The 461,373-nt window shown below is 39.7% G+C and carries 416 protein-coding genes, 11 tRNA genes, 3 rRNA genes, 2 other RNA genes, 5 pseudogenes and 1 riboswitch (2 of these 438 only partly in view); of the genes and pseudogenes, 228 read left to right on the top strand and 209 right to left on the bottom strand.

Annotation, left to right across the window (positions count from 1 at the left end):
• Both dnaK and HW120_RS13980 read left to right on the top strand, forming a co-directional pair.
• Positions 1-294, top strand: the final stretch of a protein-coding gene (dnaK, locus tag HW120_RS13985; protein ID WP_177734698.1) for a molecular chaperone DnaK. It extends 1,596 nt beyond the left edge of the window; 294 of the gene's 1,890 nt are visible here — the last part of the coding sequence; its start codon lies off the left edge, out of view; its stop codon occupies positions 292-294.
• Between the two features lie 178 nt (positions 295-472).
• Positions 473-856 carry an ankyrin repeat domain-containing protein gene (locus tag HW120_RS13980; RefSeq protein WP_177734697.1) on the top strand — a complete coding sequence of 128 codons (384 nt, stop codon included), beginning with the start codon at positions 473-475 and terminating at the stop codon, positions 854-856.
• A 48-nt stretch (positions 857-904) separates the two neighbouring features.
• On the opposite strand, the gene HW120_RS13975 is transcribed toward HW120_RS13980, so the two are convergent.
• From HW120_RS13975 to HW120_RS13960, 4 genes are all read right to left on the bottom strand, one after another.
• Positions 905-2,242 carry a hypothetical protein gene (locus HW120_RS13975; protein WP_177734696.1) on the bottom strand — a complete coding sequence of 446 codons (1,338 nt, stop codon included), beginning with the start codon at positions 2,240-2,242 and terminating at the stop codon, positions 905-907.
• A gap of 113 nt (positions 2,243-2,355) precedes the next feature.
• Positions 2,356-3,081: a LytR/AlgR family response regulator transcription factor gene (locus HW120_RS13970; RefSeq protein ID WP_177734695.1), complete on the bottom strand. Its 726-nt coding sequence runs from the start codon at positions 3,079-3,081 to the stop codon at positions 2,356-2,358.
• 5 nt (positions 3,082-3,086) lie between these two features.
• A complete protein-coding gene (locus HW120_RS13965) occupies positions 3,087-5,045 on the bottom strand; it encodes a tetratricopeptide repeat-containing sensor histidine kinase (protein WP_177734694.1) in 1,959 nt (652 codons plus the stop codon).
• Between the two features lie 4 nt (positions 5,046-5,049).
• Positions 5,050-6,138, bottom strand: coding sequence for a M42 family metallopeptidase (locus HW120_RS13960; protein WP_177734693.1), 1,089 nt, complete (start codon positions 6,136-6,138; stop codon positions 5,050-5,052).
• An 82-nt stretch (positions 6,139-6,220) separates the two neighbouring features.
• Between HW120_RS13960 and HW120_RS13955 the strand changes: the two genes are divergently transcribed.
• The 12 genes from HW120_RS13955 (at position 6,221) to HW120_RS13900 (ending at position 18,430) form a co-directional block, all read left to right on the top strand.
• Entirely contained in the window at positions 6,221-6,934 is a 714-nt protein-coding gene (locus HW120_RS13955; protein WP_177734692.1) for a DUF4294 domain-containing protein, read from the top strand.
• 684 nt (positions 6,935-7,618) lie between these two features.
• Positions 7,619-9,134 (top strand): 16S ribosomal RNA (locus HW120_RS13950).
• An 85-nt stretch (positions 9,135-9,219) separates the two neighbouring features.
• Positions 9,220-9,293, top strand: a tRNA-Ile gene (locus HW120_RS13945).
• 79 nt (positions 9,294-9,372) lie between these two features.
• Positions 9,373-9,446 (top strand) — tRNA-Ala (locus HW120_RS13940).
• Between the two features lie 115 nt (positions 9,447-9,561).
• A 23S ribosomal RNA gene (locus HW120_RS13935) occupies positions 9,562-12,443 on the top strand.
• 142 nt (positions 12,444-12,585) lie between these two features.
• Positions 12,586-12,695: ribosomal RNA gene (gene rrf, locus HW120_RS13930) — 5S ribosomal RNA — on the top strand.
• Together the 16S, 23S and 5S rRNA genes with 2 tRNA genes alongside form the textbook arrangement of a ribosomal RNA operon.
• Positions 12,696-12,728: 33 nt before the next feature.
• On the top strand, positions 12,729-12,899 hold the full coding sequence (locus tag HW120_RS13925) for a hypothetical protein (protein WP_177734691.1): 171 nt from the start codon (positions 12,729-12,731) through the stop codon (positions 12,897-12,899).
• Positions 12,900-12,937: 38 nt separating this feature from the next.
• On the top strand, positions 12,938-13,081 hold the full coding sequence (locus HW120_RS13920; protein ID WP_177734690.1) for a hypothetical protein: 144 nt from the start codon (positions 12,938-12,940) through the stop codon (positions 13,079-13,081).
• Between the two features lie 488 nt (positions 13,082-13,569).
• A complete protein-coding gene (locus HW120_RS13915; protein ID WP_177734689.1) occupies positions 13,570-14,244 on the top strand; it encodes a response regulator transcription factor in 675 nt (224 codons plus the stop codon).
• The gene (locus HW120_RS13910) at positions 14,245-15,507 is read left to right on the top strand and encodes a sensor histidine kinase (RefSeq protein WP_177734688.1); all 1,263 of its coding nucleotides are present in this window, start codon (positions 14,245-14,247) and stop codon (positions 15,505-15,507) included.
• A gap of 140 nt (positions 15,508-15,647) precedes the next feature.
• Positions 15,648-17,027: a porin gene (locus HW120_RS13905; RefSeq protein ID WP_177734687.1), complete on the top strand. Its 1,380-nt coding sequence runs from the start codon at positions 15,648-15,650 to the stop codon at positions 17,025-17,027.
• Positions 17,028-17,047: 20 nt separating this feature from the next.
• Positions 17,048-18,430: an MFS transporter gene (locus tag HW120_RS13900; protein WP_177734686.1), complete on the top strand. Its 1,383-nt coding sequence runs from the start codon at positions 17,048-17,050 to the stop codon at positions 18,428-18,430.
• A gap of 61 nt (positions 18,431-18,491) precedes the next feature.
• Here HW120_RS13900 and HW120_RS13895 read toward each other — a convergent pair whose 3' ends face one another.
• Genes HW120_RS13895 through HW120_RS13880 form a run of 4 tightly spaced genes read right to left on the bottom strand, consistent with a single transcriptional unit; the run spans position 18,492 to position 20,863 of the window.
• The gene (locus HW120_RS13895; RefSeq protein ID WP_177734685.1) at positions 18,492-19,136 is read right to left on the bottom strand and encodes an endonuclease III domain-containing protein; all 645 of its coding nucleotides are present in this window, start codon (positions 19,134-19,136) and stop codon (positions 18,492-18,494) included.
• Positions 19,137-19,140: 4 nt separating this feature from the next.
• A complete protein-coding gene (gene msrB, locus HW120_RS13890; protein ID WP_177734684.1) occupies positions 19,141-19,533 on the bottom strand; it encodes a peptide-methionine (R)-S-oxide reductase MsrB in 393 nt (130 codons plus the stop codon).
• Positions 19,530-19,997 (bottom strand): peptide-methionine (R)-S-oxide reductase MsrB, encoded by a 468-nt coding sequence (gene msrB / locus HW120_RS13885; RefSeq protein ID WP_177734683.1) that lies wholly within the window; start codon positions 19,995-19,997, stop codon positions 19,530-19,532. Before msrB (HW120_RS13885) ends, msrB (HW120_RS13890) begins: the two co-directional genes overlap by 4 nt.
• Positions 19,998-20,002: 5 nt before the next feature.
• Positions 20,003-20,863 carry an alpha/beta hydrolase gene (locus HW120_RS13880; RefSeq protein WP_177734682.1) on the bottom strand — a complete coding sequence of 287 codons (861 nt, stop codon included), beginning with the start codon at positions 20,861-20,863 and terminating at the stop codon, positions 20,003-20,005.
• 180 nt (positions 20,864-21,043) lie between these two features.
• Between HW120_RS13880 and HW120_RS13875 the strand changes: the two genes are divergently transcribed.
• The 11 genes from HW120_RS13875 (at position 21,044) to HW120_RS13825 (ending at position 34,846) form a co-directional block, all read left to right on the top strand.
• On the top strand, positions 21,044-21,862 hold the full coding sequence (locus HW120_RS13875) for a M48 family metallopeptidase (protein ID WP_394353027.1): 819 nt from the start codon (positions 21,044-21,046) through the stop codon (positions 21,860-21,862).
• Between the two features lie 56 nt (positions 21,863-21,918).
• Positions 21,919-23,214 (top strand): MFS transporter, encoded by a 1,296-nt coding sequence (locus tag HW120_RS13870; protein ID WP_177734681.1) that lies wholly within the window; start codon positions 21,919-21,921, stop codon positions 23,212-23,214.
• 62 nt (positions 23,215-23,276) lie between these two features.
• A complete protein-coding gene (locus HW120_RS13865) occupies positions 23,277-23,885 on the top strand; it encodes a lipocalin family protein (protein ID WP_177734680.1) in 609 nt (202 codons plus the stop codon).
• 164 nt (positions 23,886-24,049) lie between these two features.
• On the top strand, positions 24,050-25,048 hold the full coding sequence (locus HW120_RS13860) for a DUF6252 family protein (RefSeq protein ID WP_177734679.1): 999 nt from the start codon (positions 24,050-24,052) through the stop codon (positions 25,046-25,048).
• A gap of 267 nt (positions 25,049-25,315) precedes the next feature.
• Complete coding sequence (gene lon / locus HW120_RS13855) at positions 25,316-27,775, top strand: endopeptidase La (RefSeq protein ID WP_177734678.1); 2,460 nt, start codon at positions 25,316-25,318, stop codon at positions 27,773-27,775.
• A gap of 142 nt (positions 27,776-27,917) precedes the next feature.
• A complete protein-coding gene (porQ, locus tag HW120_RS13850) occupies positions 27,918-28,937 on the top strand; it encodes a type IX secretion system protein PorQ (RefSeq protein ID WP_177734677.1) in 1,020 nt (339 codons plus the stop codon).
• A 12-nt stretch (positions 28,938-28,949) separates the two neighbouring features.
• Positions 28,950-29,639, top strand: a complete 690-nt coding sequence (gene cmk / locus HW120_RS13845; RefSeq protein WP_177734676.1) for a (d)CMP kinase — start codon at positions 28,950-28,952, stop codon at positions 29,637-29,639.
• Between the two features lie 129 nt (positions 29,640-29,768).
• On the top strand, positions 29,769-31,145 hold the full coding sequence (locus HW120_RS13840; protein WP_177734675.1) for a nucleoside permease: 1,377 nt from the start codon (positions 29,769-29,771) through the stop codon (positions 31,143-31,145).
• A gap of 305 nt (positions 31,146-31,450) precedes the next feature.
• Positions 31,451-33,214 carry a 30S ribosomal protein S1 gene (gene rpsA / locus HW120_RS13835; RefSeq protein ID WP_177734674.1) on the top strand — a complete coding sequence of 588 codons (1,764 nt, stop codon included), beginning with the start codon at positions 31,451-31,453 and terminating at the stop codon, positions 33,212-33,214.
• A 235-nt stretch (positions 33,215-33,449) separates the two neighbouring features.
• Complete coding sequence (locus HW120_RS13830; protein WP_177734673.1) at positions 33,450-34,016, top strand: fasciclin domain-containing protein; 567 nt, start codon at positions 33,450-33,452, stop codon at positions 34,014-34,016.
• Between the two features lie 149 nt (positions 34,017-34,165).
• Positions 34,166-34,846 carry an HAD family hydrolase gene (locus HW120_RS13825; RefSeq protein WP_177734672.1) on the top strand — a complete coding sequence of 227 codons (681 nt, stop codon included), beginning with the start codon at positions 34,166-34,168 and terminating at the stop codon, positions 34,844-34,846.
• Between the two features lie 72 nt (positions 34,847-34,918).
• Here the strand turns inward: HW120_RS13825 and pheT are convergent, their stop codons facing one another.
• Positions 34,919-37,345 (bottom strand): phenylalanine--tRNA ligase subunit beta, encoded by a 2,427-nt coding sequence (gene pheT, locus HW120_RS13820; RefSeq protein WP_177734671.1) that lies wholly within the window; start codon positions 37,343-37,345, stop codon positions 34,919-34,921.
• 253 nt (positions 37,346-37,598) lie between these two features.
• Between pheT and HW120_RS13815 the strand changes: the two genes are divergently transcribed.
• Positions 37,599-39,104, top strand: a complete 1,506-nt coding sequence (locus HW120_RS13815) for an aldehyde dehydrogenase family protein (protein WP_177734670.1) — start codon at positions 37,599-37,601, stop codon at positions 39,102-39,104.
• 74 nt (positions 39,105-39,178) lie between these two features.
• Positions 39,179-39,553 carry a DUF779 domain-containing protein gene (locus tag HW120_RS13810; protein WP_177734669.1) on the top strand — a complete coding sequence of 125 codons (375 nt, stop codon included), beginning with the start codon at positions 39,179-39,181 and terminating at the stop codon, positions 39,551-39,553.
• On the opposite strand, the gene HW120_RS13805 is transcribed toward HW120_RS13810, so the two are convergent.
• The 4 genes from HW120_RS13805 to HW120_RS13790 form a co-directional block, all read right to left on the bottom strand.
• Complete coding sequence (locus HW120_RS13805) at positions 39,550-40,473, bottom strand: AraC family transcriptional regulator (RefSeq protein ID WP_177734668.1); 924 nt, start codon at positions 40,471-40,473, stop codon at positions 39,550-39,552. The genes HW120_RS13810 and HW120_RS13805 overlap by 4 nt on opposite strands.
• 105 nt (positions 40,474-40,578) lie before the next feature.
• Positions 40,579-41,442 (bottom strand): bestrophin family protein, encoded by an 864-nt coding sequence (locus HW120_RS13800; protein WP_177734667.1) that lies wholly within the window; start codon positions 41,440-41,442, stop codon positions 40,579-40,581.
• 149 nt (positions 41,443-41,591) lie between these two features.
• Positions 41,592-43,694 (bottom strand): ATP-dependent DNA helicase RecG, encoded by a 2,103-nt coding sequence (gene recG, locus HW120_RS13795; protein ID WP_177734666.1) that lies wholly within the window; start codon positions 43,692-43,694, stop codon positions 41,592-41,594.
• 81 nt (positions 43,695-43,775) lie between these two features.
• A complete protein-coding gene (locus HW120_RS13790; RefSeq protein WP_177734665.1) occupies positions 43,776-44,516 on the bottom strand; it encodes an MBL fold metallo-hydrolase in 741 nt (246 codons plus the stop codon).
• 206 nt (positions 44,517-44,722) lie between these two features.
• On the opposite strand from HW120_RS13790, the gene HW120_RS13785 reads away from it, so the two are divergent.
• The 4 genes from HW120_RS13785 (at position 44,723) to HW120_RS13770 (ending at position 48,360) form a co-directional block, all read left to right on the top strand.
• A complete protein-coding gene (locus tag HW120_RS13785) occupies positions 44,723-46,816 on the top strand; it encodes a S41 family peptidase (protein ID WP_177734664.1) in 2,094 nt (697 codons plus the stop codon).
• Positions 46,817-47,111: 295 nt separating this feature from the next.
• Positions 47,112-47,477 carry a hypothetical protein gene (locus HW120_RS13780; protein ID WP_177734663.1) on the top strand — a complete coding sequence of 122 codons (366 nt, stop codon included), beginning with the start codon at positions 47,112-47,114 and terminating at the stop codon, positions 47,475-47,477.
• Between the two features lie 26 nt (positions 47,478-47,503).
• Positions 47,504-47,947 carry a hypothetical protein gene (locus HW120_RS13775; RefSeq protein WP_177734662.1) on the top strand — a complete coding sequence of 148 codons (444 nt, stop codon included), beginning with the start codon at positions 47,504-47,506 and terminating at the stop codon, positions 47,945-47,947.
• 146 nt (positions 47,948-48,093) lie between these two features.
• Positions 48,094-48,360 carry a hypothetical protein gene (locus HW120_RS13770; protein ID WP_177734661.1) on the top strand — a complete coding sequence of 89 codons (267 nt, stop codon included), beginning with the start codon at positions 48,094-48,096 and terminating at the stop codon, positions 48,358-48,360.
• Between the two features lie 137 nt (positions 48,361-48,497).
• On the opposite strand, the gene HW120_RS13765 is transcribed toward HW120_RS13770, so the two are convergent.
• The 4 genes from HW120_RS13765 to HW120_RS13750 all read right to left on the bottom strand — a co-directional run bounded on the left by HW120_RS13765 (position 48,498) and on the right by HW120_RS13750 (position 51,126).
• Positions 48,498-49,184 carry an aspartyl/asparaginyl beta-hydroxylase domain-containing protein gene (locus HW120_RS13765; RefSeq protein ID WP_177734660.1) on the bottom strand — a complete coding sequence of 229 codons (687 nt, stop codon included), beginning with the start codon at positions 49,182-49,184 and terminating at the stop codon, positions 48,498-48,500.
• Between the two features lie 3 nt (positions 49,185-49,187).
• Positions 49,188-49,694, bottom strand: a complete 507-nt coding sequence (locus HW120_RS13760) for a hypothetical protein (RefSeq protein ID WP_177734659.1) — start codon at positions 49,692-49,694, stop codon at positions 49,188-49,190.
• Between the two features lie 78 nt (positions 49,695-49,772).
• Positions 49,773-50,387: an HD domain-containing protein gene (locus HW120_RS13755; RefSeq protein WP_177734658.1), complete on the bottom strand. Its 615-nt coding sequence runs from the start codon at positions 50,385-50,387 to the stop codon at positions 49,773-49,775.
• A 7-nt stretch (positions 50,388-50,394) separates the two neighbouring features.
• Complete coding sequence (locus HW120_RS13750) at positions 50,395-51,126, bottom strand: Dph6-related ATP pyrophosphatase (RefSeq protein WP_177734657.1); 732 nt, start codon at positions 51,124-51,126, stop codon at positions 50,395-50,397.
• Positions 51,127-51,214: 88 nt separating this feature from the next.
• Here HW120_RS13750 and HW120_RS13745 point away from each other — a divergent pair, with 88 nt between their 5' ends.
• Entirely contained in the window at positions 51,215-53,284 is a 2,070-nt protein-coding gene (locus tag HW120_RS13745; protein ID WP_177734656.1) for a M1 family metallopeptidase, read from the top strand.
• Between the two features lie 209 nt (positions 53,285-53,493).
• Positions 53,494-55,239 (top strand): hypothetical protein, encoded by a 1,746-nt coding sequence (locus HW120_RS13740; RefSeq protein WP_177734655.1) that lies wholly within the window; start codon positions 53,494-53,496, stop codon positions 55,237-55,239.
• 83 nt (positions 55,240-55,322) lie between these two features.
• On the opposite strand, the gene HW120_RS13735 is transcribed toward HW120_RS13740, so the two are convergent.
• A complete protein-coding gene (locus HW120_RS13735) occupies positions 55,323-55,841 on the bottom strand; it encodes a DUF7935 family protein (protein ID WP_177734654.1) in 519 nt (172 codons plus the stop codon).
• Between the two features lie 156 nt (positions 55,842-55,997).
• On the opposite strand from HW120_RS13735, the gene HW120_RS13730 reads away from it, so the two are divergent.
• The 3 genes from HW120_RS13730 to HW120_RS13720 are packed head-to-tail and all read left to right on the top strand — an operon-like array spanning position 55,998 to position 59,143.
• Positions 55,998-58,337, top strand: coding sequence for an ATP-dependent helicase (locus HW120_RS13730; protein WP_177734653.1), 2,340 nt, complete (start codon positions 55,998-56,000; stop codon positions 58,335-58,337).
• Positions 58,338-58,348: 11 nt separating this feature from the next.
• Positions 58,349-58,498, top strand: a complete 150-nt coding sequence (locus HW120_RS13725) for a hypothetical protein (protein ID WP_177734652.1) — start codon at positions 58,349-58,351, stop codon at positions 58,496-58,498.
• A 24-nt stretch (positions 58,499-58,522) separates the two neighbouring features.
• On the top strand, positions 58,523-59,143 hold the full coding sequence (locus HW120_RS13720; protein ID WP_177734651.1) for an L-threonylcarbamoyladenylate synthase: 621 nt from the start codon (positions 58,523-58,525) through the stop codon (positions 59,141-59,143).
• Between the two features lie 210 nt (positions 59,144-59,353).
• On the opposite strand, the gene HW120_RS13715 is transcribed toward HW120_RS13720, so the two are convergent.
• From HW120_RS13715 to HW120_RS13705, 3 genes are all read right to left on the bottom strand, one after another.
• Positions 59,354-60,193 (bottom strand): OmpA/MotB family protein, encoded by an 840-nt coding sequence (locus HW120_RS13715; protein ID WP_177734650.1) that lies wholly within the window; start codon positions 60,191-60,193, stop codon positions 59,354-59,356.
• 83 nt (positions 60,194-60,276) lie between these two features.
• Complete coding sequence (locus HW120_RS13710) at positions 60,277-61,266, bottom strand: glycosyltransferase family 2 protein (protein ID WP_177734649.1); 990 nt, start codon at positions 61,264-61,266, stop codon at positions 60,277-60,279.
• 14 nt (positions 61,267-61,280) lie between these two features.
• A complete protein-coding gene (locus HW120_RS13705; RefSeq protein WP_177734648.1) occupies positions 61,281-61,727 on the bottom strand; it encodes a type I restriction enzyme HsdR N-terminal domain-containing protein in 447 nt (148 codons plus the stop codon).
• A gap of 55 nt (positions 61,728-61,782) precedes the next feature.
• Between HW120_RS13705 and holA the strand changes: the two genes are divergently transcribed.
• On the top strand, positions 61,783-62,787 hold the full coding sequence (holA, locus tag HW120_RS13700) for a DNA polymerase III subunit delta (protein ID WP_177734647.1): 1,005 nt from the start codon (positions 61,783-61,785) through the stop codon (positions 62,785-62,787).
• 63 nt (positions 62,788-62,850) lie between these two features.
• Positions 62,851-63,033, top strand: coding sequence for a CAL67264 family membrane protein (locus HW120_RS13695; protein WP_177734646.1), 183 nt, complete (start codon positions 62,851-62,853; stop codon positions 63,031-63,033).
• A 117-nt stretch (positions 63,034-63,150) separates the two neighbouring features.
• On the opposite strand, the gene HW120_RS13690 is transcribed toward HW120_RS13695, so the two are convergent.
• The 5 genes from HW120_RS13690 to HW120_RS13670 all read right to left on the bottom strand — a co-directional run bounded on the left by HW120_RS13690 (position 63,151) and on the right by HW120_RS13670 (position 66,025).
• Positions 63,151-63,792, bottom strand: coding sequence for a hypothetical protein (locus HW120_RS13690; protein ID WP_218618726.1), 642 nt, complete (start codon positions 63,790-63,792; stop codon positions 63,151-63,153).
• A 109-nt stretch (positions 63,793-63,901) separates the two neighbouring features.
• Positions 63,902-64,408 (bottom strand): GNAT family N-acetyltransferase, encoded by a 507-nt coding sequence (locus HW120_RS13685; protein WP_177734644.1) that lies wholly within the window; start codon positions 64,406-64,408, stop codon positions 63,902-63,904.
• Between the two features lie 179 nt (positions 64,409-64,587).
• A complete protein-coding gene (locus tag HW120_RS13680; RefSeq protein WP_177734643.1) occupies positions 64,588-64,917 on the bottom strand; it encodes a YegP family protein in 330 nt (109 codons plus the stop codon).
• A 121-nt stretch (positions 64,918-65,038) separates the two neighbouring features.
• On the bottom strand, positions 65,039-65,458 hold the full coding sequence (locus HW120_RS13675; protein WP_218618725.1) for a hypothetical protein: 420 nt from the start codon (positions 65,456-65,458) through the stop codon (positions 65,039-65,041).
• Between the two features lie 150 nt (positions 65,459-65,608).
• On the bottom strand, positions 65,609-66,025 hold the full coding sequence (locus tag HW120_RS13670; protein ID WP_177734642.1) for a GNAT family N-acetyltransferase: 417 nt from the start codon (positions 66,023-66,025) through the stop codon (positions 65,609-65,611).
• A 212-nt stretch (positions 66,026-66,237) separates the two neighbouring features.
• On the opposite strand from HW120_RS13670, the gene HW120_RS13665 reads away from it, so the two are divergent.
• The 5 genes from HW120_RS13665 to HW120_RS13645 all read left to right on the top strand — a co-directional run bounded on the left by HW120_RS13665 (position 66,238) and on the right by HW120_RS13645 (position 72,144).
• Positions 66,238-66,492 carry a hypothetical protein gene (locus tag HW120_RS13665; protein WP_177734641.1) on the top strand — a complete coding sequence of 85 codons (255 nt, stop codon included), beginning with the start codon at positions 66,238-66,240 and terminating at the stop codon, positions 66,490-66,492.
• On the top strand, positions 66,489-68,066 hold the full coding sequence (mqo, locus tag HW120_RS13660; RefSeq protein WP_177734640.1) for a malate dehydrogenase (quinone): 1,578 nt from the start codon (positions 66,489-66,491) through the stop codon (positions 68,064-68,066). The genes HW120_RS13665 and mqo overlap by 4 nt, the downstream gene beginning before the upstream one ends.
• 336 nt (positions 68,067-68,402) lie before the next feature.
• Positions 68,403-68,897, top strand: a complete 495-nt coding sequence (locus HW120_RS13655) for a GNAT family N-acetyltransferase (RefSeq protein WP_177734639.1) — start codon at positions 68,403-68,405, stop codon at positions 68,895-68,897.
• Positions 68,897-69,376 (top strand): MarR family winged helix-turn-helix transcriptional regulator, encoded by a 480-nt coding sequence (locus HW120_RS13650; RefSeq protein ID WP_177734638.1) that lies wholly within the window; start codon positions 68,897-68,899, stop codon positions 69,374-69,376. Before HW120_RS13655 ends, HW120_RS13650 begins: the two co-directional genes overlap by 1 nt.
• Positions 69,377-69,861: 485 nt before the next feature.
• Positions 69,862-72,144 (top strand): cation:proton antiporter, encoded by a 2,283-nt coding sequence (locus tag HW120_RS13645; RefSeq protein WP_177734637.1) that lies wholly within the window; start codon positions 69,862-69,864, stop codon positions 72,142-72,144.
• 191 nt (positions 72,145-72,335) lie between these two features.
• Here the strand turns inward: HW120_RS13645 and HW120_RS13640 are convergent, their stop codons facing one another.
• Positions 72,336-72,551: a class I lanthipeptide gene (locus HW120_RS13640; protein ID WP_177734636.1), complete on the bottom strand. Its 216-nt coding sequence runs from the start codon at positions 72,549-72,551 to the stop codon at positions 72,336-72,338.
• 690 nt (positions 72,552-73,241) lie between these two features.
• On the opposite strand from HW120_RS13640, the gene HW120_RS13635 reads away from it, so the two are divergent.
• The 6 genes from HW120_RS13635 to HW120_RS13610 are packed head-to-tail and all read left to right on the top strand — an operon-like array spanning position 73,242 to position 81,224.
• On the top strand, positions 73,242-73,445 hold the full coding sequence (locus HW120_RS13635) for a helix-turn-helix transcriptional regulator (RefSeq protein ID WP_177734635.1): 204 nt from the start codon (positions 73,242-73,244) through the stop codon (positions 73,443-73,445).
• 3 nt (positions 73,446-73,448) lie between these two features.
• On the top strand, positions 73,449-75,719 hold the full coding sequence (locus tag HW120_RS13630) for an N-6 DNA methylase (protein WP_394353026.1): 2,271 nt from the start codon (positions 73,449-73,451) through the stop codon (positions 75,717-75,719).
• Positions 75,720-75,737: 18 nt separating this feature from the next.
• Positions 75,738-77,075, top strand: a complete 1,338-nt coding sequence (locus tag HW120_RS13625; RefSeq protein WP_177734634.1) for a restriction endonuclease subunit S — start codon at positions 75,738-75,740, stop codon at positions 77,073-77,075.
• A gap of 6 nt (positions 77,076-77,081) precedes the next feature.
• Positions 77,082-78,548, top strand: a complete 1,467-nt coding sequence (locus tag HW120_RS13620; protein WP_177734633.1) for an AAA family ATPase — start codon at positions 77,082-77,084, stop codon at positions 78,546-78,548.
• The gene (locus HW120_RS13615; protein WP_177734632.1) at positions 78,532-79,149 is read left to right on the top strand and encodes a retron system putative HNH endonuclease; all 618 of its coding nucleotides are present in this window, start codon (positions 78,532-78,534) and stop codon (positions 79,147-79,149) included. Before HW120_RS13620 ends, HW120_RS13615 begins: the two co-directional genes overlap by 17 nt.
• Positions 79,150-79,151: 2 nt before the next feature.
• A complete protein-coding gene (locus tag HW120_RS13610; protein ID WP_177734631.1) occupies positions 79,152-81,224 on the top strand; it encodes a DUF262 and DUF1524 domain-containing protein in 2,073 nt (690 codons plus the stop codon).
• Positions 81,225-81,531: 307 nt separating this feature from the next.
• On the opposite strand, the gene HW120_RS17865 is transcribed toward HW120_RS13610, so the two are convergent.
• A complete protein-coding gene (locus tag HW120_RS17865; RefSeq protein ID WP_218618724.1) occupies positions 81,532-81,936 on the bottom strand; it encodes a recombinase family protein in 405 nt (134 codons plus the stop codon).
• A 13-nt stretch (positions 81,937-81,949) separates the two neighbouring features.
• Positions 81,950-82,357: a phage integrase SAM-like domain-containing protein gene (locus tag HW120_RS13600; protein ID WP_177734630.1), complete on the bottom strand. Its 408-nt coding sequence runs from the start codon at positions 82,355-82,357 to the stop codon at positions 81,950-81,952.
• Between the two features lie 285 nt (positions 82,358-82,642).
• On the opposite strand from HW120_RS13600, the gene ettA reads away from it, so the two are divergent.
• Positions 82,643-84,337, top strand: coding sequence for an energy-dependent translational throttle protein EttA (gene ettA, locus HW120_RS13595; RefSeq protein ID WP_177734629.1), 1,695 nt, complete (start codon positions 82,643-82,645; stop codon positions 84,335-84,337).
• 12 nt (positions 84,338-84,349) lie between these two features.
• Here the strand turns inward: ettA and HW120_RS13590 are convergent, their stop codons facing one another.
• The 13 genes from HW120_RS13590 to HW120_RS13535 all read right to left on the bottom strand — a co-directional run bounded on the left by HW120_RS13590 (position 84,350) and on the right by HW120_RS13535 (position 96,874).
• Positions 84,350-85,015: a class I SAM-dependent methyltransferase gene (locus HW120_RS13590; protein WP_177734628.1), complete on the bottom strand. Its 666-nt coding sequence runs from the start codon at positions 85,013-85,015 to the stop codon at positions 84,350-84,352.
• A 121-nt stretch (positions 85,016-85,136) separates the two neighbouring features.
• Positions 85,137-87,122, bottom strand: coding sequence for a heavy metal translocating P-type ATPase (locus HW120_RS13585; RefSeq protein ID WP_177734627.1), 1,986 nt, complete (start codon positions 87,120-87,122; stop codon positions 85,137-85,139).
• Positions 87,123-87,182: 60 nt separating this feature from the next.
• On the bottom strand, positions 87,183-87,530 hold the full coding sequence (locus tag HW120_RS13580; protein ID WP_177734626.1) for a heavy-metal-associated domain-containing protein: 348 nt from the start codon (positions 87,528-87,530) through the stop codon (positions 87,183-87,185).
• A gap of 24 nt (positions 87,531-87,554) precedes the next feature.
• Positions 87,555-88,157: a methyltransferase family protein gene (locus HW120_RS13575; protein ID WP_177734625.1), complete on the bottom strand. Its 603-nt coding sequence runs from the start codon at positions 88,155-88,157 to the stop codon at positions 87,555-87,557.
• A 12-nt stretch (positions 88,158-88,169) separates the two neighbouring features.
• Positions 88,170-89,444: an efflux RND transporter periplasmic adaptor subunit gene (locus HW120_RS13570; RefSeq protein ID WP_177734624.1), complete on the bottom strand. Its 1,275-nt coding sequence runs from the start codon at positions 89,442-89,444 to the stop codon at positions 88,170-88,172.
• A gap of 4 nt (positions 89,445-89,448) precedes the next feature.
• Positions 89,449-90,849, bottom strand: coding sequence for a TolC family protein (locus HW120_RS13565; protein WP_177734623.1), 1,401 nt, complete (start codon positions 90,847-90,849; stop codon positions 89,449-89,451).
• Between the two features lie 3 nt (positions 90,850-90,852).
• Complete coding sequence (locus tag HW120_RS13560; RefSeq protein WP_177734622.1) at positions 90,853-91,218, bottom strand: four helix bundle protein; 366 nt, start codon at positions 91,216-91,218, stop codon at positions 90,853-90,855.
• A gap of 100 nt (positions 91,219-91,318) precedes the next feature.
• Entirely contained in the window at positions 91,319-94,441 is a 3,123-nt protein-coding gene (locus HW120_RS13555) for an efflux RND transporter permease subunit (RefSeq protein ID WP_177734621.1), read from the bottom strand.
• Positions 94,442-94,537: 96 nt separating this feature from the next.
• Positions 94,538-94,867: a DUF6660 family protein gene (locus HW120_RS13550; RefSeq protein WP_246296992.1), complete on the bottom strand. Its 330-nt coding sequence runs from the start codon at positions 94,865-94,867 to the stop codon at positions 94,538-94,540.
• A gap of 95 nt (positions 94,868-94,962) precedes the next feature.
• Positions 94,963-95,916, bottom strand: coding sequence for a polysaccharide deacetylase family protein (locus HW120_RS13545; protein WP_177734620.1), 954 nt, complete (start codon positions 95,914-95,916; stop codon positions 94,963-94,965).
• 5 nt (positions 95,917-95,921) lie between these two features.
• Entirely contained in the window at positions 95,922-96,068 is a 147-nt protein-coding gene (locus tag HW120_RS17755) for a hypothetical protein (RefSeq protein ID WP_246296991.1), read from the bottom strand.
• Entirely contained in the window at positions 96,065-96,313 is a 249-nt protein-coding gene (locus HW120_RS17750) for a DoxX family membrane protein (protein ID WP_246296990.1), read from the bottom strand. The genes HW120_RS17755 and HW120_RS17750 overlap by 4 nt, the downstream gene beginning before the upstream one ends.
• 183 nt (positions 96,314-96,496) lie before the next feature.
• On the bottom strand, positions 96,497-96,874 hold the full coding sequence (locus tag HW120_RS13535; protein WP_177734619.1) for a hypothetical protein: 378 nt from the start codon (positions 96,872-96,874) through the stop codon (positions 96,497-96,499).
• Positions 96,875-97,076: 202 nt separating this feature from the next.
• Here HW120_RS13535 and HW120_RS13530 point away from each other — a divergent pair, with 202 nt between their 5' ends.
• The 14 genes from HW120_RS13530 to HW120_RS13465 all read left to right on the top strand — a co-directional run bounded on the left by HW120_RS13530 (position 97,077) and on the right by HW120_RS13465 (position 107,875).
• On the top strand, positions 97,077-98,000 hold the full coding sequence (locus HW120_RS13530; protein WP_177734618.1) for a phytanoyl-CoA dioxygenase family protein: 924 nt from the start codon (positions 97,077-97,079) through the stop codon (positions 97,998-98,000).
• 132 nt (positions 98,001-98,132) lie between these two features.
• Entirely contained in the window at positions 98,133-99,686 is a 1,554-nt protein-coding gene (gene porX, locus HW120_RS13525) for a T9SS response regulator signal transducer PorX (RefSeq protein ID WP_177734617.1), read from the top strand.
• A 109-nt stretch (positions 99,687-99,795) separates the two neighbouring features.
• Positions 99,796-100,206: a tRNA (adenosine(37)-N6)-threonylcarbamoyltransferase complex ATPase subunit type 1 TsaE gene (gene tsaE / locus HW120_RS13520; RefSeq protein ID WP_177734616.1), complete on the top strand. Its 411-nt coding sequence runs from the start codon at positions 99,796-99,798 to the stop codon at positions 100,204-100,206.
• Positions 100,207-100,291: 85 nt separating this feature from the next.
• Positions 100,292-101,485 carry an alanine dehydrogenase gene (locus HW120_RS13515; RefSeq protein WP_177734615.1) on the top strand — a complete coding sequence of 398 codons (1,194 nt, stop codon included), beginning with the start codon at positions 100,292-100,294 and terminating at the stop codon, positions 101,483-101,485.
• Between the two features lie 59 nt (positions 101,486-101,544).
• Positions 101,545-101,919, top strand: coding sequence for a DUF4258 domain-containing protein (locus HW120_RS13510; protein ID WP_177734614.1), 375 nt, complete (start codon positions 101,545-101,547; stop codon positions 101,917-101,919).
• Between the two features lie 92 nt (positions 101,920-102,011).
• Positions 102,012-102,086: transfer RNA gene (locus tag HW120_RS13505), tRNA-Val, on the top strand.
• 136 nt (positions 102,087-102,222) lie between these two features.
• Entirely contained in the window at positions 102,223-102,600 is a 378-nt protein-coding gene (locus HW120_RS13500) for a hypothetical protein (protein WP_177734613.1), read from the top strand.
• On the top strand, positions 102,600-102,833 hold the full coding sequence (locus HW120_RS13495) for a hypothetical protein (protein WP_177734612.1): 234 nt from the start codon (positions 102,600-102,602) through the stop codon (positions 102,831-102,833). Before HW120_RS13500 ends, HW120_RS13495 begins: the two co-directional genes overlap by 1 nt.
• Positions 102,834-103,391: 558 nt before the next feature.
• A complete protein-coding gene (locus tag HW120_RS13490; protein WP_177734611.1) occupies positions 103,392-103,847 on the top strand; it encodes a hypothetical protein in 456 nt (151 codons plus the stop codon).
• Positions 103,848-103,983: 136 nt separating this feature from the next.
• Complete coding sequence (locus HW120_RS13485) at positions 103,984-104,424, top strand: carboxypeptidase-like regulatory domain-containing protein (RefSeq protein WP_177734610.1); 441 nt, start codon at positions 103,984-103,986, stop codon at positions 104,422-104,424.
• Between the two features lie 56 nt (positions 104,425-104,480).
• The gene (locus HW120_RS13480) at positions 104,481-104,903 is read left to right on the top strand and encodes a hypothetical protein (RefSeq protein WP_177734609.1); all 423 of its coding nucleotides are present in this window, start codon (positions 104,481-104,483) and stop codon (positions 104,901-104,903) included.
• A gap of 410 nt (positions 104,904-105,313) precedes the next feature.
• Entirely contained in the window at positions 105,314-106,132 is an 819-nt protein-coding gene (locus HW120_RS13475) for an AraC family transcriptional regulator (RefSeq protein ID WP_177734608.1), read from the top strand.
• Positions 106,133-106,232: 100 nt separating this feature from the next.
• Entirely contained in the window at positions 106,233-106,802 is a 570-nt protein-coding gene (locus HW120_RS13470; protein WP_177734607.1) for a sugar O-acetyltransferase, read from the top strand.
• A gap of 14 nt (positions 106,803-106,816) precedes the next feature.
• On the top strand, positions 106,817-107,875 hold the full coding sequence (locus tag HW120_RS13465; RefSeq protein WP_177734606.1) for an alpha/beta hydrolase: 1,059 nt from the start codon (positions 106,817-106,819) through the stop codon (positions 107,873-107,875).
• A 154-nt stretch (positions 107,876-108,029) separates the two neighbouring features.
• On the opposite strand, the gene HW120_RS13460 is transcribed toward HW120_RS13465, so the two are convergent.
• A complete protein-coding gene (locus HW120_RS13460) occupies positions 108,030-109,115 on the bottom strand; it encodes a serine hydrolase domain-containing protein (protein WP_177734605.1) in 1,086 nt (361 codons plus the stop codon).
• Positions 109,116-109,472: 357 nt separating this feature from the next.
• Between HW120_RS13460 and HW120_RS13455 the strand changes: the two genes are divergently transcribed.
• The 7 genes from HW120_RS13455 to HW120_RS13425 all read left to right on the top strand — a co-directional run bounded on the left by HW120_RS13455 (position 109,473) and on the right by HW120_RS13425 (position 114,784).
• Positions 109,473-111,080, top strand: coding sequence for a tetratricopeptide repeat protein (locus tag HW120_RS13455; protein ID WP_177734604.1), 1,608 nt, complete (start codon positions 109,473-109,475; stop codon positions 111,078-111,080).
• Between the two features lie 240 nt (positions 111,081-111,320).
• Positions 111,321-111,713, top strand: a complete 393-nt coding sequence (locus HW120_RS13450) for an OB-fold protein (protein ID WP_177734603.1) — start codon at positions 111,321-111,323, stop codon at positions 111,711-111,713.
• Entirely contained in the window at positions 111,695-112,561 is an 867-nt protein-coding gene (locus HW120_RS13445; protein WP_394353025.1) for a DUF5777 family beta-barrel protein, read from the top strand. The genes HW120_RS13450 and HW120_RS13445 overlap by 19 nt, the downstream gene beginning before the upstream one ends.
• Position 112,562: 1 nt before the next feature.
• Entirely contained in the window at positions 112,563-112,922 is a 360-nt protein-coding gene (locus HW120_RS13440; protein WP_177734602.1) for a cytochrome c, read from the top strand.
• 12 nt (positions 112,923-112,934) lie between these two features.
• Positions 112,935-113,477 carry a YceI family protein gene (locus tag HW120_RS13435; protein ID WP_177734601.1) on the top strand — a complete coding sequence of 181 codons (543 nt, stop codon included), beginning with the start codon at positions 112,935-112,937 and terminating at the stop codon, positions 113,475-113,477.
• 2 nt (positions 113,478-113,479) lie between these two features.
• Positions 113,480-114,004, top strand: a complete 525-nt coding sequence (locus HW120_RS13430; protein WP_177734600.1) for an ankyrin repeat domain-containing protein — start codon at positions 113,480-113,482, stop codon at positions 114,002-114,004.
• Positions 114,005-114,013: 9 nt separating this feature from the next.
• Positions 114,014-114,784, top strand: a complete 771-nt coding sequence (locus HW120_RS13425) for a T9SS type A sorting domain-containing protein (protein ID WP_177734599.1) — start codon at positions 114,014-114,016, stop codon at positions 114,782-114,784.
• Positions 114,785-114,894: 110 nt separating this feature from the next.
• On the opposite strand, the gene HW120_RS13420 is transcribed toward HW120_RS13425, so the two are convergent.
• Both HW120_RS13420 and HW120_RS13415 read right to left on the bottom strand, forming a co-directional pair.
• A complete protein-coding gene (locus tag HW120_RS13420; RefSeq protein WP_177734598.1) occupies positions 114,895-115,410 on the bottom strand; it encodes a hypothetical protein in 516 nt (171 codons plus the stop codon).
• A gap of 151 nt (positions 115,411-115,561) precedes the next feature.
• Positions 115,562-116,419 (bottom strand): helix-turn-helix domain-containing protein, encoded by an 858-nt coding sequence (locus HW120_RS13415; RefSeq protein ID WP_177734597.1) that lies wholly within the window; start codon positions 116,417-116,419, stop codon positions 115,562-115,564.
• A 262-nt stretch (positions 116,420-116,681) separates the two neighbouring features.
• Here HW120_RS13415 and HW120_RS13410 point away from each other — a divergent pair, with 262 nt between their 5' ends.
• The 6 genes from HW120_RS13410 (at position 116,682) to HW120_RS13385 (ending at position 120,724) form a co-directional block, all read left to right on the top strand.
• On the top strand, positions 116,682-117,242 hold the full coding sequence (locus HW120_RS13410) for a DUF6642 family protein (RefSeq protein WP_177734596.1): 561 nt from the start codon (positions 116,682-116,684) through the stop codon (positions 117,240-117,242).
• A 54-nt stretch (positions 117,243-117,296) separates the two neighbouring features.
• Positions 117,297-117,926, top strand: a complete 630-nt coding sequence (locus HW120_RS13405) for a hypothetical protein (RefSeq protein WP_177734595.1) — start codon at positions 117,297-117,299, stop codon at positions 117,924-117,926.
• A complete protein-coding gene (locus HW120_RS13400) occupies positions 117,836-118,159 on the top strand; it encodes a WG repeat-containing protein (RefSeq protein WP_394353024.1) in 324 nt (107 codons plus the stop codon). The genes HW120_RS13405 and HW120_RS13400 overlap by 91 nt, the downstream gene beginning before the upstream one ends.
• A 68-nt stretch (positions 118,160-118,227) precedes the next feature.
• Entirely contained in the window at positions 118,228-118,599 is a 372-nt protein-coding gene (locus tag HW120_RS13395; protein ID WP_177734593.1) for a VOC family protein, read from the top strand.
• Positions 118,600-119,009: 410 nt separating this feature from the next.
• The gene (gene lpxD / locus HW120_RS13390; protein WP_177734592.1) at positions 119,010-120,005 is read left to right on the top strand and encodes a UDP-3-O-(3-hydroxymyristoyl)glucosamine N-acyltransferase; all 996 of its coding nucleotides are present in this window, start codon (positions 119,010-119,012) and stop codon (positions 120,003-120,005) included.
• A 131-nt stretch (positions 120,006-120,136) separates the two neighbouring features.
• Positions 120,137-120,724 carry a glutathione peroxidase gene (locus tag HW120_RS13385; RefSeq protein WP_177734591.1) on the top strand — a complete coding sequence of 196 codons (588 nt, stop codon included), beginning with the start codon at positions 120,137-120,139 and terminating at the stop codon, positions 120,722-120,724.
• A 46-nt stretch (positions 120,725-120,770) separates the two neighbouring features.
• On the opposite strand, the gene HW120_RS13380 is transcribed toward HW120_RS13385, so the two are convergent.
• A complete protein-coding gene (locus tag HW120_RS13380) occupies positions 120,771-121,265 on the bottom strand; it encodes a GNAT family N-acetyltransferase (RefSeq protein ID WP_177734590.1) in 495 nt (164 codons plus the stop codon).
• 118 nt (positions 121,266-121,383) lie between these two features.
• Between HW120_RS13380 and menD the strand changes: the two are divergent.
• The 3 genes and pseudogenes from menD to HW120_RS13370 all read left to right on the top strand — a co-directional run.
• A pseudogene (gene menD / locus HW120_RS13375) lies at positions 121,384-122,598 on the top strand (2-succinyl-5-enolpyruvyl-6-hydroxy-3-cyclohexene-1-carboxylic-acid synthase); the annotation flags it as partial.
• A complete protein-coding gene (locus HW120_RS17860; RefSeq protein WP_394353046.1) occupies positions 122,575-123,039 on the top strand; it encodes a thiamine pyrophosphate-dependent enzyme in 465 nt (154 codons plus the stop codon). The pseudogene menD and the gene HW120_RS17860, both read left to right, overlap by 24 nt.
• A 99-nt stretch (positions 123,040-123,138) precedes the next feature.
• Positions 123,139-123,480, top strand: coding sequence for a DUF2853 family protein (locus HW120_RS13370; protein ID WP_177734588.1), 342 nt, complete (start codon positions 123,139-123,141; stop codon positions 123,478-123,480).
• Positions 123,481-123,557: 77 nt separating this feature from the next.
• Here the strand turns inward: HW120_RS13370 and HW120_RS13365 are convergent, their stop codons facing one another.
• On the bottom strand, positions 123,558-123,881 hold the full coding sequence (locus HW120_RS13365; RefSeq protein WP_177734587.1) for a YbaB/EbfC family nucleoid-associated protein: 324 nt from the start codon (positions 123,879-123,881) through the stop codon (positions 123,558-123,560).
• Between the two features lie 145 nt (positions 123,882-124,026).
• Between HW120_RS13365 and HW120_RS13360 the strand changes: the two genes are divergently transcribed.
• The 3 genes from HW120_RS13360 to HW120_RS13350 all read left to right on the top strand — a co-directional run bounded on the left by HW120_RS13360 (position 124,027) and on the right by HW120_RS13350 (position 128,190).
• Positions 124,027-126,087, top strand: a complete 2,061-nt coding sequence (locus HW120_RS13360; protein WP_394353023.1) for a S9 family peptidase — start codon at positions 124,027-124,029, stop codon at positions 126,085-126,087.
• Between the two features lie 82 nt (positions 126,088-126,169).
• Positions 126,170-127,210: a PLP-dependent cysteine synthase family protein gene (locus HW120_RS13355; RefSeq protein WP_177734585.1), complete on the top strand. Its 1,041-nt coding sequence runs from the start codon at positions 126,170-126,172 to the stop codon at positions 127,208-127,210.
• A 149-nt stretch (positions 127,211-127,359) separates the two neighbouring features.
• The gene (locus HW120_RS13350; protein WP_177734584.1) at positions 127,360-128,190 is read left to right on the top strand and encodes a CvfB family protein; all 831 of its coding nucleotides are present in this window, start codon (positions 127,360-127,362) and stop codon (positions 128,188-128,190) included.
• Between the two features lie 29 nt (positions 128,191-128,219).
• Here HW120_RS13350 and HW120_RS13345 read toward each other — a convergent pair whose 3' ends face one another.
• The 4 genes from HW120_RS13345 to HW120_RS13330 form a co-directional block, all read right to left on the bottom strand.
• Positions 128,220-129,365, bottom strand: coding sequence for a cytochrome-c peroxidase (locus HW120_RS13345; RefSeq protein ID WP_177734583.1), 1,146 nt, complete (start codon positions 129,363-129,365; stop codon positions 128,220-128,222).
• A gap of 2 nt (positions 129,366-129,367) precedes the next feature.
• Entirely contained in the window at positions 129,368-130,930 is a 1,563-nt protein-coding gene (locus HW120_RS13340) for a DUF6850 family outer membrane beta-barrel protein (RefSeq protein ID WP_177734582.1), read from the bottom strand.
• A gap of 64 nt (positions 130,931-130,994) precedes the next feature.
• Positions 130,995-132,344: a DUF4876 domain-containing protein gene (locus HW120_RS13335; RefSeq protein ID WP_177734581.1), complete on the bottom strand. Its 1,350-nt coding sequence runs from the start codon at positions 132,342-132,344 to the stop codon at positions 130,995-130,997.
• 22 nt (positions 132,345-132,366) lie between these two features.
• On the bottom strand, positions 132,367-135,096 hold the full coding sequence (locus HW120_RS13330; RefSeq protein ID WP_177734580.1) for a TonB-dependent receptor: 2,730 nt from the start codon (positions 135,094-135,096) through the stop codon (positions 132,367-132,369).
• Between the two features lie 336 nt (positions 135,097-135,432).
• Between HW120_RS13330 and ygiD the strand changes: the two genes are divergently transcribed.
• Entirely contained in the window at positions 135,433-136,266 is an 834-nt protein-coding gene (gene ygiD / locus HW120_RS13325; RefSeq protein ID WP_218618754.1) for a 4,5-DOPA-extradiol-dioxygenase, read from the top strand.
• A 130-nt stretch (positions 136,267-136,396) separates the two neighbouring features.
• Here the strand turns inward: ygiD and HW120_RS13320 are convergent, their stop codons facing one another.
• Positions 136,397-137,587, bottom strand: coding sequence for a serine hydrolase domain-containing protein (locus HW120_RS13320; RefSeq protein WP_177734578.1), 1,191 nt, complete (start codon positions 137,585-137,587; stop codon positions 136,397-136,399).
• A 158-nt stretch (positions 137,588-137,745) separates the two neighbouring features.
• Positions 137,746-138,864, bottom strand: coding sequence for a C1 family peptidase (locus tag HW120_RS13315; protein ID WP_177734577.1), 1,119 nt, complete (start codon positions 138,862-138,864; stop codon positions 137,746-137,748).
• A 70-nt stretch (positions 138,865-138,934) separates the two neighbouring features.
• On the opposite strand from HW120_RS13315, the gene HW120_RS13310 reads away from it, so the two are divergent.
• The 6 genes from HW120_RS13310 (at position 138,935) to HW120_RS13285 (ending at position 144,818) form a co-directional block, all read left to right on the top strand.
• Positions 138,935-139,774, top strand: a complete 840-nt coding sequence (locus tag HW120_RS13310; RefSeq protein WP_177734576.1) for a 1,4-dihydroxy-2-naphthoyl-CoA synthase — start codon at positions 138,935-138,937, stop codon at positions 139,772-139,774.
• An 80-nt stretch (positions 139,775-139,854) separates the two neighbouring features.
• Entirely contained in the window at positions 139,855-140,415 is a 561-nt protein-coding gene (locus tag HW120_RS13305; RefSeq protein WP_177734575.1) for a PH domain-containing protein, read from the top strand.
• A complete protein-coding gene (locus tag HW120_RS13300; protein WP_246296989.1) occupies positions 140,405-141,907 on the top strand; it encodes a PH domain-containing protein in 1,503 nt (500 codons plus the stop codon). The genes HW120_RS13305 and HW120_RS13300 overlap by 11 nt, the downstream gene beginning before the upstream one ends.
• 34 nt (positions 141,908-141,941) lie before the next feature.
• The gene (gene menA / locus HW120_RS13295; protein ID WP_177734574.1) at positions 141,942-142,850 is read left to right on the top strand and encodes a 1,4-dihydroxy-2-naphthoate octaprenyltransferase; all 909 of its coding nucleotides are present in this window, start codon (positions 141,942-141,944) and stop codon (positions 142,848-142,850) included.
• Positions 142,851-142,860: 10 nt separating this feature from the next.
• On the top strand, positions 142,861-143,538 hold the full coding sequence (locus HW120_RS13290; protein ID WP_177734573.1) for a metal-dependent hydrolase: 678 nt from the start codon (positions 142,861-142,863) through the stop codon (positions 143,536-143,538).
• A 227-nt stretch (positions 143,539-143,765) separates the two neighbouring features.
• Positions 143,766-144,818: an o-succinylbenzoate synthase gene (locus HW120_RS13285; RefSeq protein ID WP_177734572.1), complete on the top strand. Its 1,053-nt coding sequence runs from the start codon at positions 143,766-143,768 to the stop codon at positions 144,816-144,818.
• Here the strand turns inward: HW120_RS13285 and HW120_RS13280 are convergent.
• Positions 144,805-145,014, bottom strand: coding sequence for a hypothetical protein (locus HW120_RS13280; protein ID WP_177734571.1), 210 nt, complete (start codon positions 145,012-145,014; stop codon positions 144,805-144,807). The genes HW120_RS13285 and HW120_RS13280 overlap by 14 nt on opposite strands.
• A gap of 224 nt (positions 145,015-145,238) precedes the next feature.
• Between HW120_RS13280 and HW120_RS13275 the strand changes: the two genes are divergently transcribed.
• Together HW120_RS13275 and HW120_RS13270 are read left to right on the top strand one after the other, a co-directional pair.
• The gene (locus HW120_RS13275) at positions 145,239-148,544 is read left to right on the top strand and encodes a T9SS type B sorting domain-containing protein (RefSeq protein WP_177734570.1); all 3,306 of its coding nucleotides are present in this window, start codon (positions 145,239-145,241) and stop codon (positions 148,542-148,544) included.
• A gap of 68 nt (positions 148,545-148,612) precedes the next feature.
• A complete protein-coding gene (locus tag HW120_RS13270; protein WP_177734569.1) occupies positions 148,613-149,383 on the top strand; it encodes an alpha/beta fold hydrolase in 771 nt (256 codons plus the stop codon).
• A gap of 6 nt (positions 149,384-149,389) precedes the next feature.
• Here HW120_RS13270 and HW120_RS13265 read toward each other — a convergent pair whose 3' ends face one another.
• From HW120_RS13265 to HW120_RS13230, 8 genes are all read right to left on the bottom strand, one after another.
• Positions 149,390-151,090: a sodium:solute symporter family transporter gene (locus HW120_RS13265; RefSeq protein ID WP_177734568.1), complete on the bottom strand. Its 1,701-nt coding sequence runs from the start codon at positions 151,088-151,090 to the stop codon at positions 149,390-149,392.
• Positions 151,091-151,295: 205 nt separating this feature from the next.
• Positions 151,296-153,794 (bottom strand): PIG-L family deacetylase, encoded by a 2,499-nt coding sequence (locus tag HW120_RS13260; protein ID WP_177734567.1) that lies wholly within the window; start codon positions 153,792-153,794, stop codon positions 151,296-151,298.
• A 90-nt stretch (positions 153,795-153,884) separates the two neighbouring features.
• A complete protein-coding gene (locus HW120_RS13255; protein WP_177734566.1) occupies positions 153,885-154,550 on the bottom strand; it encodes a hypothetical protein in 666 nt (221 codons plus the stop codon).
• Between the two features lie 153 nt (positions 154,551-154,703).
• The gene (locus HW120_RS13250) at positions 154,704-155,231 is read right to left on the bottom strand and encodes a mechanosensitive ion channel domain-containing protein (RefSeq protein WP_177734565.1); all 528 of its coding nucleotides are present in this window, start codon (positions 155,229-155,231) and stop codon (positions 154,704-154,706) included.
• Between the two features lie 11 nt (positions 155,232-155,242).
• Positions 155,243-155,830, bottom strand: coding sequence for a Maf-like protein (locus tag HW120_RS13245; RefSeq protein WP_177734564.1), 588 nt, complete (start codon positions 155,828-155,830; stop codon positions 155,243-155,245).
• Positions 155,823-156,749 (bottom strand): geranylgeranylglycerol-phosphate geranylgeranyltransferase, encoded by a 927-nt coding sequence (locus tag HW120_RS13240; RefSeq protein ID WP_177734563.1) that lies wholly within the window; start codon positions 156,747-156,749, stop codon positions 155,823-155,825. The genes HW120_RS13245 and HW120_RS13240 overlap by 8 nt, the downstream gene beginning before the upstream one ends.
• A gap of 40 nt (positions 156,750-156,789) precedes the next feature.
• On the bottom strand, positions 156,790-157,317 hold the full coding sequence (locus HW120_RS13235; protein WP_177734562.1) for a KdsC family phosphatase: 528 nt from the start codon (positions 157,315-157,317) through the stop codon (positions 156,790-156,792).
• Positions 157,310-158,068, bottom strand: a complete 759-nt coding sequence (locus HW120_RS13230) for a Rossmann-like and DUF2520 domain-containing protein (RefSeq protein WP_177734561.1) — start codon at positions 158,066-158,068, stop codon at positions 157,310-157,312. Before HW120_RS13230 ends, HW120_RS13235 begins: the two co-directional genes overlap by 8 nt.
• A 701-nt stretch (positions 158,069-158,769) precedes the next feature.
• On the opposite strand from HW120_RS13230, the gene HW120_RS13225 reads away from it, so the two are divergent.
• Genes HW120_RS13225 through HW120_RS13215 form a run of 3 tightly spaced genes read left to right on the top strand, consistent with a single transcriptional unit; the run spans position 158,770 to position 169,453 of the window.
• Positions 158,770-166,521, top strand: a complete 7,752-nt coding sequence (locus HW120_RS13225) for an Ig-like domain-containing protein (protein WP_177734560.1) — start codon at positions 158,770-158,772, stop codon at positions 166,519-166,521.
• 49 nt (positions 166,522-166,570) lie between these two features.
• The gene (locus HW120_RS13220; RefSeq protein WP_177734559.1) at positions 166,571-167,503 is read left to right on the top strand and encodes a PorP/SprF family type IX secretion system membrane protein; all 933 of its coding nucleotides are present in this window, start codon (positions 166,571-166,573) and stop codon (positions 167,501-167,503) included.
• Between the two features lie 12 nt (positions 167,504-167,515).
• Positions 167,516-169,453: an OmpA family protein gene (locus HW120_RS13215; RefSeq protein WP_177734558.1), complete on the top strand. Its 1,938-nt coding sequence runs from the start codon at positions 167,516-167,518 to the stop codon at positions 169,451-169,453.
• A gap of 57 nt (positions 169,454-169,510) precedes the next feature.
• Here the strand turns inward: HW120_RS13215 and HW120_RS13210 are convergent, their stop codons facing one another.
• Together HW120_RS13210 and HW120_RS13205 are read right to left on the bottom strand one after the other, a co-directional pair.
• The gene (locus tag HW120_RS13210) at positions 169,511-170,149 is read right to left on the bottom strand and encodes a helix-turn-helix domain-containing protein (RefSeq protein WP_177734557.1); all 639 of its coding nucleotides are present in this window, start codon (positions 170,147-170,149) and stop codon (positions 169,511-169,513) included.
• Between the two features lie 356 nt (positions 170,150-170,505).
• The gene (locus HW120_RS13205; protein WP_177734556.1) at positions 170,506-171,636 is read right to left on the bottom strand and encodes a hypothetical protein; all 1,131 of its coding nucleotides are present in this window, start codon (positions 171,634-171,636) and stop codon (positions 170,506-170,508) included.
• Between the two features lie 279 nt (positions 171,637-171,915).
• On the opposite strand from HW120_RS13205, the gene HW120_RS13200 reads away from it, so the two are divergent.
• The 8 genes from HW120_RS13200 (at position 171,916) to sucD (ending at position 179,362) form a co-directional block, all read left to right on the top strand.
• Positions 171,916-173,151, top strand: a complete 1,236-nt coding sequence (locus HW120_RS13200) for an HD domain-containing protein (protein ID WP_177734555.1) — start codon at positions 171,916-171,918, stop codon at positions 173,149-173,151.
• A gap of 30 nt (positions 173,152-173,181) precedes the next feature.
• A complete protein-coding gene (gene lpxD, locus HW120_RS13195) occupies positions 173,182-174,198 on the top strand; it encodes a UDP-3-O-(3-hydroxymyristoyl)glucosamine N-acyltransferase (protein WP_177734554.1) in 1,017 nt (338 codons plus the stop codon).
• 29 nt (positions 174,199-174,227) lie between these two features.
• Positions 174,228-175,616, top strand: coding sequence for a bifunctional UDP-3-O-[3-hydroxymyristoyl] N-acetylglucosamine deacetylase/3-hydroxyacyl-ACP dehydratase (locus HW120_RS13190; protein ID WP_177734553.1), 1,389 nt, complete (start codon positions 174,228-174,230; stop codon positions 175,614-175,616).
• A gap of 11 nt (positions 175,617-175,627) precedes the next feature.
• Complete coding sequence (gene lpxA, locus HW120_RS13185; protein WP_177734552.1) at positions 175,628-176,413, top strand: acyl-ACP--UDP-N-acetylglucosamine O-acyltransferase; 786 nt, start codon at positions 175,628-175,630, stop codon at positions 176,411-176,413.
• 39 nt (positions 176,414-176,452) lie between these two features.
• A complete protein-coding gene (gene efp / locus HW120_RS13180) occupies positions 176,453-177,019 on the top strand; it encodes an elongation factor P (protein WP_177734551.1) in 567 nt (188 codons plus the stop codon).
• A gap of 64 nt (positions 177,020-177,083) precedes the next feature.
• The gene (locus HW120_RS13175; protein WP_177734550.1) at positions 177,084-178,025 is read left to right on the top strand and encodes a UDP-3-O-(3-hydroxymyristoyl)glucosamine N-acyltransferase; all 942 of its coding nucleotides are present in this window, start codon (positions 177,084-177,086) and stop codon (positions 178,023-178,025) included.
• Positions 178,015-178,377 (top strand): nuclear transport factor 2 family protein, encoded by a 363-nt coding sequence (locus tag HW120_RS13170; protein ID WP_177734549.1) that lies wholly within the window; start codon positions 178,015-178,017, stop codon positions 178,375-178,377. Before HW120_RS13175 ends, HW120_RS13170 begins: the two co-directional genes overlap by 11 nt.
• A gap of 112 nt (positions 178,378-178,489) precedes the next feature.
• The gene (gene sucD, locus HW120_RS13165) at positions 178,490-179,362 is read left to right on the top strand and encodes a succinate--CoA ligase subunit alpha (RefSeq protein WP_177734548.1); all 873 of its coding nucleotides are present in this window, start codon (positions 178,490-178,492) and stop codon (positions 179,360-179,362) included.
• Positions 179,363-179,414: 52 nt separating this feature from the next.
• Here sucD and HW120_RS13160 read toward each other — a convergent pair whose 3' ends face one another.
• Together HW120_RS13160 and HW120_RS13155 are read right to left on the bottom strand one after the other, a co-directional pair.
• Complete coding sequence (locus HW120_RS13160; protein ID WP_177734547.1) at positions 179,415-180,014, bottom strand: DinB family protein; 600 nt, start codon at positions 180,012-180,014, stop codon at positions 179,415-179,417.
• Positions 180,015-180,071: 57 nt separating this feature from the next.
• Entirely contained in the window at positions 180,072-180,608 is a 537-nt protein-coding gene (locus tag HW120_RS13155) for a Crp/Fnr family transcriptional regulator (RefSeq protein ID WP_177734546.1), read from the bottom strand.
• A 141-nt stretch (positions 180,609-180,749) separates the two neighbouring features.
• Positions 180,750-180,847: riboswitch (SAM-I-IV-variant riboswitch) on the top strand.
• A gap of 64 nt (positions 180,848-180,911) precedes the next feature.
• On the opposite strand from HW120_RS13155, the gene HW120_RS13150 reads away from it, so the two are divergent.
• The 3 genes from HW120_RS13150 (at position 180,912) to HW120_RS13140 (ending at position 185,143) form a co-directional block, all read left to right on the top strand.
• Positions 180,912-182,234: a Na+/H+ antiporter NhaC family protein gene (locus HW120_RS13150; protein WP_177734545.1), complete on the top strand. Its 1,323-nt coding sequence runs from the start codon at positions 180,912-180,914 to the stop codon at positions 182,232-182,234.
• 75 nt (positions 182,235-182,309) lie between these two features.
• Complete coding sequence (fabG, locus tag HW120_RS13145) at positions 182,310-183,056, top strand: 3-oxoacyl-[acyl-carrier-protein] reductase (RefSeq protein ID WP_177734544.1); 747 nt, start codon at positions 182,310-182,312, stop codon at positions 183,054-183,056.
• 59 nt (positions 183,057-183,115) lie between these two features.
• Positions 183,116-185,143 (top strand): hypothetical protein, encoded by a 2,028-nt coding sequence (locus HW120_RS13140; protein ID WP_177734543.1) that lies wholly within the window; start codon positions 183,116-183,118, stop codon positions 185,141-185,143.
• A 182-nt stretch (positions 185,144-185,325) separates the two neighbouring features.
• Here HW120_RS13140 and HW120_RS13135 read toward each other — a convergent pair whose 3' ends face one another.
• The 5 genes from HW120_RS13135 to aroB all read right to left on the bottom strand — a co-directional run bounded on the left by HW120_RS13135 (position 185,326) and on the right by aroB (position 190,099).
• A complete protein-coding gene (locus HW120_RS13135; RefSeq protein ID WP_177734542.1) occupies positions 185,326-185,661 on the bottom strand; it encodes a hypothetical protein in 336 nt (111 codons plus the stop codon).
• A 91-nt stretch (positions 185,662-185,752) separates the two neighbouring features.
• Positions 185,753-186,190 carry a DNA primase gene (locus HW120_RS13130; protein ID WP_177734541.1) on the bottom strand — a complete coding sequence of 146 codons (438 nt, stop codon included), beginning with the start codon at positions 186,188-186,190 and terminating at the stop codon, positions 185,753-185,755.
• A gap of 99 nt (positions 186,191-186,289) precedes the next feature.
• Positions 186,290-187,261, bottom strand: a complete 972-nt coding sequence (locus tag HW120_RS13125) for a deoxyhypusine synthase family protein (protein ID WP_177734540.1) — start codon at positions 187,259-187,261, stop codon at positions 186,290-186,292.
• Positions 187,262-187,322: 61 nt separating this feature from the next.
• Positions 187,323-188,729, bottom strand: coding sequence for an arginine decarboxylase (locus HW120_RS13120; RefSeq protein WP_177734539.1), 1,407 nt, complete (start codon positions 188,727-188,729; stop codon positions 187,323-187,325).
• A gap of 302 nt (positions 188,730-189,031) precedes the next feature.
• A complete protein-coding gene (gene aroB, locus HW120_RS13115; RefSeq protein WP_177734538.1) occupies positions 189,032-190,099 on the bottom strand; it encodes a 3-dehydroquinate synthase in 1,068 nt (355 codons plus the stop codon).
• Positions 190,100-190,196: 97 nt separating this feature from the next.
• Here aroB and HW120_RS13110 point away from each other — a divergent pair, with 97 nt between their 5' ends.
• Positions 190,197-191,372, top strand: coding sequence for a proline dehydrogenase family protein (locus HW120_RS13110; protein ID WP_177734537.1), 1,176 nt, complete (start codon positions 190,197-190,199; stop codon positions 191,370-191,372).
• Positions 191,373-191,405: 33 nt separating this feature from the next.
• On the opposite strand, the gene HW120_RS13105 is transcribed toward HW120_RS13110, so the two are convergent.
• The 4 genes from HW120_RS13105 to HW120_RS13090 form a co-directional block, all read right to left on the bottom strand.
• Positions 191,406-191,672: a hypothetical protein gene (locus tag HW120_RS13105; RefSeq protein ID WP_177734536.1), complete on the bottom strand. Its 267-nt coding sequence runs from the start codon at positions 191,670-191,672 to the stop codon at positions 191,406-191,408.
• Between the two features lie 44 nt (positions 191,673-191,716).
• Positions 191,717-192,601 (bottom strand): carboxypeptidase-like regulatory domain-containing protein, encoded by an 885-nt coding sequence (locus tag HW120_RS13100; protein WP_177734535.1) that lies wholly within the window; start codon positions 192,599-192,601, stop codon positions 191,717-191,719.
• A 55-nt stretch (positions 192,602-192,656) separates the two neighbouring features.
• Positions 192,657-193,208, bottom strand: coding sequence for a hypothetical protein (locus tag HW120_RS13095; RefSeq protein WP_177734534.1), 552 nt, complete (start codon positions 193,206-193,208; stop codon positions 192,657-192,659).
• A 414-nt stretch (positions 193,209-193,622) separates the two neighbouring features.
• Positions 193,623-193,850 (bottom strand): helix-turn-helix domain-containing protein, encoded by a 228-nt coding sequence (locus HW120_RS13090; protein WP_177734533.1) that lies wholly within the window; start codon positions 193,848-193,850, stop codon positions 193,623-193,625.
• Between the two features lie 202 nt (positions 193,851-194,052).
• Between HW120_RS13090 and HW120_RS13085 the strand changes: the two genes are divergently transcribed.
• The 9 genes and pseudogenes from HW120_RS13085 (at position 194,053) to HW120_RS13045 (ending at position 202,418) form a co-directional block, all read left to right on the top strand.
• The gene (locus tag HW120_RS13085; protein WP_177734532.1) at positions 194,053-195,519 is read left to right on the top strand and encodes an RHS repeat-associated core domain-containing protein; all 1,467 of its coding nucleotides are present in this window, start codon (positions 194,053-194,055) and stop codon (positions 195,517-195,519) included.
• Positions 195,520-195,527: 8 nt separating this feature from the next.
• A complete protein-coding gene (locus HW120_RS13080) occupies positions 195,528-195,902 on the top strand; it encodes a hypothetical protein (RefSeq protein WP_177734531.1) in 375 nt (124 codons plus the stop codon).
• A gap of 87 nt (positions 195,903-195,989) precedes the next feature.
• Entirely contained in the window at positions 195,990-196,538 is a 549-nt protein-coding gene (locus tag HW120_RS13075) for a hypothetical protein (RefSeq protein WP_177734530.1), read from the top strand.
• Between the two features lie 123 nt (positions 196,539-196,661).
• On the top strand, positions 196,662-197,114 hold the full coding sequence (locus HW120_RS13070) for a hypothetical protein (RefSeq protein WP_177734529.1): 453 nt from the start codon (positions 196,662-196,664) through the stop codon (positions 197,112-197,114).
• 661 nt (positions 197,115-197,775) lie between these two features.
• Entirely contained in the window at positions 197,776-199,248 is a 1,473-nt protein-coding gene (gene nirK / locus HW120_RS13065) for a copper-containing nitrite reductase (RefSeq protein WP_177734528.1), read from the top strand.
• A 120-nt stretch (positions 199,249-199,368) separates the two neighbouring features.
• A pseudogene (locus HW120_RS13060) lies at positions 199,369-199,686 on the top strand (c-type cytochrome); the annotation flags it as partial.
• A 16-nt stretch (positions 199,687-199,702) separates the two neighbouring features.
• Complete coding sequence (locus tag HW120_RS13055) at positions 199,703-200,524, top strand: formylglycine-generating enzyme family protein (RefSeq protein ID WP_394353022.1); 822 nt, start codon at positions 199,703-199,705, stop codon at positions 200,522-200,524.
• A 10-nt stretch (positions 200,525-200,534) separates the two neighbouring features.
• Positions 200,535-201,137, top strand: a complete 603-nt coding sequence (locus tag HW120_RS13050; RefSeq protein WP_177734526.1) for an SCO family protein — start codon at positions 200,535-200,537, stop codon at positions 201,135-201,137.
• 3 nt (positions 201,138-201,140) lie between these two features.
• The gene (locus HW120_RS13045; protein WP_246296988.1) at positions 201,141-202,418 is read left to right on the top strand and encodes an alginate export family protein; all 1,278 of its coding nucleotides are present in this window, start codon (positions 201,141-201,143) and stop codon (positions 202,416-202,418) included.
• 61 nt (positions 202,419-202,479) lie between these two features.
• On the opposite strand, the gene HW120_RS13040 is transcribed toward HW120_RS13045, so the two are convergent.
• From HW120_RS13040 to HW120_RS12960, 17 genes are all read right to left on the bottom strand, one after another.
• On the bottom strand, positions 202,480-202,929 hold the full coding sequence (locus HW120_RS13040; protein ID WP_177734525.1) for a CopD family protein: 450 nt from the start codon (positions 202,927-202,929) through the stop codon (positions 202,480-202,482).
• Positions 202,926-204,137 carry a hypothetical protein gene (locus HW120_RS13035; protein WP_177734524.1) on the bottom strand — a complete coding sequence of 404 codons (1,212 nt, stop codon included), beginning with the start codon at positions 204,135-204,137 and terminating at the stop codon, positions 202,926-202,928. The genes HW120_RS13040 and HW120_RS13035 overlap by 4 nt, the downstream gene beginning before the upstream one ends.
• A 32-nt stretch (positions 204,138-204,169) precedes the next feature.
• On the bottom strand, positions 204,170-204,886 hold the full coding sequence (locus HW120_RS13030) for an anaerobic ribonucleoside-triphosphate reductase activating protein (protein WP_177734523.1): 717 nt from the start codon (positions 204,884-204,886) through the stop codon (positions 204,170-204,172).
• Positions 204,828-205,004 (bottom strand): anaerobic ribonucleoside-triphosphate reductase, encoded by a 177-nt coding sequence (gene nrdD / locus HW120_RS17795; RefSeq protein WP_177734522.1) that lies wholly within the window; start codon positions 205,002-205,004, stop codon positions 204,828-204,830. Before nrdD ends, HW120_RS13030 begins: the two co-directional genes overlap by 59 nt.
• On the bottom strand, positions 204,973-207,108 hold the full coding sequence (locus tag HW120_RS13020; RefSeq protein ID WP_177734521.1) for a ribonucleoside triphosphate reductase: 2,136 nt from the start codon (positions 207,106-207,108) through the stop codon (positions 204,973-204,975). The genes nrdD and HW120_RS13020 overlap by 32 nt, the downstream gene beginning before the upstream one ends.
• Positions 207,109-207,126: 18 nt before the next feature.
• Positions 207,127-207,858, bottom strand: coding sequence for an iron-sulfur cluster repair di-iron protein (gene ric, locus HW120_RS13015; protein WP_177734520.1), 732 nt, complete (start codon positions 207,856-207,858; stop codon positions 207,127-207,129).
• A 19-nt stretch (positions 207,859-207,877) separates the two neighbouring features.
• Entirely contained in the window at positions 207,878-209,392 is a 1,515-nt protein-coding gene (gene nadB, locus HW120_RS13010) for an L-aspartate oxidase (RefSeq protein ID WP_177734519.1), read from the bottom strand.
• Positions 209,393-209,403: 11 nt separating this feature from the next.
• Positions 209,404-210,336, bottom strand: a complete 933-nt coding sequence (nadA, locus tag HW120_RS13005) for a quinolinate synthase NadA (protein WP_177734518.1) — start codon at positions 210,334-210,336, stop codon at positions 209,404-209,406.
• Between the two features lie 87 nt (positions 210,337-210,423).
• Positions 210,424-212,622, bottom strand: coding sequence for a nitric-oxide reductase large subunit (locus HW120_RS13000; RefSeq protein WP_177736361.1), 2,199 nt, complete (start codon positions 212,620-212,622; stop codon positions 210,424-210,426).
• Positions 212,623-212,722: 100 nt separating this feature from the next.
• Positions 212,723-213,247, bottom strand: a complete 525-nt coding sequence (azu, locus tag HW120_RS12995; protein ID WP_177734517.1) for an azurin — start codon at positions 213,245-213,247, stop codon at positions 212,723-212,725.
• A gap of 18 nt (positions 213,248-213,265) precedes the next feature.
• Complete coding sequence (locus HW120_RS12990) at positions 213,266-213,655, bottom strand: group III truncated hemoglobin (protein WP_177734516.1); 390 nt, start codon at positions 213,653-213,655, stop codon at positions 213,266-213,268.
• Between the two features lie 211 nt (positions 213,656-213,866).
• Positions 213,867-215,666 (bottom strand): hypothetical protein, encoded by a 1,800-nt coding sequence (locus HW120_RS12985; RefSeq protein ID WP_177734515.1) that lies wholly within the window; start codon positions 215,664-215,666, stop codon positions 213,867-213,869.
• An 87-nt stretch (positions 215,667-215,753) separates the two neighbouring features.
• Positions 215,754-217,076, bottom strand: coding sequence for a cbb3-type cytochrome c oxidase subunit I (locus HW120_RS12980; RefSeq protein ID WP_177734514.1), 1,323 nt, complete (start codon positions 217,074-217,076; stop codon positions 215,754-215,756).
• Entirely contained in the window at positions 217,069-217,476 is a 408-nt protein-coding gene (locus HW120_RS12975; protein WP_177734513.1) for a c-type cytochrome, read from the bottom strand. The genes HW120_RS12980 and HW120_RS12975 overlap by 8 nt, the downstream gene beginning before the upstream one ends.
• A gap of 135 nt (positions 217,477-217,611) precedes the next feature.
• On the bottom strand, positions 217,612-219,603 hold the full coding sequence (locus HW120_RS12970; RefSeq protein WP_177734512.1) for a TonB-copper family protein: 1,992 nt from the start codon (positions 219,601-219,603) through the stop codon (positions 217,612-217,614).
• 58 nt (positions 219,604-219,661) lie between these two features.
• Positions 219,662-220,513, bottom strand: coding sequence for a hypothetical protein (locus tag HW120_RS12965; protein WP_177734511.1), 852 nt, complete (start codon positions 220,511-220,513; stop codon positions 219,662-219,664).
• A gap of 82 nt (positions 220,514-220,595) precedes the next feature.
• Entirely contained in the window at positions 220,596-220,961 is a 366-nt protein-coding gene (locus HW120_RS12960; RefSeq protein WP_177734510.1) for a hypothetical protein, read from the bottom strand.
• 147 nt (positions 220,962-221,108) lie between these two features.
• On the opposite strand from HW120_RS12960, the gene HW120_RS12955 reads away from it, so the two are divergent.
• The 7 genes from HW120_RS12955 to HW120_RS12925 all read left to right on the top strand — a co-directional run bounded on the left by HW120_RS12955 (position 221,109) and on the right by HW120_RS12925 (position 227,800).
• Positions 221,109-221,582, top strand: a complete 474-nt coding sequence (locus HW120_RS12955; protein ID WP_177734509.1) for a c-type cytochrome — start codon at positions 221,109-221,111, stop codon at positions 221,580-221,582.
• 27 nt (positions 221,583-221,609) lie between these two features.
• Positions 221,610-223,589, top strand: coding sequence for a Sec-dependent nitrous-oxide reductase (gene nosZ / locus HW120_RS12950; protein ID WP_177734508.1), 1,980 nt, complete (start codon positions 221,610-221,612; stop codon positions 223,587-223,589).
• A gap of 53 nt (positions 223,590-223,642) precedes the next feature.
• Entirely contained in the window at positions 223,643-224,659 is a 1,017-nt protein-coding gene (locus HW120_RS12945; protein WP_246296987.1) for a nitrous oxide reductase accessory protein NosL, read from the top strand.
• Positions 224,656-225,894 (top strand): nitrous oxide reductase family maturation protein NosD, encoded by a 1,239-nt coding sequence (gene nosD, locus HW120_RS12940; protein WP_177734507.1) that lies wholly within the window; start codon positions 224,656-224,658, stop codon positions 225,892-225,894. Before HW120_RS12945 ends, nosD begins: the two co-directional genes overlap by 4 nt.
• Positions 225,891-226,601 carry an ABC transporter ATP-binding protein gene (locus tag HW120_RS12935; RefSeq protein ID WP_177734506.1) on the top strand — a complete coding sequence of 237 codons (711 nt, stop codon included), beginning with the start codon at positions 225,891-225,893 and terminating at the stop codon, positions 226,599-226,601. The genes nosD and HW120_RS12935 overlap by 4 nt, the downstream gene beginning before the upstream one ends.
• Positions 226,598-227,365: an ABC transporter permease gene (locus HW120_RS12930; protein ID WP_177734505.1), complete on the top strand. Its 768-nt coding sequence runs from the start codon at positions 226,598-226,600 to the stop codon at positions 227,363-227,365. The genes HW120_RS12935 and HW120_RS12930 overlap by 4 nt, the downstream gene beginning before the upstream one ends.
• A 63-nt stretch (positions 227,366-227,428) precedes the next feature.
• Positions 227,429-227,800 (top strand): group III truncated hemoglobin, encoded by a 372-nt coding sequence (locus tag HW120_RS12925; RefSeq protein WP_177734504.1) that lies wholly within the window; start codon positions 227,429-227,431, stop codon positions 227,798-227,800.
• A 174-nt stretch (positions 227,801-227,974) separates the two neighbouring features.
• Here HW120_RS12925 and HW120_RS12920 read toward each other — a convergent pair whose 3' ends face one another.
• The 5 genes from HW120_RS12920 to HW120_RS12900 all read right to left on the bottom strand — a co-directional run bounded on the left by HW120_RS12920 (position 227,975) and on the right by HW120_RS12900 (position 233,905).
• Complete coding sequence (locus HW120_RS12920) at positions 227,975-228,568, bottom strand: Crp/Fnr family transcriptional regulator (RefSeq protein WP_177734503.1); 594 nt, start codon at positions 228,566-228,568, stop codon at positions 227,975-227,977.
• Positions 228,569-228,694: 126 nt separating this feature from the next.
• A complete protein-coding gene (locus HW120_RS12915) occupies positions 228,695-229,357 on the bottom strand; it encodes a Crp/Fnr family transcriptional regulator (protein WP_177734502.1) in 663 nt (220 codons plus the stop codon).
• A gap of 174 nt (positions 229,358-229,531) precedes the next feature.
• Positions 229,532-231,229, bottom strand: coding sequence for a ribonucleoside-diphosphate reductase subunit alpha (locus tag HW120_RS12910; RefSeq protein WP_177734501.1), 1,698 nt, complete (start codon positions 231,227-231,229; stop codon positions 229,532-229,534).
• Between the two features lie 26 nt (positions 231,230-231,255).
• Positions 231,256-232,230 (bottom strand): ribonucleotide-diphosphate reductase subunit beta, encoded by a 975-nt coding sequence (locus HW120_RS12905; protein WP_177734500.1) that lies wholly within the window; start codon positions 232,228-232,230, stop codon positions 231,256-231,258.
• Positions 232,231-232,666: 436 nt separating this feature from the next.
• Positions 232,667-233,905: a serine hydrolase domain-containing protein gene (locus tag HW120_RS12900; protein ID WP_177734499.1), complete on the bottom strand. Its 1,239-nt coding sequence runs from the start codon at positions 233,903-233,905 to the stop codon at positions 232,667-232,669.
• 332 nt (positions 233,906-234,237) lie between these two features.
• Between HW120_RS12900 and HW120_RS12890 the strand changes: the two genes are divergently transcribed.
• Positions 234,238-234,699, top strand: a complete 462-nt coding sequence (locus tag HW120_RS12890; protein WP_218618723.1) for a toxin-antitoxin system YwqK family antitoxin — start codon at positions 234,238-234,240, stop codon at positions 234,697-234,699.
• 106 nt (positions 234,700-234,805) lie between these two features.
• Here the strand turns inward: HW120_RS12890 and HW120_RS12885 are convergent, their stop codons facing one another.
• The 10 genes from HW120_RS12885 to HW120_RS12840 form a co-directional block, all read right to left on the bottom strand.
• Positions 234,806-235,936 carry an efflux RND transporter periplasmic adaptor subunit gene (locus tag HW120_RS12885; RefSeq protein WP_177734498.1) on the bottom strand — a complete coding sequence of 377 codons (1,131 nt, stop codon included), beginning with the start codon at positions 235,934-235,936 and terminating at the stop codon, positions 234,806-234,808.
• 8 nt (positions 235,937-235,944) lie between these two features.
• Positions 235,945-240,330, bottom strand: coding sequence for a CusA/CzcA family heavy metal efflux RND transporter (locus HW120_RS12880; RefSeq protein ID WP_177734497.1), 4,386 nt, complete (start codon positions 240,328-240,330; stop codon positions 235,945-235,947).
• Between the two features lie 80 nt (positions 240,331-240,410).
• Positions 240,411-240,788, bottom strand: coding sequence for a hypothetical protein (locus HW120_RS12875; RefSeq protein WP_177734496.1), 378 nt, complete (start codon positions 240,786-240,788; stop codon positions 240,411-240,413).
• 215 nt (positions 240,789-241,003) lie between these two features.
• Complete coding sequence (locus tag HW120_RS12870; RefSeq protein WP_177734495.1) at positions 241,004-244,105, bottom strand: efflux RND transporter permease subunit; 3,102 nt, start codon at positions 244,103-244,105, stop codon at positions 241,004-241,006.
• Positions 244,106-244,107: 2 nt separating this feature from the next.
• Positions 244,108-245,190, bottom strand: coding sequence for an efflux RND transporter periplasmic adaptor subunit (locus HW120_RS12865; RefSeq protein WP_177734494.1), 1,083 nt, complete (start codon positions 245,188-245,190; stop codon positions 244,108-244,110).
• 1 nt (position 245,191) lies between these two features.
• Positions 245,192-246,436 carry a TolC family protein gene (locus HW120_RS12860; protein ID WP_177734493.1) on the bottom strand — a complete coding sequence of 415 codons (1,245 nt, stop codon included), beginning with the start codon at positions 246,434-246,436 and terminating at the stop codon, positions 245,192-245,194.
• Between the two features lie 112 nt (positions 246,437-246,548).
• Complete coding sequence (locus HW120_RS12855; protein WP_177734492.1) at positions 246,549-247,910, bottom strand: sensor histidine kinase; 1,362 nt, start codon at positions 247,908-247,910, stop codon at positions 246,549-246,551.
• Entirely contained in the window at positions 247,910-248,590 is a 681-nt protein-coding gene (locus HW120_RS12850; protein ID WP_246296986.1) for a response regulator transcription factor, read from the bottom strand. Before HW120_RS12850 ends, HW120_RS12855 begins: the two co-directional genes overlap by 1 nt.
• A 107-nt stretch (positions 248,591-248,697) precedes the next feature.
• Positions 248,698-250,902 (bottom strand): tetratricopeptide repeat-containing hybrid sensor histidine kinase/response regulator, encoded by a 2,205-nt coding sequence (locus HW120_RS12845; RefSeq protein ID WP_177734491.1) that lies wholly within the window; start codon positions 250,900-250,902, stop codon positions 248,698-248,700.
• Between the two features lie 278 nt (positions 250,903-251,180).
• Positions 251,181-252,143: an alpha/beta hydrolase gene (locus HW120_RS12840; protein WP_177734490.1), complete on the bottom strand. Its 963-nt coding sequence runs from the start codon at positions 252,141-252,143 to the stop codon at positions 251,181-251,183.
• Positions 252,144-252,517: 374 nt separating this feature from the next.
• Between HW120_RS12840 and HW120_RS12835 the strand changes: the two genes are divergently transcribed.
• From HW120_RS12835 to HW120_RS12815, 5 genes are all read left to right on the top strand, one after another.
• Positions 252,518-256,195: a GEVED domain-containing protein gene (locus HW120_RS12835; RefSeq protein ID WP_177734489.1), complete on the top strand. Its 3,678-nt coding sequence runs from the start codon at positions 252,518-252,520 to the stop codon at positions 256,193-256,195.
• Positions 256,196-256,964: 769 nt separating this feature from the next.
• Positions 256,965-257,037: transfer RNA gene (locus tag HW120_RS12830), tRNA-Asn, on the top strand.
• Positions 257,038-257,109: 72 nt separating this feature from the next.
• Positions 257,110-257,182, top strand: a tRNA-Phe gene (locus HW120_RS12825).
• Between the two features lie 35 nt (positions 257,183-257,217).
• Complete coding sequence (locus HW120_RS12820) at positions 257,218-257,538, top strand: hypothetical protein (protein WP_177734488.1); 321 nt, start codon at positions 257,218-257,220, stop codon at positions 257,536-257,538.
• Positions 257,531-258,322, top strand: coding sequence for an ATP-grasp domain-containing protein (locus HW120_RS12815; protein ID WP_177734487.1), 792 nt, complete (start codon positions 257,531-257,533; stop codon positions 258,320-258,322). The genes HW120_RS12820 and HW120_RS12815 overlap by 8 nt, the downstream gene beginning before the upstream one ends.
• 354 nt (positions 258,323-258,676) lie before the next feature.
• Here HW120_RS12815 and HW120_RS12810 read toward each other — a convergent pair whose 3' ends face one another.
• Positions 258,677-258,952 (bottom strand): hypothetical protein, encoded by a 276-nt coding sequence (locus tag HW120_RS12810; protein ID WP_177734486.1) that lies wholly within the window; start codon positions 258,950-258,952, stop codon positions 258,677-258,679.
• A gap of 48 nt (positions 258,953-259,000) precedes the next feature.
• Between HW120_RS12810 and HW120_RS12805 the strand changes: the two genes are divergently transcribed.
• The 4 genes from HW120_RS12805 (at position 259,001) to HW120_RS12790 (ending at position 262,189) form a co-directional block, all read left to right on the top strand.
• A complete protein-coding gene (locus HW120_RS12805) occupies positions 259,001-260,098 on the top strand; it encodes a slipin family protein (RefSeq protein WP_177734485.1) in 1,098 nt (365 codons plus the stop codon).
• Positions 260,099-260,142: 44 nt separating this feature from the next.
• Complete coding sequence (locus HW120_RS12800; RefSeq protein ID WP_177734484.1) at positions 260,143-260,688, top strand: 3'-5' exonuclease; 546 nt, start codon at positions 260,143-260,145, stop codon at positions 260,686-260,688.
• Positions 260,689-260,827: 139 nt separating this feature from the next.
• Positions 260,828-261,535: an NRDE family protein gene (locus tag HW120_RS12795; protein ID WP_177734483.1), complete on the top strand. Its 708-nt coding sequence runs from the start codon at positions 260,828-260,830 to the stop codon at positions 261,533-261,535.
• Between the two features lie 105 nt (positions 261,536-261,640).
• On the top strand, positions 261,641-262,189 hold the full coding sequence (locus HW120_RS12790; RefSeq protein ID WP_177734482.1) for a matrixin family metalloprotease: 549 nt from the start codon (positions 261,641-261,643) through the stop codon (positions 262,187-262,189).
• A gap of 15 nt (positions 262,190-262,204) precedes the next feature.
• Here HW120_RS12790 and HW120_RS12785 read toward each other — a convergent pair whose 3' ends face one another.
• From HW120_RS12785 to HW120_RS12730, 12 genes and pseudogenes are all read right to left on the bottom strand, one after another.
• Entirely contained in the window at positions 262,205-262,582 is a 378-nt protein-coding gene (locus tag HW120_RS12785) for a hypothetical protein (protein ID WP_177734481.1), read from the bottom strand.
• Positions 262,583-262,630: 48 nt separating this feature from the next.
• Positions 262,631-263,380: a maleate cis-trans isomerase family protein gene (locus tag HW120_RS12780; protein WP_273245739.1), complete on the bottom strand. Its 750-nt coding sequence runs from the start codon at positions 263,378-263,380 to the stop codon at positions 262,631-262,633.
• Positions 263,381-263,396: 16 nt separating this feature from the next.
• The gene (locus tag HW120_RS12775; RefSeq protein WP_177734480.1) at positions 263,397-264,314 is read right to left on the bottom strand and encodes a fumarylacetoacetate hydrolase family protein; all 918 of its coding nucleotides are present in this window, start codon (positions 264,312-264,314) and stop codon (positions 263,397-263,399) included.
• Positions 264,315-264,338: 24 nt separating this feature from the next.
• Complete coding sequence (locus HW120_RS12770; RefSeq protein ID WP_177734479.1) at positions 264,339-265,445, bottom strand: cupin domain-containing protein; 1,107 nt, start codon at positions 265,443-265,445, stop codon at positions 264,339-264,341.
• A gap of 2 nt (positions 265,446-265,447) precedes the next feature.
• A complete protein-coding gene (locus HW120_RS12765; RefSeq protein WP_177734478.1) occupies positions 265,448-266,428 on the bottom strand; it encodes a carbon-nitrogen hydrolase family protein in 981 nt (326 codons plus the stop codon).
• A gap of 122 nt (positions 266,429-266,550) precedes the next feature.
• On the bottom strand, positions 266,551-266,982 hold the full coding sequence (locus HW120_RS12760) for an acyl-CoA thioesterase (protein WP_177734477.1): 432 nt from the start codon (positions 266,980-266,982) through the stop codon (positions 266,551-266,553).
• A gap of 18 nt (positions 266,983-267,000) precedes the next feature.
• On the bottom strand, positions 267,001-268,584 hold the full coding sequence (locus HW120_RS12755) for an FMN-binding glutamate synthase family protein (protein ID WP_177734476.1): 1,584 nt from the start codon (positions 268,582-268,584) through the stop codon (positions 267,001-267,003).
• A 7-nt stretch (positions 268,585-268,591) separates the two neighbouring features.
• The gene (locus tag HW120_RS12750; protein ID WP_177734475.1) at positions 268,592-270,193 is read right to left on the bottom strand and encodes an AMP-binding protein; all 1,602 of its coding nucleotides are present in this window, start codon (positions 270,191-270,193) and stop codon (positions 268,592-268,594) included.
• Positions 270,194-270,213: 20 nt separating this feature from the next.
• Positions 270,214-270,567: pseudogene (locus tag HW120_RS12745) on the bottom strand (four helix bundle protein).
• Between the two features lie 62 nt (positions 270,568-270,629).
• On the bottom strand, positions 270,630-272,930 hold the full coding sequence (locus HW120_RS12740; protein WP_177734474.1) for an oxidoreductase: 2,301 nt from the start codon (positions 272,928-272,930) through the stop codon (positions 270,630-270,632).
• A 3-nt stretch (positions 272,931-272,933) separates the two neighbouring features.
• A complete protein-coding gene (locus HW120_RS12735; protein WP_177734473.1) occupies positions 272,934-273,539 on the bottom strand; it encodes a flavin reductase family protein in 606 nt (201 codons plus the stop codon).
• Positions 273,540-273,753: 214 nt separating this feature from the next.
• The gene (locus tag HW120_RS12730) at positions 273,754-274,365 is read right to left on the bottom strand and encodes a hypothetical protein (RefSeq protein ID WP_177734472.1); all 612 of its coding nucleotides are present in this window, start codon (positions 274,363-274,365) and stop codon (positions 273,754-273,756) included.
• A gap of 176 nt (positions 274,366-274,541) precedes the next feature.
• Here HW120_RS12730 and HW120_RS12725 point away from each other — a divergent pair, with 176 nt between their 5' ends.
• The 9 genes from HW120_RS12725 (at position 274,542) to acs (ending at position 285,382) form a co-directional block, all read left to right on the top strand.
• Complete coding sequence (locus HW120_RS12725; RefSeq protein ID WP_177734471.1) at positions 274,542-274,961, top strand: IS1/IS1595 family N-terminal zinc-binding domain-containing protein; 420 nt, start codon at positions 274,542-274,544, stop codon at positions 274,959-274,961.
• Between the two features lie 103 nt (positions 274,962-275,064).
• Positions 275,065-276,414, top strand: coding sequence for a porin (locus tag HW120_RS12720; protein ID WP_177734470.1), 1,350 nt, complete (start codon positions 275,065-275,067; stop codon positions 276,412-276,414).
• 20 nt (positions 276,415-276,434) lie between these two features.
• The gene (locus tag HW120_RS12715; RefSeq protein ID WP_177734469.1) at positions 276,435-277,970 is read left to right on the top strand and encodes an MFS transporter; all 1,536 of its coding nucleotides are present in this window, start codon (positions 276,435-276,437) and stop codon (positions 277,968-277,970) included.
• 10 nt (positions 277,971-277,980) lie between these two features.
• Entirely contained in the window at positions 277,981-278,205 is a 225-nt protein-coding gene (locus tag HW120_RS12710; protein ID WP_177734468.1) for a DUF6814 family protein, read from the top strand.
• 80 nt (positions 278,206-278,285) lie between these two features.
• A complete protein-coding gene (locus tag HW120_RS12705) occupies positions 278,286-278,480 on the top strand; it encodes a hypothetical protein (protein ID WP_177734467.1) in 195 nt (64 codons plus the stop codon).
• A complete protein-coding gene (locus HW120_RS12700) occupies positions 278,473-281,172 on the top strand; it encodes an ATP-binding protein (protein ID WP_177734466.1) in 2,700 nt (899 codons plus the stop codon). The genes HW120_RS12705 and HW120_RS12700 overlap by 8 nt, the downstream gene beginning before the upstream one ends.
• A gap of 1 nt (position 281,173) precedes the next feature.
• On the top strand, positions 281,174-281,539 hold the full coding sequence (locus HW120_RS12695) for a response regulator transcription factor (RefSeq protein WP_177734465.1): 366 nt from the start codon (positions 281,174-281,176) through the stop codon (positions 281,537-281,539).
• A 13-nt stretch (positions 281,540-281,552) separates the two neighbouring features.
• A complete protein-coding gene (locus HW120_RS12690; protein WP_177734464.1) occupies positions 281,553-283,463 on the top strand; it encodes an acetate--CoA ligase in 1,911 nt (636 codons plus the stop codon).
• Positions 283,464-283,474: 11 nt separating this feature from the next.
• A complete protein-coding gene (acs, locus tag HW120_RS12685) occupies positions 283,475-285,382 on the top strand; it encodes an acetate--CoA ligase (protein WP_177734463.1) in 1,908 nt (635 codons plus the stop codon).
• 562 nt (positions 285,383-285,944) lie between these two features.
• Here acs and HW120_RS12680 read toward each other — a convergent pair.
• The 6 genes from HW120_RS12680 to HW120_RS12655 all read right to left on the bottom strand — a co-directional run bounded on the left by HW120_RS12680 (position 285,945) and on the right by HW120_RS12655 (position 292,701).
• Entirely contained in the window at positions 285,945-287,087 is a 1,143-nt protein-coding gene (locus HW120_RS12680; protein WP_177734462.1) for a protein NO VEIN domain-containing protein, read from the bottom strand.
• A gap of 106 nt (positions 287,088-287,193) precedes the next feature.
• Complete coding sequence (locus tag HW120_RS12675; protein ID WP_177734461.1) at positions 287,194-287,799, bottom strand: 3'-5' exonuclease; 606 nt, start codon at positions 287,797-287,799, stop codon at positions 287,194-287,196.
• Positions 287,800-287,802: 3 nt separating this feature from the next.
• Entirely contained in the window at positions 287,803-289,725 is a 1,923-nt protein-coding gene (locus HW120_RS12670; protein ID WP_177734460.1) for a DUF294 nucleotidyltransferase-like domain-containing protein, read from the bottom strand.
• Positions 289,726-289,785: 60 nt separating this feature from the next.
• A complete protein-coding gene (locus tag HW120_RS12665; protein ID WP_177734459.1) occupies positions 289,786-290,652 on the bottom strand; it encodes an EamA family transporter in 867 nt (288 codons plus the stop codon).
• Between the two features lie 138 nt (positions 290,653-290,790).
• Entirely contained in the window at positions 290,791-291,513 is a 723-nt protein-coding gene (locus HW120_RS12660; RefSeq protein ID WP_177734458.1) for a 3-ketoacyl-ACP reductase, read from the bottom strand.
• A 12-nt stretch (positions 291,514-291,525) separates the two neighbouring features.
• Entirely contained in the window at positions 291,526-292,701 is a 1,176-nt protein-coding gene (locus tag HW120_RS12655; protein ID WP_177734457.1) for an MFS transporter, read from the bottom strand.
• Positions 292,702-292,802: 101 nt separating this feature from the next.
• Here HW120_RS12655 and HW120_RS12650 point away from each other — a divergent pair, with 101 nt between their 5' ends.
• Together HW120_RS12650 and HW120_RS12645 are read left to right on the top strand one after the other, a co-directional pair.
• Complete coding sequence (locus HW120_RS12650) at positions 292,803-293,492, top strand: IclR family transcriptional regulator (RefSeq protein ID WP_177734456.1); 690 nt, start codon at positions 292,803-292,805, stop codon at positions 293,490-293,492.
• Positions 293,493-293,503: 11 nt separating this feature from the next.
• On the top strand, positions 293,504-294,013 hold the full coding sequence (locus HW120_RS12645) for a GNAT family N-acetyltransferase (RefSeq protein WP_177734455.1): 510 nt from the start codon (positions 293,504-293,506) through the stop codon (positions 294,011-294,013).
• Positions 294,014-294,052: 39 nt separating this feature from the next.
• On the opposite strand, the gene HW120_RS12640 is transcribed toward HW120_RS12645, so the two are convergent.
• The gene (locus tag HW120_RS12640; protein WP_177734454.1) at positions 294,053-296,737 is read right to left on the bottom strand and encodes a reprolysin-like metallopeptidase; all 2,685 of its coding nucleotides are present in this window, start codon (positions 296,735-296,737) and stop codon (positions 294,053-294,055) included.
• A 246-nt stretch (positions 296,738-296,983) separates the two neighbouring features.
• Between HW120_RS12640 and HW120_RS12635 the strand changes: the two genes are divergently transcribed.
• Together HW120_RS12635 and HW120_RS12630 are read left to right on the top strand one after the other, a co-directional pair.
• Positions 296,984-297,418, top strand: a complete 435-nt coding sequence (locus tag HW120_RS12635; RefSeq protein WP_177734453.1) for a MarR family winged helix-turn-helix transcriptional regulator — start codon at positions 296,984-296,986, stop codon at positions 297,416-297,418.
• 12 nt (positions 297,419-297,430) lie between these two features.
• Positions 297,431-298,651, top strand: coding sequence for an MFS transporter (locus HW120_RS12630; RefSeq protein WP_177734452.1), 1,221 nt, complete (start codon positions 297,431-297,433; stop codon positions 298,649-298,651).
• Here HW120_RS12630 and HW120_RS12625 read toward each other — a convergent pair.
• Positions 298,648-298,857: a hypothetical protein gene (locus HW120_RS12625; protein ID WP_177734451.1), complete on the bottom strand. Its 210-nt coding sequence runs from the start codon at positions 298,855-298,857 to the stop codon at positions 298,648-298,650. The genes HW120_RS12630 and HW120_RS12625 overlap by 4 nt on opposite strands.
• A 22-nt stretch (positions 298,858-298,879) precedes the next feature.
• Positions 298,880-299,869, bottom strand: coding sequence for a hypothetical protein (locus tag HW120_RS12620; RefSeq protein ID WP_177734450.1), 990 nt, complete (start codon positions 299,867-299,869; stop codon positions 298,880-298,882).
• A gap of 219 nt (positions 299,870-300,088) precedes the next feature.
• Between HW120_RS12620 and HW120_RS12615 the strand changes: the two genes are divergently transcribed.
• The 7 genes and pseudogenes from HW120_RS12615 to HW120_RS12590 all read left to right on the top strand — a co-directional run bounded on the left by HW120_RS12615 (position 300,089) and on the right by HW120_RS12590 (position 305,903).
• Positions 300,089-301,156 (top strand): sensor histidine kinase, encoded by a 1,068-nt coding sequence (locus HW120_RS12615; protein WP_177734449.1) that lies wholly within the window; start codon positions 300,089-300,091, stop codon positions 301,154-301,156.
• Entirely contained in the window at positions 301,153-301,878 is a 726-nt protein-coding gene (locus HW120_RS12610) for a LytR/AlgR family response regulator transcription factor (RefSeq protein ID WP_177734448.1), read from the top strand. The genes HW120_RS12615 and HW120_RS12610 overlap by 4 nt, the downstream gene beginning before the upstream one ends.
• Positions 301,879-302,612: 734 nt before the next feature.
• Positions 302,613-302,690: pseudogene (locus tag HW120_RS17745) on the top strand (XRE family transcriptional regulator); the annotation flags it as partial.
• A 60-nt stretch (positions 302,691-302,750) separates the two neighbouring features.
• Positions 302,751-303,704 carry a tetratricopeptide repeat protein gene (locus HW120_RS12605; RefSeq protein WP_177734447.1) on the top strand — a complete coding sequence of 318 codons (954 nt, stop codon included), beginning with the start codon at positions 302,751-302,753 and terminating at the stop codon, positions 303,702-303,704.
• A gap of 46 nt (positions 303,705-303,750) precedes the next feature.
• Positions 303,751-304,158, top strand: coding sequence for a hypothetical protein (locus HW120_RS12600; RefSeq protein WP_177734446.1), 408 nt, complete (start codon positions 303,751-303,753; stop codon positions 304,156-304,158).
• 3 nt (positions 304,159-304,161) lie between these two features.
• Complete coding sequence (locus HW120_RS12595; protein WP_177734445.1) at positions 304,162-304,965, top strand: hypothetical protein; 804 nt, start codon at positions 304,162-304,164, stop codon at positions 304,963-304,965.
• 47 nt (positions 304,966-305,012) lie between these two features.
• Positions 305,013-305,903 (top strand): RNA-directed DNA polymerase, encoded by an 891-nt coding sequence (locus HW120_RS12590; protein WP_246296985.1) that lies wholly within the window; start codon positions 305,013-305,015, stop codon positions 305,901-305,903.
• Between the two features lie 322 nt (positions 305,904-306,225).
• Here HW120_RS12590 and HW120_RS12585 read toward each other — a convergent pair.
• Positions 306,226-307,180: pseudogene (locus HW120_RS12585) on the bottom strand (Fic family protein).
• Positions 307,181-307,667: 487 nt separating this feature from the next.
• Between HW120_RS12585 and HW120_RS12580 the strand changes: the two are divergent.
• A complete protein-coding gene (locus tag HW120_RS12580) occupies positions 307,668-309,515 on the top strand; it encodes an AAA family ATPase (RefSeq protein ID WP_177734444.1) in 1,848 nt (615 codons plus the stop codon).
• Positions 309,516-309,517: 2 nt separating this feature from the next.
• Positions 309,518-310,342 (top strand): HNH endonuclease, encoded by an 825-nt coding sequence (locus tag HW120_RS12575; RefSeq protein ID WP_177734443.1) that lies wholly within the window; start codon positions 309,518-309,520, stop codon positions 310,340-310,342.
• Positions 310,343-310,471: 129 nt separating this feature from the next.
• Here the strand turns inward: HW120_RS12575 and HW120_RS12570 are convergent, their stop codons facing one another.
• Positions 310,472-310,909, bottom strand: coding sequence for a DUF1801 domain-containing protein (locus HW120_RS12570; protein ID WP_177734442.1), 438 nt, complete (start codon positions 310,907-310,909; stop codon positions 310,472-310,474).
• Between the two features lie 222 nt (positions 310,910-311,131).
• On the opposite strand from HW120_RS12570, the gene HW120_RS12565 reads away from it, so the two are divergent.
• From HW120_RS12565 to HW120_RS12550, 4 genes are all read left to right on the top strand, one after another.
• Positions 311,132-312,253, top strand: coding sequence for an ABC transporter ATP-binding protein (locus HW120_RS12565; protein WP_177734441.1), 1,122 nt, complete (start codon positions 311,132-311,134; stop codon positions 312,251-312,253).
• A 223-nt stretch (positions 312,254-312,476) separates the two neighbouring features.
• The gene (locus tag HW120_RS12560) at positions 312,477-312,848 is read left to right on the top strand and encodes a hypothetical protein (protein WP_177734440.1); all 372 of its coding nucleotides are present in this window, start codon (positions 312,477-312,479) and stop codon (positions 312,846-312,848) included.
• A gap of 188 nt (positions 312,849-313,036) precedes the next feature.
• The gene (locus HW120_RS12555; RefSeq protein WP_177734439.1) at positions 313,037-313,306 is read left to right on the top strand and encodes a DUF3817 domain-containing protein; all 270 of its coding nucleotides are present in this window, start codon (positions 313,037-313,039) and stop codon (positions 313,304-313,306) included.
• Positions 313,307-313,315: 9 nt separating this feature from the next.
• A complete protein-coding gene (locus tag HW120_RS12550) occupies positions 313,316-314,563 on the top strand; it encodes a mechanosensitive ion channel family protein (RefSeq protein WP_177734438.1) in 1,248 nt (415 codons plus the stop codon).
• 3 nt (positions 314,564-314,566) lie between these two features.
• On the opposite strand, the gene HW120_RS12545 is transcribed toward HW120_RS12550, so the two are convergent.
• Together HW120_RS12545 and HW120_RS12540 are read right to left on the bottom strand one after the other, a co-directional pair.
• Positions 314,567-314,938, bottom strand: coding sequence for an acyl-CoA thioesterase (locus tag HW120_RS12545; RefSeq protein ID WP_177734437.1), 372 nt, complete (start codon positions 314,936-314,938; stop codon positions 314,567-314,569).
• Positions 314,935-315,354: an NUDIX domain-containing protein gene (locus HW120_RS12540; protein ID WP_177734436.1), complete on the bottom strand. Its 420-nt coding sequence runs from the start codon at positions 315,352-315,354 to the stop codon at positions 314,935-314,937. Before HW120_RS12540 ends, HW120_RS12545 begins: the two co-directional genes overlap by 4 nt.
• A gap of 246 nt (positions 315,355-315,600) precedes the next feature.
• On the opposite strand from HW120_RS12540, the gene HW120_RS12535 reads away from it, so the two are divergent.
• Together HW120_RS12535 and HW120_RS12530 are read left to right on the top strand one after the other, a co-directional pair.
• Entirely contained in the window at positions 315,601-316,845 is a 1,245-nt protein-coding gene (locus HW120_RS12535) for an OmpA family protein (RefSeq protein ID WP_177734435.1), read from the top strand.
• Between the two features lie 77 nt (positions 316,846-316,922).
• Positions 316,923-317,318, top strand: a complete 396-nt coding sequence (locus HW120_RS12530) for a glyoxalase (protein WP_177734434.1) — start codon at positions 316,923-316,925, stop codon at positions 317,316-317,318.
• A gap of 175 nt (positions 317,319-317,493) precedes the next feature.
• On the opposite strand, the gene HW120_RS12525 is transcribed toward HW120_RS12530, so the two are convergent.
• The 16 genes from HW120_RS12525 to HW120_RS12450 all read right to left on the bottom strand — a co-directional run bounded on the left by HW120_RS12525 (position 317,494) and on the right by HW120_RS12450 (position 331,673).
• Positions 317,494-318,450 carry a bestrophin family protein gene (locus HW120_RS12525; protein ID WP_177734433.1) on the bottom strand — a complete coding sequence of 319 codons (957 nt, stop codon included), beginning with the start codon at positions 318,448-318,450 and terminating at the stop codon, positions 317,494-317,496.
• A 26-nt stretch (positions 318,451-318,476) separates the two neighbouring features.
• Positions 318,477-319,205 (bottom strand): universal stress protein, encoded by a 729-nt coding sequence (locus HW120_RS12520; RefSeq protein WP_177734432.1) that lies wholly within the window; start codon positions 319,203-319,205, stop codon positions 318,477-318,479.
• Positions 319,206-319,318: 113 nt separating this feature from the next.
• Positions 319,319-320,677, bottom strand: a complete 1,359-nt coding sequence (locus tag HW120_RS12515; RefSeq protein ID WP_246296984.1) for a HAMP domain-containing sensor histidine kinase — start codon at positions 320,675-320,677, stop codon at positions 319,319-319,321.
• A gap of 2 nt (positions 320,678-320,679) precedes the next feature.
• Positions 320,680-321,354, bottom strand: coding sequence for a response regulator transcription factor (locus HW120_RS12510; protein WP_177734431.1), 675 nt, complete (start codon positions 321,352-321,354; stop codon positions 320,680-320,682).
• 149 nt (positions 321,355-321,503) lie between these two features.
• Complete coding sequence (locus HW120_RS12505) at positions 321,504-322,265, bottom strand: META domain-containing protein (RefSeq protein WP_246296983.1); 762 nt, start codon at positions 322,263-322,265, stop codon at positions 321,504-321,506.
• 52 nt (positions 322,266-322,317) lie between these two features.
• Positions 322,318-322,983 (bottom strand): DUF2461 domain-containing protein, encoded by a 666-nt coding sequence (locus HW120_RS12500; protein ID WP_177734430.1) that lies wholly within the window; start codon positions 322,981-322,983, stop codon positions 322,318-322,320.
• A 44-nt stretch (positions 322,984-323,027) separates the two neighbouring features.
• Positions 323,028-323,624: a bifunctional phosphoribosyl-AMP cyclohydrolase/phosphoribosyl-ATP diphosphatase HisIE gene (hisIE, locus tag HW120_RS12495; RefSeq protein ID WP_177734429.1), complete on the bottom strand. Its 597-nt coding sequence runs from the start codon at positions 323,622-323,624 to the stop codon at positions 323,028-323,030.
• A gap of 18 nt (positions 323,625-323,642) precedes the next feature.
• Positions 323,643-324,398, bottom strand: coding sequence for an imidazole glycerol phosphate synthase subunit HisF (hisF, locus tag HW120_RS12490; RefSeq protein WP_177734428.1), 756 nt, complete (start codon positions 324,396-324,398; stop codon positions 323,643-323,645).
• 3 nt (positions 324,399-324,401) lie between these two features.
• Positions 324,402-325,121: a 1-(5-phosphoribosyl)-5-[(5-phosphoribosylamino)methylideneamino]imidazole-4-carboxamide isomerase gene (gene hisA, locus HW120_RS12485; RefSeq protein ID WP_177734427.1), complete on the bottom strand. Its 720-nt coding sequence runs from the start codon at positions 325,119-325,121 to the stop codon at positions 324,402-324,404.
• A 2-nt stretch (positions 325,122-325,123) separates the two neighbouring features.
• Positions 325,124-325,705, bottom strand: a complete 582-nt coding sequence (gene hisH / locus HW120_RS12480) for an imidazole glycerol phosphate synthase subunit HisH (protein WP_177734426.1) — start codon at positions 325,703-325,705, stop codon at positions 325,124-325,126.
• Between the two features lies 1 nt (position 325,706).
• A complete protein-coding gene (hisB, locus tag HW120_RS12475) occupies positions 325,707-326,843 on the bottom strand; it encodes a bifunctional histidinol-phosphatase/imidazoleglycerol-phosphate dehydratase HisB (protein ID WP_177734425.1) in 1,137 nt (378 codons plus the stop codon).
• Complete coding sequence (gene hisC / locus HW120_RS12470) at positions 326,840-327,889, bottom strand: histidinol-phosphate transaminase (protein WP_177734424.1); 1,050 nt, start codon at positions 327,887-327,889, stop codon at positions 326,840-326,842. The genes hisB and hisC overlap by 4 nt, the downstream gene beginning before the upstream one ends.
• Positions 327,876-329,171, bottom strand: a complete 1,296-nt coding sequence (gene hisD / locus HW120_RS12465; protein ID WP_177734423.1) for a histidinol dehydrogenase — start codon at positions 329,169-329,171, stop codon at positions 327,876-327,878. The genes hisC and hisD overlap by 14 nt, the downstream gene beginning before the upstream one ends.
• A 17-nt stretch (positions 329,172-329,188) precedes the next feature.
• Positions 329,189-330,046: an ATP phosphoribosyltransferase gene (gene hisG, locus HW120_RS12460; protein WP_177734422.1), complete on the bottom strand. Its 858-nt coding sequence runs from the start codon at positions 330,044-330,046 to the stop codon at positions 329,189-329,191.
• A 284-nt stretch (positions 330,047-330,330) separates the two neighbouring features.
• On the bottom strand, positions 330,331-330,792 hold the full coding sequence (locus HW120_RS12455; protein ID WP_177734421.1) for a hypothetical protein: 462 nt from the start codon (positions 330,790-330,792) through the stop codon (positions 330,331-330,333).
• A gap of 2 nt (positions 330,793-330,794) precedes the next feature.
• Positions 330,795-331,673, bottom strand: coding sequence for a diacylglycerol/lipid kinase family protein (locus HW120_RS12450; RefSeq protein WP_177734420.1), 879 nt, complete (start codon positions 331,671-331,673; stop codon positions 330,795-330,797).
• A gap of 128 nt (positions 331,674-331,801) precedes the next feature.
• Here HW120_RS12450 and HW120_RS12445 point away from each other — a divergent pair, with 128 nt between their 5' ends.
• Positions 331,802-333,901 carry an LTA synthase family protein gene (locus HW120_RS12445; RefSeq protein WP_177734419.1) on the top strand — a complete coding sequence of 700 codons (2,100 nt, stop codon included), beginning with the start codon at positions 331,802-331,804 and terminating at the stop codon, positions 333,899-333,901.
• A 40-nt stretch (positions 333,902-333,941) separates the two neighbouring features.
• Here the strand turns inward: HW120_RS12445 and HW120_RS12440 are convergent, their stop codons facing one another.
• The 3 genes from HW120_RS12440 to HW120_RS12430 all read right to left on the bottom strand — a co-directional run bounded on the left by HW120_RS12440 (position 333,942) and on the right by HW120_RS12430 (position 336,273).
• A complete protein-coding gene (locus HW120_RS12440; protein WP_177734418.1) occupies positions 333,942-334,469 on the bottom strand; it encodes a DinB family protein in 528 nt (175 codons plus the stop codon).
• 88 nt (positions 334,470-334,557) lie between these two features.
• A complete protein-coding gene (locus HW120_RS12435; RefSeq protein ID WP_136401578.1) occupies positions 334,558-335,037 on the bottom strand; it encodes an Lrp/AsnC family transcriptional regulator in 480 nt (159 codons plus the stop codon).
• An 81-nt stretch (positions 335,038-335,118) separates the two neighbouring features.
• A complete protein-coding gene (locus tag HW120_RS12430; RefSeq protein WP_177734417.1) occupies positions 335,119-336,273 on the bottom strand; it encodes a M14 family metallopeptidase in 1,155 nt (384 codons plus the stop codon).
• Between the two features lie 294 nt (positions 336,274-336,567).
• Here HW120_RS12430 and HW120_RS12425 point away from each other — a divergent pair, with 294 nt between their 5' ends.
• Positions 336,568-336,999 (top strand): helix-turn-helix domain-containing protein, encoded by a 432-nt coding sequence (locus HW120_RS12425; RefSeq protein ID WP_177734416.1) that lies wholly within the window; start codon positions 336,568-336,570, stop codon positions 336,997-336,999.
• An 82-nt stretch (positions 337,000-337,081) separates the two neighbouring features.
• Here HW120_RS12425 and HW120_RS12420 read toward each other — a convergent pair whose 3' ends face one another.
• Positions 337,082-337,528, bottom strand: a complete 447-nt coding sequence (locus HW120_RS12420) for a hypothetical protein (protein WP_177734415.1) — start codon at positions 337,526-337,528, stop codon at positions 337,082-337,084.
• A gap of 301 nt (positions 337,529-337,829) precedes the next feature.
• On the opposite strand from HW120_RS12420, the gene HW120_RS12415 reads away from it, so the two are divergent.
• From HW120_RS12415 to HW120_RS12400, 4 genes are read left to right on the top strand one after another with little or no spacing between them, the layout of a single operon-like run.
• On the top strand, positions 337,830-338,780 hold the full coding sequence (locus HW120_RS12415) for an SPFH domain-containing protein (RefSeq protein ID WP_246296982.1): 951 nt from the start codon (positions 337,830-337,832) through the stop codon (positions 338,778-338,780).
• 4 nt (positions 338,781-338,784) lie between these two features.
• Positions 338,785-339,027 (top strand): hypothetical protein, encoded by a 243-nt coding sequence (locus HW120_RS12410; RefSeq protein ID WP_177734414.1) that lies wholly within the window; start codon positions 338,785-338,787, stop codon positions 339,025-339,027.
• 13 nt (positions 339,028-339,040) lie between these two features.
• Positions 339,041-339,910, top strand: a complete 870-nt coding sequence (locus tag HW120_RS12405) for a hypothetical protein (RefSeq protein ID WP_177734413.1) — start codon at positions 339,041-339,043, stop codon at positions 339,908-339,910.
• The gene (locus tag HW120_RS12400) at positions 339,903-340,466 is read left to right on the top strand and encodes a DUF6620 family protein (protein ID WP_177734412.1); all 564 of its coding nucleotides are present in this window, start codon (positions 339,903-339,905) and stop codon (positions 340,464-340,466) included. The genes HW120_RS12405 and HW120_RS12400 overlap by 8 nt, the downstream gene beginning before the upstream one ends.
• Before the next feature lie 181 nt (positions 340,467-340,647).
• On the opposite strand, the gene HW120_RS12395 is transcribed toward HW120_RS12400, so the two are convergent.
• Positions 340,648-341,205, bottom strand: a complete 558-nt coding sequence (locus tag HW120_RS12395; protein ID WP_177734411.1) for a 1-acyl-sn-glycerol-3-phosphate acyltransferase — start codon at positions 341,203-341,205, stop codon at positions 340,648-340,650.
• Between the two features lie 60 nt (positions 341,206-341,265).
• On the opposite strand from HW120_RS12395, the gene HW120_RS12390 reads away from it, so the two are divergent.
• The 4 genes from HW120_RS12390 (at position 341,266) to HW120_RS12375 (ending at position 344,377) form a co-directional block, all read left to right on the top strand.
• Positions 341,266-341,928, top strand: a complete 663-nt coding sequence (locus HW120_RS12390; RefSeq protein WP_177736339.1) for a spermidine synthase — start codon at positions 341,266-341,268, stop codon at positions 341,926-341,928.
• 3 nt (positions 341,929-341,931) lie between these two features.
• Positions 341,932-342,819 carry a helix-turn-helix domain-containing protein gene (locus HW120_RS12385; RefSeq protein WP_177734410.1) on the top strand — a complete coding sequence of 296 codons (888 nt, stop codon included), beginning with the start codon at positions 341,932-341,934 and terminating at the stop codon, positions 342,817-342,819.
• Between the two features lie 69 nt (positions 342,820-342,888).
• Positions 342,889-343,458 (top strand): DUF417 family protein, encoded by a 570-nt coding sequence (locus tag HW120_RS12380; RefSeq protein WP_177734409.1) that lies wholly within the window; start codon positions 342,889-342,891, stop codon positions 343,456-343,458.
• Positions 343,459-343,681: 223 nt separating this feature from the next.
• The gene (locus HW120_RS12375; RefSeq protein WP_177734408.1) at positions 343,682-344,377 is read left to right on the top strand and encodes a copper resistance protein NlpE; all 696 of its coding nucleotides are present in this window, start codon (positions 343,682-343,684) and stop codon (positions 344,375-344,377) included.
• A 43-nt stretch (positions 344,378-344,420) separates the two neighbouring features.
• Here the strand turns inward: HW120_RS12375 and kdsB are convergent, their stop codons facing one another.
• Entirely contained in the window at positions 344,421-345,152 is a 732-nt protein-coding gene (kdsB, locus tag HW120_RS12370; RefSeq protein ID WP_177734407.1) for a 3-deoxy-manno-octulosonate cytidylyltransferase, read from the bottom strand.
• A 35-nt stretch (positions 345,153-345,187) separates the two neighbouring features.
• Positions 345,188-346,612, bottom strand: a complete 1,425-nt coding sequence (locus HW120_RS12365; protein ID WP_177734406.1) for an ATP-dependent DNA helicase — start codon at positions 346,610-346,612, stop codon at positions 345,188-345,190.
• A gap of 144 nt (positions 346,613-346,756) precedes the next feature.
• Here HW120_RS12365 and HW120_RS12360 point away from each other — a divergent pair, with 144 nt between their 5' ends.
• Together HW120_RS12360 and rsmD are read left to right on the top strand one after the other, a co-directional pair.
• Positions 346,757-347,566, top strand: a complete 810-nt coding sequence (locus HW120_RS12360; RefSeq protein ID WP_177734405.1) for a DUF3822 family protein — start codon at positions 346,757-346,759, stop codon at positions 347,564-347,566.
• Positions 347,563-348,150: a 16S rRNA (guanine(966)-N(2))-methyltransferase RsmD gene (rsmD, locus tag HW120_RS12355; protein WP_177734404.1), complete on the top strand. Its 588-nt coding sequence runs from the start codon at positions 347,563-347,565 to the stop codon at positions 348,148-348,150. Before HW120_RS12360 ends, rsmD begins: the two co-directional genes overlap by 4 nt.
• Here the strand turns inward: rsmD and HW120_RS12350 are convergent, their stop codons facing one another.
• Positions 348,151-350,232: an outer membrane beta-barrel protein gene (locus tag HW120_RS12350; RefSeq protein ID WP_177734403.1), complete on the bottom strand. Its 2,082-nt coding sequence runs from the start codon at positions 350,230-350,232 to the stop codon at positions 348,151-348,153.
• A 131-nt stretch (positions 350,233-350,363) separates the two neighbouring features.
• Here HW120_RS12350 and HW120_RS12345 point away from each other — a divergent pair, with 131 nt between their 5' ends.
• Both HW120_RS12345 and HW120_RS12340 read left to right on the top strand, forming a co-directional pair.
• Positions 350,364-351,725: a sensor histidine kinase gene (locus tag HW120_RS12345; RefSeq protein ID WP_177734402.1), complete on the top strand. Its 1,362-nt coding sequence runs from the start codon at positions 350,364-350,366 to the stop codon at positions 351,723-351,725.
• A gap of 3 nt (positions 351,726-351,728) precedes the next feature.
• Positions 351,729-352,424, top strand: a complete 696-nt coding sequence (locus HW120_RS12340; protein WP_177736337.1) for a response regulator transcription factor — start codon at positions 351,729-351,731, stop codon at positions 352,422-352,424.
• Between the two features lie 83 nt (positions 352,425-352,507).
• Here HW120_RS12340 and rnpB read toward each other — a convergent pair.
• Positions 352,508-352,823, bottom strand: an RNA gene (gene rnpB, locus HW120_RS12335) — RNase P RNA component class A.
• A 130-nt stretch (positions 352,824-352,953) separates the two neighbouring features.
• Here rnpB and HW120_RS12330 point away from each other — a divergent pair.
• Both HW120_RS12330 and dnaX read left to right on the top strand, forming a co-directional pair.
• Positions 352,954-353,244 (top strand): hypothetical protein, encoded by a 291-nt coding sequence (locus HW120_RS12330; RefSeq protein WP_394353021.1) that lies wholly within the window; start codon positions 352,954-352,956, stop codon positions 353,242-353,244.
• Between the two features lie 101 nt (positions 353,245-353,345).
• Complete coding sequence (gene dnaX / locus HW120_RS12325; RefSeq protein WP_177734400.1) at positions 353,346-354,431, top strand: DNA polymerase III subunit gamma/tau; 1,086 nt, start codon at positions 353,346-353,348, stop codon at positions 354,429-354,431.
• On the opposite strand, the gene HW120_RS12320 is transcribed toward dnaX, so the two are convergent.
• Positions 354,391-354,690: a hypothetical protein gene (locus HW120_RS12320; protein WP_177734399.1), complete on the bottom strand. Its 300-nt coding sequence runs from the start codon at positions 354,688-354,690 to the stop codon at positions 354,391-354,393. The two genes, dnaX and HW120_RS12320, sit on opposite strands and share 41 nt — an antisense overlap.
• Between HW120_RS12320 and HW120_RS12315 the strand changes: the two genes are divergently transcribed.
• A complete protein-coding gene (locus HW120_RS12315; protein WP_177734398.1) occupies positions 354,689-355,090 on the top strand; it encodes a DNA polymerase III in 402 nt (133 codons plus the stop codon). The genes HW120_RS12320 and HW120_RS12315 overlap by 2 nt on opposite strands.
• On the opposite strand, the gene HW120_RS12310 is transcribed toward HW120_RS12315, so the two are convergent.
• The 7 genes from HW120_RS12310 to HW120_RS12280 all read right to left on the bottom strand — a co-directional run bounded on the left by HW120_RS12310 (position 355,085) and on the right by HW120_RS12280 (position 361,316).
• The gene (locus tag HW120_RS12310) at positions 355,085-355,663 is read right to left on the bottom strand and encodes an NAD(P)H-dependent oxidoreductase (protein ID WP_177734397.1); all 579 of its coding nucleotides are present in this window, start codon (positions 355,661-355,663) and stop codon (positions 355,085-355,087) included. The two genes, HW120_RS12315 and HW120_RS12310, sit on opposite strands and share 6 nt — an antisense overlap.
• A 20-nt stretch (positions 355,664-355,683) precedes the next feature.
• A complete protein-coding gene (locus HW120_RS12305) occupies positions 355,684-356,706 on the bottom strand; it encodes a saccharopine dehydrogenase family protein (RefSeq protein ID WP_177734396.1) in 1,023 nt (340 codons plus the stop codon).
• A 65-nt stretch (positions 356,707-356,771) separates the two neighbouring features.
• Complete coding sequence (locus HW120_RS12300; protein ID WP_177734395.1) at positions 356,772-357,329, bottom strand: Crp/Fnr family transcriptional regulator; 558 nt, start codon at positions 357,327-357,329, stop codon at positions 356,772-356,774.
• Positions 357,330-357,361: 32 nt separating this feature from the next.
• Positions 357,362-357,796 carry a GNAT family N-acetyltransferase gene (locus HW120_RS12295; protein ID WP_177734394.1) on the bottom strand — a complete coding sequence of 145 codons (435 nt, stop codon included), beginning with the start codon at positions 357,794-357,796 and terminating at the stop codon, positions 357,362-357,364.
• Between the two features lie 5 nt (positions 357,797-357,801).
• Positions 357,802-358,692: a Ppx/GppA phosphatase family protein gene (locus HW120_RS12290; protein WP_177734393.1), complete on the bottom strand. Its 891-nt coding sequence runs from the start codon at positions 358,690-358,692 to the stop codon at positions 357,802-357,804.
• A 27-nt stretch (positions 358,693-358,719) separates the two neighbouring features.
• Positions 358,720-360,831 (bottom strand): polyphosphate kinase 1, encoded by a 2,112-nt coding sequence (gene ppk1, locus HW120_RS12285; RefSeq protein ID WP_177734392.1) that lies wholly within the window; start codon positions 360,829-360,831, stop codon positions 358,720-358,722.
• A complete protein-coding gene (locus HW120_RS12280; RefSeq protein ID WP_177734391.1) occupies positions 360,828-361,316 on the bottom strand; it encodes a SixA phosphatase family protein in 489 nt (162 codons plus the stop codon). Before HW120_RS12280 ends, ppk1 begins: the two co-directional genes overlap by 4 nt.
• Positions 361,317-361,794: 478 nt before the next feature.
• Between HW120_RS12280 and HW120_RS12275 the strand changes: the two genes are divergently transcribed.
• The 4 genes from HW120_RS12275 to HW120_RS12260 are packed head-to-tail and all read left to right on the top strand — an operon-like array spanning position 361,795 to position 373,569.
• The gene (locus HW120_RS12275) at positions 361,795-362,283 is read left to right on the top strand and encodes a hypothetical protein (RefSeq protein WP_177734390.1); all 489 of its coding nucleotides are present in this window, start codon (positions 361,795-361,797) and stop codon (positions 362,281-362,283) included.
• 25 nt (positions 362,284-362,308) lie between these two features.
• A complete protein-coding gene (locus tag HW120_RS12270) occupies positions 362,309-370,681 on the top strand; it encodes an HYR-like domain-containing protein (RefSeq protein ID WP_177734389.1) in 8,373 nt (2,790 codons plus the stop codon).
• Between the two features lie 41 nt (positions 370,682-370,722).
• Complete coding sequence (locus HW120_RS12265) at positions 370,723-371,634, top strand: PorP/SprF family type IX secretion system membrane protein (protein ID WP_177734388.1); 912 nt, start codon at positions 370,723-370,725, stop codon at positions 371,632-371,634.
• 12 nt (positions 371,635-371,646) lie between these two features.
• Positions 371,647-373,569, top strand: coding sequence for an OmpA family protein (locus tag HW120_RS12260; RefSeq protein ID WP_177734387.1), 1,923 nt, complete (start codon positions 371,647-371,649; stop codon positions 373,567-373,569).
• A gap of 71 nt (positions 373,570-373,640) precedes the next feature.
• Here HW120_RS12260 and HW120_RS12255 read toward each other — a convergent pair whose 3' ends face one another.
• The 7 genes from HW120_RS12255 to pyrR all read right to left on the bottom strand — a co-directional run bounded on the left by HW120_RS12255 (position 373,641) and on the right by pyrR (position 378,736).
• The gene (locus tag HW120_RS12255) at positions 373,641-374,129 is read right to left on the bottom strand and encodes a CAP domain-containing protein (RefSeq protein ID WP_177734386.1); all 489 of its coding nucleotides are present in this window, start codon (positions 374,127-374,129) and stop codon (positions 373,641-373,643) included.
• A 154-nt stretch (positions 374,130-374,283) separates the two neighbouring features.
• Complete coding sequence (gene pdxH / locus HW120_RS12250; protein ID WP_177734385.1) at positions 374,284-374,928, bottom strand: pyridoxamine 5'-phosphate oxidase; 645 nt, start codon at positions 374,926-374,928, stop codon at positions 374,284-374,286.
• A 92-nt stretch (positions 374,929-375,020) separates the two neighbouring features.
• Positions 375,021-375,926 carry a ribonuclease Z gene (locus HW120_RS12245; RefSeq protein ID WP_177734384.1) on the bottom strand — a complete coding sequence of 302 codons (906 nt, stop codon included), beginning with the start codon at positions 375,924-375,926 and terminating at the stop codon, positions 375,021-375,023.
• 14 nt (positions 375,927-375,940) lie between these two features.
• Positions 375,941-376,273 carry a ribonuclease Z gene (locus tag HW120_RS12240; protein ID WP_177734383.1) on the bottom strand — a complete coding sequence of 111 codons (333 nt, stop codon included), beginning with the start codon at positions 376,271-376,273 and terminating at the stop codon, positions 375,941-375,943.
• Positions 376,274-376,344: 71 nt separating this feature from the next.
• Positions 376,345-376,773 (bottom strand): hypothetical protein, encoded by a 429-nt coding sequence (locus HW120_RS12235; RefSeq protein WP_177734382.1) that lies wholly within the window; start codon positions 376,771-376,773, stop codon positions 376,345-376,347.
• 454 nt (positions 376,774-377,227) lie between these two features.
• On the bottom strand, positions 377,228-378,154 hold the full coding sequence (locus tag HW120_RS12230; protein WP_177734381.1) for an aspartate carbamoyltransferase catalytic subunit: 927 nt from the start codon (positions 378,152-378,154) through the stop codon (positions 377,228-377,230).
• 21 nt (positions 378,155-378,175) lie between these two features.
• Complete coding sequence (gene pyrR / locus HW120_RS12225; RefSeq protein WP_177734380.1) at positions 378,176-378,736, bottom strand: bifunctional pyr operon transcriptional regulator/uracil phosphoribosyltransferase PyrR; 561 nt, start codon at positions 378,734-378,736, stop codon at positions 378,176-378,178.
• Positions 378,737-378,940: 204 nt separating this feature from the next.
• On the opposite strand from pyrR, the gene HW120_RS12220 reads away from it, so the two are divergent.
• The 14 genes from HW120_RS12220 to HW120_RS12155 all read left to right on the top strand — a co-directional run bounded on the left by HW120_RS12220 (position 378,941) and on the right by HW120_RS12155 (position 390,453).
• Complete coding sequence (locus HW120_RS12220; RefSeq protein ID WP_177734379.1) at positions 378,941-379,543, top strand: Crp/Fnr family transcriptional regulator; 603 nt, start codon at positions 378,941-378,943, stop codon at positions 379,541-379,543.
• 76 nt (positions 379,544-379,619) lie between these two features.
• On the top strand, positions 379,620-380,498 hold the full coding sequence (locus tag HW120_RS12215; RefSeq protein ID WP_177734378.1) for a pirin family protein: 879 nt from the start codon (positions 379,620-379,622) through the stop codon (positions 380,496-380,498).
• Positions 380,499-380,516: 18 nt separating this feature from the next.
• On the top strand, positions 380,517-381,398 hold the full coding sequence (locus HW120_RS12210) for a pirin family protein (RefSeq protein WP_177734377.1): 882 nt from the start codon (positions 380,517-380,519) through the stop codon (positions 381,396-381,398).
• 4 nt (positions 381,399-381,402) lie between these two features.
• Positions 381,403-381,795, top strand: a complete 393-nt coding sequence (locus tag HW120_RS12205; protein ID WP_177734376.1) for an OsmC family protein — start codon at positions 381,403-381,405, stop codon at positions 381,793-381,795.
• A 237-nt stretch (positions 381,796-382,032) separates the two neighbouring features.
• A complete protein-coding gene (locus tag HW120_RS12200; RefSeq protein WP_177734375.1) occupies positions 382,033-382,716 on the top strand; it encodes an alpha/beta fold hydrolase in 684 nt (227 codons plus the stop codon).
• A 143-nt stretch (positions 382,717-382,859) separates the two neighbouring features.
• On the top strand, positions 382,860-383,315 hold the full coding sequence (locus tag HW120_RS12195; RefSeq protein WP_177734374.1) for a GNAT family N-acetyltransferase: 456 nt from the start codon (positions 382,860-382,862) through the stop codon (positions 383,313-383,315).
• Between the two features lie 20 nt (positions 383,316-383,335).
• Positions 383,336-383,617, top strand: coding sequence for a GNAT family N-acetyltransferase (locus HW120_RS12190; protein WP_177734373.1), 282 nt, complete (start codon positions 383,336-383,338; stop codon positions 383,615-383,617).
• Between the two features lie 378 nt (positions 383,618-383,995).
• Positions 383,996-384,637: a hypothetical protein gene (locus tag HW120_RS12185; protein ID WP_218618722.1), complete on the top strand. Its 642-nt coding sequence runs from the start codon at positions 383,996-383,998 to the stop codon at positions 384,635-384,637.
• A gap of 367 nt (positions 384,638-385,004) precedes the next feature.
• The gene (locus HW120_RS12180) at positions 385,005-385,598 is read left to right on the top strand and encodes a hypothetical protein (RefSeq protein WP_177734371.1); all 594 of its coding nucleotides are present in this window, start codon (positions 385,005-385,007) and stop codon (positions 385,596-385,598) included.
• A gap of 404 nt (positions 385,599-386,002) precedes the next feature.
• Positions 386,003-386,452, top strand: a complete 450-nt coding sequence (locus tag HW120_RS12175) for a DUF1569 domain-containing protein (protein ID WP_177734370.1) — start codon at positions 386,003-386,005, stop codon at positions 386,450-386,452.
• Between the two features lie 334 nt (positions 386,453-386,786).
• Positions 386,787-387,209 (top strand): VOC family protein, encoded by a 423-nt coding sequence (locus HW120_RS12170; protein WP_177734369.1) that lies wholly within the window; start codon positions 386,787-386,789, stop codon positions 387,207-387,209.
• Positions 387,209-387,331 carry a helix-hairpin-helix domain-containing protein gene (locus tag HW120_RS17855; RefSeq protein ID WP_177734368.1) on the top strand — a complete coding sequence of 41 codons (123 nt, stop codon included), beginning with the start codon at positions 387,209-387,211 and terminating at the stop codon, positions 387,329-387,331. Before HW120_RS12170 ends, HW120_RS17855 begins: the two co-directional genes overlap by 1 nt.
• Before the next feature lie 144 nt (positions 387,332-387,475).
• A complete protein-coding gene (locus HW120_RS12160) occupies positions 387,476-388,213 on the top strand; it encodes a phosphodiester glycosidase family protein (protein ID WP_177734367.1) in 738 nt (245 codons plus the stop codon).
• A gap of 221 nt (positions 388,214-388,434) precedes the next feature.
• Positions 388,435-390,453: a M48 family metalloprotease gene (locus HW120_RS12155; RefSeq protein WP_177734366.1), complete on the top strand. Its 2,019-nt coding sequence runs from the start codon at positions 388,435-388,437 to the stop codon at positions 390,451-390,453.
• Between the two features lie 52 nt (positions 390,454-390,505).
• On the opposite strand, the gene HW120_RS12150 is transcribed toward HW120_RS12155, so the two are convergent.
• From HW120_RS12150 to HW120_RS12140, 3 genes are all read right to left on the bottom strand, one after another.
• Positions 390,506-393,235: a fibronectin type III domain-containing protein gene (locus tag HW120_RS12150; protein WP_177734365.1), complete on the bottom strand. Its 2,730-nt coding sequence runs from the start codon at positions 393,233-393,235 to the stop codon at positions 390,506-390,508.
• A gap of 121 nt (positions 393,236-393,356) precedes the next feature.
• Entirely contained in the window at positions 393,357-395,054 is a 1,698-nt protein-coding gene (locus tag HW120_RS12145; protein WP_177734364.1) for a WG repeat-containing protein, read from the bottom strand.
• 143 nt (positions 395,055-395,197) lie between these two features.
• A complete protein-coding gene (locus HW120_RS12140) occupies positions 395,198-396,817 on the bottom strand; it encodes an ABC-F family ATP-binding cassette domain-containing protein (RefSeq protein WP_177734363.1) in 1,620 nt (539 codons plus the stop codon).
• A 155-nt stretch (positions 396,818-396,972) separates the two neighbouring features.
• Here HW120_RS12140 and HW120_RS12135 point away from each other — a divergent pair, with 155 nt between their 5' ends.
• A complete protein-coding gene (locus HW120_RS12135; RefSeq protein ID WP_177734362.1) occupies positions 396,973-398,391 on the top strand; it encodes a TlpA family protein disulfide reductase in 1,419 nt (472 codons plus the stop codon).
• An 81-nt stretch (positions 398,392-398,472) separates the two neighbouring features.
• On the opposite strand, the gene fsa is transcribed toward HW120_RS12135, so the two are convergent.
• The 3 genes from fsa to ffs form a co-directional block, all read right to left on the bottom strand.
• The gene (gene fsa, locus HW120_RS12130; protein WP_177734361.1) at positions 398,473-399,129 is read right to left on the bottom strand and encodes a fructose-6-phosphate aldolase; all 657 of its coding nucleotides are present in this window, start codon (positions 399,127-399,129) and stop codon (positions 398,473-398,475) included.
• A 46-nt stretch (positions 399,130-399,175) separates the two neighbouring features.
• Positions 399,176-399,979: an SDR family oxidoreductase gene (locus HW120_RS12125; RefSeq protein WP_177734360.1), complete on the bottom strand. Its 804-nt coding sequence runs from the start codon at positions 399,977-399,979 to the stop codon at positions 399,176-399,178.
• 131 nt (positions 399,980-400,110) lie between these two features.
• Positions 400,111-400,208, bottom strand: an RNA gene (ffs, locus tag HW120_RS12120) — signal recognition particle sRNA small type.
• Between the two features lie 89 nt (positions 400,209-400,297).
• On the opposite strand from ffs, the gene HW120_RS12115 reads away from it, so the two are divergent.
• From HW120_RS12115 to HW120_RS12095, 5 genes are all read left to right on the top strand, one after another.
• Positions 400,298-401,377 (top strand): glutaminyl-peptide cyclotransferase, encoded by a 1,080-nt coding sequence (locus tag HW120_RS12115; protein ID WP_177734359.1) that lies wholly within the window; start codon positions 400,298-400,300, stop codon positions 401,375-401,377.
• A gap of 265 nt (positions 401,378-401,642) precedes the next feature.
• Positions 401,643-402,128 carry a GbsR/MarR family transcriptional regulator gene (locus tag HW120_RS12110; RefSeq protein ID WP_177734358.1) on the top strand — a complete coding sequence of 162 codons (486 nt, stop codon included), beginning with the start codon at positions 401,643-401,645 and terminating at the stop codon, positions 402,126-402,128.
• A 33-nt stretch (positions 402,129-402,161) separates the two neighbouring features.
• The gene (locus tag HW120_RS12105; protein ID WP_177734357.1) at positions 402,162-403,286 is read left to right on the top strand and encodes an efflux RND transporter periplasmic adaptor subunit; all 1,125 of its coding nucleotides are present in this window, start codon (positions 402,162-402,164) and stop codon (positions 403,284-403,286) included.
• A 3-nt stretch (positions 403,287-403,289) separates the two neighbouring features.
• Positions 403,290-406,454, top strand: coding sequence for an efflux RND transporter permease subunit (locus HW120_RS12100; protein WP_177734356.1), 3,165 nt, complete (start codon positions 403,290-403,292; stop codon positions 406,452-406,454).
• A 4-nt stretch (positions 406,455-406,458) separates the two neighbouring features.
• Positions 406,459-407,865, top strand: a complete 1,407-nt coding sequence (locus HW120_RS12095; RefSeq protein WP_317168379.1) for an efflux transporter outer membrane subunit — start codon at positions 406,459-406,461, stop codon at positions 407,863-407,865.
• Between the two features lie 157 nt (positions 407,866-408,022).
• On the opposite strand, the gene HW120_RS12090 is transcribed toward HW120_RS12095, so the two are convergent.
• The 6 genes from HW120_RS12090 to HW120_RS12065 all read right to left on the bottom strand — a co-directional run bounded on the left by HW120_RS12090 (position 408,023) and on the right by HW120_RS12065 (position 413,548).
• Entirely contained in the window at positions 408,023-408,526 is a 504-nt protein-coding gene (locus tag HW120_RS12090; RefSeq protein ID WP_177734355.1) for a hypothetical protein, read from the bottom strand.
• Positions 408,504-408,890 (bottom strand): hypothetical protein, encoded by a 387-nt coding sequence (locus HW120_RS12085; protein ID WP_177734354.1) that lies wholly within the window; start codon positions 408,888-408,890, stop codon positions 408,504-408,506. Before HW120_RS12085 ends, HW120_RS12090 begins: the two co-directional genes overlap by 23 nt.
• A gap of 4 nt (positions 408,891-408,894) precedes the next feature.
• On the bottom strand, positions 408,895-410,418 hold the full coding sequence (locus HW120_RS12080; RefSeq protein WP_177734353.1) for an RHS repeat domain-containing protein: 1,524 nt from the start codon (positions 410,416-410,418) through the stop codon (positions 408,895-408,897).
• A 323-nt stretch (positions 410,419-410,741) separates the two neighbouring features.
• A complete protein-coding gene (locus HW120_RS12075; RefSeq protein ID WP_177734352.1) occupies positions 410,742-411,386 on the bottom strand; it encodes a hypothetical protein in 645 nt (214 codons plus the stop codon).
• Between the two features lie 150 nt (positions 411,387-411,536).
• Positions 411,537-412,487 (bottom strand): phosphoribosylaminoimidazolesuccinocarboxamide synthase, encoded by a 951-nt coding sequence (locus HW120_RS12070; RefSeq protein WP_177734351.1) that lies wholly within the window; start codon positions 412,485-412,487, stop codon positions 411,537-411,539.
• A 110-nt stretch (positions 412,488-412,597) separates the two neighbouring features.
• Positions 412,598-413,548 carry a PhoH family protein gene (locus tag HW120_RS12065; protein ID WP_177734350.1) on the bottom strand — a complete coding sequence of 317 codons (951 nt, stop codon included), beginning with the start codon at positions 413,546-413,548 and terminating at the stop codon, positions 412,598-412,600.
• A gap of 96 nt (positions 413,549-413,644) precedes the next feature.
• Here HW120_RS12065 and HW120_RS12060 point away from each other — a divergent pair, with 96 nt between their 5' ends.
• The 6 genes from HW120_RS12060 to HW120_RS12035 all read left to right on the top strand — a co-directional run bounded on the left by HW120_RS12060 (position 413,645) and on the right by HW120_RS12035 (position 419,075).
• The gene (locus HW120_RS12060) at positions 413,645-414,475 is read left to right on the top strand and encodes an SAM hydrolase/SAM-dependent halogenase family protein (RefSeq protein WP_177736332.1); all 831 of its coding nucleotides are present in this window, start codon (positions 413,645-413,647) and stop codon (positions 414,473-414,475) included.
• A gap of 26 nt (positions 414,476-414,501) precedes the next feature.
• Positions 414,502-414,798 (top strand): putative quinol monooxygenase, encoded by a 297-nt coding sequence (locus HW120_RS12055; protein ID WP_177734349.1) that lies wholly within the window; start codon positions 414,502-414,504, stop codon positions 414,796-414,798.
• A 38-nt stretch (positions 414,799-414,836) separates the two neighbouring features.
• Positions 414,837-415,562 carry a gliding motility-associated ABC transporter permease subunit GldF gene (gene gldF, locus HW120_RS12050; protein ID WP_177734348.1) on the top strand — a complete coding sequence of 242 codons (726 nt, stop codon included), beginning with the start codon at positions 414,837-414,839 and terminating at the stop codon, positions 415,560-415,562.
• Positions 415,562-417,247 carry a gliding motility-associated ABC transporter substrate-binding protein GldG gene (gldG, locus tag HW120_RS12045; RefSeq protein WP_177734347.1) on the top strand — a complete coding sequence of 562 codons (1,686 nt, stop codon included), beginning with the start codon at positions 415,562-415,564 and terminating at the stop codon, positions 417,245-417,247. The genes gldF and gldG overlap by 1 nt, the downstream gene beginning before the upstream one ends.
• Positions 417,248-417,343: 96 nt before the next feature.
• Entirely contained in the window at positions 417,344-418,462 is a 1,119-nt protein-coding gene (gene dnaN / locus HW120_RS12040; protein ID WP_177736328.1) for a DNA polymerase III subunit beta, read from the top strand.
• 148 nt (positions 418,463-418,610) lie between these two features.
• A complete protein-coding gene (locus HW120_RS12035) occupies positions 418,611-419,075 on the top strand; it encodes a TPM domain-containing protein (RefSeq protein WP_177734346.1) in 465 nt (154 codons plus the stop codon).
• Between the two features lie 72 nt (positions 419,076-419,147).
• Here HW120_RS12035 and lpdA read toward each other — a convergent pair whose 3' ends face one another.
• From lpdA to HW120_RS12010, 5 genes are all read right to left on the bottom strand, one after another.
• Positions 419,148-420,551, bottom strand: coding sequence for a dihydrolipoyl dehydrogenase (gene lpdA / locus HW120_RS12030; protein WP_177734345.1), 1,404 nt, complete (start codon positions 420,549-420,551; stop codon positions 419,148-419,150).
• 201 nt (positions 420,552-420,752) lie between these two features.
• Entirely contained in the window at positions 420,753-420,953 is a 201-nt protein-coding gene (locus HW120_RS12025) for a hypothetical protein (protein WP_177734344.1), read from the bottom strand.
• A gap of 40 nt (positions 420,954-420,993) precedes the next feature.
• Positions 420,994-421,188: a hypothetical protein gene (locus HW120_RS12020; protein ID WP_177734343.1), complete on the bottom strand. Its 195-nt coding sequence runs from the start codon at positions 421,186-421,188 to the stop codon at positions 420,994-420,996.
• A gap of 44 nt (positions 421,189-421,232) precedes the next feature.
• The gene (locus HW120_RS12015; protein ID WP_177734342.1) at positions 421,233-421,433 is read right to left on the bottom strand and encodes a hypothetical protein; all 201 of its coding nucleotides are present in this window, start codon (positions 421,431-421,433) and stop codon (positions 421,233-421,235) included.
• Positions 421,434-421,518: 85 nt separating this feature from the next.
• A complete protein-coding gene (locus tag HW120_RS12010) occupies positions 421,519-421,977 on the bottom strand; it encodes an Lrp/AsnC family transcriptional regulator (RefSeq protein WP_177734341.1) in 459 nt (152 codons plus the stop codon).
• 190 nt (positions 421,978-422,167) lie between these two features.
• Here HW120_RS12010 and HW120_RS12005 point away from each other — a divergent pair, with 190 nt between their 5' ends.
• Together HW120_RS12005 and HW120_RS12000 are read left to right on the top strand one after the other, a co-directional pair.
• Positions 422,168-423,373, top strand: coding sequence for an aminotransferase class I/II-fold pyridoxal phosphate-dependent enzyme (locus tag HW120_RS12005; RefSeq protein WP_177734340.1), 1,206 nt, complete (start codon positions 422,168-422,170; stop codon positions 423,371-423,373).
• 171 nt (positions 423,374-423,544) lie between these two features.
• Entirely contained in the window at positions 423,545-425,719 is a 2,175-nt protein-coding gene (locus tag HW120_RS12000; protein WP_177734339.1) for a S9 family peptidase, read from the top strand.
• A gap of 55 nt (positions 425,720-425,774) precedes the next feature.
• Here the strand turns inward: HW120_RS12000 and gap are convergent, their stop codons facing one another.
• The 3 genes from gap to HW120_RS11985 all read right to left on the bottom strand — a co-directional run bounded on the left by gap (position 425,775) and on the right by HW120_RS11985 (position 432,326).
• Positions 425,775-426,779, bottom strand: a complete 1,005-nt coding sequence (gene gap, locus HW120_RS11995) for a type I glyceraldehyde-3-phosphate dehydrogenase (protein WP_177734338.1) — start codon at positions 426,777-426,779, stop codon at positions 425,775-425,777.
• 19 nt (positions 426,780-426,798) lie between these two features.
• Entirely contained in the window at positions 426,799-427,788 is a 990-nt protein-coding gene (pfkA, locus tag HW120_RS11990) for a 6-phosphofructokinase (RefSeq protein ID WP_177734337.1), read from the bottom strand.
• Positions 427,789-427,928: 140 nt separating this feature from the next.
• A complete protein-coding gene (locus tag HW120_RS11985) occupies positions 427,929-432,326 on the bottom strand; it encodes a translocation/assembly module TamB domain-containing protein (RefSeq protein WP_246296981.1) in 4,398 nt (1,465 codons plus the stop codon).
• A 236-nt stretch (positions 432,327-432,562) separates the two neighbouring features.
• On the opposite strand from HW120_RS11985, the gene tsaD reads away from it, so the two are divergent.
• From tsaD to HW120_RS11945, 8 genes are all read left to right on the top strand, one after another.
• Positions 432,563-433,585: a tRNA (adenosine(37)-N6)-threonylcarbamoyltransferase complex transferase subunit TsaD gene (tsaD, locus tag HW120_RS11980; protein ID WP_177734335.1), complete on the top strand. Its 1,023-nt coding sequence runs from the start codon at positions 432,563-432,565 to the stop codon at positions 433,583-433,585.
• 1 nt (position 433,586) lies between these two features.
• Positions 433,587-434,291, top strand: coding sequence for a 16S rRNA (uracil(1498)-N(3))-methyltransferase (locus HW120_RS11975; protein ID WP_177734334.1), 705 nt, complete (start codon positions 433,587-433,589; stop codon positions 434,289-434,291).
• Positions 434,292-434,306: 15 nt separating this feature from the next.
• On the top strand, positions 434,307-434,948 hold the full coding sequence (locus HW120_RS11970) for a DUF4159 domain-containing protein (RefSeq protein WP_177734333.1): 642 nt from the start codon (positions 434,307-434,309) through the stop codon (positions 434,946-434,948).
• Between the two features lies 1 nt (position 434,949).
• Positions 434,950-435,456 (top strand): TrmH family RNA methyltransferase, encoded by a 507-nt coding sequence (locus HW120_RS11965; protein ID WP_177734332.1) that lies wholly within the window; start codon positions 434,950-434,952, stop codon positions 435,454-435,456.
• A 129-nt stretch (positions 435,457-435,585) separates the two neighbouring features.
• Positions 435,586-436,545: a zinc metalloprotease gene (locus HW120_RS11960; RefSeq protein WP_177734331.1), complete on the top strand. Its 960-nt coding sequence runs from the start codon at positions 435,586-435,588 to the stop codon at positions 436,543-436,545.
• A gap of 76 nt (positions 436,546-436,621) precedes the next feature.
• Positions 436,622-437,710, top strand: a complete 1,089-nt coding sequence (locus HW120_RS11955; protein ID WP_177734330.1) for an AI-2E family transporter — start codon at positions 436,622-436,624, stop codon at positions 437,708-437,710.
• Between the two features lie 2 nt (positions 437,711-437,712).
• Positions 437,713-438,885, top strand: coding sequence for a THUMP-like domain-containing protein (locus HW120_RS11950; protein ID WP_177734329.1), 1,173 nt, complete (start codon positions 437,713-437,715; stop codon positions 438,883-438,885).
• A gap of 8 nt (positions 438,886-438,893) precedes the next feature.
• Entirely contained in the window at positions 438,894-439,469 is a 576-nt protein-coding gene (locus HW120_RS11945) for a hypothetical protein (RefSeq protein WP_177734328.1), read from the top strand.
• Between the two features lie 63 nt (positions 439,470-439,532).
• On the opposite strand, the gene HW120_RS11940 is transcribed toward HW120_RS11945, so the two are convergent.
• The 13 genes from HW120_RS11940 to HW120_RS11880 form a co-directional block, all read right to left on the bottom strand.
• Positions 439,533-440,261 carry an SDR family oxidoreductase gene (locus tag HW120_RS11940; RefSeq protein ID WP_218618721.1) on the bottom strand — a complete coding sequence of 243 codons (729 nt, stop codon included), beginning with the start codon at positions 440,259-440,261 and terminating at the stop codon, positions 439,533-439,535.
• A gap of 29 nt (positions 440,262-440,290) precedes the next feature.
• Positions 440,291-441,208 (bottom strand): bestrophin family protein, encoded by a 918-nt coding sequence (locus HW120_RS11935; protein ID WP_177734327.1) that lies wholly within the window; start codon positions 441,206-441,208, stop codon positions 440,291-440,293.
• A 195-nt stretch (positions 441,209-441,403) separates the two neighbouring features.
• Complete coding sequence (locus HW120_RS11930) at positions 441,404-442,183, bottom strand: carboxypeptidase-like regulatory domain-containing protein (protein WP_177734326.1); 780 nt, start codon at positions 442,181-442,183, stop codon at positions 441,404-441,406.
• Between the two features lie 429 nt (positions 442,184-442,612).
• Positions 442,613-443,077: a MarR family winged helix-turn-helix transcriptional regulator gene (locus tag HW120_RS11925; protein WP_177734325.1), complete on the bottom strand. Its 465-nt coding sequence runs from the start codon at positions 443,075-443,077 to the stop codon at positions 442,613-442,615.
• Positions 443,067-443,492: an EVE domain-containing protein gene (locus HW120_RS11920; protein ID WP_177734324.1), complete on the bottom strand. Its 426-nt coding sequence runs from the start codon at positions 443,490-443,492 to the stop codon at positions 443,067-443,069. Before HW120_RS11920 ends, HW120_RS11925 begins: the two co-directional genes overlap by 11 nt.
• Entirely contained in the window at positions 443,489-443,908 is a 420-nt protein-coding gene (locus tag HW120_RS11915) for an SRPBCC family protein (RefSeq protein WP_177734323.1), read from the bottom strand. Before HW120_RS11915 ends, HW120_RS11920 begins: the two co-directional genes overlap by 4 nt.
• Positions 443,909-444,445: 537 nt before the next feature.
• Positions 444,446-444,856: a DUF5367 family protein gene (locus tag HW120_RS11910; RefSeq protein WP_177734322.1), complete on the bottom strand. Its 411-nt coding sequence runs from the start codon at positions 444,854-444,856 to the stop codon at positions 444,446-444,448.
• Between the two features lie 352 nt (positions 444,857-445,208).
• Positions 445,209-445,282, bottom strand: a tRNA-Arg gene (locus HW120_RS11905).
• A gap of 41 nt (positions 445,283-445,323) precedes the next feature.
• Positions 445,324-445,398: transfer RNA gene (locus HW120_RS11900), tRNA-Pro, on the bottom strand.
• Between the two features lie 8 nt (positions 445,399-445,406).
• Positions 445,407-445,490: transfer RNA gene (locus HW120_RS11895), tRNA-Ser, on the bottom strand.
• A 154-nt stretch (positions 445,491-445,644) separates the two neighbouring features.
• Positions 445,645-445,718 (bottom strand) — tRNA-Arg (locus tag HW120_RS11890).
• A 41-nt stretch (positions 445,719-445,759) separates the two neighbouring features.
• A tRNA-Pro gene (locus HW120_RS11885) sits at positions 445,760-445,834 on the bottom strand.
• Between the two features lie 7 nt (positions 445,835-445,841).
• Positions 445,842-445,925, bottom strand: a tRNA-Ser gene (locus HW120_RS11880).
• Between the two features lie 340 nt (positions 445,926-446,265).
• Here HW120_RS11880 and HW120_RS11875 point away from each other — a divergent pair.
• Positions 446,266-447,444 (top strand): acetyl-CoA C-acyltransferase, encoded by a 1,179-nt coding sequence (locus HW120_RS11875; protein WP_177734321.1) that lies wholly within the window; start codon positions 446,266-446,268, stop codon positions 447,442-447,444.
• Between the two features lie 88 nt (positions 447,445-447,532).
• Entirely contained in the window at positions 447,533-448,294 is a 762-nt protein-coding gene (locus HW120_RS11870) for a C40 family peptidase (RefSeq protein ID WP_177734320.1), read from the top strand.
• Positions 448,295-448,339: 45 nt separating this feature from the next.
• Here the strand turns inward: HW120_RS11870 and HW120_RS11865 are convergent, their stop codons facing one another.
• Together HW120_RS11865 and gyrA are read right to left on the bottom strand one after the other, a co-directional pair.
• Complete coding sequence (locus tag HW120_RS11865; RefSeq protein ID WP_177734319.1) at positions 448,340-449,659, bottom strand: tetratricopeptide repeat protein; 1,320 nt, start codon at positions 449,657-449,659, stop codon at positions 448,340-448,342.
• 17 nt (positions 449,660-449,676) lie between these two features.
• A complete protein-coding gene (gene gyrA / locus HW120_RS11860) occupies positions 449,677-452,199 on the bottom strand; it encodes a DNA gyrase subunit A (RefSeq protein WP_177734318.1) in 2,523 nt (840 codons plus the stop codon).
• Between the two features lie 265 nt (positions 452,200-452,464).
• Here gyrA and HW120_RS11855 point away from each other — a divergent pair, with 265 nt between their 5' ends.
• The 7 genes from HW120_RS11855 (at position 452,465) to HW120_RS11825 (ending at position 459,608) form a co-directional block, all read left to right on the top strand.
• Positions 452,465-455,011 (top strand): ATP-dependent Clp protease ATP-binding subunit, encoded by a 2,547-nt coding sequence (locus HW120_RS11855; RefSeq protein WP_177734317.1) that lies wholly within the window; start codon positions 452,465-452,467, stop codon positions 455,009-455,011.
• A gap of 82 nt (positions 455,012-455,093) precedes the next feature.
• Positions 455,094-456,461 carry a 30S ribosomal protein S6--L-glutamate ligase gene (rimK, locus tag HW120_RS11850; RefSeq protein ID WP_177734316.1) on the top strand — a complete coding sequence of 456 codons (1,368 nt, stop codon included), beginning with the start codon at positions 455,094-455,096 and terminating at the stop codon, positions 456,459-456,461.
• Between the two features lie 12 nt (positions 456,462-456,473).
• Positions 456,474-456,989 carry a DUF421 domain-containing protein gene (locus tag HW120_RS11845; RefSeq protein ID WP_177734315.1) on the top strand — a complete coding sequence of 172 codons (516 nt, stop codon included), beginning with the start codon at positions 456,474-456,476 and terminating at the stop codon, positions 456,987-456,989.
• Positions 456,990-456,998: 9 nt separating this feature from the next.
• Positions 456,999-457,583: a TMEM175 family protein gene (locus HW120_RS11840; protein ID WP_177734314.1), complete on the top strand. Its 585-nt coding sequence runs from the start codon at positions 456,999-457,001 to the stop codon at positions 457,581-457,583.
• Between the two features lie 56 nt (positions 457,584-457,639).
• Entirely contained in the window at positions 457,640-458,005 is a 366-nt protein-coding gene (locus HW120_RS11835; protein WP_177734313.1) for a DUF1304 domain-containing protein, read from the top strand.
• Positions 458,006-458,123: 118 nt separating this feature from the next.
• Positions 458,124-458,951 carry an Imm43 family immunity protein gene (locus HW120_RS11830; protein ID WP_177734312.1) on the top strand — a complete coding sequence of 276 codons (828 nt, stop codon included), beginning with the start codon at positions 458,124-458,126 and terminating at the stop codon, positions 458,949-458,951.
• Positions 458,952-458,984: 33 nt separating this feature from the next.
• On the top strand, positions 458,985-459,608 hold the full coding sequence (locus HW120_RS11825) for a hypothetical protein (RefSeq protein WP_177734311.1): 624 nt from the start codon (positions 458,985-458,987) through the stop codon (positions 459,606-459,608).
• Positions 459,609-459,685: 77 nt separating this feature from the next.
• Here the strand turns inward: HW120_RS11825 and hutH are convergent, their stop codons facing one another.
• On the bottom strand, positions 459,686-461,194 hold the full coding sequence (gene hutH / locus HW120_RS11820; protein ID WP_177734310.1) for a histidine ammonia-lyase: 1,509 nt from the start codon (positions 461,192-461,194) through the stop codon (positions 459,686-459,688).
• A 145-nt stretch (positions 461,195-461,339) separates the two neighbouring features.
• On the opposite strand from hutH, the gene HW120_RS11815 reads away from it, so the two are divergent.
• A protein-coding gene (locus tag HW120_RS11815) for a redoxin family protein (RefSeq protein WP_177734309.1) crosses the window boundary here: on the top strand, positions 461,340-461,373 show its 5' end (the start). Its footprint extends 1,328 nt past the window's final position; the window shows 34 of its 1,362 coding nt (coding positions 1-34); it begins with the start codon at positions 461,340-461,342; the stop codon falls past the right edge of the window.

The raw sequence follows: 461,373 nt of genomic DNA, 5'->3' as shown, positions 1-461,373 counted from the left end.
GCTGACGGAATGATCTTCCAGACTGAAAAACAATTGTCTGAGTTTGGAGATAAATTGTCAGAAGGAAATAAAGCAGCTATTCAGGGTGCTTTAGACGAATTGAAACAAGCTTACGAAACAAAAGATGTAGTAACGATCCAACCGGCATTAGACAAAATTAATGAAGCCTGGAAAAATGCATCGGAAGAAATGTACAAAGCACAGGCTGATGGTCAGGGAGCGCCGCAAGGACAACCTCAGGACGCTCAAAATGGCGATCAGACACAAGATGTAGATTACGAAGAAGTAAAATAATCTCGGAATCACGAATAATAAAAACCGGAGCTATAGCTCCGGTTTTTTTATGGGTTACAGCCATCTTACAGCCGGATATGTTAAAAAAATGTTATAATAAGATTTTTCCTGTAACGAAATAATGATTAGGTCGTCTAACTCGTAACAATCAAAATAAATAATTTAAAAATCAATCATCATGAAAAAATCGATCATTATTTTAGGACTGGCTTTAGTAGCATTTACAAATGTTTCTGTTGCTTCAAACGCTGTGAACACAAAAGTTCAGATAGTATCAATTTTAAACGCTACACCACTTTGCACAGCAATCAGCAAAGGTGATGTGGCAACAATCAAAAAATTTATTGAATACGGTGCAGATGTAAACGAAAGAACAAACAACTTAACTCCGTTAATGTTCGCTGTACGTTACAACAACCTTGAAGTTGTAAAATTATTAGTTGAAAAAGGAGCAGACCTTACTGCTGTTGACCAAAACGGAAGTACTGTATTGAAATTGGCAGAAATGTATAAAAACAACGATATCATCGAAGTTTTAAAAGCTGCCGGTGCCAGAAAATAAGGAAACAAGACACAATGGAAAAGGGAGCGTTTGGCTCCCTTTTTTATTTTAGTTCATGACCATTACGTCAAAATAAAACTGTCCGGTCCAGCAGTTGGTTGTCTGACTGGCAAAAAGATCGGCACGGGCAATGTTCACCGTAATGGAACTCTGCGATTTGTTGGCATAATTTAGTACGAAAGTATCCGGGTAACCGCTGGAATTATAAGCATTAAAAATAATACCCAAAGGATTAAACGGCAATTGCGGCGAAAAATCGTAGCGAACCTGTAACCGTTCTGCGGTGATGGGAGCAAGCGCAACGGTACTTCCGGATATAACTGCCGAACCACTCTTGGTTTGCTTTGCGAGAATTGTCCAGCTAACGGTTGTATTTACTCCTCGTACCGGAATGGTGAAGGAACCGGAGCTCCCGTTGGAATAACTGTCGCATACCGGAATCACCATACCCTGTAATGTTGCAATGTTAGGCAAATTGGTGCTTTGCCAGCTGGCATAACCATTGGCATCGGATGTCAGCACCTTTCCGGCTCCCTGCGAACCATCTACAATTCGTATAACGGGAGATAAAGATTGGGTATTGGTAATGGAAACCTGGTCAAGAAAAGCAGCATCAAGACCTGTATTGGTAGAACTGTCTTTTTCATAACGCCAGGATAAAGTATGGTTTCCGGCTGTTAAAGTTCCGGAATATGTTGCCCAGGGAACCGCACCGGACCATTGGCTGGTCTGCACGCCGTCTATATAAAATCGGAGATAATCATAACTCGCCTCACTATCTACGCGGTAATTAAAGGAATAAGGAGAACCTCCGGCAGGAATCGATACATTTAATTCCAGTGTTGAGGTACTGCTGGCTATTCCGGAACCGGATTTTATTCCGGTGGCACCGGCATTAAACTGCCCGGCTACAGTAGTGGTGGTCCAGGAACCGCCGCTGCCGGAAGTGGTAAACGGAGCAATACCGCTTTCAAAACCGTTTGCAAAAGGAACAACGCCTGCTCCGGCGGAATTTTCAATATGAAATTTGGCCGTTGGAGTAGTAGTGCCCACACCAACATTGCCGGAATTGCCATTGCGTAAATCATTTCCGGTAAGTATCCAGTGGCTGTTGGTCGCACCGCTTATCGGCACCCATTTGCTGCTGTCCCAATAGTGAAACCCGATACCGGTTGTGACATTCGTATTGTAAATAAGTAAACTGGTTGCCGGACTGCTCACCGGTGCGGCAGCATTGAGATTGGGAATGGAAACTCTGGGAATCAGCAAACCTTTATCGGTTGCGGTTACATCCAGTATTGAACTGGCATGAGGAGTAGTGGTGTTAATGCCAACCTGAGAAAAAAGCATCATTGGAAACAATAATGCGAAAAGTATTTTTTTCATAATAGTCATTGATATTTAATAGTTGTTAGGACAAAAATTACTAAAACCAATTACTGTTTAAAAAAAATGGGATATAAGCAGTTTGTTTAGGGATGAAAAATAATAATCGGATTCTAAGCTTTTACAAATGAAATGTTTATCTTACGTAAAACAGCTTCTTTATAGGTTTTGGATACCGGAATACTCTTATTATTCACAATAATAGTACTGGAATTAAAGCTTTGGATTTTATGGGTATTTACAATAAAACCTTTATGGGTTTTGATAAACTGATTCGGAAGTTTGCACAGAAAATCGGTTATGGTAGCTCTGAAACGGTATTCTTTATCGGTTGTTACCAGCAGCAGGTAATTTTTTTGACATTCAACATATAAAACCGTGTTAAGACTTACCTTTTCAAATACTTCATGATGCTTGACAAAAATATAGTCCGGCAATTTTGTTTTTTCAGACGGCATACATTTGTTAAAATTCATAATGGCGATTTCAATAGCCGAAAAAAGCTCCGCCTTTTGAAACGGTTTTACCAGGTAACCGTACGGATTTGTTGCAATGGCATTTTTTATAGTCGTATCGTCCACATAAGCCGTCAGGAACAAATGAGGAATGCGATAATGCTCCTGGATATAATTGGCCAGCCATATTCCGTCTTTATCGCCCTGTATTGTGATATCAAGCAGGGCTAATTCCACTGTATGCTCCTTCAGGTATACCAGGGCTTCTTCGGCATTCATTGCAGTACCAATAACATTGTAACCAATCTCTTTTAAAAAAATGGAAATAGTTTTCTGAGTGATGTATTCGTCTTCAACAATAAGAATGTTTAGAGGCTGGTTCATGATATTTAGTTAACGATTTCTTTAAATGTAATAATAATTTCGGTTCCGTGATTACTTTTCCATTGAAATGCGCCGTCTAATTGTTTGGTTAGCCCCTGAATAAGATCAAAACCGATGGAATGCAAATCTTTCGGATTAAAATTTTCCGGAAAACCGATACCGTTATCCTGAACACATAACACATAGCCGTGGGCCTCTTTTTTAATTGTCACCTTAATGGTACCCTGTGTTGTTTTCTTAAATGCATGCTTAAAGCAATTTGTGACAATCTCATTAATAATAAGACTTAACGGAATAGCGGTATTGATATTCAGTTCGATGTTTTGGGCGTCAATATCCGTTTGAACCGAAACATAATGTTGGCGGTATGTTTTCTGGATCGCACCGATCAGCTCGTTTAAATACGATTGAAAAGGAACTTTATTAAAATTATCCGATTGATAAAGGGTTTTGTGAATTAACGAAATCGACTGGATGCGTGCCTGTCCTTCCTGTAAAACAACTTTAGCATCCGGATCGGCAATGGCGCTGTTTTGCAGCTCAAGGATACCGGAAATAATCTGGAGGTTGTTGTTTACCCTGTGATGAATCTCTTTGAGCAGCATTTCTTTTTCAGAAAGCGATTCTTTAATAAGCCGGTTCTTGGAGGAAATTTCCGCATTCATCTTCTGGATCTTCAATTGTTTCTTTTTGGAATTGACCAGATACAGGAAGAAGAAAAAAGTAGTGACCAGTAAACCAAATAAAATAATCAGCAGCGTATTCTGCCGTTTTTTAGTAAGATCGATCTGCTGACTGGCGATCAGGTCGTCCTGTTTTTCCAGATGGTATAAGATTTCATTGCCTTCAAGCAGTCGGTGCTGTCTTATTTTGTTGATCGAATCATTAATATAAAACGCCTTTTTATAAAGCTGGTAAGCCTCTTCCGTTTGGTTAAGTGACTTTAATAGCTCGGCTTTTGTTTTATAAAAATAAATTTTTGTTGCAGGATCGGTAATATTCGGAAGTAATTTTTCCACTAATGCAATGGCTTTTTGAGCTTCCGCGTAATGCTTTAACCGGGATTCGGATTCCGTTAAAAAAAGCAGACTGTTTGCGGCACACACATTATCGTCTTTGTTTTTTAGGGTAACGGCAATATCTTCTTTTAAAAGCGAAACAGCCGTTTTATAATCCCCGGCTTTAAAATACAATACCGCCATGTTTCCTTTAATCGTTCCGGCTAACCGCTCATAGGAATCAAGATGCGTTTTTTTTAAATGCTGTCCGGAAAGTTTTAAAGAAGTTCTGTAATAATGAAAAGCACTGTCAATATTGTTGTTCAAAGAATAATAAAATCCGAGGTCGTTGTATGCAGAAGGAATGATAAGAGCATCTCTTTCCGGATTGTGCAGCAACTCTTTTATTTCTGATTTCAGCTGGATGATTGCCTTGTCATACAGAAATAACCGGGCATATAGCTGGCTTTTGATATTATAACTCCATAACGGAAACGGAACCCCTTGCTTTCTTAAAGTGGCTATTTCAGAATTGATATGGAAAACATTGGAGTATAAATTTAAATTCAGATACGATTTCTGTAAGGCAACCAGGAGATTCATATACTCTAAATCGGACAACCTGTATTCCTTGTTGTTTTTGATTTCTTTTAAAACACCGATAGATTTTACTTCTTCACCTTTTATATTGTATACTTCCGCTAAGGCAAACAGGAATTTTATATAATCCTTTTTAGAGGTCTTAATAGCGGTATTCGCAGTAAGCTTCGGTAAATTGAGGTAAAAGAAATTTTTATACGCCCTTTTCTGATTAAGACTGAGGCTTTCGTAAAAAAGAACCTTATCAATACCTTTTTGTGAACAGTATACGGTCATGATACTGTCTTTTTCTTCCATGGCATGACCCATCGAAGCACAAAACAATAGTACTGATAAGGCTGTTTTTAGTTTCCCTGATAGAAACATTCAATTATTTGAAATAGGAAAACGTTTCATTGTTTTCTATTTTTAGCAAACTCTCATAAATAAGTTTGATCACATTTTCAACATCATCACGATGTACCATTTCAACAGTAGTGTGCATGTATCGTAACGGCAGCGATATTAAAGCCGAAGCTACTCCGCCATTGCTGTATGCAAAAGCATCGGTATCGGTTCCGGTTACCCTTGACGAAGCCAGGCGCTGGAAAGGAATTTTGTTGGCAATGGCAGCATCAAGAATTAATTCTCTTAAATTGTTTTGTACGGCAGGTGCATAAGTAACTACCGGCCCTTTGCCGATTTTGGTTTCCCCTTCAATTTTCATGTCAATCATCGGAGTTGAGGAGTCATGGCAAACATCGGTTACAATCGCAACATTCGGTTTGATCGTTTTGGTGATCATTTCGGCACCACGCAAGCCTACTTCTTCCTGAACGGAATTAGTGATATACAGCCCAAATGGTAATTTCTTTTTGTTTTCATGCAGCAAACGGGCAACTTCGGCAATCATAAAACCACCCATTCGGTTGTCGATGGCACGGCAAACAAACTTATTCTCGTTCAGAATCATGAAATCATCCGGATAAGTGATTACGCAGCCCACATGAACGCCTAATTTTTCAACTTCTTCTTTGGTTTCACAACCGCAGTCAATAAAGATATTGTCAATTCTGGCAGCTTCTTCTTTGCCCCGGTTTCGGGTATGAATGGCCGGCCATCCGAAAACACCTTTAACGATTCCTTTTTTTGTGTGGATGTGAACGCGTTTTGAAGGTGCAATCATGTGATCGCTTCCGCCATTGCGGATAACATAAATTAAACCGTTGTCGGTAATATAATTAACATACCATGAAATTTCATCGGCATGTCCTTCAATAACAACTTTATAAGGAGCATCCGGATTGATAACCCCTACGGCTGTTCCGTAAGTGTCCGTAATAAAAGTATCTACATAAGGCTTTAAATAATTCATCCATATTTTCTGCCCGCTTTCTTCATAACCGGTAGGAGAGGCATTGTTAAGGTATTTTTCTAAAAAGGATAGGGACGATTTTGTTAATATTGATTTTGTTGCCATAAAATATTTTTTTGCTAAAATATGAATTTGGCATTAGAGTTGCTCAGAATATTGTCTAATTTTACGCATTAATTTGTTTTATATGAAGCGCTTATTTTTTCTTGCAGGAGCTATTTTTACGCCTTTGGTATTTTTTGGACAGGTAGTCACTAAGGACTCGCTGAAAACAGAAAATAACAATACAGTAAATGATACATCCGTTAGCTATTTAGTGCATATAGATGAAGTAATAATCGGAAAAAATACGGCCTATCTGGAAGAACAGAAAAAACTACGGATTTTAGAGCGTCGTGTTTTAAAAGTATATCCCTATGCAAAAGCGGCAGCAGAAAACTTAACGATGCTGAATGTGAATATGGCAAAACTTTCTTCCGACAGAGAGAAGAAGAAATATTTTAAGATTGTTGAAAATTATCTTCAGAATGAATTTGAAGACCGTTTGAAAAAATTCTCCCGTAAAGACGGGCAGATTCTGGTAAAATTAATCCACCGTCAAACCGGGCAGACAACTTTTGGTCTGATCAAAGAACTTAAAAGCGGATGGAAAGCCTTCTGGTCGAATAATACAGCCCGTTTATTTGATATCAATCTGAAAAAAGAATACGATCCTTTTAATGAATTGGAAGATTTTTACATTGAAAGTATCCTGATCAAAGCATTCAAAAGTGGTAAACTCCAAAAACAGGACCCGGCAAAAGCAATGGATTTAGCGGAATTGGCGGCCACATGGAGAATCAAAGCCGAAAAATCCAAACAGCTGCGACTGGAGAAAGTAAAAGAAGAACTGGAAAATTAAAAACACCTTATATATAGGTAGGATATTTAACGGCTCTATAGGTATAATATAAGGTATCATAAAAACAACATCGCCCTGCATTTGCAGGGCGATGTTGTTTTATACAGCCCGTTTCGTTTTTACAGAGTATGGTTTTAGTGTTGTTTATGACTAAAGGCAATTGTTGAAAAAATAAATCTAAAAAACTAATGTTTTGATTTTTAAATGTTTAAATTTGTTACCCTGATTTTTTTAAAAAATAGTTTAGAAATAGTTTGGAGAAGAGTAAAAAGGTGCTACTTTTGCACCCGCAATCAAGGCGAAGTTCATTAGATATTGAGGTTGAATCGGAGTGAAAAAGGGATTAAAAAATTTTTCAAAAAAGATTTGGCTAAATGGAATAAAGGTTTTACCTTTGCAGCCCGCAAAAACGGGAAGTTCATTGAGAGATTGCGTAGGATTTTTGAGTTAAGAAGCTTTTGAGAAGCTTGAAAAAAAAACTAAAAAAAATCTTGCGAGATTAAAAAAGGATTTCTACTTTTGCATCCGCTAACTGAAAGGCTAGCGGCTCAGAGCTTAGGCTTTGAGGGGAATAAAAAAGAAGACACGTTCATAGACATATTGGATTGACAGCATATAAAGAGAGAGTAAGATTTTTCGAGTAGAAGAATAAGCTAGATAATTTATCGACAATATTAAAAATATACGATGAAGAGTTTGATCCTGGCTCAGGATGAACGCTAGCGGCAGGCCTAACACATGCAAGTCGAGGGGTAGAGGAAGCTTGCTTCCTTGAGACCGGCGCACGGGTGCGTAACGCGTATGCAATCTACCTTGTACAGAGGGATAGCCCAGAGAAATTTGGATTAATACCTCATAGTGTTATCGAATCGCATGGTTTGATAACTAAAGTTCCAACGGTACAAGATGAGCATGCGTCCCATTAGCTAGTTGGTGTGGTAACGGCATACCAAGGCAATGATGGGTAGGGGTCCTGAGAGGGAGATCCCCCACACTGGTACTGAGACACGGACCAGACTCCTACGGGAGGCAGCAGTGAGGAATATTGGACAATGGGCGCAAGCCTGATCCAGCCATGCCGCGTGCAGGATGACGGTCCTATGGATTGTAAACTGCTTTTATACAGGAAGAAACCCTACCACGTGTGGTAGATTGACGGTACTGTAGGAATAAGGATCGGCTAACTCCGTGCCAGCAGCCGCGGTAATACGGAGGATCCAAGCGTTATCCGGAATCATTGGGTTTAAAGGGTCCGTAGGCGGTTTAATAAGTCAGTGGTGAAAGCCCATCGCTTAACGATGGAACGGCCATTGATACTGTTAGACTTGAATTATTAGGAAGTAACTAGAATATGTAGTGTAGCGGTGAAATGCTTAGATATTACATGGAATACCAATTGCGAAGGCAGGTTACTACTAATATATTGACGCTGATGGACGAAAGCGTGGGGAGCGAACAGGATTAGATACCCTGGTAGTCCACGCCGTAAACGATGGATACTAGCTGTTGGGCGCAAGCTCAGTGGCTAAGCGAAAGTGATAAGTATCCCACCTGGGGAGTACGTTCGCAAGAATGAAACTCAAAGGAATTGACGGGGGCCCGCACAAGCGGTGGAGCATGTGGTTTAATTCGATGATACGCGAGGAACCTTACCAGGGCTTAAATGTAGAGTGACAGGACTGGAAACAGTTTTTTCTTCGGACACTTTACAAGGTGCTGCATGGTTGTCGTCAGCTCGTGCCGTGAGGTGTCAGGTTAAGTCCTATAACGAGCGCAACCCCTGTTGTTAGTTGCCAGCGAGTCATGTCGGGAACTCTAACGAGACTGCCGGTGCAAACCGTGAGGAAGGTGGGGATGACGTCAAATCATCACGGCCCTTACGTCCTGGGCTACACACGTGCTACAATGGCCGGTACAGAGAGCAGCCACTTAGCGATAAGGAGCGAATCTATAAAACCGGTCACAGTTCGGATCGGAGTCTGCAACTCGACTCCGTGAAGCTGGAATCGCTAGTAATCGGATATCAGCCATGATCCGGTGAATACGTTCCCGGGCCTTGTACACACCGCCCGTCAAGCCATGGAAGCTGGGGGTACCTGAAGTCGGTGACCGCAAGGAGCTGCCTAGGGTAAAACTGGTAACTGGGGCTAAGTCGTAACAAGGTAGCCGTACCGGAAGGTGCGGCTGGAACACCTCCTTTCTAGAGAATGATAAATATTTAGTTTATCGAAAGGGAAATATTACTCTCGCTGTTAGTTCAAATAATACACTTAAGAAAGAAACAGAGTCTCGTAGCTCAGCTGGTTAGAGTACTACACTGATAATGTAGGGGTCGGCAGTTCGAGTCTGCCCGGGACTACTATTTTAGACTTAAGAGAAGGAAATTCTGGAAGTTGGGATTCACAATTTAATTCTGAATTCGAAATTCGGGACAAATTGGGGGATTAGCTCAGCTGGCTAGAGCGCCTGCCTTGCACGCAGGAGGTCATCGGTTCGACTCCGATATTCTCCACGATTCCGAGAGGAAAAACCGTTCATTGACATATTGAGATAAGAAAATATTTAAAAAATAGAAAGCACAGTAATTTTGGGTTCTGCTAGCAATAGTAGAATTTAAGATAAAAGTACAATAAGCAAAATAAGGGCGTATGGGGGATGCCTAGGCTCTCAGAGGCGATGAAGGACGTGATAAGCTGCGAAAAGCTGCGGGGATTGGCACATACGAGGTGATCCGCAGATATCCGAATGGGGCAACCCACTATGTTGAAGACATAGTACACCGATAGGTGAGTGAACCCGCTGAACTGAAACATCTAAGTAGGCGGAGGAGAAGAAAACAAAAGTGATTCCGTAAGTAGTGGCGAGCGAACGCGGATTAGCCCAAACCAATGTTGTTACGGCAATATTGGGGTTGTAGGACCACGACATTTCTTGCGGATTGAATTAGAATAACCTGGAAAGGTTAACCAAAGAGGGTGATAGTCCCGTATAAGTAAGAGAAGATAAGGATAGTGGTATCCTGAGTAGGGCGGGGCACGTGAAACCCTGTCTGAATTTGGCGGGACCATCCGCTAAGGCTAAATACTCCTGAGAGACCGATAGTGAACCAGTACCGTGAGGGAAAGGTGAAAAGAACCGTGAATAACGGAGTGAAAAAGATCCTGAAACCATACGCTTACAAGCGGTCGGAGCCCTTTCGTGGGGTGACGGCGTGCCTTTTGCATAATGAGCCTACGAGTTACCGTTGCTGGCAAGGATAAGCACTTCAGGTGTGGATCCGTAGCGAAAGCGAGTCTGAATAGGGCGCCATAGTCAGTAGTGGTAGACGCGAAACCGTGTGATCTACCCATGGGCAGGATGAAGCTGTGGTAACACACAGTGGAGGTCCGAACCGGTTGACGTTGAAAAGTCTTCGGATGACCTGTGGGTAGGGGTGAAAGGCCAATCAAACTCGGAAATAGCTCGTACTCCCCGAAATGCATTTAGGTGCAGCGCTGGCTTAAGTTATATAGAGGTAGAGCTACTGATTGGATGCGGGGGCTTCACCGCCTACCAATTCCTGACAAACTCCGAATGCTATATAATGTTTACCAGCAGTGAGGGCATGGGTGCTAAGGTCCATGTCCGAGAGGGAAAGAACCCAGACCATCAGCTAAGGTCCCCAAATGTATGCTAAGTTGAAAAAACGAGGTTTGTCTGCCCAGACAGCTAGGATGTTGGCTTGGAAGCAGCCATTCATTTAAAGAGTGCGTAACAGCTCACTAGTCGAGCGGACGAGCATGGATAATAATCGGGCATAAGTATACTACCGAAGCTATGGATTTGCGATTTATTCGCAAGTGGTAGGGGAGCATTCTAACAGGGTTGAAGGTGATATGTGAGTATTGCTGGACTGGTTAGAAAAGAAAATGTAGGCATAAGTAACGATAATGCGGGCGAGAAACCCGCACACCGAAAGACTAAGGTTTCCTCAGCTATGCTAATCAGCTGAGGGTTAGTCGGGTCCTAAGGCGAACCCGAAAGGGACAGTCGATGGCCAACGGGTTAATATTCCCGTACTACTTATAATTGTGATGGAGTGACGGAGTGATGAAAGTACCGCGAACTGACGGAATAGTTCGTTAAAGCACTTAGCTATAGGCCCTGTAGGCAAATCCGCAGGGACTGGTGAAATGCGATAGTACTCGGAGTCTTCGGACAAAGAGATAGTGTACCTAAGGGCTTCCAAGAAAACCTTCTAAACTTAGATTATAAGTACCCGTACCGTAAACCGACACAGGTAGTCGAGGAGAGAATCCTAAGGTGCTCGAGAGATTCATGGCTAAGGAATTAGGCAAAATAGACCTGTAACTTCGGGAGAAAGGTCGCCAGCAGCAATGCTGGCCGCAGTGAAAAGGTCCAGGCGACTGTTTATCAAAAACACAGGGCTCTGCAAAATCGTAAGATGAAGTATAGGGCCTGACACCTGCCCGGTGCTGGAAGGTTAAGAGGAGATGTTATCTTCGGAGAAGCATTGAATTGAAGCCCCAGTAAACGGCGGCCGTAACTATAACGGTCCTAAGGTAGCGAAATTCCTTGTCGGGTAAGTTCCGACCTGCACGAATGGTGTAACGATCTGGACACTGTCTCAGCCATGAGCTCGGTGAAATTGTAGTATCGGTGAAGATGCCGATTACCCGCAGTGGGACGAAAAGACCCTGTGCACCTTTACTATAGCTTAGTATTGCCCTTGGATAAGTGATGTGTAGGATAGGTGGGAGACTATGAAGCGGCTTCGCTAGGAGTTGTGGAGTCATTGTTGAAATACCACCCTTTGCTTATCTGAGGCCTAACCCCGCGTTGCGGGGGACATTGCTTGGTGGGTAGTTTGACTGGGGTGGTCGCCTCCAAAAGAGTAACGGAGGCTTCTAAAGGTTCCCTCAGCACGCTTGGTAACCGTGCGTAGAGTGCAATGGCATAAGGGAGCTTGACTGAGAGACATACAGGTCGATCAGGTACGAAAGTAGAGCATAGTGATCCGGTGGTTCCGCATGGAAGGGCCATCGCTCAAAGGATAAAAGGTACGCCGGGGATAACAGGCTGATCTCCCCCAAGAGCTCATATCGACGGGGGGGTTTGGCACCTCGATGTCGGCTCGTCACATCCTGGGGCTGGAGAAGGTCCCAAGGGTTGGGCTGTTCGCCCATTAAAGTGGCACGCGAGCTGGGTTCAGAACGTCGTGAGACAGTTCGGTCTCTATCTACTGTGGGCGTTAGAAATTTGAGTGGATCTGACTCTAGTACGAGAGGACCGAGTTGGACAAACCTCTGGTGTATCTGTTGTTCCGCCAGGAGCACCGCAGAGTAGCTACGTTTGGAAGGGATAAGCGCTGAAAGCATATAAGCGCGAAACCCACCACAAGATGAGATTTCTTTTAAGGGTCGTGGAAGATGACCACGTTGATAGGCTATAGATGTAAAGGCAGTAATGTCATAGTCGAGTAGTACTAATAACCCGTAAGCTTATGTACGCGGTTCCCCCGCTTCGGTGGGGGAAGCAACTTTCTTTTAAGATTAAATAATTTTTATCTCAGTATGTTAAGATATTGTTCATTCGAATTTGGTTTAAAAAATCAAACTCAATGAAACCTTGCTCAAAGCAATGGTACCTATTAAGGTGGTTATTGCGGCGGGGCTCACCTCTTCCCATTCCGAACAGAGAAGTTAAGCCCGCCTGCGCAGATGGTACTGCAATCCTGTGGGAGAGTATGTCGCCGCCTTTCTTTTGAAAACCCTATCCAAACGGATAGGGTTTTTTGTTTTTAGGAAGTAAGAGAAAAGAAGCAAGAGAAAAGAAGCAAGAGAAAAGAAGCAAGAGAAAAGAAGCAAGAGAAAAGAAGCAAGAGAAAAGAAGCAAGAGAAAAGAAGCAAGAGAAAAGAAGCAAGAGAAAAGAAGCAAGAGAAAAGAAGCAAGAGAAAAGAAGTGAGAGAAAAGAAGTGAGAGAAAAGAAGTGAGAGAAAAGAAGTGAGAGAAAAGAAGCAAGAGAAAAGAAGCAAGAGAAAAGAAGCAAGAGAAAAGAAGCAAGAGAAAAGAAGCAAGAGAAAAGAAGCAAGAGAAAAGAAGCAAGAGAAAAGAAGTGAGAGAAAAGAAGTGAGAGAAAAGAAGTGAGAGAAAAGAAGTGAGAGAAAAGAAGTGAGAGAAAAGAAGTGAGAGAAAAGAAGTGAGAGAAAAGAAGTGAGAGAAAAGAAGTGAGAGAAAAGAAGTGAGAGAAAAGAAGTGAGAGAAAAGAAGTAAGAGGTGAGAAGTGAGAAGTGAGAAGTGAGAAGTGAGAAGTGAGAAGTGAGAAGTGAGAAGTGAGAAGTGAGAAGTGAGAAGTGAGAAGTGAGAAGTGAGAAGTGAGAAGTGAGAAGTGAGAAGTGAGAAGTGAGAAGTGAGAAGTGAGAAGTGAGAAGTGAGAAGTGAGAAGTGAGAAGTGAGAAGTGAGAAGTGAGAAGTGAGAAGTGAGAAGTGAGAAGTGAGAAGTGTGGGCAATCCCCCTTAAATGACCTGAAAAATCTCTGAAATTTTAAAATAGTTGACCTCCTGATCCATATTTTAATGGATTTTACTTGTTTTTTCTGTTTAGAATAATTTTTTTTACGGTATAAACATTTCCAATGAAGTTATTACTGGTTGAAGACAATCCCGAATTACGTAAAAGCATATCCGAATATTTAATTAATGAGCATTATATCTGTGAAGTTGCGTCCAATTTTGACGAAGCACGGGACAAATTAATTTTATATAGCTATGATTGTATCATACTGGATATCATGTTGCCCGATGGAAATGGCATTGATCTGCTTAAATTACTGCGTAAAGAAGGAAATGATTCCAGTGTGATTATAGTTTCTGCAAAAAATACACTGGATTTTAAAATTATCGGACTGGATGCCGGTGCCGATGATTATATAACCAAACCTTTTCCTTTACCGGAACTTTTTTCAAGGATAAAAGCAGTAATGAGAAGGAAAAACAGTACGCTTTCGTCTAAGCTTGAATACAATGAAATTAGTGTTGACCTGCAATCCCTGGAAGTTTTGGTAAACGGTAAAGCCTTGTTACTCACCAAGAAAGAAACAAATTTGCTGATTTATTTTATCAACAATAAAAACCGGGTTTTATCCAGACAAACGATAGCTTCCCACCTTTGGGGCGATTATACGGATAATCTGGACAATTTCGACTTTATTTACCAGCACGTTAAGAATCTGAGAAAAAAGATTGTCGATGCCGGAGGAGAGGATTATATCAGTACGGTTTATGGTTTGGGGTATAAATTTTCGTTATAGATGCGTTTAAATCACAAGTTTACACTGGCATATTCCATTATTTCCTTCTTTGTTTTGCTGATCGGGATCGGGATCAATTATGTTGCCGTGAACAGAAGTGCCGAACAGGCAACGATAGCCGTTTTAAAGAATCTGAATACGACAATTGTCAGAGATATTGAGAAAAACGGGAACTATAACGCTTACCGGAACAACAATTTTGTAAAAATCACCGTACTGGATACGGTAAAAAAAATCCCGGATGAACGGGTTGAAAACGATTACCGCTGGACAAATCTATTAAAAAGTACCCTTAATATTGTCCAGTACACGACAGTTCATAAGATCAATAATACGCACTATGAAATTACGACCAAAGCGCCGATTATAAAACCTAAAGACCAGTATATTACCGGTTTAGCGATGGTTTTTGCCTGGACATTTGTGTTCCTGATTACGCTGGTTATTGTGTTAAGCCAGATCATTTCCATCTATATCCTGGATCCTTTCCAAAAAACATTGCTGGCCATTTCAAATTTTCAGATCTCCGATAATGATGATGTTATTTTAGAAAAATCAACGACATACGAGTTCAACCGGTTAAACTCATTTATAGAAAGCACTTTAAAGAGAAGCAGGAGGGATTACCTTTCTCTAAAAGAATTTTCTGAAAATGCCTCACACGAATTGCAGACACCGGTAGCGGTGATGCAGGCCAAAATTGATTTATTGCTGCAAACCGATCTGACGGAACAGCAGCTGCACGATGTTATTAAAATTTCGGAAGAGCTGGTGCGTTTGTCATCCGTACAGAAATCATTGACACTACTTACCAAATTAGACCATTTTACGATTACAGATAACGAAATTAATCTGAGTAATTACCTGAAAAAGAGCCTCGGACGTTTTACCGATATCATTGATTTGAACGACCTGGAACTCACAACAGCCATTGACGATGATGTATTTGTCGTTATTGATGACGTCCTGATTAAAATACTGCATAACAACATTATCACTAATGCCATCCGACATAATATTCCCAACGGAACAATAAAAGTAACATTAAATACAGATTATTTGCTGGTTGAGAATACCGGTAATCCTCCAAACATTGCCCCTGAAAAAGTTTTTGACCGTTTTCAAAAAGGAAATTCCAAAAAAACATCTTCCGGAATCGGGTTGTCAATCGTTAAAAAAATAATTGATCTCTATGGCTATTCTGTTGCATATTATTATGAAAACGGAATTCATAGTTTTAAAATTCGCTTTAAAAAAGCCTAAATTGTTAAAAAAACGAAATTTCAAGGTTTCTACAGTTTTTCTTCAAAATTTCCTCAAAGTTGGGTGTTTTGTTTGTGTTATGGAATAGTTAAATAATTATACCATAAGCAAAACAAAGAAACAAAACAACCAAAGCGCAAATGAAAATTCTTTTTAAAAACCGACTTTCTTTAGTCTGTATGCTCTTGTGTGGCGCGAGCCTTTTTGCACAGGAAGAGCCGGCTAAAGAAGAAAAAAAGGAACCTTTGGGTTCGCTTAAAATAAAATTCAATGAGGCGGGCGATAAATACCTGCAATTTGGTATCTGGAATCAAACCTGGTTTCGCTACATTGAAAACAATCCGGGAACAATGGTGAACGGACTTCCATCGGAAAATGTTTATGATGCCGGAATCCGAAGAATGAGAATCTCCACAACGGTACAGCTTTCCAAAAGATTCAAATTGTTCTTTCAGGTGGGAATGAACAACCAAACGTTTATTTCCGGTGGCGGAACAGCAAATGGAGCTGACGGAAAAGGGAAAAAAGCCAAAATATTTTTCCACGATGCCTATAATGAGTTTGTTGTTATCCCGAAAACGGAAAACTTTTCGCTGTCCGTTGGAACCGGACTGCATTCCTGGAATGGTGTTAGCCGTCTGACCAATGCGAGTTCCAATAAAATGCTGACGGCAGATCTGCCGATTTACAATTTTCCGACAATCGAAATGTCCGACCAGATGTCCCGGCAATTCGGAATTTTTGTTCATGGCGAATACAAACGCTTGGCATACCGCTTCAATGTGAATAAACCCTTTGCCACCGATATTAAACCTACAGCGGCTACGATAGCGGTTGATAACAACCAGAAAGGAAATCTTGCCACAGCAGGTTATATTTTCTACCAGTTTAAGGATAAGGAAGCCATTACCTCTTCGTTCTTGCCGGGAACCTATCTGGGTGAAAAAAAGATTTTTAATGTGGGTGCCGGATTTTACAGCAATGCCGAAGGAACGGCTACTTTGAACCCTGACAGTTCTTTATCCTATCATAATATCAGTGTTTTTGGAGTGGATGTGTTTACCGAATTTCCGGTAGGGGATCCTTCCAAAAAAATGTCAGCATCCCTTTATAGTGTTTTTTACGATTACAATTTCGGACCTAATTATATCCGCACAACCGGTATTATGAATCCGGGTACGGTTGATGCCGATTTTACAGGAAACAGAGTAGCCGAAGGTGCCGGAAATGCAAGGTTTTCGATGGGAACCGGTTCCATCTGGCACACTCAGGCCGGGTTTTTACTGCCAAAATTCAGTGATAAAATAAGAATTCAGCCCTATGTGGTTTATGCGCTGAAAGATCTGGAAGCTTTAAATCAGACAGGACATTATTATGATATTGGCACCAATTTTTTAATTTTAGATCATAATGCTAAAATTTCGTTGCAATATTCAAGCAGACCGCTTTATGATCCGGAATCATTGAAAGTAACCCAAAGAGCCGGTGAAATATTGGCAAGCGTTCAAATTAGTTTATAAAAATCAAGCAAACAAAACAGATGAATACAAATAGTATAGAAGCACAGGAGATGTCGGTATCTCGCAGATTAAGAGCCATTATCAGCGGTTCCATCGGTAATTTAGTGGAATGGTATGACTGGTATGCCTATTCTGCCTTTTCCATTTATTTTGCTCCGGTATTTTTCCCGTCCAGCAGCCCGACGGCACAATTATTAAATACAGCCGGAATTTTTGCAGTCGGATTTTTAATGCGTCCCATTGGCGGATGGCTGTTCGGAAGTATTGCGGACAAAGCAGGACGAAAATTCTCAATGACCTTATCGGTACTTTTAATGTCTTTAGGATCGTTATTAATTGCCTTAACACCTTCATTTGAAGTAATTGGTATTCTGGCACCCATTTTACTTTTAGTAGCCCGATTGCTGCAGGGATTGAGCGTTGGAGGAGAATATGGTACTTCGGCAACCTATTTGAGTGAAATGGCAGTGTCCAGCAGAAGAGGGTTCTATTCCAGTTTTCAGTATGTCACGCTAATTGGCGGGCAGTTAATAGCCCTGGGTATTCAGCTGATCATGCAAAAAATGTTCCTAACGGAAGAACAAATGCATGATTGGGGATGGAGAGTGCCGTTTTTTATCGGAGCAGCCTTGTCTATTGTAGCTTTATACCTGAGAAGCCACATGGAAGAAACGGAAGCTTTCAAAAAAACAGATGATAAAAACAAAACGATCACCGAAAAGAAAAGCGGCAGCATCAGCGAGTTACTGAAACATCCGAGAGCGTTGGCACTGGTGGTTGGTTTGACCCTGGGCGGAACGGTTGCTTTTTATACCTATTCGACCTATATGCAGAAATACCTGATCAATACTGTTGGATATTCGAAAGAAGATTCTACGATTATTACCTTTATTTCATTATTCCTTTTTGCAGCCTTACAGCCGGTATTCGGATTATTATCCGATAAGATCGGAAGAAAGCCGTTATTACTGACTTTCGGGATTTTAGGAACACTGGCAACGGTACCGTTGTTTAACGCCTTAGGCAATTTAAGTCCGGCCGACGGTATCTGGAGTGCATTCTTTATCGTGATGATAGCACTGATTATTGTGAGTGGTTATACTTCAATTAATGCTGTGGTTAAAGCGGAATTATTCCCAACCGAAATCCGGGCATTGGGAGTAGGCTTACCGTATTCGTTAACGGTGGCTGTATTTGGAGGAACTTCAGAATATGTAGCGTTATGGTTTAAAGATGCCGGTAATGAGCATTACTTTTACTATTATGTAACGGCTTGTGTATTTGTGTCATTACTGGTATATGCCTTTATGCGGGATACCAAGAAAGTATCTACTTTCAATCAGGATAATAAAGAGGAAAAAGAACATCAGCCGGAGGAGAAAAGAGTCCTTTCAAAAGTATAAGGATCCGGTTCAAAATAAAAAAAGCTGCCTGTTTTCGGGCAGCTTTTTTGTTTTTTTATAATTAGTTATTATTGTAATAATGGCAATGGGCATTAATAAAGCAGCCGAGGCATTTCGGGTTGGTAGGCCGGCAGATCTCTCTTCCTAAAAAAGAGATACACATGCCAACATCTTCCCATAGCGTCCTGGGGAACAGCTGCATGAGCAGTTTTTCGGCTTTATTGCCGTCTTTTGTAGCAGGAATAAGCCCGATTCTCGGAGCAACTCTCAGTACATGCAGGTCCACAACAATACCAACAGCCGGTTTTACAAAGGATTCTTTCATGATCACATTGGCCGATTTTCTTCCGATACCTTTCAACTGGGTCAGGGTCTCCATTGTAAGTGGAATGTCTTTATCGGTTTTAATGAGTTGTGCCGTTTCCAGTATCCATGCGGATTTCATCTGGAAATGTCTGACACCGCTGATATATGGAAATAAATCGTCATGAGTGGTATCCTGAAGGCTTTCAAAATTAGGAAATCGCCGGAAAAGTGCAGGTGCTATTTTATTGATATTGGCATCCGAATCCTGAGCGGATAATATCACCATAATAACCAGCTGATACAGGTTCTGGTATTCCAGGGGATGTTTCCGGTCTTTATATTGTGTAATGATTGGTGCTAATTTCTCGGCCCAGCTTATGGAATCACTAAATAAGTCCATGGATTTATTCCTCTTTAAAATCGATAGAAAGCGAATTGACGCAGTAACGTATTCCCGTTTCGGTCGGACCGTCATTAAATACATGTCCGAGATGGCTGCCGCAATTGGCACACAAAATCTCGGTACGGATCATTCCGTGGGAAACGTCTTTTATATAGGCTACTTTTCCGGGAATGGATTCGTCAAACGAAGGCCAGCCGCAATGCGAATCAAATTTAGAATCGCTTTCAAAAAGCGGTTCACCGCAGGCACCACAGCAATAGGTACCGTTTTGAAAATGGAGGTTGTATTTTCCGGTATGCGGATATTCCGTTCCTTTCTGACGAAGAATGCGGTAACGTTCTTCGCCCAGTTCGGATTTCCATTGTTCTTCGGATTTGTTTATCGGGTAACTCATTTTTTTGCAGGTATAAATTTAATGGATACAGAGTTGGTACAGAATCGTTTTCCGGTTGTCGCTGCCGGACCGTCATCAAAAACGTGCCCCAGGTGGCTGCCGCAGTTGGCACACAACACTTCGGTTCTGTCCATACCAAAACTATTGTCATGCTGGTAAATAACCGAACCTTTTATGGCCTGATCAAACGAAGGCCAGCCGCAATCGGATTTGAATTTGCTGTTGGAATTAAAAATAACCTGACCGCAGGCTGCACAAACATATTTCCCTTTTTCAAAGGTATTCCAGTATTTTCCGGTAAAAGCACGTTCGGTTCCTTTATTGCGCAGTACTTCATACTCTTCTTTGGTTAGCTGTGCTTTCCATTCTTTATCTGTTTTCTGGACGTTGAACTTTTTACCCGGTGTTTGCCCGAAACCGGAAAAAGCAGTCAACAATGCGATAACATAAATTAGATTTTTCATAACCTTTAGTGTAAAAATTCCATAATCCGTTTAATGACTTTACTATCGCCTAATATTTTTCGATGCCCAAGATCTTTGGTAATCATGAGCTGTCCGTCTTTTAAATGCTTGTAGATGTGGTGTGCCGCTTTTACCGGAACATCATCGTCGTCTTCGTCATGAATCACTAATACCGGAATAGTAGCCATCTCTGCTGCTATATACGAAGAAAAGTTTTCCATGGTTTCGCCAAATTTGTGTTCAAACCGGGCTTTCATTCGCTGGCTGATTTCCTTTTTTAAACCCAATTTCAGGATAAAATCGTCCATAATGTCTTTTACAATATCACCGCTGCCAATGATAATTGCTTTTTTAACTTTCAGTTGTTGTTTGATGGCATTCATTACCGACATCCCGCCTAAGGAATGTCCGATGGCATATTCAAACGGCCCGTATTGTTTTTCAATTTCTAATATTGCAGCAATAAATTCTTTCATATTGCTGGTTTTTCCGGGCGATTTTCCGTGTCCGGGTGCATCAAAACTAATCGTTGCATAACCGGATTTTAGTAACTCATCGGCTATTTTTACCAATTGCGTACCGCGTCCGCTCCAACCGTGAACCAATAAGACTTTTTTATCGGAAGAACCGTAGTGATACAAAATCACCTCTTTTTGGATCGCAGGAACCATCAGTAATTCCTGGCGGCTGTTTTTATCCATTTCAAATTCTCTTTTGGGCGTTTTGTAACGGATTGGCGTTATAAACAATTTCATAGCAAACTGGGTTGCCAGATCTGAAGATACTTTTTCAAATAGTTTGGCCGTGAAAAGAATTACTTTGGGTATTTTAACGGATTGTTGGTGCTTTGGTTTATTTTCTTTCATTTTTGTATACTAAAACAGTTGCAAGTTAAGTTATAACTGTCGTTTTATTGATAAATTATTCTTAAAATATAGGGAAACGAAATCCGGTTCCGGAGAGAAGTAGCCTTGATTTTTGTTAGGATATTCATTACTAATTTATCAGGAATCACTAATTTTGTTAAAATTTAAAATGTATCCCTTATGAAAATGAATTATCGTTTAGTAGTAGCTGGTTTATTGGTATTGGGAATTTCCTGTGCTAAAAACCCTTTTACCGGAAAAAGCACTTTGGCATTAGTGCCGGATAGCGAAATTTATCCGTCTTCTTTTCAGCAATACAATCAGTTTTTAAGTGAAAATAAGGTTGTTAAAGGTACCAAAGATGTACAGCGCGTTGAAAATGTGGGAATGAAAATCAAAGCGGCAGCTGAAAAATGGCTGAACGCCAATGGATATCAGGGATATTTAAAAGACTATAAATGGGAGTACAATCTGGTAGACAGTAAAGAAGTAAACGCTTGGTGTATGCCTGGTGGAAAGATCGTATTCTACACCGGAATATTGCCTATTTGTAAAGACGATGCGGGAATGGCCACGGTAATGGGACATGAGGTAGCGCATGCTTTATTAAATCACGGACAGCAGAGAATGAGTGCCGGTTTATTACAGCAATTGGGTGCAGCCGGTGTGGGAGCAGCTGTTGGAAATAAGAGTGCGGAAACCCAGCAGATCGCCATGACGGCTTATGGTGTAACCACACAATATGGCGGTATGCTGCCTTTTAGCAGAAAACACGAAAGTGAAGCCGATAAAATAGGATTAACCTTAATGGCAATTGCCGGATATAACCCGGATACCGCTGTCGCTTTCTGGCAGCGTATGGCGGCTAATTCCGGAGGACAGGCACAACCGGAATTTTTAAGTACGCACCCGAGTAATGAAACCCGTATAGCGGAAATCAGGAATCTAATTCCGCAATCAAAAGCGGAAGCGAAAAAATTTGGTGTTGTTTTTAAATAAAAAAATATAGTATCTTCGAAGCTGTTCAGAAAGAACAGCTTTTTTTATACCTATTTATGATACATCTTGAAAAAGGCAGCAAGAAACTGCTAAATGCATGGGCATTTTATGATTGGGCAAACTCCGTTTATGCCCTGGTAATCTCATCATCTATCTTTCCGTTATATTATGGAGCACTCTTCCGTATTAAGGTGATAGAAGAAATTCCGCTTTTCGGATTATCCATTCGCAGTGAAGCCCTGATCAGCTATATAACCGCTATCGGTTTTTTAGTGGTCGCTATTTTATCGCCGCTGCTTTCTGGTATTGCCGATTATTTAGGAAATAAAAAGATCTTTCTGAAGTTTTTCTGCTATATGGGATCGCTTTCCTGTATGGGATTGTATTTCTTTTCATTGGATAATATTATCATCGGATTGCTGACGTACATGCTGGCGTTGATTGGTTTTTGGGGAAGTCTGGTTTTTTATAATTCCTATTTACCCGATATTGCTTTTCCGGAACAACAGGACAGCATCAGTGCGAAAGGATATGGTTTAGGCTATGTGGGCAGTGTTATATTGTTAATCATCAACCTGATCATGGTCATGAAGTTTGAAACCTTCGGCTTTGAAAACCAGCTAAAAGCAATGCAGTTTTCTTTTGTGCTGGTAGGACTGTGGTGGATGGGCTTTAGCCAGTATACTTATCGCTATCTGCCGGATTATAAAAACGGTAAAAAGATTCAGAAGCAGATTATTTTTAACGGATTCAAAGAATTACAGAAGGTATGGAGCCAGTTAAAGGAAATCAAGCCGTTAAAACGTTATCTGGGCGCTTTCTTTGTTTACAGTATGGCTGTGCAGACGGTTATGATTGTTGCGGCCTATTTTGGTGAAAAAGAAGTCGCCTGGGGTAGTGACGAAAAAAGAACAATGGGATTAATTGTCAGCATACTGCTGATTCAGTTAATCGCTGTTTTCGGAGCCTTTATTACATCAAAAGCATCCGCGAAGTTTGGAAATATCAGGGTGTTGATGCTGATCAATTTCCTTTGGATCCTGATCTGTATTTATGCCTATTTTGTAGTGACACCAAATGAATTTTATATTGCAGCCAGCTGCGTAGGGCTTGTTATGGGCGGAATACAATCGTTATCCCGGTCTACCTATTCGAAGCTTATCCCGAAAACACAGGATACCACTTCCTTTTTCAGTTTCTATGATGTATCGGAAAAGATCGGTATCGTAATCGGTATGTTTTTATATGGCTATATTGCAGACATAACCGGGAAAATGCAGAATGCCATTTTGTTTTTAATTGTATTTTTTGTGGCAGGATTGATCCTGTTAACAAGGGTACCCAAAGAATAAAAAGAAGAAATTTTCGTTACTAAAGAATTAACCGTAATATTGTAATTAACTAAAATTGAAGTATGAAGAATATTAGAAATATAGGTATGGGCTTATTAATAGCCGGAGGACTTTTATTTACTGCTTGTGATGTAGAGCCGGTAGACGGAGCTTTGCTAACCAATAACGGAGGGAATACAGGAGGAGGAAACACAGGTGGTGGCAATACCGGCGGCGGAAACACTGGTGGCGGTAATACCGGTGGCGGCAATATCACAGGGACGTATTTAATGACAGCCTTTAATACTTCTGTTCCTACCGATTTGAATGGAGACGGCACACCTTCAACCAATCAGATGAATGAAACAAACTGTTTTAACAATAGCCTGTTAGTATTGAATGCCAATAATACGTTTACGGCATCCTCCAATGGAATTGATATTGTTTCTGACGGAGTAACGGAAACGATGGAATGCTTTACCGATCCGAATCTTACCGGTACGTGGACATTAACCGGTACTACTTTATCACTAACGTATACGGATGAAGGAGAAACCTATACAGATAATTATACGGTTTCCGGAAGTACGATAACAGCATCTGTTGAAGAAGGACAGGTTGTAGGCACTGCCAATGACGGTTCGCCGGTTTACCTGACAGCGACTATCAGCATTGTCTATACAAAACAATAAAAATCAGGATACCTGTTTTAAAGCTGCCTTTAGGGCGGCTTTTTTTGTGTTTTTCACTAAAAAAACAGATATGTGATATCCGTATATTTTTGTTCAATTAAATAAGAAAAATTTGAAATAAACCGCTATATTTGGCGAAATTTTAACAAACTAACAAATTAAAGATGACAAAAATTAAACTTTTAGCAACGGTTTTCTTGTTTTTTACGGCATTTACTTTTGTTTCCTGTGAGGTAGAGTCAATTGACCCGGCATTAGCAGTTAATAATGGCGGAAACACAGGAGGTGGTAATACTGGCGGTGGCAATACCGGTGGTGGAACAAGTGGAGCATTTAAAGCCGATTTTGATGGACAGACTTTTACCGCTAATACTACTCAGGCAATTGTTAATGATGACTATATTGCTATAACGGGAATGAAGTCAACAGGAGAGTTTTTTCAGATTACAGTACCGGAAGGAACCGTTGGAACCTACACCTGGGATGATTATGATGAAAATTCAGGAGGTGTACAAGGAGGTTTTGCATTAATATACAGTCAGGCTTCCGGAAGTATTCCATATATGGGAGCAAGTGATCAATGGGGAGCATTTGCGGGTGTTCCAGGCTATACTGATACAGCTGAAATTATAATAACCAGTATTGATACACAAAATAAAAAAATATCGGGTAAATTTAAGTTTACAGGAATCAGATATGCCAATGGAGTTACGATAGAAACAAAAGTATTTACAAACGGATCGTTCACCAATATTCCATATACTGCAGATGTACCTACAAATCCATCAAATAATAATACTTTTTTTGCAAAACTAAATGGGCAGAATTTTACTCCAACAAATATTTCTGCGATGTCTATGTCAGATAGAATCAATATTATTGGAAGAAAAGGTGCTGTTGAAAACATAGCATTATCTCTGAAAAGTAATGTAACACCAGGAACTTATAATTTAACCATGATTGGTGATTATTCGGGAAGATATACTAAGGATATGAGCCCGTTAGGAAATTTTGCATCCGATTCAGGTTCTGTGACCGTTATTAGTCATGATGTAGCAAATAAAAAAATAAAAGGAACATTCCATTTTGTCGCTACACTACCGGTTTTGTCACCTGATACTCATAATGTAACAGATGGAACTTTTGATGTAACGTATCAATAATAGTAATAAGATCGAATTTATAAAATCTGAAGTATTCCTGCTAAAGAAGAAACAGATACAAAATAGCAATCGCGATATTCTTAATTAATAAAGAGAATAAAGTAATACAAAAGCCCGGACAATGTTTGGGCTTTTTTATGGCACAAAGATTGATTTATATACAGGGAGTTAACGATAATCGCTGACGATTGGTTAACTATCAGTGTAATAGTTGTAAAAACTATTGCATAATTCACTATTTAATGACAAAATGACTTAAAAAAAACTATGTCAAATCAAAAAATACTTACACTGGACAATTTGTCACTTCAGGAAATCGATACGGATGCAGAATTAATTCCGTTAATGACTCCTGAGGACGAGGAAGAGATGAATAATGAAGTCCTTCCGGTAGACCTGCCCATTCTGCCATTGCGTAACACGGTACTTTTTCCGGGTGTTGTCATTCCGATTACGGCAGGAAGAGATAAATCGATTAAACTGATTAATGATGCTAATTCCGGTGACAAGATTATTGGAGTAGTAGCGCAGAAAGACGAAAACGTTGAAGAACCTTCGGCAGCCGATATTCACAATGTGGGTACGGTGGCCCGTATATTACGCGTACTGAAAATGCCGGACGGGAATACCACGGTAATTCTTCAGGGGAAAAAACGTTTTGCTATCGATGAGGTAACTACCGAAGAGCCTTATTTAAGAGCGACCATAAAAGAAGTTCCGGAAGAGCGCCCAACCGAAAAGGATAAAGAATTCAATGCGATAATCGAATCCATCAAAGAACTGGCTATTCAGATTATAAAAGAAAGCCCGAATATTCCAACGGAGGCTACTTTCGCCATTAAAAATATTGAAAGCAAATCGTTTCTGATCAACTTTGTTTCGTCAAACATGAACCTTACGGTGAATGAAAAACAAAACCTGTTAGCCGTAAACGACTTAAAGGACCGGGCACTGGAAACATTGCGTTTCATGAACCTGGAACTGCAAAAGCTGGAACTGAAAAACGATATTCAGTCAAAAGTTCGTTTTGATTTAGACCAGCAGCAACGGGAATATTTTTTGCAGCAGCAAATGAAAACCATCCAGGAAGAATTGGGTGGTGTTTCCCATGAAGAGGAATTGGACGAAATGCGCGAAAAGGCAAAGTCTAAAAAATGGAATGAAAAAATAAAAGCGCATTTTGATAAAGAGCTGTCAAAATTACAGCGAATGAATCCGCAGGTAGCGGAATTTTCAATTCAGCGCAACTATCTGGAATTGTTCCTGGAATTGCCATGGAATCAATATTCGAAAGATAAATTCGATTTAAAACATGCTCAGAAAATACTGGACAGGGATCATTTCGGACTGGAAGACGTTAAAAAGCGTATTATCGAACATCTGGCAGTTTTAAAACTGCGAAACGATATGAAATCCCCGATCCTTTGTTTGTACGGACCTCCGGGCGTTGGTAAAACCTCAATCGGAAAATCTATTGCCGAAGCTTTAGGAAGAGAGTACGTTCGTATTTCATTAGGCGGACTGCGTGATGAAGCGGAGATCAGAGGACACCGGAAAACCTATATCGGTGCAATGCCGGGTAGAATTATCCAGAGTCTTAAAAAAGCCGGAACATCCAATCCGGTATTTGTATTAGACGAAATAGACAAATTATCCAGCAGTCATAACGGCGATCCGTCATCGGCTTTACTGGAAGTTTTAGATCCGGAACAAAACTCTGATTTCTATGATAACTTCCTGGAAATGGGCTATGACTTATCTAAAGTAATGTTTATTGCTACTTCAAACAGTATGAACAGCATTCAGCCGGCTTTGCGCGACAGAATGGAAGTGATTAACATGACCGGTTATACGATTGAAGAGAAAATTGAGATCGCGAAGCAGCATTTACTGCCAAAACAATTACAGGAGCATGGACTTACGGTAAAAGACCTGGTGATCGGTAAAAAACAGCTGGAAAAAATTACAGCAGGATATACCCGTGAATCCGGTGTTCGCGGACTGGAAAAGCAAATCGCTTCGATTGTCAGAAATGCAGCGAAGTCCATTGCAATGGAAGAAGCATACAACATTAAAGTTACCGATGAAGACATTATAAAAGTATTGGGCGCTCCTAAAATGGAACGTGATAAATATGAAAACAATGAAACGGCAGGGGTGGTAACCGGATTGGCCTGGACAAGTGTAGGCGGTGATATTTTATTTATTGAATCGATTATTTCCAAAGGAAAAGGCAACATGACGATGACCGGAAACTTAGGTACGGTAATGAAAGAATCGGCTACGATTGCTTTGGAATACATCAAATCCAATGCAGAAATGTTAGGTATCAACCCGGAAGTGATTGCAAATTACAACGTGCACATCCACGTTCCGGAAGGCGCAACGCCAAAAGACGGACCAAGTGCCGGTGTGGCGATGTTAACGTCTTTAGTATCGAGCTTTACGCAAAAACGCGTGAAGAAAAGCATTGCGATGACCGGAGAAATCACGTTAAGAGGAAAAGTACTTCCTGTAGGCGGAATCAAGGAAAAAATATTAGCAGCCAAAAGAGCGAATATTAAAGAGATCATCCTTTGTCATGAAAACAAAAGGGATATCGATGAGATCAAACCGGAATATCTGGAAGGACTGACTTTCCATTATGTGAAAGAAATGAGCGAAGTACTGGCTATTGCCGTAACAGACCAAAAAGCGAAACACGCTAAAAAGTTACTCGCAGAGTAAGGGATATCCTTTCCGGAAGCATCATAAAAGGCATACGTTAATTTAAAAATTAGCGTATGCCTTTCTTGTTTTATTTTTTACTGTAAGTAAAAAAATAATATCTTCGCAACTGCGTTATATAATTCAGAAACGAACATTTAAAATGTCAAAAAAAATACTGACTTCTTTTTTTCTTATCATCTGTGCCTGTTCGTATGGGCAGATTGGAGGAAAATATACCTATCAGTTTCTGAATTTAGTTACCTCACCGCGTCAGGCGGCTTTGGGCGGTAAAACGGTTACGATATATGATAATGACGTTAACCAGGCGATCTTCAATCCGGCGACTATCAATGTAGAAATGGACAATCACCTTTCGGTGAATTACGGGAACTATTACGGAGAAGTTACCTATGGTACGGCGGCCTATGCCTATACCTGGGACCGGCACGTTCAGACCTTCCATGCCGGCGTTAACTATGTGAACTACGGAACCTTTGAAGGATATGACGAAAGCGGAACCCGTACCAATGACTTTACAGGAAGTGAAATTGCACTTTCTTTCGGCTATGCCTATAATATTCCGTGGACAGACATACATGTGGGCGCCAGTGCCAAACTGATATCTTCCACACTGGAAAGCTATAACTCTTTTGGAGCAGCGGTAGATATCGGCGCTATTTATGTAGATGAAGATAACGATATTAATATCGGACTGGCCGTTCGGAATGTGGGAACACAAATCACGACCTATGCCGGAATGCAGGAAAAATTACCGTTAGAGATCATTGCCGGAATTTCACAGGAAATGGCAAATGTACCCATCAGGTGGCACCTGACCTTAGAAAACTTACAACAGTGGGATATTGCTTTCTCGAACCCTAACAGGTCAGAAAACACCATTGACGGAGAAGTTAAAGAAGAAAAAGTATCTTTTATAAACAATGCGATGCGGCACGTTATTGTCGGAGCGGAATTGTTTCCCGGAAAAAGCCTTAATTTCCGTTTGGGCTATAACTTCAGAAGAGGTGAAGAGCTGTCCATTACCGATCAGCGAACCTTTGCCGGAATTTCTGCCGGATTCGGACTTCGATTCAATACCGTTAAATTCGACTATTCTTACTCGCGCTACACTTCCGCAGGAAATACCAGCCTTTTCGGACTTACGATTAACTTACAATAAAATACAAGCATTTTGAAAAAAATTACCATAGCAATAGATGGCTTCTCATCGACGGGAAAAAGTACACTGGCAAAACAACTGGCAAAAGAGCTGGGATATGTGTATGTCGATACCGGAGCAATGTACAGAGCGGTAACCTTGTTTGCCATGCAACAAAATATAATTTCGGAAAATCACTTCAATAAAGAACAGCTTATTGCTGCTTTGCCGGAAGTGGAACTGCATTTTGAATTCAATACCCATCTGGGTTTTGCTGAAATGTTCCTTAATGGTAAAAATGTAGAAACAGAGATCAGAACTCTTGAAGTATCCCGCCAGGTCAGCAAAATAGCCGAAATTTCACAGGTGAGAGCCAAATTGGTGGAACAACAGCAAAAAATGGGGGAGAACAAGGCGATAGTAATGGACGGTAGAGATATCGGAACCGTTGTGTTTCCAAATGCGGAACTGAAAATTTTTATGACGGCAAGTCCGGCAACCAGAGCACAGCGTCGTTATGATGAATTAACCGGAAAAGGACAGTCCGTAACTTACCAGGAAGTACTTCAGAATGTAACAGAACGCGATCAGATTGATACCAGCAGAGAAGATTCGCCATTGGTAAAAGCGGCCGATGCTTTTGAAATTGACAACTCCGGTTTAAACAGAGAAGAGCAGTTCGAACTGGTTTTAAAACTGGTAGCAGAAAAATTAGCACAATAAATACCTTTAAATTATAATCCGAAATAAATGAAGTTTGTCTTATAACTTTTTTTATTTTGGATTTCTTCTTTTTATTAATAGCTTTACCAGCTTTTTTAAAATTAAATAACCCTAATTACAACATATAACATGAGTATAAAGAACCGTCTCATCTTAATGAATTTCTTCCAATTTTTTGTTTGGGGGGCATGGCTCATTACTATTGCAAATTATTGGTTTGGAACTAAGAACTGGGAAGGAACCCAGTTTGGACTGGTTTTCGGAACTATGGGAATCGCTTCTTTGTTTATGCCGACACTAACGGGGATTATTGCCGACAGATGGGTAAATGCAGAAAAACTATACGGAATACTGCACATCCTGTATGCTGCGGTTTTATTCTATATGCCGCAGGTAGGCACGCCAACAATGTTTATTTACATTATGCTTTTGGCAATGTGCTTTTATATGCCTACGATTTCCCTGAGTAATTCCATTTCCTATACTGCTTTAAAACAAAACAACAGTGATATTGTTAAGGATTTTCCACCTATCCGTGTTTTTGGAACCATAGGCTTTATCGTAGCCATGTGGATTACCAATTTAACCGGAAATAAGGCTACAGATTACCAGTTTTACATTGCCGGTATTGCCGCTTTGATCCTGGGAGTTTATGCCTTTACCTTACCAAAATGTAAACCGCAACGATTAATAAGTGAAAATGCGTCTATTACAGAAACATTAGGATTGGAAGCATTCAAGCTGTTTGGCAATTATAAAATGGCATTGTTCTTTGTTTTCTCCATGTTTTTAGGAGGAGCTTTACAGCTAACAAACGCTTATGGCGATGTGTATCTGGATGAATTCAAGCATTTCCCTAAATATGCCGATTCGTTTGTGGTAAAATATTCTACGATAATAATGTCGATCTCCCAGATATCGGAAACATTATTTATCCTGGCAATTCCGTTCTTCTTAAAACGTTTTGGTATCAAACAGGTAATGCTAATCAGTATGCTGGCGTGGGTATTGCGTTTCGGACTGTTTGCCTTTGGTGATCCGGTAAACGGTTTGTGGATGATTATCCTGTCCTGTATTGTTTACGGAATGGCGTTTGATTTCTTTAATATTTCCGGTTCCCTTTTTGTGGAAACCAATACCGATTCCAAAAACCGTTCTTCGGCTCAGGGATTGTTCATGATGATGACAAATGGTTTCGGAGCTATACTGGGAAGCTTTACTTCCGGATGGGCAATTGATAAGTACTTTACGAAATCATTCAACAATACAACCGAACTGTCTACATATTTACAGACGGAAACGACAAATCCGTTAATGACGGAATTTATAAAAAATCACGGTATTGAAATTTCGGCAGATGGTGTTTTTAGCAGCGGTATCTTTATGAAAGACTGGCATAACATCTGGCTTACATTTGCGGCCTATGCTTTGATTATTGCGATTGCTTTTGCAATTATGTTCAAGCACAAGCATGATCCTAAGGATGTTGAAAACATTGCGCATTAATATATACAGAAACCGGTAGCGAAAGTGTACCGGTTTTTTTATGCCGGATAAGAACCGGGATTTTAAAAGATAATACCGGATAAAAGCAACGGAACGCTCATTGGGCATACGGCTCATATCCAACAGAGTAGGTGTGATATCTTTTTTAATAAAGCTTTGTAAATCAAAAAAATAATATTACCTTTGCACACCTTTTGGCGAAGAAGAGTTTCCTTTAGGTATCAACTATTTATGTAAAACACTTCTGTTGTTTTCTATCGCATTAAGAAACTCGAGAAAATACAGAATACAAATTTTTATCAGACATGTCTGAACAATTAAAAACACAAGAAGAGTTTTTAGCGAATTTTAACTGGCATAACTTCGAAGAAGGTATTGATGCTGTTGACGAGAAAAACTTACAAGAATTTGAAGATTTAGTAGCAAAAACTTTCATCTCTACAGATGCTGAAGAAGTAGTAGAAGGTGTAGTAGTGAGAATTACAGAAAGAGATGCTATCGTTGACATCAACGCTAAATCTGAAGGTGTAATTTCATTAAACGAATTCCGTTACAATCCAAACTTAAAAGTTGGAGACAAAGTAGAGGTATTAATCGACGTTCGTGAGGACAAATCAGGTCAGTTAGTATTATCTCACAAAAAAGCTCGTACAATCAAAGCTTGGGATAGAGTTATCGCTGCAAATGAATCAGGAGAAATTGTTAATGGTTTCGTGAAATGCAGAACTAAAGGTGGTATGATCGTTGACGTATTTGGTATTGAAGCTTTCTTACCAGGTTCTCAAATCGATGTTAAACCTATCCGTGATTACGATCAGTATGTAAACAAAACTATGGAATTCAAAGTTGTTAAAATCAACCATGAGTTCAAAAACGTTGTTGTTTCTCACAAAGCGCTTATCGAAGCGGATATCGAAGTACAGAAAAAAGAAATTATTGGTCAATTAGAAAAAGGACAAGTATTAGAAGGTGTTGTTAAAAACATTACTTCTTATGGTGTGTTCATTGACTTAGGTGGTGTAGATGGATTAATCCACATTACTGACTTATCTTGGAGCCGTATCAACCACCCAAGTGAAGTTCTTGAGTTAGACCAGAAATTAAACGTTGTAATCCTTGATTTCGATGATGAGAAAACAAGAATTCAATTAGGTTTAAAACAATTAAACGCTCACCCATGGGATGCTTTAGATGCTAAACTTGCTGTTGGTGATAAAGTTAAAGGTAAAGTAGTTGTAATCGCTGATTACGGTGCATTTATCGAAGTTGCAGAAGGTGTTGAAGGTTTAATCCACGTTTCTGAAATGTCATGGTCTACACACTTACGTTCAGCTCAGGACTTCGTGAAAGTTGGAGATGAGGTAGAAGCTGTAATCTTAACATTAGACAGAGAAGACAGAAAAATGTCTTTAGGTATCAAGCAATTAACGCAAGATCCTTGGACTGATATCACTTCTAAATACCCTGTAGGTTCTAAACACACAGGAATCGTTAGAAACTTTACTAACTTCGGTATTTTCGTTGAGTTAGAAGAAGGAATCGACGGATTAGTGTATATCTCTGATTTATCTTGGACTAAGAAAATCAAACACCCATCAGAATTTGTTAACGTAGGTGACAAATTAGATGTTGTAGTATTAGAATTAGATGTTGATGGTCGTAAATTATCATTAGGTCACAAACAAACTACAGCTAACCCTTGGGATCAGTATGAAGATGCTTTCGCAGTAGGAACTATCCACAGCGGAACAATTTCTGAAATCGTTGACAAAGGTGCTACAGTTGAATTTGGTGATGATATCGTTGCTTTCATTCCAACTCGTCACTTAGAAAAAGAAGACGGGAAAAAATTGAAAAAAGGTGATACAGCTGATTTCAAAGTAATTGAATTCAACAAAGAATTCAAAAGAGTAGTTGCTTCTCACACTGCTATCTTCCGTGAAGAAGAAGAGAAAAATGTGAAAGCTGCTGAAGCTAACGTAACATCAACTAACAATAGTGAAAAAACTACTTTAGGTGATATCGATGCATTAGCAGAATTAAAAGCTAAAATGGAAAAAGGAGAGTAATCCCTGATTCAGCATATATTTTAAAGTCCCGGGTAACCGGGACTTTTTTTGTTATAACTGCTTCGGGTTTGTTTAATAGTGCCTGTAATTAAAAAAAAATATTGCCGGCAATCTGCTGATTTCTTGTGGAATAACAAGCCGCTGGAAAATTAGTACCTATTTTTTTTACTTTTTAAAAACCAGGATGAAGTTTGTTGCGTAAATGACTGTATAAACAATAAAAATTATACCATTTATGAAAACTTCAAAAATCTTATCCGTTGCATTTATTGCGTGTGCGTTATTTTTAGGAACAGCTTCCTTTGCACAAAAAGAAAAAACAGTAACCGTTGGCGGTGCCCCAATGTACCCTTCTAAAAATATTGTAGAAAATGCTGTTAACTCAAAAGACCATACCACTTTAGTAGCTGCCGTAAAAGCAGCAGGATTAGTGGAAACATTACAATCTACAGGACCTTTCACCGTTTTTGCCCCAACCAATAAAGCATTTGATAAATTACCAAAAGGAACCGTTGAAACCTTGTTAAAACCGGAAAACAAAAAACAATTACAAATGATTCTGACCTATCACGTGGTTGCCGGTAAAATGAATGCGGTGGATATTGATAAAGCCATCAAAAAAGGAAAAGGTAAAGCAACGTTGAAAACCGTTAGCGGTGGTACGCTGACAGCCTGGATGAAAGGGAAAGATCTGTATATAACAGACGAAAGCGGAAACAGTGCAAAAGTAACCATTGCCGATGTGAACCAGTCGAATGGCGTGATTCATGTAGTAGATACCGTTTTACTGCCTAAATCATAATGTTTTTTTTTTGATTGTTGTAAAAGCCATATCGTTTGATGTGGCTTTTTATTTTTAAAGAATAAAGTTGTGTTAATCTCTTTTGGGGATAGGGCGGTAAAACGAAAGGAATTGTATATTTGTGTGCAATCACTTCTAAATTGCATAAAATGATTTTATCAGAATTTGATTTTCATCAAAATTACACCACTTTTTTATTTGATTTTGATTACACTTTAGCCGATGCTTCAAAAGGAATCGTAAGTTGTTTTCACATTGTTTTAAACCGCCACGGCTGGACCGGCATAACCGATGAAGTTATTAAAAAGACCATCGGAATGACACTGGAAGATTCGTTTGCCGTATTGACGGGTATTCAGGAAAAAGAAACGCTTATGCGTTTGAAGCAGGAATACATTGAAGAGGCAGACGGAATCATGTCGGACAATACCTTTTTCTATTCGGATGCTATTCCTTTTCTAACCCGGCTAAAAGATCATCAGCGGCAAACGGGAATTATCTCGACCAAACAGCGCTATATTATCAACGAATCCATCGTGAAAAACCAGGTGGAAACACTGTTTGATATTGTTATTGGTATGGAAGATGTAAAATGGGCAAAACCCGACCCGGAAGGGCTTTTAACAGCCATGAAACGGCTCAATGCCGTTCCGGAGCAAACGTTGTATTTCGGCGACAATATAATCGATGCCAAAGCAGCACAGGCAGCCGGAGTGGATTTTGTAGGTGTGACAACCGGAATGACAGCAAAGGAAGACTTTCATCAGTATCCGTATAAAAAAATTGTTGCCCGGCTTTCGGATATTCTACCGCTAAAAAGTACTTTATAAAGAAATTTGTAAAGTGTCAGCAATAAAAAAAGTCCCGGTTTTCCGGGACTTTCTGTTTATAGTGAGGTTGTATTATCGCAATGTAGCGCCTAATTCTTTTTCAAAATTAGCCAGCAATTTCTGCATGATCTTGTCGATCTGAACATCCGTTAAGGTTTTGGAATTGTCCTGAATGGTAAAGCTCACGGCGTATGACTTTTTACCTTCCGGTAAATTGCTGCCTTCATACACGTCAAAAAGGTTGACATCTTTTAACAAGGTTTTTTCCGTTTGTTTGGCAATAGCAAAAATCTGATCGAAAGCAACCGTATTGTCAATCAATAAGGCTAAATCCCTGCGTACTTCCGGGTATTTCGGGATTTCCACAAATTTGATTTTTGTAGAAAGTAATTTCAAAATAGCACTCCAGTTAAAATCGGCGAATAAAACTTCCTGTTTGATGTCGAAATGTTTTAAAATCGATTTTTTAACCGTACCTAATTCCACAACAATATCTTTTCCTACAGATAAAGCCGTTCCTTCTGCAAATACATCATTGTCTAATGGTTGTGTAACCGTTTTATCAATGCCCAAACGGGATAATATCGCTGTTACATAACTTTTAAAAGAGAAGAAATCCGATGGTTTCTGGGCAGTTGTCCAGCTTTCCATCAAACGATTTCCGGTTACAAAAAGCGTTAAGTGTTTGTTTTCTTCATATCCGGAAGGAAGCTTGTGGTAGCTTTTTCCAAATTCGAATAAACGTAAATCGCTGCGTTTTCTGTTGATGTTAAAAGAAATCGCTTCAAGACCGCTGAACAATAACGACTGACGCATTGCGGATAGATCGTTGCTAAGCGGGTTAAGCATTAACACGTTGAATTCCTCTTTTAGCTTCTCGGATAATTTTACATATTCCGGAGAAGTAAGCGAGTTCGCCATCATTTCATTAAAACCTTGTGAAACCAGCTGGTTGGCAACAATGTTCTGGATCTTATAATCCTCTGTACGGGACGAATTTGAAATCGAAGCGTTTAATTTTTGTGTAAAATTGATATTGTTATACCCGTAAACACGTAAGATCTCTTCAATAACGTCAATTTCACGCTGAACGTCTACACGGTAAGCCGGAATGGTTAATCCCAATCCTGCATCGGAAACGCTGTTTACTTTGATATCAAGCGAAACAAGGATTTTCTTAATGGTTTCATTGGATAATTCCTGTCCGATAATTTTGGTTACATTTCTGAAATTCAGTAAAACGGAGAAATCCTCTATTTTTTTCGGATACAGGTCAATAACATCCGAAGTGATTTCACCGCCGGCTACTTCCTGGATCAGTAAAGCAGCGCGTTTTAAAGCATATTCCGTGATCGTTGGATCAATACCTCTTTCGAAACGGAAAGAAGCGTCTGTGCTTAAAGAATGACGTTTTGCCGTTTTACGAACAGCGATCGGATTAAAGTAAGCACTTTCAAGGAAAATAGCCGTTGTGTTCTCTGTTACACCCGAATTTTTTCCGCCAAAAACACCGGCAATACACATCGGGCCGTTGTCGTCACAAATCATTAAATCCTCTTCATGCAATGTTCTTTCCACATCGTCAAGCGTCACAAACTTGGTTCCGGCAGGGACAGTTTTTACAGCAACTTTACCACCTTTAATTTTAGCAGCATCAAAAGCGTGCAGCGGTTGTCCTAATTCATGCAATACATAATTGGTAACGTCAACAATATTGTTCTTTGGTGTTAAACCAATTGCTTTTAAACGGTTTTGCAGCCAGGCCGGAGACGATTTTACGGTAATGCCCGAAATGGTAACCCCGCAATATCTTGGCGCAAGCTTATTGTCTTCAACTTTAATGTCGATTTTTAGCGTACGTTTTTCAACTTTAAACTTACTCACAGAAGGAGTGATTAATTCCGAATGCGTAATATTCTTCTGAATCAATCCGGCTCTTAAATCTCTGGCAACACCCAAATGGCTCATCGCATCGGCACGGTTTGGTGTCAATCCGATTTCGAATACTTCGTCTGTTTCAATATTGAAAACTTTGGACGCCGGTGTTCCGGGTTTTAAATCATCGGCCAGAACCATAATACCGTCATGACCTTCACCAAGACCTAATTCGTCTTCAGCACAGATCATTCCGTGGCTTTCCTCTCCGCGGATTTTCCCTTTTTTAATTTCAAAAGCAACGCCTTCTTTGTCGTATAATTTTGTACCAATGGTCGCTACGGCAACTTTTTGTCCTGCCGCTACATTTGGAGCACCACATACAATCTGAACAGGAGCACCTTCACCCAGATCAACAGTAGTAATTCGTAATCGGTCGGCATTAGGATGTTGTACACAGGTCAATACATGACCAATCACAACGCCTTCAAGTCCGCCTTTTAAACTTTCATACTTATCAACACCTTCCACTTCCAGACCTAAATCAGTCAGTAAGGCAGCAGTGTCTTCCGAATTCCAATCTAATTTTATGAATTGTTTTAACCAGTTGTATGATATACGCATTGTAGTAAATTTTAAGGATGCAAATATAAGTATTGTAAGGCGTAGAATAAAGAAAAGTTTGCCTTTTTTACAGAAAGAAATGCCTTTTGCTTATTTATAATTGTGTAACGAAATAACAGAATTAATAAGGAAATCTTAATAAAATAAACTTAAAATTTTACAGGTGTAAAAAATATGCTATTGATTGAAGGAATTATGCTATTTTACTGTTGGCATTGGCGGTAAATTTGAATAAACGCAAAAAACAATTATTATGAGCAATGTATTTCAAAGACCCCAATTTAAAGAAAAGTATGATAATTTTATAGGAGGGAAGTTTGTGCCTCCGGTTAAGGGAGAGTATTTTGAAAATGTATCACCAATAGACGGGAAAGTATTTGCAAAAGCCGCCCGTTCCACAAAAGAAGATATTGATCTGGCACTTGATGCCGCGCATGAAGCTTTTAAAACCTGGGGAAAATCATCTCCGGCATACAGAAGTCTGGTCCTGAATAAGATTGCTGATGTCATGGAAGCAAATCTGGAATACCTGGCAACAGTGGAAACTATCGATAACGGAAAAGCGGTACGCGAAACCCTGGCTGCCGATTTGCCGCTTTGTATTGATCATTTCCGCTATTTTGCCGGGGTGATTCGTGCCGAAGAAGGAACCATTGCCGAACATGATTCCAATACCGTAAGTATCTGTCTGCACGAACCTTTAGGTGTCGTAGGACAGATTATCCCGTGGAATTTCCCGTTGCTGATGGCTACCTGGAAAATAGCACCGGCTATTGCGGCAGGAAACTGTACCGTAGTAAAAGCAGCCGAACAGACACCGGTTTCCATTTTGATATTAATGGATTTAATTAAAGATGTAGTGCCGCCGGGAGTAATCAATATTGTAAACGGATTTGGTATTGAAGCCGGAAAACCGCTGGCAACATCGCCTAAAATTGCCAAAGTATCCTTTACCGGCGAAACCACAACCGGTAGATTGATCATGCAGTATGCGGCAGAAAATATTATTCCGTCCACGATGGAACTGGGTGGGAAATCCCCGAATATCTTCTTTAAATCCGTAGCGGATGCCGATGATGAATTTTTTGATAAAGCGATTGAAGGAGCAGTAATGTTTGCGTTAAATCAGGGCGAAATCTGTACCTGTCCGTCAAGAATACTGGTACAGGAAGATATTTACGACAAATTTATAACACGGGTTGTCGAAAGAGTAAAAGCAATAAAGATCGGACATCCGTTGGATAAAACTGTCATGATGGGCGCACAGGCATCGAATGATCAATACGAAAAAATCCAGTCCTACCTGAAAATCGGAAAAGAAGAAGGTGCGGAAGTGCTGGTAGGCGGGAATATCAACCGTTTGGAAGGAGAATTATCCGGTGGTTATTATATCGAGCCTACGGTATTTAAAGGTACCAATAAAATGAGGATTTTCCAGGAAGAAATATTCGGACCGGTAGTGTGTGTAACCACTTTTAAAACAGTAGAAGACGCTATTGCGATTGCAAACGATACTTTATATGGATTGGGTGCCGGAGTATGGACCCGTGATGCCCATGAATTATACCAGGTGCCGAGAGCTATCCAGGCAGGAAGAGTCTGGGTGAATAATTACCATGCCTATCCGGCGCATGCTCCGTTTGGCGGGTATAAAAAATCTGGTTTTGGAAGGGAAAACCATAAAATGATGCTTGAACATTATCGAAATACCAAAAATATGCTCATTTCGTATGACAAAAAGAAACTAGGATTCTTTTAATTTTTTTCAAAAACAAGTACCTCAATGAAACCTAACAGGGTAACTGCCCTGTTAGGTTTTTAAATTTTAAAAGTATGACAGCACGGGTAGCAGTAACCAATGAAGCGATAGCTTTAATAAACCAGTTAAAAGAACGAAACGGCGAATTGATGTTCCATCAGAGCGGCGGCTGTTGCGACGGCTCGCAGCCCATGTGTTTTCCAAAAGGAGAATTTCAGCTGGGATATAGCGATGTATGCCTTGGTGTGATTGAAGGCTGTGAATTCTGGATGAGCAAAGACCAGTTTGAATACTGGCAGCACACGCATTTAACGCTGGATGTAGTGACCGGAAGAGGTGCCAGTTTTTCGTTGGAAATCCCGTATGGCAAACGGTTTATCATCCATTCCCGGTTATTTACCGAAGCAGAACGGGGCGATCTGGAACCTTTGCGCTATAAGGAAGATTAATTGATGTAAAGCAGCTGGTACTGCTTAGGCGTAATACCTTCGTATTTTTTAAACAACCGGATAAAATAATTGCAATCTTCAAAACCGGACTGAAAACAAACCTCATTTACCTGGATGGTTGGGTTTTTTAGCAACTGTTTGGCCTGTTTGATTTTTTCATTCAGGATAAACTCAATAGGGCTCATGCCTAATTCCCGTTTAAAGAAACGGTAAAAGGAAGTAGTGCTCATGCAGGCTTTATCGCTCAGCTCTTTTAAGCTGATGTTCTCGCGGATATTTTTTCGGATGTATTCCACCACGGGGATAATCGGACTGTTTTTGTCCGGAAAAGCATTGGTGTCAATTGCTTTTATTGTTTGTGTCTGTATGATGCGGACCAGTAATTCCTGTAACGTCAGGTCGGCTAAAGCATCTTTGGTTATCGAATCGCTCATACATTCTTTTACCAGTTTGTTAATTGTGGTCGCTAATTCGATATTGTTGTAAAAGAAATAATTCTCATAATCCAGTTTCCAGAAATTGCCGTTGCCTTCTTTGGGATAACGCTCGTTTAAAAAATGAAGCGTTTCCTTTATTTTGATATGGTCAATTGCCAGAGCAAGGCATTGCGTGGGATTGTTTCGGGAAGCTTCCGGAAAATCAATTTTCATTTCCACATTCGCCGGAATAACAACGGTTTCACCCGGTACATATTCAAAACCCGGCTCATCAAACAAATGCATGATCTTTTTACCTCTCAGCATACTGGTAACCACCAGATCATTAAACTTTAGCGGAACCAGGTCGGAAGTCTGATAGGTTTCAAAAATATTTAACTCGCAATTGTTCAGCGAATAAATAGTTCTGTTTTCAACTAAAGTCTTCAGTGACTTTTCGTTGGATAAAACAGGTGCCGTTAGCAATGATTTGGATAAGCTCATGATTTGTAACTTCAAATTAAAAAAAAGCAGCCTGAAAATACAGGCTACTAAATTTAGTGAAAATTACTGAAGTGCGAACCTCAATAAGATAAAATTAACGTTCGGTCAGAGTAGTTCTTCCACGTGTATTTTGATATTGCTCGCCATGCGTTCGGTTGGTAAATCGTTGGCATCATCTCCGAAAGGATCTTCGATCTCTTCGGCAATCAGCTCCAGACTCGCTAAAACATAGAAAATAAAAACAACCACCGGAACCACATAGTAACCCAGGCTGAATACGTAGCCAAAAGGAAGCGTCATGACATAAAAGAAAATGAACTTCTTGATAAAAGCACTGTACGAATAGGGAATAGGTGTGTTTTTAATACGTTCGCAGGCACCGCAGATCTCGGTAAACGACTGTATTTCGCTATTGATGATGATAAGCTGGTCGCCGGTTATCTTTTTGGATTCGTACAACTCGTTGATCTTGTTGAACATCATTCGGGCTACCTGATTCGGTTTGTGCTTGTTGTGATCCAGGCTGATATCAAAATCCTCCGAAAGCTGTTTGCTTGTATTCGTGTTCTTTAAATGACGGTTTAAGATGGATGCATAGCCGGGAATCATTGTTCTGAAATACATACGGTCCCTTTCGTCTTTTAGCATGGCGGCCAGCTTAATAGACAAATTACGGCTGTTATTCACTAATCCGCCCCATAATTTACGCCCTTCCCACCAGCGGTCATAAGCAGTGTTCGTGCGATAGGCCAGTAACAAGGAAATCACAAAACCCAGCATACCGTGCATGATGGTGATATTCTTAACATGACTCTGCTCGGATAACTTCCAGTATTCCATTTCCAGATATCCGATTCCGGCGGAATAAACACCAATGGTAATCATCATTGGGATTAACTGACGAAAGGTATCCGCTTTGTGAAAACGAAAAATAAAAGTAATCCAGTCCTTGGGATTGTAAGCAACCATACCGCTGAGTTTTTATATTGTTTGTTTTGTTATTTTATAGTATTTGAATAGTAATTAGTTATAATGCATTATTTAAAGTAAAATCACAAATATCAGATCTCAAAAATCATCCCTCGTATATCATACTTCATATATCAAAAATCATCCTTCTAACTAATATAATTCCAGATATTCTTTTTCTTCGAGATCTCAATAAAAGCCTGCCGTAAAGCCAGGTGTTCCGGTTTGGTCATTGAAGCATCGTCCTTTAACAGCCTGATCGCATGGTGACGTGCCAATTGCAGAATCTCGCGATCCTTTACCAGATCGGCTATCTGTAAATTCAGTACACCGCTTTGCTGCGTACCCATAATATCGCCCGGACCGCGCAGTTTCAGATCCACTTCCGAAATTTCAAAGCCGTCGTTCGTACGGCACATGGTTTCAATCCTGATCTTGGTATCGTTGCTCAGCTTGTGTCCGGTCATCAGTATGCAATAACTCTGTTCGGCACCACGTCCCACGCGACCGCGAAGCTGGTGCAGCTGCGACAACCCAAAACGTTCGGCACTTTCAATGATCATAACACTCGCATTGGGAACATTCACGCCCACTTCAATAACCGTGGTCGCAACCATGATATTGGTTTTTCCGGAAGCAAAACGCTCCATTTCGGCATCTTTTTCCGAAGGCTTCATTTGCCCGTGCACGATGCTCACGCTGTATTGCGGCAGCGGAAAATCGCGGGAGATACCCTCATAACCATCCATCAGGTCCTTGTAATCCATTTTTTCGCTCTCCTGGATCAGCGGATAAACAATATATATCTGTCGTCCTTTTGCTATTTCATCTTTTAAAAACTTCCATACTTTCAGGCGGTTGCTGTCATAACGGTGTACGGTCTGTATCGGTTTTCTGCCCGGCGGAAGTTCGTCAATAACAGAAATATCAAGATCACCATACAGGCTCATGGCCAGCGTACGCGGAATCGGTGTTGCCGTCATGACCAAAACATGGGGCGGTACCTCGTTCTTTTTCCAAAGCTTTGAGCGTTGCTCCACACCAAAACGGTGTTGTTCGTCAATTATTGCCAGTCCTAAATTGTGAAATTTCACTTTATCTTCCAGCAAGGCATGCGTACCGATAATAATGTGCAGGCTGCCGTTTTCCAGTTCCTCGTGAATGATGCGTCTGTCGGCGGTCTTGGTAGAACCGGTTAATATCCGGATGTTAATGTCCAGTCCCTGTGCCAGTTCCCGTATCCCTAAATAATGCTGATTGGCTAAAATTTCCGTTGGTGCCATTAAACAGGCCTGAAAACCGTTGTCCAGTGCCAGCAGCATACTCATTAAAGCCACGATGGTCTTACCGGAACCCACATCGCCCTGTAGCAGGCGGTTCATCTGCGCATTGCTGCCCAGATCGTTCCGGATTTCCTTCAACACCTTTTTCTGGGCATTTGTCAGGTCAAAAGGCAGATGATGGTTGTAAAACGTTGTAAAATAATCGCCCACTTTATCAAAAGGATGCCCTTTGATTTTGTGCTTGCGGATAAGATTCTTGGTAATCAGCTGCAGCTGGATAAAAAATAACTCCTCAAACTTCAGCCGGAACTGCGCCTTGGCGAGCAGGTCCTGGCTTTTCGGAAAGTGGATGTTAAAAAGCGCCGCATTTTTCGGGATCAGCTTTAACTCTTCTACCAGATAGGCAGGAAGCGGCTCTTTAAACAAGGCTTGTGTTTCAACAAAAAGCTGTTGCATCATCCGGTTTACCGCTTTGTTGGTAATCCCTTTTTGAGTCAGCTTTTCGGTAGACGGATAAACCGACTGCATTGCCGAGCGCAGGCTTTTTTCGTGTTCGGCCAGTAACTCCATTTCTGGATGTGCCATATTGAACATACCGTTAAAAGCCGTTACCTTTCCGAATATCACATAAACAACATTGAGCTTTAAACTTTCCCGTATCCATTTCTGTCCCTGGAACCAAACCAGTTCCATTTCTCCGGTATCGTCCACAAAAGTAGCAACCAGGCGCTTTCCGCGTTTTTGCTCCACGGTTTTGATATGGATCACTTTCCCGATGATCTGTACTTCCGAATTGTTGTTTTGCAGCTCGTTGATCTTGTAATAACGGGTGCGGTCGATATAACGATTCGGATACAGGTTGATCAGGTCTCCATAGCGGTGAATGCTGAGTTCTTTACGCAGCAATTCGCCACGTTGCGGACCAACGCCTTTCAGGTATTCTATAGGAGTTTCAAGAAGATTATTCATCCGGGAATTTGTGTTTGTAAAAGCACTTTACGAAGATAGCGGTAAATTGGGAAATTTGAAAACCCGGAAACCAAAAAACTTTTAAAACATTTCGGCTTTAAACCGCAATACCGGTATCTCGTTATCGTGGTATAACAGGATGGTCCAGTTTTCATTCTTTGCCTGAACCTCCCATTTTTTACGCCATTCCATCGCGGCTTTGCCGTCAAAATCCGTTTTATAGGCTATATGATGCTGTAAATAAGTGAGCTGCGGTAAATTGTCGCCGCCGTAAAAAGCGGTTTCACCGTCTTCCGTAACCCAAAACACCTGATGGTAGGGAGTGTGGCCGCCGCAAACGGTAAAACGGATCGTATCGGTAATAAAACCCTCGTCTTCCGTTTGCATAATCAGCTGCGGATGCTGTGTTAAGGCTTCCAGCAGTTTCGGTTCAAAGGAAGGTTGGTGTTTTTCGGATAAGGCATAACGCAATTCCCGTTCCTGCAGGTAATAAACAGCATTCGGAAAATGGAACTGAAAAGAACCGTCAGCCAGGAAAGTCCCCATGCCGCCGGTATGATCTTTATGCAAATGGGACAGCAATACATGCGTAACCTGTTCCGGTGCGATACCTTCTTTTGCCAGAGCGGTAAACAGCTGCAACCGGCTGTCAACAGAAAATCCCAAACCGGTATCCAGCAGGATAACTTCCGTTTTTGTCTGTATTAAAAAAGGCTGAATGGACAGCAGCATACCTTTAGGATTGGTCAGATTGCCATAAGGGATAAAGGTTTTTCCTGCTTCAACATTGAATTTTCCTTCTTGTAATGGGGCTATTTTCATGCTTGGTAACATTTTGTTTTTTGAAGCGTTTTAATAAGAATCGGGTTAAAAAACGCAAACGGATTTAATATCGGTATTAAAAGTAGCAAACATTTAAAAGAGTAACCGTAAATTTCTTTTATTTTTTTTGAAAATAAAAACCTACATTAGTAACCCTTTTTAACGATTAAAAGCATTCGTAATTAACAAATTAAACCATGCGGTATATGAAAAAAATACAACAATACTGTCTTAAGAATATGGTAATGCCGGTAGCGATGCTGCTGTTGTTCTTCCTGAACACAATAAACGCGCAGTCGGTTAAACCAAAATTCAATTTTGATTTTGAGCAGTATGAAAAGAACGAACAGCTGCCTGCAGGATGGAATGTTTGGGAAAATTATAAAATAGGGAAAGACACGGTAGTTGTTTATTCCGGGAAGCATGCTGTAAAAATCCAGGCAACCGAAGGAGGAAACCCTTATGGAGTGCTGGTCACCACGTTACCGGACAGTTATGAAGGGAAAGAGATCAGGCTGGAAGGCTATATGAAGACGGATAATGTGGAAGGTTTTGCCGGTTTATTTATCCGTCTGGATAAAAACGGAAGCATTGTTGCCTTTGAAAACATGGAGAAAGAGGGGATAGCCGGAACAAACGACTGGAAAAAATACTCCATCGCCGTGCCGAACCATCCGGATGCCAGTACGATTTATGTGGGCGCACTCCTTTCCGGAAAAGGACAGATCTGGCTTGACGATTTTGTAATAACCGTCGACGGAAAAAGAATTGAAACCATTAGTTACCCGGCAGACAACGATATAACGGAATTTGCCGCAGGCTCCGGTTTTACAATAAATAAACCCACGCCGCAACAACTGGATAACCTGTATGAACTGGGAAAAACATGGGGCTATTTAAAATACCATCACCCGGAAATCGCTGCCGGGAAGTACAATATGGATTATGCGCTTTTCAGAGCACTTCCGATAGTGAAATCGCCAAAATTTGCAACAGACAAAGAAGCCTGGATTGCTTCTTTCGGGAAATTGGAACCTGGAAAAATCAAGCGAAGCTATTACCTGGGCTTCGGACAGGCGGATAACCCTGTCTTTAAAAATGAAGCAGCGTATCCGGATATGAAATGGGCGGACGACGGCTACAAACTGTTGGCACTTTTCCGTTACTGGAACATGATTGAGTATTACTTCCCGTACAAGCACCTGATCGAAAAGAATTGGGACAGCGTACTTAAAAAATACATTCCTAAAGTTTTAGCGGCCCAGGACGAATTGACCTATAAGCTCACGATGATGCAGCTGGTTAGTGAAATTCAGGATTCCCATGGTTTTGTCTTTTCGGCTGGTAAAGCGGTTGAGAATTTTTTCGGGGCCAACATTGCTCCGGTTGAATTAAAAGCGATTGAAGGCAAAATAGTAGTAACCCGTTTGTTAAACGGAATTGGAAAAACGACCAATCTGAAAGTAGGGGATATCATTACTAAAATTAACGGAGTTCCCGTTCAAAAAGTAATAGATGATAAAAAACAATATCTGGCAACTTCCAATAAAGCAACCGAAATCAGGGATATAAGCCGTAAATTACTGCGAACGAATGCAGCGAGCATCAGTGTGACGGTAAACAACGGTAAAAAAGATGAAATTAAAAAAATTGCCTGTCAGCCTTTAAAGGAGGTGCAGTTTTTTGCAGACGATACACCATCGCATAAAATGCTGGAAGGAAACATCGGTTATATTTATCCGGGTGCCCTTCAGAGAGGGGAAATCATCGGCATCATGGAAAAATTCAAGACAACAAAAGGACTTGTTATTGACTTAAGATGCTATCCGTCCGATTTTATAGTGTTTAGCCTGGGCGGTTATTTAATGCCAAAACCAACCGATTTTGTCAAATTTGCTGCCGGATCACTTGAAAATCCGGGAAGCTTTAAAATGAGCGAAAAAGCTTTGCAGGTGGGACGTGAAAATCCGGATTATTATAAAGGAAGGATCGCGATACTGGTTAACGAAACCACCCAGAGTAATGCCGAATATACAACTATGGCCTTGCAGGTGGCGCCAAATGCCAAAGTATTTGGAAGCCAGACAGCCGGTGCCGATGGCAATGTTTCTGAAATTGACCTGCCCGGAAATTTTAAAACCATGATTACCGGATTGGGTGTTTATTATCCCGACCAAAGGGAAACCCAGCGAATTGGTATCGTTCCGGATGTGGAAGTAAAACCCACCCGAAACGGACTCATGAACGATAAAGATGAGGTACTGGAAAGAGCACTCCGGTATGTAGCATCAGCAAAATAAAAAGCTTTTTAGCCATAGAAATCCCGTTTGCAAGCGGGATTTTTTATGGGATATAGCAAGCGAAACCCAGGATATACGGGCTATTGGGCCGGTATGTTTCTCATCGATAGCGGGTTGTCTGCCGGACCGGCTTTGGCCCTGCTTCTGAAAAAAACAGGTAAAAACACGTATAAAAATCAGTGGGCTACTTTTTAGTTTTATGCTTTCAAATGCTGTATACAAAATTATCTTATCGGCTATAAGGTTAAGTATTTTTTGACGATTGAACTATAACCAAAAAACGATAGTAGAAAAAATGAAAATTTCCCAAATTACCATTGCAACCTGTTCGTTGTTTCTTTTTAGTATGTGTCAGAAAGGAGAACAAAAAATGACACAATCTTTTCAGATCGAAACACAGCAGGGAGAAGGTACACAATCTCCGGAAGCATTTAACAATCCGGTTAATTTAAAAAGCCTTTTGGATGATGCCTCAGCAGCATCATTATTAGCAATGTATTCGCTTCAGAAAAGTAATGCCCTTACCAGAGGAGAAAGCGCAGCGGTAATGGAAAACAGCAAGGAAACTGTGAATGAAAAAACAGAAAGTATCATTTTAGAAAATCTGCCACCGGCAGATACATCGTGGTTGCAAAGTCTAAAGGCAAGTTCAAGACAGTAATTAAGTAACCTTTAAAAGTTAGTAAGATGGATAAGAGTACTTGTAATCACAGCGCTGTTTCCGGAACGGAAGCACCGGAAACTCAAAAAAAAGGCATTTATCATGCAATTTCTGCTTTGGTATTGCGTGTATTGACGGTGTTTTTTCCAAAATGTTCCTTGTGCTGGACATCCTATATGTGTATGCTGGTAAGCTTCGGAATCGCAAAAATTTCCTATACCGGATGGTTGTTTCCGTTGCTGTTGCTGCTGCTTATTTTGAATTTGTGGGCATTGCTTAAAAAAATAAAATTAAAAGGATATGCGCCTTTTATACTAAGTCTGACCGGTTCCCTGATTATTTTGATAAGCAGAACGTTTTCGCCATTGACCCAATGGACGGTAATCGTGGGTATGCTGCTTATTTTCTGCGGTTCCCTGTGGAATAGTTTCGCGGTATCCCGGATACAGATGCAAAGCCTGGCAAATTAGCCAAATCAATATATAAATTAAAAGTTCGGAGTAATACGTAAAAAGCCCCCCTTTATAGTATAGTTGCTTTATCCCGGTAAAACAACTTGTGTAAAACGAATCCTATATAAATAAAGAACGTTGTTTAACCAAAAAAACAAAGCCCCATGAACGGATCATTTATAGTTTCCGCATTTGCAACAATTAACGGAAAAAAGTACTATCTGGGAACAGAATCGGTTTTAAGTGATCACTATACCGATTACAATACAAAAGTATCAATCAGGCAGGTAAAGGCCGATTTCAGATTACAGGATTTTATGGACGAATCACTGAATAAAGCAAGCTTTGACTTTATTGTCCACGGCAGGGAAGAAAGCCTTCCGTTAATGGCAAAACCGGTTGTAGATTCAAAACGATTTTATCGATTATAATGCCACATAAAATGAAGGTCATAGTAAGCATAGTTTAGAGTTCCATAAATAAATTGTGTTTATAGACAGGAGAGGGTAGGTTTGGTTAAGCCTACCTTCTTTGTTAGGGATATGTCGTTTTGGGTGTAATGGTAAAATCAACTGTTGTTCAGGCTTTTGATGATGCTTTCGGAAACAAGAGGGTTCATGCGGTTCAGTTCCTCAATGATACGCTGTTTTTCCGGTTCCGTCAGTTCCGAAACCGGTTTTTGGAATTGTTCCGGCGAAGCTTCTTTATAAAACAGGGCATCGGTCCATTCGTTTTGAAGTCCGTCAATAACCAGATGAATACGGTCGGCAGTACCGTTATTTACGACCGAATGGGTAAAGTTCGCATTAATGTACCAGCAGTCGCCTTCTTCCATAACGAGCCGTTTATCATCCAGGATAAATATAACGTCCGGATTGGTGATAATTGGTATGTGCAGGCGAAAAGAGCCGTCTTCATAACCCAGACAGTAATCGCGATGCGGTTTTATCTCGGTTCCTGCGGTTAAATTGAGCAGCCGGACTGCAGTTTTTTCAAAAGGGAAATTATCGAGTATCGATTTAAAATAAGCACAGGATAACAAAGCATCGGTATAATGTATCGCTTTGCTGTTCATTGCCAGGATGGAATCTGATTTTCCGTTTTCCGACATCAGCGCTACCGAAGTCCATTTTCCGTTATAATCGTTCTTGTTGTAATGATCGGTCCATTTGTAGGACATTATTTTGGCAACATCGTCCTGTAAACGCTGTTTGTCAAATGTAAAAGGGAATTTTATTGCACGTACCGGTTTCATACTTTACTCTCTTAACCATTTTTGCATATAGGGAAAAGCTTTTTTTCCTTCGGTTGCGGCTTTTGCCTCACTTAAGGTCATGCCGGCCCATTCTAAAAACGGAAGCCCGATGTAATTGCCTTTTCTGAAATTATCCATCAGCATGTCCGAACCGTTTTTATAACCGTTAGCATGGAACACAAATTCAAGCGGAAGCTGTAAATGCTGTGCCGCAGCAAATGACCACAGCAGTGTGCCTATTTCTTCACCGCCCGAAGGCCAGTCGGGACTTTGCTGTTCCGTTCCGGCTACTTTCCGTTCTGCAGGAGTGGTAACGGCGAGATGACCGGCTTCATGCAATAAATCACCGGGATATAACAGGCGTTCAAAATCTACATAAATACAACCAGGACCTAAGGAAAGTCCCGGTAAAAAGGTATCGTGAAGTTCTTTTTCAACTACAGCGATGCCGATTTCATTGAGAAACGTCAGAACTTTTTCAAGTTCCAGGGTATGTTGTACAAACTGCATTCCGGTGTTATTTTGGGAGCTTAAAAATAGTAAAAAGCAGCCTGTCCGGATTAAGTGGTTTTACCTGATTTTAACAGACTATATTAATTCCAGTTCCCGCTGCAGGTTCTCTTTTGCTTTTTGCTCGTAACGGTCGCGGTAAACGGCAGTCTTGTAGATCGTATCCATTGCCAGGAAATGCTGTAAAACCTTTTTTCTTCCCGGATTATACAACATGTCGGGATAAATGGCATATTCCTTACGGATATTCCGATAATAAACGGCATAAGTATCCCAGTCTGCTCCCAAAACGGATAAATCGACATCGGTGAAAAGATTGGTATCTGTATCGGTTCCGGATTCGTGTCGTTTCGTTGCCAGTATATGCTGTTTGCAGCGCTGGATCCGGTGTGCAGGATACCCGATCCGGGTTAATTCTTTTTCGGCCAGTTGTGCACTCTTTTCTTCATTGTCCTGTTTGATGGTATTGTAAACGGCATCGTGATAAAAAACAGCAAATACTACCGTGTCCCAATCTTCAATCATTTCGCTGTGCTGCGTTAAGGAAGCCAGTAAATTTTCAAGATGGCTGAGGTTGTGGTAATACCTTCCGGAACTGTTGTAATTTTTAGCAATAGTATGCCACAGGGCATTGGCAGTGTTCGTATCGGCATCGTATTTAGCGATCAGGTTGCAGAATATTTGTTGGAGCATGAAGGTGTTATTTTGGAATTAAATCGCAATACCAGAAACCATAATCCGGAGCAGGAGTTTTTTCGGGATCTGTATTGCAGCTGGTATCTGTTTTTGGGGCTTCATATTTTCGGTGTACGATTTCGCCGATTTCAAAGCGAACAGCTTCCTTAAATAACGGGCCATCAAAGGTAAAGGTGTGAAATTCCCCGTTTTCCCCGCAGGGATCTACCGTGTCCGGTAAATCGTTTATAAAGGAATCATCAATAATCCGTCCGGCGAAACTCTTGTCAAGGTGTTTTTCATTGACGCAGGTTACGATAGTCTTAAAACCCAGGGCAATAAATTCCCGGATAAGTGCTGTTGTCGGGATTTTCCAGAGCGGAAAAACAGCCTGTAAATCCATGGAAGCCAATTTGTTTTCCCGGTAAAGCCGCAGGTCTTCTAAAAAGATATCGCCAAAGATGGAATGGGTAATCCCTTTTGCCTTTAAACCGGTGAGCGTATTTTGCATTACGGCTTCATATACTTCCATCGTAGGCATTTCTGGAATTTCCATTTTTACCAGCGGAATACCGATGCTGGCCGCCTGCTGCTCCAGTAATGCGGTACGAACCCCGTGCATGGAGATCCGGTCATATTGCTTGCTAATGCTGGTTAGCAGGTAATTAACGTCGAAAGTATCGTTTTGAAGGGTTTTATAAAGGGCAAGAGTAGCGTCTTTTCCGCTGCTCCAGTTAAAAACGGCTTTTGGTTTCAAAATAGAAGGATTAAAGCGTAAACTTACAAAAAAGCAGCGAAAATGTTAGGGCAATCTTTGTAACTTTGAGCTTTCCATTATTCCCGATATGAAGCGACTAATTGCGGTAATTTATTTTATTTGTGCTTTTACACAGGCGCAACAACTTGAGAAAGTAGACTTTAAAACAATCAATGCCTCCCTCGCATTTGATGTAGCGGCAAAAAAAATAAGCGGCGATATCACTTATGATTTTGAGGTATTGGCAGCAATCGATACGATTGCGATAGATGCGCAGCGTATGGATTTTACACAGGTAAAGATCAATAACAAAACCGTTGCATTTAAAAATAACGGCAGGAAGCTACAGCTTTTTGAAGGATTTAAAAAAGGGAAAAACAAGCTGACACTGCATTATGAAGCCCAGCCCAGACAAACCCTGTATTTTATAGGAGCCGGCGATCTGGCCCAGATCTGGACCCAGGGACAGGGGAAATACACCAGTCACTGGCTGCCAAGCTTTGATGATGTTAATGAAAAAATGATCTTTTCGCTTACGATTGCTTACGATAAAGATTTTCAGGTACTCTCAAACGGTGTGCTGAAGAATAAAGAACTGAAAAATAACCGGATGGTCTGGCAGTATGCCATGGAAAAACCAATGAGTTCCTATCTGGCGATGCTGGCTATTGGCAGGTTTGCTAAAAAAACGGCAATTACGGCAACGGGCACTCCTTTGGAATTTTACCTTCAGGATACCGATACGGCTAAATTTGAACCGACCTACCGCTATTCGAAGGAAATATTCGATTTTTTCGAACGCGAAATAGGCGTGAAATACCCGTGGCAGGTTTACCGGCAGGTTCCGGTACTGGACTTTTTATATGCCGGGATGGAAAACACTACGGCTACCATTTTTTCCCAGGATTATGTAGTAGATGAAACCGGGTTTAACGACAGAACCTATGTGAATGTCAATGCCCATGAATTGGCACACCAGTGGTTTGGGGATCTGATCACGGCACAATCGGGCAAACACCACTGGCTGCAGGAAGGCTTTGCGACGTATTATGCCTTACTGGCAGAAAAGGAAATCTTTGGAGCCGATCATTTTAACTGGGAATTGTATGAAATGGCCGAACGTTTGTTGCGGGCTTCCAAAACAGATGCGATACCGTTGTTAAATGAAAAAGCAAGTTCGATTACCTTTTACCAGAAAGGAGCGTGGGCTTTACACTATCTGCGCACTAACGTAGGTGAGGAGCCTTTCCGGAAAGCCGTGCAGGCCTATTTGCAGAAATATGCGTTTAAAAATGTAATAACCGATGACTTTTTAGCCGAAATCAATAAGGTTTCGGATTTTGACACACAGCAGTTCCGGAAAAACTGGCTGGAAAGTGCCGAATTTCCAATAGCGGAGGCTTTATCGATTGTTAAAAAGAACAAATTTATCCGGGATTACCTTGAAATAGTAGATTTACAGGATCAGCTTTTAACGGTCAAAGCGCAAAAACTGGAAGCGGTATTACAATCGGATGCCTTTTATCCGGCTAAGGAAGAAGTGATCTATCAGCTTGAAAACACACCGTTTGAGCAAAATGTAGCCCTGTTTCGCGTAGCCTTAAAATCTTCGGATCTGAAAGCAAGACAGGCGGTGGCAAAATCACTGCGCACCATCCCGAAAACCTTTAAAAAAGAATATGAAGTGCTGTTGGATGATGCGTCCTATATCACTCAGGAAATTGCACTTAAGGCATTGTGGGCACAATTCCCGGAAGAACGTACGCCATTATTGGACAAAACGATGAACTGGCAGGGATTTAACGATAAAAACCTGAGAATAAGCTGGCTGACGCTGGCACTTGCCACAGCCGATTATCAAAACGATCATAAAATGCCGTTTTATGAAGAACTACTGGATTATGCTTCCCCGAAATATGAAAGTAACGTCCGTCAGAATGCGCTGGTCAATTTGTTGTACCTGAACAAAAATGACAGCAATACCTTAGCCTATCTGGTAAACGGAACCATCCATCACAAATGGCAGTTCAGCAAATTCTGCCGGGAAACCATCCGGACACTGCTAAAAACGGAACGTTACAAAGCCTATCTGACGGAATTATTACCCAAACTGCCGGAAAATGAAAAGGCACAGTTAAAAAGACTGCTCGAAGAATAAAGCAGCTGGAAACAGCTGTTGTACGGCTTATTTTTAAAACTCGTATAATTGGGTTTGTTTATATTTTTAAGTGTTTTGTTGTTATTAAAGTATTGCTTGTTAAATAATGTTGTTTTTTATATTAAATAAATATTAAAAAATGCGATTTATTTACGCAACTAATACAGACAAACGGTATCTATAAGGTAACAACACTAAACAACAAGCTTATGAATAAAATCAAACTCTTAATGGTAGTACTGGCTTCCATGCTATTGACGATTGGATGTGAATCTGAAAGTACTTATGAAGGAGGCAGTTCCGGAGGTGGTAATATCTCCGGTAATTTTGGAAATCAGGTTTCCCGTGATTTTATCGGACAGATAGTAGACGTTAACAACAATCCTGTTCAAAGCGTAAATGTAAAAATAGGAAGCACAACTGCTCAAACAGACAGTAACGGAGTGTTTATCATTAAATCGGCTGCGGTTTACGAACGTTTTGCGTATATCACTGCGCAAAAAGCCGGTTATGTAGACGGCTCGCGTACGATGGTTCCTACTAACGGGAATAATAATGTAAAAATCATGATGCTGCCTTTACAGCCGGTTCAGGTTATTGCTTCCGGTGCGGCGAGTGAAGTAACGCTTGCTTCCGGAACGAAAGTTGTTTTTGACGGTGCTTTTCAGGATGCAAACGGTGCGGCCTATTCCGGCAGTGTGAGTGTTTCAATGTATCATTTACTGCCGTCTGATGCTAATTTAAGCAGCCTAATGCCGGGAACTTTATTTGCCCAGGACGAGAGCGGCAACGCAAAAGCTTTGGAAACACTGGGAATGCTTAATGTGGAATTACGGGGCAGTGCCGGTCAGAAACTGCAAATCGCCAGCGGACATACCGCGCAAATGGTCATGAAAATAGACAACAGCCAGCTGGCTTCCGCTCCGGCGACGATTCCGCTATGGCATTTTGATAATGCGAAAGGGTATTGGATACAGGAAGGAAGTGCAACCAAACAAGGCAATACCTATGTAGGGAATGTTTCCCATTTTTCATGGTGGAACTGCGATGCCCAATTCCCGGTAATTTCAATGTGTGTGTCTTTGGAAGATGCTAATGGTAACCCATTGTCCAGCATTCAGGTTGGTATTATCAGAAGCGGGAACTTGTATCCGGTTATGGGAACAACCAATACGAACGGACAGGTTTGCGGACTGGTGCCGGCAAACGAAAGCTTAACGATGGTTATTTACGATAACTGCGGCGGAATAATCAGTTCAACACCAATAGGGCCTTTCTCTGGCAATACAACCTTGCCGACGATTGTTGTTAACAATCCGGGAGTAATGCCCACGCAGATACAGGGGAATCTGGTGAATTGCAGCAATGCCGCTGTGACAAACGGTTATGTTATTTTAAATTACGGAAATCAGCCGCAATATGCCATGATTACAAACGGTGTTTTTAGCTTTAACACGCTGGTTTGCGGTACTTCTACAGTGAACTTTTCTTTAGAAGGATCGGATTATGATAATTTACAGACAACGGGTAACATCACCTATACATTTACCAGCCCGGTAACGAACATTGGTAATATTGTCGCCTGTAATGCGGTGACGGAATTTATTTCCTATCAGGTTGATAATGATCCAACGGTTTACATATTGACAAACCTGGGAGCATCCTATACACCTAACGGACTGAACATACACGGCAATGGCGTTAACACCGGAATTTATATCTGGGGCAATACCAATGTGCCGGGAACCTATACCACTACCAATTTCAGCGTTGAAGGAGTACCCGGAAACTATATCTCTTCACAGATTTCCAATACGGTTTCTTTTAACCTGAGTAATTTTGGAGCTGTAGGACAATATATAGACCTTACGTTTAACGGAACCTATCCGGATAATATGAATCCGGCGGTCACACATACGATTACGGGGGTAGCCCACGTGATCAGAGATAATTAATTGTTTGTTTGTTATTTTAATCGAAAAAAGACTTTTCATGCATTTGAAAAGTCTTTTTTATTTAAGGTCAGTGATAATGCTGTTTAGCGAAACAATTCGCCCACTTCGTTTTTAAGGAACGACAAGGCTACCGAACTCGGCGATTGTTTTTCCATCATATCACTTAAAATAATTTCACGCAGTTTATTCGCATTTTCAGCACCCATAGATGCTTTCCGGATAATCTGGATAGTAGTGTGTTTTGCGGTCAGGATAATATTCCAGCTTTCCTCGGAGATATAAATCTGCTGGGTCAGGTTATGTTCGTATTCCTGTTCGATATGGTGGATCAGCAAGCTTTCATAATCATTTTTATCGGAAGTGATCGGAGCAATACGCACCAGTAATTTTGCCGGATTGATACGCTCTAAAAACAAGGTCATGCGCTCGTAGGCCTGTAAACGAATCGGAAGAGCACTTTTCTGAGCTTCCTTGTGTAATAAAAAACGACGGCGTCCTTCTTCATTTTGGGTGTGCAGGTTAAAGAAATAATAAGCTACACCACCGGTAATGATTGCAGGAACAGTATATGCTAATAATTCGACGATTTTGGTTGCGTCCATAGTATGATCGGAAATATTTTAAAATTAGAATTAAAAATCGGCTCAAAGCGTTACAAATAAACGAATAAAGAAATAAACACGCAAAATAAAAAACTATCGTAAATTAATTGTAATAAAGCGTAATGAGTAGTATTTTTGAAGTTTGATATTATCACCATGCAAAATTATATTGATCAGCTTAACGAAGCCCAGCGTGCGCCGGTTTTACAGAAAGACGGGCCTATGATTGTGATTGCCGGAGCGGGCTCAGGGAAGACCAGAGTATTAACCATTCGTATCGCTTACCTGATGCACCAGGGAGTTGATTCGTTTAACATATTGGCCTTAACCTTTACAAACAAAGCCGCAAAGGAAATGAAAGTGCGTATTGCCAGCATTGTTGGAAACAGCGAAGCCAAAAACTTATGGATGGGAACATTCCACTCGGTTTTTGCTAAAATCCTGCGTAGTGAAGCCGACAAACTGGGATATCCTTCCAATTTTACCATTTATGATTCTCAGGACAGTGTGCGTTTGATAGGACAGATTATCAAAGAAATGCAGCTGGATAAAGACGTGTACAAACCCAAACAGGTTTTGGGCAGGATTTCGTCGTATAAAAACAGCCTGATTACCGTTAAAGCCTACTTTAACAATCCGGAATTACAGGAAGCCGATGCGATGAGTAAAAAACCGCGTATGGGCGAAATCTATCAGAACTATGTTGAGCGCTGCTTTAAATCGGGCGCGATGGATTTTGATGATTTACTATTAAAAACAAACGAATTACTGACGCGTTTTCCGGATGTTTTAATGAAATACCAGGATCGTTTCCGCTATATACTGGTGGATGAGTACCAGGATACGAACCACTCCCAGTATCTGATTGTGCGGGCGTTGTCCGACCGTTTCCAGAATATTTGTGTGGTAGGGGATGATGCGCAGAGTATCTATGCCTTCCGTGGGGCGAACATCAACAACATCTTAAACTTTCAGAAAGATTATGAAGGCGTAAACACCTACCGACTGGAACAGAATTACCGTTCTACCCGTAACATTGTGGAAGCCGCGAATACCATTATCGATAAAAACCAGACCAAACTGGATAAGGTGGTTTGGACGGCAAACGATTTTGGACCAAAAATTAAAATCCATCGCAGTTTAACCGATGGCGAAGAAGGACGTTTTGTAGCCGGTACTATTTTTGAGCAAAAGATGCAGCATCAGATGAACAACAATCAGTTTGCGATTCTGTACCGCACCAATGCGCAATCCCGGGCAATGGAGGATGCGCTCCGTAAAAGAGATATTCCGTATCGTATTTACGGAGGATTGTCATTTTACCAGCGTAAGGAAATCAAGGATGTATTGTCCTACCTTCGATTGGTTATCAACCCGAAAGACGAAGAAGCTTTGGTACGTGTTATCAATTATCCGGCAAGGGGAATTGGCGGTACGACCGTAGAAAAATTAATCATAGCGGCGAATCATTACAAACGTTCCATCTTTGAAGTAATGGAGCATATTGATAAAATTGATTTAAAACTAAACTCCGGAACCAAAGGCAAACTGAAGGATTTTGTAACGATGGTTAAAAGCTTCCAGGTAATTAATGAAACCCAGGATGCTTTATATCTAACCGATTATGTTGCCAAAAAGACCGGATTGATCCAGGAACTGAAAAAAGACAGTACGCCTGAAGGTATTGCCCGAATTGAGAATATCGAAGTTTTGATGGGCGGTATCAAGGATTTTATTGAAGGACAGAAAGAAGTAGACGGAGCCCGTGGTGCGTTATCGGAATTTATGGAAGATGTGGCTTTGGCAACGGATCTGGATAACGATACCGGCGATGACGACCGTGTAGCGCTAATGACCATTCACCTGGCAAAAGGACTGGAATTTCCAACCGTATTTATTGTAGGGATGGAAGAAGACCTGTTCCCGAGTGCGATGAGTATGAATACCCGTAGTGAACTGGAAGAGGAACGCCGGTTGTTTTATGTAGCCTTAACCAGGGCAGAACACCAGGCTTACCTGACCTATGCGCAATCGCGTTACCGCTGGGGAAAACTGGTTGATAGCGAGCCGTCCCGATTCATTGAAGAAATAGACAGCCAGTATTTGGAATATTTAACACCGGTGGAAACCAATTACCGTTATAAACCGACAATTAATGCTGATATTTTTGGCGATGTGGACAAATCCAAACTGCGACTGGCAAAACCGATTGCCGGAACGCCGCCCAAATATATAACGGATAACGAGGAACCGAAAATGGATAGAAATATCCGTAAGCTGAAACCGGTTTCGGGTAATGTACCAACATCCGGAAGTGCCAATCTGGCCAATAATGCCCTGAATGTAGGGAATGTGGTTATGCACGACCGGTTCGGAAAAGGACAGATCCTGAACCTGGAAGGCGTTGGAGCCGATAAAAAAGCGGAAATTAAATTTGAAGTAGGCGGAATTAAAAAACTATTGCTGCGTTTTGCGAAACTGGATGTAATAGGGTAAATTTATAAAAAATGGAAACAGCGACACAACATGATGCAACAGGATTACTCATCTGGCAGGTTGTTATAACAGCCGTGTTTTTTGGGTTAGGCCTTTTATTGTTCTACTATTTCAAACGAATGAAGCAGAAAAATAAAGAACACAACGATAAGCCCCGATAATGTTTAACCGTAAAAGCTATAAGCATGGCAGAATTTATTAAAATTTACCCAGAAAATCCCAATCCGGCAGCTGTTGCCAAGGTTGTGAAAATTTTAAAAGATGGCGGATTAGTCATTTATCCAACCGATACGGTTTATGGATTGGGCTGTGATATTACCAATTCGAAAGCTTTGGAGCGGATAGCCCGGATTAAAGGTATCAAACTGGATAAAGCCAATTTTTCATTTGTTTGCTGTGATTTGAGCAATATTTCCGATTATGTCAAGCAAATCGATACGGCTACCTTTAAAATATTAAAACGCGCTTTACCGGGACCATACACCTTTATTCTTCCCGGTAATAACAACCTGCCGAAAGAATTTAAAAAGAAAAATACTGTGGGTATCCGGGTGCCGGACAATGCGATTGCTCTGGATATTGTTCGCCTGCTGGGGAACCCGATCGTATCGACATCCATTCATGATGACGATGAGGTTATTGAATATACAACCGATCCGGAATTGATTTTTGAGAAATGGCAGAACCTGGTCGATGCGGTAATAGATGGTGGCTATGGGGATAATACCGCTTCCACGGTGATTGATCTTTCAGGCAGTGAACCGGAAGTTATCCGTGAAGGAAAAGGAAGTCTGGATGTGTTGTAGTTATTTTTGTTTTTTGGCAAAATCTTTGTTTATACGATAATATATCATACCTTAGCGTAAGAAAAATTAAGCCAAATCGCTATAAACAGCTATACAAAGTGCTATTCTTAATTTAAATATTTAATTGGTTATTAAAAAAAAATTAGGGATACATAAAAGCAGGTCTTTCGGACCTGCTTTTTCTATTTATAGGGATGGTGTTAAAAACAATTAGTTTTTACCAGCCATGTTTTTCATTTCTTTTTCGATCATATCATAGAACTGATCGATTTTTGGAAGGACAACAATTCTTGTTCTTCTGTTTTTAGCTCTGTTATCAGGCGTGTCATTATCTGCTAAAGGCACATAGAAACTTCTTCCGGCAGCGATTAATTGTTTTGGATTTACACCCAAATCTTCCTGTAATACTCTCACAATAGAGGTAGCTCTTTTAACAGATAAATCCCAGTTGTCAATTAATACGGCATTTTTGATAGGCACATTATCCGTGTGTCCTTCAACCATACATTCAAAATCCGGTTTGCTGTTAACTACTTTCGCTACTTTCGCTAAAACTTCTTTTGCTCTGTCGCTCACTACGTAGCTTCCGCTTTTAAATAATAATTTATCGGCAATAGAGATGAATACAACTCCTTTTTCTACATTGATCTGGATGTCCGGATCGCTGATACCCACCGAGCTTTTTAAACTGGTAACGATAGCAAGCGTTACACTGTCTTTTTTCGTTAACGCATCCTGAAGACGGGTAATTTTTAAATCTTTTTCTTTAAGACTTTCCAAAGATTTTTCCAGGTTTTGAGCACCTTTTGAAGATAAAGTGGTCAAATTCCCCATATTATTAATTAAATCGGAGTTGTTTTTCTTTAAAAAGTCAAGTTGTCCCGCCATAGCGTCTTTTTCAGTTAAACAAGAATTTAACTTAACGGTACACGTGTTTAAAAGGTCCTGAATTTTTTTATTTTCTTCTTCTAATGATGCAATTTTTTTCTTTGAACCACAAGAGGTCAAAGTGATTGCAAGTACTGAAAGGGCAATAACGATTTTTTTCATAAAATGATGAATTTATAGGAATTACAAATTTACTAAGATTTTACTGCGGGTTAAAGTTTAAAAAGATAAACTAATGTTAAATCTTATTTATCAAAAAACCTGCCATTTTTTAAGTAATAGCGATAAACTATTGACCTGGTCCGGTAATAATTTTCAGACTGAATGGCATTTCTTTTTTGTAATGACTTGTTAATGAATAGGTAAAAGTAGTAATGTGATTTTAGAATAGCCCAGGTATGTTTGAATTTTCCCTGGAAAAAAAAGCGCACTCCGGCAATTCCATCCAGCGATAACCGGATAAAAAGGGTAGGGAACAATTGCTTTTTGGGTAAATTTTTAGTCATCATCCACAGGGAATTCCTGAAATTCAGGAATGTTTTACGGGGATTTCCGGTATTCAGCGTTGCGCCGCCCACGTGGTATACGGTAGAAAAACCGCAGTATTTTGCCGTATAGCCTTTGTTAAAAGCACGCCAGCACAAATCGATCTCTTCCTGGTGGGCAAAGAAATCGGAATCAAAACCGTTTAATTCCCGGAAAATATTTTTCCGGATAAACATACAGGCACCGGATGCCCAGAAAATTTCGGTTATGTCGTCATATTGACCTTTATCGGCTTCAACGGTATCAAAGATGCGGCCACGGCAGTATGGAAAGCCGTATTTGTCAATATAACCACCGGCAGCACCGGCATATTCAAAATGTGTTTTCTGTTTGTAATCCAGTATTTTCGGCTGGATAATCGTTGTTTGCAGTTCCCGCTCAAAAAGTGCAAGTATCGGTTGCAGCCAGTTCTCCGTTACTTCAATATCGGAATTTACCAGCGCATAAATCTCTTCTTCTACCTGTTTCAGGGCTTCATTATAACCTCCGGCAAAGCCAAAATTACGACTGTTGCTAATGATTTTTACCGTAGGAAAGTGCGCTTTTACATAAGCAACGGACGTATCGGTTGAGGCGTTATCGGCCACATAGATAGTCGCTTCGGGCGAATGGTGGATCACGGAGGGTAAAAACTGTTCCAGTAATTTTACGCCATTCCAGTTTAATATGACTACAGCTGTTTTTTTCAAAGTATACGCTTTATTTAGGATATAAAATTGGGCAGTTCCCGAAGGAACTGATACTCTTGTTTTTCATAATCCATCCGGCAAAAATAATGATTTAGTCCGTTGGTCACCATTAAATAATCGGCCGCCAGCACCATATTGTACCGGGCAATCTGGTCGAAAGTGCCTTGTGTAATGGCTACTTCGGGAGCTTTGCATTCTACTAACAGGAAAATCGAACCGTCCGGTTTAAACACTACCGCATCGTAACGTTTGGTTAAACCGTTAATTTTGATGACTTTCTCTACGTTAATAAAGGATTTGGAATAGTTCTTTTCCTGTAGTAAAAACTGAACGACATGCTGGCGTACCCATTCTTCCGGTGTGAGCTGGATAAATTTTTTACGAATCTCATCAAAAATAGCCACTTTATTTTCACTATTTTTGAACCGGAAGGAATAGGGCGGAAAATTCAATTTTTGCATAGTACAAATATAATTTGAAGTTTTTAATTTCCCGACAACTGTTAAAGAATCTATTTTGGACGAAGTATTAAAAATCATAAAGGATATAAAGGCAGGCGACATCAAACCCATCTATTTTTTGATGGGAGAAGAACCGTATTATATCGATAAGCTGGCAGGATATATTGAAGATAATATTTTATCGGAAGATGAAAAAGGCTTCAACCAGATGGTTTTGTATGGACGCGATGTGACGGTAGAAGAGATTGTATCGAATGCGAAACGTTACCCGATGATGGCGGACCGCCAGGTGGTGATTGTAAAAGAAGCACAGGAATTATCCAGGACCATCGACAAACTGGAAAGTTATGCCGAGAATCCGCAGCCTACAACGGTTTTGGTAATCTGTTACAAATACAAAACGCTGGATAAGCGTAAAAAAGTGACCAAAGTACTGGATAAGGCCGGAGTGGTTTTTGAAAGTAAAAAACTATATGAAAATCAGGTAGGCGACTGGTTAAAACGCGTTTTATCCGGGAAAGGCTATCAGATTGAACCCAAGGCGGCGGCAATGCTTGTGGAATTTTTAGGTACTGATCTAAGTAAGATTTCCAACGAATTGGACAAACTGGCGATCATTTTACCAAAAGGAAGCACGATCACGCCAAAAGTCATTGAAGAAAATATCGGTTTCAGCAAAGACTACAACAATTTCGAATTACGGAAAGCCATAGGGGAAAAGAATCAGCTGAAAGCCTATCAGATAGCCGATTATTTTGCACAAAATCCAAAAGACAATCCTTTGGTTGTTACGACCGGATTAGTGTTTGGTTTCTTTTCGCAGTTATTGCAATACCACGGACTGAAAGATAAAAATCCGGCTAATGTGGCGAAAGTTTTAAAAGTCAATCCGTATTTTTTAAAGGATTACGATGTGGCGATTAAGAATTACCCGATGAAAAAAGTGAGTCAAATCGTAGCGATATTGCGTGATGTGGACGTGAAAAGTAAAGGGGTGGGCGCGAATGCGTTACCGCAGCATGATTTACTGAAAGAGATGCTGGTTAAGATTTTTAATTAACACTTCATAAACGCTACCACACTGATATTATTACGATATTTGGCGTTCAAAATAAAAAAGATTATGGGAATGAATAAAAATACCATCTTAGGATGGGCAACGTTAATCATGGTTATCATGGGATTTTTACTGATTGGCTTGGGAATTTTCAGATACAGTGAAGTTTCAGGCTGGGGATTCGCAGCGGTAGGAATTGGCTTTTTGGCGAATGCATGGGTTTTTAACGCCCTTAAAGGAAGAGTGTAAAACCATAATAAGAAATCCGATAAGCGTTCATGTAGCGCTGTATTCTATATAAAAAACAAACCCGGAACGAGTTACTTGTTTCGGGTTTATTTTTTTGCATTACCGGATAACGAAAAGCTAATAATAATCCAATTGGCGGATTACAATTGTTTCCGGATTTTTGTCGCTTTTAGCGTCGTAAACCAGCATTTTGGTCCAGTTGTTTGAACGGTCAAAAGCTAAATACCGGTACTCTTTAAAAGAAGTGATTACTCCTTTTGAATCGGTTGTTTTATGCGACAATAACTGATTGTCTGTATTGTAAGTCAATACCGCTGAAAATTCCCCGGTAACAATATTGTCTTTATAGACCCGATAGGAGACATGTTGTACCCGGTTATTCCGGTATGTTGTTTTTCCTTCATTGATTTTTTTACCATCGGCATCCTTATTAACAGATTCCACTATGGTAGGCGACAGCCATTTCATCGTTATGGTCTGCAGTAACTTACCATCGCGATCATAGATTTTTTCAGTTCCAATTTTATTGTTTTTATAGGAAGGAACCAGTTTCATAATGATAGTGCCTAAACTATCGGTAACGACCATTTCGGTATATTTACCTTCTTCATCAAATAAAAATAACTGGTTGCCTTCTGTATGGGCAGCTCCGTTTACCCATTGATCGTTTATTAATTTGGGGCGATATGAATGCTCCCGGGTACTTTTTACACGGCCGTGAAGTCCATGCTGCAGCTGGGCAAATGAAGGCAGTGCCATAAAACATAGCAGTATCAGTAACAATCGGTTGGTCATGCAGTTGCTGGGTATTTCAGTTTGAACTCTTTCTGAAACGAAGATATAAAAAGGAGCGTAATCCTTACTGTTTTTAGACCACTATCTCAAACAGGCTGGAAGAACCGTCTTTATAATGTTCCGGCAGATCGTCTGTGGCGGGATATTCAAAAACGCCTAAATAGTTGAAACCGCACTGGATGTAATAATTGTTCAGTTTGTCGTTACCACTTCCGGTATCCATGCGGATGTATTCTTTTTTGTTCTCTTTAGCAAACTGTTTTGCCCAGGCTACAATATGCTTAACAAAACCATTGCCGCGAAACTGCGGATTGGTGGCGATGCGGTGAATATAAATTGCCGGATCCCGGTCTTTTTCCTGCCAGATAAACGGATCATTATAGGTAATCACAAATACACAGGCAATCTCACCGCCAATTATCATTTTCCATTGGCGGTTTTCCCGGATTTCGGTTTCGACCAATCCGCGTTCAAAACCTTTCCAGTGTTTTTCGGCGACACTTTTCTGGTAGTCGGTTCCGGCTTCATACAGCTGAAAGATAGTGTCTATATCCTGAAAGGTACTAGTTGCAATAATCATAATTATACAGATTGAGTTGGAATGCTAATGTAAGATAAATAGGATTATTGTAGTGAAATTTGTGATTTTTTTATTAAATATAGTAATGCGTGTGATATTTGTAAAATAATTGTTTATGATTAGCCGACAGGTAAAAAAGAAAAACCATCTTAAAAAGATGGCTTTACAATTATTGGCGATTAACTCAAATCTGCTATTTCGGCTGTTGGTGCATTCGTTTTTACCGATTCAATTCCGTTATCACGATTGCTGGCGTTTTCATACATTTGGCTGGTACCGATTATTTCACCGTTTGCTGCTTTCAGATTAAAATAGGATTTTCCGTTTGTTGCCGTTCTCCGGTCGTAACGGGAATCTAACGGCGCATTGTTTTTTACGGAATTAATCCCGTTCTGGCATCCGGATTTTGTTGTATACCCTTCGCTGGTAAGAATAATTTGCCCGTTAGCAGCTTTTAAATTGAATTGGAATTCCCCATTAATCCTTTTTTTAATTTCAAATTTTCCCATTGTTATTTTTTTAATGTTATGAGGAACAAGATTACTCCGGAATTAGCGGTAAGCCTTACGGGTTTCCGTAAAAGTCATCGTGAATAAACAACGGGAAAAGGATAATGGACTGCTTGAAAGACTACTTAAAACGGTAGCCGATACCGATTCCCATATTCCACTTTCCGTTTTGTGTGGTGGTTTTGGCATTGTAATAAAACGGAAGCTGTAGGGCAACTTTTCCATAGCAATAGGTTAATCCGGCGCCTAAGTTTGGCGTAACAAAAGCATTTTTAGGTTCGGAATGGTCTTCTTTAAAACGCAGGGATGGAAGCATTCCTAATAATAACTTTGACTTTCCGTTTGTATAACTGATATTCGGACCGACGAAATTTAAGTAAGTTCCTTTGTCTACATAACCGGCAATTACAGTACCTTCAAACAGGGAAAAGCCAATTTTGGAGTTTGGATTGGTATTGGTTTTGGGCTCGTTGTTTTGGGCGTTTACAGACGGACACATAAAAGCGATTGCAAACAGGAAGCAATAAATAGTTTTCTTCATTTTCTTAAAATGCTGTATTATTCGATAGCGGGGGCGAATTTAGCGCTTCAGGAAAAAGAAGATTTTGATTCTGTTATAGGTTAATTAAAATATGTAATAAGGATTGAATATTTTGTAATTAACGGAATCTGCGGTATTGAGGATAGCTGTTTACTTTTTCAGAAAGGCCATTCCCCGCGAAGCCGGCCAGACTTCCTGAAAACCGTATTGTTCATATAAACGGTAAGCATCACCGTCGGCAATCAGACTGATATAGCAGGAAGCAGGCAGTGATTCGTCAATAAAAGCTTTTAACTGCTGCATGATCAGTTTGCCCAATCCTTTTTTCTGGTGATCCGGCAATACACAAATATCCACAATCTGGCAATGGCAGGCACCGTCACCGATAATTCTTCCCATCCCGACAGCCAGATTATCGTTTTCGGTATCCATAATGACCACACTGCACACCGAATGGCGCAATCCTGTTTCGGCGGCTTCCGGTGTTTTAGGGCTTAATCCGCTGGACACGCGAAGGTGGATATAGGTTTCCGGACTAACATCCTGATAAACGGCTTTGTATTTCATGGCACTCTGGAAAGTTTTTTGTTTAAGAATGGTTGGAGTATATGCTGTTAAAAGCAGCCGGATAAAGATAAATCAAAAAGTAATAACTGCGATTATACAGCTGTAAATAGATAATATGATTAATAATAACAAGAATATGCTGTTATTTTTTTATCTTTAAGTCACTGTTAACTGTTTTATTTTGAATTATTTACCCCTAAAAAATAAAAATTATGGAAACAACGACTACTAATGACATCAAAAAGCAACAAAAAACACTTAAAATCCTATCGTCCATATTCGCGTTATTTGCCTGGCTGGTAGCGCTTGGAACAATTATCGGTACCGGTTATCTGTTGTTTACTCCCAGAGGTATTGGCGCCTGGATATTACCGGCTTTTACATTTATTGCAGGATTCCTGATTTTCCTGTTTTTATATGCTTTTGCCAAAATCATAAACATCTTAATTGAAATCAGCAACCGATGAAAAAGTGCCTGATCTACTTCGTAAGCGCTGTTGTATTGATTTCCTGTGCGGATAAAAAAGACAGCGAAAGTGAAACAACAGATGTTGTTTTGGTGGGTGGCGGGATTATGAGTGTAACATTAGGAACCATGTTAAAAGAACTGGATCCCGGATTGTCGGTAGCGATGTATGAAAAATTAGATGCCGTCGGACAGGAAAGTTCGGCTGCATGGAACAATGCCGGTACGGGGCATTCTGCTTTGTGTGAGCTCAACTACACACCGGAATTGAGTGACGGTACAATAGACATTCATAAAGCTGTGGAGATTAACGAGTCTTTTGAAATTTCAAAAGAGTTCTGGTCTTATCTTGTACGGGCTAAAAAAATTGGTCCGCCGCATTCGTTTATCAATCCCACGCCACACATGAGTTTTGTGACCGGTGAGAAGAATGTTACCTATTTGAAAAAGAGGTTTCTGGCGCTGCAAAAAGCACCGCTTTTTACCGGAATGGAATTTTCGGATAATCCGGAGCAAATCAGCAAATGGATTCCGTTGGTTATGAATGGGAGGGATGCTTCCCAAAAAATAGCGGCAACCAAAATCGATATTGGTACCGATGTTAATTATGGTGCACTAACGCAGGAACTGACGGCAAATCTGACCAGGTCTGCCAAAACATTCCTGAAAGTGAATCATCAGGTGACTAATTTTAAAAGGAATAAAGACGGTACCTGGAAGGTTTATGTAAAAGACCTGACTACCAATCAGACCAAAACCATCAACGCCCGTTTTGTTTTTATTGGTGCCGGCGGTGCGACATTGCCGCTGCTTGAAAAAACGCATATCCCGGAAGCCAAAGGCTACGGCGGTTTTCCGGTTAGCGGAGAATGGCTGGTGTGTAACAATCCTGAGATCATTGCACAGCATCAGGCTAAAGTTTACGGTATGGCCTCGGTTGGCTCACCGCCTATGTCGGTGCCACATCTGGACACCCGTATCATCAACGGCAAAAAAGAGCTGCTTTTCGGACCTTTTGCCGGCTTTACGCCGAAGTTCCTGAAAAACGGTACCTGGACTGATCTTCCGGAATCTTTTAATTTTTATAATATCCGCCCGATGCTGGAAGCCGGACTGGACAATGTACCGCTGACAAAGTACTTGCTGGAACAGGTTGTTTTAACACCCGAACAACGTCTGGCCGCTTTAAAGGAGTATTTCCCCAAAGCAAAAATGGAAGACTGGGATCTTCGAATTGCCGGACAGCGGGTTCAGGTTATTAAAATTGACCAGTCTACACAAGGCGGTATTCTGCAATTCGGAACAGAAGTCGTTACGGCTTCCGATGGAAGTGTGGCGGCTTTACTGGGCGCTTCTCCCGGTGCTTCAACTTCGGTATCGATTATGCTGAAAGTCATCGAAAAATGTTATGCCGAAAAACTCAAAACACCGGAATGGCAATTGAAAATCAGAGAAATGATACCGTCCTACGGTCAAAAACTATCCGATAATATCCCGTTAGCAAATGCAATACGACAAAAAAACTGTGAAACACTGGGAATTGTCTGGAAAGAGATTGCGGAGGATGGGAAGTAGCAAAAAGCAAAGGGCAAGAGGCAAGAGGCAATTTTGATGGTGTAGAAAAAGCAAAAAGCAAAAAGCAAAGGGCAAGGAGCAATTTTGATGGTGTGGAAAAAGCAAAAAGCAAAAGACAAGTAGCAATAGGCAAGGTATAAGAATTTTTAAATCAATAATCAGGCAATTACCAACTTTATGTATCACTATAAGGTTGGTAATTGCCTTTTTTATTTTTTTGCCCTTTGCCTTTTACTAATTGCCACTTATCAATTCTTTATAAAAACGTTAAATTCAACTTAAAAAGTATTATATATGTATTCAACTACGTAGTTTTGTATTGTAAATAAAAATACTATGAAAACAGTTATTAAACCTATAAAAAACGAATATTCAGCTGCTGCTGTCGATTTGATTTTAAGCATTCAGCAAAAGGAGTTTAACGTGCCCATTACTTTAGAAGATCAGCCGGATTTGCTGGCGATTGACCGTTTTTATTATACTGATGGTGGGTGCTTTTGGGGTGCTTTTATCGGTGAGGAACTGGTAGGCACTATTGCTTTGGTAAAATATGCCGATCAAGAAGGTGCCATCCGGAAAATGTTTGTTAAAAAGGAATACAGAGGTAAAGAGCTGGCGATTGCCCAGCAATTATTAGAGATCTTAATTGCCTATAGCAAAGAAAATGGTATAGAACACTTATATTTGGGAACCGTTTCAATATTGGAAGCAGCTTTACGTTTTTACGAACGCAACCATTTTGTCCGTATTGAAAAGGAAGCACTGCCGGAACAATTTCCGTTAATGAGTGCCGATAATGTATTTTGTCATTTAACGCTAAATCAGGTATAATGAATATTATTGATGAATCGGGTATTTTAGCCATATCCACAAGGCTACAGCGTCTTAGTGAACAATTGCGTAAAGATGGCGCCTTAGTATATAAGGCTTTCGGTATTGCGTTTGAACCCAAGTGGTTTCCGGTTATTTATACGCTTCATCATAAAGAAGTATTGAGTGTAGTGGAAATAGCGAACGAAATTGGCTATACCCATCCGTCAACAATAAGCCTGTTAAGAGAACTTGAAAAACAAAAGCTGATCCGCTCTAAAAAGGACAAAATAGACGAACGCAAACGCCTGATTCTGCTCACAGCAAAAGGACAGGAACTCATTGAAGAAATGAAACCCGTTTGGGAGGTTATCAGTACGGCGCTGAATGAAATAGCCGACAATCAGAACAATTTATTAAAAGCCATCAACGAAGCCGAAAGTAAAATAGCGAATCAGAGTTTTTTACAAAGGGCGATGCAGTTGAAAGAGGGGAAGTAAGAGCAAAAAGCAAAAGGCAAAAGGCAAGATGTAGGAGGTTAGAAGTATGATATATTAAGGGTTACTTCAAACCTCAAATATCAACCCTCTTCAATATAAGATGTAGAAGTACGATATACGAATGATGTTTCTTAGAAGCTACTTCGTACTTCAAATATCTAACCTCATAAATTAATATAAGAAGTTAGAAGTACGATATACGAATGTGCATCTTAGAGGTTACTTCAAACTTCAAAAATTTAACTTCGTAAATTCAATATAAGAAGTGAGAAGTACGATATACGAATGGTGTTTCTTAGAAGCTACTTCTTACTTCAAATATCTGACCTCATACTTAACCATATCGTTACATTATTTCCCGGACTTATTACATTCCTTGTGTGCTATACTTCACACAAGCTTTTTTGCAGGGATATACTTTCTTTTTTTGCACTGCGGTTTATTATAAACGGCAGATAATAGAAGCATAAATAAAAAAGTAACGAATGAAAAAAATTAGAAACAGTATTTTTTACGTCAGTATCATTGGCGGATTTTCCGTGCTAATGTATTGGATTATTTTATTGGGAGCAAAACTGGAAGTGGGAAGAAACATCACCGTTCCCCAATCCGATAAGGCACAATGGGCTGAATTTGTAGACTCTTTTGTTCATAATTTACAACATCCGTTGGCGCTTTTACTGGCACAGATTATCACGATTATCTTTGTTGCCCGTCTATTCGGATGGATCTGTATAAAAATGAAGCAGCCGGCGGTAATCGGAGAAATGATTGCCGGTATTGTGTTGGGCCCTTCGCTGATCGGGATGTATTTCCCGGAATTTTCCGCAACCTTATTCCCGGCTCAGTCATTAGGAAACCTGCAATTCCTGAGTCAGATAGGACTGATACTGTTTATGTATATCGTGGGGATGGAAATCGATATGAAGATATTGCGAAACAAAGCCCATGATGCAGTTGTAATCAGTCATGCCAGTATTATTATCCCTTTTGCCTTAGGAATGGGACTGGCTTATTTTATTTACGATCAGTTTGCTCCGGCAAATGTACAGTTCGCTTCTTTCGGATTGTTTACCGGAATTGCGATGAGTATCACGGCTTTTCCGGTATTGGCAAGAATTGTACAGGAACGCGGTATTCATAAAACCCGATTGGGAACTATTGTTATTACCTGTGCCGCTGCCGATGATATTACGGCCTGGTGTATATTGGCAGCCGTTATTGCGATTGTAAAAGCCGGTTCGTTTGAAAGTGCCTTGTACACTATTGTAATGGCATTGGTTTATGTGGGCATTATGCTAAAAGTAGTGCGTCCGTTCCTGAAACGAATCGGAGATTTATATTCCACTAAGGAAAGTTTAAGCAAGCCGATAGTAGCCATTTTCTTTTTAACGCTGATCATTTCGGCTTATGCTACGGAAGTAATCGGTATTCACGCCTTGTTCGGGGCGTTTATTGCCGGAGCGATTATGCCGGAAAATATCAAATTCAGAAACCTGTTTATTGAAAAAGTAGAAGATGTTGCATTGGTACTTTTATTACCGTTATTCTTTGTATTCACAGGATTAAGAACACAAATTGGATTATTAAACGATCCGTATTTATGGAAAGTTGCCGGAATGATCTTCCTGGTAGCCGTAATCGGAAAATTTGTGAGCAGTACGTTTGCCGCAAAATTTGTCGGGCAAAACTGGAAAGACAGTTTGTCAATCGGTGCCCTGATGAATACCAGAGGATTAACGGAGTTGGTTGTACTGAATATCGGGTATGATTTGGGCGTATTGAGTCCGCAATTATTCTCGATGATGGTTATCATGGCATTGGCGACTACTTTTATGACAGGACCTACTTTAGACCTTATCAACTGGATTTTTAAGTCCAAAGAGGAAGAAGTGCCGCAGGATATGAAAACGTTAAGTCAATACAAAATACTATTGTCATTCGGGAAACCGGAATCCGGGAAAACCTTATTCAAACTGGCTGACAGTCTGACGAAAAAATTACAGGACAATTCGGAGCTGACGGCTATGCACATCGCACCGACGAATGAGCTGCACCATTATGATACGGAAGAATATGAAACGGTTAGCTTTAAAGAAGTAATTGAAGAGTCGAAAACGCTGAACCGACAGGTGACAACGATGTTTAAGGCTTCAGCCGATATTGACAATGAAATCACTAATGTTGTCAATAAAGGGGATTATGACTTGCTGTTAATTGGCTTAGGACAATCCATTTATGAAGGAAGTTTGCTGGGGAAATTATTAGGATTTACTACGCGAATCATCAACCCGGAGAAGTTATTGAGCACGGTAACCGGAAAAGAGAATATTTTTGACAACGCTATTTTTGATGAAGGAACCAAGCATATTTTGTCGAAATCCCGTGTTCCGGTTGGTATCTTTATCGATAAAAACTTTGTAAAAGCAGAACGTATTTTTATTCCGTTGTTTACAACACAGGATAATTACCTGATTAATTATGCCCAGAAGCTGATTCACAATTCCGGTGCGCAGGTAATCATATTGGATATTGAAGGCAAAATAAAGAATGATGCCGAAACCAAAGAAAAAATCAGAGCAATAGAGCAGGTAGCCCCTAGCCATATCATGCTGCAAAAAGAACAGGTTGTTGAAAAAGAATTCCTGAAAGAGCAGGATTTAATGTTAATCAGTTCTGAAAGCTGGAAAAGACTGCTGGAATCTAAAAAACCGTGGTTGTCTGAAATTCCATCGACTTTGATTATTTCTGATGAAAAAACGGTATAGAAGTTCGATATATGATATAAGAGGTATGATATAAGAAGGTGTTTCTTAGAAGCTACCTCGTACTTCAAACCTCAAATATCAACCTTAAAAAAACACTACCATCTTACTAATGCGTAAATAAAAACACCCTGTTGGTTTTAAATCAGCAGGGTGTTTTGTTATGTTGTAAAGGTTGGTAGTTAGCTTTATCCTTATGGCTGTATAGGATCGCAGTCTTTGGTTAATACCGGTATTTCACAACCGATTGCTCGGGTAAGTTCCGGCGGACCCATCGGGTCAATGCAGATCATTACAGATTGTGTATAAGTATACGGTAGTGCAGGACCTACACCACCACCTTTAATAGCGCCTTTTTCGCTATCTGTTAACACAGAAATTACTTTCTTTTTAAGGTTAAGCTTTTTCATTATATAATTGTTTTAGGGTTGTTCTTTTAAGGATTTTAAAAGTAACCAATTAAATAATAACTGCTTACCCTTATTTAGGGTATTTTGCCCTATTTTGTGTTATTGTAATAAGGCAATATGCGGGTGGTGAATGGTTGGTGTAAGAAGTATGATATACGAATGGTGTTTCTTGGAAGCTGCTTCTTACTTCAAATATCAACCCTCGTCAATCTAATATAAGAAGTGAGAAGTATGAGATATGAAGGTGTTTCTTAGAAGTTCCTTCATATCTCAAATATCAACCCTCAAACCTCGTAAATCAAATATCATAAATCCATTTTTTAAAGCTATATTTGTGCTCAAAATAGACAATAAAAACATTATAATATGTCAGACGATAAGAAGGTTATATAATTATTTCAATACATTGATTGTTAATATTTTATACTTAAGGCTTCTCAAAAGTGGGAAGCTTTTGTTTTTAAGTGGGAAGCTATCTATGTTTTGATTCAGGAAATTTTTGTACCATAATTACAATACGCTATTTTGAGATCGTGAAATTTTTAAGTTGTTCTCTGTAGTAAATATCTATTCCAGATTTTTAAAAATTGAACTCATGCTTACATATTCGACTAAAAAACTACTTCAAATACTTAAAGTATAACTGAAATAATGTTAAATTCGCATTTTATGCGTATTAAATAGTGTCTTATGAAATTCAATCGACTAAAAATTGTATTGGTAGAGCAGTCTAAAACAAGTAAATGGCTGGCTAAAGAACTAAAAAAGAGCGAAAGTACAGTCTCGCGTTGGTGTACTAATGAGATTCAACCTTCTGTTGAAACATTAGCAGAAATTGCAAAATTATTGAAGATAGATGTTAGAGAGCTATTAAATCCGACAAGCAAAAATTAAATTATGAATAATTTGGAAGTTCAAATAAAAGAGGGGAAAATATTTGCCCCCCTAAAAGATAAATGGTTAGTATTGAAGCCCGAAGAAAAAGTTCGGCAGGAATACATTTGCCGTTTGGTAAATACTTATGGATTCGAATTGTCTCAAATGGGGCAAGAAGAGCAGGTTAACAATTCACAGCGAGGACAAGGTAGAGCTATGGCTGATATCGTTATCTGGAAAAGTGAAAAAGAGAGATTAGAAAGAAAAAACCCTGTTATTGTGGTTGAATGTAAGGCAGAGCATATAACTGTACACGAGGAGGACTACTTCCAAGGCTATAATTATGCATCTTGGGCTAAAGCCGATTTTTTTGTAACTACCAATCAAAAAGAAACTCGCATTTTTAAAGTAGTATATGGCCATATGCCTGATAAATTACAGGAAATCGTTAATATTCCTACTGCTGAAGAAATCAAAGACGAAAAGAAGATAAATGCATTATTAAAACAAACCAAGGCATTTACTCGTGATGAATTTTCCAAACTACTTTTTAAATGTCATAACATCATTCGTAATAACGATAAGCTTTCTCCGGAAGCGGCGTTTGACGAAATCAGCAAGATCCTTTTTATCAAAATAAGATATGAGAGAACAAATTCCGAGCATCAAATATTCTCGTTAGAAGCTTTTAAACAAGATAAAACTAGCTACGAGAAATATAAACCAAAAGATGGGAAGGATTTCTATCAATTCTTATTTGACCAAACCAAAGAAGATTTTAAGGATGATGATTTGTTTGAGCAAAGTGAGATTATCAGAATACGGGAAAATAGTTTTGAAGCTATCGTAAAAGAACTCGAAATTTACAACCTTTCTACCACATCAGATGATGTGAAAGGTATCGCGTTTGAGCAGTTTCTGGGAAGAACGTTCAGGGGAGAATTAGGGCAGTTTTTTACACCTCGTACGGTAGTGGATTTTATGGTAGACGTATTAGAACCACAGGAAGGTGAAGTGATATGTGACCCTTGCTGTGGTTCCGGTGGTTTTCTAATTAAGGCTTTCGAGTATGTAAGAGCAAAAATAGAAGAGGAAGTTCAACAAGCAAAAGAGAAAATTAAAGAACAATATTACACAGCTGAATATGAAAAATTATCAGATTCAAAAAAAGCCGAGATAGATGAAAAAGTAAATGATTTATTTGTAAAACTAAATACAGAATTAGATATCAATAATGAAAAGAGTAGATTGAGGGTTTTAAGTTATGATTGCATTTTTGGAACTGATGCTAATCCACGTATGAGCCGCACGGCAAAAATGAATATGATTATGCACGGAGATGGACACGGTGGTGTACATCATAATGATGGTTTATTGAACGTTAATGGCATTTTTGAAAATCGCTTCGATATTATTTTGACTAATCCACCATTTGGTGCAAGAGTAGAGAAATCTTTGAAAATTACTGAAGCGGATAAGTACACAGATACAGCTCGAATACTAAAATATCAAACTCGTTACGGAAAGGCATACGATGAGGCATTAAAGCAAGTGAATAATAATATAGGCAAATCACTTTTAAGCCTTTACAAAACGGGAACAATGAGTACTTTAACGGAAGTATTGTTTATTGAACGTTGCTTAAATTTACTGAAACCAGGAGGAAGAATGGGTATTGTATTACCGGAAGGTGTTTTAAACAATACGAACCTGCAAAAAATCAGAGATTTTGTCGAAAGCAAAGCCAAAATTGTATTGATTACCTCCATTCCCCAAGATGTATTTATTGCCAGTGGAGCTACCGTAAAACCAAGCTTATTGTTCTTTAAGAAATTTACGGACGAAGAAGCCAAACAGTACAAAGATATTGTAAAGAAAGCAGAAAAGACCATAACCAAAAAGTATGCTCCTCAAATAGAGCCTTTAGAGGAGAAATTAACTTTAAGAGGAAAAAATGCTCCTACGGCAGAAGAAAAAAAGACATTAAAAGCCCAATTAAAACAATTGGAAGATAAAGTAGCTACAGAGGTGAAAGCAGAAGTAAAAAACGCATTTAATTACCACATTCCAATAGCTGAAGTAGAAAAGGCAGGTATCAGTACCACAGGAGCTAAAATCGATAATGAGTTGGAGCCATTGGCAAATGAATTTAAAAAGTATCGGGAAGCAAATCCACTATGGAAAAATACTTTTAAACAGGTAAAATATGAGGTGATTGAGGAGACTATTTATCGGATACCTGTAACAGAGAATACAAATATAGTTTCAGAGCCAGAAGTGTTTTATAATTAAAATAGTAAGAGGATTAGAATGATTACAGCAAATTTCAATTATTTGAACTTTATTCCTTTTACAAATTTTGATTTGTGGGATACAAAAAGATATACTTCGAAAAGTATCTCTTCAACCTATCCGATTGTGTCGTTAGGTTCTTGTGTAAAAGAAGAAAACAAAAAGTACAAGCTATTCCTTGAAGAAGAGAAAGATTTTGGAATATTGGGAGTCAATAATAAAGAGGGAATTTTTGATGCCTACATACAGAAAGGAAAGGAAATAAATCAACCTTATAAGAAAATGGAAGTAGGTTGGTTAGCGTACAATCCATATCGTATTAATGTTGGTTCTATTGGAGTTAGGAAAGAAGAACATAAGCATGAATACATAAGCCCTGCTTATGTTGTATTCAGTTGTTTAGAAAGTTTATTACCCGAATACTTATTTCTATTATTCAAAACGAATATCTTTAATAAGGTCATTAATGAAAATACTACCGGCTCTGTACGACAAAATCTAACGATTGAGATTTTAAGAAAGTTAGAAATCCCTCTTCCTTCGCTTGAAGAGCAAGAACAAATTGTCCGTACCTATTATGATAAAATAAAACAGGCAGAACAATTAGAAGAGCAGGCTAAAAGTTTAGAAAAAGAAATTGAGCTTTATTTTTTAAAACAATTAGGACTTAACCCTATCGAAATAAAGAGTAAAATAAAAGGATTGTTTACTATTGATTTTAACGATTTGGAAAGATGGGATTATTTTTCTTCTGATGTTCGAATTGCCGATGAACTCAAAAAATCGGTTTTTCCGTTGGTTAAAATTGGTGCGACGTATTTTTTTGAAAAAAGACCATTCAACAAGAATGTATACAAACAAGAAACTTTTAAGTATATTGAGATAGGAGCAATTGATCCTATCAAAGGAATTGTGGAAGCCAAGGAAATTAAAACGAACAAAGCTCCCAGTAGAGCAACACAGTTTGTGAAAGAAGGGGATTTAATCTTGGGAACTACTAGACCTTACCTTAAGAAATTTACTATTGTAACAAAAGAATACGATAACAATGTTTGTTCATCTGGTTTTTCTGTTATTAGACAGTCAGAGAATTATTATTTGCCATATTTATTGCAATTTCTTAGATGTTCTTATGGAATAGAACAGTTAAAGAATAGGATGACAGGTGGTTTATATCCTGCTATTACCGAAGGAGAACTAAAAGAAATTAAAATCCCTTTTCCCGATGTAGATAATCAGATAGCAATTATGCAATCAGTGAAACAAAAGGAAGATAGCATATTAAAGAACCAAAGTAAAATTAGCGCTTTAAAACAGCAAGCTGAACAAGAATTTGAAAAAACTATTTTTAATTAACCAATTATGAAAATTAAAAGTATTTATATACCTGACTTTTTGATTTTAAAAGATTTTAAAATCGAATTTTATAAGGATAAATCCCTTGCTATAATCATAGGCGATAATGGTAGTGGTAAATCCACTTTGCTCGAAGTTATTGCTTACATATTCGGGCATCTGCATAAATATTTTATTCTGGGAGATAAAACGGCAGAATTCATAGATAATTATGAAATAGAGTTTTTCTCCACCTATCAGGGACAGGAATATGAGATTTATCTAAAGAGTGTTTATGTAAATCAAAAGACAAACACTTTTAAGCCAGTCATAAAAATCAATCAAAAAACAACATCAATTAAAGAAATAGATGATCAATTTGGTGGGTTTAAAAATTTTCTTCCGTCTAGGATTGGAGTTTATTATGCAGGTGAAGCCAAATATCTTAAAACATTAAGCGAGCACTTTGAGAACAAGTTTATTGAAGATATTATTAAGGAAAAGAATCCTTATTCATTAGAGCCTTTAAAACTTCCTTCGGAAAGGCCATTTTATTATATAAAGGATGAGTATTTAGGCTTAATTCTGACTTGCCTTTTAATAAATGCTAGTAACGACAATAACATTGAGAATTTCATAAAAGAGTTGATAGGGGATGTTGATATTAATAATGCAGAAGTACAAATTATCTTAAAAAAGCCTGAGTGGGCAAACAAAAGAAGTGGCAAGCTCTGGGGAATTAATTCAACATTAATTGAGCAGTTTGTAGATAAGCTGAATGAGAAAGCAAGCTTTGTAGAAAACAAGGAATCTGAAGATGAAATAGTATATACTTTTTACGGAATTATTGATTTGATACCTCTTTTCAATGAATTTTCTGTTGAAAGGGATTTTTCATTTATTCTCTTGGATACTCTACTCTTCAATGGGATTTTATCTTATGTAAGTATAGATTTTAAATTGGCTGATGGAACAATTATTAATTCTGAAAGATTAAGTGAGGGACAACGGCAATTTATTGTTACTAGTGGTCTTGGTATCTTATGGAAAAACAAAGTTAATAAGCTGTTCTTATTTGATGAACCTGATGTTTTTTTACATCCTAAATGGCAACGAAAATATATCCCATTTATCAGAGAATATTTAGACAACTCTTTTACGTTACTTACAACTCATAATCCTGCCTTATTATCCGATGTAAAGAGAGAACAAGTCTTTCTTTTCAGGTATGGAAAAATAATTCATAAAGCTATGAATACTTATGGGCAAAAATTTGAAACATTGCTCATTGATTATTTTGGTTTAGAAAGTACTAGAAATATAGAAAGCACAGAACTTTTCGAACTACTTTATTCAATGATTGAAAAAAAAAAGCATAATTCTACATTGTTTCAAGAAAAATATAAAAAATTAGAAAGCATTGTAGGAAAAGACGATAGAGAGTTCTTATTGTTAAACATTGAGCTAAAGAAAGCAAATGAGAAAAATAGATAAGGCCAAACCTATTCAAGCTTTCTCTGACTTTGTAAGAAAAAATAAACCTGTAGTGTGGGATGACTGCGATGCTCAGGTCAAAAGAGAAGCAAGAGAATTTATTTTGTTGGAAGAACAGTTTCTTTTATGTGGTTATACTGAGATCTATATTGATAATGAAGATTGCCATATAGATCATTATATAAAAAGAGCTTTAAATAATAACTTATGTTATGATTGGAATAATTTAATTGTAGCTGTTAATGATGACGATTATGGAGCAAAATATAAGGATGGAGGAAACGGAGTTAAAAATTTAGAGGATTATAATTTAATCTTCAATCCTGTAAATGATCAAACACAAGATTTTTTCCGTTACACAACTGACGGTAAAATACATCCTGCGAATAATCTCAGTCAAACTGATTTTAATAAAGCTGAAAAAACAATTGCAATTTTTAACCTTAATCATAATAGTTTAAAAACAAGAAGAAAAGATTTGATATTAACAATGAATGCTCTTAAAGAAGGTGGGACTGAAAATCAGGATTTGTCTGGGATATTAGAAGAGCAGGGTTTCCCAAGTTTTGTAATCTGTATGATAGAAAATTATTTAAATTAACTATGAAAGCAACCTCTGCAAACCTATTAACCGTTATAAAAGGACCGAGACAATTTGTTATTCCTATATACCAACGTACCTATAGTTGGCAATTATCACAATGCAACCAATTGCTACAAGACATTATCCGGGTAAGTAAGGATGAAAATCTGCAAGGACACTTTCTAGGCTCTGTAGTACATTTTCAAGAAAATATTTATACGATTTCTGATGTGCCTAAACATTTGGTAATAGATGGTCAGCAAAGATTAACAACTGTTTCATTACTCATCATTGCCTTAGCTAATTTTCTTAAAGACAATGAAGCGGATATAGATACGAGCTTCACTAAATTGCAAAACTATTATTTACTTAACGCAGAAGAAGAAAATGAGTTACGCTACAAGTTACTATTAACAAGAAGGGATAAAGATACCTATATCAACTTGCTTAATGGAGTGCCACAGGCATCAGAATATTCTTTACGAATTGTAGAGAACTACGAATTCTTCAAATCAAAAATCAATAAAGAAAATGTAAAGGATATTTACAATGGTATTCTTCGTTTGTTTATAGTAGATGTAGCATTGGAGAAAGATAAGGACAATCCACAGTTGATATTTGAAAGTATGAACTCTACGGGACTGGACTTGTCACAGGCAGATTTGATAAGGAACTATGTATTAATGGGGCAAGATATCAAATTACAAACAGAGCTTTATGAAAAGTACTGGTATCCGATGGAGCAAAGCTACGGTAATGAATATTCTAGTTCTTTCGACTGGTTCATGCGGGATTATTTATCTGTTAAGAATGGAACTATCCCACGAATTGACAAAGTTTATGAAGAATTTAAAACCTATGTACAGTCTGGCAAAGCTCCAGAAACTATTACCGAAGTAGTACGGGATATTTACAAGTATTCAGGTTTTTATGTCAATATGGTACTTAGAAAAGAACCGGATCTTGTATTAAATCAGTTGTTTTCCAATATTGCCAAACTAAAAGTGGATGTTTCGTACCCCTTTCTTTTACCTGTTTACAACGACTATTTTGAAGAAAGACTTTCTAAACAAAACTTTACCGAAATATTAAGACTGGTAGAAAATTATGTATTCAGAAGAGCGATTTGTGGTATTCCTACGAACAGCCTCAATAAAACCTTTGCCACTTTATATAAATCCGTTCAGCCGGAAAACTACCTGGAAAGCGTACAAGCGGCTTTCCAATTAATGGATAACTATAAACGCTATCCGGCGGATACTGAATTTGAAAAAGAAATAGTTATAAAAGATGTTTACAATTTTCGTTCTAGAAATTATTTATTAAATAAACTGGAAAACTATAAACGCAAAGAATGGGTAAACATTGATGAATATACCATTGAGCATATTATGCCGCAAAATCCTAATTTATCCCATGAGTGGATAACGATGTTAGGTGATGATTGGCAAGATATTCAGAAAATGTATTTACATACCTTAGGCAACCTAACTTTGACAGGTTATAATTCCGAATTAAGTGATAGACCATTTGGACAGAAAAAATCAATAGAAGGTGGGTTTAATGATTCTCCATTACGTCTAAATACTTATTTACGAAATGTTGCTGAATGGAATAAAATTCATATAGAACAAAGAGCCATTGAGTTATCAAATAAAGCCAAAGAAATATGGTTTGCTCCTACTTTAGATAATAACACTTTAGAAAAATATAAGAAATCAAATGACAAAGAAAACGCAACTTATTCAATAGATCAGTATGAATACCTGAAAGGTGATATGTTAGAATTATATCAGGCTTTACGAAAAAGAATTTTAAACATTGATGCCTCTGTAAAAGAAGAATACAAGAAATTATATATTGCTTTTAAATCTAATACTAATTTTGTGGATATTGTGCCACAAAAATCACGTTTGAGATTGTCATTAAATATAGAGTTCCCTAAAATTATTGACCCATTAGGATTATGTAAAGATGTTTCCGGCTTAGGGCGTTGGGGCAATGGGGATGTAGAAGTTGGAATATCAAATTTGAATGAGATAGATGGTGTAATGGACTTGATTCAACAAGCTTTTGATGAACAAGAGCAATAATATTAATGTTGTAAAGTGTTCACAAGATAAATATTTGATTAGGGCTAATAAACAAATTATAAATTCTGAGAAGACTGTTTCTGGATTTTTATAGAAGACAGTTTTTACAATAATTTTTTAACTTTCTGTACTGTTCCGCTGCTCTTATCCGTTAATTTCATTGTCTTTCTAACTGAATAACCCTGCTTCAATAATTTCACCACGTCTTTGTGTTCAGTCAACAACGTTTCAGTATCCTTTTAAATCCTTCTTTCCTTCCAACTTTACCGCTATTCTTGCGAAAGCTATCGTAACCCGACTTAATACGCTAGCGAATTTGTGTTTTTTCCATTTCGCTAACCGAGGTAAGGATTTGGATAAGAAACTGGGATATCGGATTTATTTCACACTTGTCATTGAGCTTTTCTATATTGTGGTTCTTGATATAGAGGGAAATGCAATTTTCATTAAGCAGTTGAATTGTTTTAAGGACTTCAATAGTATTCCTTCCCAGTCTGCTCAATTCCCAACAAAGAACTTTATCAATTTTATTAGATTTGATGAAGTTGATCATTTTCATTAGCTGAGGTCGTTCCTCATTAGTTTTTCCACCTGAGATTTTTTCTTCAAAAATTTTTACAACTTCATAATTTTGAATTTGGGAAAACTCCAATAATTCTTCTGTTTGTCTTTTGTAATCCTGACTGTTCGTCGAAACCCTGGCGTATATCAATACTTTCTAATATTTAAAATTTCAACGTAGCAAAATAATTCTTTACACCACCTTCTTTGAATTTTCGAGGGTCAGGAACAGTAAGGCAATATAGTTTGAACCTTTTCCAGAAATCAGAATTGATTTTGTCGAAAAACAAATTTTCTTTGTTCAGGTGTTTTAGATATTTTTCCAATTTTTGACACACATTAAGCATAGCGTATTTATGACTTTCGGTCTTTTTTAAACTTATTCTCAGTTTGAAGTTGTCCATATAGGAAAGACAAATGCTGTGTGTTTCGTCTTGCTGAGGTCTGGTTTTAAGCTCAACTTTTACTTTATCAGGAATGTTATTTTCAAAGCGATAAATACCTTTGTTAATTTTTGTATTGATGGTTTGGTAGTCAAAATCGGTGGTAGTTGAATAATTGAAAATCTTCATTAAAATGGTCTTTAAAGTGCTGAACTTTCATTCTTATCCCCAAACTTTTCTTCTTTTTTCCATTATTAAAGAATTGGATGCCAATTATACCGAAATCATCGCTTGCTTTTTTTTTATTTAAGACTATCTTTGTTGCCATAGTTTTAGGTTTTGGCTAATATAAGGTTTAGTTTCAAAGTGGGAACATAAAGTGGGAACATTTGAGTAGTTTTCATAGGAATAAGCAAAAATGGGTTAGAATTAAAGTTTTAAAAATCAAGTGTTTAATGTAATTTGAATTTCTATATGTCAGACGATAAGAAAGTAATATTTTCGATGTCGCGGGTAAGTAAAACTTACTCCAGCACGAATAAGCAGGTTTTAAAAGATATTTACCTGAGTTTTTTCTACGGTGCTAAAATTGGTATCTTAGGTTTAAACGGTTCGGGTAAATCGTCTTTATTAAAAATTATTGCCGGAGTTGATAAGAACTACCAGGGTGATGTTGTTTTTGCACCAAATTATACTGTAGGGTATCTGGAGCAGGAGCCGCAACTGGATGAAAACAAAACGGTTATTGAAATCGTTCGTGAAGGTGTTGCCGAAACGGTAGCAATTCTGGATGAGTTCAATAAAATCAACGATATGTTCGGTTTACCGGAAGTATATGAAGATGCCGATAAGATGCAGAAACTGATGGACCGTCAGGCGGAACTTCAGGATAAGATCGATGCAGTAGGAGCATGGGAACTGGATACCAAACTGGAAATCGCGATGGATGCTTTGCGTACGCCGGAGCCGGATACCCCGATTAAAGTATTGTCAGGAGGAGAGCGCCGCCGTGTGGCTTTATGCCGCTTGTTATTACAGCAGCCGGATGTATTGTTACTGGATGAGCCTACCAACCACCTGGATGCGGAAAGCGTACTTTGGTTAGAGCAACACTTACAACAATATGCAGGAACGGTAATTGCCGTAACCCACGACCGTTATTTCCTGGATAACGTTGCCGGATGGATTTTAGAACTGGACAGAGGTGAAGGTATTCCGTGGAAAGGAAACTATTCTTCCTGGTTGGATCAGAAATCAAAACGTATGGAGCAGGAAGAAAAAGTTGCTTCAAAACGCAGAAAAACATTAGAACGTGAGCTTGACTGGGTACGTCAGGGAGCTAAAGGGCGTCAGACCAAACAGAAAGCGCGTTTACAGAACTACGATAAATTATTGAACGAAGACCAAAAAGCATTGGATGAGAAATTAGAAATCTACATCCCGAATGGTCCTCGTTTAGGAACCAATGTGATTGATGCTAAAAATGTAGCAAAATCATTTGGGGACAAACTATTATATGAAGATTTAAACTTCACCTTGCCACAAGCGGGAATTGTAGGGATTATCGGTCCGAATGGTGCCGGTAAATCGACTATCTTCCGTATGATCATGGGTGAGGAAAAACCGGATAGCGGTGAATTTGTAATTGGAGAAACAGCTAAGATCGCCTATGTGGATCAGTCACACTCGAATATTAATCCTGATAAATCCATCTGGGAGAATTTCTGCGACGGACAGGAGTTAATCATGATGGGTGGCCGTCAGGTAAACTCAAGAGCATATTTGTCCCGTTTCAACTTTGGCGGTAGCGATCAGAACAAAAAAGTATCGACACTTTCCGGAGGAGAGCGTAACCGTTTGCATTTGGCAATGACCTTAAAAGAAGAAGGAAACGTATTGTTACTGGATGAGCCAACGAATGATCTGGACATCAACACACTTCGTGCTTTGGAAGAAGGTTTGGAGAACTTTGCAGGATGTGCGGTGGTGATTTCCCACGACCGTTGGTTCCTGGACAGAATCTGTACGCATATCTTAGCGTTTGAAGGCGATTCTCAGGTATATTTCTTTGAAGGAAGCTTTACAGAATATGAAGAGAACAAGCGAAAACGTCTGGGGGGTGATTTAACGCCAAAACGTATCAAGTATAAAAAACTGATCAGAGGATAATAAAAAAGAGGCTTAATAAGCCTCTTTTTTTATGCATACTGTTATAATGTCTACAATGGTGATATCTTTTCCGGTAATGGTTTTTTTAGCGTAGCAGTTCTTGTTTTCCCGCTCAATTTCAAAACCAGTTTTTTCCAATAGGCCGTTTAAAACAGCTTCATTGTATAGTGAAAAACCTTCCTGTACAAAATCCACACCGGCAAGAGCCCGTTCCGGACGGTAGCCGATATACAGTTTTCCGCCCAGTTTTAAAATGCGGTATATCGCGTTGAGGTAATCCGGCAAAGGTTCCCAGAAATAGATCGTGTTCAACGCAACGATACTGTCAAACTGATTTTCGGCATAGAATGTGTCTTTGGCATCGCCGCATTGCAGCTTTATTTGTTGTTTAGTGATTTGTTCGGCGTTATTTTTAGCCGCTTCGGCACACATTACATCCGAATAGTCCAGACCGTACAAAGTGACGTTTGTGTGTGGCTTAAAAAACTCCGGAAAGTGCCTGCCATTGCCAAAACCGATTTCCAGTATATGATCGTTATCCTGAATTTCCAGCAGGGCAAACAAATCCAGGTAAAGCTGTTTGTTGGATGTATTCATATCATTCCCAACAGTAATGCCGTTTTCACCTTCCGGTTTGCGTAACTGCCTGCTTATTTCATTTGGTTGTAGGGGTTTCATGGGTTGTCTTTTAGAACCATAAAAATAAGAGTGACCAAACAGAAAGGACTTATAAAATTCCGGCAAATTTGTATAAGATTTCAGGATATAAAAAAGTCCGCTGTATAGCGGACTTTGTATTTTAAAATTTCATTTTCTGTATTCTTACGGCATTTAAAATGGCGAGTAATGCCACACCAACGTCAGCAAAAACAGCTTCCCACATGGTAGCTAATCCTCCGGCACCTAAAATCAGCACAACGGCTTTAACAATAAAGGCCATGCTGATATTCTGCCAGACAATCTGCCTGGTTTTTTTACCAATGGATATGGCGGTAAATATTTTTGTAGGCTGATCGTTCTGAATGACAATGTCGGCCGTTTCTATCGTAGCATCACTGCCCAGACCGCCCATGGCAATACCGGCATCGGCTAAAGCCACTACAGGAGCATCGTTAACACCATCGCCCGCAAAAGCCAGTTTCAGGTTTTGTTTTTTCAGTTCTTCTACCTTTCGGACTTTGTCTTCCGGCAGTAAATCACCGTGGGCAGCATCAATATTCAGCTCCCGGGCAACAGCATCAACCACCGCCTGTTTATCGCCCGAAAGCATTACCGTTTTAATATTCAGACGGTGCAGACTGTCAACAGCCGTTTTGGCATCCTCTTTTATTTCATCGGCAATCAGGAAATAACCCGCATACTGCTCATTTATCGCAATAACGATAATGGTATAAGGCGTATTTTCAATAGCGGTATCATAAGCAATACCAAACTTTTTAAGCAGTTTTACATTACCGGCAAGAATGGTCTTACCGTCTGCTTTACCTTTTAAACCGTGTCCGGCAATTTCTTCCACATCGGTAATGGTAACGCCTTTTTCCAGTCCGTTGGCATATTCAATAATGGCTGTTCCAACCGGATGGGTCGATTTCGTTTCGAGCGCAGCGGTGTATTGTATCAATTCCTTTTCCGAAACGGTAGCCGCCACCACTTTTTGCACTTTAAAAACGCCTTTGGTCAGTGTTCCGGTTTTATCCATCACGACTGTCTGAATGGAAGCCATTACGTCCAGAAAGGTAGAGCCTTTAAAGAGGATGCCGTTTTTGCTGGCAGCGCCAATTCCGCCAAAATAGCCTAACGGAATGGAAATAACCAGTGCACAGGGGCAGGAAACCACTAAGAAAACCAGGGCGCGGTACAGCCACTCGTTAAAAACATAATCGGACACGAAAAGCATCGGCAACAGACAGATCCCAATGGCTAAGAAAACAACTATAGGTGTATAGATCTTTGCAAACTTGCGGATAAATAACTCCGTAGGTGCTTTTTTAGCAGTGGCATCCTGAACCATTTCCAGGATTTTGGACAGTTTACTGTCGATATAAGCGGTAGTCACTTCTACTAAAGCAATCGTGTTGAGGTTGATCATTCCGGCCAGTACCGTTTCTCCCTGCTGTTTGGAATCGGGCTTGCTTTCCCCGGTTAAAGCTGCAGTATTAAATGTAGCCGAAGCGGAAAGCAGTTTCCCGTCCAAAGCCAGTTTTTCTCCCGGTTTTAACTGAATAATTTCTCCGATCTTAATTTCCTCCGCTTTTTTACTGACCGCATTGTCATCAACGATTACGGTAGCCGTATCCGGACGCTGATCCAATAAGGCTTTAATATTCGATTTGGCACGGGTTACGGCCAGAGTCTGAAACAATTCGCCTATAGCGTAAAATAACATTACCGCTACACCTTCCGGATACTGTTTGATATAAAAAGCACCCAAAGTGGCAATGGACATCAGAAGGAATTCCGTAAAAATGTCGCCTCTTTTTATCGCGGTGAACGCCTCTTTTAAAACCGGTAATCCCACCGGTAAATAGGCAAGGATATACCAGCCGATGCGTACCCAGCCTGAAAAGACCGCTATAGGAAAATAGTTGTCAATCCCGATGGCAATCATTAACAGCACAAAGGAAAGGATAGCCGGCAGGAACATTTTCCAGCCGCCATCGCCATCGTGACTATGGTCGTGATCATGATCATGATCGTGGTCATGATGTTTTTTTGAATTTACTTTTTCATCAACCGCACAGCATATCTGTTCGGCTTCTGAATGATATTGGTGTTCTTTTTTCATAATTTTCGGTATTATGAATGAGTACTTGGAGTTGTCCTAAAGTTAACAAAAATGTTTCCTTTATGCTTTACAACAACCGTCTAAATTTTCATATCCTTTCGGATCGGCTTTGATATCATCAGCATCATAACCCAATAAACTGATTGCGGTTTTAATGCTGTTTAAATCGGTTTTTTTAGAATTATAAATAACCGTGATTGTCATTTTGGTTTCATCTAATGTAATCATCTGTATCCCTTTGTGGCGGATTAATTTCTTTTCCAGCAAACCGCCGCAGGTTTCACATTGTTTGCAATGATCGCAAACGATAGCAGTTTTTATAACAGCTTTCTGAACCTGGGCTTTGGCCGTTAAAGAGGAAAGGGATAGGAACGCAACTACTAAAATACTTTTTAAAAATGGTCTCATTGTTTAGGTTTTTATCGTTATAAATTAAAGAAATCGTCTTACTTTTTGTTTGTACAGGCTGTATTCCAATGCATGCTGCTGTGTCAGAAAAACTTCTTCCAGCCGGACCTGTATCTGGATCATAAAATAGGTCATCAACGTGCAGAAGAACGTAATAGCATTCGGAAGAATTAAAAACAACCCGAAAACACTGATAATCATTCCCAGAAAAATAGGATTCCTGCTGATGCTGAATAAACCGTTCGTACGCAGGGTTGTTTTATGCGTTTCATCAATGCCAATGCGCCAGGACGTACTCATCTGATACTGGGCGATTGCAATCCAGATCAGCGAAACGTGAATAAGCACTAAGCCGGTTAGCTGCAGGTAGGAATGCTCCAGAAACAGCACAGGTGATGTAAACAGGTAGGCATCGGAACCGAATGAAAACAACAGCACCGCAGCAAGCAGCAGGCCGATTAATATTTTCATGACACCGCCGATATAATCGTGAGCGGAATCGCTTTTACCGAAAGTAACCGGATTAATCCCGGTTTGCCGGTATGTTTTGTAAGTAGGCACTAAAAAGCTTACCAGTAAATACAGGACCAAATATAGGGGCAGATAAAATCTGAGAAATGTTATCATTGTCGTTCTTTTTTAGTGTGAATGGTCGCCACCGCCTTCATTTTTAATTAAATGGCTTTGTAAATAATAGGCACCTTTTAAAACAATTTTAGCCTTTGGATCTATTTTTTGCAACGGAGTAACCTGGATGTATCCTAACTGAGAAGTACCCGTTTTAATTTCAACCCTTTGGAAATGAAATGTCTTTCCTTCGTTGTCATCATGTTGGTGGCCGTCTTCATGCGAATGTCCTTTTTCGCTGTCGTGGGCCGCTTCTTCATGACCTTCTTCCAGTACAAACATAAATTCACGACCGTCGGCTTTTACGATGGCTTCCACTGGAAGTGACTGTACGGCATTGGTTCCGATGTCGATTAAAGCATTTACATACATACCCGGAATCAGTGCATTTTTTTCATTGTTGATATCGGCATGAACCGCTACCGATTTGGTTTCATTTTCAAAAGCCTTACCAACGCTGAAAATAGTTCCTTTTATCGCGGTATTGTTCTGATTTGTCAATACCAGCTGAACGTTTTGTCCCTGTTTTACTTTGTGCAGATCTTTTTCATATACCAGCAGATCCACATGCAATTTGGAATTGTCAACGATGCTTAATATCGGTTTACCCACTTCGACATTACTACCGATCTTAACATTGATTTCGGTGGTATAACCTGAAATGGGCGCCAATACCGGAACCGAAGTTACCGCAGTATTTCCCGATTGAATGTTCAACACACCTAACTGTTTTTGAAGGGAGTTAAAACGCGCCTTTTCAATTTGATATTCAGCTTTTGTTTTCTGGAAAACCTTTTTCGAATTGACTTCTTCTTCGCTCAGCGTTTTTTGTCGGTTAAACTCCTGACTTAAAAACTCCAGATTGCTTTTTGAAGTCAGGTAAGCCTCCTGTAATTTAGTGAATTCCGGGCTTTCTATAGTGGCCAGTACCTGTCCTTTCCGAACATATTGCCCTTCAATAACCGTAATGGTTTTTACCACACCCGGCATGTGCACGGAAACATCCGCCTGGTTTTGCGGCGGCAGTTTGGTATAACCGTTGGCATTAATAACCTCACTCAGGTTTTTTAAGGCATAGGTTCCCAATTCTACATTGGCAGCCTTAAACTGCGCCTCGTTTAGTTCGACTTCTTTGTTAACAGTAGCCGCTTCTTTTCCGGTAGTTTTCTCCGTACCGTGTTCATGACCATCGCCTTCCGTATGGGTATGGCGTAAGGCGAAATAGAGGACAAGGCCGATGATCGCTAATCCGGCAATGTTTAAATATATTAGATTTGATTTTTTCATCGTCTTAATTGTTGATTAGGTATTGAATGTTGATAGCCGTCTGGTTGAAATTATGAATCGCATTGCTGTTGTTCAGCTGGATGTTCAATGCGGTTTCAATGCTTTGCACATATTCTACATAGGAGATATCGCCATTCTGATAGGCTTTGGTTGCATTATTACTGATTTTCTTTGCATTGGGCAAGGCAGTGTTTTTGTAATAATCCACTAAAGACTGATAGGTTTGCAGTTCCTGGATTTGCTGTTGGAACTGGCTTTTAAGCTGATTTTCCAGATAGGCAGCATTTTTTTTCTGAACATCGATATTCGTTTGGGCTGCTTTTGTTTTAGCGATGGAACTTCCGGCAAAAATAGGCAATGCCAATCCTACCGAGAATGTCTGAAAACGGGGAGAAGCATCATAATAAACCGCCTGTCCGTTTACTTCCTGGTTTCCGGTGATGGACTGAATGGCATAGCCGGCAGTGATATCGGGAAATAAGGTTGCTTTTTCCACTTTTTTGAAAGCCTCTGCTATATGTACCTGTTTTACTGCCAGTTGTATTGCACTGTTTTGTTTGATCATTGAACTGTCGGCAACACTTAAAGCAGATAAGGCAACAAAAGCAGTATCGGCAGGAGTGAAGTCGGTATCCCGGTTGATCAGCGCTTTTATTCTGGATTTTTCAACCCATATTTTAGCATCATTCTGTTTGATTAACTGTTGTAATTCCTGTTGTTTGGCAATGGCGACGGTTTTTTCCAGCGAATTGGTTTCACCGGTCTGAAACTTTAGTGAAGCAGCTTTGACAAACTTTTCCATCAGCTTGTTTTGGTTTTCCAGCAACTGATTCTGTTTGGTATAATACAGCATCGCATTCCAGGACTGACGGATATTAAAAGTTGTTTCCTGCTTGGTCACTTTCACTTTTAACTGTCCGGCAGCATTGTTTTCATTCAGCAGGCTCTTTTTGGCGCCATACTGAAACGGATTAAAGCTCTGTGAAATACTGAAACTTTTATCTTTTGCATTCGAGTTGATTTGTCCGAATGTACCCGATACTTCTGTTTTGGGAATTTCAAAAGCAGAACCTTTCAGCTGTGCATGCATTTTGCTTTCCAGTTCGGAAGCCTGAATATTCAGGTTATTCTTAGAACCCAGTTCGATCGCCTGTTTTAGATCCAGCGGCTGTACTGTCTGCGCGATGCTTTTTGACGGGAGGAGGAAGAGGCAAAAGGTAAATAGCAAAAGGCAAGGGGTAAAAGGCAAGGAGTAAAAAGCAAGGGGCAAGGGGCAAGGGGCAAAGCCGGAACGGGAATAAATAGTATAATTCCGGTTTGTTTTGTGCTCATTGTTTTGCACAGATTGGTCTTTATGGATGTTTCTTTGCCAATGGTCTGTTTTTATATTGAATATCTTTTTCATTGTTTAATATTTTTGAGGATTGTTTATCATGTGATGTAGCAATCGTCCGACTTCTTCATTTTTGGATAGTAAGGCTGCTTTTATTTCTTCTTTCAGGTAATTACAGGAAAAGGCAAAATCGATCCAGACGGAAGTTTCGGAATTTTCCATATCACAATCGGAAAGTTTTGAAACAAAGTGAGCGGGATACTGCCTTTTCCGATAGGCTTCAGCAAGATTTGCACAGACACTTCTCGAGCTTCTTCTCACCTGATCGGTCAGCGCATAACGCTCTTCGACCGGAAAAGATTTCGACATTTCAAAAATGTCCATCGCCAGTGAAAAAGCCTTTTTATATACGGTTGTTTCTTTAAAACTTGTCGCTCCCATAAGCCCTGAATTTAATGTTGTTCATTGTTTTACAATTGCCCTTTGCCAATTGCTTTTTTGCTTTTTGCCAATTACTAATTGCCTCTTGCCTTTTCGCCCCTTACACATCCCCTTGCTTTTCCCCGATCCCTTTCTCAAAATACAGGTACAGTATCGGCAATACGATTAAAGTGAGCAGTGTAGCAGTAATCAGTCCGCCGATAACTACGGTTGCCAGCGGTTTTTGCACTTCGGCACCGGCACTGGAACTAATCGCCATCGGCAGGAATCCTAAAGAGGCTACGGAAGCAGTCATTATAACCGGACGCAGGCGGACTTTGGTTCCTTCTTTGATACGGTCATAAACATTGTGCATGCCTTCCGCTTTTAGCTGGTTGAAATAGCCTATCAGCACGATTCCGTTTAATACGGCCACGCCGAAAAGGGCAATAAAGCCTACACCGGCCGAAATACTGAACGGCATGTCCCGAAGCCATAAGGCAAAGACACCACCAATAGCCGATAACGGAATTGCGGTAAATATCAGGATCGATTGTTTAACGGATTTAAAGGTGAAATACAGCAAAACAAAAATTAGCGCTAAAGCAACCGGAACGGCTATCGCCAAACGCTTGTTGGCATCAATAAGGTTTTCAAACTGACCGCCGTAAGTCACGAAATAACCATCGGGAAGTTTTAGCTGTGCATCCAGTTTTGCCTGGATTTTTTCCACTACTGATTTCACATCGGCACCGCGAACGTTAAAGCCAACTACAATACGGCGTTTTCCGTCTTCACGGCTAATCTGCATCGGGCCGTCTTCAAAATTAATATCGGCAACCTGCTCTAACGGAATCTGATTTCCGGAGGGCAGTGTGATAAACAGTGCTTTTAAATTGGAAATATCCTGGCGACTGTCGCTGTCCAGGCGTACGACCAGATCAAATCGCTTTTCGCCTTCATAAACCAGTCCGGCAGCTTCCCCGGCAAATCCCATACGGATTACCTTGTTCAGATCGCCGATTTTTAAACCGTATAAAGCCAGTTTGTCTTTATTGTAACGAACCGTAATTTGCGGTAATCCCGCCACACGTTCCAGTTTGGCATCCGATACTCCCGAAATTCCGTTGATAAGCTGCATGACTTCGTCACCTTTGCTAACCAGCATTTCGATATCATCCCCGAATATTTTAATGGCAACATCACTCCGCACACCGGTCATTAACTCGTTAAAACGCATTTGAATAGGTTGGGAGAACTCGGTTGTAGCACCTGGAATATCTTCCAGTGCCTTTTCCATTTGTTGCATTAATTCCTCTTTGGTCTTCGCCGATGTCCATTCGCTTTTATCTTTCAGTAAAATAATCATATCGCCGGCTTCGATCGGCATCGGATCGGTTGGAATTTCAGCACTACCGATTTTGGTTACGATCATTTTAACTTCCGGGAATTTGGCTTTTAAAATTTGTTCCGCTTTAGTGGTCGCTTCAATTTCCTGCGACAGCGAACTACCGGAAGCAATGATCAAATGGGTTGCGATGTCCCCTTCATCTAAGGTCGGGATAAATTCGCCTCCCAACGAATTGAAAACGAACAATGCTGCGGCAAATAAGCCAATGGCTACCGCTATTATAGCGCCTTTTACCCGCAATGCCTTTTCTAAAAGCGGGGCATAAAAGTTGTATAAGCCGGTAATTATCCTGTCGCTGATGTTTTTCTTGTGTCCGGTTTCTTTCTTTAAAGCTAAGGAACTCATCATCGGCACGTATGTTAGGGACAATATAAAAGCACCAAGAATAGCAAATGAAACCGTTTGTGCCATTGGTCCGAACATTTTTCCTTCGATGCCTACCAAAGCTAAAATCGGCAGGTAAACGATCAGGATAATGATTTCGCCAAAAGCGGCACTGCTTCTTATTTTTGAGGCGGCTTCAAAGACCTCTTCATTCATCTGTTTTGTGGTAAGTTTTCCTTTATTGCTCACCTGCAGCCTGTGGATAATGGCCTCTACGATAATAACGGCACCGTCAACGATCAGTCCGAAGTCGATAGCTCCGAGGCTCATCAGGTTACCGCTCACACCGAAAAGACGCATCATCGAAATGGCAAAAAGCAAGGATAGCGGAATAACGGAGGCAACGACCAGTCCGGCTCTCCAGTTGCCAAGCAGCAATACCAGTATAAAGATTACAATTAAAGCTCCTTCAATCAGGTTTTTTTCAACGGTACTGATGGCCTTGTTTACCAGTTTGGTACGATCCATAAAAGGTTCGATACTCACACCTTTCGGTAACGACTTTTTAATCTGTTCCATTTTTTCCTTTACGCGGGTAACCACCTGGCCGCTGTTTTCTCCTTTCAGCATCATGACCATACCGCTCACTTCTTCGCCTTTTCCGTCTTTGGTTACAGCACCATAGCGAATACTGCTGCCAATCTGTACTTTGGCCACATCGCGGATCAGGATCGGAATACCGTTTTGGTTTTTAACCACAATTTTATTGATGTCGTCTATACCGTTGACCATACCGATACCGCGGATAAAATAGGCATACGGTTTTTTGTCAATATAGGCACCGCCGGTATTTTCATTATTCACTTCCAGGGCATCAAATATTTCGGAAATGGTGGTGTTCATGCTTTTCAGCTTGTCCGGCTGAACGGCAATTTCGTATTGTTTCAGATAGCCGCCAAGGGTGTTTACTTCAGCAACTCCTTTGGTACCAATGAGCTGCGGTTTGATAATCCAATCCTGGATGGTGCGCAGCTGGGTAGCGTCATATTTGTTTTCATATCCTTTTTCGGGAAATACCACATATTGGTATATTTCGCCCAAACCGGTACTCACCGGTGCCATTTCGGGTGTACCGACACCTTTTGGGATGGCATTTTCGGCTTCTTTAATGCGTTCGGAAATCTGGGCTCTTGCCCAGTAAATATCCACATCTTCTTCAAAAACAACGGTCACCACACTCAATCCGAAACGGCTAATGGAACGAAGCTCCACAATTTTAGGAATGGGTTTAACCGATTGCTCGATGGGATAGGTGATGAACTGTTCGACTTCCTGCGTTGCCAGAGTGGGCGAACTGGTGATGATCTGTACCTGATTGTTTGTAATATCCGGTAAGGCATCAATAGGAAGCGTATAGGCAGAATAGCCGCCTACAACAATCAGTATCAACGTGAAAAGACCAATAATAAATTTATTATTGATACTAAAATGAATTATTTTATCTAACATTTTGTATATATAATGAATAAGAACAGTAACAGCAAACCGCTGTTGTACTTTGCAGCAATGCTACAGCACTTTCTTACCCGATGAAGTTCGGGTTCATTATACTATTTGAGGGGGTTGCCAGATAGTATCATAAAAATCAGAAGTAAATACCGACTGATAGTTTGGCAATTGAATTTCGATTTCGGCAGTAACTACTGAAAGGTTAAAAACAATCTCGGGCGCATAGTTCATGATCTGGGCACCGCAACAATTACAAACACAAAAAGGGGAACACAAATCGTTTTGCTGATCGTGTGTGTGTTTATCGTGATTCGAAGTTGTTTCTTTTGAGGTTGTATTATGGGCATGGTTAACGGCTGCATCGGCACAAGGAATACTTGCCAGCAGTACAAAGTAAAAAGATAATATGAGGGTTAACCATTTCACGATGTAAAGATAAAAATATTTTTATTGCGTTGGGTACTCTTTACTTTTTTATGAGAAAATTAATAATAAAACCCCGTAATCCGGGGTTTTGATGCTTATTCTCTAAGGGTTGTTTTATCGGCTAAAGCCATTTTGGCAATATCGTCTTTGCGTTTGAATGCCACTCCTTTGTGTTTTTGCATATAGGTGAAAAGTTCTTTTGCGGCCTGTACCATTTGGGGCGTTCCGCCAATACGGTCGTGAAAACTTACCGAAAGCTGCCGGCGTCGGAATTCCGATTCGGCATATAACTGGTCGAATTCCATTTTTACCTGGTTCAGAAACTGATCGGCGGAGAAGTTTTTACCTTCTACCAATACAATATCGTTATTGCGCAGCGTGTAAGGTACCACTGCAAAATCTTTGTTCTTTACCTGAATGATAAAAGGTTCGTCACGGCTTAAATCGTCTATATGGTATAAAAATCCCAGTTCCTGTAGGATATTCAGCGTGTTTTCTCCTCGTCTCAGCCAGTTGGCATTATAACCCACCGGGGTAAATCCGGTTACTTTTTTTACGGCATTAACACCGTCCAGGATGAACTTTTTTTCTTCTTCATACGGCATATTGTATTGGGATGACCAGCTCATGCCGTGTGCGGCGGCTTCGTGTCCGCGTTGCACAATTTCTTTTGCTAATTGCGGATTTTTTAAAACGGCGGTTCCAACCATGTGGGAAGTAACTTTAATACCCAGTTTGTCCCAGTTGTCGAGCATACGCGGAATCCCTTCCTTATAACCGTAATCATACCAGGTATTGGTAGGCAGATCCCGGAATCCTTTGTCCAGGTTTTGCGGGAACGGACTTTCGGCATTTTCCGGTTGTCCGCCGGCTTCAAACTGCATGGAGACCGAAACGACCAATCGGGAACCGTCTGCCCATCTGGAGTTGGTGTACTGTGCTGTTGTTTCGGGCTGTCCGTTGAGAGCCGAAAAAGCATCCATAGGCTGTACCATGCCGGCAAGTCCTATAAGGCTTCCCTTTTTTATAAAATTTCTTCGGGTTTCCATAATAATTATTTTTTAATAAGCATATCCATTGCAAAAGTGTTGCGGTCTGTAAATTGCAGTAACAGCGCAAAAAACAATACGTGTATCAGTTGGGAAGGAATTGCTTCCCAGTTTTCGATTAAAGCAGTTCCGATAAGTAGCAGGATCATCACGATGGCACCCAGTGTTGCTGCAGTTTTGTAAATAATCCCAATAATAGCAGTAGTCCGATGCCAAATTCGGCTATGGGCAAAACATAACTGAACGGCAGCACTATTATTTGGGGTAACAGGGTGTTTTCAAAATTTCCCGTCATCCAGGAACTGAAAGCGTTAAGTTTTGGCAACCGTACCAGGCCATGTCCGAACATACTTGCCCCAATGGCAAGGCGCAGCAATAAAAAGGCAGTTGTATTCATTATTATCCGTTTTAGTAGGACAAAGTTCGAACGGTAACAATGGAAAAAACGGTATAATTATGGGAATTAATTGTACTTTTTGGGGTAAAGTAACGGGGTAGGTTAAAACAGCAGCGATATCCGGGAAAACAGGCAGGGCATATTATTCTTTTGGATTAGGTAGCAAAGTCTTATAAACAGGGCTTATCTTTTTATACTTTTGATAAACTGCTCATTCTGAATCTGAATGGAAAGGACCTCATATAATTTTGTGGCTAATGCAAGAGTGACGTCTTTATCACGGGCTGTATAGGACATGGAATAATAATCATAATTGTCTTTTTTGATTATGATTGTACAGGAAGTTTGTCCCTCTTTCGTTTCTTCATAACATTTTACATCAACGTGATACTGTTTGCAAAGAGTGATAAACGCATCATAAAAAATGGCTGTTTCAGCATTCTTAATTTCGGATGCTATAATATTGATAATACCAGTGTTAGCACCTTCGTTGTTTTGAAATTTCAAAATGGTTTTTTGAAACTCCTGCCGGTTTATTTTTGGAGCAAATGTATCGTTCATAGTATGGAAACTTATTTGACAAATATATTAATTGTTGCTTAAGTCTTTGGTATCTTAAAAATCGATTGGGTATTTCAGTATATTATTGCCAATATAATCACTAAAAGGGCTAAGAAATATTCTTATAAATTATTACATTCTATCAACTGTATTAGTACTAAATTCTTTACATTTGAGTGTTAAATTTTTATATTCCGAACTTATGGAACAGTTAATTCTGGAACAGTTAATTCTGGAGCAGCTTTGGAAGCGGGCGCTTTCACCGGAACCAACGGATGATAATCTGTGGAACCAGGAGATAGAAACATTGTATCGCCTGGGAATAAGTATGGAGGAAGCCATACGGTATCTGTATTTTGAAAAACCAGACCTGAACACTTTTCAGGAATGGGTAAAAACACGTACCAATATCGATACGGATGCTGAAGATGTTACAACAGCGGATGTGCTGACAGCCGAAGATTTACAGTTCTGGGAAGAAAACGGTTATGTGATTGTGAAAAATGCTATTTCCGATCCGGATTGTGAGGCAACCCAACAGGCAATATGGGAGTTTTTAGGCATGCATCCGGAACAGGAGGCAAGCTGGTATAAAAGCCATGACGAACAGCGGGGACTGATGCTTACTTTTTCGGATCATCCGACACTGAATAAAAACCGTCAGTCGCCCCGGATCAAAAAAGCTTACGAACAGTTATACAAAACCGACCGGATTTACAAGACCATCGATAAGGTTAGCTTTAATCCGCCGGAAACGGCTCATTATACTTTTTTAGGCAGTCCGCTGCATTGGGATGTAAGTTTGAAATTACCGATCCCGTTTGGCCTGCAGGGATTATTGTATTTAACCGACTGTGGTCCGGAGGACGGTGCTTTTCATTGTGTGCCGGGTTTTCACAACCAGATTGAAAACTGGATTCATGCCCAGCAGCCCGGTAGTAACCTGAGAGAAACAGCACTAAAAACATTACAGCCGGTTCCGATAACCGGGAAAACCGGTGATTTTATCATCTGGCATCAGGCATTGCCGCATTGTGCCAGTCCGAATCACGGAAAAGTACCCAGAATGGTTCAGTATTTGACCTATTTTCCGGAAGATTACCAAACTGCGCCCGAATGGCTGTAGTGCCGTTGGGAGGCTTTAATCGCTTCACGAATAAAAATCACAGGTATTTGCGATTAGTTTTATAATAATTTTAACCTCGCGGAGTTCTTAAAAACATAAATTGCAGTTGAATTCCAATAAAAAAAGAAAAATATGAGCAATATAAAAATACTATGGGTAGATGACGAGATCGATTTGTTAAAGCCACATATATTATTCTTAGAGAAAAAAGGGTATAGCGTTTCAACCTGTAACAACGGGCAGGATGCTATTGATATATTTGATGATGAAAACTTCGACATCGTTTTTCTAGACGAGAATATGCCGGGGTTAAGCGGACTGGAAACCCTTGCGGAAATTAAAGAAAAGAAATCCTCAGTTCCGGTAATCATGATTACCAAGAGTGAGGAAGAATATATTATGGAAGAGGCGATAGGTTCCAAAATTGCCGATTACCTGATCAAACCGGTTAACCCGAATCAGATCCTGCTGAGTTTAAAGAAAAACCTGGATCACTCCCGACTGATATCGGAAAAAACGACCTTAGACTACCAGAAAGAATTCCGGAAAATTGCGATGGATATGGCCATGGTAAATTCGTATGAAGACTGGATAGAAATGTACAAGCGTCTTATTTTCTGGGAGATGGAACTTGAAAATATTGAAGACCAGAGTATGGTTGAAATTTTGGAAAGCCAGAAGCTGGAAGCCAATTCGCAGTTCGGAAAGTTTATCGAAAAGAACTACGAGGACTGGTTTGACCCGAAAGAAGAGGCACCTATCATGTCTCACCAGTTATTCAAAGAACTGGTGGTACCGGAACTGCGAAAAAAAGAAATGCCGATATTGTTTGTTGTGATCGACAACCTGCGTTATGACCAGTGGAAGGCTTTTGAAAGTGTGGTGAATAATCATTACAAGCTAGAAAAAGAAGTAAGCTACTATTCGATTCTGCCAACGGCAACGCAATATGCCCGTAATGCTATCTTTTCTGGCTTACTGCCCTTGGAAATGGAGAAAATGTATCCGCAATATTGGAAAAATGATGTAGACGAAGGCGGAAAAAACCTTTTTGAAGGCGAATTCCTTACCGAGCAGTTAAAACGACTACGTATCGATATCAAGCAGGAATATTATAAGATTACCAATTTTAAAGACGGTAAAAAACTGGTTGATAATTTTAAAGGATTAAAAGGAAATGACCTGACCACGATTGTCTATAATTTTGTAGACATGTTATCGCATGCCAAAACAGAAATGGATGTGGTAAAAGAGCTGGCTTCCAATGATAAGGCATATCGTTCCTTAACGCTGAGCTGGTTCCGGAATTCCCCTTTACTGGAAATTATTCAATTGGCACAACAGCAGGGCTTTAAATTGATTTTAACGACCGACCACGGAACGATTAACTGTAAAAATCCTTCCAAAGTGATCGGGGATAAAAATACCAGCCTGAACCTGCGTTACAAAACGGGAAGAAGCCTTACTTATGAAGATAAAGATGTTTATGCGGTAAAAGATCCTAAAAAGATCGGATTGCCGGCAATCAACATGAGCAGTTCGTATATATTTGCTAAAAACGACCTCTTCCTGGCGTATGTGAACAATTACAACCACTACGTAAGTTACTACAGAAATACGTATCAGCACGGCGGTATTTCGCTTGAAGAAATGATCATTCCGTTTCTGATATTTAATCCGAAATAAAGACTAACTGTTTAAGGGATAGCCGCTATCCCTTAAACAGTTATTGTGTAAGAAATTATGTAATGTGATTTCAATAAAATAAGTATATTTGTTTTTTATCGATACCTCTATGCAAATAACCTTCTCATTGGATGAAATCCAAGATGTTGCCAAACAAATATTATCCCAGAACCTGAAAAAAGTAATTACTTTCCATGCCGAAATGGGCGTAGGGAAAACAACCTTAATTAAGGTATTGGTTAAGGAACTGGGCGTTCAGGATATGGCGAGCAGTCCTACTTTTTCATTGGTCAACGAATATGAAGGCAAAAGCGGTGAGAAGATCTATCATTTTGACCTTTACCGGTTAAACAGTGAAGAAGAAGCTTACGATATGGGTATCGATGAATATTTCTATTCCGGTGACTGGTGTTTTATTGAATGGCCGGAAAAAACACCAAATCTGATACCGATTGACCATGCTGCCATTCATATTAAATTACTGCCAAACGGAAAACGTTTTTTAGAGCTGAAAAATTAAGCGGAATTTTTACTTTGTAAGTATTTCATTAAAAATAATTTATCACAAAAAAAGTTGTACTTTAGTGCAAATTATTGCGTAAATCATGTCATTAAGTCCATTTACAAGACAACAATTACTTCCCCAAGAAGAAAAGCTGGAAATAGCGAAACAAAAAGGTGAACTTTTCATCGGAATTCCTAAGGAAGTTTCCTATCAGGAGAGAAGAATTTGTTTGACACCCGATGCGGTTAATTCGCTGACCTATCACGGACATCGCGTACTGATGGAAGCCGGAGCCGGAGAAAGCTCCAGTTTTTCAGATAAGGAATACAGTGAAGCAGGAGCGGAGATCACCAAAGACCGCAAGAAAGTTTTCAGCTGCCCGATGATTTTAAAAGTGGAACCGCCTACAATAGACGAGATCCACCTGATGAACCCGCAGACAATCGTTATCTCAGCCATTCAGCTAAAAACGCAGAAAAAGACCTATTTTGAAGCGCTGGCGGAAAAGAGGATTACCGCTTTGGCTTTTGAATTTATCAAAGATGAAGACGGTTCCTATCCGGCCGTAAAATCGCTGAGTGAGATCGCAGGAACCGCTTCCGTACTGATTGCTGCCGAATTAATGATCAACCAGTCTTTTGGAAAAGGATTGTTATTGGGCAATATCACCGGTGTGCGTCCAACGGAAGTTGTGATCTTAGGAGCCGGAACGGTAGCCGAATATGCAGCCCGTACAGCAATTGGGCTGGGCGCAAGTGTCAAGGTTTTCGACAATTCGATAACGAAGCTGAGACGCCTTCAGAATACTTTAAATCAAAGAATATTTACATCGACCATACAGGAAAAATCATTGCTGAAATCGTTAATGCGCTGTGATGTGGCTATTGGCTGCATGAAAGGAAAAAACCGCGCACCGATTATTGTTTCGGAAACGATGGTGGAAAACATGAAAAAAGGGGCCATCATCATTGATGTAAGTATTGATACCGGCGGCTGCTTTGAAACTTCTGAAGTAACCACCCACGAAAAACCAACGTTTATAAAACACAATGTTGTTCATTATTGTGTTCCCAATATCCCTTCCCGTTATTCCAAGACCGCTTCCATGTCGATTAGCAACATCATCAGTCCGTTTCTTTTGCAGATTGCCGAAGACGGCGGTATAGAAAGCGCTATCCGATGCAACAGAGGACTTAAAAACGGGATTTATTTTTACCACGGCATCTTAACAAACAAGTCGGTTGCCGATTGGTTTTCAATTCCGTACCGGGATATCAACCTTATCGTTTTTTAAAGTAAGTTGTTCTGGGTTAGCCCGAAACAAATGATTACTTTTGCACAAATTAAAAAAATATGAAATTTAAATTCCGTTTAGCCTATTACTTATTTGGATTGTTAATAGGTTCAATGTTCCTTACTTTTTTCTTAAAAGAGAAGAAAGCCGAGTTTTGTTATTTGCCAAATTGCCGAGTTTTAAAAGATTTGAGAAGCAAACCGATCAGTTATTCGGCTGAAACGACTGCTAAATTCAATGAAAAATGGGTGTCGATGGACGATATTAAGAAAACATTGGAGTATGGTGACGTTGATTTTTCAAAAAGTAACAAACCGCTTGACAAAGGTAAATTATACATAGTGGAAGGCAAAAACGCTAATAATGAAAATATTACGGTTTCCATCGTGAACTACTCGGATAAGGTGATTGTAAAAGATGTAAAAAAAGAATAATTTTTTTTTCCGAAAAGCTTGCAGAGTTAAATATCTTGCCTATATTTGCACTCGTAATCAGGAACACAATTACTGATGACAACAACAAAATAGGGCGATTAGCTCAGCTGGTTCAGAGCACCTCGTTTACACCGAGGGGGTCGGGGGTTCGAACCCCTCATCGCCCACAAGAAAACTCAAGCCTCACTAGGATTTCCTAGTGAGGCTTTTTCTTTGGTACAACATTATTTAGTAGCTGTATGCTATTTTATGAAACTGCTTAATCATAACGCTGTAAAATTTATAGAAAAATTAAATATTCAAATGAAATCAAAAATATTAATGTTTATTGTATCTCTTTTAATTGCTGTTCTGGTATTCAATTTTTACGGATATAAAATACTTGGGATTGAAAAGTTCGTTGAAAAAAGAGAAAGTTGTGCTGAATATTCAAACGGTGGTGGTGAAATGACAACAACATATGGGATACTCGAATTTTCTAAAGACGATGTCCTATATTATACAGAGGATTCGAACCATAGGAATAATGGTTATAAAAAATCTTTTAAATACTCAAAGAAAGATAATTACATATATATCAAAAGAAGCACAGAGGATTACATGCTTGTTGATTTTGATACAATGAGAATTGTTGGGGATACATTACGCGGTTGCTGCGGAACGGCATTTATCAAACAATAATGAAGAAAAATATTTATATATTATTTCTGTTTTTCTCTTTTTTATTTTCTTGTTCTACTCAAAAACTAAACAATGATGCGGTAACCAAAAAAGTAAAAGGTACTGTTTCTGATGACATAGGCATTTTACCGTTTGTACAAATACTCGTAATAAATAAAAATACCACAGTTAGAAAAACATTAACTGATTGGGACGGAAATTTTGAAATAGAAGTAAAAAAAGCGAAATTTTAGAAACTAGGTGTGTAGGTTTCTATTCTGAGCAAATTATAATTACTGATAGTAATGAATATAAAGTCAAATTAAAATGGAATGACGGAACTAGCGATAAAAAAAGACAACGCGATTTAAAAAGATTGGCAAGAAAAAATGGAGGTTTTTATATAGTTCCAGATTGATGAATAAAAACTGTACACAACACCTTCTGGCGTGAGCGTTTGAACCCTTCATCGCCCACAAAAATTAAAACATAGCCACTGTATTACAGTGGCTATGTTTTTTTATGTAATTTATCGCTTAATTTTTACTTTCTCAAAAAAAGAAAATTCAATTTACCAAAATAGATCACTCGTATTGTCCCTTTTTGTGTATTATTGTAAAAACCTGTGCTTGATTATGGAGAGCATATACATCCATAATAAAGCAGATATGCGCTACAAAGTAGCGGGTATATATAAGTCGGGAAACCATCGCCACTTTTGCGCGACGTTCCCCCAACCGCCGGCTTTGTATGCTATTTTCAAAGAACAGAAACTAAAAGGCAATTTTTAATGTTAAACTAAAATTTTGTTTATGAAAAATATTTTAATTTTATTTATAGTATTTACTTTCTTTTGTTGCAAACAAAAAAACGAAGATTTTAAATTTTATGAATGTGAATTCCTTTTTTCAGAGGTAGCTGGCAATCCATTTGACAGTATTGATAAATATAATAAGTGGGTTGATAACAAACAAGACGCAATAAATTTGAAAGTCCATTTTAACGATTTAGAATTAAATAAAAGAAATTTGAATAGTCTCTACAAAACAAAAGCTCAATACTTTTTTATCATTGGTGGCGGTGGAATTTGGGTTCAGGCAAAAAATTGTAGAGCCGAAATTAAAAACGATACACTTTTTATAATTTACAAACCTAAATGGAACCGTGAACCAGTAGGCGAAGCCGCATCAACAATGATATGTATGGAATTGGATAAAACAAAATATCCAAATTACAGAGAACTTACAATAGATTATATACAGGAATAAAATGAAACCCTCTCCCGGCTTGGCATACAATAAATAAAATAATGCATTGAAAATAATGAGAGTTCGAAGTCAGGAAACTTTTGCACAGCAAGGAGACCAAATGAGAAATTAACAGCTAAATCAAAAACATAACCTAATGCCAAAAAAATATATAATTACTTTATCGTTTTTAATTATTTCTACTTTTTCATTTGGTCAATTACCAGATAGTAATTCTAAAAAAATAATTGGTTTTGTTTTTGAAAATTCGATTTATGTATATACGCTCATTCCGGTAGTTGAGGCTGATATTATAATAGAAGGAACGGAAAGAAAAACGAAAACGGATACAGACGGAAAATTTGAAATTGAAGCAAAAGAAGGTGAAAAATTGATCGTTACAGGATTGGGAATTAAAACTAAAGAACTTCTAATTGAAACTAAAAATTGTTATAAAATCACTTTAGATACAGACCTAGAAGATTATCCGATTAGTATTACCAGAAGGATCGCTAGAATAAATGCAAAGAAAGCACGCAAGATTGAACAAACTGTAAAACGAAAAACACAAGAGGGTTTTTATGATTGTTTAGATTAAAATACGACACACAACTAATAAGAAAGCTTAAATATGAATATCACTTCTAAATTTTTATGTTTATAATTATAGTTCTATTTGCTGGATGCTCATCCAATTCACAATCTATCAATAGCATTTCTTATAATTTTGCTGGTGGAGAAACAGGGCACTATATAAAAATAGAAATAACTAAGGATTCTATAAATGGAATGTTTGAAAGTCTGAACCAGAGAGTTATAATAAAAGAAAAAACACCAAAAAATACATGGGATTCTTTAACTCATTCAATCACATTAGAAAATTTCAAGGAAATAAAAAGCGGAAAAAGTCTTCTTGAAATAGACGGTACAAATGTTTCTATTAAAGTTGAAACAGATGGAGACAGTTATTCCTTTTTAAACGGAAATATAGACAAGGTTCAAAACAAAAAAGTTTTTCATTTCATGGAATTTTTAGAGAATGAATTGAGCAATATTTACCAAAGAGCAAATCATTAATTAAACATCCTGTAACCGCAATCGCAGAGTTTTCCGTAGGTTGACACTTCATTTTCACGAAGTAATTATACTATAGCTGAAAGAACTCAGTCCGCTTGGATCCGTAACTGATAGTTACGGCGAAACCTTACGAAAGACTTCCTTGCATATTTTCGAAAAACATCAAAACAGGTAGCAAGTGTTCGATTGTAAGCCCAGAAAATCCACAATCCTTAATTTCTTAGGGAGTATTTCTCTCTAAAAACCTTTTCCCGGGTATAGTTCTATATCAATAGAATTCACCGCATGACCCATATTTCAGGCATTGAGCTTGTTAGTAAAGCTAAATGAGCCTGTGAACAATATGAGTATGTGGCTTATCTTTTATATTTGTATAAATACTTTATAATTCACTTGAACAAGATACGGCTATGCAAAGAGATGATAAATTGAAGACGATCAGTTACTCGGGAATTTTCTTGTCCTGTTTTGCAGAGGAGAGTGAGAAATGCATCCACGCTACTCCTGAGCATGTATTAGTATACTTATATTCCGGAGAACAGCTTGTCGAAAATGGCAATAAGAAATACCGGATACAGGCAGGTGAGTGTGTCCTAATCCGTCGCGACCATCGTCTTGTAATGTATAAAAACAGCAGCGGTGATGAGTTGTATAAGGGTATATCCCTTACATTCAGTAGAAATGTCCTGCGGGAGTTTTACAGTAAAATGAATAAGTCCGAAATACCGGCCGGTGTAGCGGTAACGGATGAAGTTGTTTTTAATGTAAATCCGCGTCCGGATATAACAAGCCTGTTTCAGTCATTGACACCTTACTTCGATGAAGATGTAAAACCAACGGAAGGTGTGGTGCATTTGAAATTATTGGAAGGCATTTATGCCCTATTAAATAATAATGAAGTCTTTTATCCGATACTGTTTGACTTTACTGAACCGTGGAAAATTGATATTCTGGAATTTCTAAATGAAAACTTTACTGATGATCTCACTATGGAACAAATTGCAGCCTATACAGGACGCAGCTTAGCAACATTTAAAAGAGATTTTAAAAAAGTAAGTAACCTAAGCCCTCAAAAATGGCTTATAAAAAGGCGTTTGGAAGCTGCCTATGGCAAACTTAAAGAAGGCAAAAAGGTACAGGATGTGTATGTGGAAGTTGGTTTTAAAAATCCTTCTCATTTTTCAACAGCATTTAAAAAACAATATGGTTTTCCTCCAACAGAAGCCTGAAATGTAACAGGATTGAGCTTTTAAGAAAAGTTATTTGAGCCCCGCAGTAAAGCCACTGCGGGGCTCCTTTTTTAATTTTGCTGATATCAAAAAAGCAATAATGGAACAAACAGCAGGTACCGGTATCTTTGAAAGACTAAAAGCCGGGGAAACCATACCGTCAAACGATCCTCAGATACACAGCCTCCGTGAGGCTTCATTCGAAACGAAGAAAATACTCCTTCAGATGAATGCTTCGTCAGATCCGTCTGAGATAAGGAGCTTGTTAAGCCTTATCACCGCAAATGAAATTGATGTTACTTCCGATGTGTTTACCCCGCTATATATTAATTACGGCAAAAACACCAGAATAGGCAAAAATGTATTTATCAATTTTGATTGCGTCTTTTTGGATTTGGGAGGAATTACTATTGAAGACAATGTACAGATAGCCCCAAGGGTCAGCCTGCTTTCAGAAGGACATCCTTTATCGGCGCAAGACAGGCACTCCCTTGTGCCGGGACATATATTAATTAAGAAAAATGCCTGGATAGGCTCGGCAGCTACGATATTACCCGGGGTTACTATAGGCGAAAATTCCATTGTTGCAGCCGGTGCGGTTGTGACTAAAGATGTTCCGGATAATGTAATTGTGGGCGGAGTACCGGCAAAAATTATAAAGACAATTTAAACAATAGCAATAAAATGAAAAAAACAGTATTACTACTGGGAGCAGCCATGCTGATGTTGGGCTCTTGCCAGAAACCTAAACCAGATCAGCAGGAACAAACCGGTAACACAGCAGCAATGGATATAAATGAACACTATACGTTTAAATTGAGCGATAAGGTAACCCGTCAAAAAGTAACATTTAAAAACCGTTACGGGATTGAGCTTACAGGTGATTTATACCTTCCAAAAAACAATATAGAACCGTTAGCCGCACTTGCCATCAGCGGGCCTTTTGGTGCTGTAAAAGAGCAATCATCAGGACTGTATGCGAATCAAATGGCGGAACGAGGCTTCGCAGTACTGGCCTTTGATCCGTCCTATACAGGCGAGAGTGGAGGCGAGCCGCGTAATATTGCATCGTCCGATATTAATACGGAAGATTTTAGTGCCGCAGTAGATTTTCTGGGCATTCAAAAAAACATTGACCGCAACAAAATAGGGATCATTGGTATTTGCGGTTTTGGAGGATTTGCATTAAACGCTACCGCGGTTGACAAACGTGTGAAAGCTGTAGCCACAACAAGTATGTATGATATCCCGCGAGCAGCATCGAAAGGTTATTTCGACAAAGTAACTTTAGCAGAGCGTACAAAAACATTGGAGCAGATGAGCGCGCAACGCTGGAAAGACGCAGAGAAAGGAAAACCGGCCTATGGGCAGTGCCCAAATCCGGAGAAACTGAAAGGTGATGAACCCGAATTTGTAAAAAGTTATTTTGATTACTATAAAACCAAACGGGGCTTTCACCCGCGTTCAATCAATTCAAACGGTGCCTGGACAATCACCAGTCCGTTTTCTTTAATGAATTTGCCAATACTGACATACATTACAGAAATTTCCCCGCGGCCAGTATTAATCATAGCAGGTGAAAATGCACACTCCCGTTATTTTAGTGAGGACATCTTTAAATCCGCTTCCGAACCCAAAGAATTAATGATTATTCCTAATGCTGTACACGTGGATTTGTATGATAAAATTGATGTAATTCCTTTTGAGAAACTGGAATTATTCTTCAAAAATAATTTGAAATAACAGCACTTCAAATAAAATCAGATACTGTATTTATCTTAAAGAATGTCCATAAAGGTTAAAACATTAATCAGGTGTTCGGCTGTAATTCCCGACACGAACAAAAAAACTCCTTAAGTACTGAAGGAGTTTTTTGTTTGGGGATATTTTTACCGGCTTATAAATCCATATTGCCGGATTTTGTATGTTTCAGAACGTTGTCATAAATTTTATTCAGCAGGTTTTGTCTCATTTTTGAATTTCTTTGGTTCAGCAGTATTATGATCCCCCAGTTTTTAGCCCTGTTGTAGCAGATAATGGAAGACTGCCCCATAGAATCACCCGATTTTAAATAAATGGTGTTTGCATCATCTGTTAGAATGTTGGTGCCCAATCCCATTTCCCGGTTTTCATCTTTATAGAAGATCTTTTCGGTAATCAGAGCCGCTTTACCGATTGTATTTTCGGTATTTAAAGCCGCTTTTAAAAACGTAACCATATCTGAAGCACTGGACTTTATTAATCCGGCTGCTGCTGTAATATTCCATTTCATGAATTCCTGAGTTCCGCCATTCGGATTATGGCCAACTGTGCGGTTTTTGACATTAAAATCTTTAGTAAAGGTATTGGTCATTTGTAGCGGCTCGATTATTCGGGCTCTGATAATTTCATCATAACTTTTGCCATACACTTTTTCTACGATTTGCCCGAGTAATGTATATCCAATTGTAGAATAACGGTAAAGGCCATAATCTTTAAGTTCGCTGCAATTATTGATTATAGTAGCCAGTGTTTTTTGGGTTACGCTATTTACGGGCTGTTGCGGATCTAATTCAATTAACTTTCCAAAGTCGATATCGGGTAAACCTGATTGATGAGACGCCAAGTCTGAAATCTTTATCCTGTTTTTAAGATTTTTATGCAATACATATTCTTTTGGAAGGTAGCTGTCGATATAATCATCTGTTTTTATTTTATGATCAATAACCGCCTGTGCGATTAAATTTGAGGTTAAAATTTTAGTAATCGAGGCAATTTCAAATATAGAATTCTTATTAATTTCAATCGGGCTTTCGGCATTCAGATTGCCATAGGTAGTATAGTATTCCGTATTGTTCTTGATAAAACCAACACTGATACCTACGTCAGGATTTTTTTGATAATTATCCTTTATTATCGAATCAATTTTTTTGGAGATGTCCTGTCCGAAAGAAAAAGTGCCTGTTAATAATAGCACTGCTAAAAAGTGTAATGAAGTTTTCATGGTATCGTGTTTTTAGGTTAAAAAATATTTCGATACAAATGTGTGGAAGAAATCAGCGCTATGCGACCGAATAAAAGTAGTCGGACGCATTTGTTATAAAAAAGGAGTACGAATATTTTAAAAAACAAGTACGAGTAATTACAAAGTGTTGTATTGTAATGTTTTATGACGAGGTTTAGGCGTGTAACCGGTGTGCTTTTTAAAAGCTATATTAAAGGTAGATTTGGAATTAAACGCAAAACGGTATTGTATAATGAGCTATATTTTGTTGTTTTTACGGTATTATTTTTATGATTTCCGGAATCCGTCAGATATATGAATATACATATCTTTACTGAAAAAAAATTACAAGCGCTCATGTCAGGTCGAAAACTTCTCGGGATTGTTTTGATTACTCTTTTTGCTGTCAGTATGGTTGCACAACCTACTAAAAACGTTTTATTACAAAAAGGCTGGGCGGCACTTGTTAAAGACAATGATGACGAAGCCTTCCGTTATTTTTTTCAGGCATACGAAAAAGCAAAAGATGATAAAAGTGATGAGGATAAAGCAGAATCCTTATTGTATTTAGGAATTTGTACGTATGGTTCCAACCTCGAAAAAGGCTTGCATTATGCGTTGCAGTCGTTAAATATTTATAGCCGTCTGGAAAAAAAACATCCCGTAAAATTTGAAATTGGCAGAAGCAAATGCCTGCAGCTGATCGGGACGATTTATACCCGCCAGGGAAAATTTAAGGAAGCCATTCCGCTTAGCCGGGAAGTGGTCAGTATATTGACCAATCATGACGATAAAAGCGGCACTTTAGGCCTGGCTTATACAACCCTTGGAAGTTTATACGATTCCGGGAAAATCTCCGATTCAGCAGCCTATTTTTACAAACTGGCCTTGGAGGATTTCGAAAAATCGGATAATGTAGCCTATCTGCCCACTACTTATATTCGCATGGGTGAACTGGAACTTAAAAAGCAAAACAGCAGCGCAGCATTGCAACATTTTAAAAAAGCGCTGGATGTTGCTGTCCGTTCCGAAAATGACCAGGCTCATGTATCGTCTTTAAATGCTTTGGGAAAATGGTACCGCAACGCAAATAATCTGAAAGAAGCACAGCATTATTTCCTGGAAGCCAATAAAATTGCGGTTACCCTTTCGGACAAGACGTTCGAAATGAAAACACTCGAACAGCTGATCGGCTTATACGAAAAACAGCAGCATTTTGCGGAAGTTTCGAAACTTCAAAAAAGGGTAATGGCCATCAAAGAAGAATCCTATTCTCTGGAAAAAGCCAAAATAGGGAAGAGCCTTGAAGTACAATTTGAAACAGCCGAAAAGAATAGGAAACTGGCTTTAATTTCCCAGGAAAAGGAAATCGCAAGACTGACCAATTATTTACTGGCGGTTTGCATCGTTGTCCTGCTGGTTGTTTTTATAACAGGATATTACTACCTGAAAAACAGAAACAAGCGCGATAAACAGCTGCTCAAAACAAAAGAAGCTTTAGTGGAAGCACTGGAACAGCAAAAAGAACTGAAAGAAATCCAGTTTAAGAATGATCTGGACCACAAGGAAAGCCAGCTGAGCGCAATTACGCTTCAGATGCTTCAGAAAAATGAATTGCTAAACGAGATTAAAACAACTATTGAGTTGCAGCAGCCCTTGTCGGAACAGCAGCTCGTAAAAATGGTAAACCGCCATTTTGAACAAAAAAATAACTGGGAGGATTTTAATCTTTATTTTGAAAGCATCAACAAAAATTTCTACACCCGCTTAAAGCAAATCTATCCGGAAATCAGTGCCAACGATTTAAAAATTTGTGCACTGATCAAACTAAACCTGTCGATAAAAGAGATGGCTTCCATCCTGAATATTTCTCCCGACAGTGTCAAAACTGCCCGTTACCGCCTGCGCAAAAAACTCCAGATGAATGCAGACGATAACCTGACCAATTTTATTCTTTCGGTATAAAATTCGGAATTGTCTACCTGATTTCTACAGGTATTTCCGGGTTTGTCTACCTTTTGTCTACCTTGATTTTAGTGGCTTTACAGCTGTTTCCTGATAATTTTGAAACGGTTCCTCCAATTGCGTCCATTGCATTGGAAGGAATAAGAACCCGTATTAAAATCAGGAATGTAATTACCGGGAATTGCTATTGGTAAGAAGCGCAGCATCTTTTTCAAAAGCAATTTTCAAAGCCCTTTAAAGATGAATAAAAAAAGACTTTCAATTTTCGGAATCATCCTTTTGTTCGGTTTCGGATCATTTTATATCTACAACAAGGTACTGTATAAAGAAGGCCGGAATGTTGGCCAGGAAACTTCCGCTTTTGTATTGCCCGCTTCCGGGCTGATCAGCCAATATAAATCGGATATAGCGGGATCGGATAAAAAATACCTGAACAAAACCATTGAAATAGAAGGGAAGATTACCGAAATCTCTGATTCAGCCATAACGCTGGACAGTACCGTTTTTTGTGGTTTTGATAAAAAAGTGACCCCAATAAATCAAAACGGCAAGGTGAGGATTAAAGGAAGATGCATTGGTTTTGATGAAATGTTTAACGAAGTAAAATTTGACCAATGCATAATTTTAGAATAACCATGAAACCTATTTATTTCCTTATGATGACCCTTTTTTCCGGGTTTGTCGCAAATGCCCAGGAAGACCTGCTTTCCGGTCTGGATGCCACTCAGGCAAAAAATACCAATGTTACGGCGGTCTTTAAAGGCTTGCAGATCATTACGCTCCAGTCTACAAAAATGGCCGCTAAGAAAGAATTTTATTTTGTGGTTTCCCATCGCTTCGGAACGGTAAAAGACGGGATTTCGGAGTTTTTCGGATTTGACCATGCAACTACAAAAATAGGCGGGATCTATGGAGTGACCGACTGGCTTTCTGTTAGCGGATCGCGCCACACGCTATCGAAAATGTATGAAGTGGGCGCAAAATACAGAGTGTTACGGCAAAATGACGCTTTCCCTTTTGAAGTGGTAGGCTATAGTACCATTGATATTAACAGCCTTCTGAAAAAAGAAGACTATCCCAAAATTGAATTTTCAGACCGACTGGCATTTATCCACCAGCTACTGGTTTCGAGAAAGATCTCCGAAAAACTGTCCGTTGAGCTGGCGCCGTCATTCATACACAGGAATTTATACAATCCGGAAATTGAGAACGACAACCAGTTTTCCATTGCGTCCGGAGGCAGAATGAAACTAACCAAAAGGCTTTCGCTTAATATGGAATATGCCTATAATTTCAACAAACCCGGTTTTTACAGCAATCCGTTGTCTGTAGGCCTTGATGTGGAGACCGGCGGTCATATTTTTCAACTATTGTTTACCAATTCGCAGTCCATGACCGAAAGCGGTTATCTGACCAATGCAGCCGGTAATTGGAGTAAGGGAGATTTCTTTTTTGGATTTAATTTATATAGAGTTTTTTAAGATGAAAAAAATAGCACTGTTCGTAACAATCATACTCTTTTCGCTGACCGGCTGTGATTCGGATACTTATGAAGATCTTCAGGAACATACGGTAATTGTTGGAAAAGTAACCTACACGGCACAGGTGAAAGCAATCATTGATGCCAATTGTATCAGCTGCCATTCCGCTGCCGGAAGCGCTTCTTTCCGCCCTATGACAACTTACCTGGAAGTAAAGGCAGCTTTTGAAACAACCAACCTGGTGAGCAGGATTCAAAGACAAAACGGGGAATCCGGACAAATGCCCCAGACCGGAAGAATGCCTCAGGATAAAATAAATACGATTATCCAGTGGGGAACAGATGGTTTATTAGAAAACTAAACACTTGTAACGATGAAAAAGAACTTTTTTTTAATGCTTTTGCTGCTGACTTCCATTTCGTTTTATGGACAAAAGTATATTACCAAAACAGGAAATTTAAAATTTGAAGCCTCTGTAGCTTCGTTTGAGGAAGTTGCGGCCGAAAATAAAAACACTTCTGCCGTTTTAGAAGCTTCCACCGGAGAGGTTGCCGTTTTGGCGCTGATGAAGGGTTTTCGCTTTAAAGTGGCGTTGATGGAAGAACATTTTAATGAAAACTATATGGAATCCGATAAATTTCCAAAAGCAACCTTTAAAGGAAAAATTGAGGATTTTGATCTTGAAAAAACGGTAAATGCAAAAAGCTGCCGGATTTCCGGTGATTTGACCCTTCACGGTAAAACCAGAAAAATTACGACCACGGCAAAAATAACCAGGTCCGGCAATACGATAACCCTGGCAGGGAATTTTGAAGTTACGCCGGCAGATTTTGCAATAGAAATTCCGGGTCTGGTACGTAAAAAAGTGGCCGATAAAATTCAGGTTGCCTATAATTTACCCATAACGAGCAAATAACCATGAAAAAAATACTCTTGTTTTTCCTGTTGGTTTCGGCATTATCTAATGCCCAGGACAAAGAAAATAAAGACGTTTTTAATGTCGCACGATTTGGTACTGTAGAAGAAATGAAACTGCTGGAAGCTAAAAAACAGGATACGATAAATGCCGTAAATCCGGGCGGATTTACCCCGCTGATCCTGGCCTGTTATAAAGGCAATAACGCCGTTGCAGCTTACCTGATCCCAAAAGTGAAAAACATAAATTTCAACACGGCAAACGGTTCGGCACTGGCGGCAACCTGTATGAAAGGGAATGTTGCGCTGACCAGATTGCTTTTGGAGAACAAAGCCAATCCGAATCTTGCCGATGTGTCCGGAATAACACCTTTGCTTTATGCGATTCAATTTAAGAATAAAGAACTGGTGGAACTGCTGCTAAAATTCAAAGCCGATAAAAAACAGGCCGATAACAGCGGTAAATCACCGTTTGAATACGCTGTTTTTACTAAAAACGAGGAAATCATTAACCTATTTAAAAACTAATATACAACAATGAAAAAAACACTACTATTGTTATTTTGGAGCATTTCCGCACTAAGTTCTTACGCACAGACAAAATCTACCGGTGTGGTCAATTTAATGGCTGGAATGACTGCTAAACTGGACTTGAACAATACCACTTCCACGGCGACATTAACGCTGACCGGGCCGTCTGACCGCTGGTTTGCCTTACAATTCGGGGCATTTAGCCAGGGACAGGGAATGGAAGCCGGCCAGGATGTTGTTTACTTTAACGGAACAACGCTGATTGATGCCGTTCACAATGGCATTGGTTCTGCGCCAACAGCCGATACCGATAACTGGAACGTTACTTCCAATACCGTAGCGTCCGGAACGCGTACCATCGTGGCTAACCGTGCATTCAATACCGGATCGTCCGGTGATTATACATTTGTCTATCAAAACGGAACGATTGATTTCGCGTTTGCCAAAATGAGTTCGGCAAGCTTTTCACTGGCTTACCATGGCGGTGGAAACAGAGGATATGTGATTGGAGTACCAGTTACAACCGCTTTGGCTGTAGGTGAATTTGAAAAGGCAAAAGTGGCGTTATTTCCAAATCCGGCAAACAATACTTTTTCGATCCAATCAAATGAGGCTGTTCAATCGGTAATTGTGTATGATGTAAACGGAAAACAATTGGCAAAATTCACCAATCAAAAAGAAGCCTTAAATATTGCTGCTTTACCGGCAGGTCTGTATTTTATAGAAATTCAGAATGCTGAAAATCAGACCTTTTTTGAAAAGCTGATCAAAAAATAAGCAACTTTTTGAGCGTATCAATCCATTTGGTACTGCGAAGGTTATCAATAACGGCACGCCTGTTTCCGGAATACTCAAAATTCCGGAAACAGGCGTTCCCGCTATACGGATTAGCTGCTATACAGAAGTTCTTTCTTAAAATAAAGCTGTTGGTGTTGACTGTCCTCATTCGCCTGTTCGTCAAAATGGAATTCCCGGTAGTCAAAAGACTGTAGTAGTTCCTTTAAAACCGTGTCTTTTTCAAAGACCTTTATCCAGATCAGATCATGCTTTCGCTGAACAGCAATCGCTTCGGCACGTTTAAGCAGCAGCGATAATTCTTCCGAATTGAAATAAACAACCTGTTCAATACCCATTGGTTTATTCGCTCCGGTATTTTGATTGTAAAGCCTTGAAGAATTAAGCTTCATAAACGATAGCGGTGTTTCCGCTTCATAAACCATCAGCATTTCAACCGAAAAATCATTCTGTATCCTGATGAGCTTTTGATGGGAAAGATTTTCGGTAACATATTTTTCACCGGATGCTTTGTCCCCTAATACAGCAGTATAGAAACCGATGGCTTTGTTTTCCATCCAGAGCGCATTTTCGATTAATAGCACGACAAATTTTACAACTTTAGACATATTTATTCTTATTGAGCTACGCTGCTAAACCGGCATTTATTGCGGCATTGCAGCATATATTATCAGGTAGCAAAACTGCATTTATCCGGCGTGTTTGTAAAGAGCCGGATTGCCTGTATGTTGGTCAAAAAGGCGGTAGTGTCAAGCGGTATTAGGATTCCGTGCGATAGGCTAAAGGAGAAAGACCGGTATGCTTCTTAAAAAATTTCCCGAAAACCGATTGATTGGAAAAATTCAGGATGTCACTAACCTGATTGATCGTTAAGGATTTGTTTTGTAACAATACTTTTGCTTCCAGAATAATAAGACCATCAATCCAGTCCTTTGCCGTTTTGCCGCTGTTCTTCTTAACGACTTCCGACAGGTATTTACGGGTTACATGCAGGCGGTTGGCATAATAACCGACAGCGCGTTGTTCCAGGAACTCCTTAACAAGAATTGCTTTGAATTTTTCGAATAACGGGTTCTGTGCCGTATGATGCGGAATGGTTTGTTTTAGCGTGTCAAGTTCGTATATCAGGATATACAGGTAGCTCCTTAAAATAGCCGGTTGATGGGGATATGTACCGTTAAGTGCGGCTTTGATCTGGTTAAAAATTGGTTCAAATTTGGCAACAGCCGTTTTGTCGAGCGCTGATACATGCATCGGGTCATTTTCAAAAAAATCAAATTGGGTCAGGAAAAAAACATTAACCTGACTTTCAAGAAAAAACTGCGGTTTAAAAAAGATAATATCAATCAGGATTTCCTCACTGTCTTTACTAAAGCTTCGGATAACGGACGGGCTTAACGTGATGATTGCCGGTGCATGGATGACCGTTTTTGAAAGCCTGGTCTGCATCACGATACTGCCTTTTCTCAGAAACTCCACCGCATAACTTTCCGCCCGGTACGGTTCGGTAATATAAGGATGATCCTGTGCCTGAATATAGAAATAGTCGTCTTTATTGCTGGCAGTAGTAAACAGACTCTTGTGATGTTCAAGGGAGTAGGTCGTAATTTTGTTCATCCGGGAGGCTTCTTTATTTGCATTATTGCTTCAATAGCTTTTTGAAACAGCTGTTTTCGGGGCGTTAATTGATATTCAAATATAGCTAATGATACGGATATGACTCCATGCTTTAACAGTAAAAAAGCAACGGTTCATTTTAAATCCGGGATTGAAAAAGGACCTGTCACGGCGGTATTATGCAATGAAAGCACTTTTTATATTTATATTTTCCTGCTACTTTTGTTTGATTTCCGATTATTCTCAAAAAAAATGTAATTCCATGGATCAGGATAAATTTATTTTCTGTCTCGAAGCGGTTCCCGATGTCGAAACGGATACGACCACAGCAGTGTTTAAAAGTCTGGAACAGTTAGCGCTGGAGCAGGGTATTGCCAGCATTCATAAAACCTGCGATACTATTGAAGGTCTGGAAGAAAGCCTGAATGCACTGCTGTATGAGGATCATTATTTTAAGGATTATGAAATCATTTATTTAGTGATGCAGGGCGACGGAAACAACATTTGCTTAAACGACTATTACTATAGTTTTGAAGAAATAGCAGAGCTCTTTGAAGGAAAAATGACCGGTAAGATCGTGCATTTTGCCAATACAAAGACGTTGGATTTAAGTGAGGAAGAAGCCCAATACTTTTTAGACATTACAAGGGCAAAAGCAGTTTCGGGTTATGGAACGAAGTTCAGTAAAATGATAAGCGATAAACTGGACAATGTTTTCTTTAGTCTGTGTCAGGATGAAGATGATGTAACTGAAATCGTGGAAGAATTGCATGAAAAGCATTATGCACTTTGCAAACTACTCGATTTTAGGCTGTACTACTAATGGAATTGTTTATTTTTATTGGAAAGTATCGTAATATGAATTTTAACCGCTAAGATGGATAACAAAAAACAAAACCTTTCCGATTTTGATGGTTACGAAAAGACAGCCGATCATTATAAGGTAAGGCGTAACAACACCTTTGGTATTCTTTCGAACGACCTGGAAACAATCATTCCGGCGGATTATGCAGAGATTATTTACAGGAATAATACCGGTATCTTTTTTTGCAGAAAGGAGCTTTTTAAAAGTAAGGACACCATTTATTATTGTTTTGATAAAAACGGTTCCTTTTTAAAAGAGCTGCATTATTCATACATCTGGTTTGATTATTTCAGCAATCAGGATTATTATCTGTTTAGTGAAGCGGATAGTGATTTTGATGCCTTTTATTTTGATCCCAAAAATGAAATGACGGGAGAATTCGGTTTGATTGACGCTAACCTGGAACAGCAGCTACCGGCCCGATACGGATGGATCAGTATCCACAATAAGGATTATATTCTTTATAAAGGCGACAATTTTGAAATGCACACACCGGAAGACGAACATAAATTCCGGTCGGTTATAAATTATTATATACTAACCGGCGGGAAATGGGGTGTTATGGATACGGTCATAAAATTAAAATTCCATTTGAGTACGACTGGATTTACGGTACCAGAAACGAACAGGTTTTTGTGGTGAACAAAGGAGGCGCCATGACCTATCTGGAGCAGGTGCAGGATGATAACGGAACCTGGTTTGTTGAAGGCGGAAAATGGGGAATCGTCGATTCTGAAAATAAAATAATAACACCGGTACATTATAACCGGATGAGCTTTTATGAGGATAAAATACTGCTACAGGAAGATTCGGATAAAACAGCTACACAAGCATCTGTAGATTTGGAAAAAACCTATATTAGCTATGTGTTATAATGAAGAAGCTATAGGATCATGCCATTTTTTGAATAACAGACTAGTGATAAACATTAAAAAATAAAGATATGAAATTAGGAGCCTTTTCAATGAGTCTTAGTGTAAAAGACATTACTGTTTCCAAACAATTTTATGAAGAACTGGGATTTAAGGTTTTTGCCGGAGATCTGGAGAAAAAATACCTTATCATGAAAAATGAGAATGCACTGATCGGTTTGTTTCAGGGCATGTTTGAAGGTAATATTTTAACCTTTAACCCGGGTTGGGATGAAAATGCGAATACGATGGAACAATTTGATGATATCCGCGTTATTCAGAAACAGCTAAAGAGCAAAAATATTGCGTTAATGGCAGAAGCCGATGAAAACACTTCCGGACCGGCCAGCCTGATGGTAATGGATCCGGATGGCAATGTTGTGCTGCTGGACCAGCACATTTAAACGCCGGCTGAATATAACGAAAACTACAAAAGTGTTTCCGGGAATAGAAAAATGTACTTTGTCTGTTTCCGGAAACACTTTTAATTTACAACCCACAGGAAGGACGATAAGCTGCTGCTGTAAAGGGATGGCTATCAGGAGAAGTCTATAAGAAATGTAAATCAGTAACGGTTACGATCAGTAATAAAATTACTATTAAGAAATGGTAAATTTTAAATAATTGATAATGATTTGTTCTTTTTATTGCAATAATTTAGAAATTATAGTGAATCCTTTATAATAAAATATATCTTTACGCGTTATACACACAGATAATATTGACTTCCTCTTATACTTATTTAATTTGGAAAACAGTAATATGTAGTATTTGTTTTACTATTCTGCACAAGCAGATTTAATTTTTCCAAATTATGAAATCGTACTCCGTACAAGAAATCAATGCAGTACTTCGGGGAAGTATCATAGGCGATACCACTCATAGTATTTCCTCACCCGAACAGTTGGAACTGGCTGATCAAAATCAGATATCGTTTATCGGACATAAAAAATATGAAAAATTCTGGATGGCTTCCAAAGCTTCTGTAGCGGTGGTCAATAATGAAATTTCTATTGAGCCCGGTGAGAACCGTGTTTTTATTAAAGTTCAGAATGCCGATTTAGCCATGTCGCAGGTATTGGAGCTTTTTGCAAAATCGGCTCCGGTTTTTGACAATCCGATACATGATACAGCGGTTATCCACCCGGATGCCATTCTTGAAGAAGGAGTAAAGGTCGGGGCAGGTTGCTATATTGGTGCCGGCGTTGTTATTGGTAAGAATGTTACGATTTATCCTAATGTAACCATTCTGGATGAATGTACCATTGGTGCTCAAACCATTATATGGTCGGGAGTGGTTGTCCGCGAGCGTTGTCATATTGGCGCTTGCTGTATTCTGCATCCCAATGCGACTATAGGAGCAGACGGTTTTGGTTTCAGAGCCTGTCCGGAGCGTGGTTTGGTAAAAATTCCGCAAATCGGAAATGTAGTTATTGGCAATGGTGTCGAAATTGGCTCCGGTTCCTGTGTAGACAGAGGGAAGTTCAGTTCAACCATTATTGGTGATGGCTGCAAAATAGATAATTTAGTACAGATAGGGCATAACAGTGTGTTGGGGAAATTCTGTATCATGGCCGGCAATAGCGGTCTGGCAGGTTCCGTAACATTGGGCAATGGTGTGATTATTGGCGGCAGTGCCTCGATAAAAGACCATGTTACCATTAAAGATGGTGCCGTAGTGGGAGCAGGTTCCGGAGTAACCGGCGATGTGGAAGCTGGAATAACGGTATTGGGCTATCCGGCGGTTGAAGCCAGAAAAGCCCTGAAACAGTGGGCAATATTGAAAAAAATGGCCTCTCAGTGCGGTTAACCGGCCTGTTGATGATGGGTAACCGGAGTAGCTTATTCCGTGCTGCTTTTTAGTAAAAATCCGGCAGAATAATTATGATTTGTTTAGTATTTGCGAAATAATAAAATGATTAATTTTGGAAAAAATCAACCATGAAAAAAGTAATATTAACGTGTTGTGCACTCTTTTTGTTCAGTTTCCAGAATCAGGCGCAGCATAAAGACAAACCACTTTCAACCGAAAAAATGACTACGATGAACACCGAAAACATTTACCAGTTTAAAGTAAAAGATATCGAAGGTAAAACTTTTGATTTTGCGTCCCTGAAAGGGAAAAAAGTGATGGTCGTAAATACCGCGTCAGAATGCGGATTGACACCACAATACGAGCAATTGCAAAAGCTGTACACGGAATATAAAAACAAGAATTTCGTGATTATCGGATTTCCGGCCAATAATTTTGGCGCTCAGGAACCGGGAAGCAATAAAGAGATCGCTACGTTCTGTTCTAAAAATTACGGTGTGACTTTTCCAATGATGGAAAAAATATCCGTAAAAGGGGAGGACATGCATCCGTTATACCATTTCCTGACCGAAAAAGCGAAAAACGGTCTGGAAGACAGCCAGGTGGAATGGAATTTTCAGAAATACCTGATTAATGAAAAAGGACAGCTGGTTAAGGTAATCCACCCGAAAACATTACCGGACAGCCCGGAAGTAGTGAACTGGATTAAAGGTTAATTACGATAAAAACAAGAAAGAAAAGCTCCCGCAACGGGAGCTTTTTTTATAACATTAACTGTAGAAATGCGGTATCCAGCCACCGGTCAAATTTATAGGCATTCTCCTTTAAGATGCCTGCCATTTCAAATCCGGATTTTTGGTGAAACAGAATACTTCCGGTATTTTCCGTATCGATGACTCCGATCATGGTATGTTTGTTTTGTGCTTTGGCTATCGCGATCAATTCGGCCAATAATAGTTTTCCGATACCTTTTCCGGTATGCTGCTGATCGATATAGATAGAATGTTCAACAGTGTATTTATAGCCCTCTTTAAAGCGGAAAAAACCATAGGTACCAAAACCTACAGCCACATCGTTTATAACCGCTACCAGGAAAGGAAAATCGTATTTTCTTTTGTCCTGTATGATGATTTCCTGTTCCTGTAGTGTTCTGGGTTCATAATCGTATATGGAAACACTGTTTTTGATTTCATGATTTATGATTTCAAGGACATACGGCAAATCGCTGTCTGTAAAGGGTCTGATGGATATATTCATGGCTGTGTTTATACCATCAAAGATATAAAGTTTCACACTTTTTTTGAAAGAAATTGATAATAGAACACTAAATTTGTTTTGCGTTTTTGAGACGCTCAATTTAAACTTCAAATATAAAATGTCGTATCCTAAAATACCTTTGGCACAAAGTATTATTGAAATTTGTAAAGCCAAAGGATTACTTGATATTATCATCTCTCCGGGTTCCAGAAATGCACCTTTAACAATAGGGTTTGTCGGAAATAAAGAATTTAACTGTTATAGTATTGCCGATGAACGCTGTGCTGCTTTTATGGCAGTGGGTATGGCGCAGCAGTTAAAGCGTCCGGTTGCCGTGGTTTGCACTTCGGGCTCGGCACTGCTAAACTATTATCCGGCAGTTGCGGAAGCGTTTTACAGCCAGTTGCCTATTGTTATCATATCGGCGGACCGTCCTACTTCAAAAATTGATATTGGCGACGGACAGACCATTCGCCAGCGTAATGTTTATGCAAACCATATACTGTACAGTGCCAATCTTACCGAGGAAGCTTCGGAAGCAAATGATCTGGAAATTAATGAAGCCATCAATCAGGCTATTGTTAAAAGAGGTCCGGTTCATATCAATGCGCCTTTTGAAGAACCTTTATATGAAACGGTTGAGGTGGCTACGGTAACAACACAGGTTTTGCCTCCGGTACTGCTCCCGGAACAGCTCCCGGATTTAAAACCTTATACGGAGCAATGGAACAAGGCTAAAAAGAAACTGATTTTAGTTGGTGTCAATGACCCGGACAGTATCGATCAGACTATTATTGCCCGGCTTGCGGCTGATGCTTCAGTAGTGGTGATGAAAGAAGCAACATCGAATTTGCATCATCCTCATTTTATCGGCAATATCGATACCATTATTACTCCGTTTTCAGAAGATGATTTTAAAGCGTTTCAGCCTGAAATTTTAATTACCATTGGCGGTATGGTTGTTTCCAAAAGGGTAAAAGCCTTTTTACGAAAATACAAACCGGAAGCCCACTGGCATATCGATACTTTAAGGGCTTACGATACTTTTGGCAGCCTGACCAGACATTTTGAATGCACACCCAATACGTTTTTTAACGGATTTTTACCGGGTACAGCAGCGGTTGCCAGTGATTACCTGGAAAATGCCGTAGCGCTTAAAGCCTTGCGGGAAGTCAAACATCGGGAGTATAGTGCCCGGATTCCGTACAGCGATTTTAAAGTATTTGAAACGATACTGCCGGCATTACCGCAAAACAGCCAGCTGCAAATCAGCAACAGTTCGGCTATCCGTTATGCACAATTGTTTGCTATCGACCCGTCTATCGAGGTTTTTTGCAACCGCGGCACCAGCGGAATCGACGGCAGTACCACTACAGCCATTGGAGCAGCTGTTGCCAGTATGAAAGAAAACATCCTGATTACCGGAGATATCAGCTTCTTTTATGACAGTAATGCACTTTGGAATGCCTATATCCCTAAAAATTTTAAAATCATTCTGATCAACAATCAGGGCGGTGGTATTTTCAGGATTTTACCCGGACATCAGGAAACGGAAGTATTCAATACCTTTTTTGAAACCACCCATAACTTTACGGCGGAGCAACTGGCTTCAATGTATCATTTTAAATATTATCAGGCTACAGACCTTGAGGCACTAGAAATGGTGCTTCCGGAAGTCTTACAGGAAAATTCGCAGCCTGTACTGTTTGAAATTCATACGCCAACAACAGTAAATGACAGTGTATTATTGGAATATTTCAAAAACTTAACATAGAATTCGAGAAAATAGTTTTGAAATGGGGCTTGTTTTGGTTTTATTTTGTTAAATTTGAAAGAGAGTAAATCATTTATATAACACAAAATAATTTATATTATGAGTAAAAGAGATGAATTAATTGCAAAATACGCAGCGGATTTAAAAGAGAAGTGTGGCGTAACTCCCAACATGGATTTATTAACAAAAGTAACCATCGGTTGCGGTCCGTCCATTTACAATGCGGATTCTTCGACGGTTTCCGGAACTTCCGAAACGGAGCTGGCTACTGTTAAGAATAACTTCTTAATTAAAAAATTAGGATTAAAAGACGGTCCGGATCTGGATAAAGGTATCGATATCGTAATCGAAAAGTACGGCCGTTCCAATAAAAACAAATACAGAGCGGTTGTGTATTACTTATTAACGGTACATTTCAAAAAAGAAAGCGCGTATAAATAAAAAGCACCATTACTATAAAATAAAAAAGGCAGATTGTACAATCTGCCTTTTTTATTTTATGTTTATCCTGTTGGAAATTACTTAAATAAGTCCATTCCCGGAATATTAGGCATGCCGTCTTTTGCCACAGCACCCAATTCTGCCTCATTTACATTTGTTGCTTTTTCGATAGCTTTGTTAATAACAAGTACCAAATAGTCTTCCAATTGCTCTTTATCTTCTAATAAAGCATCGTCAACCTGTATCGATTTTATTTTGCGGTTAGCCGTTAAAGTTACCTTTAAAAGCCCGTCATTACTTTGCTCATCTATTAAAACCGTATCCAAACGTTTTTTAGTCTCTTCAATTTTCTGCTGGGTTTCTTTAAGTTTCCCCATCATACCCATTATGTCTCCAAACATGTTAATAAAATTAATAGTTAATGTTACTGCAAAATTATTAAATTGCAGAGTGATTAGTAAAAAAAACTAAATGAAAAATCAAATTATTTTGAGCTGTGTTTGTCTTATTTTTGTAACGGGAAACGCACAAAATAAAAAACCGAATATGGTAGAAAAAATAACGCCGCCTAAAGCCGCTGTTAAACCCAAGCAATTGGAGAAGCACGGAGATATCAGAACAGATAATTATTATTGGTTAAATGAAAGAGAAAACCCTGAGGTAATCGATTATCTGAAAAAAGAGAACGAGTACTATCAGCAAATGACAGCACATACAAAACAATTCCAGGAGGATTTGTTTAAAGAGATGAAGTCAAGAGTTAAGGAAGACGACAGCTCCGTTCCGTATCTTTATAATGGGTATTACTATATAACCCGCTATGAAAAAGGAAAAGATTACCCGATACATGCCCGAAAAAAAGGATCTTTAGACGCTAAAGAAGAAATTTTGTTTGACTGTAATGAGATGGCCAAAGGACATGCTTATTTTCAGTTGAGCGGCATCAGCATCAGTGAAGACAACAAATGGTGTGCTTTTGGAGTGGATACGGTATCCCGAAGAGAATATACCATCCAGATTAAAAACCTTGAAACCGGAGAGATCCTTCCGGTAAAATTAGAGAAAACAACCGGTGGTTCCACATGGGCAAGTGACAACAAAACCTTGTTCTATACCCGTAAAGATCTGGTAACACTTCGTTCCGATAAAATTTACAAACACAAATTAGGTTCTGAACCTACGGATGATAAAGTCGTTTTCAATGAAAAAGACGATACATTCTCTGTTTTTGTCTATAAAGAAAAATCAAAAAAATACATTGTTATCGGTTCTACAAGTACGCTGACTTCCGAGTTCAGCATACTTAGAGCAGACAGCCCTGATGGCGAGTTTAAAGTATTCCAGCCGAGAACAAGAGGTCTGGAGTACAGTATTTCGCATTATGGCGATAGTTTCTATGTGGTTACCAATAAAGATAAAGCAACCAATTTTAAACTGATGAAAACGCCGGAATCGGCTACCGGTAAAGAAAACTGGAAAGACCTGATTCCGCATCGCAAAGACGTTTTACTGGAAGATATCGAAATCTTTAAAGATTATCTGGTAGTATCCGAGCGATCTAACGGACTTAATAAAATCAGAATCATGCCGTGGAGCGGAAAAGGGGAGTATTACCTGCCTTTTGAAAGCGAAACCTATACGGCTTATACCACGACCAATGTAGACTTCAATACAGATGTGCTTCGTTACGGCTATCAGTCAATGGCGACACCATCATCGGTTATTGACTTCAACATGAAGACTAAGGAAAAGGTTGTCCGTAAAGAGCAGGAAGTTTTAGGCGGTAAGTTCGATAAAAACAATTATATCGAAGAACGCGCCTGGGCAACGGCTCAGGATGGTACTAAAGTGCCTATTTCCATTGTTTACAGAAAAGGAATTAAAAAAGACGGCAGCAATCCGTTCCTGTTATATGCTTACGGTTCCTATGGTGCTTCTATGGATCCTTATTTCTCCTCGATTCGTTTAAGCCTGCTGGACAGAGGATTCATTTATGGCATTGCACACATCAGAGGTGGTGAAGACCTGGGAAGAGAGTGGTATGAAAACGGAAAACTGCTTAAAAAGAAAAATACATTTACTGATTTTATCGACTGTTCAAAATTTGTAATTGACAGTAAATATACATCAGCCAAACACTTATATGCCGAAGGCGGTTCTGCCGGAGGACTGTTAATGGGCGCTATTGTAAATATGGCACCGGAACTGTATAACGGAGTAATCGCACAGGTTCCTTTTGTGGACGTGATGACAACGATGTTAGACGATACGATTCCGTTAACAACAGGAGAATATGACGAATGGGGTAATCCTAACGATAAAACCTATTATGACTATATGTTATCCTATTCGCCGTATGACAATGTGAAAAAACAAAAATATCCGAATTTATTGGTCACAACCGGGCTTCATGATTCACAGGTTCAGTACTGGGAACCGGCGAAATGGGTTGCTAAACTGCGGGTTATGAAAGCAGGAGACAGCCAGTTGTATCTGGATACCAATATGGATGCCGGTCACGGAGGTGCTTCCGGACGTTTTGAATCCCTTAAAGAAGTAGCGAAAGAATATACTTTTTTATTAGATTTAGAAGGAATTAAAAAGTAGATAAATTTTTTTTGTTAAATTTGCAGAGTTCTGAGGTTACTTAAATCTTTAGGTAATATCGACCTCGACTAATTTATATTTTATGAAAGAAGACATAAAAGCCTATAATAATGTATTGGAATTAATAGGAAATACACCCCTAATTAAGCTCAATAAAATTACAGAAGGATTAGAAGGTAATTTTTATGCTAAAGTAGAAGCTTTCAATCCGGGTCATTCCACAAAAGACAGAATCGCTGTATATATAATTGAAGAAGCGGAAAAAAGAGGAATCTTAAAGCCGGGTGATACAATTATAGAAACGACATCCGGAAATACAGGATTCAGCTTGGCAATGGTAAGCATTATTAAAGGTTATAATTGTGTTTTGGCCGTGAGTTCAAAATCTTCGAAAGATAAAATTGATATGTTACGCGCCATGGGAGCAAAAGTTTATGTTTGTCCCGCTCACGTTTCTGCCGATGATCCCCGTTCTTACTACAATGTTGCAAAACGTTTGCACGAAGAAACCAAAGGATCGGTTTATATAAACCAGTATTTTAATGACCTGAATGTAGATGCGCATTACAATACCACCGGACCGGAAATCTGGGAACAGACTAACGGAAAAATAACCCACCTGGTAGCCTGTTCGGGTACCGGAGGAACGATTTCCGGAACAGCACGCTTTCTGAAAGAAAAAAATCCGGATATCAGAGTTCTTGGTGTGGATGCTTTTGGTTCGGTATTGAAAAAATACCACGAAACAAAAGAGTTCGACAGCGAAGAAATCTATCCATACAGAATCGAAGGTTTAGGAAAGAATTTAATTCCGTCTGCAACCGATTTTGAAGCAATTGACAAATTCACGAAAGTGAATGATGAGGAAAGTGCCCACACGGCGCGTGAGATTGCGAAAAAAGAAGGATTGTTTGTAGGATATACTTCCGGAGCAGCAATGCAGGCCATCAAGCAATTTGCCGAAGAAAACGAGTTTACCCAAAACAGCAATGTTGTGGTAATCTTCCCGGATCACGGTTCCCGCTATATGAGTAAAGTATTTAGCGATGAATGGATGAACGAACAGGGATTCTTTGACAGCGTTAATGCAGAAGAAGTACAAAAAATAGAATTTATCAAATAGCGGATTCCGCTAATACGAATAAAAAGGCTCCGGAACATCCCGGAGCCTTTTTATTTTAACGATTATGATAATATTTCAGGCATTAAAATATTGAATAACTAATTCTATTTTTACCTTTGTGGCTTATAAAATTTCTATTACAGAATATAATGATTGAGATAGGGAAATACAATACACTAAAAATTGACCGTGAAACGAAAGTCGGTTTGTTTCTGACAGATGGAACAACAGATATTTTATTGCCGAATAAATATGTTCCGAAAGCCTATGCAATAGGTGAGGAGCTGGCTGTTTTTGTGTATCTCGACCATGAGGAACGTCCGATTGCCACCACTTTGGAACCGTATATCTTTTTAAACGAATTTTCATTGCTGCGGGTGAACTATACCAATAAATTCGGTGCCTTTATGAATTGGGGCATGGAAAAGGATCTGTTTGTACCGTTTAAAGAACAGGCGCGTCCTATGGAGCAGGGAAAACGGTATCTGGTGTATATGTATCTGGATGAAAAAACAAACCGTTTGGTGGGTTCCAGTAAAACCAATCAGTTTTTAAACAACGAAGAAATCACGGTTGAAAAAGGTGAGGAAGTAGATCTTATTATTTCGCACATCACAGAAGTGGGAATCAATGTGATCATTAACGAAAAGCACAAAGGACTGTTATATAAAAACGAAGTTTATGACGATCTCAGAACCGGCGACCGTATTGTAGGCTATATCAAAAATATCCGTCCTGACGGTAAAATTGACGTGTCGGCTACCAAACTGGGATTTGAAAAATTAGAACCGAGTTCCCAGTATATTCTGGATGAATTAAAAGCCAGCCGCGGTTTTCTGCGGTTAAATGACGACAGTCATCCGGAAGACATTAAAACGGTGCTTAAAATGAGTAAAAAGACCTTTAAAAAAGCGATTGGTGTTTTATATAAGCAAAAGCTCATTGAAATAAAAGAAGATGGAATTTATCTGGTAAAATAAAAAAAGGGAGAACAGTGTTCTCCCTTTTTTTATTGTGGTAATTTTTCCGGAGCCGGTTCCCGGTAAATTACTGAAGTTATGCTTCCCAGGAAAGCTTCTAAAGCATCAAGCTCTCCTTTGTTTAAGTCCAGTTTTTGCAATAAAGGCGACGTTTTTGGAAACAATTTATCGTTTACCTGTTCGCCTTTTGGTTTTAGATTCGGCATCCCCATATTGTACAGGTTCAGCACCCCTCTGATTTCCGGGAATAAACCATTGTGCATATAAGGCCCGGTTTTCATTATTTCCCGTAAAGAAGGCGTACGGAATTTCCCAACATCTTCTGCATTCTTAGTAATGTTATAACGGCCCAGATCTTCATATTTTCGGCCGTAGTAAGTCAGTCCTGCATTGTGGAACTGGTTATCGGAAAACAAAGCAGAATTGTGGCAGTTAATGCATCTTGCTTTGGTTCTGAAAAGGTGTAAACCTTCTACTTCTTTATTGGAAAGTTGCGTACTGTCGCCTTCAATAAATTTGTCAAAGCGGCTTTTGCGGCTCACCACCGTACGTTCAAAAGTAGCGATCGCTTTAAAGATCTTCTCTTCGGTAACTTTTTCATCACCAAAAGCCTCTTTAAAAAGCGGCTGGTAGCCTTTTATCTTTTTAATCGTTTTTACGGCAATATCCATGTGATTGTTCATCTCTTTGGTATCGACTATCGGGAATTTCGCCTGTTCTTCCAGGCTGGCTGCCCGTCCGTCCCAGAAAAAGATGGTGGAATAGGCCACGTTGATAATCGGTTTTGAGTTTCGGCTGCCCGGAGTTCTGTCGTGACCGTGAGAAACTCTTTTTCCGTCGCCCCATCCCAATTCCGGATCGTGGCAGGAAGCACATGAAATTTGTCCTGATTTTGACAATCGCGGATCAAAGAACAATACTTTACCCAACTCTCTTTTTGCTTCAGAATACGGATTTTCGGCAGGGAAGGGAACTTTTGGCAAAACTCCTAAATCCTGGAAATTGATAACGGTGCTGTCCACATTGGCTTTTGGCCATTTGGTCATATCACCGCCGCTGTATATTTTTTTTAATTCAGATATGGAATAGTATTTTTCATCGTCTGTATGGTTTTGTAAAGAAACCAGGCCTACGAATAAAAAACTGAGGAAGGTTAGTCCAATAATCTTTTTCATGCCTAATAAATTATAGAGATTCCGCCATTAAAATAGCTGCTTTCTGTGGTATTAAAATCGGTTGTATAGGTTTTGTATTGATCCCCTAAAGCAACCAGTGTGTTATAATTGGCAAAAATACGTAACTTTTTAGTTTTTGAAAGACTATAAAAGTATTGTGCCATAATATTCGATTGTAATTTCGAAGTCGCATCAAAAGCCTGATCCGGTCGGATTACATTGTCTGCAAATGAAGTGTTGGAAGAAGAAATAGGAATAAAAACTAATTTTTCATCCAGCGCCATATAATATTTCACTCCAACAGACAGGTTTATTTTGTTTTTCTCCTTAGCCAGTATGTCTTTGTTAAAAGAAGTCTGGATTTCCAGCGTGTTCAATCGTTTGTCGGTATTACCCAAAAGGTCGATATATTTATGTTTGATATAGTTGGCTCCCAGTTCAAAAGCATAAACAACACGATCCTTGTCTTTCTTTATCACGCCATTACTGAAGGTAAAAATATCCAGGTTCATCCGGTAATTCTGACCGTTTTCGATCACTGAAAAATTATCGCCTTTTTGTCTTTCATATCCAAAAGCGGCTTTATAATCGACTTTTTCACCGTCATAGAAATAGTTTAGTTCTCCGGTATGTGCTATAACCCTGTACATATACATTTTCAGCTCATCATCGATATACACATAGCCACGGGCATTTTTGCGATAAAAGCTTTCTAAGGATTTGTTGTATTTATAGGTGGCGCTTACCTTGTTTCTGCTGTTTTGGTATTGATAGCCAAAACCGAAGTTTTTATCGATAGTATTAAAAATATACCTGTTATAGGAGGAGTTGAAAATGATCCGCCCATAACCGGATGCAAAACGGGTGAATGTTTCCGGATAGGCCGGAGCATTCTGGGCATCATTCACGTAAGTGATGTTTGATGTTTCCGTTTTTTTGGCAATACCTGCGCTAACAAACAAACTGTTATTGTTGAAATTGTAACCGGTTTGCAGCTCTCCGCCATAGTTACTCTGCTGAATTTCCGGACGCGGATCGATGGTTCTGTAACTTTTTCCGTTTTTATAGAAAGCTTTGGCTCCTAAAAGAATATTGCTGTCAAACTGATAAGCAAATCCGCCATCTAAATTATAATTCTGAATATCCCAGTCTCCTTTTTTTGGGGCGAAAAAATAATTTGGAGACAAAACATTCTGGTTTTCCGTTCGCTGGGTAGAGAAGTTGTAGCCCAGACCTTTTTCGGCAATTTTATTGAATATAAAACCGCCAAAAAGGCGTAATCTCGGTTTTACATTATAGATTCCCTGAGTAGAAAAACTATATTGTGTGGTTCTGTCTGCCGTTTGAACGCGTTTTAAATTCAGATTCTTCTGACTGAAATCAATTTGAGTCAGCGTAAAATCATTTAAATGCTGGGTGGTATAGAATAACGGGTTTTTCCAAAAATGCTGTTGTACATCGTTGTAAAACAAATTCTGTTGTACCGATAAACTATCAGTGAGCTGCGCATTTGCTGCACAACTCACCAATAGTATAAAATAGAATATTACTTTTTTTGAAGTCATATTATAATGGTTCTTAAAAATATAAGAAACGTTTTAAGATTTAACTGCTGTAACGGGTTACAGACTAGTTTGCAAAACCTTTAGGATTTGCTTTTTGTTTGATGAAATCGTTAGAAGAATTGTTGGTATCTTCTAAGATTTTACGACCATTAACGATAGTTTTTGTTTTTCTGATTACCGCCTGAGAGTTGTAGGCAGCATCACAGTTAATGAAAGAAGCATCTACTTCTGCCTGTAACATTTTCGGACGCTGGCTGCTTGGGTTGTAGTGTTGTAATTCTACACCGTCAATGATTTTAACCTTTGGAATCTGAATGAAAAACTTAGTTGTATTGATAATGTTTGTTACAGAAGGATCTGAAAAATTAGGGTAAGCATTTAAATTTTCTTCACGGAAAATTACAAAACTGTCTCTTCCTAAGTTGTCCATTAAGAAATCTTTATTCGGGCTGCTGTATCCTTGTCTTCCCCAGTAGGCGATATTCATATCTTTAACAGCCGGGTTTTGGATGTCGTAACGATAAACCTCTTCACCAAGTGATAATCTGTAATCTCCTAAATATACTTCAAATTCAGCATTGCTTAAATCGACTGTCAAATCAGGATTCTGTACCGTTAACGGTTCATTGCTATTGTCTACTAAAGGCGCTTTATGGTTGATTCCCGTTTGGGCAATTACAATACTTTCTCCCGGTAAAATCGGGTATTCTGTTCCGTTTCCAGGTACTTTGATCACATAGTCAGCATAAACATAGTCTGTATTGGCAGCAGATCCGGAAGTCATTCCAATTGACTTGCTCCAGTCGAACTGTCCGTTAGACAGGGTATAAGAAGCTGAAGTAGTGGATGTTTTTCCGTAAAGCTGACCGATACACAAACCGTCTGCATAGATCTTCTCGTTAGAGTTGTTGTAGATCTCAATAAACTGATCTCTGAAAACAGCCCCCTGTTGTGCATGGGAACCGGCATAGTAGATTTGTTTGATTACCAGATCACCAATTCGGATTGTTTTTAGTTTAAGTTCGGTACCGCTTACATTTGCGTTTACGATAACCTGCTCCTGAGCGCCGTTAAATAAAACCGATGGCGTTTCCGGAGTATAACCGAACTGCGTATTGAATTCAGCGCTGGTCAGTGTTTTTGTTGCCGTAATGTTGTAGGTTCCCGGGATGATCGCATTAAAGGTAGCCACACCACTGGTATTGGATTGTACCGTATATGTATCTCCGGTATTGGTATTGGTTAAAATAACTGCACCCTGTTGTACTGCTTCACCATTAAATGCTGTTGTATCATATTTAAGATTTACCGAAAAATTAACGGGTTGTAATCCATTATTTCCATCTCCGAAATCGTCATCTGAACAAGATGAAAAAGCTAGAGCCGCACTAAGTAATAGAAGTATTTTTTTCATGTAAGTTATATATAATTAATTATTAAAATTGATATTCTATTTTGGTTCCGAACGATAACTGTACCATATCGGATTTTGTTCTTTTTGTCGGAATGCCGTTGTCTATAACATCTTCCGTTTGTTTTAAATCCAGGAAGTTGTTGGCATAGAATGAAAAACGGAATCCGTTTTTAAAGTCTTTCGATACCCGCAAATGGAAATTGTGATACACTTTTTGCAGCGATCTGTCTCTTTCCGGATAGTTTTGTACCAGTACTCCTAATAACGGGTGGGTATCTCTTTCGGCTTCCGGAATGATAAACCGGTTCAGGTTTTCATCGATATAGCCCAACAGTCGGTTACCGCTTTTATAGGTATTGTTTTCAATGATAAAGTGTTCGCTTCGCACCGCAATAACCAATCCGATTTTAGGTAAATGGTAATTGATGTTAGAGCCCAAACGGAAACTTTTATAATTCTCGGAATATGGTGCCAGGATCGCAAATTTTTCCGTTCTTGGCGTTGTGCCGGCAATCTTTTCATAGAAATCACGGTTATCGGTGTTCACCGTTTCCGTATAGCTTCCCTGAATGTCAAACGTGACATTTTTAAAAGGTGTTTTTTCAAAACTCATAAAGAATTCCACACCCTTATCTTTTGATTCCATTTTGTTTACCAATCTGTTTTGCAGGTAATAAAAAGGAGTATAGCCTGTTACCTGATAGGTTGGCGTCTGGGTTCCGTTAAACTGTATGTCCAGGTTTGCCATGGCTCTGGTAGTCGGAATTCCTTCATTCGTGATTCCATCATACATCTTATTATAAAAACCGGTAAAGTTCAGGTTTCCGAAAGGTAGTTTATAATCAAAGCCTAATTCCGAACGCATACTCTTTGTAGGCTTCAAACCTTTGTTATCGGAATAATCAATATAGGTCTGAACAATTCCTAAATTGTAGTAACCCGGGTAACGATAATCTCCTAAAACGGCATCATAATATCTTGGTCCGGTATAAATCTGGTTTAAAGAAGGCGCTTTCGAAGTGATACCAAATCCGCCGCGGATTTTAAAGTTATCATATTGAAAATAACTGTTGATTCGGGGAGCCAAAGTGGAGAAACCGTATTGGTTATCGTAGCGTAAACCGCTGTTTATGTATAGAATACTGTTTTCCCAGTTGCGGGTAATGTTGTCTTCTGCATATAAGGAGTACTGATATTCGGCACGGATATTTTCGCCATAGTTATACGGACGGAAACCTTGTCCGGATCCACCGTTTGTAGAAGCGAATGTGCTGATCATCGTTTCCGGGCTTCCCAAACGCCCGCGGCCTTTGTTGTCACTCGTGCGGAAAGAAGTACCCATTAGTACCGAATGCGACCAGTCGCCGGTGTTAAAACTCTTATATAAGTCTGCAGACAGGAAAGAAGAGACCGGAATACCTTCTACGGCTTTTACGGAAGTATAACTTGGTAATGTGTACGTTCCGGTATAAACACCTTCCTCCGTACTGGTTCCTACAATACTACCGCCAATGTTCACAAACTTTGACTCATAGGTGTACTGATCACTGTATCTGAAATTAAAATTCACATCCAGGTTGTCGAAAAAGCTCGTATCCTTAAACTTCCATTTGAAGCGGTTGGAAACAGACAGGTCTTTCTTTTTATTTTTTACAATTTTATCATCGGTGTCTTCTTCTTCATAATTCACATTATCGTTGTTAAAACCATAATCAACAGAAAAAGAGTTGCGGATGTTTTTGTTTTTGCTCGCCCAGCTCCACATTAAGTTAGTCGTGATACGTTCGTATTCGGTATAGGAAACTCTCGGCTCGGCGTTCGATTTTAAATAATTTACCGATAGATTGATAAAGCCGATCTTGTCGCTGGCTTTAAAACCTTTGGAAAAACCATATTCGGTAGTACCGTCTCTTAAAGAAGTGTACACGCGGTAAGGAGATTTTCCGGCTTTTTGTTCAATTTTGATCAATCCGGAAGTCAGATCCCCGTATTTAGCAGAAGGAACTCCCTGAACCACTTCGATCTTTTCAATATTATCGGCTGGAATTTCTCTTAAATCGGCACCAAAATTGGCATTGGAAAAATACCCGTTAAAACCGGAGGAAGAGGAGGGATCGCCAAAACCTAACTGGTTCGGTGAGAACGGCACACCATAATTCCCGGAATAGGACTGCATGTTTTCATTGTTCGAAATGGGAATACCATCCACAACGATTGCTGTACCAAACGATTTGTTTCCAAAAGCAGCATTGGCTACCAGGGATGGCTTAACGGTCCGGAAAGCAATTGGTTTGAACTCATTAAGATTAAAATTCGTAACTGCCTGGCCGGGTAATTGTTCCAGTACTTCATTAAGGGAGAAAGCCTGTACCTGTTCGATTACTTCTTTCCCGATAGTGATCTCGGAGAATTTTTTTCCTTTTCTTGCCGTTACGACCACTTCATCCAGTCGCAAGTCACGGTTTTGAAGGTAAACGGTAAGCTTGGTGTTTAAGTTTTCTTTTTTGTAGGTAACGGTCATTTCCTGCTTACCCAACAGTTTGAAACTGATACTAATATCTTTCGAAGCCGGCATACGCAGTTCAAATGAACCGTTATCGTCTGTAATGGCCCAGTCATTCGTTTCCGGGTTCAGCACGAATACACTTTGCAATGGTTTTTTAGTGTCTTTATCCAGAACCTGTCCGGTTATATGTTTTTGTGCATATAGCGTATTAATGCCTAGCAGTAGTATAATGTATAAAAACCTCACGTCTATCAAATATCTTAATATGGTGCAAAAATACCATCATTATTTTATTTAGACTAATAATAGATAAGAATAAGCAGTATTTATGGCTTTTTTTTAAAGAATTAACAACAGAATCTTAAATATTCCCTTTCTTTTTGAGTTTAAAACAAGATAATTAAAAAATATAAGGATTATATTTTCATTTTCTCTTTTTGATAGTAGCAGAATAGGCTATAAAATGTTAAATATCACAAAATTAAAGAATCATTTCGACTTTTATTGTAAATTTGTATATACAAATATTGTATAGTAATGAATAGACTTGATTTTATTAAAACTATAATTGGAGGAGCAGGTATGGCAACATTATATCCATTTTACAACTGGACACAGGATTTAAAAGAAGAAGATGTAAAACTTCCGGTGTTATTTATCGGTCACGGTTCACCGATGAACGGTATTGAAGACAATGAATTTTCACGCACCTGGACCAAAATGGGGCAGGACATTCCGAAGCCGAAAGCCGTGATTGTTATTTCGGCACACTGGTTAACGAGAGGTACACATATTACTGCGATGAACCATCCGAAAACGATTCATGATTTTGGTGGTTTTCCACAGGCATTATTCGATGTGCAGTATCCGGCACCCGGAAATCCGGAACTGGCGAAAGCAACGTCCGGCCTGATCACCACTACCGATGTTGGTTTGGATCACGACTGGGGCTTGGACCATGGCACGTGGACCGTTGTACGGCACATGTATCCCAACGCGGATATCCCGGTTTTGCAGCTGAGTATCGATTATAACAAACCGCCGCAATACCATTATGACTTGGCGAAACAACTGGCGAGCCTGCGTAAAAAAGGCGTACTGATTATCGGAAGCGGTAATATGGTGCACAACCTTCGCATGGTCGCCTGGGATAAACTGGCGGAGCCGGAATATGGCTATGACTGGGCTGTGGAAATGAATACCATCTTTAAAAACAAGATCACCGACGGTAACCACAAAGCACTGATTGATTATGAAAAACTGGATAAGTCGGCAAAATTAGCCATCCCAACGCCGGATCATTATTACCCGATGCTGTACACACTGGCATTACAGGACAGTAAAGACGAAACAAGCTTTTTTAATGATAAGGCAGTGGGCGGTTCCTTAACAATGACTTCCGTAAAAATAGGATAAGACCTGAAAAGAAAAAGGGAGAACGATGTTAATCATTCTCCCTTTTTTATATGTTCGTTTTTCAAACTTCAAACCTCATAAATCACATTTCATAAATCAAATATCTAACCTCATAAATCACACCTCCAAACTATTCCTCCATCTCTTCTTTGCTGAATTTGAAAGGATAATCCCCGAAATGCGGCGCTAATTTTTTAGTCTGATAGGTTTTTTTGCTGTATTTGTTCGACAATGCAATAATGGAAACGGTGTCTTTTCTAAGGGTTACCAGAGAAGACGTGTTCCCGTGCCACCAGCCGTTGTGGAAGAAATATTTCTGACCGGTTTCAAACTCATACATACGGACACCCAAACCGTAATTTTTGGTTCCTTTACGCTCATAGCTGTAACCTTTATACATTTCGGCTTTCATTTCTTTGCTTAAGAAATCGTCATTGTAGGTAGCGATGTCAAATTTTAAAATATCACGCGGGGTGGAATAAATATTCTTATCGCCATAAACCTGGTCCAGGAACTCAAAGGCAAGACGCAAATAATTTCCTTTATAGGATTGGCTCACATTATCTTTTTTCTCCAGATTATTAAAAACAAAAGTATGCTTCATGCCAAGCGGATCGAAAATCATTTCTTTCATCACCACCGGATAGCTTTTACCGGTTACTTTTTCTATAATCAAAGCCAGTAAGGCATAGTTGGTATTACAATAGCCAAAACGGGTATTGGGCTGTGATTCCAGACCGATGGGTTTGGTCGCTAATAAATCCAGTACATCCTGATTTGTCAGCGTCTTTTTCTTATCCCACACCCCTTTATCGGCAGTAAAATAAGCATAATTGCGCAAACCGCTGCGGTGGCTCAAAAGCATTCTTACCGTTGTTTTTTCATACGGGAAAGCCGGTAGCAGACTTTTTACCGTCTGGTCCAGTTTTAATTCCCCTTCGTCAACCAGTTTTAATACGGCAACAGCTGTTAGCATTTTACTAACGGAGGCAATATGGATAGGCGTGTCTGCCGTTATTTTGTCGTTTTTCTCTTTATAGGCATATCCGCTGTAGTTTTCATAGATAATCTGCCCGTTTTTGGCAACAAGGAAACCGCCGCTGTAATCGTTACTGTTAAAATGCTTGTTGTAAAAACGCTCCACATAAGCTTTATTGTCAGAAGCATATTTGGCAGAGATTTTAGGTAATTTGATCTCAAAATTACCGGCTAAAAGCGCAGTATCGTTGGTACTGTTATCGGAGTTTCTGGAGTTATCTTTTTTATTGCACGATAATATTAATAATATAGAAAATAGGGGGATATATTTAGTCAGTTTCATTGAAAAGTGTTCCTTGTAAAATTTTGGTAAAGGCAAATATAAATAACCCAAATTGTTTTTAAAATCCTAAAAGGAATTAATTTCTGTTAAATTTTCAACACATAAAAAAAGCCTGTAATTACATACAGGCTAAATTTCACTTTTGAAACAATTTATTGTTATAAGGCTAATTTCTTTTTAGTGTCTTTTAAAAGCGCATCTTTATGAACCATTACCGATATCGCTTTTAATTTCATATAAGGAACGCTCATATACACATAACCGCCATTGGCAACTCTGCTGGCATCGGTTCCCCAGGAATTTTTCACTTTATAGTAAACAGTCCCTTTCTGATCCTTTACTTTTCCAACAATGTGCATTAAATGGTCGTCCTGGGTAGAAAGGTTTTCAAATTCTGCCTGACGGAATTCCGGAGTGATTGCTTTTTCCGGTTTGATCTCTGTTAAGATCGTTTTGTTATCCTCGCTGTTTTCCGGGATCACGGCAACACCGTATTTTCCGGAGAAGGTAGGCTCACTTACGTCACAATCCAATTCAACGGTATAACCTGTTGCCAGCGCATTGTCGATATTGCTGATAAATTCATCCAACGGCATGTTGTAAAAACTTCCGTTAGAAAAGTTATCCGGCACGTTTAAAATAAACGTACTGTAATTGGGTACATGGGTAAAAGAAGTGATGGTAACATACTCTTTAGGATTAATTTTGGTCATTGCCAAAAAGCTCTTCGGCGTATATTTTTTACCTTCATAAGTAAACTCGGTTACATTCTTACCTATATAGATGTCTAAAACGGCACTGATGGCTTTTTTCCAGTTTGGGGAAAGTTTTTTTTCCGGATTGTCAACGTAGGTTTTTAGCATGCTTTCGATAACGGCAACCATTTCGGCGTGATTATAGGTGTCTGACGTACCGTTTAATCCGGTAAATGCCTCATTCGGAACAATTCCGTATTCGGCAACACTGTTAATCACATCATGTGCTAAACCGCCTTCTCCAAATTGTGCTTTTCCCTGGCGCATTACATAGTTTTCCGCTTTTTTCGGATAGGTGTTGCGCACCTGGTACATTTCCGAAAGGTCAATTTTCTTTCCGGTCAAACGGATTACTTCCGACTCTAAAAAAGACGAAGCCGAAAAACTCCAGCAGGTTCCGCTATTGCCCTGACTGATTACCGGTAAAGCTTCTAAGTCAGTAACTGTTTGGAATTCATATTTTTGAGCCTGTGCTGAAAAAATCAACCCTAAGAACGCTACTGAAACAAAAATTTTTTTCATTACATTATAATTTTTTGGAAGTGCAAGATAATGCAAAAAATGATTTATTTTTACGGTAAAATTTAAAAATATGAATACAATAAACTGGCAGACAGTTCGGGAATTCGAAGATATAACCTATAAAAAATGCAATGGAGTAGCGCGTATCGCTTTTAATCGTCCGGATGTCCGTAATGCTTTTCGTCCTAAAACAACCAGTGAATTATACCAGGCATTTTATGATGCCCAGGAAGATACTTCCATCGGAGTAGTGCTGCTTTCTGCAGAAGGACCATCTTCTAAAGACGGTGTTTACTCATTTTGCAGCGGCGGTGACCAGAAAGCAAGAGGTCATCAGGGATATGTTGGCGATGACGGCATGCACCGTTTAAATATATTAGAAGTACAACGCTTAATCCGTTTTATGCCGAAAGCCGTTATCGCGGTGGTTCCGGGTTGGGCTGTTGGCGGCGGACACAGTCTGCATGTGGTTTGCGACTTAACGTTAGCCAGTAAGGAACACGCTATTTTCAAACAAACGGATGCCGATGTAACCAGCTTTGACGGTGGTTACGGTTCTGCATATCTTGCCAAAATGGTTGGTCAGAAAAAAGCCCGTGAGATCTTCTTTTTAGGCCGCAACTATTCGGCACAGGAAGCTTTCGAAATGGGAATGGTCAATGCGGTAATCCCGCATGCCGAACTGGAAGATACCGCTTATGAATGGGCACAGGAAATTTTAGCCAAATCGCCGACCTCTATAAAAATGCTGAAATTTGCGATGAACTTAACCGATGACGGTATGGTAGGGCAACAGGTTTTTGCCGGTGAAGCGACCCGTTTGGCCTATATGACAGACGAAGCTAAAGAAGGAAGAGATGCGTTCTTAGAAAAACGTAAGCCAAACTTTGAAAAGAAATGGCTGCCTTAACAGCGTGAAAAGCAATAACATTAGAATTGGCTTGTGAATTTTCATAAGCCAATTGTTTTATAACAAATACAGACCCAAGAATGGAGCAATTTACCAATACCCCTATCGATACCACCACACTGCCCAGGTTTGAAACCGTACCGTTTACCGCGTTGCATCCGGATTATAAAAAGGTCATCATACTGCATATTGCCGTTTTTATACTTGTTTTAATAGTGATAGCCGGGATATTGCTGGTGGTGAATCCGGAATTGGTTTCCCGGGAATTATTGCTGGGAACAGGAATCGGAATAGCGGTTTTCGGAGCAATTGTGACCTTCTTTTCCCTGTTGAGCTTCCGCAAAAAAGGATTTGCTTTCCGCCAGCATGATGTATTGTTCCGAAGCGGGGTTATTGCCACCAAAACAATCATCATTCCATACAGCAGAGTGCAGCACGTTGCCTTACATCAGGGATTCGTTTCCGGAAAACTGGGACTGGCCGCTATTGAGATCTTTACTGCCGGTGGCGGAGACAGCGATATTAATATTCCCGGAATTGAAAAAGAACATGCCGAAAACATCAAGCAACTGCTGATGACAAAATTGAATCATACCACTAAAGAAACAACTGCCATAACGCCGTCTGAAGATGAACTTTAACCAACCGCAAAGACAGTCACTTATTGGCGTGTTGGTCATGTTTACCGATTCGTTCCAAAAAATAATCAGGGGTTTATGGCCGATACTGCTTGTCTGGCTTTTTAAATTTAACGAGGTAAACAAAGTATATGTGGTGCTGGGTATTGTGGGAATTATAGCGGTGATCGGTGTTTTTGCCTACCTGCAATACCGGAACTTTACCTTTCATATTGATGAAGAAAACGAAGAGTTTATCATCAATAAAGGCGTATTGAATAAAACAAAGATCGCCATCCAGCTCAACAAAATCCAGCAGGTCAATATTAACCAGTCCTTTATACAAAAAATAATAGGTGTGCATGCGCTGGATGTGGATACTGCCGGAAGTGCGAAAAAAGAAGCGGTCATAAAAGCGGTTTCGGAAGAACTGGCACAGGCATTAAAAGCAAGATTACTCAAAGGAGAACAAACCGCTGCAAAAACGGTACAGGAAAGTGAGGAAACCCCTGTTTTGCCGGAAAAGGAACCTTTTATCAGTATCAGTTTTTTAAGCCTTGTCAAAATAGGGCTGACGTCTAATTACGTTAGAAGCCTGGCATTACTGATTGCCTTCTTCGGAACGGTTTATGAAAACATTCAGAACTTCACCAAAAGCAACGAAATAGAAGGCGACCAGATCAATAACTATATTGATGAAAGTTTAGCGATGTATTCGGCAACTATTTTTATTGTCATGCTGCTTGGATTACTACTGGTTATCAACCTTGGCAGAACCATCATCAAGTATTTTGACTTTAAAATGGCCAAACAGGGACGCTCGCTTTTATTGTCTTACGGATTGCTGAATACAAAAAACACCATTATCCGGCCGGAAAAAGTACAGTTGGTTACCACCAGCAGAAATTTTCTGCAAAAGAAAATGAATGTACTGAACATAAAAATCCGTCAGGCTTCCGGTAATGCCGATGCGCATGACGAAAAAGACAAATCCGCAATTGAAATACCGGGATGTAATGAACGGGAACGCGATGAAATACTAACCTTGCTGTTCCGGGAAATTCCCCAAAAAGGAGTGGCATTACTGCCCAATTACAGAAGATTGATAGTGGCTGTGGTTCTTTATATTGTATTACCGCTAACGGTTTTGTTTTTCTTAGACCGGTATACCATACTACCAATTCAGGAATATCTTATTTTTGTACCGCTATACATTACGTTTACGGGAATATTGCTGTATTTCAGCTTTAGAAACAGCCGCCTGTTTGTGACAGAAAATTTTATAATCAGTCAGCAGGGCGCCTGGGATATAGAACATCAGATTATCGAACCGCACAAAATACAGGCCATCAGTACCAGTCAGCTATTTTGGCATAAAAGTGTGAATATCGGAAGCGTAACGCTTTATACCGCCGGTGGTAATGTGTCGTTCCATCTGGGAAATTATACCCATATTAAAGAGCTGGTTAACCTCTGGCTGTACCAGGTGGAAGCATCAGATAAAAACTGGATGTAAATAAAAAGAAATTATAAGTTGTAAAAAATAAAAAATGAATGCAAAAATATGGCTTGAAGCCGCACGATTAAGAACATTACCGCTTTCCATTTCAGGAATATTAGTGGGCACTTTTTATGCTTACAAACAATATTCGGATAACGCGAATTACTGGCTGATTTTCGGATTAGCATTTTTAACTACTTTGGGCTTACAGGTGCTGTCAAATTTTGCAAATGACTATGGCGACGGGGTAAAAGGTACCGATAACAAGGACAGAGTAGGACCGCAGCGTGCGATACAGAGCGGAGCGATCACGCCGGAACAGATGAAAAAAGGGATCATAATCGTTTCTGTTGCTACGCTGATTATTGCTGTAGCGCTGATTTATGCTTCTTTCGGAAAAGATAACTTTGGCTTTTCCCTTTTCTTTTTTGTATTGGGATTAGCGGCGATCACGGCGGCGATCAAATATACCGTTGGAAAATCGGCTTACGGATACAGAGGATTGGGCGATTTGTTTGTTTTTATCTTCTTCGGACTGGTAAGTGTTTTAGGAACCAACTTCCTTTTTGAACAGGCGGTTGACTATAAGCTTTTGCTGCCGGCAGTTGCGATTGGCCTGTTGAGTGTTGCCGTTCTAAACCTGAACAATATGAGAGACCGGGAATCCGATATAAAAGCAGGAAAAAATACACTGGTGGTTAAAATTGGTGCTCAAAATGCTAAAAACTACCACCTGTTTATAGTGGTAGCAGCCATGATTTTAGGATTGCTGTTTGCCTACCTTTCCGGTTTTGAGTGGAAACAATACCTGTTTGTACTGTCCTATATTCCCTTATTGAAACATTTAAAAACAGTAGCCGCCAATAAAGAACCCGGAGCATTGGATCCGGAACTTAAAAAGGTCGCTTTAAGCACCTTCCTTTTTGCGGTTTTATTATCTGTAGTACTAACCTTTTAACCTCACGACTATGAAAATTACTTTTTACGGACACGCTTGTTTAGGAATCGAGATCAGCGGTAAACACCTTCTTGTTGACCCGTTTATTACCGGAAACCCGAAAGCGGCACATATTGATATTAATACGCTTCAGGCGGATTACATCCTGCTGACACATGCCCATAGCGATCATATTCTGGACGTGGAAGCCATTGCTAAAAGAACGAATGCGGTAATTGTATCGAACTATGAAATAGCCAGTCATTTTGGCAATAAAGGATTTTCGTATCACCCGATGAATCACGGCGGAAGCTGGAAATTTGATTTTGGTACCGTAAAATATGTAATTGCCTTACACACCAGTTCCTTCCCGGACGGCAGTTACGGCGGACAACCGGGCGGATTTGTCATTGAAGGCGAACATAAAAACATCTATATTGCCGGCGATACCGCATTGACAATGGACATGAAGCTGATCCCGATGCGCACCAAACTAGACCTGGCAATCTTACCGATTGGCAGTAACTTTACGATGGATGTGGAAGATGCCATTATTGCATCGGATTTCCTGGAATGCGATAAGGTTTTAGGCTATCATTTTGATACGTTCGGCTATATCGAAATCAACCACGAAGAATCCATCCGCAAGTTTTTCAATAAAGGAAAAGATCTGATGCTGCTGGAAATAGGGGCTTCAATTGATTTATGATATTAGAAGTTAGAAGTATCATAAATTAAGGTTGATATTTGATATACGAGGTTAGAAGTATTCTAAATTCGTATTCATAGATAAAGGTTGATATTTGATATATGAGGTTAGAAGTAAGTATCCTAACTTCATATATCGTATATCGTAAATCAAACCTCACAAATCAAACCTCACAAATCAAACTTCGTATATCATCCCTCATAAATCATATATCGTATATCATCCCTATGAAAGCATCTTATCAAAAATACACGCTGCAATTCAAAAGACCATCCGGGACATCCCGCGGTATACTGACTGAAAAAGAAACCTGGTTTATCCTGCTTGAAAAAGATGGTAAAAAAGGAATAGGCGAGTGTGGAATATTGCGAACGCTCAGTGTGGATGACCGGCCGGACTATGAAGAAAAACTGCGCTGGGTTTGCGGGAACATCCATTTGGGAGAAGATAAACTCTGGGAATCATTGCAGGAGTTTCCGTCCATTCAGTTTGGAGTGGAAATGGCATTCCGGTCGTTAGCCGCTCAGGATCCTTTTTTGTTATTCCCGTCTGATTTTACCGGATCCCGGAAAAGCATCCTGATAAACGGCCTGGTCTGGATGGGGGAAGAATCCTTTATGAAAACCCAGATCGAAGAAAAACTGGCCCAGGGATTCCATTGTATCAAGCTGAAAATTGGTGCTATTGATTTTCAGAAAGAACTGGATCTGCTGGCTTTTATCCGGAATAACTTTGATGCCGGAACGGTTGAGATCCGGGTAGATGCTAACGGTGCTTTTTCTAACGATAAGGCATTGGAGAAACTACAACAACTGTCCGAATTTGAACTGCACAGTATCGAACAGCCGGTTAAGCAGGGCAATGTTGCCGTAATGGCACAATTGTGCCGGGAAACTCCTTTTCCGATTGCGCTGGATGAGGAGTTGATAGGTATTTTTAAACCGGAAGATAAAGAAGCTTTGTTGGTACAGATAAAACCGCAGTATATTATTTTAAAACCGAGTCTGGTTGGCGGTTTCCGCGGCTCAAAGGAATGGATAGACCTTGCGGAAAAGCATAATATCGGCTGGTGGATAACCTCGGCACTGGAAAGCAATATCGGGCTGAATGCTATTGCCCAGTGGACGTTTACGTTACAAAATCCGATGCCGCAAGGATTAGGTACTGGTGCTCTATATACGAATAATTTTGAATGCCCGTTAGAAGTAGTTGACGGCCAGCTTTGGTATAACCAGGGTAAAACCGGCTGGGAAACAAGCAGCGTCTTTATTTCCGGTTAAGATATCGTTTTTTACGGATGATGAAAACAGTAATATTGGAAGCTACGATAATCAGCGTAATAATGATCGTCAGCAGTATGATTAATGTATTGAATAATTCGGTCGTAAAATCCAGATTATCAAAATAAAAATAAAGCTGCGTAAACGAATAGATAGCCATTAAAAAGTATACAACCGTTAGTCCTCTTGATTTCATTGTAAATTCGATTTTTATTAGAACAAAAATAGTGGATCACTAAAAGACAAAACAGGGGAAAAATCCCCTTTTTTTTATGGATTAGCTATTAATTTTTCCTGAAAAGCAGAGAATAATAACAATTAACACTACAAATTGTTTGTTTTTAATGTTTTAGTGAATATTAAGTATACCGGCAGACAATAACAGATAATACTTTATATTTGATCCCTTTCTATAATTATATGATAAAAAAATACTTTCTGATACTATTTTTATATACATCAGGCTTATTTGCCCAGGGAGAAGCCAACAACTGGTTTTTTGGTGCCGGAGCCGGAATACATTTTGATGCCAATGGAGTGGTAACCTCTCTCACGAACGGACAGATTCAGACTAACGAAGGATGCAGTTCCATTTCTAACGCAAACGGCGATTTACTTTTTTATACCGATGGCCGTACTGTCTGGGACAGAAATCACGTGATTATGCCAAACGGGGACTACTTTGGTGGTAAAGGTTTATTTGGCGACCCGTCCAGTACACAGTCGGGGATAATTGTTCCCAAACCGAATGACCCGAATACCTACTATATTTTTACGGTCGATGAGCCGCATCATGATAATGCAGCCACTTATCCGGCCCGTAATACGGGATTTACAGAAAGCCAGGACGATGGCTACAATAACGGATTCAATTATTCCACGGTTAACCTGCAGCTAACGGGAAGTAACGGAAGTATTGGTAATATTACCAACCGGAACAAGCACCTTATTACTTATGATACCAATCCTAATGGTGATGAAATAAAATACAAATGCTCCGAAAAAATTACGGCAGTAAAAGACGCTTCCGGCGGTTATTGGGTTATTACCCATTTCATAAACCGTTTTTATGCTTTCAGAGTTACCAGTACCGGAGTTTCACAAACACCGGTGGTCTCGACAGTTGATCCGTATATTACACTAAGCGGTTACAGGAGAAACGCTATTGGGTATTTAAAAGCATCGCCCAATGGTCAGAAATTAGCCATAGCCCATTCTCAAAACGGTACGCAAACAGGGGAGACAACTAATGACGGATCGGTTTATTTATACGATTTTGATAAAAATACCGGAATAGTTTCAAATCCTGTTGCCCTGATTAATTCCGTTAATGCGTATGGAATTGAATTTTCGGCAGAAACTAAAAAACTATACGCCAGTATTAGAGAAAGCAATGTTAATAGTATTGCCCAGTTTGATCTGGAAAGCGCTAATATTCCGGGTTCGATATTGAATATTTCGAATACTACGGCTACAGGAGCGTTGCAGCTGGGACCGGATAAAAAAATATACTTTACCAATTCCGCAACCATACACCTGAGCGTCATTAACAATCCGGAAGAGACGGGTAGTCTTGCCGGTTTTGTTATGAATGCCATTACGTTAAGCAGCGGACTGGCAACATTAGGGCTGCCGCCTTTTATAACCTCGGTATTTTATCCGAGTTTTCAGGTTGCCAATACCTGTTTTGGCGATACGACAACTTTCACTATGCCGGCCTCACTAACCAATCAGGCCTATACCAGTATCGAATGGAATTTTGGAGATGCTTCTCCGGTTTCAAATGCCGTAGCGCCCACCCATGTATATGCGGCACCCGGAGATTATCCGGTTTCGGTGACCGTAGTGATTAACGGTAATGCGGTAACCAATTCCGAAACCATTACCATCTATGAGGTTCCGGTGGCAAATCCGGTTGGAAACCTGCAGCTTTGTGATTCCGATAGCGACGGCCTGACCCAAATCAATTTACAGCAGCAAACCGGCAGTATTTTAGGAACGCAGTCACCAACGGTTTTTGAAGTACTGTATTTTCTGTCTCCGGCAGATGCTGCCAGTAATCAGAATGCAATAGACCCGACGAATTTTACCAATACGGTGCCGTCGTTTACGCTTTATGCCCGGGTACAGAATAGAAGTAATTCCGCTTGTTTTGCTGTGACTTCTTTCCAGGTTACGGTAACACCAAAACCGGTTGTCACAGTACTAACCGATTATGCCCTTTGTGACGACAGCAGCAGTAATGGTTTTGAAACATTTGATTTGCAGACAAAAATCGCAGGAATTTTAGGAACCCAGAATGCCGCAGATCGCGCCATTAGTTTTCATGCAACGCAGGCCGATGCCGATGCCGGATCGAATGCACTGCCGTATCTGTTTACAAATACCAATGCAAACAGTCAGGAAATTTATGTGCGGATAGAAAATACCACCAATACCAATTGCTATAGTACCAAAAGCTTCTTTTTAAAGGTCAATACACCTCCGGTCGTATCACCGGCTACCTTGGTACAATGTGATTTCGGGTTAAATCCGGACGGGTTTACCACTTTTAATCTGAATGAAGCCGATGCCGTACTGACGAACGGAAATGCTAACCGGATAACAACCTTCTTTTTAAACAATGCTGATGCAGTAGCGAATACCGCTTCTTTAAATCCGGTTTATACCAATATTTCCAATCCGCAGCAATTATCAGTAAGAGTTACCGATACCCAAACCGGCTGCTACAGCATTACAACACTTTCGCTGCACGTGAATACGACAGCTACACAGGAACTGGTTATGAATGGCTGTTCGGATAATGGGTATTATACTTTTAACCTGACAGGTTTAGGACTGGAAACCAGTACCAATACCGTTAAATATTACAGCTCGGTTACGGATGCTCTGCTGGAGCAAAACGAACTGAATACGGCCTTTACCAATACAACCATTGGCTTCCAGACGGTTTATGCCCGCGTTGAGAGTAATAACGATTGTGAAGGCGTGCATGAAATAAAATTATACATACGAAGATTGCCGGCACTAGCAACTGATGCTTCACCAAAATTATGTACAGACCAGCCGGTAACCCCGCTATTATTAACAAGTGGTATTGCCTCGGCTAACGGTTATCAGTTTTTGTGGTCAACCGGAGCGACAACTCCAACGATCAGTGTGATCACGCCGGGTGTCTATACGGTTGCGGTGACCAATGTTTATGGCTGCTCGGCTATCAGGACATTAACGGTAGAACCGTCCAATGTGGCTACGGTAACGGCTATAGAAGTAGAAGACTTAACAGAAAATAATACCATAACGGTTTATGTAACGGGAAGCAGCAACCATTATGTTTATGGAATTGATGCACCGGACGGACCTTTCCAGGACAGCAACTTCTTTGACAATGTTGCTACCGGTATCCATACCGTTTATATCCGGGATTTTAACGGCTGCGGTACGATTGCAAAACAGGTGGCCGTATTGGGCATTCCGAAATACTTTACGCCAAACGGAGACGGTTACAACGATTTATGGCGTATTAAAGGCGCTGCAAATAGCCTGTATAAAAACAGCATTGTCAATATTTTTGACCGTTACGGTAAATTATTAAGACAGATGAAAGCTTCCGAAGGCTGGAACGGTATCTACAACAACCAGCCGCTTCCGGCAACCGATTACTGGTATGTGGTTTATTTGCAGGACGGAAGAGAAGTAAAAGGCCATTTTACGCTGAAAAGATAACTGTTTTCAATATTCAAAACGGGTATGGCCGTAAGCTTACAGGCGGTATACCGGAATAAATTCAGAAAATGAAAAGACACATACTTGTTGACGGGGTACGCTTAAACGTGTACACGGCCACTATTGACCATACGAAACCGTATATCGTTTTTCTACACGATTCCCTGGGTTGCATCACCCTATGGCGCAACTTTCCGGATATACTGGCACAGGCAGCGCAGTGCAATGTGATGGTCTATGACCGGCAGGGTTATGGCGAATCGGATGCTTTTACAACCATTGAACGCCATAACGACTATCTTGAAAAAGAAGCCCAAACGCTGGACAGTCTTCTGGCGGCGCTGGCTATTGATGCAGCAATCCTGTTCGGGCATAGCGACGGCGGTTCGATAGCTTTGCTAACGGCGGCAATGTTTCCTGAACGGATTAAAGCGGTAATTACCGAAGGAGCTCACGTGTTTGTAGAAGATATTACGCTAAACGGCATCAGGGCAGCTGTGGAAGCGTATGCGACCACCAATCTGAAAGAAAAACTGTTGAAATACCATGGCGATAACGTAGACGGACTGTTCTGCGCATGGACGGAAACCTGGCTCTCGGACCGGTTCAGAAGCTGGAATATTGAAAAATATTTACCCAATATTACCTGCCCGGTACTGGTGCTTCAAGGCGAAAACGATGAATTTGGCAGCACAAAACAAGTGAGTGCCATAGCAGAACAGGTGAGCGGCAGGGCACAGCAATGCCTTATTCCGGCTGTTAGCCATTCGCCGCATAAAGAAAATCCGGAGCAGACACTGGAACCGGTGATCCGATTCCTACAGTCGTTACAGTCTTAGAAAATCTTATACGTTTTCCGGTGTTTTCTTAATCATATTCAGATAGCCCTGTAATATCGAAGACAGTACGATCGTCAGGAAAGCACCGATAATGTTCAGCCACAGGAAACTCACCACATCCAGATAATAGATGTAAAAAATAAGCAGCTGACTGGTCATAGCCGCCCAAAAAACGGCTTTTGCCTTAATAAACTTGATATAAAACGCAATCAGGAAAATACCCAATACGGTTCCGTAAAAGATGGAACCAACAATATTTACCAGCTGGATCAGGTTTTCAAATAAAGTACCCACACAGGCAAACAGGATGGCAATTAAACCCCAGAAAAGCGTAAAAAGCTGGGTAGCGTTTACAAAATGCTTTTCGGATTTCTCCGTTTTTAAATTCCTTTTGTACAGGTCAATCGTTGTTGTGGAAGCTAACGCATTTAATCCCGAAGCGGAGGAAGACATCGCTGCCGACAGGATTACGGCCAATAACAAGCCTATAAGCCCTTTTGGAAGGTAGTTCAGGATAAAGTGGATAAATACATAATCCTTATCGTTTGTTTCGGTTTTAACATCCGCTTTTTTAATCAGTTCTTTGGCATCTTCCCGCAGGTCTTTTTCTTTACTGGATAAGGAAACCATTTTCTGCTGTAAGATAGGATTGTCAAAATCCTGTTGCAATTGCCCCACATACAGCATGCTGATCTCTTTTTTCTCTTCCTGTACCTGGTCGAGCTGTGCTTCCAGTTTTTTATATGCCGCTTTGTATGGGGAATGCTCTACAATCTTGATGTTATTCGGGTTAAAGTGCAGCGGAGCCGAGTGAAACTGGAAGAATACAAAAACCATAACTCCGGTTAACAGTATGAAAAACTGCATCGGGACTTTTAGCAATCCGTTCATGATTAAACCCATCTGGCTTTCTTTAATGGATTTTCCGGTAAGGTAACGTCCAACCTGTGACTGGTCGGTACCAAAATAGGAAAGTGCCAGGAAAAAACCGCCGGTAATACCGCTCCAGAACGTATATCGGGTTTCCGGATCAAAAGAAAAATCAACAATATTCATTTTCCCGTTGGCACCGGCTATACCCAGCGCATTACTAAAACTAAGCTCGTCCGGTAAATAGCTTAAAATGAGCACAAAGGTGATGAACATTCCGGTCATGATTACAAACATTTGTTGTTTTTGCGTGACATTAACCGCTTTCGTTCCACCGGAAAAAGTATAGACAATAATCAGTAAACCGATAATGATATTCATTAAAGTAAGGTTCCAGCCCAGCAGGGAGGATAAAATAATAGCCGGAGCATAAATGGTTAGTCCGGTTCCCAATCCACGCTGAAAAAGGAATAGAAAAGCAGCCAGCGAACGGGTTTTGACATCAAAACGCTGTTCCAGGAATTCATAAGCCGTAAAAACTTTTAAACGGTGGTATATCGGAATAAAGGTGATACAGATCACAATCATCGCGATGGGTAAACCGAAATAGAACTGTACAAATCCCATTCCGTCATGATAAGCCTGTCCGGGAGTAGAGAGGAAGGTAATCGCACTGGCCTGGGTGGCCATTACGGAAAGACCAACGGTCCACCAGGGTGTTTCGTTATTGCCGAGAATAAACTCTTCGACATTTTTACTTCCTTTGGTTTTTAAAGAACCGTAAATTACAATGAATAAAAGGGTTGCTGATAATACTATCCAGTCAATACTCTGCATGGTTTAGGCGTACATTTGCATTAAAAAATAAAACAACAGTATATAGAAAGCATTTAGTATTAATACCAAAGTGTAGCTTTTTTTCCAGGAATTCGGTTTTTCAGTCATGTTGTTTTGAATTTAATACCGGATTTCTGCGCATCCGGTATCACGATACTTGGTTTCGAAAATACGAAAAAGATTTACGCTATTTCGATTATTAACACTATTTCCCTACAGCAATGATGTTTGCCATAAGACGGAAAGCTCCCGAAACGCCTTCCGGCAGTTCTCTGAAAAAGCTCAGTCCTGTATAGACATAATATCCTTTGCCGTATTTGGCTACTAATAAAGCTCCTTTTTTAGGGGTTTCGCCTTTATCATTAGCTTCCAGTACAGGCGTAAATTCACTGCCCCATTTGTCCGGATAGTATAAACCCTGTTCCTGAACCCAGCCTTTAAAATCATCAGCGGTTATTTTGTTCGGGAAATTAAGGACTTTGTGTTTTGGATCTAAAAAGGTAACCGTGGCATTTTCTTCCGTTACACGATCGGAAGAAATTTCAAGCGGGTAGGGTGCAATATCCTGTGTTATAAGGCTTCCGGTTGTATTGTACTGGACTACCATCGTACCGCCGTTGCGAACATATTCGAACAATAAAGGCTGTTTGAACTGTAAGGCTTCCACAACATTATAAGCACGGATGCCTACCACTACCGCATCAAAAGTTTCCAGTAAACTACTGGTTATTTTTTCCGGTTTTACAATAGTCACCGTATAACCCATTTGTTGCAGGCTCTGCGGAACCTGGTCGCCGGCGCCCATAATATAGGCAATGTTTTTTCCTTTGATCTCCACATCGGCTTTGGTAAACTTCGCTTCGGCAGGCAATAAAACCTGTTGTAAGGCAATGTGTGGATAATCGATCAGGATCTGCTGTTTATCAAAGCGTTCTCCATTAACAACTGCAATGCTTTTGGCTACAGCTTCCGATGTATAATTGGGCGGCGTTACTTCAAAAGTTACTGTTTTTTCACTTCCTTTCCGGGATAACTGGAACGGAATGGTTTCGGGAACCACTTTCCAGTCGGCAGGAAGTTCCAGTTGTAAAGTACCGTTACAATTGTCTTTTCCGGCTTTTACTTTTACCGCTACCAATTGTTTTTTCCGGTCTTTAAACAGCTGTACTTTGTTTAAAATTTCGGCAGTAACTTCCGGTACTACATCCAGTGGACGGTACACTTCTCCTTTTACAGGATCGTTGTATTTATAGATGATTTCTTTCGTAAACGGAATTTCGGTGCCTTCCACCAGTATGGAGAAGGTAATGGCAATTTTACGGATAATGTCCGGAATCCCTATTTTTTGCTGGTCGTTCACAGAGTACATTCCGGTAGTTCCCTTTTCATTCAGCCAGTAAGGCGAGGTATAAGGAGTTTCTTTAGGTATCGAAATGCTGATGGTTTCGCTTTCAAACAGGTTGTTCTTTAACGGAAAACTTTGCTCAATGGTTTGCTTGTCCGGCTGTATAACCAGTCTTAACAGCTTCATTTCAACCGTACTTCGGTTAATGGCTTCCCATTTTACCTTCAGATTGCTTCCCGGGGTAACCGATTGATTTTCGGCTACTGCTTCCAGGTATAAACCGGAACATTCGGCTATAATGGCTTTTACTTCCTCCAGTTTGATGGTTTTCCAATGGTTGTCTTCTAAATTCTGAATCTGCTGGTATACTTTTACCAGGTCATATACCGAAGCGGAAGGATTTTTAAAGTCAAAGCATTTTAAGATAAAATCGATGGTTTCTCCAATGCGGGCACCGCCTTTAACGCGATTCCAGGAGGTATCAATGCCTTCAAATAAATTTTGCTGATCCGTTAACGGACTTCCTTTAATCAGTTCCAGGTATTCCATGTCTTCCCCGCGGGCACCGGTAGTACCAAATCCCTGCGATTGGTGCTTACTGCGGCTCAAAGCGGCAACTTCCTGATTGGATTTCCCCAGTGAAGGATAATAAACACCGGTTCTTAAGTTGACATATTTTGATTTGTCTGCTTTTTCAAATTTGTCTTTTCCGCCAAAAAACCACCAGGAAACATTAAAAAATAAACGTTTGGGCTGCCATGGTTTTACAAATTTCAGTTGTGAAGGCTCAAATGAAGCATCTGCCGCTAAGGTGAAAAGCTCCTGCGAAAGCATGGCCGAAGAGGTGTGATGCCCGTGTGTTGTGCCCGGAGAACGGTGGTCGAAACGGTTGATGATAATGTCCGGCTGAAAATTCCGGATAATCCACGCCATGTCGCTCATAACTTTTTCCTTATCCCATATTTCCAGCGTTTCATTGGGCACTTTCGAATAGCCAAAATCATTTGCTCTGGAAAAAAACTGTTCACCGCCGTCTGTTTTTCGGGCTTCGATTAATTCCTGAGTACGGATAACGCCTAAAAGCTCGCGTAGTTCTGTTCCGATAAGATTTTGTCCGCCATCACCGCGTGTAAGCGAAAGATAACCGGTACGGGCTTTTTTACTGTTGGCTAAAAATGAAATAAGACGGGTGTTTTCGTCATCGGGATGGGCTGCAATATAAAGTGCGGATCCTAAAAAGTTTAATTTTTCTATCTGGTTGTAAATCTCAGAAGGAGTTGGTTTTTTAGGCTGTTGTGCAAAAGTATGCTGGGTAAGGAAGATAAAAAATATAAAATAGAAAGGTAATTTTTTTGTCATAATATTCATTAAGGTTGGCTTTTCAAATATACTATTCCTTCTGCTAAATAATAAAAGCAAAGACGTTAAAAAAACGCCTTTGCTTTTAAATTATCTTCTTCCGTGTCCGTTTCCGCGGTCACCACCACGATCACCGCCGCCATATTCACGTCCGTTGCCGTTGTTTCCGCGGTCGCCGCTGTTGTAGTCACGTCCGTTGCCGCGTCCGTTTCCGTTGTCAAAACTTTTTCCATCGTTACGGCTGTTACCGTTGTCGGCAGTTCTGTATTCGGTTCGGAAATCGTTATGTTTTCGTTCTCTGTAATTATTGTCCCTTCTGTCGTCTCTGTATTCGTAATCTCTTCGGGAGTCGTTAATCACGCGGTATTCTACATCTCTTGGTCTTGGATTGATGGCTACCTGTGGCGTACCTCTGTAACCTCTGTAATATTTTACTTTATGTCTTTTATAGTAAACGTATGGGTTGGGACCATAATCATGTAAGCAAACCTTATAAGCGCTGTACAAATCATAGTGTCTGTAAGGGCGCGGCAGATAAGCCGTTCTTACCCAGCCGCCATTGCTGAAATAAATGAACATCGCGGTGTTGATGTCATAATACATTTCAATATCCGGTAAATAATAATAACGGATGTCGGTATACCCGGTAGGTCCCCAGGCCGGAGGTGTCCCTATATTTACATTTATAGAAACCTGGGCATTCATACTGCTTGTAAAGAATAAAATCCCTAACAATACTAATTTTATAGCTTTCATGATCTTAGTTTTTTGATTAAACAAATTATTTGGGTTGTTTAACCATTTCCAAGTATTGTGCCAAAAAATATTGAGCGGTGATTTTGCAGAATGAAAAAAGGCTTTTTTGTGTTGTAACCCTTTTAAAAACAAGGGTTTGTTGTTTTTTAAAAATTAGTCTGTAAATTCCTTTTCTTCATGATGAAGAGTGATTATCGAGATGGCTTTTTGAAGCAGCAGGTTGTTGGGATAGGTGATTCTTTCGCCTTCTTTTGTTTTTAAGAGTGCGTGAAAAGTAGTAATGTCTTCAATCTCGGCTTCAATGGGAAAATCTTTATCGTGAATTTTAATAATATCGCCAATTTTAAACGGAAAAGAAAAAAACAGGATAACCCCGGCGGTAATATTGCTTAGTATGGACCATTGGGCAAACATGGCAACGCCAATTACCGCAAACATAGAGGAAACCACAAGAAGAATATCATCAGCCTTAACACCCCAGATTACGGTTAGCGATAACACCGTCAGGGAACCTATAAGGATACTGATGTATTTTATAACCAGATTACTGCGTCGTTCCATAGTGTGGGACAACAGGGTAAACCGCTTCACAATTTTTGTAGCCAGATAACGGATAATGGCAAAGAAAAGAAGCGTAATGACGGAGCTGATGATTTGGGTAGTGTACTCGTTATTGATCATTTCAACATTGTTTATACTACAAATGTAAGCAAATGTTGGAAGACTTTGTCCACCGGAAGTCCGACCACATTATTATAGGAACCGTCAATTCGTGCAATGGCAACCAGTCCGATCCATTCCTGAATGCCGTAGGAACCTGCTTTATCAAAAGGACTGTAGTTGTCCAGGTAATATTTAATATAGGCATCCGGCAGTTCGTTAAACGTAACGCTGGTTACTTCGTGAAAAGTATCGGTTTTTGCATTGCTCCGGATGCTTACCGATGTGATTACTTCGTGGGTTTTTCCGGATAAGGACTGTAAGGTCCGGAAAGCATCGTCATAATCTTTTGGTTTACCCAATGCTTTGCCTTCGTGCCAGACAATCGTATCGCTGGTTACCAGGATATCCTTATCGGAAAGGGTTCCGTTAAAAGCATCGGCTTTTAATTCGGCTAAGAAATCCGTGATCTCTTCGGCTTTCAGAGAATCGGGATATATTTCGTCTACTTCTTTAAGACGGATTTCAAAATCCAGGTCCAGCTCTTTAAAAAAGTTTTGACGTCTTGGTGATCCGGAAGCCAGAATGATCGTATGATTCTTAAAAATTTCTTTAAGCATTGTATTTCATGTTAAGGGTAATGACCACGATGGACAGTATTCCGAAAAGCAGGATAATTTTAAGAAGACTGCTTAAAAAACGGAATTCGGTTTTAGTTTTGGCACTCCATATTTTAATGATAAAATAGAGTAGTGGTCCTAATATACACAGCAGGGCATAATACAGTACAAACTGTAATCCCAGAAGGTTTTTGTTGATATAATAAATAAGGGCCAACACAGGAATAAAAGCGAGTGCAAAAACTACTTTTGTCGCTCTGGCTTTGCCCAATACGATAGGAAGCGTACTCATTCCGGCATTATAGTCGCCGTCCATGTCTTCCAGATCTTTTACGATTTCACGGATAAAATTGATGATAAAAGCAAATAAAGCATAATCCAGCAGTATCTGGAAAAGCACACTCATCTGCGCCTGATTCCCGTCGTTGATAGCCGGGTATAAATCAAAAACACCAATGATGATCACGCTTACAGACAAAAGCAATGCAACAATGATATTGCCGATTAAAAGGCTCTGCTTTAAACTGGTGGCATATAAATATAAGGTAGCCGCAATTACAATGAACAAGGTCGAAAAACTGGCTTTCCCAATAATATTAGACAGGTAAAATCCAATGCCGACACCCAGTACGGTAACGGCGATATAGATATTATAGGCCATTGTTTCCGAAATGGATCTGCCCACAACCACCGCGTCGGGTTTCGAAATACTGTCGGTTTCCTGATCCATGATGTTGTTAATCACAAATCCGCCGGCAGCGATGCAAACGGTTGCCAGAACCAGCAACATATATTGAAAATCGGATAAGGCCAGTGCAATGCCGGATTGTTGCTTTAAGAAGCCGTAACGAAACAACAGTTGCATTAAGGCTATCATAATCAGGTTTTGGTAGCGGATTAGTTTTAAGAAATTGAGCATGAGCGGTATGAATTGCTTTGGGTTGTTTTATAAGTGTGAATTAGTCGTATTTGGCATCAAAATGCTCCATCCATTTCCCTTGTACTTTCATAACCTGTTCGATAACATCACGCACAGCGCCTTTTCCGCCGTTTTTATGGGAAATGTACTGGCAGATTTCTTTTATCTCGGGAGAAGCATCCTGCGGACACGTAGCCAGTCCTACCAGTTTCATCACGTGGTAATCCGGAATATCGTCGCCCATATAAAGTACCTGATCGGCTTTTATATTGTAGATGTCGGTAAACTCATCAAAGGTTTCCACTTTATCCGGTACCCCTAAATAAATATCGGTAATTCCTAAGTTGCGTAGCCTGACACGCACTCCTTCATTGCTTCCGCCGGAGATGATGCAAACGGTATAGCCGTTTTCGACAGCGGCTTTCATAGCATAGCCGTCACGGATGTTCATGTTGCGGAGCATTTCTCCGGTTTGGGTAACGTGAATGGTACCATCGGTTAATACCCCGTCGACATCAAAAATAAAAGTAGTGATGTCGTTCATTAATTCTTTGTAACTCTTAGACATTGTTTTTCTGTATGGATTCTGTTAGTAGTTGGTATATTGCTGTTCTGTCCGGATGGTTTTCCAGGAACGAAAGTTGCTTTTCAATTGTGTTGCGGTCGTTGCGTTTTGCCGGACCGGTTTGTGCCGCTTTTGGCGACAGGGTTTTGATTTTATCGGCGGTTTCCTGTATTAGCGGGTATAAAATTTCAAACGGGACTTCATTTTCGGTACAGATTTCATTTCCGATCTGGTACAGGTGGTTTACAAAATTACAGGAAAAGACCGCTGCGATATGAAGGCTCTGGCGCTGCCGGGAATTAACCGCATAAACCTTATCGGATATTGCTTTGGCAACAGCCTCCATGATGGCAAAATCGGCTTCGTTTTCACTTTCCAGGCAAAAGGGAACTTCCCTGAAATTGACCGCTTTGGTTTTTGAAAAAGTCTGTAACGGATAAAACACTCCTTTTCTGTTTTTAGGGTTCAGAATATCCAGTCCGCTGCTGCCGGAAGTATGGACTACAAATTTATTCGTAAAATTCAGTTGTTCGGATACCGCAGCAATGGCATCGTCGGAAACGGCAATGATATATATGTCGGCATCTTTTAGCTCCGAATAATCCGAGATAATCTTCGTTGACGGCAGTAAATCGGATAAATTTTGAGCTTTTCGGGCAAATGCCTGCACTAAAGTTATGGCTTCTGTTTTTTCAAAAACGGAAATCAGGTGCCGGGCCACATTTCCCGATCCGATAATAGCTACTTTAATCATGATGCTAAAGTAATAAAAATACTTCTTTATGTAAACAATTCCAATGAATCTCGCTGCAAGAGGCAAGTGGCGATTTTGTTTGAACGGATGCTTCCGGCTTCTTTTTTATAAATATTCGCAATATGAGAATATTGTGTTTTTTGTTTTTAGGTAATTTTTGTAAGCATTTTTTAAATTTTTTCATTTTTAACAGTATTGCTTTACAGGAAATTAGATGTTTTTGTAGGAGTTTATTTGGAGTTTGCAATTTATGTGTATTTTTTTCTTGTATATTCTCAAAATGTGTAATACATTTATAAAAGTAAATAAATGTTCGCATAATATGTTTTTTATGTTTTTTGAAAGTTGATTTAATCAGTGTTAGAAAGTTCTGTTTATTTATTGTAATATTTTGTTAGAATAGATTTGTTTTGATTGTACAAAATGTATTGTATTTGAAGTGCCCCAGTGAAAGTACAATTGATTCTTTTTGAAAATCCATGTAATTATTGTAATCGCCGTTTCTGTTTCGTGAAGTTTAGGTTTAACACTTGAAAAAAACAACATAAATGAATGATTAACCAGCAGTTAGCGCCTTTGTATAAGGGAGCTTACAGTGCTATTTAATATACTGTATAAAAAAACAACCTATAAATCTATTGCTTATGAATTGGAATTTTACTCTGAAAAAATGTTTTAAAAGGCTCTACCTGCTTTTTTTAATGTTTTTTCTCTTCGTTCATGTTGATAGCAGCGCACAGGTATCGTATGTGTATGCCAATCAACTTTTGGCTAATAATAGCCATGTAGCTGCCCCCGGTAACGCGGTTTCAGTGAGTACTACCGATTATGCCACGTTGGAATCTTATGGTGGTATTGCTATTAATTTAGGTTCCTATACCGGAAGAATAGAACTGGGTTTCCCGTCTACGGTACCGGCAGGAACAACTTCCTATATCAGAATCCAGACCGATAACACCCTTTTAAACACCTTATTAGGAGGTGGTTTAGGTGGTGCTCTGGCTAATTTGACAGGAACACTGGCCCTGGGAAATCACTACTTTAATGTTAATGTCAAACAAACAGGAAATGCGACCCCGGTATTTTCTGCTTCTTCGATTAATGGTTTTGCCAATGAAAGTGCAAGACTTGTTTATGATGTCAATGGTAATTATTACATTGCGGTAACACCCAATGTGAGCTATAACAGTATTGAAATTGAGGATTTAACAAACACCTTGTTGCTGGGTACAATCAATACCATGAGAGTGTACAGTGCGTTCTATTTTTCAGGCAGTGATGTTTGTAATCCGGCATTTACCACTTCTTTCGACGGTACCGGAGGTACTGTAGATATCTTAGGGGTTGGCGGTGCAGGTGTAGCAGATCCGAAAAATGCCATTGATACGGATAACAACAGCTATTCCATGGTAAGTATGGGAGCGCTGACCGTTGCAGGAACCATAAGTCAGACAATTTATTTTGCAACGCCGTCCAGTACTACAGACCAGTTTCATTTAACCTTGCAGCTGGATGATCCTTCACTATTGAATTTAGGTGTATCAGACGGTATTAAAATAGAAGCGCTGCTCGGGCAAAATGTAGTCTATTCGACCGGATTAGGTGCATTGCTCAACACAGATGTTTTGGGACTGCTCAGTGCCGGACAGAAAACCAATGTTTCTTTTACTCCCGGACAGTCATTCGACAGGGTTAAGGTGACAATCTCCTCACTGGTACAGTTAAACGTGACCAAAACAGTCAAAATATTTAATGTATATCGTTCTCCGGCTAAGCCTGATGTAACTTCTGCAAACCAGAATCTGGCCATTTGCAGCGGTCAGCCGGTATCTTTAACGGCTACTACCGCTTCCACAAATCAATTGCTCTGGTATAACAGTCTTACCAGTACCGCTCCGGTAGCGACTACGGCCTATAACGTACCTTATCTGATTTCTAATGTGTCTGCAACAGCAACCTATTATGTTGCGGCAAGACAAATAGGCTGTACCGCTGTTTCAGAAAGGGTTCCGATTACGATAACCGTTTCATCCCTTCCGATAGCAACAGATATAACCATCAATGCAAATGTAGCTGCTTCCTGTCTGGGTGTTGCTGTTTTAGCACCAACAACAGCTTTATCTGGCGGTACATTCAAATATTTTACAGATCAGTTAAAAACACAGGAAATTACAACCGGTTTTGCCGGTCATGCGGGAATTACCTATGTGAAAGATCCTGTTACCGGCACCTTAACGGTTAGCGGGTTAAACGCAACCAATACACCCAGAAGTTATTTTATAGCAGTGGAACTTGCCGGAGCCTGTGAAAATGCAGCGAATACTTTAGCGGAAGTACAGGTTGGTTTGTCTGTTACAACACTTGATGTTCAGACGACCATTTCCGGCTGCGGATTTGTAAATCTTAGAAATGCCATTGTAAATTTTGATACGACCGGCAATACAACATATTCTTTTTTCGATAGCACGAATACTCCTTTAACGCCGGATCAGGCAGCCAATATAACGGTAGGAGGGACATATTATATTGAAGCTTTAAATGCGAGTAGTACCTGCCCGTCTGAAAGAAAAGCGGTAGTAGTAACGGTAAATCCGTTACCGCAGTTGCAGGTAGTGCCGTTAACCTATACGGTAAATCTTGGCGATTCGGTAACCTTACTGTCAACGTCCAATGCAACCGTAACCTGGTTTGACCAAAACGGTGTTGCTTTAGCGGCTAACGTAGCCGGACCGTTTACAACAGCCGGTTATTATACTTTTACGGCTGTGGCCAATAACGGACTGTGTGCGGTTAATATCTCCGTAACGGTTAACGTTATTGATCCTTCCAACTGTCCGCCGTTTATGGATAGGGTGTATGCCAATACACAAAGTTCCGGTTCGATTATTACAGGTGGTGTTATGAATGGCGGTTCGGCAATCGATCAGAACCCGCAGTCATTCTCAACCATTACTACCGGTATCGGACTTTTGGGCATCGGGACCACCTGGCAGAATCTGCAATGGAATACGACTATTCCGGCAGGTACACCGGTTACCATTAAAGTGGGTACGGAATACAGCGGCTTAACGCTGTTGGGAGCCATTACGATTATCGGTACTAAAAAAGACGGTTTGGGCAATCCTGTAGATATCGGAACCCTGCAACCGCTTTCGGCAAGCTTGCTGAACTTATTACCGGGAGAGAACAGTTTTGAATATACTTTTGTACCGTCCAATACTACCGGACCAAAAGCGTATGACGGAATACGAATTGTTATCGGCTCTATATTGAGCGTGGCGCAAAGTGCCCGTATTTATGAGGCCTATTATGCAAAAGTTTCCAATCCGGTGGTTTGTCAGCCGGGCGATGTGGAAGACGTATTTTATGGTAATATCGATTTGGGTATCGGCGCTTTAACGAGTACCGTTGGAGTAACCAATGCCTGGAATGCCGTTGATAACAGTGAAACTACGTTTGCTACGATGTCCAGCGGTGTAGGTGTTTTGGCAGCGGCAGAGATGACCGTGAAATTCAGAAGCCCGTCACAGGAAAATGATGTTATCAAAATCAGAATTTCCAAACCGGGAACCTTATTGAATGCAGGGCTTTTATCCGGTTTGAATATTCAGCGTTATATGGGGAATAACCCGGTTGGAGGAGCGTTGGATACCAGCAGTTCCGTACTGTTGGTACAGCTGCTTAACGGCGGAACAGAAGCCGTGATTATTACCAATGCACAGTCGCCGGCATACGACCGCGTTCGTATCAGAATGGGCGGTGTGGCAAGCGTATTGAATAGTTTACAGATACATTCCGTTACAAGAGAAGCAGCTGTTGACGTAGTAGACAGCGGCGGCGACAGAATAATAGAAGTATGTTATGGTGATCTTGTGAGCATTGCTCCTCAGAATTGTACCACATTTAACTGGTATGATGCGGCAACAGGAGGCAATCTGATCACCAGCGGAACGTCCTATACGGTGCCTTTCAGTTTAGCTGTGGGAACACATGTCTTTTATCTGCAGCCTGTGAGAAGCGGTTGTGAAGTGATGGCCAGAACGGCGATAACACTGATTGTGGGACCTACCTCGCCACAGACTTCGATTACCGGTATTTTAATTAATTCCGGGAATAACACAACATTGTGCGCTCCAGGCGGTGCGGTTACCTTAACAGCACAGTTAAACAGTACTCCGGCGGTAACCAATCCGGTTTATTACTGGTATAGTTTTAACGGAACGGTTCAGACCCTGATTCCGGGACAAACAACCAGTACGCTTTCGTTAACAGGATTAACTCCGGGAACACACACTTATTATGTGGGTGTAAGCTCCGATCAGTTTTGTGAAACGCTGCCGGCAGACAGAATTTCGGTTACGTTCATAATATTACCGCCGTCAGTAGCTACGGATATTACCGTGAGCGATGTTCAGACCTGTATGAGTAATCCGAATCCGGTTAGCATTCAGCCAACCACGACGTTAACCAATCCGGTTTTTGCCTGGTATTTTACAAATGATATTACGCAACCAATAACCAACGGAACCGTTGGCGGTGTAACCTATGCCATAGCGGCAAACGGTACTCTGACGGTAACCGGTTTAACCACAACAAACAGCCCGTATACCTATTATGTAGCGGTGTCGAGCAATACTACCTGCCCGAATTTACCGGGAACCTTACAGGATGTAGTTGTTAATATGGGCGATGCACCAACGCCAACTACCGATGATACCACTCAGGATTTCTGTAAAGTAGATAATCCGATAGTAGAATCAATCATCGTTAATGAAGCCGGCGTAATCTGGTACAGTGTACCGACAGGTGGAACGTCATTGGCTTCTACAACGCCATTGGTAACCGGAACCTATTACGGAGCCTTGCTGAATGCCGTTTCTGGTTGCGAAAGCTCGGTACGCTTAGCCGTTGCGGTTCAGGTAAACGATGCGCCAACGCCAACAACAAACGATACCACTCAGGATTTCTGTAAAGTAAATAATCCGATTGTGGAATCAATTATCGTTAATGAAGCCGGTGTGATCTGGTATACTGTGCCAACCGGCGGAACGCCATTGGCTTCTACCACAGCATTAGTAACCGGAACCTATTATGGCGTACTGGTAGATGCTGTTTCGGGTTGTGAAAGCTCGGTACGCTTAGCCGTTGCGGTTCAGGTAAACGATGCGCCAACGCCAACAACAAACGATACGACCCAGGATTTCTGTAAAGTAAATAATCCGATTGTAGAATCAATCATCGTCAATGAAGCCGGTGTGATCTGGTACAATGTACCAACCGGTGGAACGCCGTTAGCTTCTACCACAGCATTAGTAACCGGTACCTATTATGGTGTATTGGTAGATGCTGCTTCCGGTTGTGAAAGCTCGGTACGTTTAGCGGTTGCCGTACAGGTAAACGATGCACCAACGCCAACAACAAACGATACGACTCAGGATTTTTGTAAAGCAAATAACCCGATAGTGGAATCGATTATCGTGAATGAAGCCGGCGTAATCTGGTACAATGTGCCGACAGGTGGAACGCCATTAGCTTCCACAACGCCATTGGTAACCGGAACCTATTACGGAGTATTAATCGATGCTGTTTCGGGCTGTGAAAGCTCGGTACGCTTGGCTGTTGCCGTTCAGGTAAACGATGCGCCAACACCAACAACGAACGATACGACTCAGGATTTCTGTAAAGTAAATAATCCAACGGTGGCTTCGATCCAGGTAAATGAAACCGGAGTGATCTGGTATACTGTACCAACCGGCGGAACGCCATTGGCTTCCACCACTGCATTGGTAACCGGAACCTATTATGGCGTATTGGTAGATGCTGCTTCCGGCTGTGAAAGCTCAGTACGCTTAGCGGTTGCCGTTCAGGTAAACGATGCGCCAACGCCAACAACAAACGATACGACTCAGGATTTCTGTAAAGTAAATAATCCAACGGTGGCTTCGATCCAGGTAAATGAAACCGGAGTGATCTGGTATACTGTACCAACCGGTGGAACGCCATTGGCTTCGACCACAGCATTAGTAACCGGTACCTATTATGGCGTATTGGTAGATGCGGCTTCCGGCTGTGAAAGCTCAGTACGCTTAGCCGTTGCGGTTCAGGTAAACGATGCGCCAACGCCAACTACGAATGATACCACTCAGGATTTCTGTCAGTCGGCAAATCCAACAGTAGCGTCCATTCAGGTGAATGAAACCGGAGTGATCTGGTATACTGCACCAACAGGAGGCAGTGTAGTGGCTTCAACTACGGCGTTAATCAGCGGAACAACCTATTATGGCGTATTGGTAGATGCCGCTTCGGGTTGTGAAAGTTCCATTCGTCTGGCTGTTACGGTTCAGGTAAATGATGCACCAACGCCAACAACAAACGATACGACCCAGGATTTCTGTCAGTCGACCAATCCAACGGTAGCGTCCATTCAGGTAAATGAAACCGGAGTGATCTGGTATACTGTACCAACCGGCGGAACACCATTGGCTTCCACCACGGCATTAGTAACCGGAACGTATTATGGCGTATTAGTAGATGCAGCTTCGGGCTGCGAAAGCTCGGTACGTTTAGCCGTTGCGGTTCAGGTAAATGATGCCCCAACGCCAACAACGAATGATACGACTCAGGATTTCTGTCAGTCGACCAATCCAACGGTAGCGTCCATCCAGGTGAATGAAACCGGAGTGATCTGGTATACTGCACCAACAGGAGGCAGTGTAGTGGCTTCGACCACACCATTAGTAACCGGAACCTATTACGGAGTATTAGTAGATGCGGCTTCCGGCTGTGAAAGTTCCATTCGTTTGGCGGTTGCCGTTCAGGTAAGCGATGCGCCAACGCCAACAACAAATGATACAACACAAGATTTTTGTACACAAAGTAATCCAACAATAGCGTCCATCCAGGTAAACGAAACCGGTGTGATCTGGTACAATGTACCAACCGGTGGCACGCCATTAGCTTCTACCACACCGTTAATTAGCGGAACAACCTATTATGGTGTATTGGTGGATGTGGCTTCCGGATGTGAAAGTTCTATTCGCCTGGCGGTAACGGTTCAGGTAAATAATACCCCAACACCAACAACGAACGACACCACTCAGGATTTCTGTAAAGTAAACAATCCTACAGTAGCGTCTATCCAGGTGAATGAAACCGGAGTGATCTGGTATACTGCTCCAACAGGAGGTACTGTTGTTACGGCTGCTACGGCACTAACCAGTGGTATGACCTATTATGGAGTAATTGTAGATCCGGTAACCGGCTGTGAAAGTGCTGTTCGTCTGGCTGTTACGGTTCAGGTTAATGATGCCCCAACACCAACTACTAACGATGCGGTACAGGAATTCTGTCCGACGGCTAATCCTACAGTGGTTTCCATTCAGGTAAACGAAGCCGGAGTGATCTGGTATAACGTTCCTGCAGGCGGAACGCCGTTAGCATCAAATACGCCTATAACGGCTGCTGGAACATACTATGGTGTTTTAGTGGATCCGGTTTCGGGCTGTGAAAGTTCGATTCGTTTAGCCGTTGCGGTTCAGTTCTACAGCGGATCACAGGCAACTTTGAGCGGTGGTTCGGCTACCGTATGTCTTCAGGATCAGGTGACCTACACTACAAACGCCGGTATGACCAACTATGTTTGGACGGTTGGTAACGGCGGACAGGTTGTGAGTGGCGGCGGAACCGCAGATAATACAATCACGGTTGTCTGGTCGCAGGTAGGAGCCAATTCGGTTAATGTTAGCTATAACGATGCAAATGGCTGTACCGTTCTTAGTCTGGCAACCCTGAATCTGAATGTGTCCAACTGTTCGGATATTACCATTACGAAAACGGTAGACAATCCTGCACCATTTATTGACGATAATGTTGTATTTACCATTATGGTAACCAATACAGGACAGGCACAGTTCCAGAATGTTGTGGTTAATGAAGTGATTCCGAGCGGATATTCCTTTGTGAGTATGGTCGTTTCAAACGGAACCTACAATAACAACACCGGAATCTGGACAATCCCGGCTTTAGGACCAAATCAGTCTGCAACATTAGCGATCACTGTAAAAGTTTTATTCTCAGGCGATTATTTAAATACAGTAACGATAGCAAGTTCCGACCCGGTAGATGCTGATGTTAATAATAATACGGCAAGTGCCTCTGTTGAACCGATGTGTTTGGTGGTTTATAACGAGTTTACTCCAAATGAGGATGGCTCTAACGATGTTTTCACCATTAAATGTGCCGAACATTTCCCAAATAATACATTGGAAATCTTTAACAGATATGGAAATCTGGTATACAAAACCAGAGGCTATCAAAACGACTGGAAAGGCGTTTCAAATGTAAACGGAACTTTTGACGGAACTGTTTTACCAACGGGAACTTATTATTATGTTTTTGATACAGGAGATAATTCCGGTACTGTTAAAACCGGATGGGTATATATCATGAGATAATCATGATATACCCTTCCATAAGTTTTTTATCAATTTAATAATACACAACATGAGAATAAATATAAAAGATATACTAGTAACGTGCTTTTTAGGAGGAACCATTCTATTTCCACTTACTGTAAAGGCACAGCAAAATCCGGAATATACGCAGTACATGTACAATACAATCACTGTGAATCCCGGATATACGGGATCTCCGGGAGTATTGGAAGCCAACTTGCTTTTGCGCTCGCAATGGGTGGGAATTGACGGGGCTCCGAGAACCGGAACATTCGGGATTCATTCCCCGGTATCCGATAAAATTGGTTTGGGACTTAATGTTATAGCCGATAAGATCGGACCGTCAACGGAAACCTCGGCGTCAGGAAATTTCTCCTATACGCTGAATTTCGGATATAAAACAAAACTTGCCTTCGGAGTAAAAGCCGGGGCAAGAATGTTAAATGTCGACTGGTCCAAAGGACGCTATCTGGATAATAATGATGTCTTGCTGAATAACAATATTTCGAACAGGATCATGCCGCTAATTGGAGCCGGAGCGTATTTATACGGCGAAAAATGGTATGTTGGCGCTTCCGTTCCCAATTTTATCAAGCAGGATTATTATGATGATATCCAGGAATCGGTGGTTGCCGATAAACTGCACTATTACCTTATCGGAGGTTATGTTTTTGATATTTCTGAAGGCTTGAAATTCAAACCATCGGCAATGTTAAAAGCGGTAAGCGGATCACCGCTGGCAGCGGATGTTTCGGCCAACTTTCTTTTGCAGGAGAAACTAACGCTGGGAGCGTCCTATCGCTGGGACGATTCCGTAAGTGCTCTTGTGGGATTACAGTTCTTAGATAATTTCTTTATTGGGTATGCATTTGATTATTCAACAACAAAACTGAATAAATATAATGACGGAACGCACGAAATTATACTGCGTTTTCAAATGCCACACAAGTCATCAGCCATTAAATCACCTAGATTTTTCTAATACCGAAAGCATATGAAGAAATTACTATTTTTCAGTTTTTTAATTTGTATCAATTTTACTTATGCCCAGCAGAAGTTAAAAGACGCAGACAAGCTCTTTAAAGATATGTCGTATGTGGATGCTGCAAAAGCCTATGAGGAATATCTGGAAAAAGAACAAAATCCTTCGATACAAACTTTGATGAATGTAGGGGATACCTACTATTATCTTAACGATATGAGAAAAGCCGTAACCTGGTATAAGAAATTATACAGCGTGCAGGGACAGAACCTGAATGATGTATACCTGTTGCGGTATACCCAGGCTTTGAGAGGGGTCAGGGATTATGATGACGCGAATAAAATAACCAAGGAATACCTGAAAGGAAAAGGCGATCAGGATAAGATAGCAGGCTTTGCACGGCAGCAAAAGTATATGGACAGTCTGGCCGGAAAACCGTCTTTATATAAGGTGGTACCGCTTGAGATCAATACTTCGTATTCCGATTTCGGATCGACATTCTACGGGAACCAGCTGGTTTATTCGTCCAGTAAAAAAGGAGGAAAGCTGATAAAAAGGCTTTATTCCTGGAATGAACAGCCGTTTTTATCGTTCTATGTGGCTGACAGGAATGTGGCAACCGGAGCTTTGTTTAACGAACAGCCGTTTTTTAGCGAAGTGAATTCAAATTATCACGATGCAACCTTAACCTTTTCACCGGATCTGAAAACAATTTATTTTACCACCAATGCAACCCGGAAAAATAAGAATAGATTAAAGAACGATAAAGAAGGAGTAAACAACTTTCAGATTCTTAAAGGAACGATCGAGAACGGCAAAGTGATCAATATCGAAAAATTATTCTTTAACAGCCTGGAATACAGCGTTGGTCATCCGTCATTAAGTCCGGATGGAAAATGGTTGTTTTTTGTTTCCGACATGCCGGGAGGTTATGGCGAAACGGATATTTATGTGGCTGAGGTTTTTGCAGATGGTAGTATCAATTCGCCCCAAAATTTAGGACCGGTAATCAATACCGTTGGCAGGGAAATGTTTCCGTATTACAATGACGGTGTGTTGTATTTTTCTTCTGACGGGCATTACGGATATGGTGGACTGGATGTTTATGAAAGCAAGCATTCCGGTAAGCTGAACTTTTCGGAACCTAAAAACGTCGGGCAGCCGGTAAATAGTAATAAAGATGATTTCTCCTATATTATTGATCTGGAATCGAAATACGGTTATGTGTCTTCAAACAGGGATGCAGGTAAAGGAGATGATGATATTTACTATTTTACCAAAGCAAAAGCAGAATGCAACCAGTTTGTATCCGGTAGGGTAACCAATTCCAAATCAAAAATACCGATTGCCGGTGCCACTGTAAAAGTATATGATTCGTTTGGCGATTTAAAAACGGAAACCACAACGGGCGAAGATGGCAGGTATCAGCTTACGGTTCCCTGCGGAGCGACCTATAAATTTGAAGCGGCAAAAGAAAACTTTGCCAGCCAGGAAAAACCGGTGGTGGCTACGGCTAAAAACGAAGAAAAACAGGTGGTTGATTTTGAATTGGCAAAACTGGAAGACTTTACGGTTAAAGATGGTGCCAATGAAAAAATTGACATTAATCCGATTTATTTTGAATACAACAAATGGAATATTACCCCGCAGGCAGTTGTGGAACTGGACAGGGTAGTGTATGTTATGAAGACCTTCCCTAAAGTAAAGATCAGAATAGAATCGCATACTGATTCGAGAGGAAGTGATTCGTACAACCTGAAATTGTCAGACAACAGAGCGAAAGCGACTGAAAAATACATACTGGAAAACGGAATTGCTCCGGATCGTATTCTAAGCGCTATCGGTTATGGCGAAACCCGGTTGAAAAACAAATGCCGCAACGGTGTAAAATGTACCGATGCAGAACATGCCATAAACCGGCGTTCTGATTTTATTATCGTAGAAAAATAAAATACGGATCGTATCCAAATTAAAAAAGGAGTTCCAAACGGAACTCCTTTTTATATATTAACTAAAGATATCTAAAACACCTTTTATTTTCCAGATCTCATCTATTTTATTCTTTTTGATCTCATTTTTACCGGAAAAAACAGATTCTTTTCGGGAAATAAGATTTAAGATGGATTCGTCATTTTCGTTTTGAGCCACTTTGGACATGTATAATCCTTTTTCCTTGCTGATAATTACGGCGAAAGAATCGTTCGTAATATCATTTGCAGTTGCTTCTTCACAGATAACAAACGTGTTCTCTTTGATAGAAGGCTCTAATTCTGAGGTGTTCACCTGGAAAACCATAGAGTTTTTTTGCTGCAGAAAAGGGATGTTGATGGTAGGGATGTCACTTCTTTCCAGGTTCAATTCGCCTGTGGTATACTGAAATAACATTTCCTTGGTAATGATTGGCGTGATTTTTTTCTTAAAGCTAAAACTTTCGTTTCCAAGAAAAATTTCATTCAAATCAATGTTTGCTTTGTTACACTGTTCAATTATGGATTCATAATCAAGAGTGTTTCTTTTTTTCCAGCTTGAAATAGTATTGGGTTTAATACTAAGTAATTCAGCCAGCTGGGCGTCTGTTTTTATTTTAAAGACCTTTTTAACACGCGTTAAGATACTTTTCGCGGTTTGGATATTTCCCTCTTGCATTTTTCAGGTTCTATATAATTATCAATTCATTAACTGTTCCTAAACTATTTTGTCAAAAAATATGCCATAATTACAGGAAAAATTATTCTTTAAGTAATTTGGGTGCATTTTTTTTATTCTGTTAATAAGTAGATTTAGTTTACTTATATAATAAAAAACGAATTACAATTACGGTTTTTCCACATTTTTTAATAACAGAACAAAAATAATTACTTTTTTGGTTTTTACGGATATAATTTTCACAAATTAATGCTAAAAGGTATTTTTAGTCTTTTTTTATAAGAAAAATATGTATATATAAGCATTCCTTTAAGTTTTTTGAACCTAAAGGAATGTCAAAAAAGGGGTTGAATGATTTATCGGAGTCTTTCTACCAGGATGATAGAGCGATAACTTGAAGAAACTTTACCGTTAATATTATAAGGAATATTGCCTTCGGTAATGGTAGAAAAATAAAGCGGGGTTGTTCCGGTTAAGGTGACAAAGTCGCTAAAGACGCAATCGTTTTTAACGGCATCGCCTGCAATTCCTAATCCGAGCAAGCCGCTGGCATTAAAGGTGGAATATTGCCGGGAATATTCGACTCCGTTCACATAAAGACGAAACATCAGGTTATTTGTAGTGGTAAGGCTCAATAATCCGCTGCTGCCGTTAGCATAAGAAACTTTCATCGTTATCTTGTAGGTTCCGGCCGGCAGATTGATCAGGTCTTTATCGGTGGCAAGGTTGCCGCCTTCTGTAAAAGAAGAGCCGGTAATGGTGTTGATAAAATTGGAAGCGCCCATTTCGGTTGCATCGTTGTTGTCTTTAAAGCGAATGGCTCTTTCGGTATTGTCGTAAGCGGCGGTATTAAGGCCTATTCTCAGAATTTGTCCGGCCACGTTTTCAACTTCAGAAAGGCCTACTTCGCTGTTTGAATTGTCGCGTACCATATAGTAGGTTTTGGCACTGACGGTCTTGGTGGCTAAATTCTCAAATTTGAGGTAGTCGCTGTTGGCGTTTACTTCCAGTCGTTTGGTGGGGTTGATTTTTCCGATACCGATGTTGCCGCTTGCTGTTATTCGCAATCGTTCCAGGTTTTGGGTGCCCAGTACAAAATCGGCATTGTCCTTGGTGCCTAAAAAGTCACCGTTTAGTGCTGCCCCGATGGCAGCGGTAGAGGGAGAGGTGGCTTCGTTACCGGAATAATTCCAGCCGGTTACATAATTCCATTTTGTTTGTGTCTGATTCCAGAAATAGAATCCGTCCGGTTGTGCGTCGTTATTATCGGTATCATCCAGATAAACCAGTAATCCGGCAACGGTAGGTGGCGTTAAAGGAAAATTGTTTATTCTGGGAATCAGTATTCCGTCTGTGTTTTTTGGGGTAAGACTATTGGAAAGGGCAATGTCAAGTGTTGATTTTGGATTCGTGGTACCAATACCAATCTGTGAGTAGGCGCTTGTAGCAGCCATTAATAGGAGGGCGAAAGGGAAGTTTTGTTTCATAATCGTATTGGTTAGATTTGGACAATAAGGGGGAATTGGTCATTTCTATTAAATTTATGCGCATTTTGAACTATTTTTATGGATAATTGCTACTAATTTAAAGAAAAAAACAATACAAAAAGTGTGTTTTTATATTAAAATAATCGCATTATTTGATTTTTTTAATTGTTTCTTTGGGAAGTTGATAATTCGGGGCGGAAGCGGAAATGCTAAATATGATTTAAATTGAAAATAGTTTCATATTTTTTATTTTATATTTGTTTCACTAAAAAAATATCTGTGAGCCAAATCAATAAGCTTAAAATTCTAAATGACCCTATTTATGGTTTTATAACCATCCCTAATACTCTTATTTACGATTTAATTCAGCATCCTTATTTCCAGCGTTTGCGCCGCATTTCGCAAATGGGAATGTCTTACCTGGTTTATCCCGGTGCACATCATACCCGTTTTCATCATGCGCTGGGCTGCATGCACATTATGCAAAAAGCGGTTCAGGTATTGCGTTTTAAAGACGTGAAAATTTCAGAGCAGGAAGAAAATGCTTTATATATTGCGATTTTATTGCACGATATCGGGCATGGTCCTTTTTCGCATGCCATGGAACACAGTATCGTGGAAGGAGTGCATCATGAAGAAATTTCGATGTTGTTTATGAACAGGCTCAATGCGGAATTTGAAGGGAAGCTCGATCTTGCCATTCAGGTTTTTAAAGGCGAATACCACCGGAAATTCATGCTGCAGCTAATTTCAAGCCAGCTGGATATGGACCGTCTGGATTACCTGAAAAGAGATAGTTTTTACAGCGGTGTTGCCGAAGGAAATATCAATTCGGAGCGTTTGATCCAAATGATGAATGTGCAAAACGACCTGTTGGTCATCGAGGAAAAAGGGATTTATTCGGTAGAGAAATTTTTAGGAGCGCGCCGGTTGATGTACTGGCAGGCTTATTTGCATAAAACCAGTGTGGTTGCCGAATTAATATTGACAAAAATATTAAAGAGAGCGAAAGAGCTTACGCACAAAGGCGATTTGCCGAATTGCAGTGAGCCGTTACAGTTTTTTATGCTACACAAAATTACCCATGATGATTTTGATGAAAAAATACTTGATAAATTCGCTCAGTTAGACGACTTTGACATCATGAGTGCGATAAAAGCATGGCAGTTCCATGACGATTTTGTACTGTCTTCTTTGAGTAAAATGCTGATCAACCGCGATTTGCTGAAAATAAGAATGGTGTCTGAAAAAGTAGAGCAGGGTGACGTGGAAGCGCTTAGAAAGAAGCTGATTGAACTACAGCCCATGTCGGAAAAAGAAGCGGATTATTTTGTGTTTAAAGGAAAAATCAAGAACCAGGCTTACAATAAAGCAGGAGAGCCTATCCGTATTTTAAAGAAAGACAAAACGGTTGAAGATGTAGTGGAAGCTTCCGATCAGATGAATCTGAAAGCCCTGTCCAAACCAGTGACGAAATATTATATCTGTTTTCCAAAAGTGCTTTTAGAAAGTTAAGATTAAATTAAATTTTATATTTTTGTCGGGATGAAATTTACAGCTGAACAAATAGCAGGTATTTTAGAAGGAGAAGTTGTTGGTAATCCTGCAGCGGAAGTCCATAAATTGGCTAAAATCGAAGAAGGTTCGGAAGGTTCTTTAACTTTTCTGGCCAATCCGAAATACCTGAATCATATATATACAACACAGGCTACGATAACAATCGTAAATAATACTTTTGAGCCTGAACAGGAATTAAGAACTACACTTATTAAAGTAGAAGATGCCTACAAATCCTTTTCAAAACTACTGGAATATTACAACCAGGTAAAGTTGATGAAATCCGGAATTGAGCAGCCTTCGGTAATATCGGAAAACGTTGAATACGGGGAAAACCTGTATTTGGGAAGTTTTTGCTATATTGGGAACAATGTAAAAATCGGAAACAATGTAAAGATTTATCCCAACAGTTTTGTAGGTGATAATGTTACTATTGGCGACGATACCATATTGTTTGCCGGTGTACGTATTTATTCTGAAACGGAAATCGGAAAAAAATGTGTAATCCATTCCGGAACCATTATCGGTTCGGACGGATTTGGTTTTGTTCCGAATGAAGAAGGGATCTATAATAAGGTACCGCAAATTGGCAATGTCGTGATTGAAGACAATGTCGATATCGGTTCGTGCACTACTATTGACCGGGCAACATTAGGATCGACCGTTATTAAAAAAGGTGTGAAACTGGACAACCAGATTCAGATTGCTCACAATGTGGAAATCGGGGAGAATACCGTTATTGCTTCACAAACCGGAGTAGCCGGGTCAACCAAAATCGGTAAAAACTGTATGATTGGCGGACAGGTTGGTATTGTAGGGCATATCGTTATCGGTAATGGCGTTAAAATCCAGGCACAGTCCGGTGTTTCCAGAAGTGTAAAAGATAATGAAACAATTCAGGGCAGTCCGGCATTTAGTTATGGTGACTTTAGCAAATCGTATGTGAATTTTAAAAATTTACCGAAGATGGCCAGAGATATTGACGACTTGAAAAAAAGAAAATAACAGCAAACAAATATTCAAAACTAAATATTATGGTTAAGCAAACAACCATTAAAAAAGAGATTTCATTAAAAGGAGTAGGATTACATACCGGTCAGGAAGTTACCATGACCTTTAAACCTGCGCCTGTTAATAATGGTTACACATTTGTACGTGTGGATTTGGAAGGTCAGCCCATCATTGAGGCCGATGCCAATTATGTAGTGAATACACAACGCGGAACAAATCTGGAGAAAAAAGGCGTTAAGATTCAAACATCAGAGCACGTTTTGGCGGCATTGGTGGGATGTGATATCGACAATGTTATTATTGAGCTGAATGCTTCCGAACCGCCCATCATGGATGGTTCTTCCAAGTACTTTGTAGAGGCAATTGAAGAAGCAGGTGTACAGGAACAGGAAGCGGAGCGAAATGTATATGTGGTAAAAGAAGTTATTTCATATACCGATGAAGCTACCGGAAGTGAGATCATCGTAATGCCGGCTGATGATTATCAGGTAACGGCTATGGTTGATTTTGGAACTAAGGTTTTAGGAACCCAGAACGCTACGATGAAATCCATAAGCGAGTTTAAAGCAGAAATTGCCGATTGCAGAACTTTCAGCTTCCTGCATGAACTGGAAAGCTTACTGGAGCACGGTTTGATTAAAGGTGGTGACCTGAATAATGCTATTGTATATGTGGATAAGGAAATTTCACAGGAAACAATGGAGCGTTTAAAAGTTGCTTTTGATAAAGAAAAGATCTCAGTAAAACCAAACGGTATTCTGGATAATCTTACCTTGCATTATCCTAATGAAGCGGCGCGTCACAAATTGCTGGACGTTGTTGGAGATCTGGCTTTGATCGGAACGAGAATTAAAGGAAAAGTAATCGCAAATAAACCCGGACATTTTGTCAATACGCAATTTGCCAAAAAAATGTCTAAAGTGATAAAAAACGAGCAACGCAATCAGGTTCCTGTTTATGATTTACATAAAGAACCGTTGATGGATGTTACTAAAATCATGTCGATGTTGCCGCATCGTCCGCCATTCCTATTGGTTGACAGAATTTTAGAAATGTCTGATTCCCATGTGGTCGGTTTGAAAAATGTAACGATGAATGAAGATTTCTTTATCGGGCATTTCCCGGGAGCACCGGTAATGCCGGGGGTGTTAATCGTGGAAGCGATGGCGCAAACCGGAGGAATCCTGATTTTGAGTTCTGTTCCGGATCCGGAAAATTACCTGACTTACTTTATGAAAATTGATAATGTGAAATTCAAAAATAAAGTACTGCCGGGTGATACCTTGGTGTTCAAACTGGATTTATTATCACCAATCCGCAGAGGAATATGCCATATGCAGGCAAGCGCATATGCTAATGGTAAATTAGTCACAGAAGCCGAATTGATGGCGCAAATCGTGAGAAAGAATTAAACAAAAAAAGTATGAATCAACCTTTAGCATACGTTCATCCCGGAGCAAAAATTGCCAAGAATGTGGTTATCGAACCTTTTACAACAATTCATAACAATGTTGAAATTGGGGAAGGAACCTGGATTGGTTCCAATGTAACCATCATGGAAGGTGCCCGAATCGGTAAAAATTGTAACATTTTTCCCGGAGCGGTTATTTCTGCGGTTCCTCAGGATTTAAAATTTGGCGGAGAAGACTCTCTTGCCATAATAGGCGATAATACAACAGTGCGGGAATGTGTAACGATAAACAGAGGTACCGTTGCTTCAGGAGTAACCAAAATTGGTAAAAACTGCCTGGTAATGGCCGCTGCCCACATTGCTCACGATTGTCATATAGGTGATAACGTTATCATCGTAAACGGTGTTTTATTAGGAGGTCACGTAACGGTTGGTGATTTTGCCATCATTGGCGGACTTTCTGCAGTACACCAGTTCATCAATATTGGTGAACATGCCATGATATCCGGTGGATCATTATTGCGTAAAGACGTTCCTCCGTTTACAAAAGCAGCAAAAGAACCGCTGTCTTATGTAGGGATCAACTCCGTAGGATTGAGAAGAAGAGGATTTTCTACAGAAAAAATAAGAGAAATACAGGATATTTACCGAATTTTATACCAAAAGAATTACAATACCACGCAGGCATTGAGCATCATTGAGGCAGAAATGGAAGCGACTCCGGAACGTGATGAGATCATTCTTTTCATCAGAAACTCATCCAGAGGAGTAATGAAAGGGTATACCGGTATTTACTAGGAAGCAAACAGATTTAAATATAATAAACAAATAAACAAAATGGCGAGTACGGCTGATATTAGAAACGGATTATGTATTAAATACAATAATGATATCTACAAAATTGTAGAGTTCCTTCATGTTAAACCTGGAAAAGGACCTGCTTTTGTTAGAACAAAAATGAAAAGTGTAACCAATGGTAAAGTATTGGATAATACTTTTTCTGCAGGACATAAAATTGATGTGGTGCGTGTAGAAACACACAAATTTCAGTTTTTATATGCAGAAGGAGACGATTTTCATTTCATGAATGTAGAAACATACGAGCAAATTGCATTAAATAAAGATATTTTAGATGCTCCGGATTTATTGAAAGAAGGAGAAAATGTAATGGTTCAGATCAATACAGAAACGGAAGCGCCTTTATCTGTTGATATGCCTGCTTCTGTTGTTTTGGAAGTTACCTATGCAGAACCAGGAGTAAAAGGTAATACCGCAACAAATGCTACGAAGCCTGCAAAAGTAGAAACAGGAGCTTCGATTAACGTACCTTTATTCATTAATGAAGGGGACAAAATTAAAATTGACACTGCTTCCGGTTCGTATATCGAGCGTGTTAAAGAGTAGTTATTTATACAGAGGATAGTATTGTTAAAGCGGTACTATCCTTTTCATATCATTTAAAATACATATGAAATTTTCTAAAGCATATTCTTTAAGTGAGATTGCCCAAATAATTGATTGTAAATTTGTTGGTGATGTGGATTTTCCTGTACTGGGCATGAATGAAATTCATGTTGTAGAACCGGGAGATATCGTTTTTGTAGACCATCCCAAATATTACGATAAAGCGTTACAATCTGCAGCTACCATAGTGCTGATCAATAAAGAAGTGGACTGTCCGGAAGGAAAAGCACTCTTACTGTCTGACGATCCTTTTCGTGATTTCAATAAGTTATCCAAACATTTTAAACCTTTTCAGGCGGCCAATGCTGCAATTGCTCCTTCGGCAAAAATTGGTGAAGGAACTGTTATTCAGCCAAACTGTTTTATCGGCAACAATGTGGTTATCGGTAAAAACTGCCTGATTCATCCCAATGTGATTTTGTATGACGATACCGTTATTGGTGATAACGTTATCATTCATGCGGGAAGTATTTTGGGAGCGGATGCTTTTTATTACAAAAAACGTCCGGAAGGTTTTGACCAGCTGATTTCCTGTGGCCGTGTGGTGATAAAGGATAATGTTGGTATTGGTGCTTTGTGTACGATCGATAAAGGGGTTACCGGAGATACAACCATCAATGAAGGCTCCAAGATAGACAACCAGGTGCATATCGGTCATGACACCGTAATCGGGAAAAAATGCCTGATCGCGGCACAAACCGGAATTGCAGGTTGTGTGATTATTGAAGACGAAGTAACACTTTGGGGTCAGGTTGGAACTACCAGCGGTATCACTATTGGTGAAAAAGCGGTAATTCTGGCACAATCCGGTGTTTCCAAGTCACTGGAAGGCGGTAAAACGTATTTTGGTTATCCGGCAGAAGAATCACGCGAAAAGCTGAAGCAATTGGCTTACGTGAAAAAAATTCCGCAAATATTAACGCAAATAAATAAAAATGACGGCTAAAGAACAGGTTCAGGAATTTTATCAGTTAAACGGTCCATTAAATAAAAGTTTAATGGAACAGTTTATTCATGACGAAATTATTTTCAACTGGCACAGTTCGAAAGGCTTTTTGCAATTAGACAAGCAGGATTTAAAGGCTTTGGCTACCGAGTTAGGAAAGTCGTATGTGGCATCAAGAATTGAGATCAGCCATATACTGGAAGAGAACAATGTGGTTTCGGTTAACTATACCCATTATGTTTCGCCCATTGAAAATCCGAATGAAGAAATGATTTTAGCCCACTTCATGGTAATCTGTGAATTGAAGGAAAATCAGCTTTACAGAGTCTATCAGATGAGCCAATTAACCTAAGCATTTTAAAAAAATAAAAATAGCAGATAAAAGTTCGAAAAAACTTTCATCTATTACGTTCAAAACCCTATTTTTGCAACACAGTTTTTAAAAATAATATAAAAAAAATATCATGAGTGTTTTAGTAAATAAAGATTCTAAAATAATTGTTCAAGGATTCACAGGTAGTGAAGGGACTTTCCATGCTACTCAAATGATTGAATATGGAAGTAACGTTGTTGGTGGAGTAACTCCGGGAAAAGGAGGAACGACTCACTTAGATCGTCCGGTTTTTAACACCGTTAAAGACGCTGTAGATCAGGCTGGGGCCGATACAACAATTATCTTCGTTCCGCCTGCATTTGCTGCTGATGCAATTATGGAAGCTGCTGACGCTGGAATTAAAGTAATTATCACAATTACAGAAGGTATTCCGGTTGCAGATATGATTAAAGCTTATGATTATATTAAACACAGAGATTGTCGTTTAGTAGGACCTAACTGTCCTGGTGTTATTACTCCGGGTGAAGCTAAAGTTGGTATCATGCCAGGTTTCGTTTTCAAAAAAGGAACAGTTGGTATCGTTTCTAAATCAGGAACATTAACGTATGAAGCTGCAGACCAGGTTGTAAAACAAGGTTTGGGTATTACTACAGCTATCGGTATTGGTGGTGACCCGATCATCGGAACAACTACTAAAGAAGCAGTAGAATTATTAATGAACGATCCGGAAACAGAATGTATCATCATGATCGGTGAGATCGGTGGACAATTGGAAGCAGATGCTGCACGTTGGATCAAAGCTGACGGTAACCGTAAGCCTGTAATTGGATTCATTGCCGGAGAAACTGCTCCTAAAGGAAGAACAATGGGACATGCCGGTGCAATTGTTGGTGGTGCTGATGATACAGCGGAAGCTAAAAAACGTATCATGAAAGAAAACGGAATTCACGTGGTAGATTCACCAGCTGAAATCGGTAAAAAAGTAAAAGAAGTATTAGGATAATTTTCTAATCTCATTATACTAAAAAAGCCTTACGAATTTCGTAAGGCTTTTTTTATAGATCTTCCTGATGGTTAAATTCCTGTATTTTAAACACCGGAAGATATTGGTGGTTGTACTGTTTTAAAATACTTTCCGCCTGTTTTAAATGTCTTTCATTGTGGTAGATCACAAACTGGAAGGTATCGCCCAGTTGCAGTCTGATCCATTTGGAAATACTGATCCCGGTTTTACTTTTCATGACATTCACCTGTCTGGCGCTGTCAAGACATTGCAGCAGTTCTTCCTGCTGTGCAATAAAAATATCGAGAATAATTTCGTTTAAAGAAATGCCTAAAGGATCGTAAGCCCGGAATGTTTTCATTTTCTTGGTGCCGGTTTCTTTGATTGTCCGGGCAAAATAACCGCCCAGTAATCCGCTTTTGTATACCGGTTCCGGTTTTTTAAATTTTGTATTGCGGATGGCGTTGTACAGCGCTTTGGTGTAAAAATCACCATAACGGTTTAAATGCTCAATACATTCCAGTATGGTCCAGCTTTTAGTGAACTGCCGCCAATTCAGCGCTTCGGTATCCAGTGTTTTAAAATGATTGGCAATCGCAATATTGTTAAGGGTTACCGCCGTAAGTTCGTCTAGTAATGCGTCTGTTTTCATGATTCAATTGTTTACTGCAAAATTCAGCGATAACAAGGAATTAAAAATTGATTCAGGTCAAGACTTTTTGATTCGTGAAAAAGTTTCGGCCGTCATCCGCAAATAGGAAGCGATGTATTTATCCGGGATTTCCTGGAACAGCTGCGGACTTCTGTTCAGGATGCTTTTATACCGCTCGGCAGGTGAGAAGATCAGTAAATCTTTTTCCCGTTCCATTTGCTGTACAATCAAAAGGCTAAGGATGCTGTTCCATAATTTTAGCCGGCTGGCATCACTTTCGATAAATTCCAGTAAAACTTTTTTGGAAATCACTTTCACAGTGGTCTTTTTTAGTGCCTGAATGTAAAAACCGGTCGGTCTTTCGGTAAAAAAGCTGTCAATTGCCGTAATAAAGGAATCTTTATACCCAAAACGGATGGTGTTCTCTTCGTTACCGTCCAGGGTATAAATACGAAGGCTTCCGCTAATCACAAAGTATACAAAAGTGTTTACGGTGCCTTCACTGGCAAGGTATTCGTTCCGCCGGAATACGATTTCATTTTCCCAAAGTAAATTTTCGTTGAGTAGCGAATTTAATATTTCTATTGCTGTCATTGGTGTGAATATTGCCATAAAATTAATAAAAAAACGAATAATGCGAAATCCTGAGCAGCGTCTTTTAGGGTGAAATGTTGTTATTTTTTTATCAAAAAACGACTTGTTGTGAAAATAAGACAAAAAAAGAATTATATTTGCCACCGTTATCACGAATCTCGCAAAAGAGATAGCAACCTGCAACAACGAGCAAGGTGCTAAAACGATAAGCCAATTCTGTTGGAAAAAATGTTGTTTTCACACACTACTTTCTTGACCAGTTTTGCTTGTCGTCGTGAGCTTAATTAAATTCATAAGCAATCGATGATGAAAAAATCTAAAAAAAAGGGCAATGCTTTAGCTTTGCTGCCACTATTCGTATTTATCTTTACTTTTCTGGGTGCCGGAATCATTCTGAATGATTTTTATGCTTTCCCTTCACCGTTAGCTGTAGTGATTGGGATTATTGCAGCCTTTATCTTTTTTAAAAATACGACAGAAGATAAGATTGATACTTTAATTAAAGGCTGTGGCGACAGTAAAATCATGACCATGTGTCTTATTTACCTGCTGGCGGGCGGTTTTGCCAGTGTGACGCAGGCAATGGGAGCCGTGGAATCGATTGTAAACCTCGGAATCAACAACATTGATATTGAATATTTCCCGTTAGGAATTTTCCTGGTGGCTTCCTTTTTGTCTACCGCTACCGGAACATCTGTAGGAGCGATAGTTGCTTTGGGCCCTATAGCGGTAAGCCTGGCCGATAAAAGCGGTGCTTCCTTACCGTTAATCAGCGGTTCGCTGTTAGGCGGTGCGATGCTGGGGGATAATCTGTCGATTATTTCCGATACCACTATTGCGGCGACGCAATCTTTGGGTTGTGAAATGCGGGATAAATTTAAAGTCAACCTGTTTATTGCTCTGCCGGCTTCCATTATAACGGTAATTATCCTGTTATACCTCGGCTTAACAACCGAAACCAGTGCCGTTGCCATCAACAAAGGGAATTATGAATTTATAGCGATACTGCCGTATTTTTTAGTGATTGGATTGGCGGTGATGGGAGTGAACGTTTTTGCAACCTTACTGATCGGGATACTGACTGCCGGATTTATCGGATTGGTTGGTCATGATTTTTCGGTTTTGGTTTTCGCACAGAAAATATATGAAGGATTTATCAGCATGATCGATATCTTCCTGCTGTCCATGTTAACCGGCGGTTTGGCGGCATTGGTGGCAAAAGCCGGCGGAATCGATTATGTGCTGCACAAAATAAAAGCCAGGATTAAAAGCAAGCGATCCGCACAAATGGGAATCGGTGCTTTGGTGAGCTTTACCAATCTTGCGATTGCGAACAATACGGTGTCGATAGTGATTACCGGGAATATCGCCAGGGAGATTAATGACGAATACCATTTGAGTTCCCGAAAAACAGCAACTGTGATGGATATTTTCTGCTGTATTGTACAAGGCATACTGCCGTATGGTGCGCAGGTATTGCTGCTGCTGAACTATGCGGGCGGGAAACTCCATTTTACCGACCTGATCATGAATACCTGGTATGTGGTATTCCTGTTTCTGTTTACAATGATTGCAATTAATAACCGTCATTGGGACAGGTTAACCAATAAATTCTTTAAAGTTTAAAACAATAGGATAAGGATTAAAACCGAATTGTTATATTTGTCTTTCATTTCAAATAAACAAACTTTAATTTTTAATATGAAATTACTAGAAGGAAAAACCGCAATCATCACAGGAGCGAGTAGAGGAATCGGAAGAGGAATTGCCGAAGTATTTGCAAAACAAGGTGCAAATGTAGCTTTTACTTATAGTTCTTCTGCAGAAGCGGCAAAAGCTTTAGAAAATGAATTAATAGCTTTAGGAGTAAAAGCAAAAGGATACCAGTCGAATGCTGCGGATTTTAACGAAGCACAGCAGTTAGTAGACAATGTAATTGCCGAATTTGGAAACGTTGATATTTTAATTAACAATGCCGGAATTACAAAAGATAACCTTTTAATGCGTATTTCTGAAGAAGATTTCGATACGGTTATTGATGTTAATTTAAAATCGGTTTTCAACATGACAAAAGCGGTTCAGAAGATCATGCTTAAAAATCGTGCGGGATCGATTATCAATATGAGTTCTGTTGTGGGTGTTAAAGGTAATGCCGGACAGACAAACTATGCTGCTTCCAAAGCGGGTGTAATCGGTTTTTCAAAATCGGTGGCGCTTGAATTAGGTTCCCGTAACATCCGTTGTAATGTAATTGCACCGGGATTTATTGAAACGGAAATGACAGCAAAATTAAACGAAGATGTAGTTAAAGGATGGAGAGAGAACATTCCGTTGAAACGTGGCGGAACTCCTGAAGATGTGGCTAATGCCTGCGTATTCTTATCGTCAGATCTGAGCGCTTACGTTACCGGTCAGGTGTTAAACGTAGACGGCGGTATGTTAACCTAAACGTTTGTTTATTTAAGAGAACTCTTTTATAATCATCCATTTAAAACCTTAAAACAGGAATGACTACATCTACGATTGTATTACTTATATTATCCGCTATTGTAGCCTTTGGTTTAGCGTTTTATCAATACTTATACAAAGCCAGAAACAGATCGAAAGTGTATCTGTTTTTGGCTTTGCTGCGTTTTATAACGCTGTTTGCCATTTTTGTGCTGTTGATCAATCCGGTCATTTCCCGGAAAAACTACCAGGATGTTAAAACGCCTTTGCCGGTTATAGTGGACAATTCCCAATCGGTTAAAGAATTAAAACAGGACAGCCTGGCACGGATTTTAGCTAAAAAGATAGGGGAAAACAGTGCGCTTAAAGATAAATACGACGTTCAGTTATATACTTTTGATGCCGGTTTTAATGCTGATGGTAAGTTGGATTTTAAAGGAAAGCAAACCCATATTGACCAGGTAGCCCAAAACTTAAAACAGTTTTACCGCAACCAGCAATATCCGGTTGTATTGCTGACGGATGGTAATCAGACCATCGGAAACGATTATGTATACAGCTTTCAGCAAAACACTACCGTTTATCCGTTGGTTTTAGGGGATACAACGACCTTCCTGGATTTAAAAATCAATCAGCTGAATGTAAATAAGTATGCCTTTTTAAAAAATAAATTTCCGGTAGAAGTATTTCTGCAATATAACGGAAACAAAAATGTAAATGCAGTTTTCAGTATCCAGCAGGGAAACGGAACGGTTTACAAACAACAGGTTAATTTCAGTCCGGGTAAAAAAGCACAGGTAGTTTCGGTTTTACTGAATGCCGATAAAGTAGGCGTACAGAAATTTAAAGCCGTTATCACCTCGGCCGAAAAAGAAAAGAACCAGTACAACAATGTTAAGAACTTTGCGGTTGAAGTGATGGATCAGCGTTCGGAAATTGCTTTGGTTTCGGCGGTAAGTCATCCCGATTTAGGGGCGATCAAGCGTGCTGTTGAATCTAATCAACAACGTAAAGTAACGATTGTTAATCCAAATGAAATCAGTGATTTAAAGGATTACAACGTTTTAATATTGTATCAGCCTAATGCAGAGTTTAAAAAGCTCCTGGACCTGAATAAAAATGTGCAGCTAAACAGCTGGGTGATTACCGGAATGAATACCGATTTCAATTTGCTGAACCAATACCAGTCCCAGATTCAGTTTCGAATGGGCGGACAGAAGGAAGATTATGCTGCCGACTTTAATACGCAATTCAATTTGTTTGCTTTAGAGAATATCGGCTTTGAATCGTTCCCGCCGTTGCAGCATCCTTTTGGTACGATAACGGTAACCGGAAATGCCAATACCTTGCTGCAGGCGAGAATCCGTAACATTAAATCGGAAAGTCCGCTTTTTGTATTTACTGAAAACGGAGTAAAGCGCAATGCGTATCTTTTTGGAGAGAATATCTGGAAATGGCGCGTGGAAAGTCATTTAAAAACCAAATCATTCGAACAGTTTGATATTTTTATGGATAAGACGGTACAGTTCCTGGCGTCGAATGCTTTAAAGAAATCACTGGTGGTTACTCATGAAAGTTTTTACAATTCCGGGGAAACCATTGAAATTACCGGACAGTATTTTAATAAAAACTATGAGTTTGACGAAAATGCACAGCTGACAATTCAGCTAAAGAATAAAAATACGAATGCGGTTAAGAATTATGATTTCCTGAAAGGGAATAATGAATATAAAGTCAATCTCGACGGACTGGAAGCCGGGCAGTATAGTTTTGTGGTAAAGGAAAACAGTTCCAAAACGTCTTATGCCGGAACATTTGAAGTGCTGGATTTTGAAATTGAAAAACAGTTTGTCAATCCGGATACCGCCCGATTAAACCAATTGGCGGCTAATACTAACGGAAAAGTGTTTTACCCGGATCAGGCAGATGCCTTGATCAGGATGTTACTGGAAAACCCGGAATATATACCGGTGGAAAAAGCGGTAATTACCAAATCGCCGTTAATTGACTGGAAAGGATTGCTGATCCTGCTGGGATTAACCCTGGCATTGGAATGGTTTATCCGGAAATATAACGGATTGTTGTAATGCTATCCTATAAAAATCCCGTTGCAATTGCAGCGGGATTTTTTTATTGCTTGTTTTGAAGTTTGCTTGAACTTGAAAGCTTTGAAATAGTTTCCTATGAATAATAATAATTTGTATTGTGATTTATTTAGTATTGTAGAACGGATTACTGCTTTGCGTTTTAATTCTTTAATTAATAATTGTCAAGTTGCTGGTTTAAATTTGTCTTCAATCCAATCGTGAAAATAGATGATGAGTCCGATTATAAGATGGTATGCTATTAAAAATAGTCCAATTGCTTCTTTTGAAAATGAAGCAAATAAAGCTAATGCGGATACAACATGGTAAGCTGTTAATACAAAAAGAGCAGTTTTAGAATTTTTCATACTAAATACAAATAATAGTATTTGAAAAAATAATCTTCCCAAGTGAATAGGGAGTTTTTCTGCTCCAATTTTATTATAAACTAAGATGGTTAAAGTTAATTCGACAATTATTGTAAGTATTAACGAAAAAAATAAGATCGTGCCTTTTTTCATATATATCCTGATTGTTGTATAATTAAATCGTATAAAAAATCCCGACTATTGCTAATCGGGATTTTTTATATGGGTTTTTGTAGAATGAATGCTAATCTTCGTCTTCTTCGTCCTCGTCTTCATCATCATAATCACGATCTTCATCGTCATCATCATAATCATCGTCTTCTTCGTCGTCATCTTCATCATCGTCACCGTCTGCGTTTTTCTTCACTTTTGGTGCTTTGGGCTTTTTTACTTCTTCGTCATCACCGTCTTCAATGTCAAGTCCTTTGATGTCAATAGCGTCGTCTGTTGCGATATCTTCATCGTCTTCGTCGAAATTCTCGATTCTGTCAGCCAGTTTTGTACTTACTTTTACTAAGTAGATAGTATCTTCGGTACGTACTTCAACTGCTTCAACAGTTTCATTTTTAGCGTTTTTGAAACGGATAACGTCGGAGTCATCGTATCCGTCCGGGAACCTCTCAACCAAAAGGGTTAAGATTTCATTCGTTAATTTAGCGTAATCTACAATTACTCTTTTCATTCGTTGTTTTTTAATGCTTGTTGTTATTCAAATGTAATATCCTAAAACTTTATTTTCAAATAAAATTGACTATTTTTTTAGGTTGTACATTAAAAAAAATTACATATCTAAAAGGTAAGCAAAAATTAGCGGTGCTACAATTGTTGCGTCAGATTCGATTACAAATTTAGGCGTATTGATGTCTAGTTTACCCCAGGTGATCTTCTCATTCGGAACCGCTCCGGAATAGGATCCGTAACTTGTTGTAGAATCAGAAATCTGACAGAAGTAGCTCCAGAAAGGAACATCGTGCATTTCCATATCCTGATACAGCATCGGAACCACACAGATAGGGAAATCTCCTGCAATACCACCACCAATCTGGAAGAAACCAACACCTTTGTTACTGTTTTTGCTATACCAGTCTGCCAGGAAAGTCATGTATTCAATACCGGACTTCATTGTAGATGCTTTTAATTCGCCTTTGATTACATAAGAAGCAAAAATGTTACCCATTGTACTGTCTTCCCATCCCGGAACAACAATCGGCAGGTTTTTTTCTGCTGCAGCATACATCCAGCTGTCTTTTAAGTCAATTTCGTAATATTCTTCCAAACATCCTGAAAGTAACATTTTATACATGAATTCATGCGGGAAATAACGCTCACCGGCATCTTCTGCATCTTTCCAGATCTTGTGGATGTGTTTTTGCAAACGACGGAAAGCCTCATGTTCCGGAATACAGGTATCGGTTACACGGTTTAATCCTTTTTCCAATAAATCCCACTCATCCTGTGGTGTTAGATCACGGTAGTTTGGTACACGCTCATAGTGAGAGTGTGCTACTAAATTCATGATATCTTCTTCAAGGTTAGCTCCTGTACAAGAAATTATCTGAACTTTATCCTGACGGATCATTTCAGCAAAAATCTTTCCTAGTTCAGCAGTACTCATCGCACCTGCTAATGTTACCATCATTTTTGCACCGTTCTGTAATTGTTGCTCGTATGCTTTAGCAGCATCAACTACTGTGGCAGAGTTGAAATGTAAATAATACTTTTCAATAAACTGACTGATTGGTCCTTTACTCATTACTTAAATTATTTAAAAGTTAGGGTTTGCCGGTTTGGGTAACCGTATAAACCTCCTGAATTTATTTTTCTTTTTTCTCGTATCCTAAAATCTTCAATACATCATCGGCAGTTTGCTGTTCCGAGAATACTTCGGTAGCAATGATACCGTTTTCGTCACGGTCAATCAAAATGTGTTTCGGCTGTGGAATCAGGCAGTGGTGTAATCCGCCGAATCCGCCGATAGTTTCCTGATATGCACCGGTATTAAAGAAACCGATATATAATGGTTTTTCTTTGTTGTATTTAGGCAGGTACACGGCATTCATGTGCTGTTCCGAGTTGTAATAATCGTCACTGTCGCAGGTTAATCCGCCCAGGAGTACTCTTTCGTAGGTGTCGTTCCAGCGGTTTACGGCCATCATAACAAAACGTTTGTTGATTGCCCAGGTATCCGGCAAAGTGGTAATGAAAGACGAATCGATCATGTTCCATTTCTCTCTGTCGTTTTGCTGTTTCTGATACAATACCTGATAAATTGCTCCTCCGGATTCTCCTACTGTGAAAGAACCGAACTCGGTAAAGATGTGTGGTACCGGAACATCGGCATCATCACAGGCAATTTTGATCTGGTTTAAGATCTCACTAATCATATATTCGTAATCATATTCGAATGCCAGTGAGTTTTTAATAGGGAAACCGCCGCCAATGTTAAGACTGTCCAGAGTAGGGCATTCTTTTTTCAGGGCGATATATACCTTCATACATTTTAAAAGCTCATTCCAGTAATAGGCTGTATCACGAATTCCGGTATTGATAAAGAAGTGTAACATTTTTAGTTCCACATTCTTGTTTTCCTGAATTTGTTTTCTGTAAAAAGGAACGATGTTTTTATAACCGATTCCTAAACGGGACGTATAGAACTCAAATTTCGGTTCTTCTTCCGCAGCAATACGGATACCGATTTTGAATTTACCGTTGATTTTTTCCTGTAATAAATCCAACTCTTCATAGTTGTCAATTACCGGAATGGTGCGCGCATGACCGTTGTTGATCAGCTTGGCGATATTGTCAATATATTGTTCGCGTTTAAAACCGTTGCAGACAACATAGGTGTTTTTGTTGATTTTCCCTTGCTCCATAAGGTTTTCTACGATGTTAACGTCGAAAGCCGAAGAAGTTTCAATGTGAATGTTGTTTTTAAACGCTTCATTCATAATGAATTCAAAGTGGGAACTTTTGGTACAGTAGCAATAGTAGTATTTCCCTTCATACTTGTGTTTTTCCATCGCTTTTCTAAACCAGCCTTTGGCTTTGTTGATGTTGTTGGAAATCTGCGGTAAGTAGGTAAATTTTAAAGGAGTACCGTATTGTTCTACCAATTTCATCAAATCGATGTTGTGAAATTGAAGGTTGTCTTTATTTAAGGTGAATTCCTCTTGCGGGAAATAGAATGTCTGATTGATTAAGTCGTAATATTTAGTGTTCATTTTTGTGTAAATCGTTAAGTTATATTAATAAATTCTGTGACAGTATTTGTAATACAACCTGATTTTCAAACTCTAATATTAGCGTACATTATCTGCAGTTTTTCATGCAGGGGATTGGTAAAAAGGAAAATATCAAAATTTCTAACACTTTTAATCGAAAAAACAATCCGCTGCATTTTTGACAAGGACTTGTTTTTTCTGGTGTTACCATTGTTAGGGATGTGTGTATTTTGACCGTTTTTCATCGCGACAAATGTAAAAAATATTACAGCGTATTTAAAAACAATTTTATTAAAAAAATATTAGTTTTTATAATCTTCAAAAGCCTTGTAAATCAAGGGGTTTTCGACCTCCTGATTGATTTTTACATCACCAATACCGTTTAGCAATACAAAACGAACGCTGCCGAACTCATTTTTCTTATCGTGGATAAGTAAATTCAGGATCGCATTTATATCGTTTTCGGTAAACACTACAGCAGGGTAAATATCGGAAATTACTGCTTTGATTTCCTGGTATGCTGCCGTGTTTATAAAACCTTTTTCAAGTGATAAAAAGGCTTCCAGTATCATACCAACGGCAATTGCTTCGCCATGTAATAAAGTGGTTTTGTCGTCGCTTTCCAGGAAATAACTTTCAATGGCATGTCCTAAAGTATGCCCGAAATTCAATGCTTTACGGATGCCTTTTTCGGTAGGATCCAGCGCTACCACATTATTTTTAATCGCAACCGATTGATGAATTAAATTATTCAAATCATCTGTATCCAAGCTGCTTAAGTCTTTAAATTGTTCCCAGTAGTTTTTATCCTGAATCAAACCGTGTTTCAGCATTTCTGCCAGTCCGGAACGCATTTGTGTCTGGGGTAAAGTTTCCAGAAAATGGGTATCGACCAGTACCGCTTTCGGGTTTTGGATAACGCCCACCTGGTTTTTAAGACTGCCCAGATCCACACCGTTTTTACCACCCACGGAAGCATCCACCATGGCTAACAGGGTTGTCGGGACATTGATAAAATCGATACCTCTTTTATAGGTGCAGGCAACAAATCCGCCCAGGTCGGTTACGACACCGCCGCCCACATTCAGGATGATGCTTTTTCTGTCGGCACCCAGTTCTGTGAGGGCATGCCAGATCTCCACACAGGTTTCAATGGTCTTAAAAGCCTCTCCGGCATCAAATTCAATGATTTCAATGGGTACTTCCGTCGCCAGATTGGCTAAAAAGTCCGGCAGGCAATATTGAGCCGTTTCACTGTCAACCATTATAAAAATTTTGGAATACACCTCCTTTAAAAGGGTTTCCGTTAAATATTCATAACTGTTTTCGTTAAAATGAATGGCATAACCATTTGCTTGTATTGTGTGCATCGCTGAAATATTGATAATCGAACGGCAAAATTCGTGATTTTTTATGAAATATTCTTAAACTGTAGTTATATTTGCATGTATATTTTCAATACTACTAATGGAAAAGATATTCAACAATACGCAGGTTGCTTTTGCACTTAAAAGCGATACAGAGCTTGACAGAGCTTATTTTCTTTTTAAAATGATCGACAATGAACCGTTGGTTAAAATAGGAACAGCCGTTACCAATTTTGCTTTAAAGGCACATCTTCCGGTAGAAGGATTAATCCGGGCTACGGTATTTGACCATTTTTGCGGTGGAGTGAGTGAGGATGACTGTCTGAAAGTGGTGGACAGAATGTTTACCAAAGGTGTGACTTCGGTACTGGACTATTCCGTTGAAGGAAAAGAAGACGAAGCCCAGTTTGATGCCGCTTTGGAAATGACCTTAAAAACGATTGAATTTGCCAAAGAACGTCAGGCGATTCCTTTTGCAGTGTTTAAACCAACCGGATTGGGACGTTTTTACCTGTATGAGAAATTGGGTGAAAAACAAACGCTGACAGCCGATGAGCAACAGGAGTGGGACAGAGTAGTGGCACGTTTTGAAAAAGTGTGTAAAACGGCTTATGAAAAAGATGTTGTATTGCTAATTGACGGGGAAGAAAGCTGGATGCAGGATGCTGCAGATGAGTTGGTAGCAAACATGATGCGCAAATACAACAAGGAAAAAGCAATTATTTACAATACGCTGCAAATGTACCGTTGGGATCGTTTGGATTACTTAAAGAAACTGCATGCGGAAGCAAAAGCGGAAGGTTTCCATATCGGTATGAAAATCGTTCGTGGGGCGTATATGGAAAAAGAGCATAAAAGAGCAGAAGAGAAAGGTTATAAAACCCCGATCTGTGCTTCTAAAGAGGCAACCGACATTAATTATGACAGCGCAATCCAGTACATGATCGAGCATATCGATACGATGGCAATCTTTGCCGGAACGCATAACGAAAACAGTTCGTACCGCCTGATGCAGTTAATGGAGGAGCACAATATCCCGAAACATGACAGCCGCGTTTATTTCGGACAGTTGTATGGTATGAGTGATAACATCAGTTATAACCTTGCTGCAAACGACTATAACGTATCGAAATATTTACCATTCGGACCGGTTCGTGATGTGATGCCGTACTTAATCCGTCGTGCAGAAGAAAACACTTCTGTGGCCGGACAAACCAGTAGAGAGTTAACCTTACTGAAAACAGAAAGACAACGTCGAAAAATAGAAGATAATTAAAAAAAAGCCTCCAATCGGAGGCTTTTTTATATTTCAATCCGCAAGAATAAGCAATAGGCTACTGCTAACCGACAGTAAAAAGGAAAACAGGTAAGTCGACTTAAAGACGAGTTTATCAACGGCAATCCATTTTAGAGTAGCTACGATTAGAACAGCCTGGTTGGTAATAAGTAAAGGAATAGTGATGATTTCTCCTAAAATAGTTACTGCCTGAATCGTTGTGTCGGTATAGCTGTATAAAATTAAAGCTGAAAAATACAGGCAACACACGATGCTTGCGATGAATATAAATGTTCTCATATTTTAGTTTTTTACGGTTTATGATTGTGTTTTTAATCCTTGATTTACTTAGTGAGCGTTAGTCCAAAAGAAAGGTTTCGTTTTGTTTTGGGATCAACATTGTTCTCCAATACGGTATTTAAGGGCTGGAGTTTCTTTTTTCCGTCAAAAGTGTATCTTAAAAAGGTTTTGGCGGTATAATCGTTTGTTGCCTTATCGGTTAATAGAGGTCTTACGGAATTGTTATTGGCTGTTAAAGTTCCATTTACAGCAACATCGCCGATTACTTCAATACCAATAAACAGCCCGTTTTCCGGTAGTTGAATATCGGAATCTGTCAGATCAAGTTCAACTTTTTCCTGCTTTAAAGAATTACGGTTATAAACGGCGCTAGTAAATATTTTATCATGAATCTGCTCCTGCTGTACCGTATATATATTAATACGGAACAACGTTTTGATGTCTTTTTCTGTTTTTTCAAAGCGTTTCTTTTCAAAACGCAATTCCAGTTTGGTTATCATCGCATTTGTGTTTCCGGTACCTGGAATTATTAAAGTGACCAGTTCTACCCGGGAGGATATTGGAAAACTACCGTGATTAAAGCTCTTTTTCAAAAAATCAATATGTTTGACACTATTGGCGTTTGTAATTATTATTTCATGTAGCGGCTTTGTTTTAGGCGACATTATAATGGTGTCCTTTATGAGAGCTGCTTTAATCGAATAATTGTTATAAGCAATATGGGATAGCATTACGCTATCATTGGATTTATTATTTACGGTAAAATATCCTTTTTCATCGGTATAGGTTCCGTCATTTTTATTGTACCGGACAGTTATATACGGGATTGGTTTTTGGGTTAAGGAGTCAATAACCAGTATCTTTTGGGAATGCAATTGTATTGCGGTAAACATAAACAGGAATAGAAATAGGATATGTTTTTTCATCATATTAGGTTAAAGTTGGTACCCACAATAAATCAAACCTCAAATATCAAATATTGGGTTAACATCCAACAACATCACAACCGGTATTGACCCATAATACATAGTAACAACAGTTTCTGTAACAGGAATTTTCCTCAAGTGAAAAAGGAGGACCACAGGATGTTCCCCAAAATTTCATTGCGGTAGCTGGGGATGAATTTCCCTTTTCAATTTCGTTAATTAAGTCTGTTCTGACAAATGATTCAAAGTGACTGTTTGTTGTAAAATTAATCAGATCAGTAGCATGCTGTATAAAATCATAGCATACAATTTCAAATAATTCCCTTTTATAATCAGCAAAATATAAAAGTTCCTGATAATCTTTACTGGTAACAATATAGCCGGAAATACTTTTGCCGGATTCATTTAAAATTTCTGAAATAATAAGCGTTTGTTTATTGACCGTAGTTTCAAGAGATTTTCCCAGGTTATACCTGTTTGGGTAGTAATTGTCTAAAAAATCAGTAGTCTTATTTTTTATAACCGCTACTTCATTTTTTCCATTGCCTAAAAATAGGCCTGCACTTAATAAAAACAGCAATAGTGCTACTTTTAAAAATAAATTTTTCATAATAGCTAAAACTTCCCTTTGCAGATTGCTGCCATTAAGGACGATAATTTCAGGTACTTTTTCTGGTTACGATACCGCCCTGTCAACTTCAATTTTCATGGATCTGCTAACATTTCTATATTGGATTCAGAAGCAATTGTAGTTCAAAAAATCCATCCGTTTAGTAGTTCTTTAAAAATTAAGGTCAACCTTATAAAAATACTGCATGCCTTGTTTTACGTTGATTTTTACGTTTTTGAAAAATAATTGTGTGGTAAATAAAGTATAATTCTGGAACATCCGGATGCCAAAATAACAATAATTCTTATTTTGAGTATAATTGCGTATATAGAGTCAGATTATACTGTATTTTGTTGTCAATAAAACCAAAAAAGCCACTCTGTATATGGCTTTTAAATAGCATTTTTTCAGGTATCAAACCTCAAATGTATTCACTTCCTCAAGGTCATTAAAAAAGGCAGCACAATCGGTTTCTAATATAACGAGCAACTGTAACAATCGTTTTATGGAAAGAGTGGTTTTTCCATTTTCAATGCGTCCGTAATAGCTTTGTGAAATATTCATCCGCAAAGCAATATATTCCTGCGAATACTTTTTTTCAAGTCGCAACAGCCGGATTTTAAGCAGTACCCTGTTAACCATAATAATCGTTTTTATTTAAAATAAATGGTGGCGGGGAAACAGCAATATAAAGAAAATATCAAAATATAAATAATATTCTAATTTATTTTATACCAAATAGGTATTATTTAGAACTATATGGTTTAGGAAAATTGCGAAAACATTTTAAAATTTGAGTTTAACTTTTCTGTAAAAATCAGGCAGAATTTAAACGCAATGTGATATGAAAAAAATGTTTTGGATGTTATGCTTACTGAGCCTGCATATTACTGCTCAGACAGTTGTAGAAAACGGCGCTACGGATGATTATACTTATGATGCTTCTGGCAATCTGATCCGGGATGCCAACAAGAACATCACCAATATTACCTACAACCACCTGAATTTACCGGTAGTCATTACCTTTTCCAACGGTGACAAAATTGTGTATCTTTACAATGCTGTGGGTGAAAAAAGACAAAAGAAAGTCACTGTTGGCGATAAGACTACCGTTACCGATTATCTGGGCGGATTCCAGTATGAAGACGGCGAATTGAAATTCTTTCAGCATGAAGAAGGATATGTGGCTGTAACGAATAGTGACAGCGGAATGGATTTTACGTATGTGTACAATTATACCGATCATTTGGGTAATGTGCGTCTGAGCTGGGCAAAGGACAATACTACCGATGCCCTTAAAATCATCCGCGAAAGTCATTATTATCCGTACGGACTGGAACACAAAGGCTATAATACACAAAAGTATGCTTTTATAGTCCCTGAAAATGGTATTTCGGGTATCTGGACGGAACAGAAAAAGACAATAGTAAACCCTTATCGATACAGCTATAACGGAAAAGAATTTCAGCATGAATTAAGATTAAACCTATACGACTACGGTGCCCGGAATTATGATCCTGCGATTGGTCGATGGATGAATATCAATCCGCTGGCAGAAAAATCCAGGCGTTTTTCGCCCTACGTTTATGCATTGGACAATCCGGTCTATTTTATCGATCCGGATGGTATGCAGGCCATAAGTACTTCCAATATTTATGATGACCGTATACAAATGACTACAGCAGTGGGGAATGAAAAATATGGGGAGAATGATGATCCAGGTGATAAATTTGTTACGTTAAGAGATGCTGCACATGATTTCGGGAAATTATATAATGGATTTTCGATTATTAATAAAACAGAATTACATACAATTTTTTATAAAACTAAAGATTCCGAAGGAAATCCTTATTATACTTATTCTGTCCCATCTAAAGGGACTAATGGATCTGTATCGTTTGATATTGTTAAATCGGATATAAAATCTGTTATGAATGATAAAAATGCAGAGATAATGGCTGATGGTCATACACATGGAGCTGATAGACCTGTTAGCATTGGTGGTGGAAAATTTACAAGTGATGATAATAAATTCTCTGATGATGATATAAGTATTTATAAAAACACATATACTAATAGCGATGGAAGTATAGGAAATCCATATAGAAAACCCGTAATAGGATTTTTAGGAACTCCAAATGGAGGGATAAATGAATTTGACCCTAATAAAAATTATGGAAAATCAAAACCAGGTGAAGCAAGACCATATAATAAACCTATTTTCACAGATTTACCATCTGATCCTAATTCAAAAAATTTAAGATTAAATACGATATCACCTAATGTGGTATCAAGAATTTTACCTAAATAATTGATATAATGATAAAGATAACAATAACAACATTCTGGATAATTATAATAGCTATATTCTGTAATGGATGTAGTTCATTAAAAGATAAACCATACAATCCCGTAACAGATCTCCCTAAAAAGATTACTGAACGATATGCAATTGACATTGTTACAGATAAAGAAATGGCATTGAAATTAGCCGATATAATTTATAAGGAACAATACAGGAATATTGATTTTGAACAATTAAGACCTTTTACTGTAAACTTAATAGCTGATGGTAAAGTATGGGAAATTATCGCTTCTTCTAAGAAAGTAGGTGTACCAGGAGTGGACAGAACTTATTATTTAAGAATTAATAAAAATACTGCAGAAGTGATTAATTTGTGGGTAAAAAGATAATGTTTTATACTGAAAAACTACAGTTTTCCAAAGGTTTACCGCCTAAACCAAAAAATAAGATTGAATATTATATCTCCTAATATTATTATGAAAAAAAGTATAATAAAAACATCATTTATTCTAAGCGTTTTAAATTTTATAGGATGTACAGGTACAGATTATAACAAAAAAACTGATTTTGATCAATATACAATGGATATTCCTCAAAGCTGGCGTAAAGTTGAACTCAAAGGGATAGATTCACATGTTTTTTTAATTATTACTAAAAATGGTGATTCTATATTTAGTGACTATGGAAAATATTCAGAAAAGTTTGATGAAACTAATAAGGTATTCTCTTATGAACAAATAAAAGAATTTAAATCCTCAGGAATGGATATTACAGGTTTATATTACTCAAAGAAGCCAGAAATAGATCAAGCACAGGGTACATTTTTAAAAGAGTATTACTATTATGATACAATCAATAAAATTACTGGAAAAATTAAAGTTCCTAAAATTACTGGAAAAGGTGAAGTAGGGATATATTTCAGCAACCTTAAAGACAATAATAGTTTAACAATTTCAGGTAAAAACCTTAATGAAGCTGATCAGAACATCTTACTTGATTCATTTAAAAGTATTATGATTAAATAGCGTTTATATTATATTTTCATAATGGAAAGCAATAACAGAAGATGAAATTATGACCTACAGTTGGCAGAGAAATCAGATGTTTTTGCCTTACGGTTATGCATCAATCAAAATTCTTAAGTTCAAATGATCAGAAAAAATATTTTTAGAAATTCTTCTTTTTCAATAGTATATATATTGATGTTCGTTTTTTTGGGAATAATTTCCTGTAAACAAAGAGATAAAGCAAAATCTGTATGTGTAAAGAAGATCTCCTATGATGCTAAAGAATTAACACTTAGTCCATCATTATTGAAAATCATCATTATTGACTCAAATAATGAAATAATTAAAAAAATAGACTCTGGATTATTAAAAGATATTATCCTTTATTCAATAAAAAAAGAGGATTGGGTTTATTTTAGAAAAATTAATTATCATGAAATCAACGATAATGAAATTACAATAGGATTAGAAACCAATTACTATAATTTTGATGAAAATAATAGATGGTCTTCCGAAAAAGTTGAAAGATCATTGGAGAAAAATATTGGATTAGTAATAGAAAATGATACAATAAGAATTTCGAAATGTAAATAGGTAATATATCAAAATATTAATTATGCATAGACAACGATAGCAATGAAAAGAAGTATATTATCATACATATCTTTTGTGTTAGTTTTGGTTTTAATAATTTTAGAAGTTATCATTACTAATAAATATCTTTTTATTGAAGGTTTAAATATGAGAAAGACATTAGTTATTATATCATATTTTATCCATCTTCCACTTTTTATAATCAATTTAATTTTAACCGTAAAAATATTTTTATTCTGTTACAGAGGGAAATTTCAGAATCATCGTAGAGATTTTTACCTTATTTTACCATCACTTCTTTTTTATTTTAGCTGGTTGGTTTATCTTATTTATGGAATAACAAACTAATTTCAAGGTTAATAAACCACTCTGTAATTTATATCCAAACAATAACTTCTGTATAAAAAGGATGGAATAATTTCCATCCTTTTGTATATACTGCTGTTACGCATCATTCTCTGATTTTTATTTGTTTACCTAACCATTATCAGACCTGATTTTACGATCCGATCATCACTTCCCCTTTTGTCATAACGGTAAGTATTATGACCAATTAGTGTACTGAATATTATTTTTTTCGGGCATGACTGGAATCATAATAAAGCGGTAAGCAAGAACATAACTTTACCTGACAAATTAAGTTAAACGAAAATCATTAGACATGAAAATCAAATTAAAAATTGTGGTGAGTTTGTTGGTAATAACAACAATTACAATCGGTTTGTTATCATTTAGGGACAAATCACCAGGCGATCCGACAAAAATTAAAGTAGTAGGAGAACAGGTTGCAGAACTCACTTCACCGCCGTTTGTACCCAAGCCTATAGGCAACCGTGCAGCAACAAAACTGATTGTAAACATGGAAATCAAGGAACTGGAAGGCGAAATGACTGCCGGGGTGAAATATGTTTACTGGACCTTTGGCGGTTCTGTTCCGGGAAGTTTTATCAGAACCCGTATTGGAGACGAAGTGCAGTTTCATTTAAAAAACCATCCCGATAACAAGCTGCCACACAATATCGACCTGCATGCAGTAACAGGACCGGGTGGAGGTGCAACCTCTTCTTTAGTTGCTCCGGGACATGAAAAAGTATTTAACTTCAAATGCCTGAATCCGGGGCTATATGTTTACCACTGCGCTACAGCTCCGGTGGGGATGCACATTGCCAACGGTATGTATGGGCTAATTCTGGTAGAGCCCGAAGGCGGATTGCCTCCGGTAGACAAGGAATACTATGTAATGCAGGGTGATTTCTACACCAAAGGAAATTATGGCGATCAGGGAACCCAGCCTTTCGATATGGAAAAAGCAATCAAGGAACAACCGGACTATGTTGTTTTTAACGGTAAAGTAGGCGCTATAACCGGGGACAATGCCATCACGGCAAAAAAAGGAGAAACAGTCCGTATTTATATGGGTAACGGCGGACCGAACCTGGTATCGTCCTTCCATGTGATCGGTGAAATTTTCGATAAAGTATACCTCGAAGGCGGAAGCGTTATCAATAAAGATGTACAGACCACCTTAATACCGGCCGGAGGTGCTGCAATTGTTGAATTTAAGGTTGATGTTCCGGGCACCTTTATCCTGGTGGATCATTCCATTTTCAGAGCGTTTAACAAAGGGGCTTTAGGTATGCTGAAAGTAGAAGGCGAGCAGGATAAAAATGTCTATTCAGGAACGGTACAGGAAGGAATCTATTTACCGGAAGGCGGAACGATCCAGAATATGCCTAAAGAAAAAGACGCACCCAAAGCGGTTGCTCCCAAAACACTGGACGAAAAACTTAAAGCCGGTAAAGAAATCTATGGCAGAACCTGTTTTGCCTGCCATCAGTCTGAAGGACAGGGCATCCCAAGCGCCTTTCCGCCATTGGCCAAATCAGATTACCTGAATGCCGATACAAAAAGAGCAATTAATGCAGTACTGCACGGGTTGACAGGCGAAATAACGGTAAACGGTAAAAAATACAACAGCGTGATGACCAGCCAGAACCTGACAGACGATGAGATTGCCAATGTATTGACGTATGTGTACAACAATTGGGGCAATAATAAAACCAATGTAACCACAGCAATGGTAAAAGCCGAACGAAGCAAACCGGCACAAAAATTAAAAGATATCCACGAATAAAAGAATAAAATCATGAAAAAAGTAATAGCAGGAGTCGTGATCGCTTGTTTTACAATTGGTCTGACCGCTTTTACTGCTCCGGTAAAAGAAACTGCAGCAAAAAGCAATATGCAAAATACCGATAAAGGAAAAAGTATCTATGCCAAGACCTGTATTGCCTGCCATCAGGCTAACGGTCAGGGCGTACCCGGTGCTTTTCCGCCACTGGCAAATTCGGATTATCTGAATAAAGACGCTAATCGTGCCATCCGGACAGTTCTTAACGGACTGAGCGGTGAGATAACGGTAAACGGTAAAAAGTACAATGCAATGATGACATCACAAGGCTTGACAGATGAACAGGTTGCAGATGTTTTGACCTATGTGTACGGCAACTGGGGCAATAGCGGTAAAAAGGTCAGCCCGGAAATGGTCAAAGCACAGCGAGGTAAAAAATAAAGTAAAAAAAACAGCCATGTATCAGCCCGATAGAATTGTTGTCAGTCTTATAATCGGTTTTATAACCGTATTCCTGAATGCACAGGAAACAAAAATGGTAACCATAAAAGGGGGGACTTTTGTTCCCCTTTATGGTGCTACCACCGAAAAACCGGTAGCTGTTTCCTCTTTCAAAATAGATGTTTATCCGGTAACCAATGCCGAATATCTGAATTTCGTAAACCGGAAACCGGAATATACCCGTTTCGGAATTAAAGCCATTTTTGCCGATAAAAGCTATTTATCCTACTGGAAAAATGATTTTGATTACGGTGCGAATAAAAGTGATGCTCCTGTTACCAATGTTTCCTGGTTTGCCGCAAAAAAATATTGTGAATGCCAGGGAAAACGCATGCCCACAATGGACGAATGGGAATATGTAGCCATGGCAGATGAACAAAAAGCAGATGCCCGGACGAGAGAAGAATACAACAAATACATACTGAGCTGGTATGAAAAGTCAAAAACGTATAACAATGCCATAGGGCAGACCTTTAAGAACTATTGGGGCGTTTACGATATGCACGGCCTGATTTGGGAATGGACCTCCGATTTTAACAGCATACTGCTTTCCGGCGAGTCCAGAAAAGACAAGGACACCGATACCAGTTTATTTTGCGGAAGCGGTGCTGTAAATGCAACCGACCTGATGAATTATGCCGCTTTTATGCGATATGCCTTCCGGGGCAGTTTAAAAGCGAATTATTCAACACGAAACCTGGGATTTCGATGTGCCCGGGATATAGCCCCTGAAAAAGATTTGATAAAAAGTACAACAACTTTTTTAACGGAACAATAAAGCAAACAACATGAAAAAAATACTGTTAGGATTACTGATAATCCTTGCCGGGATACAACATTGTAATTCCCAGGAACAAACCCCGGAAAGACTTTCGGAAGCCGGGGAATTTTCCGGACTTTCCATCTATAACCTGCCTTCCAGATGGACCACTCAGGACAATAAAGAGATCGAAATGAAAGACCTTAAAGGAAAAGTTCTGGTCATGGTCATGATCTATACTTCCTGTAAGGCCGCCTGTCCCAGATTAATAGCAGATATGCGGCATATCGAGCAGCGGCTGCCGGAAAACATCAAAAAGGATGTCAGACTGATTATGGTGAGTATCGACCCCGAAACCGATACGCCCAAACGATTAAAAGCATTTGCAAAAGAAAACAAAATGGAAGGGGAGCAATGGCTGTTTCTTCGGTCAACGGAAGAAAATACCCGGGAATTTGCAGCGGTACTGGCGGTAAACTATAAAAAGATAACGCCTGTGGACTTTTCGCATTCTAACATCATCAGTGTTTTTAACACCGGCGGAGAATTAACTTTTCAGCAGGAAGGACTTGGCATCAGCTATGACGAAACGGTTCGTAACATTATTGCTGAGGCAGCAAAACACCATTAAACCATGATGAAATTAGTACAAAAAACAGGCTTGTTATTCAGTTTAATAATAGGCTCGGGCGCCTGTGCCCAGGAATTTGACGCGAATATACAGTTAAGACCGCGTTATGAGTATCGCAACGGCTTTAAAGAGCTGATGAAGGACGGGGCACTACCCACTTCGTTTGTATCCCAGCGGTCCCGTTTGAATTTAAATTACCGGCACGAAAAATTAAAAGCGGTAGTAACCCTGCAGAATATCAGAGTCTGGGGAGATGTGCCCACAACGGCCGTGTCCGATAAAAACGGGATAGCCCTTTATGAAGCCTGGGCGCAATATGCACTAAACCCCAAATGGTCGGTAAAATTGGGCAGGCAGGTACTGTCCTATGACAATCAGAGGATAATGGGTGAGATCGATTGGGCACAGCAGGGGCAAAGCCATGATGCCCTTTTGATCTCTTTTAAACCGGACCGGCACCAGCTGGATTTGGGTTTTGCTTTAAATTCGGATGCCGAAAAACTGTACCGCGATCTGTACACAACAAGTTACAAGCACATGCAGTATGCCTGGTACCACACCACATTTGATGCATTGGGAATGAGTTTGCTGTTTCTGAATACGGGCTTTCAGTATGAAGCAGCTCCAACCGAATTACGGGAAAACAACCTGCAGACCTTCGGAACGTATCTGTCCTATAAAAAGAGCGGTATCACGGCAGATTTAGGCTTGTACGGACAAACCGGAAAAACGAGAATGGCAACGGATAATGCGACGGTTCGTGCCTTTTATGCAGGGCTTACACTTAATTATGCCTTGACCAGTAAAGTAAGCATTGGAGCCGGTTATGAATACCTTTCCGGTACCGGACAGGACAATACGGATGCAAAGAACAAATCGTTTAACCCGATATTCGGAACCAACCACGGTTTTAACGGCTTTATGGATTACTTCTATGTAGGGAACTATAAAAATACAGTGGGCTTGCAGGATGTATTCCTGAAACTGGGATATTCGCAGGATAAGTGGCAGTTCAACATGATGCCGCATCTTTTTATGACGGCGGCAACGGTACTTGATCCGCAGCAGACAACCGAAAAAATAGATTCCTATCTGGGTACCGAAATAGACATTACGGCAGCGTATGCCCTCCAGAAGAACATAACCATTACTGGTGGTTATTCCCAGATGTTCGGTTCCGGCACACTGGAAGTTTTAAAATCAGGAAATAAAGGACTGGATAACAACTGGGCCTGGCTTATGATAAAAATCAATCCCAGAATATTCACAACGGCAAAATAATGCTGTGCCGCAGAAATGCCCCGGTAGGATTATCGACTAATCCTACCGGGGCATTTCTATTTTAATGAATCCCGCCGTATCGCACCGTAGAGCCCAATATCAGCATTGCCATTCCGGTTAGTGTAACACAAATGATAAGCAGTCCCATCACGTTCAGGTTGTCTTTATTCAGCTTTGGGATAACAAAAAAACGGGCACATAAGGCAAACAGGAACGTAAGCAGCAGTAACAGCAATTTGGCAGAGATTACGCGTTCTATGGGACTGGAAAAAGTAAACCACTGCTTTACCGGAATTCCGAAATCAAAAGCCATCCAGAGTCCGCTGAGCAGCAGTAACAGCAAAGCCGGCATACCGATGGCTTCATATTTTTTTTCAAAAGTGGTAATGATCTCCGGTTTTGTCTCTTTTATGGCCTGTGGCAGGAACCGGAGACACAGCAGCAGGTGACCGCCTACCCAGATGCAGGCAGCAAGAAGATGAACGATCAATATAAGATGATGGTAATTCATGGTTTGTTTTTTTTGAGGATTTTTAAAAGCAATACTATTAATCCTAAAGGCAGCAGCAGTGAAAAACTAAATAGGAGTACCGTATAATTGGGGATGGTTCCTTTGCCGAAAAAGAAATAGCTGCCCTGTAAAAAAAGAAGTATTTCTGTAGCCAGAAACCCGCTTAAGAATAGGAAAAGCCCAAGTTGGCTTTTTTTATTGTTTAAAAAATTTAAGGCAGGATTTGCTGCTGCAAACAGAAAAACGGCACTGTTGATGATCCCGAGCATAAGGAGGTGGATAAAACCAATGGTAAAATTCCGGATATAATGGGAAGCTTCGGCTATTTCATTCCATATCGTAAAGCACTGCAGGGCAATTTTCAGCAATAAAGAAATCAGGCCGACACCAGCCAGTAACCGGATAAGGAACGGTTTGTCCTGAAGATAGCGCAGCAAAGGAATACGGCAAAGCTGATAAAAAAGCAATAAGGCAATAAACTGCAACAGTACTCCGGCGGCATTCGACCAGTACAATACGGCATTCGGAAAATACCAGTTTAGCGGTAATCCTAATGTTAGTATGGTTGCCAGGATGAGCAGGTTAAAGAAATAACGGAATTTTTTAATGTGATCGGCATCATTGCTGTCAGGCTGATTGAATAACAATGCCAGTACAGCAAAGAGAAACCAGCCGTTAAACTGAAAATGAAGAAAAAATTGTATTGCCGATTGGTATACGGCAGGATTTTTAATACCCGTAGCGCCGATGATTCCCAGTGACCACACGCCCGCAGTGGATACAAGCATAAACACAAGAGCAGCTTTCAGCAGTTTCCGGCCGGAAGCGGATTGGCTTTTTTGCTCTTTCCAGATTTTATAACAAAAGCAGTAACTGCAAAAGATATGAGCTGTTGAGAAAAATATTGAAAACAAGGCATAACCCTGGATCGGGAAGCTGACCATCATTCCGAAAACGGAACCTTGTGTCAGCCAGAATAAGCGGTTATAATACGGTTTTTCCCGTTCTTTTTCCGGTACAAAATGATGTAGTAATAATCCGTACAGCACCAGATACAGCCATCCCAATATAGCGGTATGGGAATGCCCGTGCAGCAGGAAAGTATAATCAAAAGGCAGCGGGGTTAGCTGGGAAAGCCGGAGAAAAGCCCCCATGAGGGAAGCTATGAAAAAATTAATAAGGCAGACAATAAACCAGCTTTTTTTCATTTCAGATTATTTTTGATGGACAGCAGGGAGAACTATTCTCTAAAAATAAGGCAGATTTTCGAGCTGTAAAAGTTTTCTTTTTTTAATTTGATTTGTGAAACATCCAGTTTTGACAGCGTCGGGACATTATTCATATAATGCTGTATATAATAATTTCCGGTATATCCTTTTTCTTCCAGATAATCAACCATCCGGATAAAATCCGATTCCGGAATCAGATCCGAATGTACCGTCGTCCGGATCTCAAAAGGTATTCCGGCAGTGAGTAATAATGATAATGATTGTTCGAAATCTGAAAATAAATCCGACTGGGTAATGTGCTGAAATTGGTTGGGTAATGCTTTAAAATCCAATGAGACATAATCAATTAGATGATAGAGTAGTAATTGTTTTAATAACAATGGATTAGATCCGTTTGTATCAATCTTTACTGCAAATCCCATGGCTTTGATTGTAGTAATAAAAATATGGAGATGACGGTGCAGCGTACATTCACCGCCGCTAAGCACAACGCCGTCCAGCAGTCCTTTCCGGGATTCGAGAAAGCGGTAAATATCCTCAAAATCCAATGTGCCTTTTCCCAGTACAATTTCAGGATTATAACAATACAAACACCGCATATTACAGCCTGCAAACCAAACGATGCAGGCTGATTTATCCGGGTAATCCAGTAAGGTAAAAGGCGTGATATTATAGATCGGTCCTTTTGGTCTTACTTTCGCTGAAATGTGTGCGTTGCTGGTGTTCACCTTTTTTTCCTATATTAAAACTTTCTACCGGTCTGTGGTAGCCCATTACTCTTGTATAAACCAGACATTTACTTCTTTTGTCCGGTTCACTTTCCAGAAACTGTTGTTGTGTTTTCATATATTGTTGAATTAAGTTGATATGCTTCCCATAGTTGTGTGTCACATTTCGGACAGTATTCGTGTTCCCCGTTCAGGTAACCGTGAACCGGGCAGATACTGAAAACCGGTGTTACCGTGATATAAGGGAGTTTAAAATTGACGAGTACTTTTTTAATAAAGTTTTTACAGGCTTCCGGGGTACTGATTTTTTCCCGCATGTATAAATGCAGTACGGTACCGCCGGTATATTTGCATTGCAGGGAATCCTGTAAAAGCAGCGCCTCAAACGGATCTTCCGTATAACTCACCGGAAGCTGCGAACTGTTGGTATAATAAATATTTTCTCCCTGTCCTGCCTGGATGATGTCCGGAAAACGCTTTTTATCCTCTTTGGCAAAACGATAGGTCGTTCCTTCTGCCGGTGTGGCTTCAAGATTATACAGATTGCCGGTTTCTTCCTGAAAGGCGGTCATCCGGAGCCGGATGTAATCTAGTATTTCCGAAGCAAACCGTATTCCGGAAGCACTGGTAATATCCTGTTGCTGCGCGGTAAAATTCAGGATCATTTCATTCATACCGTTTACACCGATAGTCGAAAAATGATTCCGGAAATGTGTCAGGTACCTTTTGGTATACGGATACAGACCGCGGTCAAACATTTGCTGGATAAAAGCCCGTTTCTTTTCCAACGTAGTCTTTGCTATTAACAGCAGTTCGTCCAGGCGTTCATACAATTTCTGCTGATCGCCCTGATACAGGTAGCCCAGACGCGCCATATTGATCGTAACCACGCCAATACTGCCGGTCATTTCGGCACTGCCAAAAAGGCCGTTACCGCGTTTTAAAAGCTCTCTCAGGTCCAGTTGCAGGCGGCAGCACATACTGCGTACGGCATTGGGCTTGTAAGCATTCGGGTTTTCAATTTTGTTTCCGTCAGCATCGGTCATATACTGGCTGCCGATAAAGTTCTGAAAGTAGGAAGAACCTATTTTTGCAGTGTTTTCAAACAACAGTCCGGTATTTTCTCCTTCCCAGTCAAAATCTTCCGTAATGTTTACGGTCGGGATCGGGAAGGTAAACGGCTGACCGTTGGCATCGCCTTCGGTCATCACCGTATAATAGGCCTTATTAATAAGATTCATTTCCTGCTGAAAATGCCCGTAGGTCATGTCTGTAAGTTTTCCGGCTTTCCTTTCGCCGGCAAGACGGTTCAGCTTTTCGTTTTCTAATGCGGTAAACAGGTGCAGCCCGTTTTTGGTAGGGATCTGCTCTTTTAAATCGGCAGGAACAACCCAGTCTAACGTGATGTTTGTAAACGGCGATTGTCCCCAGCGCGCCGGAACATTCAGGTTGTAAACAAAGCTGCGGATCGCTTTCAGCACGTCGTCAAAAGAAAGCTGGTCTTTAAAAACATAGGGCGCCAGATAGGTATCAAACGAGCTGAATGCCTGGGCACCGGCCCATTCGCTCTGGAGAATCCCTAAAAAGTTTGCCATTTGCCCCAACGCTTCCCGGAAATGGGAGGGGGCTTTACTTTCAACCCTGCCGCGAACACCGTTAAAACCTTCATCAAGTAAAACCCTGAGGCTCCAGCCGGCACAATACCCGGTCAGGCAGTCCAGATCGTGTATGTGTAGGTCACCGTTGCGATGGGCATATCCTTCTTCTTTAGAATAAACCTTGTCCAGCCAGTAATTGGCAATGATTTTCCCGGCGGTATTGTTAACCAGCCCGGCATTGGAATAGGACGTATTGGCATTCGCATTAATGCGCCAGTCGGTCTGCATGATGTATTCTTCTATCGTCTGGGTACTGTTTACATAAGTAGTATCGTCATTGAGTCCGTTAATGTGTTCGCGCTGTAATTTTCGCGTATGCCGATACACCATAAAGGATTTCATGACATCAAAGTAACCCCGGTCAAATAGCGCTCTTTCAATGCTGTCCTGAATGTCTTCTACCGCCCATAGGTTTTTCTGTTGCAGCAGCAGCAATACCGAATCGTAAATATCCGGATCAAAAGTTTGGGAAACACTGTGAAAGGCCTTTTGGATGGCGTCCTTTATTTTAAAGCTTTCAAAGTGTTCGTAAATACCGTTTCGTTTGATGACATACTTTTTCATACTGGCGCTGTTTGGTGGTTAGGTATAGGATTCAAAATTTTTTTCCAGTGCAATCGCTCTCGGAAAAAGGATATTGTTTTCAAGATGAATGTGCTTGTGCAGGTCATTTTCGAAGGCTTCCAGCATAGCAAAGGTTACCCGGTATGTATTGCAGGCATCGGCAGGCGGGGTGTAGTTATCGGTTATTGCCGCAATTTTGCGAAAGCGTTCCCCTTCGGTATCGTGTTCTTCTTTCATCATGGCTACCGGATTTTCGACATTGCCGAAATGCGGCTGCTCGATAGGATGGTGGTAGAGCTGTGCATTGACCATTTTCCGGATAAACGGGAAAAGGATCAGTTCTTCTTTTTTCAGATGTGCTGCCAGATCGCCTGCTGATTCGGAAAAGAGCGTATTTACTTCAAACAGTTCCGGATGTCTTTCGCCATGCACTTTGCACAATTTAGATAGAAACTGCAGTAATACCGGCGTTTTTTCGGTGATATACCGGTGATGGGTTTTTTCAATATAATCGGTTAATAAATCCAGAGGCCAGGAACGGTAATCAATAGATTCCGATTCATTATTACTCAGGATCGTTTCGAGTTCGTCCTGAAGCATGTCCTGGTCGATTCTTTTTTTAGTACAGACTTCTTCCAAAGTGCGGTGCCCTTTGCAGCAGAAATCGATTCCGTATTTTGAGAATAAGGCTGCAGTTCTGAAATCCTGAGCAACAATTTCTCCGATAGTTATTTTAGTATTGGCTTCCATAGTTGAAAAAATATAATTATTAAGTCAGTGGGGTGACGTTTTTAGAATGTTTGGTTTGTTCGACAATTAAAGAGGCTACGGTAAGCATGTTGATCAGTTCGATAAAAGACGGTGTGATTTTCTGCTTACTGTTAATCTGGTCGGCTGTGGTTTTAAGCTGTTTGATGGTATTTAATGCTGTTTTGGCTTCTTTATCGGTATAAAAAGCAGTCATGGCCTGCTGCAATTCTTCTTTTAATGCCGCAAATCCGGAATCAGGATTGTCTGGTAAAACGGACTGCTGCTTATTCATAAAGATCAGGGATGAAAAGGCAATGGTATCAATGGTCTTGCAGATGTGTTCCGATCCCTGATGAGCAAATACAAGGGCTTCCAGCAGCGAATTGGACGCGAGGCGGTTTTTGCCGTGCAATCCGGTACAGGAACATTCCCCGATGGCATACAGGTTTTTAACCGTTGTACGGGAATGCTGGTCTACGGTTATACCGCCACACTGATAATGTGCTGCCGGTACCACGGGAATCAGGTCTTCCTGAGGATTTAACCCGATAGTGCGGCAATAATCGGTGATGGTCGGGAAGTGCCGGTAGAACGCGTCGTAATCAAGGTGTCTGCAATCGAGATAGACGTGTTTTTTGCCAGTTTTTTCCAGTTCGCTATTGATGGCCTGCGATACGATATCCCGCGTGGCGAGTTCGCCGCGGGTGTCATATTTAAAAAGAAAACGCTTTTGGTTTTCATCCACAACATAGGCACCGAAGCCTCGCAATGCTTCCGATAACAGGAAAAAAGGATGTTTGTTTGCTTCATAAAGCGCAGTAGGATGGAACTGTATGTAGTGCAGCTGTTCAATTGCCGCCCCGGCACGATAGGCCATGGCAACACCGTCGCCGGTGGCAACCTCCGGATTGGTGGTATTTTTAAAAAGCTGACCGCAACCGCCGGTACTCAGTACAATGGATCTTGCCCGGATATGTTTGATGCGATGTCTGGTTTTATTAAAATAGAAAACACCGGAACAATATTCCTGATCTGTTTTGTCTTTTTCGGTACTCAGGTCAACACACAGCTGGTTTTCCAGTAACCGGATGTTGGGTAATTGAGGGATTACCGCCAGTAATTTCCGTTCTATTTCCAGTCCGGAAATGTCTTTATGATGCAGTATACGGTTGCGGGAATGCCCGCCTTCCAGTCCCAGATCCCAGATTCCGGACGGTTTTGTATCGAAAGCAATGCCCATAGTGAGCAGTTCTTCTATTCTGTCCGGAGCCTGCTGAACGACCATGCGGACAATTTTTTCATTGCAACAGCCGCCACCGGCACTCAGGGTGTCCTGTATGTGCTGCTCGTAGCTGTCGTTTACCAGATCGGTCACTGTGGCGATTCCGCCCTGAGCATAACGGGTATTTCCGGTATCGGCCAGGGATTTGGTCATGATAACAATGGAAAGATCCGGGCGTTTCTGAGCCGTTTTGATGGCCAGAAATAAACCTGCCAGCCCGGAGCCTATGATGAGTATGTCTGTTTTTTCCATTTTTAAAACATTTATGAAAGGGACAACATTTTGCGTATGGGCTGTAAAGCTTTGTTTCGTAACGGTTCGTCAATCGTTATTTCCGGGCTTTCATTTTTCAGGCACAGCCATAATTTTTCCAGTGTATTCATTTTCATAAAAGCACATTCACTGCAGGCACAGGTATTGTCTTCCTGTGATGGTGCGGGAATAAGTGTTTTTTCCGGAACTTCTTTTGAAAGCTGATACAGGATACCGGCTTCCGTGGCGACGATAAAAATCAGTGATGGATCGTTTTTTATATAATGCAGTATCCCGGAGGTCGAACCGATATAGTGGGCTGTTTTCAGAATATGGCTTTCAGATTCCGGATGAGCTACTATTTTAGCGGTTGGATTTTTGGTATAGAGGGCGACAAGTTTATCAAAAGAGAAAGCTTCGTGAACAATGCAGGAACCGTCCCAGAGCAGTAAATCCCGGTTGGTTTCCTTGCGGAGATAGTTGCCCAGATTCCTGTCGGGCGCAAAGAGAATACTTTGTTCTTCGGGTATTGAGGCAATAATTTTTTTAGCATTGGATGACGTACACACAATGTCGCTCAGTGCCTTGATCTCGGCAGAGCAGTTAATATAGGTCACAACGGTGTGGTTGGGATATTGTTCTTTTAATTTTTTAAAATCTTCCGGTTTACAGCTGTCGGCGAGGGAACAACCGGCATCGGCATCCGGTAAGAGTACTTTTTTATCGGGGTTTAAAATTTTTGCTGTTTCGGCCATAAAATGCACTCCTGCAAATACAATGACCGCCGCATCGGTAGCGGAAGCTTTTTTGGATAGTTCAAGGCTGTCGCCCACAAAATCGGCAATTTCCTGAATATCGTTGTGCTGGTAATAATGTGCCAGGATTACCGCATTTTTTTCTTTGCGTAACCGGTTTATTTCCGCGATTAAAAATGATTTATTCATACTGTTGTTATTTTAATTGGGAAGATCCGGAAACAGTACTTTCATTTTGTATTACTGAAAGCGTTCCGGATATCCCCACTAAAAGACTTATACTGCTTTTTTCTTTTTAAAAGTAAGCGTAAAGACGAACCAGCACAGGGCCAGCACACCGAATCCGAAAATGGTGTCACCGATAGCCCGGAGCCATTTTAATGTTACCATTCCGGGTTGTTGCATCAATTCTGCCGAACGGGCATACCACATTCCTTTTTCAATGCTTTCTACAGCCTGCCAGATTCCGATTGGCAGTAAGCTTAGTAAAGCCATTAATAAAAGGCCGATATTGGTTGACCAGAAAATAAATTTCATCAGTTTTTCATCCCATTGTTCATGGCGGTACAGGCTTCTCAGTACAAACAGCATTAACCCGATGCCCAGCATGCCGTATACTCCGAATAGCGCCGTATGTCCATGCAAAGGAGTGGTATTTAAGCCCTGTACATAATACAGCGCAATAGGAGGGTTAATGATGAATCCGAATACCCCTGCGCCTAAGAAATTCCAGAAAGCTACAGCGATCATAAAATAGATCGGCCATTTATAATCGCGGATCCATTCGGTCGATTTGGAAAGTTTATAGTTGTGGAAGGCTTCATAACCGATTAAAACCAGTGGTACGATTTCCAGCGCACTAAAGGTGGCTCCAAACGCCATAACGGCTGTAGGAGTACCTGAAAAATATAAATGGTGACAGGTTCCTAAAATTCCGCCGGTCATAAAAATGATGGTTGAAAAAAGAACGTTTAAAGTTGCCGTTTTGGTTTTTAGCAAGCCCAGCCTTACGAATAAGAAAGCGATTACGACAGTTGCGAAAACTTCGAAAAATCCTTCTACCCATAAGTGTACAACCCACCAGCGCCAGTATTCGGCAATAGCCAGATTGGTCTGTCTTCCCCACATTAAGCCGGCTGCATAAAATGAAGCAATGGCCGTACAGGAAATAAGGAACATGATAATCAGATTCTTTTCTTCGGTTTTTTTCTTTAAAACCGGTAATAACGGCCGGATCATTAATGCCAGCCATAAAAACAGTCCGACCAGTAAGAATACCTGCCAGAATCGTCCCAGGTCGACATATTCGTATCCCTGATGTCCGAACCAGAAGTTATCGATCAGGTTTAATTTCTGCATGACCCCCATCCATTGCCCGGCCATAGAACCCAGTACAATCAGTAACAGGGCATAAAACAGGAAGTTGACTCCGAATACCTGAAATTTTGGGTCTTTACCGGAAACGGCAGGAGCAATATAAAGTCCTGTTGCCAGCCAGGCCGTTGCAATCCAGAAAATTGCCAGCTGTGTATGCCAGGTACGGGTAACGGCATAAGGCAGTATTTTATCGATCGGGATACCAAAGAATCCGTTGCCTTCAACACCATAATGTGCGGTGATAACACCCATTACAACCTGCAGGACAATTAACAGGCTGACAATCCAGAAGTACTTTTTAATCCGGTACATAGACGGTGTCATTCCTTGTTTTAGTAAAGGATCCTGCGCCGGGGTTTCCAGTTCTTCGGTTTCTCCGGATTTAACATGATAAAAAATCAGGATTCCGATACAGAAAAGGAGCAGGATGATACTCACACCGGACCAGACCAACAGGTCTTTGGTGGCGACATTGCCTACTAATTCTTCCGAAGGCCAGTTGTGGGTATAGGACACTTTGGCATTGGGTCTTTCGGTTACGGTAGCCCAGGTAGCCCAAAAGAAAAATGCTGTCATTTTATGCATTCTTTCCGGATCCCTGATTGCCATTTTTGGAATGGCATAATCTGCTCTGAGCTTATCAAATTCGGGATTATCCATAAACAATCCCTTATAGTATTCACTCAGATGGGCAATGGCAGCGACTCTGTTTGCCGAAATGGTAATTGTACCGGTATTTTTGTCAAAAGTGTTTTTACGAACATCGGCCTGTAACCGGATTTTTAAAGCGGCTTTCTGTTCATCGTTTAAGGTATTAAATGTTTTATGGTAATCTGCCTGAGCATATTTATTTAAAATAAATTCCGCTTCTTTGTGGAGCCAGTCGGCGGTCCAGTCGGGAGCTACGTATGCACCGTGCCCCCAGACCGTACCAACCTCCTGACCACCCATACTTTGCCATATATTCTGGCCGTCTTTGATTTGCTGACCTGTAAATATGACGGTAGTATCGTCAGCAATTATCTTGTCCGGTATGGGAGGTGATTCTTGGTATATTTCATAACCATAATATCCTAAAATGGCAAAGGAGATACTCATGACAAGTGCAAATCCGATCCATAGTTTTTTTTCTTTATTCACAATATTCTTTTTAGATATATAATAACTTGGATTAATCCGGGATGACTATCACGGAGCCTTATTCGACAATTAGTTTCCCTTTCATCACGGCATAATGCCCCGGGAACGAACAGATAAAGTCATAGGTTCCTTTTTCGGCTATTGTAAATTCTATGGTATCGCTTTCACCGCCGCCAATAACTTTGGTATGAGCAATGATGCTGCCTTTTTCCGATTCAGGAATGTAATCGGTAGCTTTGGCTTCGGCAGCCTTTTGTGCAAAAGCAGCAATATCGGTACCCGGTTTTAAGATCACCAGATTGTGACCCATTACCGATTTTTCCATTTTTCCGTTATGTTTTAAAGTAAGGGTGATGGTACCGGCAGTGGCCTTTAATTCATTGGTGGTATACTGCATCTGATCGGTACTTTCTATATTCAGTGTATTTCCTGCTGCCGGAGCTGCTGTTTCCGGTTCGGTAACGGTTTCTTCTGTAACGGTAGCTGCTTCAGTATTCGCCTCTTTGGTTTCTTTTCCGCCACAGGCGATAAGTGAAAAAAGTACAGCTGTTACAACAACGGATAGACTAAATGTTCTTTTCATTATAAATTGTTTTGATTGTTATTGATTAAAGTTTTGATTTTCAGTTTGATGATGCGCTATTTTGGCATTGAATACCGCCGCCATTCTTTCTCCCCGCCATTTTGCTTCCATGGCTTTTTCACCTTTAAAAAGACTGTCTACGGTTGCCGTAAAAACAGCGACCCATTGCTCGAAATGTTCTTTGTTCAGTGCTAGTTTGAGGTGTACCGGAAAGGGGCTGCCGGAATAGGTATGTTCGTCCAGTAAGATGGTCTGCCAGAAACGGTACATTTTTTCCAGATGCTGGTCCCAGTTGTTCCCGATAACGGTATTGAATATGCTGCCCAGCATTGCATCGCTGCGGATTCTGTCGTAAAAAGTATCTACTAATAACCGGATGTCTTCAAGCGTCAAAATTTCCCGTATCATATAATAAGATTCTTAAGGTTTTAACTTTAGTGTATGGTAAAGGTATTATGATTGTATACCTTCATTTTATGATTATAATCATATAACCGGAAATTATCGGGGGGAAGTAAAGGGCAATGGGTAAAAAGGCAAAGGGCAATAAGCAATAGAAAAAAATCTGAAATCAAAAAGGCTGTCACGTATTACGGACAGCCTTTTTTATAAAGAGCAATTAATGGCTATATGTTGTTATTTCGGCTTCAATGGCGGCTAATTCATGTAATATATTGTTTTTGTCAGCCATAAAGTAATGTTCCTGGTTTGTAAACAGATCCTGATAATAGCGTATGCCTTCCATCAGGTTCTGGTGGAATTTATCCAGTTTGTTATTTTTAGTGTTCAGCGTGTTGCGGAGCAGGGTACTGGTTTCTTTTTTAAAATAGTCAATATACATTCGTAGTTCTTTAATAAAGAAATGCGGTCTTTCCTGGTTTGGCGGGAGTATGTTGTCCTTTCCGTAAATGTGCTGTACCATTCTGAAAAGTGATACATCACCGGAAAAATAGGCCATATTCGGTCCCGGACAGATGATAACGCCCTGTGGTTCGCCTTTTACATCCATTTTATTGTCAAGCAAAGCGGCATTTGACAATCCCACGCAAAGGCATGATTTTTCCGTTATTTCGGTAAAACGGGTATGGTAGTCTTCCCGTGAAAGTTCTTCTTTTTGCAGTTCCAGTTCGTTTAATTTGAATTCCTGGTATTTTTTGGATGCTGTGCACAATCCCTGTTCGGAATATTCTTTGTTTAAAACCAGGTATTTTTTAGGACAGGCACTTCCGGCTTTTCCTTTTAGAATACGGCTTTCGCGAAAGGCATCATTGGTAGTTCCTTTTATACTGTTGAAAGGAACGCCCAAAGGCGATATGTTGCTGAGGAACAAATCGGCTTCTGTAGCCTTGCTGAGCAGTTCGCGGGTTGCAGCATCAACAGTAGTTGCTTCGGGAACCAATAAAAACGGAGAACCCCAGCCCACAGAATCTACATTATAATGATCCAGTAAAAACTGATGTTCTTCACCTGTTCCAACGCCGCCCTGAACCGTGATGCGTAGTTCCAGCGGTTGTTCCGGTACGTTCTTCCCTTTTTGCAATAAAGCCTTGCTTAACAATTCGTGGGTGGCCTGTATGAGTTCTGCTTTCTTGGTTTTAAACTCTTCGAGGATGGCACCCAGAAGATAACCGTCGGTCGCAAAGGCATGTCCGCCGCAGTTTAAACCGGATTCGATGCGGTATTCCGAAACCCATAAGCCTTTTTTAGCCAGGAAACTGCCTTGTATCATTGCCGAACGGAAATCGCTTACTTTAAGGATGATTTTCTTTTTGATAACCTGATGCTTGTTGGGATAAAAGTCTGCAAACTGTTCAAAATAGCTATACAGCCTCGGGTTCATTCCTGCAGAAAGCACAACAGACGATTCGAGTTCACTGTTGGCAAATCCGCGTAAGGCCGCATGGGCATCGTTAAACTCTATTGGCAGTTGTTTGTTTCGGACAAAGTTATCCTTATCCACTTTGGTCATGATGTTGACATCAATAGCGCCGGCTTTCAGTTTTTTATCAATAAAACTTTTCAGCTGTTCTTTAAGGACACTGCCGTTTTTAAGCAGTTCCTGTAGTTCCTTTTTTATTTTGGAACTGTCCGGAAGCATCGCGATATATTCGTCCATTACGACTTTGCTTTCGAGAAGTTCCGATTTGAGAAGTTCCAGTTTTTGTTTGACAATTTTATCAACCAGGTTTAAGTAGGAAGTAATGCGGTGGGCACGAAAATCGAACATTTTTTGGGTGATTTCCTGGTACGGAAAGTTGAATTTCGCACTGTAAAAGGCATTCATCCTTTCAATCAGGTCATCATCCATCACGGATATAACCGATGCGATTCCATATTTTGCTACTTTTATCGGGCTGTCAATAGTATAGGCGAGCCCCATAACCGGAATATGAAAAGTGTGGAGTTGGTTTGAAGTCATATAAATATATTGGTTTTAAAAAGGAGCAAAGATTTTAAATGTATTTGTTTTAAAACCTGATAAAAGTCATTAAGCGCATTTTATTTTTTAAAAAAGCCGATTTTTAGCATTATTTCCGGTATTCCGGATTAAATGATACAGTATCAGGAAGAATCCTGCTGCCAGCGTAATTCCGGAAACGCAAAAAAGGATATAAAACGGACTGAGTTGCTGCATCATAGTGCTAAAAGCTGGCTGATCGGGATTCATCTGCCATTTGGAGCGAAGTATGCCCGCTATGATTAATGACAGACAGAAAATAAAAAGCGAAATGTTGGCCATCATATAACCGTAATCGAACATTTTTTTGGAACGGATAGTTCCTTTTTTTGTCCCGAAAATATCATATACAAAGGAAAATAACAGCATGGTGTTGATCCCGATTGTCGCTCCCATAGTATGGGCAACCGTGATATGGGTACCATGTGTGTACAGGTTTATAGCCGGAATGGATATGAGTATCGCCTGTACCAGCATCAGGAAGACCCAGACGTCGGCAGCCAGCAGAAAGCGGTAGGATAAATAATGGATGTGTTTTTTGGCAGTGCTCAAAGTGGCTTTCCAGTTATAGATGATACGGCCCAGGATCAGTAATTCGGTCATGCTTACGGCATAACTGATGTATTTGATATAGGAATGGGTAGGCAGCGAATAGATATGATGCCCCCAGTTGAACATTAAATTGAATAGTCCTAAAAAGTACAGCAGGAATGCCGTTTTGGAAAAGCTGTACTGCTGATGTCCGCTGATTTTATCCATCAGGTAAATGCTGCAGCCGTAAATAAGCATGTTCCAGGAGCCTACCATCGATCCGTAGGATTTCCATTGCAGGGTCATATCCGTTATAATGTTATTCCGGAAATACGGAATAAGCCACAAATAGGATTCCAGGAAGGTAAACAGGAAGAATACAATTCCGGTGCACCACATCCAGACATATACCGGTTGTTGTTTCAGTGATTTCAGCGTACTGAAAAAGTGAATCAGGAAGAGCAGCCATCCTGTTACTATCGGTATTGCCAGCACCGGATGGAATTCCCAATATTCCCTGCCGCCAAAATAGCCGAACAGGTAGGAGCACAGTATGACCGGTATGGTTAGCACAAAAATCCAGAATTGAATTTTTACCAGTACCGGAAAGCGTATTTCCCGTCCGGAATGTTCCTGGAGATAATTGATAACACTGCCTACAGCGCTTAAAATAATCCAGAACAGCACGGAAGAAACATGTAAAGGCCGTATTTTTTCGAAGGAAAGACTGGCTTTTAAAAAACCGGGTATACAATATTGCAGGGTTCCGGTAATACCAAACAACAGTCCTGCCACTAAAAGGAATAATCCCGCAATTAGAAATTTTTTACTACTATTCATCTTGTTCAATCATTCCGTTATTTTTAATCGTAAAGGTTCTTGGGTCGGAGGAACCGCTGGCATCAATTTGCTTCAAATAGGCTATTAATGCTGTTATTTCTGTCCGGTTCAATTTAAAATCGGGCATGACCACAGTACCGCTTCTCAAGAAGGCTTCAATATATTCCGGACCTTTTACAGAATAGGTATTGGTCAAATCCGGCCCCAGGTAGCCGCCCAGCTGGTAAATCTGGTGGCAGGCAATGCAGTTTTTCTGCTGCCATATTTTTTTGCCGTTATCCGCCAGTACATTGTGGCTGCCGGATTGCGTATGCCGGTTGTCATACAGCCGGAAGGAGTAAAATATAAAAGAGAAAAACAGTAAGCCAAACAGTATTGTTTTTTGAGAATCACTTAACATAGGTTCGTCATTTTAAGGCATAGAATAATCCGTTTGCCGGATCGCATCGGGACGCAAGCTAACAGCATTATTTTTTTAAAAACATGATTTTAGTCATAATCGGCATTAATAATAAAAAGAAACTATTGGCGTGTACTAAAATGAATAAGAAGCATTTATAAAAAAGTTTCTTCCCAAACGCGGAATCCCGTTCCAGTCGGAATAGGTTGTGTAATATTTGTCCAGGATGTTTTCAACTCCAGCCTGCACGTTAATTTTAGTACTGCCCAAACGGAATGACTGCCCGGAATTAACGGTAAAAATGCAATAGTCCGGTGTGGTTGCTTCACCATAGAATGCCGCAAAATTTGTATGGGCAACATTACCGGAAGCAATAAGGTTTAGATTGAAATCACCCCGGGTAAAAAGAAAGCTGCTTTTATAACGCAAAGGACTGATAAACGGAAGATTCCGGTTTGAAGCATCCTGTCCATAGCTGTATGCCAGCTGGTTTTTCCATTTTAGAGATGTGGTGAAGGTATATTCCAGTTCCAAATCGGTATTAAAGATCAGGGCATGTTCCAGCGCATTATAGATCTTGACGCCTTTTGCCCCGATGGTCATGGGGAGTATGGCCGGATTGATTTCCCCGATATAATAATCTTTAATATAGAAAAACGTACTGCTCAGTTTTCCGCTCAGGTTTTTATTCTGATAACGGATATGACCATTGGCTTCAAATGATTTTTCATTCTTTAAACCGGGATTCCCGATATAATCATAAAAATCATTACTGTTGTATAAATAAAACCCGTAAGCTTCCGAAACAGACGGCGCTCTTTCGCCATAGCCTAATCCTAAACCATATTCTATTTTAGTCATACGATGCAGGTAGTTTACAGCAAAACTTTTTAAAATCCGGCTTTTGGTTTCGTTCATTTCCGGATAAAAAATCTGAAGACTCTGTAACCCGGATTTATCGGCAACTTTATTGGTATGTATGCCAATACCGGTTGTTATTGTAATATCGGAATGACTGTTTACCGCAATTTTATCTTCTAAATATAGTCCGGTGTACTGCGTACGGATATCGGGCCAGGTGTACATAAACATGATATTCTCTGACGGATTGGCCGGATACATGGTCATTTCTGCCAGCGAACGGTTATAATAGGCATTGAGGTTAACGGCAAACTGCTGTCGGTTGAATTTTCCTTTTAACTTAGAGTACAAACCATAGGTGTCTGACCAGCCCGGCATGTCCATGTGTATCGGCACTACCGGTCGTTTGGTATCGTCCATTTTATGGACAATCGAATTAAAATAGGCTTTGGTTTCCCATTCGGAAAAATAATCTGAAACAGGGGTATACCGGTAACGTAAAGAAGTGATGATTGCCTGTGCCAGCGATACATCCATCGGCAAAGCCGGATAGCCCACATTGACAGCCTTATCATAAATTACCGAACCTTCCACCAGCTGTCTTTTGGTAAACTGATAGCCGGCAGTACCGGAGAGGTTGTATTTGGTAAATTGTGAAAAAGGAACTTCCACATTATTACCGGTTTTATAATTGCCGGCATCACGCAGCATAAAATCGGCATTTACATACCAGAGGCTGTCTTTATAGCTGGTGTTCATTCCGGCAATTTTATGCTGATTGTTGGTTTCATAGCCGGTATGCAGCATCGTATTCCAGCCCTGGTAACCTTTATAGCGGTCGGCTCTTTTTAAATCGATTGCTCCGCCTATGGTCGGTCCGTGGCAGCTTCCAAGCTGTCCAGAAGTTATACTGGCTTCCGAAAGATTGGAAACCTCAACATAGGAAGTAACCGGGTCCATTTTATCGGTACAGGCACCAAAGATGCGCATACCGTCTATTGTAATAACGGTTCTTTCTGTAGCCATATTATTCAGAAATGGTTCCCAGGCATAGGCACCTCTTTTTACCATGTTTACTTTTGAGGACTGTAACAGGTAATCTTCGGTACTGGTTAATGATTTGGGCTGCTTCTGATATAAAGGTGTTTTTTTACCGATAATAATAACCTCGTTAATATATACCGGTGTTATGCTGTCTGTCTGACTGTGCTGCGCAAAACAGCCCGCTGAAAAGCCAACAGCAAATAGCGTGAGGATAATTTTCATAAGGAATGAATTTTAAGCAGCAGGCCATACCCAAGAGGAAGCCTGCTGCAATGAAAAACTAAAATTCAATTTCAAAAAAGAGACTGCTCTGGGGATTGTCTGTTGTAACCGGTTCCCCTTTTAAAACCTGACCGGAAGCATTGAGCAGCTGTAAGTTGATTTTCCAGTAGCCGGTCATGGTTAGTGAAAGCTTACCGTGATACAGTTTTCCGGGTGTGGTTTGCGTTAGATCAGTATTGTAGGGCGATCCGTGATTGCCCATACCCGGCATTCGGGGATCGATCTTTATTTTGTAGTTATCAACAATAGGGAAGCTCATCATGTTTTCCATTCGGAAAACGCCTACCGTTATATCATTCAGTGCCACTGCCGGATTTTTGGGTGCTATATAGGCAACAATATAGCGTGTTCCGTCTGTTCCGGTAAAAGAACTTACCGTCCGTTTTTCGGAAGGGAATACCGCAATAGTATCTGTAGCAGAGTAGCTGGTACCGTTAAGGGTATAATCAATGGTGAGTGTCCAGGATTCCGTGTCGTTCTGCGCCATCTGGAAGACGATTTCCCCGGTATATAAGGATTGGGTACCGGCAGCTTTTGTTACCGGCGATTTCGGACAGGAATGTTCCATTGTGGTCATGTGCATTACCGGTGTCCAGCTAACAGCTGCTTCGGTTTGGTACTGGCCGGTTGTTTTGTCTTTTATTCTCAGGGAAATAGCATTGTAGCCCTGTTTCAGGATGCCGGTATCGGAGTACAGTTCTATGGTATGGTTTTCATTCGACAGTTCTTTAATGCGGATCAGTCCGGCCGTTTCGTTTACCGGGGTTACTGTGGTATCGGTATTGTCTGTAGAACAGGAAGCCAGAAGAATAAGGCTGAAAAACAGGTATATATATTGAAAAGTTTTCATAAAAGTATTTTTAAAAATTAGGTATAAGCATCTTCTTCGGTTGTATAACCAAAAAAAATAACAACAATTCGAAAAAAAGTATTTAGAAAACAGGAGGGTGGAATACTGCGGTAGTATTTAGCAGCGCATATAAATTGGAATAATACACCGCCTTATTCCTAAGGACATACCAGAATTGTTTTGCCGGAGTAAACAGTGGAATATCGGTGATAAACAAGACCGTTTCTTCGGTATGGATTTTTTTCTCTGCCGAATAGGGAGTATTGTCTGCCGAAGCTTTGGCCAGTTCGGCTTTTAAATGACATTTTCCATTACAGTTAAGTTCCGGTTTTTGGATATTCTGGCAATATTCTTTTACAATAGCCTCCCGATTGAGCATATAATTCAGAACCGGCAAGGCAGGTTTGAATATAAGGAGAAAGATGATGATGTAAATAGAAAATTTCATTACCAGAGGATTGAAAAGCAAGGCTAATGTGTTGTAAATAAGTACAAAATTAGTATGTGTTTTTCTGGTAAAGTATGACTGTAATCATACAATAAAGAGTATAAGTTGAGGAATTTTGTATCATAAAATGAACAAAATATACTACTTATGAACAGATTTTTTTTATTGCTATCCGGATGTTTCCTATTACTCTCCTGTGGAAAAGAGAAAGGTAAAACAACAGACGATTTCTCTAAACAAACGGTAACGGAGCAAGCATCCGATCCTTCCGCCTATGATGCCAAAAGGGGAGAAGGAAAATTCAAAAATGTAGAAATAGGAGCAGGTATCGACGCTTCCCTGGCAGACCAGGGAGATAAAGTGGTCGGTGTAAAATGTTTGTCCTGTCATAAAACTTCCGATGAAAAATTAGTTGGTCCCGGATGGAAAGGCGTTACAGAGCGAAGAGCTCCGGAATGGATCATGAATTTTATTACCAACCCGGACCCGATGATCGATAAAGATCCGGAACTACAGGCACAATTGGAAATTTGTCTGGTACGCATGCCCAACCAGGCAGTTACAGACGATGAAGCACGGCAGATCCTGGAATTTATGCGCAGGAATGATGCCGCTAAATAAAAATATTAAATTAAATTTTTTACTATCATGAAAAACAGATTAATACAAACGACACTAGTTGTCATTATGTTGTCGCTTTTGGGCTCCTGTAAGCCCAAAAACTCAACGGATGCACTAACCGGGGATATTGCTCAGAAAGCGTATGTTCCGCCAGGAAAGTATGATGAGTTTTACAATTTTGTTTCCGGAGGATTTAGCGGACAGCTAAGTGTTTACGGATTACCGTCCGGAAGACTTTTTAAAGTGATCCCGGTATTTTCGGTGGACCCTGAAAAAGGCTGGGGTTACAGTGAAGAAACAAAACCGATGCTGAATACTTCACACGGATTTGTTCCCTGGGATGATTTACACCACGTGGAAATGTCGCAGACCAATGGGGAAATTGACGGACGCTGGGTATTTGGAAATGCCAATAACACTCCGAGAATTGCCCGTGTGGATCTTAAAACGTTTAAAACGGCTGAGATTATTGAATTGCCAAACAGTGCCGGAAATCACTCTTCGCCGTTTATTACCGAGAATACCGAATATGTAGTGGCCGGAACCCGTTTTAGTGTGCCGCCGGATTATACAGATGGTGACGTGTCTATTGATACCTATAAACAGAATTTTAAAGGACACATCAGCTTTGTTAGTGTCGATAAAAACAACGGAGAAATGAATCTGGCATTCCAGATCGCCACACCCGGAGTAAATTTCGATTTGAGCCACGCCGGTAAAGGCAAATCCCACGGATGGTTTTTCTTCTCCTGCTATAATACCGAGCAGGCCAATACGCTGCTGGAAGTTAACGCCTCAAAAAATGATAAGGATTTTATTATGGCGGTGAACTGGAAAAAAGCGGAAGAGTATATTAAAGCCGGAAAAGGTAAAAAACAAAAGGTGAAATATGCCCACAATACCTGGGATGAAAAAACACATTCCTCCAAATCTGTTATGAAAGATGAGGTTCTGGTTTTAGATGCGGCAGAATTTAAAGATATCTGTTATATGATCCCTTGTCCTAAATCGCCTCACGGTTGTGATGTTGATCCTACCGGAGAATACATCATCGGTAGTGGAAAACTGGCCGCATTGATTCCGGTGTTTAGTTTTGATAAATTACAGAATGCCATTGCTAAAAAAGATTATGAAGGAGAATATGGCGGCATTCCGGTAGTGAAATACGAATCGGCATTGCACGGTGAAGTTCAAAAACCGGGATTAGGCCCGTTACATACCGAATTTGACGGTAAAGGAAATGCTTATACCACGATGTTTGTTTCTTCAGAAGTGGTAAAATGGGACATCAAAACACTTAAAGTTCTGGACAGGGTTCCAACCTATTATTCTGTAGGACACCTTATGATTCCGGGTGGTGACAGTAAAAAACCTTTTGGAAAATACCTGGTTGCCTATAACAAAATCACAAAAGACAGGTATTTGCCAACAGGACCTGAGCTTGCCCAAAGTGCGCAGCTATATGACATCAGTGGCGATAAAATGCAGTTAATACTGGATTACCCGACCATTGGGGAACCACACTATGCACAGGCAGCTCCGGCCGATCTGATTCGCAATAACGGACAATTGAAATTCTACAAAATTGAAGAAAACAACCACCCGTATGCGGTGAAAAATGAAAAAGATACAAGAGTTGTCCGCGAAGGAAATAAAGTCCATGTGTATATGACCGCCATTCGTTCCCACCTTGCACCGGATAACATTGAAGGTGTTAAAGTTGGCGATGAGGTTTATTTCCACGTAACGAACCTGGAACAGGATTGGGACGTACCGCACGGATTTGCCATTAAAGGAGCCGATAATGCGGAAACGCTGATCATGCCGGGTGAAACGATCACGTTGAAATGGCTGCCGAAAAGAGTGGGAATATTCCCGTTCTATTGTACCGATTTTTGTAGTGCGCTGCACCAGGAAATGTCAGGTTACCTGAGAGTGTCACCGGCAAACAGCAAGGTGCCTATTTCATACAAGCTGGATAAAAAAACATCCGCTCCCGTACAGTAAAAAATAACCAGAAAGGGAGTATCGTTTTACTCCCTTTTCTTTAAAATATTAAGATGAAAAAAGACTCGATTTCAGTGTTTTCCAAAGGGATACTGGTACTGGTAAGTTTACTTTTACTACTTACGATTTTCTTTCCGATATGGCGGATAGAACTGAGTGCACCACAATATCCGGAGGGATTGGTATTACAACTCTATGCCCATAAAATTGCAGGGGACGTAGATATTATCAATGGATTAAACCACTATATTGGAATGAAAACCCTGCATACCGATAATTTTATAGAATTTACCGTATTGCCTTATATCATTGCCTGTCTGGCAATCTGTTCGCTGCTGGTCTGTTTTATAAAAAGAAAAAAAGGCGTTATTATCCTGTTTGGAGCCTTTCTATTATTCGGAACCCTTTCGGCTATTGATTTTTACAAATGGAATTATGATTACGGACACAATTTAGACCCTAATGCGGCGATAAAAGTACCCGGAATGGCCTATCAGCCGCCTTTACTGGGCTATAAACAATTACTCAATTTCGGGGCTTATTCCATACCGGACACAGGAGGATGGCTGCTGATTGTATCAGGAATACTGCTGTTTGCATTATTTCTGATAGAAACAGGCGCTGTAAACAAACTAAAAAGAACCAAAACCATCAACGGTATTTTGCCGCTGTTGCTGCTGTTCTTGGCTTCCTGTTCTAACGGTAAAGAAGTTCCGATAGCCTTAAATGCTGACCAGTGCGATTTCTGCAGGATGACCATTTCCGATGGAAAATTCGGAGCGGAGCTTATCACTCAAAAGGGGAGAGCCTATAAGTTTGACGATATCGCCTGTATGCGGAACTATTGTAAAGAAAACCATACCACTGCTGTGAAAGCCTATTATGTACACGATTATAACAAAGAGAATGTGCTCATTCCGGCTGAAACAGCAGTGTATTTAAAAGGCGGCGCCATTACAAGCCCGATGCATGGCAACACAGCAGCATTTACAACTGCTGAACAGGCGGAAAAAGCAAATGACGGCTTAGCGGCCGAAACGATTAACTGGGACTCAATTTTAAAAGAATGAAAAAAATAATAGTATATGGCCTGATGTTTTTTGCTACCATGTCTTTGTCGGCACAGAAAAAGATAGAAGTAGGAAAGGATAAACCGGTGAAGTCCATCAAAGAAGCGATACAGTTAGCCCGCTCCGGCGATACAATTCTGGTTCATAAGGGAATATACAGGGAAGGTACTATCGTGATTGCTAAAAAACTGGTCTTTTTAGGTAAAGAATATCCGGTTTTAGACGGTCAGCGAAAGTATGAAGTTGTTTCCGTTAAATCCGATAGTGTTGTTGTTGACGGTTTCCGGGTAATCAATTCCGGGCATGCAGCCTTACAGGATCCCTGCGGAATCAAGGTATATAATAAAGATCACGTACGCATTCAGCATAATATCCTCGAAAATAATTTTTTCGGGATTTATATTCAAAATGGAAAAAACTGCATAATCACCCATAATAAAATAAAAGCTTCGGCTACCGAAGAACAGCAAATCGGTAACGGCATACACTGCTGGAAAAGCGAGGATTTACAAATCATTGCCAATGAAGTAACCGGACACCGGGACGGTATTTATTTTGAATTTGTCTATAATTCAATTATCTGGCGGAATATCGCTGCCAGGAATATCCGTTACGGACTGCATTTTATGTTCTCGGATAATGATTCCTATATTACCAATGTTTTCCGGGATAACGGTGCCGGTGTTGCGGTCATGTTTACCCGAAATGTCCGGATGATTAATAATGTATTTGATGAAAACTGGGGTGAAGCCGCCTACGGACTATTGCTGAAAGAGATATCCGACAGTTATATTTACGGGAACCACTTTGTTAAAAATACTTCCGGAATTTATATGGAAGGAACAACCCGGATAAAGGTGGAAAAAAATGTGTTTAAAGCTAACGGCTGGGGCATGAAAATCCAGGCCAGCTGTATGGACAATGAAATCCGGCACAATAATTTTTTAGGCAACACCTTCGATATAGGGACAAACGGAAGTTTGGTACTCAACAAGTTCAACGGAAATTATTGGGATAAATACCAGGGATATGATCTGGATAAAGACAGTTTCGGTGATGTGCCGTATCATCCGTTAAGCCTGTTTGCAGTGCTTACGGAAAGCAATCCGGCCACGATGCTGCTCTTTAGAAGCTTTATCATCACTTTACTGGACAAATCGGAAAAGGTCCTGCCCAGTATTACCCCCGATAATTTTGTAGATAATAAGCCCCTGATGCGGGCGCTACCGATATGATAACAATTAAAAACATAAACAAATCGTTTGGAAAGCTGCAGGTACTCCGGGACGTTTCCCTGTCCTGCAACAGCGGTGAGTGCATTGCCCTTATCGGACCAAACGGCTGTGGGAAAACAACACTGATTAAAAGCATTCTGGGTATGGTGATTCCCGACACAGGCACCATAACATTTGAAGGCGAAAACATTATTAAAGAATTCCGTTACAGGGAAAATATCGGCTATATGCCGCAAATCGGGCGCTATCCGGATAACATGACAATCGGACAGATAATAGACATGATAAAAAAGATCCGCAATAGTACACAGCCGCTGGATCTGGATTTGTTTTATGCCTTTCAGATCGATAAGCTCTCGGAGAAAAAAATGGGAACCCTGTCCGGAGGAACCATTCAGAAAGTAAGTGCAACACTGGCCTTTCTGTTTAACTCCAAAGTGCTGATACTGGACGAGCCTACAGCCGGACTGGATCCGTTGGCTTCCGAAATCCTGAGGGATAAGATCATCAAGGAAAAAGAAAACGGGAAGCTGGTGTTAATTACCTCGCATTTACTGAGTGAGCTGGACGATCTTATAACCGAGATTGTCTTTATGCAGGAAGGAAAAGTCCATTTTCATAAATCGGTGGAAACGCTGCGGGAGGAAACACAACAGCAGAAAATATCTAAAGGAATTGCACATATTTTAAAAAATAACCGGCAATGAACAGCATAGTAAGAATAATTCTTTCGGACATCTTAAAAAATAAGATTGTTATTGTCTATACCCTGATATTGTCCGTACTGTCATGGGGTGCCTTTACGATGGAAGACAATACCGCAAAAGGGCTGCTCACGATACTGAATATTATTTTGTTGACTGTACCGCTGGTGTCGATACTTTTTACGACAATTTATATTTACAACAGCTCCGAATTTATTGAACTGTTGTTAAGTCAGCCGGTCAAAAGAAAAAAGATATGGATTAGTCTTTTTAAAGGACTTTCATTAAGTTTGGTCATTGCATTTTTGATAGGGTCGGGTATACCGCTTTTGTGTTATTCGGCAAACCGGGTCGGGATGATGATGATCGTAGTGGGCTGCCTGATTACATTAGTCTTTGTGTCGCTGGCTTTTTTATGCTCGATTGCTACCCGTGATAAAGCCAAAGGAATTGGAATATCGATTATGACCTGGTTGTTTTTTGCTCTGTTATTCGATGGGATAATATTGTTTTTGCTCTTTCAGCTATCCGAATATCCTATCGAAAAAATGATGGTAGGGCTTACGGCCTTAAGCCCGATTGATCTTGCGAGAATACAGCTTTTATTGCAATTGGACGTATCGGCCATGATGGGCTATACCGGAGCTGTTTTTAAAGATTCATTCGGAACGTTCTGGGGATTGCTGATTGCGCTGCTGTTATTGTGTTTGTGGGCCATACTGCCGTTTTATTTCTCTTTAAGAAAGTTTAAGAATAAAGATTTGTGATTTTGCTTTGTTTTCGGAATCACCCAAAAAAGTTGTCAGCATATTAATTTAAAGGTATGATTTATGAAAAAAGATATTCAGAACCGGGAAGATATTATTCTTTTGGTAAACGTTTTTTATGAAAAGGTGAAAACGGATTCCGAAATAGGCTATCTGTTCACGGAAGTCGCTCGGGTAAACTGGAAAAAACACCTTCCTAAAATGTATGACTTCTGGGAAAACATCTTGTTTTATACCGGAAATTTTGAAGGAAACCCGATGGTAAAGCACCGCGAATTACACCATAAAAGCCCGCTGACCGTGAAGCATTTTAAGCATTGGAATAAACTGTTTACCGCGACTGTAGATGAACTTTTCAGCGGTAAGAAAGCCAATGAAATAAAAGAAAGGGCGGTTAATATTTCCCTGATGATGCAGCAGAAAACCTTATTGTAACCATATAACCTTTTAACATTAAAAAGCGGAAACAAAGTATTTTGTTTCCGCTTTTGAGTTTGGCATAAAAATTACACGAATTAATAATTATTTTTATGGTATAAAGGAAGAAAATTTTTAGCGTATACGGTATGACTGTAATCATAGTGCAGGCATTACTAACGCTTGCCGCTATCAATAGTATAACTTATGATTTTTGATTTCAATTTTCTTTCTTTTACTCATCTGAGATACGGTACGGATCACAGTTTCAACCCTTAATCCTGTAAAATCGGCAATTTCCTTACGGGTATAGGGAATCAGGATCTTTTCTGTCGGATGGCTGCATTGCTTCTTAAAATTGTCCAGAAAGGTACGGATCCTGTGTTCCGGTTTCTGATTAATGATGTTTTTAGAAAAAACCACCTTGTTGTAAATACGGGTCGCAAACAGCTGCAGTACTTTGGATAAAATTTCATTGTGCTCTTTCAGCATCTCAAAAAATTTCTCTTTTGAAAGTTTCAGTATGATAGTATCGGTATGGGCAATTGCCGCTGCCGGATAAGGCTGGTCAATAAACAAAGGCGGTTCTCCGAAACTCCGGCCTTTTTCGAACATTCCGACCGTAAGTTCTTTTCCGTCTTCGTTAATATATACCATTTTAACAGTACCTTCCAGGATCTGGTAAAAGTACAGTGCGGGATCATTTTCATAAAAAATAACGGTATTTTTCGGGAACTCCTTAGCGATAGCTCCCCAGGTAAATAAGAGATCGGGTTCGATTTGCATCTTTAGTGTTTTTAGGGGAATGTATAATGTGCCTGCTTTTTTAGATTTAGACAAAATAATGCTAAATAGCTAAAATAAAACATGATAAATGTTAGCTTTTACTACTAAAATAGGCTTCTCAGCCATTTATTTCGAAATCTTAAGGAGGGCGGTGGGATTTTTGATGATGATCTTTTTTCCGTACAGCTGGATTATATTCTCTTTTGTGAATTCGGAAAGAAGACGGATGCAGTTTTCCGGAGCTGTACCAATAATAGATGCCAGTTCTTCGCGGGATAAATTAATATTGATAGCGGCATCTTCATCAGTCCCGAAAGTATCTTTAAAGTTGAGTAATGTATAGGCAAGCCGCTGCCTGACATTTTTCTGAGCCATATTGACCAGCAGGTTGCTGGCATCCTGAAACTCTTTACAGATTATATTTAAAGCATTTAAAGAGAACAATTTGTTTTGTTCCAATAACTCGATAATGAGCGGGGAAGGTATAAAATTGACCTGCATGGTTTCCAGTGCATAGGTACTGGTATTGACCGGGACTTTGGCGATAATGGATTGTAAACCCAAAATATCGCCACTGCCTGCCAGTCGTATGATCTGTTCCTTTTTGGTCAGTTTGCAAACACCTTTGTCAATACAATACACGCCGTTTATTAGCGCGCCTTCTTCATAAATCCGGTCGCCCTTTTTAAAGGACAGTGTGGTTTTGCAACCATCCAGTTTTATTTGTTCATCGGTATTAAGTACTTTTAGTGGGGCTTTTAGTTCGGTAATGTGCTGGTACGTATTCATAAGCCTAATTAATTTTTGTTTGGAGCAAAGAAATTCTCAGGAATATGAAGTTAAATTTAAAGTGTTTTGGTTAATTATGCAAGCTAATCAGGTTATTTTTATGTTTATTTATTTCTTTTTTTTGTTAAAAAAATGATTATAATTTATTTGAAAAATTATAATCATTCGATTCTGCTATGATTCACAGCTGCTACAGCTTACCAGATTGGTGATAAACTCTTTGGAAACACTTTGACTGCGTTGGTAATACAGGGTTTTAATTCCCAGCTTCCAGGCTTCAATTAAAAGACTGTTTACATCTTTAATCGGTAAGTCGGAAGGGATATTCAGGTTTAAACTCTGTGCCTGATCTACAAATTTCTGACGGATGGCCGCCTGCTGTATGATTTCCAGCTGACTGATCTCTTTAAATGTTTTAAAGACCGCTTTTTCGTTTGCTGTGAGCTGTTCGATATGCTGCACACTGCCGCCGTTTAGCATGATCTCTCTCCAGATTTCTTCATTGTCCAGCCCTTTTTCTTCCAGTAACTTTCTCAGGTATTTGTTTTTACGCATAAAATTCCCTTTGGAAAGTCCGGCTTTATAATAATTACTGCTAAACGGTTCAATACCGGGTGACGTTTGTCCTAAAATTGCCGATGAAGAGGTGGTAGGTGCAATTGCCAGTGTTGTGGTGTTACGTCTGCCGTAGCCTTTCAGCAATTCCGGCTCACCGTAAATGCGCGCCAGTTCCTGTGTGGCTTTGTCGGCTTTTTCACTGATATGTTTAAAGATCTCCGTAGTTTTCATTTTAGCCTCCATACCTTCAAACGGAATCATGTTTTTTTGCAGGTAAGAATGCCAGCCCAAAACGCCCAGTCCTAAAGCACGGTGTCTTTTTGCAAAGCGGTTGGCTGCTGTTAAATAATAATTGTCTTCTGTTTTTTCGATGAACTCCTGCAATACGGCATCCAGGAAAAAGATAGCCAGTTTAACGGCTTCGGTGTCTTTCCATTCTTCATAAAGCTCAAGATTCATAGAAGACAGGCAGCAGATAAACGATTCGTCTTTTGAAGACGGCAGCATGATCTCACTGCATAAATTACTCGAATTAATGCGCAGGTTATTGTCTTTATAAACCTGTGGTTTATTTTTATTGACATTATCCGAAAAGAAAATATAAGGCAATCCTTTCTGTTGGCGGCTTTCCAGTACTTTTGCCCAGATATGGCGTTTTTCGGTATCGCCGTCAATCATTTCCTGCATCCAGTAATCCGGAACGCACACGCCGGTAAACAGGTTTTGGATAGGGTTTCCGATGCTTTTAATCTTAAGAAACTCTTCGATATCCGGATGGTCAATGTCAAGGTAAGCGGCAAATGCACCACGGCGCACGCCACCCTGTGAAATCGTATCCATAGCTGTGTCGAATAACTTCATAAAGCTAACTGAACCGCTGCTTTTCCCGTTATCGGTTACGGCGCTGCCTCTTTCTCTCAGCTCCCCGAAATAACCGGAAGTACCGCCTCCGATTTTTGTTTGCATGATCACTTCACCCAGTTTGTGGGTAATCCCTTCAATATGGTCCGGAATATGAACGTTAAAACAGGAAATAGGCAACCCTCTTTCGGTACCCATATTGGCCCAGACCGGAGAACTGATACTCATCCAGCCGCGCTCAATCATTTCCTGGAAAGATTCTTTTAATTCCGGGCGGTACAGTCTGCGGGCAGCAGCACTGCAAATCCGGTCGATAGCACCTTCAACCGTTTCACCTTTTAGCAGGTAACCTCTGTTTAATATTTGTTCACTTTCGGAATTTTTCCACCATAGTTTTGGAAAGGGATTGTTGTCGGAAAAAGGTTCCGTATTCTTATTTGAAATATCTTGCATTATTATAGGATTATGGGTAAAAAAAATTAAAACAGGTCGTTTGCCGTAATACTTTTATCGTGTTTTGTGTACTCTACCGGACGTTTTGCAAAGAAATCATCAAGACTGTTGGCAAACACTTCTTCTTCAAACCAGGCCATTACCTGATATTCTTCCTGGCTGACATGAAACACTTTTTCAATGCCAATCTGGGAAAGACTTTCGTCTATACGGAATTTCATAAAATTAACCAGGTCATTCTTTTTGATGATTTCAAGCTCACCGCTTTCAAAGATCCAGTCCAGGATATCCGATTCCACTCCAATAGAATCTTTGACACTTTCACGGATCAGGGCAATGGTTTCGGCATCAAAATATTCCGGATGCTCTTCGCGGATCTTATTAACAATATAGATTCCGGCATTGGCATGTACCTGCTCGTCCACAGAAGTCCAGGCGATAATGTTACTCACATTTTTCATATAGCCTTTAAAACGGGTAAAGGACAGTATAATGGCAAACTGGCTGAAAAGCGATACGTTTTCAATTAGTATGCTGAACAGGATCAGTGAAACCACATATTTCTGATTGTCCTGCGAACGGGTATCTTTCAGCACTTTTGAAAGATAGTTGACACGCTGCATGATTACCGGAATGGTCAACAGTTTTTCAAATTCGTCGTTGTAACCCAGTACTTCCAACAGTCGGGAATAGGCTTCGGAATGCCTGAATTCACATTCGGCAAAAGTACTGCCCAGTCCGTTGAATTCCGGTTTTGGAAAATGCTCATAGATATTACCCCAGAAGCTTTTTACGGCTACTTCAATCTGTGCAATTGCCAGCAAACTATGCTTGATGGCGGTTTTTTCCGCATGGCTCAAATGCGAGTGAAAGTCCTGTGTATCAGCGGTGAAATCGACTTCACTGTGCACCCAGTACGATTTGTTTATGGCTTCTGTGAATTTAAGTACTTCGGGGTACTCAAATGGTTTATAGTTAATTCTGCTATCGAATATTGACATAATATATTGAATTTAAAATTTAACCTATAGAAAGGGAAAAACACTATTTTGTCTGGGATAAACAAAAGGATGTGCTTTTAGGGGTTATCAAAATTACAACATCAATATATTTAGTTCAACATAGATTCCTGAAAAAGTAACCGTTTTATCAACAGCAGAAAATGGCAGCCGGATAAGAAATTATCAACAGCAATTTTAACGGGTAAACCGAACAGGTTAGGGGGAAACCGAAAACCAAAACGGAGGTTATAAACAATGCCGGGGAAGTTTATTTTTGGTATTATGGCGGACTTATCAACAGCTAAAAAAATTACTCCGGGAATATTTTTGGAAAACGGGGTAATCAGATTGCAAAATTCCGGTTCGGGAGGAAACGGATGTTTAAATCGCGATATCTTTTTTCAGGGTATTGAAAGGTGTCAGGTTGGTTGTATGATTACTCAATAAAACTATTTTGACGGGCTTCCAGTTCATCCCAGATACGGTAAAACATATCGCTTCCGGGTTTGTCGGTTATGCTGGTATTAGTGATGATGATCCGGCCGATCTTGGTTTTGGGATTAAAAAACAACATGGAAGCAACACCCGGATCACCACCGGTATGCCCGATGTTTCCGGTGTGGCTGATTCCCATTAATATACCTACATTATAGGATTCGCTATAAGGATTCTGTGTATTCCGTTCGGTAAAGTTCCGGGCACTTAATTGGCCTCCGAATAATTCGGAATAACTGTTTTTGTTTAATATAGTACCCTTATTATCAAAACCTTTTATTAATTCAGTTAAATATTTACTCAAATCATTTATAGAGGTGATAAAATTACCGTCCGGATACGAAATCATTGCATAATAGGGAAGCAGTGTTTTGGGATTTTCGTAAAGCCTGGAGTGTTTTGAAAAATCCACAGCGTCAAATTTCCATCCCGATTCATTCATTTGTAAGGGCTTTAGAATATACCGGGTCGTAAACGAATCGAAACCTTCACCGGTTGCCAGTTCGACGATATAAGCGGCAAGTGTGGTTGCTATATTGGAATATTCATAAATGGCTCCGGGTTTGTTTTTGGAAAAACTGTTGTTCCATTTTCCGTCCTCTGCCAGAAAGTTGCTCAGAAATATATTTAACGGCAACACGGAGTCCGGGGCATTAAATACCTGCGTATCATCAAATGTCTGCTTTACATTTTTTAAATCCTGACCGGGTTTCAGATAATAATTCTGTGTCAGGTAATAATCGTTGTCCATAATCCCGGAAGTATGGGTTGCCAAATGCCTGATGGTGATTTCCTGATCCGGGAAATGCGGATTGTAAACCTTAAAAGGCAGGTATTTATTAATTGGGTCATCCAGTTTTAAGGCATGCAGTTCCTGCGCTTTTAACAAAGCTATGCCAACAAAGGTTTTCGAAATGGAAGCAATATTCTGAATGGTATGTACGGTATATTTCCGCTTGTTTTCAACAGCGGCATACCCAAACCCGTTTTGATACAACGTTCCGTTTTCATTTACCAGGGCAACCGAAAAACCATTAAAATACCCTTGCCGGTAAAGGCTGTCAAGAGTAGCTGTTAGCGAATCTTTTGCCTGTTGCTGTTTATCGGCACTTTTAGTAGCGGTCTGCCGGCAGGATACAAACAGCGTGAATAACAGTAGTACGGAAACGGTTCTGATCATAACATTTGGTTTTAGGTTTTGACAGGTATTCAACGCCTTAAAAATAACACTTTTAGATCATAGTTTTTGTTTGGCTCTTTATAAGGAGTAGTGTATTTTTGCGGGAAGGCTCCATTGTGCTTAAAAAACGCCCATAAAAAAGGGACAATTACACTTTTGATGTATTACGTACAACGCCCGGCCGACCTAATAATGGCACCTTGAAAACGGTGATCTGTAATTATTTTTAAATGAGAATCTTTTTATACTTTTTTACGGTACTTATCTTTATTTCCTGTTCAAAAAATATAGTCTCCGAAAGGGATAGCAAAAATCGCAAGCTGGTTGGAAAAATGGTCAACAACCAAAAACAGGGTGTTTGGAGGTATTATGATGAAAAGGATCGGCTTTATATGAAAAGCAGCTTTAAAAACAATGTTGAAACCGGTACCAGCAAAGTGTATCACGAAAACGGGAAATTAAGACAGATCGGGAAAATTGACAACGGAAAACAGGTTGGCAGCTGGAAATTTTACCATCAAAACGGGAAATTCTACGGTAAAGGAAATTTGGTTAACGGGAAAATGGACGGCAAATGGATCTGGTATTTTAATAACGGGCAGCTCCACACCATAAGGCATTATGCCGATGGAAGACTGCTGAATGTGGACTTCTCAAAAAACAGAAAAGGCGAAACAATAGAAAGCGGTTCGTTTAAAAATGAAAACGGGCAGTTAATTATCTATGAAACGCAATCTGAAAAAGATACCGTGGAATATATTCTGAACTATAAAAACGGATTAATTGTACCGTAACGGCTCATTTCCGGCAAAAGCAAACAATTTTAAACAAAAAAAGACCTCATCCGGAGAGGAGGCCCTTTTCAATAAACAAAGCAACAATCTAAACGGTACAGTACCATTATTCTTCGGTACTGTTCATTAATTTTGTCAATAAGGTATAGGCATTTTTAACGACTATTTTTGAGTTTGTTTGTATTGAGGAAGCTATAATCTGCCGGATTCCGTTATGGGCATTTCCCAAATCGACCGGAATCATTGTATAAGTACCTTCTTTTTGCTCGGTAAAGACATAGTAACGGTTCTGCCAGCGGACAACAGCATCTTCCGGAACGGAAAGACCTTTGTTGTTCCGGACGGCAACTTCGCCCTGCATAAACAATCCCGGTAATAAAGCCGCATCGATCTTGTCGAACTTACAAATCAGTTCCATCGCGCCGTCTGAGTTGAGTGTTGTATTGATATACTGTATGCTGGCTTTGTATTTTTTATTGCGGTCATTGTTCGAATATGCCATAACGGTCTGACCAATGCTGACCTGGTCCACATTTTTTTCAAAAACATTCAGCGTCAGAAGCAGGTCCTTTGTATCCACCAGTTCAAACAGCACATCGGTGGGAGCAGTATATTTGCCCACATTGACATTTACTTTTGCCACTAAACCGGTAATCGGGGAAACAATGGCTACCGTTTTGGAAATAGTAGCAGCATTCAGCTTTTCCGGATTGATACCAATCAGGCGTAATTTCTGCGCAAGCGAAGCCATATCGATCTGCTGGGTTTGTCTTTCAGTATGTGCCTGTTCGGCAACTTTATCACTGCTGGCTTTACTTTCATTCAGTCCTTTCTGACGTTTGTATTCCTTATCGGCTAAAAGAAAACGCTCTTTTGCCGTTAAAAAATCCTGTTGCAGCTGTATGAACTGTATGTCTTCCATAGTAGCCAGAACCTGGCCTTTTCGAACGTACATACCGGGTAGCATCGCAGTGTGTTTCAGGTAGCCGCCCAACGGGAAGCTAAGGCTTACGGTACTTTGCGGCGGAACGCTCACCGAACCCTGGAGCAATAAAGATCCCTGAACATCCTGTACGACCGGTAAAGCGGATGCGATTCCGGCATTTTTTATTTGTGTGGCAGTCAGGGAAACCACAGTAGGAACTGTTTTTCCGGCAGTGGTTTCCGGAGTCTCTTTTTTGTTACTGCAACCGGTGAGTAAAAAGAGGTAGGCGAAAATCAGGATATAGTGTTTCATGTTGAATATTATAAATTGTGAAGTTGTTGTACTTGTATAACGGCCTGGTTATATGCGTTAACGGCATCCAGGTAGTCATTTTTAATAGCGATAGCCTGATTGATAACCAGTACCCATTGCAGGTAATCTATTGCACCGCTTTCAAACTGCCGGTTTGCAGCCTTAATGATGGTGTCGGCATTTTTTAAACCTTCCGTTTCATAATAATGCAGGGCTTCGGTATATTTTTCAACCTCCTGCAGCGCAGTACCGGAATTGGTTTTTAGCTGTAACAGCAGTAATTCCTGCTGTTTTTGTGCAGACTGCCATTCCACTTTGGACGCTGCTATCCGGGCTGACTGTGCCGAAAAAAACACCGGAATGGTCAATCCTACGGTTACATAATGAAAACGGTCGTTGCGATCGTAATAAACGTCTGTACCGTTTGCGGATGTTTGCATGCCTGTAATGCTCAGGTTATTATAGCCCAGTACAAAGTCGGGTAACATTCTGGAACGTTCTGTTTTCCATTGCCATTTGGCGGCTTCGGTCTGGTGACGGCTCCATTGCATGGCAGGCAGCTGTGCGACATCGGCGGTTTTGAATAGCAAAGCCGGTACTTCTATTTTTAAACTGTCGTGCTTCGGAACATACGGTATGCTGTCCTGTAACAGCAGGTTAAACTGCTGCTGGCGTATGCTGATGTCTTTGGCAAGCAGCTGCAGCTGATTGGTATATTTCTGCCGGTTGGATTGTGCGGTTGCTTTTTCCAGTACGTCTGTAGCGCCTTTGGTAAACCGCAGGTTGGCTTTGTTTTCCAGCAAACGATAAATACTGTCGGCATATACCAGTAAGGTTTTCTTCTGTTGCAGCCATAACAGCTCATAAAAAAGACTGCTGACATGGCTTTTTAGCTGTTGCTGGGTCAGTTGGGTCTTAGCCTGTGCGGCAGCATAGTTTTCTTGCAGCAGCTTTTTCTGGTTGGTGTAAACTGTTGGAAAACTAAAGGACTGGCTGGCACCGAAACGGGTATCGTTCAGCCGGCTGTTAAACTGTCCGTAGTCCATATCCAATTGGGTTTTGGGAAGCTCAAAAGCCGTTTTTTGGAGCAGTTTAGCAGATTGCTCGCTTAACCGGGCTCCCTGTACCTGGTAATTGTTTTGCAGGGCCAGTGCAACCGATTGTTTCAGTGTGATTTCTTTTGGCTGCTGTGCCTGTACGATATAGGAGGAAAGCAGCCCCAAAAATAATAAAGGCAGCTTATTTTTAAAATTCAATTTTGTTTTCATTTTTGAAAAATCAATTGTGTTATAAAACATAAGATATAAGGCAGGTAGTACAAACAAGGTGAGCAGGGTAGCGGTAATCAGACCGCCAATCACTACAGTAGCCAGCGGGCGCTGTACTTCTGCGCCGGCACCGTTGCTGAGCGCCATCGGTAAGAATCCCAGTGAGGCTACGGCAGCCGTCATGAGTACCGGACGCAGCCGGTTTTTGGTACCGGTCATGACCTGCTGCAGCGGATCGGTTATTGTACCGGCTTTTTTGATACGGTTAAACTCCGAGATCAGTACGATACCGTTTAACACAGCAACACCAAACAGCGCAATAAAACCAACGCCGGCAGAGATACTAAAAGGCATGCCCCGCAAGGCTAAAGCAAAGACACCGCCAATAGCCGATAAAGGAATTGCCGTGTAGATGATAGCGCCTTCTTTTAGCGATGAAAACGCAAAATAGAGCATTACAAAAATCAGGAACAAAGCTACCGGAACCGCTATTCCTAAACGTTGTTTTGCCTGTTGCAGGTTTTCGAAAGCACCGCCGTAAGTAATGTAATAACCGGAATCAAATTTAATTTCGGCATTTACTTTTTGCTGTAATTCCTGAACGATCGACTGTACGTCACGGCCACGGACATTAAAGCCTACAATAATCCTTCTTTTGGCATTTTCGCGCTGAATCTGGTTGGGACCTTCAATTTCTTCCACCGCTGCTACCTGCGACAGCGGAATCTGAACACCGGACGGAGTAGCGATTAATAAATTGCGGACATCGTTTATATCCTTTCTTCCGGCATCTTCCACACGAACAACCATGTCAAATTTTTTCTCGCCTTCATAGAGCTGTCCGGCAACCGCACCGGCAAAAGCCGCATTTACAGTACGGTTAATATCGTCGATATACAGCCCGTATCTGGCTATTTCTGCCCAATTGTAATGGATGACGATCTGCGGCATTCCGGTTACTTTTTCAATATACCAGTCGGCAGTTCCGGAAACCGTTTTACTGATACTGCCCAGTTTTTCGGCATATACCGCCAGTTTGTCCAGATCTTCCCCGTAAATCTTACAGACAATATCCTGTTTGGCTCCGGTCATCAGCTCGTTAAACCGCATCTGAACGGGAAACTGAAACCCGGTCGATACGCCGGGTGCGACCTGTTGCACTGTTGCGGCCATTTTATCGGCCATTTCCGGAAAGGTTTTGGCACTGATCCATTCTGATTTGTCTTTCAGCACGATAATCATGTCACCGCCTTCAATAGGCATCGGGTCGGTAGGGATTTCGGCGCTGCCAATGCGGGAAACGACTTTTTGGACTTCGGGATATTTTGCTTTCAGCTCTTTGGATATCTTTTCGATAGTTGCGGTAGTGGTCGAGAGGTTAGTCCCTAATAACAAACGGGTTTCTACGGCAAAGTCGCCTTCTTCCAGTTGCGGAATAAATTCACCGCCCATCTGTGTAAAGACCAATACAGCCAGCGCAAAAAGGGCAAAAGAAGCTCCAACCAGTCCTTTTTTAAAACGAAGTGCTTTTGCCAGCGCCTTTTCATAAACACGTTCCAGTTTTTGCATGACCCTATCGGAAAGGTTTGCCTTGTGGCTTATTTTTTTACTGATAAACAGGGAACTGACCATTGGTACATACGTGAGCGATAAAATAAAAGCACCCAATATTGCAAAGGCAACGGTTTGTGCCATGGGTTTAAACATTTTCCCTTCAATACCCTGCAGGGAAAGTATCGGCAGGTACACGATCAGAATAATGATCTGACCGAATACGGCAGCATTCATCATGCGGGAAGCCGAACCCGAAACTTCTTCGTCCATTTCTGCCTGCGAGATAGTATTGACTGTTTTGTATTTTTTGGCACTGTGAAGATGGTGTAAAATAGCTTCGACTATAATGACGGCACCGTCAACGATGAGCCCGAAATCCAGTGCGCCAAGACTCATCAGGTTGCCGCTCACGCCAAAGGTGTTCATCATGATAATGGCAAACAGCATCGAAAGCGGAATTACGGAAGCCACGATCAGTCCGGCTCTCAGATTACCCAGGAAAAGCACCAGTATCAGCACTACAATTAAAGCGCCTTCAATCAGGTTTTTTTCAACGGTTCCAATGGCATTGTCCACCATTTTGGTTCTGTCCAGGAAAGGTTCAATAACCAGACCATCCGGTAAACGTCCCTGTATTTCTGCTATCCGCGCTTTAACGTTTTTAATTACTTCCGAAGAGTTTTGTCCTTTCAGCATCATAACGATACCGCCCACGACTTCGCCGTTATCATCAGTGGTCAGTGCACCATAGCGCACCGCGGAACCTATTTTAACGTTGGCTACATTTTTAATCAGTACCGGGGCACCGTTGTGCAGGTTTTTGACAACAATATTTTCGATATCGCCAATGCTTCTGGCCAGACCAACGCTGCGGATATACAATACCGTAGGACCTTTTTCGATATAAGAACCTCCGGTATTCTGGTTGTTCCGGCTTAAGGCGGTAAACACATCGGTTATGGTAAGGTTTAACGATTTTAAACGCGACGGGCTTACTGCCACTTCATATTGTTTGAGGTTACCGCCAAAAGTGGCAACATCGGCTACACCTTTGGTTCCCAGTAACTGCCGGCGTACATCCCAATCCTGGGTTGTCCGCAAATCGGCCAGGGAATATTTAGCCTCATAACCCGGTTTCGGCTTTAAAACATACTGGTAGATTTCTCCCAAACCGGTAGTCACGGGTGCCAGTTCGGGCGCATTGGCCTTTTCGTCTATTTTAACCTGTTGCAACCGTTCCGTTACCTGCTGGCGTGCCCAGTATATGTCGGCATCATCTTCCAGTACGATCGTTACCAGAGAGAGTCCGAACCGCGAAATACTGCGACTTTCCTTTAATCCGGGAATATTACTGACGGCCTGTTCGACAGGGAAGGTGATGAGCCGTTCCACATCTTCGGCACCAAGTGACGGTGCGGTCGTTATGATTTGTACCTGATTGTTTGTAATGTCCGGTACGGCATCTATTGGCAAACGGCTCACTTCATAGCATCCGTAGAGAATCCACAGTATAGTGAAGATGCCAATTGCCAGTTTATTTTTAACTGAGAATTGAATGATCTTATTAAGCATAATTGGATGTATTTGAATAAATAGCAGGGAGGCTAAAACAAGGCTGTTTTAACTTCCGAAAGTATTTTCTAACAAGGCAATTATGCTGAAGGTGGCCGGAACAGGCAGGCTAATGCCGGATTGGTATGAAAAGTGGGTTTGTATATTATTGGTCGCTGATCCTTTAAGATAACAGGGCAGGACGGGAACTCAACAGGTCGGTCGAGCGGAACAAATACAAGCTGGGCGGTGTGCAGGTCGATTTTTTTGAACGGAAGCTGCATGTCGCGTTCCTGATCATTATCGTTATCATCCTGACCCCAATAGTGCATGGAAAGGTATTTTACAAAATCGATATCATCGTGCTGCTGATGCTCCATATAATGCTGAAACAGCACCGGCAGTTTGTAGAACTGCTGAAAAAAGCTGTTACTGGAGCCGATCAAGAAAACTAATATGTAGATATAGATTTTTTGCACAAGGTAAAATTACCCTTTCAGTAGTTTATAAGCAACAAAAACGATGATTATGTCTGATTATTATCGTTAATATAAAATGAGACCAAATAATGTTATGAAATCATTAAAAAAGGAACCCTGTTTTACCGTTGTAATAAAAGCGGCATAAAAAAAGCCTCATCCGGAGATGAGGCCTTTCCAAATAACCAAAATAACAAATAAAAAATTGTTTACAATCAATCAATTGGCTGATGCTTTTTCTTGTTGAATATCCAGAAGATAATCGGGAATACCAACAGTGTCAATATGGTTGCGGTTATCAGTCCGCCAATAATTACGATAGCAAGCGGTTTTTGTGACTCGGAACCGATTCCGGTTGAAATCGCTGCCGGTAACAATCCGATGGAAGCCATTAAAGCAGTCATTACTACCGGACGGGTTCTGATTTTTACAGCTTCAATAATGGCTTCATTGAGCGTGAGCTTTTCCTTGAGGTTCTTATGGAACTCGGATATCAGGATCACACCGTTCTGGATACAGATACCAAACAGGGCAATGAATCCGACACCTGCCGAAATCCCGAAGTTCATACCGGTTACGTGCAGCGCAATAATACCACCGATTACGGCAAACGGTACATTAGCCAGTACTAACAGGGAATCTTTGATGTTACCAAACATGATAAAGAGCAAGACGAATATCCCAACCAGACTGATCGGTACGACCTGGCTTAAACGTTGTGTCGCTCTTACCTGGTTTTCAAATTCACCGGTCCATCCGAAGCTGTATCCGGAAGGAAGCTCTACTTTTTTATTGATAACCGATTGTGCTTCGGCAATAGTACTTCCTAAATCACGGTCACGTACAGAGAATTTAACGGCAATAAAACGTTTGGTGTTGTCGCGGTAAATAAAAGCCGGTCCGGTGATCTTTTTAATCGTGGCAATCTCTTTTAACGGGATTTTTACGCCGTCAATGGTCGGAACCTTTAATTGTGCCAGATCTTTTTCATCTTTTCGGTATTCTTTTGTATAACGGACACGAACATCAAATTTTTTCTCTCCTTCATATTTCTGGGTGGCTGTTTTTCCTCCAAAAGCCATTTCCAGTACTGCCTGTGCATCGGCAAGGGTAACACCATAAGCGGCCATTTTTTCCCTGTCCAGGATAACGCTTACTTCCGGTTGTCCGACGTTTCTTAATATACCCACGTCTTTAATACCGTCAATATTTCTGATCTGTGCCAATACTTTGGTGGCCAGTTCATCCAGTTTGTTCAGGTCGTCCCCGTAAATTTTTACGGCATTGGAGGCTTTAAATCCGGCTACCGCTTCTGCCACGTTGTCAATTACCGGCTGCGAATAGTTATAGGTGATTCCCTGAATCTGTTTCAGTTTGGCATCCATCTGGTCTATGAGCTGTTCCTGCGATATGTGTCTTTTCCATTCTTTTTTCGGATAAAGGTCAACCTGGAACTGGGCAAATCCAAATCCGTTCGGGTCGGTTCCGTCGTTACTTCTTCCGGTTTGCGACAATACCTGTTCCACTTCCGGGAAGCTTCCCAGGATGGTCCGTATTTCGGCCGATATTTTATTACTTTCCGGAAGCGACGTACTGATAGGCATTTCGGCCGTTACCCATAAAGCTCCTTCATTAAGCTGCGGTAAAAATTCCGTTCCTAAAAACTTGGCCGATATAAAGGTTAAAATCATAAAGGCTATCGAAACGAACAGTGTTTTTTGTTTGTGTTTAAAGGTGAAGCGGAATCCTTTTTCTACGATTCTGTTCCAGAAGTTCACAAACGGGTTGTTCTTTTCTTTAACGTTCTTATTCAGTAATATATGGGACAATACCGGCACCAGCGTAAGCGTGAACAGCAAGGCTCCCAGTAAGGCAAAACCAAGGGTATAGGCTAACGGTGCAAACATTTTTCCTTCTACTTTCTGGAAAGAGAAAATAGGGATCAGGGCGGTAATGATGATCAGTTTGGAGAAGAAAATAGCTTTCCCCATTTCTGTACCGGTTTTTTTGATCACGCTACCAATAGCCAGCTTGTTGTAGGCTTTCATACCCTTTTTATGGGCGAGATGGTCCAGCGTTACAAATATCCCTTCGACCATGACGACGGCTCCGTCAATAATGATACCGAAATCGACGGCTCCTAAGGACAGCAGGTTGGCACTCATGCCCTTTATTTTCAAACACAGGAAGGCAAAAAGCAGCGACAGCGGTATGATGATGGCAACGGTTAAAGTCGTTCGCCAGTCGGCCATAAAAAGGAATACAATTACGGTTACGAAAATGATTCCTTCAAAAAGGTTGTGCATTACGGTTGCGGTTGTAAAATTCATCAGGTCATCACGGTCGTAAAAAGTAACCATTTTGATGTCTTTCGGCAATACGTTATCGTTAATTTCGTTTACTTTTTCCTTGATTTTCGTCAGTACTTCTTTCGGATTTTCGCCTTTTCGCATCACGATAATTCCTTCCACAACATCGTTGTTCTTGTCAAGACCAACCTGTCCGACACGCGGATAGGAGCTTTCGGCCACATCGGCAAGGTTTTTTACCAATACGGGATTACCGCCGGCATCGGCCACAATAATGTTCTGGATGTCTTCAATGGAGCTTAACAACCCGACACCACGAACCACATAGGCCTGGCCGTTCTTCTCGATAACGTCACCACCTACGTTCAGGTTACTTTTGTTTACCGCATCAAATACTTCCAGCGGTGTAATGTTGTATTTAGACAAACGTCCCGGATCTACACTGATCTCATAGGTTTTTTCCTGTCCGCCAAAAGCAACTACATCGGCTACACCGGGAACGGCTCTTAACTGACGGTCAATTACCCAGTTCTGGTAGGTTAGCAGGTCGCGGGTGTCCCGGTCTTTACTTTTCAGCACATAGCGGAATACTTCCCCTGTTGGTCCGTAAGGCGGCTGTACGTCCGGATCCACACCATCGGGCAGGGAAACGGTACGCAGCTGGTTGTTTACCTGCTGGCGGGCAAAAAAGTCGTCGACATCATCTTCAAAGATAATTTTGATAACCGACAGACCAAACATTGTAATACTTCGCACACTCGTTTTTTTCTGAACAGAGTTCATCGAAATCTCGATAGGAGTCGTTACAAAACGTTCAATTTCTTCGGCGCTTCGGCCATTCCATTCGGTAACGATAATAATCTGGGTATTGGTTACGTCCGGGAAGGCTTCGATGGGCATGTTTTTAAAGGCTACAAATCCTGATATGACAAGAATTCCAACCCAAAAAAAGGTGAATGCTTTGTTCTTTAGGGAAAAAGCAATTATGTTTCTGATAAATTTATTCATGATTAATCATTTAAGGCGCCATAAACTAGCAATTGATTGTGTGTCATTACTTTTTCTCCTGCACTGATTCCGGAAGAAATATAGGCGGTGTCTCCAACCTGGCGGAATACTTCAACCTGTCGGGTTTCGATATTGTTCCGGTCTTTATAAATGATTACAAAATTCTTACTCTTGTCAAAGATCACAGCGGAAGCGGGAACAGAAAGCATTTCTTTGTCTTTTTCCACATAAGAGATCTTGATCGATGCTCTCATTTCCGGTTTCAGGACATAATCGGGATTATTCAGTTTGATCAGCACTTTCATGGCTTTCGTATCCGGATCGATGATGTTGAAAATCTTGTCGACTTTTCCGCTGAATATTTTATCAGGGTAACTCAACGTGGATACGGCCGCATTTTCGCCCAGTTTGATCTCGTTGATCTCACTTTCGGTTACATTGGCGATAGCCCATACATCGTTGATTTCGGCGATGTCAAAAATATTATCGCTGCGGTCGTCGCGAAGCAGCATGTTTTCGTTGATGTTTTTCTGGATGATAAAACCACTCAACGGGGAACGCACTTCATAGATAGCACCTGATTTGATATTGTATATCTTATACGTTTCCTGGATGCGCTGCAACTGGGACTTGGCTTTGTCGTAATTGCTTTTAGCTTCAATAACATCTCTGTCGGAATTTAATTTTCCTTCAAATAGTTCCTGAGCTACTTTCAGGTTGTTTTTGGACACAATCACATCGTTTTTAGCATCGTCCAGTTGTTTTTCAAAATCGGCTACTTCGGTACTTCTGATGGTTGCCAGCAGCTGGCCTTTGTTTACATAATCACCCAATTGTACATATACTTTTGCAACACTACCACCAACAACCGGGAATACTTCAATGGTTTTGTTGTTATCGGTCGTGATTTTACCGTAATAATTCAACTCGTTTCGCAGCGGCTGTAGGGTTACCGGTGCCGTTTTGGTTGTTTGCAGCATTTTATTGCTTAGCACGAAGGTTTCTTTTATTTCTGCTTTTTTTTCTTTGTCCTGACAAGAAAGTAAAGCAAGCAGGGACAGGCAAGTTATAAATGTATATTTCATCTTAGAAAATAGTTGTATTGGTAATATGATTGATTTGTTCTCCGGATAGTATCAGTTGTTTTCTCATTTCGTTCAGCTGTAATGTGCTTTGGTTATAGCTTTCCATAAAATCGGTGAACTCTAATAATGAGATATTGCGTCGCTGAAAGTTTTTCAGAATGCCCTGGTAAACCAGATCAAGGTTCTGGTTGATGGTTTTGGACAGGGACGTATATTGTGTTTTTTGTTCTTTCCAGATAGAAAGCGCTCCGTTGACTTCATTTTTTAATTCTAAGGTTTTAAAGTCTTTGTTTGCTTTTACCTGGCCCAGTTGTGCTTCGGCTACTTTAATGTTTCCTTTGTTTCTGTTCCAAAGCGGAAGCGGGATGCCCAATGTAAAGTTTACCTCGTTTTTAAACGCACCACCCACCTGATCGTAGGCAAGTCCGGCAGTGATATCCGGTACGGAAAGGGATTTTTGCAGTTTTACGGCCAGTTCCTGACTTTCCACCTGTTTCAGGGAGCTCAGGTATTCCGGGTTTTTTTCTTTGGCAATATTGAATAATTCGCTTTCGTTATATTTTGGAGCGTTAAAGGTCAGGATCAGTTCATTTTCGTCGGCCGATGGTACAATTTCTTCATCTATTCCGGTCAGGATAACCAGGCTCTTTTTTTGCTCGGTTATTTCTTTCTGGATAGCGATACGGTCATTTTTAAGGTTTAACAGTAAGGACTGTAGTCTTACCACATCTTTTAACGGAATGTTCCCTTTGTCTGCCTGTACTTCATACGATTGCAGCAGGTCTTCGATTTGTTTGGTCTGCGATTCGATGCTGGCAATTTTTTTCAGGTCGAAGAAAACCGCATAGAAGCTTTGTCTTAATTCGTGCTTTAAATCCTGCATTAATTCTTCAAATTGCAGTTCGGCAAGAGCTACATTGGATTTGGCCAGTTTGATTTCATTTCTCTTTTTACCGCCAATGTGGATTAGCTGGTCTACAGCAATCGCTTTCTGCCCGTTTTTACCGGCATCAAAATATCTCTTTTCATCGGGGTTAATAGCATTAACGGCAAGGGAAAGATTGGGATGATCCCAGATTTTAGCCTGAATAACGGCAGCTCTGGAAGCGGTGATATTGTATTGTTCGGCCAGTAGCTGGTAGTTATTTTGCTGCATGGCATCTTCGCAGTCTTTTAGCGTAAGCGCTTTCTGCGAAAAAGTCAGCTGAAAAAATAGCAGTGTGCATATAAAAGGTAGTACTCTCATCTGTAAAAGAATTAAATTCTTTACAAAGATGCTATCACGTACCTTAAAACAGCCTTAAAGCCGACCTTAAAAAAAGCTTAAAAATGCATTTAAGGTGGTTTTTATGAAAGAATTAAGTAGGAAAAATAATTGTAAACTGATGAAATCCGGTTTGATCAATGTACGTATACGCCAGTTTTGCTTCGTGGAGATCCAGGATTCGCTTGGCAATGCGCAATCCCAGACCGGAACCCTGAATGGTCTGGTTCTTGGTTCCCCTTACGAATGAGTTGAAGATCTTTTTCTCTTCTTCCGGCGGCAGTTTTTCGCCTTTATTGCTGAGTTGTATCACCACAGTTCCGTCGTTGCTGTCTTCGATGGCAACGTTGATCTTTTTGTCGGAAGAGTAGAGGTAGGCATTTTTAAAAAGGTTGCCAAACACGATTTCCAGTAACGATTTGATGCCTCTGATTTCGAGGTCGGATTCGCTATTGCTGATTTCGAAGTTCATCTGGAAATCGGTAAAGTTTTTTACCGTTTTTTCATATTCCTGGAAGATTATTTCATCGATACGTTCCTTCTGGAAACCGCTGCTAAAGCTGGAAGCGTTAATCTGGGCCAACAATAGCAAGGAGTTGATCAGGTCGGAAATCTGGCTGACGTCTTTGCTCATGCTATTGAGGTAATTGAGCGTGTTTTCGGAATGGCCGCCCTGCTGGATCAGGTTATCCAGTTGCAGCGTCAGCCGGCTTATGGGTGTTCGCAGCTCGTGTGAGGCATTGGAGGTAAACTCTTTTTGCGCCAGATAGGATTTTTCAATACGCAGCAGCATCTGGTTGAAGGCTTTGGACAGTACGTTAATTTCGTCTGCTTTTGAGGATTCAATGAGCTGGGTATTCAGTTTGTTAATGGAGATACTGGTAATGATCTTCTGGAAATTGTCCAGCGGTTCCAGCAGTTTCCGGATAAAGAAATAGGTTGTCAGCCAAACCAGAGTGGTTCCGATAAAGAAGGAAATGATCAGGATCTGGTATAAATATTCGAGCTTGCTGATTCCCGATTTGTCTTCGGCGGCAATGATGATATAATAGTCGGTATTGTTGTAAATGTGGAAAACCCCGAGGACATCTTTTTCTTTTTCGAAAGAATATATTTTTTTGTGTTTCTTGATATTCTGTAAAAAATTGACGTCCCATTTCACGGAAGCATCGTCAATACTGCTGTAGATCAGTTTGTAGCGGCTGTCGAAAATAAGCGTCTTTTCGTTATATAATTTATTGATTGTATTTTGATCTATCAGCTTCAAAATCTGATTGTCAATGTCTTTTACTTCAAGTAACAGTTTGGTTGTGGTAAGCGCTTTTTCTTCCAGGCGTTCCATGAATTCTTCTTTTCTGAAAGAAGAAAAAGAGATATAAATGAAAATAGCGGATATGCCGTAAATTACGGAGAAAGCAATACTTACGTTTACGGCTATTCGTCTTTTTAAAGTCATTATTCGTCTTTTAGGTAATATCCGAATCCGGGGCGGGTGTGAATCAGTTTGGTTTCATAATTCCGGTCAATTTTCTTTCTCAGGAAATTGATATACACTTCTATGGTATTCAGGTTGGTGTCAAAATGTGCATCCCAGATTTGCTCGGAAATACTTTGTTTGGAAAGCGTTCTGCCTTTTGCCCGTGCCAGTAATAACAACAGCTGGTATTCTTTCTGGGTGAGTTCGATAACGGTATTGGCGCGTTTTACGGTCATGGTAGACGGTGAGATTTCCAGGTCGTCTATAACGATCAGTTCTTCTTCATTTTGCGGGGTGCTGCTTCTGCGCAGTAACGCCAGTACCCGTATCAGCAGTTCTTCCAGGTGAAACGGTTTTACCAGGTAATCGTCGGCTCCCAGCTGGAAGGCATCCACTTTATCGGTCAGATCACCATAGGCACTAATCATCAAAATAGGGGTGGTTTTGTCTGTTTCCCTGATTTTGGTACAAACATCCAATCCGTTCAGCTTTGGTACATTGATATCGAGTAAATAGATATTGTATTTATCGGTTTTTAGTTGTCTGAAAAAAACTTCTCCGTCAAAAACGCAGTCGCATTCGATGTCTTTTGATTTTAAAAAGTCATGAATTTCTTTAGAGAGTACTAAATCGTCTTCCAGCAGCAGGATTTTAATCATTCGATTGGTGGTTAAGGAATGGTAAAAGTAGGAAAGTTAAACGATTATCGGAAACATGTACTGCGGATTACTGCCGTATTTTTTTTAAAAGATAACCGGATTATCGGTTAGGCTACCGGCTGACACAGGTTTACAATCATCTGATACAGCTGTTTGGGTTCGAAAGGTTTTATGATAATGCCGTTCATATCGGAAGCATATACCTGTTCGGATATTTCCTGTTTGTCGAAAGCTGTAAGCGCAATAACAGGAATCGTGATGCCTTTTTCCCGGATGAGCCTGGTGGTTTCAAAACCGTTGATCATAGGCATGTTAATGTCCATTAATACGATATCGAAGGATTCTTTTTCGAGCAGTTCAATGGCATGGTAGCCGTTGTCGACAATAATACTTTCAAAATTGCTGTCGTCCAGTATTTTCTTGGTAACCAGCTGGTTGATTTTGTTGTCTTCCACCACCAGTATTTTATAGCTTTTCTGGTGTACAAAATCCACTTCCAGATCATTGGTATATTCTTTTATTTTGTCCTTATCGGATTCAAAACCAATGATAAAGGTCATTTTGGTTCCTACATTTTCCTCACTTTCAATGTGTATTTCACCATTAAAAAGCCCGATTAGCTGTTTAACGATAGGCAGTCCCAGACCGGTTCCCTGATAGTCGTCTTCTTTGCGTTCGATCTGTACGAATTTTTCAAAAACCTTTTCCTGGTCGGCTTCGGCAATTCCGATACCGTTGTCGATTACCTCAAATTGCAGGTAAACGAATGTGCCTTCGGTCCGGAGCAGCTGTACGTTGATTTTTACCTGTCCGTTATGGGTGAATTTAAGTGCATTCCCAATCAGGTTCATAAAGATCTGCGACAAACGCACCCGGTCGCCGATTAACAGCTGCGGGATATCTTCGTCCACTTCAAGCGTCAGTTTGTTTTGATTTTTCTCAGCCAGGAACATCAGGCTGTCCGTTACTTGGTGCAGGTCTTCAATAACATTAAAAGCCGTGTTGTCGAGGGTTATTTTCTTTTCATCAATTTTATAAACCTGTAAAATATCGTTCACTAAAGACAACAGGTATCTTGCCGAAAACTTCAACGATTTCAGATAGGAACTGTTGGACAATTCTTTGTGCTCATCGGCAATGATATCGGTAATACCCACCACACCGTAAAGCGGTGTTCGCAATTCGTGACTAATTGTCGAAATGAACTGGGATTTTAGCTGGGATACTTCTTCGGCCTGTTCTTTTGCTTTTTGAAGCTGTTTATTAGCCGTTTTCAGGTCGCGGTTGATCTTTTTACGGATCTCATTGTTCTTATATAAAGAGAACAGGAAGAGCAGTAAAAACAGTAATGTGATGATAAACAATACAACGATAATTCGCGATTGATGCAAGCTTCTTGCCTGTAATTGCTTTTCACTTTCAATCTGGCTGATCTGTCTTTTGTATTCATCCAGTTCAATCTGATTTCCGGCTTTTTCAACCTCACTGATCCGCTGATCGTTATAGATCTTGTTTTTGGTAGTGGTGTATTTGTCAAGATACAGGTAGGCATTTTTATAGTCCTTAATTTTAAAGTAGTATTGCGCAAAATCTTTGTAGAGCTCACAGGCATTGGTTTGCAGGAATTCGATCTTGTTTTTTTCGCAAAGCTCCAGGGCTTTCTGATAGAAAGCTTCTGCAGTTTTAAAATTGTTGGTATGCGTATAATAAGAACCTAAAAGAGAATTAAGGGAAATTTTAGCTTCCAGTTCATCACTTTCCATGACAATATTTTCAATGTCTTTCAGGTAGTAAATTCCTTTTTGAAAGTCTTTAATCTCAAAATAGGCACTGGCAATATTCAGCCGGGTATAAATAATTTCGTTGGTATCCTTTAATTTCTTAGAATAGAACAGTCCTTTTTTATAATGGTCAATTCCTTTTTCAAAATCAAGTTTATGGAAACAATAGGCGCTGCCCAGGTTGTTGTGCAGCCAGTCTTTAATGGTATCGTTGGTTGTCTGATTAGCATAGTGAAGCCCTTTTTCATAGTAGGTAATCGCCTTTTTAAAATCGGAAAACTCTTCATAGTTCAGTCCGATAATGTTATACGCTTTGGCAATAAGAGCTTTGTCGTTGATCTGATAGGCCTGATTCAGTGCTTTTTTGGCGAGATTCAGCGATTCTTCACACTTCAGGTTGAGCATGTAATCACTGGAAGCAGTAATCATTTTAGAAATCTCTTTTTGGGTTATTTTTCCAGTCTGGCTGTATCCAAGCTGGGAAAATAACAAAACTAATAAAAGGGAAGTACTTAATGGCTTATTAGTCATTGATCAGTTAATAATACTATAATATAAATCTAACGAATTAGTATTATGTTAAAATTGTAATGGTTCACTATAACAATATTAGTACAAAAATACTATAAACAGCTTGTTTTAGGAATTAAATTGTTCTCATAATGTGAGAATTAGTGTTTTCTTATTTTTTTAAAGACTAAACTTGTTTTTTGTTAAAAAGTTCTTAAAAGCTACAGATTAAGTGTTATTATTTAAAAAAAATTAACAGTTTTATTTTGGCTAAAATAGTAAAATAAAGCGGAATAACATTAATTCATAAAGTCATCAAGCCAATAAAACAGCACTTTATAGACATTCTCCCTTACCGGTTTTGGAGAAAGAATCAAATCGTGCAGCCCACCATCAATGGGCTTAAGGGTTACTAATCCTTTTATTTTTCGGGCACCCGATTCGATATCCTTAACGTTTAGAATTGCATCGCCGGTAAAAAGGACATCACTCCACTTTTTTTCGGTTATGGATTTTTTAGAAAACAGCACTAAAACAGGTTTATCAATGGTCAGGCTGTCTTTTACTTTTTGATGACCGGAATGAATCGCCCTGATAAAACCATAATTAACTTCGGGAGCGATATGCGGTTTCCAGTTCAGGTTATAATCCCATTCGCCGTAGTCGTTTTTATGCAGACTTTTGCCATAGAGTTCTGTAAAACCGCCTTTGATGGTTTTATCCGGTTTTTTCAACCCTTTTTTAGCGATATAGGGAATCCCTATTTTTTTAACGATGGCATTCATGTTGAAATCAAAAAACGGGCTGTTTAGGAACACAGCACTAAAAAGCGGACTGCCGTTATGCAAATCGGCATAAAGTGCGGCTACTAATCCTCCGGTTGAATGACCGCTCAACAGTACTTTTTGATTCCCTTCTTTTTGAATGATCTGTAAAGCCGAATCGATATCGGCATAATATTCGGTTAGATCACGGACATTATTCAGTTTTTGATGGGGCAGGTGAGCGCGGCCGTATTTGCGCAGGTCAACAGCATAAAAATTATAGTTGTGCCGGGTAAATTCTTCCGCCATTTCCTTCTGGAAGAAATAATCGTTAAAGCCGTGAATGTACAGTACCGCCCTGTTAGTGGTATGGACTGCCTTTTTACGGATCAGGGTTGTAATTACGCTGCCTTCGTAGTCGTCCGGCTGCCGGATAACGGTTTGCTCAAAACCGGCTCCCAGTATATCTTCTTTATAGTCCTGTGCTTTTAATGTCATGTGGGTTGTGATTAGGATTAAAAAAATGAAGCGAAACGATTTCATACAGCTGCCGTTTTGATTGTTCTTAAAGTTACAAAAAGTTTTAAAAAGGGACCCTATAATAACGGTGATTCGGCCTTGCAGGAGTCCTGCTTTATTTTTTCTTTAAAAATCCGGGCAAGGTGCAGCCGCAAAGCATTTTTGACGACCATTAAAATTTTGGATAAAAATAGCAGGTGCATTATTTTATCTATTAAAAACCGGAAATTCCACATAAATATTAACTAAAAAAATAATTTTTTGACATTAAGAAATCTCTTTTATTTTTATTTAGTCTAAATAAGTAATTTTACCGGATTAATAATAAAACTATGCAGTAAAACTATTTATTTATGTATTCAAATGACAAAAAACAAAGCAACCTCAGGTTGTATCAATGGAAAATGAAATGTTTTCTGTTGGGACTCTTTATCCTGCCAACGACCACTTTTGCGCAGGTTTCCAATTACATTTTCTCCCAGAATCCGGGAACTTATACAGAACTTGCCAATCCGGTAGTTCTGGCAACAGCAACAGCGTTGTCCGGTTCGGCCTCTTTAGACGATGTGATCTACACTATTCCGGACAATAGCATACCGTTTGCTTTTACGCTGAACAATATTGCTTATTCCGGTGCGAAAGTAAGTACAAACGGTTTTGTTACGTTGGGAGCTACCGCTCCGAGCTCGTCGCTAACAAGCCCGATCTCGACCAGTACCGGATATACTGCTGCAATCAGTGCTGTGGGTTCCGATTTAAATGCCTTATTTAATATTGAGGGCAAAACCGGATCCATAGGATATGAAGTAGTGGGAACCGCTCCAAACCGTGAGTTTGTAATTGAGTGGAAACATTTCAGACCGTATTCGTCTTCTGCTACTGTAAGCAGTTATTTCGACTGGAATTTTCAAATTCGTTTGCGGGAAAACAATACTGTCGCCATTGTATATGATTTAAAAATCACCGGAGTGCCCACTTCGGCACTGGTCCAGGTTGGATTAAGAGGCGCTTCGGATGCGGATTATACAAACCGGTCTGCAGGCGGAACGGCAAACAGCCACTGGATGGCTACCGCAGCGGGAACCTCAAGTTCGTCAAGTGTTACCTGTAATTCAACCTCATTGCCAACATCCGGATATACTTTTGTATGGACACCACCGTCACCATGTGTGGCACCTGTTGCACAACCATCCAATTTAGTGCTAACAGTGGCCGGAACTACGGTTAACGGAGTGTTTGAAGCGGCATCACCGGCAGTTGACAAATACCTGGTTGTGAGAACACCGCTGGGAACAGCTCCAACGCCGCCGGTTAACGGTACGACCTATGCCACCGGAACAGGACTGGGCGGTTATATTGTTTCCAATACCGCATCACTAACGTTTGTGAGTTCAGCATTAACCGGAAATACGGCTTATACCTTTACCGTTTTTGGCTATAACAGTGCCTGCTCTGGCGGACCGCTTTATAATGCAGCCAATCCGGTATCGCAAAACATTACCACCTGTCCGGCAGCACCGGGAACGGTTACAAATGCAAACATTATGGCAACTTCTTTCGATTTGAATTGGGTTGCTTCTGCCGGCGGATCGGCAGCAGCAGTTGCCTATTTTGTTGAAGTGGCTACCGATGCTAATTTTACCAGTCAGATTGCCGGTTCCCCTTTTAGTGCACAGGCAGCGTTGACGTATGCAGTTCAGAATATCAGCAACAGTACAAAATATTACTACAGGGTAAGAGCTAATAACGGTTGCAACAGTGCTTATTCAAGCGTTGGAAATCTAACCACTTTGTGTCTTCCTGTTGCGGCGTTTAATGAAAACTTCGACAATGCCGTTACACCGGATTTAGCCGGTTGCTGGAGTAAAATAATCAGAGGAACCGGTACAGGCTCTTCATCGGTTGCGACGAGCAGTACCAGTGGCAGCAGTACGCCTAATGCCGTGAATCTATACAATTCCGGTGCGAATACTGATAATGCCGGTGTAGACGTTATATTGGTAAGCCCGCAGTTAACCAATTTAAATGCCGGTAACTACAGATTGCGATTCAAGGCAAGAAGAAGTTCTACGACGGCAGGAAACAATATCCAGATCGGAACGCTGGATAACAATAGTGCTACAGCAGTATTTACCCCATTTGGAAGTGTTACGGAACTTACAACGGAATACAAGGAGTTTACCGTATATTTTACAAACTATACCGGTACGGATTCTTTTATCGGATTAAAAAGAAAAGGAAGTACAACCTATTCGAATGTATTTGTAGACGATGTGGTATGGGAAGCAATTCCGTCATGTTTATCACCGGTTACCCTTACTGTATCGGGAATTACTCCGAATCAGGCGGCGATCAGCTGGAATTTCGATTCGAATGCAGGAGCGCCAAACGGAGGATATGAATATTTTATTTCCGACACCAATACGGCTCCTGGTTTAACGGATCTTTTATTGCAAACAACACAAACAACCGCGACTATCGGACAGTTACAATCCGGTACAACATATTATGTATTTGTGAGAAGTGTGTGTGGAGCTAACGATAAAAGTAACTGGACTAAAACATCTTTTACGACCATATTGACCACTCCGGCACCTTGGCTGGAGCCTTTTACAGGAACTACAACTCCGAACGGATGGACAACTACCGGATGGACAATCGGAACCGAGAGAGGTGCGACAGGAAATACCGGTAATAATATCTATAAAAACTTATACAACACGGCACCGACAGGTACATTCAAAACCATAAATGTAGGACCGCTTCCGGCGAACTACCAGTTGAGTTTTGACTATAAGCAATCTGCCTTTTCTACACCCTATTCCCCTTTGGCTACATGGGGTAATTATACGGTAGAAGTTTCTACGGATTTCGGCACTACCTGGACCAATATCACCAATATTGAGAATGAACAGGGAACCGGTAATTATATCAGTAAAGTATACTCTCTGGCGGCTTATGCAACGCAGTATGTTTCCATAAGAGTAACGGCCAACAGAACAGCCGGAGATTATGATCTTTCTTTCGACAATTTTAAAATTGATGCCGCACCGGATAATACTGTTCCGGTAACCAGCGTGGTGGTTACTACAGAAAATAATGTACCGGCAGCGATAACCACAAATCACGGTACGTTACAGTTAGTAGCTGCGGCTTTACCGGCAAATGCCAATCAGCAGGTAAGCTGGTCTGTTTCCAATAATATGGGCATGGCAACGGTTTCTGCTACAGGATTGGTAACGGCCGTTACAAACGGAGTGGTTACCGTAAGAGCAACCGCTACTGCCGATACGGCTATTTTTGGTGAAATCCAAGTTACCATTACCAACCTGTTACCGGTTTATTGTACGCCGGCTTTCCCTCAGGGAGTGGAACCGATCACACTGGTTAATTTTGCAGGAATTAATAATGTTACTTCAAATGCCCTGACAAGTCCGGCCTATGAAGATTTTACAGCAATTACCGGAACGGTTGTTAAAGGACAAAACTATCCTATTAAATTAAAAGGAAATACAGATGGAAGTTTGAGCAGCTATTTTAAAGTTTATATCGACTGGAATCAGAACGGAACGTTCGAAACGGAAGAAGGATATGAACTGGGTTATATTAGCAACTCAACGGGAATTGATACAAAAGAATTAACCGGTACGATTCCTGTGCCGCAGACAGCTTTTTTGGGAACAACCCGAATGAGAGTGCTTAAAAAATTCGCATCACAAAGTATCGCTCCTTGTAATACGGAAAGCTACGGTCAGGCAGAAGATTATACACTGCTTGTTGAGGAAACCATGGGTAATAGTGATTTTGATAAAACAAACTATGTTGTTTATCCGAATCCAACAACTTCAGTGGTAAATATCCAGTCGGATGCAGCGGTGAAATCCGTTAAAGTTTACAACCATTCAGGACAGCTGGTAAAAGAAGATAAAAACAATACACTTGATTTATCAGCAGTTTCAGAAGGGATGTATATTTTACAGATCACTTTTGAAAATGGCAAATCCGCCACCCGGAAAATTATTAAAAAATAGTTTTTCGTTTTTTTGATTTGAAAAGCTCCGGAAATCCGGAGCTTTTTTGTTAAGAAATTTTTCCTACATTTGCACCGGAATGAAAACACAAAAAAGACATATCGCCGTACTATCACAGGATAGTAATAATCGTTTAGGAGGGGATTTCCCGGCCAAACGTAGGGCGTATGGGTATTATTTTGATGTTTAAACAATCCGCAAAATTGTAAGAAACGTTTAAAAATATAGCAAAGCGTCCTGATTTCAGGGCGCTTTTTTTATTGCAGATATGCAAAAAAGGTTGCTGCAAACAGCGAAAAACAGTTAAAAACAGTTACGGAATGGAATTCCGAATAAAAAAATGAAAAAAAATGTTTAATGAATTATCATAATAGCCCTAAATAGCCTTGAACAGTAATCAGATGAGAGACAGCCATTTGAGAAAAATAGTAAACCGCTTTCGTTAGCGGACAGGGATTGCTTTGCTTTAAAATTATATATAACTATTTGATAATCAGAAAAATAAATTAAAAAATACTTGCACGGTTGAAAAATTCAACTTTATCTTTGCAGCAGAAAATTACAGCACAACAATGACAAGAATACAGGCAACATATAAAACACTATTACAAATGAATTTCAATTCAGTAAAAAATACTATCGGAAGCAATCCTCTTACTGGATTTGACTTTCAGCGAATACGGGTGTATCCATAATGCATAAGATCATGATAATCTTATACAATTGATGAGCACCTTATACAAGGTGCTTTTTTTATGCCCTTACAAAAGATTCTGTAGCTCAATTGGCAGAGCGCTTGACTGTTAATCAATAGGTTGAAGGTTCGAATCCTTCCGGAATCGCAGGAGTTCTTAGAAAGGAACCGGACTTATTGGGATTTCCGACTGTCTCTCGGAAATCTCATAAAGTCAGCCGGAATGGTGGTGTACCCGGTGTGCACGTCTGCCTGAAGCGCAGAAGGTATTCGTTCAATTCGGATCCGTTCCACAATAAAATGAAGTTTAATTTAAAAAAGGTACGCTATGAGACCAGACATTTTAAAAAGGTTTTTAACCAATACTGATGAAACAGAAAGATTTTTAATGAAATCAGGAAAAACAGGAATCATCTATTTTGTGGAGCCGCTTTACAATGGAAAAACGCCGGAATGGGGTAATGTGGATCCGGCTACCAAAAAAATTACCGGCAATTACGGTTCCGGATATACCGGAGCCGTTACCCGGAAAGAATCGATCATTACCGAAGAAAACGATTTTGTAAATATTGGCTATTGCAACGGAAGTTCTTTAGGACAGGCAGGCAGACGGGATCAGGAACATTTAAAACGGATGTACCATGGATAAGCTGTTATACAACCGGATAGCCTTAGTGGGGATTGAACCGGAAGAATACGACATTATACAGGCGAATTACCAGGGCCATATCGTCTGGCATCAAGCCACACCGAAAATACTGATCAAAGACGGAACGCTGTTTATGGAAAAACAAACCGGAGTAGGGATGCTGCCCATTGACAAAGTGGTGTACTATGGAATTTATGAAAACGATTTCGATTTTATAACCGGTCTGGCGCTATGGGGAGGCGATTGTTTCCCAAATGCCCTTGGCATGATGGATTGCCGGCTAAAGATTCCGTGCCTGGTAAAAGCAATGCAGTATTCCCGTTTTAGTTCACCCAGAGGGTTTATTTCGGAAGATACCGAGATGGATACTCAAACGGATACCGTGGCAAAATGGGGCAACTGGCACTGCGGGGAAAACAAACACCGTTTTTCAGGATACTGGAAAAGTGAGGAAGCTTCCGTGATTGAGCCTTTCTTTAGCGGTGAGGCTGTCCGGATCATGATTATCGGTACCGAAGCCTGGCAGATAAAGCTCGAAGGAGCAACCTGGCTAAAATCGATACATCCGGATGAAGCCTGCTTTATGCCGGTCGATCCGGAACTGTTGGAAGATTCGAAACAGCTGATGGAAAAACTCCGGATGGACATGATTGGAAACGATTATATCCTCGGGGATAACGGAACAAAATATTTACTGGAAGTAAACCATATTCCGAATATCACCCGGTTTGAATCCGTCAGATTAACATATTTACACACTGTTATTGCGTGGATTAAAAAATAATTTGAAAAAATATTTATATACGCACATATACTGCGTAGTTGTGTTGAAATCTTTGTCCGGTAATACATGACAACGTTTAAAACACATTTTAAAAATATCAGACAAGTCCTGTTGTGTGTTTCGGTATAGCACCATTGCAATATACTTTGCTTAGCGGTATTAAGTTTTATTGTACAACTTGATTTGAAGGTTTTACTGTTTTCCAAAAAAGCAGCAATGAATTGCAGGTTCGAGTCCTGCTTCCGGTTAAACGGAATTGCGAAATTGGTAATCGCACAAGTTTAGGGGACTTGTTTCATTTAAAAGGGTTCGAATCCCTGCGTATTTACATACGTTAGCTCGTCCGGTTGAGTACTACACTTCTAATGTAGTTTTTGTTACAGGCCAAAAGTCTGTGAGACCGAGTTGGCATTTCTCTAAAAAATGCACCAGAAAACGATTGTGCCCTTGTTGGTGATTATTGCCTGCAATGTCGATAATCACATTCCTGACAAGACCTGAGATCAGGCTTTGTTTATGGAAAAACAGATTTGCTTTATTGTTTGCTCTTTTTTTAGGAAAAGAAATATAGCCATAAACCATTCCTGCGGATCTGTAAACCACTTGTTTTCCGTCCTTTTCAGGAAACAACGGCCATCGTTTTTATTAAAAAGATTTAAAAATTTAAAAAATACAGTTATGTTAAAAAAAATACATATTAAAGCTTTACAAACCGCTTTGGTTTTCCAGAATCAGAAATTGATTCAGGTATTACAGGAAGGTTCTTACTGGATTTTCGGTAATAAGGAAGTGGTTATTTACGATAACAATACTGCCTTTCATTCCCAGTATGAATTAAATTATATCATGCAGAATGAAGTATTGGCAGCTATGTTAACGGTTGTTGAAGTAGCTGATGATCAGATTGTATTGCAATTTGAAAACGGTAACTTTAAAGAAGTAATGACAGCCGGCCGTTATGCCTTTTGGAAAGGTTTTATCAAACGGGAATTTATTACGGTCGATTTATCCAAAGTGGATATTACAGAAGCTGTTCCGATAACTTTATTGGACAACATCCGCATCAGCAATTATGTACGCCGCTTTTTGGTTTTGAGCCATGAAAAAGCATTGTTGTATATTAACGGTGTGTTCATCAAAGAATTGACAGCTGGAATGCATTATTTCTGGAAGAATAATACCACTGTAGAAGTACGGACAATCGATGTCCGCCAGCAACAAATGGAGATCTCCGGTCAGGAATTATTAACGAGAGATAAAGCGGCCTTACGCATTAATTTTTTTGTACGTTATCAGATAACCGATATTATTAAAGCATTGGTTATTAATAAAGATACCGAAAAACAATTGTATATTATGATGCAGTTGGCATTGCGTGCTTTTGTGGGAAGTTTGACCCTGGATGAATTATTGAATAAAAAGGATGCCATTGCCGAAATTATCTTGCAGGAAACAGCAGCCAGAATAAGTGAGTTGGGCTTAACGGTTTCCGATGCCGGTATCCGCGATGTGATCTTACCGGGCGATATGAAGGAAATCATGAACCAGGTATTGGTGGCCGAGAAAAAAGCACAGGCAAACAGCATCATGCGACGTGAAGAAACGGCAGCAACGCGCAGTTTATTGAATACTGCCAAATTAATGGAAGAAAATGAGATGTTATGGAAATTGAAAGAGATGGAATACGTTGAAAAAATTGCGGATAAAATTGGTGAGATCACCATTTCCGGCAGCGGTAACATCATTGGTCAGTTGAAAGACATCTTTGTAAAATAACAAAACTACGGGTAGGGTATCCGTAGTTTTTAAAAAGATAAAAAATGAAAACAACAGCTAAAATTATCATTATAGATTTAGAAGCCACATGCTGGCAGGGACCGGTTCCGGCCGGACAGGAAAATGAAATTATTGAAATCGGGATTTGCGTGCTGGATAGCCATACCAGTGAAATAACGAAGAATCAGGGGATTTTAATAAAGCCGCAACATTCCGCTGTAAGTGCGTTTTGTACGGAATTAACAACAATTACCCAGGATTTGCTGGAACAAAAAGGAATTCCGTTTGCGGAAGCGTTGGAAAAACTTACGGAACAGTATGATCCAAAAGAATACACCTGGGCGAGTTATGGAGCCTACGACCTGAACATGCTAAAGAAACAATGTGCCCGGTTCAATCTGGATTACCCTATGGGAGCGGAGCATATCAATGTTAAAGTACTCTTTGCCGAAACCAGAGGTTTGCAAAAACCTACCGGTATGAATGGCGCTTTAAGCATCCTGGATATTCCGCTGGAAGGAACCCATCACCGTGGTGTGGACGATGCCAAAAATATTGCCAAGATCCTGTATTGGTGCTTAAAGCAATAATTGTTTTTTGATGTAAAAGCTTCGGAATTCCGAAACTTTTTTTATTGGTCAAAAGTGAGTTTACGGCTATTGGAATTACCGGAAATAACTGACCGGTAAACGGATTGTTTTTGGGAAAATTTCTATAATTTAGTAGATTATGTGCACAGTAACTTTTATAAACAGCAACGGTAAATACATCATTACCTCAAACCGTGATGAAATGATTGCCAGACCGGCTTTAGAGCCGCGAAAATATTTTGTTAACGGGCAGCAGGTTTTTTATCCTAAAGACAGTAAAGCAGGCGGAACCTGGTATGCAGTGAGCGAAAAAGGCCGTGTTGTTGTGCTTTTAAACGGAGCAGAGGAAAGGCTTGCCCGGAAAGCTGCCTACAGAATGAGCAGGGGACTGATCGTTTTGGAACTAATAAGCGCCGCATCAGTACTGCAAAGCTGGCGCAACATCAATTTAAACGAAATCGAATCTTTTACATTGGTTGTCTTTGAGGCGGATACATTATACCAGTTGCAATGGAATGAGGTCAGTAAAAGTGAAACGGAACTGGATGCCGCCAAAAACTATATCTGGTCCTCCGCAACCCTGTATCCGAAAGCGGTCAGGGAACAACGGGCTGAATGGTTTGCCCGTTTTGTAAAATCAAATCCGGTTATTACCGAATCGGAGATGATGACGTTTCATCATTATGCCGAAAATGAAGACTGCGAAAACGGACTGGTGATCAACAGGGACAATGTCTTGAAAACGCTCAGTATTACGCAAACGATAATTCAGCAGCAAAAAGTGACGCTCAATCATGAAGACCTGACAGCAAACCAACAATTTACAAACACTTTTATTAGTGTTTAAACAGATTTAAGAAAGTTTAAAACTTGTTTTATTTTAAAGAATTATATGCGTTACATATTGTTTTTAACTCTCAGTTTATTTTTAATCGGTTGTCATCAAAAAAAGGTGGTAGGAATTGTTCCATACAAAGGAATGGCTCCGGATAAGGTAGATACAATTTCAAAAGTTATTTCCAATTTTTATGATGTGAAAATTGTCGTTTTACCGGAGCGAAAACTATATAAGGAAGCTTATACAGCTGTAAAATCACCAAGATATAGAGCTGATAGTATTATAAGAATTCAAAAAAGGGTAGATCTGGATACGCTGGACTATGTTTTAGGATTAACAAACAGCGATATATCCATAACAAAATATGATACAAACGGAAATATTAGAAAACCGGAATCGAGGTATCGTGATTTTGGGATTATGGGATTCGCATATTGTCCCGGCAATAGTTCGGTCGTATCGACTTACCGGATACAACATAAAGATACTGAAATTACGCTGTCAAGATTTAAAAAGGTCGTTATCCATGAATTCGGGCATAATTTGGGTTTGCCCCATTGTGAAGACAAGCACTGTGTGATGACTGATGCTGTCGAAAAGATTGCAACAGTGGATAATGCAAAAATGAAACTCTGTAAAAAATGTAAAGGGAAATTAAACTAATTTCCCCTTATCTTTTTATAAAATCGCTCTAACGGTAATGTGTGATTCTTCACCGCTTTGCCACAGATCGCCTTTAACGGTAATCGTATCACCAACAACAACTGTTTTGTATTGTTCGTGCTTGGTTAAATTAGAATGGCTGATGGTCGCAAAGAATACTTTTTTATCAGCAGTTTCCAACGTTGCGGTATAACCGTCTTTACCGGGCTGGATAGCGGTAATTTTTCCGGAAACCGTTTCTGTTACCTGCGGAGCTGCTTCCGGTTCTGCTGCAGGAGCTGTCTGCTCAACTGCGGCCGGTTCCGGAACACTTTCTTCTTTTTTAGTCTGATTACAGCTTAATAATAAAGCCAGGGCAGCAAAGCTTGCGCTATTTCGTAATATACTTTTCATAGAAATTGATTTTAATATCAAAAATAGAAAATTTAAACAGGGAAAAGATTAATATTTTCCGTTTAACAATTCCCCGCCAATAGGCGCTTTTGCTTCCAGTCCGAGTTTTTTCATCATTTCATAGGTCGTACAAACGGCGGCAGAAGTCACCGGAATCCCGATTTCTTTCTGGATCAGGTCAATCGCTTCCAAAGACGGCATCTGCACACAGGCAGAAGCTACCAGTACATCAACACCTTCCAGGTTCAGCCTTTTGTAGATGTCCAGCAGGTTCATCGGATCCTGCGCAGCCACTTCCAGATTATCCGGAATTTCCAGGGCAATCGAATCGACAACCTCAAATCCCTGATGCTCGATATAATCGACAACCAAATCCGTAAGCGGACGCATATAAGGCGTAATAACCGCTACTTTTTTAGCCCCCAAAACCTTTAAACCGTTAATCAGCGCACCGGCACTGGTAACGATAGGAGTAGGGAAGTCATTTTTTATGGTTTCCTGGTGCAGGTTCACTTCCGAAACGCAGTGGTAACCGCGTCCCATACTCATGATGGCTACCAGACAGGCATAGCCCATTACATCGACATGCGCATCGGATAATTCCTGAGCACATTTCAAACTCATGGCATCCATTGCTTCCAGTTCTTCTTTGGTCACTTTTTTCATTCGCATACGGCTGGAATGAAAGGTAAAACGTTCCGGTAAAATCGTTTCACGGGAACGGAAAACAGCCGGAATTTCGGTTTCCATAGTTACGTTAGAACTGGGAACGATCTGGCCGATTCTGTATTTTTTCATGGGTATAATCGGGATATTAATTTTTATTTAATTCTTTGATTGTATTGGTTATAGTGCCAATTCCTTCAACTGTTGCTTCAACCGTGTCGCCATCCCACATCCATTCCTGCGGATTGCGTCCGGCACCCACACCGGCAGGTGTTCCGGTAGCAATAATATCGCCCGGTTCCAGGGTAAATACTGTACTCAGGTCTTCAATCAGATCGTTGATGTTGAACAACATAAATCGGGTATTGGAATTTTGTTTTTCAACCCCATTCAGCTTTAAAGACAGGTTCAGGTTATGCGGATCCGGAATTTCATCTTTGGTAACCAGAACCGGTCCCATCGGTGCAAAAGTATCCTGTCCTTTTGAAACGATCCATTGCCCGGAACGACGGCAGTCTCTGGCACTGATATCGTTGATTATCGTATATCCGAAAACATAATCCAAAGCTTTTTCTTTGGCTACATATTTTCCTTCCTTACCGATAACAACAGCCAATTCCACTTCCCAGTCCAGCTGCTGTGTTAGTTTCGGATTGTGAATGATAGCAGTGTCTGTTCCGGTAACCGCTGTTGGCGGTTTGGAAAAAATTACCGGCTGTTGCGGCAATTCTTTGGATGTGTCCAGTGTTCTGGCACTTTCGGCAACGTGTTCGGTATAGTTTAATCCGATTCCGATAATGTTTTTGCGGGGTTTCGGGATAGGAGCCAGGAACGTTACATTCGATAGCGGATAATAGCAATTGCTCTTTTGTTCTTCTGTCAGGCTGTCAATCAGGCTTTGTATTCGCTTAACCTCATCCAGCCCGAGGTCAATCAGATCCAGCATTGTCAGCGGAAGCGTTTCTTCTTTTATTCGGGCAACATCTTCAAGATCGATCATGTGATTGTCCTGAACAACTCCTAAACGCGGAGCAACATGGTTAATTCTGTAAGTAGCTAATTTCATTGTGTATTTTGATTCTTCGTGTAATTAAATGGTTTGAAAGCCGTTGTTTTCCGTATATGCCTGTTCCTGATACAATCCCAGCGATTTGATAACCGGTAAATCGTTAAACGAGAAAAGACAGGCGTCTTCTGTTTCGGAAAGGTTTACATGCTCGTGATATACCCATGACGGTACGCAGAAAATATCGCGCTCTTTCCAGTCATAGCGTTTTCCGCCAATGATGGAATAGCCTTTTCCTTTGGCACACTGGTATACGAACGAACCGGTATGTCTGTGGGCTTTGGTGTGTTCACCGGCGCGCAGTAACTGCATCGAAGCACCCATGGTTTGCATAACCGGTCCGCCGGTTAACGGATTGGAGTAATCCATGATGATGCCGTCATAAGGAGAGCCTTCGTTTACTTTTGCCGCTTCCAATAAAGCAGGATAAACAGTTTTCCAGGAATATTTAAACAATGGAGAGTACGGTTTATCCCAAACCCTGTCGGCAGGGATTAACCCGGCGCCGCTATAAGTTAACGGCAAATGATTTAAAGGCGCTTCCAGAGGCTGTTTGCCTTCGTGAACGGCATAATCGTTAGCTTCCAGAGCATTGACAAGCGGAATATCCAAACCATCCTGCCAGATACAGGTTTTGCCATCGGCTTCAACACCGTGTTCGTGCCAGCTGGAATTGGGAGTGATCACAAAGTCATTAACTTCCAGCATGATCTTATTCCCGTCCACTACGGTGTAGCCGCCGGAACCTTCCATGATAAAGCGCAGGGCAGAAGCCTTATGGCGGTGGGCCGAAGTACTTTCGCCCGGTCGGGTAACCTGAATACCGGTGTATAGCCAGCCTACGGCGGCACTTACGTCTTTTCGTTTGTCATTTACCAGATAAACCACACGGCGGCCTGCTTGTTCCGGCGTAACCAGTTCGGATGATTTTAGTACCAGTTCACGTAAGTTTTCATATTTCCACAGCATCGGAACCGAAGAAGTCCGCGGTTCCCAGGGTTCAATATCGTTGGCAACGGTCCACAAGGCACCGGCACCTAATGTTTCCAGTTCTTTATAGTAGGCTTCCAGTTCCGGAGTATCTTTTACCCGGGCTCTGCCAATAACATCATCATTAAATGGATCATTCATAATTATTCCTTATTAAATGCTTCGTGACTGTTAATAAAAGTTATTTTTCGGGTTGGCGCCGTGTTTACGCGCAAATCGAAAATATCGAATCGGTTGTAATGCCCTAAAATGTCATGCATTTGTTTGGGCTGTATGCATTTTGCCAGATCAATATCGGCATATACGATACCTTCCTCATCAATCAGCGGTTCGCCGATCACGGCTCCGTTTGGTCCTATAAACCCGGAGAAAGCCGAGTTTTTTCGGGTTAGTAATTCTTCCACATTCGGGACATCTTCTTTTAGTGCATCCATAATTTCCTGTGAAATTGTAGAGCAGGAAACAATGGTAAACAGTTTGCCTTCAAAAGAATGTGCCGCTGCCCGGATTTTAATAGCTTCCGCCATATTGTAATCCGGCGGAGCTACCGGAAGGGAAATATAATTGGCAATGTGAATCAGTTCGCCTTGTGCAAGCAGCGTAAACCGTGCCAGCGTATTGGTGTTTTCACCACAGGCCAGCGTTCCGATAGGGCCAATTTCGGTGGGATATACTTTAAGGGACGAACCGTCGCCGGAAGTCCATGTTAGTTTTTCTGCCCAGGTAGGGACTAATTTCCGGTGTTTGCCAATGCAGTTTCCCTGATTGTCAATGATCAGATTGGTGTTGTAAATTTCGCCATAGCTGGTGCCACGCTCGTTAATACCCATAACAATATGGATGTTATGCGTTTTGGCAGCCTGGTAAATCCGTTTCATTTCCGGATCATCCACCGCTACAGCATTGCGGTATAACACTTCATACCATTTGCTTCCCTGAACCGGTGTCATGATCCAGTTCCAGTACGGATAACCGGCAATAAAAACCTCCGGAAAGGCGATAAGCTGTGCGCCGTTTGCGGCGGCTTCTGCAATTATACCGATGGCCTTGTCAACCGTTTTCTCCACATTTAGAAAAACCGGAGCTGTCTGGACGGTGGCGGCTTTAAATTTTGAAAAATCCATTGTAATTTTTGATATATGATTTTTGATATATGATTTTTGATATATGATATATGATATATGATTTGGGATGTTTGATATATGATGTATGATATACCATTTGGGATGTGAATGACAACCGGATCTTATAGCGTTACCAACAAATACTTATTAATTTTATGTTTCATGTCTTCAGAAAAAGCTTCGGCTTTGATATTGTCCCGGTTTTCGGTAAAAGCAACATTAACAAGCGTTACTTCGCCTTCCAGACATATTGTTCCCTTTTCATCCTCAAACTGAAATCCGCACAACAGGGAAGCACCGCCCAGGTGTTTTACCCATAGTTTTTTGGTCAGGGTTTCTCCCAAACGGGCCGCTTTTTTGAATTGTACTTTTAAATCTACCGTTGGGATACCGTTTGTTTCGTGCATTTTGGAAAACGGACGTTCCAGTGCTTCTTCAAACCAGTCTTCAACCAGGCAGTTCAGCATTTCCAGAAAGCGGGGATAAAATACGATTCCGGCATAATCAACATGCTGGAAGCGGACTTTTTCAGTTTTTATAAAATATTGGTTCATGGTATTGTAATAATTAATTTAGAAACTTTCCGCAACGGCTTTTTTCCAAAAGAAGGCAAATTCTTTGGGAACGGTTGTTTCGTTTAACAAACAACCACGTTCGATTTCCGGATACATTTCATAATAGGTTTCTATTTTTGTTCCGCTCACGCGGGCACTGATAACAGTCCGGTCAACATCGTCCGGATGTTCCAGTCCGGCAGAAGCCATCAGTTCCATGGCACTTTTAACGGTTTCATGCTGAAAACGGGCAACACGCACGCTTTTTTCTTCCGGAACCAGTCCTTTTACCAGTTTGGGATCCTGTGTGGCAACACCGGTCGGACAGGTATTGGCATGGCATTCCAATGCCTGAATACAGCCCAAAGCAAACATCATTCCGCGTGCCGAATTGCAGACGTCTGCACCAATCGACAGGCATTTGATAATGTCGAATCCGGTAATTACTTTTCCGCTGGCAATGATCTTGATCTCATCCTTAATGCCAAAACCGTTTAAACAGTCGTATACAAAGGCTAAAGCTTCCCGTAACGGCATACCCACATGATCGGAATATTCCTGAGGTGCAGCCCCGGTTCCGCCTTCGCCGCCATCGACAGTGATAAAGTCAAAATAGGTCCGGGTTTGTACCATTGCTTTGCAAATGGCTAAGAATTCCGATTTGTTACCAATACAGATTTTCATCCCGATCGGTTTTCCTCCGGAGCCTTTGCGCAGGGTTTTGATAAAGTCCATCAATTCCAGTGGTGTCGAAAAAGCGGAATGTCTTGGCGGGGAAATAATATCGTTCCCTTTTTCGACCAGACGAATGGCTGCAATTTCATCGGTTACCTTTTGTTTCGGTAAAATTCCGCCATGTCCCGGTTTGGCTCCCTGTGAAAATTTGATCTCGATCATTTTTACATTGTCCAGAACGGCTCTTTTGGAGAATTCTTCATACGAGAATTTACCTTCTTTATCGCGACAGCTGAAATATCCGGTTCCGATGTTCCAGACAATATCGCCGCCGTTTTGAAGGTGGTAAGGCGAAAGTCCGCCTTCGCCGGTATTGTGGTAAAAACCACCTTGCTTAGCACCGGAATTTAAAGCCAGGATAGCATTTTTGCTCAAAGAACCGTAGCTCATCGCGCTGATGTTGAATAAGCTGGCCATATACGGTTTTTCACATTGTGAGGAGCCGATCTTGATTTTCGGATCGGGATCCACTTCCGAAAATGGAATGGCTTTAATACTGTGGTTGATCCATTTGTAGCCGGGTTCGTAAACGTTTAACTGCGTTCCGAACGGCATGGAATCCGTTTCTTTTTTACTGCGCTGGTACACCAGGCTGCGCTGCAAACGGTTAAAAGGTTTTCCGGCCGTGTCGGTTTCGATAAAATACTGGCGCATTTCCGGTCCGATCGATTCCAGCAGGTAACGCATTCTTCCCAGTAAAGGGAAATTTCGTTTGATACTCTGTTTGGACTGGTACATGTCATGTAGTCCCATCGCTATTAACGGAAGGAATATTAATAGCAGAAAACTGAATTTCCAATTCACATAGATTAAAATCGCTGTTATGGATAAAATGGTTATACTGAAAACTACAAATGCTTTTCTCATCCTGTTACTATTTTAGTTTATATCGTTGAATTTTTCCTGTTTCCGTTTTGGGAAGACTATCTAAAAAACGAATTTCTCTCGGATATTTATACGGGGCAGCCACATCTTTAAACCAGTTCTGAATCGATTTTCCAAAATCGTTGCCCGCTTTGGATTTGTCTTTCAGAACAATATACGAGCAAACCAGCATACCGCGTTCTTCATCCGGTAATCCTACAACGGCACATTCGGCAATTTCCGGATGGGTGAGCAATACGCTTTCTACTTCAATGGCAGCAATATTATAGCCGGAAGAGATAATCATGTCATCCCCGCGGGCGATAAACCAGAAATAACCGTCTTCATCTTTTTTAAAGATGTCACCCGTCAGGTTCCAGCCGTTTTGCACATATTCTTTTTGTTTGTCCGTTCGGTTCAGGTAACGGCAGCCGGTAATTCCGCGAACGGCTAATCTTCCCGGTTCGTTAACCCCAAGATCGTTTCCTTTTTTGTCTACTATTTTGGCTTCATAACCGTGAATAGGCAAACCGGTAGCGCCTTTTCTCATATTGTCGTCATTGGACGAAATAAAAATATGCAGCATTTCGGTAGCTCCGATTCCGTCTATTATTTTTAACCCGGTGGCATCATACCAATCTTCCCAGACCTTTAAAGGTAATGTTTCTCCTGCAGAAATACACTTGCGAAGCGAAGAAATATCATATTCTTTAACTTTTGTTGCCAAAACACGCCATGCGGTAGGAGCAGTAAAGCAAACCGTTATTTTGTGTTTCTGAATGGCTTCCAGGAGCAATTCCGGTGACGGTTTTTCAATCAGAAAAGTGGAAGCACCATAATAAAAAGGAAACAATACCAATCCGCCTAATCCGAAAGTAAAGCCTAATGGCGGGCTTCCGGTAAAAATATCTTCCGGTTTGGGCTGCAGGGAATATTTTGGGAAAGCTTCACAAATCAGGACAATATCGCGATGATAATGTGCGGTCATTTTAGGATTTCCAGTTGTACCGGAAGTAAACCCGATCAGCGAAACAGAATCGGATTTGGTTTTATAATTGGTAAATGTTTTGGATTTGTGCTGAAGCATGTCTTCAAGTTCACAATTGGTTTTTTCGGAACCGTCATAGTGTACCACTTTCTTTAAAAAGGGAGAACGGACCAGATCCATTTCCTCTTTCAGGCGGTAATCGCAAAACACATGCGAGATTTCGGCACTTTCGATCATTACCGATAATTCTTTTTCTCTTAAAAGCGGCATAGTGGCCACTACGATTCCACCGGCTTTTAAGATACCGAACCAGCAGGCAACAAACATCGGATTGTTGGCAGAACGGATTAAGACCCTGTTGCCGCTAACGAAATCCATGTCGTCAGTAAGTGCATTGGCAATCTGGTTAGCCTTGTCATACAAATCCTGAAACGTCCAGGTGGTTTCAAAGGTGCGTATCGCAATATGATGACCGCGGTTTTCTTGAATGTGAATGTCCAGTAATTGCTCGGCACAATTCAGATCTTCCGGAAATTCAAAATCCGTATGATTGAAAATATAGTCCGGCTGGTGTTTGTCTGCCGGCAGATTGTTATGAGCGAAATTATCACTATAATGTTTCATTATTAATTACAAATTAGGAATTAAGAATTACGGAGTGTTTTTTGAATGGAGCCTATTATTTGTAATAGTTCTTCTACATCATCCGGCAAACTCTTCGATAATTCTTTGGTTAAATAATCAGTATCTTTTAAAAGTCTGATTCAATAATGTGTTTCTCTGGCTTCTTTATAAGAAATAGAGCGTTTGACATAAAAATCTTTCCCCGACTGCCTGCCGATTGCTTCTTCTATGTTCGCACCAATGGAGGTGCCGGAACGTAGCAATTGCTTGCTGAGTACAAATTCTTTCCTGTCATTACATAAGAATTGATACACTTTGATTATTCTAACAGCAAAAGCATAGCTTTTTAACTGTACAATGTTATCTTTTCTCATTTCCTTAATTTTGTTTAGATGGCTTATAGTGTCTTTATTCAGGCGTAACTCATAATTCGTAATTATGAATTCTTCTTATGGCTTTCCGGTTTCAGCGCTTTCTTCATGCCTTCGGCAGCTTTTCTTTCGGTGCTTTTCAACGGATACAAATGCGAGATACCCGCCTGATATTGTTTGGGGATATCGTCGGTTTGATACTGTTCGTAAGCCTGTGCATTCCGCACGAAATTAGGATCGATCAGCAAAGGTCTTCCCAGCGCTACCAGATCGGCACGGCCGTTTAACAATATGGTGTTTATCTGGTCAATATCCTGGATATAACCCGTTGTTATCGTAGGGATGTGAACCGTATTCCGGATCGTGTCCGAAAAAGGCGTCTGCCACATTCTGCCTACCTGTGGTTTTTGTCCGGAAACAGTATTTCCGGTTGAAACGTTTATAATGTCTGCTCCGGCATTTTTAAAGGCTTCAGCAATCGCGATTGTATCGTCTTCCGATATTCCGTTTGTAGCCCAGTCGGAAGCAGAGATACGAACCGACATTGGTTTTACCGCCGGGAATACCTTGCGGATGGCTTCAAAAACCTGTAGCGGGAATCGCAGGCGGTTTTCGATGCTGCCGCCAAATTCGTCCTGACGGATATTGGTTAAAGGCGACAGGAAAGAAGCTAACAGGAATCCGTGATGTGCCTGTAGTTCGATCATGTCAAACCCGGCTTCATCCGCATTTTTTGCAGCCTGGACAAATTCAGTAATAACCTGTTCCATATCCTGTGCTGTCATTTCTTTCGGAACGGCTGTTTTATCGTTAAAAGCAAGGGGAGAGGCAGAAAGCAGTTCCCATGGTTTTTCAATCGATTCGGTAGCGCCTTCCCACGGTTTTTTTGTGGCACCTTTTCGCCCGGAATGTCCGAGCTGAATACCTATTTTAGCAGCGGTATTTTGGTGGATAAAAGCTGTTACCTTTTTCCATGCAACTACTTGTTCCTTAGTATATATACCGGCACAACCTAAAGTAATGCGTCCGGTTTGGGAAACGGCGGTCATTTCGGTTAAAATTAAGCCGACACCACCGGTAGCGCGTGCACCGTAATGCATTAAATGCCAGTCGGAAACCAATCCGTCTTCAGCCGAATATTGTCCCATCGGGCTCATTACAATCCGGTTTTTTAATGCCATTTCCCGTAGTTGGAAAGGTGTAAATGCTGCAGGTGTATTGGCGGTATTGTTGTTCTTATGGTTAAATTCGGCAAGTACTTTTTGTGTAAAAGTAGTATCCCGTAATGCCATATTTTCAAACGTAACTTTTTTGGAACGCGTCATCACGCCAAAAGCAAACTGCATAAAATCGTGCTCGATATGGCGATCCATGTGCTCAAACCAGTCCAGCGAAACATTCGCAGCATATTGAATCATTTCAACACGGTTTCTGCGCATTTTTTCATATTGCTGAAAAGCTGCCGTTACGTTGCCGGGATTACTGATCACCGCTTCCGACAGGGCAATGGCACATTCCATAGCCAGTTTGGTTCCGGAACCGATGGAGTAGTGGGCAGTTGCTTTGGCATCACCCAATAAAACAATATTGTCTTTGTGCCAGTTGTCATTGGTTATAGCCGGAAACTGGCGCCAATGAGAACGATTGGAGATCAGGCCGTGTCCCTGCAGTTCTTCTTTAAACAGGGATTCGATTTTTTGTATCGTATCTTTTTCATCAGTTACACTAAAGCCGGCTTTTTGCCAGGTGGCATCCGAGCATTCAAAAATCCAGGTACTCATACCTTCCTGGTACTGATAGGTATGAGCAACAATAGTTCCGTATGGTGTTGTTCTGAAAAAATAGGTAAAAGCGTCCAAAGGTCGTGTAGAGCCCATCCAGACAAAGCGATTCTTTTTTAATTCGGTTTTAGTGCCGAAATCGGAAGCAAACCGATCGCGGATCGCACTGTTGATACCGTCGGAAGCAACAATGATGTCGCTATCGCTCAGTTGGCTCAGGTCGTCAATATTGGTTTCAAAATGCAGGTTAACACCTTCTTCGCGGCAGCGCTGCTGTAATAGTTCCAAAAGTGTTTTTCGGGAGCAGCCGCAAAATCCGTTTCCGGTAATGCGGACAACTTCACCGTCACGGGCAACATCCAGGTCGTCCCAGTAAGCGAATTTGCTTCGTATTAATTCATAGGATTCCGGATCTTTCGTCAGGAATTCACTCAGGGTTTCATCTGAAAAAACGACTCCGAAGCCAAAGCTGTCATCAGCCTTATTGCGTTCGTATACATCTATCTGGCAATCGGGCTGCGCCTTTTTGGTTAAAATGGAAAAATATAAACCGCCGGGACCACCGCCAATAACTGAAATCTTCATTGTTTATGCTCTTTTAATGGAGAATATCTCTCCTAATTTTGAATAATTGGAACCGGCCAAACGCGCTACGGGCTTATAGGTTTCCATATTAATTTTATAATTGTCGAGTAATACATCTTCTGCAACATGAAACATGACCACTTTGCCAATAACAATTGTTGCGCCGCCATGCTTGTGGTTTTCCAGCGTATAGTGATGTACCAGTTCGCACTCCATAGTGATCTGGCATTCTTTTACCCGTGGTGCTTTTACTTTTAAAGAAGGGATCGGTGTTAGTCCGGCCAGTTCAAATTCACTTTGGTCGGAAGGAATATTCATCGAGGTCATGTTCATTTTTTCAACCAGCTCTTCCGTAACCATATTGACTACAAATTGTTTGGTTTCCAGTACATTATTCAGTGTGTCTTTATTGGTGTTGTTGGGGCGTACTGTGGAAAACATGACATGCGGCGGATCTTCGCCAACTGCATTGAAAAAAGAAAAAGGAGCCAGGTTGTAAACGCCTTCATTATTCACGGATGATATCCAGCCGATAGGGCGCGGAATCACGGCGCCGGTAAGTAGTTTGTATATTGCCGATTGGTCTAATACAGACGGATCAAGATGCATAGTGTTGTTTGTTTTATTGCAAATTAAAGGTTTTTTTTTGCAATTAATATTTTTAAAATGATAAAAATATACACTATGTATTTTTATTCTATATTTTTTAAGAATTGTGTATTTTTTGTGATTTTATTGCGTTTTCGGAGCGTTTCAACCTGTTTTAAACGGAATGCCGGTTATAAGTGTTTTTAAGACTGATAGTTGTGAATATATTGCCGGTTTAGTCGTCCTTGATTTTTCGCCATTCCTTTAGCGGCAGGTATTCGCCATCGCGATTGGCAACGAACATCTTATGGCTTTGGGAATGCACCTTTACAAAACCGATACCCGTACAGATTCCAAATCGTTCCAGGTACAGTCGCCGGACTTCTATATAGTAAAACGGATCGTCAGCTGTAGGTTTTTGTGTCATCCAGGTAGCCAGGGTATGCAATCCGCCATCGCCGGATATTTGTTCCCGTACTTCTTTTAATTCCCAGATCCTGTCAAAAATGATGCGGTCCTCTTTTGGTATGGTACTCATGATTTTTTGATAATATGCCTCCCTGTTTTCTGCGGTCAGGTATTCGGTAGTGTTAAAAAGCTGTTTTGTGGTTTCGTTATGGAGCTGATTGATATATTCTTCATCAATATAGATATAGGCATAATCTTTCGGATGCAGGCGGATAAAACTGCTGTAAAACAGTTTCCCGTCTAAAAAAGCCCTTTCTACGGAATCGACCGGAAAATCATAATGATTTGCAGTTGTTTCGGACTGGTGATTTGGCAGGGGATGTTTACAGGATAACAGCGTGAATGATAAGACGGCAGCTGACAAAAGCAAGGATTTCATATACATGACCGGATATATAGATTAAAACGGTGTAATTTTTTAAAAAGCATATTTACTGTTTTAATCGTAAATATAGTGCTTTAATTATATGTAAAGTGTAATTTTTTATTTAAAAAAATAGCAAATTGATGAATGTATTGTTGCTAAAATACTATATTTATGCAAAATTTATATACATGGAGATTTTAGCCTGCCCGAAATGCCAGAACGACAAGATCGTTAAAAGCGGTGTGATCAACCAGCGTCAGCGGTATTTGTGCAAAAAATGCCAATATTACTTTACCGTTAACAAACTGGGTAAAAAGATCGATAATTACTATGTAACAAAAGCATTGCAGTTGTACCTGGAAGGGCTGAGTTACCGCGAAATTGAACGGATTATCGGGGTTTCCCATGTAACGGTGAGCAACTGGATAAAGGAATTTAAGATCAAAAAGCCTTCACACGCCGATTATCATCCTACCTACAAGATTTTTAACCATATAGAACTGATAGAATATCTTAAAAACAAAGAGCAATTATCGGGTGCCGGAATGATCATTACGGAGCTTGGGGACAAATTTATGCTGATAAAATGGGAGCGCTTTAAAGATTAGCTATACTACTTTACAAAAATATATACAGCAATATTTTTTTTCCGTTTCCTTTTCAGAATTTGGTAAAGCAAAAAACAAATTAACAACCAAATTTTAACACCTTATGAAGCGGATCATTTTATTAGCCGGCTTACTGTTTCTCTCGGTAGAAAGCTATTCTCAGGGTTCCACGGATTATGGTTCAGGATTAAAAGTAAATTTCAATGAAGACGGATCCAAATACATGCGCTTTATTGCATGGAATCAGATTTGGTTTCGTTCCTCCGAAATGAATCCGGGAACAATGATTGGTGATGAACCGGCCAGTACGAATACCGATATTGGCAACAGACGTTTGCGAATGCTGGCGTATGCACAGATTTCAAAAAGATACATGATTGTGACCCATTTCGGGATTAACAATCAAACTTTCAGCAGCCCGGCAGGTTCTACAAAAAAACCGGGTATGTTTTTTCACGATGCCTGGAACGAATATGCAGTTGTATTGCCGGAAGCCGATAAGAAATTCAGTTTATCGATAGGCGGCGGATTGCATTACTATATGGGACTTTCCCGTATGACGATGGCCTCCACACTGAATTTCCTGACAATTGATGCCCCGATTTTTAACTGGCCGTTAATTGATAATGCCGATCAGTTTGCCCGACAGGTGGGAATATTCGCCAAAGGGAAATACGGAAAACTGGAATACCGCATGAGCATCAACAAACCTTTTGCCACCAGTACGGCTCCTGTGGATGTAGCGGTTGCCGATAATGCCGTTGCCGTGGATAACAGCGGGAATACCCGATGGTCGAAAGCCGGGTATTTTGAGTATCAGTTTTTAGATCAGGAATCGAATTTGCTTCCTTATAAAGTAGGTTCTTACCTGGGTACCAAAAGAGTCTTCAATTTGGGAGCCGGATTTTATACGGCACCGGAAGCGACCCGTACCTCGGTAAACGGTATCGTTTCAAAACACGACATGAAATTATTTGCAGCCGATGCCTTTTTGGATATGCCATTGGGAGCCAAGGACAAAAAGATGGCTTTAACAGCATATTCCGTGCTATACGATTATGATTTCGGACCCAATTACCTGAGAAATATCGGGATTATGAATGTAGGAGCTTCCGATCCTGGTTTTACAGGCGACAGAGCTTTGGCAGGAGCCGGTAACACACAGCCCATGATTGGTTCCGGAACGATCTGGTATACCCAGGCAGGTTTCCTGCTGCCGTGTAAAGCCGAAAAACCAACGGTTCGCATTCAGCCTTTTAGTGCCTATACCTATAAAAAGTTTGATGCATTGGAAAAATCAAGCTCTCAGTTTGATATCGGTGCCAATTTCTTTCTGGACGGACACCACGCTAAAATCACCACTCAGTATTCCACGCGTCCGGTTTATATTGCAAAAGACAATATTGACGGCATGAAAGGGGATTTATTGATTCAACTGCAAATCTATTTATAAACAACTTTGACTAATCATTTATGAGTAATAAATCAACAAAAGGAATATGGAGTGTTATCACAGCATCGTCTGTAGGAACACTTATCGAATGGTATGACTTCTATATTTTCGGAAGTTTGGCAGTAGTTATTTCCACCAAATTTTTCCCGTCCGACAATCCCACTGCGGCATTTTTGTCGACACTGGCAACGTTTGCGGCCGGATTCGTGGTTCGTCCGTTCGGAGCTTTATTTTTCGGACGTCTGGGCGATTTGATCGGTAGAAAATATACGTTTATGGTTACCCTGCTTTTAATGGGTGGTGCCACTTTTTTAATAGGCTGTATTCCCAGTTATGAAACGATAGGCTTTATGGCACCCTTACTGGTTTTGCTTTTAAGACTTTTACAGGGACTGGCATTAGGCGGAGAATATGGCGGTGCGGCGACCTATGTGGCCGAACACGCACCAATAGGACAAAGAGGTTACTGGACGTCCTGGATTCAAACAACGGCAACGGCAGGTTTATTTGTTTCCCTGATGGTTATTCTGGTAACAAAAACTTCCTTATCCTCAGAAGCTTTTGACGAGTGGGGATGGAGAGTACCGTTCTGGGTATCGATATTAATGGTGCTGGTATCCTATTTGATCCGTAAGAACATGCATGAATCGCCGGTTTTTGCCAAAGCGAAAGCCGAAGGGAAAACCAGTACAAACCCGCTGAAAGAAAGTTTCGGAAACCGTTACAATCTAAAATTTGTCCTGCTGGCTTTATTCGGAGCGGCAATGGGGCAGGGAGTTGTCTGGTATACCGGGCAGTTTTATGCGATGAACTTTATGAAAACGGTAATGAGTGTCGATTCCACGCAGGTGGATACTTTACTCGGTATTGCCCTGCTGATGGGAACTCCTTTCTTTGTGGTTTTCGGCTGGCTGAGTGATAAGATTGGCAGAAAAAGCATTATGATGACCGGAATGCTGCTGGCGATATTCTTATACCGACCAATATACAAGGCCATGTACAGCACAACAGACGTGGCGTTAAAAACGGAAATCGTTGAAAAAACAAAACTGGTTGCCATCATGAAGGAAAATGCCCACCAGACAATTGATTCCGTGTATACAACAACAAAAGAATTCTCAGACGGTACCCAATGGGAACAGATAAAAACCGTACATTTAGAAGACGGGAAACCGGTAATGGTGGACGGAAAAGCAAAATCGGATGTTAAAACCACTGTGCATATCAATGCTTCAGACAAATGGCTGCTGATTTTCTTAGTGTTTGTTCAGGTGATTTTTGTAACGATGGTTTACGGACCGATAGCAGCCTTTTTAGTGGAAATGTTCCCGGTAAAAATCCGATATACGTCCATGTCGCTGCCATACCACGTTGGAAACGGAATCTTTGGTGGTTTGCTGCCTGCCATTTCCACGTATCTGGTAACTGTAGCAAAAGACAACGGTAATGCCGAGTTTTACCTGGAAGGATTATGGTATCCGATTATCATTGCAGCGATCAGTTTTGTGATAGGAGTGTTCTATATTAACGGAAAAGATAAAAATATTAACGACTAAAAGCAGTATCATGAACAAAATAAAAAGAATTCTCGGAATTGTCTGGCTTTTATTAGCTTTAGCCGCAGCCTATTTTTGTATCTTTATATTCGGTCTGCCGAAATTTACAACCGGAAAACAGGACGATTTGGTGTTTGGAATCATCATTTTATTCATCTTAACGCCGTTAATCGTTTTAGGTTTGGGAACGTTTGGCTATTATGCCCTGATAGGAGAATATGACAGTAAAGAATAAGTATATAACTACCTAGTTGCTAATTGTACTCCGGTTTCCTTGTTTGCAAGCGCCGGAGTCATTTGGTTTCGTATATTAAAATGAAAAATCGCCACGAACAGAAGTTAATCGTTTTATCCTTATTGCTTTTATTAGCTTTTAACCTGCCTTTGGTTTTACTTTTCGATAAAGCCGAAGCGATTGGAGGAATTCCGATTATCTATTTTTACTTTTTTTCCTTATGGGTGTTTTCAGTATTGGTTTCATTATTAGTGATTAAGCGGTATTATGAATAGTTTAGGATTGCTGATCATTTTATTGCTCTATCTGGCCATATTGTTTTTTGTGGCCCATTGGGCAGAGAAAAAAGCCCATAGCAAGTGGACCAATAACCCTTATGTATATACGTTTTCGCTGGCGGTATATTGCTCGGCGTGGACCTATTACGGAAGTATTGGCGTGGCGGCCAAATCGGGACTGAGTTACCTTACGGTGTACCTGGGACCGGTGATTATCATTCCGGCATGGATCCTGATCCTGCGAAAGATCATCCGGATTTCAAGAGTTAACAAGATTTCCAGTATTGCCGATTTTATTTCCCTGCGTTACGGGAACAGCCGTTTTTTAGGAGCGCTGGTTACCTTTATCAGTGTGGTTGGCATTTTGCCATATATTTCGTTACAGCTAAAAGCCATAGCCGAAACCTTTACGATAGTAACCAAAACATCACTGAGTTCCAATGTTTTTAATGATACCACAACCTACGTGGCTATCGCTTTAGCCCTTTTTGCCTCTTATTACGGTACCCGTTATGTGGATGCCTCCGAAAAAAGAAAAGGAATTGTCACCGCCGTTGCAATGGAATCGGTTTTAAAACTGTTCTTTTTTATCCTGGTTGGTGTATATGTAACCTTTTTTGTTTTTGACGGTTTTGATGATATTTATGCACAGGCAAGCCTGTTGCCCGGATTTAAAGAAAAAAACACTATTGGCGGTATTCCGCAGGCCTTAAACTGGTTTTTTCTGTGTTTACTGTCCCTTTTTGCCATTTTTCTGCTGCCGCGTCAGTTCCAGATGGCAGTGGTTGAAAACAACAGGGAAAGCCATATCAAAACGGCCATCTGGCTGTTTCCGCTGTATTTGCTGCTTTTTAATGTTTTTGTATATCCCATTGCATGGGGCGGGAATATCCTGTTTTCGGGAAACAGCGTAAATGCCGATACCTATTCGTTATTGATTCCGCAGTTTTTTGATAATTCCGTTATCACAGTGTTGGTATTTTTAGGCGGATTTTCAGCTTCGATCTCGATGATAGTCGTGGCTTCAATCGGATTGTCGATCATGCTGAGCAACAACCTGCTCATTCCGTATGGCTTTTTGGGAACCTTACAGAGTGAAGTTCAGGACGAGAATAGCAAGCGTATCGTAAACATCCGTAAGGTTTGTATTTTTTTACTGATTATCGTTTCGTATCTGGTTTACCGTTTTTACGTACTGGATTACAATTTGTTTTCCATCGGACTGGTTTCGTTTGTTGTGATGGCACAGCTGGCTCCGGCCTTTTTCGGAGCATTGATGTGGCGGAGAGGTTCCCTGTTAGGGGCTGTTTCCGGAATGATTGCCGGATTTTTAGTGTGTGTGTACACGCTTTTAATTCCGTATTCCATCGGGATTACGAATATCGATAACAGCTTTATTACCGAAGGATTTTTGGGTATTTCCCTTTTAAAGCCCTTTCAGTTGTTTGGACTGGATTATCTGACGCCCATTCCGCATGCGCTGTTCTGGAGTTTGTTCTTTAATACAATTATTTATCTTGCCGTTTCCGTCAGTTTTAAAGGAAACTACCGCGAACGCAATTATGCCGAGATGTTTATCGATATCGACAAATATATTACGATGCATGAAAATGCTTTTATATGGAAAGGAACAGCCTATACCAGTGATATTGAAAAAGTTTTAAAACGCTTTTTAGGAGAAGAACGCACCAAAAGAGCATTGAATATTTTTAACCTTAAATACAATGTGGATAAAAACCAGAAACTGGCCGATGCAAGGCTGGTTAAATTTGCGGAAAACCTGCTAACCGGACACATCGGAACGGCATCGGCAAGGATCCTGATTTCCAGTGTGGTTAAAGAAGAAAAAATATCCCTTCAGGAAGTGCTGCACATTCTGGAAGAATCCAAAGAAAACATCATTATCAATAAAAAGCTTACCGAAACATCTAACGAGTTAAAACAGATTACCGCCCAGTTGCAGCAGGCCAATGAACAGCTGATCGAAAAGGACTTGCAGAAAGATGAGTTCCTGGATACCGTTACGCACGAACTGCGTACGCCGATTACAGCAATAAAAGCCTCCAGCGAGATATTATTTCACGATGATGATATTCCGGAAGAATTGCGCAAACAGTTTTTAAAGAATATTATCTCGGAATCCGATCGGTTAAATCGTTTGATTAACAAGATACTGGATCTGGAAAAATTTGAAACCGGAAAACAGCGGATCCACGCTACAAAAAACAGCCTGAACAGTACAATAGATAAGGCTTTGGAACCGTTAGAACAACTGATACGCAACAAGACGATAACCATAGTGTTTGAAGATAAAGAAGAAGTGGAAGCTTTTTATGAGGAAGAACGCATTATCCAGGTGGTCAACAACCTGATTTCGAATGCCGTGAAGTTCTGTCCGGAAAAGAACGGGTACATTTCGATAACTTTAAGCGTAACGGAAAACAGTGTGCAAACCAGTATAAAAGATAACGGTAAGGGAATCAACCCTGAAGATCTGGATGCTATTTTTGACAAATTTTACCAGTCCACCAACCAGAATATCAAAAAACCGATGGGAAGCGGATTAGGATTAGCGATCTGCAAACAGATTATTGAACACCATAAAGGCAAAATATGGGCAGAGAACAGGGAAGACGGAACCGTGTTTCATTTTACGCTGCCAAGGTATAATACAACGGAAAAGGAATAATATGAAGAAAATTTTAATTGTAGATGACGAACCCAATATCGTTATGTCATTAGAATATACGTTTAAGAAAAATAATTATGAAGTATTCATTGCCCGTGACGGACAGGAAGCATTGGATATTTTAAAGATCCAGCAGCCGGACATCATTATCCTGGATGTGATGATGCCGATGGTAGACGGATTTGCCACTTTAGAGCAGATTAAAAAAGACGAACGCCTGCAGCACTGCAAAGTGATTTTCCTGTCGGCTAAAAATAAAGAAAAGGATATAGAAAAAGGGCTTTCCCTGGGAGCCGATCTGTATATGACCAAACCATTTTCGATTAAGAAACTGGTGGAACAGGCTAACGAGCTGCTCACCAGTTAAAAACAAACTGACTATGAACTACAAGGAATGTTACAACAGGAGTATTAATGCTCCGGAAGATTTCTGGAAAGAGCAGGCCGATGTTTTGGAATGGTATTCCAAACCGCAGGCGATACTTTCCAAAGATGAAAACGGTTATGCGCGCTGGTTTGCCGATGGCGAGCTGAATATCTGCTATCTTGCGATAGACAAGCATATTCAGGACGGTCACGGCGAGCAGGTTGCTTTTATTTATGACTCGCCGGTAACGCAAAATGTCAGGAAATATACGTTTAATGAAGTGAAAACCGAAGTAGCGAAGTTAGCCGGCGGATTGGTTTCGTTAGGGTTGACCAAAGGCGATACGGCGGTGATTTATATGCCCATGATCCCGCAGGTAGCTTTTGCCATGCTTGCCTGTGCCCGTATCGGGGTTACGCATTCGGTGGTTTTCGGCGGATTTGCCCCGCATGAGCTGGCTATCCGGATAGACGATTCCAAACCCAAAGCGATCATCACGGCTTCATCAGGAATTGAAATTGACCGGCTGATTGCCTATAAACCTTTAGTGGATGAAGCTATTGAAATGGCAAACCACAAGCCGGAAAAAGTAGTTATTTTTAACAGGAAGTTGGGCGCCAGGATTCCGTTCCAGACGTATGATGTGGATTATGCCGATCTGGTTGCCAGATCGGAAGAAGTACCTTGTGTACCGTTAGAGTCCAGCCATCCGCTGTATGTTTTGTATACGTCCGGAACAACCGGAAAACCAAAAGGAATTGTCAGGGATACAGGTGGTTATGCTACGGTACTTAAATTTTCAATGCGCTATATTTATAACGTTAATGAAGGCGAAGTTTTCTGGGCAGCTTCCGATATGGGCTGGGCGGTAGGACACAGTTATATCCTGTATGGTCCGCTGCTAAACCGTAATACAACCGTTATTTTTGAAGGGAAACCAATCAAAACTCCGGATGCCAGCACCTTCTGGCGTGTAATAGCCGAACATAAAGTAAGTGTTATGTTTACGGCACCCACTGCGATCCGGGCGATTAAAAAAGAAGATCCGGACGGATTATTTATAAAAAAATACGATCTGAGCAGCTTGCGTATCCAGTTTCTGGCAGGAGAACGCTGCGATGTTGCCACACTGGAATGGTACCGGAAACATATTCCGATTCCAACAATTGACCACTGGTGGCAAACGGAGTCCGGCTGGCCGATGATAGCCAATATGATGGGAGTGGAATACCTGCCGATCAGGCCCGGTTCTGCCGGAAAAGCCGTTTCGGGTTATGATATCCGGATTTTTGATGAAAACGGCAAAGAATTGGGTGCAAATGAGGAAGGATATGTGGTAATAAAACTACCTTTGCCACCGGGAATGATGCTGGGTTTATGGGAAGACGAAGTGCGCTTTAAAGCCGGATATTTAAACCGTTTCCCGGGCTATTATTTTTCCGGCGACGGCGGGTATAAAGACAAAGATGATTATATTTACATAACAGGGCGTGTTGACGATGTTATCAATGTTGCCGGACACCGGCTTTCTACCGCAGAAATGGAAGAAATTGTAGCAGCACACGATTCAGTAGCAGAATGTGCGGTAATCGGGATTAACGATGCCTTAAAAGGGCAGGTTCCGTTAGCGATGGCGGTGGTAAAATCTGGACATGATATTGAGCACTTTCAGCTGGAATATGAAATAGTACAGCTGGTAAGGGAGCAGATTGGTGCGGTAGCCTCCCTGCGAAATGTAGTCGTGGTCCAGCGACTGCCCAAAACGCGTTCCGGTAAAATCCTCAGAAAATTGTTGCGCAGTATTGTTGACGGAGAACAATATCAGGTTCCGTCTACAATTGATGATGAAGCCATTATCGGAGAAGTGACCGACGCTTTTAAAAACTACGGAATAGGAATATTTAAAAAAGATGCAAAAGAATAAACAAATTAGTCATGAGTTATTATAAAATAAACAATCTCGAAGAATATTTTAAACACTATAAAAAGTCTATTCGTGAACCGCGTAAATTTTGGGGAAAAGTAGCAGAAGAGAATTTTACCTGGTACCAGTTGTGGGATAAAGTAATGGAATTTGATATGGCGGAAGCCGATATTAAATGGTTTGTGAATGGAAAAGTCAATATCACAAAAAACTGTATTGACCGCCACCTGGCAAAAAGAGGGAATAAAACCGCGATTATTTTTGAACCGAACGATCCGAAAGAAGCAGCAGAACACATTACCTATAACGAGTTGTACGACCGTGTGGCCAAAATGGCTAACGTTTTACGGGAACAAGGCATTAAAAAAGGGGACAGGGTTTGTATTTACCTGCCGATGATCCCGGAACTTGCCGTTGCCGTTTTAGCCTGCGCCAGAATCGGAGCGATACATTCGGTGGTATTTGCCGGATTTTCAGCCTCTGCCATCGCTTCCCGTATTATCGACTGCGAATGTAAAATGGTTATCACCTCCGATGGTGCTTTCAGAGGAAACAAAACAATCGACTTAAAAGTAATTGTAGATGAAGCCCTGGAAAAATGCCCTTCGGTAACCAAAGTATTGGTTGCGAAAAGAACCAATACAACTGTTACAATGAAAGAAGGCCGTGACCTGTGGTTACAGCCGCTTTTAGACGAAGCGATTCCGAACAACGTAGCGGAAATAATGGATGCGGAAGATCCGTTGTTTATTTTATATACTTCCGGCTCTACCGGGAAACCGAAAGGAATGCTGCACACGACTGCCGGTTATATGGTATATACAGCCTATACGTTTAAAAATATCTTCAATTATGAAGAAAACGATATTTACTGGTGTACGGCCGATATCGGCTGGATTACCGGACACTCCTATATTTTATACGGACCGTTATTAAACGGGGCGACAACAGTTATTTTTGAAGGGGTTCCGTCTTATCCGGATTTCGGACGTTTCTGGGATGTTATCGACAAACATAAGGTTACCCAGTTCTATACGGCGCCAACAGCGATCCGTTCGTTAGCCAAAGAAAGTACTGAATGGGTTGATAAACATGATTTATCCAGCTTAAAGGTTATCGGTTCGGTAGGTGAGCCTATTAACGAAGAGGCATGGCACTGGTATAACGACCATGTGGGCAAGAAAAAATGCCCTATTGTAGATACCTGGTGGCAAACAGAAACCGGAGGAATCATGATTTCACCGGTACCTTTTGTAACACCAACAAAACCAACGTATGCCACGTTGCCGTTACCGGGAATCCAGCCGGTTTTAATGGACGAAAAGCGCAACGAGATTGAAGGAAACCAGGTTGTGGGAAGTTTGTGTGTCAAGTTTCCGTGGCCGTCCATTGCCAGAACCATCTGGGGCGATCACCAGCGTTATAAGGATACCTACTTTTCGGCTTTCCCGGGTAAATATTTTACCGGCGATGGCGCTTTACGGGACGAAGTAGGCTATTACAGAATTACCGGAAGGGTAGATGATGTGGTGATTGTTTCCGGACATAACTTAGGAACAGCGCCAATTGAAGATGCAATCAACGAACATCCGGCGGTAGCAGAATCGGCTATTGTTGGCTTCCCGCACGATATTAAAGGAAATGCGCTTTACGGATTTATTATCCTTAAAGAGATCGGGGAATACCGTGACCGCGACAATTTGCGTAAGGAGATCAACGAGCATGTGGCGAGTCATATCGGACCGATTGCAAAACTGGATAAGATACAATTCGTATCGGGATTACCGAAAACACGTTCCGGAAAGATCATGCGTAGAATCCTGCGTAAAATAGCCGAAGGTGATTTTTCTAATTTTGGGGATATCTCCACATTATTAAATCCGGAAATTGTAGAGGAAATCAAAAACGAGAAATTGTAGTTTATTCATTTCTATATAACAAAAAACCACTTTCAATTTGAAAGTGGTTTTTTGTTTATCAATAGAACAGTTTTGAGTAAGTGAGGTTTTAATGTATAAGGAATAACGTTACTTGTACTTTCTTATGCGAATTGAAGTTTTTATCGACTTTGGATTTGAATCAAACATCTCGCATTCTGGAGCCATATATGGAATATTCCTGAACCTTTGAAAGATTTTAGTTCTGGTTTTGGCATCTATTAGCTTGACCAAACCAAAATCACAAATACATAAATCACTATTTCCTTTATTAAAATGTTTTCAGGATTTAAATCTCGATGGATAACCTTTTTATGTGTTTTTCAATTCCTTTTGTTAGGTCAAGCATCAACTTTATTGAGGTTTTCAAATCGATCAACTTCGTTTGTGATTTTAAAAAATCTCTCAAACTTCCGTCATTATAAAAAGGTATTACGCAATACAAGTATTTTACTTCATCAACTGTAAATTCATTATAGAATTAAACATTTATAATATGAATATTTTTTACAGAAGCTATTAATGCCAGGTTTTTGAAACCGATTTACTTTAAAGTTAAAAATACTCTTTCTTCTTTTAAAATTTCGGGAGCAAGTAGATATGGAACTACTTTTCCATTAAATATTGACTCAAATAAATTTTCAATAAGATAAATACTCGGCTCATTTTCAATATTCAATATTCTATAAACTTGGTAATTCTCTTTTTGTGACAAAAAGAAATGCCACTCCTTCGCTGTTAAATAGAATGTCGATTTGTTGTAAGCAGTTCCTTTACATTCAATATAAAGTTGAACCGTTCCGTTAGGATTTAAAACTTCAAAATCATACGATTGATTACTTTCTCCATTTTGATTTAACCAATTCACATTTTCTTTCTCATAAATTTCACAAAGTTTAGAGTAAAGATATGTTTCGCTTTTTAAACGTATCGCTTCACTGTAATCTTCATCAATCGTTAAGGTAGTAGAATCGATTCCTGATGATAAAAGTTCTTTAGCTCTTTCTATATTTGATTCGTTTTGCGTTATTTTAAAATTTTGAATCGTATTTTCTAAAACTGCAACTTTTAAAGGTTCTAAGATTTTTAAAACTTCGTCGCTCGAGAAATTTTTAGATGCTATATTAAAGTAACCACCAGTTGCAATTTCTTTAGCTTTAATTTTCGACGATTCGTTATGAGCAAGACCAATTATAAATATTTTGCATTCTACTCCGTTTATTAGTTTAGCTTTTTTTGCGGCTTCAATATAATTGCCATCACCATTTTCTTCACCGTCAGTCAATAAAATGATTTTTCGATCATTTACTGAATATTTTTTTAAGTCTTTTATAGCGATTTCAATAGCGGCAGTTATTGGTGTTCCTCCAGAGGGAGGATCCACTAATGATGATACTTTTTTTGTTATTCTCTGTTCATCAAAAATATCATTGTAGATAAGTGGAGTTGTTGCTTCAGTTACTACTTGGTTGTTTATCTTTCGGGTCTCGTGCCGGAAAGTCCTTATGATAATTTGATCAGCATATTTTAAAGTTGGTATAATTTGTTCTAATAAGATTTTCTTAACTAATGACATCCTTGTTACACCATCAATTAAGTATCGGTTCTTGTGTTCTAAGCCAGCACCTTTCATATAACCCATACTTCCAGAATTATCTATAAGTATTTCGACAACAGTTTGAATCATTATTTTTAGCAATTAGTTGATTAAAATGGCAGGTAACATATGGATATATATCTTAAACTTGAAAGATTGATATAACAAGGTTTTATCTTTTAAATAAAATCCTGCGCTATAATTTCAGCTTTTTCTTTAGCTTTAAAAACAGTAAAGCAATAATATAGGCATCGCCCGAAGCAGTATGACGGTCGCTCTTTTTGATTTTAAATATATCACACAATTCATCCAGGCTCTGGTGTTTGTCTTCCGGCAGGTTTTTAAATTTCTGATACATGACATCCACATCCAGTATCATATTTTTTAGTTTTCCCAGATTCAGGCGCTTTAATGCCTGATTGATCATTTCCACATCAAAGTTAATGTTGTGGCCGATTAAAGTAGCGTCTTTAATAAAATCCAGAAAACGGATAATAGCTTCCGCTTCAATGATTTTCTCTTCTTTGCCTTCTTTTAAAATACCGGTAAGAATGGCGTTTTCGGGATTGAAAACCTCTTGTTTCAGGTAAACTTCAAAAAAATCACCAACTTTAATTTCGTTATCAATTACAGCAATAGCACCAATGGAAAGGATTACATCATCCTTCCAGTCCAGTCCGGTGGTTTCTGTATCGAAAACAACATAGCGCTTTGTCCCGTTTTGTTCTTCTTTGTCAAAATGAGCTGCGTATTGTTTCCAGAATTGGGGAATATCTTTACCTGTAAGCCAATCTAATACCATAATCTATGTAAAATAGGTCAGTTGAAAACGATTTTTAATTAAATCCTGTATGTCATTTATCGGCTGAAAACAATTTTTCAGCTTCACTTTATCTACTTTCGATAGTTCCTGCAGGTTAATGTAACTGCCGTTGGAACTATTCTGCAGGCCTTCTTCGGTTCTGAACCAGATCAGGGTGTTAAAAGCTTCGGCACATTCCAGATACAAATCGGCATTTTGCGGCTCTAAATCGGCCAGTTTTTTAAAACGCTGGTAGGTATTGGTAATGCCTTTGATGTTTCTGCTGATGCACAGCACACGGGCGGCATCAACCAATGGCATGATGGCACGGTTCTTAATATCGAAAGCATCTTTGTGTTCTTCATCCTGCTCTAACAGGAACTGGCGGAAAAAGCCTAATGGTGCCGGTTTTTTTATGGCATTTGTTCCTAAGAAAGCATAGAACAGCTGGTTGTTATCGGTACTGTTGAAAATGCTTTCTGTCAGGGAATTTTCGAAAGAAATATCCCCGTAAATCAGATCATAATCAAAGAAAATAGTACTCAGATTAATTCCTTTTTCACCTGGAGTGTTAATCCAGGTATTGTATTGTTTTATCCAGTCTGTCAATGATTTACACCATAGTTCATTATTAGCCATTAACTCCTGCGGACAAGGTGTGTAACCCACTTTTTCAAGTGTTTCGATTACCTTGTCTGCCAGCTGCATAAAGTACTGTTTTACGTCGTCATAACGTTCTGCCTCAACATCTTCAAATACCAGAATGTTGTCGATATCCGTTAACAGCAATTGTTCTTTTCGGCCCTGGCTGCCCAAGTTAAACCAGGCAAATCGGGTAGGAGGCGGTGTTTCCATTTTTTCAATAGCCAGATCGATGGCTCTTTTGGTAATGGCAATATTGATTTCTGCCGCCACATTGGTGATGTGCGAAATCGGGATATTTTTATCGATAGAATTCTGAATCAGGTCGGTCAGTTTTTCTCGTATCGTTTTCAGCTCTTTGGAGCGTGTGGCACGACGGGTTAATTTTAAAAGGATTCCCGGATTACTGGCTTGTGCCGCTACGATATCGTGTTCCGTTATAATTCCGGAAACAGCACTTTTCTCGGTTCCGTCCCTGGTTACACACAAATGCCCGACATTGTGTTTGAGCATCATCATTTGTGCTTCGGCAATTGAAATGTTTTCCGGAACGGTAATTACCGGAGAAGACATGATCTTATCGGCTGCCGTGTCGATAGGGAAAGCCCCGGTTGCAATTTTGGAGCGCAGGTCCTTATCGGTGATGATCCCGATGGGTAACTGGTTATCGTGAATAATAACACTGCCAATCCTGCTGTTGGACATTGTTTGTGCAATGTGTTTGATAATATCGCTGGAACTGGCTGTAATGGGGTTCTTAGTATATTTAACCGGCTGGAAATACTGGATATCCGCAGCACTTTGTTCGTCAAAAATAATATTCTCCGAGATCAATTTCCCGCGGTGGTCTTTGTCATAAGGATTCCGGGTATTGGAAGCGAAACTTTCCAGCAGGAAGCTTAAAACGTTGGCATTTTTAGCCACATACGGCTGAAATACGGCAATCGGAATCGCATAAATAATACTCTCTTCACGGGCTTTTGCCGTCATCAGGTAATTGTTTTTGGCAAAAAACGGACGCAGTCCCAAAATATCGCCCTCATCACATTTATCAATCAGGAATTCCTCGGCATCGGAAATTACCGAAAGACCAATCGCACCGTTTGCCACCACATAAAAATTTTGGTGGGTCGCGTCGCCAACTTTAAACAATACCTGATTCTTTTCTAAATAGATCACACTGATAGTTTGTGAAATATCCACCAGTTCCTGATAGGAAAGGCTGATAAAAGGAGGATAATGCTTTAAAAAATCGGCTATGCGCTCTGCAATTGGGTTTTTCATAACAGGGATTTAATTCCTAAAAATACTAAAATTAAAACAATTTCAAAACAGAAAATTCACTTAAAAAGTATACAACTGTGAAAAAGTAATCACAATAATGGCAATTAGTGCCAAAATGATTCCGATATAATTGGTGCGGCTGATTTTTTCCTTAAAGACGATAATGCCGACAAGGCTGCCCAAAAGGATCACACCAAAGTTCATCGTGGCAAACACGGTTGAAGGGTTATCGGCTAAGGCTTTGTGTGCTTTCAGATAAAACAGGATATTCCCGAAGTTAAGCAGTCCTAAAAGTACGCCAAACAGCAGGCTCAAACGGTTTAACCGTTCCTTTTTAATGACTGTTTTATACAGTGTTATGGCCGTAGAAACGACTAAAGCACCGCAAAAAACAACAAATAAAGAAGTTGTATACGGAATCTCTTTATAGGAAGCGATTTGTTTGAAAAAAACATCAATCGTACCAAATCCGAGTAAAACAATTGCCGGGTACAGCCAGTTATTTTGCTTGTCCTGCTGGCTTTCCTTTTTGTATAACGTCAGGAATATGGCGGTAAAACCGATAAACAGTCCGCAGAATTTTAACGGGCTTATGGCTTCCTTAAAAACAAAATAGGCGATCAGGATCGGAATAAAAAGAGAAAAACGCTGGGCAATATCGGTTTTAACAATACCAATATGGCGCACTGAGGTTGCGAGAACCAGAAATATGGTAGGCAGCAGGATAGCGAGAATAGTATAAACCGGCCATGGCGCATTTGCATTTACAGCGCTGATATCAGGTTGGTAAAACAGGTAACACAACGTAATGGCAATAACATAATTCCAGTTGATTACCTGCTGAAAAGAAACGGAATACCGTTTGGCTATTTTGAATAAAATGCCAACAGAAACGCTACAGAGTACACTAAATAATAGGAAATGCATTTTTGAATTTTTGTTATTTGAAAAGTCCTGTAAAGGTAAACGATAATGAATTTCAAAAATAGCGATTGCCACAATTTGACACAAAAAAATCCTATAATCTGATTTATAGGATTTTATAAGATACCGTATTGTAGGTGCTTATGGATTGGTGGACCAAAGGCCTACATCTTTTACAAATGCTCTGCGGTTTAGTTTCAGATGTGCTACTAATAATTCGGCAAAATCTTCCGGCTGTAATACACTTTCCGGATTACCATCGGTTAAATTCAGGCTAACGGATAAATCGGTAGCAATCGTACTCGGATTCATCGTAAACACCCGGATATTCGATTTACGGACTTCCTGCATTAAGGATTCCGACAAACCGATCAAACCGAATTTTGAAGCACTGTAGGCACTTGTCAGAGCCGAAGCTCTTACACCGGCACTTGAAGAAACATTTACAATATCGCCGGACTGACGTTCCAGCATTTCCGGTAAAACGGCATGGATAACATAATAAGCCCCTAAAAGGTTTACTTTGATAATGTTTTCCCACTCGCTGATTTCAAAATCCATGAATTTTGCAAATTTACCGATACCGGCATTGTTGATCAGGATATCAATAACACCCAGCTGTTCTTTTAGTTTTGTGATAGCGGCCGTTACCGAGTTGAAATCGGAGATATCGGCAGTTGCGTAAGCCACATTCAGGCTGCTGTCGATGCTTTTTACAGCAGCAGCAACGTCAACCAGATCTTTTTCCGTTCTTGATAGTAAGGCAAGATGAACACCTTCTGCGGCTAATGCCAGCGCAACGGCTTTACCCAAACCTTTTCCGGCTCCGGTAATTAAAGCTGTTTTTCCTTTTAATTGTTCCATTTGATATATAATTTATGCTTTACACGCGATCAGCGTATTTTCTTTTTGTTTTCTATGGTAAAATAAAGCTATTGCAATCAGAATACCTACAAAAGCCAATCCGAATCCAACCCAGTCCGGTGATGTATAATCATAGCCCATCGTTAACGGTATTCCGGCCAGATAAGCTCCTAAGGCATTTCCGGCATTCATCGCAGCCGGACTGATGGAAGAGCCTAATATTTCGGCTCCTTTTGCCGACTGCATCATCATGATCTGAACCGGGGCAACGATCGCAAAAGCCACCGCACCAATAACAAATGTCATAATGGTTACCGTTATCTTATTGTCGGCTACAAAGGTCAGTAACATTAAAACCAGGCACATGCCTACTAATAACCCGATTGAGGCAAAAAGGGGAGAATAAGTATCGGATAGTTTTCCGCCCAGGAAATTACCGAAGGTCATGCCCAATCCGGCAATTACCATTAAATAGGTAACCGTTCCGGCATCGAATTTGGAAACTTCCGTAAACAAAGGGGCGATATAACTGTACCAGCTGAAAAATCCGCCTGTACCGATGATGGCAATTAACAATACCAGCCATAAATCCAGTCGCTTAAAGATAGCCAGATCTTTTTTAAAGCTCGATTTTTCGGTGGCTTCAAATTCAGGCATCCAGTACATAACGCTCAATATGGTCAGTAAACCGATAACGCCTACGATACAGAAGGTAATGCGCCAGTTGATGTAATGCCCGATATAGGTTCCCAGCGGAACACCAATCACATTGGCGATCGTAAGTCCGGAGAACATAATGGCAATAGCCTGTGCCGTTTTTCCTTCTTTGGCCAGTTTTCCGGCAACAACAGCACCAATACCAAAAAAGGTTCCGTGCGGTAAACCGGATAAAAAGCGCAACACCAGCAATGAGGTATAATCGTTTGCCAAAGCCGATAGACTGTTGAAAACCGTGATCCAGACCGCTAATGCGATTAAAGCTGTTTTGGGTGGTTTATTCTGTAATAATATGGTTAATAATGGGGCACCCACAACTACTCCGAGTGCATAAGCCGATATGAAATGACCGGCCTGGGGAATGCTCACTTTCAGGGAACTTGCCAGATCGGGAAGGATTCCCATCATTACAAATTCGGTCATTCCAATAGTAAAAGCTCCGATTGCCAGAGCGATAAGTCCTTTTTGCATATAATAAAAACGCTTGTTTAGTTTGCAAAATTCTACTAATTTTGAATATTATAAATGGATTTTCTTTTGAAAAACTATTTTATTCATCATTATTGAATTTTATGATACAATCGGTAAAAAGAGCTTTTGATATACTGGAGTATATCACGCAAAACGGAAACCTGGTTCGCCTCAATGATATTGCCAATGCGTTGAACTTACAGAATACAACGGTTCATAATTTTCTGAACACCCTGAAAGATCTGGGCTATGTGGAACAGGACGAATTAACGCCCCGTTACCGGGTGACGACCAAGCTGCAATGCATTTATCCGCCTTCGGCTTCGGTTTCCCTGTTAAAAAGCCAGTTGCGTCCCATTTTGGAACAAATCACCGCACTGACGAATGAAACGTCTTATTTGTCTGTACAGATGGGCACGTATTTCCGGCATGAGCTTATTTCGGAACCGGACCGTTCCGTTAAAATATCGCTGGAGCTCAATAAAGATTACGGTATGCTGCGCACAGCCATCGGGAAAGTATTTATGGCGCATTCCGAACATTTACAGGCTACGTTAATGAAAAATATGGAAGAAGCAGACCGCGAAAGTCTGAAAAAAGAGATAGCCGAAATACAGCAAAACGGCTATGCTTTAGACCTGGAACAGTTTGAACCGGATTTGAACTGTGCCGCCATTCCGTATTACAGTAACAATAGAGTAGTGGCTGTTTTAGGTGTTTCCGGACCGGCTTTCCGCTTTAAGCTTCCCGAAATGCTGCAGGCAATTACCATTATGAATTCCCTTAAATAATATAGAAGCACATGACCATAGAAAATAGTACCCTAAACGATCTGACAGCAATTTTTGAATTTTATGCTGCCGCTGTAGCCTATCAGAAAACGAAGTTTAACAAACACTGGCAGGATTTTGATAAGGAAATGGTACAGACAGAGATCCGGGAAAACAGGCAATGGAAGATTTTGATTGACGGAAAAACAGCCTGCGTTTTTGCCACAACCTATGAAGATCCTTTTATCTGGGGCGAAGCAAATGCGATACCGGCGGTTTACCTGCATCGGATTGTGACTCATCCGGATTTTAAAGGGAATAATTTTGTGGTGCAAATTTTAGCCTGGGCAAAAGAACACGCTAAAACATTAGGTATGGACTATGTGCGCATGGATACCTGGGGCGATAATGACGAATTAATCCAGTATTACTGCAAATGTGGTTTTCATTATTTAGGAAATACAACACCTACAGAAACGGCTGCTTTGCCCAAACACTATTCGGCTATTTCGCTGGCGCTTTTTGAGGTAAAAGTAGATTAAATAAAAAAGTCCCGGATTTCCGGGACTTTTTCTTTTTTATTAGTTGATGATAATCTTTCTGACTTCTTTTCTGTCGCCATCCTGAACGGTCACTAAATAAATACCGGACTGGGTGTTTTTTAACTGTAAATGCTGATCGAACAAGCCGGTGTTCTGATAGGCTTTACTGAAAATTTCCCTTCCTCTGATATCGTGTACGTTTACTCTGACCTCATTGCTTGAAGCAGATCGGAACTGTACATTGAAGTTTCCGTTATTCGGGTTTGGATAGATCGCAAAATCCTGTAAACCGAAACTTTCTGTTCCTAAGGTTGCTGTCTGGAAACAAACTTCAACCGACCAGGAGTTTAACGTTCCTGTGTCGCCCTGGAAATAGTCGTTAATCAATAACTGCCAGTTTCCGTTGGTTGCTTTAGTGTTTAAAGCTGCCAAAGGCTGATTAGGAGCATAGGTACCGCTGGTGATTGGTGCTGTACAAACGATGTTCGGAGAACCGTCGTTGAAAGTAATGTTATAACCATCCTGATCGTTACAGATTCTGTTTCCTAAGATAACTTCTGTTCCGTCCGGGTGTTTCACTTTCGAAACCAAATCCCTGATCCAGGTGTGGGTCACATTTACGTTTACATTCACATCGGTAATGGTTTGTGTAACAGGAACATTGATTGTAGACGTTAATGTTGGTCCCGGTGTCGCAGTATTAGGATTTGGTCCGTCCGGAATGTTCACAACGGTATTGTTGCTGAACGTCTGGCAGGTGTTTGAAATTGTATAGCCGATAGCAACGCTTTTTGACACGGCATAAAATATATTTCCTACAGCTTCTACCATGATTCTACAGTATGGAGCGGCTACATTGGGAACGGTAATTGCTTCCGAACCGTCATTTGGAGTGTTGGCCACCAATGTTGTAAAAGTAGCCCCGTTATCGGTTGATAACAGGATGTTCACGTTAGCAGTATTGATTCCGTTTGCGGTTGTTCCGGCAACATCCCAGGTAATGGTTTGCGATGTTCCCTGAGTCCAGGAAACATTTTCAACATTTGGCGATGTGATTCGGAAAGGTCCGGTGTTTGCAAAAGTGATCACGGTATTATCACGTCCGGTTTGTCCTCCGTTTGGTGTTTTATTATCTCTAACGGTTAAGGCAAAATTCATTGTTCTGGCAGCACTTGGCACCACTTCCCAGGTAGGGATCAGGTTGCCGGCCAAAACGCTCTGGAAGTTTGGCATATAACGGTTGGGAGAAGTAGCAGGCGGTAAGGATCTGAAGTTTGGTCCTGATGTTGCGGTTGCTACCGGCGGCTGTGTCGATATTTGCGTGTCGGTTTGTTCCCAGCAGTAGGTTAAAGCTTCACCGGCAGTATCGGTTGCACTTCCTTTAAGTATAAACGCCGTTCCGTATGGAATCGTAAAATCGGCACCGGCATTTACTACCGGAGCAGCATTTCCGTTGCTGGTTGTTACCGCACAGCTTCCTGTTCCGTTAACAAAAGTCTGCATTTGCGCAAGACTCACGGCGTGAAAGTGTGCATCAGAATTGCTCTGAACATCCGGCGGACAGATTCCGGCATATCCCATAATAGTATTTCCGCTGCCCGGCTCAACAGCTGTTCCGGCCGATCTGTTTCCGCCGCAAGAGTTGTTAAAAGTGTGGGTTGCCCCGAACTGGTGTCCCATTTCGTGTGCTACATAGTCAATATCGTACGGATCGCCAACAGGAGCCGGTGAACCGGTAATTCCTCTGGCTTTGCTGGTTGTACATGGCGAATTTAACTGCGCCAGACCACCGCCACCGGTACTTACCGTATGCCCGATATCGTAGTTGGCCAGTCCGATATTGGCATCAATAACTGTCTGGCTCTCATTGATTAAAGTATTGGCATTGTCATTGGAAAAATTGTCACTGTCAATAAAAATAATAAGGTCGTTATTCGCAACCAGGTTCATGTGCAGCGACATATCTCTTTCATACAAACCGTTTACACGGGTCATCGTAACGTTCATTGCGGCCAAAACGGCTGCTTTTTTCTGAGCCAGTGTGCCGCTGCTAACGCCTGCTGCATTCACATGATAGGCCGCATATTCAATGGTACACGCCATAGCCAGACGATACACACGGTAGTTTCCGTCGCTGGCAAGGGCAAGGGAAGCATCCTGTAGTATTTTACCGGAAACCTGTTCGTGATCGTCCTGAACCATACAGCTGAAAGAACGGTTGGTTACCAGTCCTTCTCTCGGATAAACAATGTAATTATTCAGGTCTTTGGTATAGGTATCAATATATGAGGTTCCTGTTTTTCCGGACAACGTCATGGTATGCAGACCAAAAATCGTAACACTGAAATTAATCGTAGCGGTAGGATCGTCAATTCCTTTACCGATATAGGATTTAATGTCCGGATATTTGGCAGCCAATGCAGGATCCATTACCGGTGATTCGTAAACGCGATAGTTTTCGAGTTTTCCATCCGGATTCGGGAAGGCAACAATAACATTGGATAATCCATTAAAATTTTGTCTGGAGGGAGCCGTTTGCAGTTTTGATTTTAAAGCGGCCAGATCAAGGGAAAACAATTCGAATTTCTGAGGCTGAGAACTGCGTTCCATTTTCTCGTACATCCTGATTTTTTCCTGACTAACTTTAGTCCATAATGAACTTTGCCCATAAGATGAAGCGAACGCACAAAATGCAATCGCAACAAAGAGTAGCTGTTTTTTCATTCATTTAGAGTTTTAGAGATTAATTTAGTTGGATAGGTAAAAATACAATTTTTTGACAGAATAATTGTGAAATGTTTGATTTTAAAGGGGTATTTACGATTAAAATGCTGTTTGTTGGGTTAAAGAGCACTTTTATTATTGAAAGTTGAAGTGTTGCAGAAAAGTTAAAGTATAGCCATAAAGTTGCCCGTATAAAAATAGTAAAGTAACTTTACAAAGTAAATTGATAAATTTTCTTTACTACTTATGGAAACACCCCTTATTGAAATGGCTTCCGATCTGAGAACCGTTTCAACCCGCCTGGTTCGCAATCTCCGACAACAAAGCTCGAATACAGCTTATTCCCACGTAGATCTTTTAACGATGGGGCTACTGCATGAACACGGTTCTTTATTGCCCTCTGAATTAGCCCAATTGGAACGCGTTTCTGCGCAGGCCATTTCGCAGGTTATCCAAAGGCTGCACGCCGATGGCTGTCTTGTAAAAACAATTGATAAAGACGATAAACGAAAAACAGCCCTTTCGCTGACTCCAAAGGGAAATAAAATCCTGGATGAAATATGGGAACAGCGCAATCAATGGCTTGTAGAAGCTATTGACTCCCTTTTTGATGAAGCGGAAAGAGCCACGATAGCAGAATCCTTAGTGTTACTTAAAAGACTATCTGAATACAACAAATAATGCCGGAAGAAGATGACCTATTTAAGAGCTTTTCGATTTCGTAATTTCAGATTACATATCAGCGGTCAGATCATTTCCCTTATCGGGACATGGATGCAGCGTGTAGCGATCAGCTGGCTGGTTTACCGGTTAACGGATTCGGCTACTTTACTGGGTTTTGTAACCTTTTTGAGCCTGATACCGTCTTTATTCCTTTCGCCTTATGCCGGAAGTTTTGCTGACAGACATAACCGTTACAGTATTGTGAAGGTGACCCAGTTCCTGTTAATGCTGCAGGCTTTGGTACTGGCAATACTGGTTTGGTTTCAGTTTTATAATATTGTTATCATTTGTGTACTGAGCCTTGCCCAGGGAATCATTACCTCATTTGACACTACGGCGCGTCAGGCAATGATGGCGGAGATTGTTCCGGATAAAGACGATTTGCCCAATGCCATAGCCTTGAATTCATCGGCCTTTAATATCGCCCGGTTACTGGGACCTGCCTTTGCCGGTTTTATCCTGAGTACTATTGGTGAATTTGCCTGTTTTTTTATCAATTTTATAAGTTTTATTGTTGTTTTGGGCTGTTTAATGGCGATGCAGCTGGATAAAAGACCGCTGCCCAAACGAAAAGCCGATACCTGGACCGAACTGAAAGACGGCTATACTTACCTGAAAACATCACCGGATCTGTTGTCCTTAATATTGCTGCTAACCAGTTCCAGTTTGCTTTTAATACCGTTTACAACCTTATTGCCGGTTATCGCCAGGGATCTTTTTCATGGCAATGCGGTAACGTTCAGCTGGTTTGAGAGTGCGGGTGGGATAGGAGCGCTGGCCGGCGCTTTATATATGACGACTATAAAACCGGGTAAGGCGCTGGCCAATACGATACTGGTGGCTACGATGATCCTTTCGATCGGGCTGTTGTCGCTGGCATTTTCATCTAAATTATCGGTAGCCATCTTTTTTACGATCATGGCGGCTTTGGGACTGATGATCCAGACTTCTTCGATCAATACCTATATTCAGACGCACGCTTTACCGGAAATGCGGGGCAGGGCGATCAGTTATTATATCATGGCATTCCAGGGAATATTGCCCATCGGAAGTTTGCTGATCGGGTTTATGGCCGAAAAAATCGGTCTGGAAAGAACACTGGCCTTTGAAGGGGTATTGGGTATTGTAATCCTGGCTGTTTTTTACTGGAATAACAAAACCAGACTGCAAACGAAATCCATACAGATTTAATGCAGTTCAACGCACAAATATCCCAGACACTTCAAAAAAACGGTTATTTCCGTTGCGGCAAACGGGCTGCCTTCAATTCTTAGAATACGATCGCAGTCCTGCAGATCAAAATTGATCCGGTAGCCCGGATATCTGGTTAAAAGGGAAGCGACTATTGCTTTGGCATCGTTTTGATGGTGTACTGTAGTTTTAAAAACCTTAATCATTTTGCTTAAAATAGGTATGCTGTTAATTTCTTCCTTTTTTTATTTTATGAAACGGATTAAAGGACAGTCCGATACTGACATAAAAAGAGGATTGTGGATTTGCTTTAAAAATATAATCGTTCGGAGATTCGTTCTTTTCGAATATCCTGCTGGTTGGAATGGTTTTTAAGCCGGTTTTCAGTGTGCCGACAAATGTGCTGCCGAAATAGTGTTCGTACATCGCACCGGAATTGATTTCAAGCTGTTGAAAGACATGTTTTTGGGGACTGTTGTTAAAGTTGTACAGGTAAAAAGAGGTTACGGCCAATTCACTTCCGAAAGAAAGTCTTCCATCGTTAAAAAGGAGTTTTCTTAAATAGACTTTCTGCGGCAGGAAAACGTCTGCCATCCAACCGTTTGAAAATTTATGCTCGTACGAGAAAGACGGTATAACCGGAAATTGCGAATTGGGATCGATCATCAGCGATAAGCCCGCACTTATTTTTGTCTGCGCATTTGCTTTGAGGATCACGATTCCGGTGAGCATTCCTTTAACTCTTTCAAAATGTTTGTCGCTTCCGTCCACGGTTAGTCCGCTTGAATAAATGACTGTTTTGTTCCAAAGTCTTGAAATATGCGTAAAGTTAAGAGTGGTAGAATGGTAATGGAAGTCATGCTGACTGCTCACCAAACTGGAAGGAGTGTCGGTTTCTGTGGAAGCGGCGCTATACCTGTAATTGAATGCGGCACCCAGGATCCATCTGTTTTTCGTAATAAAATTGATGTTACCATCTATTTTGGTCTGGTTCAGGTTTTTTACCGTTGCTTCGGGCAATGCTGTACCGGACAGGTTTGAGGTATAATCATAGGGGGTAAGCTGGCTGTATTCTATATTGAAAGCACGGGTTGCCGGAAACTTATCGGCCACATAGGCCACAACTTTTTTCGGAATACTGTCCTTTGTTTGCGAATAACTTACTTTTGACAGCATTAAAACGGTAATAACCAGCACTCTTTTCTTTAGGATTCCCATTGTTTACGTTAGATTAATAATGCTTTGAAACCGGATGATCTCAAAAACTTTCCGCAAAGAAAATTCTAAGGACTATGGCAATCCGGGTTTTTATACGAACACCGTTACTTATTATACCAAATCTCGATTTAGTATAATAAAAAGGATGTTTTGTATAATTTAACGGCTGTCAACACAGATAAGGGCTATTTTTGTGGCAGTAAATTATGGTAAGCGAGTATGATCAACAGTATTTCGGGTAATTTTAAAAACAGGCAGCTCATCAATTTGCTGGTTGATGACCGTTACCGGCTTTTAAGGCATTTTATATTCCTGGCAGGGTTCTTCCTGGTCTTTTTTTATACCAACGACCGGCTTGATGAATACCGGTACACCGGCATGGTTTTTATTTATGCGGTTCTAATCGGAATGTTTTATATCAATATGTACCTGTTGCTCCCGCGGTTTTTCTTCCGGGCGAATTATCTGGCTTATATAATACTGCTCCTGATCATGGTGATATTGGGATTGCGACTGATGGGCTATATCTTAAATGTCTTTCTAAACAGGTATCATGTGGCGGGTGATTATAAGATGTTGCTGATTAATGCGGAAACCTTTAGATGGACTTTTATCGTTTGTTCGGTAATTTTAATATCGACCACGATCAAGCTGCTCCAACGCTGGATTCTGGACACCGAGAGAATGGCTGACCTCCGGAATATCACCTTAAATATGGAACTGAATGAGTTAAAGAACCAGATAAATCCTCATTTTTTATTCAACATGCTTAATAATGTGAATGTGCTGATTAAAAATGATCCGGAAAAGGCTTCGGTGGTTATTTTTAAGCTATCGGAATTTTTACGCTACCAGCTTTATGAAAACAATGAGGAACAGACTTCGTTAGCTTCAGAAGTCCGTTTTTTGTCCAATTTTCTGAATCTTGAAAAAATAAGAAGGGATAATTTTCAATTTAATATTGCTGTAGCGGAACAGGATATGCAGCATATTTACCTGCCTCCGAATTTGTTTACAACCTTTGTTGAAAATGCGGTTAAACACAGTATTGATATTACCGGCGGGGATTCCTATATTAATATCAGTATAACCGCCGAAAATAAAAAAATACACTTCAAGTGTGTCAATTCGAAGAAGAACAGCCCTTATATACCGGAGCCAAAGAGCAGCGGATTGGGGTTTGCGAATATACAACGGCGACTGGAATTACTGTACCGGAATAACTACAGTCTGGATATTGCGGTAACAGCAGAGGAATATATTTTAAATTTAACGATTCCAATATGAATTGCATTATAGTAGATGATGAACCGCTGGCAAGAGAAGGTGTGCTGTCCATAGTTAGCGATATTGGTTCCATTCAGGTTATCGGATCGTTTTCGAATGCGTTAACGGCATTGGATTTTATGAAGCACAACCCGGTTGACCTGATATTTCTGGACATACACCTGCCACAGGTAACCGGATTGGAATTTGCCGCACAGTTACCCAAAGAAACCTTAATAATATTTACAACGGCCTATCCGCAATATGCCTTAAAAAGCTATGAACTGGATGCGATTGATTATTTGCTGAAACCTTTGGAAAAAGAACGGTTGGAAAAAGCGGTGAATAAAGCGGTTGCATACAAAAAACTACTGTCGGCAGAAACTGTAAAAAATACCATTGCGGGCAATACAACCGATTTTTTGCTGATTAAATCGGACCGGCGTTATTATAAGGTTCCTTTCCAGGAAATACGGTTTATTGAAGGACTTAAGGATTATATTTTTATCCATACAAATAAACAAAAGCTGATTACGGCGATGAATTTAAAAACGGTGCATCTGAAGATTGCCACCAAAAAAATGATCCGCGTTAGTAAATCGTATATTGTAAATATGGATCATATTGATTCTTTTGATAATCATACCATTTATATTGGTGAGTTTGAAATTCCGCTTGGGGAAATATTCCGGAAGGATTTCTTTGATAATTATTCCAAAGGGACTTTGGGAAGTGAGCTATAGGGAACCAGATAAGGTTATAGGCTAAAAACTTATAAGCTACAGGATTTGAGCAAAGCATTATTAACGGTAGCGTATATTCTTATTTTGTATTTTACATAATGTATATTATAGGTCAAAATATAAAATAGTAATTTTAGGGGAATGGTCCGGTATTCTGAATATTTTGTGCTGTGATTAGTTGGTCTATTATACAGCGCTTCTATTTGATGCTCAGTAAAATTAATTGTTTCAATTTGCCTGTTGCCTGTTGCCCTTTGCTATTTTTTATAAGGCTCAGGAAAACTAAATTTTATTTTTTGTGGGGTTTGCTGATGTAAAAATATATCTTGTTTATGGTCTGATTAATCGGTTCTTTTACGTTGGTTCCAAATCAAAGAAAAAATCAGTCTAAAATAAGCTAGGTCAATACTCCTTTGCTATTTGGAATAGTTTTTATTCTATTTGACATAATATAGTAGGTTCTTCTCTTTTCTCTTTAAAGTTAAATTGCGTTGATGCAGTTATTTAAGTATTTATGTGACTTTAGGATTGTTAATGCTGTGGTTATTTTTTTATTTTATGTATTATGGTAAACCGTAATTATGTACACTCCTGGTGGCTTATCTTTGCTTACAGCAGTTTTAATAATACAAATCGAAATGTTTTTTGTTTGTTTAATGATATTTTGCACTACTAAAATCTAATTTTAAAAATAATATTTACGTATATTACTAAAAATATTATATTTGGGATTTATGATACATACCGATATGTCAAACAAGAAAATACACCAAGGTCGAAACATAAAGCGTTTCCGTGAAATGCTTGGCATCATGATGGTGAGGTTGGAGAAGTTGATTGAGGGGAAGTAAATATAGTAAAACTTGTAAACAATGAGTTTAAAGCTAACTGACCAGCAAAAAAATCGCCTACAAAGGCTTGAACCTCAATTAAAAAGAGCCATTTCAGAACAAAATCTTGATGCAGCAAAATTTATTATGCGTGATATTCAAGATGTACTTGAAATAACTAATAATAAAACAAGACTAGCACAATATAAAAATTGGCTATATGAATTAGCATTAGAAACTGGCGACTATAATTTTGCTGAAAGAGGTTTTATAGGGAATAGAAAAATTGTAAATAAAAACACTAGAATTTATCTCGAAGCATCAGCATTACTTGCAATCTGTTATTTAAGAACTGAAAAATACGAAGAAGCAAAACCATTAATTCAAGAGGTTCTTAAAAATGACAAGGTTATCAAGTCAGATCGTACCCGACATTTGTTCAAGAAAAATATAATTGAACGATTTGATGAAGAAGTCGCTTTATACTCATTAAAAGATAAAACAGGAAATCCCAATTTTGATATAGATGAATTAGAAAGAGAAGCAGTTGTTTTAATCCAAACCAAAACAGAGGACGAAATATTTGAAAGTCTTGGAAAACAAACTCCACAATACACTAAACATTTAATATTTGAAATTGATAGTTTCTCAAAGAAACAGTTATCATATACTGAACGAAAACTATTACCATCATCAGCAAAAACAATTAAAGATAAAGAAGCTGGAAAAACTGTTTTTTCATCATTTAAAAGGGTAATTTACAATTCAATTTGTGATCCTAAAAGCGAGGTTTATAAAGCTTGGTTTACAAACGGAATGGGAGCAGTTTTAGATAAAAAATATTTAATAACAGCCGTTGTTGGTTCTTTGGCTCAAATGAGTATATGCATAAAAGGTTTAATTGTTTCTGCAATTGCTCTTGTGATAAGATTTGGCCTTGATGTTTATTGTGTTCATTACCAACCTAAAGGAGTAATGGAAATAAGAAAAGAATAAAAGAATAAAGATCTTGGTATTTAATGTTTGCAAGTAATCGATAATCATGGGTAAATTAACTGAAGATGAAACAGTAATTATTTTATGCGAATATCTAAAACAAAATGATTGGATAATTGAAAGTTATTGTTTGGGAAGAAAGCAAGGAATTGTCATTGTAGCTTCCAAATTAAGTATGAAACTTGCTATTGAGGTAAAAGGTGCTAAAGCAAACGATAAATCACCAATAAAAAAGAGAGAGTTTTTTGATAGCGGACAAATAAAAACTCATTTAGGAAAGGCATTAGTTAAGGTACTTGAAGAAAAACATCTTAATCCAAAAATTAATATTGCAATTGCTCACCCTGATGATGTGGATATAAGAAAAAACATTGGGCACTTAATACCCTTTTTAAAACACTTAGGCATTAAACATTTTTGGGTTTTTGCAGATGGAACTGTAATAGAAGAATAAAATATGAAAACAGAAGACAATCAAATTTCATTACAAGAATTTTTAGTAAAAACTTCATATCAAACCCAAACCACATTATCTACTGATAAGCAATGTGAAAACCCTCTAGCCTTTGGTTCAGGATTTATAGTAAAATATAAAAATGAATTGTTTTTTGTTACAGCTGACCATACCTTACATCTTGAAGATTATAAAAAAAACAAAAGAACAGGAATAGAATATGTAGTTTCAATATTCAACAATTATACTCCTCCAGATAATTACCTTTCAACAATATTGACACCTTTAGGTGACTTTCATTATATGGAACAATTTAATCTTGACAAACCTGATTCGGCTAATGAGCTTATTGATATTACACTTTGCAAATTGAAAAATATTAATTTACAATATCCATTCCTTTGTGATGATTCTACATTCAATAAGCATAATAAACTATCAATCTCTGTTGACTGTTTTAGCGAGCCACAAATAGATAAGGATTATTTAATATTTGGGCAAATCAAAACAAGAATAGAAGGAATTCAAGTTTTAAGAGAAAAAACACTAAAAGAGAAATTAAGATTTAAGTCCAAAAATGGAGATTACTTTTTATTTAATACTCCAAAGACTATTATTGATTCAGAAGAATGGGAAGGATTAAGCGGCTCGCCTGTAATCAGTGAAGATGGTCATTGTGTTGGAGTTCTTTGTTCGGTAAATCAAAATTCAAAATCAATATGGGTAATGCCAATTGCAAAAGTTAATATGCTACTTGAAATTGCAATTCAACAAGAGAAATTAGAGACATTAAATTTGAAGAAATAAATTATAATTTTTGCTATTCACAATGACAAATATTAAGCAATAATACAATGACAAAAATTTTAGACCTTAATCATACAGAAGCAAGACAATATTTCCTTAAGGAAGAAAGTTATTTCAATTTTGATTTACCATCATATTTTGCTTTTGAAAACTTATTGCAAGCAGTTTCAGCTCATATAAACAATCAAGACCTTTCAACATTCTACTCTACTTATACAAATCAAGGAGGACATACCAAAAAACATTTTCCTGCTGAATTTGAAGATGTCAATTATAAATTTCTTAATAATAAAGATGGTAAATTTGCATGGAGACCATTCCAATTAATTCATCCTGCACTATATATATCACTTGTTAATACGATAACTGAGCAAACAAATTGGAATTTAATTGTTGCTAGATTTGCTCAATTTCAAGCCAATACGAACATCAGATGTTATAGTATTCCTTTACGTTCAGATAATGAACAATCTGACCGAGCAACTTCAGTTAGTCAATGGTGGCAAACGATTGAACAACAATCATTAGAGTTAGCATTAAAATATGACTATGTTTTGCATACTGATATTTCAGATTGCTATGGTTCAATCTACACCCATTCTGTTCCTTGGGCAATTCATACAAAAGCAACTGCAAAAGTACATAGGCGAGACCTTACTTTAGTTGGAAACTCTATTGATAAGCACTTACAGGATATGGCATATGGACAGACAAATGGAATTCCTCAAGGAAGTGTTTTAATGGATTTTATTGCTGAAATGGTTCTTGGATATGCTGATTTAGAACTTTCAGATAGAATACAACAAGATGGTTTAGTTGATTATGAAATAATTAGATATAGAGATGACTATCGAATTTTTTCAAATAATCCACAAACAGCCGAGCATATAACAAAATTACTAACCGAAATTTTGATTGAGCTAGGAATGCGTCCATAAACTGTGATTCTACCAATTACATCTATATTTTTACTCAATATTATTATTTGTAAAACTCATTCTTTCTCATTCGGTTGTGTTCCCTACTCTATTTTATGCAGAATTTGCGTGAGAGATAGAAGCTAAAGCCCGACCAAAGGATTTTTTAAAGTTGGTACTCTTTGTGGCTTCCGCCACTCGGCTTGCTACTCACACTATAGGCTGTTTCTATATTATTTTGTGGGGGATATTCGGCACATTTTTAGGAACATTAGTTATTATTATGGCGTGTCCCCTGCCCTTTTTCGGTTGCTTATTGGTTGGTTAGGAATCGGTTTATTTCTTATTTAAACTGATATTCGGTTAATCTTAATGTTCCAAATTTATATAAAAGGTCTTGCTCGGTTGCCCATTTTAAATCCCGGCTTGCTGTTGGTGCAGATATGTTTTTAAAGCTTTGCATATAGTCTTTTCGGCTGAATTTGTTTTTGCCGATTTTGTCTTTGAACAGGCGGATTCTGTCTTCTGTGTGAAGGGTTGGATTGGGATTGCAAAAGCCCATCTAATGATTCTGAAATAATGCCGAGCATGAATTCGATAAAAGGTGTTGAATTTCCTTTTTTGTCGGATTCGGATAACTTATTGTAATATTCGTTTTGTTTTTGCTTAATGAGTGATTCGACAGGTAGGTATTCAAAAACGGGATATTGCTGCATTAGAATTAGGGTTTGCCAGAGTCTGCCCATTCTTCCGTTTCCGTCTGTGAATGGATGCATGAACTCGAATTCGTAGTGGAAAACACAGCTTTTAATCAGGATTAAGTCGTTGCCGTTTTTTAGATAGTGAAAAAGGTCTTTTATTAATCCATTTACCATTGTTCCGTTTGGAGCGATATGTTCTACTTTTGAGCCTTTTACGATTCCAACATTGGTCGTTCTTAATTTACCTGGATTGTCAATTAATCCGTTCATTAGAACTGAGTGTGCTTTTACTAAGTCTTTTAACTGATAGGGATTGAATTGGCGGAGTTGTTCATATACTTTTATAGCATTCTGAACCTCTAAAATATCTTTTTGTGGTGCAATGACCCTTTTGTTTTCTAATAAGGCCGTAATTTGTTCTTCGGTCAGAGTATTACCCTCGATTTCTAATGAAGACTGAATGGTTTTAATTCGGTTTTTCTTTCTTAATTCTGTTGCCGGTTTATAGAGATGAAAGGCGTTAATTTCTCCTATTTTTTCTGAAATGGAAGCTACTAATACTAAAACTTTATCCGTAATTGTATAGAGTGGTTTCATGCTTGATAGTATCATTTGATATTATCAAAGGTAGGGTTTATTTGATAATCTATGTACGTTAAAAGAATTAAAGATGATTATTATGGCGTGTCCCCTGCCCTTTTTTCGGCTGTTTATTGGTTGGTCAGGCTTTCTCCTCTCAAAGAATGTTAGGCAGTAAGTTTGCCTGTTTGTGGAAGTTTTTGGGTTCAGATATAAGACAAATCACCTGTATTGCTAAATTTTTTAATGATGTTTTGTGTCATAAAACAGGTGATTTTAAAAATAATAGTTACGGATTTGACTGAAAATATTATATTTGAAATTTATGATATATACTGATATGCTACATAATAAAATATCCAAAGATCTAAATATCAATTGTTTTTATGGAATGCCCGACATCTGGCAGGAAGCCCTGAGCTACAGGTTGGGCGATGATTGTAATCAGAAAAAAGTCGCTCTTCCCAAACAAAAACAATCCGCAGAACTTTTTTACCCAATATAAATGGATAAAGTACAATATTACGGTGTCGGTTTTACATGGAAAGAAGCTGAAATTAAAAATCAATTACCCCGTTTTATCGAAGAGGGCATCTGGGAAAATGGTTTTGAAGATAAATATTTAGAGAGAGTAAATATGGTTGCTGTCGGTTCAAGGATAGCCGCAAAAACTACATATACAAAAAAAGAAAACGGTGAGATGATTTCAATCCTTGAAATTCATGCCATAGGAACTGTTCTTGAAAATTTAAAAAACGGACGAACTTTAAAAGTCAGATGGGATCAAAGTATCGAACCGTTTATCATTAAAAATAAAGGTGCCTATCGTTCTACTATTTCAAGAATCAATAATATTGGAACCATCAAAGAGATCTTCAAAAATGATAAACTTTCTGTTAAGTCAGGTGAATTTCTGTTTTACTTGAGTGGAGAATCTGAAAAAGAGGATTATTTATACCCTTGTTTCATTTTAACAAAAGACAAATGGAATGACTTCGGATATCAAACACAATATGAAGTGTATTATTATGATTCTCTCAAAGAACGTACCTATATTGGCACCACAAAATTTTTAAATAAGGAAAAAGATAATGGTGAGTTACCCAATACCTTTACGTCGCTTGATGATCGTAATATTTGCTCACTTGGGCAATCAAACCACTATTATTTAAATCTTCGGGAAAACTTAAATAAAGAAGTTGCTAACTACTATCTGGACGCCATTAATGATTTAGCCATTAATAAAGGTCTGGTGGAATCATTTGAGCATGAAAAGGGATTCAAGACATCTTTAATCAGAAGCAGTGAAGCCCAAAAAGCACTTCATGAAGGATATAAGATTTATAATGGGTTGGAAACGGATAATACCCTTTGCTTTACTTTTTCAACACAGATTAGCGGGGCAATAGAAAAACACGCTATAAAATTTGATTATTCTGAAAAAGAAGATCTTCCTTTTAGAATCAAAGTCTTAATTGGTAAGAACGGAACCGGCAAAACACAATATATTGCAAAACTGGCCTCAACCTTAAGCGGGTATGAAAAACAAGGAAATTTCTCTACCCAATATCTGCCGCCGTTTAGCCGTGTAATCGCCATTTCCTATAGCCTGTTCGACAGGTTTCCCCGACCAAAACAAACAAAAACCTACAGTTATTATTATTGCGGTTTTCAAAGTGGCAGAGGCTTTCTTACAGACAATCAGGTAAATGCCCGACTAAAAAAAGCATTGGGAATTCTTGAAAAATCAGAAAGAATGCATTTGTTTGGTAAATACATAGCAATTGTATTATCGGATGATATTGCTTTGGATATCCTGGATAAAGATTTTATCGAATTAAATAAAAACGAGTTCACTCTTTATAGTGAAGGTGGATATTCTAAGTATAGCTCAGGTCAGATAGTTATGATACTGATGCTTGCAGAAGTCCTGGCCTATATTACAACAGAATCATTACTGTTATTTGATGAACCGGAAACACATTTGCATCCTAATAGTATTTCTCTTTTTGTAAATGTTATTAATCGCATACTTAAAGAATACAATTCCTATGCCATTATATCCACTCACTCCCCTCAAATCATACAGGAAGTACCGGCAAAAGATATAATAGTTATTGAACGGTTGGAAAACATTCCCAGCATACGGGGATTGGATATTGAAACATTTGGTGAAAATCTCAACACGATTACCGAAAGAATATTTCATACAAATAGTCATGATGAATATTACCGGGAGTTCTTAACCAAGCTTTCAAAAAGTAACAGCTACAGTAAAATTATTGAAATGTTCGAAAAAGAAAGTTTACCGCTTAGTTTAAGTGCTAAAATCTATTTACAATCCCTTTATTAATTATGAAAAATTTAATTCCGTTAACCAGGAAGATTGAGTATTGGGACAATATTGTAAATAATAAAAGAGAAATCCAACGGATACCGCTTCAGGCAATACGCCCCAATATACTGGTTCGAATTACGGATTATACTGATCGTACGACTCCGAATAATTTAGAGACCATACCGGCATCTCCATTTACAGCGCCTCATAGTAATTATCTTCAGGGATGTTATGGAAAGTCCAATAATTTATCAGCTTTAAAAGCACGAATCAAAGACCGGCAAAATAGGCTACTGCGGGCAGAATGCCAATATTGTAATATTGGGGAACCTGAAACATTTGACCATTATTTGCCCAAGAGTGATTTTCCGGAATTTTCGGCACTTTCTATTAATCTGATTCCTTGTTGTGCTAAGTGCAATACCAAAAAAGGGGAAGAATGGCTGTTTGCAGGTAACCGGAAAATCATAAACTACTACTATGACATTTTACCCGATGTTGACTATTTGAGGTGTGATATCGTTTATAGCGCTAATGTGCCGCAAGCTGTTTTTTCAATTGATAGCGCCCAAATACCCGTAAATATTCGCTCGGTAATTGTCAATCATTTTGAAACGCTTCTTTTATTGGACAGGTACAAGCAAAGGAGTAATAGTGAAATAATTGATGTGCTAAATGCCATAACCCCATCTTTAGGAAGATTGACACGTGTGCAAATTCAGGAAAATTTACAACAGGAGGCAATAAATATGAAGGCCAGTAAAGGACGTAATTATTGGAGGGCTATACTAAGAACTGCTCTATCTGATTCGAACCGGTTTCTAACGGAGGCCGGATTTTAGAATGATCCCATTAAAGTATTAAATCCTGTAATGTTTAAAGGATAGCCCCCTGCCCTGCCCTTCGTGATTATGTTGTTTTAAATGAGTAAAGAGCAGATCAAAGCTTTAAGAGCCCGGTATTAAACACGTCTACTTCTCCCTGCACGCACATTCATGATGTTCATTAAGGTATTTAAAACTATCCTCGCATATTTCTTTTAAAGCGGGAATATTAATATCGGATAGCTTTTTGATATAGATACAGGCTTTTGAGATTTTATATTTGCCAAGATTGTCCAATAGATGCTTGTTTTCCTCCGTTGGCGAAAACACATATAACGAAAAGGCTGCCTTTCGTGGTGAAAAGCCAATAAGCGGTGCATCGCCTTCGTGTCCGCTGGCATATTTATAATGGTAATTACCGAATCCAATGATCGTTGGACCCCACATTTTGGGTTCAAATCCCGACCATTCCGACATTAATTCAATTAAGCGGAAGCTGTCGGCTTTCTTTTGTTCATTATCGACATAAGCGTTGATAAAATCAACCACATTAACCGCTGTATAGGTTGTTTTGTTTTTTGCCATAACGTTTAAATTTTAATACTGCCTGAAAATGTACTTATACATACAAAACTAAACAAATAGATCCAGATTATAGAAGGTATTCCCGGAACTAAATTTTATCCGGCATCCTGCTGTCTGGAAATAGCGCTCCGGTTTTACTATTGCGGAGACAAATATTTAAAAAAGATGAAATAATTATACAATTAACCCGTTATAGTATCGGATATTAACAAAAAAAATAGGATGATTTCAACAGAAACACAAGAACACTCCAATTGGTTTTTAAAATTCTTTTTATGCCTTTTAGCCATTGTAGGAGCTGTCAATTCTGTTATTTATACAATCGCTCCCCTTTTGCCTGCAAAATGGGCAGCACGGATCATTCCTGTTGGATTATCGATGTTACTCATTGCGATTCTGTTTTCGGTTGGTTTTTCAATTTACTGGCATTATAAAGCTAAAAAAGGGAAAATTAATTCTCAGAAATACCGTATCTGGCTGACAGCGTTATTGCGTTATTGGCTGGCATTCCATATCATGATATTTGGATTTGAAAAATTGTTTGAGGTCAATTTTGCATTTGCAAATCATCTGGAAGACGCCCTGGTTAATACCTTGACCGGAACGGAACTGACCTGGAAGTATTACGGATCCACCTATGGTCTTGCCGCAATTGTTGGTGTTTTTCAGATTGCAGGAAGTATTTTTTTATTGTTCAGACGTACGGTATTATTAGGTGTGGCAACACTGCTGCCGGTACTTTTTAATATTGTATTGATCAACATCTTTTATGGAATCGGACCGATTACGACTTTTACTTCAATGCTAATGACTTTAGGCTTATGCTATTTGCTATTGGAGCGAAAAGATGCCATAATAGCCTTGTTTACGAAATATAAAAACCCATCGCCGGCTATAGGAAATAAAGCACTTCGGGCTGTCGTACGGGTGCTGTGTATAGTGATTCCTTTGGTATTTATCATGTATTACCGCTATGATGTTCATCTTTCCGATAAATATTTTGGAAAGTGGAAAGTGGATAGCATGATGCGCAACGGAAAGAAGATTGCTGAAAATGCATGGGAGAAAGACACTTCCGCCTGGAAAGTGGTTTACATTGAGGAACGCGGTAAAATATACTACAGCCCGAATCCGCATGTGTATGTAGACAGTACTTCGGTATTAATGCGCTATCAGTATGACGATACCAAAAACAGCTTACAGGTTATCGCTTACGAACGCAATCCTGCCCAACCGGATACTATTCCGGTGCAGATTAACAAATTCAACGGCAGTACGATGCAATGGAATATGGTACTGTATAAGGATACCATACAAATGCAGTTGAAGAAAGTAATCCGGTAATTTTCACTTTCAGGGTTGAATTATAGTCTTTTACCGTAAAGCACATTTCGGGAAAGTTAAATGAACGGGTATTCATCATTATGCAGGAAGATTAAGGCTGAAATCAGGGCCGGGAATATTTCTTAAATGAAAAAATCTCACTTTTTATTAGTAAAAAAACAATAAAAGATTATTTTTGCATACCTAAAAATAAAAATCCAACTAATTTCAAATTATAAGTACTGTGGAAAATCCAACTGCACAAAAACTAATCAATAAAATCCAGCTTGATTTATTCAAAAAAGGATTCAACGCCGAAACTTTAATTGAAGATTTAAAAAAATTACGGGAGTTTGCTCTTGAAGAACAAAACCCGGTTTTAGTTAAAGCGATACGTTTAGCTTACGAACATGTTGAAGAAAACGGCGCATTTTTAATTACGATCCCGGATGATGAACCTTTAGAAGATGAGTTGGAAACGGAATCGGAAAATGTGAAAGCTGAGGAAACAGATTTAGAAAGTTTGGAATATTTGATCTCCCTGTTTGCAGATTTGAAAAACAAAAACAATATTTCTGATTTAAGAGAATATAACAAAGCATTTTTAGCATTCTAAACTAAAAACAGCCTGTAAAATATGCTAAAACTGTACTTTTTTAAGTGCAGTTTTTTTATGTATTTTAGTGAATAATTAACGAATTTTCTTCTTTTCTAACTTACTTTTGGGCTAATTTTGAGCGTTTTTTGGAGGCTTTTCAATAAAACCGGTATTTCGTTTATAATCAACCCCTTAAATAATCACAGATGTTACGTTTTTTTAAAATTATTGCTTTTCTGGAAGGGATATCCCTCCTGCTCCTGTTGTTTGTGGCCATGCCTCTAAAATATATGTATGACAAACCGGAAATGGTTCGTTTCGTTGGAATGGCACATGGATTACTGTTTATCGGTTATATTGTAATCGCCAGTATGCTGAAAATGGAAGAGAATTGGTCGTTTAAAAAATACTTCCAGGTTTGTATTGCATCGGTAATTCCTTTCGGTACTTTTTATATTGAGAAAAAAATTCTGTAATTTTAAAATATGAAAATCTTTAATTGGGCATATAAAATCCTGAAAAACCTTGATTTCAGTGATACTACGGCAAGTTATCTTAACCTGGCAGTTAATATAATTGTCCTCGTTGTTGTGGCTTATATTTTAGATTATATCTTTAAAAAAATACTGATTATCATTCTGGCGATAATCGCAGAAAAAACAAAATCGAGTTTTGACGACTTTTTGGTTGCCAATAAAACAGCCAAATATGTTGCCCATCTGGTTCCTTTGTACTTTATCAGCAAAGTTGTTCCGGTTGTCCTAAAAAACTTTGTCTACTGGGAGAGCTTTTTCGGAAAAGGCGTAAAAACCTATATGGTCTTCCTTTCGCTGTGGATCATCCGAAGTATCTTTAACTCCCTGAAAGACTACCTGAAAGAAAAACCCAAGTTTAGCGACAAACCGATAGACAGCTATACCCAGGTAATCATGATTATCCTTTGGGTTTATGCTATTACATATTTGGTATTGATCCTTTTCGATACCAATTTCAAAACGCTGTTGGGGACTTTCGGGGCTATTTCGGCGATTATCATCTTAATTTTCAAGGACACCATATTGGGTCTGGTGGCCAGTATTCAGGTTACCGTTAACGATACGGTTCGTATTGGCGACTGGATCACGATTGATAAATTCGGAGCCGACGGTGATGTTATTGAAATCAACCTGGCTACCGTGAAAGTCAAAAATTTTGACAATACCACAACAACGGTTCCTACTTACAGCCTTATCTCCGATTCGTTCCGGAACTGGAGAGGAATGCAGAACTCAAACGGGAGAAGAATTAAACGTCATATCCTGATCAAAGAAAACAGTGTCCGCTTTATTCATGCGAATGAAATAGATCATTTTAAGAAGATTCAGCTGATTACGTCCTATATCGAACACAGGCAGTCGGATATTGAAAAATACAACACGAATAACAACATCAATAAAGAACTGGCAATTAACGGCCGCAACCTGACAAATTTAGGATTGTTCCGTAAATACCTGACCAGTTATATAGAAAGTCATGCCGGTATCAATAAGGAAATGACCCTGATGGTACGTCATTTACAGCCTACAGATAAAGGTATTCCGATAGAAATATACGCTTTCGTATCCGATAAAAGATGGATCAATTATGAGCATATCATGGCCGATATTTTTGACCACATCATTGCGGCTGTAGACTATTTTGATTTGGAGATATTTGAATTACCGTCTAATAATAAAAATTATATAGGGGAATAAACCCTATATAATTTCTACTTCGGTTTTTCCGTGGGGAGCCGGACGCCCAAAACTGTCCAGATTTACCATAGTAATGGCATCAACCGTGATAATGGTTTCTTTGGTCATTACGTTACGCACTTCACATTTCATTATAATGGAGCTTCTTCCGAATTTTACAAGATCGATACCGATTTCGATAATATCCCCTTGTCTTGCCGAACTCATAAAGTTGATTTCCGACATAAACTTGGTTACAATCTTGTTGTTTTTTAGCTGAATGATTGCAAAAAGTGCTGCTTCCTCATCAATCCATGATAAAAGCATTCCTCCGAATAAGGTTCCGTTAGCATTCAAGTCTTCTGGTTTTACCCATTTTCTCGTTTGATATTTCATATAGTAAACTTTTGAAGCGCCAAATTTACTATTTCTTCGTGGTCAAATGCTAATTTTGGAAGCGCTTTTATTGAAAACCATTTTGCCTCCCGGGCATCATCGGCTGCTATAGCGATCGTATCTTCCGCTACCTCACCATAATAGGCTACCGAAACCACATGATTTCGGGGATCTCTGAAAGGCTTGCCAAAAGCACCAATCTGCTCCAGCTGTGTTACCGCGATCGTCGTTTCTTCATAAAGTTCCCGTATTGCTGCTGCCATAAGATCTTCGTTTAAATCGACGAAGCCGCCGGGCAGTGCCCAGCAGTTTTGAAAGGGCTCGTTATTCCTTTTAATTAAAAGCAGGTAGTCGTTGGCCGGTGTTTTTTTTACGATTACCGCGTCAACTGTTAAAAAAATGTTAGAATTCCTCATAAAGTTAGAATTATGTATGCTGTAAATATTCAGCTTTTTTTTGTTATAAAAATACATTTTTAAGTTCCGTATGTGAAAAAATCAGCAAAAAAAAGATACTTTTTTTGAAGAATAATGAACGCAAAAGCCCAGTTTTCAAGGCAAAGGTACTGTTTTAAACACTTTAAGCCCGGTCAATCTCCCTATCTTTGCCCTAAATAAATAAGAATATTCAGCGGTTATCGTTGAATGAAAAAGTAAAGACATATGAAAAGAATTATGCTGCCTTTATTCGTAACGGTACTTTCTTTAGGTACTGCTACAGCTCAGGAAACCCCAGGTTTTAACAAATGGTCCATTGACATTAACGGAGGAATCAGTAAACCTACTACTCCCCTTACTACCGGTTACTATACTAAAGATTACAATCTTTTTCATGCTGACCTTGGAGTACGTTATATGTTTAACAACAAATTCGGTTTAAAAGTTGATGTTGGATACGACCAGTTTGAGAACGCTTCAAAAAGTGCTTCTTTTGATGGTAAATATTACAGAACGGATATCCAGGGTGTTGTAAATTTAGGACGTGTGCTTAACTTTGAAGAATGGACGCAGCGATTAAACGTTCAGGCACATACCGGTATTGGTTATGCTTTTATGACAAATGACCGGTTTGAAGGAACAGATAACATGTTAAACCATATTATCGGTCTTACCGGACAGGTGAAATTATCGGAAAGAATCGCTTTAAATGCCGATTTCTCGATGATTAACAATGTACGTCAGTCCAATACTTTCGATGGCGGTATTGCGCCGGAAGACAGAGGTTTTAACGGAACATTATACAATGCTACTATTGGTCTTTCGATCTATTTAGGAAAGAATGCCAAACATGCCGACTGGTATTATGAAGAAAGCAAAGTAGACAAATTAGCCGAATTGGAAAAAAGAGTTGGTGATCTGGAAACCATGATGAATGACTCAGATAAAGACGGTGTGCCGGATTATTTAGATGCAGAGCCAAACTCTATTCCTGGTGTTGCAGTAGATACAAAAGGAAGAACGATTGACAGAAACAACAATGGTATTCCGGACGAACTGGAAAGCTATTTAGAGAAAAACTACGGTGGATCAGGTAACAGCGGTGCCGGTTTGAGTAACGAAACGATCAAAGACATGATCAACCAGGGATATGTTAATGTTTATTTTGACTTTAACTCTACCCAACCGTCTTCAAACTCTGTTTCAGGATTGGACTTCCTGGCGAAATTCTTAAAAGCAAATCCATCTGCTAAAGCAGAAGTAATCGGATATGCAGATGAAATCGGAAATACAGACTATAACAAAGACTTATCACACAGAAGAGCACAAACGGTAAAAACAATTCTTGCTAAATCCGGAATTGAAGCTTCAAGAATGACCATTGTTGGTAACGGTGAAGATAACTCTGTTGCAAAAGACTCTAAAGTAGCCCGTCAAATGGTTAGAAGAGTAACTTTCAGAGTGAAGTAATTAACAATACGTTATTCATAACTTATTAAAAACCGCTGCAATTACGCAGCGGTTTTTTTTTAACTTTAAAATAAAAAATGGAAAATCGCGACACTTTCCTGATTGATCTTAGAGGTGAAGCCTTGGGAACAATCACAGAGCAATCTTCATCGGAAGAAATTTTTCAAAACAAAATCTTACGTCCGATTTTAAGATTACAAAATGAACTCTTTATTCAGGTTTTCCTGAATTATGCTGTAAAACAGAAAAATGTTTTCTTTTCCTTAACCCCGGATAAAAAATTAGCGTATATCGAAAATGTAATCCAGCGGGACATTAAATTCAGAAATTCCTTAAAAGGGATGATTTTAGGACTCTTTACAGTTGAAGAATATCAGGAATATATTAAGAACTCATCCAATCTGAATAAGAGAATGATGAATGTCTTAATCGAGCGGTTAAAAAGCCAGGTACAATTATTAGAATTGGATTAATAACAAAAAGGGCAGTGAATTCACTGCCCTTTTATCATTTTTTAGCTATTAATTTAGTTTGCCGGCTGCTGGTGGCTGCAATTTATTGATAACAGGCAGCATAATGCTTTAATTGTTGGGAATCAATAAAAAAAGGGATCCTGACGATCCCTTTTCATGGTATGCCTGCTATCTACTATAACACAAAATAGGCATTTTTTACCGGTTGTATGTGTGCTAAATTCACCTCTTCTTTGGTTGCTTCTCCATCAAACTCAAACTCGTTTCGATATTCATTCACCATTTGAAGCAGATTCTTTTCAATAGTATTGGAAATCAGGATCATTGGTGTATCGGTCGGTCGGTTTTCAAACGGATCCTGCAGGTGTATTGCCATCTTTTCAATCAGGAAGAAAGCTGCACCAATCGTGGTTACCAGCGGAATTCGGAACCATCCCAGAAAATCAGTAAGCCCGAAAGGCAGTAAGATCAGGAACAGGAACAACGTAAAGCGGATGTACAAGCTGTATGTGGTTGGGAAAATGGTGTTTTTAATACGCTCACACTTACCCATTGAATCACACAGCCGGGTTAAAGTATTGTCAATTTCAACCTGCTGGTACACATTGATTTTTCCTTCTTCATTGGCTTTTCTTAACTCCTTTACATGTAGCATCAATATAGCATTTGGAACGTGTTTGTGCTTTTTAACAAAACGCAGCTCTTCCTCAGTCAGTAAAGACTTTATCGGCTTTATCGGATCTTTGCCACGCAACGATTCGCCCAGACTGTAACACCATGCCGCCTGCCTGTTTGCAAAACGCTCTTTATAATCATTTGCCCTTGTTGAAAAATCAGGATCTTTATAAAAACCGATCACCTGACGCATTAAGGAACGCGAATCATTAACAATCGCACCCCATACAATTCGGGCTTCCCACCATCGGTCATAAGCCTGGTTGGATTTAAACGCCAGCAATAAGGAAATAATCGTCCCGATAATTGACGGTATCGCAATTGGAATTTTTGTCGGAACGGTTTGGAAATAATGGTGGAAAATTTCAAAAGAAACGCAATACAATACAATTAATGCTAATTCCATTCGTATTTTTCCCAGTATATATTTTAGGGGTACTCTTTTTTTTAGTAACATACATTAGTGTTTTTAAGATTATAAAATCAAACCCTCTCTTCATATAAGGATAGTACCGGAAGTCCTAAAACTTCATTAACATGGCTATCCGTTCTCTTTTTTAAGCGGTTTTTTTCGGGTTTTCGGGTTTCAACCAACAGGTCAATATTGTTTTTTGAGATAGTTTCAGACAGGTATGGTGTAATGTCTTCCGGTTTTTGTTCTTCAAATACCGATGCCTGGCTTACAATTTTAAAACTGAACTTCTCACTTACAATTTTTTGAAGATCCTGAATCCCGATTTTTGTTTGTGTATGTTCGAGATACAGCGCTTTATTAAAATCACGTTCCTCTTTATTGTAGCCCATGTGCAGTATCGGGCATTTGCAATTGGAAACGAGCTGCAATAAATGACGTTGTGTTCTATTCGTATTGGATTTGTACGATTGGGTAAGAATAACCAATCCTACCGAAAAATGTTCCAGAAGATTCTTAATCAACGGTGCAGAAATACCAAACTGGTGGTGCACCTTAAGCTGGCAGTTTTTGGTAGCGGCAACAATGCTTTTGCATTCCTGTAGTAATTCGTGCTGGGCTTCCGTCATTTCCGGTACTGCGGTGCGAAGGAAAAATGACGGGGAATAAATAGAGCCCGGAACATCTGTAACGGTAGTTAAAACAATTGTACAGCTTTTGCTTTCGGCATATTTTATAGCTGTTTTGATTGCATCAATAGTATCACTTTCAAACTGGGTAGGAATAAGAATATTGTTCATCGGTATAATTTTTAATGTTTTATACCAGCAAAACAACTGCACCCAGCTTATAATTTTATTAAACTAAAATTAGAATATTCTAAGATTTTACATTAGAAATTCTAATGTTGCCTTTATCTTTTAAAAATGATACTTACGATGGTTCCTTTATCGGCTTCCGATTGTATGGATAATTCACCGTTGTGCATACGGATAATTTTCATTGCCAAAGGAAGTCCCAGCCCGTAACCCACATATCGGGAGGCTTTTTTACCCCGGAAGAACGGCTCATAAAGATACGGGATATCTTCCGGCGGGATTCCGATTCCGATATCGGTAATAACGATTTTAAGATGTTCCGCATTGGCTGTAACATTTACAAAAACTTCCTCATTATCGGAATATTTCACGCCGTTTGTAATGATATTTCCTATTGCGAGTTCTAATAAAGGCTTGTTGCACGGTAAAACCAACAGGGAATCATCTTCCGGAATGTCGCTCAGATTAATACTCACTCTGTTACCCGGATAAATTTTATCGAGGTCACTTTTCACTTCCAGCAGCAATTCATCCACGCGGATAATGTCCTGTACCTGTTTTTTGCCGTCATAACCGGTTTGCGTAAGTTTTAACAGGCTTTCAGTCAGGTTGCTCAATCGGGAAGCCTGATGGTGGATGTTTTCCAGTGTGCCGATGTATTCTTCGGTTCCCCTTTCTTTTAGCAGGGTAATTTCTGTTTCTGCAATGATGGTCGTAATAGGTGTTTTTAATTCGTGGGAGGCATTATTGATAAAATTGGCCTGTATTTCAAACGAGGTTTCCAACCGGTCAAGCATATCGTTGAAGGTTTTGGTCAGATCGGCAAGTTCATCGGAATCATTCACCTCGGGTAAGCGATTGTGCAGATTGGAAGCACTGATCCGTTTCACCTCGCTGGTAATCCTTGAAACCGGATTGATAACGCGCAAAGCCAGAAAACGCCCGAAAAAATAAGCTAAAATGATAAATCCTAAACCGCATAACAATAAAATACGGGTAATGAATAAAGTACTGGCACTGCCGCGAAGATCTTTAGCCGACACGATAACCATATATTTCACACGGGCCTCATTAAAAATCTGCCCGTAATAATACAAGCCGTTTTCTTCTATCCATCCGGAATTGTTTTTCATCACGGAAGAATAAAATTCGGCCGGTAACTCCAGATCCGTATTGTATTCAAAAGAATTGGAACTGTTTACTTTTAGTACATATTCTTTCTCTTCTTTCAGCTCCTCCAGTCCGTTTGTCTTTAATTCCTGGTAATATTTTGCCTTTAACGGATCGTGCTGATAGTGGATTGATGCTACAATTTTAGCCCGGTCCTCCAGCCTTTTTCTAAAGTAATACTGATTATTCTGTTTGAATAAAAAGAAAACAACAGTACATAATAACAAAGTACTGAATCCGGAAAGGGCAATATAATTGATCGTAATCTTCTTTTTGATCTGCATAATTATTCTTTTATAACATACCCTAAGCCTTTAATGGTATGGATTAGCTTATTCTCATAAGGATGGTCAATTTTTTTACGCAGATAATTAATATAAACATCAACTACGTTGGTATTCATGTCAAAATTGATATTCCACACATTATCTAAAATCTTGGCTCTGGATAAGATCGTGCCGGAATTTTTTGCCAGATAGTACAATAAACTAAACTCTTTGGCGGTAAGCACTATCGAAGTTTCGTTTCTTTTAACTGTTTTAGAACGGAGATCGATCTCTAAATCGTCAATTATGATTTTTTCAACGGGTTTCTGATCCTGTCCTGCTCTGCGGGCCAAGGCATTTACCCGGGCTTCAAGTTCGGTAAACTGAAATGGTTTTGCTAAATAATCGTCGGCACCAGCATTTAAACCGTGCACGATGTTTTCACTGCTGCTCAGCGCTGTCAGTATCAATATAGGGACATAATTAGCAGCCGCTCTTAAACGGCGGCAAATCTCAATTCCGTTAATATCCGGCAGCATGATATCAAGTATGATAACATCAAAACTGGTATTACTAATCATTTCAAGGGCTGTTGTTCCGTCTAAGGCAGCACTTACATCATGATTCTTTTCAGAAAGTCCTTTTCTTAATGCAGCAAGCAGATTGGGTTCATCTTCAACAATTAATAACTTCATTTCCTTAATGGTAATTTTCACAAAAATAGGAATTAAAATTAAAAATCAGCTGTTGCGATCCAATCTGCTTGCTATTGTAAATAAAAAACTTTATTTATGTTTAAGTTTAATAAAGTGTATTTAAGTATTTGTATTTTAAATTGTTAAAACTAATCTACTTTTTTAAAAACCAGTTTTATACCGTCCGGATTGGAAAGGTATAATCGGTTGTTTTTTATTTCATAACCGGTTGCACTTTCTAAAGCTTTCAGGAATTTTGCTTCATTTGAAATTTTATCACACAGCATTCTCGTAGTCCCGATTCCGGTAAAACGTAGCAGGTTTCTTTCAGAAAATAATTTTCCAAACATCCTGTTGCAGCCTGCCGAACCGCTGAAACGGGCTTCTGCGGCATTTATTTCCATATTCGGACGGGTATTGAAATCGGAATCGGCTACTTTTTGCCCTTCCATTTCTTCCAGTACCCAGATATCGTGCAGGCGGTAATCCACGATATAATTCCCACATCCCTGAAGATTTTTGAAATCTTTGTCTCCGGTTAATTTCAGCGCCACTTTTACGGCATAATTGTGCTCCTGATCAGACATGCCGTCAGAACATTTGCCCTGTGTAATGGTTATTTTGATCTCGCCGGCTTTCGATCTGGAATGATAACTTTTAATATTGGCATCCATTACCCGCACCGGTTCCACTCCGTCAAAGACAATGCCTTCCGTATTTTCCGGTGTTGTGTACTTAATTTGTCGGGCACTGATTTCAATAGCCCAGAAAGGTTCTGTTCCGATACTCTTAAAGTAAACCTGTTCCGGCTGCTGCTCACGGGTATCTCTATTTGTTGTTTCCTGTTTCACTTTAGTACTGTTGCAGGCAAATAAAGTCATTGCCAGCATTAAAATAGCTAATCTTTTCATCGTATTCTTATTTTTAATGACCAATACTTTACAGAAACCGTACCAATTTCAGTTAATACAGGGATTCTCCGTTCAGGTTTGTCGATAAAACGTCACTCATATAGTCAAAAAACGGACGCATGGCCTGAAAGGTAGCCAGTACTTCCTTTTTAAAATCGGGATGGATAACCTCTTGATCGGTAAAGCTTTTGGATACCAGGAATTGTTTTTTACGAATCAGATCGATGGCAGGATGTGCCTTATCAAAACCTTTCGGCGCTGTTTTAAGTTCATCTCCTTTTAACTCACCAAATACCTTTTGAAACGTAGGATCGGCAATAATAGCGCGGATTTCTTCATCATCCATTTCAAACTCCTTCCGGATCCGGTTCAGGTCTTCCGTATTGGGATCCCAGAATCCGCCGCCAATAAAACTGGCGCCCGGTTCGATATGCAAATAATAACCGCCTCTTAATAACGGCTTGGTTCGTGAAAATCCCACACTAAAATGATTTTTATAAGGGGATTTGTCTTTTGAAAAACGGACGTCTCTATAAATTCTAAAGACCTGCATTTTATCGATACTGTCCAGTTTTTCTAAGTCGTCGTTGATTTCCTTAAAAAAGGATTTTACTTTTTTTTCATGGCTTTGAAACTCTTTTTTATGTGCTGCAAACCATTCCCTGTTATTGTTTTTTTGTAAGGCTACAAGAAACTCCAGTTCTGCTTTTGTAATCATTTTTTTATTTTAAAAGTACAAATTATTTGCTTCTGTTTTTAAAATTATTTAGCTCTTTGCTCCAAAATTGCAACAACATCCTGTAGTTGAAATCCTTTTGCCTGAAGCAGTATCAGATAGTGAAATAGCAAATCGGCGCTTTCATTTAAAAACAGCGTGTTGTTGTCATCTTTTGCCTCGATGATTACTTCTACCGCTTCCTCTCCTACTTTCTGGGCAATCGTATTGATTCCCTTTTGAAACAGGGAAGCGATATAACTATTGGTTTCCGGTTGCTCTCGCCGTTCTTTTATGGTCTGTTCCAATACCGACAGAAAGCCAAAGGATGGATTATTGGCTTCACCCCAGCAGGTATCGGTACCTTTATGGCAAACCGGACCTGCGGGAAGTACTTTTAGAAGCAGTGTATCGCGATCGCAATCGGACCGGAGCGATACCAGCTGCAGGTAATTGCCGCTCGTTTCTCCTTTTGTCCACAATCGGTTTTTTGTACGGCTAAAAAAGGTCACTTTCCGGGTTTCCAGCGTTTTGGTATAGGCAGCTTCATTCATATAGCCAAGCATCAAAACAGTGGCTGTACGGACATCCTGTATGATGGCCGGAAGCAATTGGTCGGGATTTTTATTAAAATCGGGTGTCATTTTGGGTTTTGTATCGGGTTAAATTCGTACGGCAATACCGTTTCTTCTGAGTTCTTTTTTTAAATCCGGGATTGTAATTTCCTGAAAGTGGAAAATACTTGCAGCCAGGGCAGCATCGGCTTTGCCGGACCGGAATACAGTTACAAAATCTGCTGTATGGCCGGCACCGCCGGAAGCAATTACGGGCACGGGCAACGATTCCGATAATCGGGCTAATGCCTCGTTTGCAAAGCCGTTTTTGGTACCGTCATGATCCATCGAGGTAAAAAGTATTTCGCCGGCACCGCGTTTTACAGCCTCTTTTGCCCAGGAAAACAAATCCAGTCCGGTTGCGGTCTTTCCTCCGTTCTGGTACACCTGCCACTTAGTATCCTGAAGTGCCGCATCGATAGCCACCACCACACACTGACTCCCAAAGCGTTCTGCCAATCGGGTAATGCTATCCGGATCTTGGATCGCTGCAGAATTGATCGCAATTTTGTCGGCTCCGTTTTGGAGTAAAGCGGCCACATCTTCCACGGTCCGGATACCGCCGCCCACCGTAAACGGTATATTAATTGCCTGTGCTACCCGGCGTACTAAGGAAACCATCGTTTTTCTTTCTTCGGCTGTAGCCGAAATGTCCAGTAATACCAGTTCGTCAGCCCCGTTTTCGGCATATTTTTTAGCCAGTGCCACCGGATCGCCGGCATCTTTCAGGTTCAGGAAGTTAATGCCTTTTACCGTTCGTCCGTTTTGAATGTCCAGACAGGGAATTATTCTTTTTGTTAACATGTTTTATAAATTGAATTGTTCCAATTGCCGTAACGTGATTCTGTTCTCGTAAATCGCTTTCCCGATAATAACACCTTCACAGCCCAATGTGTTCAGGCGGATCAGATCATCATAGCCGGAAACACCGCCGGAGGCGATCAGCCGGATGCCGGGTACTGATGCTATTATTTTTTGGTACAGTTCCACAGCAGGACCTTCCAGCATACCATCGCGTGAAATGTCTGTACAGGTAACATAGGAAATACCGCTTTGCCGGTATTCCTGCAAAAACGGAATAACGGTTTGCGTACTCTCTTCAAGCCAGCCGGAAACGGCTATTTTTTCTTCTTTGACATCTGCACCCAGGATTATTTTTTCCGGACCATATAAGGCAATCCAGTTTTTAAAGACTTCCGGAGCTTTAATCGCGATGCTTCCAGCTGTAATTTGCTGTGCTCCGCATTCGAAAGCAATCCGCAAATCGGTATCGGACTTTATACCGCCGCCAAAATCAATTTTGAGATTGGTCCGGGTGGCTATTTTTTCTAAAATCCTGTAGTGGATAATACCTTCGGCTTTTGCACCGTCCAGATCCACCAGGTGCAGGTATTCCATGCCGTGATCTTCAAATTTCCGGGCTACTTCCAGCGGGTCTTCATTATATACCGTGACAGTGTCATAATTACCTTTGGTGAGCCGGACACATTTTCCGTTGATGATATCAATTGCCGGTATAATTCTCATAATTATAGTTTTAAAAAATTGGAAAGCAGTTTTTCGCCCATAAGGCCGCTTTTTTCCGGGTGAAACTGTACGCCGAAAAAATTATCTCGCTGTAGTGCTGCCGAATAGCAAATACCATAATCTGCAGCAGCGATGCACTCTTTTGAAAGCGGTGCATAATAACTGTGTACCAGATACATAAATTCCTGTTCCGGTATGCCTTTAAACAGTTCCGACCGGAGGTTGTATAAGGTATTCCAGCCTACCTGAGGTACTTTTACCGTGTTTGGAAACCGGACAACTGCAGTGTCAAAAATATCCAGACAGGCTGTATTGCCTTCTTCGGAAGTTTTGCAGAGCAGCTGCATTCCCAGACAGATGCCCAAAACAGGCTGCCGGAGTTGCGGAATGAGCAGGTCTAACTGTGTTTTTCGTAAGCGGTTCATGGCGCTGGAGGCTTCTCCGACACCCGGAAACAGGACTTTGTCGGCAGTTGCTATAACTTCCGGATCAGCACTCAGGATACCGTTGTGTCCCAGTCGCTGTAACGCAAACTGAACACTCTGGATATTCCCGGAACCGTAGTCAATAATGGCTATTTTCATTTTAAAGGAGGCCTTTTGTTGAAGGCAGTATTCGTTTTTCTAAATCTTGTTTTACGGCCATTTTTATGGCTTTGGCAAAAGCTTTAAAGATGGCTTCTATTTTATGATGCTCGTTTGTGCCTTCAGCTTTGATATTTAAATTGGCTTTTGCGCCATCGCTAAAGGATTTAAAAAAATGGAAAAACAATTCTGTCGGCATTTTCCCGATATATTCCCGTTTGAATTCCGCTTCCCATACAATCCAGTTTCGTCCGCCAAAATCGATTGCCACCTGTGCCAGACAGTCGTCCATTGGCAAACAGAAACCGTAGCGCTCTATGCCCAGTTTGTTCCCCAAAGCCTTGCTAAAAACTTCTCCCAGGGCAATAGCCGTATCTTCAACAGTATGGTGCTCGTCTACTTCCAGATCACCGGTTACTTCCAGAGTAAGATCAATTTGCCCGTGACGCGCCAACTGGTCCAGCATGTGGTCGAAAAAAGCGATTCCTGTGCTGATGCTGCTTTGCCCCGTTCCATCCAGATTGATGCTGACTGTAATATCGGTTTCGTTTGTTTTCCGGGTTATTGCGGCAGTACGCCGTGACCGGCTCAGGTATTCGTAAATGGCTTTCCAGGATGCTGTCCGCATGGCGATACTGTTTTCTAAAACCTCTTTCGGAACAGCAACTTCATTGCTGCCCAGTGTTTCATGATCGGTTATAAAAATAGCTTTGCAGCCCAGGTTTTTAGCCAGTTCCACATCTGTCATCCGGTCGCCAATAACAAAGGAACCGGTTAAGTCATAGTCCGGAGTATTCAGGTATGATGTCAGCATTCCTGTTTTCGGTTTCCGCATCGGGCTGTTTTGTTCCGGAAAACTCCTGTCAATAAAGATGTTGCTAAAGACAATGCCTTCATTTGCAAAGCTTTTAAGGATAAAATCCTGAATGGAACTGAAAACGGTTTCCGGGTAAGCAGCCGTTCCCAGGCCGTCCTGATTGGTGACCATTACCATTTCAAAATCAAGTTCGGTGGCAATCTTACCGAGGTAGTGAAACACTTCCGGATAGAATACAAGTTTTTCGAAAGTGTTTACCTGGTAATCATCAGGTTCGAGGATTAAAGTTCCGTCGCGGTCTATAAACAATACTTTTTTCATGATCTGTTCATTTCCTGTAAAGCGATTAACAATTGGTTGTTTTCTTCTTTTGTGCCGATGGTTATGCGAAGGCAGTTTTGGCATAACGGATAGTTATTCCGGTTGCGCACTACAATTCCTTTATCGATTAACTGACAGTATCTTTTTTCGGCATCATCAACCTGTACCAGTATAAAATTTGCTGCCGAAGGATATATCTTTTTAATAAAATTAATTTGAAGTAATACTTTAATTAAATTCTCTTTTTCTGCTTTAATTAAAGTAATTTTGTCTTTTACTTTTGTATTGTTTATTAAAGTTAATGCTTTTTCCTGAGTCAGCGTATTGATATTATACGGTGGTTTTATTTTATTTAAAATTGCGGTAATTGCTTCGGAAGCATACGCTGCACCCAAACGTATTCCGGCCATTCCAAACGCTTTCGAAAAGGTTTGTATGATGATCAGGTTGGGATAATCCACTATTTTTTGTAGCCAGCTTCCGGTTTCCGAAAAATCAATATAGGCTTCATCAAGAACAACAATTCCTTCAAATTGTTCCAAAAGGCTTGTAATGGCTTTTTCCGGGAATGTATTTCCGGTGGGATTGTTTGGCGAACAGATAAAAAGCAGTTTGGTGTTTGGATCGACCCTGTTTAAGATTTCCGGTATGTTTAGCTGAAAATCCGGCGTTAGCAGCACAGTCCTATTTTCTACGGCATTCAGCCCGGCCAACACTTCATACATGCCATAAGTGGGCGGCAGCGTTATAATATTGTCCTGATCCGGCGTACAAAAGGCACGGAATATTAAATCCAGCAGTTCGTCACTTCCGTTTCCTAAAGTGATTGCAGCCGCACTGACATTCCGGAAAGCGGCAATTACCTTTTTTAAATCCTGCTGCTGCGGATCCGGATAGCGGTTTACACCATTGTCAAACGGATTTTCATTAGCATCCAGATAAATCATTTCCGGAGCAGTTTTTTGAAACTCATCCCGTGCCGCTGTATAAGCTTTTATTTGCAGCACATTTTTCCGGATTAGTTTTTCAATATTAAATGTTTTCATCTGTCAATTCGTTAAGGCGCAGGGTAACGGCATTTTTGTGTGCCTGTAAACCTTCTGCTTCCGCCATGATTTCAATAGTTTTTCCTATGTTTTGTATGCCTTCCGGGCTTATTTTCTGGAAAGTAACCGATTTTAAAAAGCTGTCCAAGTTAACACCGCTGTATGATTTTGCAAAACCATTCGTCGGCAGGGTGTGATTTGTTCCCGAAGCATAATCTCCGGCACTTTCCGGGCTGTAATTGCCTAAAAAAACGGAGCCTGCATTTTGAATCCCTTCAGTAAAAAAAGCTTCCTGACGGCTGCAGATAATTAAGTGCTCCGGTGCATATTCGTTTATTAATTCCAATGCAACTGCATCGTTTTCAACAACGATAAACCGGGAATTTTGCAATGCCTGCTCCGCGATGGCTTTTCTCGGTAACCGGGTCAGTTGTTTTTGGATTTCTTTCTTTACTGCCGCTGCTATTTCCGGTGTGGTGGTAACCAAAACAACCTGGCTGTCCGGTCCGTGTTCTGCCTGGCTCAGCAAGTCGGCACTTACAAATTGAATATTGGCACTTTCATCGGCAAATACCAGCAATTCCGATGGTCCTGCCGGCATGTCGATAGCTGTTCCCAGTTGTGCGGCATATTGTTTTGCTCCGGTTACAAACGAATTACCCGGTCCGAAAATCTTATATACTTTGGGAATAGCGGCTGTTCCAACCGTCATACCGGCAATCGCCTGTATGCCTCCGGCTTTTATAACGGTGGTAATGCCGCAAATACCGGCTGTATAAAGGATCGCCGGATTTACCTGTCCGTTTTTATCCGGCGGCGTACAGAGTACTATTTCCTTACAACCGGCAATCGCAGCCGGCACAGCCAGCATTAAAACGGTAGAAAACAAAGGAGCCGAACCGCCCGGAATGTACAACCCGATTTTCTGAATAGGCTTTTTACTAATCCAACAGCGGACTCCTGCCGTTGTTTCCAGCGCTATAGTTTCCGTTTTTTGTGCCATGTGGAAGCTTTCGATATTTCTTTTGGCTTCCTGGATTGCCGTTTTTAACGCTTCCGGGACTAATGCTGCGGCTTTTGCTATTTCTGCTTCGGTAACCTGAATATCGGTTAAACGGACATCATCGAAGAAATGGGTGTATTTTATAACAGCCGCATCTCCTTTTGCGGTGACTTCTTTAAAAATCTGTTTTACGGTAGCTTCGATATTTTCAAAAGGCGCTACGGGACGTTTCAGGATATCGGCCCATATTTCGCGTGACGGGTACAATAGTGTGTTCATAATTAGTTTTTTAAATGTTAAACGACCATTTTTTCAATAGGACAAACCAATATTCCTTCTGCTCCTATTTCTTTCAGCTTGTCGATGACTTCCCAAAATTGGGCTTCATCGATAACCGATTGTACGCTGCTCCAGCCGTTTTGATTTAACGGCACTATCGTCGGGCTTTTGAGTACCGGAAGGATTTCGCTGATTGCCTGTATTTTTTCGTCAGGAACATTCATCAGCACATATTTCAGCTTGCCGGCTTTCAGTACGGATTGCACCCGGAACCGGAAGCGTTCGAGCAATTTTTTCTGCTGTTCCGGGATAGCCGGTGAAACGGCCAGAACGGCTTCACTTTTCAGGATTACGGCGACTTCTTTCAGGTTGTTTTTAAAAAGGGTGCTGCCGGTGGAAACTATATCTACAATTGCATCAGCAAGGCCAATATTGGGCGCAATCTCTACCGAGCCGGATATTTCGTGCAGGGCAATAGGGATTTCCTGTGTTTCAAAATAGGCTTTAACCGTTTCGGGATAAGAGGTGGCAATGCGCAGATTCCGGAGGTCGGATAAGGATGCATAGGTGAAATTTTTCGGCACAGCTACCGAAACCCGGCATTTTGAAAAGCCTAATTTTTCCAGTATCGGAATTTGCGGACCTTTTTCGATTAAAAGGTTGCTTCCCACGATGGCAATATCCACGACCCCGTCCAAAAGATATTGAGGAATGTCGGCATTGCGCAGGAACAGCACTTCCAAAGGAAAATTGGTTGCTTCGGTTTTTAGCTGGTCGTTCTCGTTGCTGATGGAGATACCGCAATCACGAAGCAGCTTCAGGCTGTCTTCGTTTAATCGGCCGGATTTTTGGATGGCAATTTTTAATGTACTCATTTTTTTAGTTTGGAGAATGTGCCTGAGTGCAACGAAAGGTATCGGAAATAAAAAACCCGTTTGATGTACTCAAACGGGTTTAAAAAATATATGGTTTATACACATATCATTATCACTTCGCTTGAGCGGAGGTATAATGATGATGATGTAGTTGGTTTAAAAACATTTTTCTGTTCTATTTTGTGTTGCAAAGTTAAAGTCAAAAAAAAATAGTTTCCTAATTTTTTATAACTTTTTTGAATAAAATATTTTTTGAAGTACTTTTTTAAGCTGTTGTCAGCTACTTAATTTACAGGGTTTTGCGCGTTATTTTCCCTGATTTCTGTATGGCGGATTTCCCCGCCGGTAGTGCCTACACTTTTGGACAAAACAGCTGTTGCAATCGCTAAAAATAAGGTTATATAGGTGAAAACTTTGGCTTTAGCATGGTTCTTTAAAGAGGTAATCAATGTTAAAATAGCCACAGCTCCGGTTAAATACAACAGGATTATAAATTTCTCAGCGATTTCTTCATGTTCGTGTATAATACTGCGGCTGATGCCCAGGTTTTCTGCAATCTCCTCAGCTCCTTCTCCGGTTCTCATGGACACCAGTCCGAATATTGCTGCTATAGCCAGTAACACAAACGCTGTGTACTGAATGGATTTGTTTTTGAATACTAAACCGGCAATAAGTATACCTGCCCCGAAGATGCTTCCAATAATCGGGAAATGGTTGACGATCATGTGTAAATGCGCCTGATTCATAATTAATTTACAACTTTAAGTGATCCTTCCAATATGCTTATTTTAAAGATATTGGTTTTTGATTCATAATATTCACCATCCAGCTGCATGGCAATACTATCCTTATTTTCCATTTCAATTTTAACCTCTTTTACAAGCTGGCTGTTTGCCTTTTTGAATTTTTCTGTTTTGCTCATCAGTACTAACGAACCGAAATAAAGCTGCTCAAAAATATTCAATTTGGATACGACCAACAGGTCTAACCAGCCATCCTGAAGGCTTGCTTTTGGCGTAAGGCTCATGTTGTATCCCATTTCATTGGAATTGGAAATAAACAAAAGCATCGGATTTACCTCAAAAACGGTATCGTTACAATGTACGATCGCTTTATTGGCCTTATAGCCCATAGCCGACTGCAAAGAAGCCTTTACATAGGTAGAAAGGTTACGGGTGGGCATGTTTTCGTATTTCTTAATAATTAAGGCATCTATTCCAAGCCCCATATTACTGAAGAAATAATGATTGTTGATCGAACCTACATCTATAGCCGATTCATTTCCCTGCTTGATAATCCGTATTGCTTTTTCAAAGTCTTTAGGAATGCTCAGGTTGGAAGCCAGTCCGTTACCGGAGCCTACCGGTAAAATCCCCAATGCAATTGAGGTGTTTACCAGTCCGGACGCCACTTCGTGTATTGTTCCATCACCGCCGCAGGCTACAATCATTTCCGGATTTTTAGCTACGGCATTCTTCGTCAATTCGATAGCGTGTTTTTTATATTCGGAATAATCAACAACAATCTTATATTCATTTGACGGGAAGAATGCTTCCAGATCCTCTTTTCTTATTTTGTGTTTGCCTTTTCCTGAAATCGGATTAACAATAAAGTGAATGTATTTCATTAATATTTATGGGTAAACTGAGTAAGTGTAATTATAATTTGCAAAAATATATATTTTTAAAAATAATCCTTCCAAAAATTTATTAATATTGCATTCCTTTTTTTATATTTTTGCCAAAAAACCAATTTATGTCTACAATTGTTAAAAAAATTGCCCCCTTTTATAATTTAGCAATATTTTACATCACTGTAAGTGTTATTTTAAGAATAGTATTGTTATTTCATCCGATCACCCAATCTCATTTTGGCGTTCTGGATGTGCTGAAAATATTTACATTCGGAATTGTTTCTGATTTTTTTGTATTCGTGATCGCCAGTGCCTTTCTATGGATTTACCTGTTGTTTCTTTCGGATTCAAAATATTACAAACCATGGGGGTATCTTATTTTTGCGGGATTAGTAGCACTTTTGGGTTACGTTAGTTTCTGTAATACTATTTTAAATGAATACGGCGGTGTTTTACCGGAAATCGGGATTAGCTTCGTCGCTTTAAAAACAGTATTGTTCGGGGCTTTATTGTTTTTACCGAAATACCATCATAAACTGCGTCTGGCATTGTTTTCCATTACGTTGTTTATTTTCGTACTGTGTATCATCCAGAATGCGGTTAGCGAATTCTTCTTCTGGAATGAATTTGGAGTAAAATATAACTTTATAGCGGTTGATTATCTGGTATATACCAATACGGTAATCGGGAATATCATGGAATCTTATCCGGTTGTTCCGTTGTTTATCGGGATTGGAATCGCTGCTTTATTGTCGACATATATCATTGTTAAAAAATCAAAAGTATATTTAAATAACCTGCCTACTTTTACTGAAAAGTTAATGATTACCGGCGGTTATGCTGTTTTGTTTCTGATTTCTCTGGCAGCAATTCCGTTTTTGGCCAAACAGGAGAAATCACAAAACGTTTTTACCAACGAATTGCAGGCAAATGGTGTGTATCGTTTTTACCTGGCTTTTATGAATAGTGAGCTGGATTACTTTAAATTTTACAATACATTACCGGAAAATGAGGCTTTAGCGCTGCTTCAAAAACAAATTCCGGATTTAACCGGTAATACTACCACAAGACAGATTACCGGTAAAGGTGCAGAAATACACAAAAATGTTGTTTTGATTACCGTAGAAAGCTTAAGTGCCGAGTTTATGAAACTTTACGGGAATGAGCAGGGTATCACGCCTTTCCTGGATTCCTTAGCCGGGCAAAGTCTGATGTTTACCAACCTGTATGCCACCGGAAACAGAACCGTTAGAGGTTTGGAAGCGGTAACTTTATCTCTTCCGCCAACAGCCGGGGAAAGTGTTGTAAAACGAAAAGACAATAAAGATAAATTTTCAACCGGTTATGTGTTTAAACAAAAAGGATATACTGTAAAATATTTATACGGAGGAGATGCCTTTTTTGACAATATGCAGGACTTTTTCGGAGGAAACGGCTATGATATTGTAGATAAAAAGGTATTTACACCGGAAGAAATAACGTTTCAGAATATTTGGGGTGTTTGTGATGAAGATTTGTTTAAAAAAGCAATCAAGGTAATGAATGAAGAGGCGAAAGAAAATAAGCCTTTCTTTAATCATATTATGACAGTAAGTAACCACAGGCCTTTTACGTACCCGGAAAACAGGATTGATATTCCGGCCAATTCCAAGCAAAGAGAAGGTGGTGTGAAATATACCGATTTTGCCATGAAGCAGTTTTTTAACAATGCAAAAAAACAGCCCTGGTTTAACAATACCATTTTTGTTATTGTAGCCGACCATTGCGCTTCCAGCTCCGGAAAAACGGAACTTCCTGTAGACAAATACCGCATTCCGGCGATGATCTATGCGCCAGGTTTTGTGGCACCGTCCAGACATACAGTATTAATGTCGCAAATTGATGTAATGCCAACCTTAATGGGAATGCTTAACTTTAGCTATCAAAGCAAGTTCTTTGGTCAGGATGTGTTTCAGTCCGATTATAAACCAAGAGCTTTTATGGCAACGTACCAGGATCTGGGCTTTATCAAGGACAATGTGATGACCATCATTTCCCCGGTTAAGAAAGTAAAACAGTTCTCGCTGACTTTAGATCCTAAAGCGGGTGTTGGCGAAGAATTCCAGCTGTATTATGAGCAGAAACCGATTGAAAAAATCCGCCAGGATCTGGTAAACGAAAGTGTTTCCTATTACCAGACCGCTTCTTACCTGTTAAAGAATCATTTGTACCAACAAAAATAAACAACAAAAAAGCCTGTAATTACAGGCTTTTTTTATGGGTTTAAGAAAGATAACGTTCTTTGTATATGCTGACGTGGTGGTTCTGATGTCCGATAATCACAAATCCGATTGCTCTTACAGACATATTGTTATTGGAAGCGATACCAGATTTTAAAAGATCTTCCGGCGTAAAGCTTTTAAACAGTGCAATGGTAGCATGCCGTACCAGGGTTAATTCGGTTAGTAAATCTTTTAAATGGCGTTTGTTTGCCGTTGGATTTACCACTTCGGCATACTCATTTTCTTCAAAACCAGGCAAAGGCGTCTGATCGCTTCTTGAAAAACGCAGTGCTCTGTAAGCAAAAACACGTTCGGCATCAATAATGTGCTGTATAATCTCTTTAATGGTCCACTTCCCTTCTGCATAACGATAATCGAATTTATCCATCGGGATGTCCTGTATAAATTTAATGGTGCTGTAAAGGCTGATTTCCATTTCTTCTATCAGGTTTATATTTTTATCTAAAGCATCAATATACGTTTGATAATAAGCGGCATATTCGCCTGGTTCAAGTTGTGTCGGATTCATTAGCGTTAAATTTGTTTTTGTACCGTAAATGTAAAAAGAAAAACCCTCAGGTTTTCGCCTGAGGGTTTTAAAAAATAAAATATTTTGATTACATATCTTTAAAGATAGTGTGCATTAAACGTTTTTTGTCGTTGATGCTTTCTTCTAATGAAATCATGGTTTCTGTTCTGTAAACACCATCAATATCATCAATCATAAAGATAACTTCTTTAGCGTGTTTGGTATCTTTTGCTCTGATTTTACAGAAGATATTAAACTTTCCTGTAGTTACGTGTGCTACAGTAACAAAAGGAATTTCGTTAATTCTCTCAAGTACAAATTTAGTTTGAGAAGTATTATGAAGGAAAACCCCAACGTAAGCGATGAAAGAATATCCTAATTTTTCGTAATCTAACGTTAATGAAGATCCTTGAATAATTCCTGCATCTTCCATTTTCTTAACTCTCACATGTACAGTACCTGCTGAGATCAACAATTTTTTAGCAATATCTGTAAAAGGTACTCTCGTATTATCAATCAACATATCTAAAATTTGATGATCTACTTCATCCAAACGAAACTTACTCATAAAGTTATATTTATCTATTTATATTTAAAATGCAAATCTACGACAAATTAACACTAATTATTCAGTATAATTACCGAATTATTATTTTTTTAGCAAACCATTAACAATTTTCTCGTTTTTATCTACTAAAAAATTTGCGTTGTCATTAATTGCGGGTGTGGTTCCTTTATCGTTTGTAATTGGTTTATTTTTGAAATCATATTCCTGATGTCCAAAATAACCCGATAACGCACCTGCTTCTGAAATGAATGCCTGAAAATTAATTTTTCCGTCCTCCAGGATTTCTTTGTATTGGGCGGCAAAATTAGTAATTTTTTGTTTACCAGCACAATCTGTTTTGATATTTTTGTAAATAAAATCAAAAAAAACTATCTTATTTTGAGGAATATCGAAATATTCTGTCGTTTTATTGCTAACATGTTCGTTTTTTGAAATAGTTAGCAATGCAACCAAATAAGCAGTAAAAATCATTTTCCGCGTCACTTCTCTTTCATAATCCTGCTGGAAATGCCCTGCCTCAAAAAGGATCGTCGGCGTTCCCAGTGTCTGAAACATATCGCCTATACAGTTAATATTATAGGAATCATCAAAGCGTCCTACCTGATTGGGGATATGTTTCTGTAATTCGGCATTCATAGCAGCAATAACGTTAATTGCCTGCTGTCTGACCTCATTAATTTCCCGTTCTTCATTATAAGAAGGCGCTAAAAATGAGACTGTTGCCGGATTACCTTCCGGACCGGCTCCGAAAATCGTGCGCTGGTCGTGCAGGTTAAAGCAAAAATCAGGCCGAAATTCTTCATATAGCTGCCGTAACTGCTTACTTTCTGGCTGACTCAGCGCAACAGAATCCCGGTTCAGATCAGTTTCATTGGCGTTTACACGGGTATAGGCTGCCGCGCCATCCGGATTTAAGATCGGGATAATGCAAAAGGTAAAGGCGTTTTTAAAGGAAACCGCCAGCTCCGATTCGCTGTTTAACAGGTTTAATAAATCAAATAAAGCTTTGGTGGTCGTGGACTCGTTTCCGTGCATCTGTGACCACATATACAATTTTACGGAACCGCTGCCTACCTTAATAGTATATATAGGTAATCCGTTTACGGATTTTCCGCTACTGCTAACCGTAAAATCACTGCCCAGTTTTGTAAGTAACGGTTCGATATGGGTGTTGGTGATATAACGGCCATACAGGCTTTGTTCTTTGTTTGATTCGAATATCTTCTGAAATTCCATTTGTAACTATTTTCTATTTACAAAAGTAAACATCTATTAAATTACAATTGTAAACATAGAAAATATGTATTTATGTTATCCCTGTAAACACCGGGTTTACAGGAGTCAGGATGCAATAGTTACTATATTTGTAACTTGTTAATTAAATTCGTATTTTTCTTATTATCAAATGTTTGATACATTATATTTGAAGTTAGATATTAATCATATAAACATTGTTTACAGTTGTAAAGTTGTTTGGATAGAACTATTTGTTTACATTTGTAATATTGCAAATTGAAATATTTCTTTACAATGGTAAACACAGATGATTTTATTAAAAGACTGGAAATAATACTGGATTATTATGGTTTATCTGCTTCTTCGTTTGCCGATAAGATCGGTGTGCAGCGTTCCGGTTTGTCTCACCTGCTCTCCGGCAGAAACAAACCGAGTCTTGATTTTATCTTAAAAATTATTGAGTTTTTCCCGGAAGTGGATTTGTACTGGATTCTTAACGGCAAGGGTACTTTTCCAAAATCGGATGCCATTAATACGGCAACGATACAGGAATATGCCGTAGAAGAAAATATACCGGATTTATTTTCAACGGCAACATTTTCCGGACAAGAGGTTTCCGGAAACGAAAAAACAGCCCTTCCTCCCATTTTTAATAATCCGGATGCGATAGAGCGCATCGTGATTTTTTATAAAGACGGAACTTTTAAAAATTATGAACAACAATAAAAAAACCTCAGCCGCATAATGCAACTGAGGTCCTAACCTCAAACTAACCCAAAACAAAATGTATCACAATTTATTTACAAATCTAATGAACAGCAGTAACGCCTGCTTCTAAACGTTTGGACACCGGTACATAATCACCATTCGTAATTGGTGTATTAAACAAAAGAACATTTCCTCCTCCCTTTAATCGTTCCGCGATAAATATCTTTTTAGTAACGTTCTCGCAGGTAATAGCTACAGGATTCCCAGGCATTGTGCCCGGTTCATAAATTCTAATCTGGTTACTCATAGCAATTGTTCCCATGTTCGGTGTAGCTGTAAATGCATCCGGGAAATTATTACTTAAAATAATACCGCCGTCGGTATGCGATGTGGCAGCACCTACATCTGTTAAAACCATCAGATTACCGGAAGAAGAAAAAGTTCTTTTGTATGTTTTTGTCGGTAACGGGCAGGTATTCATATCCTGATCCTGATTACAGGAACAGAAAGATACGGATGGAATACATACTGATAACCGGACTTTCATAATCGTATATTCTGATTAATACAGGTATATACGAAATAGTAAAAGGTTTGGTTTTATTTTTTTGAAAAAAAATGATATACAATCTTTTTAAGTGAATCGGCCTGCTGTTATTGGTTTCCGGATTTATCAGAAGTATTTTGCAACAGAATGTTTTTTTTTTGTAATTTAGTCACAGTGAATTGAAGACTGCAGACGAAATCTTGTCTGTGAAGTTTCAAGGTCTCACTAATCTCCCCTTCCCCCTATTTTTCCCCCGAAAGAAACGTGCTACGTAATACAAACATAGTAACACTAATAGCGTATGATAACATCACAATTCATTGACATTATTGAAGCTGCCACACCGGATCCGAATCTGTTGATGTGGAAGTTTGAGGACACCGACAAAGAGATTAAAAACGGGGCAAAGCTAACGGTCCGGGAATCACAAATTGCTGTTTTCCTGAACGAAGGACAATTAGCCGATGTTTTTCAACCGGGACTACATACCTTAAGTACTGAAAATATTCCGGTATTAAGTCGCTTAAAAGGTTGGAAATATGGCTTTCAAAGTCCGTTCAAAGCCGATATTTATTTTGTAAACACCCGTCAGTTTGTGAACAACAAATGGGGTACGCCTGCTCCGATTATGATGCGGGATCCTGAATTTGGACAGGTTCGTGTCCGGGCTTTCGGAACGTTTGATATTCAGATAAAGGATTTCGAAACCTTCTTTCGTCAGTATGCAGGTTCTTACCGGACCTTTACCATTTTTGAACTGCAATACGAATTAAGAGATTTTATTGCTCCGAAATTCGGCGAGGTTTTAGCGCAGGAAAATATTGCTGTAAAAGACATCGCCGGAAATGTAACAGAATTAGGCGGAAAAATAACACCTTTTTTAAAGCCGTATTTTGCTCAATTCGGTATTGATTTAATCACGTTTACGATTACCAGCGTTACCCTGCCCGACGAAGTTTCGGCACATTATGATAAAATCACGAATATGAACATGGTAACCGATATGGATAAATTTACCCGGTTCAGTACGGCACAGGCTATCGGGCAACAAGGCACTGTTGCCAATGAAGGCACGACAAGCGGAATGATTGCCGGAATGATGATGAACCAAATGCAGCAGCAAATGAATCAGCCAGCCGCACAAGAGGACATTATGGCAAAGCTTCAAAAGCTCAAAACTCTTTTTGAAAGCGGATTAATTGACGAAACAGAATATAAAGCCAAAAAAGCGGAGTTGATTGATAAATTATAAGGTTATGGAAGAAAAGAAAAAACCACTTTCCATTTTAGAGAAAATGAAGCAGAAAGCCAAAGAACAAAAATCGTACGGAGGCGATTTTGTGGATGAAGCTGCAAAAGTAGCGACAAGAACCTGCCCCAATTGTGGAGCCGGAAGAGCAAAAGATGACGGATTAACCCACTGTGCTTATTGTGGCTTTACGTTTCTCTCCGTAAAAATATCGGATGGAATTAATATTAAAAAAGAGGATAACTCCTAAATTATACATGATCATGCAAGCAACCCAGGAACGATTTTTTATTTTCATAAGTAAATTAGAAGGCAAGCTCAAAGAGTTTACAGAAGCCTCTATTCCGGAATTGATAACGATAAACAATTCCGATACCGGCCAGTTTAGACGGGAATATTTAAGGATGAAATCGGCCGTATTAGGTCAGATGGAAAACATTGTAAAAAAAGCCCGTGAAGTGAAGGAGGAAAAAATAACGTATTTTCCTTACGATGAAGATGATTTTGTAACCTACCTTGAATTCAGAACCGAATGTTACGACAGATTCTATCAGTTAGAGGAATTGTATCAGGACTGTCGTGAAAGAATAGACAGTACCGATCAGGAAGATTATGAAGTGAAATACCAGAAAATTTTAGACGAGTACGAAACCATCAAAGATCAATTTCGCTGTACACAATGCGGAAGCCCTGTCCCGATTGAAAAAATCTATTTTACAACCGCTTATATCACTTGTCCCGCCTGTAGTACCCGGAATACTTTTGAGCCAAGCTCACAGGCAAAAATGCTGGAACATCTGGGAAGAAGCCTTGCCGAACAACGAACAGCGCATTTGTTGAAAGAGTATTATGAAATTCCTGAAAAAATGGAAGAACTGCATCAGCAAAAACACCAATTAACGCTGAACATTATTTTCGAAAATGATCAGAACAGTATTCAGCAAAAAACAGCACAAATGGAGGATTTAGAAAAGCAATGGCAGGAATTGAAAGACAAAGCTCCGAAATTATACCAACATTATTTACGGGCGATGTTTGATGAATGGAACAAAATAAATCCGGATATGCAGCAAGAACACGAAAAATTTTATACCCGATTATTAAACGAATACAAAACAGAAAATTATGAGTAATCCATTATTAGAACCCATTCACGGGGTTACATTGTATGATTATGCGGCTATTGCTTCAAAAATGTCATCCGGAGTTGACCAAAACGAAATCCTGAAAGTATTGGGAATTGAAAAGGCAGTTTTTGAAGAAGCCTCTGCGCTTTGGGGAGCACGAATGCAGGAAGACAGCACCTATGAGGTAGTTACAATTTTTGGGCAATATTTTGCAGAAGCAGGTGATCATCCGAAATTAGGCAACCTGAAAGCGGTAATAAGCGAAGAAGGTTCGAAGAATCTTGAAAAGATGCAAACAGACCGTTATTTCTATGAAGAGCTCAATGGAGCCCGGCAGGCCGCTTATGCTTACGGATATGACGGTGCACAATGGATACAGGATAATTTCGGGATTTCATTGGGCGATTTTCAGTCGGTGGCTATGCAATGGATGCCAATTGCTAACGAAGAGCTCGAAACAATGCGGTATTATTTAGACTACAGGGAGCAAAAAGAAAAGGAATATTCCGAAAAATTTGCTGCTGAACAAGGAGGCAACGTAGCAGATGATGTGGAGTTTTAGGTATACCGGCTCTAACCAGCGGTTTCTGTTTAGTAAACTTTGTTATCGTAAAGCTGTTCACCAGCTATTCGGGGCTTTATAGTTTGAAAGAGATCAATTTCTTTCGAACTATAAAGCCCTCCCCATTAACAAACTTCTTAACCGGAAATAAAAAGTCCGGCAATCAATTTCTTTTTTTTAATTATGCTTCCGGTACAAAGCTGTATTTTGGAATTTTCCCGATGACTCCTTTATAATGTTGCTGTAATGCTTTAAAGTCTTTTTCTTTATCACCGGTAGGGTAAAACGGTGCGGCAATTTTTACTTCTTTTTTGCCATAGTCAAAAGCAACCGGGACTATCGGAATACCGGCTTTCATGGCGATATAATAGAATCCTGTTTTCCATTCCGTTACTTTTTTCCGGGTTCCTTCGGGAGCGATCGCCAGGCGGAAAACCTCTTTTCCTTCAAATACTTTGGCAATGGCATCTACTTTGTTTTCGTTTTTCTGACGGTTTAGCGGTGCGCCGCCCATCCATCTGAAATAGGCTCCAAAAGGGAATTTAAACAGTTCTTTTTTAGCAACAAAGTTCATTTCCTGGTCTAATATTCCTCTGGTAAATACACCAAGGTAGAAATCGTGCCAGCTGGTATGCGGTACCACTATCATGATGCACTTTTTGATTTCCGGAGCAATCGCACCGTTTATCTTCCATCCCATCCATTTAAAGAATATTAACCTGTATAGAAATTGTTTCATTTTAAAAAAGTTTGGTGTAAAAATAGCATTATATTTACGAATAGAAAATGTGAATGGATGATACTTAAAAAGCTGCTGAGTTACTTTATACCCATAAATATACACCAAAAAAAATCGGAAATAAATAAAAATCTGGAAGTTACCTGGAATAACGGGCAACTGGTTATGGATTCGAAGAATACGAACTATTCGTATGGAAGTTTGCAGCGGATTTTAAGAAAAGGGCTGCATTATATTGGTTTTGAGCGAATCCGCAATTTTAAAACGGTTTTAGTTTTGGGTGTGGCCGGCGGCAGTGTGATCAAAACGCTGGTGGATGAAATCAAATTTAAAGGAGCTGTAACCGGTGTGGAAATAGACCCGAAAACGATAGAACTGGCAAACAAGTATTTTGATCTGGATAAAATCCCCAACCTGGAACTGGTCATAGATGATGCTTTTGAATTTGTTTTAAAGACCCGCGAGAAATATGACCTGATCATTATTGATGTTTTTCAGGATACGGTAATGCCGAATTTTCTTTTTGAGGAGTTCTTTATCAACCGCATCAATTTCCTGCTGAATGTAAACGGTTTTATCCTGTTTAATACAATGGTGCTCACGGACGAACACAAACAGCGCAATACCGCCTATCGTTCGAAGTTCAATGCGCATTATTCCGTTAGGATGTACCCGAAAGTAGAAGATCATAACGAGTTGTTTACCATTAAAAAATTAGGATAAATCATGCTGACCAATCCGATTTATCTGGAAATAAAGAAAGCTTCTAAGGAAAGTACGCCTATCCTGATTTCTGCTGTTGCTATAGCAACGGAAAGCTGGCAGCTGCATACAAATTATTTTGCGATCCTGTGGATACATCAGGGCAATGGAACAGTGGAAACCGATTTGATGAAAACAAAATATGCTGAAAATCAGATTTTTTGTTTCAATACCTATCAGGCATTTGCCTTGCACCCTAAAAGTGAAACGGAAGCTTCCCTGCTGTTGTTCCATGCCAATTTTTTCTGCATTGAAACCTACCACCATCAGGTAGGCTGTAACGGTGTGCTTTTTAATAATATCTATGCCACTTCAAAAATTCCGCTTCCGCTGAAAGAACGCGATGAATTATCGGTTTTATTTCAGAATATTCAAAATGAGATAAAAGAAGAGGAACTGGCTTCAAACGAGCTGGTTTTTTCATATCTGAAAATCTTTTTAATCAAACTGACCCGTCTCAAAAATGAAACCGCTGCCTTGGAAGCTAAAGCCCTGCTCCCGCTGCCGGAGTTTCTTACCACACTTACCGCATTGATCAACCAACATTTTCAAACCGAACATCAGCCTTCTTTTTATGCCGAAAAACTGAGCGTGACAGTTAAGACACTCAGTAATGCCACCAAACAGTATTACCAGAAAACAGTTTCGGCATTGCTAAATGAAAAGCTGCTTTTAAAGGCAAAATGGGAATTACTGCATACCAATACCCAGATTAAAGCTATTTCTTCCGATTTGGGTTTTAAAGACGAATACTATTTCAGCCGGTTCTTTAAAAAGCATATCGGATTGTCGCCAAAGCATTTCCGGGAAGAAGAATGGAAAATCCGCAAAGGATTTTTATCCATTCCTTAGTGCTATTTGTCTATTCCCGTTGTTTTTGAATTAAAAGAACTTTGTACCATAACAATCAATTAAAAATTTATGGACAAATTATTTGCTTTTGCAGCCAGACTGCAGGAAACCGGAATGCATGTAACCCGTTTGGGTTTAATTATTGTTTTGGTCTGGATTGGCGGACTAAAGGCTTTTCGTTATGAAGCTAACGGCATAGTACCTTTTGCTGCAAACAGCCCGTTAATGAGTTTCTTCTACACCTATAAAGCTCCGGAATATAAAACACACATGAATAAGGAAGGCGAATACAAACCCGAAAATATAGCCTGGCACGAAGCGAATAATACTTACGGATTTTCCTATGGACTGGGTGCCTTAATTGTAGCTATCGGGATTTTAATTGCTTTCTATCCTTTTGCGCCCGGAGTATCGGCTTTCGGCAGCTTTTTAGCATTTGGAATGTCTTTTGTAACGCTGTCTTTCCTGATTACCACGCCGGAAACCTGGGTTCCCGATCTGGGCGATGCACAATCCGGATTTCCATATTTAAGCGGTGCCGGCAGACTGGTGATCAAAGATGCGATAATGATGGGTGCTGCGCTGGTAACGATGAGCCAGGCGGCGCAAAAATACCTGGAACGGAGGAAAGTGAGGTGAGATATTAGAAGTATGAGGTTAGAAGTTTGATGTGATGTGGGAAGTATGAAGGGGTTGGGGTATTTTTTTAAGAAAAAACATCATAAAAAACACCACTTTGGTAAGCTTTTTGATGCTGTTTTGTAAATAACAATAAAAAAATGAAATTATGATAAACAAACCTTTAGCTACATTAGCAATAGTTGCTTTATTGTCATTTACAGCATGTAAAAAAACGGATTCAATGGCAGCTGAAACACCTAAAGCCGACAGTACACAGGTAACCAGGACGGTTTCGGGTATGTATGAAGGTGTTTTACCATGTGCGGATTGTCCGGGAATTGAAACAACACTTTCCTTTGACAACGATTCAAATGTTTCCAAAACAGTACTGTATCAGGATAGCAAAGGAGCTGCCGAAACAGAAAAAGGAAAATGGAAGTTGAACGGTCCTTACGTGGAAGTTACTTTTAAAGACAATCAAACGGAGTTTTATCTGATTAAAACAGATAGTACCATTGCCATACTGGATCAGGATAAAAAAGAGATACAATCGGAATTAGCGTCCCATTACATTCTTTCGAAAGAGAAACCGATTGTGCCGAAATCGCTTAACGGAAGCTATATCCTGGGTGAGGAAGGAAAAGGTTATTACCAGACATTATCCCTAACGAATACTAAGGATAACGAATTTGATGTAGCGGTGACTTTTAAAGCGGCAACCAAAAAAGGCTGTGAGTTTAAAGGAAAAGGTATTTTGGTAAACAACCAGATTGAAGTGAATCTGAAAGACAGCAATCCGGATCTGAAAGCGGTTATGACAATATCCGTTAAAAACAATATGGCGGTAATTTCTACTTCTAAGTTTAACGAACGTTATGATCTAATGTATTTCTGCGGCGGCGGCGGTTCGCTGGCAGGAGAATATCTGAAGAAATAACAGGGAATAAAAAAAGGAGCGTAACATACGCTCCTTTTTTTATTTATGACAGGATCATTTTCCGGGCTTTTTCAAGGTCTTCCGGAGTGTCAATCCCGATGCCTACATGGCTGGTTTCGACCATCCGGATGCGTTTTCCGTATTCTAAATAGCGTAATTGCTCCAGTTTTTCGGAAGCTTCAAGTGAAAGCATCGGCAATTTGTAGAAATCCAGCAGGGCTTCTTTTCTAAAAGCATAAATACCGATATGCTGCATATAGCGTACGCCTACATTTTCTTCTCTCGGATACGGTATCACGGAACGGGAAAAATATAAGGCAAATCCTTTCTGGTCTACAATTACCTTTACATTATTCGGGTTTTCAATATCTTTTTTATCGGTAATCTCCCGCATCAAAGACGCCAGATCTACTTGTTTTCCGGTATCGTTTTTGAAAATATCCAAAACCTGTTCCAACGGTTCCGCATTGATAAACGGTTCATCGCCCTGTACATTTACCACAACATCAACATCCATATTTTCGATAGCCTCTGCAATACGGTCGCTGCCGCTTTCGTGTTCTTTGATGCTTCTGATGGCTTTTCCGCCATGGGATACTATTTCCTCATAAATAAGCTCCGAATCGGTTACTACAAAAACATCATCAAACAATCGGGTCTGAACAGCACTTTCATACGTTCTTAAAATAACCGTTTTACCACCCAGATCCTGCATCAGTTTTGCGGGGAAACGTGTGGAAGCATAACGGGCAGGAATTACAGCTATTATTTTCATGTGCAATTAGTATGTTTTAAGTCTTAAAAGTAATATCAATTTTCAAAATAGTCGTCTTTAAAGCCAATAAGATATAATTTATCTTTTGCTCTGGTAATGGCGGTGTACAGCCATCGTATGTAATCTTTATTAATACCATCCGGTAAATACGGCTGTTCGATAAACACCGTATTCCATTGTCCGCCTTGCGATTTGTGGCACGTAATCGCATACGAGAATTTAACCTGCAACGCATTAAAATACGGATTGCTTTTTACTTTCTGGAGTTTGCGGTACTGCGTTCTTTCCTCTTCATAATCCTTCATGACTTCCTGATACAGCATGTTGGACTGTTCATAGGTCAATGAAGGCGATTCACTCGTTAGCGTATCTAAAATCAAGACGGTTTCAAAAGGAATCTGGCCGGGATAATCGACCATCCGGATCTTAACCTTGGCGAATTTAAAGCCATACAGTTCCTGGATCTTAAAGATTTCCAGGATTTCAATGATATCGCCATTGGCTATAAACCCGGCTTCATCTGTTTCTTTCAGCCAGAAATAGTTATTCTTGACCACCATCATAAAATCGCCGGCAGAAAGTTCGCTTTCCTTGTCCAGAATCCGTAAGCGGATTTGCTGGTTGTACTGATTGGCTCTTTTGTTGGAACGCACAATAAAAGCCGTGTCTTCAATGCTATAATTGCTGTAGGCCTGCTGAATGGCATCCTGGATATCATAGCCGTCTTCCAGGCGTACAATGTCTTTAAAGCCTCTTAACTGAAACTTAAAGGAATCCATAAACTGAGATTTCAGTATTTCCCGCAGTTCGGTTGCATTGTATAAAATACCGGATTTTCCTTCCTGACGCATTACTTCATCCAGCTCGATATGCTGTACTTCCATACTGTAATTCATGGACAGCGTATCCATATTCAAAGCCGGGCTGACATCCATGTGTACCGGAGGCAGCTGTGCGGTATCGCCCACCAATATCATTTTGCATTTATGACCGGAATAGATATAGAGTATCAGATCATCTAATAACGAACCGTTTTCGTACAGGCCCGAATCGGAATTGGTATCCGAAATCATGGAGGCCTCATCGACAATAAAAACGGTGTTCTTGAATTTATTGGGCTGCATCGTAAAGTTAACGCCGCCGCCACTAACCTTTTTAGGGAAATAAATTCGTTTGTGAATGGTAAATGCCGGTTTATGGGAATAATTTGAGATCACTTTTGCCGCACGTCCCGTGGGCGCCAGCAATACATATTTTTTGTGAACGTCTTTCAGCTGGTTCACGATGGTTGCAATAACGGTAGTTTTTCCGGTTCCGGCATATCCTTTTAGCAGAAATATCTCATCATCGTTTTCATTGGTAATAAAATCGGCTATTTTTTGAAAAAAAATGTCCTGTTTTAGCGTTGGCTGATACGGAAAATTTTGTTTTAAAGAAGAATAAAATTTGCTGGAACTCATGGATGTTTAAAATAATCACAGGCTTGTAAAACCTAAGTTTTAGCTGTGCTGTAAAAGAATATCAAAGATACATACCTTTTTTATCGTAAATCGGTTTCAGTTGCAAAAAAAATGTAAATTTGTCCATAATTACGATTCAGTATAATGTCATCAACAACTACGATAGCTTCAAAAAACTACAAAAAATTGTCCATTCAGGTTGCGCTCAATGGACTTTCTTTTTGTGTGACCGATACGCTCAACGACCGTATTGTTGATTTACAGCATGTTGTCTTTAAAAACACCCAATCACTGGAAGATCAGTTGTGGCGCACTTTTGTGGATCATCCCGCACTGACAAAATACTACGATGAAGTGGTTGTGCTGCACGACAATAATTTCAGCACTTTTGTGCCGAAACCGCTGTTTGATGAAAATTACCTGGGCAGTTATCTGCAATACAATACCAAAGTATTTGAAACCGATTTTTTTGCCTTCGATGAAATTGAAGCCTACGAGATGAACAATGTATATGTTCCGTTTGTGAATGTAAACAATTTCCTGATCGATCAGTTCGGTACTTTTGACTATAAAAACGTGAATACAGTATTGGTATCCCGACTGCTGGATTTGTCAAAAAACAAAGAAGAAAAACAGGTTTACATTCATATTCAGGAAACTCATTTTGAGATTGTTATCATTGCTAATATGAAGCTATTGTTATACAATTCCTTTGAGTATAAAACACCAGAAGATTTTGTTTATTATCTGCTATTTACGCTGGAGCAATTGCAGTTAAATCCGGAAAGTATCGCTGTTTCCCTATTGGGTAAAATCAGCGAGAACCATCCTTGTTTTGAAATTGCCTATCGTTATGTTCGTAATATTGCCCTGCTGGATACCGTTGATCTACAGTCAAAATATTCTCTCACAGAAAGTGAAACACTACAAAATTATATCCTACTCCATTCATGAGAATCATTTCCGGAAAGTATAAAGGAAGACGAATCAATCCTCCAAAAAATTTACCTGTTCGCCCCACTACAGACATGTCTAAAGAATCGTTATTCAACATCCTGAATAACTATTTTAATTTCAGTGAATTGCGCGTACTGGACCTGTTTGCCGGTACCGGAAACATCAGCTATGAATTTGCTTCCCGCGGATCAGGGCCTATTACCAGTGTTGACGGCGATTTTGGCTGTGTAAACTTTATAAAAAAGACCGCAAAGGAATTTGATTTCGACATTACGGCCATTAAAAGTGATGTTTTTAAATTCCTGGAAAAAAGCAAGGCTTCCTATGATATTATCTTTGCCGACCCGCCTTACGGGATGGAAAAGAAAGATTTTGAAAAAATCGTGGAGCTTGTTTTTCAGAATGAGTTACTGGAAACAGACGGTATGATGATCATTGAACATTCCAAGCACACTCCTATCAACCACATGGATAATTTTTCTTTTTTAAAGAATTACGGCGGATCGGTATTCTCCTTCTTTGAATTTGAAAATGATTCGGAAGAGGATGTCACGGACGAAGAAGACGAATTCGACAGTTAGTTAACGGATTCTGTTCGCATTCTCATCGATACTTTTCTCTTTGAATTCCGAATTACTGATCTTGCCAAAGGAATATTTTACGGCAAGGGAAAGCATTTGCAAATCCGTATAATACCTTCCTTTTGCAGTGACGTTGTTAACGGTAAAACTATCGTAAAAGGTCAGTTGCCGGAAGATATCATTACAGCTCAGCGTACAATCGAAGTGCTTCGAGAATGTTTTTGAAACGGCAGCATCAATCGTAAACAGACTTTTTCTTTCAAAAATGCCTTCTTGCTGGCGGGTAATGCCCCAGGCGTTTACCATTAATTCGATCGCTTTGGGCAGTTTAAACGTGTGATTGCTGTAGTAATACAGGTATGGTCTTGTTCCGTTCAGAACGGCTCCGGGGTCTTCTATTTTATTATAGGTCAAATTCAGCACATTGGTAGCTGTCCAGATTTTATAGGTAAACGGTGTGGTTAATTCGATACTGTAACCCGACTCTTTTTCGAAATTCACCGGTTTTAAAGTGAGCATGTTCTGAGTGTCATCATAGGTACTTCCCATATAAACGGGATTGTCTTTTTGGTTATAACTGATTTTCAGTAATTTATTACCATACTGAAAATTAGCACTGATTTCATTTGTAATGGTAGGATCAATGTTAATGTTGTTAGCAAAAGAAAAATACGGGTTAATATAGGCTGTTACCTGGCTGGCCGACAGAAAATCCGGTCTGCTGATGCTTTTAGCATAATTTAAAGTAAAGGTTTTAGTGCTGTCTACGGGGATTTCCAGCTGTAGTTTCGGGAACAGCCGGGTGTAGTTCTTGTCTATTAATAAAGCATCTGCCATTTTATACTTTCCTTCAACAATTGTGTTTTCTACCCGTGTGCCAAGGCTGTAATTAATCTTTTTAAAGCTGCTGGAAAACTGAAAATACCCGGCACTATTCTTTTCTTTGTAATGGTATGACGATGCCTGTATCGCTTCGGGATTAAAAGTATAGCTGTTGAAATCGGTAGTTGCAGCGGCCTGTGAATGAAAGATGCCCAATTCCAGTTTCATCTGGTTTTTAAATGGTTTTTCAAAATCCATACGGCCGGAAAAAAGATCGACATGAAATCGCTGATCCCTGTTTTGGGTGGGATCAAACGTGGTATTGTTATAGTTATTAAAGATCTCGCTTCGGGTTTTCTGGGTATGCCCGGAATATTGTATACCGGTAAAAAGCAAGGCTTCCATACTTTTAATTTTATGGTTGTAGTTCATAAAAGCATTGTGAAACTGCCTGTTTCCGTTGTTTTGATTTAAGGTTGCAATATTATTTTCGTCATTTTGCTGCCTGTTATACGTGTCTGTAGTTATGTCAAAAAGATCTTTATCAGTTTTTCCGTTAAAGCTAAATGAGAAGTTATCGTCATCATTGATCTTGTAGAAAATACCCGCTCCGTAAATATATTGCGGCCTTTTGGTGACTGCGGTTACCAGGTAGTTGGAAACAATATCTTTATCCGGTATGCTAAAGTCGTTACCGTTGCTTTCCCATACAGTGAGCTGGTTGTAATTAAAATTTGCCTTTAGCTCTATATTGCCTCTTTTGTAACTGGTATTTCCGCCTAAATAGTTATTAAAATACCTTTTAAAAGTTGCATTTTCGGTGAGGCTGAGCATAAACCCTTCCTTTTTGGTGCGTTTGCGGGTAATCAGAATGACAGCGCGGCCATCGGCATCATATTTAGAGGATGGATTCTGAATGATTTCGATTGTTTTAATATCCTCAACCGTTAAGACATTCAAGTCGTTAACCGTTACTCTCTGATTGTCAATATAGATCAGGGCATTTCCTTTTCCAACAACCATAATGTTCTCCCGGTCCGGACTTACCTGAATACCGGGTAGTTTTGATATTAGATCAACCGGGTTGGTATTGGCCTTAAAAAGCGTATTGGCGACATCTACTTTAATGTTTCCGTTTTTAATGCTGAACGCTTTTGCTTCCTGTTTGATGACTACTTCCTCTAATACTTTCGGATCTTCCTGGGCTGTTAACCGGAGTGTGCATAAGATGGCTAAAATGAGAATGTGATATTTTTTCATGTTGTGTATGGATTTGAATCGCAAAAATGCCGGTAAAATTTCAGTCCGGAAGTTAATCGGAGGTTAATGCAGGGTTAAAATGCTATAGTTTTCATAAAAGCCTTATTTTTGATACAGAATACATTGAACGGATGAAACTCAAAATAAACTTTTTAATCGGTTTTGCTATAGCTGTACTGGTCGTATTAACGGCAATGCAGTACTATCTGGTAAAAACTACCTATCATTATAAAGTAGCGCAATTCCAGCTGGAGGTAAAAGAAAAGATCGGAGCCATTACCGATGATTATACGGCTATTGATTCCAGTATTTTCTATGAAAAAGACATTCTTTACAAGCGATTGGCACAGGAGTATTTTAAGAATCCCAAAATGAAGCTGCAGTTAAAGAACAGGCTGCTGAAAAATGATTTTAAAAGTGAGCTGACAGCCCGGCTGAAAAAACAGCTGGAACGGGAGTTTCCGGAAGATTCCATTGATTTCGCCCTGGTTGCCAATAAGTTTATTATATATGAAAATGCGCAAAAAAGTGATACTGTTTTTGCCGAAAAACCGCTTATCGGGAACAAACTTTTCGGAAATTTAGCGAGTCTGGACAATGCTTTTCTGGTCCGGAACTATGTGGGTACCGCCAGTAATCTGGTTCCGGATACGAATTATAAACTGCTCACGGAAGATACCTTATATGTTTCCGTTAATAATTGGCAGCAAATCATATTAAAACGAATGGCCATGGTGCTTTTTCTTTCGGTGACGGCAATGTTCATCCTGGTCGTACTGTTTGTAATGGCTATAAAAGCCCTGATCAGGCAGAAGAAAGTAAATGATGTTAAAACCGATTTTATCAATAACATCACCCATGAATTAAAGACACCGCTGACAACTTTATCTGTGTCGACAAAAATCCTCGAACAGAAAGGGGTTAAAGAAAATGAAGCTGTTTTTAATACGGTTTTGGATACGATAAACCGTCAGAATACCCGTTTACAGCATTTAATAGACCAGGTCATGACAAATTCACTGGGCTATGAAGAAATTGCGTTACAGAAAGTAAAAACGAATAGTAATGTCTTTCTAAAGGCTATTATAGACGATTTTAAAATAGCTTATCCGGATGTGGTGATTGTGCATGAATTACCGGTTTCCGGCTATTTTTTAGAAGTAGATCCTTTCCATTTAACAACGGCTATTAACAATGTTCTGGATAATGCAGTAAAATACGGCTGTAAAAATATCAGGGTTAGTACGGTTGTTAAAGATAAACTTTTAAAAATTGAGATCCAGGATGACGGAATTGGTGTTGCCAAGGAAAAACAAACACTGCTGTTTGATAAGTTTTACAGGGTCGAACAGGGAAATATCCATACTACAAAAGGGCTTGGCTTAGGCTTGTACTATGTTGACCAGATCATTAAAGCCCATAAAGGTGCCGTTAAAATTGATAGTGAATTAGGAAAAGGGACTTTATTCCATATTAGTATTCCCGCCATTTAGATGATGAAAAAGATACTTTTAGCAGAAGATGATACCGATTTTGCATTGGTTTTAAAGCAGTATTTAGCACTTCATGATTATGATGTTACCTGGACAAAAGACGGTGAAGAAGCACTGGCGATGTTTCAGAAAGAGTCTTTTAATATTGGTATTTTTGATGTGATGATGCCTAAGATTGACGGTTTTACCCTTGCCGAAAAAATCATTCAGCTGGATGCGAATGTTCCTTTTATTTTCCTGACTGCCAAAAAAATGAAAGAGGATAAACTGAAAGGGTTGAAATTAGGTGCCGATGATTATATCGTAAAGCCTTTTGAAGCCGATGAGCTGGTTCTCCGGCTGAATAATATCCTTAAAAGATCCGGGCAGCAGGCGGTAACAGTACCCGTTAGCACAAAGATTCCCGTTGGCGCGTATGTTTTTGATACCAAACGACTGGAATTGCATTTTGAGAACAGCATACAGCGCATTACCGAAAAAGAGGCCGCCCTGCTCCTTTTCCTGATTAACAACAGCAATCAGCTGCTTAAAAGAGAAGTTGTTCTTAAAGCTGTTTGGGGAAATACGGATTTTTTCTCCGGCAGAAGTATGGATGTCTATATCAGTAAGCTGCGGAAACATCTTTCAGACGATCAGCATATTGCTATTGAAAGTATCCGGAATATCGGGCTTGAGTTTAAGTTGGATAGGGGGATGTGAAAGGGCAAAAAGCAAAGGGCATTTGAAAAAAGGCAATTGGCAATTGGCAATTGGCAAAAGTGTGCCGGTTGTTATAGCTTAAAAAATAATGCAGACCTGTAAGCCGGATTCTGTATCCGCCGAAGCGGACCCTTATCATTTATCTAGTCTCACCGTTACCAGTGAGATCCATCTGCCTACCCCTCAACAACGGACGAGCAGCCCTTAAATGTTGATATACATGGCATTTCACCGCATAGAGTTTACCTGGTTTCACTACAGCCTTACCTGTACATACTTTCTGTTGCACTTGTCCTAATCTGTCCGAAGACAAACTGACGGGTGTTACCCGCTATGCTACTCTCTGGTGTCCGGACTTTCCTCCCTTCCTTACGGAACGACGATAAGGCGGTCTGCGGGGCAAAGATAGTGCTTTATTTTCCTTTTTAACCCCTATTCGTAACAGCACTTTAACAATGCTTTATATTTATTTGGAAATAAAATGATTATCTTTAAAAAATAACAACAAAACAACTAAAATATGGTTCGTATGTATCATTATGCCACTGTTATAAAAGCTTTGGAAGAGCTTGCCGAAAAAGGTTTTACGATTGATTTCAATATTCATGAAAACGATATTATTGCCAATCCTTCCCATTACGAGATCGTTCATATTTACCGCTACGAAGGGCAAACCAATCCGGATGATGAAGCGACCGTTTACGGGATTAAATCCGTTTCCGGAGAAAAAGGTGTTTTTGTTGCCGGACAGCTGGCTTCTTCCGAAAACGATATTGAAAAAGTTCTGATTGACCTAAGTATAAAGGGCAGAACCGAATAGCAGTTTTTACTCTTAAAACAATTGTTATTTGTTAAAAACTATCCGGTACTGTTTTTGCAATTTCTCCTTTTTACAGCTATATTTGCCTTCAATAAAATTCTATGGAACAGTTTATCGTATCAGCCCGTAAATACAGACCGCAAACATTTAAAGATGTTGTTGGTCAGCAGGCTATTACCAATACGTTATTAAACGCCATCGAAAACAATCACCTGGCTCAGGCATTGCTTTTTACCGGTCCGCGTGGTGTGGGTAAAACCACCTGTGCCCGTATTCTGGCCCGTAAAATCAATCAGGAAGGCTATGATGATCCTTATGAAGATTTTGCATTCAACGTTTTTGAGCTGGATGCGGCTTCAAACAACTCTGTTGACGATATCCGTAACCTGATCGATCAGGTTCGTATACCACCACAAACAGGAAAATACAAAGTATATATCATTGACGAGGTACACATGCTTTCTCAGGCTGCATTTAATGCTTTCCTGAAAACGCTGGAAGAACCGCCACGACATGCTATTTTTATCCTGGCAACTACCGAAAAACACAAAATCATCCCAACGATATTATCCCGTTGTCAGATTTTTGATTTTAAACGTATTACCGTTAAAGATGCCAAAGAACACCTGGCAGAAGTAGCGAAAAGCCAGAATATTTCATTTGAAGACGACGCTCTGCACATTATTGCCCAAAAGGCAGATGGTGCAATGCGTGATGCTTTGTCTATTTTTGACCGTGTTGTTTCCTATTGCGGAACAAACTTGACCCGTCAGGCTGTTACCGAAAACCTGAATGTTCTTGATTTTGAATATTATATTAAGGTAACCGATTTACTTCTGGAAAACAAGATCCCGGATTTACTATTGGCTTATAACGATATCCTGGCAAAAGGTTTTGACGGACATCATTTTGTTGCCGGTCTGGCTTCACATTTCAGGGATCTACTGGTTTGTAAAAACCCGGCTACGCTGGTATTGCTGGAAGCCGGTGAGCATGCACAGAATTTATACCGCGAACAGTCCCAAAAAACGTCGCAGGACTTTTTATTACAGGGTATTGATGTTGCCAATGATTGTGATTTAAAATACAAAAGCAGTCAGAATCAGCGTCTTTTAGTAGAACTATGCCTGATGCAGCTTGCCTCTATCAATTTTGATGGAGAAAAAAAAAAGCTAAACAATTTATAATCCCTCCTGATTTTTTCAGAAATAATCCAAAGCCGACAACTGCTCCGGCTGAAATTACCGTTCCTGCTGCTGTTAATACAGCCACTACAGCGCCGGTTGTAGACACTGTAGCCGTTTCGCCGCCACAACCCGAACAGCAGACCGTTAAAGCTGTTGCACCGGAAATTAAACCGGTTAGCAGCCCGGATGGACAGGCAGAAAGAAAAGTGTCTGCTTTTTCATTATCCAGTATCAAAGCCAAACGGGAACAGGAAGCCATGCAAAGGGCTTCTGTTAAGCAACACGACGAATTACCCAAAGAAGCTTTTACAGAAACAGATATGTTACTGCAATGGAATAAGTTTGCACAGCGATTAAGCGACAGCGGTCAGAAGATCATGGCAACCTATATGCAGATCAACGATCCTGTTCTGCACGGAACAACCATTCGCCTGGAACTGCCCAACGAAGGTTCCAAAGTGGATTTTGACAACAATAAAATCGAATTACTGGGCTACCTGAGAGGAAAACTACACAATCACGATATTGTTATTGACGTACACGTAAACGAAGTGGTAGAAACAAAATATGCTTTTACCACCCAGGAAAAATTCGATAAGCTTAAAGCGATCAATCCGGCATTGGAATTGTTGCGCAAGACTTTCGATCTTGATTTATAATTGTTTGCGTCCCATTTCAAAAACCTGTTGCAGCCATTTTTCGCGCTGTGCTTTTTCAGAAGTTTTGATTATTCCCACATAACTTACCCTGACCGGTTTTACACCACAGAATTCCAATACGGTCTTTTTTAGCTGATTAACGCTTGGCCTGCCGTAAACAAGCCGGTAATACCAGCCCGGCTGATCCAGTGTGGTAATGATATGGGCTGTTTTTCCCTTTAAAAGCTTATCCCACCATACCGAATTTTCACGGTAACGAAAAGCTAAACCCGGTAAAAAGACCCTGTCGATAAATCCTTTTGTAATAGCTGGTAATCCGCCCCACCAAACGGGATGAACCCAAACCAGGTGGTCGGCTTCTTTTATTTTTTGCCAGGCGGCTTGCAGATCCGGTTCCATTTCCATACGCTTTTGGTAGCCGAATGCTAAATTGGGATTGAAATTCAATTCGGCTATGGTTATTGTACTTATAACAGCATTGGATTGCTCCGCTCCTTTTTGGTATGCTTCTGCCAAAGCAAAATTGAAACTCTCTTTATTGGGATGCCCGTTGATGATAACTATTTTTTTCATATTTATTACCTGATGGTTATTTATGATTGTATAATGCTGAATGTATTGTTACTCTTTAATAAAGTGGTGAACTCTTCCGGTCCGTAAAGCTGGTGACTGAAATAAATTCCTTTTTCAAAAGGGTTATTCAGGAGCTTTTCCAGATGTAATACCGTTGCAAAAGCAGTTAGTTCTGCCTGACCTTTATCGCTTTGCAGACAGATTGTCTGTTTACCGGATGTGGTATTGACTACAATATCAAAAGCGGTTTTATCACCTTTTCCATTGGCACTGAAAATCAGTCTTCTTCCCCGCAGGGATAACAGGTTGAATATCCGCAAATACTGAAAAACACCTAACAGTCGGGTTACAAAGGCGGAACTGTATGTCATTTTCACGGAAACTGTGGGCACTTTTTCCATTTTATTCAGGATAAACAAATCCGGTACATCAAAATTATAAACCTGCCGCTTCCCTATTCCAAAATGAAAGGCATGGTATTCCGTGTCTAAAAAATGTTTGATCTGAACTGTTTTATTGTTTTGATAACGGACAAAAGGCTCGCAAACATTTTCAGCCATAAAATGAGCCGAACTCTCCCCTGCCAGATCGTTTACCGAATAATAAACGTAAAGGCCGGCAGAAATAACTGCTTCTTTTTCCGGAACGGCATCCTGCAACAGGGCGCTTACAATTCCGCTCATCCAGCCGGAGCTGAACACGATTCTGTTGTTTACTTTATTTTCTTTGGCCAGATCATAAGCGACTACCAGATCGGGGGTTGGTTTGGTAATATCGATATAATCAATCCGGTTGTCTATTGAAAACTGCAGGGCATTATTCCGCTTGTCGTTCACACACAATACAATACTGTCAATCTGGTGTTCCGGTATAACCGAAAACGTTCTGATGTTGTTTACATCAATCTGCAGCTGGTTTGAAAGCACGCTTTTTTTACGGCTTCCGATAAATAGTTTATACTCCGGATTTCGTTCTTTTAAAATCCTTATAATGGTTTTGCCAACCAGTCCGTTTCCTCCGATAACTAAAATATTCTTTTGCATAAATTGTTGTTTGTTGCAAAAATATTCCAGGGATCAGGCTCTCCGGCAGGACAAATGTCCAATAATTAAACCGCCTTTCTGATGCGGCTTAAATGACGGGGTGTCATTCCTAAAAACGACGCCAGGTATTGCAGCGGAATGAGCTGAATGTATTTTGGGTGCTGCTGGAACAGTTCTTTATAGCGTTCTTTACCGGTATATTTCTGAAAAGAGGCTATTCTTCTTTCCAGCTGTACATATTGGGATTCGGCCAGGATCCTTCCCACTTTCTGCCAATTGATATTTTCCTGGTAGAGTTTCTCCAGGTCTTTCCGGTGGAGAATTTCCAGTTCGGAATCAAATATCGCCTGTATGTTTTCGTCTGTTGACTTTTGGGTGATAAAGCTGGAAAATGCCGACATCAGTTCTTTTTCAAACGTGATACAGTTCGTGATCTCATCGCCTTCATTGTTTACATAAAACGAACGCAAGGCACCCGATTTGATAAAGACAATCTCGTCACAAACCACATTTTCCCGGATTAAATACTCCTGTTTTTTTAAACTTCTTTCGGTTACGACATCATCTAACATGTCCAATTCCGGTTCGGAAAGGATTTGTAATGTTCTAAATAGCGTTTTCATTAGTATATGCTGAAAAAGTTATCTTCTGTTATTTAAAGTTCCATGACCAATATCGGAAACGGATTGCCGGAAGTATCAAGCGGTTCTCTCTTTACTGTTTTAAAACCCAGATGCTGGTAAAAACCTACTGCCTGTTCGTTTTGTTCATTGACATCCACTTTGGATGCTTTTTTTCCGGTAACTGCAAAATTGAGCAGGGTTTTACCGATTCCTTTCCCTCTGTAATCCGGGTGGATAAAAAGCATTTCTATTTTGTCATTATCAAGTCCTAAAAAGCCGGTAATGGCATCCCCTTCCTTAGTGCAAAAAAGGCTTACCGCTTTTAAATATTCGTTTAGAATCAACGGTTTGTAAAACTGTATGTCTTTTTCCGTTAAAAAGGTATGTGTCGCTCTGACGGAAGCTTCCCATACTTCGGTAATTTCGTTATAATCCGCTGCTGAAGGCTGTATTATCGTTGGACTCATTTTTATTAAATTTTGTCATAATACATGGCTTTCACGATACCATCTGAAAGTCCGATCTTAGGAACATAAATGTTTTTGGCACCGCTCCATTTCATGGCGTTCAGGTATATTCTGGTTGCCGGTATGATCACGTCGGCACGGTCGGTATTTAAACCCAGCTCGGCGATACGCTGTTCATAGGAAAGCGAATTCAGGTATTGGTATTGTGAATTCACATAGGCATAGGAAAGCGGTTTTTCCTGTAATTTTCCGGATAATTTGAATAATTTGTTGATGTTTCCGCCGGATCCGATTAATGTAACGTGTTCATACGGTTCCGTCTGTACTTTGATCCATTTTTCAATTTCCTGCCACACCACATCGTTTACCATATTGTTCAGCAAACGTACGGTACCGTTTTTAAACGATTTGGAAGCGACCATCTGCCCTTCGGAAAAAAGGGAGAATTCGGTGCTGCCACCGCCAACATCTACATAAAGATAGGTCTGGTCGGTTTTGATAAAATGGCGCAGATCGGATGAAGCAATTATTTTTGCTTCTTTTTTACCATCGATAATGTTGATCTTTATATCGGCTTTTTTCTTGATGATTTCGGCTACTTCATTACCGTTATAGGCCTCACGCATAGCCGATGTAGCACAGGCCATATAACGTTCTACTTTATAGACTTTCATCAGCAGTTTAAACGCTTTCATGGCGTCCACCATGCGTTCAATATTCTCATCCGTTATTTCCCCAACGGTAAACGCATCCTGTCCTAAACGGATCGGAACACGAACCAGGGAGCTTTTATTAAACTGTGTTTCTTTTCCCTGCTGTTCTACAATATTGGTAATTAACAAACGCATGGCATTTGATCCGATATCGATAGCAGCGTATTTTTTTATTGAAATCATTCTTTTAAAAGTCTTTTAATACTATAATTACAGATTCTTTTCAACGATTACTTCCATCAGATTTCTATAATAGTTATAGGTTTCCAATTGTGCCCGGAACATTTTTTCTTTTGGCCTTTTGCGGTATTTGTTCTCCAGATTTTCAGAATGCAAACGGGCTTTTACATTTCCTTTCCAGCCAATATTAAAGGTTTCAATCAGTTCTTTTTTGATGCCTTCATCATATATCGGACAGGTTACTTCCACCCGGGCATCCAGATTACGGGTCATAAAATCGGCAGAAGAGATATACACTTCCGGATCACCTTCATTACCAAAAATATACACACGGGAATGTTCCAGGTAATTGTCTACAATACTAATGGCTTCAATGTTTTCACTCATTCCCAAAACACCCGGGATCAGCGAACAGATACCGCGAACGACCAGTTGGATCTTCACACCTGCCCGGCTGGCTTCATAAAGTTTGTCGATCATTTTAAAATCGGACAGGCTGTTCATTTTCAGCTTGATATAGGCTTCTTTTCCTTCCAGGGCATTCGTGATTTCACGCTCAATGAGTTTTACAAATTTGGAACGCGTATAATGAGGGGAAACAATCAGGTGTTTGTAACGGTGTACCCGGTAATTCACGTCAAAGAAGTCGAAAATGCGGTTAATATCCCTTAAAATCGGCTGATGACTGGTTAACAGCGTGACATCCGTATATATTTTAGCGGTGGATTCGTTGAAATTTCCGGTGGAAATAAAGCCATAACGGAATATCTTACCATGTTCAATACGTTCAATCACGCATATTTTGCTGTGTACTTTCAGTCCTTTTACGCCAAAAATAAGTTCGATACCTTCCGTTTGCATCTGTTCGGCATAGGAAATATTGCTGGCTTCGTCAAAACGTGCCTGCAATTCAATTTGTACCGTTACTTTTTTACCATTTTTGGCCGCATTGATTAACGAGCTGATTATCTGGGAGTTTTTCGCTAAACGGTATAAGGTTATTTTAATGGAGTTTACTTTCGGATCCAGCGCAGCTTCCCTTAAGAATTTAATCATATAGGAAAACGACTGATACGGCGCATTGACCAAAAAGTCCCTTTGTTTGATTCGTTCCAGTATGCTTCCTTCAAGGCTTAGTCCTACAACCGGTAACGGCGGATTTTGACGGAATAATAGATCATAACGGCCTAAATTCGGGAAGTCCATATAATCGCGTCGGTTGTGGTAACGTCCGCCGGGAATAAGACTGTCCGTAGCATCGATCTTCATTCGCGTCAGGAAAAAAGCCAGGGTATCTTTATCGATAGACTGGTCGTATACGAATCGTACCGGCTCGCCTATTCGTCTGTCTTTTACACTGGTTGATATCTTTTCGATCAAGCTTTTGTTTAAGTCGGAATCAATATCCAGTTCTGCATCACGGGTGATCTTAATCATGTGTGCCGAAATACTTTCATAATCGAAAATATTGAAAATTCCGTGCAGGTTGTAACGGATCACATCATCCAGAAGGATAATGTGCTGCTTGTCGCTGCTGGATGGCAATACCACAAAACGGTTAATGGTTTTCGGGATTTCCACTACAGCATAACGCACTTCATTCTTTTGAATGATATCGTCAGAAACAGGGTGCTCTTTTGTTTTCATAACGAGCTTAACCGCCAAATAACCGGAGGTATCTTTCAGCAATGGAAATTCATCCAGATCGTTCAGGATAATGGTAACCAGTTCCGGACTTACTTTCTGGATAAAGAATTCTTTGATAAAGTTTTGCTGTTCCTTGTTGATTTCCGTTTCGTTAATGATAAAGATATTTTCTTTTTCAAGCATTTTTTCGATAACGCTCAAAATCCGTAAGCTTTCGGATTGCTGTTCGATAACAATCTCGGTAATATCTTTAAGTAACTGCTGGGCCGAAATTCCGCCAAGAATCTTTTCACCCGATATGCCTTCCATACTTAAGCGGCGTATGGCAGCATAACGTACTCTGAAAAATTCATCTAAATTATTCGAAAATATTCCTAAGAACCGAAGTCTGTCTAATAAGGGAACACTTTCATCTGCTGCTTCTTGTAAAACTCTTGCATTAAAGGCAAGCCAACTTTTTTCTCTGTCTATATATCTGTTTTCGTGGGATGTCATACTTTTAATTGCCTTGGAAATAAGGTTTTTATTGTTTTCCCTTTATGTATCGAATCCCAACTATCCTGTTCGAATGAAATGGATACGAAGCCTGCTGTAGGAACGTTTTCGATATAAAGGTCTCCAAATTTATTAACAAAATCTGTGATTGCCTCATTATGTCCGAAAAGAATTAAGCTGTCAAATCTGTTTTCACATTTTTTTATAACGGATTCCAGATTCTTACCGTCAAAAGTGTATAAATCATCTTTCAGAATTACATTTTCGTAGGGAATGGAAATGTTCTGTGAAAAGATCATGGCGGTTTCCTTTGCTCTTTTTGCAACACTGCACCATACTAAAAAGGTCTTGGGCAAAAATTTTGTTACCTGACTAAAAATTATGTTAGCGTCATTAATCCCCCTTTTGGAGATTGGTCTGTCAATATCTCTTGATGGGGTATCCCAGCTTGATTTTGCATGACGAATGAGAATTAAATTTTTCATGATCAGACTATTTATTCTATAAAGTAAGTCAAAAAAAAGGAAAAATGCCAGTCAAAGAGTATCAAAAAAATGTTAATTCACAGATAAAAAAAGTAGTTTAATCGAAAAACCCTACGAAAATAATGTCCTCCCGTTTTATTTAAATACTTTAGTCTTGTCAAAATACAGTTTTATTAAAAAAAAGAGCTATTTTTTGGTTTTAAAGTTAAAATACCACTATAATACTTTACGATCATTAATACTTTTTCACAAAACGGTATTTAGACTGCAATGGCTATTTGCGCTATTGTAAATTCCACTTTCCAAATCTTTTAACTTACCAGTTGAGTCTACAATTGTTTTTGCTTGTCAGAAACGAGCAAACTATTCCATGACTTTACATTTCGGTTTTTCTACAGGTGTTAAAACAGCATGATTTTATCGCCCCGGGACTTCCTATGCTTTTTTTTCTGAAACTAATTTAATTAAATATTTGATCATGAACCCTTTTAAATGTTATCAAGTAGTATTCTTTCTGCTTTTCCTCACGGCAGAAATTGGGCAAGCCCAGACTTTTATATCCTACGAAGCTTTAATGAATGACGGATATAGAAGTGGAAAAAATGAAACAGGTTTTAATTATGATCTGGTGAAATCATTTTTAAAAGATCTGCATCCCAAACTCTATCTTCTGAACGGTAAAACGAAAGATCTGTCCCAGGGGCATATTTCCAGCGCAGAAGTAGATGTCCGGTCGCTCCAACAGCTGTTAACGATGGACAACACAGCATTACTCGAAATGCTGACCATTAAAATCAGTGTAAATGATGCTTCTAAAATAGACCTGACGCAGCTGGGAAAATTTAAGAATCTTAAATACATCCATATCATCTGTGATTTTAAATGTAATGAAGATTACATCAAAAGACTTTTCCTGAATAATCGTACGGATTATTTAATCATTTATTCCATCTCTATTCCAAGTTAAAGGTTTTATAATAAACACTATGATTATGAAAAACTTTACTCATCAAAATAAGATCAAAACGGCAAACAGCCTGGGTTTCCTATTGCTGTTGCTGCTTATGATTTCTTCAATTGAGGCGTTTTCGCAGGTAAAAGTTCCTTTTACACAAAGAGCTTCTCAATATTCTCCAACCCGAAAAATTTACAGCATTCAGGGCGATTTCACAATGATTGGAAATACCAATCTGACGCTGGTAAATTATGGAGATGAAACGGCCAACAGTAATAATGACATGCAGTATGTTGATGTGGACAGCGATTCGAATACGTTCAATTCCTCATCGGCTACTTTGACATTTTCAACAGAAAACGGCGCGATTCCAAGCTGTTCCAAAATTATCTATGCAGGTTTGTACTGGTCCGGAAGAGCTTCCAACGGCAGCAGCAGTCCAGATACTTTTTCTGTTACTAAAAATGTTCCCGGAACACCACAGGCAGTTAATAATAATCAGACTGTAGGACACAACAACAGCATTACGAACACCCAGTATTCAATGGCAGTGACCCGTCAGGGAAGCAACAATAGCTACTATACCCGCTATGAATTTACCGGAAACGGCGATAATGTTCAGTTTGAGTTCCAGAATTCCAGTCCGTATATCCGCTACAGAGTGAATAGCGGCAGCTGGATCAATCCGACCAATCAGGTAGTAACCAATTCCGGAAATACCAGAAGTGTTTCTTTTGATCCGGTTACGATTTATACCGAATCCGGCGGCATTACTTTAACGATAAATGCGCTGGACAGGGATTCCCGACAAAACAGATCGACCTCGGAATACCAGTCGACTTCTTTTGCCTATACCAATGTAACCGGAACCATTCCGACTACAGTATCGGTAACCAAAAATTTCGACAAAAGAGTTGTTTCCATTAAAGGTCCGGGAGCACCCGGCTATACTCCGGTTACGGCCAACACCAACGATATTTATTATCCGCAGTCATCCGACGGTTTTATGTATTCGGCTTATGCCGAAATAACCGATTATGTGATCCAATACGGTTTGGGTAATTATACGGTAGCCGATGTGGCCATGATTGAAGGCAATGGTGGTTCTACCGGTTATTACGGCGGCTGGGGAATTGTCGTGATCTATGAAAATTCCAAAATGAAATGGAGAGATATTACCTTATTTGACGGTCATGCTTATGTACAGGGAAATACGGTAACCAATTTCGAATTGCCGGTTTCCGGTTTTAACACTGTTCAGGCCGGTCCGGTAAACTTAAAATTAGGTTTAATGGCTGGTGAAGGCGACCGTGGTATCAGCGGGGACTATTTTAGTATCCAGAAACAAAGTGACAACAGCTGGCTGGATTTAAACCACAGCGGAAACACTACCGGAAACTTTTTTAATTCCTCCATACAAACCGGCGGTAATACCCGGAATCCAAACCTGCTTAACAATACAGGGCTCGACATCAGTATGTTTAACATCCCGAACGCGGGTAATGCTGTTATTACCAATAATCAAACGGCTACGAAATTCCGTTACGGTTCCACCCAGGATACCTATGTTATTTACACCATTGCCATGGCGGTAGATGCTTATGTTCCGGATCCTGAAGGAATCGCTTCAGTACTTACGATTAATGGTGTTCCGGCTGGCCCTGGCCCGTTGAGTGTTTTACCCGGCCAGGAGATCGAATATAAAATAAAAGTGCAGAATCAGGGTACGGAAGCCATTAACAATGCCGTCGTAAAAATCCCGATTCCTTTTACAACCACTTATGTTGCCGGCAGTGCGAACGGTACGATACTGTTTAGCCCGGCGCCTACTCCAAATGCGGTATCTTTTGATCCTTCACAGGGAGCAAATGGTTCCGTAATATGGAATATCGGCACACTACCCTTACCTCCAAATCCAAATGATGTTTTAGGCGAATTGACCTTTAAATTAAAAGTTACCGAAGATTGTAGTATACTAACCAATCCGAATTGCCATCCTGCTGCCATTATTTATGGCTATATCAATGGTGTAGGAGCAATTTCCGGTGTGGTGATCAATACCAAACCTTTTATTCAGGGGTATACGTCTTCCGGTATGTGCCAGGGCGAACCCCTCACCGATCCGTTGACAGTCAATATCGACTCACAGAACTTTGTTAGTCAGCATTGCCAGAATACGCCTACTCAAATAGCCTTTACCTTCTGTAACAGTAACGGAAGTATCGCTGTTTCACAAATCAGCAGTGCTTTTCCTCCGGGAACACGGTTTTATAATCAGTATCCGGTTACGGCAAATGCTATAGAATATACCTCATCCAACCCTTTTCCTGCAACTTTAGGAACCCAGACCTATTATGGTGTGCCTCCGGGAAATACGGGATGTTACTATACCTTTAAAATTACTGTAACGGCAAGCCCTACTTTAACCGGACCTGCAAATTATACTTTGGAAGGCTGTAGTACCAATGCGATAACAGGACTTGCCTATAGCGAAACACCGGTTACAATAACGTTAGCCCAATTTTTAGCTGCCGGCGGTACAACAACGAACCAGTCTATGAGCTATACTATTTCGTATGTTGATACAAAATCCGGTTCTTGTCCGTTAGTGATTACCCGAACTTTTACAATCAATAGTTCCTGCGTGACCAATCTGAATTTTGTTCAGCAGATAACCATTAAAGATACTACTCCACCCGTTGCCCCGGCTCCACCTGCTAATATTACCTTAAGCTGTGGAAGCCAGATTCCGGCAATGATGAATTTAACAGCAACAAACGGCTGTGATAATGATATTAATGTGGCTGGTGTTGATGCAACAACTTTTGGAAACTGTGCCGGAAATTACTCTGTTTTACGTACCTGGACCTTTACCGATGCGTGTGGCAACAGTACTTCCGTATCCCAAACAATTACAATCAGTGACACGGTACCGCCAACATTTACCGCTCCGGCCAATACTACTATTTATGCCAATGTAAACTGTAGTTATGATGCTTCTGTTGCTGTAACCGGCGATGTAACCAATGAAGCTGACAATTGTTCGACAGGATTACAAGCCACTTATACAGATGCTGTTGCTAATGGTAACTGTCCTGGTTCTAAAATCATAACCAGAACATGGACGTTAACCGATGCCTGCGGCAATGCGGCTGCCAGTCAGAACCAGATTATCACTGTACTGGACAACACCCCGCCTACCATTACCGCACAAGCGCAAAACTTAGCAGTGAGTTGTGATGGTCAGGGCAATCAGACCCAATTACAAAACTGGCTGAACTCCAATGGTGGCGCTACCGCTAATGATAATTGCAGTACCGTTACCTGGACCAACAACTTTAGTCCGGTAACCAATAACTGTTCGCAAAGCGTTGTTGTGATTTTTACCGCTACTGATGCCTGTGGCAATAAAGCCACTACCCAGGCAACCTTTAGCGTTAGCGATACCGTTCCTCCTGTAGTACCCACCGCTCCGGCAAATGTTACCGTAGCCTGTAGTACTGATATACCGGCAATGATTAGCCTTACTGCTAATGATAACTGTACCGGTGCGATTACCGTACAGGGACAAGATGCTACCGTTCCCGGTAACTGTCCGAATTCTTATGTTATTACCAGAACATGGACCTTTACGGATACCTGCGGAAACAGCTCATCTGTATCGCAAACCATCACTGTAAATGATACTATTCCGCCAACGTTTACCACTCCGGCCAATACTACTATTTATGCCAATGCAAACTGTAGTTATGATGCTTCTATTGCTGTAACCGGTGATGTAACTAATGAAGCCGACAATTGTTCGACAGGATTACAAGCCACTTATACAGATGCTGTTGCTAATGGCAACTGTCTAGGCTCTAAAATCATAACCAGAACATGGACCTTAACCGATGCCTGCGGCAATACAGCGGCAAGCCAAAACCAGATTATTACTGTACTGGACAACATCCCGCCTACAATCACTGCACAAGCGCAAAACTTAGCGGTTAGCTGTGATGGTCAGGGCAACCAATCCCAGTTACAAAACTGGTTAAACACCAATGGTGGCGCCACTGCTAACGATAATTGCAGTACCGTTACCTGGACCAACAACTTTAGTCCACTAACCAATAACTGCTCTCAAAGCGTTGTTGTGATTTTTACCGCTACCGATGCCTGTGGCAATACAGCTACTACCCAGGCAACCTTTACGGTTAGTGATACTATACCTCCGGTGGCTCCAACCGCTCCGGCAAATGTTACCGTAGCCTGTAGTACTGATATACCAGCGATGATTAGCCTGACCGCTAATGATAATTGTTCCGGTGCGATTACCGTACAGGGACAAGATTCCACTGTTCCAGGCAACTGTCCAAGCTCTTATATCATTACCCGTACCTGGACCTTTGTAGATGCCTGTGGTAACAGTTCGTCATTATCACAAACCATTAATGTAAATGATACCGTGGCTCCGATAGTGCCAACAGCACCAGCGAATATAACTGTTGCCTGTAGTACTGACGTACCGGCGATGATCAGCCTAACCGCTAATGATAACTGTTCCGGGGAAATCACCGTACAAGGGCAAGACACAACCGTTCAAGGCAACTGTCCAAGCTCTTATGTAATCACTCGTATCTGGACCTTTGTGGATGCTTGTGGTAACAGTGCTTCTGTATCTCAAACCATTAATGTAAATGATACTGTAGCTCCGGTGGTTCCAACACCACCAGCAAATATAACTGTTGCCTGTAGTACCGATGTTCCGGCGATGATCAGCCTGACCGCTAATGATAACTGTTCCGGTGCCATTACCGTACAGGGACAAGATACAACCGTACAAGGTAACTGTCCAAGTTCTTATATAATCACTCGTACCTGGACCTTTATGGATGCCTGCGGAAACAGTTCGTCTGTATCGCAAACCATTAATGTAAATGATACTATTCCGCCAACGTTTACCGCTCCGGCCAATACTACTATTTATGCCAATGCAAACTGTAGTTATGATGCCTCTATTGCTGTAACCGGCGATGTAACCAATGAAGCCGATAATTGTTCTACAGGATTGCAAGCCACTTATACCGATGTAATCGCCGATGGTAATTGTCCTGGTTCTAAAACTATAACCAGAACATGGACGTTAACCGATGCCTGCGGAAATACGGCTGCCAGTCAGAACCAGATTATCACCGTACTGGACAACATCCCGCCTACAATCACTGCACAAGCGCAAAACTTAGCGGTGAGTTGTGATGGTCAGGGCAACCAATCCCAGTTACAAAACTGGTTAAACACCAATGGTGGCGCCACTGCTAACGATAATTGCAGTACTGTTACCTGGACCAACAACTTTAGTCCGCTGACAAATAACTGCTCTCAAAGTGTCGTTGTAATCTTTACGGCAACAGATGCTTGCGGCAATACAGCTACTACTCAGGCAACTTTTACAGTTAGTGATACTATACCTCCGGTAGCTCCAACCGCTCCGGCAAACGTAACCGTAGCTTGTAGTACTGATGTTCCGGCAATGATTAGCCTGACCGCTAATGATAATTGTTCCGGTGCGATTACCGTACAGGGACAAGATTCCACTGTTCCAGGCAACTGTCCAAGCTCTTATATCATTACCCGTACCTGGACCTTTGTAGATGCCTGTGGTAACAGTTCGTCAGTATCACAAACCATTAATGTAAATGATACCGTGGCTCCGATAGTGCCAACAGCACCAGCGAATATAACTGTTGCCTGTAGTACTGACGTACCGGCGATGATTAGCCTGACCGCTAATGATAACTGTTCCGGTGAAATCACCGTACAAGGGCAAGACACAACCGTTCAAGGTAACTGTCCGAATTCTTATATAATCACCCGTACCTGGACCTTTGTAGATGCCTGTGGTAACAGTGCTTCAGTATCACAAACCATCAATGTAAATGATACTATAGCTCCAGTAGTACCAACAGCACCAGCGAATATAACAGTAGCTTGTAGCAGTGACGTACCGGCGATGATTAGCCTGACCGCTAACGATAACTGTTCCGGTGCGATTACCGTACAGGGACAGGATTCCACTGTTCAAGGCAACTGTCCAAGCTCTTATGTAATCACCCGTACCTGGACCTTTGTGGATGCCTGCGGCAATAGTGCTTCCGTATCACAAACCATCAATATTAATGATACTATAGCTCCAGTAGTACCAACAGCACCAGCGAATATAACAGTAGCTTGTAGTACTGACGTACCGGCGATGATTAGCCTGACTGCTAATGATAACTGTTCCGGTGAAATCACCGTTCAAGGACAGGATACAACCGTTCAAGGCAACTGTCCAAGCTCTTATATCATTACCCGTACCTGGACCTTTGTAGATGCCTGTGGTAACAGTTCGTCAGTATCACAAACCATTAATGTAAATGATACCGTGGCTCCGATAGTGCCAACAGCACCAGCGAATATAACTGTTGCCTGTAGTACTGACGTACCGGCGATGATTAGCCTGACCGCTAATGATAACTGTTCCGGTGAAATCACCGTACAGGGACAGGATGCCACCGTTCAAGGTAATTGTCCAAGCTCTTATGTAATCACCCGTACCTGGACCTTTGTGGATGCCTGCGGAAACAGTGCTTCTGTATCACAAACCATCAATGTTAATGATACTGTAGCTCCGGTGGTGCCAACTGCTCCTGAAAGTGTAACAGTAGCTTGTAGCAATGACGTACCGGCAATGATCAGCCTGACCGCTAATGATAATTGTTCCGGTGAAATTACCGTACAGGGACAGGATTCCACTGTTCCAGGTAACTGTCCGAACTCTTATATTATTACCAGAACCTGGACCTTTGTGGATGCCTGCGGCAACAGTGCTTCTGTATCACAAACCATCAATGTTAATGATACTATAGCTCCGGTTGTTCCAACTGCACCAGCGAATATAACTGTTGCCTGTAGTACCGATGTTCCAGCGATGATTAGCCTGACCGCTAATGATAACTGTTCCGGTGAAATTACCGTACAAGGGCAAGACACAACCGTTCAAGGTAACTGTCCGAATTCTTATATAATCACCCGTACCTGGACCTTTGTGGATGCCTGTGGTAACAGTGCGTCTGTATCACAAACTATCAATGTTAATGATACTATAGCTCCGGTTGTTCCAACTGCTCCTGAAAGTGTAACAGTAGCTTGTAGCAATGACATACCGGCAATGATTAGCCTGACCGCTAATGATAACTGTTCCGGTGAAATCACCGTACAGGGACAAGATTCCACTGTTCCCGGTAACTGTCCCGGTTCTTATAGCATTACCAGAACATGGACATTTGTAGATGCCTGTGGCAACAGTGCTTCCGTATCGCAAACCATCAATGTAAGCGATACCATTCCTCCGGTAGCTCCAACGGCTCCGGCTGATGTAACTGTATCTTGCGGCGGACAAATTCCGGAAATGATCAGTCTGACTGCGAATGACAGCTGTTCCGGTGAAATTACCGTACAAGGACAGGATAGTACCACACAAGGTGAGTGTCCTAATTCGTATATCATTACCCGTACCTGGACATTTACCGATACCTGTGGCAATACTTCAAACAGCATACAGCTGATAACGGTTTCTGATGATACCGCTCCGGTTTTAGCTTCGGCATTAGAAACGGAAGTAAATGCTGTTTGTACCGCTATTCCACCTGTTCCGGAATTGACATTTACAGACAATTGTGGTGCAACGGTAACGGTAGCATATTCTGAAAATACAGGCAATCAAACCGCCGGCTCTTATGTTATTATCAGAACATGGACGGTAAGCGATACTTGTTTTAATACAGCTACTTTTACCCAAACGGTTACTGTTAGTATTGAGAATCCGTTGACCGTAATTGCGAAAACAATCTGTATCAATGATGAACCCGTTAATCTTTTCACATTACTGCCGGAAGGCACCGCTCAAAATGGCACCTGGTCAAGTCCGAATGCCGGAACAGCACTGGAAGGAAGTATCTTCAATCCGCATCAGGCCGCTTTAGGAAACTATATTGTCCGCTATACTATCTCGGATGGAGACTGTCCTAAAGTATTTGAAATAAATATTGAAGTACACGACAGATGTATTGTATTACCAGCCTGTTCGATCACTGTTTACAATGCGGTATCGCCAAATAATGACGGTTATAACGATGTTTTCTTTATTGACGGAATTTTATGTTATCCGGAAAATAATGTTGAAATTTACAACAGATGGGGTATATTAGTGTTTAGTACAGATGGTTATAACAATACCACCAAAGTATTTGCTGGTGTATCTGAAGGTCGTGCCACTATTGACAGAGGCGCAGAATTACCGGACGGAACGTATTATTATATTTTAAAATATAAAGATGAAAAAGGAACCAACTTCGATAAAGCAGGTTATTTATATCTTAATAGATAGTTCCGTATCAATTTTTTAGTTCAATTTAAATTACGGTGTACATGAAAACACAAATTATAATATTCGTTTTTATATTGATCAGTGTGACAGGTTATTCACAACAAGACTCTCAATATACTCAGTATATGTACAATACCATTAACATAAATCCTGGTTATGCCGGTTCCCGTGGTGTAATGAGCGTTTATGGGATGTACAGAAGACAATGGGTAGGATTAGATGGAGCGCCCACCACCGGTGCGGCCTCCATCAATACACCTATCAACAATTCTAATGTAGGACTTGGTCTTTCCTTTTTAAACGATAAAATCGGTCCTTCCACAGAAAACAATATTTCTCTTGATGTATCTTATACTATCCAGACTTCCGGGGATTATAAAATTTCCTTTGGCGTAAAAGCAACAGCAAACCTGTTTAGCATCGATGTTAACAAACTGAACATTCAGCACCAGGGTGATCCGCAGTTCCAGAACCTGAATATGGACTTTAGTCCGAATGTAGGAACCGGGATATACGTTCACTCTGACAATACTTATTTCGGTTTGTCTGTTCCGAACTTTCTGGAAACCAAACATTATAAAGACAATTCGGTTTCTGTAACCAAAGAGCGTCTGCATTATTATTTCATTGCCGGTCACGTATTTGACTTTAGCACGGAATTAAAATTCAAACCTGCTTTATTGGTAAAAGCTGTTGAAGGAGCACCATTACAAGTGGACGTTTCCGGAAACTTCCTGATCTCTGATAAGTTAACTCTTGGCGTAGCCTACAGATGGGATGCCGCTGTGAGTGCTTTGGCTGGATTTCAAATCACAGATTCCTGGTTTATCGGTTATGCCTATGATGCGGAAACAACCCGCCTGGCAAATTACAACTCCGGTTCCCATGAAATATTCCTGCGATTTGAATTTTTGAACAACTACAACAGAGTGTTAACACCCCGATTCTTTTAAAACCCTGACGTCATGAAAATCAAAACTATACTTCTATTTACTTTTATTGGTATGCTCTCAGGATTTGCTCAGAATTCGAGGCTCAATAATGCCAATAAGAAATATGACAAATATGCCTATATTGATGCTATTGCCGTTTATGAAAAAGTAGCCGATAAAGGATATAAATCCGTTAATCTGTTTGAAAAACTTGGAAATGCCTATTATTTCAACGGAGAACTGGATAAAGCTGAAAAATGGTACCGGGAACTTTTTGCCCTTAACCAGGCTGTGGATCCGGAATATTATTTCCGATATTCCCAGGCACTGAAATCTGTAGGGAAATATGATGAAGCCGATAAGATGCTGCAAACGTTTTCCCAGAAAACAAATGATCCTATCGGTAAGGAGCTGCTGGCTAATCCCGATTATATCCAGCGGTTATCCAAAGATTCCGGACGCTACCAGGTTGAAAATTCCGGTACAAATTCGAAATATTCCGATTACGGATCTGCTTTCTACGGAGAAGATGTGGTATTTGCTTCTGCCCGCGATACCGGCGGCGTGTTTCAAAGAAAACACAAATGGACCAACCAGTATTTTACAAAACTCTATACGGCCAGGATTGCAGGAGAAGGTTTTTTGGATCCTGCCGTAAAATTTTCAAGCTCGATAGATACCCGTTTTCATGAATCGACTCCGGTATTTACCAAAGATGGAAACACGATGTATTTTACCCGTAACAATTATAACGATGGTAAAAAAGGAAAAAGCAGCGACCGCATTATCAAGCTGAAAATCTATAAAGCATCTTTAGTGAACGGAAAATGGGACGATATTAAAGAATTGCCGTTTAACAACAACAATTACAGTGTGGCGCATCCGGCGTTAAGCCCGGATGAAAAAACACTTTATTTTTCATCAGACATGCCGGGAACATCCGGTGCTTCAGATATTTATAAAGTAGCCATCAATAGCAACGGAACCTATGGTAAACCGGAAAACCTCGGTAAAGCAATCAATACTACCGGCAGGGAATCCTTTCCGTTTGTATCGCTGAAAAATGAGCTGTACTTTGCCTCCGACGGTCATTTGGGCATTGGCGGACTGGATGTTTTCAAATCGAAAATGAATGCTGACGGCAGTTTTTCTGCTCCGGAAAATCTGGGAAGTCCCGTGAACAGTCCTAAAGATGATTTTGCTTATATCGTGGATACCCGGGCACAAATGGGATATTTCAGCTCGAACCGTGAAGGCGGAATGGGATCGGATGATATTTATAAATTCCGGGAACTGCGATGCGACCAGATCCTAAAAGGTACAATTACCGATAAAGAAAGCGGTTTACCGCTCTTGAATGCCAAAGTCACCCTGTTTGATTCCAATATGAAGGAAATGGGCAGCCGGATGACCGATAGCAACGGACATTATACTTTTGAAACCATCGATTGTGATAAGAGATATTATGTAAGGGCTGAAAATACCGATTATGAAACCAAAGAAGTAAATGTAACCATACCGGCCAAATCCGGGGAAACAGTTGTGGATATTGCCCTTGAAAAACGCGTTATCCCGATTGAAGTGGGAACCGATCTGGCAAAAGTACTGGATATCGAAATCATTTATTTTGACCTGGACAAATGGAATATCCGTCCGGATGCCGCTGTAGATTTACAAAAAGTAATTGCTGTGATGAAAGAACATCCAACGATGGTCGTGGATATCCGTTCCCATACAGACAGCCGTCAGACACACCAGTACAACGAACGTTTGTCCGACCGAAGAGCCAAATCGACTTTAGAGTATATGGTTAAAAATGGTATCGAAAGAAACCGCTTAACGGCTAAAGGTTATGGCGAAACCCGATTGGTTAACGGTTGTTCGGATGGTGTTCCCTGCTCGGAAGCCGAACATCAGAAAAACAGACGCAGTGAATTTATTGTTATAAAAATGTAATAAAGCCCCCCTATTAACAGCAAAAGCATCCCTTCAAAAAGGATGCTTTTGTATTGTATACTCCTGGTTGGTTATTTTTTAATAAACATATTGGTGATATACATATCGCCGTTTGCATCTTTTCGCACGGCAACACCAAAATTGGTATAATCCCCTTCGATATTCATTTTATGAAGATCACTGTTTAGCCAGGCGTTAAAAGTGGCATCAATAGTGCTGTAACCGTAAGCAATGTTCTCGCCTACTCTTTTCGCTCCTAATGTGGCTTTTAAGTTCTGCTCTCTTTCTTCAAAATACGAATGGTCAACTGTTTTAGTCGAAATCATATAATTGTCATGTCCTTCCGAAACATGCGATATATGATTGATTCTGCTCAAAGGTGCCAGTCCTTTACTGGCTCTGTAACTGTTTAATTTTTGTTCAATCTGAAGTTCTTCCTGATTATAGGTAAAATCATTTACAACTTTAGGCGTGTCGATCGTCTCATTAGCACTATCCGTTGAACAGGAAATCAACATCATAAAAAAGCACACAAGTAATGTGCAACGAAATAGCTTCATATACATTTATTAGTTTAAGTATGTAATATTGGGGCATGTTATAACTGTCTATATAACAGCAAATAACAGGTACAAAAGTATCCTAATATCGATTACCTGCAAAAAAAATCGATAAAATACCTTAAATTTTAACACTTAAACCTTAAAATGGGCTTTACGACGAAAGTCGTTCTATTTTCCAGTAGTAATCTTCCTGCAATTTATAGCGTATGCGGTCGTGCAGGCGGTTGGGTCTTCCCTGCCAGAATTCCACTTCTACCGGACGAACCAGGAAACCGCCCCAATGTTGTGGCCGCGGAATTTCTTTTCCTTCATATTCCTGTTCCAGTTTTTTAAGATTTTCTTCCAGATATTCCCGTGATGGAATTACGTCACTTTGGGCCGAAACAATGGCACCCAGTTTACTTCCGTCCGGACGGCTGTCAAAATAACCATCGGAAACCAGCTCCGATGTTTTTTCGGCTATGCCCTTAATGATTACCTGGCGCTCGGCTGTGGGCCAAAAGAAAGACAGACAGATATGCGGATTATGGGAAATGGCTTTCCCTTTTTCGGAATTATAATTGGTGAAGAAAATAAAGCCTTCTTCGTTGAATTTTTTTAATAAAACGACTCTCGATTTTGGAAATCCGTCCAAACCGATAGTCGCAACCGTCATGGCATTTACTTCTTCAATACCACCAAACTCTTCTACTTCATAAAACCACTTCTGGAACAGGTTAATCGGATCTTCCGGTATATCCGTTTCCACTAAGGCTTTCTTTTCGTAGGATTTTCTATAGTTGCTTAAATCACTCATGACTTTAAAGTAAAAAATTTCAGAGCACTAATTTACTGCGTTTTTGGCTTTTTCGAACGGAAAAATCCTTGTTTTATAAGGATAGTTAACCATTAGAATTCAAACGACTTACCATCGTCTGCCAATAAAATATGCGGAAATATAGTTTGTGCTTCATCTTTAAAATGCGCTATGCTTTCATACCGCGTGGAATAATGTCCCATAACCAGCTGACCGGCATTGGCAAGCTTTGCTATCGCTGCTGCCTGTTTTGCCGTGGTATGCATGGTTTTTCCTGCCAGATGTGCTTCCGTTTCCAGGAAGGTACTTTCGTGGTATAGGACACTTACGTTTTTAAGATAAGGCACTATGGTTTCATCATAAACAGTATCGGAGCAAAACGCATAGCTTTTTTCCGGTTCCGGGTCAAATGTAAGTTGGGCATTAGGGATCACCGTGCCGTCATCTAAAGTGATATCACCACCGTTTTTGATCTTCTGGTAATAGCACTGTTCAATATTGTAGTTTAATATGGTATTGATATCGAGTTTGCGTTCTTTGTTTTTTTCCTGAAACAAAAAGCCATTGGTATAAACCCTATGCTTTAAAGGAATTGTTTTCACAATAACTTTTTCGTCTTCATAAATAACTTCACTCTCGGTACTTTCCAATTCATGGAAATACAGGTTATAGCCTGTAAAAGAGCCGGAAAGCCGCAATTGTAGTAAAATAACTTCCTTGATTCCTTTTGGTCCGTAAACATGTAAATCGCTCACCCTGTTTAACAGCATAAAGGTGGAAATCAGTCCCACCAGACCATAGAAATGGTCGCCATGCAAATGGGAAATAAAGATGTGCTCGATACGGGAGAATTTTATTTTATTTTTCCGAAGCTGTACCTGTGTTCCTTCACCGCAGTCAATCAGAAACATCCGGTTTTTAATTTCCAGAACCTGTGCTGTCGGATTGGTAATTGTTCGTGGTGTTGCGGCATAACAGCCCAATATGGTCAGTTTCATCGGCAGTTTTGCGGTTAAAATCCTAAATCGCGCTCTATCTCTTCCATTTCAATCATGTCATGCGCTTCTAAAAGTGTAGGAACCACTAATAGCGAAGCCGGAACATCATTGAAATCGATATTTTCCGCTACGATCACAAAGGATTTCTTTCCTTTTTTATGTATTTTAGACAAAGGTGTAAACAGTTTGATCGCTTTTAAATCGACACTTTTATCCTGTGTTACATCTAAAACCAGGTTAAAATCTTTAAAATTATTGTGCTGGCTGCTCACCTTTTCTAAAAAGGTATTTACTTCCCCTTCAGTGTCTTTAATAATTATAGTATGTCCTTTTTCGTCTACTTTCATGTGCTTATAAAAATGAGTCTTTTATATCAATACAACTGCTAAATTACTATTTTTTATGAACTCCGGGCGTTTTAATCATTATACATTTCCGGAGTGATGAATATTTTAAATAGGGATTTACCGTTTTTGTCCCGGTAAGCATAAATAAGTTTCACATTATTATCCCTGAATTTTTTCATATCAGGGCTGGTTTTTACACTATTAATCAGATTAGGGGCAATAACTTTCTGTGCTTCGTCTACATCTACCTGTTCTTTAACCAGGTTGACCAGGGTGTAATTATACTGGAAGACTTTATTGGGTAAAACATTGGCATTATCCAGACGGGTTTCTTTGTCAACAAAAATAGGACACTTCCGGTTCACTTCATGCGACATGGATATCAGATCATTATCGATAGAAGGCTTCATCAGGTATTTTACGCCAATGATTATCGTAAAGATCACTGCAAATCCTAAAATAAAGCCTAAAGCAATTTTTTTCTTATTATCTTCATTCATTATCAAAACAAAATAAGTTCCTTTAGTTTTTAACCTCCTCTATATCTGTGCAATATACAGCACTCATCATATTAGGTTTGTAAATCTGTTTTTTATTTTTAACAATATAGTCTTTATTGGCTGCAGCCGGTTTAATCGTTATATGCTTAAAACTTTTTTTAAACCTTTCCAGGTAAACAGTACTCTTTTCCGGAATAATAAAAGTAATCTTATTATTTTTAATGTCAGTCTTATGCGTTATAAAACCTTTTAAAAACAAATCACTTTTAATCTCCGTTTCATCAATGAGCCTGTGTTTTATTAATATTTCATAGCCGTTATGGAAAACATGCCGGGGAAACATTATTAATATGGGTTTGTTGGTATAATTTCTAATACAGAAAAATTCTGCCAGCGTACATCCTGAAAACAGAAAAGGGATTAGAAGTAAAACCAGCCATTTTTTCATTATGTATTATTTGATTTTTGAGGCTAATAAATAGATAACCGCCATTCGGATAGCAACTCCGTTTTCTACCTGGTTTAAAATTACGGATTGCTGCGAATCGGCAACATCCGATGTAATTTCCACCCCGCGGTTAATTGGTCCCGGGTGCATGATGATAATTTCTTTATTTAACGAATCCAGTAAGGCTTTGTCAACACCATATTGCTGTGCGTATTCTCTTGTAGATGGGAAATAGTTCACATCCATACGTTCGTTTTGCACCCGAAGCATATTTGCTACATCACACCATTCTAATGCTTTACGCAGGTTTGGTTCAACGGTTACTCCAAGGCTTTCAATATATTTCGGGATCAGGGTTTTCGGTCCGCATACTTTAACTTCTGCACCCTGCATCTGCAAAGCAAAGATGTTTGATAAGGCTACACGGGAATGCAGAACATCCCCTACGATCACCACTTTCTTTCCGCCTACTTCTCCCAATTTTTCCCGGATAGAAAAACTGTCCAGTAAAGCCTGCGTAGGATGCTCGTGAGCACCGTCGCCGGCATTCACAATACTCGCTTTTACATTTTGGGATAAAAAATGGGCGGCACCGGGATTGCTGTGGCGCATCACCACCATATCCACTTTCATCGATAAGATATTGTTTACGGTATCAATTAGCGTTTCTCCTTTTTTAACCGAGGACTGTGCAGCAGAAAAACTGATCACATCTGCCGATAGTCTTTTCTGTGCTAATTCAAAAGATAATTTGGTACGGGTACTGTTTTCAAAAAAGATATTGGCAATGGTTATATCCCGTAAAGACGGTACTTTTTTGATAGGACGATTGATAACTTCTTTAAAATGATCTGCCGTTTCAAAGATTAAATCAATATCGTTTTTGTTGATGTATTTTATTCCAAGTAAATGATTGACACTTAACTCTTTCATTGTTGTGTTGTTGCGGGTTAGTTAGTTGTTAGTTACAGGTTTAGACACTAAAAGTACTTCATCTTCATCTTCTCCTTCGTTCTGTTTCCAGTTTACGATTACTTTTTCGTTGTTGATTACATCTACCTGGCGGCCGCGATAATCCGGCTGTATTGGCAAATGACGGCTAAAACGACGGTCAATCAATACCAGTAGTTCAATTTCTGACGGTCTGCCAAAAGACTGAATAGCAGTCAAAGCCGAACGGATACTGCGTCCGGTAAATAAAACATCGTCTACAAAAACGACCTTTTTATCTTCTACCAGAAAATCAATCTGGGTCTTGTTGGCTTCCAGCGGTTTTTCATTTCTACGGAAATCGTCTCTGAAAAAGGTAATGTCCAAAAATCCCAGCGGAACATGGTTTACGTGGTATTCTTCTTCTAAAAGTTGTTTGATTCGTTCTGCTAAATATTTACCTCTCGGCTGAATCCCAATAAGAATTGTATTTGAAAAATCAAGGTGTTTTTCGATTAACTGACAGGCCAAACGATGCAGAATGATATTGACTTCTTTCGAAGTAAGCAATATTTTTTGACTCATAATGAAGTGTTGTGTTTGGGTGGTAAAAGTACAATAAATTTGTTAATCACAGAATTTGCTCATTTGAAAAATTTAAAATTTATACCGCTAATAATCATTTTTTAACAAAGTAAATCGGTTCTGTTACCTACTCCGTTTTTACCAGATTCTTTTTCTCCCGAAAATTCTCCGTACCTTTGAGAGTATCTATTAGAGCCCTACTGCATGGTACCAGCAAACAACAATTTTAAAACCTATTTACAGGCAAAAGCAGGCATTACAGCCGATCAGTTTTTATTGCTGACCGATGCGATAAAAACCCAAACAATTGCCAAAGGAACCGTTTTATTAAATCCGGGAGAAATTTGCCATCACTCCTTTTTTGTAGAAAACGGCCTGTTGCGCTCTTATACCATTGACCATTCCGGAAAGGAACATATTATTCAGTTTGCTTCCGAAAACTGGATCATCAGTGACCGCAGCAGTATCTTTTTTAACGAGCCATCCGATTTTTATATCGATGCCATTGAAGAGACAACTTTTATTTTTCTCGACCAGGAGTTTATCAATAAAGCTTCCGAAATTAGCCTGTCGTTTCGATTGTTCAATGAAAAAGCCCTGCAGAACCATATCCGTCATTTACAAAAAAGAATCAACCTGTTATTAGGCGCCACGGCAGAACAGCGCTATCTGGATTTTATCCGGCTTTATCCCGACCTGATGCTGCGCGTTCCGCAATGGATGATCGCTTCCTATTTGGGCATTACACCCGAAAGCCTGAGCCGTGTACGGAAAGAACTGGCCAAACGGAATTTTAAGCCGTATTGATTTCTTACCATACATCAATGTACAGCAATTGCTGTGATAGTAATTTTGTACTGTAACTTTTAAATAAGAAAACAAAATGGCAACAAAAAATATTGAAATAGTAGTAGCGCCAAGAGCTCCGCACTTTGTGGGCGACGGCTTTAGAGTTCACAACTTTATCCCAAGCGGTTATCATCTGGATATGGAACGCATGAGTCCGTTTATCATGATGGATTACAATTCGAAATATCATTTTTCACCTACCGAAATTCCAAGAGGTGTCGGAGTTCATCCGCACAGGGGATTTGAAACGGTAACCATTGCCTATAAAGGGAAAGTGGCACACCATGACAGTTCGGGCAACAGCGGTGTGATTGGTGAAGGCGACGTACAATGGATGACCGCGGCCTCCGGTGTTTTGCACAAAGAATACCACGAAAAAGAATTCAGCAAAACCGGCGGTGATTTTCAGATGGTCCAATTGTGGGTAAACCTTCCGGCAAAAGATAAAATGTCCCAGCCAAAATACCAGGGAATCACGAATGATGCCATTAATAAATTTGAATTACCGGATAATGCCGGAATTATCGAAGTTATTGCCGGGCAATATCAGGATGTTAAAGGTGCTGCTTCGACATTTACGCCGGTAAACCTGCAAAATGCTAAACTGAATAAAGGCGGAAAAGCTCTTTTTAGCTTTCCGGCACATTACAATACTGCTTTACTGGTAATTGAAGGAAGCATTAAAATAAACGACAGCGAAGTTGTTCCTACCGATCATCTGGCTTTGTTTGAAAATAAAGGCGAAACATTTACGATTGAAGCCCTTGAAAATGCTATCGTACTGGTTTTAAGCGGTGAACCGATCAACGAGCCCATTGTTGCTCACGGACCGTTTGTAATGAACACCCGTGAAGAGATCATTCAGGCATTTGAAGATGTAAACATGGGACGGTTCGGGTATCTGGAAGACTAATTTTTTAAAATACAGACTATGTCAAACATCAAATTAATTATTGAGGAGCGTGCTGCCGATATTGGCAACTTTATGGTAGGGCGCCTCCTTCCCTTTCGTGAAAAGCGAACCGTTGGTCCTTTTGCTTTTATCGATCATATGGGGCCGGCACATTTAAAAGATTATCAGAATCTTGATGTTGCGCCGCATCCGCATATCGGATTGTCTACACTGACCTATCTTTTTGAAGGCAGTATACAGCACAAAGACAGTCTGGGTTCCGATATTGAAATCCAACCGGGTGCTGTGAACTGGATGACCGCCGGAAACGGTATCGTACATTCCGAAAGAACGCCGCAATATTTAAGAACATCCGACAAAATGCTGCACGGATTGCAAATTTGGGTGGCTCTGCCTAAGGATCTGGAACAGATGGAACCTTCTTTTGTACATGTGGACAAAGAGGACCTGCCACACTGGAATGAAGGCGGATTATCGATAAAGCTGATTGCCGGGGAAGCCTTTGGTAAAAAATCGCCTGTACCGGTTTACAGTCCGCTGTACTTTATTGAAATTAAAAGTACCGGAGCACAAAAAGTAAACATCGGAAAAGACCTGTTTGGTGAAAGTGCGCTATACATCCTGGAAGGCAGCATTACCAGTGACGGTACTGTTTTTGAACCCAAACAGATCCTGATTGCCAAAGACAGCACCCTGTGTGAATTTGAAATGGCAGCCAATACAACCGTATATATTTTTGGCGGTGAGGCATTTCCCGAAGAGCATTTTATTTTCTGGAACTTCGTAGCTTCCAGTAAAGAACTGATTGAAGAAGCGAAAGAGCGCTGGCAAAAACAGGAATTCCCGAAAGTACCCGGTGAAACAGAATTTGTCCCTTTACCACCACCTCCTAAATTTTAAACGTATGGATACAATCAACGCACATATCGGAAAAGAACTTTATAAAACCACGATTACTGCCGGCACGAACACCCTTTTAGCGGACGAACCGGAAAGCATGGGCGGACAGAACCTTGGTTTTGCCCCACAGGAACTGTTTGCATCTTCTCTTGCCGCCTGTACCATTATTACCCTGCGCATGTATGCCGACCGTAAAGGCTGGGATTTAACCGATGTGAAAATCGAAGTGACTTTCGAAAGGGATATTCCTGCCAATATTACTAAGCTGGAACGCAAAATCGAATTTACCGGTAATCTTGATGAAGCGCAGCGTGCCCGTTTGCGGGTAATTGCAGACAGCTGTCCTATTCACAAAGCCTTATCCAATCCGATAGCCATAACAACGACCATATTATAATATATGAACCGGCCTGGTTTACAAAAAATCAGGCCGGTTCTTTATAGCGCCTGTTATAAAAATGTTACAATATACTGATTGCTATTATTTTAGATTTTAGTGTCCGTTATTTTTGTAACTTAGATCGCTCCAAAAAACAAAGTTTCCATTTTTGAATAAGTTGCCCCGGATAATAGTGCTGCAGCAGGAATGCATCACTAAATATTGCTTAGGATTTCTAACTTTAAAATAAAACTTATGTCAAACATCGTATTGGTACATGGAGCCTGGGGAGACGGTTCTCACTGGAGAAAAGTTATCCCGATAATCGCTAAAGCCGGTTATACAGTAGTGGCCTCACAACATCCCTTAACGTCACTCACAGATGATGCCGAAACCGTAAAAAGGCTGGCGGAATCACTGGAAGGACAAACTATTTTAGTAGGTCATTCTTATGGCGGCGCTATCATAACCGAAGCCGCTGTAAAATGCCCCAATGTAGTCGGGCTGGTGTATATTGCCGCCTTTGCACCGGATGAAACGGAAAATCTCGGGGAGCTATTAGGCAGGACAAAACCGCCTACAGGCGCAGCAAGCCTTTACCCGGATAAATACGGTTTCCTATGGATTAAAAGAGATTTATTCCGGGCAAGTTTTGCCCAGGATTGCAGTGAAGAAGAAGCTTTGGTAATGGCTGCGGCCCAAAAACCGACTTCCGGAAGATGTTTTGAAGAAAAGCCAACAACTGTAGGCTGGAAAAAACTGCCGGTATGGTACCAGGTTTCAGAAAACGACAATATGATTCCGCCGGAAACACAGCATTTCTTTGCGGAAAGAATGAAAGCCAAAACAATCTCGTTACATACCGGACATGCCTCTATGGCTTCAAAACCGGATGAAATTGCCGATTTTATCATTAGTGCGGCAAAAGAACTATTATAATTCGGGGGTTTACCAGCATTCTAAATCTGTCGGATTCAAAAAAACTGACAGATTTTTTTTATATTTGATTTAATGAAACGTTTGAAGCACTCTTACTGTTAAGCAGCGAAAAACTTTTGAAAATTAACCGGCAAACACTACCCATGCATACCGAAATTAGCATCCGAAATTATAAAAGTACCGATAAACCAGCGGTTATTGCCTTGTTGCAGCTAAACACCCCGCAATATTTTTCTCCGGAAGAAGAAGCCGATCTGATTTTTTACCTCGATAATGAAATCGAACAGTATTTTGTTGTGGAATATGACAATAAAATCATTGGTTCCGGCGGGTTTAATTTTTCAGAAGACCTTACAACCGGAAAAATCAGCTGGGATATACTGCATACGGAATACCAGGGCAAAGGTATTGGCGGGATGCTTTTAAAGCATCGCATAGAAAAACTGAAAGCTTTAAACCATATACAGCTGATTACGGTAAGAACATCCCAACTGGTATATGCGTTTTACGAAAAAAACGGTTTTGAGCTAAAAGAAATTGTAAAAGATTATTGGGCAGCAGGTTTTGACCTGTACCGTATGGAATACACTAAAAAATAACCAGATTAAATGATACTTTAATGAAAATAGAACAAGTAAACGAAAGCAACAAAGGCTATTTTAAAGCCGTAGATACTAACACAGAAGCCGGATTAATGACCTACAGCTGGGCTGGTACTGATAAAATAATAATAGACCATACCGAAGTAAATCCGGATTTTAAGGGACAGAACGTTGGTAAAAATATGGTACTGGAAGCAGTGGCTTTTGCCCGAAAAAGCAATATTAAGATCTTACCGTTATGTCCTTTTGCCAAAAGCGTTTTTGATAAAAATCCGGATCTTCATGATGTGCTGTTTTAAAATAGAAATATATTGATTATCATAAGCAGATAACCTAATAACGAATTAACACTTAAAACGGGATAATTATTGAGTATGAGTATAAGTGCGTAGCTGATTTTTTGGTTTTAGCAGAAATAATATACAATTTCGTACTGGTAAATTTAAGTAATACACTTACAGGCAACAGTATAGATAAAAATAGTAAGTGCTATTAACAATTAAAATCTGAAATCATGAAAAAAATAATTTCGTTAATGTTACCGGTTGTTACTGCTATTAGGAACAAATTAAACGATATATCGGTCTATCCTAACTGATTATAATGCTTTTTATATGTTTATTCTTTATAAACGTATGTTGTTTCTTTTGTCAGGCTGTTTTATACTGTTGACTATTTTGGGAACTATTACACATGAATACGGTCATATAGCCGTTGCCAAATGTTTAGGTTATCAAAATACACTGCATTATGCCAGTATAGAATGGTCTAATGATTTTAAAAGCGATGTTTTAAAAACATACGACAGGTATCGTTTTGAAATTGAAAACAATTTGCCTTTTAAACAGAAAAATGAATATGTTATAAAGATCCAAAAAATAAATACCGATGAGCTATTTATAACTTTAGGAGGTGTTTTGCTAACCGTCTTTATTGGTACAGCTGGTTTTGTGATATTGCTATTCCAGTATTATAAAGCGATAAATACAACTTCATTTATGAAATGGGGACTTATTTTTCTGTCCTTGTTCTGGTCCAGAGAAGTTTTTAATTTTTTTAAAGGAATTATCAACGGTATCTTTTTTAATAAAGGAAATTACTTTTGGGGAGATGAACTAAAAATTTCTAATCATTTGGGATGCTATGAGGGAACGTTTTCTATTATTTCAGGAAGCATCGGATTATGCATTATATCCTTTTTAATACTCAAAATAGTTCCTTTAAAGTACAGATTAACCTTTATTTTTTCCGGTGTTCTGGGTAGCATATCAGGCTATATTATGTGGATGATCATTTTGGGCCCGATGATTTTACCTTAGCTCCAATGCTTATAAAAGGCCGTTGCTTAGATTAGTGCGCTATTGAAAGTTTAGGCTTTCTTATCCGTCACTGTCGCCAAGCTGCGGCTCGGTAGCTATAAGGTTAACATACAAAACGCAAGAAATATTGAAATGAAATATTATAAAATTCATAATTCTAACTATCTGTTTGTTTTTTGCGAAAAGTTTGAACGCTCAAGAAAAAAAGATTAAATCCCGATAGCCTTAAAAATGAAGTGAATTTTCTTTTTAAGAATATTGAGGAAATCCATCCAAATATGTTTGCAAACCTTGGTAAAACAGATTTTGAAAAAGAATTAAAAGAAAAGAAGAAGAGAAACACGAATCCTTAACAAAACACAAGTTTATGAGAAAAGAATTTATCAGTGTTGAATCAAAGCCGTGTAAATATGCTAATATTAGCATTAAGATTTTAATGTTTACCTGCTTTTTGGGCATTCCTCTATTTGGTTCTCTTTTTCTATTTTGGATGGGAGCTTATAATCCTGGGTTAATCGTATTGGTTCTTTTTTTTGCACTATTACTCTTTTTCGGAGTACAGCTAAGTAAGAAAAAGCCAATGATTAAAAAAATAATTGTTAATAAAAATGGTGTTTTCTATTATAATGGCGATGATGAACTTGTGGATAAAGTATTATATACCGGCCTATGTAGCTCCGGACTTACTTATGATATTGGTATAAAACTGGAAAGGAGATACTATAGATCATCAAAAGAATTTACGGTATTTAATCCGATGCAAAGAGGAATTTATTTTCACCTTGAGGCAGCAAATATCAACTTGCAAAGGTTGAATAATGTAAAAAGAATAGAGACTAATCTATTATGGAATGATATCAGTAATGAACTGGAACTTCAAAAGCACTTTATTAAAGGAATCCAGATTTTTCGTCCCGATTTAAAAATAGATCCTCTTATCTTAAAATTATTTAGACTATAATCTTTCGGTTTAATTACTGTCTAAATAGTTATTATGTATACTGTAGAATTAATTTTATCAGGTTGATCGGATTGGAATAATCAATTTTTATGGATTCCAAATAGGACCATCTTTAACAACACAATCTTTTCCTGTGATTAAAACACCTTTTCGTTTTTCACGGAAAATAAAAAAATTGATACCTAAACTTTCTACGAGATTGACCTCTTTCACATTTTAGATAAAGTGAATTCAATTGAATGTTATTTGTAAGTACTTACGAGTAATTAAAAATAAATCAAAACATTGATTTATAAATTGTTACACGTATATTCTGTTTTTTTGAAGCTAAAAAATTTTCGTATATTTGAGTGTTAGCGGAAAGCAATTCCAATATATCACTAAATAATAATTTTTCAAAAAAAATGAAAAACCTATATAACAAAATAGATGTTGATGAAATTTTAAACCGTGTCGAAAAATTAACACCTAACACACAAAGAAAATGGGGAAAAATGAGCATTGGGCAAATGCTGGCTCATTTAAATGCATTTATAGAAACTGCATTGGACAGTAATTGCCAAGAAAGAATGTTAATTGGGAAAATTATAGGTAGATTTTTTAAAAACCGTTATGTAAGTAAAAAGCAATTTTCAAAAAACTCACCAACAAGTAAAAACTATACTTTTATAGACCAAAAAGATTTTGAAAAAGAAAAGAGTAAAGCAATCTTACTTATTAAACAGTTTTATGAAAATGGTCTAGAAAAATGCACTAAACACCCTCATCCTTTTTTTGGAAAATTGACACCCAATGAATGGGCAATCGTACAATGGAAACATTTTGACCATCATTTGAGACAATTTGGAGTTTAAGTAATTTGAAATATAGTAAATTTTAATATCAGCATGTTGAACAAATAAATTTACATCTCGGCTATTTTGAAAATAATGAAAAATAATATCTTCGTTGTATATACTGAAAAATATAGACAATCAATATAATTACTAAAAGCCAGATTTACTTATCTAAAAAACTTGAAGGTACATATCAAAACAAATAACAAGTAGCATAACAAAATGCCTACTGTTAACAAACGGTTTGCTGTCAGGCGGGGGAAAGTCGGGATTTGAAAGTTTGTGCGGAAATCCCGCCCGAACGGATACAAAGTTTCTGCAATTATACAACCGAACTTCACAAAATCAACGAATGCGACAAAAACTAAACTTAATAACACTTGGAACTGATGATTTTCAGAAATCATTAAACTTTTACGAAAATGGACTTGGCTGGAAAAAATCCGACAAAAGTACGGACAGTTTAGCGCTATTTGACTTAGGCGGAATTATTTTAGCGTTGCACCCAATACACGAACTTGTAAACGATACAACATTGACATATCAGCCAACAACATTTTCGGGACTAACAATTTCACACAACACAAAATCGGAAAAAGAAGTGGACGAAATTTTAGAAAAAGTTGCGAAACTTGGTGCAACAATCGTAAAACCTGCACAAAAGGTTTATTGGGGCGGTTATAGTGGTTACTTCAAAGACTTGGACGGACATTTGTTTGAAGTTGCTTACAATCCGTTTTGGAAACTTGACGAAAATGACAACGTAAAACTGTAATGACAGCAACAGAGAGGTGTTTACTTTATGTTTTTAGGTGTGCGGTATATTTTGCAGAAACACCAATGAACAGACAAGATAGTGAAAAACTAAAATGGTGGAATTGGAAAGACAAAAAATAACTGCCTATAACATCGCATTGGCAAAAAGCGGGGTTAAATACTAAATTGAATTTTGTACTTTTTGCGCCGCTGAATGTGTTTCACATTTGCTTTTTATTTGTAAGTTAGCTTTATCCCGGCGTCTGCAACCATTAGAAATGATCTGTGAACAGAAATAGAATTATAATATTGCTAACTTTTATTGCCCTTCTGACAGTTGGGTATTTTCTATTTGGACAGACAAAAGTTAAGACCGATGAGAGATTTGTTTCTTACACCGTTGACACAAAAATACAAGACCTGAAATTTTATTGGAAAAATGACAAAGGCGAAATTTTTAAAAGTATTGACAACCTTAAAAATTGGCTTGACACAAAAAACAAAAAATTGAATTTTGCTATGAACGGCGGAATGTTTAAAAAAGACAACTCACCACAAGGACTTTTTATTGACAATGGGAGACAAATTATAGCGTTGGACACTACAAAAGGAAACGGAAATTTCTATTTAATGCCAAATGGTGTTTTTTATATTACAACAGACAACTTGCCGAAAATTTGTAAGACTTCTGAATACAAAGAAACAAGACAAATAAAATATGCAACACAATCAGGACCAATGTTAGTTATTGACGGACAAATTCATTCCGCTTTTAAAGAAGGCTCAAACAATTTGAACATTAGAAATGGTGTTGGAATTTTGCCAGACAACAAATTAATTTTTGCAATGTCCAGGAGCGAAATAAATTTTTACGACTTTGCTGACTACTTTAAAAAATTAGGTTGTAAGAACGCTTTGTATCTTGACGGGTTTGTTTCAAGAACTTATTTGCCTGAACAAAGTTGGACACAAACTGACGGAAATTTTGGAGTAATAATTGGAGTAACAACAAACAAGAAATAATATGGTAAGGTATTGCCAAAAGCGTTTTTGATAAAAATCCGGATCTTCACGATGTGCTGTTTTAACAGTAATTTACAAAGCCGGTTATCATAATCAGTTTTTTTGTGATATAATACTTCCATAAATGTATTTTGTTTAAAAAAACAAAGGAATCCTATATCTTTGAGGCTGTTAATTTTAAGATTATGCAGCCTGTCAAAATTTCTAAACGCTTTAAGCAAATGGCAACCAAAGCCATGTTTGCCATTTTATTCTTTATTACTGTTTATTTATTATTAATAGCTTTAGCTATAGGCATCTTTATTGCCTGTATATATGGAGCAATAGCCGTTGTGGCTATACGGCCTTCATTAATTACCCTTATGCTGGGATTGGGTATTGCCAGTGTTGGTGTTTTTATTCTCTATTTCCTTATCAAATTTTTATTCAAAAAGAATAAAACCGATAATTCCCATCTAACGGAAATTGACATTAAATCGGAACCAAAGTTACATGCCATGCTTCAGGAATTAGTCTCTGAAATTGGTACTGATTTCCCTAAAAAAATCTATTTATCTTCAGAAGTAAACGCCTCCGTATTTTACAATTCCAGCTTTTGGAGTATGTTTTTACCCGTAAAAAAGAATTTACACATTGGGCTTGGCCTGGTGAATAGTACCACTATATCGGAATTTAAAGGGATTTTAGCACATGAATTTGGTCATTTCTCTCAAAAATCCATGAAAGTAGGAAGTTATGTATATAACGTAAATAAGATTATATACGATATGCTGTATGACAATGAGTCCTATGAAAAGTCTGTTCAGTCATGGGCTAATACCAGTAATTATTCAATCATCTTTATGGGAATTTCCATAACAGTAGTACGTGGAATTCAATGGATTCTAAGAAAAACGTATGACGTTGTTAATATCAGCTATATGAGCTTATCCCGGGAAATGGAATTCCATGCCGATGAAATTGCAGCCAATATTGTTGGTTCGGAACCAATGAAAAATTCAATGTTACGAATGAGTTTAGCAGATGAGTCCTATAATGAAGTACTCAATTTTTACAGTGGTAAAATTTCTGAAGCTATTACAACTGATAATATTTTTCCAAAACAGTTTTTTATAATGACTTTTTTAGCAGCAAAAAATAAAATTGAAAACCTGCATGGAATACCTAATGTTACTTTTCAGAATTTAGATCGATTCAATAAATCAAAATTAGTTATCAAAAATCAATGGGCTTCACACCCATCCTCAGAGGAACGGATTGCAGCTTTTGACAGATTAAATATTCCGTCTGTAAATATTGAAAACAATTTTGCTAATACCTTGTTTGAAAATATTGAAATGACACAACAACGGATTACCGATAAACTTTTTAAAGTTATTGAATATCAGCAAACACCGGCTATTCAAAATATAAATGCTTTCGAACAGGAATTTCAGTCCAATTTTGATAAAAATGCTTTTCCCGAAGTATATAACGGTTATTATGACAATTATAATCCATTGGCATTTAATGTAGATTCCGAAATAAACAGTATTTCAGAAAGTACAAAAACCTTTGAAGAATTATTTGATGATTCCAAAATGGATAATATTTTGTCGCTTTACAGCCTGAAAAAAGATATCGGAACTTTAGAAGAAATAATTGAAAATGAAAATACCATTAAACTCAAAACGTTTGATTATGATGGCAATAAATATAAAATAAGAGATACACGAAGATTGGTTGCAGAGTTAAAAAACAAACAAAAAGACCTGGAACAGCTTATTTTGAAAAATGATATTGCCATTTTCAGATTTTTCTATTGCAAATCTGAAGACCGTACAAATAAAGATAATTTATCAAGGCTATACCACAGTTTTTTTAGTGCCGATTCAAAATATGATGAATTAATAAATGTTTATACCACAACTTATAGTTCATTTAGCTTTGTTTTTCAAACCTTAGAATATGATGACATTAACAGAAATATGAAAAATTTCAGGATTAATGAAAGTCACTTCAGAACTAAATTAAAAGAAGTTACGGATGCACCTGGAATTCAGAGCATTATTACTCCGGAAATTAAGGAAAACATTACAGCTTATCTGGCAGAAGAGATTGTCTATTTTTCAAACAATAACTATAACGATGCCAATATTTCTATTTTGTTTACGGTTCTGGGGAATTATCTCTATTTAGTACAGCAACATTATTTTAATACTAAAAAGCAACTCCTGGTTTTTCAAACGCAATTATTATAAAAAAACTCCCGCTTTTGGCGGGAGTTGTTGTTTACAGAACCTTTATAATCCACTATTTAACAATCAGCTTTGCTGTAAACAATTTTCTGGAATGAATCTTTAAAATATAAACACCTGTTGGTAAATCCTGAGTGATCAGGGAATATTTATTGTTATTCACATTTTTAGTTGCATACATTAATTTCCCTTCCGTATTGAAAATCTCGATTTCATCAATAGGATAATCCGATTGTACAATCGTTTGATTGACATTATTGGTAGGATTCGGATATACTTTTAAACCGTTGTCAATTTTAAAAGGATTGGTTCCCAAAGTTCCGTCGATTACTTCAAAAGAAACACGATTGGATACTTCATTGTAAGAATCGTTGGTAAACATCACCAGGAAATAATTCCCGGTTGCTGTTGGCAATGCCGTTCCGGTCAAGGCTAAGGTACCTTCTGCCTGTCCGTTAAAATAAGTATAGCTCAATAGCGGATCAATATTCGGGTTCTCCCCTTCATGGTAAATCCCCAACCAGTCTTTTACAATACCCGGAGCATCGGTCCACGAAGCAACAATCTGCTCTCCCAAATCATATACCGGTTTGTTGATCCATAAATCGGTTACCAGGTTTCCTACTTTAAAGAAAGCTTTGTTCCCGATGGCGTTATAACCGTCCTGCAGATAATATTGCGCATAATAATAGCCTGTAGGCAGGTTATTGAACGTTAAACTTCCGGAAGTAGTTGTAACATACTGGTAAGCTGTAGCCGTTACTTCACCCGGGATATGCCCCATTTTATAGATACCGATCCAGTCTTTCAGCAATTGCGGTCCGTTACTGAATGTTACGTTCACAGCTGTTCCCACCGGATATTCTTCCTGACTGGTTGCCACTACAGGAACCGGACCTACATAAAAGAACTGACGCGGAGCAATTTCGGTATACCCTCCGTTTGAAAATATAGCGGCAAAATAGCGCCCTTTTGTTGCCAGACCGTTAGCAAAAGTTATCGTTCCGGTCGGGTTTCCATTGGTATATTGCCAGGTTTGCGAAGGTGAAGCCGAACCCGGAGTCTGCCCTTCTTTATACAAACCAATCCATGTGGAAGTACTTGCCGGAGCATCGCTGTAGTTTACTTTAATAGGCGCATTCTGAGCATACGCAATAGAATCGGTCACGATGGTTGTATTCACCACATTACTACCGGTAATCGTAAATGTTTTAATATCACTCCACGGTGACCATTCCAGGTTGCGATCCCTGTAACGCAGTTTTACATAATATTGTCCGTTCGGAATCGAATTAGACGCCAGTGTCATTTTGGTGATATCCACACCCAGATTGCGATCTGCTGTTGAATCTTTTTGTGTCTGGTACATTCCAAACAGGTTTTCAAAATCACGGTATACTTCTTTGGTAATGATATTAAAATCGGATGTTTTTGAAATCACAAACTGGCTGGTGTTTAATAATTCCGCAGCAGTTGTGGTATACGGACTTCCTTCAATAGTTACCGGCAATGTTGTATTTCCGGTAAAGGTGTTCTGAATGGATGGTTTTTCCGGAGCCGGTTTGTTTTTATAACGGTGGAATTCATCCATCAGCTGGTTGTTTTTCCATTGGTCCACACTTCCGATAGAATAGCTTTCTACGTCCATTTTACCATTGACAACATCAATATCCACAATCTGGTAAATCCAGTTACAGATCGTTTTCTGCACGTCATCAAAATCCTGTTCCGATGACATTCCCCAATACTGATCCCAGGCGGTTCCTCCGGAAATAATATTGTAATTTGGTGTGTTCTTTAACTGCCCTCTGTGATACAAATGGTGGTGTGCCCCAATGTGCATGCTGTATTTTGATGAAGTTGCCAATAAAGGAACAGCCGAGTTTCGTACCCATGTGGAGATATCACCCACATATTGCTCTGCCTGATACGGTCTGTGGCTTAATGAAAAAATCCAGTCTACCGTAGGATCGGCATTGGCAGCCGTTACCACCTGTTGCAGCCAGTTCATTTGTGCCGCTCCGGTGTGTTCCGAGCTCAGGCTGATAAACAATACGTTTCCGGCTTGCTGGGCATAGTAATTTTCGGTTCCTGAAGCAATCCCTTTATACGTTAGTTCACTGATATAGAAATGGTCATAGTAAGACTGCATTCCTAAAGTTCCGTAAGTTTCGTGATTCCCAACAGTTGTCTGAATCGGTACATTACCGGATAATGAGCGGTTCTTTTTAAAATGTACGTGTTCATAATGATCCAGTGTTCCCACATCGACCTGATCCCCTACCATGAATGTCATCGCGATATGGTCTTCCGGTGCGCCCCATTTTTCCTGAACTTTTCTTTTGGCTGCCGCCACCAGCGAATCATAACGGGGAACAGCCTTTAGCTGGTTATCTCCCATGATAAAAAAGCGGATATGCCCGTCGGCTGTAGCTGCCTGTCCGGGATTGGGCAGGGTTTTAAAAGAATAAACCGCAGAAGTATTGCTGCCGGTTTTTATTTTGTAATAATATTTCGTGTTCGGCGCAAGATTAATCAGCTTTACACTGTGGTAATAATAGTTTCCGGGATAACCGGAATCGGTAAAGATGTTCGTGTTTCCGGTAACGGTAACATTCAGATCGGCTGCAGCAGTTCCATATTCTACAATCGATTCGGTGTTGTTTTCGGTTTTCCAGGTGACGTAAATGGATGTCGGCGTGACATTCTGCAAATACGGATACAGCGTTTGCGCCTTGACGGTCAGGCCGACCATCAGGAAGAGCAAAAAGTAAATTTTTTTCATGAATAGTGTGTTTAGTTAGACGTGGCAAAAGTATTCTGCTCACCGCCAAACACTTTTAAAACAACGTTACCCTTTTACACTATTTATTTACCTTACCGTTAACCGTGTTAAATTATCAGGATTATTTTTCTTTATAGTACAGGAAGCCGTCTTTACGCGCATAGCAAAAGAATTTCCCTTCATTATTAACCAGTCCCAAAAGCAGTAATCGTTTTTCTTTTTGATAATTCCGGTCGTAAAAGCCTACTTTATAAGGGAAAACCGGCTGGATAATCTTTTCCGCAGTAAAATCCCAGTCGGCTACAAAACCATACAACCCGTCTTTTTTAAGACTGATAAAATCATCATCATGGCGCAGGTAGTTTGTTTTATTGGCTTCTATCTCGTCATAACTAACCGGGAGTACCATACCGTCAAATGGTGTGATCACGCCATATTTTCCATCCTTTTTAACCCTCCAGTATTTTATATAAACGTTAAACTCCTTTGTGGCATATTTTGACAGCGCAAAAGGATCCAGTTCGTCATACAGAATCGGGATGATCACTTTTTCCGTTTTATCGATCAGCCCGTATTTTATTTGTGGAGTATTTACGTCTTTTTGACCTACAATAAACAGTAGCGTCCGGTTTCCGGCAACATCGAATGCTAACGGGGTTATACTCTCATAACGGCTTGGGATTGTCTGTTCGCTGGAAAGAATGATTCCGTACTGGTCACCGGATTTATAAAGGATGATATTTTTTAGGTTTACGCGTTTTTCTTCGGTATCTTCAATAACACCTCCGTAGCTGATGCTTTCAAAAGCATACGGTTTATCACTTGCCGGCATTTGAAATTCTATGGCCGGTGAAGCTTCTTTTTGCCCGGCAATCCGTTCGCTTAAAAACAGTTTACCGTCTTTAATTTCGAAACTGTTTGTACTGTATTTTTTTATTTTCTTAGGCGTAGGCGTAACACTTCCTCCATCTGCTTTTACATAGGCATACGGTTCTGGTACATCGCCTCCATCCATAACTTTAACATCGCCACTGCCTCTGCCCGTTCCGGAACCATATCCGCTTCCCTCATATACTTCCTGCCTGTCATCCTCCTGTTTCACGGGTACTTTCTGTAACGTAAACTTTCCGTTATCATTAATGATTTTCATGGGTTCTTTTGCATCAGACCGCTGCCGGGATGCTGTTAAATAAATACTTCGGCCGGGAAGCGATAAAGACCTGTCTAACGTTACTTTATAATAATCTTTTAAAAGCCATTCTGAAATTTTCTGCTTATCACAATCGTAAACAAACAAGCTGTAGGCGTCATCAAAATCAGTAACCGCTATTAGAGCATAACGGGCTCTTTTTTTATTGATCGCACTTATGCCAACCGTATCGATTGGCCTGATATATTTGAAATTATCCGGGTAAAGATTCTCGCCTTTTAAATTGAATATTGCCTGTCCGGTTCTTCTTTTCTTATAGTAATGGTATTCCTTTTCATCCTTATATGTTTTGGACGTATTGGAATTTTCACGTAAAGTGGCTATAATGAATTTATGCGGTTCTATACCAAATTCATCATATTCGGCTCCGGAAACTACCGGTTTGCCGTTGTAAAGAATTCCCTTGTTTCCTTTTTCTGAAAAATAAAAATAACCTTTGGGCATTTTCCGCTGGTAATCAATATAATCATACCGGTTTTTAGTAAGCAGTTTGCCTTGATAATCCGATATTCCAAAAGCATTGCCTTCGCGAAAAGGGATACTAACATCCTGGCAGAAAGCCCCGAGTGAAAAAAGTAAAAACAGACAGATTTGTAACGATAGTTTCATAAAAATTGGAATAGATGTCAAATATAGCATTTATAGGCAATTGTAATCGGGCGAATTGCATTTTACACAAAATCGCGGTAATCGGTTACAATACCGGGCAATCCGGTTATAAAAAAATCCCGCTGTAAGGCGGGATTCATTATTTATACAGTGTACATTTTCTGTCTTAATTCTTTGATCTTATCATCTTCCAGATAGTCATCGAACGTCATGTAACGATCAATAACACCATTTGGCGTGATTTCCAGTACGCGGTTTGCAACCGTTTGAGCAAACTCGTGGTCATGTGTGGTAAACAATACCGACCCCTTAAAGTTTTTCAACGAGTTGTTAAATGCTGTAATCGATTCCAGATCCAGGTGGTTTGTTGGTTCGTCCAGCATTAATACGTTGGCACGCAACATCATCATACGGGAAAGCATACAACGTACTTTTTCTCCTCCGGATAATACACGTCCTGTTTTTAAAGCCTCTTCTCCGGAAAAGATCATTTTTCCTAAGAAACCACGAACATAAACTTCGTCTCTTTCCGGCTCTGTTTTCGCCCATTGGCGTAACCAGTCTACTAATGTTAAATCATTTTCGAAGAAACTGTGGTTGTCTGCAGGAAGATAGGACTGGTTTGTCGTAATTCCCCATTCTACCGTACCGGAATCCTGTGTCATGTTTCCGTTTAAGATCTCATAGAATGCCGTTGTAGCACGGGAATCTTTGGAAAAAACAACAATTTTGTCGCCTTTTGCCATATTCAGGTCTACATTTTTAAATAACGTTTCGCCTTCAATAGAAGCACTTAAGTTCTGAACATTTAAAATCTGGTCACCCGCTTCACGCTCCTGGTCAAAAATGATTGCCGGATAACGGCGGCTTGACGGTTTGATCTCGTCCAGATTTAATTTATCAATCATTTTTTTACGGGAAGTTGCCTGTTTGGATTTGGCAACGTTCGCACTGAAACGACGGATAAACTCTTCTAATTCTGCTTTTTTCTCTTCTGCTTTTTTGTTTTGCTGCGCACGTTGTTTCGCCGCTAACTGGCTGGACTCGTACCAGAAAGTATAGTTACCGGAATAATGGTTGATTTTTCCGAAGTCGATATCCGAAACGTGTGTACAAACAGCGTCCAGGAAGTGACGGTCGTGCGATACTACCAATACTGTATTGTCATAATTAGCTAAGAAATTCTCCAGCCATCCGATGGTTTCGAAATCCAGGTCATTCGTAGGCTCATCCATGATCAATACATCCGGACTGCCAAATAAAGCCTGCGCTAAAAGGACACGTACTTTTAATTTAGCATCCATTTCACCCATTAAAGTATAGTGATGTTCTTCCGAAATCCCTAAATTCGACAACATTGCTGCTGCATCCGAATCGGCATTCCATCCGTTCATTTCTTCAAACTGAACCTGTAATTCCCCTATTCTGTCTGCATTTTCATCTTTATAATCCAGATAAAGCTCATCCATTTCTTTTTTAACGGCAAATAAGGTTTTATTTCCCATTAAGATAGTTTCAAGCACCGTATGCTCATCAAACATGTTGTGGTTCTGGTTTAAAACCGACATACGTTTGCCCGGTTCAAGGATTACACGACCTGACGTTGGATCTATATCTCCTGATAATATCTTTAAAAACGTTGATTTTCCTGCTCCGTTAGCACCGATAATACCGTAGCAGTTACCTTGGGTAAAAGTTACATTTACCTCGTCAAACAAAATTCGCTTACCAAACTGAACCGATAAATTAGAAACTGTTAACATTGAAATTGATTTTTTATAAAATTGTTGCAAAAGTAGAAAAAATAGTGCAGTTTTGAACTATCTAATTTAGAATCTATAAAGCTTTATTTTAACTGTACATTAACAGGCTGTTCTATAATATAGAAATACTTTTGTTTAGAGATAAATTTGTTTGAATGTTTGCCTATATAAGAAATTTTATACTTCCGGTTTCCTCAATATTAATCTGTTCCCTTACTTCTTGCAATAAGAAATTTGAGAGTGACAATTATTCCGCATATTTTGGAGGCGAAGTAATCAATCCCCTTAGTCGTTACGTGCTTTTCTGTAAAGATAATAAGGTTATTGATACCCTGACCTTAGATGACAAAAACAGATTCTTTAAGAAATTCGATTCCTTAACGCCGGGTATGTACACCTTCCGCCATGATCCGGAATACCAGTATGTGTATTTTGATAAAAACGACAGTTTGATGGTGCGGATCAATTCCGGTGATTTTGATAATTCTATCGTTTTTTGCGGACGCGGCGATCAGAAAAACAATTTCCTGATGGAAATGTATCTTAAAAACGAATCGGACAAAAACAATATGTTTAATCTTTTCGATAAGGATTACAACAGTTTCTCCAAAAGCATTGATTCCATTTACGCCCGCAAAAAAGCTTTTTATCTGAGAAAGAAAACAGAAATCAACTGGGATGAAAACTTTGATTTATTTGCCAAAGCCAGTCTGGAATTCAATCATCTTGCCAAAAAAGAAATTTATCCGTTTGCACACGAACGCCGCACCGGAGAAGAAATAAACACCAAGCTGCCAAAAGAATATTACGATTTCCGTAAAGAAATCAACTTCAACAATGCGAAACTGACGAACTACTCTCCTTTTGTACGCTATTTAACGGCCATGCTGAACAATGTTGCTTATTCCGATCCGAATCATCATTTCAACCTGGAAGAAAGCGCTATTGAAAGCAATATCAAAAAGCTGAACATTGCCGACACCTTGTTTAAAAACGAAAAGATCAAAAACAGCGTTTTAAACAATATCGCTTTTATGTATTTGCTGGAAGACCAGAACATGCATAATAAAAAGAAATTCTTTGACCGTTATTCGCAATTGTCTACCGACAACAGTAATCATAACGAGATCAAAAAAATAAGTGATGCGATTCAGTCGCTTACAGAAGGAAAAAAATTACCGCCGGCCGACCTTTCCAACCTGAACGGTGAAAAAGTGGATCTGGCCGCTTTAACAAAAGGCAAACAAACCGTATTGTTTTTCTGGACGTCAAACGCCAAAGCCCACATGGTTACCGTACACAAGAAAGTAAGTGCCCTTAAAAAGAAATATCCGGCAATCAATTTTATATCGATCAATGTAGACGATTCCGAACAGGAATGGAAACAGATTTTAGCACAATATCAGTTTGAAAATGAAGATACAAACGAGTTGCGGTCCAATAATTTTGAAGCTTTAAAAGATCATTGGGTAATTACAAAAATCCAGCGGACAATATTGCTGCGACCGGACGGGACTATCAAAAATGCTTTTGTAAGCCTTTTTGATGCCGACTTTGAAAAGAACCTTAAATAAAGAGAATACACAAACTAAATCAGCGAAAAAGGCGGTTACTTTTATAAGAAACCGCCTTTTTTAATGTATAACTGTGGAAAACTATTTGTTTCCTTTTTCGTAGTCTGCTAAAAATTGCGCCAAACCGATATCCGTTAACGGGTGTTTTAACAATCCAAGGATAGACGATAAAGGTCCTGTCATTACATCTGCTCCGATTTTAGCACAGTTAACAACGTGCATCGTGTGACGTACCGAAGCGGCTAAAATTTGCGTTTCGAAAGCATAGTTATCATAGATCTGACGGATTTCGTCAATCAGGTTCAAACCATCCATAGAGATATCATCCAGTCTTCCCAGGAAAGGCGATACATAAGTAGCACCTGCTTTTGCGGCTAACAATGCCTGACCAGCAGAGAATACTAACGTTACATTTGTTTTAACGCCTCTGTCTGAGAAATATTTACACGCTTTAATACCTTCCTGAGTCATTGGTAATTTCACCACGATCTGCTCGTGCAATTCTGCCAGCTCCTCACCTTCTCTGATCATTCCGTCATAATCGGTAGCGATTACTTCCGCGCTCACATCACCTTCAACTATATTACAAATATCCACATAGTGTTTTAAGATATTGTCTTTTCCTGTAATACCTTCTTTCGCCATTAATGATGGGTTTGTTGTAACGCCATCCAATACTCCCAAAGCCTGTGCTTCTTTAATCTGCTCTAAATTAGCCGTGTCTATAAAAAATTTCATCTTAAATATATTTAATAATAGTTGTGTTAAAAAACGGAATACAAAATTACAATTTATAATGGTTCATCAGTAATTTTTCATATACTTTATCCGGCAGGATCCGTTTGAGTACAATGGAAAATTTCTGCATAAAAGCCCCTACTTTATAATGGATTTTCGGATCCGGGTTCTGAATGATCTTCAATACCGCTTCCGCCATCTGACCGGGATTGCTTCCACCGTCTACATGTTCGTTCATTTCCTTTAGCGTATTGCCATACGGAAGCTCATAGGCCGAGCCTTTAATAACAGGTGCATGGTAACGTCCGGCAGCAATATTGGTCGCAAAATCCCCCGGTGCCACATTTGTAATATGAATACCGAATTTTTTCACTTCCATTCGCAAGGCTTCCGTTATTAATTCCAGGGCGCCTTTGGACGACGAATATACGCTTCTGTAAGGCAGTCCCATATAACCGGCTATAGACGTCACATTAATGATTAAACCCGATTGCTGCTGACGCATTTGCGGCAGCACGGCTTTCATTACTTCTATCGGCCCGAATAAATTGGTTTCAAAATTATTGCGGATTTCCTCAGCCGGAATCTCTTCCAGCGGCCCTGTGATTCCCACGCCGGCATTGTTGATCAGTACATCCAGCCTGCCTTCTTTGGCAATCACTTCGGCAACAGCCTTCCGGATAGAAACGGCATCCCGTACATCCAAAGCTACCAATGGAAAAACACTTTGCGGTACCCGTTCCGGATTCCTGCTGGTTCCATAAACTTTATATCCGCTGTGGGACAATAATTCTCCGATTGCTTTACCAATACCGGAAGAACCGCCGGTAATTAAAACCACTTTATTCATGGAACTGTAATTGATTGTTTAATTTGCTTTTCAGCATGCTAAAATAAGGAAGTTCGCACGCTTATAAAAACCAAAAAGGCCCTAAAACAAAAAAATCTCCCTAAAGGAGATAATTCGTGTATTTTGTAAAAAATGGCAAGCGACCTACATCGCACCGCTACAACCACATACCTTTGCTGTGTTCCCACCCTGGAGGAGTCTGCAGGAGCTGGTCGTGTAGGACTTGCCGGTGCAAATATACAATCTTTTTATATTTTTGCAAGGCAATTGTGAGATATAAAATACAATCGTATATTGTGGTAATCAATTTTAGTAATCATGAAAAATTATAATGCATTAGCATTCATTTTATTAAGCAGTTTTTTCTTCTCCTGTGACAAAGAAAAAAATAATGAAAAAATTTTATTCAGCATTGATACAACGGGCTTAAAAGAGGTTTATCAGCCTCAGGAAACCCTTCCTTTGGGTATAACAAACATCGAAAACAAGGCGATCGACTCGGTTATTTACTATGTAAACGATAAAAAAGTTGGCGCTGTAAAAGGAAACGGTAAATTCAGTTTTGCCTTAAAAGACCAGAAACTGGGTTATCAGAATATTAAGGCACTGGTTTATTTTGAAGGCGAAAATAATGAAGCCACCGGAAGAGTCGAACTGGTTTCGGCAATTCAGCCTAAACTTTTAGACTATAAAATTATAAACACCTACCCTCACGATATCAAGGCATACACACAGGGATTGGAATTTTACCGTGATACTTTAATTGAAAGTACCGGAAACGGTGCCGGAAACGGAACCGGTCTGCGCGGTATTTCAAGCTTGCGTAAAACCGATTATAAAACCGGAAAAGTATATAAAATTGTAGAACTTCCGCAAACTGTTTTCGGAGAAGGCGCTACCGTACTGAACAATAAAGTATACCAGTTAACGTATCAGAACAACGAAGCATACGTTTACAATGCCGATACCTTTAAAAAAGAGAAAACCTTCCCGTACTTTAAACCGCAAATGGAAGGCTGGGGATTATCCAATGACGGTAAAAACCTGTTAATGTCTGACGGTACCGAAAAAATCTGGTTTGTTAATCCTGCCGATTTTAAAGAAGTCGATTATATTAATGTCTATACTGCCGGTTCGAAAATCAAGGCCGTAAATGAAATGGAATGGATCGACGGGAAAATATTCGCAAATATTTATACCAAAGATGCTATTGCGATCATTGACCCTAAAAACGGTGCAGTGGAAGCCATCATTAATTTAACCGATCTGAAATCGAAAGTAACGGCACATCCGGATCTGGACGTTTTAAACGGAATTGCCTACAATCCTAAGACCAAAACCATTTTTGTAACCGGTAAAAACTGGGATAAAATGTTTGAAATAAAAGTGGCAAACTAATCCCCTGACCGGATTTTTTTAACACGCAAAGTAATATTAAATAATTTCTTAACAGGAAAATGTCTTTTTAATCCTTTTTTGTTGTAAATTAGTTAAAGAATTTAGAATCTGAATATTGGTAACTTACTAATATTCAGATTCTTTTTTTTCCAAGCCATCCAAGTCATAAAATATTAAGCTTTTTTTAACGTGCCGACTAGTTCGGTTAGTTTGGTTCAAACCGAACTAATTGTATCTTTGCAACCAATTTAACAAAAAGAATACTATGGATAAGCAGCAAGAAGAAAAAGACGAGTTGATCGAATTGTTCGGTATTCACTTTGAAACCTACTATAATTTACCCCCTTGTGCTTCCCGACTGCTTGGGATCCTGATCCTGAACAGCAGAACCAAGGGGCTGACTTTTGAAGAATTGGTAGAGCAGGGAAATGCCAGTAAAAGCACGATCTCTACCAATATCAACCTCCTGCTGAAATTGGGCAAAATAAGCTACTATACCAAACCCGGAGACCGGAAAAAATATTTCCTCCCCTCTCCTCCCAGCGAACGCATTCAAAACCATCTGAAATTCCTTGACTCCGAAAAGAAAATGCTGATGAGAGTCCGGGACTATGAAGTCCGGTATCCTGCCGAAGGACACACTCCTATGGTAACAAAAGCAATTGATACCTATATGAAATATTTGCTTGAGTTTGAAAAATTACTGAATAAATCCATTACCGAAGAATCCCTATCCCGAGACGAATTTTAAAAGTTTATTTACAATTATATAAATAGTTATCTTATGAAGAATAAATTAATCTTTAGCATGTTGGTGACTACACTGATTCTGGCATCGTGTGGCGACAAGAAATCACAACAACAGCAGGCAAATGGACCGATGCCCTTCCCGGTTCAAAAAGTAGTTAAAGAGAACGCTATAACCTATCAAGAATATTCTGCGAATTTACAAGGACAGCAAAATGTTGAAATCAGACCGAAAGTAAACGGTTTTATTGAAAAGATCTTTGTTGACGAAGGACAAAACGTACGAAAAGGTCAAATACTGTTTAAACTGGAAACCAACACCCTTTCGCAGGATGCAAACGCCAGCAAAGCTGCTGTAAACGCTGCTCAGGTGGAAGTAAACAGGCTGATTCCTTTAGTGGAGCGCAAAATCATCAGTAATGTGACGCTTGAAACGGCTAAAGCCAATTTAGCTCAGGCGAAAGCGAATTACAACAGTATTGCTTCCAACATCAATTTTGCGACGATAACCAGCCCGGTAGATGGTGTTATCGGAAGCATACCGTACAAAGTGGGAAGCCTTGTTGGTTCTACTACAGTAGATCCGCTGACAACCGTATCGGATATCCGTAACATCCGTGCCTATTTCACGATGAATGAAAAACAGCTTATCCATTTCAACAAAACCTTTAAAGGCGCTACAACCGCAGAAAAGATCAAGGCATTGCCTCCTGTTGAGCTGATTTTGGCCGACAATTCGGTATATGATCAGAAAGGAAAAATTGAAACGATCAACGGATTGGTTAATGCCCGTACCGGTAGTACTGAATTCAGAGCACAGTTTCCAAACCCTCAGGCCGTATTGAGAAGCGGCGGCAGCGGGATCATCCGTTTACCAATAGAGGAAAAAGACGTGATTTTATTACCGCAAAATGCAGTGTACGACATGCAGGGAAAACAAATGGTATATACGGTTGGCAAAGACAATAAAGTACATTCCAAAATTATTGAGACTAACGGAACATCCGGATTGAATTTCATCGTTACCAGCGGTATCGAACCTAATGAAATTGTTGTTATCGAAGGGGTAACCAAATTAACAGACAACCAGGAAATCATTCCTCAGGAAGCTGGTAAAAATGCCCAGACCGCTCCGGCTCCTAATGCTCAAGCTAAAAAATAGATTATGATAAAAACGTTTATAAACAGACCGGTTCTTTCAACCGTAATCTCCATTATCATTACCATACTCGGGATATTGGGATTAACGTCGTTGCCTATAGAGCAATATCCGGAAATTGCTCCGCCTACCGTTCAGGTAAGTGCTACCTATACCGGAGCAAATGCAGAAACCGTTTTAAATAGTGTGGTAACACCTATTGAAGAAGAAATTAACGGTGTGGAAGGGATGACCTACATGACTTCAACATCGGCAAATAACGGTTCGGCAAACATCAGTGTGTTCTTCGAATTAGGGGTTAATCCTGATATCGCTGCCGTAAACGTACAAAACCGTGTGGCAAGAGCAACCAGTAAATTGCCTCAGGCAGTAGTAAATACCGGTGTTACCACCATCAAGAGCCAGACGAGTGCCCTGATGTTCTTTGCCCTTTATTCTGACAATAAAGTATATGACGAAACCTTTATACAGAACTACGCCAGAATTAACCTGGTACCCAAGTTACAACGTGTTAAGGGTGTTGGTCAGGTAAACGTGTTTGGTGCAAAAGACTACTCAATGCGTATCTGGATCGACCCTGAAAAAATGGCGAACTACAAAGTGGTTCCGTCTGAAATCCAGGACGCTTTACGGGAACAGAACTTAGAAGCGGCTCCCGGAAAATTCGGTGAAAACGCAGAAGGGGTTTACGAATATGTAATCAAATACAAAGGCCGTCTTTCCCAGATTTCAGAATATGAAAACATCATTATCAAATCGACTGGAAACGGAAATTTCCTTCGTTTAAAAGATGTTGCCACTGTAGAATTAGGGGCTTTCAACTATGGCGCCAAGAATATGGCCATGGGGAAACAGGGTGTTGCCGTTGGTATTTTCCAGACATCCGGTTCAAATGCACAGGATATCATGACGGAAGTAATGCATATCCTGGAAGAGAGCAAAGGTACTTTCCCTAAAGGACTGGATTATGTTATTCCTTATAACTCCAAAACCTTTTTGGATGCTTCCATTGCAAAAGTGGTTTCCACTTTGGTAGAAGCCTTTATATTGGTATTTATCGTGGTATTCGTTTTCCTTCAGGATTTAAGATCAACGCTAATTCCGGCCATTGCGGTTCCGGTAGCAATTGTTGGTACTTTCTTCTTCCTGCAGCTCTTCGGATTCTCGATTAACATGCTAACCCTGTTTGCTATGATTCTGGCTATTGGTATTGTGGTCGATGATGCGATTGTCGTCGTCGAGGCGGTCCATGCCAAACTGGATCACGGTATCAAGGATGCAAAAAAAGCAACCATTTCTGCGATGGACGAAATTACCGGAGCGATTGTTTCGATCACCCTGGTTATGTCGGCGGTATTCGTACCGGTATCCTTCCTGAAAGGACCTTCGGGAGTATTCTATAAGCAGTTTGCTATTACATTAGCCGTAGCAATTGTAATTTCAGCAATCAATGCCTTAACCCTGAGTCCGGCGCTTTGTGCTTTGTTCCTGAAACCACACGATGATTCTGAGCATGCCAAAAAAGGCTTGAAAGACCGTTTCTTTACTTCTTTCAATACGGCATTCGACTCGATGAATAATAAATACAGTAGATCCCTGAACTTCCTGGTAAGAAGAAAATGGATCACCGGAATTGCTTTATTAGCAGTTGTAGGGATCACCTTCCTGTTGTTCAAATCCACGCCGTCCGGATTTATTCCGAATGAAGACCGTGGAATCATCATGGGGGATTTAACCCTGCCTCCGGGAACAACTTTAGAAAAAACACAGAAAGCCGTTAACGAGCTGGATTCTATTTTAGCTTCTATGGATATCATTGAATCCCGTATGAGCGTTGTCGGATTCAGTTTATTAAACAACGTAAACGGTGGTTCTTATGCCTTTACCGTTATCAAATTAAAAGACTGGTCACAGCGTAAAGAAGCTAATCAGTCCATTGAAGCCGTAGTGGGGGAACTATTCGGAAGAACGGCACACTTTAAAGATGCAAAAGCATTGTTCTTTACACCGCCAAGTGTACAGGGATTCGGTACTGCGGACGGTTTCGAATTTAAATTACAGTCCAAAGGCGATGACGATTGGGGAACAATCAGTAAAGTTAGCGGCGAGTTCTTACAGGCTTTAAACAAAAGACCGGAGATTCAGTATGCCATGACCAACTTTAACCCGAACTTCCCGCAATACCAGCTGGATATCAATATTGAAAAAACCAAAGATGCCGGAATTTCCGTATCCGATATTTTCAATACGCTACAGGGGTATTACGGTGGATTGTACACAACGGATTTTAACCGGTTCGGTAAGCAATACCGTGTTATGATCCAGGCAAAACCGGAAGATCGCGCTACAGAGCAAAGTTTGGATAAGATTTATATCAAGAACCAAAATGACGAACTGGTAGCCATCAGTCAGTTTGTGAGTCTGAAAAAGACCTATGGTCCGGAAGCGGTTACCCGTTTCAACCTATTGAAATCGGTTAACATTAACGGTAAAGCTAATCCGGGATATAGCTCCGGTGATGCGATTAACGCGATTAAAGAAGTGGCTGCCGAACATTTGCCGAACAATTACGATTATGAGTTTTCCGGTATGACCCGTGAGGAGATTTCTTCCGGCGGACAGGCGATTGGTGTATTCCTGTTGAGTTTGATATTCGTTTACTTCCTATTAAGTGCACAATATGAAAGTTACCTGCTTCCGTTATCGGTAATCCTATCGTTACCGGTTGGTATTGCAGGAGCCATCGGATTTGTAAAACTCGTTGGACTGGAAAACAATATTTACTTCCAGATCGCCCTGATCATGTTAATCGGACTACTTGCGAAGAATGCCATTCTGATTGTCGAATTTGCCATCCAGCGTAGAAGGCACGGAATGAGCCTCTTTGAATCGGCAGTTGAAGGTGCTAAAGCACGTCTGCGTCCGATCTTGATGACCTCTTTCGCCTTTATCTTCGGTTTATTACCGCTGGCATTAGCCAATGGAATCGGAGCGGTAGGTAACCGTTCTATCGGTATGGGTGCTGTTGGAGGAATGTTAATCGGTACTATTTTAGGGGTATTTTTTATTCCGGTATTGTTTGTCATCTTCCAGGGATTACAGGAACGTATGAGCGGAAAAACAGCAGCTCAAAAAGCGGCAGAAGAAGATTCTGAAAATGTTGCACTATAAAATCATGAACATGAACTATCAAAAATCATATAAAATAATGGTTGTCATAGCAGCTGCATCGGTGATGCAGTCCTGCTTTGTCGCCAAAAAATACGAAAGACCGAAAGTAGCTACCGAAAACCTGTACCGAACAGACCAGGCAGCTAAAGACAGTACTTCTATGGCGAGTGTTTCATGGAAAACGCTTTTTACAGATCCAATTTTACAGGGACATATTGAAAAAGGGCTGCAAAACAATTTTGATATCCGTATTGCGATACAAACCATTGTTGCTGCCGAAGCCAATCTGAAACAAGGAAAAGCAGGCTACTTCCCTACCCTGAGTTTAGGGGCTAACCTGACCCACCAGGAACTGGCAAAAAACAGTCAGTTCGGATCGTTCTTTAACGGTTCTCTGGATCAGTACCAGCTTTCCGGAAACCTGTCCTGGGAAGCAGATGTCTGGGGAAAAATCAGAAGTAATAAAAGAGCAGCAAATGCTTCCTATTTACAAACGGTAGCCGCAAACCAGGCAGTTAAAACACAGTTGTTAGCGAGTATTGCTGCTACCTATTACCAATTACTGTCTTTGGATTCGCAATTAAAAATAGCACAGGAAACGCTTTTAAACCGCGATAACAGTATTGTTACGATTAAAGCGTTAAAAGATGCCGGTAATGTAAACGAGGTGGCTGTTAAACAAACGGAAGCACAGAAATATGCAACCGACCTGATTATTGCCGATTTAAAAACAAACATCACGTTGTTAGAGAATACCATGTCTATTCTTTTAGGACAGGCTCCGGGGAAAATCGAAAGAAGTACTCTTGAAGCCCAGAAAATGAATGTGGATGTTGATTTTGGTGTGCCTTCAGAGCTGTTAAGCAAAAGACCGGACGTTATTGCGGCAGAATACAATCTGATTACCAGTTTCGAATTAACCAATGTGGCCAAAAGTAATTTCTACCCGTCCTTTACCGTTACCGCTACCGGTGGTTTCCAGAGTTTGCAGTTAAAAGAATGGTTTAGTACCAATTCCCTGTTTGCGAACATTGTTGCCGGGTTAACCCAGCCGATTTTCAATCAGCGTCAGATCCGAACCAAATATGAAGTAGCGAAATCCAACCAGGAAAAAGCCTATTTACAATTTGAGCAGTCTTTGCTGAATGCCGGAAAAGAAGTTTCGGATGCGTTGGCACAATATAAAAACGAAACGGACAAGTTAGTCATCCGCGAAAAACAGGTAGATGCTTTACGCAAAGCAGCAAGTTATTCTGACGAGTTGTTAACGCAGGGTTTTGTTAACTATTTAGAAGTGTTAACGGCTAAAGATTCTGCTTTAAGCAGCGAACTGGATTTGATTAATAACAAATACAAACAATACAATGCCATCATCATGCTTTATAAAGCATTGGGTGGCGGTGTGCAATAGTATTTGCGTGAACTATATAAAAGTAAAAGTGGCCGGGAGAAATTCCGGCCACTTTATATTTTATTTCTTATCATTTGTCCATTATTCATCTATTGCTTTATTCTAATGGATAGAAATTCCTAAATTCTAAACAGCAATTCAGCACTAATAATTGCGATTATTCAATCTTATAACTGATTATATGAAATGAATCAGCTGAATTTTCTTTTATTAGTCCAATCTCTTCAATAGTATTTGTTTTTTCATATTCAACTTTATATTTATAAACAATAATTCCATCTGGATTAGATTTGTCTGTATCAAATAATTCTTTTCTCTTAAACATTCCAAAATTATTATGTTTAGCTTTCAGAATCTCCTTGAATTTAAAATATGGTGTTTTTTGATAAAAACGAAAACTCATTAATGAATCTATAGCTTTAATATTATCCTGATGCTTATAAAATCTATCGATAACAACGTTTTCATCACTCACAACTAAAGCTTTACTTGACTTATCATATTTCGTTTTTGATATAACTTTTCCATCACTTTTAATAATTTCTTCGACAACAACATTCTGTGAGAATACAATTATTGGTATTAAGCAAAAAATTAGACTAAAAACTTTTTTTATATCAATATTGGTCATTATAAAACTATTTAGATTTTCTAATCTCATCTATTATACTTTTATTATCAAAAATCAATTTTTGATCATTTCTAAAAGAACTTAACGTTGTTTCTCCTTTATTTTTTACGATGGAATCCCCTATGTATATTTTTCCCCAGATAATTCCATATACAGAAACTTTCTCACCACTTTTTAACACTAAAGTAGGATCATTATGATTCTCTTTATCATAATATTTTTCGACAACAACCCCATTATATTCTTCATTTTGAATAGAATTTAGAAGATTATTACGAAATCTATCATTTGTATTATAAAAAACATCCCATACAATAATTCCTACAATAAAAATCCCTACTAATAAAAAAGTTATCTTTTTTAATTGCTTTATATTTAGTTCAAACTGTTTCATTATTTCATTTAAGTGGTAAAATCCACGTTTTGGTTTCACTAATTATTGCTTCAACTTTTAATGACGGCGTTATCCCGACACTTCCAGCAGTATATTGATACCCACGCTTATTATCGCCAAAATTACCAAAACTACTACCTTGAGAGCCTCCTCTTTCCCAGCCATATCCTCCTAAAGGAGTATTAAACGATGTACTAATAGAATTTCCTTTACCGGCAAAATCAATGATAGAAAAAGGATTATCACCTGTTGGAGTTATTTTCCCTGCTTTAAATCCTGTACCTCCACCAATACCTGCATTACCTCCAAAAGTAAAATATGCAGCTTTACCTCCTATATCATCATTAATAAATCCTGCTTCAAAACTAATCCCCCCTAAAAACGCACCTCCAATAGAAACTCCTGAAAAATTACCAGATTTTGCTCCGGTACTCTGTATAGTAGTTCCACCTTCTGTAAGAATATCATTTGAAGTATCTATAGTTTTATTATTCATATTTGTAACTGTTCCATTATTATGAAATGTATATTGATATGATGCTTTACCTCTTTTATATCCCGTAAGCGTTGAGCCATCATTTAAATGTTTCACAGAATCTCCATAAGCGGCGGTTGCATCAGCTTGACTACTAATCGTAGCGTCAAAGAAAATATTTTTACCATTTTTAACCCAATCATCATTACCCACCGCCGTAGTCATTTGTATACGGTCATCATAAATATTCGAAGTACTTATGGCCTGCATGCCATCCGGATCGATAAAATAGACCGGATTGTCCAATGCATAAACGTAAGGCGAAAAACGCCTGGATTTTTCTGCCAGCGGATCGATATTCATCCATCTACCAATCGCAGGATCATAATTCCGGGCACCGTAGTCGTATAGGTTTAATCTTAATTCATGCTGAAATTCTTTTCCGTTATAGCTGTATCGATAAGGGTTTACTATTGTCTTTTTCTGTTCCGTCCAGATACCCGAAATACCATTTTCAGGGACTATAAAAGCATACTTTTGTGTATTATAGCCTTTGTGTTCCAGTCCGTACGGATAATAATGACTTTCGCGGATGATTTTAAGGGCATCGGTAGTATTGTCCTTTGCCCAGCTCAGACGCACATTACCCAAATGATCGGTATAATTGTACACATACGTAAAATCCATTCCGCTGTCACTATTCGTTACAGCCACATATCCTTCTTCATGCTGAAAGAATTTCAATTCGCCGTCTTCATACTGGAATCCGCCCAGATAATCGGTAACGGTAGTCTTATCGCCAACAGTGACTTTCTTTTGTCTTTTTTCACCCACAGCATTGTAAAGATACACAATTTTGTCACCGTTGGAAAAGGTAATGACTACCGGTAAATTCAGATGGTTGTAGGTAATATTGGTGATGTTCTTGTTGGCATCCAGGATCAGATTGCCAGAAGCATCATAAGTATAATCATCCGTAGCGCCGTTTTCTCCAACTGTCTGAGCAGTAATATGCAGGCTCAGTAAGCATAACATCCAAAACATTTTTTTCATATCGCATTGCGTTTAAATTCTGCCTGATTTTTACAGAAAAGTTAAACTCAAATTTTAAAATGTTTTCGCAATTTTCCTAAACCATATAGTTCTAAATAATACCTATTTGGTATACTTTTCAGTATACTTTTTTTGACCCCATAAATGCCCTATACCGTTCACTTTCTGAACGATAAAGTTTAAGACAATGGGGTCAATATATGCTTCGGATTAAATTGATTGGGATTACCGGATGGAGCAGGGAAGTTTAAACTCAAAACGAAATCAGAGATTTATTTCCATAAAAATACCCCCAAAAGCGGGGGCATTTTTATGTTCTTTTTTTATCTCTTTTTCTTTGCCGGTGCAGAGGAATTTCCGGTTCCGGAACCGGCATTCACATATTTTTTATCGGTAGGATTATAAGTCAGCCTGCTTTCCTGTGATTTGTTTTTAAGAACCACATCGCCTTCATTGGTCAACGTAAATTCAAAACCCTCGCGGCGCATTCTTTCCTGTGTTTCAGAAGCGTTTTGCAGTTTGTCTAAAAACACGATTTCTTTTATTTTAGTGGTCGTCTGTACGTTGGCTAAAATTTGTGTTTTGGTTGCCGGTTCCCAGATCTCAGAAAAAGTACTTAAGGCTTCTTCATTTTTTGTTTTGGTTTCCGTTATATTTTTTTCGGTCCATGTAATGCAGTACAACGGTGTTTCTTTTGCTTTAAAAGCGGTGATCTTACATTCGGCAGGAACTGCTTTATCAATTGCTTTGGTTAAAATGGTATCCTTTTTAGCCCCTTTCTCATTTTTGAAAACATAGAAAAATTGTTGTGTTTTATTCTTTACCAGCTCGGCAGTAATATCATCGGCTTTCGCTAAAACGGTCGACTGTGTTTTTGCAGCCGGAGCTTTTTTTACAGTTTTTTTCTTCTGGCTGTACATCCCCATCGTGAACAACAGCGACAAAGCCAGTATCATGCTTTTTTTCATAATTTATTGGTTTACTTGGTCTTGCCAATGTACAAAAAATATTAAATTATAAATCAACCGGACCATTTTTAAAACAAACTTTTTTATTGCCCGTTGTTATATAAAAAAAGCCGGATTGTTACATCCGGCTCTTTTAAATTATTATTTAGACTACTGCTTTTGCAGAAATTCCAATACGTTTTTGGTGATTCGGTCATTAATATCAGAGATATCTGCTTTTACAAACGACTCTCCTAAAATATTTTCATACAATTCAATGTAACGTTCGGAAACACTGGCAATATATGCTGTTGTCATTTCAGGGATCTGCTGTCCTTCTTTACCCTGAAAACCGTTGGCAATAAGCCATTGGCGTACAAACTCTTTAGACAATTGTTTTTGTGCTTCTCCTTTATCCTGTCTTTCCTGGTAACCGTCGGCATAAAAATAACGGGAAGAATCCGGCGTGTGGATCTCGTCGATTAAAACAATCTTTCCGTCTTTGGTTTTCCCGAATTCATATTTGGTATCTACCAATATTAATCCGCGGCTTGCTGCGATCTCTGTTCCTCTTTGGTACAAAGCTCTGGTATAGTTTTCCAAAACGATATAGTCTTCTTCCGAAACAATACCTTTTGCTAAAATGTCTTCACGCGAAATATCTTCATCATGCTCACCGTTATCTGCTTTTGTGGAAGGCGTAATAATCGGGGCCGGGAATTTATCATTCTCTTTTAACCCTTCGGCCAGTTCCACACCGCAAAGCATTCTTTTTCCTAAAGCATATTCGCGGGCAGCATGACCGGCTAAATAGCCTCTGATAACCATTTCTACTTTAAACGGCTGACACAAATGCCCTACCGCAACATTCGGATCCGGAGTGGCAATTAACCAGTTCGGAACGATATCGGCTGTCAGCTGCATGAATTTGGTCGCAATCTGATTTAAAATTTGTCCTTTGTAAGGAATTCCTTTTGGCATCACCACATCAAAAGCCGAAAGACGGTCGGTTGCGATCATTACTAAAAGTTCATCATTGATATTGTAAACTTCTCTTACTTTTCCGCGATATACGGATTTTTGTCCGGGGAAATTAAAGTTAGTTGTTGTTATTGTGTTCATGGAACAAGTGTGTAGTTAGTTGTTATTGTTTTAAAGGTGCAAAAGTACGTAAAAAACAAATTCTTATAATAAAAAATCCGCCCTTTAATTAGCGGCGGATTTGTATTTTTTTAATCGTTATTTTCAATACTCTTATAGGCATCGATAATTTTCTTAACCAGTCGGTGTCGCACGATGTCTTTATCATCAAGATACAGTATCCCTACTCCATCCACATCCTTTAAAATCAGCAGGGCTTCTTTTAAACCGGAAATGGTTCTGCGGGGCAGATCGACCTGGCCGGGATCGCCGGTGATGATAAATTTTGCGTTTTTCCCCATACGGGTCAGAAACATTTTCATTTGCGAATGGGTCGTATTCTGCGCTTCATCCAGAATAACAAAGGCATTGTCCAGTGTCCTTCCTCTCATAAAAGCCAGCGGAGCGATCTGAATGATCCCTTTCAGTATGTAATCTTCCAGTGTTTGTGGCGGCAGCATGTCCCGTAGCGCGTCATATAACGGCTGCATGTACGGATCCAGCTTTTCCTTCATATCACCGGGTAAAAATCCTAAATTCTCGCCTGCTTCAACTGCAGGACGGGTTAAAATGATACGTTTTACCTGTTTCTCTTTCAAAGCTTTAACAGCAAGAGCAACTCCGGTATAGGTCTTTCCTGTTCCCGCCGGACCAACGGCAAATACCATGTCGTTTTTCATCGTAAAATCGACTAATTTCTGCTGGTTCGGTGTTAATGCCTTAATCAGTTTCCCGCCAATGCCGTGTACCAGGATTTTATCATGGTCGGCCATTTTCTGTTCATCCTGACTGTTGGTTTGTACGATTCTTTCAATCACATTATCATCGATAGAATTATAACGTGAAAAATGGGTCATCAAGCGATTGAAACGTACTTCAAATTCGTCCAAAATTTCCTTTTCTCCGTAAGCTTTCAGCAATGTACCACGGGCTACAATTTTTAATTTCGGATATAATTTTTTAATTATTTCAAGATGAGCATCTTGAGCTCCCCAAAATTCTTTTGGGGTAATGTCTGTCAATTCGATGGTTCTTTCGTTCAAAAGCAGCGAGATTTAATTAAAAAAATAAGTTAGCTTTGCATATCTCAAATCTAGCAATTTTTAAGGAAAGTTCCTCTAATAGTTATAAACAAAATGATGTCAATAATTACCCTAACAACTGATTTCGGACTGAAAGACCACTTCGTCGGTGCATTGAAAGGTAAGATTGTTACAGAACATCCTGATGTGCAGATTATCGACATTTCCCACAATATAGATCTGTTCAATATTTCCGAAGCCAGTTATATCATTACTGCGGCATACAGCAGTTTTCCAAAAGGCACTGTACACCTCATTGGCGTGGACAGTGAGCGTACTTTTGAGAACAAACACATTGCCATGCAATGGAACGACCATTACTTTATTTGTGCCGATAACGGTATTTTAAGCATCCTGACCCAAAAAATCATTCCGCAGAAAATTGTTGAGATCAACATACACGACCGCTTGCCGGAAGGCGCTACCGATATGGATGTTTTTGTTAAGGCAGCCTGTCATTTGGCCAAAGGCGGTGTGATGACGGTTATCGGGCGGGAAATACCGGCCATTAAGGAAATGAGTGAGCTGCAGGCTACCGTTGCTTCCGATGCCGCTTCTATTAAAGGCTATGTGGTTTATATTGACCATTTTGGCAACTGTGTGACCAATATTTCCCGGAAACTGATACAGGAAACCGGCAGAGGCCGCCTGTTTGAAGTTAAATTCGGTACCAAGACCATTAAAAATATCCACCGCAATTATTCCGATTTTAAAATTCCGGAACGATTCACCCTAAAAGACTTCGAAGGCGAGAAACTGGCACTCTTTAATGAAGCCGATTTTCTCGAAATCGCCATCTATAAAAGTAATCCGTCCACCGTTGGTTCTGCCACCTCATTATTGGGTTTAAAGTTCCGCGATATGGTTACTATAAATTTCAAATCCTAATTCAAAAAATTAATCCATAATTCCTTATGTTTGTACGCATCGTAAAAATGAGTTTCCACGAAGATAAAATCGAAGCTTTTTTAACGAATTTTCAGGAAGTTAAACAACAAATCCGCAATTTTCCCGGCAATAACTTTTTAGAGTTATACCAGGACAAGCAGGATAAATCCATCTTCTTTACCTATAGTTACTGGGAAACGGAAGCGGATCTGGAAAACTACCGCAGGTCGGAACTCTTTACGGAAGTCTGGGCATACACCAAGCAGTTTTTCAATGCCAGACCGGAAGCCTGGAGTGTTGACAAGTTGGTTAGTTTAACATAACACGATTACAAAAACGAATAAAAACGTACTAAAAATAAATGAAAGCCTTACTATTAAGAGAAATCAAATCCTTTTTCGGTTCGCCCATAGGGTATTTGGTTATCGCTATTTTCCTGTTACTGAACGGTCTCTTTCTTTGGGTATTTGACGGAGATTTTAATATCCTGAAAAGCGGTTTTGCCGATTTAAGTCCTTTTTTCACCTTATCGCCCTGGATCCTGATTTTCCTGATTCCGGCGGTAACCATGCGGAGTTTTTCCGATGAAAAGAAGCAAGGAACGATTGAATTGATGCTTACCAAACCCCTGAGCATCTGGGAAATTGTAAACGGTAAATTCCTGGGCGCATTTTTACTGATCGTTATCGCGATCATACCGACGATCATTTATGTTTTCGTGATTTCCAAATTCGGAAGTCCGGAAGGCAATATCGATATGGGAAGTACTCTGGGTTCTTATTTCGGTTTATTATTCCTGATTGCCGCTTACTCGGCTATCGGTATCTTTACCTCTACCCTTTCCGACAACCAGATTGTTGCTTTTATCATTGCCGTATTTTTATGCTTCCTGTTCTATTTCGGATTTGAAGGTATGTCATCCTATATGGGAAGTTTCAGCAATTTAATCGCCGGTTTCGGTATGGATTACCACTTTAAAAGTATGAGCCGCGGTGTTATTGATACCCGGGATATTATTTATTTCCTGAGTATTACCGTACTATTTTTAGCCGCAACTGTATATCAACTTAAATCTTTGAAATGGTAATGAAAGAGCATAAAAAGAAAAGCCTGAAACAGTTTGGTATCGTCATACTGGTTTTATTAGCCGTTAACATTGCCGGAAGTTATTTTTTCAAACGTTTCGATTTAACGCAGGATAAGCGTTATACCCTGTCTGAAACGTCATTGGAGATTATTAAAAAAATTGACAGTCCTTTATATATTGATGTCTTTTTAGACGGACAGTTTCCGGGAGAATTCAAACGTCTTCAGGGAGAAACGCGTCAGCTGTTAGAAGAATTCAAAGCGTATAATTCCAACATTATTTTCCAGTTTGTCAACCCGCTTGAAAAAGAAGAAGAGCGTGAAGCGACCATGAAAATGATGTACCAGCGTGGTATGAACCCGATCAGCATTACCGTTGATGATAAAGGGAAACAATCGCAGGAAGTCGTATTTCCGTGGGCAATTGCCACTTATAACGACAAGGTTACCAAAGTACAGTTACTGAAAAACATGATGGGTGCCACTACCGAAGAAAAAGTAGTGAGCTCTGTACAACATTTAGAATATGCTTTTGCCGATGCTTTTAATAAGGTTATTAAAGGCAAAGAGAAAAAAATAGCCATTATTAAAGACAATGGCGAGCTACACGAATTACAGATCGCCGATTTCCTTAAAACTGTTCGTGAAAATTATTACATCGGACCTTTCTATATGGATTCTGTGGCTAAAAACCCGGTTAAAACGGCTTTAGCGCTTAAAAAATATGATCTTGCCATTATAGCAAAACCGACCAAACGTTTTACAGAAGAAGAAAAACAGGTATTGGATCAGTTCATTGTAAACGGTGGTAAAACCTTATGGCTGGTTGATGCCGTACAGGCAGAAATGGACAGTTTGTACAACGAAAACGGTGCTATTTTAGCCTATCCGAGAGATCTGAACCTGAATGATATGTTCTTTAAATACGGTGTCCGGATCAATCCGGCTCTGGTAAAAGACGAACAGGCCATCCCGATCAAGCTGGCATCCGGCGATAAAGGAAGTGCCACGCAATATGACCAGTATTTCTGGAAATATTCACCGTTTATTTATCCGCAGTCCCAAAACCCTATTGTCAAAAATATTGAAGGCGTTCGTTTTGAATTTGCCAACCCGATAGATACTCTTAAAAACGGCATCAAAAAGACCGTTTTAATGCGATCGTCCCAATATTCCAAAACAGTGGGAACTCCGGTTGAAGTGAGCCTGAATATGGTTACAGAAGAAACCAATCCGAAAGATTATACCGGTAAAGGCTATATTCCGGTATCGGTTTTACTGGAAGGAAAGTTCAATTCGATGTATGAAAATCGCGTACTGCCTTTTAAAGACACTACATACAAGACATCGGGCAAGAACAGTAAAATGATTGTTATCTCTGACGGTGACCTTATCAAAAACCAGTTAGACCAGGCTTTCCAGCCGTTAGAATTGGGTTATGACAAATGGACCAACAACCTTTACGGCAATAAAGAATTTCTTTTAAACTGCGTTAATTATCTGCTGGACGACAACGGACTTATTAACATTAGAAGTAAAGATGTCGATCTGCCATTATTAGACAAACAAAAAGTTTACGACAATTACACCACGACACAAATCATAACTGTCGGATTACCAATAGTTGTGTTATTAGTATTCGGAATATTATTCACTTTCCTGAGAAAAAGAAAATATTCACGTTAGTTGTTAATAAAAAATGTTTTTACATTAATTAGATTACGATATATTTGTGAAATGTAAAATTTAAGCCGAATTTTACAAACCTAAAAAAGAAAGATGATGAAGTTTATTGTATCCAGTTCATATTTATTAAAGCAATTGCAAGTTCTAGGTAGTGTTATTAACAGTAGTAACACCTTACCTATTTTAGATAATTTCTTATTTGAATTAGATAATAATCAGCTTAAAGTATCGGCTTCCGATTTAGAGACCACCATGTCTGCTACTTTGGAAATTGATTCTACCAGTCAAGGAAGTGTAGCTGTTCCTGCAAAATTATTATTAGAGATATTAAAAACGTTCCCGGAGCAGCCTCTAACGTTTACGGTTGAAGATAATAATACGGTTGAAATCAGCTCCAATTCCGGAAAATATGCGCTGGCGTATGCACCGGGTGATGAGTTCCCTAAAGCAGTTGTTTTAGAAGAGCCTTCTTCCACTTTGGTTCCTGCCGAAGTATTGGCAACAGCCGTAAGCAAAACTATTTTCGCTGCCGGTAACGACGATTTACGTCCGGTAATGTCCGGAGTATTTTTCCAGTTTTCACCGGAAGGATTGATCTTCGTGGCTACCGATGCACACAAATTGGTAAAATATGCCCGTACAGATGTAAAAGCATCTCAGGTTGCCGATTTTATCATGCCTAAAAAACCTTTAAATATTTTAAAAGGTATTTTATCGGCTTCTGATGCAGAAGTAAAAATTGAATACAACGATTCGAATGCAACCTTCTCTTTTGACAATTATATTTTAACATGTCGTTTGATTGACGGAAAATATCCGAACTATGAAGCGGTAATCCCAAAAGAGAATCCTAATAAATTATTGATGGACAGATCGCAGTTTTTAAGCTCTGTACGTCGTGTGGCTATTTTTGCCAACAAAACAACTCACCAGATCCGTTTGAAAATCGCCGGAGCAGAATTAAACATTTCTGCCGAAGATATCGATTACTCAAACAAAGCAGAGGAAAGATTGACTTGTGATTACCAGGGTGACGATATGCAAATCGGGTTTAACTCCCGTTTCTTAACAGAAATGCTGACCAACCTGCAATCTGATGAGATCATGCTTGAAATGTCCCTTCCAAACCGTGCCGGTATTTTAACTCCGGTTGACGGACTTGACGAAGGCGAAACCGTTACGATGCTTGTTATGCCGGTAATGCTTAACAACTAGTCGTATTCCCTACGCTATAACCAACCCTTTTATACCAAAAAACCGCAAGACCTTAACCGGATTGCGGTTTTTTATTTACAAAAATTTCGCTACAATTTTAAATAAAAACTTTTTATATTTATCCGTAAGTACCAATAAAAAATACATCATGAAAAATACAATCCTGATCATTCTTTTTCTTTCCATCAATATTTGCTTCAGTCAAAACAATAAAGTTCAGGGGCTTCCTGAATTAACAACAACGATAAATGATTTTGAAGATATCCTATCCGATAACCAGGAGTTCCTTTTAAATGCATCGATCCGGTATTTTTACGAAAGAACACAGATTCCAATCACTATTGCCACCGTAAATTCCGTTCAGCCTTACAGCACATTTTCTGATTTTTCCTTAGCCTTAGCCAAAGAAACAAAATCAACATGTATTTTAATTGTAGTCTCAAAATCGCTTAGAAACATCCATATACAGAATTGTGACGACGTAGTAGCACAAATAACCGATGAGGAAACGAAAGCAATCATCGATAATTTCATGATTCCCAAATTTAAAAATAACGACTTTTTTAACGGATTGTTGAATGGTTTAGCCGAAATAAAAAAAGAATTCAATTAATTACAATAAGTTATTTCCACAAAAAAAAGACCCTGATTGCTCAGGGTCTTTTTTTATATACTATAATTAAAATTATACGTGTAACGATCTGTTATCTGTAGCAGCCAAAGCAGCTTCTTTAACAGCTTCCGCAAATGTTGGATGCGCATGGGACATTCTTGAAATATCTTCAGCCGAAGCTTTAAATTCCATTGCCGTTACCGCTTCTGCGATTAAATCGGCACAACGGGCACCAATCATGTGAACTCCTAAAACTTCATCTGTTTTTGCATCGGCCAGGATTTTCACGAATCCGTCAGTATCAGCACTTGCACGGGCACGTCCTAAAGCTTTGAATGGGAAACTTCCCGACTTGTAGGCAACACCAGCTTCTTTCAATTGTTCTTCTGTTTTTCCAACAGCAGCAACTTCCGGCCAGGTATAAACAACACCTGGAATCAAGTTATAATCGATATGCGGTTTTTGTCCGGCAAGATATTCTGCTACGATCACACCTTCTTCTTCCGCTTTGTGTGCTAACATTGCACCGCGAACCACATCTCCGATTGCATAAATATTTGAAGCAGTCGTTTGTAAATGGTCGTTTACTTCAACCTGTCCTCTTTCGGTAATTTTCACACCGGCTTTATCTCCATTCAATCCATCTGTATACGGACGACGGCCTACAGAAACCAAAGAATAATCTCCTTCTAAAGTAATGATCTCTCCTTTAGCATTTTCAGCTTTAACCACAACAGCATCACCATTGCGCTCTACCGATTGTACTTTGTGTGAGGTATAGAATTTCATTCCCTGTTTTTTCAACACTTTCGTCAGTTCTTTTGACAAAGCACCGTCCATACCCGGAATGATTCTGTCCATAAATTCCACTACCGAAACCTGAGCTCCCAAACGAAGGTAAACCTGACCTAATTCCAGTCCGATTACACCACCACCAATAATTACCAGGTGTTTTGGTACTTCTTTTAATTCCAAAGCTTCCGTAGAAGTAATGATTCTTTCTTTGTCAATTTTGATAAAAGGCAAAGAAGACGGTTTGGAACCGGTAGCAATAATTGTATTTTTAGCTTCTATTTTTTCTACAGTACCGTCTTTTTTAGTAATCACAACAGTCGTTGCATTTTCAAACGATCCTACTCCTTCAAAAACAGTAATTTTATTTTTATCCATTAAATATTTAACACCGCCGGAAGTCTGGTCAACAACTGCCTGTTTACGGGCAATCATTTTCTCTAAATTTACTTTTACTTCACCGGCAACTTCAATTCCGTGATCGGCAAAATGAGAAAGCTCTTCATAATGATGTGAAGAGGCCAGTAATGCTTTAGATGGAATACATCCCACATTTAAACAAGTACCTCCTAAAACAGAATATTTTTCAATAATGGCAGTTTTCATTCCTAATTGTGCGCAACGAATTGCTGCAACATAGCCCCCAGGACCTGAACCAATAACAACTACGTCAAATGAACTCATAGTATTTATTTTATGTTGTGTTTTTAAAAATTTCATTACAAAATTAAGGAATTTTGTTTACACGAAATTGGTTTATCGGCAAAATAAAAGCGCTTTTAACGTTCCTTTATATACTGTCCGGATTAATTGCGGTATTCGTAAAAACAGGGCCTAAAAAAACCCCGGAAATCCGGGGTTTTCAAATATCTTTTTAAAACGATATTACATTACGTCCAGACAGGTATATACCTGCGGGCAGGCAATATATCTTCTGCAATAAGCCGGTCCGGTTACCGAACCGCTGCACGAACAACCGCATAATGACAAGTCCGGGTTAATAACTCCGACTGCACCGGTAATTGTTCTTTGATTTTCTTTTGACAATACCTGTACTCCGGCAATGTTTAGTAGGTTTGTTTTCATAGTAGTAGGATTTATTTACGTTAAAATGATTACTTATATCTTATACCTCTCCGCAAGTATATACCTGAGGACATCCAATATAACGATCGCAATAGCTTGGTCCGGTTACAGCACCACTGCATGAACATCCGCATTTTGATAAATCCGGCTCACCGCTTATCTGCCCTTTGATCATTCTTTGATTCTCTTTTGTTAATACTTGTACACCTGCGATGTTTAAAAGGTTTGTTTTCATAAGTTGTTTGGTTAAAAGGTTTTATATTTAAAATTTAGTACAATTTAGTCGGCTGGCTGAGGACAGGTATAAACATCCGGGCAGGCAAAATAACCGTAGCAATAGTCCGGTCCGGTTACAGCACCTGTACAGGAACAGCCGCATAATGAATAATTTGGCTTACCACTGATTTGTCCTTTAATCATGCGCTGATTTTCTTTAGACAAAACCTGTACACCTTCGATGTTTAATAAATTTGTTTTCATAAGTTGTTTTTTGTTTGATTAATTTAACGCCAAAGTAGTACATTATTCACAACTAAACAACTAAAAAAAAATAAATAATTTCATTTTATACCGAAAAAATAGTCGTATTCTTAACCTGACCTATCATAAATGTACTATGCGTACTCCCGATATGCTGTAAAGTAGTCAATTTTGTAACCATAAATTCCCGGTACTCTTCCATGTCCTTGACACAGATTTTCAGGATATAATCGTAATCACCGCTCACGTGGAAACATTCCAGTACTTCATGTAACTGTACCACTTCTTTTTCAAACTGGTTGATAAACTCTTTGGTGTGCTGTGTGAGCTTCAGGTGGCAGAATACCACAAACCCTTTCTGGATCTTATTCCGGTTCAGTAACGCTACATAATTCGAGATGATCCCTTCTTTCTCTATCTTTTTAATGCGCTCATAAACGGCGGTTACCGACAGGTTCAGTTTTAAAGAAAGCTCTTTATTGGTCTGTTTACAGTCGGTTTGTAATAATTTCAACAGTTTTTTATCAATATCATCAAAATTCATAGTATTATTTTTTGAAATTAAAATATTTTGGCAAAAATGCTATAATTAACATTTAAACAGAAATATAAACTACCAATATACAATTTAATAGTTTTATTTTCCAAGTTTCAAACACATTATTGACTTTTTTTCGCTAATATATTTAATTTGACCTTTTTATTACAGATACCCAAACAACAAACTATAAAGTATGAAAAATTTCAATCCCGCTGATAAAATACAGGATTTACAGTATTTTGGAGAGTTTGGAGGCGTAAACCCTTCCATTTCTGACTCCTCTACCTATACATTCCTTTCTGCGAAGACAATGTTTGACACCTTTGAAGGAAATGCAGAAGGATGCTATTTGTATTCACGCCACTCTTCTCCAAGTAATTTATACTTAGGAGAAGCGCTGGCAGCAATGGAAGGAACCGAAACTGCAAACGTGGCCGCTTCCGGAATGGGTGCCATTACTCCTACTTTGCTACAGCTGTGTAAAGCGGGTGACCATATTGTTTCCAGCAGAACCATCTATGGTGGTACGTATGCTTTCATGAAAAACTTTTTACCGCGTGTTGCTATTGAAACGGCTTTTGTGGACATTACCAAGTTAGACGTAGTGGAAGCAGCTATCCAGCCGAATACAAAAGTATTGTACTGCGAAACGGTAAGCAATCCTTTACTGGAAGTAGCTGATATTGCCAGCCTGGCAAAACTGGCCAAAAAACACAACCTGACGTTAGTGGTAGACAATACGTTTTCACCATTATCCGTTGCTCCTGCAAAAATGGGTGCGGATATCGTGATTCACAGTTTAACCAAATACATTAACGGAAGCAGTGATACTGTTGGCGGTGTGGTTTGTGCCTCTGCAGACTTTATCAACTCTTTAAAAAGTGTAAACGACGGAGCCAGTATGCTTTTGGGTCCAACGATGGACAGTTTGCGTTCGGCCAGCGTTCTTAAAAACCTGAGAACCTTACACATCCGTATGAAACAACACAGTCACAATGCACAATACCTGGCTGAGAAATTTGAACAGGACGGCATTAAAACGGTTTATCCGGGATTAAAAAGCCATCCAAGCCACGAATTATACAAAGGTATGATCAATCCGGAATACGGTTTTGGCGGTATGATGACTATTGACGTGGGCAGCCTGGACAAAGCCAACGAATTAATGGAATTAATGCAAAACAGAAACTTAGGATACCTTGCGGTAAGTTTAGGTTTCTACAAAACATTGTTCAGCGCACCGGGTACTTCCACTTCTTCTGAAATTCCTTTGGATGAACAGGCCGAAATGGGATTAACCGACGGTTTGATCCGTTTCTCAATCGGTTTGGATAACGATATTGAGAGAACCTATCAGATGATGAAAGATTGTATGATAGAACTTTCGATTTTAAATTAAGTTTTTAGTTTTTTTAGTTTAAATCCGTTTAAGAATTCTTAAACGGATTTTTGTTTGTAACAAATTCCAAACTATTGCAACTAATCTGCTTATACCGGTATTTTGTAGGTTCATTAACACTATCTTGGTATAAGTTTAAATAAATTAGCCGTTTTAAAATTCTATTATTAAATGAAAAAAATCACTTTTTTGTTTCTTCTTGCCGGGTCGATGACCTTTGCACAAAGAAATCTGACTATTGAAGAAGCGACAACAGGTCTTCGTACCTACGCTCCCAAGTCGATGCTTGCTACACAATGGAGAAAAGATGTAAAAGCCATTACTTACTTGGACAATTCTTACCAGAATTTAGTAACCCGTAGTGATGCGAACCAATGGAAAGAAACCACGCTTTTAACCAAAGATGATATTCAGAATGCTTTAAAAGCAAAATTCCCTCAGGATGATTTTGCTTTAAGAATGTTCCCTTTTGCTTACAGCTGGAAAGATCAGAACACACTTGCTTTTGAAGTGGGCGGTAAAAAAGCGAATTATATAGTAGAATTTGATGCTGCACAAAAAACAATCAAAAATATTCTATCCATTCCGCTTGATGCAGCGAATCAATTGCCAACCGAAACCAAAAACCGTGTGGCATGGTTAGAAAAAAACAATATTAAAATTACAGATGCCAGCGGAAAAACCATTGCTGTAACGAACGATGAAAATGCCGGAATTGTTAACGGAAGTGATTATACACACCGTCAGGAATTTGGAATTCACCAGGGAATGTGGTGGAATAAAACCGGCGACAAGCTTTTATATTACCGAAAAGACGAAACAATGGTAACCAACTATCCTTTAGTTGATTTTGGTGCCAGAGTTGCAGCAGTAAAAGATATCAGATACCCTATGGCGGGTATGAAAAGCGAAGAAGTTACTTTGGTGATTTTCGATGTCGCTTCAAATAATAAAGTTACGCTGAAAACCGGTGAACCGAAAGAACAGTTCTTAACCTGTGTTACCTGGGATCCAACCGGTAAATTTGTTTACGTAGGTCTTTTAAACCGCGAGCAGAATCATTTGAAACTAAACAAATATGACGCTGTTTCCGGAGCTTTTGTAAAAACATTGTTTGAAGAAAAGTCGGCAACCTATGTGGAGCCGCAACACGATTTAACATTCCTTCCGAATAATAACAGCCAGTTTTTGTACCAAACGGAGAATGAAGGATACAACCACCTGTATTTGTACAATACCGATGGAAAACTGATCAAAAAATTAGGTTATAAAGATATCGTGGTAAAAGATCTTTTGGATTTTGATGCTAAAGGAACAAAAATCAGCTATATCGGAACCGCTAACAACGGATTGGACAGACAATTGTATGAAGTAGACCTGAAATCCGGAGCGACAACACAGTTAACAACCGTTTCCGGTACGCACACTGCCAGCTTAAGTTCTGACGGAACTTTTGTATACGATCAGTACAGCAATACCACTACACCAAATGAAGTGGCGATCATCAACGTTAAATCAAAAAAGGCAACTTCTTTATTGAGTGCTGAAAATCCGTATACCGGAAAAATCAACATGCCTAAAATGGAGTTGGTAACAATTACTTCTGCCGATGGAAAAACTCCGCTTAACGGACGTTTAATTTACCCGGCAAATTTTGATGCTACCAAAAAATACCCGGTAATGGTTTATGTATATGGCGGTTCGCATGCTCAATTGGTTAATAACCGTTGGTTAGGCGGCGCGAACCTGTTTGACTATTATATGGCACAACAGGGATATGTAGTGTTTACTTTGGACAACAGAGGAAGTGATTCCCGCGGAAAAAACTTCTGTGATGTAAACCACCGTAAATTAGGTCAAAACGAAATGGCAGACCAAATGAAAGGGGTTGAATTCCTAAAATCAAAATCGTTTGTTAATGCCGATAAAATCGGGGTATCCGGATGGAGCTTTGGTGGTTTTATGACCATTTCCCTGATGTTAAACCAAAACGATACGTTTAAAGTGGGTGTAGCCGGCGGACCGGTAACCGACTGGAAATATTATGAAGTAATGTACGGAGAGCGTTATATGGACACACCACAGGAAAATCCTGAAGGATACGAAAAAACAAGCGTTATCAATAAAGCGAACCAGTTAAAAGGTGATTTATTAGTGATTCACGGTGCTCAGGATCCGGTTGTAGTACAACAGCAAAGTATGGAATTCATTGAAGCGTGTATTAAAGCAGGAAAACAGGTAGATTACTTCCTTTATCCTACACACGAACACAATGTTTCCGGAAGAGACCGAATTCATTTAAATGAAAAAATAGCACGCTATTTTGATTTACACTTAAAGAACTAAATGTTTATCCATAAAAAAAGCCTTCTCAATGAGAAGGCTTTTTTTATGGATACTGTTACACCAATTTTCCTGCGTGAACCGCCAGGTCAATTAATTTACAGGAATACCCGTATTCGTTATCATACCAGGATACGATTTTATAGAAGGTGGAATTCAGTTCAATTCCGGCTTTGGCATCAATGATGCTGGCTCTGGTATCGGAAACAAAGTCCTGGGAAACCACATCGTCTTCGGTAAATCCGATGATTCCTTTCATTTCATTTTCGGAGGCCTTTTTCAGTACTGCCATGATTTCATCATAGGATGTTTCTTTTTTCAGCTTTACCGTTAAATCCACTACAGAAACATCGGCCACCGGTACACGCATTGCCATTCCGGTTAGTTTTCCTTTTAGTTCCGGAATTACTTTGGTAACCGCTTTTGCGGCTCCGGTAGAAGCCGGAATAATGTTAACCAAAGCCGATCTTCCGCCTCTGAAATCTTTTTTGGAAGGTCCGTCAACCGTTAACTGTGTCGCTGTTGTAGCATGTATCGTGGTCATTAAACCTTCCACGATTTCAAAATTGTCATGCAGCACTTTCGCTAAAGGCGCCAGACAGTTTGTGGTACAGGATGCATTGGAAACAATCGTGTCGGCAGCTGTCATTTTATCGTGATTTACACCCATGATAAACATTGGCGCATCGGCAGACGGAGCCGAGATTACTACTTTTTTAGCACCGCCTTTAATATGGGCATCCGCTTTTTCCAGAGTGGTGAAAATTCCGGTACAATCGGCCACAACATCTACCGCCACTTCATCCCATTTTAAAAGGGAAGGGTCTTTTTCGGCAGTCACACGGATGTATTTGTCGTTTACATACAACTGACCGTCCTTTACTTCCACTTTCCCGTCAAAACGACCGTGAACCGAATCATATTTTAATAAATAAGCCAGGTGATCAACCGCTAATAAATCGTTGATCGCTACTACTTCTACATTATCTCTTTTTATAGTTTCTCTAAAAACAATTCTTCCGATTCTTCCGAATCCGTTAATTCCTAATTTTACTTTCATCATTTTCTTTTCTTAATAATTACTAAATTGAAACAATCTCAGAAACGCGCAACAGTTCCCTGTCTATTTCCGAATGTCCCTTTACTGCTTGTTCTAATGGGGTCAAAGCTACTTTATCATTCAGTAATCCGACCATATAATTCGATTTTCCTTCCAGTAAGGACTCTACGGCTTTAACGCCTAAACGGCTGGCTAAAACCCTGTCAAAACAAGAGGGAGAGCCACCGCGCTGCATATGTCCTAAAACGGAAACACGCACGTCATATTCCGGCAGGTTTTCTTCGACATAGTTGCCCAGTTCAAAAACGTTTTTACCAATTTTATCCCCTTCTGCTACGACAACAATACTGGATGATTTTCCGGATTCTTTACTTTTTCGAAGCGATTGCAGCAGTCTTTCCAAACCTAAGTTTTCTTCCGGAATGAGTATTTCTTCGGCACCGGCACCAATTCCCGCATTCAGCGCGATATGTCCGGCATCCCTGCCCATTACTTCCACAAAAAACAAACGGTTGTGGGAACTGGCCGTATCCCTGATTTTATCGATAGCTTCGACAACGGTGTTTAACGAGGTATCAAATCCAAGGGTATGACTGGTTCCGAAAATATCATTGTCAATCGTTCCGGGAATCCCCATGATCGGAAAGTTGAATTCCTTGTTAAAAACCAGACCACCGGTAAAACTACCGTCACCGCCAATGATAACCAGGGCATCGATACCGGCATTTTTAAGGTGTTCGTAGGCTTTCTTACGGCCTTCGGCTGTCATAAAATCTTTTGACCGTGCCGACTTTAATATCGTTCCGCCTTTATTGACAATATTGTTTACCGTTCGGGGTCCCATTTCTTTAAAATCTCCTTCGATCATTCCCTGGAATCCGCGGTATATTCCCGCACATTCAATATTATGATACGCGCAGGTCCTGACCACAGAACGAATAGCAGCGTTCATTCCCGGCGCATCACCACCCGAAGTAAGCACTCCGATCTTCTTAATCGTTTCTAATACCATAAACTCTTTATTTGTAAATTTAATAAATAAACACGAGATACCTTACAGAATACAGGCATATTTAGCATAACCCTAACATTCTTAACAAGGTAATCATGTCGTTAAAATAAGAAGTGTTGTTGTTTAGTTGTAAGCTCTTTTTAATCTACTTCCGGAACTCTTTTCTGATCCTTTTTAGGTTCTTCGGCGTTTTTGTTTTTTCGATTCTCTATAAACTTGATAAAGTCGGGAGCCAGATCCGAATCCGGTAAACGGTCCGTCGGATTGGTATTGTTGTTCTCTTTTACCTTGGTGAAAATTTTACGCCACAATTCCCGCATGGTATCGAAATCCACCTCATACGAAAGTCCTATTCCCTGTGTATATCCGATACCTTCACCAATATAGTTAATATCGTTTTCACGGTTAAAGGCACGGGCTTTGAGCGATCCGTCCTTGTTTAAACGCAATTGTACTTCCACGTCACCCACAATAACGGATTCCTGGTTTCCGCCCACCGGTACTCCAAATTTACCGTTAATCGTAATGCGCTCATCAATCTGGGAAGATACCGTTACCCCTACTTTACCCTGTGTCTGGGCAAATGGTGTCCTGTCGCCCTGAACGTAGTTAAAACCAACCTTAAATTTATCGTCACTGCCGGCAAAAATATCATCAAAGATAGAGCTGGCCCGTTCAAATAAACTTCCGTAAACGGAGTTGGAAGCACTTTCTGCCGACATGAATCCGCCAGTTCCCAACAGGGCCAAAGCCTGTGTTTGACGCACGTCTTTATCGCTTAGTTTATAATCGATCTCCGATTTTAATACCGAACTCACCGTTGGGAATTCAATTTTAAAATCCGGTTCCGGATTGCTTAAATTACCATTCAGCATGATATACACCTCTGTCGGCACTTTTCTGCTAAAAGAAGCATTATCTAATATTACCGCCGGATTCGCATCGGTTTTATAAACCGCCTGAAGGTTTAAAGCAGCATTCATCGGGTTTCCGTCCCAACGGATGGTACCGTATTCTTTTACTTCAAATTTCTTATCGATTAAGCCCAAGTATTTAAAGTTGTATTCTCCTTTATAGGTCTGGAAATCTCCCCACATGTTGAATTTACCCATCGTATTGATTTCCATTGTGATGAATCCTTCCCCTCTTCCTTTCATTCCGTGCCCGGTATTGCGGTCCAGAATAATTTCAATATCGGCATCACGGGTAATACGGAATTCAAATTTCAATTCAATTCCCTTGAATTTATTCAGCACCACTTCCTGAATTCCCTTTTCTTTCGCTTCTTTTTCTTTCTTGCTTAAAAAGTGTATAAAAGCATTATTTCCAATTCCCTGTGCATCATTTAGCGGAATCTTGATACTGGTTCCTTTATTCGATTCGGCATCCATCTGAATATACAGGCTGCTCACCGGACCGGTGATGGTCGCATCTCCTTTTATAAAGGCCGTACCGTAATAAATCGCATCTTCATTGTCCTTTGTATCCAGTGCCAGCAAGTTATCCGATCTTAGCTTTAAATCCAGCTGCCAGTCGTCGAATTTCTTATGGCGGATAGTTCCGTTCAGGATTCCTTTTGTTTTTTCTTTGGTATCGGTCAGCTCAATGCTTCGGAATATAAACTGGTCTTCCGTGACATTGATCAGCGCATTTTCTTCAAAATTATAATCCACGCCCAGATACGGTACTTTCATACCGGCTTCATTCAGATAGATACTGCCGTCCACTTCCGGGTTCCTGACGCTTCCGGCTATCGATGCCCTACCGGAGGCAAAACCTCTCATATCGGAAAAGATACTGCCCAGTAAAGGCCCGATCGGACTGATGTTGAACCGCGTGAATCCGGCATTCAGTGCAAGAATACTTTCCTTGTTAATGATCTCAATATTACCGTTCAGGAAGAAATTCTCCACGTGGTCGTTAATAATCGAAGAATTTACGTTGAATTTTCTAAAGGAATCTTCACCGGTAACTTCCAGGTTCAGATCGCCCATCATCACTTTGTTCACCACAAGCGAATCCACCGTTAAAGCTGCCGTTGGCAGGTATACCGATTTGTTCTGTTCCAGGTTTACCTCTCCGTTTAGTTTACCGCCAAAGGACATATTATCCAGCGCCGGCGTTACTTTTCCTAAATCGACATCATCGAAGGAAAGGCGTAACTGCTTATACGTTGAGTCTTTTAAAACACCTTCCAGTTCCACTTTCTGGTCGTTGTGCGACATCATGATCTTTTCAATTGAAAAATCGGTCAGCTTTTTATTGAATACAACCTTGTTGTCTTTTGTATTGTTTTCATTCAGGTACCACAAATAGTCCCTGAAGTTAATTTCTGATTTTTTAAATCCGACTACTGACTGGTTCTTTTCGTTTATTGTGTGATACAGGTTCAGATTAAAGAAATCCTGGTTTTTAGGACCTCCCTTAAACTCGGAACGAACAAAAAGGGTATCGTTCATCGTAACGTTAATCAAACTGAAATCGGATATCTTATAGCCTTTTGTCTTGATACTATCCAGTTCGATATAAGCATTATATAACGGATTTTTATTGTCCACATCAACCCGTATGTTTTCAAAAGTGTTGTTATAGGCCACTACATTCGGAGAGGAGAAATCAAGTTTAAAATCCCCTTTATCGGCATCAATCCTTCCTTTCAGTATGGTGTTCTCTCCTACCGTGACCTGCGGCAGGAATATCTCGATAATCTTGCTGTAAATGGTAAAATCAAAATCCAGGAACTGCCCGGGTTTCAATTTGTTCGGGGAATAGTTCGCATACAAACTTCCCAATGCATTTTCAACTATCTTCCGAACCTGCTTTATTTCGTATTTACCGGTCACCTTACCCTGGATAATATCCGGGGAGTTTATCGTGATCGTTCTGACATTTTCAGGATCGAACGTGGATTCAATCTGAAAATCATCAAAAAAGTAATTGTCCCTGCTGTTTTGGTAGGACACATTCGAAACGGTTAATTTACCGGCCAGATCATCCAGCGAATTTCCTTTGGCTATAAATTTCAAACCGCCTTTAAAAATAGACAAGGTGTCTTTTTTCATGAAATTCAGCATGTGAAGATCGGCATAATCAATCTGAGCCTGAAAATCATAATTTTTCATACGGGAACTCATATCAACCAATCCGTTGAAATCCATTTTTAAGTTCGGATCATTACTGTTCAGATAGCCTTTAAAATAAGGCATCTTCATTTTTCCATCAATCGTAATGTTCTGGTAGGTATACCTGTTATAGGTCAGGCGCTGTACTTTTCCTTTAACACTTGTGTTCAGGTATTTTTTATTGAATCCTTTTCCGTCTACATCCAGATCCAGCGTTACCCTGCCCAGATCTTTTTCATTGACAAGGGCACCGATATCGAAATTATTAAGCGTAACCAATCCCTTGTAGGAAGCATTATTAATATTGTTGATATTACTCATGCTCATGTTCGAATTCAGTTCTCCCAATCCGGACATCATGTAAATATCAGCATCAATTTTTGTCTTGGTCAGTGTAATATCGCCAACAATGTCTACTTTACCCAGTTTTTTAAGGGTTTCCGGAAGATTTTTCCCTAAAACCCGCGGTAAAATCGTTTTCAGGTTGTCATAATTGGACGTAACCCTGTCGAAATTACCTTTCATATAAAACTCTCCTTTTTTATTGAACAGGTTTCTAAAATTAACCGTTCCGATAATTTCGGAGTCGTTCTTATCCAGCAATCTCAAATCGTGGGTCGTAAAGTTATTCAGGGTTCCCACCAGGTGTGTAGCCACATAAAAGCGCTGGTTCTTCCCGAATTCGTTATAGAAAAAGTTAAGCTCGTTTGAAGACACGGAAGCTTTTTCCATGTTGACATCAAAAATCACTTTGTTATTAAAATCCGAAAAGTCTTTCGGTTTGTATTTTAAGATTACATCCCCGATTAAAGTGGATTCTTTGGTTTTCAGGTTCAGTTTCTCCAGTCGGATATTCTTCTTCGAATAGGTAAAATTGGATGTTAAGTTTTCAACAAGCAGACCGCGGTGATCCAGCAAGGACAATTCTTTAATATCGGCGGTAACCACCGGTCCTTTGATTTTAAAGAAATCCACCTGTCCTTTAAGCTTTGTAAAGTCTAAAATCTTTGGTGTCTGTAAATTTTCATCGATCATTCTGAAACGGCTTGAAGTTACATTCATGTGCTCCACTTTCATCAGGAATTTTCCGGTTCCTTCCTTGCCGTCGTCAAAAGCCGCGATAAATTCATCCAGATTGGTTTTATCCTCGCCTTTGTATTTGGTTATCTTTAAATCCAGTCCGTCAATATTGGTTTTGCCAAAGATCAGTTTTCCTTTGGTCAGCTTTTTAATATCCAGAATATTGGTTTGCAGCCGGTTGATATAAAAAACAGTATCTTTGTGTTTGTCGCCCGCGAAAATCCCTTTGATTTTGACACCGCCAAAAACGGTAATGGCAATTTTGTCAATATGCATATCGGTACCGAATTCTTTATTCAGTTCGCCGGTAGCATATTTCGCAATTTCCGTTTGCACAACAGGCAACGATAAAGCAATGCCTAATAGCAGTAAAAACAGGATTAATCCTATAATTAAGCGAAATACTATTTTTTTTAATTTTTTGATACTCTTAATTGTTTTAAATTTGTCGAATTGACTCGTAAATTTAAGCAATTAGTAAGAATAAAACTATCATTTCTTACGGTGCGGGGATTTACAATTCAAAGATAATACAGTCGTTGGAAAATACATTCAAATTTCGTGCCTTTTTTATGACAAAATCACCCGTATATATACTTGCTATCGAAAGCTCCTGCGATGATACCGCAGCAGCGATATTAAAAGACAACAAAGTCCTTTCCAATGTGGTTGCCCGGCAGGCAATTCACGAGGAATACGGCGGTGTGGTTCCGGAGCTGGCATCACGTGCCCACCAACAAAATATCGTACCGGTAATTGACGTGGCGCTAAAGAAAGCCAATGTTGAAAAATCACAGCTTGCAGCAATTGCTTTTACCCAGGGTCCAGGCTTAATGGGCTCGCTTTTAGTGGGCAGTTCCTTTGCAAAATCGATGGCTATGGCCTTAAACATTCCGTTAATCGCCGTTAACCACATGCATGCCCATATTCTGGCACATTTTATTGATGAGGAAGATTTTGACAAACCGGAATTTCCTTTCCTGGCGATGACGATTTCCGGCGGACACACCCAGATCGTGAGAGTGGACAGTTTTTTTGACATGACCATCATCGGTGAAACCACGGATGACGCTGTAGGAGAAGCTTTTGACAAGAGTGCGAAAATACTGGGGCTTCCCTATCCGGGCGGACCTTTAATTGACAAATATGCCCAATTGGGGAATCCGAAAGCATTTCCGTTTACCAAGCCCAAAGTGGATGGTTTAAATTTTAGTTTCAGCGGTTTAAAAACCCAGATTTTATATTTCATTCAGAAAAAAACGGCCGAAAACCCGAATTTTATTGCTGAAAATCTAAACGATATCTGCGCTTCAATCCAGTACACGATTATTCAGATTTTAATGGATAAGATCAAACTGGCATCGCGTGAAACCGGAATCCGGCAAATTGCCATTGGCGGCGGTGTTTCGGCAAATTCCGGTATTCGTACTACCCTGAAAGAAGGCGAAAAGAAATACGGCTGGAAAACATTTATTCCGAAGTTTGAATACACGACCGATAATGCTGCGATGATCGGGATAGTGGGTTACCAGAAATATTTAGAACAGCAGTTTAACGATGCGACCGTAGTATCCAAAGCCCGAATCGAATTTTAGTATGCAGTTATTCTATACCCCGGACATTAACGAGACACTTACAAGCTTTTCCTTTGACAAGGAAGAGAGCAAACATATTGTTAAAGTATTACGTAAAACAGAAGGCGATATCTTAAAGGTAACAAATGGTTTAGGATTTCTTTTTACGACAGAAATTATCCTGGCTTCCGACAAAAAATGTACGGTAAAAATCACCGAATCTGTTTTTCACAAACCGAATGATTTTTACATTCACATAGTCGTGGCGCCAACCAAAATGAACGACCGTTACGAATGGTTTCTGGAAAAGGCAACCGAAATTGGCGTGAACGAAATCACCCCGATAATTTGCGACCATTCCGAAAGAAAAACGATCAAGACCGAGCGTTTTGACAAAATTATTCAGTCGGCCATGAAACAATCGCTGCAATTCCATTTGCCAAAACTGAATGAAACGGTAACATTCAAACAGTTTTTAGCGCAAAAACACGAGGGCAACCTGTGTATTGCCCATTGTGAGGAATCAAGTAAAGTACTGTTGAAAAACACCGTCAAAGCCGGCGAAAAATATACCATTCTAATCGGTCCGGAAGGCGATTTTTCCGAAAAAGAGATCGAAACCGCATTAGCAAACAACTACACCCCTGTTTCGCTGGGAAATACAAGACTCCGCACCGAAACTGCCGCTGTTGTTGCCTGTCATAGTGTGGTCTTTTCAAACGAATAATACTGGAACAAATTCATGAGAAAACTATTCTTATTCTTTAGCATACTGACTACTGCGATCACTTTTTCACAGGAAATTGCGGTATTAAAATACAGCGGCGGCGGTGATTGGTATGGCAACCCGACCTCCTTACCCAACCTGGCTAAATTTTGCAACCAGAATATCAATACCCGGATCAACACTAAAACGGCTGTTGTTGAAGCCGGCAGTCCGGATTTGTTTTCCTATGCTTTTGTACACATGACCGGACACGGAAATGTTGTTTTTAGTGATAATGACGTTATCAACCTTAGAAATTACCTGACTTCCGGAGGTTTCCTGCATATCGACGACAATTATGGTATGGATCAGTACATTCGCAAAGAGCTGAAAAAAGTGTTCCCGAATAATGAGCTGACCGAAATACCCTCCAATCACATCATTTATCAAAAACCGTTTCTTTTCCCTAACGGCCTGCCCAAAATTCACGAACACGACAACAAAAAACCGCAGGCTTTCGGTATTTTTATAGAAAACCGTCTGGTTTGCCTGTACACTTACGAAACCGATCTTGGTGATGGCTGGGAAGATCCCGAAGTACACAACGATCCTTTCGAAGTGCGCCAAAAAGCTTTAAAAATGGGCGCTAACATTATCAATTACGCTTTTAAAAATTAAAATGCAGGAACAATTAACACACGAAAACACTAACTTTTCACAGCAGACTTTCCCTATTACCGTTGTTTGTGATTGTATTCATTTTCAGCCGAATATCGGTTCCATATTCCGGATCAGTGAAGCTTTAGGCGTTGAAAAAATTATCCTTATTGGCGAAGATCTTGCTTTGACACCACGAAAAATAAACAAGACTTCACGGAACACCCACACACTTGTTCCGTATAACGTTATCCCAAAAGCAGCTGAGGCACTGGATTACCTGCAATCCCATAATTACCAGATCATTGCACTCGAAATAACCAATAAAAGCATTCCGTTACAAAAACTGACCGTTAGCCGCGATACCAAAATTGCGCTGGTTATCGGGAATGAAATTTCCGGTGTATCCCCTCTTTTTCTTGAAAATGCCGATCAAACCACTCATATTGAAATGTTTGGCAAAAACAGCAGTATGAACGTGGCGCAGGCAACAGGAATCGCACTTTACGAATTAATTAATAAATTGTAGATAAATCACATTTTTATATAATTTATTACATTTTATCATTTTTTTATGATAATTTTTTCATAATTTATTTTTTTGTTATATTATTGTGTGATATTTAACCAAATCACATAACTATTTAACAATCATTTTATGAAAAAATTACTTTTATCAGCAGCAATGTTGCTGTTCTTAGTTTCTTGTAACAAAGAAGAATCTTCCGTTGCAGACGATTCGTCACTAAGTTCAAAGATTTCTGAAAGAGGATGTGCTTCACACGATGTGCTTCAGGAGCAATTGAGAGAAAATCCGCAATTAGCGATTAAAATGAATGAAATTGAAGCTTTTACAGAGCAGGCAGTTTTACAGAACAAATTAGTTAACGGAAAAATTCAGATTCCGGTAGTCGTAAATGTATTGTACAGAACTACGGCAGAAAACATTTCTTTAGCGCAGATCCAGTCGCAGATTGATGTTTTAAACAAAGATTTTAACGCTACCAACAGTGATTTCGGATCTGTTCCTGCTTTATTTGCCGGTGTAAAAGCGAATGTAGGAATCTCTTTCGTTCTGGATGTGGTAAACCGTAAATCGACTACAAAAACATCATGGGGCACTAATGATGCGATGAAAAAAACAGCATCAGGCGGTTTAAATCCGACTACTCCAACAACAAAATTAAACCTTTGGGTTTGTACCATTGGCGGCGGAATCTTAGGATATGCACAATTCCCGGGTGGTGCTTCTGCAACTGACGGTGTTGTTATCGATTCCAAATATTTGGGAACTACAGGAACAGCTACGGCTCCGTTTAACAAAGGAAGAACGGCAACGCACGAAGTTGGTCACTGGATGAATCTTAGACATATCTGGGGTGATGCGACCTGTGGAAACGACCTGGTTTCCGATACACCAACGCACAATGCTCCGAATTATGGTGTTCCGGGATATCCTCACTATAGCACTTGCTCCGGAACTCCGGTTGAAATGACAATGAACTATATGGATTATGTGGACGATGCAGCGATGTATATGTTTTCTAACGGTCAAAAAACGAGAATGTTAGCAGCTTTTGCAACAGGCGGACCAAGAAATTCATTTGCCCAGCCATAAACCGAACGGTAAAAAGACAGAAAACTCGCTTTAATAGCGAGTTTTTTTTTATCTTAGTTTATTAATAAAATACCCTATGAAGTCAACCGAAATCTCCAAAGGAATCGTTAGTGCCGTTATCAAACTTGCTTTAATAACACTTTTATTGTTTTTTATTTATCAAATTCAATCGGTATTGATTTATCTTTTGGTAGCCCTGGTTATCAGTCTGATCGGCAACCCGATAACAAACTTTTTAAAAAAACGTTTAAAGTTCAAACACACCCTGGCTGTGGTAACGACGATGATTATTTTTGTACTGATTGTGGGTGGTTTGCTGATGATGTTTATTCCGCTGCTGTTATCCCAGGGACAAAATCTTTCGTTACTGAATACGGCTTCTCTGGAAAAAGACTTTAACGACCTGGTTTTCCAGATCAATTCCTATTTTAACGATCACAATATCGATGCCGGGAAATTACTGGAAAAATCAAACTGGTCGTCAAAAATCAATTTTGATTTTATTCCGGAATTTTTAAATACCCTTATCGGAACGGTGAGCAGCTTTGGCGTTGGCCTTGCTTCGGTATTTTTTATTACTTTTTTCTTTTTAAAAGATCAGAGCCTGTTTATCAAAATGTCCAAAAGAATACTTCCGGACCAGCATGAAGACAAGATATTGTCCTCTGTTGAAAAAATAAACGTTTTGCTGTCCCGTTATTTTATTGGCTTATTGCTACAGCTTTTTATTGTTTTTATCCTTTACCTGATCGTATTGCTCATTTTTGGTATCGAAAATGCTTTTGTAATCGCTTTCCTTTGTGCGGTACTCAACATTATCCCGTATATCGGTCCGCTAATCGGAACCGTACTGGCACTGGCTTTGACGCTGATCAGCAATTTAGGCGGTGATTTCCGAACAGAAATGCTGCCAACAGCCATCTATGTAATGATCGGTTTTATGGTGGTGCAATTGATTGACAACAACATCAGTCAGCCCATTATTTTCTCCAACAGTATTAAATCCCATCCGTTGGAAATCTTCCTGGTGATCCTTATTTTCGGATTGTTGTTTGGTGTTTTCGGTATGATACTGGCTGTTCCTTTCTATACGGTACTGAAAGTAATCGGAAAAGAGTTCTTCCCTGAAAACCAGATTATTAAGATTCTAACTAAAAATATTTAAGATTGATTGCTTCCTTAATACGTCCAGAAGTACAGGACTTTATTGCTAAAAATTACAATGCCAATCTTAACAAACTGGCTTTATCCAAAAATCCGTTTCCGGAAATTCCATGGAATGAAATACTGAACCAGATCCAGGCAAAGATCAAAGCGAAAGAAAAACTGCCAACCTGGTTTAACACGTCCAATATTATTTATCCGGCTAAAATTTCAATTGAGCAGACTTCCTCAGAACGAACGGCAGCCTATAAAGCCACGCTTATTTCCGGTGATTCGCTGATTGATCTGACCGGCGGATTTGGCATAGACGATTATTATTTTGCCCGGCATTTTAAACAGGTTACCCATTGTGAAATTAATGACACATTATCGGCTGTTGTAGCCCATAATTTTAAGGAGTTGCAATGTGCAGTTGAATGTATTCCCGGTGACAGTCACGAAATCCTGCGCCGGAAAGACCAGAAATGGGATTGGATTTATATCGATCCGTCCCGAAGAAATGATGCGAAAGGCAAAGTTTTTATGCTAAAAGACTGCCTGCCCAACGTACCGGATTCGCTGGATTTTTATTTTAATTACAGCTCCAATATCCTGATAAAGACCGCTCCCATACTGGACATTAAGGCCGGATTATCGGAATTGCAATATGTAAAAAACATTTATATCATAGCGCTGGATAACGAAGTAAAAGAATTGCTTTGGGAGATTGAAAAAGATTATACCGGCACGATACAGCTGCATGCTGTGGCCATCACCAAAGAAGCTACAGCTGTTTTTACCACAGAGTTTGAAGATACCCGGCCGGCTACGTATGCTTTACCCAAAAAGTATTTGTACGAACCCAACAGCGCCATACTTAAAACCGGAGCTTTTGATGCGGTTAGCCATCTTTACCAGATTGATAAATTGCATCAGCATTCCCATTTGTACACTGCAGACCGTTTGATTGATTTTGACGGACGTCGTTTTAATATTGAGCAGATTGTCCCGTATCAGAAAAAAGAAAGCAAACAGTATCTGGAAGGAAAAAAACTGCATGTAACAACCCGCAACTTCCCGCTTTCGGTTGAAGAGCTGCGCAAAAAATGGAAAATTAAAGAGGGTGGTGATACCTATTGTTTCTTTACCACCAATAGTAACAATGAAAAAATTATAGTATTTTGCAGCAAAATTTAAATGCAACAATGAAAAAAGTTTTTTTAAGCCTTTTATTGGTAATATCCTTTGTGTCCTATTCGCAAACCTTTACCTGCGAATATGATTACAACGAAAAAACAGACTCGACTTTAATCAAAAAAACACCGGATTATTTAATTCATGAAAGTGTATTCGGGACCACATCTACTTTTGTGTTCTTTTCATTGGTAAATTCCGATGAAACACCCTATCTGAGCCTGCAATTATTACGAAAAAGCAAGGACTTTATTAAAGCGAGCTGCCTGAATCAGGCTTCCAGAATTTTTTTACAGCTTGCTAACGGCAAGATTGTAACGCTTATTAACAGCTCGGAAGAAGTATGCAGTAATTTGAGTTATAATTCTGCTGAAAAAGATAACATCTCGATCCTGAACAGCTATTTTTTATTCAGCAAAGACGGCTATGAAGATTTAAAAAAATACCCGGTTACGCTGATGCGGATAAAATTCACAACGGAAACCATCGATTATGTTTTACCGAAAGAGATCAAATCGGAAAATTTTAAGGAAGCCGTTTACAATCCCGAGGAATACTTTATAAGATATCTGAAGTGTGTGGAATAATATAAAAAAAAGAGGGATGAACCCTCTTTTTTTATACGCATAGCTGTAAATCACAACTTCATTTTACGTTTGCTGTTTTGTAGCTGCCAATACGATTTCCCTGATGTTCACTCCCTGCGGCTGGTTATAGGCATACCAGATCGCATCTGCGATTGTTTGAGGATCCAGAACACTTCCCATAGTGGCTTTCCATTCGTTGTAACCGTCTTTTATCGTTTCGGAAGTGGTATGCGACAGTAGTTCCGTTTCTACCGCTCCGGGCGCTATGGTTACCAGGCGGACATTAAAACCGGCGACTTCTTCCCTAACGTTTTCGGTAATGGCATGAACGCCAAATTTGGTACCGCAGTAGGCCGCATGATTCGGAAATGTTTTTCTGCCGGCAATAGAACTGATGTTAATAATGGTGCCGTGCTGCCTTTCTTTCATCTGAGGCAATACGGCCTGCATCCCGTTTAGCAGTCCCAGTATGTTTACATCAAACATGGCTTTCCATTCTTCCGGATTCTGAACCGCAATATCGCCGAGCAGCATCATTCCGGCATTGTTTACAATGGCATCCGCCGGTCCGAATTTTGCCTCGGCTTCCGCAACGGCTTCCTGTAATGCTTTAAAATCGGTTATGTCGACTTTTTTACACAACGTATTGGGTAAGTTTAAAGCGGTCAGGTTTTCCAGTCTTCTTGCCAATAAAAGCAGCGCATGCCCTTTGGACGAAAATAGTCGTGCCGTAGCGGCGCCAATTCCGGAGCTTGCCCCGGTAATAATAACCAATGGTTTAATTGCTTCCATAATATACTTTTAAAATTGAGATGTAATCACTATGTAATATAATAACCGGACGTTTTCGGAACCGGTTGTATTTTTCTGTTATCCAATTCCAGTAAGGTATTTTCTATCATTTGCGCCATCGCATCCAGCGCCAGATCATTCGGCTGTATGCCAAAAGGGTCTTCCAGTTCATCTGCAATGGCTTCCAGTGCCACAAAGGTATAGGCTATAAAAACAATGATAAAAGGCGTTCCCCACCCCAGACTTTCTACAAATCCGAACGGAAGCAAAAAGCAATAAATATAAACGGTTCTGTGCAGCAGTACACTATACGTATACGGTATCGGCGTACTTGCAATCCGTTCGCAGCCGCCAACGATATCCGAAAGTTTGTTCAGGTTTTCTTCCATAGCCGTTTGGGTGATACTGTCAACTCTTCCGGCTGTTTTTGTCTTTTTGATCCACAATCCCAGTTCTTTCATGATCATAACCGGTTTGAAAGTTACACTTTCAAGCGGTTTTGCAACCGATTCCGGCAGCAGGCGGTGCATATCGGCATCTGGACTGCTCTGTCGTAACTGGTGTTTTAATGCATATACAAAAGCCGTCAGTAATTGTATAAATTCCGTACGTTCTTTGTTATAGTCATCCCCTTCAACCAAAGTGTGTGCCTGTCTGGCTAAAGATCTGGTATCGTTCAATAAGGCACCCCAAAGTTTTCTTCCTTCCCAGAAACGGTCATAACTGACACTATTCCGAAATCCGAGGAAAATAGCCAGTGCTATCCCGAATAACGTAAAAATAGCCGGATTAAAATGAAGCTGGTACCGCAATAAAAACTCTCTGAAATAAACAACCAGTACTGCAAAAGCAAATAATAATATCAAACGGGGTAACAGTTGCGGTAATACCGATCCTTTCCATTCGAAAAGCATTCGAAACCAGTTTGTTTTTTTCTTTGTAATCATCGGGTAGTAAAATATACTATAAATGTAAGAAAATTTAAGTTTTTATAATCGCTGTGGTAAGGCTAATTACAAGATAGTTTTTGCATTTTCTTTTCAAAAACATGTAACTACAGATTTCTTTTTAGAGGCTGTTTAAATTTTGTTCAATAATAATTTTATAGCAGATGGTTTGACCCTATTTTTGAAAGACTCATATTATTCAAATATTTTGGGTTCATAAAAAAAAAGACTTTCTCCTTTCTCGTTAAACGCTGTATTTTCAGCTTCCACTCTAAAAATAGTGAACGAACTATTGTCTTTTATTTGTTTTGGCTTATCAACCTGAACAATATATGCTGTTATTGGATAATTATTTTCTCCCGTGTATTCTTTAATTGATTGTATGGAATTGGTTTTTAACAGTTCATTACCTGCATATACTTTTATTCTAAGATTTTCTGGTTTGATTGAAACATCTACATGCTTTTCAGATTTACTTTTATCTGTGAACTCAGAGAATGCTAATACCTTTTTTAAACTCATTGGTCTAAAATAGATAAAAAAACCTGAGGTTCCACCAAAAGTTTCATAGACTGTGGTTCCGTAAACTTCTAATTTGTCATAATGAGGATTAATAATTAAATCTTCTTTAGCAACGACATTCCAAGCCCAAAACTCTAATCTCATTTTATCTTTAGAAACTTCATTTGCTCTTGGGTATTCTTTTGGTCGCATTACAAACATTGACTTATAATTTCCTTTTCTTACATTCTCTAATTTATAGTTCCCTTCTTTGTCTGTATATGTTTCATATATAGATTCAAAACGTGCATTATTTAATCTTACGACACTACTATCAATAGGATTTCCATTAAAATCGGTTACTTTCCCAGATATTGTTATTGTGTTTCTTTGCGTTGTGCCTTGAGCCTTAACAATAATAAATCCACTGAAAAAAAATGATATGAATAGTATTAATATTTTCTCTGTATCCATTTTAAATTATTTTTTGTTTTATACTTACCGCTAACATTTAAATATACGAAAGCTTTTAGCTTCTAAAAAATGATAAAAATCAATATTTAATGTGCTTATAATTATTTGTAAGTACTTACAAATAGTATTTCAATTGAATTCACTTTATTTAAAATGCGAAGGAGGTTAGTCTCGTAGAAAATTAAAGCCTTCTACCATTATCAAACCAAGCAAAAGTTCTTTCTATTACCCAGCACTTACTTATGGTGTTTATTATCAATAAAATCGGATAACACCGAACGGAATAATTCAGATTGCTTTTTAGGATTTTTTCCCAGCATAATTTGCAAGGTTTTAGACCTTTGAGATACAAAAAATATGCAAGTAAAAAAAGTATATTGATATTAATATATTGACCGGCAAATAAATAATACATTCTTTAAGGAAGAACTATATCTCTTTTTTATTTCCCAGTAGTGCTATCAATTCGCTGTTAAAATCATTGGCTTCTCCGCCAAGCAAGCCAAAAAATTGTTTATCAAATTCTTCAACTGCAACTATCGCCTGTTTTATATTCTTTAGTCCCGCTGCTGTTAATTCAACCGTTTTGGCTCTGGTATCAGTCTGGTGTTCTTTTCGCCTGATAAATCCTTTGGTCTGCAAAGTCCTTAAAACTGTAGAAGTGGTCATAGGATCTATTTTGGTATGATTGGAAAGTAAAATCTGTGTAACATCCTGTTTTTGCAATGCAAGCCAATGCGTACTTGCCAGTAATACAAACTGTGCATGTGTAAGCTCGTATTTTTCCAATGCCTTTTTTATTTCCCGCTGCCACAAGTTGGTGACCTGCCATAGTAAAAAGCCTGTGCTGTCTTCGGATCGCTCGACGCTAAATGTATTATCTTTATTTTTCATTTGTAATCATTTTCGAGGCGATTAAATTATAATCTTTTTTATTGATTTCAAAAAAACCGTAACGAAAAGGATAACCCCACATCTTTTTATTCTCAATAAAATCAAGTTCAGCAATTAACGGAATAATTGAACATTCTTCACACGCATAGAATCTTATATTTCTTCTGAACGGAATAAAATTTTCGGACATTTGAAACGGATAAATTTCATCGTCAATCACTTCTCCTATTGCCGTAAACTTTTGATATTTCTCGTTTCCGTTTAATGCGATTTTAGAAGAATAAACCAGAATCAGATCGCCTTTACTCATTCGTTTCAATGGTGCTTTTTTACCGTGACACACCTGAATAAAATTCCCGTTTACACCACGCATAGCATGCTCTTTTGATATGGAAGCTACCCAAAATCGTGTCATAATTTCTTAGCATTTTTTATTTGGTTAGCAACGTCTTCAGCCAAATTATCGACAATGTCTTTTGCAACCAATTTCACCCATATAAAACTTAGCAACCCTTTTACAGTCATTGTTACAGATATTTTTAGTCCGTCTTTTGTTTCTTCATAAAAATGTTCACCATACATCTTTGCTAACGGAAATTTTGTTAGATCTGTGAATTTTTTGTAGGGCTCAATTTCAATGAGTTTGATTTTTACTTTCGGTCCGCCTTTAGGCTTTAGCATAAAGAAGCTGCCCACATTGAAATCGCCTAAAAGTTTCGAATCTTCCACTGTGCTATCCCAGTTTTTCCAATTGTCAATATCGGTTGTTAGTTTCCAGATTTGCTCTTTTGTCACCTCTTTTGTAATTACTGAATACGTTTTTTGCCACATAATAATATATATTTTAGAAGTACAAATATAATAAGTACACATATAATATGCAACGATTATTTTATTTTAAAAAAAACATATCCTATTTTGAATATCAAAAGTTAAATTGAAGAAGAAAAACAGAAAGAGAAACATTGCTACTAAGAATCTTTTTATTCAATATTTTTCGATGCACCTTAAGTAATTACACACTAATTTTTATCTAAAACTAAAACAGCAGGCTCTTTGAATAGCCTGCTGTTTTTATTTTATAGTTTATTTTCTATTTCATTCTACCGTTTGCATTACCGCTAATAAACATTTTATTTCTTTCCCTGGAAATAATCTTTATAAAGCGTTCGTAATGTTTCAGGACGTCGGATAGCAACTCATTTTTTGTAAAAAGTATTACATCATAGTCTTCACCGGCATCACTAAAATAAAATCCTGAAAATATGCCTGATTATCATCTGTATCCGAAAGATCATCTTATTACATACCCCATCGGAAACTACCTCATTATTGAGTTAAAGACCGTTACTATTCAATTGATAACTGTCACAATCCATTTTTATTCTCTTGCTTTTTTCTTAAAAGCCCGAAAATTAAAACAACAGAGTAGGCAAACATTAACCAGGAAGCAAATGTTTTACTATAGATTTCAGGCATATTGGGGAATAATTTTTCAAAAAACTGTATGCATAGTGTATCCAGTATCATACCGGGTAAAACCATAATGGCTGCCGCTTTTACACTTTCAGGGTTACCTAACTTAAATTTATTAAAAACCGTAGTTGCCATAAAGCCTAACGCCGGTATCAGCATGATATACAAAACGGCCATTACAAATACATTGTCGACAATAAAAAAATAATGCCCTGCAACCCTGAACAATACAGTGGCGGATAGCCATACTAAAAAGCCAACAATAAAACTAATCAACTGATAATTCTCTTTATATGTTTTCATTACTAATTAATAAATATTTTATTATATTTTAAACATAAGCCGGTTCCTGCATTGTAGCAGGAATCGTTCTATTTTTGAGTATAAATATAAGAATTTTCAATCATAAAACAGTCATTCCAGGTACTGAAATCGGCGATTTAGTGGCATCTGCGTTAAAAAGGCAGCAAATATTGATCAGGGGTATTATAAAAACGGAGTCATGGAAGAAAAAGGGCAATACTACGTTGGATGTTTCCGGATTTTTTTTGCTTTTTGACGGAACTCAACATCAAACCTCAAAAACAAATGCTGCGATAGCGCTTATTTATCAGAATAAAAAAAAGGACAAACCAGCAATGATTTGTCCTTTTTGTGATCGCGACAGGATTCGAACCTGTGACCGCCTGCTTAGAAGGCAGGTGCTCTATCCAGCTGAGCTACGCGACCATTTTCCGGTATTTTCAGCAAATTGGGAACTGAAAATCTTGTCGGGGTGGCAGGATTCGAACCTGCGACCTCCTGGTCCCAAACCAGGCGCGATGACCGGGCTACGCTACACCCCGAAAAAAAGCGGAGAGACAGGGACTCGAACCCTGGCGACGGTTGCCCGTCGACAGATTAGCAATCTGCTCCGTTACCACTCCGGCACCTCTCCTGCTTACTAAGGAAGTTAATCCTTTTTTGCGGTTGCAAATGTAGGATAACATTCTATTCTTTGCAACTATTATGATAGAAATTCTTGCATTTTTAAAAAATCTTCCGATTCTGTAAAACAAAAAAGGACAAACCGAAATGATTTGTCCTTTTCGTGATCGCGACAGGATTCGAACCTGTGACCGCCTGCTTAGAAGGCAGGTGCTCTATCCAGCTGAGCTACGCGACCATTTTCCGGTATTTTCAGCAAATTGGGAACTGAAAATCTTGTCGGGGTGGCAGGATTCGAACCTGCGACCTCCTGGTCCCAAACCAGGCGCGATGACCGGGCTACGCTACACCCCGAAAAAAGCGGAGAGACAGGGACTCGAACCCTGGCGACGGTTGCCCGTCGACAGATTAGCAATCTGCTCCGTTACCACTCCGGCACCTCTCCTGCTTACTGAGGAATTAATCCCTTTTTGCGGTTGCAAATGTAGGATAACAATCTATTTCCTGCAACTATTTCACATTCTTTTTTCATTTTTTTTTCGCTTTTTTCTTAAAGTATTTCACGCTCAATAACATAGAATTTACAAAAACTTTATTATTTCATCATAAAAATCCCCACTTCCCTATTATTTGCATTGAAAAGCCTGTTTACCGGAGTTCCCATTATAATAATATCAATTTATTATTCCCTTACCCTAAGAAAATACCTGCTCAATAAAAATATCTTCATAAAAATGGTTAAATTCGCAACTTCAAGTATAATAACAAACCAACAACGAATAATCATGAGTAAAAAAGTAGTAATCGTTTCGGCAGTTAGAACCCCTATAGGAAGCTTTATGGGTGCACTATCTACTGTAACGGCTCCGCAATTAGGAGCTACTGCGATTAAAGGCGCATTAAATAAAATAAATTTAGATCCAAACTTAGTAGACGAAGTTTTAATGGGTAATGTAGTACAGGCAGGTGTTGGACAGGCTCCGGCTCGCCAGGCGGCTATATTTGCAGGATTACCCAATACGGTAGCGTGTACCACTATTAACAAGGTGTGTGCTTCCGGTATGAAAGCAATCATGCAGGGTGCTCAGGCAATTATGGCTGGTGATGCTGAAATTGTGGTAGCAGGTGGTATGGAAAACATGAGTTTAATTCCTCATTATGTACATTTAAGAAACGGATACAAATTTGGTCCGGCTTCTATGTTAGACGGAATGCAGAAAGACGGTTTAACAGATGCTTATGACAATAATGCTATGGGTGTTTGTGCAGACTTGTGTGCGACTGAATATAAAATTACAAGAGAAGAGCAGGATGCTTTCGCTATCCAGTCTTACGAGCGTTCTGCGAAAGCATGGAACGAAAATAAATTTGACAACGAAATTGTACCGGTTGCTGTTCCGCAAAGAAAAGGTGACCCGATTATCGTTTCAAAAGATGAGGAATACACTAATGTTAAGTTAGATAAAATTCCTTCTTTAAACCCGGTATTTACAAAAGACGGAACCGTTACCGCTGCTAATGCTTCTACTATCAATGATGGTGCTGCTGCAGTAGTGTTAATGAGCGAAGACAAAGCAAATGCTTTAGGTTTAAAACCGCTTGCTTACATTAAAGGATATGCTGATGCTGCACAGGAGCCAAAATGGTTCACTACAACACCGGCAAAAGCACTTCCAAAAGCTTTAGATAAAGCCGGTATTGCTATTTCCGATGTAGATTTCTTCGAATTCAACGAAGCTTTCTCTGTGGTAGGATTGGCAAACGCTAAAATATTAGGATTAGATAACGATAAAGTTAACGTAAATGGTGGTGCCGTTTCTTTAGGACACCCTCTGGGATGTTCCGGAGCCCGAATTATCGTAACTTTAATCAATGTTCTGGAGCAAAACAATGCAAAAACCGGAGCGGCTGCTATCTGTAATGGTGGTGGTGGTGCTTCTGCTATCGTTATCGAAAGAGCTTAATCAATACAACTAAAATGATGAATTTTAAATCCGTGGTAAAACATGTTACCGATTTAGAATTCATCATTTAACTTTAAAATAATTCTGAATGTTTGCAATTTGTAATCTTGCTATCGTCCCATTACGTGCCGAATCAAATGACAGAAGCGAATTAGTTTCGCAGGTGTTGTTTGGTGAGCATTTTAAAATTTTAGAACAAACGCCAAACTGGTCTAAAATTAAACTGGCTTTTGACGGTTATGAAGGTTGGATTGACAATAAACAATTTCAGTCAATTTCTGAAGACAATTACAATGCTATTTCCAGTTCGGCAGCGATTTTAAATGCCGATCTGATTGAATACATTACCACTCCGAATAATTTTTTAATTCCGATTCCTTTAGGGTGTTCCTTAACTTTTTTGGACATTCCGGAAATCAACACGCCTCAATTTGCTTTTGAAGGCGTAAAAGTCTGCGGTATCAAACCCAAAACCGAATTGATCAAAACGGCATTTATGTATTTGAATGCGCCTTATTTATGGGGCGGAAAAACGCCTTTTGGTATTGATTGTTCCGGTTTTACCCAGATGGTTTACAAATTAAACGGCTATTCCATTTTGAGAGACGCTTCACAACAGGCAGGACAAGGAGAAGCACTTAGCTTTATAGAAGAAAGTGAACCCGGAGATCTGGCCTTTTTTGATAATGAAGAAGGGAAAATCGTTCACGTGGGTATGATCATGGAAGATAATTATATTATCCATGCCCATGGCAAAGTACGCATTGACCGCCTGGATCATCTTGGAATTTATAATATCGACACCGGACGGCACACACACAAACTCCGTGTCATTAAAAAGATAGTATAAAAAAACCGAAACTCACGTTTCGGTTTTTTTATATAAAGCTCTCAATTATTTCTGAGCTTTTAAAGCTTTGTATTTTACATCCATATCCAAAACCTGGTATGCATTTAGCAAAATTGCTTTAATATTCGGTTCTTTCGGATCAATTTGCAATGCTTTTTCAAAATATGGCAAAGCATCACTGTACATTTTATTTCTTTTCGTTTTTAACTCTTCAAATCTTTTATTGTCTTTTGGAGTAGTTCCCAACGAATTCATTTCTTTTACCATTTTATCCTCACCCTGTAGCATCAAAGCTCCTAAATTATTATAGGCATTGAAATAATTCGGATTCACTTCAATAGCCTTTTTGTAATATTTTTTAGCTTCTTCAATATCACCGGATGTTGTACTGATCACTCCTAAGTTGAACAATAAATCTGCATCGTTAGGATCTTTTGCCAATACTTCCGTGATTACTCTTTTGTAACCTACATAATCTTTAGCATCCAAGTAGATATTCGCTTCTGCTAAAAGCAAGCTTGTATCACCCGGATTAGCCTGTTTCGCATCGTTAATTGCTGCTTTCGCTTCTTCTACTTTCCCCTGGTGTACTAAAATTGAAGCAATGTTTTTATAGATTTCGCCTCTTTTAGAAGGAACTTTTTCATCACGTGGTTTTTCGTGAAGCCCTAATTTTATCGATTGTTTTCTGTCGGCATCCGTAGCAAATGTTTCTTCTGCCCCGCTTGCTTTATTAACAGCGTAATAATTTGTTCCTTCTCCGGAATAGTTGATCTTTTTTAATTCGTATAAATACTTCAACGCACCGTCAAAATCCTGTGCCTGCATTGCTAAAATAGAAGCGTTATATAAATTTGACGCATCGCTTGGATCCAGATTATAGATCGCTTCAAAGATCTGAGCCGCTTCTTTAAATTTTGAAGCCTGGTTTAAAACAATTCCATAATTAACAATCATTGGCTTAACCGACATAATTGTTTCATTCACATCGTCCGTATACACCTTTTTACCGGTTTTTTTCTCGTATTCCAAAACGCCGTTTAATCCTTTTGCCAATTCATTAATCTTAGCCGGAGTTAAATTTTTTGCCATTAACTGTAAATCGCCTGGGTTACTTCCGTTAACACCGTCAAGCTCCAATAAAGGAGCCATTGCTTTATAGAAATTCGTATATACCTGATCCGGTTCTGCCAGACCAGACATACCGCTTACTTTGTTTACAGCAGATTTATATTCTGAAATATCAGCAACAGACAGTTTTTCTTTAGCATATAATTTTTTAAGCGTCTTCAGTTCATCCTTCTGTGCAAAGGAAGCTGCCGAAAGCATCATGGACGATGCCAATAATACATATTTAATTTTCATATAATAGTTTTTAGTAGTTATTCCTGGGTATCGTTGGCTTCAATAGCAGCATCATTGTTGTCTTCCAAACCTTCTGCTCCTTCGATATCAATTCCTTCGTTTTCCTCACGCATTACTTTGGTTACCGCTGCAATAGAGTCGTTTCCTTTAATATTAATCAAACGTACTCCTTGTGTGGCACGTCCCATAACTCTTAAATCGGAAACTTCCATACGGATCGTTAATCCGGATTTGTTAATGATCATCAGGTCATCGGCATCCGTAACGCTGTTAATCGATACCAGTTTTCCGGTTTTATCGGTAATGTTCAGCGTTTTCACACCTTTACCACCACGATTCGTGATTCGGTAATCTTCCAAAGAAGAACGTTTACCGTATCCGTTTTCTGAAACAACCAGGATCTCGCTTTCCATATCGTTAACCGAAACCATTCCGATTACTTCATCTTTTTCATCTGCCAAAGTAATTCCTCTAACCCCGGAAGCACTTCTTCCCATCGGACGTGTTTTTCCTTCTTCAAAACGAACTAATTTACCGGATTTAACAGCAATTAAGATCTGGCTTTCACCATTTGTTAATTTTGCTTCCAGTAACTCATCGTCTTCTTTAATTGTAATTGCGTTGATACCGTTTTGACGCGGACGGGAATATTGCTCTAACGGCGTTTTCTTCACCTGTCCTTGTTTGGTCGCCATAATTACATAATGACTGTTGATGTATTCTTCATCTTTTAAATCCTGAGTACAGATAAAAGCTTTTACTTTATCGTCGTTCTCAATATTCACCAGATTCTGAATCGCTCTACCTTTACTGGTTTTGCTTCCTTCCGGAATTTCATAAACACGCATCCAGAAACATTTTCCTTTTTGGGTAAAGAACAACATATACTGGTGATTCGTAGCTACAAACAAATGCTCCAGGAAGTCCTGATCTCTGGTAGCCACTCCTTTTTGTCCTACTCCGCCTCTGTTTTGCGTTTTATATTCGGAAAGCGGTGTACGTTTAATATAACCGGCATGAGAAATGGTAATAACCACATTCTCATCGGCAATTAAATCTTCGATGCTCACATCACCTCCGGCATATTCAATTACAGAACGACGGGCATCGCCGTATTTATCTCTGATTTCTGTTAATTCATCCTTAATAACACCCATTCTCATTTCTTTGCTTGCTAATAATTCTCTCAAATAAGCAATCAATTTCATGATTTCATCATACTCCGCTCTTAGTTTATCCTGCTCCAGTCCGGTTAGCTGACGCAAACGCATTTCAACAATGGCACGGGACTGAATGTCTGATAAATTAAAGCGCTCTACTAATTTTTCTTTTGCTTCGTCCGCATTTTTAGAGGCACGGATCAGCGCAATTACTTCATCAATATTATCCGATGCAATAATTAAACCTTCCAGGATATGGGCACGCTCTTCTGCTTTGCGCAAATCGAACTCTGCTCTACGCGTTACCACTTCATGTCGGTGTTCCACAAAATAGTGGATCAGCTCTTTTAAATTCAACAATTGCGGACGTCCTTTAACCAATGCAATATTATTAACACTGAAAGAAGACTGCAATTGCGTGTACTTATATAAGGTATTCAGTACAATATTCGGAACTGCTTCACGCTTTAACACATATACGATTCGCATACCGTTTCTATCCGATTCGTCACGGATAGTCGAAATACCTTCAATTTTTTTCTCATTTACCAGATCAGCAGTTTTTTTGATCATTTCTGCTTTATTAACCTGATACGGAATTTCGGTAACAATGATCGATTCCCGTCCGTCCACTTCTTCAAAATTAGCTTTGGCACGCATTACAACACGTCCTCTACCCGTTTTAAAGGCTTCACGAACACCTTCATAACCATAAATAACACCGCCTGTAGGGAAATCCGGTGCTTTGATATGATGCATTAACTCATCAATCTCGATATCATTATTTTCAATGTAAGCCAGCGTACCGTCAATTACCTCTGTAAGGTTGTGCGGCGCCATATTGGTTGCCATACCTACCGCAATACCCGAAGCACCGTTAATTAACAGATTCGGTATTTTTGTCGGCATTACTTTAGGTTCTTCTAAAGTATCATCAAAGTTTAATTGAAAATCAACTGTTTCTTTATCTATATCGGCAAGAATCTCTTCCGAAAGTTTTTTCATTCTGGCTTCCGTATAACGCATTGCCGCCGGGCTGTCACCGTCAATCGAACCGAAGTTACCCTGACCGTCAACTAAAAGATAACGTAAACTCCACTCTTGAGCCATACGAACCATCGCATCATAAACGGAGCTATCGCCATGCGGGTGATATTTACCCAATACCTCACCGACAATTCTTGCAGATTTTTTATGCGCTCTATTCGATAATACTCCTAATTCATACATTCCGAATAATACTCTTCGGTGAACCGGTTTCAAGCCATCTCTAACATCAGGAAGCGCTCTTGATACAATTACTGACATCGAATAATCGATGTAAGCTGATTTCATTTCGTCCTCAATGTTAATAGGAATTAACTTTTCTCCTTCAGACATAAGTAGTTATATTAAAAAATTATATTTAATTCAAAACGTGCCAATATACGTATTTTTACAGTAATGTTTTACTTTTTCGCACATAAATTTCAGCAATTTATCAACAGTAAAAACCCGTAGAATGCTTAAAAATTCACACTTTTTAACTTTTATATGTCGTTTTTTTTTTGTCAATTAGCCTTACAGCTATTCTCTGAAATGTAAGGTATAGTTTTTGCTTTTACTCACCAGAATTAGTAAATTTACATGATAAAGATTTTAAGTAATGGACGATAATTTTTCACCAAGAGTTAAGGATGTAATAAGCTATAGTAAAGAAGAAGCTTTACGATTAGGGCATGACTTTATCGGCACTGAACACTTAATGTTAGGAATTTTAAGAGACGGTAACGGAACCGCAATCAATATACTGAATAATCTCTCCGTAGATTTAGAGCATTTACGCAGAAAAGTAGAAGTATTAAGCCCTGCAAATCCCAGTACCGATCGTAGTAATGAGAAAAAAAACCTGCATTTAACGCGTCAGGCGGAACGTGCTTTACGTACCACTTTTTTAGAAGCTAAAGTTTTCCAGAGTACTTCAATCAGTACCGCTCATTTACTGTTGTGTATTCTCCGAAACGAGAATGACCCGACAACGAAGCTTTTAAACAAATTAAAAATTGACTACGAAATAGTTAAAGAACAATTTATTGCTATGACATCAAACGAAGAAGATTACCTAGATAACCTGCCTAAAGCGGAGTCATTTAATGACGATTCCGGACAAGATGACAGTATGCGTGACACAGGTTTTAATAATCCTGGCACCGGCAAAGCAAATAAAAAATCAAAAACGCCTGTTTTAGATAACTTTGGTCGTGATCTGACCGAATTGGCAGAAGAAGGAAAATTAGACCCGGTTGTGGGACGTGAAAAAGAAATTGAACGCGTTTCGCAGATCCTGAGTCGCCGTAAAAAAAATAACCCGCTTTTAATCGGAGAACCGGGCGTTGGTAAATCGGCTATAGCCGAAGGACTGGCGTTGCGTATCATCCAGAAAAAAGTTTCCAGAATCCTGTTCAACAAACGTGTCGTAACGCTTGATCTGGCCAGTCTGGTTGCCGGAACAAAATACAGAGGACAGTTTGAAGAGCGCATGAAAGCCGTGATGAACGAACTGGAAAAAAATGATGATATCATCCTTTTTATCGACGAGATTCACACAATCGTAGGTGCCGGTGGCGCCACCGGTTCGCTGGACGCTTCAAACATGTTCAAACCTGCTCTGGCACGTGGCGAAATCCAATGTATTGGTGCTACAACGCTTGACGAATACCGTCAGTATATCGAGAAAGACGGTGCTTTGGAAAGACGTTTTCAAAAAGTAATTGTGGAGCCCACTACCGTAGAGGAAACCATTACCATTTTGAACAACATTAAAAACAAATACGAAGACCATCACAATGTTATCTATACGCCGGAAGCTGTTGAAGCCTGCGTAAAGCTGACCAACCGTTATATGTCGGAACGTTTCCTTCCGGACAAAGCGATCGATGCTCTGGACGAAGCCGGTTCCCGCGTACACATTACCAATATTGACGTTCCGAAACAAATTCTGGACTTAGAACGTCAGCTGGAAGAAGTTCGTGAACTTAAAAATTCGGTTGTTAAAAAACAGAAATATGAAGAAGCAGCCAAACTTCGCGATGACGAAAAACGCATCGAAAAAGACCTTGCTGTAGCTCAGGAACAATGGGAAGAAGATGCCAAAAACAACCGTATCGTTGTTACAGAAGACAACGTAGCCGATGTGGTATCCATGATGACCGGAATACCGGTAAATCGTATTGCCCAGACTGAAAGTAATAAATTAGCTCATTTACCGGAACTTATTAAAGGTAAGGTAATTGGACAGGATGAAGCTGTTTTAAAAATTGCAAAATCCATTCAAAGAAACCGTGCCGGATTAAAAGATCCGAACAAACCAATCGGTTCGTTTATTTTCTTAGGTCAGACCGGTGTTGGTAAAACCCAGTTGGCCAAAGTTATTGCAAAAGAACTATTTGATTCTGAAGATGCTTTGGTTCGTATTGACATGAGTGAGTACATGGAGAAATTTGCGATCTCCAGATTAGTGGGAGCGCCTCCGGGTTACGTTGGTTATGAAGAAGGCGGACAGCTTACCGAAAAAGTAAGAAGAAAACCCTACTGTGTTGTTTTGCTTGATGAGATTGAAAAAGCCCATCCGGATGTCTTCAACATGATGTTACAGGTATTGGACGATGGCCATTTAACCGATAGTTTAGGCCGTAAAATCGATTTCCGTAATACGATTATCATCATGACCTCAAACGTTGGTGCCCGTCAGTTAAAAGACTTCGGACAAGGTGTTGGTTTCGGAACTGCTTCGAAACAGGCTCAGGCAGACGAAAATTCAAAAGGAATCATCGAGAATGCACTGAAAAAAGCATTTGCTCCGGAATTCCTGAACAGAATTGATGATGTTGTAGTGTTCAACACTCTTGAAAAAGAAGACATTGACAAAATTATCGATATTGAACTGGATAAATTATACGATAGAGTTGCCGATTTAGGATATAAATTAGCGCTATCGGAAAAAGCGAAGGATTTTATTGCCGAAAAAGGCTTCGACAAACAATTTGGAGCGCGTCCGTTAAAAAGAGCGATACAGAAATATGTGGAAGATGCTTTAGCAGAAGAAATCATCACTTCCAAAATTCATGAAGGCGATGAGATTTTTATGGATCTCGACGAGAGCACCCAGGAACTCACCGTTAGCATTAAGAAAGCTGAAAAACCTACTAATTAAGTAGGTTTTTTCTTTTTTTAGGCAAAAGTGTTTGGCATTTCAAAAAAAGTAGTACATTAGAATTACTAATTAATAAATAGAGATGTTAGACAAAGTTATTGTAGGTAGCGAAGAATGGTGCTCATTCCCAGCACTTGGGATTCCAACTATTAAAGCTCGTGTAGATTCGGGAGCAAAAACTTCCGCACTTCACGCTACAAACATTACCCCTTTTGAGAGAAATGGGGAAAATTGGGTGAAGTTCGATATCAATCCGATTCAGAACAATATTAAAGCGGTAATTCACTGCCAGGCGCTTTTGGTAGACAAACGTGTTGTAAAAAGCTCCAGCGGATACCGTGAGCTGCGTTATGTAATCAGAACCCTGCTGGAAATCGGAGGAAGCGAATGGGAAGTTGAGCTAACACTAACAAACAGGGACTCAATGGGTTTCCGCATGCTGTTAGGACGTGAAGCGATGTCCGGCAGAATTTTGGTGGATCCGGAACAAAAATATTTGTTGGGACAGCCTACTCATGAAAAAATAAAAGAATACTATTATAGCGAAGAACCTTCAAAAAAAGGGCTTCGTATTGGTTTATTAGCCAGTAATCCGGAATTATACAGTAACAAAAGAATCATTGAAGCGGGTGAAATGCGTGGTCATGAAATGCATTTCCTTAATTTAAAATACTGTTATATGAAACTGGATGCTACGGCTCCGGAAATTCACTACCGCGGTGGTCGTGTGCTAAACGATTTCGATGCCGTAATTCCGAGAATCCGTCCCAGTATGACCTACTACGGCTGCGCACTGACGCGTCAGTTTGAAGCCTTAAAGGTTTTCTGTCTTAACAATTCGGCGGCAATAAGCCAGTCCCGGGACAAACTATTTTCATTACAATTATTACTGAATAACGGTGTGGACATCCCGACTACCGGCTTTGCCAATTCTCCGTTGGACACTAACGATTTAATTAAGATGGTTGGCGGTTCCCCGCTGATTGTCAAGCTATTGGAAGGCACCCAGGGAAAAGGTGTTGTACTGGCAGAAACCAAAAAAGCGGCAGAAAGTGTTATCAATGCTTTCAAGAGTTTAAATGCTAACATACTGGTTCAGGAATTTATTAAAGAAGCAAACGGTAAAGATTTACGCTTGTTTGTGGTAGACGGTAAAGTTGTGGCTGCCATGCAGCGCGAAGCCTTACCGGGAGAATTCAGAGCCAACATCCATTTGGGCGGAACCGCTTCGGTTGTAAAAGTAACTGCAGAGGAAAAACGCATTGCCATTAAAGCAGCCAAAGCCATGAACTTAAAAGTTGCCGGTGTGGATATTATCCGTTCTTCCAAAGGACCTTTATTGCTGGAAGTTAACTCCTCGCCCGGCCTGGAAGGAATTGAAGGAGCAACACAAAAAGATATCGCAGGAGAAATGATCAAGGCCATTGAAAAGAATTTCAAATGGAAATAAACTAAGCAGCTGATGAATGCCTACCTGGATATAATCATAAGAAGTACCGCTGTATATTTATTTATGGTTATTGCCTTGCGTATTTTTGGCAAGAAGCAGTTATCCCAGCTCAATACAGCCGACGTTATCCTGATTTTACTCATCAGTAACTCGGTTCAGAATGCTATGGTAGGCAGTAATACCAGCCTTTTCGGAGGTCTGGCAGCAGCATTGGTTTTGTTTTTAGTCAACATGGCTTTTAAAAAGCTGATTTTCAAATACAAAAAACTCGGTGATTTTTTACAGGACAAACCGGAAATATTGATCCATAACGGAAAGCTGGAGTTTGACACCCTGAGTAAATTGGGAATCTCGTCCGATGAGCTCTATGAAGCCATACGCGAACACGGTCTGGAACGCTATAAAGATGTCAAACTGGCCATGCTGGAAATTGACGGTAACATCAGTGTTATTTCCGGTGACAGTACTCTAAAACAAACGCATCACAAACGGCGGATACACAAATCGTTACATTCCGAAAACGCTTAATTTCAATATATGAATAAAACCAGACTGGAAGCTTTTAGCGACGGCGTACTGGCCATCATCATCACCATTATGGTTCTGGAGATCAAAGTCCCGCATGGCGTTGATTTCAATTCGTTAAAACCCATTTTACCCGTTTTTCTAAGTTATATCCTGAGTTTTATTTATGTGGGGATTTACTGGAACAACCACCATCACATGATGCACACGGTAAAACAGGTATCCGGAGAGATTCTCTGGGCAAACCTGCACCTGCTGTTCTGGCTTTCCCTGATCCCGTTTGTAACGGCATGGATTGGTGAAAATCACTTTGCTCCTTTTCCGATGACCATGTATGGTGTCATACTTTTAATGTGTGCCGTTGCCTATTTTATACTGCAGGCTTTGATCCTGAAAAAGCACGGACCGGATTCTGTTTTATCCAAAGCTATCGGAAAAGATATAAAAGGAAAGTTATCGCCTGTTTTTTACATACTGGGAATTATCGCCTCCAGTTTTAACGGTTTAATTGCCGGCGGATTTTATGTGCTGGTTGCCATAATGTGGCTCATTCCGGACAACCGGATTGAAAAGATCGTTGCCGAAAAAGAAGATTAAATTACTGTCAAACCCCTTGAAAATTACCTAACGTTTCACTATTAATACAAATTTCCATGGTACTACTTTCTAAAATAATTATCGGATTTATAGCCTTACTCCACCTTTATATTTTATGGCTGGAAATGTTTGCCTGGACAACCCGGGCAAAAAAAGTATTCAAAAGCGTACCGGCCGAAATGTTTGAAAAAACAAAACAGATGGCAGGAAACCAGGGATTGTATAACGGCTTTTTAGCCGCCGGATTGATCTGGTCGTTATTGATTTGCGATGTCCAATGGAGCATGCATGTGGCAACCTTCTTTTTAGGCTGTGTTCTGGTAGCCGGGCTTTATGGCGCCATGACCGTACAGAAATCGATACTGTATGTACAAAGTGTTCCGGCAATTTTAGGCTTACTCAGTATCTATTTTTTAAAATAAATTTCCAGAAAAACACATCGGATTAAACTCCTGTAATTCCGTTTTCTGCATCGTTTTTCATATTATTCCGTAGCTACGATCGTGGATTACAAATCTGCGAAACCAAGGTAAATAAACAATGGAAAAACCAGTACATATTTTAGATCAAATAGCCATTCAATGGAACAATGAAGAAGAAAGTTTCTTCCTCGATACCGAATTTTCAGAAAAATATATCAAAGTGGAAATGCCAATTGGCAAAAAATACGCCTGGCAAGTAGAATATCACGATATTTCTAAAAGTGTAAATTTAGAATCTCTGTTTGACGCACATTACAGAACAGATGCAGATGATGCGTTTGTTCCGTTGATGAACAGGTATAACAGAATGATGAGAGAAGGCACTTTTGCACCGGCAGAATTAGATTTGGGAGCGGTCAAATTATATTCCGAAGCCAAACTAACTGATGTCGTAAATGGAATTGAAGGCGGCGGTTGGATTGTAAGCAAAAGATTATTTGAAATACTTAAAAATTTCAACATTGGTGAATATCAGCCATACAAAATTGCCGTAAAAAGCAAAAAAATAGTTTCTGAAGATTATGTATATCTGCATTTTGCAAATTATGCAGATGAATACGTAGATTTTCCACAATCTGTTTTTTATAAAGGCAAAGGATATTTTGATTTTGCTTCAAGAGCGATAATGCCCGAATCGTTCCATTCAGCAGAGGAGATACAGCTACTTTCTGACCAATTGAATGAAGGCGTTACTTTTACCAATTTTAAAAAAAGAGTAAACATTCAATCAAAGATAATTGTTCTTAAACCCAACGAACTGGATATTTTTAAGTTTAAAAGTCACCTGCTAAACAGGGAACAATTTATATCTGCACGATTAGCCCAAACCTTGCTTGATGAAAAAATTACAGGACTTGAATTTATCAAAACAACCAAAGTGAAATAACCTTTGTAACAACAGCATAACAAGCAATAAAAAATGAAACATAACAAACCTCAAATATACACGCTCAATTGCAGAAGCTGGATTGGAAACCTGAGCAAAAAGAGCATCAAAGTACAACAGCCCAAATGCGAAAAATGCAACAGAGCATTAAAAGAAGAAATCAAATATTCAAAAGTGGTATTGGAGGCTGAAAAATACAACGGAGAAGATTGGGCAAGTGCCTCCGGTTTGCTGATGGTTACTCAAAAGCTATATGAAGCCCTTATGCTGGGAGGAATTAAAGGATTTGCTCCCCTGAAAGTAAAAAAGGTACCATTTAAATATACAGCCCTTGATATTAAAACAATACCCGATTTTGTTTATTTAGCCATTTTATCTCCTGCAATCAGGAACATTCCTATTGCCTGCGATTATACAGGAATTTGTGAAGGATGTAATCTCACGCTCAACAAATACAATGAAGAAAAATCTCAATTGATTATGCGGAAAACCACTGAAAATCCTATTAATCTGCAGGTATATGCTGATACTTATGAAAATGCAGATATTTTCAACTTTACAGACCATGGAGAAATTGGCGTGACCCAAAAATTCCTCGATGTCATCAAAGATTTTAATTGCCCTGATGCGGTTATTATTCCGGCAGAATGGATTTAATAAATTTAGGTAATTATACCATTTTTAAACAAAAAAAGACTTCCAATGGAAGTCTTTTTCATTTATCAGCTATTGGCTTATTCAAAAACCACTTCGTCCATCTGGAAGCTGTTTAAGAAAGCAACCGATTTTTCAATGTCATAATGTAAGATACGGTCTTCATGAACAAGCGGCACTTCTTCTCTGTAGGATTTCAGGAACATTTCGATAAAATCACTTGATTTTAAAGGTCTTCTGAATGCTACTGCCTGGGAAGCATTCATCAATTCAATGGCAAGGATACGCTCTAAATTTTCCATAATTTTTAAAGCTTTCGTTGCTGCATTTGCTCCCATACTCACGTGGTCTTCCTGACCGTTTGAAGAAACAATACTGTCAATACTGGCCGGAGTAGCATATTGCTTGTTCTGGCTTACAATACTCGCCGCAGTATATTGCGGAATCATGAATCCGGAATTTAATCCCGGGTCGCTCACTAAAAATGCCGGTAATCCTCTCAAACCGGAAATTAACTGATAAGTACGTCTTTCAGAAATACTTCCCAGTTCTGCCAAAGCTATTCCCAGGAAATCCAGGGCTAAAGCCAAAGGCTGTCCGTGGAAATTTCCTCCGGAGATGATCTCATCACTTTCAATAAAAATATTCGGGTTATCGGTAACGGAGTTGATTTCCGTTTTAAATACTTTTTTCACATAGTCGATAGTATCCTTGGAAGCACCGTGCACCTGTGGAATACAACGGAACGAATACGGATCCTGTACATGTTTTTTAGGCTGTGCAATGATTTCGCTGTCTTCCAGTAATTCCTGGAAACGTTTTGCGGTATTGATCTGCCCTTTGTGCGGACGAACCAAATGGATCAGTTCATTAAACGGTTCGATTCTTCCGTCAAATCCTTCTAACGAGATGGCTCCGATAACATCGGCTAAATAGGAATATTTGCTTGCTTTCAGCAATACATAGCTTCCGTAAGCACTCATAAACTGTGTTCCGTTCAATAATGCCAGCCCTTCTTTAGATTGTAAAACAATAGGCTCCCAACCCATTTTTTCCAATACCTTTTTCGCCGGTTGGCGGAAGCCGTCAGCAAATACTTCACCTTCTCCCAATAACGGTAAAGACAAGTGTGCCAATGGTGCCAGATCGCCGGAAGCGCCCAAAGAACCCTGCGAATAAATAACCGGTAAAATATCGTGGTTATAAAAGTCAATAAGTCTTTCTACCGTTTGCAGCTGCACTCCGGAATGTCCGAAACTCAAAGACTTAATTTTTAACAGCAACATGATTTTCACAATTTCATGCGGTACTTCATCACCGGTACCACAAGCATGCGATTTCACTAAATTTTCCTGTAATCTGGATAAGTTTTCATTCGAAATTTTTACATCACACAAAGATCCGAAACCGGTATTAATTCCATAAATAGGTTCGTTGTGTGTTTGCATTTTATTATCCAAATAAGCTCTGCATTTTTCAATATTAAGACGGGCTTCTTCCGATAAGGCTAGGGTTTTATGCTCTGTAATTATTTCTTGTAGTAACTCCAATGAAATCACGTCGGAGCTTATATAATGTACTGTATCCATTTTATTGTATAAATTAATTCCTCAAAATTCCGCAAATTACGGGTAAAAAACAAGACATATTATTAGTATTTGGTATAATTGAATTATTAATCACAATTCTTATATTTGAGCAACTAAAATTCAAACAACTAAAAACCTGTTTAACATGAAGAAAGTAATTTATTTACTACTGGTAATTG

Origin of the sequence: Flavobacterium inviolabile, assembly GCF_013389455.1 — a bacterium.
GTDB classification, from domain to species: domain Bacteria; phylum Bacteroidota; class Bacteroidia; order Flavobacteriales; family Flavobacteriaceae; genus Flavobacterium; species Flavobacterium inviolabile.
This window is presented reverse-complemented; position numbering and strand designations above follow the sequence as displayed.

Coding starts and splice junctions, on each gene's coding strand:
- HW120_RS13980 (WP_177734697.1), top strand. CDS start 473: ATGAAAAAATCGATCATTATTTTAGGACTGGCTTTAGTAGCATTTACA.
- HW120_RS13975 (WP_177734696.1), bottom strand. CDS start 2,242: ATGAAAAAAATACTTTTCGCATTATTGTTTCCAATGATGCTTTTTTCT.
- HW120_RS13970 (WP_177734695.1), bottom strand. CDS start 3,081: ATGAACCAGCCTCTAAACATTCTTATTGTTGAAGACGAATACATCACT.
- HW120_RS13965 (WP_177734694.1), bottom strand. CDS start 5,045: ATGTTTCTATCAGGGAAACTAAAAACAGCCTTATCAGTACTATTGTTT.
- HW120_RS13960 (WP_177734693.1), bottom strand. CDS start 6,138: ATGGCAACAAAATCAATATTAACAAAATCGTCCCTATCCTTTTTAGAA.
- HW120_RS13955 (WP_177734692.1), top strand. CDS start 6,221: ATGAAGCGCTTATTTTTTCTTGCAGGAGCTATTTTTACGCCTTTGGTA.
- HW120_RS13915 (WP_177734689.1), top strand. CDS start 13,570: ATGAAGTTATTACTGGTTGAAGACAATCCCGAATTACGTAAAAGCATA.
- HW120_RS13910 (WP_177734688.1), top strand. CDS start 14,245: ATGCGTTTAAATCACAAGTTTACACTGGCATATTCCATTATTTCCTTC.
- HW120_RS13905 (WP_177734687.1), top strand. CDS start 15,648: ATGAAAATTCTTTTTAAAAACCGACTTTCTTTAGTCTGTATGCTCTTG.
- HW120_RS13900 (WP_177734686.1), top strand. CDS start 17,048: ATGAATACAAATAGTATAGAAGCACAGGAGATGTCGGTATCTCGCAGA.
- HW120_RS13895 (WP_177734685.1), bottom strand. CDS start 19,136: ATGGACTTATTTAGTGATTCCATAAGCTGGGCCGAGAAATTAGCACCA.
- msrB (WP_177734684.1), bottom strand. CDS start 19,533: ATGAGTTACCCGATAAACAAATCCGAAGAACAATGGAAATCCGAACTG.
- msrB (WP_177734683.1), bottom strand. CDS start 19,997: ATGAAAAATCTAATTTATGTTATCGCATTGTTGACTGCTTTTTCCGGT.
- HW120_RS13880 (WP_177734682.1), bottom strand. CDS start 20,863: ATGAAAGAAAATAAACCAAAGCACCAACAATCCGTTAAAATACCCAAA.
- HW120_RS13875 (WP_394353027.1), top strand. CDS start 21,044: ATGAAAATGAATTATCGTTTAGTAGTAGCTGGTTTATTGGTATTGGGA.
- HW120_RS13870 (WP_177734681.1), top strand. CDS start 21,919: ATGATACATCTTGAAAAAGGCAGCAAGAAACTGCTAAATGCATGGGCA.
- HW120_RS13865 (WP_177734680.1), top strand. CDS start 23,277: ATGAAGAATATTAGAAATATAGGTATGGGCTTATTAATAGCCGGAGGA.
- HW120_RS13860 (WP_177734679.1), top strand. CDS start 24,050: ATGACAAAAATTAAACTTTTAGCAACGGTTTTCTTGTTTTTTACGGCA.
- lon (WP_177734678.1), top strand. CDS start 25,316: ATGTCAAATCAAAAAATACTTACACTGGACAATTTGTCACTTCAGGAA.
- porQ (WP_177734677.1), top strand. CDS start 27,918: ATGTCAAAAAAAATACTGACTTCTTTTTTTCTTATCATCTGTGCCTGT.
- HW120_RS13840 (WP_177734675.1), top strand. CDS start 29,769: ATGAGTATAAAGAACCGTCTCATCTTAATGAATTTCTTCCAATTTTTT.
- rpsA (WP_177734674.1), top strand. CDS start 31,451: ATGTCTGAACAATTAAAAACACAAGAAGAGTTTTTAGCGAATTTTAAC.
- HW120_RS13830 (WP_177734673.1), top strand. CDS start 33,450: ATGAAAACTTCAAAAATCTTATCCGTTGCATTTATTGCGTGTGCGTTA.
- HW120_RS13825 (WP_177734672.1), top strand. CDS start 34,166: ATGATTTTATCAGAATTTGATTTTCATCAAAATTACACCACTTTTTTA.
- pheT (WP_177734671.1), bottom strand. CDS start 37,345: ATGCGTATATCATACAACTGGTTAAAACAATTCATAAAATTAGATTGG.
- HW120_RS13815 (WP_177734670.1), top strand. CDS start 37,599: ATGAGCAATGTATTTCAAAGACCCCAATTTAAAGAAAAGTATGATAAT.
- HW120_RS13810 (WP_177734669.1), top strand. CDS start 39,179: ATGACAGCACGGGTAGCAGTAACCAATGAAGCGATAGCTTTAATAAAC.
- HW120_RS13805 (WP_177734668.1), bottom strand. CDS start 40,473: ATGAGCTTATCCAAATCATTGCTAACGGCACCTGTTTTATCCAACGAA.
- HW120_RS13800 (WP_177734667.1), bottom strand. CDS start 41,442: ATGGTTGCTTACAATCCCAAGGACTGGATTACTTTTATTTTTCGTTTT.
- recG (WP_177734666.1), bottom strand. CDS start 43,694: ATGAATAATCTTCTTGAAACTCCTATAGAATACCTGAAAGGCGTTGGT.
- HW120_RS13790 (WP_177734665.1), bottom strand. CDS start 44,516: ATGAAAATAGCCCCATTACAAGAAGGAAAATTCAATGTTGAAGCAGGA.
- HW120_RS13785 (WP_177734664.1), top strand. CDS start 44,723: ATGAAAAAAATACAACAATACTGTCTTAAGAATATGGTAATGCCGGTA.
- HW120_RS13780 (WP_177734663.1), top strand. CDS start 47,112: ATGAAAATTTCCCAAATTACCATTGCAACCTGTTCGTTGTTTCTTTTT.
- HW120_RS13775 (WP_177734662.1), top strand. CDS start 47,504: ATGGATAAGAGTACTTGTAATCACAGCGCTGTTTCCGGAACGGAAGCA.
- HW120_RS13770 (WP_177734661.1), top strand. CDS start 48,094: ATGAACGGATCATTTATAGTTTCCGCATTTGCAACAATTAACGGAAAA.
- HW120_RS13765 (WP_177734660.1), bottom strand. CDS start 49,184: ATGAAACCGGTACGTGCAATAAAATTCCCTTTTACATTTGACAAACAG.
- HW120_RS13760 (WP_177734659.1), bottom strand. CDS start 49,694: ATGCAGTTTGTACAACATACCCTGGAACTTGAAAAAGTTCTGACGTTT.
- HW120_RS13755 (WP_177734658.1), bottom strand. CDS start 50,387: ATGCTCCAACAAATATTCTGCAACCTGATCGCTAAATACGATGCCGAT.
- HW120_RS13745 (WP_177734656.1), top strand. CDS start 51,215: ATGAAGCGACTAATTGCGGTAATTTATTTTATTTGTGCTTTTACACAG.
- HW120_RS13740 (WP_177734655.1), top strand. CDS start 53,494: ATGAATAAAATCAAACTCTTAATGGTAGTACTGGCTTCCATGCTATTG.
- HW120_RS13735 (WP_177734654.1), bottom strand. CDS start 55,841: ATGGACGCAACCAAAATCGTCGAATTATTAGCATATACTGTTCCTGCA.
- HW120_RS13730 (WP_177734653.1), top strand. CDS start 55,998: ATGCAAAATTATATTGATCAGCTTAACGAAGCCCAGCGTGCGCCGGTT.
- HW120_RS13725 (WP_177734652.1), top strand. CDS start 58,349: ATGGAAACAGCGACACAACATGATGCAACAGGATTACTCATCTGGCAG.
- HW120_RS13720 (WP_177734651.1), top strand. CDS start 58,523: ATGGCAGAATTTATTAAAATTTACCCAGAAAATCCCAATCCGGCAGCT.
- HW120_RS13715 (WP_177734650.1), bottom strand. CDS start 60,193: ATGAAAAAAATCGTTATTGCCCTTTCAGTACTTGCAATCACTTTGACC.
- HW120_RS13705 (WP_177734648.1), bottom strand. CDS start 61,727: ATGCAAAAATTGAATTTTCCGCCCTATTCCTTCCGGTTCAAAAATAGT.
- HW120_RS13695 (WP_177734646.1), top strand. CDS start 62,851: ATGGGAATGAATAAAAATACCATCTTAGGATGGGCAACGTTAATCATG.
- HW120_RS13690 (WP_218618726.1), bottom strand. CDS start 63,792: ATGGCACTGCCTTCATTTGCCCAGCTGCAGCATGGACTTCACGGCCGT.
- HW120_RS13685 (WP_177734644.1), bottom strand. CDS start 64,408: ATGATTATTGCAACTAGTACCTTTCAGGATATAGACACTATCTTTCAG.
- HW120_RS13680 (WP_177734643.1), bottom strand. CDS start 64,917: ATGGGAAAATTTGAAATTAAAAAAAGGATTAATGGGGAATTCCAATTC.
- HW120_RS13675 (WP_218618725.1), bottom strand. CDS start 65,458: ATGAAGAAAACTATTTATTGCTTCCTGTTTGCAATCGCTTTTATGTGT.
- HW120_RS13670 (WP_177734642.1), bottom strand. CDS start 66,025: ATGAAATACAAAGCCGTTTATCAGGATGTTAGTCCGGAAACCTATATC.
- HW120_RS13665 (WP_177734641.1), top strand. CDS start 66,238: ATGGAAACAACGACTACTAATGACATCAAAAAGCAACAAAAAACACTT.
- mqo (WP_177734640.1), top strand. CDS start 66,489: ATGAAAAAGTGCCTGATCTACTTCGTAAGCGCTGTTGTATTGATTTCC.
- HW120_RS13655 (WP_177734639.1), top strand. CDS start 68,403: ATGAAAACAGTTATTAAACCTATAAAAAACGAATATTCAGCTGCTGCT.
- HW120_RS13650 (WP_177734638.1), top strand. CDS start 68,897: ATGAATATTATTGATGAATCGGGTATTTTAGCCATATCCACAAGGCTA.
- HW120_RS13645 (WP_177734637.1), top strand. CDS start 69,862: ATGAAAAAAATTAGAAACAGTATTTTTTACGTCAGTATCATTGGCGGA.
- HW120_RS13640 (WP_177734636.1), bottom strand. CDS start 72,551: ATGAAAAAGCTTAACCTTAAAAAGAAAGTAATTTCTGTGTTAACAGAT.
- HW120_RS13635 (WP_177734635.1), top strand. CDS start 73,242: ATGAAATTCAATCGACTAAAAATTGTATTGGTAGAGCAGTCTAAAACA.
- HW120_RS13630 (WP_394353026.1), top strand. CDS start 73,449: ATGAATAATTTGGAAGTTCAAATAAAAGAGGGGAAAATATTTGCCCCC.
- HW120_RS13625 (WP_177734634.1), top strand. CDS start 75,738: ATGATTACAGCAAATTTCAATTATTTGAACTTTATTCCTTTTACAAAT.
- HW120_RS13620 (WP_177734633.1), top strand. CDS start 77,082: ATGAAAATTAAAAGTATTTATATACCTGACTTTTTGATTTTAAAAGAT.
- HW120_RS13615 (WP_177734632.1), top strand. CDS start 78,532: ATGAGAAAAATAGATAAGGCCAAACCTATTCAAGCTTTCTCTGACTTT.
- HW120_RS13610 (WP_177734631.1), top strand. CDS start 79,152: ATGAAAGCAACCTCTGCAAACCTATTAACCGTTATAAAAGGACCGAGA.
- HW120_RS13600 (WP_177734630.1), bottom strand. CDS start 82,357: ATGAAGATTTTCAATTATTCAACTACCACCGATTTTGACTACCAAACC.
- ettA (WP_177734629.1), top strand. CDS start 82,643: ATGTCAGACGATAAGAAAGTAATATTTTCGATGTCGCGGGTAAGTAAA.
- HW120_RS13590 (WP_177734628.1), bottom strand. CDS start 85,015: ATGAAACCCCTACAACCAAATGAAATAAGCAGGCAGTTACGCAAACCG.
- HW120_RS13585 (WP_177734627.1), bottom strand. CDS start 87,122: ATGAAAAAAGAACACCAATATCATTCAGAAGCCGAACAGATATGCTGT.
- HW120_RS13580 (WP_177734626.1), bottom strand. CDS start 87,530: ATGAGACCATTTTTAAAAAGTATTTTAGTAGTTGCGTTCCTATCCCTT.
- HW120_RS13575 (WP_177734625.1), bottom strand. CDS start 88,157: ATGATAACATTTCTCAGATTTTATCTGCCCCTATATTTGGTCCTGTAT.
- HW120_RS13570 (WP_177734624.1), bottom strand. CDS start 89,444: ATGAAAAAATCAAATCTAATATATTTAAACATTGCCGGATTAGCGATC.
- HW120_RS13565 (WP_177734623.1), bottom strand. CDS start 90,849: ATGAAAAAGATATTCAATATAAAAACAGACCATTGGCAAAGAAACATC.
- HW120_RS13560 (WP_177734622.1), bottom strand. CDS start 91,218: ATGGGAGCGACAAGTTTTAAAGAAACAACCGTATATAAAAAGGCTTTT.
- HW120_RS13555 (WP_177734621.1), bottom strand. CDS start 94,441: ATGTTAGATAAAATAATTCATTTTAGTATCAATAATAAATTTATTATT.
- HW120_RS13545 (WP_177734620.1), bottom strand. CDS start 95,916: ATGGAAACCCGAAGAAATTTTATAAAAAAGGGAAGCCTTATAGGACTT.
- HW120_RS17750 (WP_246296990.1), bottom strand. CDS start 96,313: ATGAATACAACTGCCTTTTTATTGCTGCGCCTTGCCATTGGGGCAAGT.
- HW120_RS13535 (WP_177734619.1), bottom strand. CDS start 96,874: ATGAACGATACATTTGCTCCAAAAATAAACCGGCAGGAGTTTCAAAAA.
- HW120_RS13530 (WP_177734618.1), top strand. CDS start 97,077: ATGGAACAGTTAATTCTGGAACAGTTAATTCTGGAGCAGCTTTGGAAG.
- porX (WP_177734617.1), top strand. CDS start 98,133: ATGAGCAATATAAAAATACTATGGGTAGATGACGAGATCGATTTGTTA.
- tsaE (WP_177734616.1), top strand. CDS start 99,796: ATGCAAATAACCTTCTCATTGGATGAAATCCAAGATGTTGCCAAACAA.
- HW120_RS13515 (WP_177734615.1), top strand. CDS start 100,292: ATGTCATTAAGTCCATTTACAAGACAACAATTACTTCCCCAAGAAGAA.
- HW120_RS13510 (WP_177734614.1), top strand. CDS start 101,545: ATGAAATTTAAATTCCGTTTAGCCTATTACTTATTTGGATTGTTAATA.
- HW120_RS13500 (WP_177734613.1), top strand. CDS start 102,223: ATGAAATCAAAAATATTAATGTTTATTGTATCTCTTTTAATTGCTGTT.
- HW120_RS13495 (WP_177734612.1), top strand. CDS start 102,600: ATGAAGAAAAATATTTATATATTATTTCTGTTTTTCTCTTTTTTATTT.
- HW120_RS13490 (WP_177734611.1), top strand. CDS start 103,392: ATGAAAAATATTTTAATTTTATTTATAGTATTTACTTTCTTTTGTTGC.
- HW120_RS13485 (WP_177734610.1), top strand. CDS start 103,984: ATGCCAAAAAAATATATAATTACTTTATCGTTTTTAATTATTTCTACT.
- HW120_RS13480 (WP_177734609.1), top strand. CDS start 104,481: ATGTTTATAATTATAGTTCTATTTGCTGGATGCTCATCCAATTCACAA.
- HW120_RS13475 (WP_177734608.1), top strand. CDS start 105,314: ATGCAAAGAGATGATAAATTGAAGACGATCAGTTACTCGGGAATTTTC.
- HW120_RS13470 (WP_177734607.1), top strand. CDS start 106,233: ATGGAACAAACAGCAGGTACCGGTATCTTTGAAAGACTAAAAGCCGGG.
- HW120_RS13465 (WP_177734606.1), top strand. CDS start 106,817: ATGAAAAAAACAGTATTACTACTGGGAGCAGCCATGCTGATGTTGGGC.
- HW120_RS13460 (WP_177734605.1), bottom strand. CDS start 109,115: ATGAAAACTTCATTACACTTTTTAGCAGTGCTATTATTAACAGGCACT.
- HW120_RS13455 (WP_177734604.1), top strand. CDS start 109,473: ATGTCAGGTCGAAAACTTCTCGGGATTGTTTTGATTACTCTTTTTGCT.
- HW120_RS13450 (WP_177734603.1), top strand. CDS start 111,321: ATGAATAAAAAAAGACTTTCAATTTTCGGAATCATCCTTTTGTTCGGT.
- HW120_RS13445 (WP_394353025.1), top strand. CDS start 111,695: ATGCATAATTTTAGAATAACCATGAAACCTATTTATTTCCTTATGATG.
- HW120_RS13440 (WP_177734602.1), top strand. CDS start 112,563: ATGAAAAAAATAGCACTGTTCGTAACAATCATACTCTTTTCGCTGACC.
- HW120_RS13435 (WP_177734601.1), top strand. CDS start 112,935: ATGAAAAAGAACTTTTTTTTAATGCTTTTGCTGCTGACTTCCATTTCG.
- HW120_RS13430 (WP_177734600.1), top strand. CDS start 113,480: ATGAAAAAAATACTCTTGTTTTTCCTGTTGGTTTCGGCATTATCTAAT.
- HW120_RS13425 (WP_177734599.1), top strand. CDS start 114,014: ATGAAAAAAACACTACTATTGTTATTTTGGAGCATTTCCGCACTAAGT.
- HW120_RS13420 (WP_177734598.1), bottom strand. CDS start 115,410: ATGTCTAAAGTTGTAAAATTTGTCGTGCTATTAATCGAAAATGCGCTC.
- HW120_RS13415 (WP_177734597.1), bottom strand. CDS start 116,419: ATGAACAAAATTACGACCTACTCCCTTGAACATCACAAGAGTCTGTTT.
- HW120_RS13410 (WP_177734596.1), top strand. CDS start 116,682: ATGGATCAGGATAAATTTATTTTCTGTCTCGAAGCGGTTCCCGATGTC.
- HW120_RS13405 (WP_177734595.1), top strand. CDS start 117,297: ATGGATAACAAAAAACAAAACCTTTCCGATTTTGATGGTTACGAAAAG.
- HW120_RS13400 (WP_394353024.1), top strand. CDS start 117,836: ATGGGGTGTTATGGATACGGTCATAAAATTAAAATTCCATTTGAGTAC.
- HW120_RS13395 (WP_177734593.1), top strand. CDS start 118,228: ATGAAATTAGGAGCCTTTTCAATGAGTCTTAGTGTAAAAGACATTACT.
- lpxD (WP_177734592.1), top strand. CDS start 119,010: ATGAAATCGTACTCCGTACAAGAAATCAATGCAGTACTTCGGGGAAGT.
- HW120_RS13385 (WP_177734591.1), top strand. CDS start 120,137: ATGAAAAAAGTAATATTAACGTGTTGTGCACTCTTTTTGTTCAGTTTC.
- HW120_RS13380 (WP_177734590.1), bottom strand. CDS start 121,265: ATGAATATATCCATCAGACCCTTTACAGACAGCGATTTGCCGTATGTC.
- HW120_RS13370 (WP_177734588.1), top strand. CDS start 123,139: ATGAGTAAAAGAGATGAATTAATTGCAAAATACGCAGCGGATTTAAAA.
- HW120_RS13365 (WP_177734587.1), bottom strand. CDS start 123,881: ATGTTTGGAGACATAATGGGTATGATGGGGAAACTTAAAGAAACCCAG.
- HW120_RS13360 (WP_394353023.1), top strand. CDS start 124,027: ATGGTAGAAAAAATAACGCCGCCTAAAGCCGCTGTTAAACCCAAGCAA.
- HW120_RS13355 (WP_177734585.1), top strand. CDS start 126,170: ATGAAAGAAGACATAAAAGCCTATAATAATGTATTGGAATTAATAGGA.
- HW120_RS13350 (WP_177734584.1), top strand. CDS start 127,360: ATGATTGAGATAGGGAAATACAATACACTAAAAATTGACCGTGAAACG.
- HW120_RS13345 (WP_177734583.1), bottom strand. CDS start 129,365: ATGAAAAAGATTATTGGACTAACCTTCCTCAGTTTTTTATTCGTAGGC.
- HW120_RS13340 (WP_177734582.1), bottom strand. CDS start 130,930: ATGACTTCAAAAAAAGTAATATTCTATTTTATACTATTGGTGAGTTGT.
- HW120_RS13335 (WP_177734581.1), bottom strand. CDS start 132,344: ATGAAAAAAATACTTCTATTACTTAGTGCGGCTCTAGCTTTTTCATCT.
- ygiD (WP_218618754.1), top strand. CDS start 135,433: ATGGCAACATTATATCCATTTTACAACTGGACACAGGATTTAAAAGAA.
- HW120_RS13320 (WP_177734578.1), bottom strand. CDS start 137,587: ATGAAACTGACTAAATATATCCCCCTATTTTCTATATTATTAATATTA.
- HW120_RS13315 (WP_177734577.1), bottom strand. CDS start 138,864: ATGAAAAAAATTTTTGTTTCAGTAGCGTTCTTAGGGTTGATTTTTTCA.
- HW120_RS13310 (WP_177734576.1), top strand. CDS start 138,935: ATGAATACAATAAACTGGCAGACAGTTCGGGAATTCGAAGATATAACC.
- HW120_RS13305 (WP_177734575.1), top strand. CDS start 139,855: ATGGAGCAATTTACCAATACCCCTATCGATACCACCACACTGCCCAGG.
- HW120_RS13300 (WP_246296989.1), top strand. CDS start 140,405: ATGAACTTTAACCAACCGCAAAGACAGTCACTTATTGGCGTGTTGGTC.
- menA (WP_177734574.1), top strand. CDS start 141,942: ATGAATGCAAAAATATGGCTTGAAGCCGCACGATTAAGAACATTACCG.
- HW120_RS13290 (WP_177734573.1), top strand. CDS start 142,861: ATGAAAATTACTTTTTACGGACACGCTTGTTTAGGAATCGAGATCAGC.
- HW120_RS13285 (WP_177734572.1), top strand. CDS start 143,766: ATGAAAGCATCTTATCAAAAATACACGCTGCAATTCAAAAGACCATCC.
- HW120_RS13280 (WP_177734571.1), bottom strand. CDS start 145,014: ATGAAATCAAGAGGACTAACGGTTGTATACTTTTTAATGGCTATCTAT.
- HW120_RS13275 (WP_177734570.1), top strand. CDS start 145,239: ATGATAAAAAAATACTTTCTGATACTATTTTTATATACATCAGGCTTA.
- HW120_RS13270 (WP_177734569.1), top strand. CDS start 148,613: ATGAAAAGACACATACTTGTTGACGGGGTACGCTTAAACGTGTACACG.
- HW120_RS13265 (WP_177734568.1), bottom strand. CDS start 151,090: ATGCAGAGTATTGACTGGATAGTATTATCAGCAACCCTTTTATTCATT.
- HW120_RS13260 (WP_177734567.1), bottom strand. CDS start 153,794: ATGACAAAAAAATTACCTTTCTATTTTATATTTTTTATCTTCCTTACC.
- HW120_RS13255 (WP_177734566.1), bottom strand. CDS start 154,550: ATGAAAGCTATAAAATTAGTATTGTTAGGGATTTTATTCTTTACAAGC.
- HW120_RS13250 (WP_177734565.1), bottom strand. CDS start 155,231: ATGATCAATAACGAGTACACTACCCAAATCATCAGCTCCGTCATTACG.
- HW120_RS13245 (WP_177734564.1), bottom strand. CDS start 155,830: ATGCTTAAAGAAATTTTTAAGAATCATACGATCATTCTGGCTTCCGGA.
- HW120_RS13240 (WP_177734563.1), bottom strand. CDS start 156,749: ATGCTCAATTTCTTAAAACTAATCCGCTACCAAAACCTGATTATGATA.
- HW120_RS13235 (WP_177734562.1), bottom strand. CDS start 157,317: ATGTCTAAGAGTTACAAAGAATTAATGAACGACATCACTACTTTTATT.
- HW120_RS13230 (WP_177734561.1), bottom strand. CDS start 158,068: ATGATTAAAGTAGCTATTATCGGATCGGGAAATGTGGCCCGGCACCTG.
- HW120_RS13225 (WP_177734560.1), top strand. CDS start 158,770: ATGTTTTTTCTCTTCGTTCATGTTGATAGCAGCGCACAGGTATCGTAT.
- HW120_RS13220 (WP_177734559.1), top strand. CDS start 166,571: ATGAGAATAAATATAAAAGATATACTAGTAACGTGCTTTTTAGGAGGA.
- HW120_RS13215 (WP_177734558.1), top strand. CDS start 167,516: ATGAAGAAATTACTATTTTTCAGTTTTTTAATTTGTATCAATTTTACT.
- HW120_RS13210 (WP_177734557.1), bottom strand. CDS start 170,149: ATGCAAGAGGGAAATATCCAAACCGCGAAAAGTATCTTAACGCGTGTT.
- HW120_RS13205 (WP_177734556.1), bottom strand. CDS start 171,636: ATGAAACAAAACTTCCCTTTCGCCCTCCTATTAATGGCTGCTACAAGC.
- lpxD (WP_177734554.1), top strand. CDS start 173,182: ATGAAATTTACAGCTGAACAAATAGCAGGTATTTTAGAAGGAGAAGTT.
- HW120_RS13190 (WP_177734553.1), top strand. CDS start 174,228: ATGGTTAAGCAAACAACCATTAAAAAAGAGATTTCATTAAAAGGAGTA.
- lpxA (WP_177734552.1), top strand. CDS start 175,628: ATGAATCAACCTTTAGCATACGTTCATCCCGGAGCAAAAATTGCCAAG.
- efp (WP_177734551.1), top strand. CDS start 176,453: ATGGCGAGTACGGCTGATATTAGAAACGGATTATGTATTAAATACAAT.
- HW120_RS13175 (WP_177734550.1), top strand. CDS start 177,084: ATGAAATTTTCTAAAGCATATTCTTTAAGTGAGATTGCCCAAATAATT.
- HW120_RS13170 (WP_177734549.1), top strand. CDS start 178,015: ATGACGGCTAAAGAACAGGTTCAGGAATTTTATCAGTTAAACGGTCCA.
- sucD (WP_177734548.1), top strand. CDS start 178,490: ATGAGTGTTTTAGTAAATAAAGATTCTAAAATAATTGTTCAAGGATTC.
- HW120_RS13160 (WP_177734547.1), bottom strand. CDS start 180,014: ATGAAAACAGACGCATTACTAGACGAACTTACGGCGGTAACCCTTAAC.
- HW120_RS13155 (WP_177734546.1), bottom strand. CDS start 180,608: ATGACAGCAATAGAAATATTAAATTCGCTACTCAACGAAAATTTACTT.
- HW120_RS13150 (WP_177734545.1), top strand. CDS start 180,912: ATGATGAAAAAATCTAAAAAAAAGGGCAATGCTTTAGCTTTGCTGCCA.
- fabG (WP_177734544.1), top strand. CDS start 182,310: ATGAAATTACTAGAAGGAAAAACCGCAATCATCACAGGAGCGAGTAGA.
- HW120_RS13140 (WP_177734543.1), top strand. CDS start 183,116: ATGACTACATCTACGATTGTATTACTTATATTATCCGCTATTGTAGCC.
- HW120_RS13135 (WP_177734542.1), bottom strand. CDS start 185,661: ATGAAAAAAGGCACGATCTTATTTTTTTCGTTAATACTTACAATAATT.
- HW120_RS13130 (WP_177734541.1), bottom strand. CDS start 186,190: ATGAAAAGAGTAATTGTAGATTACGCTAAATTAACGAATGAAATCTTA.
- HW120_RS13125 (WP_177734540.1), bottom strand. CDS start 187,261: ATGAGTAAAGGACCAATCAGTCAGTTTATTGAAAAGTATTATTTACAT.
- HW120_RS13120 (WP_177734539.1), bottom strand. CDS start 188,729: ATGAACACTAAATATTACGACTTAATCAATCAGACATTCTATTTCCCG.
- aroB (WP_177734538.1), bottom strand. CDS start 190,099: ATGCACACAATACAAGCAAATGGTTATGCCATTCATTTTAACGAAAAC.
- HW120_RS13110 (WP_177734537.1), top strand. CDS start 190,197: ATGGAAAAGATATTCAACAATACGCAGGTTGCTTTTGCACTTAAAAGC.
- HW120_RS13105 (WP_177734536.1), bottom strand. CDS start 191,672: ATGAGAACATTTATATTCATCGCAAGCATCGTGTGTTGCCTGTATTTT.
- HW120_RS13100 (WP_177734535.1), bottom strand. CDS start 192,601: ATGATGAAAAAACATATCCTATTTCTATTCCTGTTTATGTTTACCGCA.
- HW120_RS13095 (WP_177734534.1), bottom strand. CDS start 193,208: ATGAAAAATTTATTTTTAAAAGTAGCACTATTGCTGTTTTTATTAAGT.
- HW120_RS13090 (WP_177734533.1), bottom strand. CDS start 193,850: ATGGTTAACAGGGTACTGCTTAAAATCCGGCTGTTGCGACTTGAAAAA.
- HW120_RS13085 (WP_177734532.1), top strand. CDS start 194,053: ATGAAAAAAATGTTTTGGATGTTATGCTTACTGAGCCTGCATATTACT.
- HW120_RS13080 (WP_177734531.1), top strand. CDS start 195,528: ATGATAAAGATAACAATAACAACATTCTGGATAATTATAATAGCTATA.
- HW120_RS13075 (WP_177734530.1), top strand. CDS start 195,990: ATGAAAAAAAGTATAATAAAAACATCATTTATTCTAAGCGTTTTAAAT.
- HW120_RS13070 (WP_177734529.1), top strand. CDS start 196,662: ATGATCAGAAAAAATATTTTTAGAAATTCTTCTTTTTCAATAGTATAT.
- nirK (WP_177734528.1), top strand. CDS start 197,776: ATGAAAATCAAATTAAAAATTGTGGTGAGTTTGTTGGTAATAACAACA.
- HW120_RS13055 (WP_394353022.1), top strand. CDS start 199,703: ATGTATCAGCCCGATAGAATTGTTGTCAGTCTTATAATCGGTTTTATA.
- HW120_RS13050 (WP_177734526.1), top strand. CDS start 200,535: ATGAAAAAAATACTGTTAGGATTACTGATAATCCTTGCCGGGATACAA.
- HW120_RS13045 (WP_246296988.1), top strand. CDS start 201,141: ATGATGAAATTAGTACAAAAAACAGGCTTGTTATTCAGTTTAATAATA.
- HW120_RS13040 (WP_177734525.1), bottom strand. CDS start 202,929: ATGAATTACCATCATCTTATATTGATCGTTCATCTTCTTGCTGCCTGC.
- HW120_RS13035 (WP_177734524.1), bottom strand. CDS start 204,137: ATGAAAAAAAGCTGGTTTATTGTCTGCCTTATTAATTTTTTCATAGCT.
- nrdD (WP_177734522.1), bottom strand. CDS start 205,004: ATGAAAACACAACAACAGTTTCTGGAAAGTGAACCGGACAAAAGAAGT.
- HW120_RS13020 (WP_177734521.1), bottom strand. CDS start 207,108: ATGAAAAAGTATGTCATCAAACGAAACGGTATTTACGAACACTTTGAA.
- ric (WP_177734520.1), bottom strand. CDS start 207,858: ATGGAAGCCAATACTAAAATAACTATCGGAGAAATTGTTGCTCAGGAT.
- nadB (WP_177734519.1), bottom strand. CDS start 209,392: ATGGAAAAAACAGACATACTCATCATAGGCTCCGGGCTGGCAGGTTTA.
- nadA (WP_177734518.1), bottom strand. CDS start 210,336: ATGAATAAATCATTTTTAATCGCGGAAATAAACCGGTTACGCAAAGAA.
- HW120_RS13000 (WP_177736361.1), bottom strand. CDS start 212,622: ATGAGTATCTCCTTTGCCATTTTAGGATATTATGGTTATGAAATATAC.
- azu (WP_177734517.1), bottom strand. CDS start 213,247: ATGAAAAGAACATTTAGTCTATCCGTTGTTGTAACAGCTGTACTTTTT.
- HW120_RS12990 (WP_177734516.1), bottom strand. CDS start 213,655: ATGATACGGGAAATTTTGACGCTTGAAGACATCCGGTTATTAGTAGAT.
- HW120_RS12985 (WP_177734515.1), bottom strand. CDS start 215,666: ATGACTTCAAACCAACTCCACACTTTTCATATTCCGGTTATGGGGCTC.
- HW120_RS12980 (WP_177734514.1), bottom strand. CDS start 217,076: ATGAATAGTAGTAAAAAATTTCTAATTGCGGGATTATTCCTTTTAGTG.
- HW120_RS12975 (WP_177734513.1), bottom strand. CDS start 217,476: ATGTTAAGTGATTCTCAAAAAACAATACTGTTTGGCTTACTGTTTTTC.
- HW120_RS12970 (WP_177734512.1), bottom strand. CDS start 219,603: ATGAAAATTATCCTCACGCTATTTGCTGTTGGCTTTTCAGCGGGCTGT.
- HW120_RS12965 (WP_177734511.1), bottom strand. CDS start 220,513: ATGAAAACTTTTCAATATATATACCTGTTTTTCAGCCTTATTCTTCTG.
- HW120_RS12960 (WP_177734510.1), bottom strand. CDS start 220,961: ATGAAATTTTCTATTTACATCATCATCTTTCTCCTTATATTCAAACCT.
- HW120_RS12955 (WP_177734509.1), top strand. CDS start 221,109: ATGAACAGATTTTTTTTATTGCTATCCGGATGTTTCCTATTACTCTCC.
- nosZ (WP_177734508.1), top strand. CDS start 221,610: ATGAAAAACAGATTAATACAAACGACACTAGTTGTCATTATGTTGTCG.
- HW120_RS12945 (WP_246296987.1), top strand. CDS start 223,643: ATGAAAAAAGACTCGATTTCAGTGTTTTCCAAAGGGATACTGGTACTG.
- nosD (WP_177734507.1), top strand. CDS start 224,656: ATGAAAAAAATAATAGTATATGGCCTGATGTTTTTTGCTACCATGTCT.
- HW120_RS12935 (WP_177734506.1), top strand. CDS start 225,891: ATGATAACAATTAAAAACATAAACAAATCGTTTGGAAAGCTGCAGGTA.
- HW120_RS12930 (WP_177734505.1), top strand. CDS start 226,598: ATGAACAGCATAGTAAGAATAATTCTTTCGGACATCTTAAAAAATAAG.
- HW120_RS12925 (WP_177734504.1), top strand. CDS start 227,429: ATGAAAAAAGATATTCAGAACCGGGAAGATATTATTCTTTTGGTAAAC.
- HW120_RS12920 (WP_177734503.1), bottom strand. CDS start 228,568: ATGCAAATCGAACCCGATCTCTTATTTACCTGGGGAGCTATCGCTAAG.
- HW120_RS12915 (WP_177734502.1), bottom strand. CDS start 229,357: ATGAATACGTACCAGCACATTACCGAACTAAAAGCCCCACTAAAAGTA.
- HW120_RS12910 (WP_177734501.1), bottom strand. CDS start 231,229: ATGCAAGATATTTCAAATAAGAATACGGAACCTTTTTCCGACAACAAT.
- HW120_RS12905 (WP_177734500.1), bottom strand. CDS start 232,230: ATGTCAATATTCGATAGCAGAATTAACTATAAACCATTTGAGTACCCC.
- HW120_RS12900 (WP_177734499.1), bottom strand. CDS start 233,905: ATGATCAGAACCGTTTCCGTACTACTGTTATTCACGCTGTTTGTATCC.
- HW120_RS12890 (WP_218618723.1), top strand. CDS start 234,238: ATGGTCAACAACCAAAAACAGGGTGTTTGGAGGTATTATGATGAAAAG.
- HW120_RS12885 (WP_177734498.1), bottom strand. CDS start 235,936: ATGAAACACTATATCCTGATTTTCGCCTACCTCTTTTTACTCACCGGT.
- HW120_RS12880 (WP_177734497.1), bottom strand. CDS start 240,330: ATGCTTAATAAGATCATTCAATTCTCAGTTAAAAATAAACTGGCAATT.
- HW120_RS12870 (WP_177734495.1), bottom strand. CDS start 244,105: ATGAATAAATTTATCAGAAACATAATTGCTTTTTCCCTAAAGAACAAA.
- HW120_RS12865 (WP_177734494.1), bottom strand. CDS start 245,190: ATGAAATATACATTTATAACTTGCCTGTCCCTGCTTGCTTTACTTTCT.
- HW120_RS12860 (WP_177734493.1), bottom strand. CDS start 246,436: ATGAGAGTACTACCTTTTATATGCACACTGCTATTTTTTCAGCTGACT.
- HW120_RS12855 (WP_177734492.1), bottom strand. CDS start 247,910: ATGACTTTAAAAAGACGAATAGCCGTAAACGTAAGTATTGCTTTCTCC.
- HW120_RS12850 (WP_246296986.1), bottom strand. CDS start 248,590: ATGATTAAAATCCTGCTGCTGGAAGACGATTTAGTACTCTCTAAAGAA.
- HW120_RS12845 (WP_177734491.1), bottom strand. CDS start 250,902: ATGACTAATAAGCCATTAAGTACTTCCCTTTTATTAGTTTTGTTATTT.
- HW120_RS12840 (WP_177734490.1), bottom strand. CDS start 252,143: ATGACATTAAAAGCACAGGACTATAAAGAAGATATACTGGGAGCCGGT.
- HW120_RS12835 (WP_177734489.1), top strand. CDS start 252,518: ATGTATTCAAATGACAAAAAACAAAGCAACCTCAGGTTGTATCAATGG.
- HW120_RS12820 (WP_177734488.1), top strand. CDS start 257,218: ATGAGACCAGACATTTTAAAAAGGTTTTTAACCAATACTGATGAAACA.
- HW120_RS12815 (WP_177734487.1), top strand. CDS start 257,531: ATGGATAAGCTGTTATACAACCGGATAGCCTTAGTGGGGATTGAACCG.
- HW120_RS12805 (WP_177734485.1), top strand. CDS start 259,001: ATGTTAAAAAAAATACATATTAAAGCTTTACAAACCGCTTTGGTTTTC.
- HW120_RS12800 (WP_177734484.1), top strand. CDS start 260,143: ATGAAAACAACAGCTAAAATTATCATTATAGATTTAGAAGCCACATGC.
- HW120_RS12795 (WP_177734483.1), top strand. CDS start 260,828: ATGTGCACAGTAACTTTTATAAACAGCAACGGTAAATACATCATTACC.
- HW120_RS12785 (WP_177734481.1), bottom strand. CDS start 262,582: ATGAAAAGTATATTACGAAATAGCGCAAGCTTTGCTGCCCTGGCTTTA.
- HW120_RS12780 (WP_273245739.1), bottom strand. CDS start 263,380: ATGAAAAAATACAGAATCGGCCAGATCGTTCCCAGTTCTAACGTAACT.
- HW120_RS12775 (WP_177734480.1), bottom strand. CDS start 264,314: ATGAAATTAGCTACTTACAGAATTAACCATGTTGCTCCGCGTTTAGGA.
- HW120_RS12770 (WP_177734479.1), bottom strand. CDS start 265,445: ATGAATGATCCATTTAATGATGATGTTATTGGCAGAGCCCGGGTAAAA.
- HW120_RS12765 (WP_177734478.1), bottom strand. CDS start 266,428: ATGGATTTTTCAAAATTTAAAGCCGCCACCGTCCAGACAGCTCCGGTT.
- HW120_RS12760 (WP_177734477.1), bottom strand. CDS start 266,982: ATGAACCAATATTTTATAAAAACTGAAAAAGTCCGCTTCCAGCATGTT.
- HW120_RS12755 (WP_177734476.1), bottom strand. CDS start 268,584: ATGAGAAAAGCATTTGTAGTTTTCAGTATAACCATTTTATCCATAACA.
- HW120_RS12750 (WP_177734475.1), bottom strand. CDS start 270,193: ATGAAACATTATAGTGATAATTTCGCTCATAACAATCTGCCGGCAGAC.
- HW120_RS12740 (WP_177734474.1), bottom strand. CDS start 272,930: ATGAAGATTTCAGTTATTGGCGGTGGTCCCGGCGGTTTATATTTTTCC.
- HW120_RS12735 (WP_177734473.1), bottom strand. CDS start 273,539: ATGCATCTTGATCCGTCTGTATTAGACCAATCGGCAATATACAAACTA.
- HW120_RS12730 (WP_177734472.1), bottom strand. CDS start 274,365: ATGAAATCCTTGCTTTTGTCAGCTGCCGTCTTATCATTCACGCTGTTA.
- HW120_RS12725 (WP_177734471.1), top strand. CDS start 274,542: ATGGAGATTTTAGCCTGCCCGAAATGCCAGAACGACAAGATCGTTAAA.
- HW120_RS12720 (WP_177734470.1), top strand. CDS start 275,065: ATGAAGCGGATCATTTTATTAGCCGGCTTACTGTTTCTCTCGGTAGAA.
- HW120_RS12715 (WP_177734469.1), top strand. CDS start 276,435: ATGAGTAATAAATCAACAAAAGGAATATGGAGTGTTATCACAGCATCG.
- HW120_RS12710 (WP_177734468.1), top strand. CDS start 277,981: ATGAACAAAATAAAAAGAATTCTCGGAATTGTCTGGCTTTTATTAGCT.
- HW120_RS12705 (WP_177734467.1), top strand. CDS start 278,286: ATGAAAAATCGCCACGAACAGAAGTTAATCGTTTTATCCTTATTGCTT.
- HW120_RS12700 (WP_177734466.1), top strand. CDS start 278,473: ATGAATAGTTTAGGATTGCTGATCATTTTATTGCTCTATCTGGCCATA.
- HW120_RS12695 (WP_177734465.1), top strand. CDS start 281,174: ATGAAGAAAATTTTAATTGTAGATGACGAACCCAATATCGTTATGTCA.
- HW120_RS12690 (WP_177734464.1), top strand. CDS start 281,553: ATGAACTACAAGGAATGTTACAACAGGAGTATTAATGCTCCGGAAGAT.
- acs (WP_177734463.1), top strand. CDS start 283,475: ATGAGTTATTATAAAATAAACAATCTCGAAGAATATTTTAAACACTAT.
- HW120_RS12680 (WP_177734462.1), bottom strand. CDS start 287,087: ATGATTCAAACTGTTGTCGAAATACTTATAGATAATTCTGGAAGTATG.
- HW120_RS12675 (WP_177734461.1), bottom strand. CDS start 287,799: ATGGTATTAGATTGGCTTACAGGTAAAGATATTCCCCAATTCTGGAAA.
- HW120_RS12670 (WP_177734460.1), bottom strand. CDS start 289,725: ATGAAAAACCCAATTGCAGAGCGCATAGCCGATTTTTTAAAGCATTAT.
- HW120_RS12665 (WP_177734459.1), bottom strand. CDS start 290,652: ATGCATTTCCTATTATTTAGTGTACTCTGTAGCGTTTCTGTTGGCATT.
- HW120_RS12660 (WP_177734458.1), bottom strand. CDS start 291,513: ATGGAACAATTAAAAGGAAAAACAGCTTTAATTACCGGAGCCGGAAAA.
- HW120_RS12655 (WP_177734457.1), bottom strand. CDS start 292,701: ATGCAAAAAGGACTTATCGCTCTGGCAATCGGAGCTTTTACTATTGGA.
- HW120_RS12650 (WP_177734456.1), top strand. CDS start 292,803: ATGATACAATCGGTAAAAAGAGCTTTTGATATACTGGAGTATATCACG.
- HW120_RS12645 (WP_177734455.1), top strand. CDS start 293,504: ATGACCATAGAAAATAGTACCCTAAACGATCTGACAGCAATTTTTGAA.
- HW120_RS12640 (WP_177734454.1), bottom strand. CDS start 296,737: ATGAAAAAACAGCTACTCTTTGTTGCGATTGCATTTTGTGCGTTCGCT.
- HW120_RS12635 (WP_177734453.1), top strand. CDS start 296,984: ATGGAAACACCCCTTATTGAAATGGCTTCCGATCTGAGAACCGTTTCA.
- HW120_RS12630 (WP_177734452.1), top strand. CDS start 297,431: ATGACCTATTTAAGAGCTTTTCGATTTCGTAATTTCAGATTACATATC.
- HW120_RS12625 (WP_177734451.1), bottom strand. CDS start 298,857: ATGATTAAGGTTTTTAAAACTACAGTACACCATCAAAACGATGCCAAA.
- HW120_RS12620 (WP_177734450.1), bottom strand. CDS start 299,869: ATGGGAATCCTAAAGAAAAGAGTGCTGGTTATTACCGTTTTAATGCTG.
- HW120_RS12615 (WP_177734449.1), top strand. CDS start 300,089: ATGATCAACAGTATTTCGGGTAATTTTAAAAACAGGCAGCTCATCAAT.
- HW120_RS12610 (WP_177734448.1), top strand. CDS start 301,153: ATGAATTGCATTATAGTAGATGATGAACCGCTGGCAAGAGAAGGTGTG.
- HW120_RS12605 (WP_177734447.1), top strand. CDS start 302,751: ATGAGTTTAAAGCTAACTGACCAGCAAAAAAATCGCCTACAAAGGCTT.
- HW120_RS12600 (WP_177734446.1), top strand. CDS start 303,751: ATGGGTAAATTAACTGAAGATGAAACAGTAATTATTTTATGCGAATAT.
- HW120_RS12595 (WP_177734445.1), top strand. CDS start 304,162: ATGAAAACAGAAGACAATCAAATTTCATTACAAGAATTTTTAGTAAAA.
- HW120_RS12590 (WP_246296985.1), top strand. CDS start 305,013: ATGACAAAAATTTTAGACCTTAATCATACAGAAGCAAGACAATATTTC.
- HW120_RS12580 (WP_177734444.1), top strand. CDS start 307,668: ATGGATAAAGTACAATATTACGGTGTCGGTTTTACATGGAAAGAAGCT.
- HW120_RS12575 (WP_177734443.1), top strand. CDS start 309,518: ATGAAAAATTTAATTCCGTTAACCAGGAAGATTGAGTATTGGGACAAT.
- HW120_RS12570 (WP_177734442.1), bottom strand. CDS start 310,909: ATGGCAAAAAACAAAACAACCTATACAGCGGTTAATGTGGTTGATTTT.
- HW120_RS12565 (WP_177734441.1), top strand. CDS start 311,132: ATGATTTCAACAGAAACACAAGAACACTCCAATTGGTTTTTAAAATTC.
- HW120_RS12555 (WP_177734439.1), top strand. CDS start 313,037: ATGTTACGTTTTTTTAAAATTATTGCTTTTCTGGAAGGGATATCCCTC.
- HW120_RS12550 (WP_177734438.1), top strand. CDS start 313,316: ATGAAAATCTTTAATTGGGCATATAAAATCCTGAAAAACCTTGATTTC.
- HW120_RS12545 (WP_177734437.1), bottom strand. CDS start 314,938: ATGAAATATCAAACGAGAAAATGGGTAAAACCAGAAGACTTGAATGCT.
- HW120_RS12540 (WP_177734436.1), bottom strand. CDS start 315,354: ATGAGGAATTCTAACATTTTTTTAACAGTTGACGCGGTAATCGTAAAA.
- HW120_RS12535 (WP_177734435.1), top strand. CDS start 315,601: ATGAAAAGAATTATGCTGCCTTTATTCGTAACGGTACTTTCTTTAGGT.
- HW120_RS12530 (WP_177734434.1), top strand. CDS start 316,923: ATGGAAAATCGCGACACTTTCCTGATTGATCTTAGAGGTGAAGCCTTG.
- HW120_RS12525 (WP_177734433.1), bottom strand. CDS start 318,450: ATGTTACTAAAAAAAAGAGTACCCCTAAAATATATACTGGGAAAAATA.
- HW120_RS12520 (WP_177734432.1), bottom strand. CDS start 319,205: ATGAACAATATTCTTATTCCTACCCAGTTTGAAAGTGATACTATTGAT.
- HW120_RS12515 (WP_246296984.1), bottom strand. CDS start 320,677: ATGCAGATCAAAAAGAAGATTACGATCAATTATATTGCCCTTTCCGGA.
- HW120_RS12510 (WP_177734431.1), bottom strand. CDS start 321,354: ATGAAGTTATTAATTGTTGAAGATGAACCCAATCTGCTTGCTGCATTA.
- HW120_RS12505 (WP_246296983.1), bottom strand. CDS start 322,265: ATGAAAAGATTAGCTATTTTAATGCTGGCAATGACTTTATTTGCCTGC.
- HW120_RS12500 (WP_177734430.1), bottom strand. CDS start 322,983: ATGATTACAAAAGCAGAACTGGAGTTTCTTGTAGCCTTACAAAAAAAC.
- hisIE (WP_177734429.1), bottom strand. CDS start 323,624: ATGACACCCGATTTTAATAAAAATCCCGACCAATTGCTTCCGGCCATC.
- hisF (WP_177734428.1), bottom strand. CDS start 324,398: ATGTTAACAAAAAGAATAATTCCCTGTCTGGACATTCAAAACGGACGA.
- hisA (WP_177734427.1), bottom strand. CDS start 325,121: ATGAGAATTATACCGGCAATTGATATCATCAACGGAAAATGTGTCCGG.
- hisH (WP_177734426.1), bottom strand. CDS start 325,705: ATGAAAATAGCCATTATTGACTACGGTTCCGGGAATATCCAGAGTGTT.
- hisB (WP_177734425.1), bottom strand. CDS start 326,843: ATGAAAAAAGTATTGTTTATAGACCGCGACGGAACTTTAATCCTCGAA.
- hisC (WP_177734424.1), bottom strand. CDS start 327,889: ATGAAAACATTTAATATTGAAAAACTAATCCGGAAAAATGTGCTGCAA.
- hisD (WP_177734423.1), bottom strand. CDS start 329,171: ATGAACACACTATTGTACCCGTCACGCGAAATATGGGCCGATATCCTG.
- hisG (WP_177734422.1), bottom strand. CDS start 330,046: ATGAGTACATTAAAAATTGCCATCCAAAAATCCGGCCGATTAAACGAA.
- HW120_RS12455 (WP_177734421.1), bottom strand. CDS start 330,792: ATGAATCAGGCGCATTTACACATGATCGTCAACCATTTCCCGATTATT.
- HW120_RS12450 (WP_177734420.1), bottom strand. CDS start 331,673: ATGAAATACATTCACTTTATTGTTAATCCGATTTCAGGAAAAGGCAAA.
- HW120_RS12445 (WP_177734419.1), top strand. CDS start 331,802: ATGTCTACAATTGTTAAAAAAATTGCCCCCTTTTATAATTTAGCAATA.
- HW120_RS12440 (WP_177734418.1), bottom strand. CDS start 334,469: ATGAATCCGACACAACTTGAACCAGGCGAATATGCCGCTTATTATCAA.
- HW120_RS12435 (WP_136401578.1), bottom strand. CDS start 335,037: ATGAGTAAGTTTCGTTTGGATGAAGTAGATCATCAAATTTTAGATATG.
- HW120_RS12430 (WP_177734417.1), bottom strand. CDS start 336,273: ATGGAATTTCAGAAGATATTCGAATCAAACAAAGAACAAAGCCTGTAT.
- HW120_RS12425 (WP_177734416.1), top strand. CDS start 336,568: ATGGTAAACACAGATGATTTTATTAAAAGACTGGAAATAATACTGGAT.
- HW120_RS12420 (WP_177734415.1), bottom strand. CDS start 337,528: ATGAAAGTCCGGTTATCAGTATGTATTCCATCCGTATCTTTCTGTTCC.
- HW120_RS12415 (WP_246296982.1), top strand. CDS start 337,830: ATGATAACATCACAATTCATTGACATTATTGAAGCTGCCACACCGGAT.
- HW120_RS12410 (WP_177734414.1), top strand. CDS start 338,785: ATGGAAGAAAAGAAAAAACCACTTTCCATTTTAGAGAAAATGAAGCAG.
- HW120_RS12405 (WP_177734413.1), top strand. CDS start 339,041: ATGCAAGCAACCCAGGAACGATTTTTTATTTTCATAAGTAAATTAGAA.
- HW120_RS12400 (WP_177734412.1), top strand. CDS start 339,903: ATGAGTAATCCATTATTAGAACCCATTCACGGGGTTACATTGTATGAT.
- HW120_RS12395 (WP_177734411.1), bottom strand. CDS start 341,205: ATGAAACAATTTCTATACAGGTTAATATTCTTTAAATGGATGGGATGG.
- HW120_RS12385 (WP_177734410.1), top strand. CDS start 341,932: ATGCTGACCAATCCGATTTATCTGGAAATAAAGAAAGCTTCTAAGGAA.
- HW120_RS12380 (WP_177734409.1), top strand. CDS start 342,889: ATGGACAAATTATTTGCTTTTGCAGCCAGACTGCAGGAAACCGGAATG.
- HW120_RS12375 (WP_177734408.1), top strand. CDS start 343,682: ATGGCAGCTGAAACACCTAAAGCCGACAGTACACAGGTAACCAGGACG.
- kdsB (WP_177734407.1), bottom strand. CDS start 345,152: ATGAAAATAATAGCTGTAATTCCTGCCCGTTATGCTTCCACACGTTTC.
- HW120_RS12365 (WP_177734406.1), bottom strand. CDS start 346,612: ATGAGTTCCAGCAAATTTTATTCTTCTTTAAAACAAAATTTTCCGTAT.
- HW120_RS12360 (WP_177734405.1), top strand. CDS start 346,757: ATGTCATCAACAACTACGATAGCTTCAAAAAACTACAAAAAATTGTCC.
- rsmD (WP_177734404.1), top strand. CDS start 347,563: ATGAGAATCATTTCCGGAAAGTATAAAGGAAGACGAATCAATCCTCCA.
- HW120_RS12350 (WP_177734403.1), bottom strand. CDS start 350,232: ATGAAAAAATATCACATTCTCATTTTAGCCATCTTATGCACACTCCGG.
- HW120_RS12345 (WP_177734402.1), top strand. CDS start 350,364: ATGAAACTCAAAATAAACTTTTTAATCGGTTTTGCTATAGCTGTACTG.
- HW120_RS12340 (WP_177736337.1), top strand. CDS start 351,729: ATGAAAAAGATACTTTTAGCAGAAGATGATACCGATTTTGCATTGGTT.
- HW120_RS12330 (WP_394353021.1), top strand. CDS start 352,954: ATGTATCATTATGCCACTGTTATAAAAGCTTTGGAAGAGCTTGCCGAA.
- dnaX (WP_177734400.1), top strand. CDS start 353,346: ATGGAACAGTTTATCGTATCAGCCCGTAAATACAGACCGCAAACATTT.
- HW120_RS12315 (WP_177734398.1), top strand. CDS start 354,689: ATGCAAAGGGCTTCTGTTAAGCAACACGACGAATTACCCAAAGAAGCT.
- HW120_RS12320 (WP_177734399.1), bottom strand. CDS start 354,690: ATGGCTTCCTGTTCCCGTTTGGCTTTGATACTGGATAATGAAAAAGCA.
- HW120_RS12310 (WP_177734397.1), bottom strand. CDS start 355,663: ATGAAAAAAATAGTTATCATCAACGGGCATCCCAATAAAGAGAGTTTC.
- HW120_RS12305 (WP_177734396.1), bottom strand. CDS start 356,706: ATGCAAAAGAATATTTTAGTTATCGGAGGAAACGGACTGGTTGGCAAA.
- HW120_RS12300 (WP_177734395.1), bottom strand. CDS start 357,329: ATGAAAACGCTATTTAGAACATTACAAATCCTTTCCGAACCGGAATTG.
- HW120_RS12295 (WP_177734394.1), bottom strand. CDS start 357,796: ATGAGTCCAACGATAATACAGCCTTCAGCAGCGGATTATAACGAAATT.
- HW120_RS12290 (WP_177734393.1), bottom strand. CDS start 358,692: ATGATTTCAATAAAAAAATACGCTGCTATCGATATCGGATCAAATGCC.
- ppk1 (WP_177734392.1), bottom strand. CDS start 360,831: ATGACATCCCACGAAAACAGATATATAGACAGAGAAAAAAGTTGGCTT.
- HW120_RS12280 (WP_177734391.1), bottom strand. CDS start 361,316: ATGAAAAATTTAATTCTCATTCGTCATGCAAAATCAAGCTGGGATACC.
- HW120_RS12275 (WP_177734390.1), top strand. CDS start 361,795: ATGAACCCTTTTAAATGTTATCAAGTAGTATTCTTTCTGCTTTTCCTC.
- HW120_RS12270 (WP_177734389.1), top strand. CDS start 362,309: ATGAAAAACTTTACTCATCAAAATAAGATCAAAACGGCAAACAGCCTG.
- HW120_RS12265 (WP_177734388.1), top strand. CDS start 370,723: ATGAAAACACAAATTATAATATTCGTTTTTATATTGATCAGTGTGACA.
- HW120_RS12260 (WP_177734387.1), top strand. CDS start 371,647: ATGAAAATCAAAACTATACTTCTATTTACTTTTATTGGTATGCTCTCA.
- HW120_RS12255 (WP_177734386.1), bottom strand. CDS start 374,129: ATGAAGCTATTTCGTTGCACATTACTTGTGTGCTTTTTTATGATGTTG.
- pdxH (WP_177734385.1), bottom strand. CDS start 374,928: ATGAGTGATTTAAGCAACTATAGAAAATCCTACGAAAAGAAAGCCTTA.
- HW120_RS12245 (WP_177734384.1), bottom strand. CDS start 375,926: ATGAAACTGACCATATTGGGCTGTTATGCCGCAACACCACGAACAATT.
- HW120_RS12240 (WP_177734383.1), bottom strand. CDS start 376,273: ATGAAAGTAGACGAAAAAGGACATACTATAATTATTAAAGACACTGAA.
- HW120_RS12235 (WP_177734382.1), bottom strand. CDS start 376,773: ATGAATGAAGATAATAAGAAAAAAATTGCTTTAGGCTTTATTTTAGGA.
- HW120_RS12230 (WP_177734381.1), bottom strand. CDS start 378,154: ATGAAAGAGTTAAGTGTCAATCATTTACTTGGAATAAAATACATCAAC.
- pyrR (WP_177734380.1), bottom strand. CDS start 378,736: ATGAGTCAAAAAATATTGCTTACTTCGAAAGAAGTCAATATCATTCTG.
- HW120_RS12220 (WP_177734379.1), top strand. CDS start 378,941: ATGGTACCAGCAAACAACAATTTTAAAACCTATTTACAGGCAAAAGCA.
- HW120_RS12215 (WP_177734378.1), top strand. CDS start 379,620: ATGGCAACAAAAAATATTGAAATAGTAGTAGCGCCAAGAGCTCCGCAC.
- HW120_RS12210 (WP_177734377.1), top strand. CDS start 380,517: ATGTCAAACATCAAATTAATTATTGAGGAGCGTGCTGCCGATATTGGC.
- HW120_RS12205 (WP_177734376.1), top strand. CDS start 381,403: ATGGATACAATCAACGCACATATCGGAAAAGAACTTTATAAAACCACG.
- HW120_RS12200 (WP_177734375.1), top strand. CDS start 382,033: ATGTCAAACATCGTATTGGTACATGGAGCCTGGGGAGACGGTTCTCAC.
- HW120_RS12195 (WP_177734374.1), top strand. CDS start 382,860: ATGCATACCGAAATTAGCATCCGAAATTATAAAAGTACCGATAAACCA.
- HW120_RS12190 (WP_177734373.1), top strand. CDS start 383,336: ATGAAAATAGAACAAGTAAACGAAAGCAACAAAGGCTATTTTAAAGCC.
- HW120_RS12180 (WP_177734371.1), top strand. CDS start 385,005: ATGAGAAAAGAATTTATCAGTGTTGAATCAAAGCCGTGTAAATATGCT.
- HW120_RS12175 (WP_177734370.1), top strand. CDS start 386,003: ATGAAAAACCTATATAACAAAATAGATGTTGATGAAATTTTAAACCGT.
- HW120_RS12170 (WP_177734369.1), top strand. CDS start 386,787: ATGCGACAAAAACTAAACTTAATAACACTTGGAACTGATGATTTTCAG.
- HW120_RS17855 (WP_177734368.1), top strand. CDS start 387,209: ATGACAGCAACAGAGAGGTGTTTACTTTATGTTTTTAGGTGTGCGGTA.
- HW120_RS12155 (WP_177734366.1), top strand. CDS start 388,435: ATGGCAACCAAAGCCATGTTTGCCATTTTATTCTTTATTACTGTTTAT.
- HW120_RS12150 (WP_177734365.1), bottom strand. CDS start 393,235: ATGAAAAAAATTTACTTTTTGCTCTTCCTGATGGTCGGCCTGACCGTC.
- HW120_RS12145 (WP_177734364.1), bottom strand. CDS start 395,054: ATGAAACTATCGTTACAAATCTGTCTGTTTTTACTTTTTTCACTCGGG.
- HW120_RS12140 (WP_177734363.1), bottom strand. CDS start 396,817: ATGTTAACAGTTTCTAATTTATCGGTTCAGTTTGGTAAGCGAATTTTG.
- HW120_RS12135 (WP_177734362.1), top strand. CDS start 396,973: ATGTTTGCCTATATAAGAAATTTTATACTTCCGGTTTCCTCAATATTA.
- fsa (WP_177734361.1), bottom strand. CDS start 399,129: ATGAAATTTTTTATAGACACGGCTAATTTAGAGCAGATTAAAGAAGCA.
- HW120_RS12125 (WP_177734360.1), bottom strand. CDS start 399,979: ATGAATAAAGTGGTTTTAATTACCGGCGGTTCTTCCGGTATTGGTAAA.
- HW120_RS12115 (WP_177734359.1), top strand. CDS start 400,298: ATGAAAAATTATAATGCATTAGCATTCATTTTATTAAGCAGTTTTTTC.
- HW120_RS12110 (WP_177734358.1), top strand. CDS start 401,643: ATGGATAAGCAGCAAGAAGAAAAAGACGAGTTGATCGAATTGTTCGGT.
- HW120_RS12105 (WP_177734357.1), top strand. CDS start 402,162: ATGAAGAATAAATTAATCTTTAGCATGTTGGTGACTACACTGATTCTG.
- HW120_RS12100 (WP_177734356.1), top strand. CDS start 403,290: ATGATAAAAACGTTTATAAACAGACCGGTTCTTTCAACCGTAATCTCC.
- HW120_RS12095 (WP_317168379.1), top strand. CDS start 406,459: ATGAACATGAACTATCAAAAATCATATAAAATAATGGTTGTCATAGCA.
- HW120_RS12090 (WP_177734355.1), bottom strand. CDS start 408,526: ATGAGATTAGAAAATCTAAATAGTTTTATAATGACCAATATTGATATA.
- HW120_RS12085 (WP_177734354.1), bottom strand. CDS start 408,890: ATGAAACAGTTTGAACTAAATATAAAGCAATTAAAAAAGATAACTTTT.
- HW120_RS12080 (WP_177734353.1), bottom strand. CDS start 410,418: ATGAAAAAAATGTTTTGGATGTTATGCTTACTGAGCCTGCATATTACT.
- HW120_RS12075 (WP_177734352.1), bottom strand. CDS start 411,386: ATGAAAAAAAGCATGATACTGGCTTTGTCGCTGTTGTTCACGATGGGG.
- HW120_RS12070 (WP_177734351.1), bottom strand. CDS start 412,487: ATGAACACAATAACAACAACTAACTTTAATTTCCCCGGACAAAAATCC.
- HW120_RS12060 (WP_177736332.1), top strand. CDS start 413,645: ATGTCAATAATTACCCTAACAACTGATTTCGGACTGAAAGACCACTTC.
- HW120_RS12055 (WP_177734349.1), top strand. CDS start 414,502: ATGTTTGTACGCATCGTAAAAATGAGTTTCCACGAAGATAAAATCGAA.
- gldF (WP_177734348.1), top strand. CDS start 414,837: ATGAAAGCCTTACTATTAAGAGAAATCAAATCCTTTTTCGGTTCGCCC.
- gldG (WP_177734347.1), top strand. CDS start 415,562: ATGAAAGAGCATAAAAAGAAAAGCCTGAAACAGTTTGGTATCGTCATA.
- dnaN (WP_177736328.1), top strand. CDS start 417,344: ATGAAGTTTATTGTATCCAGTTCATATTTATTAAAGCAATTGCAAGTT.
- HW120_RS12035 (WP_177734346.1), top strand. CDS start 418,611: ATGAAAAATACAATCCTGATCATTCTTTTTCTTTCCATCAATATTTGC.
- lpdA (WP_177734345.1), bottom strand. CDS start 420,551: ATGAGTTCATTTGACGTAGTTGTTATTGGTTCAGGTCCTGGGGGCTAT.
- HW120_RS12025 (WP_177734344.1), bottom strand. CDS start 420,953: ATGAAAACAAACCTACTAAACATTGCCGGAGTACAGGTATTGTCAAAA.
- HW120_RS12020 (WP_177734343.1), bottom strand. CDS start 421,188: ATGAAAACAAACCTTTTAAACATCGCAGGTGTACAAGTATTAACAAAA.
- HW120_RS12015 (WP_177734342.1), bottom strand. CDS start 421,433: ATGAAAACAAATTTATTAAACATCGAAGGTGTACAGGTTTTGTCTAAA.
- HW120_RS12010 (WP_177734341.1), bottom strand. CDS start 421,977: ATGAATTTTGATGATATTGATAAAAAACTGTTGAAATTATTACAAACC.
- HW120_RS12005 (WP_177734340.1), top strand. CDS start 422,168: ATGAAAAATTTCAATCCCGCTGATAAAATACAGGATTTACAGTATTTT.
- HW120_RS12000 (WP_177734339.1), top strand. CDS start 423,545: ATGAAAAAAATCACTTTTTTGTTTCTTCTTGCCGGGTCGATGACCTTT.
- gap (WP_177734338.1), bottom strand. CDS start 426,779: ATGATGAAAGTAAAATTAGGAATTAACGGATTCGGAAGAATCGGAAGA.
- pfkA (WP_177734337.1), bottom strand. CDS start 427,788: ATGGTATTAGAAACGATTAAGAAGATCGGAGTGCTTACTTCGGGTGGT.
- tsaD (WP_177734335.1), top strand. CDS start 432,563: ATGACAAAATCACCCGTATATATACTTGCTATCGAAAGCTCCTGCGAT.
- HW120_RS11975 (WP_177734334.1), top strand. CDS start 433,587: ATGCAGTTATTCTATACCCCGGACATTAACGAGACACTTACAAGCTTT.
- HW120_RS11970 (WP_177734333.1), top strand. CDS start 434,307: ATGAGAAAACTATTCTTATTCTTTAGCATACTGACTACTGCGATCACT.
- HW120_RS11965 (WP_177734332.1), top strand. CDS start 434,950: ATGCAGGAACAATTAACACACGAAAACACTAACTTTTCACAGCAGACT.
- HW120_RS11960 (WP_177734331.1), top strand. CDS start 435,586: ATGAAAAAATTACTTTTATCAGCAGCAATGTTGCTGTTCTTAGTTTCT.
- HW120_RS11955 (WP_177734330.1), top strand. CDS start 436,622: ATGAAGTCAACCGAAATCTCCAAAGGAATCGTTAGTGCCGTTATCAAA.
- HW120_RS11945 (WP_177734328.1), top strand. CDS start 438,894: ATGAAAAAAGTTTTTTTAAGCCTTTTATTGGTAATATCCTTTGTGTCC.
- HW120_RS11940 (WP_218618721.1), bottom strand. CDS start 440,261: ATGGAAGCAATTAAACCATTGGTTATTATTACCGGGGCAAGCTCCGGA.
- HW120_RS11935 (WP_177734327.1), bottom strand. CDS start 441,208: ATGATTACAAAGAAAAAAACAAACTGGTTTCGAATGCTTTTCGAATGG.
- HW120_RS11930 (WP_177734326.1), bottom strand. CDS start 442,183: ATGGATACAGAGAAAATATTAATACTATTCATATCATTTTTTTTCAGT.
- HW120_RS11925 (WP_177734325.1), bottom strand. CDS start 443,077: ATGAAAAATAAAGATAATACATTTAGCGTCGAGCGATCCGAAGACAGC.
- HW120_RS11920 (WP_177734324.1), bottom strand. CDS start 443,492: ATGACACGATTTTGGGTAGCTTCCATATCAAAAGAGCATGCTATGCGT.
- HW120_RS11915 (WP_177734323.1), bottom strand. CDS start 443,908: ATGTGGCAAAAAACGTATTCAGTAATTACAAAAGAGGTGACAAAAGAG.
- HW120_RS11910 (WP_177734322.1), bottom strand. CDS start 444,856: ATGAAAACATATAAAGAGAATTATCAGTTGATTAGTTTTATTGTTGGC.
- HW120_RS11875 (WP_177734321.1), top strand. CDS start 446,266: ATGAGTAAAAAAGTAGTAATCGTTTCGGCAGTTAGAACCCCTATAGGA.
- HW120_RS11870 (WP_177734320.1), top strand. CDS start 447,533: ATGTTTGCAATTTGTAATCTTGCTATCGTCCCATTACGTGCCGAATCA.
- HW120_RS11865 (WP_177734319.1), bottom strand. CDS start 449,659: ATGAAAATTAAATATGTATTATTGGCATCGTCCATGATGCTTTCGGCA.
- gyrA (WP_177734318.1), bottom strand. CDS start 452,199: ATGTCTGAAGGAGAAAAGTTAATTCCTATTAACATTGAGGACGAAATG.
- HW120_RS11855 (WP_177734317.1), top strand. CDS start 452,465: ATGGACGATAATTTTTCACCAAGAGTTAAGGATGTAATAAGCTATAGT.
- rimK (WP_177734316.1), top strand. CDS start 455,094: ATGTTAGACAAAGTTATTGTAGGTAGCGAAGAATGGTGCTCATTCCCA.
- HW120_RS11845 (WP_177734315.1), top strand. CDS start 456,474: ATGAATGCCTACCTGGATATAATCATAAGAAGTACCGCTGTATATTTA.
- HW120_RS11840 (WP_177734314.1), top strand. CDS start 456,999: ATGAATAAAACCAGACTGGAAGCTTTTAGCGACGGCGTACTGGCCATC.
- HW120_RS11835 (WP_177734313.1), top strand. CDS start 457,640: ATGGTACTACTTTCTAAAATAATTATCGGATTTATAGCCTTACTCCAC.
- HW120_RS11830 (WP_177734312.1), top strand. CDS start 458,124: ATGGAAAAACCAGTACATATTTTAGATCAAATAGCCATTCAATGGAAC.
- HW120_RS11825 (WP_177734311.1), top strand. CDS start 458,985: ATGAAACATAACAAACCTCAAATATACACGCTCAATTGCAGAAGCTGG.
- hutH (WP_177734310.1), bottom strand. CDS start 461,194: ATGGATACAGTACATTATATAAGCTCCGACGTGATTTCATTGGAGTTA.